This window comes from Streptomyces sp. NPDC001492, from assembly GCF_053597275.1.
The window spans coordinates 1-436,256 of sequence record NZ_JBSFHW010000002.1 but is presented as its reverse complement, the minus strand read 5'-3'; the positions used below and the strand labels follow the sequence as shown (position 1 = coordinate 436,256).

Sequence of the window (436,256 nt, the reverse complement as noted above, 5' to 3'; positions counted from 1 at the left end):
AGCCAGCCGATGGTGAAGCCGGCCCAGCGGCCCAGCGCCCGGTCGGCGTAGGCGGAGAACGAGCCCGAGGTGGGGTTGGCCGCGGCCATCTCGCCGAGCATCCGCATGACGAGGACGACGAGGATGCCGACGAGGGCGTAGGAGATGAGGATGCCGGGGCCCGCGGCGGCGATGCCGGAGCCGGAGCCGACGAACAGGCCGGCGCCGATGACACCGCCGATCGCGATCATCGACAGATGGCGGTTCTTCAGGCCGGCCTTGAGACCGGGCTCGGAGGGCGGACTCTGGGTGAGCGTTGAAGTCATCACACATCCATGAGGGGAGCGGGGACGGTGACCCGGAAATTAGTTCAGTACGATCCAAAAGAACAGTCTTGTTTAACTGTTCATCATGCTCTATTTTCCGGGCATGCATCCGAGCGCGCACGGGCCACTGCTCCACCGCCCGCCGTAATCCCCGCTCAGCAGGCCGTTAAGGTGACGTCGTGGTGAATGCAGCGGGCAAGTTCGGGCCCTACGGCCAGCCGGCACCGGCGTCGGCCGCCGGTGTGCACGACGCCCGAGTGCTGCCCGGCCGCGGCCAGACCGGCGCGGAACTCGTCCGCTCCCGGATCGCCCTCCAGGTGCGCCTGACCTCCGTCTCGCCGGGTGACCGGCTGCCCGACGCCGGCGTCCTCGCCGAGGAGCTGGGCATCGGGGAGATCACCGTGCGGCGCGCGCTGGAGGGCATGTGCCAGGACGGACTGCTCGACCGCCGGCGCGGCCGCACCGGCGGCACCTTCGTCGCCCAGGGCTGGGACACGATCGTCCCGGCGCTGTACGACGAGGGCGAGGCGGCCTCGCTGAGCGCCTTCCACCTGCTGCTGGAGTGCGGCCTGGTGGCCCACGGCGCGGGCGAGGTCCCGGACGGCCGGCTCGACGGGCTGCAGGCGCTGGTCGACGAGATGGACCTGACCGATCACCCCGGACAGCTGCTGAGGCTGGAGACCCGCTTCCACCTCGACCTCGCCGAGGCACTCGGCGGCGCAGGCGTCCGCGAACTGACCGCCGACCTCCTGGGCAGGCTGTGCCTGGTCCAGCCCGCCCCGGACCTCGCCGCCGTACGGGCACGCAACCGCTGCCACGCCGACCTGCTCACCGAACTCGGCCGCGGCGCGCTGGACCCGGCCGTACAGGCGGTGAAAGCACACCAGCACACCCACCCCGGCTGACATCTCCCGCACCGCTCGCACCACCGCACCGGATCAGAAGGAGCCGCCGCCATGCCCGACCCCAAAGCCGTCGGCCCGCCGCCGACGCCGGGCGCCGTCGGCGGCACGTCCCAGCGGCTGCGCGGCGGCGTGCTCGGCATGGCCGACATCGCCGCCGCCACCATGGCCAACGTCGGCCCGGCCATGAGCTTCTTCTTCGGCTTCGCCTTCCTGTCCACCACCGCCGGTGTCGCGTCCCCGCTGACCATCCTCGCCGCGGGCGTCGCGGTCGCGCTGCTGGGCAACACGCTCGCCCAGTTCTCCCGCGCGCACCCCTCCGCGGGCAGCTTCATCACCTTCGTGGGCAAGACCTTCGGGCCGGTCAGCGCGGTGACCACGGCCCTGCTGGCCGTCCTCGGCTACATCATCGCGATGGCCTCCGTCATCGCGATCTCCGGCGGCTTCGTGCAGATCACCCTGCACCACTACACCGGGGTCGACCTGCCCTGGATCATCTGGACACTGCTGCTGACCGGCTTGTCGGTCGTGCTCATGCTGCGCGGGGTGGTCGTCTCCACCAAGTGGGCCGGCTACTTCTTCGGCGTCGAGATGCTGGTGCTCGTGGTGGTCTCGGTCGCCGCCCTCGTCGAACACCGCGGCAACCTCTCCGCCGCGCCGTTCCTGCCCGACCACATCCACCACGGCCTCAGGGGCCTGGCGGCGGGCTTCCCCCTCGCGGTCTACCTCTTCATCGGCTGGGAGAACTCCGCGGCCCTGGCCGAGGAGACGGAGAACCCCCGGCGCAACGTCGGCCGCGCCGTGTTCTCCTCCATCGGGATCATGACCGTGAGCTACATCCTCTTCTCCTACGCCACGGTCACCGGCTTCGACTACGACGTCGCCCGGCTCGGCGAGGCACGCATCCCGTTCATCGACGTCGCCCACCACACCCTGGGCGCGCTGGCCTTCCTCGCCTACCTCGGCGGTCTGACCTCCACCCTCGGCGTGCTGATCGCGGGCATCAACTCCCAGGCCCGTCTGGTGTTCAACGCCGGACGCGAGGGACTGCTGCCGTCGTTCTTCGGCTACGTCCACCCCACGCGCCGTACGCCGAACAACGCGATCGTCACCTTCGCCGCCATCTCCCTGCTGATCATCGGCGGCTGGGGCCTGGGCCATCTGCTCGGGGCCGACGGCGGCCCGATGAACCCCGTCGTCTTCTTCACCGAGTCCTCCAGCCTGGGCTCCATCCTGATCCTGCTGGTCTACCTCGCGTCCAACATCGCGCTGCCGCTGTACTACCGCCGCTACCGGCCGCAGGAGTTCCGCACCGGCCGCCATCTGGTGCTGCCGGCCCTCGGCGCGCTCGCCATCCTGGTCCCGCTGTACTACCTGGCCAAGCCCGGCCAGCCCGCGCCGTACAACTGGTTCCCCGTCGCGGCGCTGGCCGCCCTGCTGCTCTCGCTGGGCTACGCGACCCTGCTGGTGCGCCGCGATCCGGGCCTTGCCGAACGGGTCGGCTCGGTCGTCGCCGACGCGGAGTGAGGACCCGTATCCGATCACGGGTCATCGGGTGGTGTGCAGGGGGGCCGGGGCGTCGGCCTGCTGGAGTTCGGTGAGGAGCTGGTTCTGGCCGGTGAGGAGCTCGGTGAGGATCCGGCGGGCGGCGCGCAGCAGTTCGGCGACGTCTCCGCCGGCGAGCGCATAGCGGACGGTGGCGCCCTCCCGTATCGACACGATGATGCCGGAGCGCCGGAGGACGGCCAGCTGCTGGGACAGGCTGGACGGCTCGATCTCGATGTCGGCCAGCAGGTCCCGTACGGACACCGGCCCGTGCTGGAGGAGTTCCAGCACCCTGATGCGTACGGGGTGGCCGAGCATGCGGAAGAACTCCGCCTTCACTTGGTAGAGGGGGGCCTGCATGGATGCTCGCTCCTGTTCGGGTGGATGGGACTGCGGCCGTCGCGGTGCGACGGCGTCCGAGGACACCGCCGCACCGCAGACCGCCTTCGGATGCCGATCCTTCACGCCGCGGACCCGGCAGGAACGCAGATTGGAACCATGCTGATGTGGTGACTTGAAGAAGTCTTCACATGATGGGCAGACGAAGCCGCCGGCGTCCTCGGGCCTGCTAGATCTCGATCGCCTCCTCCACCCGCTTGAGTTGGTGGCGGGCCATCGCCAGGTTCGACCGGGCCTTGTCGAGGACGAGGTAGAGGAACAGCCCGTTGCCCGTACGACCGGTCACCAGGCGGATCACGTGGTACTGGCGGTCCAGTGTGATCAGGATGTCCTCGATCTTGCCCTTGAGACCCAGCTGCTCCATGGTGCGAACCTTGGCCCGGATGACATCCGTGTTGCCGGCCGCGGCGACGGTCAGGTCCAGGTCCTTGCTTCCGCCGAGCGTGCCCAGCGCCATTCCGCTGGTGTAGTCGACGACGGCAGCTCCCAGGGCTCCTTCGATCCCGGCCATCATCTCCTTGAGCGACACTTCCACACTCGCCACAGCGCCTCCTTTGTGTGCCGTTGAGTGCGCGGGCCGGTGGTGGCGACCCGCCTCGTGTCCGGACCGTATGCACGCCGCCGGCGCGTCGGGAGGAAGTGTCCGGTCCTGCCCGGTGGCGACCGAACAACGGCGCGACCGGACCGTTCGGCGGACCGGAAGTGCCTTGACCGGCCGAGAAGTTGACGCCCCGGTGCGGCCCCCGGCGCACCTACGGCTGGATGGACAGGAACGACCCCGGCACCACCCACCGGGAAGGCAGCGGCTCCGAAGGCTCCCGGTACGAGGGCGCGTACACGAGCATGGCCCACGGCTGATCCACGGGCGTCCTGCCGGCCATGACGCATCATCGGTGATGGGCCAACTGCCCAGGCTGTAGGGCCCGTTGCGTGTGTGAGCGCAACGGCTAGGGTCCGGCGTCCCGCTCGGGTGGGCCGGTCGGAGCCTCCCGCCGCAGCAGTCCGGCGCGCAGCTCCAGCGGGGTCAGCCCGTGCCAGCGGCGCACCGCCCGGCGCAGCGCGCTCACGTCGGCGAAGCCCGCCTGACGGGTGATGTCACGGAGCGTCAGTTCCGGGCGTCGTAGGAGCTGTTCGACCTGCTCACGGCGGACTCCGTCGACGATCGCCTCGTATGTGGTGCCGCAGTCGGCCAGGCGGCGGCGCAGGGTGCGTTCGCTGGAGGCGTGTCTGCGGGCCTGCTCGGTGAAGGAGGGGACGGCAGGAAGGCTCTGCGCGATGGAGATCTCCAGCACTTCCAGGAGGTCCTGCTGGTCGCGCCGTGAGGCCGTCTCCTTCTCCAGTACCTCCAGCACCGAGGCGTAGGTGATGGGATCCCGGCCCGGCATGCCCGCACGGGCCCACCGGGCCGGGAAGACCATGCGGTTGCCGGCGGCGCCGAAGCGCACGGGGCAGCGGAACAGGTCGTCGAAGGTGCGGGTGTCGCGCGGGGCGGGAAAGCCGAACTCGACCGCCTGCGGGGCGAACGCGGCGCCGACACTCAGCCGGGTGAGGGTGACGACGCTGGAGTACGCCTCCTCGGCCAGGAAGACGGCGACCGTCGGATCCAGCGCGGGGTCCGGCAGATCGGCGCACAACACATAGCCGGCGTCCTCCCAGCCGGCCGACCAGACCGTCATCGCACCGGAAAGGTTCTGATAGCGCACACCTGTCTCGATGGCGTCCTGAAGGGTGTCGGCGGCCATCATGGCCAGGCCGATCAGCCCCCATGCGGTGAGGTGCTGCGCCGCGCCCACGCGCAGCCCCAGGTGCTCGTCGCCGGTCAGCCGCACCGCCTGGCGGATGACGTCGCTGCCCTGCCGGTAGGAGACCCGCAGCGCGGCGGAGCCCATCACCGTAGGGTCCAGCCCCACCCGGGTCAGCAGCGGCTGCAGGTCGACGCCGGACTCGCCGGCGACCCGGACGAGGTAGCGCAGGATGTTCGGCGCGATGGTGGCCGAAGTGCTGCGGCTCGTTCCGGGCGATGTGACCGGGACGGGAGCTTCGGGCATCGCGTCCCCTCTCACCAGGGTGTCTCTCTCACCAGGGCGTTTCTCGCATCACTGTAAGCAGCCGGGCCCCGCCTGTCGCGGGTATGGCCGCCGGAGCCCCCTTTTCGGCCCCCGGCGCGCTGCACACGGTCTTCTCGCCGTCCCTACCTTTTGCGGAACCCGCCCGTTTTGCGTTCTCGCGCCGGCGCACCGAACGAAGGCTCACCATGACCGCACCTGCTCAGACCCCGGCCCGGCGACGAGCCGTGCGCCGCAGCCCCCACGCGGCGGCCCGACGGGCCGTGGCGGCGGTGTTCGCCGCCCAGGGAGCGGCGGTGGCCGCGGTGTCCACCACGGTGCCCGCCGTCAAGGAGCGTCTCGCGCTCTCACCGCTGACGATGACGGTGCTCGTCGTGACCGTCGCGCTGAGCGCGGGCGTCGGCAGCTTCGCCGGACTGGCCGTGATCCGGCGTGCGGGGCTGGTCGCCGCGATGCGGGCCGCCGTCGTGGCGACCGCCGCGGCCCTGCTGCTGATCGGCTGGGCTCCTGGCCAGGCCGTGGCCGCGGTCTCCTACGGGCTGTTCGGCATGGCTCTGGGCTGCATCGACGTGTCGGCGAACACCCGGGCCGCGGCCGTCGAACGCCACTACGGCCGGAGCATCTTCGCCTCCTTCTACGCCGCCTGGAGCGCGGCCGGCATCGCGGCCGCACTGCTGACCGCGGGCACCGCGCACCTCGGCTGGCCGGCCGAGTACACGCTGACCGCACAGGCCGGGCTCGTCCTGGCCCTCGCCCTGACCATCCGCACGCACGAGCTGCCCACCGACTCACCCGTCACCGTGTCCGACCATGAGGAGTCCTCCGGGGAGCCCGTCGCGCCCGGCCGCGCACTGTGGGTGAGACTCGCCCCGTTCGGCCTGGTCCTCCTGGTCGCCTACGTCATCGACTCCACGGTCTCGTCGTGGTCGACGCTGTACCTCCACCAGACCCTGGACACCGCCCTGTCCCTCGCGCCCCTGGCCTACGCGGCCTACCAGGTGGGCACCGTCACCGGGCGGGCCTGCGCCGACCGTCTCGTCCGCACCCTCGGCCCGGTGGCCGTGATCCGTGCCGCCACCCTGCTCACCGCCGCCGCCCTGGCCGGACTGGCGGCCGCCCCCGGCTGGCCGTACGCGGTCCTGGCCGCCGCATGCACCGGGCTCGGGGTCTCCGCCCTCGTGCCCCTGTGCCTCGCCTCCGCCGGACGCCTGCGACCGGGGGCGACCGAAGCGGTCCTGGCCCGTATGAACGTCTTCAACTACGCGGGTGTGCTCGCGGGCGGCGCAGCCAGCGGAATCCTCGGGTCCACCGGCCATTTCCGCCTCGCCTACGCGATACCGGCCGCACTCGTCCTCGCGCTCCTGGCGACCGCGCGGTCTTTCGCATGGCCGCCCAAGCCCCCTCTGTGACCGCACGGACCATTTCCCGCTGAACCGCAGATGAATAAGTTCCCCTCAGTCCTTCAGCTCTTCAAGCCTTCAGCCCTCCACACCTTCAGGAACGGGCCTGCGAACCGATAGAAAAGGGACCCGCCTCATGGGAAAAATCCAGTACGACACCTGCGTGATCGGAGCGGGTCCTGCCGGCCTGGCGGTCGCCAGAGCCCTGACGGAGCGGAATCTGCCGTACACGCATCTTGAGCGGCACACCGGCCCGGGCGGTATCTGGGACATCGACAATCCCGGCAGCCCGATGTACGAGTCGGCTCATTTCATCTCCAGCAAAACCCTCTCGGGCTTCGGAGGATTTCCGATGCCCGACGAATTCGCCGACTATCCGCCGCACCGGCAGATCCTCTCGTACCTGACATCCTTCGCCGACGCCTATGAACTGACGGAGCGCATCCAGTTCGGCGTCGAGGTCGAAAGCGTGGAAAAGAACGCCGACGGCACCTGGACGGTCACCCGGACCGACGGACAGCAGACCGTGCACAGCCAGGTCGTGGTGTGTACGGGGTCCCAGTGGCACCCCAACGTCCCTGAACTGCCCGGCCACTTCACCGGCGAGGTCCGCCACACGGTCGGCTACCGCAGTGCGCAGGAACTGCGCGGCAAGCGGGTCCTGGTCGTGGGCGCCGGGAACTCCGGCTGCGACATCGCGTGCGACGCGGCCCGCAGTGCGGACCACGCGGTGATCAGCATGCGCCGCGGCTACTGGTTCATCCCCAAGCACCTCTTCGGCCGGCCCGTGGACACCATCGCGAACGACAGTCCGCACCTTCCCATGTGGCTGGCCCAGCGGGTCTTCGGCGCCGTCCTGCGGATCATCAACGGCGACCCGACGCGCCTGGGCCTGCAGAAGCCGGACCACAAACTCTTCGAGACCCACCCGGCGATCAACTCGATGCTGATCCACCACCTCCAGCACGGCGACATCACCGCCAGGCCGGGGATCGCCCGCACCGAGGGCAGCACGGTCCACTTCACGGACGGCACCCGCGACGACTTCGACCTGATCCTGCTGGCCACCGGTTACGTCCACCAAGTGCCGGTCGCGCAGAAGTACTTCGGCGACGAGCAGCATCCCGACCTGTACCTGTCGTCGTTCTCCCGCGAGCACCAGGGCCTGTTCGGGGTCGGCTTCGTCGAGACCAACTCCGGTGCGTACCGGCTCTTCGACACCCAGGCTCAGCTGATCGCCGGGTACATCGACGACGTGGCACAGGGGCTGCCGAACGCGGAGCGATTCGCGGCCATGATCCGCACCGACCGCCCGGACCTGTCCGGCGGCCTCAAGTTCGTCGACTCGCCCCGGCACACCGGCTACGTCGACAGCGGAGCCCTCGTGAAGCACCTCGCCAAGGTCGCCGCAGAGATGGGCTGGCGCACCGAGGGCCTGCCGCCGCGCGTGCGGTCCCTGCGGGGCGTGGGGGTGGCGTCGTGAGCGGCTTCGACTTCCGGGACAAGGTCATGCTGGTGACCGGTGGCGCCGGCGGGATCGGCAGCGCGATGTGCCACCGCTTCGCCGCCGGCGGCGCCCGCTGCGTGGTCGTCGACATCGACGAGGCCCGCGCCAAGCGCGTCGCCGCCGAGCTTCCCGGCACCGGCCACACCGCTCTCGGCTGCGACCTCGTCGAGCGCGCCCAGGTGGAGCACCTCTTCGACCAGGTCGCCGACGCGTACGGCCGCCTCGACGTCCTCGTCAACAACGTGGGCATGACCAGCGCGGAACGCTTCGACGTGCGCAGCGTCGAGAGCATCGAGGAGGAGATCACCCTCAACCTGACCTCGCCGCTGGTCGCCACCCGGATCGCCATCCCGCTGCTGCGGGCCTCCCAGGACGCCCGCGTGGTCACCACCGTGTCCCTCGGCGGGATCTTCCCGCTGGGGGAGACCCCGATCTACACGGCTTCGAAGTTCGGGCTGCGTGGCGCGATGCTCGCACTCGGGCTCGACCTGAGGAGCAAGGGCATCCTGGCCGGCTCGGTGCTGCCGTCGGCGACCGACACCCGGATGCTGCGCCAGGAAGCCGTGGACGGCGGGAATTCCATGCAGTTCCAGGATCCGCCGCAGCAGCCCGCCGACGTCGTCGCGGCCGTGGTGAGCCTGCTCGACAAGCCCCGCCTGGAGGCCTACCCCCGGCCCGGCGAGTCCCGCCTCGTCCGGTTCGCGTTGCTGGCGCCGAACCTGCTGCCGAAGGTCTTCCCGCTGTTCCGGCGCAGAGGGGAGCGCGGCATGGCCCGTTATCTGGAGGAGCTGCGCCGCCGGGGGCTGGCTCGGCAGACCGGCGGACGCTGGGAACTGGTGGAGGAGAAATGACCGCAGTGGACAGGCTCACCGCACAGACCGCAGTCGGGAGCCCCGCGACGCTGAAGGTCGTCAACCCGGCCACCGGCGAACTGATCACCACCGTGCCCGCCACGAGTGCCGAGGACGTCACCAAGGCCGCCGATCGGGCCGAGCAGGTCTTCGCGTCCGGAGTGTGGTCCGGGCTGCCGGTCCGGGAGCGCAGTGCGGTGCTGCTGCGACTGGCCGACCTGATGGAACGCGACACGAGGATCCTGGCCCGGCTGGACAGCGAGGACGCGGGAAAGCCGATCACGGAATGCCTGACCGGCGACGTTCCCTCCGCCGTCGAGTCGATCCGCTGGTTCGCCGAAGCGGCCGACAAGGTGTTCGGCCGAATCGCCCCCGGCGGGCCGGACGGCCTGGGCCTCATGGCCCGGGAACCGGTCGGGGTGGTCGCGGCGATCCTGCCCTGGAACTACCCGCTGGCCATGACCGCGTGGAAGGTCGGCCCGGCGCTGGCGGCGGGCAACAGTCTGCTGGTCAAGCCCGCGGAGGCGACCCCGCGTTCGGCTCTGCACCTGGCCGAACTGGCCGCCGAGGCGGGCCTGCCCGAGGGGGTCCTCACGGTCCTGACCGGCCACGGCTCCGTCACCGGCACCGCCCTGGCCCGCACCCCCGTCGTAGGCGCCCTCTCCTTCACCGGGTCCACGGACACCGGACGCCGCATCCTCAAGGCCGCGGCCGACACCAACTTCAAACGCGTCTCCCTGGAGATGGGCGGCAAGAGCCCCCAGGTACTGATGGCCGACGCACTCTCCTACGGCGACGAGCTCATCGACCACATGATCGAAGCGGCGTTCCTGACGATGGGACAGAACTGCACGGCCGGCTCCCGCGTCCTGGTCCACCACAGCATCGCCGACGAGGTTCTCGACCGCTTCACCACCGCCGCCGGACGCCTGGTCATCGGCGACCCGGCGGACCCTCGCACACAGCTGGGCCCGCTGATCAACCGGACGGCCTTCGACCGGGTCGCGACGGCGGTGGAAGCCGCCCGGTCCGGCGGAGCCCGTATCCACACCGGAGGCCTGCCGCACGGCCTGCCCCAGCGCGGCGCCTACTACCCGCCCACCGTGATCACCCACGCCCCCGAAGGCAGCGACGTCCTGACCAAGGAACTGTTCGGCCCCGTCGTCACCGTCCAGACCTTCACCTCCGAAGACGAGGCCCTGCACCTGGCAAACGCCACCGAATACGGCCTCGCCGCCTCGGTATGGACCCGCGACCTCGACACCGCCCTCCGCCTGGCACGCGGCATCCAGGCCGGCGTGGTCTCCGTCAACTCCTACAGCGAGGGCGACATCACCACACCCTTCGGCGGCTGGAAACAGTCCGGATTCGGCGGCGTGGAGAAATCGACCAACGCCTTCGACCAGTGGACCCGCGAGAAGACGATCTGGATCCGCACCCGCTGATCCCACTGGCGGGGAAGAGACCGTGTCAGGCAATCCAGGCCTCGTTGTGTCGATGCCGGTGCAACCCCACGGCCGAGAACTCGTCTTCCCCGTCGCTCGCCGCTACGCCCCACCGCCGGAGCGCTTGAGAGATCGGGCTGCCGGCGGGCGGAAAGGGCCGGCCCTCCCCGACATGGAGCGGTCCCAGCACCATGATCCCGCCGTCCCATACGGCAGCCCGCTGCTCACCCACTCCGCCGAAGTACTCAGCTTCCACATAGGCCACAGGCCCACGGACTGACGACTCAGCGAGGACCTTGTCGAAGCCTCCTGGCAACCGCCAGAACCCCAACGTGCCTGTACCGCTGCCCTCTGCGAGGGAATGGAACAGGGCACCTGTCATCGGCATCAGCGACAGGCCCTGCCCAATCGACGCCAACCGGGCGGCAGGCAGGCCCTGTGCCGCGCTGCGCAGCACCTCCTCCTCGGCGATCACTGCGTGCAGGTCATAACCCATCCCAGGCCTCCTCCGGATCGAAGGCCCATCTTGTCGCGTTGCGGGTGAGGCGGCGTCCTCCGTTTTCGACGACGTAGGTCGGCCACAGCGGGACATCTCCCGCAGCGCCCGTACATCTACGGCCTGAGCGCAGGGGCCCGCCGCCCCCTTCCGGGAGCGACGGGCCCCTGCGTGTGAAAGCCCCGGCTCAGGAGAGCTGGGTCGGAACCGGGCGGTTCCGGCCGAGTGAGGCCACCCCGCCCGGGGTGAGGGCCTCGGTGAAGAGCTGGACGTCGGCCACCTTGCCGGCGGTGTACTCCCCGTAGGCGCCCTGGAAGATGCGGCGCCCGATCTGCAGCGGCCCCGTCGCGTTCCAGACCGTGCCCTCGTAGGAGGCGGTGTCGGCCAGGTCGTCGTTGACGTAGAGACGGAGTTGCTGCGTGTCTGCGTCGAAGACGCCCACCAGGTGGAACCAGGTGTTGGTCTTGGGGCTCTGCGCTCCCGTGGTGGGTCCGTAGGCGCTGGTGAACTTGCCGTCGGTGTCGTCCGCGTGGGCGTGGCCGAAGGCGAAGGCGTGCGCGCCGCTGGAGTAGTACAGCTGGAGGCCGTTGGCGCTGGTGCCGGACTGCGAGACGAAGGTGGAGTTCGCGGTCAGGCTGCTGAGGTTGGCCCAGGCCGAGACGGTGTAACTGCGGCTGGTGTCGAGCACGGGGCCCGAGGTGGCCGCGTAGCCGGTGCTGCCGTTGAGGGCGAGCGCGCTGCCCCGGGCGGCGTCGGCGGTCACGGTGGCGCCACCGTTCAGGGTGAGGCCGTTCGCCGGGCGGATGCGGTCCGCGGTGCCGTCCAGCTTCCACCAGTCGGTCGGCCGGTGGACGTGACCGATGCTCACCGGGGCGGTGAACTGTGCCAGGCCGCCGTCGGCCGCGGCGCCCGGGTACTCGATCATCCGGCCGGAGCGGGAGGCGGCGTACAGCGCCGGGAAGCCGGTGCCCTGCACGTCGCCCGGGGAGGCGGCGGTGGGGTAGTCCTGCTCGCCGACGCCGACCGGGAGCACCGGCTGGGCGGCGGGCAGCGCGTTGCCGCTGGTGGCGGCCCACTTCTGGTCGGCGATGTTCTTGCAGTCCCAGATAACCACCTGGGTGCGGGGGTTGCGGTTGCCCGCCGGGTCGGCGAGGCAGCGGCCGGACTGCGGGTTCTTGAGCGTGCCCGGGTAGGGGCCGGGGACCCACTCCTGGGCGTCGGTGTTGTTGCACTGGTAGAGCCGCACCAGGGTGCCGTTGTCGGTGTCGCCCCTTGTCACGTCCAGGCACTTGCCCATCACGTGCACGGAGTGGTCGGTGCCGAGGGCGAACTTCTGGGCGTCGGTGCCGTTGCAGGTGTACATCTGCGCCGGGGTTCCGTTGGCGGTGGCGGACTTGGCGATGTCCAGGCAGAGGTTCTTGTTGTCGGCGTCGAGCACTCCGGAGACCAGCGGTGCATGCCGCGGGGCGGCCAGCTTGCTGGTCGGCACCCCTGCGGAGAAGGTCAGCGGGTAGCTGCTGACCGCGCCGGTGGCGTTGTCGCGGGCCCACAGGGTGGGGACGCCGCCCACGGTGCCGGGGGCGAGCAGGGTGGTGTCGGACCAGTCACCGGTACCGATCTTCACGCCCTGGCCGAGGTTGCAGCCGGCCTGGAACGTCCCCGGGTAGTACCAGAGTTCGCCCTTGTCGACGGTGATCAGGTCGGGAACGTCCGCGTACTGGGCCAGCTTGCCGGGCGCCAGGATCTGCGTGACGTTGTCCCAGGTGCCGTCCGAGCCCTTGGCGGGGCAGGAGTCCGAGTCGCGGATCGGAACGACGTTCTGGGTCAGGGTGAAGTGCCCGGCCTTCCCACCGGGGGTGACGGCGTCGTTGGCGTAGAGGTACAGCTCGTGGGTCGTCTTGTTGAAGGCGAACAGGTCGTCGACGTTGCTGCCGGTGGCTGTGGAGCGGTGGGCGACCAGGTAGTTGTCCCAGCCGGTGCCGTCCGGGCTCTGCGCCTTGGTCGACATCGTGCTCGGCGGAGCGGCCGGATCGGCGTTGCCGCGGACCAGTACGAGGTCGCCGTCGCGGGTGGGGGCGGCGAGGTCGGGGACGGCGTCGCCGTCGAGGTCACCGGCGGTGACCTTGGTCTTGGGGTTCCAGGGGGCGAAGAAGCTGTACTGCCCCACGGTGCCCTGGGTGTTGCCCGCGTTGTCGACCGCCCGCACGTAGAGCGTGTGCGCGCCCCACTGGGCGGCGCTCAGCACGATCGGGACCTCCGCGGTGGCGGTGCCGCCGGAACCGGAGACGGCGTCCACCTTGGCCGCGCCGCTGCCGGGGATGTTGGCGTCCAGGGAGTACTCGAACCGGTCGATGCCGCTGCTGACGCAGCTGCCGCGGGTGCAGCCGGTGGGCGTCGGGTCGTTCGCCGTCACCTTGACCTTGACGCCCTGGTCACCGGCGTGGCCGGTGGGCTCCTGGTCGGCACCGAGCGGCGGGAAGACGGCCGAGTCGGTGAAGGACGGGATGCTCGGCGCACTGAGGTCGATCTTGAAGTAGCAGTTCGGCGACCAGCCGCTCTTCAGCGTGTCGTCGTCCGCCATGACATGCCAGCCGTACTGGTGGCCGTCCGCCACCCTGAAGCCGATGTTGACCCGGGTCGTGCCGCCGTCGCTGACCCAGCCGCTCACCGGCTTGCTCTTGCTGGTGGAGCCGCCGTCGTCGTCCGCGGTCTTGGTGTCCCACACCTCGTAGCGGGCGCGCAGGTTGACGCCGCTCATGTCGGTGTTCAGGTGCGCGTTCAGTGTGATGTCGGAGGTGTCGCCGGCGAGCCCGGACGCACCGATCCAGCCGTCGGCCGCGCCGTCGCAGCCGTTGCTCGCGGGGTTGATGGTGGCCGGTGTGGTGCCCAGACGGTCCGGCTCGGAGGGCGCGATGTCGAAGACCGTGGTCAGGTACGGGTTGGTCGCGAACCGCACGAAGTCGTAGTTGGTGGAGGACTTGGACTCGTTGCCCCACAGGCCGAAGGTCCAGCTGTCGTCCTTGCCCGCCAGCTTCTTGATCTGGTCCGTGACAGTGAAGTTGACGTCGTGGTCGCCGCAGTGCTGGCTCAGGTTGGAACTCTTGACCTTCTGCGTACCGCCGATGTAGCCGTCGCCGGCCAGCTTCGGCTGGTGGTCCCAGTCGGTGTTCTTGCTGATGCCCGACACCGTCGCGAGGCGTACGCCCGTCTCGTTGTCGCAGTCGAAGGAGGCACCGTAGGTCGAGGTGAGGTGGACGACGGACTTGGAGATCGTCATCGACTTGGTGAGGTTGCCGATGTTGAGCTCGTAGTACGCGCGGTTGAGGCCGAAGCAGTTGCGCCAGTGCTCGTAGCCGACGCCCTCGCCGTTGTCCTGCGCGTCGTCGTACGGGCTCTGCGAGGGGCAGCCCTCCTTGACGGTGATGAAGTGGCTCTTCTTGCTCGTGATCGGGCTGGTGTACGGGTCGATGTAGAGCGGCCAGACCGTGCCCTTGCCGCCGAGCAGATCCGCGTCCGGGGTGAGGGTGAGCGCGCCCGGTTGGCTGCTCACGCCGATGGGCTTCACCTGCGCGCCGCTGCCCGGCTGTTCCGCGGTGGAGGCCGTGTCACCGCCGGCGCCCGGTTCCGCCGGGGTGTCCGCCGCGCGGGCGGTGCGGCGGGCGGCGGACTTGTGCGCCGGGGTGGTCACCTGGGCGCCGGAGGAGTCCCACATCATCGGGGTGGGGGAACTGAACAGGGCGGTGCCGTCGGCCGCGGTGGCCGTCACCTGGCCGTCCCCGTCGGCGTTCACCGTCATGCCGTCGCTCGTCGCGGTGGTCAGCCGGAGCGAGGCGAGGGCCGGGTCGGCGGCGGCCTTGGCGTCGCGGACGATCAGAACCTCGTGGAAGCCACCCTGGTCGGTGGTGGTCACCTTGATGTCGACTCCCGGCAGCACATCGCTGTACTGGGCGCTGTCACCGCTCACCTCCGGAGCGGGCAGGCGGAACGGGAGCGTGTACGACAGCCGGTGCCCGGCCTCGTCGACGAGGGTGGCCAGCGGCCCGTCCCCGCCGCCCGAGAGGGTCAGCGCCGACGGGGTGGCCCTGGTGGAGAAGGTGCCGTCGGAGTTGCGCGCCAGTCCGGCGTCGACGTCCGTCCACGCACCGTCCTTGCGGACCCGGGCCGGCTGGAGATGCGTGGTCAGCGTGAACGTGCCGTCGGCGTTGGCGACGGTCTCCGAGGTCTCAGTGGTCAGCTGATCCACGGTGACCGGCTGTCCGGTCCTGGCCGCCTCGGCACGGGCGGTCGCGAGCGGTGAGCCGGCCGCGTCGTCGGCGGCCGCCGACGCGGGCGGGCCTGCCGCCGAGACCGGGCCGACGGCGCCGAGCAGCAGGCCGGTGACGGCTGCCGACAGCGCCAGACGGCGTGTCAGATTGCGCGCCGGATGACTCCGGACGCGGGTGGGTTCCCCCATGAATCGCCCTTTCGGGAGCGTGGGCGGCATCCCCCGGCGCGCCGCTGTGGTCCTTCTCACAGAGCGCGTCCCCCCGAGGGTCGCCGCATGTCGGAATTGCGGCACTTGGTCGCGCCATGCCCTGCTGTGAAGGGTCTGTGATGGACCCATGTGAAGGCTGTGAGCAGTGTGGCCGCTGAGAAAGGGTATTGCTGCGCACATGACATGGCAATACGGTTCCGGTCTGACCAGACGAGCCGTCAGCTGACCACTGATCGATTCGGCTCCTGGATTTTTCTTTACATGGGGGATCACGCATGCGCGCAAGACCGCGCGGAATTCAACGTGCCCGGAGACGGGCGTGGTTGCGGCGGGTGACCGTCTGGGCCGCGACGACCGCCGCTTTCTCACTGGCCGTTCAGCCGGCCGTCGCCGACGTCGTGGTCGGCGGCTACCAGTACAAGGACGAGGTCTGGGCGGCCGATCCGCTGCCCGAACAGCCGAAGGTCCCGGGGCACCCCGCGGACGGCCCCGGCGCCAAGGAGCCCACCCCGCCGCCCGGCGCCCGCAAGCTGGCCGGGCACCAGGTGAAGGCACCGACGTGGCCCGCGGGCGGCACCGCCACCGTCGACCTCGGCGCGGCGCGCCAGGTGCGCGGCCGGGCAGCGGCCGCGGCGCCCGGCAAGGTGAAGGCAGCCTCGCTGCCCGTCGCGCTGTCGCCCGCCGCGCCGTCGGCGATCGGCCCGGGCGCCCGCGCACTCGTCGGCCACGGCACGCCCGTCGAGGCCGCCCGGTCGGTGCAGGTACGACTCGCCGACCGCGCACAGGCGAAGAAGGCCGGCGTCGACGGCCTCCTGCTCGGCCTCACGCGCGCCGACCACCGCACCGGTGCCGGCGGCGTCTCCGTCTCGGTGGACTACGCCGCCGTCGAGCAGGCGTACGGCGGCGGCTGGGCCTCCCGGCTGCACCTGGTGGCGATGCCCGCCTGCGCCCTGACGACACCTCAGCTCGCGGCCTGCCGTACCCGCACGCCGCTGGAGTCGGTCAACGACCCGCAGGCCGGCAAGGTCACCGGCACCGTCGCCGTGCCGGCCGCATCCGCCAAGCCGACCGGGGCACTCGCCGCTCCCTCCGGCCGTGCCGCTCTGGCCTCCGCCGGCATGGCGGTCGCGGCGGTGGCCGGCAGCAAGGGCTCGCAGGGCGACTTCGGCGCCACCTCGCTGTCCGCCTCGGGCGCCTGGTCCTCCTCGGCCTCGGGCGCCTTCACGTACAACTACCCGATCACGGTGCCCCCGTCCCTCGGCGGGGAGGCGCCCAACGTCGGTCTGTCCTACGACTCCCAGTCGGTCGACGGCGAGACCTCGGCCCGCAACTCCCAGTCCTCCTGGGTCGGCGACGGCTGGTCCTACAGCCCCGGGTTCATCGAGCGCTCCTACAAGAGCTGCAAGGACCAGGGCATCGAGGACTCCGGCGACGAGTGCTGGGGCGGCTGGAACGCCACCATCCAACTCGGCACCCACAACGGCCAGTTGGTCCGCGACTCCGACGGCGAGTACCACCTCCAGGCCGACGACGGCACCAGGATCCAGCGGCTCACCGGAGCGTCCAACGGCCTGTGGGACGGCGAGTACTTCAAGGTCACCACGACCGACGGCACCGCCTACTACCTGGGCCTGAACCACGCCCCCGGCACCACCGACGACGACGCCACCGACAGCGCCTGGGGCGTGCCGGTCTACCACCCCAAGTCGGGCGACCCCTGCCACGACAAGGACAAGGGCGACGACTCCCAGTGCGACAAGCCGGTCGGCTACCGCTTCAACCTCGACTTCGTCGTCGACCCGCACGGCAACGTCCAGCGCTACGACTGGGCGACCGAGTCCAACTACTACAACATGGGCTATGGCCAGGTCGCCAAGGACGACAAGGGCGGCAAGATCACCAAGTACGTCCGCGGCGGCCACCTCACCCGGATCTCCTACGGCTATCAGCTGGCCGACGCGAAGGCGGGCCGCGAGCCGGCCGCCAAGGTGGTCTTCCGCACCGCGCAGCGCTGCACCACCTCCGACACGGTCTGCAAGGCGGACAACCTCTCCTCCAAGACCGCGAAGGACTGGCCGGACACCCCCTACGACCTGCACTGCGAGTCCGACTGGAAGAACAAGCCCAAGGACGACGACACCGACGGCGTCTGCCTGACCGGCGGACCGACCTTCTGGACGACGTACCGGCTCAAGGGCATCGACACCTCGGTGCGGACGGCCTCCGGCTGGCAGGACGTCGACAGCTACGAGCTCAAGCAGGTCTTCTCGGACGCGGGCGGCACCTACGACCCGGTCACCGGCAACACCCAGGACCCCAAGAGCACCGGCTCGCTGCAGTCGGTGATGTGGCTGTCCTCGATCGTCCACACCGGCCAGGACACCTCGGCCGGCGGCGGCAAACCGATCACCCTCGACCCGGTCACCTTCGCCGGGATCGAAATGGACAACCGCGTCGACGGCCTGACCCCGGCCGCCCCGCCGCTGTTCCACCCGCGGATCTCCAGCGTGCAGACCGAGACCGGTGAGTCGGTCGCGGTCACCTACCGCCCGCCGGAGTGTTCGCGGGAGAAGAAGAACATGCCGGACTCGGCCGACAGCAACACCATGGCCTGCTATCCGGTGTGGTGGAACACACCCGGCGGCGTGGAGCCCATCAAGGACTGGTTCCACAAGACGCTCGTCGCGCAGGTCACCGACAGCGACCGCACCAAGGCCGGTTCGCCCGCCAAGGTCACCAACTACACCTACAGCGACGGCGCGGCCTGGCACCGGGACGACTCCGACCTGACCGACGACAAGCACCGCACGTGGAACGACTTCCGGGGCTTCCGCACCGTCACCACCACCACCGGAGCGGCGCCGGACCCCGTCACCCAGAACACCGTCTCCTACCTCCAGGGCATGGACGGCGACTACAAGGCCGACGGTTCCAAGCGCAGCATCAAGGTCAAGAACGCCCTGAACGAGGAGATCACCGACAGCCCCTGGCTGGCCGGTACCCCCTACCAGGCCCTGACCTACACCAAGGCCGGCGGCACCGTCGTCGGCCGTACCCTCACCGACCCGCCCACCTCCAAGGTCACCGCCTCCCGGGACCGCACGGCGTGGACGTCCGAGGACCCCAAGCCCGACAAGCTCTCCACGCTGCCGGACATGACGGCACGTCAGATCACGGCGACCTCGTCCCGCACGATGGGGCTGCTCTCCGACGGCACCTGGCGGACCACCCGCTCCAGCACCACCTTCGACGACAAGGGCCGCACCTGGAAGGTCGACGACGAGGGCGACGTCTCCAAGCCCAAGCAGGAGACCTGCACCACCACGACCTACGCCGACGCGCCCACCGACAACCCGATGATGCTGGTCTACCCCAAGGAGACCATCAGCGTCGCCGGCCCCTGCGGCACCGCCCCCGGCAAGGACACCACCCTCTCCGACAAGCGGATCTTCTACGACGGGGACGGCTCGGTCGACAAGATCGGCACCCTGGGCAAGCTGGGCCGGAACGGCGACTCGCTCGGCCTGGTGACCGCGACCCAGTCGGTCACCTCGTACGACGCGAGCGGTGACCCGAAGTACCAGACGCTCGGCGGCATGTCGTACGACAAGTACGGCCGGGTCGTCGCGAACACGGACGCGGCCGGCAACACCACGACCTCCTCGTACGAGCCCACTTCGGGCATCCTGCCCACCACCCTGTCCACGACGAACCCGCTGAAGTGGACGGCCACCAGCACGGTCTCACCGGGCCGCGGCTCGGTCACCCACGCGGTGGACGTCAACAAGCAGGTCACCGACGCGACTTATGACGCGCTCGGGCGGCGGGAGAAGGTCTGGTCGCCGGGCCGGGACAAGGACAGCGAAACCCCCGACCGGATCTACAGCTACGACGTCCACGGCGCGGGCGACAATCCCACACCGTCCTCGGTCACCACCAAGGGCCTGCGCGAGGACGGCTCCTACAGCACCTCCGTCACCATCTACGACGGCACGCTGCAACCCCGCCAGACGCAGTCGACTCCCGCGGACAACTCGGCCGGCAGGCTCGTTTCCTCGACGTACTACGACTCGCACGGGTGGACCGTCTCCAACATCGCGGCGTACTCCGACGCCGATCACGCCCCGGGCAGCACGATGTGGGCGGAAACCAACCGCACGGGCCCGTCGGTGACGCGCACGGCGTACGACGGGCAGGGCCGGCCGGTCACCCGCACGATGGTGTCCTTCGCCAGCACCCTGTTCCAGTCGTCGGTCGACTACCAGGGCGTCGACCGGGTCGACACCACCCCGCCGAAGGGCGGCAAGGCCACCACGTCCTACACCGACGCCCTCGGCCGCACCACGTCCACGGTGGTGCGCGACACCACGCCCGACCGCAAGCTGACCGGCGGTGCCACGCTGGCCTCGGGCAGCTCGCTGGTCTCCGCGAGTGTCCGGCTGGCCATGCAGGCCGACGGCAACCTGGTGCTGACCTCGCTCGTCGGCGACAAGGTGCTGTGGTCGTCCAAGACGGCCGGAAAGCCGGGCGCCTACGCGGTCATGCAGACCGACGGCAACTTCGTGGTCCTGGACGCCACCGGGAAGACCACCCTGTGGTCCAGCGGCACCTCCGGTCACACCGGCGGCTACCTCAAGGTGCAGTCCGACGACAACGTCGCGGTGTACGACGCGTCCAACGCCGTGCTCTGGTCGACCGGGACGGCCGGCAAGGCGGCGACGGCGGACATCACCACCCGCTACACCTACACGCCGACAGGACAGGTCGACACCATCAAGGACTCGGTGGGCAACACCTGGTCCTACGGCTACGACCTGCAGGGCCGCGTCATCTCCCAGACCGACCCGGACGCCGGCACCTCCACCTCCCACTACGACGACCTGGGCCGGCTGGACCGCACCACCGACGCCCGCAAGCAGACCCTCTCCTTCACCTACGACCTGCTGGGCCGACGCAAGGCTGAGTACTCAGGCGACGGCACGGCAGACCCGTCCAAACTTCTGGCGGAGTGGACCTACGACGAACTCGGCAAGGGCCTGCCCGTCGCGTCCACCCGCTACGTCGGCGGCAAGAACGGCAGCGCCTACGTCCAGAAGATCGACGCGTACAACGCGGTGGGCCAGCCGACCAGCACCTCGACCGTGATCCCGGACGCCGAGGGCGCCCTGGCGGGCACCTATACCGCCAAGGCCTCCTACACCGACAACGTCGGCCTGCTGGCGGCGACCACGTACGGCGCCGACGGCGGTCTGCCGGCCGAGACCGTCGGCTATGGCTACAACCTCGAAGGCGGCCTGGTCAGCATGGGCTCGCCCAGCCGGCCGTACGTCGCCACGGTCAACTACAGCCCGCTCGGGGAGGTCCTCCAGACCACCGTCGGCACGCCGTCCAAGCAGCTGCGCACCGCGCAGACCTACGACCAGGCGACGGGCCGACTGGCCACCAACCGGGTCACCCTGCAGACCAACACCGCCAACCCGATCTCGGACACCACCTACGGCTACGACCAGGCCGGCAACATCACGGCGGTCTCCGACGTCCGCTCCAGCGGCGGCACGGACCGTACGGCCGACACCCAGTGCTTCGCCTACGACGCGCAGGACCGGCTGACCACCGCCTGGACGGACACCAAGGGACTCACCACGGCCACGGCGGGCCAGCTCGCCCGGTGTACCACCGCACGCCCGAGCCCGGCGACCATTGGCGGGCCGGCCCCGTACTGGACGGACTGGCAGTTCAACCAGCTCGGTGACCGCACCCAGCAGGTCACGCACGACGTGACCGGCAACGCGGCCAAGGACACCACCCAGACGTTCGCCTACCCGGGTGCCGGCACGGCCCCCGCCAAGCAGCCCAACGCGGTGTCCACCGTCACCACCCGCAACCCCACCACCGGCACCTCCGTGCTGACCCCGGAGTACGACGACGCGGGCAACACGAAGACCCGGACCACCACCGGAGCCCGCACGGGCAGTCAGGGGATCGAGTACAACGAGGAGGGCCTGACCTCCGCGACGACCACCGACGGCAAGAAGACCGGCTATCTCTACGACGCCGACGGCCAGTTGCTGGTCCAGCGCGGGCCGGGCAACAACACCCTCTACCTCTTCGGCGGCACCGAGCAGCTCAGCCTCGACACCGCCACCAAGGCCGTCACCGGGCTGCGTTACTACTGCGCCCCCGACGGCACGACGACGGTCCGCTCCAGCAAGGGCGGCATCAGCTACCAGCCGACCACCCCGCAGGGCACCGCCCAGCTCCAGGTGGACGGCAGCTCACTGGCCATCACTCGGCGTGCCTTCGACCCGTACGGCAACCCGCGCGGCCCGGCGCCGACCGGATGGGCGGACAACCACGGGTACTTGGGCAAGCCGGCCGACACCATCTCCGGTCTGAACCTCCTCGGAGCACGGAACTACGACCCGGTCACCGGCCGCTTCCTGTCGGTCGACCCGGTCTTCGAGAGCAATGACCCGAACCAGATGGGCGGCTACGGCTACGGCGCGGGCAACCCCGTCTCGGGAAGCGACCCCAACGGCCTGTCCTGGTACTCGGGCTGGGGCAGCTCGATCGGCAGCTTCTTCTGCGGTGTGGGCGACAGCGTCGTCGGCGACCCGTGGCAGTGGAGCGTCAACACACTCTCGGACGGCTGGAACGGGTTCGCGAGCATCGTCAACGGCGACAACCCGTGGTTCAACGGCTGGACGGGCTACTCGAACGAGACGCCGTTCCAGCTGGGCCACACCGGTTATGTCGACGACCACCCGCTGGGCAACCTCTTCGGTGTCGACACCGGCTCGACCTCCTACGTGGCCGGCCAGTGGACCGGCGTGGTCGGCACCTTCGCCGCCGACGGCTACGGCGCCTACAAGGCGGTCAGCGGCGGAATCAAGGCCGTCAAGGCCGTCAAGCTCGCCATGTCGGAGGGCGAGGACTTCGTCGGAGCGGTCAAGCGACTGCTCTCCGGCGACCTGCCCACCACCACCCCGGCCGACCCGGCGCCCACCACGCCCAAGGGCGACGACGCGCCGTCGACACCGAAGGCGGGCACCGGCAAGGGGGGCAAGGAGCCGGGGGGCAGCGGGAAGTCCGGCGCCAAGAGCGGGGACGAGTCGAGTCCGGCGTCGGACACGAAACAGGGCAACGCCTATCGCAGCAAGCCCGACAAGAAGCCGAACGAGTATCCGCAGGGACCGGCGGTGAGCCTCGGCAGGCTCAAGCAGACACTGGCCAGAGCGGGGTATCGCTCCGAGTGGGACAAGTACGACGTGGTCCACAAAGAATCGATCATCGACCCGGTAACGCTCGAGTACAACTACGGCAATAGCCCACACACCATGAAGACCACCCACCCCTACACCGAGCGCCCGAACCTGGGCCGGAACGGACTGCCGATCATCGAGATCTCGAACAAGGGCTTGCGGAACATCAGGGAGGCCGTGGTGACGTTCTTCCACGAGACCTACCACCATGACCGCATGGCCAACTACGGCGACACCGGCACCGAGGAGAAGGCCGAGGAGTTCGGCGAGATGATGTGGCGGAGAATATCCGGGGGTAATTGACCCTGCCCCGGCCGGCCGGAGGACTCCGTGCCGATGACGGGAGAACGAAGGCCGAGTCGGCCGCGGGCGTGCCCGTTCCTGCGGCCGGCTCCACGAAACTGCCGTATCCAGCCCCTTCGGAGAGGCCGACACGATGCTCCGCCGTTACGACCAACATCACCGTGAGGCGCTCGGCGCCCAACTGCACCTGCCCCTGACCGAACGTGCCTGCCCCATCTGCGACCACGTCGCGATGCGCGACTACCACCACGAGACGTACGGCCGATCCACTCCTTCATGGATCAACTACATGTGGTGCGCCAACTGCCACGCATACGCGTCGTCCTTCACCGCAGCCGAACGTAAAATGGTGGAAAGTGACCCACTCCTCGCGGAATACGGTGACCGAATCGGCGAGGTCTTCGACGACCCCGAGCGCCTGCTCAAGATCCTCGACGGCTACTGGAAGGCGGGAAAACTCCCCCAGGTTATCTCCCGCCGCCCTCGCGGAAATTGACATCGCGATGAGAAAACCTGGATGGGGGAGCGATATTGGAGAACAGCCCCGAGTTGGCTGATGTCGTGCGAGAACTCGTCGAGATCTTTCCCGGCGGCGTGGACGACGATGACTACTACCCCCTTCTGGTGATCCTGTCCGATGTGCTGTCGGAGAGGAATCTGGGAGTGGCCGTGCACGCGGCCTTCGGCCTGGATCCGTACGTCGCTCGAAACGAAGCCGCCGATGCCTGCACAGGCGACAAGCCTTCCCGGCGAAGGATCGAGGACTTGCGAGGCCATATGACGGCGAAGGGCTGGTCCATCGTCGATGACGAGGATTGACGTGATGATGTGCCGTGAATCGGCACTGAGGTGACCTGACCTGACCTGACCGGCCGGGTGCCGCGCCGAACGCCGTCAAGCGGCTCGCCGCAGTGCCCGGCCTCACCCCGGACCGACATGACCTATTACGCGGATTTCTCGCTCTACGACCTCATCGAATACGAAGAGCCCGAGGGCCTGACGATTGGCTGGCTCGAGGAGGGCTACGACTATCCCGTCGACGAGGTCTGCGAGGAGGACCTCGCGAACATCGTCGATCTCGGTTCGCTGCGGCAGCACCGGAGCAGGGGCTGGCACTCGTGCACGCTCTGCGGGGAGTACACCGAGCGCACGGCGACCTCGGAGCGGGCGGGGATCACCTACCGGCTCGGCCATGCGGAGATCAGGGCGGTCTCGGACGACGGTCTGCTCTACGTCGCCCCGAACCTGATCATCCATTACATCGTCGACCACCTCTACGGACCGCCCGCCGAGTTCATCGACGCCGTCCGGTCCGAAGTCCGAAGGCGCTGGCCCGAGGAGTCGGCGCCAAGGTCCGTGCCCTCGCCGATCGCGGCACCGTCCGTGACCTCATCGGCGTCCAGGCTGCCTCCCCGCCACCGCTCCACCGCCGACCTCGAATCCCCGGGCCGCCGTCGCGCCCACGACGAGTTCAGCCTTGAAGACCTCCGGGACCGGCTCATCGGCGCGGACTGGTACGAGGACGAGGACTACACCGCGTACGGGCTCACCTCCCGGCAGATCGAAGAACTCAAGGCGTGGGCGCTGGAGTGGGCGGAGGATCTGGGGGCGCGGATCCATGACGAGAACGCCTGAGAGGCGGTCATCGCGGCCACCCCCTCTACCACAGCGGACGTGCGGGGCAGCCGAGCGATACCCCGCAGTGGACAGCGAACCGGGCTGCGGTAAAGATCAAACACTGCATCCCGCTCCCACTCCCATGTCCAGTCCGGGTCCGGACGGTGGAACTCGGTAACGGCCAGCTTGAGGAATTGGACGGAAGGCTGCCGGCTGGATCCGGAAAGTCCGGCCGAATCCCTCGACGGAGAGAAGATGTTTCCGTATGAACTTGTGCGGCTGAGTGACCTTGAGAACGAAGTCGTCATCACTGTCCTCTCACCTATGGGCTCCCCTTATTGGGAGGCGCGGATCGAGGTGGCCAGCACGTTCGTCAAAGGGGGCACGCTGCTGGTCCTGTCCCCCGCGAAGATTGATGCCTGGGCGAAGGCACTGGACGAGCTTGAACTGGGGCAGGACGTCGTCTGGATGGAGAGGGATCGCGGTCCCACCATCAGCATTCAGCTCGACGGGGAGCGGGACTGCCCGGAGGTCGTCGTGGACGACGAGTCACTGTCCATGGTGACCGTCCGCATCCCGATCGCTCTTGAGGAGGGATGGATCGATGACCAACGGACCCGACTCAGCGGATTCAACGAGGGGATATGAACCTGGGCTCGCGGCCCATCCGTTCTTGAAATGAGGATCTGCGTCCGGGTGATATTCGGAAGCGGCATATGACACCTCGCCGAGTCGACCGAGCATTCCGGCTCAGCTGAGTCGAAACCCCAAGGGTCGACCGTGGTGGGAGCGAGTCTCGCCGCGGCCGCCCCGGCCATGCCCCCACTCTCCCAAAGAGGTTCCGTCTATGGCCCGCCCCTACGCCGAGCACGAGCTGGAGGCACTCGGCGCCCAGTTGCACCTCCCTCTGGCCGAAAGGATCTGCCCCGTCTGCGGCCACGTCGCAATGCGCATCTACCACCACGAGAAGCACGGCCGGACGATACCCGCCTGGATCACCTACCTGTGGTGCGGCGCCTGCCACGCCTACTCCTCAGCCTTGGCGGGCGCCGGCCGCAAGAGGGCTGAGAGCGACCCCCTCCAGGACTCGTACGGCGACCGCATCGGCGAGATCTTCCGCGATCCCGAGCGCCTGCTCAAGGTCCTCGACGGCTACTGGAAGGCGGGAAAGCTCCCCCAGGTGATCTCCCGCCGCCCCAAGGGAGGCTGATGGGCCTCGAAGGGGAAGTGATGTTGGAGGACAACCCGGAGTTGGCGGATGTCGTGCGAGAACTCGTCGGGGTCTTTCCCCGCGGCGTCGACGACGACTACTACCCCCTTCTGGTGATCCTGTCCGATGTGCTGTCCGAGAGGAATCTGGGAGCGGCCGTGCACGCGGCCTTCGGCCTGGATCCGTACGTCGCTCGAAACGAAGCCGCCGTCGCCCGCACAGGCAACAAGTCTTCCCGGCGAAGGATCGAGGACTTGCGAGGCCGCATGACGGCCAAGGGGTGCTCCATCGTCGGAGACGAGGACTGAGGTGACGATGTGCCGTGAAATCCGGCACTGACCTGACCGTTCGGGCCAACCCGAGAATCGACATGACCTACTACGCGGATTTCTCGCTCTACGACTACGACTACCACGCGAAGCCCGAGGGCCTCACCGTCGGCTGGCTGGAGGACGGCTACGACTATCCCGTCGACGAGGTCTGCAAGGAGGACCTCGCGAACATCATCGATCTCGGTTCGCTGCGGCAGCACCGGAGCCGGGGCTGGCACTCGTGCACGCTCTGCGGGGAGTACACCGAGCACACGGCAACCTCGAAGCGGGCGGGGATCACCTACCGGCTCGGCCATGCGGAGATCAGGGCGGTCTCGGACGACGGTCTGCTCTACGTCGCCCCGAACCTGATCATCCATTACATCGTCGACCACCTCTACGGACCGCCCGCCGAGTTCATCGACGCCGTCCGGTCCGAAGTCCGAAGGCGCTGGCCCGAGGAGAAGTGACGGACTTCAACAGGACACCGCCGCCGCCCAGAGAGGTTCGGAGAGTCATGCCTCGCCCCTACGACCAGCAGCACCTTGAAGCGCTCGGCGCTCAACTGCACCTGCCCGTGACCGAACGAACCTGCCCGATCTGCGGCCATGTCACCATGCGCATCTACCACCACACGAAACACGGCCGGACCGAACCCGCGTGGATCAACTACCTGTGGTGCGGCAACTGCCACGCCTACTCGTCGTCCTTCACGGGCGCCGGCCGCAAGATGGTCGAGAGCGACCCGCTCCTCGAGCAGTACGGCGACCGTGTCCCCGAGGTCTTCCGCGATCCCGAGCGCCTCCTCAAGCTCCTCGACGGCTACTGGAAGGCGGGCAAACTTCCCCAGGTGATCTCCCGCCGTCCTCGCCGAGGCTGAGGACGTCCCCTGGGGGCGCCATCCGAGGTGACCGGGATCTCGCTGCACGCCGATGCCCCTGTCCCCACGCTGGTCACGCTCGCCGTCGCGGGGGACCCGCGAGAGAGCCGCTGTAGGCTGAAGAACAGCCCTTGACCTGCGCAAAGCGGGCAGGGAGCCGAATTCAGGGAGTTCCGCATGCTGCGCACCATGTTTAAGTCCAAGATCTAGCACTTGGGTGTTTTTGCAGGTCAGAGGCTTGATAGCCCCGCTCGGGTCAGCATCGGGCGCGGGAGCGTCCCAGCTTGCTGACCAGGTGGCCTCCATGACGGGGGACCTGGACACAGGCGCCTGACTCCCGCATGAGACCTGCGGGCCTCGACAGCTCATCCGCTGCATGGGTCCTGAGTGAGTGGGCTGCGTTCGGGGCCGCAGCGGCGTGTCTTATGGATGCCGCTGCCCCCTCCGGCCGCTGTCGCCACCTCGCCCGCCCCGGTGTCCTTCTCGTCCACTGCGCCATCGTCATGGGCCTCGGCTTCAACACCGTCGTCATTCCCGACGCCGAGACCGAAGCGGCAGCCCACTCCACCGCGGCGGGCCTCCGCGTGACCTGTTGCATCACGATCACCCGCGCCCGCAAGCGAGGCCTAGGTGCGCCCACGGGGTGAGATGTCTGAGGGAAGGGCGGGTGGTGCCCGACCCGTACGTACGACAGAAGAGCCCCGTATCCGCCATGCCGCCGCCTCCGAGCAGCGATACTGGATGCATGGACCCGACGATCACCGCTCCCCGCGCCTAGGTGCTGCGGGACCGCTACCGCAGCCGACTGCCCGAGCGCTTGCAGGAGCTGGCAGGCCCCGTCGAGGGCAACGTGGACTTGCCGCTCCACATCGTCTGGTCCGGGAGGACGAGCTACAGCCTGGACCGTCCGAAGTCCCGCATGACGCTCTACCGGACTGTCCTCGCCGAAGGACCGAGTGAGGACCTGGTGGCTCTCCTGCACTCACCGAGCAGTGGCCTGTGCTGCGGCGTTTGATCAGTCCCTGCATGCGCGAGGTCCGGGAGAACGCCTTCCCCGAGCTGCTCCGCACCGGCGCGGCCGACACGGCTGCCGCGTGAAGCTCACTCCGCTCCACGAGCGTCTCCTCGCCGACATCCTCGACCTCGGCTCCCCTTGTGCGCTGGTCCTCACAGGCGGACACGCCGTGCAGGCTCACGGCCTGATCGAACGCTGCAGCCGTGACCTCGATGTCGCCACCGAGGATCTGGCAGTGGACGACCACGCCTCCGCGCTCGTCCACCTGGTACGCGAGCCGGCCTGAGTATCAACATGTCGAGTCCCGCGCGGTATGTGTGGTGCGCGGGAAGTCGCTCGCCACCGAGGGACTCCGAGGACACCGAGATCGATGAAGGCCCGACTTCGTCCTGTCAGTGGGCATAGAAATGGCCGAACTGCTCTAGCAGACGGCTCGGTTCTGGGCCGTCCTGTCCCGTTCTCCTGCTCGGCTGCGAATAGTTCGTTGGTGAGCACAGGGTGATCAGGACGAGGTGACAGATCGGCGTCCCCGAGTGCAGTCGGACCTTTCGGCCGCCGACGGTCGACAGTTCGAACACCACCCGGGAGGGCTGCTTGTGCGCGAAGCCCGCGTTGATCAGCTGGGAGGTGCAGTGGACCTGCACTCCGAGGCGGGCGACGTCGGACACCCCGGAGAGCAGTCCGGCCATGCCACCGGCCAGCCCCAGGCGCTCCACGCTGCAGCCGAGAACCAGTGAGTCAGGCGTGAGGACAATGCTGTCTGCCTCCGTCACACGGCCCGCCGCCGCGGCCAGCGCCTGGGCGTCCGCGGTGTCCAGGACGGCGTCCGTGTCGATGCGGCGGAAGGCCGTGTGCAGGCGCAGCAGGTAGCTGTTCCGCTTGACGAGCCGGTCGTCGAAGGGCGTGATGGTCAGTGCCCCTTCCGCCAGTGACGTGCGGATGCCCTCGTCCGAGAGGATCACGATGCGCCCTCCGTCTCGGGCACCCGTGTCACGGTGCGGTCGGCTGTGTCCAGGAGCACGCGGTCGTCGGCGCGCAACCGGTCGTACGCCTGCCGGTCCACCAGGGCGGGTACACCCAGTTCGCGCAGCACGATGGACAGGTGACTGAGGTAGGAACAGTTACGGAAGACGAAGCCCAGCGATGTGGCGTCCCGCTCCCGGATGAAGCTTTCCAACGACAGGTAGGGAAGCGCCGCCACCACGATCACCGGGTCGTGCGCCCCGGCGGTGGCCGCTCCGGCGCGATCGGTGTGGAAGTGCGCGTCCAGGGACTCTCGTTCCAGGGTCCGGTCGTCGTCGACCCGGACGACCCGTCCGGCGAGCCGGCCCGGCGAAATGACGCTCAGGTCTTCCGGACGCGTCCCAGCGTCCTTGACCCCGTCCTCCACGAAGTCGATGAGGAAGAGCGAGCCGTCGCGCTCCACGCCGAACTCGACGGACGGACGGGCGTAGTACTGGTTCGCCACCTCGACGGCCTGGCACACCATCCGGCACTGCTCCGGTGTGAGCGTGGGCGTGCGTCCGATCGTGACGGCGCGCGGCATGCCATGTTCGATCAGGAAGGCCCGTTCCTGCAGGACCGGTTCGGCATGCTCGATGTGCCCGTCCGACGAGCACACGTACTGCGAGGTGGCCACCACACCCTTGGGGACGAAGGCTCCGAAGCCGACTTCGGCCACCACGTGGTCGCCGAAGCCGCGTGCCACTCCCGACAGTTCCGCGTCGTGGATCTCGGTGGCGATCAGCGCGAAGCGGTCGTGTGAAGTGCCCACCAGCCGTACCATCTCGCGGAGATCGCGGCTCCTGCTGCCGACGGCGCTGAAGCGGCGGACGATCGACCCACCGAGCCGGGCCGGGTCCTGGAGCACGAAGCTGATCTGCGGAGCGTCCGAGAGTCCGGGCGGCAGCGCCGAGGGCTCCTCCTGCCGTGGGCTGCCGATGGCCTCGGCGCGGATGATCCACGCCCGGCCGACACGCAGTCCGCAGCGCTCCGCGACCAGGCGCAGCCGCACCTTGTCCAGATGGGCCAGCGCTCCCAGTTCATCGCTTGTGGCGTGGCACACCGGTGTGAAGGTGAGGTCGAAGGAGCGTTCGGACAGAGCGGGCAGCGAGGTGATGGGGCGCGCCTGAACCGGCACGACCGTGTCGTCGGCCGTAGTGCAGAACTCAATGTCCTGCGGGCTGCCCCGGTGTTCCGTGACCGACCTGCCCAACTCCCGCAGACGCAAGCACAGGCTCAGCACACGTGCCTCGAAGTCCTCGTCGCACCAGTCGGGCCGGGTGGTGACCATGATGCCGTCACTGCCCAGCCGCAGGGCGAGGGGCTCCGTCGTGCCGCCGACCAGCGCCGAGCCGGGTCCGGGGACCACCTCCAGCACATAGGTGTCCGGGTCGCCCGTGAGGGGATCGGCGGTGAACAGCACCCCCGACAAGTCAGCGACCACCTGTTCCTGGACGATCACCGAGACCGGGTGCTGCCCGGAGAGGCTCGGCGCCACACCAAGGGCGTTGGCGTAGTGGGTGACGTTCTCCGCGCCCCCGGAGCGGGCGCAGCGCACCACCGCGCCGGCCAGGCCCGCCTCGTCCACCTCGAGCTCGGAGTGGAACTGCCCGGCGAAGGAGACCTCTTCACCGTCCTCACTCAAGGCCGAGGAGCGCACCGCGAAGGGCGGTCGGAGACCTCGCTCCCGGACGAGGCCGGTCAGTAGGTCCGCCAAGGCGCGTTCGTCCGTCCCGGTCAGGAACCGGGCCGGCAGGACGACTCCGGGAGGCACGGGCAGGCCGATGGCTGTCAACTCACCCAGACCGGCGGCCTTGCCGCCGACCAGGGGGGTGTCCGCGGCGCGCAGTGACCGCAGATCGGGTACTTCCATGGGATCAGCCTTCCGGCGGTGCTTACAGGGGCAGGTGTGCCAATGGGGTCGCCGACTGCCAGAGGCTTCGGTACTGGTCGACGATCAGGTGGAACAGCTTGGCGTTGTCGGTGTCGGCCGCCCAGAAGGCGGGACGTTCCGCCGGGGGTACCGCGAACAGGATCGGTTCGACGTGCGCGAACCCCGTTCGCTGTTCGACGTCGAAGAGCATCACCGACGCTGTCGGAATGTGGCAGTAGCCTCGTATCTCGATGTTCCGCTGCTGCTTCGGGGTGAGGCCCGTGTACCAGTGACGCAGCTGTACCAGGTTGGTTCGCAGTACGTCCTCCAGGTTCGGGAAGCCGTGGACCGTGCCCAGTTCGTCTATCCAGGGCACCTTGTCGCCGTCTCCGTCCACTGGGGTGAGCAGGGCCAGCCGGAAGTGGCAGCCGGCCCGGGCCTGATCCGCGATCACCGGCAGCAGATGGTGTACGACATGGCCGAGTTGGACGCCGTAGATCTCCACCGAGCGGTGCGTGTCGCGCAGCAGGGTGTGCAAGGGCGGCAGCTGTGAGCGGTCGGTGAAGAGTCTTCCGCCACGGAACAGTTGGCTCTCCTGGGCTGCCGTCAGCTGCCGCCGAATCTCCGCGGTGGCCAGGGCGACGAGGCCGAGCAGCAGGACGGTCGTGGCGGTGACCACGACGCCGATCCAGTCCTCGCCCTCGGAGAAGCCCGAGAACACCTGCAGCCCGGTGACCAGGACGGCCAGGACCCAGCCCGTGTAGGCGTCGAGGAACTGGCGTCGCCGCACGTCGCCGACGATACGTGTGAACCTTCCCATGGTGCCTCGGTGTCTTCCTGGCCGGGCCGCGGGTCAGATGAGGTGGCTCAGGGACAGCGCGGCAATGGTCTTCGCATCGACGATCTGCTGCCGGTCCACCATGGAGCGGAGCTCGTTCCTGGGGACCGTGAAAGGCTGGATGAGTTCACCCTTGTCAGGGTGCGGCTGACCGGGCGTGAGGTCGGTCGCCAGGTAGACGTGGGTCATCTCGTCGGACAGGTGCGGACTGATGCGCAGCTGGCCGATCAGCTTCAGCTTCCCGGCCTCGTATCCCGTCTCCTCGCGCAGTTCGCGCGCGGCCGTCCGCTCGGGGGGCTCATGTGCCTCCACGCGTCCTGCCGGAGCCTCCACCAGCCAGCACTGCGGCGGATAGCGGAACTGGCGGATCAGCACCAGACGGTCGCCGTCCAACGCCAGGACCAGCGCGATGGCGGGGAACCGGACCACGTGGGCGACCATGCGCTGGTCGTCGGCGAGCTGGATGGTGCGGGATTCGACGCGGATCCAGTCCCCGAAGGGCGTGGTGGCGGATGCGACGACGTTCGTCCCGCCCGGGGTCGAGGCGGTGCACAGCTCAGTCACGGGCCGCTTCCCCCCGGCGCTCGGCGACCAGCCGGACGAACGCCCGGTGGGGGTCCTTCCTGGTCCTGCCGTGCTGCTCCAGCAGATAGGGCACGAAGAGGTCGCACGACATCTCGTACAGGGTCGCTCGGGAGAAGTACCGCTTGCGGTCACCCGGCGCCAACTCGTAGTAGTCCGGCCCCAGCCGGATCCCCTCGCCGCGCTCCGGGTCGTCGACGGAGTTGACCATGACGCACAGCAGGCCACCGGGCCGCAGCACGCGGTGCAGATCCCTCAGGATGCTCCGGGTGGTGTCGTCGTCGAAGTAGTGCAGGCTGAGATGGGCGTACACCACGTCGAAAGACGCGTCGTCGAAGAGGTCCGGGGTGTCGGTCAGCGACGCCGCGATCTTGGTGACCGAAGCGGCCGCCGGGACGGGCGGGAACTGGTCCAGGGCGTACTTGGAGAAGTCCAATGCGGTCACGGTGTGTCCGGCGGCGGCGAAGAAGACGCTGTCCTGTCCCTGACCGCAGCCGGCGTCGAGGACCCGGGCGTTCGCGGGGAACCGCTCGATGACGTCCTGGCCGAAGTAGGTGGGTTCACGGATCCATTCGGTCCCCCGGTAGGTCCGGTGCTTGCCGGACCAGAACTCCACCGGCTCCACTGAGGATGGCGGCATGTGTCAACACTCTCCATGACTGGTGGGAAGGAGCGGGCGGTGCGATGCCCGCATCTGGTCGATGACCTGGGCCGTACCACGGGGCACCAGCGCTCGCCAGTCCGCTGCCGTCGCCAGGCGGCGGCGCACCTCGGTCGCCGTGACACGGGCGGGGTTGCCGGGGATCGCCTCCACGGCCAGGCCGACCGCGGTGAAGCGTCGCACCTTCTCCTCGTCCCACGGTTCGTTGACGGTGACCAGGTGCACGGCGTCACGAGGCAGGTAGTCGTCCCAGACGCCGGGGTCGGAGACGTCGAACGGCACGACACGCACGTGGTGGTCGCGGTACGTGGGCGCTTCGGCGGCGGACGCCGTGACCATCTCGGCACGGTCGAAGTACGTGTAGGGGTTGGCGTCCGGGTGGTGCCGGTGCCCGGAGGCCGCCTCGGGCACGAGACTGCCGAGGCAGGGGTTGGTGATGCCGACGACCACCCGGGAACCGCGCGCCATGGCGAGGCTCAGGTATTCCAGATGGCCCAGGTGGAAGGGCTGGAAGCGACCGTGCACGACGATCCATGGCTGCGTCATCTCTGTCTGCCGTCCAGGTGCGTAGCGGCGTTCGGGCGAAGGTGGTCGCAGAGGCGGGCTATGTCGTCGGCAGCGGTGAAGGCGTGGACACTGATCCGGATCCACTCCCGGGTTGCCGCCAGCGAGAAACCGACGCGGCCGAGCTGGGCCTTCAGCTCCCGGTGGTCGCGCACGGACGGCGACCGCCACCGTCCGATGCCGTGACGCCCCGAGCCCGAGGGACCCACTGCCCGCAGACCCACCGCGGGCAGCAGCCGGGCCACCTGCTCGGCCGCCGCACAGCAGCGCCTGGCAAGCCGGGCGGGGCCCGCCTGCCGATAGGCGGCCAGGGAGGCCGCCAGTCCGGACAGCAGCCGCAGGTCGGGCAGGTTGCCCTCCAGCACCGCGGACCCTCCGGCGTGCCGGGCACCGGGCCGCCAGCGGCCGTCGGCCCGCGCGTGGACGGAGCAGTTGCGCGCGGAGAACACCAGCGGACCGAAGGAGTCGAGGACTCCGGGTCCCGCGATCAGGAAGCCGGCGCCCAGCGGACCGAGCAGAGCCTTGCGTCCCGAGGCGGTGTAGACGTCCGCGCCGAGGCGGTCGAACCGTACGGGGATGCGCCCGGCCGACTGAGCGCCGTCGACGATCAGCAGGGCACCGGAGTGCCGCCGGACCAGCTCCGCCAGGGCACTGACCGGCTGGAGCACCCCGTCGAGGTGCGTCAGATGAGTGCACGTGACCACCGCGGTGGCGGCATCCACCAGCCGCTCTGCGTGCTCCAGGTCCAGGCACCCCGACACGTCGCTGCGGATCGTACGCAGTTCCACGTCCGGACGGGTGCCGGTGAGCCAGCACCAGGGGGCGACCAGGGCGGGATGGTCGGCCGCCGTCACGACGATGTTGGCACCCCGGGGGACGGCCATCGTCCTGGCCATCGCTGAGGACGCCTCGGCGACGCTGCGGACCAACGCGACGTCCACGGCCGGGGGAGCGGCGAAGACCGCTCGGATCTCGTCCCGCAGCGAGTCGACCCCGCGGGTGTGCTCGGTGAGGAAGTCCGGCGGCGAGGGATGGGCCAAGGCCGCCCGCGTGTGGTCCTCCATCGCGGCGGCGCACGCCGCGGAGACCGGCGAGGTGGAGGCCCAGTCGAAGAAGCGGCGGGTGTCGACGACGGGCCGGAACAGCAGCTCAGGCGTCATCGGACGGGCTTCCTCCCCCGCGCAGGACGCGAGCGGTCAGGGCCGCCTCGCGTTCCTCGATCACCTGGTCCCAGGAGCAGACGAAGACGTCACCACCGATGACCATGATCTGTCCCTCGGCCGGGTCGCCGCCCGTCAGCACTCCTCGCGCCGGGGCCGGCCGCAGCACGGGAGGGAGCCCGGCGGGACCGTCCGCCGCGGCCCGCTCGGTGAGGGCGCGGGCGAGGGTCGGGTGCGCCGTGTGGATCACCGTCGGGCAGGCGTCCGGGCGCAGCCGCCAGCGGGTGACGTCGGTACGGGCCATCAGACGCAGCAGCAGCTGCTCGGCCGGGGACCGGGTACCGACCCGCACGGACAGCCGGCGGTCGTAGAAGACCAGGCACTGCACCGCGCGTCGCAGGGCCTGCCAGGGCCCTCGGCGCAGGCTCAGCGCCGCGCGGAAGGCGTGGTCGGCGTTGACCACCGCGCGCCGGTGCCAGTTGCGGTCGTGCGTGCGCCACAGCAGGGAGCGCCGGCCGGCACCGGCGGCCTGCCGGAGCGACGCCGCAAAGGCCACGACGTCCTCGTTCCGGTACCGGCGGGCCAGGTGCCGGCTCAGCAGCAGCGCTTGCGGCTGCAGCGCGTGCCGGCGCATCTCCCGGGCCAGCACCGCGAAGTCGACGTCGTCGCCCCGGGTGAGCGCGATCGCAGCCGAGTCGTTGACGTCCTTGACCGACACGTAGCCGTCGGACAGGGCGTGGGCGAACATGACCAGGAGGGTGCCGGTCGGATCGAGCCCCCGGTAGGAGGCACCTGGGGCGACCGGTTCGTAGAAGTCCGTCAGCGGACAGCGCAGATACTCGCCGAACCCCACCGAGTAGGTGCCGAAGTGGATGTCCACCCGTGAGAAGCGCTCGCCCTGCCGACGGACGAGGAACACCTGCCCGTACTCGGCGCGCCCCCGCTGCCGCTCGGCCTTGAACCAGGGGCACTCCTGCTCGTCGAATGCGTAGCCCCGTCGGCGCAGTACGGTGACCAGGGCGTAGGCGGCTTCCCAGTCGGGCACGAACAGGTCCAGGTCACGGCTCCAGCGCGGTGCCGGATCGGAGTAGAAGCGGACGTTGTTGAAGCCCTTGATGACGGCGAGGCCCGTGTCCGCCGCCTCCGGTTGCGACGCGATCCATGACAGCTCTGCCTCCAGCTGACGTAGATGGCTGGCCCGCTCCTCGAGCTCATCGGTGAACCAGCCCGCCGTCTCCCCGGCGGCGCTCCGGTTTTCGGCAGGGCCGCTCGCCACCAGCCGATCGATCGTGTACTTGAAGGGTTCGAACGCCTTGTGGACGCCGAGGACGTGCCGCACCTGCGGTGCGTGGGCGCGAAGCTGGGGGAGCCCGGCGGCGGCCGCGGCGAGGTGCCGCGCGTCCACGGGAAGCGTGCAGTAGGTGTCCAGCAGCCACGTGATGAAGGCGTGCGGTGGCGTGAGCGTGTGCACGGCCCGGCGGCTCATGACAACGGCTCCATTGTGCGGGGTGTCGCGGTGGCACGGTCGACAAGATGCGCCACGGAGGCACGGACGGAGGCGAAGTCGCCGTTGGCGTCCAGCCGATGCACGAGGGGGTGCCCCGCCAGCGCGGCGTCCAGCTGGTCGCGCAGACAGCTCTGGAACCGCGTGAAGTCCTCCTCGACGGGCTGCTGGAAGTACTCGTAGGGGGCCGGCCTGCCGCGCTTGCGGGTGAAGGCGACGCCCGGGTCCGTGTCGAGCACGATGACGGCGTCGGGCACGGGAAGCAGCTCGCACAGCTCGGACAGGGAGGGGTGCAGCCGGCCCAGGATGTGCTCCTTGGCCACGACCTTGTACCAGTAGGAGTCCAGCAGCACGTCCCTGCCGAGGGCGAGTTGGGGGCGCACGAGGTACTCGTACTGCGCGACAATGTGTCCGCCGATGAACATGGCGCGCGGCACCGCGGTGAGGCGGTTCTTGATGGCGGTGGGAGCATCGGGTGCCATGACGGACGGCAGTTCGTGGTTGCGCAGGTCTCGTCAGCTCGAGGTGATCAGGCGGGGCGTACCGAGCGAGGAAAGGAGACTCGTCTTGCCGCTCCCGTCGATCCCGACCAGCACGATGAAGCGTCCTCGGGCGCTGCGTGTCATCTCCGCTCCTACCTCGGTGCCCGTCCCCGGTCCGACCGGGCGGGACCACCACTGTCCAGCACGGCGGGACCGGCCGCAGAGGGGTTGCGGGGCGGACGCAACCCCAGGCAACCCCGAGCACGCCGTTCGCGCAGGCCAGGCACGCACCGCCGGCCGGGCAGGAGACGCGTTGTGCAACCCGTCGGCCGGCTCGGCGCACGCGAGAGAGGCAGGTGCCCCCCGTGTCTGAGTTCCAGGGATTCGGCCCGCGGCTGCGACAACGGCGGCTGGCCGCGGGGCTGTCGCTCGCGCAGCTGGCCCAGCGCACCAACTACAGCAAGGGGCACCTCAGCAGGATTGAACGGGGACTTGCCGCTCCGAGCTCCGGGTTCGTCCGGCGGTGCGACGACATCCTGGGGCGCGCACCCGAACCGGCTCCGCCGGGCGCGGAGTCCCTCCCCGGCCTGCGGGGAGGTGCCGGACAGCTGGGCGGACTGCCGCCGATGACACGGTACTTCGTGGGGCGGCACCGGGAACTCGCGGCGCTGGAGGCCCTGCTGGCGCAGCGGTCGCATCCACCGGGGACCGCGGTACTCTGCGTGATCAGCGGTATGGCGGGAGTCGGCAAGACCACGCTGGCCATCAGTGCCGCACACCGCGGCCGGGACGCCTTCCCGGACGGCTGCCTCTACCTGGACCTGCACGGCTGCACCGAGGGCGTGCTCCCGGTGACGGTGCCCGACGCCCTCGACCGGTTGCTGCGCATGCTGGGCGTCCCCGGGGAGTCCATCGCGCACCACCCCGACGACCGGACGGAGCAGTACCGGTCGGCCCTCATGGACCGGCACCTGCTGCTCGTGCTGGACAACGCCGCGGACTCCCGCCAGGTGCGGCCGCTCTTACCCGGCAATCCGCGCTGTCCCGTCCTGGTCACCAGTCGCAGCGGTCTGCCCGCCTTGGACGAGGCTCACCGCATCCGGCTGGGCCCGCTGCCCCCGGATGAGGCGACGGCGCTGTTCACCCAGGTGACCGGCATCGGAGCGCAGCAAGCCGGCCGGTCTCGACCGGGGGACCTGGGACGGATCGCGCACCTGTGCGGAGGACTACCACTCGCCGTCCGGATCGCCGCGACCCGCTGTGCGCCGGGTGGAGCACACACGGTTGAGGAGCTGGCCCGCAGACTGGCTGATGAGTACGAGTGCCTGTCCGAGTTGGACGACGGGGAACGCAGCGTCATGGCCTCCTTCGCCGTCTCGTTCGACGCACTCCGGGCGCCGGCCCAGCGCATGTTCTCGGCTCTCGGGACCCACCCCGGCAGCGACTTCGACGCCTCGGTCGCGGCCACCCTCGCCGGCACCGGGCGCCGGGAGGCCGAGCGTGTGCTGGAGCAGCTGGTCGACGCCCATCTCGTGATGCGCACGCAGCCCGGGCGCTTCCAGATGCACGACCTGCTGCGCGCGTTCGCCGCGGCGACCGCACGCCAGACCCTGACGGCCGCCGAACGCAGGGCGGCGATCGCCAGGGCCGCCGACCACTACGTCGCGCTGGCCGACACCGCCAGTCGCGAACTGGCCCCGCATCGCTACCGCATTCCCGTCGCTCCCGCGCCCGTCATCGCCGTGGACGGCCTGCCGGACGTCGACAACTACGAGCGGGCGCTGGCCTGGTTCACCACCGAGCAGAGCAACCTCACGGAACTCGTCCGAGCCACCGCCCACGCTCAGTTGGAGGCCCGCTGCTGGCAGCTTGCCTACGCCCTGCGGGACTTCTTCTTCGTCACCAAGCAGTGGGACGTCTGGATCGCCAGCCACCGGGAGGCGCTGGACGCCGCGCGCCGCCTGGCCGATCCCCAGGCCGAGGCGCTGACCGCCAACAATCTCGGGCTCGCCCTCATCGAGACGGGCGACCTGGACGGTGCCACGCAGCATTACATTCACGCGCAGCGCCTGTTTGAGCAGGTCGAGGACACGCATGGAGCCGCCAACGCCCTCGGCAACCAAGCCTGGGTCCACTACTACCGCGGAGAACACACCCAGGCCCTACGTCACTTCGAGACGGCCCTCGACCACTACACGCGGACGGGATCGCGGCGCAACGCCGCCATCACCCTGCGAGGCATCGGTCTGACCGAGGCGGAGCTGCGCCGATACGATGCCGCCATCGACCATCTGCAGGCGGCTCTGGCGATCCTCGTCGACCTGGATCTGCGCCTCGATGCGGCCATGGCCCTGAACTGCCTGGGCGAGGCCCATCTGCGCCGCGGTGACGCCGTGTCGGGAATCCCCCATCTGCGGCGCGCCGCCGTCCTCAGCCGGGCGGCGGGCAGCCGCTACGAGGAGGACCGAGCGCGGCGGAATCTGGACCGGGCCGTCGCGGCGCTTCCCACCACGTTGGAACCGGATACCGAAGGGCCCGCCACGGCTCGGCCTGCCGTGGAACGATGACCGTTGCGGACCGGATGGGAGGGCCATGTACGACCCGGCACCACGCTACGACGTCTTCCTGAGCTACGCGTGGGAGGACATCGAACTCGCCGAGCGCATGCAGGCCCTGCTGGAGGAGCGAGGGCTGTCGGTGTTCCGTGACGTCACGGGGATGCGGGACTACGACGACATCCCCGTGACCATCCGCGCCGCCCTCGACGGGTCACGGACGCTGGTGGCTTTGTACACGCCGAGTTTCCCCGAGAGCCAGTACTGTCGCTGGGAGCTGTACACGGCCCTGACCCGTTCTCACCTGCTGTCCGGCGGGACCCGGCGGGTCATGGCGGTGGTCCGGGGAATGGAGTTCTCGCAGGTGCTCTCGTCCCGGCTGAAGTGCCTGCGGCTGCCGGCCACGTCCGCGGCGCCGGCCGAGGCGGCCGACTCCGTGGCCGCAGTCGTCGGCGAGTTCGACAGCCGACGGTTCGGGGACGCCCCGCCTCCGCCGGAGCCCGACTGGTACCCGCACCCGGCCGTCGGTACGGCCGACTTCACCGGCCGCCTTCGCGAACTCTGGGCCGTCCGTGACGCGCTGGACGGGGACGACGGCGCGGGCAGCGCGACGCCGCCGGTCGTCTCCGTCGTAGGCCCTGGTGGCATAGGCAAGACCATGCTGGCCGAGGAGTATGCACGGCTGTTCGCCGCCGACCACCCGGGCGGTGTGGTCCGCCTGAGCGGCCTGGGCAGCCACGGCGACAGCGGGGGTGACCCGGCGCGCGTCCGCGCCCTGGTCGACGAACAGATGGCCCGGATCGCCGTCCGGCTCAAGCTCGTCGGACAGGGGGAGCCGTCCGAGGCGGCGTCGGCAGCACTGGGAAGGTATCTCGCTGGGCGGGGGCTGCCGTATCTGTGGATCCTCGACGATCTGCCCAGGGGCGTCGACACGGAGACGTTCCGGTCTCTGGTGGCTCCCACCGCCCTGGGCAGGACGCTGGTGACCTCCCGGTACCGGAGCCCCGGTGAGCAGGGCGCGTCCGTGGAACTGCGCGAACTCGACGCGCTCGACGCCGCTGCCGTCCTCTCGGCCCGCAGGCCGATCACACCGGGCCGGGAACGACAGTCCGCGAAGCGACTGGCGTCGGACCTCGGCCACCACCCGCTGGCCCTGGCGGTCGCCGCCCAGCTGGTGGCCCTGCCCGGGATGGGCGGCTTCACAGGGCTGCAGAAGGCCCTTGGGACACCGGGCCCGGACGCCCTGGAACTGGCACCCCGGCTGGGCTTGACGCTGCCGACCGACCACACCCTCAGTATCGCGGCCACCCTTCTGCGCGGAGCGGACAGACTGGGGCCGGACGGCCGTACGGTCCTGCGGCTGGCCGCGCTACTGGCCCCGGCGCCCGTGTCCGAGCGGTTGCTGGCGCAGATCGTCGCCAGGGCCGAGCGGTGTGGCGAGGCCGCAGCGGCGCACCGGGTGGCCGAGGCCCTGCGCAGGGCACGCGAACTCGCGCTGGCCCGCGAGGCCGGAGACGAAGCGTGGAGCGTCCACGCGCTCGTCAGCCGTGCGGTCACCGGCGCGGACCTCGACGACGGGGCCCGCCAACAACTGCGCGAGGCAGCGGTCGAGGTGCTGACCGCGCGTCTGGAGCACGCGCGGGACACGGCCTCGCCGACCGGCACCGAGGAGGCACTGCCCCATGTGCGTGCCGTCACCGCTGCTCTGACGGAGGAGGCCGAGTGGCACCTTCTCAACGAGGCGGGCCGTGCGCACATCGCGTCAGGACATACGTTTCTGGCCCTCGACGCCTACCGCGACCTCTACGACGCCTGTCGTGGCAGCCTCGGCGACGACGACGTCACCACGCTGATCGCCCTCACCGGCCTGGGTATCGCCCACGGACTGTGCGGCGACCTCGAACAGAGCCGGGCGTGCAAGCAACTGGCCCACCAGGGACTGGCCCGGGCGCTGGGCGCGCGGCACCCGGACACCGTGACCGCCTTGAACAACCTTGGTGTGGCCCACCTGGACCTGGAGGACTACACACAGGCGCGCCGGGTCTTCGCGGAGGTCCACCGCATCCGCTGCCGGGATCACGGTGTCCAGCACCCTGAAACCGTCCAGGCCCTGAGCAACATCGCCGTGGCCGCGTCCCGGCAGGGCCTGCACCGGCTCGCGGAACGGTTGCGGACCACCGCGTTGGAACGCACGCGCCGTTCCGTCGGCAGCCGGCACCCGCAGTACGCCGACGCGCTGAACAACATGGGTGTGACCGCCCTCGCGCTGGGTCGTGCCGACGCCCGCGACTGGTTCCGGCAGGCACATCGACTGCGCGAAGAGGTGCTCGGCCCCGACCATCCCGAAACACTGGACGCGCTGGAGAACCTCCTCACCACGGACGGGACGCAGGCACCGGGCCTCTCGGGCTCGTCGACGGTGGCCGATCGGTTGACCGGGATCTACTGGGCGCGTGTCCGCCACCAGGGGCCGGGCCATCCGGACACCCGCCGCACTTTGCGGCACTGCCTGATCGCCCGGCAGCGTGCCATGCCGCCCACCGGGAGCGCCGCCCCGCCTGCCGCCAGCCCCGTGGAGGCCCTTCCCGCGGGGCTCACAGCGGGCGGCGTCCGGCTCGACGCCCACGACATGGACCTTCGTGTGGAGACCTTCCAGCTGGCCTGTGCGGTGCACGAGACGTCGGCCCCGGATCCCCTGGAGGGTGACGAGTGGGTGAGGGCCCTGGTCGTCCAGTGCTGGCTGGCCCACGCCACGGCGGCGATGGACCAGCTGGACGGGCAGTTCGACGCGGCTTTGGCCATCGCGGAAGACGCGGAGAACCTGCTGGTGCAGGAGCTTGGCCGCGACCACGAAACAGCCGTCGCAGCGGGCACGCTCCGCGGCTGGCTGGAGCGGCTCGTCGATGACGCCTGGCCGGACGGAGCGTCCAGTGACTGAGCGGTGACCCGGCCCCGTCTCCGGTCGAGTCCGTCCTGTCCGTGTCCGTCAGGCGCCCACGAATGCCTGCTTTGCGAGGGAGCGGTCCGGTCCCAGGGCCGGATGCAAGGGGGGCGCATGCCGGAAGGGCAGACGGTTTCTGCGGCGTCGCAGAAGGTCGCAGAGCTGGTGCCGGACTGTGCAGGACTCTCGGAGAAGGAGGCCGAACGGGCCGCCGCGGCCATGAAGTTGTGGAGCACGCTCGCCGCGACGAAGGACCGTATCAACATCAGTCCGCGCGAGAGCCTCAAACCCGCTCTGGCACTCCTCAGATACGAGGCCCGGCGCGCACGGCCTCTGGACGACCTGCCGCGCGGCAAGGGCTACCGGTTCTCTGGCTTTGTTCACGAGTTGCGACAGCAGACGTACGCCGCACCGAGCAGCGCGTGGACGGCGCCGTGTTCGATGTTCGGGAGAAATGGCAGCGGCCGTGTGGCGGCTGTCCCTGCAGGTGCTTCCCTCGGTCGAGGGCTGTACTCCGTCACAGCCTGGTGGCCAGCCAGATGGTCACCGCCGCGGTGGTGGCGAGGCCGACGTTGAGTGCGATCCGGCGGTCTTCGCCGGTCAGGTGGACGGCGATCGCACCGGCCTGGAGGAGGACGAAGCCGCTGGCCGCGGCTGGCGCCAGCGGGGGCGCGATGCCCGTCAGCGGTGGCAGGATCAAGCCGGCCGCGCCGAGGATTTCGACCGTCCCCAGTGCCCTGAGGGCGGGCAAGGGTAGGCGGTCGACCCAGGCCATCATCGGTCGGAGCTGATCGGGGCTGTGGATCACCTTCAGTGTGCCCGCGTAGACGTAGAAGACGGCGAGCAGTCCCGCGACGATCCAGTAGGCGATGTTCATGGTTCCCGTTCATGGGTCAGCGGTTCACACAAATCGTCGACTGCTTCAGGCGAGGTCGGCGGCAGGTTCGGTCGCGTAGCGGCTCATCGCGTCGATGTTGGCCTGTGGCGTCGGCGGCCGACCGCCGGCGAAGACCTCCTGGAGGTCTCGGAAGTACTGCACGTACAGGTCGGGGGTGAAGGTGCTGAGCATGACGGCGGGTTGGTCGGTCAGGTTGGCGAAGGTGTGCGGGGTACCGGGCGGGACCATCACGAGCGTGCCCGCGGCGGCGTCGTAGTTCTCGTGCCCGACGGTGAACCGCACGGTGCCGGAGAGGATGTAGAAGCCCTCGTCGTGCCGGGCGTGGCGGTGCTGGGGCGGTCCCTGGGTGTGCGGGGCGAGGACGGACTCGGCGATCGCGAGGCGGTGCCCGGTGTGGCTGCCGTCCTCCAGGACGCGCATGCGCGTGGTGCCCAGAACGATCGTCTCGCCGTCGCCGGGACCCACCACCGAAACGGCGGGGTCGGCCTGCGGCGCGTTGGCCGCTGCTTCTTCGGTCATGCTCACCAGTGCACCGCCGGAGGCCTGCCAGTGTCCAAGACCCATCCCGTAGCGCCGATACCTCGTGGGTATCGTTGCAGTGTGGAGCTACGGACCTTGCGCTATTTCGTGACCGTCGCCGAGGAACTCCACTTCGGCCGGGCTGCTACCCGCCTGCACATGAGTCAGCCGCCGCTGAGCCGGGCGATCAAGCAGTTGGAGGCCGATGCCGGGGCCCTGCTGTTCGCCCGCTCACCCACCGGCGTCACGCTCACTCCGGTGGGCACGGTGCTGCTCGACGAGGCGCGGGCCCTGCTCGACCACGCCGACCGCGTCCGTGCACGCGTGAGCGCGGCAGCCGGCGCCGCGGCCATCACCGTCGGCATCCTGGGCGACGGCACCGACCCGGGAGTGGCCAGGCTGGCCGCCGCCTACCGCCGTACCCACCCCGGCATCGACATCCGCATCCGCGACACCGATCTGACCGACCCGACGTGCGGGCTGCGCGCCGGACTGGTCGACGTCGCCCTGACCCGAGCGCCGTTCGACGAGACCGCCCTGACGGTGCGTACGCTGCGAACCGATCCGGTCGGCGTGGTCCTGCGCGCCGACGATCCGCTGGCTCGCCACGACCGGCTGCGGCTGGCCGAGCTGAGCGACCGCCGCTGGTTCCAGTTCCCGCAGGGCACCGACCCCCTCTGGCAGTCGTACTGGAACGGCGGCACGCCACGCGAGGGCCCGGTGGTGCGCGCCGTCCAGGAATGCCTGCACGCCGTGCTGTGGAACAGCACGGTCGGCCTGGCCCCACTCGGGCACGACCTGCCCGCGGAGTTGGCGGTCGTACCGCTGATCGACATGGTGCCGAGCCGCGTGGTGGCGGTGTGGAACGAAGGTGACGCCAACCCTCTGATCCGGTCCTTCATCGAGATCGCGACAGCCGCCTACCGTCACTGAGCGCCGGCAACCGGCGCTGCCGGCGCTCGTGAACAGTTCGAACACAGCGGGGCTCTGGCTCAACTTCTGTGGCGCGGCCACTGTGAGTGACGGTCAGGCTCCTTCGAGCCGTACGCGAAGTCGCCCGAAAACAATCCGTGGGCAGGACGATTGGGCTGACAGTTCGGGGCCGTGGAAGAGGCACTGCTCTGGTTGAAGGAGCTGTTGTTCCCGTCGCTCGCGGACGTCGCAGGCGGCACCGCGACCCGTTCGGGCCGCGGGAGGCCAGAGCCTGTGCACCGCCCTCCCGCCACAACTGGTGCCACTGGTGGGCCGACTTCACGCTCACCCGCAGCCGTCGTGCGACTTCCGGCGGCTTGACCTTCTGCTCGAACAGCTCGGCCGCCTGCATCCGTACCGTCTCCCGGCGCCGACGTCCCGCAGGAGTCAGGCCGCCCCCGTCCGCATACCTCACACACCACGAGGTACAGCCACCCGCCCATACCCATCAGGGACTTCGTGAAGACTCACCCCGAGGAGCTGAAGTCAGTAACGCGGACACCGTGGTCCTTGTTCATGGTGCTTGGCACGACTCCCGAGATCGCCGCGTTCATCGACACCGGACACAGCAACGTCAAAGGCGAGGGCATCCACCGCGTGATCAAGCTCGTCGCCCGCGCCGCCTTCGGGTTCCGCAACGCTACGAACGATCTCGGCGGCGGTGGAGATCAGACCCATCTGGTCGCGCATCCACTGCACCAGCGAACCGGTGACGGCGATCGAGCCCTCCAGGGGAGGCCGGCTGACGGAGGGGTTGGGAGAGGCGGGGCGCAGTCTGGCCGATCCCGGCGTACTGGTCTGCGGCGATCGGCGGTTGGCCGGTCCCGGCGCGGTGACGCTGGTCGAGGCGGACCTGCTGGAGGAGCTGCGGGTCGAGGGAGGTGTAGGGGTCCTGGAAGGCCATCCGGACCTCGCGGGCCCGCGTCCTGCGCTCCCGGCCGTGGGCACGGCCGACGGCAAGCGCTGTGCCGTCGTATTCGATGAGACCGGAGGTGGGCGTCCCCAGGCCGGCAGCCGCACCTTCACGGCTGACCCACGTGCAGCAAGGATCTGCTCGCCGCCCGAACCGCACGCAGCGCGACTCTCAGGTCGTCGGTCGTACGTCTCGGATCGCGTTCATGCCTGCTGCGGATCGTATGAGGGAGGTGTCCCAGCAGGCCACGGTCATCGGCGCTGTGCAGCCAGACGTACGGGGGCGTTGGCGGCGCCGTAACCGCGGTACCCGCCGGTGCGCTGGACGATCTCGAAGAAGACGCGGCCCACGGTGGCCGTGTAGCAGTGCCGGAACTCGCCTCCGTGTTCGTCGCGGTCGTAGAGGATGCCGAGTTCCCGGTACATGTCCAGCTCACCGGGGGCGAACACGTAGCGGGCATCGAGATCGTCGTAGTAGTTGGCGGAGATCGCCAGCAGTTCCGCTCCGGCGGCCCGGATGCGGCGTACGGCGGAGGTGATGTCGTCGGTGGCGAGGGCGATGTGCTGGGCCCTGGTCCGCGTCTCCGCCGCCGGGCTGGGGGCCAAATTGAGGACGAGACGGAAGGCGCCGGTCTCGTCGGACAGGGCGCGGCTGCGGAAGAGGCCGTAGGGGTCGGCGAGGTCGACGCTCTCGTGCGGGCGCAGCCCGAGGACGGTGCGGTGGAAGAGGACTGCCTCGTCGAAGTGGTGCCAGGGCTGGGTCAGGGCCACGTGATCGACGCGGGTGACGATGCCGTCCGCCGAGCCGACGGTGGGAGTGAAATGGCTTGTCCAGTCGGGGTGTTCGGGACGCCGGGTGGCGCAGAAGAACAGTTCGGTTCCGTCGGGGGCGGCGACGGCGTCCAGGGAGATGTCCGCTTCGCCGCGGCGGCGGGGCAGCACCGGGGCGAGCAGGGACTCGGCGCGGTCGGCGGCGGAGCGGGGGTCGGGGGTCTCAAGGCCGATGGCGGCCAGCGCCGTGCCGTCGATGGGGGTGCCCCCGCTCGAGCGAAGCCGAGAGTGGGGGGCACTGGTGCCGTGGTTCAGGAGGATGCGGGCGTCGCCCTGTTCCCACAGCTCCACCGGCTTTCCGGTGTGCCGTCCGGTCCGTCGGAAGCCCAGCCCGGCCAGCAGTTCGGTCACCGGTTGCGGGTCGGCGGTGGACAGTTCGGCGAAGGCGACGCCGGACGGGACGACGGGGGCGGGGAGGGGGGCAATGCCCGCGCTCTCCTCCAGGGCGATCAGCGAGCGCAGCGCGTCGACGGCGGTGCTGCCCGCGTCCGCCTGGCGGAACACGTCGTTGAAGACCTCCAGCGAGAGCGGGCCGCGGTACCCGGCGTTCACGACATGGCGGACGAGGGAGGTCACGTCGAGGCCGCCCTGACCGGGGAAGCAGCGGTAGTGGCGGCTCCACTGCAAAACGTCCATGGCCATCAGCGGGGCGTCGGCGAGCTGGAGGAAGAAGATCTTCTCGCCGGGGATGTCCTCGACGCCTTCGAGATCCTTCGGTTCCGAGCAGCGGGAGAGGATGTGGAAGCTGTCCAGGCAGACACCGAGCGAGGGGTGGTCCGCCTGTTCGACGATGCGCCAGGCGTGGTCGTACGTGCTGACGTGCCGTCCCCAGGCGAGCGCCTCGTAGGCGACCCGGACGCCGAACTCCTGGGCCAGATCGGCCAGTCGGCCAAGCTGCTCGGCCGCCAGGGTGTCGTCGTCCAGAGCACGCGGGGAGACGTTGGAGCACACCAGGAGCGATTCGGTCCCGAGCCTGCGCATCACGTCGAACTTGCGCTCCGCGCGGCGCAGGTTCCGTACGAAGTCCTCCTCGGGAACGGCCTCCACGTCCCGCATCGGCTGGTAGAGGTCGATACCCAGTCCCAGGTCCGCGGTGCGGGCGCGGACCTCCTCGGGGCTGAGCGGGCTCGCCAGCAGGTCGTTCTCGAAGATCTCGACGCCGTCGAAGCCCGCGCGGGCGGCCGCGGTCAGCTTCTCGGTCAGCGAACCGCTCAGGCAGACGGTCGCGATGGACTTACGCATCATGGTCGCCCCCGATCGTGATCCACGTCTTCCCGGCGCGTTCGGCGGCGCCGGCGAACGCCTGCTGGGCCTCGTCGAGAGGGAAGCACGCCTCGACGACGGCTCCGGGGCGGGCCACGGACAGCTCGGCGATCGCGGTGGTGAAGTCGCCGGGGTGGTCGTAGATCATCGACCCCCGGATCGCCAGCTGCCGGCGGACCACGTCGTCGGTGGTCAGCGGCAGCTGCTGGGCATTGAGGCCGATCAGGACAACGGTGGCACCGGGGGCGGCGCGCTCCACGGCCGAGCCCAGCGCGGGTCCGTGGCCGGAGGTCTCGAAGACATAGGTGAACCCGGTGCGGCCGTCGTCGGGTGTCGCGCCCAACCGCTCGGCGCGGGCGAGCCGTTGCGGATGCGGTTCGGTGACGACCGGCTCGATGCCCAGGCGGGACAGGATCAGGCAGACCAGCAGCCCCTGGGCGCCGGCGCCGACGACCAGGCAGCGGTCCGCTGCCGTGACGCCGCTGCGCCGTACGGCGGCCCGTGCCACCGTGTACGGCTCGGTCGCGGCGAGGTCGGCGCCGGTCAGACCGTCGGGGACGGGGTGGGAGAAGTGCGCGGGCAGGGCCACGCGTTCGGCGAGGACGCCCGGGGTGTTCAGTCCGACGATGGCCCGGTGCGGGCAGGCCGAGGTCAGGCCGGTGAGGCAGTCGGCGCACTTCAGACAGGCGTAGTTGGGTTCGATGACCACGCTCTGGCCCACCTGACGGTCCCGCACCTCGGTGCCCACGGCGGCGATCCTGCCGAAGCCCTCGTGGCCCATGACCCATGGCATCGCGGGCGGCCGCCGCCTGCCGTGGAAGACGGCGAGGTCGGTACCGCACAGCCCGACACCGTCCATGTCCACGACGACGTCGTACGGCCCGCAGTGGGGCTCCGGCTGGTCGTAGACGATCTCCATCCGGCCCGGTGCGGTGAGGACAGCTGCTTTCACCAGAACTCCAAGCGGTCCACTAGACGGTTCATAAATTCCACTGTGCGGTCAGCGTACGGCGCGAAAGGTGCCCCCAACAAGAGTTGGGGGCACCTTCGACGGTCAGGCGGTCGCGTCCGCCGCCGCGTGGTCCCGTACGCCGTCCGGCGCACCGGCCGTCACGTCGTCGCCCCGCATGCGCAGCGCGACGAGGAAGGAGACCGCGCAGCCCAGCGCCATGTAGGCGGCGACCAGCGTCCAGCTGCCACCCGCCCAGATGACCAGAGAGGCGGCGATGAGCGGGGTGAAACCGCCCCCGATCGCGCTGGCGAGCTGGTAGCCGACGCCGGCGCCGCTGTAGCGGTACTCGGGGCCGAACATGTCGGTGAACAGGGACTGCTGGACGGACACGGCCATGTCGTGCGCGCCGTTCACGAGCAGGACCGCGCAGGGGATGATCAGCACGATCGAGCCGGACTCCATCGCCCAGAAGTACGGCAGCACGCTCACCGCGCCGATCAGCGCGCCCCAGCAGTACACCCGGCGGCGGCCGAAACGGTCGGCGAGGTAGGCGAAGGCCGGGATGGTGAGGACGGCCAGACCGCCGACGGCCAGGTTGACGTTGAGCAGACTGTCCCGGTTCAGGCCGAGTTCGCCGGTGCCGTAGGCGAGACCGAAGGTAGTCACGCCGTAGAAGGTGAACAGTTCCACGAGACGCAGCCCGATGATCGCGAAGAACCCCTTGGGGTTGGACTTCACCGCGGCGATCAGGGGCACGCGGGGCCGCGCGTCCTCGGCCTTCGCCGCGACCTGGCGGATGAAGACCTCGGACTCCTCGACCCTCGCCCGGACGATCAGTCCGACGATCACCAGGGCGGCACTGACCAGGAAGGGCACCCGCCAGCCCCAAGAGCGGAAGGCGGCGTCCGGGACAGTGCCCGACATGACCTTGGTGATCAGGGTGGCGAGCAGCAGGCCGACGGACGCGCCGACCTGGACTCCGCTGCTGTAGAGGGAGCGCCACTTGCGGGGCGCGTTCTCCACCGCCATGAGCGCGGCGCCGCCCCACTCGCCGCCGACCGCGAAGCCCTGCGTGGCGCGCAGCAGCACGAGCAGCGCGGGCGCCCAGACCCCGGCCTGCGCGTAGGTGGGCAGGACGCCGATCAGGGTGCTGGCCGTACCCATGATCAGCATGGTGAGGACCAGCATCCGCTTGCGGCCGAGCCGGTCTCCGAAGTGGCCGAAGACGATGCCGCCCAGCGGACGGAAGAGGAAGCCGACGCCGAAGGTGGCCCAGGCCGCCAGGGTGCCCACGGCCGGGGAGGAACCGGGGAAGAACAGGTCGGGGAAGAGGAGGCCCGCGACGATGCCGTAAAGGAAGAAGTCGTACCAGTCGACGACAGCTCCCATGAAGCTCGCGATCGCTGCTCTCTTCGCGACACCGGAGCCTCCGGCTCCGCCGGGCGCGGCCGACTGCTGCGCACTGCTCATCTCACATACTCCCTTGGATGCTGCGACTCCCCGCCCCGGCGGGGCGCGCGAGCGGTGCGCGATGCCGCCGGGGACGGGGACACGGATGGCTGCGGTGGGGACAGACGCCTGGTGACGGCGGACGCTCGGTGGGTGTGGAGCGGGCCGTCAGCGGCAACCGGGCCATCGCCACAGCGGTGCGAGACGGCGACCCTCAAGAACGAGGTCCATTGCGTGGACCGACTGAACCAAGTAGCGGAAACATATGATGCGAGCCTTCCGGCTACAAGGGTTACGCCGAGATTTCTCAGCCATTGCGGTTCCAATGGTCCGCCTGGTGGACTAGCGTCAGAGTTCAGCGCAGCCACGGACACGACAGGTGCCGTGCGACGACGAACAAACCGGGGAGGGATCCGCGTGGACGACAGGGACGGACAGGCCGAGGCGGGCAGAGAGCGCAATGGGGCGAGTGGCGTCCGCAGCGTACGGCGCGCCCTGGACATCCTCGAACTGCTCAGCGAGGAACGTCCCGTCATCACCCTGCGCGAGATCACCGAGGCGACCGGGCTGGCCAAGACGACCGCCCTGCGCCTGATCCAGACCCTGGAGGAGAGCGGCCTGCTCTGGTCGCACCCACTCGGCTACACCGCGGGCCCCGGACTGTGGCGCTGGGCCTACCTTGCCCGAAGCCAGTGGGAGGTACCGCGCGAGACCCGCAAGGTCATGCGCGACCTCGCCGACCGGCTGGGCGAGACGGTCAACATCTTCGTCGCCCGCGATGTCAGCCGCATCTGCGTTGCCCACGAGGAGAGCCCGCACCCGCTGCGCCACGTCGTCGACGTCGGCGACGAGCAGCCGCTGTGGGCCGGAGCCTCGTCCAAGGTCCTGCTGCGCGACGCCTCCCAGAGCCTGCTGCGGCGCATCGCCGCGTCATCTCCTCACGGCGACACGCACGCCGACCGGCTGCACGCCTGGGCAGAGGAGGCGGCGCACCGCGGCTACGCGGTCAGCAGCAGCGAGTGGGACGAGGGCCTGACCGCGGTTGCCGTCCCGGTGGTCAGCCGCTCCGGCAAGGTCATCGCCTCGCTCTCGCTCAGCGGGCCCAGCCACCGCTTCCCCTACGAGGCCGTGGAGCGCTTCGCCACCGAGCTCGCGGAAGCGGCCACCCTCATCTCCGCCCAGGGGTTCAACCACCCGCTCAGCCAAGGCCGCTGAAGCAGGCGTCAGCAGGTTCGCCCGGGTGGGCAGCGGAGTGGGCGTGTCATGGAACTCCGTCGTGGAGAAAAGACGACGGCACGGTCTGTTGCAGAGGCGCGCCGGGAACTCGGTCAGCGGACGGTCGCGGAATCCGCGAAGCAGTGGCGGCCGCGGCAGCGGAGGATGAGCGAGTCTTCCATGGGTTGGCGTGTCGACAGCTCCATCAATGTGCACAGCGTCCCCCGTCTTGGGTCGAGGAAGCTGAACTGTCGCGCCAATCATGGTGGAAGGCTTCCTGGACGAGCTGGAGACCGACGGGGTCGGAGCCGGAAAACAGGGCCATATTCCGCGTCCGCAAGGCCATTTTGCGGGAAAGGCGAATCGCACGCACCGGCCGGTAGGAGTCACCGGCCGGTGCGCGTGCAACTCGTCTTCAGGCGGAGCGCGTGTCGTCGACCACGTATCCGCGTCGCTTGTCCACCACGTTGCGCAGCGGCCGGCCTTCGAGGTGGCGGGCGAAGTTGTCGAGGAACACCTCGATGAGCGCCTCGCGCTCGTCTGTGGTCTCGCCCGCCGTGTGCGGGGAGATCATCACGCCGGGCAGGTTCCACAGAGGTGATTCGGCCGGCAGGGGTTCCTGGGCGAACACGTCCAGGGCTGCGCCGGCGAGCCGTCCGGCGGCGAGGTGGTCGACCAGCGCCTCTTCGTCGACTAGTCCGCCCCGGCCTACATTGATCAGCCGGGCCCCCGGCTTCATGGCCGCCAGCACGGGGGCGTCGACCATTCCCCGGGTGCCCTGGGTGAGGGGAGCGGCCAGGACGACGTAGTCCGCTTCCGTCAGGGCGGAGCGCAGGGTCGCCGCATCGTGGACCGTGCCGAAGTCGGGGTCGTCCGTGCGGGGCGCGCGGCCGGCTCCGCTCACCCGCATCCCGACGGCGCGCAACAGCCTGGCGATGGCCCGGCCGATCGGCCCCGTTCCCCAGACCAGCACGGTGCGTCCGGTGATGCTGTCGCTGGGGCGCGGACGCCACTCGCGGCGCCGCTGGTGCTCCCATGTGCCGGGGAAGTCCTTGGCGAGGGAGAGGATCAGGCCCAGGACGTACTCGGCGGTCGGCTGCTCGTAGACCCCGCGGGCGTTGGTCAGGACGACCTGCGGATCGTCCACCAGGGCGGGGAAGAGGAAGGAGTCCACGCCTGCGGAGGACGCGTGCACCCAGCGGGGCGCCTTGTGCGGATCGTCGGGCCATGCCTCGCGGATGGCCGGGGTGATGTTCACCCAGGCCAGGAGGACGTCGGCGCCGGGCAGGAGGTAGGGCAGCTCCTCCTCGGTGGCGTAGACGGTGTCCGCGAGGCGTTCGATGAGTGCGGTGGCGGGGGGCCGGTTGCCGCGGTAGAGGACGACGAGTCGGTCGCGCATGTCAGGCTCCGACGGGGACGGCCAGGTACTTGTACTCCAGGAACTCGTCGATGCCGACGCGTCCGCCTTCGCGGCCCAGGCCGGACTGCTTGACGCCGCCGAAGGGCGCGGCGGGGTTGGAGACCAGTCCGGTGTTGATGCCGATCATGCCGCTTTCGAGGCGTTCGGCGACCCGCAGGGCACGGTCGAGGTTCTGTGTGAACAGGTAGGCGGCCAGGCCGAATTCGGTGTCGTTGGCGGCGGCGACGGCCTCGTCCTCGGTCTCGAAGCTACGGATCGCGGCGACCGGGCCGAAGATCTCGGAGTCGATGATCGCGGAGTCGGGGGCTATACCGGTGAGGACGGTGGGCGGATAGAAGCAGCCGGGGCCCTCGGGGAGTTCGCCGCCGGTCAGGACGGTGGCACCGCGCTTGACCGCGTCCCGCACCAGGTCGTGTGCCTTGCTGCGGCCGACGACGTCGATGAGGGGGCCGACATCGGTGCCGGGTTCGGTGCCGGGCCCGACGGTGAGGGCGGCCATGCGGGTGGCGAGGCGGGAGGCGAACTCCTCGGCGACGGAGGTGTGGACGAAGATGCGGTTGGCTGCGCAGCAGGACTCGCCCATGTTGCGCATCTTGGCGACCATGGTGCCTTCGACGGCTACGTCGAGGTCGGCGTCGTCGAAGACGAGGAGCGGGGCGTTGCCGCCCAGTTCCATGGAGGTGCGGATGACCGTGTCGGCGCACTGGGCCAGTAGGATCCGGCCGACCTGGGTGGAGCCGGTGAAGGACAGCTTGCGGATCTGCCCGCCGCGCAGCAATGGTTCGACGACGCCGGCTGCGTCGGAGGTGGTGACGACGTTCAGCACACCGGCAGGCAGTCCCGCCTCGGTGAGGATCTGCGCCAGGACAAGGCTGGTCAGGGGCGTCTGGGGTGCGGGTTTGAGGACGATGGTGCAGCCGGCGGCAATGGCGGGGCCGATCTTGCGGGTGCCCATGGCCAGGGGGAAGTTCCACGGAGTGATGAGCAGACAGGGTCCGACGGGCTGACGGGTGACCAGCAGTCGGTTCCTGCCGTCGGGGGCGGTCATCATGCCGCCGTCGATACGCACGGCTTCCTCGGAGAACCAGCGGAAGAACTCGGCGCCGTAGGCGACCTCGGCACGCGCTTCGGCCAGCGGCTTGCCCATCTCCAAGGTCATCAGCAACGCGAGCTCCTCGGTGCGCGCGATGATGAGGTCGTAGGCGCGGCGCAGGATCTCGCTGCGCACGCGCGGCGGGGTGGCGGCCCAGGCGGCCTGCGCGGCGACCGCCGCCTCGACGGCACGTCGGCCGTCGCCGGGTTTGGCGTCGGCGACCTGGCACAGTTCCTCGCCAGTGGCCGGGTTGTCGACGGACAGGGTCCGGCCGGACTCCGCGTCCTGCCAATCTCCGCCGATGAACAGCTGCTTGGGCACATCACGGACGACAGACATCGTGGGATCTCCTTGTAGGTGTAGAGAGGCTGCCGACCGGTCAGCGGATGCGGTCGAGCGTCTTGTAGTAGGCGCCCGCGAAGGGCAGGAACCAGGCGGTGCCGTTGTAGAGGGGGATGCGAGGCGGGGCGATGTCGCGGACGGGGCTGACCTCGGGGTGGCCGTCCATCACCTCGGCCATGACCTGCCCCATGTGGGTGGCCATCTGCACGCCGTGGCCGGCGTATCCCATGGAGTAGTAGACGCCGTCCTCGGTCTGCCCGGCGTGCACGATGCGGTCCATGGCGAAGCCGACGGAGCCGCCCCACACGTACTCGATCTTCGTGCGGGAGAGCTGGGGGAAGATCCCGCACATCTCACGGAACAGGACGGCCCCGCTCTTCTTGTCCGAGGTGGGGTCGGACGGCGCGAAGCGGGCGCGGCCGCCGAACAGCAGCCGGTTGTCCGGGGTGAGCCGGAAGTAGTGGCAGACCTTGTTGGAGTCGACGATGAGGCGGGCCTTGGGGATGATGTCCCGGGCGAGTTCCTCGCCGAGCGGCTCGGTGACGATGATGAAACTGCCCACGCAGACCTGCTGGCGGCGCAGCCAGGGGAAGTTCCGGTCGGTGTAGGCGTCGGTGGCCATCATGACCTGCCCGGCGCGGATCACGCCGCGCTCGGTGCTGACCTCGAACCGTCCGGCGGCGGTACGCCGTACGCCGATGGCCGCGTTGCGTTCGTGGATCTCGACACCGGTGCGCTCGCACGCCTCGGCCATGCCGCGCACGAATCGACCGACGTGCAAAGCCGCGCTGAGCGGGTCGAGCAGACCGCCGTGGTACGTGTCGGATCCGATCTCGGAACGCAGCTCGGCCTTGCCGATCAGAGTGGTCTCGTGTCCGAAGTGCTTGGCCAGGGCTCGCTGTTGGGCCTTCTTGCTCTCGAAGTGGGCGGGGCGGGAGGCGACGCCCAGGCGGCCGACGCGGCGGAACTGGCAGTCGATGGACTCCTCGTTCACGAGCCGTTCGACGGTGTCCACGGCCTCGCCGTAGGAGTTGTAGATCTCGCGGGCCCGTTCGAGTCCGTAGCGGCGAATGGCCTGGCCCACGCCGACGGTGAAGCCCAGGTTGGCCATCCCGCCGTTGCGGGCGGAGGCTCCGGAGCCGATCTGGCCCTTCTCGACGAGGGTGACGCGGGCACCTTTGCGTGCGGAGTGCAGAGCCGTGGACAGACCCGTCAGGCCGGCGCCGATGACCACCACGTCGGTGTCCTCGGTCAGCGGCTTGCCGGATCGGTCGGGAAACGCCCCGGCGGTTTCTATCCAGTAGGGAATTGTCTTCATGTCGGGTCCTTAGCGGGGCGAAGAGGGTGGGGATGCCGTCGACGGTGGTGTGGAGGACGATGCGATGAGGGGTGCGCTGACGACGGTGACGGTCAGTTCGACGTCGAACTGGAGGTGTTGAAGACGCGGACGGGCAGGGGCGGACATTGCGTCACCCGCAGTCGACCGGCGGCTTCTCCACGCTTGCCGCGGCAAGGCCGCCTCCGCGTGACCAGCCGCTTCTACAGCACCCTTTCGAGGAAGGCCTGGGTTCGTTTCTCGCGAGGGTTGGCCAGCACTTCGCGTGCGTCGCCGCGTTCGACTGCGATGCCTTCGTCCATGAAGAGCACTTCGTCGGCGACCTCGCGGGCGAAGGCCATCTCGTGGGTGACGAGCAGCATGGTCATTCCGTTGCCGGCGAGGTCGCGCATGACGGCGAGTACTTCGCCCACGCGCTCGGGGTCCAACGCGCTGGTGGGTTCGTCGAACAGCATGATGGTGGGTTCCATCGCCAGCGCGCGGGCGATGGCCACACGCTGCTGCTGGCCGCCGGAAAGCTGGGCGGGGTACTTGTGGCCGCACCCCTCCAGACCGACCCTGGCCAGCAGTTCCTGTGCCCGCTCCCGGCAGGAGGCGCGGTCCTTCTTCTGCACCAGCACCGGTCCGGACATGACGTTGCTCTCGGCGGTCATGTTGGGGAAGAGGTTGAACTGCTGGAACACCATGCCTATACGGGCACGCTGCTCAGCCAGCCGCTTGGGGCGCACGGCGTGGTAGGCGTCGTCCTTCTCGACGTAGCCGAAGTCCTCTCCGTTGACCTTGAGGACTCCGCGGTCGACGGTCTCCAGCCCGTTGATGCACCGGAGGAGGGTTGATTTGCCCGAGCCGCTGGGTCCGATGATGCAGGAGATCTCCCCGGCCGCGACGGTCAGGTCGATGTCACGCAGGACCTGGTGACGTCCAAAACTCTTGCACAGCTTGCGTGCGACGATCGTTCCGTCCGGGTTCACAGCAGGGACTCCCTCGTGGTGGGAACGAGCTGACCGGCACCGGGCTCGGCCGAGGTGGCGGCCGGGGTCAGCCGTGCCCGGGTGGAGCGGGAGAAACGGCGCTCGATCATGGACTGGGGCACGCTCAGCACCAGCGTCATGATCAGGTACCAGAGGCTGGCCACGATCAGCAGCGGGATCGTCTGGTAGGTGCGGGCGTAGATCGCCTGGGCGCTCTGCAGCAGGTCGGCGACGCCGAGCACGCTCACCAGCGAGGTCTCCTTGAGCATGCCGATCACCTGGTTGCCGGTGGCGGGGATGATCGCCGGCATCGTCTGCGGGATGATCACGTGGCGGAGCTTGGTGAAGGCCGACATGCCCAGGGACTCCGCGGCCTCGTGCTGTCCGCGGCTGACCGAGGCGAACCCGCCGCGGATGATCTCGGACATGTAGGCGGCCTGGTTGAGCGTCAGGCCCACGATGGCCGCGGTCATCGGCGTCATGATCGCGTTCACGTTCACCGGTGTGGAGATGTCGGTGAACGGGATGCCGATCGAGAGGTTCGGGTACAGCGCCGCGATGTTGAACCAGAAGACCAGCTGCACGAGCACCGGGGTGCCGCGGAAGAAGGTGATGTAGAGCTGGGCCAGCCCGGAGACGGGCCGCTGCTGCGACATGCGCATCACCGCCAGCACCAGCCCCAGCAGCGTGCCCAGACCCATGCTCGCCGCGGTCAGGAGCAGTGTGACCAGCAGGCCGTTGAGGATGGTCTGCGTGGTGAAGTAGCTGAACACCACGGGCCAGCGATAGTTCTCGTTCGTCACCGCGGTCCACACCAGGCCGGCGACGATCGCGATGGCGACGGCCCAGGCGACGTAGTCGCGCGGACGCTTCGGCGTGATCCGCTTCTTCTCTTCGGCCCGTAGTGGTGGCACCGGTCCGCTCCTGGTCGTCGTGGTCTCGATCACGTCCATCGGCGTCTCAGTCCTGCGGGACGGCCGTGGCCGCGGTCTTGATCCCCAGGTCCTGGAGCCCCCAGCGGCCCAGTGCCTGGGCGTACTTGGGGCTGTCGATGATCGACTGGAGGGCGGCCTGCACCGCTGGGGTCAGCGGGGAGTCCTTCTTCAGGGCGACGGCCACGGGCTTGGTGGTCACCAGGGGCTTGAGGACGTCGAACGTCTTGGGCTGCTGCGCGGCCGCCCACTCGAGCGCGACGAAGTCGTACATCACGGCGTCGATCCGCTTGGAGACCAGCTGGGTGAGAGCGTCGTTCACGCTGGGCAGGGTCACGGCCTTGATGGCCGGCTTGCCCTTGCTCGTACAGTCCTGCTTCGACAGCTGGGGCAGCCACTGCAGCTCCTGGGTGCTGCCGGAGGTGACACCGACGTGGTGCCCGCACAGCGTGTGGGTGCCCAGTTTCTGCGGGTTGCCGTAGGGGACGGACACTCCCGTCCCGGCCTTGAAGTAGTCGACCATGTCGAGCGCCTTCAGCCGGTCCGTCGTGGCGCCCATGGTGGAGGCGGTGAAGTCGTACCGGTTGGCCTGCAGTCCGGTGATGATGGTGTCGAACTTGACGTTGTTGATCTGGAGCTTCAGCCCCAGCTTGGCGGCGATCAGCCGGGCGATGTCCGGGTTGAATCCGATCGGGGTCTTGTTGTCCGATGCCATGAACGTGGTGGGCGGGTACGACAGGTCCATGGGCACCGAGAGCGTGCCCTTGGCCTTCACTGCCGCGGGCAGCAGCTTCACCGCGTTCTGGTCGGGCTTCACACCGACCGAGATGTCGTCGGTGTGCTCGGCGGACGGGCCGGATCCTGGGCCCTGTGCCGTGCTCTTCGCCCCCACGTTCTGCCCGGTGGCGCCCGCCCCGCACGCGGCGAGCGCGAGGGCCAGGGCGGTCGTGACGATCGGGATGCTCAACTGCCTGTTGACCTGCATGGCTGCCGCTACGGCGCCTGCGGTGCGGCGTACGGTTCTGTGGCCTGTCCGGTTGATTTCCATGGCGGTGCCTCCTGGGGAACGCGGGGATACGGGGAGCCGGTGATGCGAGGGACGCGGGGGGCCGTGATGCGGGGGATACGGGGAGCCCGTGATGCGGGGGGACGACGTGCGGGTCAGTCCGGGAGGTGGGACGGCGTGGCGCGTCAGATGCCCAGCATCTGGTTGAGCTCGTCGAGGGACTTGACGGTCACGTACTCGTAGCCGTGGGTGACCGGGTCGTAGCCGCGGTCCAGGAGGACGAGGTTGCGGAAACCCAGGTCGTGCATCGGCATCAGGTCGTAGCGCGTGTGCGAGGAGACGTGCACGAAGTCCTCGGGGGACGCGTCGAGCTGGTCGAGCATGTACTCGAACGCCGCGTAACGGGGCTTGTAGTAGCCGGCCTGCTCCGCGGTGAAGACCGCGTGGAAGTCCGCGCCGAGCCGGGGCACGCTCTCCGCGAGGTAGGAGTCCTCGGCGTTGGAGAGGATCACCAGCTTGTAGTGCTCGCCCATCTTCTTCAGCGGTTCCGGCACATCCGCGTGCGGGCCCCAGCTGCGCACGCCGTCGGCCAACCGCTTGCCGGCGTCCGGGGCGGCCTTGACGCCCCACTTGCGGCAGACCCGCTCGAAGGCGTCCTGCAGCGTCTGCTCGTAGGGGCGGAACGCGTCGAGGATCGAGTCGTAGCGGTAGCCACGGAACTCCTTGACGAACTGGTCCCAGTGCTCGGCCGGGATCTGGTCACCGACGAGTTCACGTGTGATGGGGGTCATCGGCCACTCGATCAACGTGCCGTAGCAGTCGAACGAGACGTACTTCGGGCGGAATTGGAACGAGGGGATGGGACGCATGGACGTACTCCAGTCTCTTGTGCGTGGGTAACCGGTCATGGCCGACACGGACTGTTTTTTGGCATGCTCGCGACAGGCTTGTCGGTGTGCGGGGGCGATGCGGTGGACCATCGCCGGCGATCAGGCGGCGCCGACACCCGCCGGAGCGAGGAAGGCGACGGGGTGCCGGGTGGTGCCGTCGAGCGCCAGGTCCGCGGCGATCTCTCCCATCGCGGGCGAGATCTTGAAGCCGCTGCCGGAGAACCCGGCCATGACGATGATGTCGTCCTCGCCGGGGAGATGACCGACGAGCGGGTTTCCGGACTGCGTGTAGCCCTCCATGTAGGCCGACATCCTGATGGGGTCGGGGTTCAGGTCGGGCATGAGTTCATCGATGAGCTCGCGGAAGGTGCCGAGTTCCTCGGGGCGGACCGTGCGGTCGAGCCGTTCGGGCTCGGGCACCGGCGCGTGGTACTTGAAGGAGAGACCGAGCTTGACGGAGATGCCGTCGGGCGACGGGATTCCGAAGCAGTCGTGCGGTACGGCGCGTACGAACGGAGGAGCACCGCCCGCGAACCAGTCGTGACGGGTGGGCAGGTGCCAGGAGCAGACCACCCGGCGGACGTCGATGGCTTGGGGAAGGTCCGGGAGCAGGGTGTTGATCCAGGGGCCCACGGTCACCACGGCGACGTCCACGTGGTCCGTGCCCTGGTCGGTGACGACCCGCACCCCGCCGCCCGCCGCGGGGACGACCTCGCGCACCGTGGTGTAGCGGTGCAGCCGGGCGCCCAGGTGCTCGGCACGGCCGGCGGCGGCCTGGATGGACGCCTCCGGCCTGATGACGGCGCCCAGCCGGTCCAGGACGGCGATGTGTCCGTCCGGGAGCCGGTGCTGCGGGTAGCGGCGGGCGAGTTCCTCACGCTCCAGTACTTCATGATCCAGTCCCTGGGCGGCACTGGTGGAGAGGAGGAGACTCATGGATGGTGAGGAGGCCTCCCCCATCACCAGGCTGCCGCTGCGGCGTCGCAGCGGGTGGCCGGTCTCCGCCTGGAGCTGCTCCCACATCCGGTCCGCCAGCCGCAGCAGAGGAATGTACGCGGGCTCCCCGAGGTGGACGGCCCGGTAGATGCGGCTCTCGCCCCCGGCCGCGCCGCGGTCGTGACCCGGTGCGTACCGGTCGTAGCCGATGACCTCGGCTCCGCGGGCGGCCAGTCGCCACATGGCCTGGCTGCCCATGCTGCCGGCACCGATCACGGCGACGCGCTTCGGGATGCGCATGAGGTCGCTCCTCTCGATGGTGTGGTCTGGGTGGCAGTCGGGTCCCGGCACGCTGCGGATGCCGTGCGGACCTTTGCAGTTCGGATCCCGCTGGGGATGGCGTTCACTTTCCGCCCGGCGGAACCTGCAGGTCAACCCACACTCTGTTCCGGCTTGGGGCCTTCTCGAGACGGTCTGTCACGGCGGACGACCGCACTGCCCGAATGACGGGCCGCCTCTTGTCACGATGAATGGCCGGTGCCATGGTGAGCCGGATTCCTTCAGAAGAAAGACCCCCTATGCCGCCCAGACACACCGCAACCGGGCACTTCCCCACGCTGAGGGAGGTACTGCTCCTGCCCGTGCTCGCCGAAGGGATGCCGCGCGTGCTGGCCGGGGAGTCACGGCTGGACGGCCCGGTGCGCTGGGTGCACGTCACCGAGCTCCTCAACCCCGCCGACTTCCTGGAGGGCGGCGAGCTGATACTGACGACCGGCATGCCGCATCCCGAGGACGCCTCCGAACTGCGCGGCTACGTCGACCAGCTCGCGGATGTCGGCGCGGCCGGTCTGATCGTGGAACTCGGTTACCGGTACCAGAAGGTGCCCCCCGAGCTGGTGGCGGCGTGCCGCGCCCGCGACGTGCCGCTGGTCGAGCTGGCCCGTGGCGTCCGGTTCGTCGACGTCACGCAGACGGTGCACGCGCTCATCCTCGACGCCCAGGGGGCCCTGCTGCGCCGCGGGAGGGACATCCAGGACATCTTCACCGCCCTGACGCTGCGGGGCGCGGACCCCGAGGAACTGGTGCACACCACCGCGGAGCTCACCGGAGCCCCCGTGGTACTGGAGGACCTCACCCACCGGGTCCTCATGTGCGAGCTGCTCGGTCGGCCGTACGAACCGGTGGTCTCGGCCTGGTCGCGGCGCTCACGAGCCGCACCGACACCGGAGACGATCACGCCGAGCGGCCCGGAGGGGTGGCTGATCGCACCGGTGCAGGACCACCACGGGCCCTGGGGGCGGCTTGTCCTGCTGGAGGGCCGGCTCAACGCCGAGCCCGACCCCGAACACATCCTCGTGCTGGAAAGCGCGGCGGTCGCACTGACCATGGCGCGCCTTGCGGGGCAGGCCTGGTGGGAGCGCCGGGCCCACCGCACCGTACTGCGAGACCTGTACGAACGGCGTTTCCGCTCGCCCGCCGACGCGCGGGCCCGCACCGAGGCGCTGGGGCTGCCCACCTCCGGACACCGACTCTTCGCCGTGGTCATCCGCCACCCGTGCTCCAGCACCGAGGACGAGCACCTCGACGAACGCATCGCGAAGGCGCTGACGCACACGGGCGTGCGCGCCCTGGTCGGCGAGACGGCGCCGGGCCGGATCGGCGTCCTCATGGCACTGGCACAGGCGAGCGCCTGGCAGCCGGTCGCCGAGCGGATCGGCCGGCTCACCCGGGAAGAACTCGGACCGCGGGCGGTCGTCGCCGTCGGCCCCGGGGTGACCGACCTCGGCGGGATCGCACGGTCGTGGCAAGAGGCGGAGCAGACCGCCGAGGCCATCACCGCGGCCTCCCCGGAGCGGTGGTTCTACGTGCCTGCCGACGTCCAGTTGCCTGACCTGCTGGGCGTCCTGCGGGCGGACACGCGTCTTCAGCGGTACGCGGAACGGCAGCTGACCCGCCTCATCGAGCACGACGACCGCAACAACGGCGATCTGCTGCCGGCGCTGCGCGCCTATCTCGCGGCGGCCGGGAACAAGTCGGTCGCGGCGAAACACGCCGGGATGTCCCGGCAGGCGTACTACCAGCGCCTGCACACCATCGAACGTCTCCTCGGCTGCGACCTGGAATCCGGCCTGCAGCGCACGTCCTTGCATGTCGCGGTACTGGTCCTGGACGCGGGCCAGGCGCCTGCTCCTGGCGCATGACCCCCGGCCGATGAGTTCACGCCGTCGGAGAGGAGAGGCGCGCACACCCGGCGTCGCTCTGAAGAACGTCGACGAAGATCAGGCCCCCCGACCCCGCCTGGAAGCAGGCGGGGACCCCACCACGGGGCCGGGCAGTCGACATTGCCGATACGACAGAGCGCCCTGCACCGTTCGAACGACCCCTGCCACGGGTGCCGGTAGGGCGCGGATCGCAAAGAGGCGTAGCGCGTCGGAGTGCCCGGCGAGCGGCGGGTGGCGTCGTCCCCGCCGCGCACCGCGGAAGGGGACGGCTCAGAGGAGTTCGATCAGCTTGTCGGTGAACTCGGCGGTGGTCGCGGTTCCGCCCAGGTCACGGGTACGGGTAGCGCTCTTGGCCAGAAGCACCGCGATCGCATCCGTGATGTCCTGGGCCGCGGCTCCATGGCCGAGGTGGTCGAGCATCAGGGCCGCGGACCAGATCGCGCCCAGCGGGTTGGCGATGCCCTGGCCCGCGATGTCGGGCGCGGAGCCGTGCACCGGCTCGAACATCGAGGGAAAGTCCCGCTCGGGGTTGAGGTTGGCCGACGGGGCGATGCCGATGGATCCGGCGACCGCGGCCGCGAGGTCGCTCAGGATGTCGCCGAAGAGGTTGGAGGCGACGACGACGTCGAAGCGGGCGGGGTCGAGGACGAATTTGGCCGCCAGCGCGTCGATGTGTTCCTGGCCCCAGGTGACGTCGGGGTGCCCGGCGGCCCGTTCGGCGATCAGCTCGTCCCAGAACGGCATGGTGTGGATGATGCCGTTGGACTTGGTGGCGGAGGTGAGCCTTCCGCGACGGCGGGCGGCGAGCGAGAAGGCGTAGTCGGCGATCCGGGTGACCCCGGCGCGGGTGAACACCGCTTCCTGGACGGCCAGTTCCTCGGACGTGCCCTGGTTCAGTCGTCCGCCGATCTCGCTGTACTCGCCCTCGGAGTTCTCCCGCACGACGACGATGTCGACCTCGCCCGGACGTGCCCCGCGCACCGGACTGTCGATTCCTTCGAAGACACGGATGGGCCGGAGGTTGACGTACTGGCGGAAGCTGCGCCGAATCGGGATCAGCAGTCCCCACAGCGAGACGTGGTCGGGCACTCCCGGGTATCCCACGGCGCCCAGCAGAATCGCGTCCTTGTCGCGCAGCTGGTCGAGCCCGTCGGTGGGCATCATGGCGCCCTCCCGCAGGTACCGCTCGCACGACCAGTCGTACGACGTGTAGGACAGGCTGAAGTCGTGGCGGCGGCCGAGAACATCGAGTACCTGCTGTGCCGGGGGCAGTACCTCGGCGCCGATGCCGTCGCCGGGGATCAGGGCAATGCGGTGGTTCGTCGTCATGCCGTCGATTGCAGCAAGGCGGTCCGTGGGGCGTCCAAGACGCAAAGCGGATATCCCATATAGGCGACGCCTATCAGCTCCAGTGGTGCCGGTCAGCTGCCGGTGGCTGTGGTGGCGGCCGTGACGAACGCGGCGGCTGCCGGCGACAGGCTGCCGCGGCGGCTGACGAGAGCGATGTCCAAGCTGGTCTCCGGCTCGATGTCCAGGACGCGGGCGCCCAGCCGCCGGGCGAGGTCCCGCCAGGAATCCATGATCACCGCGAGCCCCACCCCGGCCAACACCAGCGGCATGAGCGACACCCGGTGCTCCGTCTCGGCGGCGACGGTGAACTCGATGCCCTGTTCCCGCAGCGCGTCGACGTAGGCGCGCATCCCGGTACCCGGCTGTCCGACGATCAGCCTCTGTCCGGCAAGCTCGCGGCATTCCACCGCGGTCCGACCGGCGAACGGGCCGTCGGCCGGCACCATCAGCACGAAGCGCTGCCGCTCCAGCGCGTAGGCGACGACCTCCTTGTCGGAGAACGGCCCGGTGGACGCCAAGAGCCCCAGTTCCACGGCACCCGTGCGCACCATGTTGATGACATCACGTGCGGTGAACGCCGCCTTGATGGCCACGGAGACGCCGGGGTACCGGTGGCTGAAGGTACTCACCAGACTCGTCAGCGGTTCCACCGCCTGTGACGGCACGGATGCCACGTCCAGGCGTCCCTCACGCAGCTCGTGCACCGCCGCGACGCTCGCCCGCGCCGTCTGCAGACTCCGTACCGCCTCCCGGGCAGGTTCGATCAGGGCTCTTCCGGCCTCCGTCAGCACCGCCCTGCGTCCGATGCGATGGAAAAGCTCGGAACCGAGATCACGCTCCAGTGCCCGCACCGCCTGCGACAGCGACGGCTGCGACACGTACAGGGCCGAGGCCGCACGGTTGAACCCACCGCGGTCGACAATCGCCAGGAAGTACTCCAGCTGCCGAACGTCCATACGCACCCTCCGCCCTCAGGGAATCATCCGACGACTCGATCGGCCGCGACCATGGTTGCGGGAAGGACCGCCTGGACGAAGCACGGACCACGGTTGCGTCCACGGAGATGGTGTACGGGTTCGACCTGATCCGGGGGTTTGCTCCGGCGTCGGGATGATGCCCGCACAGATGAACGGCCACCGGCTGATCTTCGAGGTGTCGAAGCCCGAAGGAGATCAGCACGATGACCGCTCCCGACAGTCTGCCCCTGCACGCTCTCGCGGAAGACCATCTTCGCCGCGGCGAGTCCCGATCTGCTGCGCGCGATGGTCAAAACGTTCGCCGACACCCTCATGTCCGCCGAGGCCGACGGCCCTCTGCAACGCCGAATACGGACAGTCGCCCACGGTTACCGCCGGTGAGCGACATCGCGAGCGGGATGCCCGGTTCGCCTGGAACGGCGGGGCGTTCCGGTACTTTGGCCCGGCGGGCCGGTGTCGGCGACTTGGACGCGCCTCGCTCGCGAGTTCCACGCTGCCGAACGGCCTGAGGCGCGCGGCAGGCAGCGAGCCGGCTTCCGGGGCGGTCGAGCGCCGACCGGCCGACGGCCGAAGGGACCGTGTTCCACGAACCAGAGCGATGTCGGTGCCCGACACATCGGTGCGTGTAGGCACGTCGTCCGCGGGCAGAGTGGTCTCCCGCATCTTTGACGGCTCATCAGGTAAGTCGGCATCCGGTCAGCATGAGTCGCCGGGCTTTCCTGGAGGATTGCCTGAACGGACGCCGGTGCGGCGCGAAAGCCCAGGCGTGAAGCCGTCTCGCCCGAGCGGAGCGATGTTCCTCACCATTCTCGACCGGCGTGTCCCGGTGTACAGTCGACTCCGCCCTTGACCTGCACAAAGCAGGCAGGGAGCCGTCAAACAGGAGTCCAAAGTGCTGCGTACTCTGTTCAAGTCCAAGATCTAGTGTTTGGATGGTTTCGCAGGTCAGGGCCCTGATCGCCACCGCCAGGTCAGCAAGAGGTCAGCATCAGTGCTTGTTCAGTCTGTACGTCGGTAACTGTCAGTCCTGTGGGGCCTGCTCCTCATCCGGTGCCGTGCGGTCGATCTCCATGAGCAGCTGGTTTTCTCTAACTTCGCTCCGGAGTGTCAGTGACGGTCCGTACGCTCGACGTCATGGAGGGGAACGAGCGGGAAACCACACACGGGGAGGAAGCCGGCGCCGAGGCCTGGCAACGACTTAGCGCGTACGCCTACCTCAGCGCGCCCGAGCGCCTGGAGTACGTCGCCGTGATGCGGGTGTTCTGCGGCACGCTGCTCGCCGACCTGTCGGTACCCGACCTTCTCGCCAAGCTGGCCGAGACGGACGGCCCGGGGGTGGCGCTGGACGCGGAAGCGCTCACCCGCAGGCTCGAAGAACTCGTGCGCTGGGGCAATCTGCTGCGCAGCACGCACACCGTCAGAGCGACCAGCATCGCCGAATACCAGCGCTCGCGGTCCCGCTACCAGCTGTCGAAGCTGGGGGAGCGCGTGCAGCGGGACGCGGACGAGGTACTCGCCGGGGCGGACGCGGCACGCGAGGTCAGCAGCGAGCTGCTGGCCCTGGTCGACCGCGGTCTGCGGGAGATCGCCGCGATGGCCGCGGCCCCGGGCGGCGCCGATCCGCAGCAGGCGCTGGAGCGGATCAGCACGCTCTTCGTGCAGTTCGCCGAATTCGCCGAGTCCGTCCGGGACTTCTACGCCTACCTGGGCCAGGTACTGGCGCGCTACGACCTCGACTCGGCCGAGTACCAGGGGTTCAAGGAACTGCTGCTCGACTACGTGGAGGCCATCACCGAGGACGTCTCCTTCCGGGCCCCGCGCATCGCGGCCCACCTGGACTCGGTCTGGCCGCACCTGCCCGCGCTGCTCGCCCGGATCGACGCGCACGCGGCGGGTATCGGCGCGCTCGCCGAGGGGCTGCCGGAGACGCGCGTGCAGCGCAGCCGCGGACGCGACCGCGCGGACTGGGAGGGGCTGCGCGAGTGGTTCACCGTCACCGGAGGGCACTCCAGCCAGGTGGATCAGCTGCGGGACGCCACCCTGCGCGCCCTGCAGTCGCTGCTCGCCAACGCCAAGCGGATGCTGCGTTCGGCCTCCGGTGAGATGTCCCGGCGCAAGGACCTGCTGCGGCTCGCGGCCTGGTTCGACGCCGCGGAGCCGGAAGAGGCCCACGACCTGGCTGTCGCCGCCTTCGGGCTCTACGGCGCACGCCATTTGGGGGTGGCACCGGATCCCGACCGGTCCGTGCCGGCGTATGTGAGCTGGTGGACCGGGCCCGTGGTGGAAGTGCCGGTGGCGATGCGCGAGCGCGGCAGCAGGGCTCCGCGCGGACGTGCCGCGGCGGCCGAGGACCACTCCGAGCAGAAACGCCGCCTCGTGGAACTGGCGCGACAGCAGGCCGAGGCACGGCAGGCGGCGGCGGACGAACTGCGCAGCGCTTCAGGCAGGTTCGAGCAGGTGCGCCTCAGCGCGCCCGCGATGCGACTGCTGCTGGAACTCCTGACCACCGCCCTCGGTAACGCCCAGCTGCACAAGGACGCCCATGACTTCCTGCTCGACGGCGCCCAGGCGGCCGACGCCGATCTCGGCATCCGGCTGACCGCGTGGCGCACGCCCGGCAGGTCGATGGTCCTCAAGTCCGTGGACGGCGACCTGACGGCGGATGACCTCACCGTCGCCGTCGACAGCGCGTCCGCACCCGCGGTGGGGGAGGCGAGCGCCTGATGGCCTTGCCGTCCGCGCACGACGTCGCTCTCGCGGCCGAGCGCCGCACCGCCGCCCGGCTCCTGCTGGCTCACCCCCTGGTCACCAGCACCGGACCGCACAGCGACGCCTTCCCGCTCATCAGGCGACACGCCGACTGGCTGGCCCAGCGCTTCCAGCAGGTCTTCGGATACCGCCTGCTGGTGGAGGCGTCGTACGCCCGGCTGTTCAAGGCAGGCCTCGGAACGGGCTCGGGCCACCGCCTGGAACGTCCCTCGACCGGAACGCCGTTCAGTCCACGGACGTACGCCTACCTGGCCCTCGCGCTGTCGGTCCTCGTCACCGCCCCGGAACAGCTCCTGCTCTCCCAGCTCGTCGCCGACCTGCGGGCCGCGGCCGTCGACGCCGGCATCGAGATCGCCGACACCGGACGGCAGGCCGAGCGGCGAACCCTCGCCGCCGCACTGCGGCAACTCGTCGACTGGGGCGTCCTGGTGGAGACGGAGGGCCAGGTCGCGGCCGTCGCCGAGGAACGGGGCGGGGAAGCACTGCTGACGGTGGACCGCGAGATCGCGCGCGTGGTCGTCGCCGGTCCGCTCGCCCAGAGCCGCGACGGCGCGGACCTCGTGCGCCGGGCCGCCGACCCCGGTTTCGGAGGGCCACGCACCTACGTCCGCAGGCGTCTCGTCGAAACCCCCGTCGTCCACCTCGACGACCTCACGGACACCGAGCGCGAATGGCTGCGCACCCGGCAGCGGCGCGAGGCGCAGGCGTTCTCCGAACTGCTCGGCCTGGAAGCCGAGATCCGCGCCGAGGGCATCGCCCTGGTCGACACCGAGGACGAACTCACCGACCTGCACCTGCCGGGCACCGGGACGGTCACGCAAGCCGCGCTGCTCCTCCTGGAGCGGCTGGCCGACCGGCTGCGTCCCGAAGAAGCCGGGCATCCGGCGGTCGGCGGGCGGCTGGTCATCGGCGTACCCGTCCCGGACGGGCTGCTGCCCGAGCTGCTGGACGACCTGATCGAGGAGTACGGCAGGCGCAGCGGCTGGCAGCGCGGTCATCTGGAGGACCGGGACGGATTCCTCGCGGCCGTACTCGACCTCCTCGTCCGGATGCGTCTGATGGCTCCGGCCGGCCCCGTGCGCGCGGACGGCCACGGCCTGCCCGAGGGATACGAACAGGCGGTGGCTGACGGCCGCTCCGTCACCGACGTCTCCCAGGCGCGCGGTCAAGGCAGCGCCGACGGCGGCTGGATCCTGCTCGCCGCAGCCGCCCGGTACGCCACCACCGTGGCGGTCAAGCACCGTACCGACCGGTCCCCGGCGGACGACGACTCCAAGGAGCCACCGCGATGAACCGCCCGCCGACCCCGCACCGTTACCGACTGCACCGCGCGGGCATCCGCAACGTCTGGCAGTACGACGAGCAGGAGTTCACCTTCGGAGAGGGGCGCCTGCTGCTGCGCGGTAAGAACGGCGCCGGCAAGTCCAAGGCCCTGGAGATGCTGCTGCCCTATCTCCTCGACGGCGACGCCCGCGCGCTGGACGCCACGGGGACCGGACGCACCACGCTGGCATGGCTGATGCTCGACGGCTTCGGGCAGACCAACCGGCTGGGTCACCTGTGGCTGGAGTTCGCGCGCACCGACGAGGAGGGCAATGACCATCACCTGACGATCGGCGCGGCCATCCGCGCGTCCCAGTCGACCAAGACGGCGAAGCCGTTCTTCTTCACCACGCGGCTGCGGGTCGGCGAGGCATTCGACCTCGCCCCCGCCGGGCAGCCGCTGCCCGTCGACCGGCTCAAGTCACTCGTCGGCTCCGAGAACGTCACCGACCGCGCCGTCGAGCACCGGGCCAGGGTCGCCCGCGAACTGTTCGGCCTCACCGACCCGGCGCGCTACCGCAACCTGCTGCACCTGCTGCACCTGCTGCACCGGCTGCGCCGTCCCACCATCGGCGACCGCATCGACTCCGGCGGACTGGTCTCGGTCCTCGCCGAGACCCTGCCCGCCCTCGACGACGAGGTCGTGGAGAAGGTGGCCCGCAGCCTGGACGACCTCGACTCGGTCAGGGCCTACCTCGGGCGCCTCGAACGCACCGACCAGGCGTTGCGCTCCTTCCTCACCGACTACCGCGGCTACCTGCACGGGGCGCTGCGCCGCCGCACGGACCAGACGAGCGGTGCGCTCGAGCGGTTGATGGCGCACCGCAGGTCCGCGGGCGACGCGGCGCGCACGGCGGACGGGCTCCGCGAGCGCGAGCAGGAAATCGGCGCCCGCATCGAGGTCCTCGAGGGCGAGTCGAACGCCGCCGCGACGGACCTGGCGGCGCTGCACGCCGGCGCCGGATACCGCAGCCTGACGGAACTCGGGGAGAAGCGCGCCACCGTCACCGCCCTGCACAGCGCGGCCGCCGCCGCCTTCAAGGCCGTCCGGCAGGCGCACGGCAACCAGGAGGAGGCAGGACGGCGTCTCACCGCAGAAGCCGGGCGGCTCGGTGAAGAGCTGGTCGAACTGAACACCATGTACGGCGAATTGGTGCGGGAGGCAGAGCGGGCCGGGCTCGACCCTGTGCACCTGGGGGAACCCGTGGCGACCCCCGTCGCACCCGTCGTACCTGCCGCCACCGCCGAACTGACCGCACCGGACGGCGACTTCCACCTCGTACGACACAGCGCGGTACTGGCGGTCGACACGCAGACATGCGCGGCCGCGCTGCATGCCTGGGACGAGCGGCTGGACGCCGCCCAGCCGGTGATCAGGAACCGTTCCCGGTTCGTCACCGAACTCGGCACCCTCATCGAACAGTCGGACGAGGCCCGACGGGAGGCCGCCGAGGCCGACGCGGCCCGGGAGCGCCTGGAGGAACAGGCGGAACACGCCCGCAGTCGGACTGACCGGCGGCTACAGGAAACCGTGCACGAGTCCGAGGCGTACGCCCTCGCGGCCACAGCCTGGAGCGAGCGGCTGCGGGAATCCACCGGGGTGCCCCTGGACGCCTTGCTCGCCCTCGTCGCGCCGGAGCCGGCAGAAGGCCCACTGCCCGCGCAGACCCCCGAGGCCGTGGTCGAAGCGGCCCGGTCGGCCGTCGACCCCTGGCTGGCGGCGCTGGGCGCGGAGCGCGACGACCTCTCCCTGACCGTCCGCGAACGGGAGACGGAACAGAACCGCCTCCGGCAGCAGCGCGCGGACTGGGAACGCCGCACCGACCCCGAGCCCCCACCCCCGTCCCACCGGACGGCTCCCCGCACACCCGGCACCGGAGCCCCCTGTACCGTCTGGTGGACTTCGCCCACGACGTGGGACCGGACGCGCGGGCAGGGCTGGAAGCCGCGCTGGAGGCGAGCGGCCTGCTCGACGCCTGGGTGTACGCCGACGGCACCGTCCTCGACCCGGCGACGCGGGACACCTTTCTGGTTCCGGGAGCACCCGTGCCCGGGCCGACACTCGCCCAGGTGCTGCGGCCGGTCGCTGCGCCCGACAGCGGTGTGACGGCGGAGCAGGTCGAGCGGGTGCTGGACGCGGTGGCTCTGGCCGGCGGCGAGGTCCTCACCGGCGAGCCCGGCACCGTGGGCATGGGCGTGCACGTAGGCGCGGACGTGGACGTTGAGGTGGCGGAGCCGCACACCGCGATCGGCACCGACGGCTCCTGGCGGCTCGGCATCGCCCGCGGCCGCCACACCAAGGAGGCCGCCGAGTACGTGGGTGCCGAGGTGCGTGCCGAGACCCGCCGCCGGGCGCTGGCCGAACTCGACCGTCGACTCCTCGACCTGGAGCAGGAGCTGCTGGAACGCAGGCGCGGTCTGCGGATCCTCACCGAGCACCGTGACCTGGTCACGGACACTCTGCGCCGCCCGCCTCCGGCACGTGGGCTGACGGACGCCTGGGCTCGCACCGCCGAGGCCGAGCGTGCCGCCGAAGCCCTGGCCTCGCAGGCGAACACGGCGGCCCGCGAGGCGGAACAAGCTCGGGCCCGGGCGGTCGTCGCCCGGCGCGAAGCCGCGGCCACGGCGAGTGCGCACGACCTCCCGGCGGACCCGGCCGCACTCCAGACGGTCCGACTGGCCCTGGACCGCCTCGGCCAGGGTGCGCTGCGGCTGCGCCGACGAGTGGGCGCGATCCTCTCCGCCGCCGACGGCCACCGCGCCGGCCGCGCGGACTACGAGCGTGCCGAGTCGGCGCGCCGGGAGGCCGAGTCCGACTACGCGGAGCCGCAGGCCCGCCTGGAAGCGGCCCGCCGCACCGTCCGGGCCCTGGAAGAGACTCTCGGCGCCACGGAGCAGGAGATCCTGGCCCGCGAGGCGGAGACGAAGCGCCGCCTGGACGCCGTCGGACGGCAGCTCCCGGGCGCGCGAAGGGACATGGCCGACGTACACGACCGGAGAGTACGTGCTGAAGAGGACGAGAGGATGCGGCGCGAGGCACTCGCCACGCAGGAGGCCGAAGTGCTGGCCTGCGGCAGGAGACTGCGTACGGCCCTTTCCCTGCCGGGCGTGCTGAGGGGAGCGGGCCTCGATGCCGACGCGGGCGCCGAAGCGGAGGTCGGCGCCGAAGTCGGCGCGGGCCAAGGGGCCCTGAAGTCCCTGGACCCCGTCCACCACGATGTGCGGGAGCGCATCGCGGCGCTGCGCCTGCTGGTCGACTCCGTGCGCCGCGGCCTGGATGCCGTACGCCGGGACGTCTCGGACACCACCCTCCTCAACCGTCACACCGAACTGCGCGACCAGCTATCCGGCGGCTACGACGCGACGATGGAGGAACGGGAGGGCATCAAGCTGTGCCGCCTCGTCGACGACCACGGCCCGCACGACATCGCCGCGGTCGGCGAGCGCATCGCGGCCGAGGCCGCCGAGGCCCGTGACCGTCTGACGGAGCGCGAGCGCGAGGTCTTCCAGCGTTTCCTGACCGGAGAGTTGGGCGACCACCTGTCCTCGCAAGTGCTGGCCGCGAGCGCCCTGGTCGCCGCCCTCAACACCACCCTCGCCACCGTCCGCACGTCACACGGTCTGGGCGTCACCCTCGACTGGAGCCTGGCCGACGGCGTGGAAGCGGATGTCAAGGCGGCCGTGGACCTGCTGCGCAGCCCCTCCGGCCTGCGCACCCGCGAGCAGTCCGAGCAGCTCCGCGAGGTCCTCCAGCGCCGTATCGAGGACGCCCGCCGTGCCGACCCGGCCGCCGGTTACGCGGCCCACCTGCGGACCGCCCTGGACTACCGCGACTGGTTCACCTTCACCCCCTGGGTGGTGAACGACGCGGCACCGGGCAGCCGCCGCAAACTCTCCGGCCGCACGGGCCTGAGCCAGGGCGAACAGCGGGTCCTGTCCTACCTGGTCCTCTTCGCCGCCGCGGCGGCGCACTTCACCGGCCTCGCAGACACCGCCCCGCAGGCACCCCGCCTGATCCTCCTCGACGACGCGTTCGCCAAGGTCGACGAGCCCACGCACGCCCGCCTCGGCCGCATCCTGGTCGACCTGGACCTCGACTTCGTCCTCACGAGCGAACGCCTGATCGGCAACTGGCCCGACGTACCGTCCCTCCACATCTACGAGTGCCTGCGCGACCCGCACGTCCGGGGCGTGGCCACGCTCCACTACACGTGGAACGGGCGGCAGCGGAGGCTGGTGTCGGTATGACGGGCGCCGAGCAGACCGATGAGCGTCCCCCGGACGCCGCAGCCCTCGCGTTCCTCACCCGGCCGGGCCTCACCCGCCTGTGGACGGCGGCCCGCACCCGCCTGGAACGCAACGGCCTGCGACCGGCCGGAACCATCAGGCTCGAGCACCTGGACGCGCGGGAGCGCGAGGCGCTGTCCCTCCTCCTGGCCAGACCGGTCACCGGCCCCACCGCCACCATCCGCCTGCCGGACCTGGACACCCGCCTGCGCGCCAGTGCGGTCGGACGGGGCCTGGCCTCGACGCTGGAGGAACTGGGCCCACCGCTGACCGACCGCCGGGCGGTCCGCGACGCGGCGACGGCCGAACGCTCCCGCCTGTGGTCGACGGTTCGGACCGAGCTGGAAAGCACGTCGCTGTCGGCTAAGCCCTGGACGGCACAGTGGCTGGAGGAGATACGACGCGGCGGCACACTCGCCCGCCAGGACCCGCACACCGCGACCACCGTCATCACCCAGGCCGTCCAGACCCTGGCGACTCTCTTCCCCGGCACGGACCCACGCCTGACCCCGGCCTCCTGGGGCCGCGGCGAACTGGCCACCCGCGCCACCGGCTCGGCGCACGGCCTGGACGACGGCACCCTGCTGTCCCGGCTGGTTCTGCGCGGCATCGCACTGGCCCGAGGCGTCGAGTTCCCCGCCGACGCACCGGCGCGCCGGGCGCTGTGGCGCATGGCCTCGGTCACGCCGGACGAGGTCTCCAGCACGGTTCTCGCGTACGGCCTGCGCCCCACCGGCGGCACATGGCGGGAGGCGGCACTGCGCGAGCGCGCCGACCACCACATGGAGACCCACCTGACCCTGCGCGAACTACGCACCCTCGCCCTGAACATGCTGCCCGGCACCCTGGTCCACATCTGCGAGAACCCGCGCGTGGTGGAGGCCGCGGCCGACGCCGGCCGCACAGCGCCCCTCGTCTGCACCTCGGGAAGCGCGACGACGGTCGTCCTCACCCTCCTGGACGCGCTGGCGACGGCCGGCTGCGCCTTCGTCTACCACGGCGACTTCGACTGGCCCGGCATCACCCTGGCCAACCGGGTCATGCAGCGGTACGCGGCACAGCCGTGGCGTATGCGCGCGGCCGACTACGAGTACCTCGCGACCCGCGCACAGGTGAACGGCACGCCGTCGATCGCCCTCACGGGACCGTCGGCCGAGGCGGTGTGGGACACGGAACTGGCCCCTGCCATGGACACCCTGGGCATCGCCCTGCACGAGGAGGCGGCGCTCGATCTGCTGCTGGAGGATCTCGGGTGACGACGCCGAGCGTCCGGCCTCGCGGACAGCTCCAGGCCAGGCCGGGACGGTGGTTCAAGCCCCGCGCGGGCGGGAGCGGGTCAGGCAGACAGCCCGCCTGCCGCGAGTCGATCACTCATGTCACTCACCAGCTCCTTGCCCGACCCGCCGGCCGTGGTGAGCAGTTCCTCGAAGGTCCGCAGACGACGGAAGGTCTCGGCGTAGACCGTCTGCTTCTCCAGGGGCAGCTGGAGCACCTGGAGACGACGGATGTCGACCCTGGACGAGCTGGAGGCATGGGTGCCGGCCTGACGCCCGTTGGCGGGCGCGCACAGACAGCCGGCGAGGAAGTGCGGTTCCAGCTTCTCCGCGTCCACGCGCAGGACGTACAGCTGAGGGCCCAGGGCGGTCGGCGATCCCTGGTGGACCCAGGCCTTGAAGGCTCGAGCCACTCCGGCGACCACGACGTCGCCCTCCTCGGCGACGGCCGGGGCCGAACCGGTGGGGACCGTCCCGCTGGGAGTGCCGTCGTGCAGGAGGTCGGCGATGGTGAGGAGCGGAACGGCGACCCCGCCGGCGGGCGCAGCCGACTCCGGCGGCTGCTGGCCGGCGCGCAGTGTCAGTGCTCCGGCTTTGACGAGGTCTCCCACCGTCGTCGTGGTCTGTGGGGTACCGGCCTCGAAGTCGAGGGCGGACAGGTGCGTTGTGTGATCGGCCAGATCGGTCAGTAGCGATCCGAACTCGTCCCACTTGCCTGCGAGTTCCTTACGGGACGGCTCGGCCGCCGCAGCCGTGTAACGCCCCGGGGTGACATCCACCTCGTCGTCGAGAAGGTCGAGCAGGGGCACCTGGACGGCGCCCTGCGGCGGCTCCTGGTCCGGCTGGTCGAGGGTGGCCATCGCGGTGAGCACATAAGAACCGAGGCTTTCCCAGTCGGGGCTGGGTTCGCGCGTTCCCGGCCTCGCGAAACGGGTGGCGTCCACCAAGAGAGCATCCTGGCTCGGGGGAGCGGCCGCGGAGCTGTCCGGGGCCGCGCGGAGGATCCACAACTGAAGTGACACGCTGTGTGGTTGGGCGCTGCCGGGAGGCAGGGAGACGACGGCGCGGAGCGCTCCGGTGCGCAGCAGGGAGCCGCGGATACGGCGGCCTGCCTTGCGTGACGCGACGGCCGGGGGAAGGACGATCACGGCGGCCCCGCCAGGCTTGAGATGGGACAGCAGGTGCTGCACCCAGGCCAGTTCGGGTTCGGTGCGAGGGGGCAGGCCGTGCGTCCAGCGCTGGTCGGTGGCGAGCTCCGCGTAGCCCCAGTCGCGTTCGTTGAAGGGAGGGTTGCACAGGGCGATGTCGGCCTTCGATCCGGCGAAGGGGGCGTCCCGCAGTGCGTCGGCGCTGACGATGTGTGTCCGGATGTCGTGGTCCTCCGCGAGGAACTCGAGCCGGGCGGCGGTCAACGCCGCTAGAGTCAGGTCCCTTTCGCAGGCGAGTACCTCCAGGCCGGGTCTGCCGTACTCCCGCACGGCCGCGGCGGCCAGGTGTCCGGTACCGCACGCCGGATCGAGGAGGGTCAGTCCGTCCTGCGCCGGGCCGAGGCGGACGGCGAGGGCGATTCGGGCCATCAGCGCGGCCAGTTGCGGCGGCGTGGTACTCAGCTGCCGGACGTGCGTTTCCAGCCATCGCTGCAGCAGGAACTCGAAGACCTCCCGGGGCCCCTCCTTCCGCCCCACCCTCGCGGTCTCGGCCACCAGGTCACGTGCCTGCGCGGAGAGTTCGGGCGGGACGGTGCGTGCCCTGGGGGAGCGCATCCGGCGAGCCGCCTCGGCGATGGCGAGTCCCGACTCGTTCCGGCTGCCGAGTGCCTCGAAGCGCGGCCAGAGGAGTTCCCGTCCGCCGATGTCCCTGAGCTTGCCGTTGTCCCGCAGCCACTGCTCGACCTCGGCCAGGGAGAACTGCGGACTGACGTCGGTACCCCCGATGCGGGTCGGGAAGGAGTCGTGGCGGCGTCGCCAGTTGCTCACGGCGGCGCGGCCGACGCCTGCGATCCGGGCGATCTCGGCCAGGCTGACGGGGACGGCTTCATGGGCGCTCATGGTTCGGTCTCCGAGGTACTTGGCGGCTGGGCTGGTCGGCGTTCCCAGCGGCCGTTCATGCAGGGAAGGCTACTACCCCTATTGACTTTGTTCACAGCGTGTACGTTCCATCTTGTTGTGCAGGGAATGTGGAGGTCGGCTGAAATGTGGAGTCCTGCGCCGGGAACGGTGATCCATGACCGCTATCGGCTGGAGTCCGTGCTGGGCCGCGGAGTGATGGGGTACGTCTGGCGGGCCCGCGACCTGCCCCTTGACCGGCCTGTGGCGGTGAAGACCGTCGCAACGGAACTCCTGGCCGTGGCGAGCAGCCGCGACGCCGCACTCGCGCGGTTCGGCAGGGAGACGCGGGCGGCAGCGCGCCTCGACCACGCCAACGTCGCCACGGTCTTCGACGCGTCGATCACGGACGACACATGCTGTCTGGTGATGGAGCTGATCGACGGCACCACCCTCGAGTACCTCTTCGACCAGCAAGAGGACGGCCGCTTCGACGTGCCCTCTGCGGCCGCCGTTGCCGCCCAGCTGTGCGCGGGACTGTCCGCGGTCCACTCGGCCGGCCTGGTGCACCGCGACCTCAAGACGCAGAACGTCATGGTCCGCCGCGACGGCGTCGTGAAGATCCTCGACTTCGGCCTCGTCAAGCTGCTCGGCGACACCGACCCGCGGCTGACGATGACCGGCGAGGGGGTCGGCAACCTCGTCTGCGCTTCTCCCGAGCTGCTGGCGGGCCGGGACCCGCTGGACGGCCGCAGCGACCTGTACGCCGTGGGCTGCCTCCTGCACCACATGCTCACCGGGGACACGCCCTTTCCCACGGATCAGCCGGCTCTCCTGGCCTCCCATCACCTCGCCTCGCCCCCGCCCCTCGTCGCCGACGCGGGCGCACGCGTACCCCGGGATCTCCAGAACCTGATCACGGCCCTCCTGGCCAAGCGGCCGGACGACCGTCCAGCGTCGGCCGCCGAGGTCTACGCGGGTTTGGCACCCCATCTGCCAGAGCCGGACCCCGCGTCGGCGCTCAGGCGGACTCCTCCCGAGGATCCGCGCCGCCCTTTCCTCGTCCCCCAGGGACCGCTGCTCCTGTGATCCACGGGCTCACCGGGTTACGGCAAGAATTCTGCGGTCGTTGCGGGCTGCACCTTTTCGGTCGCACCCGGCACAGGAGTGTCATGGCCGGTGACAGAATGTCTCCGTCGGCCGGGGCGCCGTGTCGGTCCCGGACGACACGGGACGCGGCGGGCGCGGCAGGCGCCGGAACTGGGGGCTGGGTGCGATGCGGCGGAGCCTTGGGCGGTACGAGCTGACGCACGAGCTGGGACGGGGCGGGATGGGCGTCGTCTGGGCGGCCCGCGACCGCGACCATGACCGCGAGGTCGCCGTCAAGCTCCTCGCCGCCCGCGGCCGCGATGCCGAACCGAGCATGCTGGAGCGCCGGTTCCTGCGCGAGATCCGCCTGACCGGCCGCCTGCGGCATCCGGGCGTCCCCGCCGTCCACGACCACGGCAACCACGAGGGCGAGCTGTACCTGGTCATGGACCTCGTCCCCGGCCGCGCCCTGGACGCCGTCCTGAAGAACGACGGTCCGCTGGGCGTCGAGCAGGCGGCGGACGTGGCCCGCCGTACGGCCGAGGTGCTGTCCTACGCCCACGGGCAGGGCGTCGTGCATCGCGACCTGAAGCCGTCGAACCTGATGCTGACCCCCGACGGCGAGATCAAGGTCCTGGACTTCGGGGTCGCCGCGGCGCTGGAGCCCCAGCCCGGCGAGACCCGTTTCACCGCCGCGAACGCCACTCCCGGCACGGTCGTCTACATGGCGCCCGAGCAGGCCGTCGGCCAGACCGTGCCCGCGAGCGACCTGTACGCGCTGGGTTGCGTCCTGTACGAACTGCTCACCGGCGCGCCGCCGTTCACCGACGCCAGCCCGTTCATGCTGTACCACCGGCATGCCCACGACATCGTCCCGCCGCTCGCCGACCGCCGCCCCGGTGTGCCCGACGGACTGCGGGCGCTCGTCGAGCGGCTGCTGGAGAAGAAGCCCGAGGACCGGCCCGCCTCCGCCGAGGAGGTGGCCGCCCTGCTCGCCGCCTGGGCGCCCCGACCGGCTTCCGCCGCCGGGACCGCGGCCGCTCACCCGCGGCTGGCGGAGCTGGCGGCCCTGCGCCGGGCGGGACGTCCGGCCCGCGCCTTGGAGGAGTACCGCGAGCTGATGGACGGCCCCGGTCTCGACCGCGCGGGCATGCTCGCCGCCCGCGCCGGAGCCGCCCTGTGCGCGGGGACGCTGGGCCGCACCCGCGAGGCGCTGGACGAGCTGAAGTCCGTCCTCGCCGAACAGCGCAGCCTGCTCGGGCCGGGCCACCCCGCCGTTCTGGACACCCGCTACGAGATCGCCGTCCTGCTGGTCCGCACCGGGGAACGGCACGCCGCCGAGGAGTTGTTGCGCCGCCTGGCCGACGAGGAGGAGACGGTCCTGCCCGAGTCCGACGCCGGACACGGACGGAGCCGCACGCTGCTGGAGCGGCTGCGCCGCATGGGCTGAGCACCACCAAGGCCCCGAACCCGATAGCGCGAGACTTTGTAAGCTCTGTTCACAGATTAAGGCTCGTGTTAGCCTGCCGTCACGTCGTTCCGGAGGGGAGACAGGACACGGGACACTGTCTACGGACGACGGCAGGTGAACACCGAGGGGAACAGCGCTCATGACGCCAGCAGCTCAGCGCGAGACCGAGCGGACGGGAGCGCAGCCGCTCCCCGAGGAAGGGAATCTGGTCGAGGTGCGCGGCCAGTCCTGGGTGGTCGCCCGCGTCGAGCCGTCCCCGGCCGCCCCCGACGGCGAGGAGAACCGGCGCCCCGCGACCCTGGTCCACCTCCAGTCCGTCGCCGACGGCCGCTTCGGCGACACCCTCTCCGTGATCTGGGAGGTCGAGCCCGGCCGCCGCGTCCTGCCCGCCGGCTCCCTGCCCGACGCCTCCACGGGCTCCTACGACTCCCCGAACCGCCTCGCCGCGTTCCTCGACGCCGTCCGCTGGTCCGCGGTCGCCTCCGCCGACGCCCGGACCCTCCAGGCCCCGTTCCGCTCCGGCGTCGCCGTCGAGCCGTACCAGCTGGAGCCGGTCTCCCGGGCGGTCGGCGCGCCCCGCGTCAACCTGCTCCTCGCCGACGACGTCGGCCTCGGCAAGACCATCGAGGCCGGCCTCGTCGTGCAGGAACTCATGCTGCGCGGCCGGGCCCGCCGCACCATGGTCGTCTGCCCGGCCGGTCTCACCCTCAAGTGGCGCGACGAGATGGCCGAGAAGTTCGGCCTGGAGTTCACCATCGTCGACTCCGAGCACTGCGCCCGCCTGCGCCGCACCCACGGCACCGCCGCCAACCCCTTCCGCGTCCATCCGCTGACGATCGTCTCCCTGCCCTGGCTGCGCGGGCAGAAGGCCCAGCGCCTCCTGGACGAGGTCATCGGCGCGCCGGAGGAGAGCCCCGACGGCGAGCACAAGCGCTTCTTCGACCTGCTCGTCCTCGACGAGGCGCACCATGTCGCGCCCGCCGCGCCCAAACAGGTGTACGCGGTCGACTCCCAGCAGACCAAGCTGATCCGCCGCCTCGTCCCGCACTTCGAGCACCGCCTCTTCCTCTCCGCCACCCCGCACAACGGCTACCCCGAGTCGTACACGGCGCTCCTCGAACTCATCGACGACCAGCGCTTCGCACGCGGCGTCGACCCCGACAAGGAAGCGCTCAAGGACACCGTCGTACGACGTCTGAAGTCGACCGTCACCAACGCCGACGGCACCCCCCGCTTCCGCACCCGCGTCACGCGCGAGCTCTCCGTCGACTACACGCAGCAGGAGCGGGCGATCCACGAACTGCTCGGCTCGTTCGCGGAACTGCGCCGAAAGAAGCTCACCCCCAAGGCCCGCGGCGGCCGCCGCGCCGCCGACCTGGTGACCCTGCTGCTGAAAAAGCGCCTGTTCTCCTCCCCGGCGGCGTTCCTGCACACCGTCCAGGTCTACCTCTCCCACCTGGAGGACACCGGCGGCCCCGCGCGCACACGCTCGGCGGCCGCCGAAGTCCCCGAATGGCTGGAGGAGTTCGCCGACCTCGTCGCCGACCTCGACGACACGGGCCTCGTCGACGCCGAGGACGACGCCCTGACCCGCTCCACCTCGCTCACCCCGGCGGAGGACGGCCAGGAACTGGACCTGCTCCAGGAGATGGAGCGCTGGGCCCTCACCCACGAGGCCGCCCCCGACTCCAAGGCGGAGGCGCTGATCGCCGAACTCAAGGCGATCTGCCGCCCGGACGGAAAGAAGTGGACCAATGAAAGGGTCGTGGTCTTCACCGAGTACCGCGACACCCAGAAGTGGCTCCACGACCTCCTCCAGCAGGAGCAACTCACCGACGGGGGCCGCGTCGAGCGCCTGCACGGCGGCCTGTCCGCCGAGGAACGCGAGCGCATCCGCCTCGGCTTCCAGGCCGAGCCCTCCCGCGAGGAGGGCAAGGTCCGCATCCTCCTGGCCACCGACGCCGCCGGCGAGGGCATCGACCTCCAGAACCACTGCCACCGCCTGATCAACTACGACATCCCCTTCAACCCCAACAAGCTCGAACAGCGCATCGGCCGCGTCGACCGCTGGGGCCAGAAGCACGACCCGGAGATCACCCACTTCATCGGCTCCGGCTGGCAGCAGGCGCAGGCCGGCTCGTACGAGGCCGACCTGGAGTTCCTGTCCCGGGTCGCGAAGAAGGTCGCGCGCATGGAGCAGGACCTCGGCTCCGTCAACGCCGTCCTCGCCGACGCCGTGCAGCGCCGTATGACCGGTGACACGGCCCCCGTCGACATCGAGAACGCCAAGCCCCGGCCGATCAAGGGCCGCCGCACGGGAGGCGAGGTCGCGCCGGAGCAGAACGTCACCGCGCAGACGAAGCGGCTCGCCGACCAGTACGACGAGACGGTGACCGCGCTCGGCCTCACCCCTGGCAACGTCAAGCGCGTCGTGGACACCGCCCTCGCCCTGGACAACCAGCCGCCCCTGCTGCCGTCCACCCTGCGCGCCGAGGACTTCGAGCCGGGCGACCTCTTCGACGTACAGCCCCTGTCCGGGAGTTGGGAGCGAGCGACCCGCGGCCTCGCCCACAAGCTCCGCGAGGGCGAGCAGCGCCCGCTCACCTTCTCCCCGGCGGTGGCCGCCCAGGGCAGGGACGACGTCGTCCTCGCCCACCTCAAGCACCCGCTCGTGGCCCTCTCCACGCGCCTGCTGACCGCGGCCGTCTGGAACGCGGACCTGATCGGCCTCCACCGCGTCACCGCCGTCGTCTCCGACGACCCGGCCGTGACCACCACCCTCGTCTCCGCGTACGCCCGGTACGTCCTGGTCGGCACCGACGGCACCCGTCTGCACGAGGAAGTCCTGTACGCGGGCGGCTGGTTCGGCGACACGGGCCGCTTCCGCCGCTGGGAGTCGGTGAACGAACAGGGGCGGGTCCTCTCCCAGGCCCTCACCGACGGCATCGAGGCGGCCCCGCACCTGCGCAGGGAGCTCACCGAGGCCTGGCCGCGACTCCGCGACCCGCTCTACCGGTCCCTGGAGGCCCGCGCCGGCGAACTCGGCCGCCAGCTGGAGAGCAGGCTCGCCGACCGCCGGGCGGAGGAGGAGCGCCGGATCACCGCGACCCTCGACCGCTTCGAGGCCACCCTGCGCGCCAAGCTCAAGGAGGAGGGCGACGGAGAGGGCGAACAGCTCGCGCTGCTGTCCACCCATGAGCTGACCGGTCACGAGCGCCGCCAGTTCGAGGACGACCGCCGCCGCTGGGACGACCGCCTCAAGGGCCTCCCCGCCGAACGGACACGCGAACTCGCCGCCATCGCAGCCCGCTACCGCGAGCCACGTTCCCACCTCTTCCCCGCCGCCGTCGTCTTCGTGATCCCCGCAAAGGAAGCCCGCCGATGAGCCCCCGCCGCCCCGTGAGCTCCGGAGTAGCCGCCGCCAAGGCCCAGGCCGTCGACGGTCGCCGCCAGCACCAGGAGTGGCTCGACCTCACCGAGGTCTCCGGCCCCTTCTTGACAATGCCCGTCCTGCTGCGCGCCTGGCCGCAGCTCGACACGCTGGAGAAGGAGGAACGCGCCCGCCTCCGTGCCCGCCACGCCGACTGGCAGACGGACCCGACGGCCGGCCGCGACGAGTGGGTGGCCTACCTGCTGGGTCGCCTGCTGGGCTGGGACGACGCGCTGGCGTTCCGCCAGGGCGAGGCGGAGCACCACGGCCTCGACCGCCTCACCCTGCGCGTCGCGGAGCACAACACCGAGGTGCGTCCCGACTTCGCACTGGTGGAACCGGGGGCGGACCTGGCGGCCGAACCGGACGTGGAGTCGGCGGCGAAGCGGGTACGCCTGCTGGGCATGACGGTCCCGGCGGGCACCGCCCCCACGGCCCGCGTCGGCGGTGGCGGCGACTGGTCGGCGGCCCCCGCCGACCGCCTGGCCCGCCTCCTGCGCCACCACGGCGTACCGCTCGGCCTGGTCACCGACGGCCGCTGGTGGTGCCTGGTCTGGGCCCCGCTCGGCGGCGTCACGACCACGGCCGTCTTCGACTCCATCGGCTGGAACGAGGCCGCCGAGCGCAACGTCGTACGGGCCTTCGTCTCACTGCTGCGCCGCCGCCGCTTCTTCGAGTACGACGACGCCGAGACCCTCGTCGGCCTGCTCAAGGCCAGCCTCGCGGCGGGCGAGGACGTCACCGAAGCGCTCGGCGTCCAGGTCCGCCAGGCCGTCGAACTCCTCGTGGATGCCATCGGACGCGCGGACGTGCGGGCGGTCGAGCACGGCGCGCCGGGCCTGCACGCGACCGGCGTCAGCGCGGGCGAGGTCTACCGCGGCGCGGTCGCCGTCATGATGCGCGTCGTCTTCCTGCTGTTCGCGGAGGAGCGGGGCCTGCTCCCGGCGGATAACGAGGTGTACGCCCGCTCGTACTCCGCCCGCTTCCTGCGCGACGAGTTGAAGGCGCGGGCGGACGAGGAGGGCGAGACGTCACTGGAGCACACGACGTCCGCCTGGCACCGCCTGATCGCCCTCTTCCACGCCGTGCACGGGGGAGTGGACCACCCGGGCTCGGGCTTCCACCTCCCGGCCTACGACGGCTCGATCTTCGACCCGGACAAGCACCCGTGGCTGGAGCGCACCACCCCGCTCCTCCCCATCGACGACCGCACGGTCCTGCACATGCTCCAGGCCGTCCAGGAAGTCCGGGTCGGCAAGGGCAAGGACCGCGAGGTCCGCACGCTCAGCTTCCGCGCGCTGGACGTCGAGCAGATCGGCTACGTGTACGAGGGCCTACTGTCGTTCGACGGCCGCCGGGCCACCGAGCACATGGTGGGGCTGATCGGCCCCGAGGGCCTGGAACACGAGGTCGCCCTACGGGACTTGGAGATGCTGGCGGCGAAGGCCGGCGGCTCCGTGAAGACGCTCGCGAAGTCGGTATTCGAGAAGTGGAAGGACCCCAAGCCCCCGGCGACGGCGGGCCAGTTGGAGAAGAGGCTCGCTCCCCTGGGGACGGAGGACGTGGCGGAGGCCCGTCGCCGCCTGAACGCGGTGACGAAGGACCCGGCGCTGACGGAACGGCTCCTGCCCTTCGTCGGCATCCTCCGGGACGACCTGCGCGGCCTGCCGACGGTCATCCCGAACGGCGCGCTGTACGTCACGGAGTCGTCCCTGAGGAAGAACACGGGCACGCACTACACGCCCCGCTTCCTCGCGGAGGAGGTCGTGCTGCACGCGCTGGAGCCGCTGGTGTACGAGCCGGGCCCGCTCCAGACGGCGGACACGGCGGAGTGGCGCCTGAAGTCGGCCGACCAGATCCTCGACCTGAAGGTCGCCGACATCGCGATGGGCTCGGCAGCGTTCCTGGTGGCGGCCTGCCGATACCTGGCGGACCGGTTGATCGAGGCCTGGGAGTCGGAGGGCCGCGCGGACGCGATGGCCTACCGGGCGGGCCGGGCCGTGGACGCGGTGACCGCGGCGGACGCGGAGCAGGACCCGGTCGTGGTCGAGGCGCGGCGGCAGATCATCGAGCACTGCCTGTATGGCGTCGACATCAACCCGATGGCTGTGGAGATGGCCAAGCTGTCGCTGTGGCTGGTGTCGATGGACCCGGGGCGCCCGTTCACGTTCCTGGACGACCGGTTGGTGGCGGGGGACTCGCTGCTGGGCGTGCACGACATGGAGCAGATCCAGTCGGTGCACATGAAGCCGACCGGGCAGACCGACGTCCTGGCCGAGCAGGCCCGGCAGTTGGTGGACCAGTTGACGCGGGAGCGGTTGGCGATCACGGCCATCAAGGGGGTTGACCTGCCGGCGCTCCAGGAGAAGCGGGAGCGGTTGGAGGAGGTTAACCGGCATTCGCGGCGGTTGCGGCTGGTGGGGGACCTGATCGCGGGGGCGGCGCTGGCCACTTGCGCATCGGGGCGGGTGCCTTGGTACGAGGAGGAGGGCGGGGAGCGGGTCCGGGACCTGTTCCCTCGGGCTGCGTGGATCGTCCAGCGGATCATGGAGGACGGGGTCGAGGACGACTCTGATGTGGTGCGGGCGGCTCGCGTTACGGCGGAGGAGTGGCTGGGGGCGGAGCTGCCGGAGGGGGCGTTGGAGCGGCGGCCGGTGCATTGGCCGTTGGTGTTTCCGGAGGTGTTCACGAGGGGTGGCGGGTTCGATGCGATCGTGGGAAACCCGCCCTTCCTCGGGGCCAAAAAAGTCTCCCTTGCGATGGGGACGTCATATCGAGAGTATTTGGTCGACTATGTATCGGCGAGCCAGCGCGGAAATGCAGACTTGGTTGCATACTTCGAACTCCGAGTTCATGCATTGCTCAACTCGGACGGACAGTCGGGGCTGATTGCGACAAATACGCTCGCGCAGGGTGATACGCGCGAAGTCGGTCTGGATCAGCTTGATCGTTTTGGAGTCGAGATTCGCCGTGCCATCAAGAGTGAGGAGTGGCCTTCAAAATCGGCGCAGCTTGAGTATTGTGCCGTATGGACTAGTAAATCGGTAGTTCGTGGATCTGCGGTAAGACTGCTCGATGGAATCGTCGCCGTAAACGGGATTTCGACATCTTTGAACCTTGCGACTCGGGTTACCTCTTGGAGTGAGTCGCTAAGCGCTAACCTCAAGCAGGCGTTTATGGGTTCGAATGTACTTGGCTTGGGCTTTACGCTTCCAGGTGGGACGGCTCAAGATTGGATCGCCGAGGATTCTCGCTACGGGGAAGTGCTCTTCCCGTACATTAATGGGCAGGATGTTACGAGTCACCCATGTCATGCCACTGACCGGTGGATTATTAACTTCCACGACTGGAGCCTGGCGAAGGCTAGGGAGTATCCGAAGGCGTTCGATCGGGTTCTGCGTGATGTGAAACCTGAGCGCGATCAGAAGAATATCAAGGCCTATCGTGACTATTGGTGGCATTATGCCAGCAAAGGCTCTAATATGGTGGCAGCCCTTCGGCCTCTGGAGCAATGTATCGTGATTGCTCTAGTGAGTAAGGCGGTCATGCCCGTCATGGTGTCAACTGGTCCTGTATTTTCGCATAAACTCGGAGTTTTCTCCTCTGCGGATCCCGCACTTCTTGCCCTTCTGTCCAGCGCCCCGCATTACTGGTGGACTGTCGATCGCACTTCAACGCTGGAAACGCGTATCAATTACAGTCCTACTGACGTCTTCGAAACCCTCGTTCGCCCCTCGCTTACCGATCGCCTGCGTGATGCCGGAACCCGGCTAAATGACTACCGTGGATCCCTGATGAGGTCTCGGTCTCTCGGTCTGACTGACACCTATAATCTGGTCCACGACCCTGCCTGTCAGGACGAGAAAATTGTAGAACTCCGACGTATCCATGAGGAGATCGATAAGGCCACGGCCGAGGCGTACAGCTGGGATGACCTCTTGGATGGCTCCGGCCAAACCCCGGCTGCCGACCCGGCCCACAAGACGTTCCCCCTCGATCACGGCTTCCATGAGACCGACCAAGGCACCCGCTACACCATCGGTCTCCTCGCTCGAACCGAGATCATCGATCGCCTCCGCCAGCTGAACCACCAGGCGTACGCCGACGAGGTCCACCTCGGTCTCCACAAGGGCGTGACGGAGAAGAAGGCGAGGGAGAAGCACCCCGATCTGCCCCCGCCGTCTCCCGAGGCCATCCGGAAGCGCAAGGAGCAGCTTGCCGCGCGAGGTGGGTCGGATTTCGGTGAGGGCGCTGAGGGCGCCCTGTTCTGAGCCGTCGGCATGACAACGGGCTCGCTACCGTCACCCCAAGTGACGTGAGCGAGCCCGTTGTTCCGCTCGGAAGCCGTACTCGGCCCTACTCCACGGCGAGCGCCACGAACGCCGCCCACTCGCCTCGGCCAACCAGCAGCACCGGCCCGCCGCCCACGACCTTCGAGTCCCGTACGTACACGGCGTCCAGGCCAGCGGCCACCTCCACGCAGTCACCGCCGCCCGATCCGCTGTAGCTGCTCTTGAACCAGTGCAGCCCGCTCACGTTCTCGGATACCTGCTCCACGCTCATGTCTCTCCCACCAACCGTTCGATGAGCCGTGCGGACTCGACGCCGTTCAAAGCCTGCGATCGCAGCTTGCCATACCGCAACCCGAAGGCGCTGACCTCTGCGGGATCATGCACGACACACCCGACTTCCTGAGACTCGATGTATCCGAGGTGCTGGTGCTCCTTGGTCTCCAGCGCCACGAACGCGCCGTTCAGACCGGAGTGGAACCCGCACGCGGCAGGCATGACCTGCACATCCAGGTTCCGCAACGCGCCTACCTCCAATAGGCGTTGCCACTGTCCGCGCATGACCTCCGTGTCGCCCACCGGATTCCGCAGCGCCTCCTCCGCGATGATGAAGGACAACTCCGCGAGCGGCACCCGAGTCAGCAGCTTCTGCCGACCCATTCGTGCCTCGGTGTGCTGCTCGATGATCTCCTCACTCAGCGGCGGCCAGTGCCCGGCGAACAGGGCCCGCGCGTACGCCTCCGTCTGCAACAACCCGGGCACGAGCAGCGGATCATAAGAGAACCGGCTCACGACCTCCGCCTCGATCAGCGCGAAGTTCCTGAAGAACCTCGGCAACTTCGCCCGATCCACCTCCCCCTGAAGCGCGTCCAGCACCCCACCCGCCTCCAACACCCGCTCCGCCGCCACAGTGAACGCGACCTTCGCCGGCCGCCGCCCCTGCTCCACCGACGCGACCTGCTCCAGCGAGTAGCCGATCGCGTCGCCGAGTTGCTGCTGGTTCAACCCGGCCCGCTTGCGCAGGTACTGCAACAACACCCCGTAAGCCGACCACACGCCCGGCACATCGGGCCCGCCGTCCTTCGTCTTCGCGCCCCGCCCCGTCCGCGTCTCCCGTACCGTCCTCACAGTCCCACGCCCTTCCCATCCCGCTCCGCGCCCGCCACGGCCGCCCTCGCCACCGGTCCATGTCCAACACGAGGCGCGAGAACAGGGACACGCGCCGGACCCGTACAACGCCCGTACAAGCCCCGTACAACCAGGCCCACAACGGTCCGCCCACTCCGTACGACGAGCCCGACGTACGGCCGTCGTACCTGGTCAGCGGGCCATCCACCCCGCCACGCTGACACCGTGACCCACCATCACCTCACCGAAGAGGCGCAGCCGTCTCTCGCCCCCACCCGCCAACTCACCCTGCGCTTCAGCGGCACCCGGCGCGGCGCACGCCTCGCCCGCCGCCTCGCCGTCCAGCAGTTCACCGAGTGGACAGGCATCCCGTACGACTCCGACCCCGCCCGAGCCGTCGCCCTCGTCACCGCCGAGTTGGCGTCGAACGCGGTCCGCCACGGCAGCCTCCCCGGCCGCGACTTCCGGCTGACGCTGCACCTCCTGCCCGACCGCTTCCGCGTCGAGGTGACCGACACCCGCCCCGAGCGCTTGCCACCGCCCGCGACCCCGCGGCCCGCCGACGAGACCTCGGGCCGCGGACTGCTCCTCGTCGAGGCATACGCCGACCGTTGGGGACGCACGGTCCGTGACGCGTACACGAAGACGGTCTGGGCGGAGGTGCGGCTCAGCACCACGGGCTCGTGAAGCCGCCTACCCCTCGTCCGGGTAGGCCGCCCCGGCGCGAGCCGCCCCAACGCCGACGAGGGGGCGGACCGTCAGCGACCGTCGTAGTGCTCCGCCAGCTTCTGGATCTCCCGGGTCCACAGCAGCATGTCGTCCCCCGGCCGCTTGTACGGTGCGCGCCGGGCCAGCTTGAAGAAGCCACCGGACGGCCAGCCGCTGTCTTTCAGCACCACGAGGGCCGAAAGCAGGGGCAGCGACCCGTCCGGACTCTCCCGGACCGAGGCGTCCTCCAACAGGTAGGGCATGGGGCCCTCGTGAGCGGGGACGTGATGACCGAGCCGTGCGAGCTCGCTGCTCAGGTCGCCGTACTGAATCGGTGCCGCGCCCTGGCATGCCCGTGAGCGCAGGATCTCGATCACGGCGTCCAGAGCCTGCTCGTACTCCAGCGTGCCCTTCTGCATGTGCCCTCCCGACCTCGGTTCCCGACGACCGCCGAACCTACGCCACCGGCGGCCGCTCGGCGTCCGAATGCGCGAAGTGGCTATGTTCCTCTTGTGAACTGAGTGCATGGGTTTCATACTGATGTCGGCCAACTGCCGCCCTCCCCCTCGGCGGGCAGGCGCGCGTGGCCGGGGGGAAATGAGTGAACGGATCGGCGCGGACGGGCGGCAGGTGCGCTTCCCGTTCCGCAGCGATGGCACTGAGGGGCGGGGGCCGCGCCGCGGCAGGCCAGGAACGTATGGTCTGCCCGAATTGGTTCCGGCCCGACGACGTAGCGGTTCGAACACGCCCGGAGCCACGGCGAGATGGTGCCAGGCCAGGACGTCGACTCCTTGCCCGCCAAAGGGAAGCGCGCGCTGGCGCTGACGGGCCGACACCTCGCTCACCCGTCATCGGAAGAACCCGGCCCCGCCCGGCGACCGCCGTGCGCCCCCCCGACCACCCACAACTGCGAGAAGCGACTTCAGGAGCGGGCGATGGACGCCGAGATTCAGCTGATCAGTGACGATGACGGACTGATGGTCATCGGGAACGCGGCGGACGTCGACCGCTTCCTCGTCTCGGAGGGACTGTCGTCGTCGAAGGATCTCGGACCGCAGTGGCTCAAGTCCGTCTTCGGCGTCGGAGCCGCCGTCGCGCAGGCGGGTTCGGAGATGGCCGAGAACTCCGGGCGGTGGGTGAAGCTGACTCCGAAGTCGGCGCAGCTCGTCAAGAAGTACGGGTTGAGGGAGAGCTCGAAGACCGGTTTCGGCACGGGTGTGGTGAAGGGGCAGAAGGGCCAGATCAGGGGCTTCGTGGAGTTCGTGAAGGGGCCACGGTCGTTCCTGACCAACCCGGCTGCTCTTGCCAACGCCGCGAAGCTCATGTCGCAGGTGGCGATGCAGCAGAGCATGGACGAGATCACCGACTATCTCGCCGCGATCGACGCGAAGGTCGACGACGTGCTGCGCGCCCAGAAGGACACGGTGCTGTCCCGCATGATCGGAGTGGGCTTCGTCATCGAGGAGACCATGACCATCCGCGAGCAGCGGGGCAGGGTCGACGAAACCATGTGGTCGAAGGTGCAGGACGCGCCGACGGCGATCGCGGAGACCCAGGTGTACGCCCTGCGTCAACTCGACGCGATCGCGGAGAAGATGGAGCGGCAGTCCAAGATCGGCGATCTCGCCGCGACGGTCAGTGAGGCCGAGTCCCCGGTTCGGGAGTGGCTCGCCGTTCTGGCTCGCTGCTTCCAACTTCAGGACGCGATCGCCGTGCTCGAACTCGACCGGGTGCTCGACGCGTCCCCGGACGAACTGGACGCTCACCGCCTCGGGCTGAAGGCCGCTCGACAGGACCGGCGGGAACTCATCTCGCGGAGCACCGGGCGTCTGGTGGCGCGGATGGACGCGGTCGCCGGCACGGCCAACGCGAAGGTGCTGCTGCACCCGGCCAAGTCCCCGGCCGTGGTCCAGTCGAGCAACCAGATGGCCATCGGAGTCCATGACCTTCACGAGCGGCTCGGCATTGAGTCCGGCCGCCGGTCGCCGGAGGCCAGGCGATGGGTGGAGGCGGCCACCGATGTGAGGGACAGGGCGCTCGAGACGGGAGCGAAGGGCGTCGACGCCGCTCGAAGCCGCGGCAAGCTGACGCTCGACCGCGCCGGCTCGGTCAAGGGCAGGATCGCCGACGGGATCGCCGAGCGCGCACGTCGTCTGCGCGGGGGCGAGGAGGAAGCGGCGAGCGAGGCTGAGTGATTGTCGAACGTCAGCCACGCTCGGACAGCGGGTGGACGCCAGTGACATTTCGCGTGAGACATGAGGGTGCGTGAAGATGGCCGCGGCCGTGACCGAAGAGGACAACCGCAAGGTACAGACCGCCGTCCTGGGCGGACCCCAGGGGCATCAGCCGGTCTTCCTTCCCTTCGAGAAAGAGGACGCCCAGCGTCTCCGGCAACTGCGCGGCGCCGACGCCTTCAGCTGCGGTGTCCTCCTCGGAGGCTGCGGCCAGGTGCTCACCCTGCGCGCCTGCGGTGACAGGAAATCCCACTTCGCCCACCGCCCGCCCGTACGGTGCCGCCGCACCGCCGTGGGAGAGAGCAGCGCGGACCACCTGTACATCGGAGAGGCCCTCGTCCACTGGCTGCGCGGGCAGGGCCAGAAGAACGTCGCGGTCGCGTACGTCCAGCAAGCCCACGCCCGCAGCGACTCGATCGAGATCCGCTTCGGCCGTAAGGGACAGCGCCGCCTTCTGCACGTGCAGATGGCTCGGCGCTCCTTCTCTCAGTGGAAGGACGACGGAAGGAGACTCGAAGCCGCGCCGGGCAAGAACCCCGTGATCCGCACATACGGGCCGGACAGCGAACTCTCCCCCTACGAGGTGCAGGCAGCCGGATACGCGCTGCGCTTCCGGTGCGAGACACGTGACGGCACGCGAGAGGTGACGATCGGTACGCAGTCGCCTGATCACACCGTTCAGTGGACGACTCTCGCACGGTGCCGCCTCAACGACCTCGGACTCGTGACGCCGTCACTCGAAGCGGCTCCGGACGGCGACGTCCTGCGTCTCAAGAGAGCGGTGGGGGCTGGGGCGTCGGCGTCTCAACCGCACCGACAGGCAACCGGCCAGGGCGAAACGCGACGGCGGGAACAGCAGCCGCCGGCCGCTGACTCCCGGTCACCCGAGACGGCGGCGAGGCCGGCACACGACGAACCTGCCGATCCCCGGGCGCAGGCGGCACGCGCTGCGCTCCCGCCGGTTGTCGACGATCTCCTGCACCGCTTCACGACCGCGGGGCTCTCCCTCACACTGGCAGGCGCCTCGGTACGCCAAGCGCTGGAGGGCAGCGTCGGGCACGAACTCGACTTCGTCACGGACTCCGACGGGCGACGTATACAACAGACCCTCCACGGCTGGGGCGACGACCTTCGGTTCCAGCAAGACGACGCCCCCGATCTCGTGAGTCTGCGCAAGCAGTGGGACGGCGACATCTACACCCTGCGGATCAACGCACGTCCGGCACCCACCCGCCACCGTCCTTCCGGATCGCGGCGTGCGGAACACGAGAAGGCGGTGGAGGCGCACCTGCGACGCAGGGACTTCACCATCGACGCCATAGCCCTCGGACTGTCGCACGTGACCTTGACGGATCCCTTCGGTGGCCTTCAGGACCTGGAGCGGCGCGTACTGCGGACCCCGCGCGCACCCACGGCGTCGATCGTCAACGACCCACCGCTGATGCTTCGCGTGGTGCGTTGTGCGGCCCGACTCGGTTATGAACCGGTGCCGGAGCTGAGGGACGCGATGAGCGCTACGGCGCGACGTGTCCCCGAGATCCCCGCCGAACAGGTGCGAGAGGAGCTCACCGCCCTCCTGCTCTCGACCAGGCCCGCAACCGGTCTGCGCCTGTTGGTCGACACCGGACTCGCCGAGCACGTCCTGCCGGAGCTGCCGGCCCTGCGGTTCGAGAGCGCCGGGCACCACCGCCACAAGGACATCTACGAGCACACACTCACCGTCCTGGACCAGGCCATCGCCCTGGAGACAGAAGGACCCGACCTCACCCTGAGGTGGGCCGCGCTGCTCCACGACATCGGCACGCCACGTACCCGCCGGACCGGACGCAACGGGCAGGTCACCTTTCACCACCACGAGGTAGTGGGCGCGAAGATGGCCCGCAAGCGGCTGCGGGCCCTGGTCTGTCCGGAGCAACTGATCGCTGACGTCGTCCGACTGGTGGAGCTGCATCTGCGTTTCCACGGCTACCTCGACGAGAAGTGGACCGACCCCGCCGTGCGCCGCTACGTCCGTGACGCCGGCCCGCTGCTCGACCGGCTGCACAAGCTCATCCGTGCCGACTGCACCACACGTGACCGACGCAAGGCGCATGCGCTCGCCCGCGCTTACGACTCCCTGGAAGAGCGCATCGAGCGCCTGGCGGCCGAGGACGCTCGGGAGGCCGCCCGCCCGGATCTCAACGGCCACCAGATCATGGAGATTCTCGGCATCCGTCCCGGGGCCGAACTCGGACGAGCCTATGAGTACATGCGGAACCTCCACATCGAAAAGGGCCCGATGAACTTCGAGACCGCCAGGGACGCGCTGCTGGAATGGCGAGCCCGGCGCGACCGCTGACTCCGGCCGGCCGGCCAGCCCACCGTCAGACCGACGACCGACCAGAACCACGCACTTGCACACGGAGTCACCTCATGTCCCGATACCGCCGCGCCGCCGGCACCGCCCTGCTCGTCGCCGCCTTGCTCGCCGTCGGCGGCTGCGGGAGCGACACCGAACCCTCCACCGCGCACAGCTCCGCCGTCCCCGAGGACGAGACCGTGACGGAGCCGACCTCACCAGCCGACGACGAGCCGGACACGGACCCCGCGTCGGCGGAGGCGACGACCGAGGACGACACCTCGATGGAGGACTTCCTGGCGGCCGCCGGCGTCGACGACGCCCTGGTGAACCAGCTCGGCGAGGTCGGCGACGCCAACAACTACGGTCTCGGTACGGATGTCGAGACCGATCTGGAGGACCGCCGGGGGCTCGCGGTCGTTCAGGTCACGACCTGCCGCAACGTGGCCGTCGGGTACCGGACATGGGATGGAAACCGGTACTCGGACGAGGCAGGCGGCGCCACCGAGGACCAGGCCGCCGCGATGGCCGACTTCCTGCGCACGGAGTTCTGCCCCCACGTCGCCCCCCTGAAGGAAGCCCCGCTGCCCCGGCAGACCCTCGGCGGGCCCTCCGAGGACGATCGGGGCGGCCGGGGGCTCGCGTCGCCGCTCACCTGGTGGGACGGACGCTACCCCCGCGTCTCGTGGTCCAAGGCGTGTGCGGCGCAGACGGGCATGCCCATCGGTGACCCCGTGGCCTACCGCCTGGCGAAGGACGAGGTCGTCTGCGCCACCGTCCCGCCCGCCGCATCCCTGAAGAAGCATCTCATCAGCCTGGACGTCGTCTTCTCGTCCCCGGTCGACGAGGACCGGGCGCGGAAGGCCGCGCTCGCCCTGCTGCCGTCCGACGCGACGGCGACGGAGCCGACGGAGGGCGCCAACCCCGACTGGTCGTACCTGGACGGCGGCTGCCTGAGCACCAACTTCCGCACGGCGACGATGGAAAGACTTATGGACGGGCTGGGGAAGGACGCCGAGCCGTGGGCGTCCGCCCTGTACTACTCCGACGGATCGACCGAGGACGGAGCCGTGGGCGACTACACCGGCAAGGTCAAGCAGGTCTCGCTCTCCACGGGACCCGACGAACCGAGCGCGTCCGGCGAGCTGACCTGCTGACACTCGCCGAGCCGAAAATCCCGTCGAGTCCCACCAGGGCGGCGCTTATCCTGCCGGCATGGCCCACGCGAAAACCTCGTACGTCTGCTTGCCTTGCCGGGCCTCGTACAAGCAGCGCTACGACAGCGGCAGGGAGCGGATCTGCCCCCGCTGCGCACTTCCGCTGATCCACGTGGGCTCGGCCTTCGCCGCACCCCGCCGACGGGACACCGCGGCCTGGCGGACGCTGTCCGTGCTGCTGCACGCCGGCGTCCGCTTCCACAAGAGCTGTTGTGGCGGTCCTGGCTACCGTCCACGCACCCTGCGGGAGGTCCGCGAACGGATGACGTACGCCCGGCGCAGCGGCGAACCCATCGCCAGGTCGCTCGTACGGCACGAGGTGCCCTCGGCCCCGCCGCGCGGTCGAGGCGAGCGGCGGTAGGCAGAGGCCAACCGGCGCTCTGCGCGGCCTAGTTCTCCAACCGGACCGGCATGAGGAGTGAGAAGGCGCCTTCGTCGTCGGGCCGCCGGATCGTGAGCGGTGCCGTGGGCGCGCCCAGTTCCAGGACCAGTTCGTCCCGGGCCCCGGCGGCGAGGGCGTCCAGCAGGAACGCGCGGTTGACGGCCACGTTGTCCGGGTCGTCGTCACCGTCGTCGCACACGATCACGGACCCGTTCTCCGCCACCCTGAGCACGCTGAGGTCGTGAGGCTCGGCGTCCTGCTCACGTGTCTCGCTCACCCGTACCGGGCCGGTCTCCAGCGCCTTACGGAAGGCCGCCGTATCGACGTGGGCCCGGCGACCGGCCGGGAGGTCGACGAGACGGCGGTAGTCGGGGAACTCACGGCCGATGCTCCGGCCGGACGTCTGCCGGTCGCCGGTCTCCAGCGTCACGCGGTCACCGTCCACCGCGAGGTGGACGGGCTCATCACCCGTCAGCAGCACCCGCATCGAGTCGACGAGCGGAAGAGGCACGACGACCTGCGTCCGGGGCCCGGCATGCCCGGTCGTGGGCGTCTGCGCGACAGCCATGCGGTAGCGGTCGGTGGCCACGAGGTGAAGGCCGTCGCCCTCGACGTCGAACAGGACTCCGCCGAGCATCGGCAGCTCCGCGTCGGTACCGGCCGCGAAACGGACGGCGTCCAGCGCGGCGCCCAGTTCCGGCGCGAGGACGGACAACCGGGCGGTGGTGTTGGCGGTGTGGAGCGAAGTCATGGGGTCTGTCTCCCTGCGGTCGAGTAGAGCTCGGAGCGTGGAGAACTCGACGCGGGCCTCGGACAGCCCCAGTTCGAGACGGCGCAGGTGCGCCTGAAGCAGACCGCGCACCAGGTCCGTGTCGGCCCCGGCCCAGCCGGCCAGTACGAGCCTGATGTCGGCCAGCGGCATGCCCGCCCGGCGCAGCCGGGCCAGAAACCGGGCCTCCTCCAGCTGCCCGGGCTCGTACCAGCGGTAGCCGCTGACCGGGTCCACCCAGGCGGGGATCAGCACACCGGCCCGGTCGTAGAACCGCAGCGCGCTCACACTCAGTCCGCCGTCCCGGGCCATCTCCCCGATGCTGCGCATGTCGTTCTCCACGTCCGGAACCCTGAGCCCTCGACAAGGTCGAGGGTCAACCCGGCCACGCCCGCGGACATCACGGTCGTTCAGATCCCGGCGAATTCGGGTGCCCAGGTGAGTCGTAGGCCGACACTGTCGGCCAGTGCGGTCCAACGGACCGCAGACGGGCGTTTCTCCAGTACCAGAACCGGGCGGATCGCAGCGCTTGGGCAGGTGCTCCGTAGCTGGTGGGCGTAGTCGAGGATCTGTCCGATGCCCAGGCGGATCTGCTGGTCCTCGCGTGCTCCGGTGAGGCTCTTGACCTCGGCGACGAAGATGTCTTCACCGAGGGACCACCCGGCGTCGAATTCGGGTGCGCCCGCAGCGTTCGTACATGCCTTGACGCCCTGGCGGGACAGGTGCTCGATGAGCGCTCCGACCGTCGACTCGTGCGCCGCGGTCGCCTCGTCGAGACGACTCAGGTCCAGCGTGAGATCACCGGGGGCGCGTCGGCCGGTCCTCCGCAGTCGAAGAGGACCGCCGAGAATGCGTGCTTCGGGTGTGGCGGCTGCGACGGGACGAACCCGTCCCGTGCGCGCTCTTCTCAGCTCCAGGCACGGTGCGGGCCTTCCCCTGAGCAGTGCCGAGAAGCCGTCCGCGTCGACGACGCAGACGTGCCGTCCGCGCCTGCGCTCGGCCTCGGCGTCCACGAGAGTACTGCTGTACGTGCGACGATCGTCGGTCACGACCTTGCTGGCCAGATCGCCGTAGACGACGAGGGTGACCTTGCGTGAGAAGTCGGTCTTGGGGGTCGCGCCCTGTTGTTCTGCTCTCTCGGCACAGTGCGTTCTGAACCTCCATTCGCCGTCGACGAGAACGCGACCCGTGAAGCAGATCGTCTGGCCCTTGAGTCTGTGGACAGTCCCTCGGCACGGTTGTCCTGGCACAGGTGCTGCCTCCCTCAATCGCCGTCCGGGGGCAGCCAGCCGATGTGCCGCAGCGCGGGCACTATTCGGAAGCGGACGAAGGCGATCACCGGTGTCTCGTCATCGGTGGCGGGAAAGAGCAGGGCGTGCTGGAGGGGCTTCTCGTGCTGTGGGTCGTCCAGGTCCACAGGAGGCAGATCCGGTCGGTCGAACGCGGCCTCCAGAGCGACACCCTCCCGAGCGGTCAGCTCTCTGAGAGGGTGCAGTCCCACGGCGTTCGCGAGGTCCCAGGTGGTGAGCGACTTCTTGATCCGTGGCCGGCCATGTGTGTCGACGTACGTGGGGAACACCATGATCCGCAGTTCGCCATGCCTTGCAGAGGCGCAGACCCCGGAGCGCAGTCGGTTGTGCAGATTGGAGAGGGCCGACGGCATCTCGGGGACGACCGTGGGCTTGTGGAGCACCAGATCGCGCTCGCCGTTCATCCAGAGATTGTCATGTACCGTCAGCGAAGGCCGCCCGGGGACGCGTACCTCCCACGCAGCGGCGGTCGCCCTGGACATTTCTCCGGAACATGTCGTCCCGCTCTTGTTGATGCCCCTTCCGCCGGCCCGGGCCAGCGTGAGGTCGTTCAGCAACTGCACGAGTGATGCCTCCGTTGAGAAATCCCGACAAGCGTTCAGTTCCGCTGCGCCAGATCCAGCGCAGCCACCCCGACGAACCAGTCCAGGACTTCGCAGATCTCGTCGCCGTGCTCCGCGAAGACACTGACCGGGAAAGAAGGACGCAGCTCCAGCTTCGCCTCGGGCAGGTCGATGCCGTCGATCTTGTTCAGCCGGTTCAGGAGTTCTCGGCGCTGCTCCGTGTCGTCGAAGGGGCTGCGCGTCTTGAGGTACTGGAAGACCACCTCGACGGTTCCGCTGACGGGATAGATCCCGACCGGCCACATCAGATGCGGCCCATGGCTGGTTCCGAGGTCCAGCATGGGGAAACAACTCGTCTCCTCGTGCCGGCCGTACGTCACGTGGCCGCCCTGGCGGCGCCAGAAGTCGAGGACCGCCACGACCCCCTCGAACGCGGCAGGCCAATTGTCGCGCAGCTGCGCACGGAACCGCTCGGCCGCTGCCGTGTCTTCCCCGTCGGGGAGCGGGTCGTGCGCCGCGGGCTGCGTCACGTCCCGGCCCAGCAGGGTGGCCAGCTCGGCGGCGGACAGGCGCTGGGAGGGGTGGGCCCGCCCGAGGGAGTCGAAGCGCACTCCCTCGCTCGCCAGCAGTTCCCGCGGGGGCGGCCGGTCACTGCCGTCCGCCCAGCGGAACGAGGGGGAGACCCTGCCCTCCACGGTGAGTACCCGGTAGGCGCCGATCACGCCCGTGTTGGCGCCCAGGTAGGCTCCGACAGGCACCGGGTGACTGCCGATGAGCTCGGCGACATCGCCGTACGTCGTCCAGGTGCCGCTCGGCATCGCCACCAGAGCGCCCCGCAGTTCGACCCAGCCCGGTGATTCGTCACCGGTCGGCTTGACCCCGCCGATCGGACCGGGCCACAGTTCCGCGGCGCGGTCGGCCAGACGATCGGCCCGTTCGAGGATCTGCGCCTTGCCCCAGCGCTGTGCCGAGGCGATCTCGAGGTTCATGCGCAGGGCACTGGCGTCGAGGATCTGCTGCTTGCGTTCGAACGGGTGGTTGGAAAGCTTGGCGTTGTCACCGGTCAGCGTCAGGTTGCCGAGCGTGTGCACCAGCAGGTCGTGCAGTTCCTGCGGAGTCTGGTCCGGCTCGGTCTCCTCGGCGAGCAGATCGAACCAGGCGGGGGCGGGGCGTTGTGGCAGAACGTGCTCCACACTCAGGGACGCCTTGGCGAAGTCCACGGGCTCGGAGGCCCGGTAACTCTCCTCGAGGCGGCGCAGAATGTAGCTGCGCTGTGCAGGGCGTCCGGACCAGTAGAACGGTTTGCCGCGGACCGCCGCGCGCAGTTCCTCGTTGCTCGGCCAACGCCTGCGTCGGCCGGACAGGAACCGCCTTACCGCCTCGGCGGCCGGCCGGTCGGTCTCGAGCTCCTTCGGCGCTTCCATGAAGATGCGGTTGAGGTTGGTCGTCGGCGTCTGGCAGATCAGGCGCCGTACCAGATACGACTCGACGTAGCCCAGCGCCTGAGCTGCTTCGTCCGGCGTTGTCCTGCCCGCCGCCAGAAGGTCGAGCAGGTGCAACGCGAGCGGGTAGTGCGTCTGGCCACCCCAAGAGGCCAGACGCTCCAGGACCGCGCGGAGGGCGGGAGCCTGCTCGCGAGCGGGTTCGACGATGCGCAGGAACCTCGCTGCCCGCTCGGCCAGTTGCTCGATCTCCCGCTGCAACGCGTCCTCGTCGCCGGCCAGCGGCTGGAGCCGCTTCTGCTGCTCGCGGTAGATTTCGCTCTGCTTGGTCTTGTAGTGGCCGCGTACCACCAGGTCGAGCCAGACCAGGAGTTCGAGGTTCTTCGGGCCGAGACTCTGCTGCATGGGCAGCCAGAGTTCCTGGTAGATCCGCTCGCCTCGCTTGGGCAGCAGCATGAACACGTAGTTGCGCAGCAGGTCGCTCTGACTGAGCCCGACACCTGTGTTGTTGATCGACTCGAAGATCCGGTACACGTTGTCGCCCGGCTCGGCGGTGATCTCCACGATGGAGAGCAGATCCTTGAGCACGGTCTCGACCGTTGAGGCCCACCGCTCGTCGCCCGCCTCGTGGTCCTGGGCGAGGGCACCGCGGAAGAACCGGTAGGCGGCTCCGATGTTGTCGCCCCCGCCGGCGTCCGCCCGGGACTGGACGCAGGCGGTGTAGGCGTCCCGGTCCGCCTGCGTGGGCAGCAAGCGATAGTGGTCCGCGCCCTCATGGAACTCGTTGACCAGTACTTGCCGGTGTACTCGGTCCCCTCCGCGCGCGTCCCCCATCTCCTTCAGGTGGTCGCGCAGCGCGGTGAAGGCCAGCATCAGCGTGGTCAACCGCTGTTGCCCGTCGACCACGAGCCACCTTTGCACGCCGCCCGCCTGGATCTGACCGGGTGCGAGCACCACCGAGCCGAGAAAGTGCGGCGCGGCCGGCTCTCCGTCCAGGTGCTGATCGACCAGCTCCTCGATGTCCTCCCACAGCCGCTGAAGCTGTTCCCTGCCCCAGCTGTACGTGCGCTGGTAGAGCGGCACCTGGAACTGCTTGTCCCCTTGGACGAGCTTGAGGAAGGTGATCTCTTGGGCGCGCATGCGCCTCCTTTCCCTACGGCACCCCCGACGGAGGCACAGGACAAGGCCATTCATGTCCGACGCCCTGCGCGCCATGGGCAGTTGTCCGTTGAATCTATGCCTTTTCAGGCGCCGTTGTCCGCCGATGTCAGGCACGAACGGTTCGAGATGCGCGGCATCGTCTCGTTCGGGGAGCGGCGCAGCAGCTTGATGGTGCGGCCCTCGACCCAGGCGTTCCAGGCTTTGAGGTAGTAGAGCAGGTGCTCACGTGAGTCGTCGCGGCGCCGGTGCGCGTTGCCCAGGGCCAGGTTGAGCATGGTGTTGCGCAACGTCAGACGTGGATCGCCCGGCTCCAGGCGGGCACCGGTGACGACCCCCGTCTCCCAGTCGGACTGGTCGATGTCGGGCCGGGCCTCACTGGTGACGTACCAGCCGATCGTCGCGGCCGTGACGGTGATGCGGCACCCCCGGTTCAGTGCTATGCCGTGGTGCAGGGCATCGCGGACACCGGGGTGCTCGCCGAGCAGGTGCAGCAGTTGGTCGTTGCTCGTGACCGACGATCCGCCGCTCCACGGGGAGTTGGGGGAGTTGCGGTACAGGTGCAGTCCGCGCAGTGCGGCCGCCAGGTGGGTCGCGTTGACCTCCCCCGCGAGGGCCAGCGCGTCCCGGCCGGTGCGCTTGCGGCCTGTGTCCATCACGGTGAACGCAGTGCGCGGCACGCCGTGTGTGACGGTCAGGGGCACGGTGACGCCCGCCTTGATGATGGCTGCCAGGCGGTGCTGTCCGTCGATGAGTACGTTGTCCTCGTCGAAGGCGATGCCCTGGTGCGTCAGCTGCCATTCCCCGCGCTGGATCTGACCGGCCAGGTGCTGCACCGTGCTCTTGCTGAGCGGCCGATTGCTGGTGTTGCGGGTGAGCCAGTCTGCCGCCAACTGCGGCGACACGTCGACCACTTGCATATGCATGGCACCTTTGTCTTCCTCCTGGGTGACATCACTGACAGCCTGTCGTGAATTGTGAACTAAGTCAACGGGTTACGAGACGTGAGACTGGGTGTCAAAGTGTCGTACGAGTGATCCAGGTTGGCGCAGTGCCGGTGGCGATCACTCGCCGGGCGCCGCCTGTTGCGGAAGGGTGACAAGGTGCGATGGATGTCCGTGTTTGCTGATACGCTCACTTTGTGTGCTCAGTTCACACTCGAGTTCGTGCGCCGGGGGGCGCCTCGTGATCGGGCTCGTGGTGCTCGGGGCGGGATGACCGGACGGGCCACCGGATGGCCCTCAGGAGCAGTGGTGGGGTGGGCGTGTGAGTCAGGATGAGCGCGGGCTGAGTGACGGGCTGCAGCCTCTCGGTTCGGTCTACCAGTACGACGACGGGCTGTATGTGCGGGTGGACGACGTGGTGCCCCACGTGCTGGCGGACGCCGAGGACAGTCACGGGTACCGGGAGGGGGACGACCTGGTGCGCTGCACCCTGTCCCTGAGCAACGGCACCGGGCGGCCGTTCGAGCTCGACGGGGTCACTCTGCTGGTGCGGGGAGGGCCGTACGGCAAGACGGGCCGTCAGGTGCAGGACCACCGCAGTGACGTCATCGACGACGCACTGGAGGGCACCCTGCGCGCCGGGCGCAGGGTCTCCGCCACGTGGGCGTACAGCATTCCGCCCGGCACAGCCGATGACCTGGACATCGAGGTCCGTTTCCCGGCCGGCGGCCGGGGGAGTGTCACCTTCGGCACGGCGTCGACGGTCGGCACGGTGGCGGGCACGATGGCCGACGAGCGACCTGTACCGATCGCATTCGATCAGTCCGTGCTGTTCGGTGAGCAACAGCAGTCGTTGTTCGCGGAGCCGCAGGGCGCCCCGGAGCCCGTGACCGGGGCCGCGAGCGGGGCCGGGCGCGCCGTCTCCGCCGCAGGCGGGGAGCGGGAGACAGCGTCCGCCGGCCTCGACGCCGTCCCGGCCCAGCCGACCGGGCTCGGGCGCCAGGCATCCCGGTCACTGGTACCGGAGGTGTCCGCCGACGATCTGGACGCCGCCCGAGTCCGGCAGATCTTCCGGTTCCTCGCCGAGGCCGAGGAGTCGAAGACACGCCCCGTGCGCACGCTCGACGGGGCTGCCGGTGCCGTGTGGTTCGACGAGCTGCCGGACGGCCACGGCGTCGAGGTGATGACCGACGGCGCTCTCGGCGGGGACGACCCGGCCTGGCTGACCGTCGCCCGCCCCGAAAGGGAGGAAGCGCCCCAGCCCAGAGCCCTGCTCGCGCCCTGGGTGGACGAGACCCGGGTCCGCGACTTCAAGGAGCCCCGCGCCCCGCACCTGCGACGACGTATCGAGCCCGAGTTCCCCGACTGGTCACAGGGCACCCCGCTCGACAAGACCTACCACCTGCTCGACGAGCACCCCCAGCGCGAGAAGATCGAGAAGCTGTACGCCGCCTGGGAGCAGGAATGGCTCGCCTGGGCGGAACGCCGCCGCGCGATCGACCCGGTGGTCCGGCTGTACGACCGACTGCACAAGATGCACGAGGACGCCGCGGGCCTCGGAGAGGCGTACGAACTGGTCCTCGGCCTGGGCCGGCTCACCTGGCAGACGAGCACCGGGCAGCGGGTGGAACGGCACCTCATCACGCACCGCGCCACCCTCCAGCTCGACCCGTCCACCGGCACGCTCACCGCCGCCCCCGACCCCACCGGCGCGGGCCTGGAACTCGAAGAGGGCATGCTCGAAGGGGCTCACCATGTGCCGGGCGCCGTGCGCGAGACGATCGTCGAGGTGCTGGAGGACGCCTCGGACGTGACCGACCCCGAGCACCTCGACGCCGTACACACCGCTTTGCGGAGTTGGGTCAATGCCGCCCACAGCGCAGGAAGTTACGCACCTACCGTCGATCGCGTGAAGCCGCGCAGCCTCGACGTCCCCCAGGTGGGGCTCACTCCCGCGCTCGTCCTGCGTGAGCGCAGCCGCCGCTCCACCATGGACGCCCTCAAGGCCATCGCCCGGCAGATCGACGCCGGCACGCCGCCCACCGGACTGCTCGGCTACATCGCCGGCCGGGACGGCGCGCTGACCGCTGCGGACCTCGCGGCAGCGGAGGACGACGGAGCGGCGCAGGGCGGCGACGAGATGTACTTCGCGCTGCCCGCCAACGAGGAGCAGCGCACGATCGCGGAACGCCTGCGCGCCAACCGGCTCGTGGTCGTCCAGGGGCCGCCCGGCACCGGCAAGACCCACACCATCGCCAACCTGGTCACCGACCTGCTCGCCCAGGGCAAGCGCGTCCTCATCACCAGCCACACCCCGCGCGCCCTGCGCGTGCTGCGGGACAAGCTTCCGGAGTCCGTCCGCGACCTGTGCGTGAGCCGCACCGAGGACGGCGCGGCAGCCCAGAGGGAGCTGGAGGCGTCCGTGCAGCGGATCCTCCGCGAGTACGCGGGCTACGACGAGAGGGCCTCCCATCAGCAGATCCGCACCCTCCAGACGCGCCTCGCCCGGGCCCGTGCCGCACAACAGGCCATGCTGCGCGACCTCGCCGCACTGCGCGAACAGGAAACCCACCGCTTCGAGGCGGAGATCGGCGACTACAGCGGCAGCCTGCAGGAGATCGCCGGACGGCTCACCGCCGAGGCGGAACGCTACGACTGGCTGGGCCCGGTCCCGCAGGAACAACCCGCCCTGAGCGCCGACGAAGCCCTGCGCCTGCTGCACACCACCCGTGCGTACACCCCGCACCACCAAGCCCTCGCGGCCGAGGTGCCCGGACCCTCTGAACTGCCGGGCCCCGGCGACTTCGAGGAGGCCGTGCGCGTCGTACGGTCCGCCGAGGAAGCGCACACGGCCGCGCGTCAGGACCCGCTGTGCGCGGAGTACGACACGGCCGTGAGGAGCCTCGGCGAGGGGGAACAGCAGCGGCTGTCCGCGGCGCTCGACGCATTCTCCACGACTCGCGCCCGCGCAGCGGCCCTCGCCGCCGCGGCCGGTGACTGGGCCACGGCGCTCCTGAGGCAAGTGACCGAGGGACAGGACTGGCAGGCACGCAGCCGACGGGCCGCCGTCACCGAAACCCTGGCGGCCGTCGACAACTCGCTCGCCGCCCTCGGCACGGCCATGGTCAACGGCCTGGACCAGTACGACCCGGCCACGGCGCTCGCCCAGGCCACCGCACTGCACGACGGCCTCGGGCAGGGACAGAGACTGCGCGGCCCCCTCGGGATGCGCTCCAAGCTGGCGAAGACCGTCGGCGCGTTCGCGGAGAACGTACGCGTCGACGGGCGGGCGCCGGAGGACGTCCCGACCTCCGGCGTCGTCCTCGCCCGAGTCCAGCTGGAACTGCGCCTGGCCCAGGTGGAGTCCGAGTGGGGCACGCCCGTCGCCGCCTGGCAAGGACACGGGCCGCGCCTCGCATGGCTGCGGCAGGACGCGGAGGTGCTCGACGCGCTGCTCGCCGTCGCCGCCGCCCGCACCAACATCCTGACCGCCGCGGCCACCCCCCCGACCCTCGCCGTCGCCACCTGGCACGATCCGTCGGTCGAGAACGCCGTACGCACCCTGCTGCGCGCGTCGATCACCCTGCACGCGGCCGAACAGTCCCGAAAGGTCATCGCGGATGCCGAGGAACTGCTGCGCGTCTGGGGCGACCGGCCCGGCGTGTCGCCGACCGTGGTGCGCGCACTCGGAGCCGTCCGCGACCGTGACCCCGACGGCTACCGGGCGTTCAACGAGGAGATGGCCGAGGTGCGCGAGGCGACCCGGCTGAGAGCCGGGCGGGATGTGGCCCTCGCCCGGGTCCGCGAGGTGTTCCCGGCCCTGGCCGACCGGATCACCGCCGCACCCGAGGACAGCGCCTGGGACGCCCGGCTGTCCTCCCTCGCCGAGGCCTGGGCCTGGTCCGCCTGGCGCGACCGCATGGAACGACTGACCGACCCCGAGGCCGAGCGTGCCCTGCGCCGACAGCTGACGGAGGCCGACGACGAGGCCCGCATCATGCTCGCGCGGCTCGCCGCCGCCCGCGCCTGGCACCGCTGCCTCGGCCTGCTCACCGGCGACCAGTCCCGGGCGCTCAGCGCCTACCAGCAGGCCGCACGCCGCATCAAGGGCAAGTACCAGCACCGCTACCGCCGCGACGCACAGGCCGCCCTGCGCAAGGCGCAGACCGCGGTGCCGGCCTGGATCATGCCGCTGCACCAGGTCGCCGAGACCGTACCCATGGACCGGTCGGGGCTGTTCGACGTCGTCATCGTCGACGAGGCCAGCCAGTCCGGCCTGGAGGCCATGCTGCTGAGCTGGCTCGCCGACCGGATGGTCGTCGTCGGCGACAGCAAGCAGGTCAGTCCGTCCAACGTCGGCCTCAAGCAGGACGAGTACTTCCACCTCCGGGACCGTCTGCTCACCGCGCTGGAACCGGACGTCCGCAGCCTGTTCGGACCCGATTCCAGCTTCTTCGACCTCACCGAAGCGCTCTCGGCGGGCCGCGGGACACTCATGCTCAAGGAGCACTTCCGGTGCATGCCGGAGATCATCTCCTTCTCCAACGACCTCTGCTACAACCGTGATCTGCTGCCCCTGCGGCAGTACGGCGCCGACCGGCTGCCCCCGGTCCGCACGGTGTACGTGGAGACCGGCGAAGCCGTGGGCGCCAACACGCGGCTGGCCAACACCGCCGAGGCTCAAGCCCTCGTCGACACGATCGTGCGCTGCTGTGCCGATCCCGCCTACGATGGCAAGACCATGGGCGTCATCAGCCTTCGCGCGAGCAAGGGACACCTGACGGAACTGGAGAACCTGCTCGCCGAACGCCTCGACTACGAGCAGCGCGAGGAGCGGCGCATCCGGGTCGGTGACGCCGAGGACTTCCAGGGCGACGAGCGGCACGTCATGTTCGTCTCGTTCGTCAACTCGGCGACCACCGCCGTCGGAGCGGTCCCGGGCGGCTTCAACGGCAAGACCTACGAGCAGCGCATCAACGTGGCGGCCTCGCGCGCCAAGGACCAGGTGTGGGTGTTTCACAGCGCGCGGGCCGAGCAGTTCCACGAGAACGACCTGCGCCGACGGTGGCTCGACCACCTCACCCGTCCCGCGGAGGAGGACGTCGTCGCGGTCGAGGGCGAGGTCCTGCCCGACGTCCGGCACGAGGCGTTCGACAGCCTGTTCCAGCAGCAGGTGTACCTGGAACTGACCGCACGGGGCCACCGGGTCCGTCCGGGTTACAAAGTGGGCCGCCACGCGATCGACCTGGTCGTGGAGGGGGGAACCCGCCGGCTCGCGGTCGCGTGCGACGGGGACGCCTTCGCCGAAGGCGAGGACGCCTCCACCGCGGCCGCCAGACAGCGCGACCTGGAACGCGTCGACTGGACGTTCGTCCGGATCCGGGGCAGTCGCTTCCACCTCGACCGCGAGCAGGCCTTGGCCCCGCTGTGGGAAGAACTGGAACGGCTGGGCATTGAACCGGTCGGACGGGAGCCGGAAGCCGCCGCTGACGACGCCGTGCCCGCCGCCGACCCCACGACCGGCGAGGCTCGGCCGACGGGGGAGGCGGCGGCCGGGGGTGAGGTGACGGCAGACGCCGACGTGGCCGTGCCCAGGCGCTCGGCTGTGCCGGGCAGTGTTGCCGAGGCGGGCGATGGGGTCGTGCGGGGGCACGTTGTCGAGGCGGACGATGTGGCCTCGGCGAGGGCCGGAGCCACCGCTGCGATCGGGGTCAGTGAGGCGGTCGGGGACCGCGGGGCGTCCGAGCCGCGGGGCGCGTCGCTCCATGGGAAAGGGAGCCCGGACACGGCACGAGTGCAGCAGCAGTCGGGACCGGCAGCGACCCTCGGGGCGGTGCCCGCGCCCAGGGGCACGGACCCGCGCGAGTCCCTGAGCGGTCCGGCCCGACGGCCGATGCCCGCTCCGACGCCGCCGCGTGCGAAGACGGCAGGCAACGGAGCCGCTCCCGCACGAGCGGCCGGGACGGCGATGCCGGAGGCACCGTCTGTGGCACGGCCGACGGGGACGGCCCACCCGGCCGGGCACGTCGTACCGTCCGATGGTCCGGCGCCGACGTCGATGCCGAGCAGGACCGCCCCGGGCCCTCTGCCGGTCCGGGAGATCCCCGCCGCGGCGTTCCAGCGCCTGTTCCGTGAGGTGCAGCAGTTGCAGGCGGCCCTCGATGCTCCCGCCGAGGTCCCCGACGGCGCTGACGCGGCCCAGCTGGTGTTCCTCAGGAGGACCCAGGCCGACCAACGCGACCGGCGTACCAAGCGCCTGGCCTTCCTGCGCACCTTCCTCGACTCCGTCGGCGTCGGACGGGAAGGGGCGGTCCCTGACGTCGTCATCCCGGGCGCGCTGCTCCGCCTGGAGTTCGACGGCCAGGTGGACGAGGACACTTTGTACACGATCGCCGAACTTCCCACCGAGGAGGCGGACATCGTCTCTCCGTCCTCTCCTCTCGGCCACGCGCTGAGCTGGCAGCCGACGGGGCGCGAGATCGCGTACGACGCATCCCAGGGCAAGTCGCGCACGGTCGTCGTGCGGGAGATCCGCGTCTGATCGCGCCGGCGGATCGTGACCGAATGGACGCCCTGCCCCGCGGACTGCTTTCGGCCCGCGGGACAGGGCCCGGTGCGGCTCAGCCGGTGACCGGGTCCAGCATGGGGCTCCGCTCACCGCTCCAGGAGATCGCCAGCGCGTCGCGCGCCCGCGTACAGGCCACGAAGAGCAGACAGTGCTCGGCCAGCAGGTCCGAGCGGTGCTGCACGGGGTCCTCGTCGGCCGGCGTCACCTGCGGGGCGAACGGCAAGGCGTTGGCCGTCACGCCCACCACGGCCACACAGCGGAATTCCAGCCCCTTCATGGCGTGCATCGTCGCCACGCGTACCCCCGAAACCTTCGGCCCGGGATCGTCCTTGACGGCGACAGCGGGGAGGCCTTCCCGGCGCAGGCGGGTGATCACGGCGTCGACCAGTGTGTTGAACCGGGCGCACACCGCCACTTCGGACGGCTTCACGCCGTCCTGCTCGACCCAGGTGCGGATCTGCTCCACCAGCGCGCGCAGTTCGTCGTCCTGACTGCCATGCCCGCGAGCCACCGGGACACGGCCGTGCAGCTCGGAACGGTAGCCCCGCAGCGAGTCCCGCCCGCCGTCGTCCTCGTCGTCCTCACCGAGCCGGCCCACCGGCTGGCCGTCCAGGAGGGATGCGGACCAGCGCAGAATCTCCTCCGTGCTGCGGTAGTTGAGGCGCAGCCGCGACGTCCGCCCCCGCACGTTGATGCCCAGGGATCGCAGCGAGACCCGGGAATCGTAGATGCGCTGGTGGGGGTCGCCCACGAGGAACAGGTCATCGGCCTGCTCGGCCACGCAGGCACGCAGCACCCGCCACTGCGCCGGGTGCAGGTCCTGCGCCTCGTCCACCACGACGTGGCGGTAGCGCGGCCCCCGCTCGGCCAGGATCCGGGCGGCCTGGTCGCACACCATGGTGTACGTCGCGGAGTCGCGGGAGGCCAGATCCCCCGTGAACTTCTCCATGACCCGCCACAGACGGGCCCGTTGGACTCGTCCTACCGGTGTACCGCGCCCTCTGCGCACACATCTCAGGTACTCCTCCGGCGTGCGCAGCCCCTGCGCCAGTACGACGCCCCGGAACTCCTGGGACAGGAATCGCTCCGACCAGGGCAGGTCCTCGCGGGCGGCGGCGCGGGTCCACGCGCTCTTCTCCGCCGCGGCCGACAGCGGTTTCGGCGAGCCGCCCCTGACTTCCCGGAGGACCCGGGCGGCCAGCGAGTCCACCGTCGTGACGTCGACACGGTCGAGCAGCCGCGCGTCCGCGTCGCCGAGCAGGAGGGCCAGGCTGTCCCGCAGGGCGGCCGCCATCGCGTTGGTGAACGTGGTGAGCAGGATCCGGTCGTCCTCGTCTCCCGTGCGCAACAGGTGCCTCACCCGGTGCAGAGCGACGACCGTCTTGCCGGTGCCGGGGCCGCCCGTCACCTGGGCCGGCCCGTTGAAGCCCGCGTGGTAGGCGTACCTGCGCTGGGCGGGATGCAGGAAGACCCGCCAGCGGGTGAAGTCCTCGGTGAGGATCCGCTCCAGCTCGCCGGGGCCGGTCACCTCGACGATCCGGTCGGGCGTGTTGAGGATCGCTTCGCTGAGCGTGACGGCCGGTCGGTCCTCCGCCGTCCTCACCGTCTGCCCGCGCGGGGCGATCAGTTGTTCCCAGACGTCCTCGGGGGAGTAGTCGGCCGCCAGGTATTCCAGTACCTCGTATTGATCGGCGGGCATCATGGGGGGCGCCATGACCGCCAGGTCCTCGGCGGTGACGCACACGCGCGCCAGCCGCAGGACCTGCTCGTCGATGCCGAGGTCACGCAGGACGGTGTCGGAGTGCTGAGCGAAGAGCCTGGCAGGGGTCCGGCCCGCCTTCGTCTCGAAGTAGGTCTCCATCTGCTCGAGTGCCTCGACGTTGCGGACCTCCAGGCCTCCGGTGGCGCTGTTCACCGAGTAGGCGCGCTTGCAGGCCCAGTTGATCGCCTCGTCGTGGGGTGCCACCCTGAGGAGGGTGAACAACTCGCTCCCGTCGTCCGGGGCGAGGAGAACACCGCGGTAGAACCTGGTGACCCGGATGGTACGGATCCGGGGATCGCGCGCCCGCTCGAGCTTCTCCAGATGCATTCCCTTGCTGGCGTGGAGCTGAGGCACGGTCAGGCTTCGGAACATCCGGATCGCGTCGTTGACCTCCTTCTGGACAGGTCTCTGCAGGGAGATCAGATCCGTGACGAAGTCGTCGGAGAGGGCGAGGCGGGGCATGGAGGTCCTCGGGTCGCAGACAGGCAGTGGGCGGGCACCAGCCTAGAGACCGACGGAGCGCCGAGCGAGGGACCTTCCTCATTCGTTGTGTGAACTGAGTCAACGGGTCTATATTTCTCGTGCTGTCACACCAACGACGCACATCCGTGTTCCCACGGCCCTGTCCGGAAGGACCCACCGCATGCCGGCCCAGCCTGCCCAGGCCGCTGTTCCGCACCCGCTCGACGAAGTACCCCAGACGTTCCGCCCCGGGGACTCCTACGCGGTGCGCGACGCGCTCGTGCACTACATCCGCCGGGATCTGCTGGGTCCCTGGGACGGAGAGACGGAAACCCTGCCGAGCGCCTCCTCGGGTCCCCGCGACCGGTATCTGGTCGGCATGCTCGGCCCGCGCCCGCAGGCCGTCACCGCGGACCGGATCGCCCGTGCGGCCGCCCAGGGCGCGGACGGCGAGTCGGGCGACGAGCAGGAAGGTGACGACAGCGGCCTGCAGGACCGGCTGAGTTCCCAGGCCGCCGGACACATTTGGGCATCCTCCATGGGACTGTCCTTCACCGCCGCGGCCTCGGTCGGCACACTCAGCGCCACTGTCCGCTGGGGCCGCTACAGCCAGTCGGGCGAGGCCACCGAGCGGGGGACGACACGCCGGGTCTGGTCACGTGAGCCGGTCGAGCGCCTGGTGGACATCGACGTGACCGACGGGGCCGACCGCACCGTTCAGCTCGACGGCGACAGCGTGGTCCTCGACGTGCAGGTACGCCGGCACACGGGCCGCACGGGCGTCGAGGACCTGCGCATAGTGGAACTCGCCTTGGTGAACCGGCAGCAGGACAGCGCGGACGCCCGCGACGCGCACTGGCTCTTCCAGACCGAGATCGACGTCACCGCCTTTCCCGACGACCAGGCGGCCGTCTTCCTGCCGGTCGACGACCCCCTCGACCCCGCGAGCCACGGCAACGCGCCCGAGGACGCCGAGGAGCGGCGGCTGCGTCTGCTCTACCGGGACAGCCTCAGCCATGCCACAGGCCGCAATGTCGCCGTTCACGCGCACGTCCGCGACGGAGAGCGCAACGCGCACCGGCTTACCACCGTCTGGCTTCCCGAGTACGACGTCAGAGCCACCACCGCACCGGCACTCGAGGAGCAGGACCTTCTTCAGGGGCTGGAATTGGGAATGGACGAGCTGGCGGCCCTCGCCGTGCCCGCCCGACGTGCCGAACTCAGTGCCGCCTTGGCCCCGTTGGCCGATGGCTACGGCACGTGGCTGGAGCAGCAGCGCCGCAGTGCCGCCGCGCTCCCCGAGGACCTGCGAGCGGCGGCCGAGACTGCCATCGAGCAGGCGCTCGAGGTCTGCGATCGCATCACCCTCGGCATCGACCGGCTCGTGGCAGACGAGACGGCCCTGCTGGCCTTCCGATTCGCCAACCGGGCCATGGCCCTGCAGCGCCGCAACACGGCCATCGCGGCCGCCCGCGCCGGCCGCGAGTACGACCCCCGGTCCTACCAGGAGGCCTTCGACGAGGTACACGGCAAGGGCAAGGCGGCGGCCAGCTGGCGCCCGTTCCAGCTCGCCTTCGTCCTACTGAACATCGACTCTCTCACTCAGCCCGGACACCCGCACCGTGGCACCGGTCGTGAAGCCCTCGTCGACCTGCTGTTCTTCCCGACCGGTGGCGGCAAGACGGAGGCGTATCTCGGACTCGCCGCCTACACCTTCGCCTTGAGGCGCCTCCAGGGCACCTTCGGCTCCGGTGCGGAGGCCCGCAGCGGTGAGGCGGGCGTGGGTGTTCTCATGCGCTACACCTTGCGGTTGCTGACCGCTCAGCAGTTTCAGCGCGCCGCCGCCCTGGTGAGCGCCTGCGAGGTCCTGCGACGCGAGGAGTTCGCGCGGGACCTGCGCTGGGGGTCCACCCCGTTCCGTATCGGGCTCTGGGTGGGGACCTCCGTCTCACCGAACTGGTTCGACGAGGCCAAGGAACAGATCGCCGAGGCCAAGGAGAACGCCAGCGACAAGCACGCCCGTGTCCTGCAGGTCCTCACCTGTCCCTGGTGCGGCAGCGGACTGACCGCCCGCTCGAACATGGAGTACGACGAAGGCCGCCGCAGGGTCCTGCTTTACTGCCCCCGCGGCGAGGGGGAGGACCGCTGCCCCTTCTCCCGTCGCGAGGCGCTCGGCGAGGGCATCCCGGTGCTCACCGTCGACGAGGAGATCTACCGGCTGGCCCCCTCACTGCTGATCGCCACGGTCGACAAGCTCGCCCAGCTTCCCTGGAACGGCTACTCCGGGCTGCTGTTCGGCAGGGTCACCGATTTGTGTCCCCGCCACGGCTACCGCCACGACGACCTGGACACCAAGACGGGCTGCGGTGCCCGCCACAACGCCCGAGGTGACCTGCCCGGCGTCACCGCCCAGCCCGTCACGCGCCTGCGGCCTCCGGACCTGATCATCCAGGACGAGCTGCACCTGATCTCCGGAGCCCTCGGCACCACCGTGGGCCTCTTCGAAGCGGCCGTCGACCAATTGTGCACGTGGAGCTTCACCGACGCGCACGGCGGACGTCACGAAGTCGGCCCCGAGATCGTGGCCTCCACCGCGACCACCAAGCGCGCCGCCGACCAGGTGCTCGGTGTCTTCGGCCGCAAGGTCGCCGTCTTCCCTCCCCAGGTGCTGGACGTCGGCGACACCTTCTTCTCCCGGCAGGTCGACCTGTCCCGGGAGAACCCCGGCCGCCGCTACCTCGGCGTCTGCGCCCACGGCACCCGACTCAAGGCCGCCGAGATCCGTGTCGCGGAGATCCTGCTGCTCGCCGCTCAGCAGCTCTTCGACGACTACGGCAGGCCGGCGGACCCGTACATGACGCTTGTCGGCTACTTCAACGCGACCCGTGAACTCGCCGGCATGCGGCGGTACATGGATGACGACATCACCACCCGTGTGCGGTCCAACGGCAGCCGCAAGGGCCAGGACACGCTGTCGGACCGCATCGTCAGCAGGGCCGGGATGCTCGGCATCCAGGAACTGACCTCACGCATCTCCTCCTCGGACGTCGGCGCGGCCCTGAAGCGGCTGGAGATCGAGTTCGACCCCGAGCGGGACACCTCGGTGCGCAGGCGGGCCTTCCTGCGCGAGTACGCCGCCGCCATGAAGGACAAGCGTGAACCCCGCGCGTCCATGACACCAACGGTGAGACAGGCCGTCGACGTCGTCCTCGCGACCTCCATGCTCCAGGTCGGTGTCGACGTCTCCCGCTTCGGGCTGATGCTCGTCGTGGGCCAGCCCAAGAACACCGCCGAATACATCCAGGCGTCCTCGCGAGTGGGCCGTGACGCCGCCCGTCCGGGCCTGGTGGTGACCCTCTACAACTGGTCACGCCCCCGCGACCTCGCCCACTACGAGGACTTCGAGCACTATCACGCGACGTTCTACCGTCAGGTGGAGGCGCTCTCCGTCACCCCCTATACGCGCCGGGCGCTCGACCGCGGTGTCGCCGCCACCTATGTCGCCGCCCTGCGTCACGCGGCCTACGACTCCTCGCGCAACCTCGACGCCCACCACGTCGACCTCGACGGACCGGTCGCACAGGAGGTCGAACGGCGGCTGCTCGACCGCGCCGAACGGGTGGGGAGAGACCGGGCCCGCGAGTACCTGAGCGAACGTCTGGACCGGCTCAAGGACGAATGGCGCCGCAAACGCGACGAGAGCAGTTCTGCCCTCGCCTACCGCAAGGAGAAGCACAAGACGACCGTCGTGAACGGCCTGCTGCGACGGGCGGACGGGTCCCGGTGGACCGAGCTGACCGTCGGCATGTCGATGCGTGAGACGGAGAACGAGATCAACCTGCTCCTTCCCGGCGGCGGCGCGTTCCTGGAGGAACCCTCCGGCGACGGACCCGACTGGACGTTCGGCACGTCCGGCGCCGACTCCGACTCCGACACCGACCCGGAGACGGCGAGCACCGTGGACAGCGACGAGTACGGGCCCGTCACGGCCGACACGGTCAGGAAGGCACAGCGATGAGCAACCAGGGCAGCAACCGCAGAGTCGGCGCCGTACGGCCCAGCCACCTCATGTTCACCGCCGGGATCGGCGCCCTCGTCGACCTGCCCAACTTCTCCGTCCTGATCCGGGGCATCGACTCCTGGAGTCACTCCGGAGTCACCGACTACGACATCGACGAACCCCGGCTGCGCGCCGCCGTCAACCGGTCGCTCCAACGCTACGGACGAGGCCAGATCGAGCAGTTGCGTGCCGCTCCCTGGCTGGAGGGCGCCGACGCGGACCCGAAGGGCTGGGCGGCCCAGGGCGTCGGAGTGCCCGTCACGCCGTTCCCGCAGTGGCTGCGCTGCACCGCGTGCAACGTGCTGGCCGCGATCGACTCAGGCGAGTTCGCCTTCGTCAACGCCAACCCGCGGACGCCGCACGAGGCGAAGTTCGTCCACGATTGCAAGCGGGGCAAGCCGCTGGCCGTGGCAGCTCGCTTCACCCTCGTGTGCACCGCAGGCCATCTCGACGAATTCCCGTACACCCCCTACGTGCACCGCGGGCAGGCCTGCGGCAAGACGCCGCGCCCGAAGCTGCGCATGAAGGACCACGGCGGCAACCAGGCCGCCAACGTCACCATCGAGTGTGTCGCCTGCGGGGCGAAACGCAACATCCGGGAAGCCATGGGTGAACGCGGCCGGCGCAACCTGCCCAGCTGCCGTGGACGGCACCCACATCTCGGCACCTACGAGACGAACGGCTGCACACAGGAACCGGTCCTGATGGTGGCGGGCGCGTCCAACCAGTGGTTCCCGCTCACCCTCAGCGCCCTGGCCCTGCCCAAGGCACCGGGCGGAGACATCGACAAGCTCCTGGACGACCACTGGCCCGACCTTGAAGTGATCAACGACCGGGGCCAGTTCGACTTCATGGCGAGTATGCCCAAGTTCACCTTCCTCAAAGAGTTCGACGCCGACGGGGTCGTCGCGGCGATCACGGCCCGCAAGCAGGGAGCCACGGGGCCGGCCCCCTCCGCCCCCGACGTCCAGGCGGACCTCTTCGGACCCGAATGGGACGCACTCTCCGGCCCGGTTCCCACGCCCAGCGACGACTTCGCACTCCGGCAAATGCCCGTACCGGCCCGTCTGAGCGAACTGTTCTCCCACGTCAGGCAGGTCGAGCGGCTGCGTGAGGCACGGGCACTGATCGGGTTCACCCGGCTCGACGCGCCCGACCCCGAATCCCCGGAGATCGCCACGCGTGTCGAGCTGTCCCGCGGGGTCCGGAACTGGGTGCCGGCCAGCGAGGTGCGCGGCGAGGGCGTCTTTCTGCGCGTACGGGACGGTCTGATGGCCGAATGGGCCGCCCGTATGGAGAAGTCACCGCAGATGGACGCGCACAGACAGGCGTACGCACGGTTCCGCGCCAACCGGAAGTCGGACCGCAAGACGAGCGACTTCGACCCCTACTCCGGTTGGCCCGGAGCGCGGTACATCGCCCTGCACACCCTCTCCCACCTGCTGATCCGCACCATCGCCCTGGAGTGCGGATACAACTCCGCCTCGCTGGCCGAGCGGATCTACGCGGGCGACGAACAGAATCCGAGGACGGGCATCCTCATCTACACCGCCGTCCCCGACTCCGAGGGCACCTTGGGAGGTCTGGTGTCCCTGGCCGAAGAGCGGGAGTTCGACCGGATCGTACGTCGCGCTCTGACCGACGCCCGCCACTGCTCGGCAGACCCGCTCTGCGCCGAGCGCCTGCCGCAGGACCCGGCGGACTTCCTCCACGGAGCCGCGTGCCATGTCTGTCTGTTCGTGTCGGAGACCACCTGCGAACGCGGCAACAGGTTTCTGGACCGCCGGTTCCTCGTCCCACTCACCGGAGACCAGGATCCGGTGCTCACGCCGGTGGGTCTGCTGCCGTGAGCCGACCCGCGTTCGAGGGTGCCGCCGAGGCCGCCATCGAGGCTCTCGGCCTCTCCCGCAGCAAGGACCTCGCCGGCCTGCTCGCCCGGGGACGCACCAGGGAACGGATACTCACCGAACTGACGACTCCGGGAGTCAGCGCTGCTGTCGCGGCGCTCTACGACGCCATGGAGGCGGAGTCCGTGCCTCCCTCCGAGGCGGCTGCCTACCTGCGTGGCTATGTCGCCGCCCGGCGGAAGGCCCGGGACACTGTCCGGGTGCGCACGGTGTGGAGCGGTCCTTCGACACCGGCGGTGCCTGTGCGGGCGACCGCTCAGGTTCTGGTCGAGGTCATCAACGAGGCGCGGCACGAGCTGTTGGCGATGACGTACGCGGCTCGTCCGTATCCCGCCCTGACAAGGGCTCTGACAGAAGCTGCGGGCAGGGGCGTCAGGATGCACGTCGTGGTCGAAACCTTGGCCGGGGCCGCTGGCCTGCTCTCAGGGAGGGAACCGGCCGAAGCGTTCGCGTCTGTGCCCGGCCTGCAGCTGTGGGTCTGGGCGCGGGATCAGACGAAACAGGGCCGGTCACGCCAGCACGCCAAGCTTGCGGTCGCTGACCGCCGCACTCTCCTGCTCGGCAGCGCCAACCTGACTGAGTCTGCCGCCCGGCGCAACATCGAGGCGGGTGTGCTGGTGACCGGCGGTGAAGCCCCGCGTCGCACGGCAGAGCACATCGTCGAAATGCAGCGTCTCGGCATACTAAGACCTTTCTCGCCACGATAAGCTCCCGAATGGCCACGGAACCGTGCTCGTGGACGAGCCTCGTAGGCGGCCAGCAGCAGCGCATCGCCGTCGCGGGGGCCCTATGACTTTGGTCGAGGGGTGATCGGGGTGGGTGGTTGGTAGAAGGTGTCGTCGCGGAGCATCGCGAAGAGCACGTCTGCTCGGCATCGGGCGAGGCAGAGGATGGCCTGGATGTGGTGCTTTCCCTGGGCGATCTTCTTGTCGTAGTAGGTGCGGGAGGCGGGGTTGGCCAGGGCGGCGGATGCGGAGAGGACGAAGGCCCGTTTGAGTGCTTGTTTCCTCTCTGTGAGGGCTGTTCGCCGCGGATGGACGAGCCGGAGGTCCGGGTCGCTGGGGCGAGGCCGGCGTAGGCGGCGGACGGGAACGCGGTGCCGTCGCCGACGTCGATGAGGATGCGGGCTCCGGTCCTGATGCCGATGCCGGGCATGGACATCAGGACCTTGCCTCCAGCAGTTCCTCGATCCGGTGGGCCAGCAGTTTGCGCTGGTCGAGCACTGCCTGGAGCGAGGAGGCGAGGCTGGGGACCATCAGCGCGGCCGCATCCGTTCCCGGAACGACGACGCTCTGCTCGTCGAGCGCGGTGAAGATGTCGTCGATCAGACGCTCGGCCATGCCGGGTGCCTTCGGGCGGATCAGAGCGATGAGTCGTCGGCGTCCGGCCTTGCGGATCTGTGCTCCGATGCAGGAGATCGTCGCCTCACTCACAGCGGGTCTCAGCACGCGCGGATGGCGGACCACCCACGTCCAGACCGATCCGCTCAGCGGCCGTTTCCTCGTCACTGATCCGGACACCGGCGAGGAGGGCGAGGTCGACGTCCTCAAGGAGGTGTTCTGGGCCCCTCCCGCTCAGACCCCCTACGGCCCCGTTCTTTCCCTCGATGACGTGATCGGCACCAAGGTCCGTGCCCTCGCCGACCGCGGCACCGTCCGTGATCTCATCGACGTCCAGGCCGCCTCCCGCCACCGTTCCACCGCCGACCTCGAATCCCTGGGCCGCCGTCGCGCCCACGACGAGTTCAGTCTCGAAGACCTCCGGGACAGGCTCATCGGCGCGGACTGGTACGAGGATGAGGACTACACCGCGTACGGGCTCACCTTCCGGGCAGATCGAAGAACTCAAGGCGTGGGCGCTGGAGTGGGCAGAGGATCTGGGTGCGCGCATCCACGACGAGAACGACTGAGAAGGGGCCATCGCGCGGGGTAGCTGAGCGATGCCCCGCAGTGGACTCACGGCAAAACTGGGCTGCGGTAAGGGGCAAACACTGCATCCCGCTCCCGCTCCCAAAGACTGTCCGCGAAGCCGGATCCGCGGGCCGATAGGCCGGCCGCAGATCTCGGACCCGGTCCTTGAGATAGCGCTTGTCTACCTGAGGTGTCGTCAGGCAAGTCAGCATCTGGTCAGCGTGAGCCGTCGGCCTCTCCTGGAGGATTGCCTGAACAGGCGCCGGTGCGGCGCGAAAGCCCAGGCGTGAAGCCGTCTCGCCCGAGCGGAGCGATGTTCCTCACAATTCTCGACCGGCGTGTCCCGGTGTACAGTCGATTCCGCCCTTGACCTGCACAAAGCAGGCAGGGAGCCGTCAAACAGGAGTCCAAAGTGCTGCGTACTCTGTTCAAGTCCAAGATCCACCGCGCCACCGTCACCCAGGCCGACCTGCACTACGTGGGATCGGTGACCATCGACGCCGATCTCCTCGACGCCGCCGACCTGCTGCCGGGCGAGCTCGTGCACATCGTCGACATCACCAACGGTGCCCGGCTGGAGACGTACGTCATCGAGGGTGAGCGCGGCTCCGGTGTGATCGGGATCAACGGGGCGGCCGCCCATCTCGTCCATCCCGGCGACCTGGTGATCATCATCAGCTACGCTCAGGTGACCGACGCCGAGGCGCGGGCGCTCGAACCCCGCGTCGTGCACGTGGACCGCGACAACCGCATCGTGGCCCTGGGCGCCGACCCGTCCGAACCGGTACCGGGCTCGGACCAGGAGCGCAGCCCGCAGGCCGTACCGGCCTGATCCACACTCGGACCCCTCGAACCAGGAGCGTGCCCATGAGCGACATCGAGATCCGCGACGACCGGGCGGCGGGCCGCCTGGAGGCCATCGGCGACGGTACGGACGGCGAAGTCGTCGGCCACATCGAGTACTTCGTCCTCGAATCGCCCGCGCGCGCCCTGGTCCCCGTCCACACGATCGTGGAACCGGCCCACGAGGGGAAGGGCATCGCGGGTTCACTGGCGCGCGAGCTGTACGCCATCGCCGGGCGCGAGGGCGTCGTCGTCGCCCCGCTGTGCCCGTACGTCACCAAGTGGGCCGAACGCCACCCCGACGAGGCGCCGGCCGCCGACCCGGAACTGCTGCGGGCGGCGAAGGAGTGGCTGGTGGCGCACCCCGGTCGCTTCTGAGCCCGCCCGCTCCGTCTCACAAAGGCCTGCCGCCCGCATGCTCGCCCTTCTGCACACCTCACCCGCGCACATCCCCGTCTTCGAGGCTCTGCGCGACGAGCACCACCAGGGCCTGGAACTGCGGCACTTCGTCGACGAGGAGCTGCTGGCCCGGGCCCGCCGCGAGGGACCCGAGGCAGTGGCGGACGAGGTGCGGGCCGCATTGGACAAGGCGGTCGGGGAGGGTGCGCGGGCCGTACTGTGCACCTGCTCGACCATCGGCGGCGTCGCGGAAGCGGCCACCCCCGGCGTGCCGGTGCTGCGCAGCGACCGTCCGATGGCGGTCGCCGCGGTGGCCGCCGGTTCGCGGATCGTCGTGCTCGCCAGCGTGGAGAGCACCTTCGGGCCGACAGCGGCCCTGATCGAGGAGGAGGCACGCCGCGCCGGACGCCCCGTCGAGGTGCGGACCCGGCTCGTCGAGGGTGCCTGGGACCGCTTCGCGGCGGGTGACGGCGAGGGCTGCGCGCGTCTCGTGGCGGCCGCGGCCGACGCGGTCACCGGCGCCGACGCGATCGTCCTCGCCCAGGGCTCGATGGCCCGGGCCCAGCAGTTGACGACCACGGCGGTCCCGGTGCTGTCCAGCCCGCGTCCGGGCCTCGCGGCGGCCGCGGTGGCCGTGCGCGCCGGGTAGGCCCACCCGGGCGGCGTGCCGTCCTGCGGGCGGGTGAGTGCGAAGGCGGCCGTCGGGTACGCGGGGCAGTAGTCCAGAGCCGACGTCGACCGACTGGCCGGAGGACACCATGACCGATCCGCATCCCGACCCCGTACCACCAGGTCCCACGCCCGGTCCGGGCCCCCAGCCCCCGGACCCGTACCCGTCGCCGGTCCCCGACCCGCAGCCATCGCCCGGCCCGGAGCCCACACCACCGGCACCACCCGGCCCGGAACCCACCCCGCCCGTACCGCCGGGCCCGGAACCCACCCCGCCCTCGCCCCCGGATCCGACACCCGGGCCGTCCCCGTCGCCGATCCCGCCGGGACCGGAACCGGTGCCGAGCCCGGAGCCGGGTCCGCCGCTGACCTGAACCCGACGACGGGCGTACGGCTGCCGCATCACCGCCCGGCACCCCCGCCGACAGGGCCTCGACCGCAGCGGTCGGCGAGGCGGGGCAGACAAAGGAGGCGGCGGGCAGCCGCTCGGGCCGCCCGCCGCCTCGTACCGCTGCCTGCTACGCGTCGACCTCCGACCGGTCCCCGCCCCACAGCGTGTGGAACGAGCCGTCCCGGTCCGTGCGCCGGTAGGTGTGCGCGCCGAAGAAGTCACGCTGGCCCTGCGTCAGCGCGGCCGGCAGCCGCTCCGCGCGCAGGGCGTCGTAGTAGGCGAGCGCCGCGGCGAAGCCGGGCGTCGGAACACCCTGGCGGGTGGCGGCGATGATGACCTCGCGCCAGTCGTCCTGGGCGTCCGCGATCTCCTGGGCGAACGTCTCGTCGGAGAGCAGGCTCGGCAGGTCGGCCCGGGTGTCGTACGCGGAGCGGATGCGGTCCAGGAAGGCCGCGCGGATGATGCAGCCGCCGCGCCAGATCGCGGAGACCGCGCCCAGGTCGATGTCCCAGTCGTACTCCTCGCGGGCGGCCGCGATCTCGTGGAAGCCCTGCGTGTACGACACGATCTTCGAGGCGTAGAGGGCCTGCTCCACACGGTCCGCGAACGCCCCCGCCTCCGACTCGGACAGCGGGGAGGCCTTCGGTCCTGCCAGCCCGCGCGAGGCCTCGCGCAGCGCCGCGTGACCCGACAGCGAGCGGGCGAAGACCGCCTCCGCGATGCCCGAGACCGGAACGCCCAGGTCGAGGGCGATCTGCACGGTCCAGCGGCCGGTGCCCTTCTGCTCGGCCTGGTCCACCACCACGTCCACGAACGGCTTGCCGGTCGCCGCGTCCACGTGCGACAGCACCTCGGCGGTGATCTCGATCAGGTAGGAGTCCAGACGGCCCGTGTTCCAGGTGCGGAAGATCTCCGCGATCTGCGAGGGGGAGTATCCGGCCACATCGCGCAGCAGCTGGTACGCCTCGCCGATCAGCTGCATGTCGGCGTACTCGATGCCGTTGTGGACCATCTTCACGAAGTGCCCGGCGCCGTCGGGGCCGACGTGGGTCACGCAGGGCGCGCCGTCCTTCGCCTTCGCGGAGATCTTCTCCAGCATCGGGCCGAGCGAGTCGTACGACTCCTTCGGGCCGCCCGGCATGATGCTCGGCCCGTTGAGCGCGCCCTCCTCGCCGCCGGAGACGCCCATGCCGACGAAGTGGATGCCCTGCTCGCGCAGTTCACGCTCCCGGCGCCGGGTGTCCGCGAAGTGCGCGTTGCCACCGTCGATGATCATGTCGCCGGGCTCCAGGAGCGGGGCGAACTCCTGGATCACCGCGTCGGTCGGATCGCCCGCCTTGACCATGATGACCAGGCGCCGTGGCCGCTCCAGCGCCGCCACGAACTCCTTGGCGGTCTCCGCCGCGATGAAGTCGCCCTCGTGCCCGAACTCCTCGACCAGGGCGTTCGTACGCGCCACGGTGCGGTTGTGCAAGGCCACCGTGTAGCCGTTGCGCGCGAAGTTACGGGCGAGATTGCGGCCCATGACCGCGAGTCCCGTGACGCCGATCTGGGCTGAGTTGCTCATTCGGTTGGCTCCTAAAGGATCCGGTTATCGGTGGTGCCGCTCGTGCAGGTCAGTATCGCCCCATCGACCATCCTGACTTGCCGGTACGCCGAGCGCATGTCCGGGGTCGACGACTTTCGCAGGCAGATACGCACGACGGGCCCCAGCCGCCTCAGCCGTTGTGCAACTGGCGTGCATCACTGCTTGTTTGAGGGACAGGGCGGCCGATTGCCGTCTTGTCATGGCCTGTTCGTGGCGCTTACTTTTGGCCCTTCTGGCATAGGTCGAGGGGGATCTTCATGGCCGTACGCGGCCGGCACCGCCGGTATCAGCCGAACAGGATCAACCGCGCCTCACTCACCGTCACAGTAGGCGGCGCCGGCATGGCGATCCCGCTGATCGGCACCGGAACCGCCCATGCGGCCGACGTGTCCACCTGGAACAAGGTGGCCGCCTGCGAGTCGACGAACCACTGGAGCATCAACACCGGCAACGGCTTCTACGGCGGGCTGCAGTTCACCCAGTCCACCTGGGAGTCCTACGGCGGCGCGAAGTACGCGCGGCGCGCCGATCTGGCCACCAAGGACCAGCAGATCGCCGTGGCGGAGAAGGTCCTGGAGGGGCAGGGGCCGCGTGCCTGGCCGGTGTGTTCGCAGAAGGCGGGGCTGACCCGGGGCGGTGGCAGCCCGGACGTCCACCCGGCCTCCGCCACTGAGAAGACCCGCGTGAGGACCTCCGTCGAGGACGTGAGGCCGCAGGCCACGCCCCAGTCCCGGGCCGGCACGGCCGAGATGTACACCGTGGTGCGCGGTGACTCCCTCTCCCGGATCGCCGAGACCGAGCACGTCCGGGGCGGCTGGCAGCGGCTGTACTCCGCGAACCGGAGGACCATCGGTGACGACCCCGACCTGATCCTTCCGGGGCAGCGGCTGAACCTGCGGGCGAAGGCCCCCGCCACGCATCACGCCGGCTCCAGGCCCTCGGCGGAGAAGGCCTCCTCGGCCACCAAAGAGGCCACCAAAGAGGCCACCAAAGAGGCCACCGAGGAGAAGGCCACCACCAGCCATTCCCTCGTCGCTCCCGTGAGCGGCCCGATAGGCACCCCGTACCACGTGGCGGGGTCCTCCTGGTCGAAGGGCTACCACACCGGCGTCGACTTCCCCGTCCCCACCGGCACGACCGTGAAGGCGGTCGCCGCGGGCCGGGTCGTCTCCGCCGGCTGGGGCGGCTCCTACGGCTACCAGGTGGTGATCCGGCACGCCGACGGCCGCTACAGCCAGTACGGCCACCTCTCGGCGATCTCCGTGAAGGCGGGACAGAGCGTGGGTGGCGGGCAGCGCGTCGGCCGCTCCGGGTCGACGGGCAACGCAACGGGCCCGCATCTGCACTTCGAGGTGCGGACAGGGCCCGGATTCGGTACCGACATCGACCCTCTCGCGTATCTCAGGGCCGGTGGCGTCAGGATTTGACGCGTACCCGGTGCCGGTCGACGTCCGGTGACGGGACGTACGAGCCGCCGTAGAAGGGGCCGTAGAAGCGGTAGCGGGCAGGGTCCGGGGGCCGTTCGTCGTCCTCGTCGTAGGCCACCGCGAGGACGGTGGGGCCGACCTGGGCGGGGACGAGGATCTCCTCGCGCAGTGCCGCCACCGGCTGCTCGGGGATCGCGGCGAGCAGGTCCTCGACGGACTCCTCGATGGATACGGACTCCTCGGGGGATTCCGTGACGGGGACCGGCTCGGTGACGGTCTCGGCCGGCTGCTGCGGCACGCCCTCGGCGGTGGTGCGCGCGAGGCGCTCCGTCGTCAGCAGGATCAGGCCGCCGGCCGCGACGACGCCGCAGCTCAGGGCGAGCGCGGTGCCCATGCTGCCGTAGCGGAAGGTTTCGCCGAACATCGTGATGCCGACCGCGGCCGCCACCACCGGGTTCACGACGGTCAGCGTGGCCAGCGGGGCCGCGAGTCCGGCGCCGCGGTAGGAGGCCTGGGAGAGCAGCATTCCGGCCGTGGCGAAGACGCCGATCACGGCCAGCGAGGGGATGTCGGCCGCGGAGACGCCGGCGGTCCAGTCGACCGCGACGGTCTTCGTGAACACCGAGGACATGCCGAAGGCGATGCCGGAGGCGGTCGCGAGCAGCATGCTGCGCACCGCCGGGTGCCGGTGGGCGGCCCGGCCCGCGATCATCAGGGCCACGACGACGCTGCCGGAGACCACGGCGACGGCGATCCGCTGTGCCGCGTCCAGGGACTGCGCGTGGGAGGAGCCGACCAGGGCCAGCAGACCGGCGAGGCCCACGGTCGCCATGATCGCGCCCCGCCAGGCGGTCGCACCGGCCCTGCGGCCGACGAACAGGGCGGCCATCGGCAGCGCGAACACGATGGTCAGCGCGCCCAGCGGCTGCACCAGACTCAGCGGGCCGTACGCGAGTGCCACCACGTGCAGGAGTCCGCCGAGGCCGTTGAGCGCCACCGCGGCCCACCAGGTCGGCCGGCGCAGCGGGGCGTACTCCTGAACGGGCGAGGACACCGCCACGTACTCCTGCACGATCGCCCCGCCGGCGTAGGCGACGGCGGAGACGAGCGAGAGGAGAACGGACAACGCGAGGGCACTCATGAGTTGCTCCTCTGCGTGTGGCGGGGGCGATGAGCCCTGCGCGGCGAACGGTCGGCCTTCATAGCGAACACGATGCCTTGTCGATCTGTTCCCGTCGTCGTCCCAGAGCAGTCAATGGGTCCTACTGCCGATGGAGTACGAATCGGGCGCCATCCTCCCCAGGGTGGGCGACACGGGGTGGACACCCCCCAGTGGGAACCCCTAGGGACCTTGGTACTACTGCTCTTCGTGGACCTCGATCAGGATCTCGCCGCCCTCGGACCGCTCGGCGGCTTTTTCGTACTACGGACGGGCGGAGCGCCACACACGCCACTGCCGACGCTCGCCCACGTGTACGAGAACCGGTCTTCCGCTGTATACGGAAATGCTATTACTTTCCGGGTCGAAAAGGTCGCCCATGTCCTCCGTGCCCCCGAGTTGCGGATCGCGGCCTCGGTGGCCCAGCAGGGGCTGGCGGCCCGGCTGTGGTCGGTGACGCTCGGCTGTGCGGCGCTGTACGGCCGCGTGCCCGACCTGGATCCCGGGCAGCTGCACTGGGACCCCGACGCCTCCGCCCCCGACGACCTGTGGCTGACACGGGTCCGCCCGCTGCCCGCGGAGCCCGCGACCCTCGCGGACGTCGTCCTGCACGGCCATCTCGCCCCGCTGGCGGCGGCCCTGCGGGCGCACCACCGGATCGCCCCCGGCCTGCTGTGGGGCAACGCGGCCTCAGCGCTGGCGGGAGCCGCCCGGCAACTGGACCACTGGGCGCGCCTGCACGGCCGGAGCGAGGCCGCCGCCCGCACCCGCACCCTTGCCGCGGAACTCCTCGCCCACCCCCTGCTGTCGGACACCGGCACCCTCACCGGCACCGCCTTCCGGCGGCGCAGCTGCTGTCTCTACTACCGGGTGCCCGGCGGGGGCGTGTGTGGTGACTGTTGCTTCACACGACCGCCGCGCTCTTCCGCGCGCGGCGCATCTGGGTGACCATGAGGGAACCGGTCGCCGAGAGCTGGGGGTTGCGGGTGCGAGTCGGACTGCTGACCCGGGAGTACCCACCGGATGTGTACGGCGGCGCCGGCGTCCACGTCGAGTTCCTCGCCCGGGAGTTGAGCTCCCTGGTCGACCTCGAGGTGCACTGCTGGGGCGAGGGCCGCGGAGTGGGCGTGGTGCGCCACCGCTCCTGGGCCGCCCTGGACACCGCCAACGACGCGCTGCGCACCTTCTCCGTGGACCTCGCGATGGCCGCCGGACTCGAAGGCCGCGAGCTGGTGCACTCCCACACCTGGTACGCCAACCTCGGCGGCCATCTCGCCAAGATGCTGTACGGCATACCGCATGTGATGACCGCGCACTCGCTGGAGCCGCTGCGCCCCTGGAAGGCCGAGCAACTCGGTGGCGGGTACGCCCTCTCCAGCTGGGCCGAGCGCACCGCGATCGAGAGCGCCGACGCCGTGATCGCCGTCTCCGGGGCCATGCGCGACGACATCCTCACCTGCTATCCGACGCTGGACGCGGCCAGGGTCCAGGTCGTGCACAACGGCATCGACACCACGCTGTACCGGCCCGACCACGGCACCGACGTGCTCGACCGCATCGGCCTGGACACCGGCCGCCCGTACCTCCTGTTCGTCGGCCGCATCACCCGCCAGAAGGGCGTGCCGCATCTGCTGCGCGCGGTGCGGGACATCGACCCGGGCGTGCAGGTCGTGCTGTGTGCCGGGGCGCCCGACACTCCGGAGATCGACCGGGAGTTCCGCGACCTCTACCAGGAGCTCAGCCGTGTCCGCGAGCATGTGCGCTGGATCCCGCAGATGCTGCCGCGCCCCGAGGTGATCCAACTTCTCACCCATGCCGCCGCGTTCGTCTGCCCTTCGGTGTACGAACCCCTCGGCATCGTCAACCTGGAGGCGATGGCCTGCGGGACACCCGTCGTGGCCTCCCGGGTCGGCGGCATCCCCGAGGTGGTGGACGACGGCAGGACGGGCTTGCTCGTCGACGTGGACGAGGACTTCGAGGCGGGCCTCGCGCGGGCGCTGGACCAGGTGATCGGCGACCCCGAGGCCGCCAGGCGGATGGGCGAGGCCGGCCGGGAGCGCGCGGTGGGGGAGTTCGGCTGGGACGCCGTCGCCCGCCGTACGGTCCGTCTTTACGAGGAGATCCTCAAACAGGAATAGAACGGCCGGGTTCCTCGAACAGGCTTACTGGGTGCTGCTCAGGGGCAGGCATGGATCAACCACGGTGAGGGGAGCGGCCATGCGTCGTGGCGGACCTTCGGTGCTCGGGATCGTACTGGCGGGCGGAGAAGGCAAACGCCTCATGCCCCTGACGGCGGACCGCGCGAAACCAGCGGTCACCTTCGGCGGCACCTACCGCCTCGTCGACTTCGTCCTGTCCAACCTCGTCAACGGCGACATCCTGCGCATCTGCGTGCTGACGCAGTACAAGTCGCACTCGTTGGACCGGCACATCACCACCACCTGGCGGATGTCGAGCCTGCTCGGCAACTATGTCACCCCGGTCCCCGCCCAGCAGCGGCTCGGACCGCGCTGGTACCTGGGCAGCGCGGACGCGCTGCTGCAGTCGCTGAACCTGGTGCACGACGAAGGGCCCGAGTACGTCGTGGTCTTCGGCGCCGACCACGTCTACCGCATGGACCCACGGCAGATGCTGGCCCAGCACATCGAGGGAGGTGCAGGCGTCACCGTCGCGGGCATCCGGGTGCCGCGCGCCGAGTCCTCGCAGTTCGGTGTGATCACCCCGGGCTCGGACGGCCTGACGGTCGAGCGTTTCCTGGAGAAGCCCGTCGACCCGCCCGGCCTCGCGGACGACCCGGAGATGATCTTCGCCTCCATGGGCAACTACATCTTCACCACCAAGGCGCTGATCGAGGCGCTGCAGCGGGACGCCGAGGACGAGAACTCCGTGCACGACATGGGCGGCTCGATCCTGCCCCAGCTCACCGACCGCGGCGAGGCCCAGCTGTACGACTTCAGCGCCAACCACGTGCCCGGCGAGACCAACCGCGACCGGGGCTACTGGCGCGACGTCGGCACCCTGGACGCGTACTACGACGCCCACATGGACCTGATCGCCGAGCGGCCCGCCTTCAACCTGTACAACCGGCAGTGGCCCATCTACACCCACTCCAACCAGCTCTCCCCGGCCCGTTTCAACGCGGGCGGCATGGCCAGCGAGTCCATCATCAGCGCGGGCTGCCTCATCCGGGGCCAGGTCACCCGCTCCATCCTGTCGCCCGGCGTCCTGGTCGACCCGGGGGCGGTGGTCCAGGGCTCGATCCTGCACGACAACGTCCACATCGGCCGGGGTGCGGTCGTGCGTGGGGCGGTGCTGGACAAGAACGTCGAGGTACCGCCGGGCGCGACGATCGGCGTCAACCCGGAGCGGGACGCGGAGCTGTACACCGTCTCCAAGGGCGGAGTGATCGCGCTGGGGAAGGGACAGCTGGTCACGTAGGTGCCGGGCGGGTCAGCCGGAGGCCTCCTGCATCGCCCGGAGGTTCTTCATGATGGCCTCGCTGGTGGGTCGCACCTCCCGGGTCGGGCTGAACTGCAGGGCCTCGGTGCCGGGCGCGGTCTGCACGGGGACGTGACCGGGCGGCGTGTAGTAGGCGTCGCCCTCCTCGTAGACCTCGTCGTGGTCCGCGTAGTGGAAGGTCAGCCGGCCTTTGAACACATAACCCCAGTGGGGGCACTGGCACCGGTCGTCGGGCAGTCCCTTGAGCAGTGGTGTGTGATCGATGTTCTCGCGGAAGGTGACGAAATCCACCGTGTAGTCGTCCAGCTCCTCGGACCGGTCGAGAACGATCCCGAAGTCGCCGCCCTGGCTGGCCGTCTGTCTGGATACCTTCGACATCTCCCTCACCCCTTTCTGCCGAGTGACACCCCCCATTCTTCGCCGGTGCGGGCGAGGGGGCGACTTGTCGCTCCGCCCTCGGCTTGTCATGTCCCTGGACGCGATACGGAATCCGTGTTGTCATGCCAACTGCTGTCCATGACAACGTTGTTATGGGGGTTCCGTGCACATCAGACGCCTCAGAGACCGACTCGCCCTCCTGCTCGCAGCGACTCTCGGCGCGGCCGGACTGGCCACCGCCGCCCCCACCGCGACCGCCGCCGGCGACGACCCCGCGGAGATCCACGGACTGAAGGGCGAGTACTACACCCAGTCCGCCCCCGGCGCCTTCGACTTCGACCGGCTCAAGGCCACCGCCTTCGAACCGATCCTGGACTTCGGCAACCTCGAACCGCGCCTCGCCTTCACCACCGGCCAGTCGGACGACGTCAGCGTCCGCTGGACCGGAAAGATCGTCCCGGAGAGAACCGGTCCCCACACCTTCTCGATCACCGGCGACAACGGCTTCCGGCTGTGGATCGACGGAAAGCTCGTCATCGACCACTGGGTGGACGACTGGGACCGCGAACAGACCGGTGAACCCGTCGAGTTGACCGCCGGCAACGCCTACGACATCAAGGTCGAGTACTTCGAGCACTACGGCGGCTCCGACCTCCACCTGCGCTGGACCGAGCCCGGCGGCAGCAAGGAGGCCGTCCCGCAGTCGGCGTTCCGCCTCCCCGACGGATGGGCCTACGACGGCGCCACCGCCGCCACGGTCACCGGCACAGGCCGCACCCTCAGGCTGGAGTTTCCCCAGCGCCTCGCCGCACCCCCGGCCGGCCTGACCGGCCACCTCGAAGCGGTGATCGGCGGCGCCAAGTGGCCCCTGGAAGCCGCCCGGCTCGACCCCGCCGACCCGAGGGCGCTGCTCCTCGCCCTGAAGGAACCCGTCGTCGGCAACAAGACCGGCACCGCACGCGGCACAGCCGACGTCCGTTACGACGGACACGGCGACCTCGCCACCGCTGACGGCAACGTTGTCAAGGAGTTCTGGAGCAGCGGCCCCAACCACTCCACGTACGAGCTGCGCACGCAGTGGGCCGACCAGGTGGGCCCGGACAACGCCCTGCCCGAATACCCGCGCCCGCAGCTGACCCGCCCCGCCTGGCGCAGCCTCAACGGCCGCTGGCAGTTCGCCGCCGCCGCAGCCGGGGAGAAGCCGCCCGTCGGCAGGACACTCGCCGAGCGCATCCTCGTCCCGTACCCCGTGGAGTCCCGGCTCTCCGGCCTCGAACGGCACGAGGACCGCATGTGGTACCGCCGTACCTTCACGGTCCCCGCCGGCTGGAAGATCGGCTCCGGCAAACGGCTGCGGCTCAACTTCGGCGCCGTCGACTGGCGGGCCGAGGCGTATGTCAACGGCACCAAGGTGGCCCAACACCAGGGCGGATACGACAAGTTCAGCGCCGACATCACCGACGCGCTGAAGCCCGGCCGCACCCAGGAACTGATCGTCGGCGTCTACGACCCCACCGACGCGGCCACCGGCGAGAACCCGCCGCTGGGCAAGCAGCGCCTGGACCCCAGCGGCATCTGGTACACGCCCACCTCGGGCATCTGGCAGACGGTGTGGATGGAGCCGGTGGCGAGCGACCACGTCGACTCCCTGAAGCTGACCCCCGACGTGGCCAAGGGCCAACTCGCCGTCGAAGCACGGGGAGTTCGTGACGGCGTACCGATCACGGCGACCGCGTACGACGGACACCGCAAGGTCGCCACGGCCCGCGGCAGAACGGGCGGCCCGCTGACCCTGAGCATCCACGACCCGCACCTGTGGTCGCCCGACGACCCGTTCCTCTACGACCTGAAGGTCACCGTCGGCGCCGACCGCGTCGGCAGCTACTTCGGGATGCGCTCCGTCGCCGTCGAGAAGGTGAACGGGATCCCGCGCACCCTCCTCAACGGCGAACCGATCTTCATGATGGCCACCCTCGACCAGGGCTTCTGGCCCGACGGCCTGTACACGGCCCCCACCGACGAGGCCCTCGCGTACGACCTGAAGGTCCACAAGCGGCTCGGCTTCAACGCCGTGCGTCAGCACATCAAGGTCGAGCCCGACCGCTGGTTCTACTGGGCCGACCGGCTGGGCCTCCTGGTGTGGCAGGACATGCCCGCGATGACCGCCGGGGTGAACCCGTCTGCCGAGGCCCGCGCCGAGTACGAGCGCGAGATGAAGCAGATGATCGACGAGCACATCAGCAGCCCGTCGCTCGTCATGTGGGTCACCTTCAACGAGGGCTGGGGCCAGTACGACGAGGCTCGCATCGCCGACCAGGCGAAGGCCTGGGACCCGACCCGGCTGGTCAACTCCATGTCCGGGCTCAATCTCGGGGCCGACGGCGGCACCGGCGACGTCATGGACGAGCACGGCTACCCCAGCCCCGCCCTGCCACCCCACCCCGACGGCCGGCGCGCCCTGGTCAGCGGCGAGTACGGCGGCCTCGGCCTCGCGGTGCCGGGACACGCCTGGTCCGTGCAGCAGTCGTACGTCGACGTCGACCCGGCGGCCTACACCGACGACTACCTGGCCAAACTCGCCGAGGTGCACGCCCTGGCCTGCAAGGGGGGCAACGGCGCGGTCTACACCCAGATCTCCGACGTCGAGGGCGAGCTCAACGGTCTGCTGACGTACGACCGCGAGGTGCTCAAGCCGGACGTCCAGCGTGTGCGCACGGCCCAGCAGGCCCTGATCCGCGACGCTTCCCGGGCGGCTCCCGCAGGCTGCCCGATCCCCTGAACCCCGGAGGACCTCCGACATGAGATGGACCCGGCGCCTGCGCCTGTGCACGGCAGGTGCGCTGGCAGCCTCCGCGCTGTTCGCCGCACCCGCCACCGCGCAGGCCACCGAGCCGAACCACCGTCAACTCACCGATCTGGTCAACCCGTTCATCGGCACCGAGAACGAGGGCAACACCTATCCCGGCGCCACCGTGCCCTTCGGCATGGTGCAGCTCTCGCCGGACACCGGCCACAACACCGGCTACGACTACTCCCAGAACCACATCCGCGGCTTCTCCCTGGTCCATCTGTCGGGCGTCGGCTGCGGGCTCGGCGGGGATCTGCCCGTGCTGCCGACCACGGGTGACGTCACGCAGACGGACTACGCCAAGTACGCCGCCGGGTTCAGCCACGAGGACGAGGCAGCGAGTCCCGGCTCCTACCGGGTCGGGCTGAAGTCCGGCATCGAGGCCGAGCTGTCCGCCACCGCGCGCACCGGCGTGCAGCGCTACACCTTCCCGGCCACCGACAAGGCCAACGTCCTGCTCAACGCGGCCCAGTCGCTGCACACCACGGTCTCCACCAAGGTCGAGATCCTCGACGGCCGTACCGTGCGCACCGCCATCACGGGCCGCGGCTTCTGCCAGGACACCAAGCCGTACACCGTCTACACGATCACCCGCTTCGACCGGCCCTTCACCGCGTACGGCACCTGGGACGGCTCGACCGTGACCTCGGGCTCGAAGAGCGGGCGCGACGGCGCGTACGTCCGCTTCGACACCACCAAGGACCGTACGGTCGAGGCGACCACCGCCCTGTCCTACGTCGACGCGCACGGCGCCGCGGTCAACCTGCGGGCGGAGGGCGGTCGTTCCTTCGACGCCGTACGCCATGCGGCGCAGCGGGCATGGGAGGACCGCCTCGACGACGTACGGGTGGAGGGCGGCGCGGACAGCCTGCGCCGCACCTTCTACTCGGCGCTGTACCGGTCCTTCCTGGCCCCGAACATCGGCAGCGACGCCGACGGCCGCTACACCGGCTGGGACCAGAGGATCCACCGCACCGACGGCTTCACCTACTACCAGAACTGGTCCCTGTGGGACACCTACCGCACCCAGTCCCAGCTGCTGTCCCTGCTCGCGCCCCGCGAGGCCCGCGACATGGCGATCTCGGTGATCAGGATCTCCGAGGAGAGCGGCTGGCTGCCCAAGTGGGGCTACGGCACCGTCGAGACGAACATCATGACCGGCGACCCGGTCACCCCGTTCCTCACCAACGCCTACCAGCAGGGCCTGCTCAAGGGGGCCGGAGGGTATGCAGAGCGGGCGTACCGGGCGCTGAAGCGGAACGCCGACGGGGTACCGCCCGCCGACTCGCCCGCGGTGGGCCGGGAGGCGAACAGGGAGTACATCGCCCAGGGCTTCGCGCCGTACCTCAAGGGCCGCCCGCATGTGAAGCCGGGTGACTCGGACTACGACCACGGTGCCTCGGCGACCCTGGAGTACGCCCTGTCGGACGCGATGCTCGCCCAGATGGCCCGCGACCTCGGGCATGCGGCGAACGCCGAACGGTATGCCGCCCGCGCGCAGAGCTACCGGCACCTCTTCGACCCGTCGACCGGCTTCTTCCGCGCCCGCGACGCCTCCGGCGTCTTCACCGGCCCGTCCGACCCGGCGCAGAGCGAGGGCTTCCACGAGGGCACGTCCTGGCAGTACCAGTGGCTGGTGCCGCAGGACCTGCCGGGCATGGTCTCCCTGATCGGCGGCGAGCAGGCCGCGAACGACCGGCTCGACTCCTTCTTCGCCTACGACCGGCTGCTGGCCGACCCGGCGAAGACGGCCCGCGAGGTATGGGTCAACGGCCCGTACGACTACTACAACGCCGACAAGTACAACCCGCAGAACGAGCCCGACCTCATCGCCCCCTACACCTACCTCTCGACCGGCCGGCCGTGGAAGACGACCGACGTCGTACACGCGGCGCTGACCCTGTTCACCGACGGCCCGACCGGTATGACCGGCAACGACGACCTCGGCACGATGTCCGCCTGGAACGTCCTGTCGTCGATCGGGATCTTCCCGGTGCAGCCCGGCTACGACACCTGGGGGCTGTCCACGCCCGTGTTCGACCGGGTCGACCTGACGCTGGACCGCCGTTACTTCCCGCGCGGCGCCCTGACGATCACCGCACCCGGCACGTCCGCCGCCGAGCGGTACATCCAGTCGGCCCGCACGGACGGGGTGGCCTACGACCGCACATACCTGACGACCGGTTCCCTGCGCTCCTTGCGCTCGCTCGCCTTCACGGTCGGCTCGCGCCCGTCTGAGTGGGGAACATCGGGGGAGGCGGCGCCACCTTCGCTGAAGTGACCTCAGGTGTCTCTTGAGTCCCGCATCTCACCGAGGGGTGGGACTTAATCTGCTGTTAACTGTGCGTAGCTTGATCGTACTTGACCGTAATCGCCAAGGGGAGGTTGACTGCTGGCTCACCCTTCGTCGACGCGAGGCAAGCCATTGACTTCTGACCTGCTCGCTCCTCTCGACCTGGCGTTCTGGAACATCGAGTCCGCCGAACACCCCATGCACCTCGGCGCGCTGGGGATCTTCTCGGCGCACTCGCCCACCGCGGGCGCCCACGCCGCCGACCTGCTCGCCGCGCGGGCCGCGGCCGTACCCGGACTGCGGATGCGCATCCGGGACATATGGCAGCCGTCCCCGCTGCGGCCGCTGTCCTTCGGCAGCGCCACCCGTGAGCCCGACCCCGACTTCGATCCCCTCCACCATGTGCGGCTGCACGCCCCGACCGCGGACTTCCACGCCGAGGCCGGCCGGCTCATGGAGCGCTCGCTGGAGCGCGGCCGGCCGCCGTGGGAGGCGCATGTGCTGCCGGGGGAGGACGGGGTGTCCTTCGCGGTGCTGTTCAAGTTCCACCACGCCCTGGCCGACGGTCTGCGCGCGCTGACCCTGGCCGCCGCCATCCTGGACCCGATGGACATGCCGGAGCGCAAGCCCCGTCCCGAGGAGCCCAGGCCCGGCCTGCTGCCCGACGTGCGCAAGCTGCCCGGGCTGGTCCGGGGTGCCCTGTCCGACGTGGGGCGCGCCCTGGACATCGGCGCCTCGCTGGCCGTGTCCAGCCTCGGGGTGCGCTCCTCGACGGCGTTCACCGCCGAGGCCACCGGCACCCGCCGTACCGCCGGCGTGGTCCTCGACCTCGACGACGTGCAGCGCATCCGCAAGGCCCAGGGCGGCACCGTCAACGACGTCCTGATCGCCCTCGTGGCGGGCGCCCTGCGCCGCTGGCTCGACGAGCGGGGCGACGGCAGCGAGGGCGTGCGGCCGCGCGCCCTGATCCCCGTCTCCAAGCGCCGCCCGCGCACCGCCAGCCCCCAGGGCAACCGGCTCTCCGGCTACGTGATACGGCTCCCCGTCGACGACCCCGACCCGCTCGGCCGCCTGGACACGGTCCGCTCCGCCATGGACCGCAACAAGGATGCCGGCCCCAACCGGGGCGCGGGCGCCGTCGCCCTGCTCGCGGACCATGTGCCCGCGCTCGGCCACCGGCTCGGCGGACCGCTGGTCAGCCAGGCCGCCCGGCTCTGGTTCGACATCCTGGTCACCAGCGTGCCGCTGCCCAGCCTCGGCCTGAAGCTCGGCGGCAACCCCGTCACGCAGGTCTTCCCGTTCGCCCCGCTGGCCCGCGGCCAGTCCCTGGCGGTGGCCGTCTCGACCTACCGCGGACACGTCCACTACGGCCTCGTCGCCGACGCCCGGGCCGTACCCGACCTGGACCGGCTGGCCGTCGCCCTCAGCGAGGAGGTCGAGACGCTGATCACCGCCTGCGGTTCCTAGCCTCCCGGATTTTGGAGGACGGGCCCGGCGCTCCGTACAATTCCCCGTTCGAAAGCGGACGCGGTCGGAGCGCCGCGCGGGTGATCAGGGAAACGGCAGCGCGATGACGGTGACAGACGAAGGCTCGGCGATCACGGACGAGGTCGTGTACGAGCCCGGTGACGAGGTCGTGTACGGCCCCGGCATCGACCCGGAGCGGCTCGCCGTCTGCCTCAGCGTGCTGGAGGAGCTCGACAAGCTGGAGGTCGACCACCCCGACGCGATCGCCGTGCGCCGGGCCACCGCCGGCGTCTACCGCACGGTCAAGCAGCGCCGCCGCCAGGAGCGCAGGGCCGCCAAGACCGCCCATGACAAGGCGGTCACGGAGGCCACGGCGACCGGCTCCGCCCAGCGCATCGACGACGAGACCGAGGGCCTGCTGCCGTCGTCCGCGACCGATGAGGGCAAGATCGCGGGGATACTCCAGCGCCCCCGCTCCTGCTACACCTGCAAGACCCGGTATGTGGAAGTCGACTACTTCTACCACCAGCTCTGTCCCGACTGCGCCCGCCTCAACCGCGGCAAGCGCGACGCCCGCGCCGATCTCACCGGCAAGCGCGCCCTGCTCACCGGCGGTCGCGCCAAGATCGGCATGTACATCGCGCTCAGGCTGCTGCGCGACGGCGCGCACACCACCATCACCACGCGCTTCCCCAAGGACGCCATCCGCCGCTTCAAGGCCATGGACGACTCCGCGGACTGGATGCACCGCCTGGAGGTCGTCGGCATCGACCTGCGCGACCCGGCGCAGGCCGTGGCCCTCGCCGACCAGGTCGCCGAGGCGGGCCCGCTCGACATCCTCGTCAACAACGCGACGCAGACCGTGCGCCGCCTGCCCTCCGCCTACGCCGCCCTGGTCGACGGCGAGAGCGCCCCGCTGCCCGCCGGGGAACTGCCCGCCCACCACGTCATCGGCGCCTTCAACTCCGGCGCGGTCGACGGCCTGGCCGCGCTGCCCCTCGGCACCAGCGGCCTCGACGCCCAGCAGGTCGCCGACCTCGCCCTGGTCGCGGGCAACGCAAGCGTCGCCCGGCACCTCGACGGCACCGCCATCGACGCCGGCGGCCTGGTCCCGGACGTCGTCGACACCAACACCTGGGTGCAGACCATCGAGCAGATCTCCCCGGTCGAGCTCCTCGAGACCCAGCTGTGCAACTACACGGCGCCGTTCATCCTGATCAGCAAGCTGCGCCCGGTCATGGCGGACGCCGCGAGGAAGGCGGCCAGCAAGCGCGCGTACGTCGTGAACGTCTCCGCGATGGAGGGCGTCTTCGGCCGCGGCTACAAGGGCGCGGGCCACCCCAACACCAACGCCGCCAAGGCCGCCATGAACATGGTCACCCGGACCAGCGGCCAGGAGATGTTCCAGACCGACGGCATCCTGATGACCTCGGTCGACACCGGCTGGATCACCGACGAGCGCCCCCACTACGACAAGCTGCGCCTGGCCGAGGAGGGCTTCCACGCCCCGCTCGACCTGGTCGACGGGGCCGCGCGGGTCTACGATCCGATTGTGCGCGGCGAGCAGGGCGAGGACCTGTACGGCGTCTTCCTGAAGGACTACGCGCCCGGCAAGTGGTGAACCACCGCCTGACGTGTGGCCCGGCGCCGGCAGGGAACCCGGACCCTGGTGATTACCGCGCCAGGGAGTGACCAATGAGCAGTCCACACGGCATTGATCCGCGAGCGCAGAACGACCCGCGCAACCGCTATCCGACCGACGAACAGTTCTATGGCAGCGACCGCCCCGACCATGCCGAACTGCCGGAGGACCGGCCGCGCGGCGGCGGGGGCACGAGTTCGGTGAAGCACCGCGGCACGTGGGCCACGGTCGCGCTCGTCGCCGGCATCATCCTGCTGATCCTCGTGGGGATCGCACTGTTCCCGTGAGGGAGCCACAGCCACCGTCACGAGCGAGGTGGTGCGTATGAGCGAAGACGGTCGTGGACGGCGTACTCCCGCGCGGAGTGCGCCGTCCTGACGCGTGTGCCCCCGTCCACCAGCAGATCCGCGCCGGTGATCCACTGCGCGGCGTCCGAGACCAGCCACACCACGGCCCGCGCGACGTCCTCCGGCTCACCGATGCGCCCCAGCGGCAGCCCGGCGGCCAGCTCCTTCTCACCCGGCTCCCACACGAACCGCGCCATCTCGGTGCGCACAAGGCCGGGGGAGACCGAGTTCACCCGTACCTTCGGAGCCAGTTCCCCGGCGAGCTGCTGCGTCAGATGCAGCAGGGCCGCCTTGCTGGTGCCGTACGCGCCGACGTTGGGTCCGACATGTCCGGCACCCTCCGTGCAGACGTTGACCACCGAGCCGCCGTGCTCGCGCATCCACGCCCGCCACGCCCACTGCACCAGCCTGAGCGGAGCCTCGACGTTCACGGCGAACGCCTCCCGCCAGGCCTCGGGATCGGCGTCCATGAGCGGTCCGTACGGCTGGTTCGTCGCCGCGTTGTTGACCACGACGTCGATCCGGCCGAAGGCGCGCAGGGCCCGCTCCGTGACCTCCCGCAGATGATCCGGATCCGCGACGCTGCCGCTCACCCCGATGCCGCCCAGCTCCCCGGCCGTGGCGCGCACCTCGTCCGCGTCCCGCGCGGTCACGCACACCAGCGCCCCCGCCGCGGCCAGCTGCCCGGCGACGGCCCGTCCGATCCCACGGGTTGCCCCGGTGACGACGGCGGCCCTGCCCTCGAGCCCGTATCCGTCGAATGCGTGCCCCTTGCGTGCGTACGACGACGTCATCGCCGTACCGTCTCATGACGAACCGTCAGTCAACAGCCCCGAGACGGGAGTTGCGGGCGGCGACCAGCTCCAGCACCGTGCGCCAGTCCTCCAGTACCCCCGCGTCGAAGCCGGCGCTGCGGCCCTCCTCGTCCGCCTGGCGCAGGCGCAGCAGATCCTCGTCGGCGGGCAGCTCACCGCGATGGTGCTCGCGCACCAGCCGGGCGACCCGCTCCCCGAGCAGGCCTCGCACGGCCTTGGCCGCGCAGTCCGGGTGGGCGCTCTTGTCGCCCGGCCGCAGCAGCGGGCCGATGGCGTGGACCAGGCCCGCGACCTGGAGCTCCTTGTCGGCGGGGCGGCGGCGCCGCAGCAGTGCGGCGGTCTGCAGCGCGTGCTGGTGCAGATCGACCCGGCGACTTCGCAGGCCCGGGGCGTCCCACGAGCCCCGGCAGGCGTACAGCAGATCCATCAGCTCCTCGACACTGCGCAGCTCCATGCGCCAGTCCTTCCGCCGGACAAGCCGTTGCCGTCCCGTCAGCAGATCATGGCCGCCTTGCGATTCGGCCAACGGGACTTGAACTGCGTGGCCGGTTCGCCGCGCTCCGTGACCTCAGGCCACCGGTCAGGCACCCGTGTCCCCGGGAAGCCGCTGTCCCGTCAGCGCCGAGAAGCAGTGCACGCCCTCCGCGCGGATCGCCACCCGCAGCGTGGCCCCGGCGCCGTACGTGGGGCGTCCCGGGAGCCGGACGACGAGGCGGGCGAGCCCCTCGCCCGACCACGCCGTCGTATGGAGGTAGGCGACGGCACCGGTGTCCTCGACCCTCTCGACCACGAGGTCCAGTCCCGGGGTGTCCCGGTCCTCGGGGGAGAGGAACTCGAACTGCTCGGGCCGGACGCCGAGCACGATCTCTTCGGTGCCCCCGGCCGCGGCCGCGCGTACGGTGCCCCGGGGCAGTGGCACGTCGAGAGCGCCGAACCGGGCCCCGGCCGAGGACAGCGGAAGCCGGAAGAGGTTCATCGCGGGCGAGCCGACGAAGCCGGCCACGAATGTGTTGGCCGGGTGCGCGTAGACCTCCTTCGGCGTGCCCACCTGCTGCAGCGCACCGTCCTTGAGCACGGCGAGGCGATCACCCATGGCCATCGCCTCGGCCTGGTCGTGGGTGACGTACACCGTGGTGACGCCGAGACGGTGCTGCAGCCGGACGATCTGCATCCGGGTCTGCGCCCGCAGCCGGGCGTCGAGGTTGGACAAGGGCTCGTCCATCAGATAGACCCGCGGATCCCGCACGAGCAGCCGCCCCGTCGCAACCCGCTGCCGCTCGCCGCCCGCCAGCGACCTGGGCCGACGGCCCAGGAACTGCTCCAGATCGAGGACGAAAGAGGCGTACTCGACGCGCTGCCGGGCACGTGCCCGGGACATGCGGGCGATCCTCAGGGCGAAGCCGATGTTGTCGGCAGCCGACAAATGCGGGTAGAGGGCGTAGTCCTGGAACACCATCGCGATGTCGCGGTCCCCGGGTGGAAGATGGGTCACGTCCCGGACGCCGATGAGGATCGAACCCGAGTCGACGTCCTCAAGTCCGGCGAGCATGCGCAGACAGGTCGACTTTCCACAACCGGAAGGACCGAGCAGGACCATGAACTCACCGTCCCCGATCTCGAGGTCGAGCGAGTCCACGGCCGGCCGGTCCATCGACGGGAAGCACCGCGTGGCCCGGTCGAAGGTGACAGACGCCATGACATCCCCTCCCGGACAGGCCCCTAGCACCCAGCATGGAACGGGTGTTGCCCCTTCGGCAGGCCTGTCCACCGAACGAGTGACAGGAGAGGGGTTGGAAACAGGACGACTTATGACAGTAACCCCAAGTTTTCAGCCCCATAGAGCGGACGCCCGCTCATTTGGTTAATCTGGAGTAGACGGACAGTACCAACGGGTCCAACCCACACCCACGTCCGTCCCGGGGCAAGCCGGCAGACAACGGCCTGTTCTCACACGAGTTGCCGGCGCCACCGCGTCCGAACTGCTTTCGACTCACACCCGAGCGGGGGTCAGGCGCCGGAGTGCAAACTGACCGGCACACCCCGAGGGTGACCCGACACATAAGGAGTGCGCGGTGACACCGGAGAAGACGAATCGCGAACAGCGCCCCAAGGAACGCACGGAGCGCCCCGGCCGACGGTCGGACGAACTCGGCAGCCTGGAAGTCTGGGCCCACGCGGCCCCCATCCGCCTGGCAGGCTACGAGGACGACCTCGCCGAGCCCCACATCCTGCCCAGCGTGGACTGACCGGCAGGATCTTCGCGATCGCCGACTGCATGGGCGTGCGACACTCACGCCCATGCAGATCAGAGAAGCCGCGGCCGAGGACTGGCCGCGGATCTGGCCTTTCTGGCACCGGATCGTCGCCGCAGGAGAGACCTACGCCTGGGACCCGGACACCTCAGAGGAGGCGGCCCGGGCCCTGTGGATGAACCCGGCCAAGCGTGTCTACGTCGTCGAGGACGTGGACGGCGCCGTCGTCGGCTCGGCCTACGTCACCCCCAACTACGGTGGCCCGGCGGCCCACATCGCCAATGCCGGGTTCATGGTCGACCCCGACCGGGCGGGCCGCGGCATCGGCCGGGTCCTCGCCGAACACGTCCTGACCGCGGCCAAGTCCGAGGGCTACCGGGCGATGGTCTTCAACGCCGTCGTCGAGACCAACCCGGCCGTGCAGCTGTGGACGTCCCTGGGCTTCGAGATCCTGGGCACGGTCCCGGCGGCGTACGAGCATCCGCGTTACGGGCGGGTGGGATTGCATGTGATGTACCGGGCGCTGTAGGGCCCGCCTGGTCGTGCCGTCTCCTGACGGTGGTTCCTCGTCGTCAGGCTCGGCGGGCGCAGGACGTGAGGCGATCGGCGAACGCGAGGACGAGCTCGCGCAGTTCGGCGGGGCGCTCGATGACGAACGGCCGGTCGAGTGCGGCGAGTACGGGAGGCAACCAGTCGAGCCGCTCCGCCCGCAGTTCGACGCGCAGCCAGTGCTCGGCCGCCGGGTCCTGGCCGGCGGCGGGCTCGTGCTCCTCCAGGCTCGCGACGCCGGCCGGAAGGCGGGCGCGGATCTGCTCGACCGTCCCGTGGATCCGCAAGGTCACCTCGTGCCGGTACTCGGCCGTGGCGAATCCGGACAGTACGCGCTGTGCCGGACCGGGACCCGCGGGCACTTCGAAGGAGCCGGGCAGGGTCCGCGCGTCCGCGATCCGATCGAGCCGGAAGGTGCGGTCCTCGCCGACCTGGGCGTCCTTGCCCGTGACGTACCAGCGGCCGGCATGGGCGACGATCCCGTAGGCGTGCAGGGTGCGTTCGCTGCGCCGTCCGGTGCGGTCGGTGTAGCGGATCGAGACGGGGCGGCGGTGGCGCACCGCATCGGCGAGGGTGAGCAGGAGCCCGGCGTCCGGGTGCTCCAGCTCGCCGGGCTGGTCCGTGAAGGCGAGGGCGTCCAGGAGGGTGTCGAGCCGGCGGGCGATGTGCTGGGGCAGCACCCGCCGGGTCTTCGCCGACGCCGTCTCGTTGGCCGTGAGCTGCGCCGTCGTCAGGCCCGCTCGGCGGCCGGCGACCAGGCCGAGCAGCACGGCCAGCGCCTCGTCGTCGCTGAGCATGAGCGGAGGCAGGCGGTACCCGGGGGCCAGCCGGTACCCGCCGTAGCGGCCGCGCACCGACTCCACGGGCACGTCCAGGTCGATCAGCTGGTCGACATACCGGCGCACGGTGCGCCCTTCGACGCCGAGCCGGTCGGCGAGCTCGGCCACCGTCCTGGTGCCGCCCGACTGCAGCAGCTCCAGGAGTGTCAGCACGCGGCCGGTGGGTCGTGGCATGTTCGCAGCCTAACGCGAATACAGGACCGATTCTGTCCACTATCTCTCCTAGCCTGCGACGTGCACGCCTTCAGCACGGCCAAGGAGATTCCCATGGACTTCGTCTCGATCCGCATCATCACCGGCGACGTCGCCCGCCTCGTCGCGTTCTACGAGCGAGCCACAGGGGCGCGGGCGACGTGGGCCACCGAGGACTTCGCCGAACTCAGGACCGCAGGCGCCACCCTCGCGATCGCCGGCACCCGCACCGTCCCGCTGTTCGCCCCGGGCTCGGCCCGCCCGGCGGACAACCACAGCGTGATCACCGAGTTCCTCGTCGACGACGTGGACCGCGTCCACCAGAACCTGACCGGCTTCGTCACCGACTTCGTCGCCGGGCCCACCACGATGCCCTGGGGCAACCGGTCGCTGCTGTTCCGCGACCCCGACGGCAACCTCGTCAACTTCTTCACCCCCGTCACCCGGGAGGCCGTAGAAAAGTTCGCACGCTGACGCCACGCACGGCCCGGGGACTTCGTGCAGCGAAGGTCCCTGGACACCCCACCTAGCTAGCTAGTCCTTGCGCCCCGTCACGGCCACCGTCACCCCGAGGCCGATCATGGTGAGGCCGCCGACGCCGCCGACCATCGAGAGCCGGCGCGGGGAGCGCGCGAACCAGCCGCGGGCGGTGGACGCGATCAAGCCCCAGACGCTGTCGGAGGCCAGCGCGATCACGTTGAAAATCAGGCCGAGCAGCAGCATCTGCACCGTGACGTGTCCGCTGTCGCGGTCCACGAACTGCGGCAGTACGGCCGCGAAGAACACGATGGTCTTCGGGTTCGTGACACCGACCGCGAACCCCTCCCAGAAGGTGCGCAGCCCGCTGTGTGCCGGCACCTCGCCGCCCGTGAACGCGGCCCGCAGCGACCCGCGTTCACGCCACGCCTTCACCCCGAGGTACACCAGGTAGAGCGCGCCGGCCAGCTTGAGCACGGTGAAGACGAGGACCGAGCGTTCCACGACGGAGCCGATGCCGAACGCCACCGCCACGACCAGCAGATAGGCGCCGAGCGTGTTGCCCACCACGGTGGTCAGCGCGGCCCGGCGCCCCTGCGCGAGCGCGCGCCCGATCACGAACAGCACACTGGGCCCGGGTATCACGATCAGCAGGAAGGACAGCGCCGCGAAGGCGAGCAGACGGTCGGTGGACATCATGCGATCCATGCAAGCACGGGCAGGGGCCGCTCTTCAGCCCCATTTTCCCGGCGGCCACCGCCCCCGGATCCATGCCTGCGCGGATGTCCTACCCCAGCGGGGCCGTCCGCTGCCACGGATGCAGCTTCTCCAACTGCTGTGCCACCTCCAGGAGCATCGCCTCCGAGCCGGGTCGGCCCACCAGTTGGACGGCGCAGGGGGCGCCGGAGGGCAGGGCGCCGAAGGGGACGGACATGGCGGGCCAGCCGGTCAGGTTCCACGGCGGGGTCAGGGGCGAGTAGGTGGTGTTGGCGAGGACGTTGGCCAGCCAGCCCCGCTCGTGCCAGGCCACCGACCTGGGGGAGCGGCGGGCGAGCGCGGGGGTGAGCAGGACGTCGTACTCGGCGAAGAACGGCTCCATCCGGCGGCGCAGTCGCTCCCGGCTGTCGCCGCCCCGGACGCTGCTCAGGAAGCGGCGGCCGATGGTGGCGTGCACCCGGGTGCGCCGGTTGAGCAGGCGCGGGTCCAGGCCCTGGGCGTCCACCGCCGTGCCCGCCGTCCAGTGGGCGAGGGACATGGTGCTCAGGGAGAGAGGGTAGGGCGGGTCGGCGCGGCGGACCTGGTGGCCGGCCTTGATCAGGACGCCGGCCGCGTCGCGGGCCGCGGTCGTGTACGGCGTGCTGATGGTGACGCCGGCGAGCGGGCTGCGCAGCGAGACGGCGATCTTGCGCATGGCGGGCTCGGACGGCGCCGCCTCCCCGGTGTCCGCCAGCACCGCCAGCATCAGGCGGGCGTCCTCGACCGTCGTGGCGAGCGGACCGTTCTCGGACATGCCGAACCAGTCGCCGTCGCTGATGCCCGCCGGGACGACCCCGTGGCCCGGCTTGATGGTGACCAGGCCGCAGTTGGCGGCCGGGATGCGCAGCGAGCCCATGCCGTCGTTGCCGAGGGCGATCGGCACCAGGCCGGCGGCTACCGCGGCCGCACTGCCGCCGGAGGAACCGCCCGCCGTGCGGGTCAGGTCCCAGGGGTTGCGGGCGGTGCCGTGGACGCCCTCGGTGGTGCCGAAGACGCACAGCTCGGGCACGTTCGTCAGCCCGACGACCACCGCGCCCGCCGCGCGCAGCCGGGCCACCGTGATGTGATCCTCGGCGGCGGGCGTGTCCGGCGTCGCGGCGGAGCCCACACGGTTGGACTCGCCGCGCACGGCCAGGTTGTCCTTGACCGCCACCGGTACTCCGGCCAGGGGCAGTTCGGCCAGATCGTCACGGGAGGCCAGCTCGTCGGCCTCGGCGAGCGCCGCCTCCGCCCGCACCACCCGGAAGGCCCCGACCCGGCCGTCCAGCCGCTCGATCCGCTCCAGGTGCTCGGCCACCACCTCGCGCGGGGTGGCCCGCTTCTCGCGTACGGCGGCGGCGATCTCGGCGGCGGTCCGGCCGACCCAGCTGGTCACGGGCGCTCCTCGGGGTGCGGTGCAGGCAACTACTCATGAGTACGCAGAGCACTCTGCCCCGCCGTGGCCCCCGCGTCGAGAGCACTCGCTCTTGGACATTCGGGCGGCTGTTCTTGGACTTTTCGCGGGGTGCCGGTCGGCCGTGACGCCTCCACCGCAGGTCATCCGATCAATGGGGCAACTCCCGCGCGATCACGCCTCATTGACGGGCTCATGGGCCCGCTCAATCATCAGGCATCGGACGAATCGGGAGCCGCTCATGAGTATGACGGGTGAGGGACTTCCCACGGGCCGCGTCTTCCTCACCGCCGGCAGCCACGGCGACGCCTCCGGCAGGGCTACCGGGCCACCGTGGTCAACGCGGGCACCTTCACCGTGCCGGCCGCCGACGTAGCGGTAGGCGGACAGGGAGCCGCCTGCCGTGTACCAGTCGGCGCCGCCGGGGCCGGCGCCTTCCGCGGCAGCCGTACCGTCCTCCAGCCCTCGCCCAGGGCGACCGGATCGCGGCCGGACGGACGGTCGACGTACGGTACGAGGAACGCGGTGTCGGCTCTGGTGACCTGCTCGCTGCCGGGTCGTCATCCGGCGGGCGCCGCCACGGGAGGCTCTGCAGGCGCCTCGACCTTCGGCGGACGGGCCAGGAACACACTCGCGACGATGATCCACAGGCCGGCCGCGAGGAAGGCGAAGAATCCCGCCCAGGGAATGAAGGTGGCCACGCCGAGAATGACTCCGGCCCAGCCGAGCCAACGCGGCAAAGGTGTGCCGCTGCGTGCCGTGTCGAGACCGGCCGCGAGCATCATGATGCCGATTCCGGCGACAAAGGGAATGAAGAAATCGGTGCTGATGGCATTCATCGACTGAAATGCCTGGCCGCCCACCCGCCGTTTGTCACTGGCGTCCACCATGGCGAGGGTGAGGCTCGACGCCGTCCAGAAGCCCACCGCCGACAGAATGCCGCCGGCGAAGGCGACTTGCGGCAGCCAGCCGTGCCGGTCGGCCTCGGAGAGGTGGTGGCGCAGGTTCCCGGCGAAGAACACCAGGAACGCCGCGGCCAGGATCAGCAGATACAGGGCGACACCCTGCCGCGTGTCGTGCTGGTGGTAGAAGAGCTTGATCTGCGGGCCGGGATCTCCGATGTCCGGTGTCGACCCGCCTACCGAGAAAGCGACCACAATCAGAATGACGGAAACAATGCCGGTGAATGGTCCGAGGCGCATCGGAAACCTCCGATCCGGGCATACGGATACCCCTGTTTAGGCTTTCATGCAACTCGGCGCCCGGCAACTCGGCCGTTTATTCGGCGGTGCGTTTCAAGAGCGGGAGCGGCGGTGCCGGCGGATTCGCCAGACGACAAGGGCCACGAGGACGATGGCGGCGGAGGCCAGGGCGACGGTTCGGCCCACCAGGCCCTCGACGCGTTCGTAGGCGGCTCCCGCGGCATAGCCGAGGAGGACGTTGCCGACACCCCAGACCAGGCCGCCCACGGCGTTGTAGAGAAGGAAGCGGCGGTACGCCATGTTCGACGCGCCCGCCATCGCCGGAACGAAGGAGCGTGCGAAGGCGACGAAGCGGCCGACGAAGACCGCCGCGGGACCACGTCGGCGGATCAGGTCGCGCGCCTTCTCCACCCGCTCGGCCCGCCGGCGCAGGGGGCCGCGCGAGAGCAGCGGCGGTCCGGCGCGCCGTCCGATCTCGTATCCGACGCTGTCCCCGGCGATCGCCGCGAGGACCACCGCGAGCGTCAGCCAGACCAGCTCCACGTTGCCCCGCCTGGCCAGCACACCGCCGACGATCGCCGCGGTCTCGCCCAGCAGGACGAACCCGAAGAACAGCGCGTCCTCGGCGAACACCAGGGCCGTGACCACCAGGTAGACCACGGGCCCGGACAGGTCGGCGAGCCAGTCGATCAGAGCGTGCATCTGCCGACCCCTTTCTCCGCCGGGTACGAGTACCCGGCAGCGGCGGTCTAGCCCGCGGCCGTCCGGTGCAGCAGGAAGTTCACGGCGGTCATGGTCAGGACCGGCTCGCGGCGTGCGGCCGCTTCATGACGGCGCAGGTGTGCCGACCGCCGGCGTCAGCCCCTGGCAGGGGCAGTGAGGCGCTCTCGCGGTGCGGCGGGCTCAGATCTCCTTGAGGACCTGTTCCAGGAAGGGCACCGAGTCCACGGCCGGCGAGGCCACCAGGCTGAGGCGGTCCATGACCGCGAGGTAGTGGTCGACCTCCTCGGGCTTGTCCAGGTACAGGGCGCTGGAGAGCTGCTCGAGGTAGACGACGTCCGGCAGGTCCGGGACGGGGAAGCGCAGCACGGTGATCGGTCCGCCGGCCGCCGCGTGACCGCCGACGTGGAAGGGCAGCACCTGGAGCGTCACGTTCGGCCAGGCGGCCGCCTCGATCAGGTGCTGGAGCTGGGCGCGCATCACCTCGGCCCCGCCGAGCGGGCGGCGCAGCGCCGCCTCGTCCACCACGACCCACAGCTTCGGCGCGTCCGGCCGGGAGAGCAGTTCCTGCCGGGTCATGCGCAGCTCGACCCGGCGGGTGATCGCGTCCGGGGAGGAGATGGGGTGGCCGAGCCGGATGACGGCCTCGGCGTACTCGGGGGTCTGCAACAGGCCCGGAATGAACTGGACTTCGTAGGTCCGGATGAGGGAGGCGGCCTCCTCCAGGCCCAGGTGCTGCTCGAACCAGCTCGGGAAGGCGTCTCCGTACGCCCGCCACCAGCCGGGTTCGTTGGCCCGCCGCACCGAGTCCAGGAAGTCCTGGCGTACGGCGGTGTCATGGACGCCGTACAGAGTGAGCAGGTCGGCGATGTCGCGCTGTTTGAAGCCGACGCGGCCGAGCTCCATGCGGCACAGCTTGGCATCCGAGGCGCGTATGGCCGCGGCGGCCTTCTCCCGGCTGATGCCGAGGGATTCGCGCAGGCGGCGCAGGCGGGTGCCCAGCATGATGCGCTGCACGGTCGGCCCGCCGCGCCCCGGGCTCAGGACGTCGGCACCGGAGGGAGTGGGTTCTCGCTGAACTGCCGTCATGGTCATCCCCTCGCCGCCGCACCGGCTGCTGCATGTGTTCGGGACTCAACCAAGGAGGGTAGCACCGAGGCGTCGTACGGCTGCGGTGCGTGAAGTGGCCGGAGGGCGCCGACCGGTGGCCGGCGCCCTCCGGCGGTCCGCGGGTGTGCCCGACCTCAGCCGGCGGGGAGTAGGCCGTCGAAGTCGCCGTCCTTCACACCGCGGACGAAGGCGGAGATCTCGGCGCTGGTGTAGACGAGCGCCGGACCCTGGGGGTGGCGGGAGTTGCGGACGGCGACGCTGCCGTCGGGGAGGGCGGCGAGCTCGACGCAGTTGCCCTCCGGGTTGCTGTGGTGGCTCTTGCGCCAGACCGCCCCCGCCAGCTCGGTGGCAGGCATGCCGTTGCTCACGTGCTGCATCTGAACCTCTTTGAGATGAAGTCGCGTTGAGGTGGACTCGTGGTCGGCGCTGCAATTGCATCCTCAATTGCATCCACGGGTGGTGTGCGGGACGATAGCGTCCGGCGGCGGTTGCTCGCAAGATCATCTGCAATTGCAGCGGTAATTGCCGATGCACTTGCGTACGGACTGCCGGACGTAGCACGATACTTCGCACAGGTGTAGCGCTCGGTTGTTCTCTCCGCAGGGGTACCAGGGGTCGCGATGTCCGCAGAGCAAGTCGCTGAACCGGTCAACCCCCTGCGTATCGAGGCCACTTGGCAGTGGCTGTGCCAGGCCGTGGACCACATCGGCCGGCCCGGGCCCGGGCTGAGCTTTCCCCTCGCGCCGGGCTCCGCGGACGGCCCCGGTCCCGCCCACTGCTCGGTGCTCGCCGTACCGCCGATCGCCCAGTCCGCCCACATCGCCCGCGACTTCACGCGGACGACGCTCGTGGACCGGGCCACGCGGGAACGCGTCGAGGACGTGGCGGTCACCGTGTCGGAGCTGCTGAGCAACGCCCTGCGCTACGGCCGAGCAGCGGACGGCGGGGCGGAGTTGCAGCCGGCGCTGTGGCTCGCGTACTGGGACCGCTGGTCCTGCGCCGTGTGTGCGGTCACCGACGAGAGCGACCTGATCCCCGTCGCCGTGCAGGCCGACGAACTCGCGGAGTCGGGACGGGGACTGCAGGTCGTCTCGGTGCTGAGCGACGCATGGGGATGGAACCCGCGGGCCGCCGGCGGAAAACTCGTCTGGGCCCTGTTCCGGCTCTGACACCGCGGCCGGTTCGGCCCTCGCACCGGCTGGCCAGGCACCGGAAGGCGGGGTACACCGAGAGGACCAGAGCCGAGGAGGTGCGGTCCCGTGGGTGAGGTGCAGGTGTCGGCGCAGGACGGCGAGGTGCGGGTGGGGCTCGGCGACGACCTCGTGGTGCGGCTGGCCGAGAACGCCACCACCGGCTACCGGTGGCACGTCGAGGGCATCGAGGGCGGCCTTGAGGTGGCGTCCAGCGACTATGTGCCGCCCGGAGAGCTCGCCCCGGGCGCCGGTGGCACCCGGGTGCTGCGGCTGCGGCCGACCAAGGCCGGTGAGGGACGCCTTGAGCTCGTGCTCAGGCAGCCGTGGGGCGACGACGTGGCCGAGCGGTACGCGCTGCGCGTCACCGTCGAGTGACGCGCGAGGGACCGCGCCCGGCACGCTCGACACGGTCCCTCGGCGGGCAGGGCTACAGCAGGTAGATCTCGTGGACCAGGCCGTCGGCCTCCTCACGGAAGGAGATCGGCCGCCCCGTCTGGCGGGCCTGGGAGGCCAGCGTCGTCAGCGCGGTGAACGCCCAGTCGCTGCCGTTGAAGATCTTCTTCCAGGCACCGCCCTTGACGTGCAGGAAGGCGTTGCGGGTCTGGTTGATCGACCACATCGCGTCGACGATCGCGTTCTGCGTCCACGTGCCCGTGACCGCCGTGGCGGCCTGCGCCGCCGCGAACGCCTGCAGGTCGCCCCGGAGTTCGGGCGTGATCGTCGGCCGGGCCTCGCCGGACGCCGTCTGCTCGAACCGCGCGACCATCACATCACTGGCCGGCTTGCCCGGCGCGGTGAGCGCACTGCCGTTCAGGCCGATGTCCACGCCCGGCGGCAGCAGTACGGGCCGCCCGGCCTCGTCCTGCTCGGCCGCGGAGCGGACCGCCTGCGTCGAGGGCGGCTGCTGCTTCGGCTGCTTGGGGCCGCTGTTCTGCGGGCTCATGTCGTGCTCTCCTCTCCCTGGTTCCCCGGTCTCACCAGGCGTAGATCTGCTGGACGCTGCCGTTGTCCTCGTACAGGCCGACCTTGGCGCCGTTCGCCTTGGACGCGGCGAGTTCGGCGAGCATCGCCGCGTCGGTCGCGCCGACGGAGCCGTTGAGGTTCAGCCAGCCGCGCAGCTCGCCGTACGCCCACACATTGGCGTCGATCTCGTTGCTCCACAGCGCGAGGATGCGCTGGTCGGGCAGCCAGTTGTGGATGAGCGTGCCGAGCGCCGCCAGGTTGTGCCAGGTCTCGATGCCGCACTCGCCGTAGCCGATGCGGAAGAAGCCCTGCTCGCCCCAGCCCGGACCCCAGCTGTTCTTGCCGATCCAGCACTGCTGCGCGTCGTCGTAGCCGACGAGCGTGACGCAGTGGCCGCCCGCGAGGTCACCGGTGCGGTGCCGGTAGACGCCGCTGGAGTAGCTGAAGAAGTCCTGGTAGACCAGGAAACAGGCGGTGATGGAGCCGTAGCGGGCGATGTTCTCCTTCATCGCCGCCGGGTTGTTGGTGACGGACTGCCAGGAGCGGATCTTCACCAGGCGGTTGGGCCAGTCCGCGTTGAGCTTGGAGGCGTCCTGGTCGCCCGCCGTGTACGGGAAGTACTCCTCGATGGTGATGCCGTTGTCGCGCGCCTGGTCCGCCAGCGGCTCCGGGAACCAGCCGGTGGAACAGGTACGGCCTGCCTGACGGCCGTAGTAGTAGAACGCCTGCGCCTCGGACAGGTCGACCGGCAGATAGGGCGCGCCGTAGCTGAAGCGCGTGACGTGCTCCATCATGCCCACGGTGCCGAAGGCCACGCAGGAACCGCACGAGCCCTGGTTCTTGACCGGCGTCGTGTAGTTCACGCCGCCGATGTTGCGCAGGTCGAACGCGGCGGGTGCGCCCACCGAGTCGGCGGTGGCGGACAGGGCGGCGGCGATGTTGCTCTGCTTCGCGCTCTCGATCGCGGAGCGGTCGGCCGACTCGACGGGGACACCGAGGCGCACCACGCGCTGCTCCTCGGTGAGCGCCGTCATGCTGGTCGTGGTCATGTGCCACGGATTGCCCGCCTGGTCGAGTACCGACCTGAGATGGTCGAGGTCCAGCGGGTCGTTGACAGGCATGAGGGAACCCTCCTTCGTGCTCGGGGCGTGTCGGTGCCGCTGCCGGCCGCCGCACGGCGGGCAGGGCAGGGCGGAGCGCGACCGGGCCCGGACGGGGCGGGGCGCGTCCGTCAGGCCGTGCGGGCACACGTCGCCGCACGGCGGGAAGCGCTGGAAACGGTGGCGACTACGAAACGGCGGTGCGCACGGCGCTGTTCGCCGGCCCCCGCCTGGGCGGGATCACATTCTCTGAGAGGCTTTCACAGCCGTACCCCCGTAGCTGAGCGACAGCGGCAACCCCAGGTGCTCCGCGGCTGTCGAGAGGCAGCTAAGCAGAGAACCAGGGGGTCGGGAATACGCCGGAATGCGGGTACCGCAAGGGAGAGACACCCCTCCTCTTGCGGCGCGGGTGCGGCTGCGGCGTCAGGTGCCTTCGCCGCCCGTCCCGGCGGCCCCGCGCGCCACCCCGGTGCTGTCCCGCACGATCACCCGGGGCACGGGCACCCGTACCGTCCGCGCGGGTCCGCCGTCGACCAGCGCGGTCAGCTCCCTGGCCGCCGTGCGCCCGAACTCCACGCTGTCGCGGGACAGGGCGGACAGCCAGGGCTTGACCATGCGGCACAGGGCGGAGTCCTCCCAGGCCACCACCGAGACGTCGGTCGGTACGGCGAAGCCGAGTTCGGTCGCGGTGGCCACGCCGGCGACGGCCATCACGTCGTTGTCGTAGATCAGGGCGGTCGGGGGGGCGGACCGCCCGAGGACCCGGCGGGTGACGGCCGCACCCTCCGCGTCCGAGTAGTCGGTGGTGACGGACTCCACCTCGCTCAGGCCTCGGCGTGCGGCCTCGGCGCGCAGGGTGCGGATGCGGCGCTCGGTGTGGGCGAGGCCCGGAAGGCCCGCGATGTGCACGATCCGGCGGTGGCCCAGCGCGTACAGCTCGTCCACCACCGAGGCCATCGCGCCCGCGTCGTCCGCCCACACCGTGGACAGGCCCGGGTGGCGTTCGTCGGGGGCGCCGCCGATCACCACGGCGGGCAGGCCGAGTTCGTCCAGGAGGCCGGGGCGCGGGTCGTCCGTGCGCGGGTCGACGACCAGGACGCCGTCCACGCGGTGCTCGGCCCACCAGCGCCGGTAGACCGCGCACTCGTCGGCGACGTCCTCCACCACCTGGAAGAGCAGGCCGAGATGACGCTCCGCCAGTACCTCCTGTATGCCCGAGACCAGTTGCAGGAAGAACGAGTCCACGCCGAGCGTGTCCGCGGGGCGGGCGAGCACGAAGCCGACCGTGGCCGCGCCCTCCCCGGACAGCTGGCGGGCCGCGGTGCTGGGCCGCCAGCCCAGCTGCTCGGCGACCCGGCGCACCCGGTCGCGGGTGACCTCGGAGACTCCGGGACGGCCGTTGAGCGCGAAGGAGACCGCGCTCTCGGAGACACCGGCGCGCTGCGCGATGTCCTTCATCGTCGGCCGGCGGGCCGGGGAACGCTTGGCCGGCACGTTGCTCCCCATTTCTTCCGGATCAGCGGCTAATGCGCTTGAGTGGGAGAACCCTAAAGCGCATTAGTGATGACGGGCAAGTTTTCGGCCACACCCCTCTTGCCTGTACTAATGTCGGCTGAATTTCTTTAGCTGAGATCAGTCCATTGACTTTCCCCGAGATTCGCGGGCATGGTCGCTGGCGTCCCAGCCGCCGACGCCGCCAAGGGAGCCGTGTCACCGTGCCCACATCCCGCAGAACCTTCGCCGCCCTCGCCGCCTGTGCCCTCCTCCTGCCGCTGAGTGCCTGCGGCTCCGGGAGCGAAGGCGGCGGCTCGGGCGACGCCTCGGGCAAGATCGAGGGCGACATCACCTTCCAGACCTGGAACCTGCGCGCCAACTTCAAGGACTACTTCGAGGGCGTCATCGCCGACTTCGAGAAGAAGCACCCGGGCACGCAGGTGAAGTGGGTCGACCAGCCCGCCGAGGGCTACGCCGACAAGATCAGTGCGGATGCGGCCGGCGGCACCCTGCCCGATGTCGTCAACGTCTCCCCGGACCTCGTCGCCCCGCTCGCCAGGGCCGGGCTCGCCCTCGACCTCGACAAGGCCGCAGCGCAGTACAGGAAGGAGTACCTGGCGGGCGCCTGGGCCAGCCACCGGATACCGGGCATGACCGGCACGTACGCCTTCCCCTGGTACCTCAACACCGGCCCGCTGTTCTACAACAGGTCCCTGTTCAAGAAGGCCGGACTCGACCCCGACCAGCCGCCGAAGACGTACGACGACCTCTTCGCCGACGCCCTGCAGATGGCGAAGAAGAGCGACGGCAAGGTCGCCACCCTCGCCAACGTGCCCACGATCGAGGACTTCGGCCGCTACGGCGTCGAGCTCATGAACAAGCAGGGCACCGCCTTCGCCTTCAACGACGCCAAGGGCATCCAACTCCTCGCCAGATACAAGGAGTTGTACGACGCGAAGGCCCTCGACCCGCAGGCGCTGACCGCCACCCCCGAGTCGTCGGGCAAGAAGTTCCTCACCGAGGCCGTCGCCATGAACCCCGGCAGCGCCCTCGACCTCGGCAACTTCAAGAAGCAGGCGCCCAACCTGTACAAGAACATCGGCATCACCGACCAGATCACCAGCACCGGCCACGTCAACATGTATGTGATGGGCGTGATGGTCAACTCCAGGACCAAGCACACGGCCGCCTCGGTCGCCTTCGCGCACTGGGTCACCGACGCCGAGCACCAGATGTCCTTCGCCAAGAAGGTCGCCATCTTCCCGAGCACCGCCGGCTCGCTGGACGACCCGTACTTCACCAAGGAGGACGGGACCGACGAGACGCGGGTGCGCATCGCCGCCGCCAAGTCGCTGAAGAACGCGGTCAACTACACGCCCGTCCTGTTCAGCGAGCAGATGAAGACGGCGCTGCGCAACGAGGTCGCCAAGGCCCTGCTGGGCAAGGAGAGCCCCAAGACGGCTCTCGACAACGCTGTCAAGGTCTGCAACACGCTCCTCCAGCAGCAGGGCTAGCGCGCGATGGTCACTCCTGCCGTATCCGGGGGGCGTCGTGTGCGGCGCCAACTGCCCACCAGTCCCTGGCTGTTCGCCGCACCCGGACTGCTGATCACCGGCGCGTTCATCCTGTACCCGTTCGTCTCCACCCTGGTCAACGCCTTCACCGACCGCCGCACCCTGATCCCGGGCCGGTTCGTGGGCCTCGCCAACTTCCGCGAACTGCTCCACGACGACATGTTCTGGATCGGCCTGCGCAACAGCTGGCTGTACGTACTGGGGGTCGTCCCCGCACTGGTCGTCCTGCCCCTGCTGCTCGCGCTGCTGGTCCAGAAGAACATCCCCGGCATCACCTTCTTCCGGTCCGTCTTCTACACCCCGGTCGTCGCCTCGATCGTCGTCGTCGGGCTGATCTGGGTGTGGCTGCTCGACGAACGCGGCCTGATCAACTCCCTGTTGGAGGCGATCGGGGTCGGACGGGTCGGTTTCCTCAGCGACCAGTGGCTGCTCCTGCTGAGCGCCATGGCCGTCACGGTCTGGAAGGGCCTCGGCTACTACATGATCATCTATCTGGCGGCGCTGGCCAATGTGCCCCGCGAACTCCACGAGGCCGCCGCCGTCGACGGCGCGGGCGCGGTCCGCCGCTTCCTGACCGTCACCGTGCCCGCCGTCCGCTCCACCATGGTCCTGGTCGGCGCGCTGTCCTCGGTCGCCGCCTTCAAGGTGTTCTCCGAGGTCTACCTCATGGCGGGCCCGAGCGGTGGACCGGCCGGTGAGGACACCACCCTGGTCATGCTCGTCCAGCGCACCGGCACCGGCCTCACCGGCCGCGTCGGCTACGCCTCCGCCCTCTCGGTCGTCGTCTTCGTCGTCACCGTCGCCCTGATGCTGCTCGTGCTGCGCGCCGACCGGAGGGAGGACAGGTGAGCGTCGTCGAGAAGGTACGACCCGTGCAGCCGCGGGTCCCCGTACGCGAGCCCCGCACTCGCGTCACCGACGAGCACGGCCGCCGCATCCGGGCCTGGGAACTCGTCCTGCGCTATGTGCTGTTGCTCGCCGTGCTCGCCCTGACCGTCGGCCCGTTCCTGTGGCAGCTGTCCACCTCGCTCAAGGGTCCCACCGAGGACATCTACAGCTCCCCGCCCACCTTCCTGCCCGGCCACCCCACCCTGCACAACTACGAACGGGTCGCCGACACCATCCCCGTCTGGGACTACGCGTTCAACTCCCTGAAGGTGGCCACCGCCAATGTCGTCACCAACTGCGTCGGATCGGCCCTCGCCGGCTACGCCCTGGCCCGGCTGCGCTACCGCGGCCGCCGGGTGGCCACCCTCGCCTTCATCCTCGCGATGCTCGTACCGGTGGAGGGCATCATCATCGCCCAGTTCACCACCATGCGGGAGCTGGGCCTCAACAACACCCTGGTCGGCGTGGTGCTGCCGGGCTGCATCGGCGCCATGAACGTGCTGCTGATGCGCAACGCCTTCCTCAACCTGCCCTTCGAGATCGAGGAGGCGGCCTACGTCGACGGCGCCAACGTCTGGCAGCGGTTCCTGCGCATCGCGCTGCCCGCGGTGAAGGGCACGCTCGCCGTCGTCGCCATCTTCGCCTTCATGGGTGCCTGGGACGACTTCCTGTGGCCGCTGATCGTGCTGAGCGACCCGTCCAAGTTCACGCTGACCATCGGCCTCAACTATCTGCACGGCACCTTCGCGGGCGACGAACGGCTCGTCGCCGCGGGCACGGTCATCGCCGTGGCACCGCTGATCGCCCTCTTCGCCTGTCTGCAGCGGTACTTCTTCCGCGGGGTCGGCGAGGGGGCTGTCAAGGGCTGATCGCCGCCATCGAGTTCAAGGACCTCCGTATGCCTGCTGCCGTGCGCTTCGGCGTCAACTACACCCCCAGCGAAGGGTGGTTCCACCACTGGCTCGACTTCGACCTCGACTCCGTACGGACCGACCTCGACTCCATCGCCGCGCTCGGCCTGGACCACATCCGGGTCTTCCCGCTGTGGCCGTACTTCCAGCCCAACCGCACGCTGATCCGCCCCCGCGCCGTCGAGCAGCTCGTCGCACTGGTGGACGCGGCGGCCGAGCGCGGGCTCGACGTCAACGTGGACGGTCTGCAAGGGCATCTGAGCAGCTTCGACTTCCTGCCCGCCTGGACGCGCACCTGGCACCGCCGGAACCTGTTCACCGACCCGGACGTGCTCGACGGCCAGGCCGCCTATCTGCGCACGCTCGCCGCCGCCCTCGCCGAACGCCCCAACTTCCTCGGCATCACCCTCGGCAACGAGGTCAACCAGTTCTCGGCTGACCCGCATCCCGATCCGGACCGGGCCACCTCCGACGAGATCGACGCGTGGCTCGCGCGCATGCTCGCCGCCTGCGAGCAGGGCGCCCCCGGCAAACTGCACCTGCACGCCGAGTACGACGCCACCTGGTACCAGGACGACATGCCCTTCACCCCGTCCCAGGCCGCCCGCCACGGCGCCGTCACCGCCGTACACTCCTGGGTCTTCAACGGCACCGCCCAGCGCCACGGCCGCACCGCCGTCCCGACCGAACACCACGCCGCCTATCTCGTCGAACTGAGCAAGGCCTGGGCCGACGATCCCCACCGCCCGGTCTGGCTCCAGGAGGTCGGCGCACCCGCACCCCTCATCCCACCCGAGCACGCCGCCGCCTTCACCGGGGCCACCGTCGCAGGTGTCCTGGACTGCCCCGGCCTGTGGGGCATCACCTGGTGGTGTTCGCACGACGTGTCCCGGGACCTCGCGGACTTCCCCGAACTCGAATACGGGCTGGGCCTGTTGACCAACGACCGCCGGCCCAAGGACACGGCACGGGCGCTGGCGGATGCGGCAGCGCGCGAACACACGCCACCCGCACCCCGCAGCACCGCCCTCGTCGTCCCGGCCGACCCGGCCATGCGCTCGCTCTGCGCCCCCGGCGGGCCGGTCTTCGACGCCTTCTTCCGGCTGACCGCCGACGGCGCCCGGCCCACCACCGTCCTGGACACCCGCGCGGACGACAAGGACCACCTCGCCGCACGCGGCATCACCGAAGTCGTCACTCCCGAACAGGTACTCCGCACCCCACAAGGAGGAACCAGCTCGTGAACCCCACCAGACGCACCGTCCTGCTCGCCGGCGCCGCGGCCGCCTTGGTACCGCAGCTGCCGGTCTCTGCCGCGCCGAAGGCCGCCCCCGCGACCCCGCCGTACGCCTCCTACTGGTACCCGGACTCCCTGCCCTCCGGCAGCCCGGGCAACGGCATCACCTGGCGCAGCCTGAAGGCCTGGCGCGCCGCCGAGGACACCGACCTCGCCTTCAACACCGCGTCCGTGCCCCTGGCTCCCCGTTTCACCCCGACGGCGGCCAACGCCGCCGCCCGCTCCGGACAGGCCCGCATCCAGTCGCTGGTGTCTTTCGGGCCGACCTCCGGCAACCCCTCGCAGGGTTCGGCGACCGCCGACTACTACGCGCTCACGCACTGGGCGTACATCGACGAGCTGGTGTTCTGGGGCGGCTCGTCCGGCGAGGGGCTGATCCTCGCGCCGAACGCGCCGATCGTGGACGCAGCCCACCGGCACGGTGTCCCGGTGCTGGGCAACATCTTCCTGCCGCCCACCGCTTATGGCGGTCAGTTGCGGTGGACGCGGGATCTGGTGCAGAAGGACTCCGCCGGGCACTACCCGCTCGCCGCCCAACTCGTCGCCGTCGCGGCTGCCTACGGGTTCGACGGGTGGTTCGTCAACGCGGAGACCGGTGGCGGAAATGCCGCGCTCGGCGCCGACATGCTCGGCTTCGTCAAGGAGCTGAAGTCGCTCGCCGCGGCCCGTGGACAGCGGGTGACCTGGTACGACGCGATGACCGTGAACGGCACGGTGAGCTGGCAGGGGGCGCTCGACAGCCAGAACCAGGCGTTCTTCCAGGCCGCCGACGACATGTTCGTCGACTTCCGGTGGAGTGCGGGCACCTTGTCGTCGTCCGGGCAGAAGGCGCAGCAACTCGGCCGCAGCCGCTACGAGTTGTGGGCCGGTGTCGATGTCGAGTCCAACGGGTCGAACACGAGCGTGAGCTGGGACGCCATCGTGCCGACGACCAAGGCCCATGTCACCTCGATCGGCTTCTACCGGCCCGAGTGGACCCGCAACCACCTGCCCGCCTCCCGGACCCCGGCCGACTTCCATGCCGCCGACGACCGGTTCTGGACCGGCCGTTCGCTCGATCCGTCGCGGCCCGACGCCTCCGATCCGTGGCGGGCGCCGGCGGTGTCGGTCGCGGACCGGTCCACGGTGTCGTCCGTGCCGTTCGCGAGCGTGTTCAACACCGGGCACGGGCAGCGGTGGCACGAGGACGGCGCGGTCACCTCGGACACGCCGTGGAACCACCTCGGGCTGCAGGACCGGCTGCCCTCGCGGCGGTGGGTGGTGCGGACGGAGGGCGAGCGGCCTGCGGTGTCGTTCGATTTCGCGGACGCGTGGCGTGGCGGCAGCAGTGTGCTGGTGGACGGTGAACTGGACGAGCCCACGACCGTGGAGTTGTACGCGACACGGCTTCCGATCACTGTTGACACGGTTGTCGAGCTGACGCAGCGCACCGACGCGGGCGCTGTGAACCTGGAGCTCGCCGTGGCCACCGCCGAGCCGGGCGCGCCGGGTGCGACACCGCCGTACAGCTATCTGCCTGTGAACCCGGTCAACAGAAAGCACGGCGCGGCGGTGAACTCGGTCAACGGCTGGCAGACCGTGACCGTGCCGCTCACAGGCCTCTCCGGAACGCTCCATACGATCGCTGTACGGCTCACCGCCACCGACGGCCCCGTGCAGTGGCGGCTCGGCGGGCTGGCGGTGCGCGACACCGTCGAGACGCCCGCCGCCCCCTCCGGACTGCGGATCACCGCGGCCTCCGGCGGCGACCTGCGCCTGGCCTGGAACCCGGCCCCGGGCGTCGTACGCCACTACACCCTGCACCGCCTGCTGCCCGACGGCACCCGGCGCTTTCTCGGGGCCACCGGCCAGCGCGCCCACTTCCTCGCCGGACTGCGGCCCGAACAGGGAGAGCAGGCGGCCCGGTTGGAGCTGCGCACAGTAGGGGAGCTGTACACCACGTCGGCCCCCGTCACCGTGACCCACCCCTGGTAACCATCCGCCACCGGAAGCCCCGGAAGACCTACGGAGCACCCCGCATGCATGACGACCGCAGCCTGGTCGAAGCCCGTCTCAAGCGCGTCCTCGACGAGCGTGTCCGCCCCGCCGTGTACCCCGAGTCCGTACCGCTGGAGGTGGCGGTGTGGAATGCGCCCGGCGAGCCGGTGCCGGTGGCCGAGGGGCTGGCGGCCGAGCCCGAGCCGATCGCGGTCGGCGCCCGGTGGGGTGCTCCCTGGGGGACCAGCTGGTTCCGCGTCACGGGGACGGTCCCCGGGGCGTGGGCCGGCAGGACCGTCGAGGCGATCCTCGACCTCGGCTTCGACGAGAACATGCCCGGATTCCAGTGCGAGGGCCTGGTGTACCGGCCCGACGGCACTCCGGTGAAGGGCCTCAACCCGCGCAACCAGTGGGTGCGGATCGGCGCCCCGGTCGAGGGCGGCGAGGAGGTGCGCCTGCACATCGAGGCGGCCTCCAACCCCGTCATCCTCGACTACCACCCGTTCCTGCCCACGCAACTCGGCGACAAGGAGACCGCGGGCAGCGAACCGCAGTACACCCTCACCCGTATGGACCTCGCCGTCTTCGACGAGACGGTGTGGCAGCTGGTGATCGACCTGGAGGTGCTCGGCGAGCTGATGGCCGAGCTGCCGGTGGAGTCGGCGCGGCGCTGGGAGATCCTGCGCGCGGTGGAGCGGTCACTCGACGCGATCGACCTTCAGGACGTCAACGGCACGGCAGCGCACGCCCGTTCACGCCTGGCCGACGTCCTGTCCGCACCCGCCACCCCCTCCGCCCACCGCATCAGCGCCGTCGGTCACGCGCACATCGACTCGGCGTGGCTGTGGCCGCTGCGCGAGACGGTCCGCAAGGTCGCCCGTACGACCTCCAACATGACCGCGCTCCTCGACGACGAGCCCGACTTCGTGTTCACCATGTCGCAGGCCCAGCAGTGGGCGTGGGTGAAGGAACACCGGCCCGAGGTGTGGGCGCGGGTGAAGAAGGCGGTGGCGGACGGACGGTTCGTGCCGGCCGGCGGGATGTGGGTGGAGTCGGACACCAACATGCCCGGCTCGGAGGCGATGGCCCGGCAGTTCGTGCACGGCAAGCGGTTCTTCCTGGACGAGTTCGGCATCGAGAACGAGGAGGCATGGCTGCCGGACACCTTCGGCTTCGCCGCCGGGCTGCCGCAGATCATCAAGGCCGCCGGTTCCAAGTGGCTGCTGACGCAGAAGATCTCCTGGTCGCAGACGAACAAGTTCCCGCACCACACCTTCCGCTGGGAGGGCATCGACGGCACCCGGATCTTCACGCACTTCCCGCCCGTGGACACCTACAACTGCTCCATGAAGGGCAGCGAGATCGCCCACGCGGCAGGCAACTTCAAGGACAAGGGAGTCGCCCGGCACTCCCTCGCCCCGACCGGCTGGGGCGACGGAGGCGGCGGCACCACCCGCGAGATGGTCGCGAAAGCGGCGCGGCTGCGGGACCTGGAGGGCTCTGCACGCGTCGTGTGGGAGACCCCGCAGGAGTTCTTCGAGAAGGCCGAGGCCGAGTACCCCGAACCGCCCGTGTGGGTGGGCGAGCTCTACCTCGAACTCCACCGCGCCACCCTCACCAGCCAGGCGAGGACCAAGCAGGGCAACCGGCGCAGCGAACACCTCCTGCGCGAGGCCGAACTCTGGGCCGCCACGGCCGCCGTACGCACCGGATTCCCTTACCCGTACCAGGAGTTGGACCGCATCTGGAAGACGGTGCTGCTGCACCAGTTCCACGACATCCTGCCGGGATCGTCGATCGCGTGGGTGCACCGGGAGGCGCGGGCGACGTACGAGCGCGTGGCGGCCGAGCTGGACGCCATCGTTGCTGCGGCCCAGCGCGCCCTGGCAGGTGAGGGGTCGACGCCGCTCGTCTTCAACGCGGCGCCGCATGCCCGGCACGGGATCCCGGCGGGCGGTGCGGGGACCGCGGTCAGCGAGGGCAGAACCACCGTGACCCCGCGCCCAGCCGGCGGGCACGTCCTCGACAACGGTCTGCTGCGCTGCGAGATCGACGCCCAGGGCCTGGTCGTATCGGCCTACGACAGCGCGGCCGACCGGGAGACGATCGCCCCGGGCCGCGCGGCGAACCTCCTCCAGCTCCATCCCGACTTCCCGAACATGTGGGACGCCTGGGACGTCGACGAGTTCTACCGCAACACGGTCACCGATCTCACGGAGGCCGACGAGGTGGTCGCCGGTGAGGACGGCGCGTCGGTGCGGATCGTACGGTCCTTCGGCGCCTCACGTGTCACGCAGGTGCTGACGCTGCCGCCGGGGGAGCGGCGGCTGGTGCTGGACACGGAGGTGGACTGGCACGAGACGGAGAAGTTCCTCAAGCTGGCCTTCCCGCTCGACGTGCACGCCGAACGCTACGCGTCGGAGACCCAGTTCGGGCACTTCCACCGTCCCACGCACACCAACACCTCCTGGGAGGCGGCCAAGTTCGAGGCCTGCAACCACCGCTTCGTCCACGTCGAGGAGCCCGGCTGGGGTGTCGCCCTCGTCAACGACTCCACGTACGGCCATGACGTGACCCGCACGGTCCGCACCGACGGCGACCGCGGTACGACGACCACGGTCCGGGTGTCGCTGCTGCGCGCCCCGCGGTTCCCGGACCCGGAGACGGACCAGGGCGTTCACCGCTTCCGGCATGCGCTGGTGCCGGGGGCGGGGATCGGGGACGCGGTGCGCGAAGGGTGGCGGATCAATGTGCGGGAGGGACGGACCAACGGGGCAGCCGAGGTCGCCCCGTTGGTGAGCGTCGATCACGAGGCGGTCGTGGTCACCGCGGTCAAGCTGGCCGACGACGGCAGCGGCGACGTGGTGGTCCGTTTCCACGAGGCCCACGGCGGACGCGCCCGTGCCACGCTCACGGCCGGATTCGGGGTGGCGGGCGTCACGGAGACGGATCTGCTGGAACGCCCGGCGCCCGAGGCGGCGATCGAGCGTCGGGAGGCAGACCGGGTCGGTGTGCGGCTTCGCCCCTTCCAGCTGGTGACCTTGCGGTTCCGGCGGGCCTGAGGCGGCCCGGCGACGGAATCGGCGTCATGACGGCCGGGTTGCCGCCCGGCCGGCCTTTCCTCCGCGCGCGTGCGCCCCCGATGATGTCCCGATGAGACGAAGCACGGTCACCGACCCGGACTGGTCCGCGGAGCCCGACCCGGTACTGGCCCTCGCGCGGCAGGACTTGGCGTTCTACGGGCGCACCCGCGACCGGGCCAGACGGCTCCACCACGCCACGGAACTGGGTGCCCTCGCCTCCACGTCGGCGACGGTCGTGGCGGCCGGGCTGCATGCCCCGGCCTGGCTGACCGCGCTGATCGCGGGCGGCGCCGTCTTCTTCACCGGCGTGCGGCAGCTGTTCAACCCCGGCGCACGCTGGATCGCCGGCGGGCAGTCCCACGAGACCCTGCGGCGCGCCGTCGACCGCTATCTGCTGCTGCCGCCGGCGGAACGCGATGCGGCGGCGCGCGCCGCGCTGCAGACAGCGATCGAGGAGGTGGGTGGCAACGAGCTGCGGGAGTGGGCCGAGACGCAGGGGCAGCGCGCCAGTGCCTCGCTGCCTGCGGCGAGCGGCTGACCCCGGCAACTTGCGCGCACTCGGGGGACCGGCGGAGGTCAGACCGACAGTGCGGGGATCACCTCGTCGGCAATGCGGTCCGCGAGGGCGGTGGGATCGCCGATCGGGGTGAACAGGACGAGACCCGCGCCGGCGTCGATCACCTCGCGGACGGCGGCCACGCAGTCGTCCGGCGTGCCGGCGATCGCGGCGGCCTCGATGCGGGGAATGCGCCGGCCGTAGACGCGGGCCAGCCCGGCGTTGACCCGCTCACGCGCCAGCCCGGCGTCCGCATCGATGTCGATGTAGACCCGTTTGGCGATCGAGAAGTCCGTCCTGCCCGCCTTGGCCGCCGCCTCGGTGACGAACGCGACCTGCTCCCTGAACGCGGCCGTGGTCGACGACCCCGCCCCGAAGAACCCGTTCCCCAGCCGCACCGCACGCCGAAGCGCCGACTCACTGGATCCGCCGAACCACAGCGGAGGATGCGGCTTCTGGAGCGGCTTCGGCTCCAACACGGCGTCCTGGAGCTGCCAGAACTCGCCGTCGAAGGTGACGCTCGGCTGCGTCCACAGGGCCTTGGTGAGGGCGATGCCCTCGGTGAACCGGGCCAAGTACCGGGCCTTGTCCATGCCGAACGCGGCGAACGGCCGGTCGGGGCCGCCGGAGCCGACCCCCACTTCCAGTCGGCCGCCGCTCATCTGATCGATGGTCGCCAGCGCCTTGGCGAAGTGCACGGGCTGGTGCAGCGTGCTGACGAACACGGTGGTGCCCAGCCGCAGCCGGGTCGTGCACGCGGCGGCGTACGTCATGGCCTCCATGGGCGACAGCACCGACCCGGTCCCCAACGGCGACTCCTGCGCCCACGCGCTGTGGTACCCGAGGTCCTCGGCCTTCGCGAAGTACTCGCGGAAGGCTCCCGGATCGAACTGGCCGTCTCGATAGAACTGAGGGATGGAGATGGCATATCGCATGACTCCAACGTATCGACGACCGGAGCCGAAGGCGGCCCGTCCGGGAGTCCGCCGTCAGAGCGGCCAGGCCGACGGTCGCGCCTGACCTCCCAGCTGCGCCCGCAGCCACTCCTCCACCTCGCCCACATGTGCGGCCGCCGCAGCCCGTGCCGCCTCCGGGTCGTGGGCCACCAGGGCCCGGTGGATGGCCGCGTGCTCCCGCCGGGTGCGGGCGAAGGCGCCCTCCTCCTGGTAACCGCGCCAGACGCGGGCGCGGAAGGTGCGGGAGGACAGGCCCTCCAGGATGGCCGCCATGGTGTCGTTGCCCGCGGCGGCCGCGATCTCGCGGTGGAAGGCGAGGTCGTGGGCGAGGATCACCTCCGGGTCGTCGGTGGCGTTCATCGCCGTGAGGTGTTTCTCGACCTCGGCCAGCTGGTCGGGCGTGATGCGGGCGGCCGCCAGCGCGGTCGCCGTCGACTCCAGGATGCGGCGCACCTCCAGGAGCTCCACCAGACGCGGGCCCCGGGACAGGTCGGCGACCACCCCGAACGTCTCCAGCAGATCGCCGGCCTCCAGCTGGGTGACATAGATGCCGGAGCCGTGCCGGGCCTCCAGCACACCGAGCACCGTGAGCGCGCGGATCGCCTCGCGCATCGAGCTGCGGGAGATGCCCAGCTGGGCGGCGAGATCCCGTTCGGTGGGCAGCCGCTCGCCGGGCTCCAGACGGCCCTCGCCGATCATCGCCTTGATCCGCTCGATGGCGCGCTGCGTCACCGTGCCCTTCTGCGGGGCGGTCTCGTCCACGCCGTGCCTCCTGTCACCCGGTGCGCCGCAGTCTAACCACGGAGGTGGTCCGACCAATACTGTCAGAAGGCGGGAAAATCTGCCGTCGGAGGGTGTTGTTTCGGGGAAGTGGTCTGATAAATATGCGGGCATCTGCTCGAACACGCTCAACGAGGAGCCGCCAGATGCCCGGCAGGACAGTGGGGAAGCGGAACAGGTTTCGAATGATCGGTGTGATGACCGTGGCCGCGGGCGCCTCGCTCGCGCTCGCCGCGTGCGGCAGCACCAAGGACACCGGGGGCTCCGGCAGTGCCGGAGGCGGCGGCACCGGCAAGGTCGGGGTGATCCTGCCCCTGCTGACCTCGCCGTTCTGGCAGTCGTACAACGACTACGTGCCGAAGATGGCGAAGTCCGAGGGCGTCGACGCGCTCAAGACGGTCAACTCCAACAGCGACCCCTCACAGCAGATCACCGACATCAACAACCAGCTCAACCAGGGCGTGAAGGGCCTGGTCGTCGCCCCGCTGGACAGCGCCGCCATCGAGGCCGGCCTCGACCAGGCCGACCGCAAGGGCGTCCCGGTCGTCGCGGTCGACGTCGCGCCCGACAAGGGCAAGGTCGCCATGGTCGTCCGCGCCGACAACGTCGCCTACGGCACCAAGGCCTGCGACTACCTCGGCGGGCACATCACCAGTGGCAAGGTCGTGCAGATCATGGGCGACCTGGCCTCCGTCAACGGCCGGGACCGCTCCGAGGCCTTCCGGTCCTGCGTGAAGCAGAAGTACCCGGGGCTCAAGGTGCTGGAGATCCCCGCCAAGTGGGAGTCCGACGCCGCGGCCTCCAAACTCGACACCCTCCTCAACGCCAACCCCGACATCAAGGGCATCTATCTGCAGGCCGGCGGGGTCTACCTGGCGCCGACCCTGCAGACCCTGAAGTCCAAGGGCCTGCTGAAGAAGGCCGGTATCGCGGGCCACATCACCATCGTCTCCAACGACGGCATCCCGCAGGAGTTCGACGCCATCCGCAAGGGCGAGATCGACGCGACCGTCTCCCAGCCCGCCGACGCCTACGCCAAGTACGGCATGTACTACATCAAGGCGGCGATGGAGGGGAAGACCTTCAAGCCCGGCCCGACCGACCACGACTCGACCATCGTCAAGCTGCCCAGCGGCATCCTGGAGGACCAGCTGCCCGCGCCGCTGGTGACCAAGGACAACGTCGACGACCCCAAGCTGTGGGGCAACACGGTCAAATGAGCAGCCCCAGCACCCCGCTCGCCCAGGCGCGGGACATCGTCAAGCGATACGGCCCCACCACCGCCCTCGCGGACGGCCGGCTCACCGTCCTGTCCGGCGAGTCCCACGCCCTCGTCGGCCGCAACGGCGCCGGCAAGTCCACCCTGGTCCGGATCCTCACCGGCCTGGAGGCGCCCGACGAGGGCACGGTCCGCTTCGACGGCGAGCCCGCGCCCCCACTCGCCGACCGCGACGCCTGGCGCCGCAAGGTGGCCTGCGTCTACCAACACCCCACCGTCGTACCCGAGTTGACGGTCGCCGAGAACCTCTTCATCAACCGGCAGCCACTCCAGCGCGGCTTCATCAGCTGGCGCCGGCTGAAGAGCGAGGCGGCCGCACTCCTCGACACCTGGGACGTGCGAGTCGACCCGGAGGCCCGCACCGCCGACCTCAAGGTCGAGGACCGCCAGATGGTGGAGATCGCCCGGGCGCTCAGCTTCGGCGCCCGCTTCATCATCCTGGACGAGCCCACCGCCCAGCTCGACAAGCGTGAGATCGAGCGGCTCTTCAGCCGCATGCGCGCACTCCAGGACTCCGGCGTCACCTTCCTGTTCATCTCGCACCACTTGCAGGAGGTCTACGAGGTCTGCCAGACCGTCACCGTCCTGCGCGACGCCCGCTGGATCACCACGGCCCCGGTCGCCGACCTGCCCAGGGCGGCGCTGATCGAGGCCATGGCGGGGGAGTCCCTGGAGACGATCGCCGAACAGGCCGTACAGGAAAGGCTCGTCGACGACAGCGCGCCGGTGCTCCTCGACGCCCGCGGGCTCACCTCGGAGTCGTACGAGGACATCGACCTGACCGTCCGCCGCGGCGAGGTCGTCGGGCTCGCCGGATCCAGCGCCAGCGGCAAGACCGAGCTGGCGGAGGCCATCGCGGGCCTGCGCACACCCACCGGCGGGACCGCCCGACTGGACGGCGAGCCGCTGCGGTTCGGGTCCGTGCAGGCCGCCCTGAAGGCCGGTGTCGGCTGTGTCCCGCGCGACCGGCACGACCAGGGCCTGGTCGCCGGGATGACCATCGGCGACAACGCCACCATGAGCGTCCTGGACCGGCTCGGGCGTTTCGGCTTCATCGGCACCGACCGCAGGCGCGGTGTCGCGGCCGAACTGATCGACCGTCTCGACATCCACACCGAGGGCCCGGAGCAGCCCGTCTCCGACCTGTCCGGCGGCAACGCACAGAAGGTCGTCATGGCCCGCGCCCTCGCCTCCGACCCCCGGCTGCTCGTCCTGATCAACCCGACCGCGGGCGTGGACGTGAAGTCCAAGGAGTCACTGCTGGCCCGCGTGGACAGCGCCCGTGAGGACGGCACCGCGGTGCTGGTCGTCTCCGACGAACTCGACGACCTGCGGCGCTGTGACCGCGTCCTCGTCCTCTTCCACGGCCGCGTCGTCGCCGAGCATCCGGCGGGCTGGCGCGACCATGAGCTGATCGCCTCCATCGAAGGAGTGGACCATGGCTGACACCAAGGCCCCGCCGGTGAAGCCGGTGAGCATGCCCGACGCCCGGGCGGCGAGGGCGGTCCTGCTGCGCCGCGCCCGCGAACTCGCCCTGGTCCCCGCGCTGTTGCTGCTGCTTCTGCTCGGTGCCGTCCTGAACGACTCCTTCTTCACCGAAGCCACCCTGATCTCCATCCTGGCCTCGTCGGCCTCGCTGGCGATGGTGGTGCTGGCCGAGTCGCTGGTCCTCATCACCGGCAAGTTCGACCTGTCGCTGGAGTCGGTGGTCGGCATCGCGCCGGCGGTGGCGGCGCTGCTGGTGCTGCCGGCCGCGCAGGCCGGCTGGGGCACGGAACTCCCCGCCGGACTGGCCCTGCTGGCCATCCCCCTGGTGGGCGCGGCCATCGGTGCCTTCAACGGCATCCTCGTCGTGAAGGTGAAGCTCAACGCGTTCATCGTCACCCTCGCCATGCTGATCATCCTGCGTGGGCTGCTGGTCGGCGCCACCAAGGGCAAGACGCTGTTCGGGATGCCCGACGCGTTCTTCTCGCTGGCCACCACCACGTTCCTGCGCATCCCGATCTCCGTGTGGGTGGCCGCCGTCGCCTTCGCCATCGCCGGGCTGGTGCTGAAGTACCACCGGGTGGGCCGTTCGTTGTACGCGATCGGCGGCAACCTGGAGGCGGCCCGCGCCGCCGGTATCCGCGTGGACCGCGTCCGGCTCGGCGTCTATGCCGTCGCCGGTGTCCTCGCCTCGGTCGGCGGTCTGATGTACACCGGCTACGTGGGCGCCATCGGCGCCAACCAGGGCCAGAACATGATCTTCACCGTGTTCGCCGCCGCCGTGATCGGCGGGATCAGCCTCGACGGCGGCAAGGGAACCATGTTCGGCGCCCTGACCGGCGTACTCCTGCTGGGTGTGGTCAAGACCATGCTGACCATGGCTCAGGTGCCGTCGTTCTGGATCGACGCCATCTACGGCGGAATCATCCTGCTCGCGCTCATCCTCGCCCGCCTCACCACGGGACGCGCCCAGGACTGACCACCGCCCCTGCCCCCGACCGAAAGGCCCTCCGTGTCCTCGACGCCCGGCCCCTCCTGCCGCATCACCGCGGTCGACACCTACGACATCCGGTTCCCGACCTCGCGTGAGCTCGACGGCTCCGACGCGATGAACCCGGACCCCGACTACTCGGCCGCGTACGTGGTGCTGCGCACCGACGGCGAGGACGAGCCGGAGGGGCACGGCTTCACCTTCACCATCGGGCGTGGCAACGATGTCCAGGTCGCCGCGATCCACGCGCTGCGCCACCACGTGGTGGGACGGTCCGTCGACGAGGTGTGTGCCGACCCGGGAGCCGTCTACCGCGACCTGGTCGGCGACAGCCAGCTGCGCTGGCTGGGGCCCGAGAAGGGCGTGATGCACATGGCGATCGGGGCGGTCGTCAACGCCGTGTGGGACCTGGCGGCCAAGCGCGCCGACAAGCCGCTGTGGCGGCTGCTCGCCGAGGCCGATCCCGCATGGCTGGTCGCCCAGATCGACTTCCGTTACCTCACGGACGCGCTCACCCCCGAGGAGGCACTGGAGATCCTGCGCCGGGGCCGGGCGGGCTCCGAAGAGCGTAGGGCCCGGCTGCTGGAGCGCGGCTACCCCGGTTACACCACCTCCGCGGGCTGGCTCGGCTACAGCGACGAGAAACTCACCCGGCTCGCCGCCCAGGCGGTCGCCGACGGATTCACCCAGATCAAGCTCAAGGTGGGGGCGGACCTCGACGACGACGTGCGCCGCTGCCGGGTCGCCCGCTCGGTCGTCGGCCCCGGCATCCGGATGGCCATCGACGCCAACCAGCGCTGGGGCGTGGACGAGGCGATCCGCTGGACCAGGGCCCTCGCCGAGTTCGACCCGTACTGGATCGAGGAGCCCACCAGCCCCGACGACGTGCTCGGCCACGCGGCCATCCGCACCGCGGTGGCGCCCGTCAAGGTGGCGACCGGCGAGCACGTCCAGAACCGGATCGTCTTCAAACAGCTCCTTCAGGCGGGCGCCCTCGACGTCCTGCAGATAGACGCGGCCCGCGTCGGCGGCGTCAACGAGAACCTCGCGATCCTGCTGCTCGCCGCCAAGTTCGGGGTGCCGGTCTGCCCGCACGCGGGCGGCGTCGGCCTGTGCGAACTCGTTCAGCACCTGTCGATGTTCGACTACGTGGCGGTCTCCGGCACCACCGAGGACCGGGTCATCGAGTACGTCGACCATCTCCACGACCACTTCCTCCACCCGGTGGTGATCCGCGAGGGTCACTACACGGCACCTGCCGCGCCCGGTTTCTCGGCCGCCATGCGCCCGGAGTCCATCGCGCGGTACACCTTCCCCGGCGGTACCTTTTGGGCCGCAGACCTCGACGAGAAGAAAGAAGGACAGGCGGCATGACCGACTTCGAGGGTCTGAAGGCCCTGGTCACGGGCGGGGCTTCCGGCATCGGGCGGGCGACGGCGGAACTCCTCGCCGCCCGCGGGGCCCAGGTCGCCGTACTCGACCTCGACCCGTCCTCGGTCGACAAGCCGCTGCTCGGCTTCCGCGCCGACGTCGGCGACGACGCGTCCGTACGCGAGGCGGTGGCCGCCGCGGTCACCGAGCTCGGCGGCCTCGACATCGTGATCAACAATGCCGGCGTGGGCGCGCTGGGCACCATCGAGGACAACGACGACGCCGAATGGCACCGCGTCCTCGACATCAACGTGGTCGGCATGGTCCGCGTCTCCCGCGCCGCCCTGCCCCACCTGCGCCGCTCGCAGCACGCGGCGATCGTCAACACCTGCTCCATCGGGGCCACCGCGGGCCTGCCGCAGCGCGCCCTGTACTGCGCGAGCAAGGGCGCGGTGTACTCGCTGACCCTCGCCATGGCCGCCGACCACGTCCGCGAGGGCATCCGCGTCAACTGCGTCAACCCCGGCACGGCGGACACCCCGTGGGTCGGCCGCCTGCTGGACGCGGCCGACGACCCCGTCGCCGAGCGCGCCGCGCTGGAGGCACGCCAGCCCACCGGCCGCCTCGTCAGCGCGGCCGAAGTCGCGGGCGCCATCGCCTACCTGGCGAGCCCGCTGTCCGGCGCCACCACCGGCACCTCACTCGCCGTGGACGGCGGCATGCAGGGCCTGCGCCTGAGGCCGGTGGGCCAGTGAACCGGCTCGGCAGCAGCACGGTCGAGGTCAGCGCCCTTGCCTTCGGCGGGGCCGTCATCGGCAACCTCTACACCGAGGTCAGCGAGGAACAGGCCCACGAGGCGGTGGACGCGGCCTGGCAGCGGGGCATCCGCTCCTTCGACACCGCCCCGCACTACGGCCTCGGCCTGTCCGAACGCCGCCTCGGCGCCGCGCTGCGCGAACACCCCCGTACCGCCTACTCGATCTCCACCAAGGTCGGCCGCCGCCTGGAGCCCTCCGGCGAGGGCGGCGACGACCTCGCCAACGGCTTCGCCGTGCCCGCCACTCACCGCCGCGTGTGGGACTTCAGCGCCGACGGCGTACGCCGCGGCCTTGAGGCCAGCCTCGAACGGCTCGGCCTCGACCGCGTCGACATCGTCTACCTCCACGACCCCGACGACCACGCCGAACAGGCCTTCCACGAGGGCTACCCGGCGCTGGAGAAGCTGCGCGCGGAAGGGGTCGTGGGCGCCATCGGCGCGGGCATGAACCAGACCGGGATGCTCACCCGCTTCGTCCGCGACACCGACGTCGACGTCGTGCTGTGCGCCGGCCGCTACACGCTCCTGGAACAGCCGGCCCTCACCGAACTCCTGCCCGCGGCGCAGGAACGCGGCACCTCGGTGGTGATCGGCGGCGCCTTCAACTCCGGTCTGCTCGCCGACCCCAAGCCGGGCGCGACGTACAACTACGCGGCCGCGCCGGCACAGTTGCTGGACCGCGCCCTGCACCTCAAGGCGGTCGCCGACCGGCACGGCACCACCCTGCGGGCAGCCGCCCTCGCCTTCTGCGCCGCCCATCCGGCGGTCGCGAGCGTCCTCGTGGGTGCCCGCTCGGCGGCGGAAGTCCGCGACTGCGCCGAGCAGTTCGCGGCACCCCCTCCCGCCGCCTTCTGGCAGCAGCTGCGCGCGGAAGGGCTCCTGCCGCCCGAAGCCCCCGTGCCCGCGGAGGAAGCGTCATGAGAGTCGCCCTGCACACCAGGGTCCGCGCGGACCGCATCGCCGAGTACGAGGCCGCCCACCGCGAGGTCCCGAAGGAACCGGTCGACATCGCCTGGCAGGCCCGTACGGCGCAGCTGCCGGACGTCGTGCGCGACTACTCCGACGAGGGCGCGGCCGCCGGTCTGCCCGTCGTCCGGGAGCTGCCGTGACGGTGGACGCCCACCACCACATGTGGGACCTCTCCGTCCGGGACCAGCACTGGATCCCCGACCTCAGCCCGCTCCGCCGGAACTTCACCCTCGACGACCTCGCTCCCCAGGCGCAGGCGTCCGGAGTCGACCGCACGGTCCTCGTCCAGACGGTCACGGTGCCGGAGGAGACCCCGGAGTTCCTGGCCCTGGCCGCCGCAAACGACCTGATCGCCGGGGTCGTCGGCTGGACCGACCTCACCCGCCCGGACATCACCGACGAACTGGCCCGTCTGCGCGAACTCCCCGGCGGCCACTACCTCAAGGGGATCCGCCACCAGGTCCAGGGCGAGCCCGACCCCGAGTGGCTGCTGCGCCCGGACGTACGCAGAGGCCTTGCGGCCGTGGCCGAAGCGGGTCTGGTCTACGACCTCGTGGTCCTCCCGCACCAACTGCCGGCCTGTACCAGGGCGGCCGCCGACCTCCCCCAACTCACTTTCGTCCTCGACCACTTGGGCAAGCCGCCCATCGCCTCGGGCGCCCTGAAACCCTGGGCGACCGACCTGCACGCCCTCGCCGCCCTGCCCCACACGACCGCCAAACTCTCCGGCCTGGTCACCGAGGCCGCCCCCGACTCATGGACCATCGACGACCTCCGCCCGTACACCGACATCGCCCTGGAGGCCTTCGGCCCCGCCCGTCTGATGTTCGGCTCGGACTGGCCGGTGTGCACGGAAAAGTCGACGTACGGCGAAGTCCTGTCCGTCACACGGGAGTTGATGGCTGATCTCGACGCGGCCGCCCGTGCGGACATCTTCCACGGCACGGCCACCCGCGTCTACGGTCTTTGACGCCCCTGGACCTGGCCGCGACACACCTGGTGAACCATGCGCAGGGGAGCACGGACGGGACCGCCTCCAGGTCAGCTCCGCTGAGCCACCCCCGCCAGCCGTGTGGGCGGCAGATACTCCCGTACATACGTGCGCTCCCAGCACGCCCCCGTCTCCCGCAGCTCCCGCCAGCTCGTGTACTCGTAGCGGAAGAGGCGGGCCCGGATGTAGCGGGGCGGGGCGTCGGGCGGGAAGGGGGAGCGGCGCAGCAGGCGCAGCGTGTCGCGGTCGTTCTCCAGGAGTCGTTCCACCAGGGCGCCGAACCATGCGCCGGCGTACGAGGGCGAGAGCGCGGCGAACCACATCAGCCAGTCCAGGCGCAGATGGTAGGGCGCGAACTGGCGGGGCCAGCGCCGTGGATCGCCCGGCTTGCCCTTGAACTCGTACTCCCGCCAGTCCGAGTCCTCGTGCGGTACGGCATCGTCCGTGCCCTCGACGACCACCTCGTAGCGGATCCGGCTGACGCTGCCGAACGCGCCGTAGGTGTTGACCAGGTGGAGCGGGTCGAAGGAGCGGTTCATGATCTGCCGGCGGGAGATCATGTTCGTGACCGGGTGGTAGCTGAGCCCGAGGAGCAGCGCGGCGACCGCCAGGACCACGACCTCGTACCAGAGCGGGGCGCCGGGCACGGAGGACGGCGGACCGGCCGGGAGCTCCAGGGCGGAGACGGCGAGCACGATGGTGATCCAGTTCAGCCAGGCGAAGTTGCCCGACAGGACCAGCCACAGCTGGGTGACGATCATCAGCGAGGCGGCGGCCGTGGCGACCGGCTGCGGGGCGAACAGCAGCACCGGGACGACGAGTTGGGTCACGTGGTTGGCGGCCACCTCGATGCGGTGCAGGGGCCGGGGGAGGTGGTGGAAGAACCAGCTCAGGGGGCCCGGCATCGGCTGGGTCTCATGGTGGTAGTACAGGCAGGTCAGCTTCCGCCAGCACGCGTCGCCGCGCATCTTGATCAGGCCCGCGCCGAACTCCACCCGGAACAGGATCCAGCGCAGCAGGAAGAGGACCACGATCGACGGGGCCACCTCGTCGTTGCCGAGGAAGACCGCCAGGAAGCCCACCTCCAGCAGCAGCGACTCCCAGCCGAAGGCGTACCAGGTCTGGCCGACGTTGACGATCGAGAGATACAGCACCCAGGGAACCAGCCACAGCAACATGCCTGCCCAGAGCGGGAGCCAGGAGTCCAGTCCGGCGATCAGCGCCGCCGAGACGCCGCAGCCCGTCCAGGCGCAGGCGGCGAAGAAGCGGTCCGAGTAGTGGAGTTGGAACAGGCTGGGGGCCTGCCTGAAGCGCACCCGGCCGACGAAGCGGGGGACCGGCAGCATGCCCCGCTCGCCGATCAGCGCACGGAACTGCAGGGCCGCCGCCAGGAACGCCACGAGGTACAGCCCGGCCAGAGCCCGCTGGAAGACCAGCCGGCTCCACCAGTACTCGGGTGCGATGAACCACTCCACGGCCGTGCGCTCCTCACTCCATTGTGGCGCCGAACCCCATGTCACTCTCCGTGTGTCCATCTTCCGCTTGCGTAACCCATGTGAGCGACGCAGACAATAGTGGCGAATGGCTTGAAGTGAGGCAGGAGGAAGCGGTGCGCACAGTCACCAGAACCTTCGCCGTGGCCTGCGCACTCGCCGTGCTCCTCGTCGGCGGCTGCGCCGGCCAGGACACGCGGTCGAGTCAGGAGGTCCTTCCGACCGCCACACCCGACGACACCACGAGTCGCAGCATTTTCGACAGTCCCACGGGTGTTTTCGACGGCTGAGCTCGGGTGGCGACCGGAGAACCGGGAATTCCTGTTCGCTTCCCGCTCGAAGAATCGGGTGAACCCTGGCAAGGTGGGCCCATGGTTGATCGGGGCGTGAGCGCCCTGTCTCTCCCGGACGACTGGCCCGCCCACCCGGATCCGATCCTGGCGCTCAACCGCATGGGCAGCTTCGACTGGGACCTGGACACCGGTCTGTTCCACATGGACGCCCAGGCCCACGAGGTCTTCGACCTGCGCCCCGACGAATACGACGACCACCCCGAGACGCTCGTCATCCGGGTCCCCAGGGCGGAGGCCTACCGGCTCGACGGCCTGGTCGCCCAGGCCCTGAAGGACGGCAGCGAGAACTACGGCGCCTACTTCCGCATACGCTGCCGCGACGGCACCCTGCGCTGGACCCACACCCAGGGCTACATCCGGCGCGACGAGACGGGCCGTCCGCGCCGGATCATCGGCATCGTCCGGGACGCGACCCAGGAGCTGAGCGAGAGCCGGGACCGCCGCGAGGAGGCCGCCGAGGACGCGGCGCGGCGCGAGCAGACCAACGTCGTCCAGCTCACCACGGCCGCCCTCGCCCACGCCCGCACCGTCCAGGACGTCATCGACGTCCTCAAGGACACCCACGGCCTCACCCACCTGGGCGCCACCAGCCTGGTCGTGGGCCTGGTCGAGGCCGGCCGCATCCGGCTGATCGCCGAGGGTCCCGCGGGCAGCTTCGTCCCCGGCACCGACCTCACCCGCATCGACGAGCCGTACCCGATGAGCGAGGTCGTACGGACCCTCACGCCCCGCTTCATCGTGTCACCGGAGGAGTTCGCCGAGGGCTACCCCCTGCTGTGGCCGCACCTCGCCGGCCTGGACATCACGGCGGCCGCCTATCTGCCGCTGATCGTCCAGGCCCGGCCGATCGGCGCCATGGGCCTGCTCTACAGCGACCGGCGCGGCTTCTCGCCCGAGGAGCGCAACGTCCTGCTCGCCCTCGGCAGCAGCATCGCCCAGAGCATGCAGCGCGCCATGTTCTACGAGCAGGAGAAGGACCTCGCCGCCGGCCTCCAACAGGCGATGCTGCCGCGGACCATCCCCAGCGTGCGCGGCGCCGACGTCGCCGTCCGCTACCGCTCCGGTTCCGCCGCGGGCTCCTTCGGCCGGGACATCGGCGGCGACTGGTACGACCTGATCCCGCTGCCCGGCGGCCGGGTCGGCGCCGTCATCGGCGACGTCCAGGGCCATGACACGCACGCGGCCGCCGTCATGGGCCAGCTGCGCATCGTGCTGCGCGCCTACGCCGCCGAGGGCCACACGCCCGCCACCGTGATGGCCCGCGCCTCCGTCTTCCTCCACGAACTCGACACCGACCGCTTCGCGACCTGCCTCTACGCGGAGGCCGACCTGGCCACCGGAGTGGTCCAGGTGGTCCGGGCAGGCCACATCGACCCGCTGATCCGGGACGCCGACGGCACCTGCCGCCGCCTGTCCCTGCCGGGCGGACTGCCGCTGGGTCTGTCCGCCGAGTTCGGGCGCCTCGAGTACCCGGTCGGCACCCTCGAACTCGACCCCGGTCACACCCTCCTGCTGTGCACCGACGGCCTGGTCGAACAGCCCGGCGCCGACCTCGACGACGGCATGCGCACCCTGACGGCCCTCATCACCAGCGGCCCGGACGACGTACGGGATCTCGCGGACTGTCTCATCTCCGTGGCCGAGGAACGCGGCGGCGACGACGACGTGGCCCTGCTCCTGCTGCGCCGCCGCGGTCTGGAGCCCCAGCGGTCCGGCGGCCGGCTCCAGCAGCACGTGGCCCCCGGCGACCCCGAGGCCCTCAAGGAGGCCCGGCACATGATCAGGGCCGCGGTCCGCGCCTGGGGCGCCAAGGAGCGCGCCGACGAGATCGAGCTGGTCGCCGACGAAATGATCACCAATGCGCTGATGCACACCGAAGGATCCGCCATCGTCACCCTCCGGGTCCTGGGCGGCAGCGAGCGGCGGCTGCGCGTCGAGGTCGAGGACTCCTCCAGCGCCCTGCCGCGCCGCCGCGAGGCGGGGGAGTCGGGGGTCTCCGGGCGGGGCCTGCTCCTGGTCGACCTGCTCACCGACGTGTGGGGCGTGGAGGCGCGCGGCGGCGGCAAGTGCGTGTGGTGCGAGTTCGTGGTCCCCGAAGGCGACTGAAGCGAAGGCGACTGCACCCGCGCGACCGCTCCCGCCCGCCACTGTCGGTGCCGGGTGGCACTCTGGACGTATGCCGGAACTCCCCGAGGTGGAAGCGCTCAAGGACTTCCTCACCGAGCACCTGGTCGGTCACGAGATCGTGCGCGTGCTGCCCGTCGCGATCAGCGTCCTCAAGACGTACGATCCGCCGCTGACCGCCGTCGAGGGCCGCGAGGTGAGCGCCGTGCACCGGTACGGCAAGTTCCTCGACGTGGAGACGGACGGCGGCCCGCACCTCGTCACCCACCTGGCCCGCGCGGGCTGGCTGCACTGGAAGGACCGGCTCCCGGACGGCCCGCCCCGCCCCGGCAAGGGCCCCCTCGCGCTGCGCGTGGCCCTGGAGACCGGCGAGGGCTTCGACCTCACCGAGGCGGGCACGCAGAAACGCCTCGCCGTCTACGTCGTCCACGACCCCCAGGAGATCCCGGGCGTCGCACGCCTGGGCCCCGACCCGCTCGCCGACGACTTCGACGAAGGCCGCCTCGCCGCGCTCCTCGGACCCGAGCGCCGCCGGCTCAAGGGCGCCCTGCGCGACCAGAGCCTGATCGCCGGCGTGGGCAACGCCTACAGCGACGAGATCCTGCACGCGGCGAAGATGTCCCCCTTCAAACTGGCCGCGACCCTCACCCCCGAGGACACCGCCCGTCTCTACGAGGCCCTGCGCACCACGCTCACCGAGGCGGTCGAGCGCTCCCGGGGCGTGGCGGCCGGCCGTCTGAAGGCGGAGAAGAAGAGCGGTCTGCGCGTCCACGGCCGCACCGGAGAGCCCTGCCCGGTGTGCGGTGACACCATCCGCGAGGTCTCCTTCAGCGACTCCTCGCTCCAGTACTGCCCGACCTGCCAGACGGGCGGCAAACCGCTCGCGGACCGGAGGATGTCCAGGCTGCTGAAGTAGCCGGGCGGCTCAGCCGGTCATCCCTTGTGGCCCTTCGTCTTGTCCTTGCCGTCCTTGTCCTTGCCGCCGTGCTGCCCGTCCTTGTGGTTCTCCGGCGGAGTCGGCCTGGTGGACGGGACCGCGGACGGCGGCACGGCAGGGGCACTTACGGTCCCGCCCGTGGGCGGGGAGGTGATCGACGTCGGGTGCGAGGAAGGCGTCCGAAGCGGCGCCGGACTCGGCGAGAGGGGCGAGGCAGGGCCGTCGCCGTCGGAGTTCAGCGCCGCCCCGAGGGCCGTGGCCGCGGCGAACAGGGCGACGGCGGCGCCACCCAGCAGGGCCTTGGACGCCTGCCGCCGGCGGTTGCGGGGGCGGGAATGCGCTGCGCGGGCGCCGGCCTGGGGCGGCGACGCGGACGTCACGGCCGACGGCGTGGGGCTGGGCGCTCCACCGTCCGGCCCCGCGCTGCCGTCCGGGTCCACGGGGTCCAGCGGCTCGGTCGGTTCCGCCGACTCGCTCGGGTCCGGTTCCCACTCCTGCGCGCCCAGCCACTCGGCTGCCTCCTGCGCGCTCGGCCGCTGCGCCGGGTCCTTGGCCAGCAGGCGCAGCACATAGTCGGACAGCGGCAGGGGTATGTCAGCGCTCCACCGGTGGGGCGGCGGCGGGGCGGTGTCGACGTGCTGCTGCACCACGGCGAGCGAGGTCGTGCCGCTGAACGGCGGGCGGCCGGTGAGCAGTTCGTACAGCACACAGCCGAGCGAGTAGACGTCGGAGGCGGGCTGGGCCGGCCGCCCCAGGGCCCGCTCGGGAGCCAGGTAGTCGGCGGTGCCGAGGATCTTTCCGGTGGCGGTCGCGGCGCCGTCGTCGGCGAAGCGGGCGATGCCGAAGTCCGTGATCTTCACAGTGCGGTCGGTGGTCAGCATGATGTTGGCGGGCTTGATGTCCCGGTGGATCACGCCCTGCCGGTGCGCGGCGGACAAACCCTGCGCCACCTGCGCGGCGACGGCGGCCGCTTCCCGTGCCGTCAGGCTCCCGCGCAGGGACCTCTCCTGGGCCAGGGTCCAGCCGTCCACGAGTTCCATCACCAGATGGAGCCGGCCGTGATCGGAGCCGAAGTCGTACACGCCCACCACACGCGGATGGTTGAGGCGGGCCGTGGTCTGCGCCTCCATGCGGAACCGCTCGACGTCGACGCTGTCCTGCGCCTTCAGCAGCTTGATCGCCACCGGACGGCCCAGGACCCGGTCGGCCGCGCGCCACACCTCGCCCATCGCGCCGCTGCCCAGCAGTTCCTCCAGCTGATAGCGGTCCGCCAGCAGCACGTGCACACCCATCCCGAATTCCGACATCGCCACTGGCTACAGCGCGGCGCCGGACAGGGATGTCACACCGGGAGGTGCGGCCTTGCAGCGAGAGCGCTAGCCGGACTGGAGTGTGACGAGATGCTCCCCGCCCGCGGTGCGGAGCTCATAGCGGGCGATCTCGCCGGTGTGCAGGGAGGAGCTGCCCTGCATCGTGATCGGGCGGGCGTCGTGGCTGGGGACGGTCCAGCTGGTCAGGATCTGCTCGGAGCCGTCGCGGCCGATGGCGACCAGACGACAGGGGCGCGGGCCCGCGCCGTCCTTCACCTCCAGCTTGATCTGGCTGCCCGAATACTCGTCCTGGGTGGTCACCTGGGCCCATACGCCCGACTTCGCGTCGGTCGCCGCGATGCGCACCGTGTCGGCGGTGCCGCCGCCGGCCATCGTCATCGCGATGCCCGGCCCGGCCACGCCGATCGCCAGGGACGCGGCCACGGCGTACAGAAAACGCCGCCGGCCGGCGCGGTGCCGGGCGGCCACCGCGCCGAGCAGCCGGTCGAGCAGCTGCGGGCCGGGCCTGGTCATGGGGCTCACGAACCGTGGCGTCGCCCGGCGGTACAGCATCATCTGCCGGGTGATGGGCCCGAATTCGGTCACGTGAGCGGCGCAGCGCGCGCACTCCATGAGGTGGTCCTCGAAGCGGAAGGCGTCCGCCTCGTCCAGCACGCCGAGCGCGTACGCGGCGACGTCGCGATGCCTCTCCTGGGACCTCATGCCGAATCCTCGTGCCGTTGGGTGCGGGTGGGGTTACTCCTTGCTCCCACAGGTACGCACCAGACAGTCGAATCACTCAGGGCATGTGGAGAATCGCGAACCCTGGGATTCGGAGCCGACCGGCCCGCGGATTGGTCCACATCCAAACGAGTCTAAAAAAGGTGGATGGCGAGGTGGCCGAGCGGCAGGCCCAGTTGCCACGCCTTCGTCCACACCTTCGGGCCCTCGTCCTCGCCGACCATCGCCGCGCCGCCCGGCACCGCGTTCAGGTCGGGCGCGAGCAGCTCCGTCTCCTCCAGCCAGCGCCAGGCCGCCCGGGCCAGTTCCACGTCGGGAGCGGGGTCGCCGGACTCGGCCGTCCGGGCGACCAGCCTGGCCATCCGCTCGCGCACCCACTCCTGCCACGGCTGGTCGTACGCCGTGAGCGACAGCCAGGTCTCCAGCTGGGAGACCACCCGGATCCCCGGGAGTTCGCCGTCCGTGTCGGAGAGGAAGACGGTCAGCGCCAGGGCGTCGCGCCCCGCGCGGAACTCGAAGGACGTCGGCGGCATCAGGTCGCCCGTCCGCAGCAGCTCGTCGGCGATGTACTCGGCGTAGAGCCAGGCCATCGGGACGACCAGCTCACCGCCGCCGGTGCCGTCCGTGCTCTCTTGACCTCTGTGCAGCATCCCTTCCTGCCTTCCTCCGGTGCGTGCGCGTCGCCCGACTCCGGGCCCCGGTCGCGGGGCCCCGAGCCCCCAGTCCGGAACACGGATGAGGACAGCTGATTGCTCAACCGGGGTCCTCAGCAAGGCGCTTTACGGAGGTTTGACTCAGCCGTCGGTTTCACCGCAGGTCGGCCGCATATCCGGGAAGCACCCGGCGGAGGGCGCGCAGCGCGTAGTACGCGCGGGACTTCACCGTACCGGGAGGAATTCCGAGGGTTTCCGCGGCTTCCGCAACACTCGCCCCCTGGAAGTACACGAGCACCAGGACTTCACGGTGCTGGGGAGTGAGTGTCTTCACAGCCTCGCGGACATCGAGGGCTGCGGCGGCCCGCTCGGCGTGGTCGCCGATCACCCGCGCGTTCTCCAGGACCGCGTCCCCGACCTCGGGCGGCCGCGCCTGCCGGGCCCGCCGCGCGTCGATGGCGAGCCGCCGTCCCACGGTCATCAGCCAGGGCCGTACGGAGTCGTAGTCGTCGGCGCGCAGCGCCTCGGGATGCTGCCAGGCGCGCACCAGGGTCTCCTGCACCAGGTCCTCGGCGCGCTGCCGGTCGCCGTCGCTGAGCCGGAGCAGCAGCGCGAAGAGGGGGCGGCCGTGCTCGCGCTGCAGCGCGGCGAGCTCGTGCTCGGCGGTCGTCGCGTTCGTGAGGGTGGTTCCGGCCGTCATGGCCGTATGGCATCGCAGGGTGCCGCTTCGGGACAGGGTCCGCACCGGGATCTGCGGCGGACGGTCGATCGCGTCGACGAACGGTACGACGAACGGTCCCGCGCTCCCCGCGAGCGGCCCGGGGGCGTCCGTTCGCGGGCACCGGACGGGTTAATCGGGGCGGCGCGGTTGTTTGGCCGCGCACTCAGACTCGTACCTATTTATCTGTAAATGTGACAACAGTGGGGTGAGCTGATGATTGCACGGAGACGACAGGTTGCCCTGGCCCTGATGGCCGTTCTGACCGCGGGCGCGGCCTGCCAGGCCCAGCATCGGCAGGCGGCCACCCGTGCCGGAGACCCGGGGGCCCCGGCGGCGTCCGCGGCCCGTACCTTCACGCTGGTCGCCTCCGGCGACATCATCCCGCACGACTCGATCATCGACCGCGCCCGCTTCGACGGCGGTGGCGCCGGTTACGACTTCCGGCCGATGTTCTCCGGCATCAAGCCCATCGTCGCGCGCGCCGATCTGGCGCTGTGTCACATGGACACCGTCTACGGGGCGAACGGCCACTACGCCGGCCGCTCCCTGTTCACGTCCCCGCCCGAGATCGCCCAGAGCCTGGCCGCCACCGGTTACGACGGCTGCTCCACCGCCTCCGACCACAGCCTCGACGACGGCGCCGAGGGTGTCCGCCGCACCCTCGACGCCCTGGACCGCGCGGGCGTACGCCATGCCGGTTCGGCCCGCACCGAGGCCGAGGCGCACACCGTCACGATCCTGCGCGCGGGCCCCGCCGAGGTCGCCCACCTCGCCTACACCTTCGACACCAACGGCATCCCGCTGCCCCAGGGTGCGCCGTGGGCCGTCAGCCTCCTGAACGAGAACCGGATCATCGAGGACGCCCGGGCGGCCCGCCGGGCAGGTGCCGACGTGGTCGTCGTCTCCGTGCACTGGGGCACCGAATGGCAGGACGCGCCCGACCAGCAGCAGCTCGCCCTGGCCGGGCAGCTCACGGCCTCCCGCACCGCCGGCCGCCCCGACGTCGACCTCGTCCTCGGCACCCGCGCCCATGTCCCGCAGGCGTACGAGAAAGTCAACGGCACCTGGGTCGTCTACGGCCTGGGCGACCAGATCGCGGGAGAGATGTCCAACACGTCGGGCGCCCAGGACCCGCGCGGCAACGAGTCCACCCTCGGCCGCTTCACCTTCACCCGTCCCGCCCGTGCGGGCGGTCGCTGGGAGGTCACCAAGGCGGAATTCGTCCCGCTGATGTTCGACGTCGACGCCGGTAGGGCGGTCAACCTCAACCAGGCCATCGCCCAGGGCGCCGAGGTGAAGGCCGTGCGCGACGCGATCAGCACCGCGGTGCTCAGCCGGGGCGCGGCCAAGGACGGGCTGACCATGGGGCAGTAGGTCAGTCCACGTCCACGTGGTCGAAGGTCTTCAGGATCTCCCTCAACACCCGCACCGTCGCCCGGACTTCCGCGTCGGTCAGATCGCCGCCGACCTGCCGGTTCAGATAGTGCTCACGGCCCAGGACGGTGGTGATGGTCGCCCGGCCCTCTTCCGTGATCCGGATCAGGGACGAGCGCTGGTGCGCGGGGTTGGGGACCACCTCGACCCACCCCTGGTCCGCCGCGTCGTTGACCATGCGCTGTACGAACTGCCGGCTCAGCGCCAGGATCCGCCCCATCTGAGGCACCGTCATGGGGTCGTGCTGCCGCAGCAGGTCCAGTACGGCGCGTACGCCTACGGAGACCCCCTCGACCGCCTCGCCCTGCTCGACCTTGCGCAGGGCGCGCCGGTACAGCGGGCCGACCAGGTCGAACACCTCGGTCAGACGGTGGCCCAGCTCGTCGGGGGTGAGGGGCTTGTCGGTGTCGTTCACCTCGCCATCATGACATCCCGGTTGTCAAAGCTCGCCGAACATGACACCTTGGTTGTCATGAATGGTGCTTCGGACGTTCGCCTCTTCCCGTCCTTGGACGGTGACCTCGCCTACCTCGACACCGGCTCCGGTGATCTCGTCGTCCTCCTCCACTCCGGGTACGTCGACCACCGCGTCTGGGACGACCAGATACCGGCCCTCGCCGCCGAGTACCGGGTGATCGCCCCGGACGTACGCGGCCACGGATCCTCCGCCAACGCCACCCAGCCGTTCCGCTGGGCCGACGACCTCGCCGCCCTGCTCCGCCACCTCGACGCGGGCCCGGCCGTCCTCGTCGGCCTCTCGATGGGCGGAGTGATCGCCACCGACACCGTGCTGGAGTACCCCGAGCTCGTGCGCGCGGTGGTCACCTGCGGCGCGGCGACCGGCGACTTCCAGTACACGGACGACTGGACCCGTGAGATCCAGGCCGAGTACGCCCGCACGCTGGGCGCCGGTGACATCGAGGGCTGGCTCGACGCGTTCGTGCGGGTCGTGCCCGGCCCCTACCGCAGCGCCGACGACGTCGACCCGGACATCGCACGCCGGTTGAAGGAGATGGCCTTCAACTCGATCTCCAAGCACACTCCCGGCGAGAAGGACTGGCACGTGCGCGTGACCGACTCCTGGTCCCGCCTGCCGAAGATCGACGTCCCGGTGCTCACCGTCAACGGCACCCTGGAGCCCCCCGAGTTGCTGGACGCGGCAGAGCGCCTCGCGCGCACCGTCCCCGACGGCCGTGCGCAGACCGTCGAGGACACCGCCCACTACCTGAACATGGAGAAGCCGGAGGTCTTCAACAAGGTCCTGCTGGAGTTCCTCCGCGCCCTCTAGGAGTGGCGGCCCGGCGAGGGGGACGGACTCGGAGAAGCAGACGCGGGCGGATAACTCGGGTGCAGGGAGGACGAAAGCGGAGCCAGACCCCTGCACAGCGAGGTCGGAAAAGCCGGCACCCTGCGCTGCACGACCCGGCAGCCTCCGGCCGCCCCCTCGACGATCGGCACCCATCCGGATTTCTCCGCCCGGAAGAACCAGCGGTCACCGAGCCGCGACGAGCAGCCGGGCGCCGAGGCGTCGTCGCAGGCCGGTCCGGTCCGCCAGGAGAAGTCCATCACCAGCCACTTGCCGTCGCACTCCTGAGAGTCCCGGTAGGTGTGCGTGGGCGCGTCGACCGCCATCAGCGCCTGGTCGTAGGAGGCGTCGGTACAGCCGGTCGCCGGCGGCGTGCAGCCCAGCTTCCCGCACAGCCGCAACGCGGGGGCCTTCGCTCCGTCGGCGGTGAACTGCACGTAGTGGTCGACGACCACCTCCCGGCCGCCCAGGGGGATGGGCAGCCGGAGCCGCGCCGTGGCCGACCGCTCCTTGGTGCATCCGGAACGCCGGTCCCCGGACGGCGAGGAGAAGGTGAGCTGGACCCGCACGAGGTCCTTCTCCACGGGGTCGGTGAGCACCGCCTTGAAATCCCGCACACACGCGCGCGCACCGCTGGGCACCTGCGCGTCGAGCAGCAGCGTACGGCCGCCGTCGGCGAGGCGGGCCCCGGTGACCTGCGAGGGCTCGAAAACGGTCCACGGGATCGGCCCGGTCGCCGACGGCGCCGCTTCCCGGCCCGCCACCTGCGTCCCGCACCCGCCGAGCAGCAGCGCCACCACCACACAGAGCACGGCGGCCACGGCCGCCCCGCGCCTGTCACGTCTTCCAGCTGATCCCATCAGCGCTCAATCCCCCCGTGTCGCACCGGTGTTGCCCGGGCCGGCGCCAAACTCTAGCCGCCGTGACGCAGCTCACCGGAAAAGGGTGACAGGACGTTGTCGCGGACTGCTGCGAGGGTCGGCGTCATGACGATCACAGACGAGGACTGCCTTGCCGAGACCCTGGCCTTCAACGAGCAGTTCGAGGCCACTGCCGCGAGCCGCCCGGCCCGCGGACAGGCACCCGACGCAACCGTGCTGGCGCTGCTGCGACGCAACCGGCTGGGTGGCAACACACCACCGGTGCGACTGCCGCAGGGCCGGGACCGCGCCATTGCGGGCGGGATCGGGGTCCGGGTGTTCGTGCCGGACGAGATCGACGGCGTATATCTGCACCTGCACGGGGGCGGCTGGGCGTTCGGCTCCGCGGGCGGGCAGGACGAGAGGCTGTGGCGGCTTGCCGTGCAGGCACGGCTGGCCGTGGTGAGCGTGGAGTACCGGCTGGCGCCGGAGCACCCGTTCCCCGCCGGACCCGACGACTGCGAAGCGGCCGCCCGGTGGCTGGTGGAGCATGCCGCAGCCGAGTTCGGCACCGGACGGCTGCTGATCGGCGGTGAGTCGGCCGGCGCCCATCTGAGCGTCGTCACCCTGCTGCGCCTGCGCGACCGGCACCACATCACGGGCGCGTTCCGGGCGGCCCAGCTGCTCTTCGGCCCGTACGACCTGTCGATGACGCCGAGCCAGCGGTCGTTCGGCTCGAGGCGGCTGCTGAGCAACACCGACTCGCTGCACGGCAGTTATGAGCTGTTCACACCCGGGATGGGGGCGGAGCAGCGCCGCGCCCCGGACATCTCGCCGCTCTTCGCCGACCTGACCGGCCTGCCGCCCGCCCGGATCGTCGTCGGTACAGAGGATCCGCTGCTGGACGACTCGCTGTTTCTGGCCCAGCGGTGGCAGGCGGCCGGTGCGCCCGTCGAGCTCGGCGTCGTGGCCGGCGCCATGCACGGGTTCACCCTGTTCCCGCTGACCGTCACCGAGCGGGAACAGGCACGTCAGCGGGAGTTCCTGACCGCGGCGGGACGGTAGCGTCGGCCTCATGAACCGCACTGCCCGGCTCTATGCGCTGGTGGAGGAGTTGCGCGCGGCGGCGCCCCGGCCGCTGACGGTCGCCGTACTCGCCGCCCGGTTCGAGGTCGCCACCCGCACCGTGCAGCGCGATCTGCAGGCGCTGATGGAGTCCGGTGTCCCGGTGCGCGCCACACCCGGGCGCGGCGGGGGCTGGACGATCGACCCGGCGGCGACGCTGCCTCCGATGCACTTCACCGCCGACGAGGCGGCGGCGCTGGCCGCCGCGCTGGCCGCGGCCGACGCCTGCGCCCCCTACGCCGGGGCGGCCCGCACGGCGTACCAGAAGATCGTGGCCTCGATGACCGGCCCCGGCTCGGCGGCGGTCCGCGAACTCGCCGCACGGATCGTCGCGCTGCCGGCGCGGACCGACCTCGCGGTCCGCGCCGCCGTGGAACAGGCCCTCACCGACGCCGTGGTGCTGCGCCTGTCCTACGTCGACGCGGCCGGACGTGCGAGCGAGCGCGAGGTGGAACCGGCCGGTCTGCTCACCGCCGAAGGCCGCTGGTACCTCATCGCCTGGTGCCGCACCCGGCGGGCCGGCCGGGGCTTCCGGCTGGACCGGATCGCAGCGGCGGCTCCCACCGGTGAGCAGGCGCGCCCCCATGACCTGGCCGACCTGCTGCACGGCTCGGCAGCCGCCGACGCGGCGCCACCCGCCGCGCTGGCCTCCTTGCCCCAGCGGCCGGCTCCGAGCGTCGGTGCGCGTACCCGAAGTAGCTCCCGGTCCCGATCACGAACCACACCGCGAACCGCACCCGGGTCCACCACTGCAGACAGGTGATCAGCCGGCCGTACCGTTGGCCACCGTGCCGACGAGGGTGCTGCGCCGGTGGCCGAGCGCCGGATCGACGTCCTCACGATGAACGGCCACCGCACCCAGGGCATACAGCTGCTCACCCGCAAGCCGTGAGCCTCACGGCACCACCGTCACCGGCCACCGCCCCGCCTTCACCAGCCGTACGGCCACCGAACCGACGATCCGGTGCCCGGCCTGCTCGGAGGCGCCCACCACCACCGCGTCCGCCTTCAGCTCGTCCGCGGCCTTGACCAGGCCGCTGTAGGGGTCGCCGCGGAAGGTGTGGAACTCCCAGCGGACCTCGTATATCCCCTTGAGCCGCTCGGTGGCGTCCCGGATGTAGGTCTTGAGGTCCTCGGCGATCTCGTCCGTCGTCTCGGCGACCGGCGCGCCCATGGCCGCGCCCGCGGCCATCACCGGCTGCACATAGACCACGGCGAGCAGCGCGTGCTGGCGCCTGGCCAGGCCACCGGCATATGCCGCGGCGCGCAGCGAGGAGTCCGAACCGTCCACCCCGACCACGATGACCTTGGGCCCGTCCGTGCCCCGCTCGAACTGGTGCGAGTGCTGTTCCGTCACGGCTGTGAGGCTATCGGAAGCCGCAGGTCCCGCCGCCGTGCGGGGCCTCTCGACGGGCGAGGCGGCCGAGCCCTTCCTACAGTCGGAACCATGAGTGCCACAGCGGAGGCCTCCCCGCCCAGGGACACCCCGGGTCCGATACGGCCGCCCGGCAGCGGTCCGATGAGCAAGGTGCCCGAGGTCTTCGCGGCCTTCTTCGGCGCCCTCGGCCTGCTGTGCGGCCTGCTGGCCCTCATCCCCCCGCTGCGCGTCCTGCTGCGCCCGGTGGTCCGCTTCCTCGACGTGATCATCGTCCCGGTCAGCGCCAATCTCGCCTACGCCGTCTTCCTCTTCCTGCTCGCCGCCGCGACCGCCGCCCGCAAGAAGATCGCCTGGTGGCTGGTGGTCGTCTACCTCGGCCTGCTGGTCCTGGACGACATCCTCGGAGTGGCGCTGGGCCTGTATGTCGAGTCCGTCCCGTCCCTCGTCGTCTGCGGTCTCGCACTGGCCCTGCTGATCGTCGCCCGCAAGGAGTTCTACGCCGCCTCCCGCCGCGCCGCCGTGCGCCGGGCCCTGGTGGTGCTGCTGGCCGGGATCGCCGTCGGCATCCTCGTCGGCTGGGGGCTGGTCGCCCTCTTCCCCGGCACCCTGCCCGAGAGCCAGCACCTGCTGTGGGCCGCCAACCGCGTCTGCGGCGGCCTGGTCTCGGCCCGTTCCTTCGACGGCCGCCCGCCCCGCGCCCTGTTCTTCCTGCTCGGCCTGTTCGGCGCGCTCGCCCTGCTCAACGCCGCCGCCACCCTGTTCCGTTCACAACGCCTGGAAGGCGCCCTGCACGGCGACGAGGAGCCCCGTATCCGCGCCCTGCTGAAGGCCTACGGCGAGCAGGACTCCCTCGGTTACTTCGCCACCCGCCGCGACAAGGCCGTCGTCTTCTCGCCCAGCGGCAAGGCCGCCGTCACCTACCGTGTCGAGGCCGGCGTCTGCCTCGCCAGCGGCGACCCCGTCGGCGACCGGGAGGCCTGGCCGCACGCCATCGCCGCCTGGCTGGACGTCGCCCGCCGGCACGCCTGGGCGCCCGCCGCGGTGGGCGCCTCCGAGGACGGCGCCAGGGCCTTCGCCCGCGCCGGCCTCGGCGCACTCCAACTCGGCGACGAGGCGATCCTGCACGTGCCCGACTTCGACCTCGACGGCCGCGACATGCGGGTCACCCGGCAGGCCGTGCACCGCGTGCGCCGCACCGGCGCCCACTGCCGCATCCGCCGCCACGCCACCCTCACCGACGAGGAGATGGAGGAGGTGATCGACAAGGCCGACGCCTGGCGCGACACCGAGACCGAACGCGGCTTCTCCATGGCCCTGGACCGCCTCGGCGACCCGGCGGACGGCGACTGCCTCCTCGTGGAAGCCCTCAGTGAGGACGGCCGCCTCCTGGCGCTGCTCTCCTTCGTGCCCTGGGGCCGCGACGGCGTCTCCCTCGACCTGATGCGCCGTGACCGCAGTGCTCCCAACGGCGTCATGGAGTTCATGGTCGCCGAACTGTGCGAGGCGGCACCGAAGCTGGGAATCCGCAGGATCTCGCTGAACTTCGCGGTCTTCCGCTCGGCCTTCGAGGAGGGCGCCCGCATCGGTGCCGGACCGGTGCTGCGCCTGTGGCGCCGCCTGCTGCTTTTCTTCTCCCGGTGGTGGCAGCTGGAGGCGCTGTACCGCTCCAACGCCAAGTACCAGCCGGAGTGGTATCCGCGCTTCATCTGCTACGGCGACGCGGGCTCCCTCGCCCGTATCGGGCTGGCCTCCGGCATCGCCGAAGGTTTCGTTTCGGTACCGTCCTTGCGCAAACTCTGGAGAAAGGGGCACCCGAAGGGCGCGTCCAGGCCCGCGACCACCGAGGGTCTGCCGTCGCTGTCGGCGCTCGGCCTCGACGGAGGGGGCGAGGCCGGGCCCGGCGATCCCCAGGCCGGCCTGCCCGAACAGGTCCGCATCCGGCACCGCACCCTCGACCGGCTGCGCGCCGACGGCACCGACCCCTACCCGGTCGCCATCCCGCGGCGCACCCATGCCCTCGCCGACGTCCGCGAGGGCGAACAGGTCACCGTCGCCGGCCGCATCATGCTGGTGCGCGGCTTCGGCGGCATCGTCTTCGTCACCCTGCGCGACTGGTCCGGCGACCACCAACTCGCCCTCACCCGCGAGGACTCCGGGCCCGCCCTCGACCGCTTCACCGCAGACACCGACATCGGCGACCACATCAGCGCCACCGGCCGGGCCGGCGTGAGCGACAAGGGCGAACCGACCGTCTTCGTCACCTCCTGGCAGCTGATCGGCAAGTGCCTGCGCCCGCTGCCCGACAAACGCCGCGGCCTTTCCGACCCCGAGGCCAAGGTCCGGATGCGCTACCTCGACCTGGTCTCCAGCCCCGACGCCCGCCGGGTCGTCCGCGCCCGCTCCACCGCCGTACAGGCCCTGCGCCAGGGCCTGTTGGAGCGCGGCTACCTCGAGGTCGAGACCCCGATGCTGCAGCAGATCCACGGTGGCGCCAACGCCCGCCCCTTCACCACCCACATCAACGCCTACGACCTCGACCTCTATCTGCGCATCGCGCCCGAGCTGTACCTGAAGCGGCTGTGCGTCGGCGGCCTGGAGAAGGTCTTCGAAATGGGCCGCACCTTCCGCAACGAGGGCGTCTCCTACAAGCACAACCCCGAGTTCACGATGCTGGAGGCCTACCAGGCCTTCGCCGACTACGACGTGATGCTCGACCTCGCCCGCGAACTGATCCAGGGCGCGGCCACCGCCGCCTTCGGCGCGCCGATCGCCCGCAAGGAAGGCCAGGAGTACGACATCTCGGGCGCCTGGCCGGTCAAGACGGTGTACGGCGCGATCGGGGAGGCTTTGGGGGAGGAGGTCGGCGCGGACACGGAGCTGCCGGTGCTGCACCGGCTGTGCGACCGCGCCGGCGTGCCGTACGCGCCGGACGACGGCCGCGGCGACGTCGTACTCGAAATGTACGAGCGCCTGGTGGAGGAGAAGACCCGGCTGCCCACCTTCTACAAGGACTTCCCCACCGACGTCTCCCCGCTCACCCGCCAGCACCGCACCGACCCACGGCTGGCCGAGCGCTGGGACCTGGTCGCCTTCGGCACCGAACTGGGCACTGCCTACTCGGAGTTGACCGATCCGGTCGAACAGCGTCGCCGTCTCACCGCCCAGTCCCTGCTGGCGGCCGGCGGAGACCCCGAGGCGATGGAACTGGACGAGGACTTCCTCGACGCCCTCGAATACGCGATGCCGCCCACCGGCGGTCTCGGCATCGGCGTCGACCGGCTGGTCATGTTCCTCACCGGCCTGACGATCCGTGAGACGCTGCCGTTCCCGCTGGTGCGCCGCCGCTGAGGCTCAGGGCCGCGGCGGGAGCAGCAGCCGCAGGTCGTCTCCCCAGGAGTCGAGGACCGCGCCGTGCCCGGCGGCCCGCGCCGCCCGTGCGAGGTCGCCGAACAGGGCGCGCTGGCTGTGCGGATCGCCGTCGGCCAGGATGCGGCGCAGCACCGGCAGCAGCCGCCCGGCGCTCCACCGGTCGTCGCCGAGCGGCTGCCGGTCGAGCTCCCACTGCAGGTACTTGTTGTACGGCCGTACCCGCCGGTGCAGGGCGAAGAGCACCTCCAGCGCATGGGGCAGGCTCTCGGCGGCATCCAGGTGCCCCATCGCGTCGCGGCCGTCACGGTAGCTCTTCAGGGAGCGGTAGGTCTGGTTGACGTAGGCGTCGAGGTAGCCGGCCACGGCGGTGTGCGCCTCGTCGGGGTCCAGGGTCCGTTTGCGGTCGAGGACGGCGGTGATCTCGCCGTCGAGCCGGTCGAGGAGCACCCGCGCGTGGACGTACGAGTACCGGCTGAAGGCCGCCGGGTCTCCGGGCAGTCCACGCCGGCGGAACTCGGCGAGCGTGAGGACCGCCAGGTCCAGATGGGCCGAGCGGAACCGGTCGAGCTCGCTGAGCGGCGAGGCGTCGCTCTCGCGCAGCACGACGTGCAGGTCGTGGTCGGAATGGACGGTCGGCATCCCTTCGTGCACCTGGGAGCCGCTGAGGACGAGACCGACGACTCCGGGGTCGGCGGCGGCCCGGGCGACGAAGGCCGCCAAGGTGGCCTCCGGGGTGTCGCCGGGGGCGGGAGGAAGAGCAGGCATATCGGTGATCTCTCCGAGCGGAAACGTGGACGGCCGACAGCCGACGGCCGCGGACACGAGGACGGACCGGTTCGCTTCTGCGGCATCCGGGACACCGCGCGGGAGATCACTGCACGGACCCGACCATAGCCGCCATGCGCGTAGGGACGAAAGCGAATTCGGCCGCGCGGCTTGGCCTACCGCACCCGTCCAGGACGCGCACGGCGGCTTGGGCCGGGCGTGTGTTTTCCTGCCGCCGCTGCGGTGTTGTGGGGGACCGTCGCTCCTGGTTCGGGCGACTGATGAGTCATGAAGAAGGATGAGTTGCTCACGAGACGCCGGGCGTTGATCGCGGGTGCCGCCGCTCTGGGCGCGGCCGGCGCCGCCGGGGTGCTCGCTTCGGGCGGGGGCGACCGGACGGCGCGGCCCGTCGCTCCCGCGCCCGGCCCCGATCCCGCCCCCCGGGAGAGCTATGCGCTCGCCCCGTCCGACTACCGCCTCCAGCCGCTGACCGGATACCAGCAGGTGCGCCCGGCACCGCGCGGGACCCGGGTGCGGCATCAGCCGTTCCTGCGCGTGCACGGACGCGGTCGCACCATGGTGCTGACCTTCGACGACGGGCCCGACCCCCGCTACACCCCGCACATCCTGGACACCCTGGCCGAGTACGACGTCCGCGCCATGTTCTTCGTCTGCGGTGAGATGGCCGTCGACAACCAGGACCTGCTGGCCCGTATGGCCGACGACGGACACATCGTCGGCAACCACACCTGGACCCACCCCCTGCTGACCCGTCTGAAACGGTCCGAGATCCGCTCCGAGATGGAACGCACCAGCGACGTCATCGAGAACGCCTACGGCGAGCGGCCCCTGTGGTTCCGCGCGCCCTACGGCGCCTGGAACCGCGCGACCTTCCAACTCGGCGCCCAAATGGGCATGGAGCCCCTGGCCTGGACGGTCGACACCCTCGACTGGACCACCCCCGGCACCGGCACGATCGTCGACCGGGTCGAGGACGGCGCAGCCCCCGGCGTCGTGGTGCTCTCGCACGACGCCGGGGGCGACCGCTCCCAGAGCGTCCGGGCCCTGCGCCACTATCTGCCGGACCTGCTGGATTCCGGCTACCACATCACCGTGCCGCGACGGCGGCACGCATAGCCGGATTCCGCCCGCCCGGCCGGGGGACGCTCAGTGGACCTCGACCAGGCGGGCGAAGACGACGACGTTCCCCTCGTAACCGTGCTTCTTGGAGAAACCGCCGCCGCAGGTGATGACCCGCAATTCCGCGGCGCCCTTGGAGGCGTAGACGCGGTCGCCGGGGAAGTTGTTCTTCTCGAAGACCTCGATGCCGTAGATCTCGAACACGGCCGTCTTCCCGTCCTTGCGGGCGATCTCGACGCGATTCCCCTTCTTCAGCGCCCCCAGGTTGTAGAACACCGCGGGGCCCTGTTTGTTGTCGACGTGGCCGACCACCACCGCGGTGCCCTTCTCGCCGGGGGTGACGGCGCCGGTGAACCAGCCGGCCAGGTTCGGGTCCTCGGGGGGCGGTGCGCCGACCCAGCCGTCCGCGGCCAGGCCGACCGGCAACACCGGTGCGTCGACCCGGATCGTGGGGATCCTGACCCGGTCGGGCGGGGAGACCGGCAGCGGCTGGACCGCGCGGGCGGCGGTGATGGCGGCGGGGGCGTGGCTGTCCGCCGCTGCCGCGGTGGCGGGCTGCGGGGGGCCCACGTCGAACTCTCCCGAGCCGTTGCGGATGAGAGCGATGCCGGTCAGCAGCACCAGCGCTATGACGCCCCAGGGGGCGCGCTTCTTCCGTCGCTCCTCCTCTTCGGCCAGTTCGGCCAGTTCGGACGCAGACATTCGTTTCCCCTCTCGACGAGGCAGTCGCCGCGTCAATCGCGCATGACGCAAAGCTAAATGGCCTGTGCGAAACCGGCGACGGGGCGGATGCGAACGGGTGGCGCACCCGCTGGTGGTGCGCCATCCGAGTTGCCGCCGACAGGAATTTTCTGACGGTCCGTGACCTGCGGATATATCTGATTATCTGCTTATTGCTCGGCGTGTCCTCTCACCAGGACGGACCATCGCCGAAATGCGGGCGCGTGCACCGCATCTGACTGTCTTTCTGGGAGGCGCTTTCTCGCCGACATTGCCGGGGACGGGACCCGGGGCGTCTCCCGCGGAGGATCACATGAGTAGTCATCGTGCCCTGGCGGTCTCTGCCGCCGCGGTCGCCGTTCTCGGCCTCGCCGCACCGGCGGCCGTCGCGCGGGACGGCATGAACTTCAACCCCAGCAACATCGTCGCGCTGCCCAGTGTCATCGCCCGCGGTGGGCAGTTGACCATCACCGTCGACGGCTGCCCGGGCGGAGCCACGGCCACCTCGGACGCGTTCCCGAGCACGCAACTGATGACGGTGGCGGGCAGCAACACGGCGAGGGGCACCGCGACGGTGAACAGGGACGCGAGAAACGGTACGCACCCCATCACCGTCACCTGTGGCGGCAAGTCCCTCACCAACCCTGCCGCCTTCACCGTCATCGGCGGTGTCCAGGGCGGCTTCGGCGGCGGCAGCTCCACCGGGGCGACGCCGACCGACGTGGCCATCGGCGGCGGGCTCGTGGCCGCGGCCGTCATCGCCGGCGGCGCGTTCTGGCTGCGCCGGAGGTCCGAGAAGCGGATCTGAGCCTTCCGGCTGCGGAGAGCAGACCGCACCCGGCCTCGCACAGCGGATCGCACGTCAAGTCCGCGGAGGAGACCGCACGTTGAAGGGCCCTCGCCCCGATTCCCCGAAGGGAGCCGGGGCGATGGCCCGTTGTCAGGCACCTTCCTCGCCGCCGCGGCGGCGCGAGAGGTGGTACGCCGCGCCGACCGAGCCCGTGATGAGGGCCAGGCCCATGCCGATCTCCCTGAGGTCGAACCCGGCGATGCTGCCGCCCACACCGGCGTGCACACCCCGGTGGGGGCGGTCCGGTACCGGAACGGGGTCGACCGGCACCGGTCGCGGGTGGTGCGGGCGGCCGCCCACGATCGTCAGGCCCGTGGACCCGCTCGCGCCGTCGCAGGAGAACGTCACCTGGTACACCGCACCCGGCTTCGCGTCCCGGTCCACCACCGCCGTCGCCCAGGACTGCCCCACCGGAATGACGACCGTGTCGAACACCACCGACGTGACCCTCGCAGGCCCCCTGCAGTCGCCGTCCCGGTTCACATGCAGCCTGACCTCGCTGCCCGCCGCGACCGTCGACGGCAGCACGCTGAAGCCGAACGGCGTGATGTGGTGACCGTCGTCCCGTGCGACGGCGGCGGGTGCGGAGAGGGCGAGGGCTCCTATGCCCAGCAGAGCGGCCGAAGCAATGCGTATCGCGCGCATGGTGGTTCCTCCGGTCCCCGAGGAGCAGTTGCGGACCCGTTCCGCTGTGGGGCTGAATGCACCTCGATAACCGAAACGCTAGGAACGGGTGTCCGATCGCGCGATCGCTGTAGGGCGAATGGGGCAAACACATGGGCCACCCAGGGGACGGCAGCGGCGTGGCGCGCTGCCCCCGGGCGGCCCGTGGTGCGCAGGACTGCCGGTCAGGCCCCGATGTGCGGGAAGAGATTCAGGAAGGGTGTCGCCGACGCCGTGATGCCCCGTGTGTAGGGCGCGTCGAAGTCCCAGATGAGGAAGAGCAGGAACGCGATCAGGGCGGAGAACAGCCCTGCCAGGACCAGTTCGCGCATGGTGCGCCGGATCTGCAGCGCGAAGACCATGCCGATGGTGATCACGGCCCCGGCGAGCAGCCCGAACCACACCACGCCCGGCATGGTCGCCCCCATGGAGTCGGCGCGGGCGCTGCGGGCCTGGTCCGCGGCGGTGACCTGGTCAAGGAGCGGCTGGTAGGCCTGGGCCTCGAAGTCGGACTTCGGCTGGTAGTCGGTGACGTCCTGGCGCATACGGGCGAAGAGTTCGTCGCCGCGCGGGGTGACATGCCCGTCGTCGTCCATCACCTTCCACTCGGTGTGCACGACGTGTCCGACATAGGCGTTGACATCGTCCCGAATACGGTCACGGATCTCGGTCGGATAGACCCGCACCCGCTCCGAGATCTCGTGCAGCGCGACCGCCTCCGACTGCACATGGTCCTGGGCGGCGCTGCGCCCCTCCCACACCCCGGCGATGGCCAGGCCCAGGACGATGGCGTACACCACGCCGATCCACATCGTCATGTACTCGATGACGTCCGGGGTCTCGCTGGGGTCCTCGTCCTCGGGAGCGGACCGGTGCCGTACGAAGGTGACGATGATCACCACGGCGCAGGCGGCCAGCATCGCGAGGGTGAGAACAAGCCATTCCGACAAGAGATTCCTCCAGGAATCAGCGCGGCCGCAGCGCGGCGACGGCGATCACGGCGGGAACCGTGATGAGCAGGACAAAGGTGACGGGTGAAGGGCCGCCGCGCGGCGACCGCTTGGGCGTCGGCGCCCGGTAGCGCGGATAGGCCACCGGGGCCACGAACGGCCGGGGGGCGGGCCTGGCCGAAGGCTTCGGCCCGGGGGCCGGGGGCGGTGCGGCCGGGGGAGCGACGCTCGGGCGCGGTACCGCGGGCTTCGGAGCGGACGGGGAAGGCGACGGCGGTTCCGGCTTCGGTGTCGGCTTCGGCGTGGGTGCGGGCGCAGGGGGCGGAGGCTTCGGTTCGGGCGGCGCGGGCCTGGGCGTGGGAGTCGGCGTCGGTGTCGGCGTGGGCGTGGGCGCGGGACAGATCGGCGGAGTCGGCCAGGCGAGGTCTCCGGCAACCGCCACGGCCTGAGTGCCGTCCGGCCCGACCGAGGCATACGCACAGGCATCGGCAGTCGCGACCCCGGCCGGCGCCCCCGCCAGGATCCAGGTCAAAGCAACAAGACAGCTCAGACGCGCCCCATAGGGGCGCGGGGAACTGCGCGACAAGCCACGACGAGGCCGCGGACACAAGACGACCGATCGCCCTCCATGCCGCGAAGCGCCATGCACCAACGCCCGTTCAGCGAAGGAAGTTTGAGTAGGTTCGGGTCCATACACGCCGAAGATCATGAGCCCTCGCGCGCCGGGGCGCGCCGTATCGCGCAGGTATTGGCTCGAACGGGGGAAGCGCCCCGCACGGCGGTTTGATCACTGCGCACCCCGGCGCCCAAGAAGGCGCACGCACGTGCGAACTACCGCACCGGTGTCACAGGTTCCGAAAAGAAATTTGTGAGGCGGTTGAACACAACCGAGGGTCCCATTCGTACCCATGCTCGTGCGGCGACGCAGCAGGGCGCTGCAACACCTTTGCGATAATGGGGAGTTGACGATGAAGACCTCCTGGCGGAGCGCCTCACTCGTGGCAAGCGCTGCGGCTGTACTGGCGCTGACGACGGCGTGCGGTCAGGAAAGCGGTACCTCGTCGGTGGGCAGCCAGAACGTGGGTGCCACCGCCCCGGCGGGCGGTTACGGCAGCGTCGGCGCGGCCGGCGCCGGTGCGAGCGCCAGCCCCAGCAATGGCTACGGCGCCGACGGCCAGAACTCCGGGGCCCAGTCCTCGGCCGCGGGCAAGCTGGCCGTCACCCAGAACGCCGAGCTCGGCAAGGTGCTGACGGACGGCAACGGGATGACCCTGTACCGCTTCGACGAGGACACCGCCGAGCCGCCCAAGTCCAACTGTGACGGCGACTGCGCCAAGGCCTGGCCGCCGGTCGCCGCGAACGACGCCGCCGCCGGCGCCGGCATCGACAAGGCCCTGCTCGGCGAGGTCACCCGGGCCGACGGCACCAAGCAGCTGACCGTCGGCGGCTGGCCGGCGTACCGCTATGCCAAGGACACCAAGGCCGGGGATGTCGCCGGTCAGGGCGTGGGCGGCAAGTGGTTCGCGCTGGCCCCCGACGGCAAGAAGGCCACCCTGGCGAGCCTGCCCGGCCTGTCCGTGCGCAAGGACCCCAAGCTGGGCGACATCGTCGTCGACAAGAACGGCATGACGGTCTACCGCTTCCTGAAGGACGTGGCCTGGCCGAAGCCGATCTCCAACTGCACCGGTTCCTGCCTGGAGAAGTGGCCGGCGGTCGGGATCGTTTCCAAGGACGACACCAAGGGCATCGAGAAGAAGGGCCTGATGGGCTTCACCCGGCCCGACGGCGTCAAGCAGATGACCGTCGACTGCTGGCCCGCGTACACCTTCTCCGGCGACGCCAAGCCCGGGGACACCAACGGCCAGGGCGTGGGCGGCACCTGGTACGCCATGTCGCCCGACGGAAAGCCGGTCGGCGCGCCGAAGAAGTAGCCATCACCTCCCCAGGGTTGATTGCACCGGACAGCGCGCTCGGCCCCGTCCGCCCCCTCCGCACCGCACGGAGGGGGCGGACCTTTTGGCGTTTTGTCGCCGGGGGTCGGGGGCCCGCGGCGGAGCCGCTGATGTCACGGCCCCCGAAAGGCGCAGCTTCGGGCGAATGCGGCAAGTGCCGCAGGCAGTGACCGGGAACGGACGGTCAATTTCCGTTTGGGCTCGCCCCGTTGGCAGGCGATCAGTAGCCTCAGCTCGAACACCGGATCGCCTACGCCTTGGAGAGATAGATGGAGCGTCCCGCCTGGGCCCCCCGGAGCATCGACATCTCGGTGCCCAGTGTCTCGCGGATCTACGACTACTACCTGGGCGGTTCCCACAACTTCGAGGTCGACCGGGAGGCGGCCCGCAAGGCGATGGAGTTCATGCCGGGACTCCCGAAGATCATGCAGGCGAACCGGGCGTTCATGCGGCGCGCGGTGCGCTTCGCGGTCGGCGAGGGCATCGACCAGTTCCTGGACATCGGATCCGGCATCCCCACCTTCGGCAATGTGCACGAGGTGGCCCAGACGGCGAACCCCGGCGCGCGCGTGGTGTACGTCGACCACGACCCGGTGGCCGTGGCGCACAGCCAGGCGGTCCTCGCGGGCAACGACGGCACGGGAGTCGTCGCCGCCGACCTCCTCAAGCCCCAGGAGATCCTCGCGAGCACCGAAGTGGAGCGCCTGATCGACCTGAACCGGCCAGTGGCGCTGCTTCTCGTTGCCATACTGCACTTCGTGGAAGACGCGGACGACCCTTACGAGGCGGTGGCCCAGTTGCGCGACGCGCTCGCGCCGGGCAGCCTGCTCGTCCTCACGCACGCCTCGTACGAGGGCATCCCGCTGCCGGCCGAGCGGGCCGAGGGCGCGGTGGACGTGTACAAGAACATCCGCAACCCGCTGATCATGCGCTCGCGCGACGAGATCGCGCGGTTCTTCGAGGGGTACGACATGGTGGAACCGGGACTGGTGGCGCCGCCGCTGTGGCGGCCGCAGGAGGCGCCGGAGGACGAGGATCCGTATGCCTTCTCCGGGTTCGCCGGCGTGGGGCGTACGGCGTGACCGCGGAGCCGGACGGGCAGCCGGACAGACTGCGCAGGTTCGCGACGATCTGGAGCCGGGCGGTGTTCCCGGTGACCTCGACGTCGCTGACCAGGCCGGAGTTCGAGGAGAAACTCCTGCCGCTGGCCCGTCGCTTGAGCCGGGCGTTGCACACCCGCACCCTCGACGCGGAGGCCGGCAGGGCGGTCGGTGCCGCCCTCGTCGCCGCGCACTGCACCGACCCGGACGCGCTGGCCCGCACCCTGGACTGCGTCGACGCCTACCTGGTGCTCTACTGCGGCGAGGACGGCGACCGGGAGGAACTGCGCGCGCGTTCCTCGCGGTTGCAGCACGCCATGGCCGCAGGGTTCGCCGAGGCCCTGCGCGAGCGGACGCTGGCCGAGCAGGAGGCGATCTCCGCGGCCGCCCTCCAGGCGCAGGGCGCCGTCGCGCAGGCCCTGCACGCCACCGAGGCCCGCTTCCGCGCGGTCTTCGAGGGCGCGGCCATAGGAATCGGCATCGCCGACCTGGAGGGCAGGATCCTCCAGGTCAACGGCGCCCTGCTGCGCATGTTCGGCATCACGGACGCGATGGCCTACGGGCGCAGGGTCCAGGAGTGGACGCACCCCGAGGACGCGCCGCAGACCTGGAAGCTCTACGACGAGCTCGTCCGCGGCGAGCGCGAGCACTACCACGTCGAAAAGGCCTTCTACCGCCCTGACGGCACGGTCCTGTGGACCAACCTGACGGTCTCCCTGCTGCGCGACGCGGACGGCACCCCGCAGTACCAGCTCGCCCTCATGGAGGACACCACCGAGCGGCGGCTGCTCAACCTGCGGCTGCGCTACGAGGCCACGCACGACGCGCTCACCGGCCTGCCCAACCGCACCTTCTTCTTCGAACGCCTGGAGAAGGCGCTGGGCGCCGGCCGGGGCCAGCGCTACGGCCTGTGCTACCTCGACCTGGACGGCTTCAAGACCGTCAACGACAGCCTCGGCCACGCGGCCGGCGACCGGCTGCTCGTGGAGGTCGCCGACCGGCTGCAGGGGTGTGCGACCGCGCCCGGCGAGATGGTCGCCCGGCTCGGCGGCGACGAGTTCGTGGCGCTGACCACCGGCCCCGACACCGAGCACGAGGTCGACGAGCTCGCCGCCCGCATCATGAACGCCCTCGTCGCCCCGATCAGCATCGACGGCAGGGAACTGACCGTGCGCGGCAGCATCGGCATCGTCGAGGGCCCGGCCGGGGAGCGCAGCCCGGCGGAGGTGTTGCGCAGCGCCGACATCACCATGTACCGGGCCAAGTCGGCGGGCGGAAACCGCTTCGAGCTCGCCGACGAGGAGGCCGACGCCCGCGCCATCACCCGGCACGGCCTGACCACCGCGCTGCCGGCGGCCCTGGACCGGGGCGAGTTCTTCATCGAGTACCAGCCGCTGGTCCACCTCGGCGACGGCAGCGTGCGCGGCGCCGAAGCCCTGGTGCGCTGGCTGCACCCGCAGCACGGCATCCTCGGCCCGGACCGCTTCATCCCGCTCGCCGAACACACCGGCCTGATCGTGCCGCTCGGCCGCTGGGTCCTGGAACAGTCCGTCCGCCAGGCCCGCGAATGGCGAGAACGTTACGAGGACGCGGGCCCCCTCCGCATCAACGTCAACCTCTCGCCCTGCCAGCTCAGCCACCCCGGCCTGGTCCAGGACACCGTCGACATCCTGGAACGCACGGGCGTCGACCCGGACGCGCTGTGCCTGGAGGTCACCGAGTCGGCCCTCATCGGCGCCGACGACGACCTCCTGAAGCCGCTGCGCCGGCTCGCCGAGATGGGTGTCGACATCGCCCTCGACGACTTCGGCACCGGCTACTCGAACCTGGCGAACCTGCGCCGCCTCCCGGTCAGCATCCTCAAGCTGGACCGCTCCTTCACCCAGAGCATGCAGCAGTTCCCCGCGGACCCCGTCGACCTCAAGATCGTCGAAGGGATCGTGTCCCTCGCCCACAGCCTCGACCTCGCGGTCACGGTGGAGGGTGTGGAAACCGGCGCCCAGGCCGAGCAGTTGCGGATACTGGGCTGCGACACGGCCCAGGGCTGGTACTACGCCCGCCCGGGCCCACCGGACCGGCTGCACGAGCTGGCGCTGGTGGACGCGACCGGCTGACGCCGAGGCCGTGCGACGGGCCGACGCCGATCTGCCCGTCGAGCCGCCTGCAAACGCCTGTGCGACTGCGTGAACTGCGGCCTTGCATGGTCACGTGCCGCCGGGACATCATGCGCGCAGCCGACCGGTGGAGGGGTGGATGGCACAGCGGTTGCTGGACGGGCGGTACCTTCTGGCCGACCGGATCGGGGCCGGTGGCATGGGGGAGGTGTGGCGGGCCCATGACCAGCGGCTGCGGCGCGAGGTCGCGGTCAAGCGGATCACCGGTCTCGGGCACGTCCAGGATCCGAAGGCCGTGGCGCGGTTCGTGCAGGAGGCCCAGGTCGTGGCGGGGCTGTCGAGCCGGCACATCGTCACGGTGCACGACATCGCGACGGCTGCCCTCGACGACGGGCCCGAACTGCCGTACCTCGTCATGGAGTTGCTGCACGGCAGGCCGCTTGACCACCTGATCAGGGGCGGCGGCAGCCCTCCCCGGCTCGACGACGCGCGCCGCTGGGGAAGCCAGATGGCCAGGGCCCTGGCGACCGCCCATGCCGCCGGCGTGGTCCACCGGGACATGAAACCCGCGAACGTACTCGTCACCGACGGCGAGGCGGGCGAGGACGAGGGCCTGGTCAAGGTGCTCGACTTCGGAATCGCCCGGCTCCTGGACGCCGCCGCGGCCCCGACGACGCTCACCGTCACGGGCGCGGTCCTCGGCACGCCGGGCTACATGTCACCTGAGCAGATCCGGGCGGACCCCGGCCTGCCGGTCGACGCGCGCAGCGATCTGTACTCGCTCGGCTGCATCCTCTACGAGCTGGTCACCGGGCGGCTGCCCTTCGAAGCGCCCTCCGTGTACCCGCTGTTGCGCAAGCACATCGACGAACCTCCCACGCCGCCGCGTCGGTTGCGCGCGGACCTGCCGACGCCCTGGGAAGCTCTCATTCTCGCGCTGCTCGCCAAGAGCCCGGACGATCGGCCGCAGACCGCCGGACAAGTGCGGGACCGGCTGGACGAGTTGGGCAGCGCCACACCATCGCCGCCGCCCCCGCGACCCCCGGGCACGGCACCACCCGCGGCGCACGCCGACGCCCACACCCGGATCACGCCGGCGGCACCCGGACCGTGGCCCGCGCACCCGCCGACGCAGCTGGACCGCGGAGGCGCGGCACCTCAGCGACCGGCGGCCAGGACACCTGACCCGGCGGCCTCTTCGAAGCCGGCTGCGGCCCCCCGCAAGCCGACGGTCCCGAAGCCCGTCGCCGCCCCCTCGGTCCACCGGTGCCTTCATCCCGGCCCTTGGCGCGCTCGGACCCCGGTGCCTCGGCGCCGCAGCATCCGGCCTGGCTCGACCGTGGCGGACCACGACGGCCGGAACGCCAGGAGCGGCAACGCGCGGTCTCACAGCCGTCGGCCCGCCGTAGGTCCAGGCTGGACGAACCCCTCACCGTGGCGGCGGTCGTCATGGTGGCCACGGCCCTCACGGTGCCCTGGTGGGTCGCGCTCATCCTGACGGTCGGCAGTGCGGCGGGGGTCCATCTGAGGAACCGCAACCGGAACCGACCTCGGTCCGGCAGCCACCTGTAGCCCGGCGGCCGGGCAACCCGGTTGCGGATGGGCCGGGGTGGGGCGCGAGGCGGCGCTACACCTACGAGGAGACGATCGCCGGGCAGCCCGCCAAGCCGGGCAGTTCCGCGGACGGCCCGCGCTACGAGCCGTCGGACATCACGGGAGTCCTGCTCGCCCCCGGCTTGGCCTGAACCGGCCGACGCCTGAGCGCCCGAGCCACGGTACGAGTGGGATGTCGCCTTGCGCTGCGCCGCGGTCACGCCGCGGGAAAAGCTAACTTCGTCGCTCCGCAGACCGTGGCCGCCTCAGGCGAAGTCTGCTGCGGTGATGCCGTCGGAATGTCCGGAGGGCCACTCCACCAACTCGATCCGGTACCCATCCGGGTCCGTGAGCCACGACGTCTTCGGGCCGTGAGGGCCGCCCGGGTACTGGACGGGTCCGGGCCTCAGACCGGCTTCGGTCAGCGCCTCCAGGGTGGTGGCGAGCCTCTCCACCTGGAGCGCGAGGTGGTCGAAACCGGTGCCCACGTCGACCGGTCCGTCGCCGGGGCGGTGGACCAGTTCGAGCGAGGCGGCCGGTTCGCCGGGGAACTTCAGGATCACGAGGCGAGCCCCGTCGCCGGCCTCGACCCTGCCCAGTTCGGCGTAGCCCAAGGCGGTGTAGAAACCGAGCGAGCGGTCCAGGTCGGTGACGCGGTAGGAGACGAAGAGCGTCTTCACGCGGCCTCCTCGGGTCGATGCACCCGGTAGCGGAGATGCGTGACGTCTCGGTCCTCGAGCCGTCGGACGAGGTCGAGTTCGATGTGATCGCCACCCAGGTGGTCGAACAGGCGTCGACCGGCCCCGAGGAGGACCGGAATCAGGTGGATCTCCATCTCGTCCAGCTGCCCGGCGCGAAGAAGTGCTTGGGCCGCCCCAGCTCCATGGACCATGACCGGCCGGTCCGCTGCGGCTGCGCGAGCCAGCCGGGCGCAGTCCTCGGCATCGGTGACGAAGCGCGCGTGGCCCGGTGGCACGTCCTCGTCATCCACCTGGTGGGTGAGGACGAAGATCGGCACACCGTCATGGTGATCGCCCTGCCAGCGCCCGGCGAGTTCGAAGGTCCGACGGCCGGAGATCACCGCGCCGGTCGCCAGCGCCTCACGGTAGACCTGGCCGCTCGGACCGTCGGACTCCCGGTCGTCGAGCCAGTTGAAGAGCCGTCCACCGTCGCGTCCGAGCTCCTGTCCCGGCCGATCGTCCGGGCCGGCGATATAGCCGTCGAGCGACATCGACATGTACAGCCGAATCGGATTGTTCATCCTGGCCTCCCTCTCTCCTCCATGACACCGGAATCCGGCGTTTCGCGATCCGCCGACAGGGCGGGTTGTCACACGGAAGACTTCAGGCAACCGGGGAATTCATCGGCCCCGTCCGTCCGGGCCCCCCGGACCGGCTGCACGAGCCGGCCCTGGTGGACGCGACGGGCGGGGGTGCCGCCCCGGTCCTAGGGCAGCGGCAGTGAGCGCAGGGAACCGTGGGTACGGGCCATGACGACGACGTGGCCCGTGTCCCCGCCCGGCGTGAAGACCAAGGGGTATTCGCCGGCTCTGGTCTGCGAGTACACCGCGGACATGCGGGGTGCGGTGGTTCCGGTCCCCTGCGGACCGGCGTGCAGGTCGAGGGTGATCACGCGGTTCCGCGTCGTGCGGTCGTTGCGGGGGGTGAAGGTCACGAACCGGCCGCCGGCCACGGTGGCGTCCGCCTCGGTGGCGTACGTGCTCCACAGTTTGCGGTCGTTCCCGAGGTCGTACGCGTACCAGTTGCCCGCGCTGGTGTCCTCGGCGCCGGCCTCGTACAGCACCAGGATCCCGTCGTCGGAGATCACCCCGCGTACGGGCTTGTCGGCCGTGTTCCTCGGGGTCGGCAGCGGCCTCAGCGTCGCCGGATCCAGGCGCCGCATGGGTGCGAAGGTGTCCCCGGCGGAGAGCGGGCTGCCGGTGCAGACCAGGTAGTGGCCGCCGGTGACGAGGTGCGGGCACTCGACGCCCGCGGGACTGGTCGCCACGGTGACGCCGGTGCGGGCGTCGCGGGCGGTGACCCGGGTGCCGTCGGCCGTGTAGACGCGGCCCTGGAAGGCCGCCAGGTGTTCGCCCGTCATCCAGCCGACGGTCCGGTGCCAGAGGGGCGTGCCGTCGGATGCGCGAACGGCGTCGAGAACGGGGGTGTGGGTGAAGGGAGCCGATGCTTCGAGAGCGTAGACGACTCCCTCCGCGGCGCCGAGAGCCAAGTAGGTTCGGCCGGTGGGGAGTTGATGGGTCCACGCCTGCGCGCCCGTCCGCAGGTTCGCCGCGCGGAGGACACCCGCGACCCCCGTCACGGCCCGTTCGTCGGCCGCGTCGACCACCAGTCCGGCGCTCTTGCCGTGGTCGCCCGCGGGCACCGTCCAGGTGATACGGCCGTCGGCCCGCGAACGCCCCGCGAATCCGCCGGAGTTGGTCGCGCACACCACCTGGTGCGCCGTCGCGCCACAACTGCCGTGGGCCTCCTGGCTGGAGAGGGTCACCGCCCAGGCACGCCACGGCCCCGAGACGGACTTCGAGGTCGTCTCCACCGTCGGTCCGAGGCCGCCGGACGGCGACGAGACCGCCGGGCTCTTCGGCCCGCCGGACGCGGTGTTCCCCGCGCAGCCCACCAGCACCAGCAGTGCCGCGCCGACCGCAATGATCCGCCGCTTCATCCCCGCCCACCCCCGTGTGAGAGAACCCCATGCTACGACCGCTCAGCGCTCCAGCAGCATCCGCTGCAACTCCCGTGCCGCCCGCCCGGCGCCCGGGTGGGTCGCGCTCATCCTGACGGCCGGCTGTGAGGTGCCAGGCAATCCGGTTGCGGACGCGCCGGGGTCGGAGGCGAGGATGCGGGGGTGAACGATGAAACCGAAGCGGTGAACCAGGCGATCGCGGGCGAACTGAGCCTGATGGATCCCGCCGTCCGCTCCTCCGCCGAGGGTGCCCGCCTGATCGATCCCGAGTTCGTGGAGGTCGGCGCCTCGGGCCGGCGCTACACCTACGAGGAGACGATCGCCGGGCTGCCCGCCAAGCCGGGCAGTTCCGCGGACGGCCCGCGCTACGAGCCGTCGGACATCACGGGAGTCCTGCTCGCCCCGGGCCTGGTGCACCTCACCTTCGAAACCGTCTTCGACGGCCGACGGGCCCGCCGCAGCTCGCTGTGGCGCAAACGGGACGAGGAGACGGGCTGGCGCATGTACTACCACCAGGGCACGCCGGTGCCTCCTGGCAGGACGTCGACCACTTCCCGGATGCGACGGGGATCGGCGCGGAGCCTGTCGACCAGGGGATCCGTGGTACGCAGCACCAACCGGTAATGCGCCGTGAGCCGCCACCCATCGCCCGGGCGCGGGCTGAGGCGGAGCTCGATCGCGCCGCCGGCGCCGGCACCCGGGAGGTTCTCCCGGGCACTTGCAGCGGTAATACGTGACGAAGTGGAGGCGCCCGTCGCACGTATTTCGCTGTGAGCTTTGAATGCCGTCCGAGCGGTTGTCTCCCAAATCAACAACCCCCACAGGACGCACACGACGGCGGCGCACAGTCGAAGAGTCCTCAACACGCCCGGCATCGGTTCCCCCTCCACGTCCGCTGCGCCAGGGTAGAGCCGGACAGGCCACCTGCGGAGAGTTTCACCGCTCCAACAGCATCCGCTGCAACTCCCGAGCCGCCCGTGGTGGCGCCACATCGCTGCGGTGGGCCAGGGCGATCGTGCGGTGGAGGCCGGGGCGGGCCAGGGGGGTGACCCGTAGGCCCCGTCCGGAGCGTGTCGCGACCATGCGGGGGACGACGGCCACGCCGAGGCCCGCGCGGACGAAGCCCAGCACCGCGTCCATCTCACCGCCCTCCACCGCGAAGTCCGGCTCGAAGCCCTCGGCGCGGCAGGCGGCCACCGTCAGTTCGCGCAGGTCGTAGCCGTGCCGGAACATGACCATGGGCTCGCTCTCCAGGTCGGCGATGCGGACGGTGCGCCGGCCCGGGCCGGCGGGCGCGGGCGACTCCGGGGACGACACCACGACCAGGTCCTCGCGCAGCAGCTCCACCGTCGTCAGCGCGGGGGAGGGGGACGGCAGCGGCAGCACGACCAGAGCCAAGTCCAGGGCGCCGCGGGCGAGTTCCCGTACGAGATCGTGGGAGCCGCCCTCCTCGATCAGCAGCCGGATGCCGGGATAGCGGTCGTGGAAGGCGCGCAGGACGTCGGGCAGCAGACCCGTGCACAGGCTCGGGGTCGCGCCCAGCCGCACCCGGCCGCTGCGCAGCTGCACCAGCTCCTGCACCTCGTGCCGGGCCGTGTCCGCGTCGGCCAGGATGCGGCGGGCCAGCGGCAGCAGCGCCTCGCCCGCGTCGGTCAGCGTGATGTTGCCGCGCGCCCGCAGGAACAGATCCGCGCCGAGCTCCCGCTCCAGCGCCTTGATCTGCTGGGACAGGGAGGGCTGCGCGACATGGACCAGGTCCGCGGCCCGGGTGAAGTGCCGGGTCTCGGCGACCGCCACGAAGTACTGGAGCTGCTGGAACTGCATCCTCGTACGATAGCCGCTGGCTATGGAATCAAGCCGGACCATGTCTTGGACCGATCGGGACCTTCGGCCCTAGCGTCTTGAGCCATGGCTCTGGCAACGCGGACGGACCGACGGCCGTCGATGGCGCGCACGGTGTGGGACAGCTCCGTCGGCAAGAAGACGGTGATGGCCGTCAGCGGCATGATCATGCTGCTGTACCTGGTCGCCCATGTGATCGGCAACCTGAAGATCTTCTTCGGCGCCGGCGAGTTCAACCACTACGCGCACTGGCTGCGCACCGTGGGCGAGCCGTTCATGCACTACGAGTGGACGCTGTGGCTGGTCCGCCTTGTACTGATCGTCGCCGTCGTCGCACACGCCGTCTCCGCGTACCAGCTCAGCCGCCGCGACATCACGGCACGGCCCAGCAAGTACGTGCACAAGAGGGCCAGGGCCAGCTACGCGACGCGGACCATGCGGTGGGGCGGGATCATCCTCGGTCTGTTCATCGTGTGGCACATCCTCGACCTGACCACCGGCACCGTGCACTCGGGCGGCTTCCAGGAGGGCCACCCGTACCAGAACGTCGTGGACACCTTCTCCACCTGGTACGGCAACGTCATCTACATCGTCGCGATGCTCGCCCTCGGCCTGCACATCCGGCACGGCTTCTGGAGCGCGGCCCAGACCCTCGGCGTCGGCAGCCGCAGCCGCGACCGCGCGCTCAAGACCGTCGCCAACGTCCTCGCACTGCTGCTCACGGCCGGCTTCATCGCCGTACCCGTGGGCGTCATGACCGGAGTGGTGAGCTGAACATGACCGCTGAGTACGTGGAGTACACGACCGGTGAGCCGGTCATCGACACCAAGGCCCCTTCCGGCCCGATCAACGAGCGCTGGGACAAGCGCCGTTTCGAGGCCAAGCTGGTCAACCCGGCCAACCGGCGCAAGCACACGGTGATCGTGGTGGGGACCGGCCTTGCGGGTGGTTCGGCGGGGGCCACGCTCGCCGAACAGGGCTACCACGTCGTCCAGTTCTGCTACCAGGACTCCCCGCGCCGCGCCCACTCCATCGCCGCGCAAGGCGGCATCAACGCGGCGAAGAACTACCGCAACGACGGCGACTCCGTCCACCGGCTGTTCTACGACACCGTCAAGGGCGGCGACTTCCGCGCCCGCGAGTCGAACGTGCACCGGCTCGCGCAGATCTCCGTCGAGATCATCGACCAGTGCGTGGCCCAGGGCGTGCCCTTCGCCCGTGAGTACGGCGGCCTGCTCGACACCCGCTCCTTCGGCGGCGTACAGGTCTCCCGCACCTTCTACGCCCGCGGCCAGACGGGGCAGCAGCTGCTGCTCGGCGCCTACCAGGCGCTCAGCCGGCAGATCGCCGCGGGCAACATCGAGATGCATCCGCGGACCGAGATGCTCGACCTGATCGTCATCGACGGGAAGGCGCGCGGCATCGTGGCGCGCGACCTGATCACGGGCCGCATCGACACGTACTTCGCGGACGCCGTCGTCCTGGCGAGCGGCGGCTACGGCAACGTCTTCTACCTGTCGACGAACGCCATGAACTCCAACGCCACCGCCATCTGGCGGGCCCACCGGCGCGGCGCCTACTTCGCCAACCCCTGCTTCACCCAGATCCATCCGACCTGCATCCCGCGCACCGGCGACCACCAGTCCAAGCTCACGCTGATGAGCGAGTCGCTGCGCAACGACGGCCGGATCTGGGTGCCCAGGGCCAAGGGCGACGACCGGCCGCCGAACAAGATCCCCGAGGACGAGCGCGACTACTACCTGGAGCGCATCTACCCGTCCTTCGGCAACCTGGTCCCGCGCGACATCGCCTCCCGTGCCGCCAAGAACGTCTGCGACGAGGGCAGGGGAGTGGGCCCCGGCGGGCAGGGCGTCTATCTGGACTTCGCCGACGCCATCAAGCGGATGGGCCGCAAGGCGGTCGAGGAGAAGTACGGCAACCTCTTCGACATGTACGCGCGGATCACCGCCGAGGACCCGTACACCGTCCCCATGCGGATCTACCCCGCCGTGCACTACACGATGGGCGGACTGTGGGTCGACTACGACCTGCAGACCACCGTTCCGGGCCTGTTCGCGATCGGCGAGGCCAACTTCTCCGACCACGGCGCGAACCGCCTCGGCGCCTCCGCACTCATGCAGGGCCTGGCCGACGGCTACTTCGTGCTGCCTGCCACCATCAACGACTACCTCGCCCGCAACCCGCACCACGAGCCGGTCACCGGCCGGCACCCGGTCGTCCAGGAGGTGCTGGCGGAGACCCAGGACCGCCTCAACCTCCTGCTGTCGGTCGACGGCGACCGTACCCCCGACTCCTTCCACCGCGAAGTCGGCGAACTCATGTGGGAGTTCTGCGGCATGGCCCGTACGGACTCCGGTCTGCGCAAGGCGCTGGAGCGTATCCCGCAGATCCGCGAGGAGTTCTGGCGGCGCATCAAGGTGCCCGGTACCGGCGAGGAGTTCAACCAGTCGCTGGAGAAGGCCAACCGCATCGTCGACTACCTCGAACTCGGCGAGCTCATGTGCCTGGACGCACTGCACCGGGCGGAGTCCTGCGGAGGCCACTTCCGCGAGGAGTCCCAGACGCCGGACGGTGAAGCCGCCCGCAGGGACGACGAGTTCGCCTACGCGGCCGCCTGGGAGTTCACCGGCACCGGCGAGGCCCCGACCCTGCACAAGGAAGACCTGGTCTTCGAGTACGTCCACCCCACTCAGCGGAGCTACGCATGAAGCTCACCCTGCGCGTCTGGCGGCAGCAGAACGCCGACGCCGAAGGCGCCATGTCCACGTACGAGGTGGACGGCATCTCCTCCGACATGTCGTTCCTGGAGATGCTCGACACCCTCAACGAGGAGCTCATCCTCAAGGGCGAGGACCCGGTCGCCTTCGACCACGACTGCCGCGAGGGCATCTGCGGTGCGTGTTCGCTCGTCATCAACGGCGACGCGCACGGCCCGGAGCGCACCACCACCTGCCAGCTGCACATGCGGTCCTTCCGGGACGGCGACACGATCGACATCGAGCCCTGGCGGGCCTCGGCCTTCCCGGTGATCAAGGACCTGGTGGTGGACCGGTCGGCGTTCGACCGCATCATCCAGTCCGGCGGCTACATCACCGCCCCGACCGGCTCCGCACCCGAGGCCCACGCCGCACCCGTGCCCAAGCCGGACGCCGACTTCGCCTTCGAGCATGCCGAGTGCATCGGCTGCGGGGCGTGCGTGGCGGCCTGCCCCAACGGGGCGGCGATGCTCTTCACCTCCGCCAAGATCAACCATCTGAACGTGCTGCCGCAGGGCGCGCCCGAGCGCGAGACGCGGGTGCTGGACATGGTGGCGCAGATGGACGAAGAGGGCTTCGGCGGCTGCACCTTGACCGGGGAGTGCGCCACCGCCTGCCCGAAGGGCATTCCGCTGGTGTCCATCACGAGCATGAACAAGGAGTGGCTGCGGGCTACGCGAAAGGTTGCGCGGTAGCGCCGTAGGGGAGACGGTCGTCGGGCGACTGCCGGTGGTCTGTGGTTGCTCGCGCCCGCGCGGCGGAGCCGCATGTCGATGCAGCCCCGCGCCCCTTTCGGGGCGCTGCAGTGAACGTTCGCCGACATTGTGCGGACGGGCGGGGTCGGGAGGTGCTCCCCGGCCCCGTCTCGCGTATGTGCGGCGAGCCGTTCAACAACCCCACACCCGCTCTCTCTGCGTCTGTCACGCGAAGGTCAGCCGGCGTCGGAAGAACAGGGGCGGCAGATCACGCGCCAACGGTCTGCTCCCGCTCCACCGTCCCCGCCAGCCGACCTGGAGAGAGCCATGACCGGCGTCACCACCCTGGACCGTCCCCCGAAGCCCGCCGCACCCGCCCGCTACACCGTGTCCCTCGCCCGCGACGAGGCCGACGTGCGGGCCGCGCAGCGGCTGCGGTACGAGGTCTTCGCCGGTGAGCTGGGCGCCCTGCTGTCCACCCCGCAGCCCGGCCACGACATCGACGCCTTCGACGCGTACTGCGACCACCTGCTGGTACGCGAGGAGACGACCGGCCAGGTCGTCGGCACCTACCGGCTGCTGCCGCCGGAGCGCGCGGCGGTCGCCGGACGGCTGTACTCCGAGGGCGAGTTCGACCTGACCGCGCTCGACGCGATCCGCCCCGGCCTGGTCGAGGTCGGCCGCTCCTGCGTCCACCCCGACCACCGCGACGGCGCCGTCATCAGCCTCATCTGGGCCGGCATAGCCCGCTACATGGTGGACCACGGCCACGAGTGGCTGGCCGGCTGCTGCTCCGTCCCGCTCGCCGACGGCGGCGCGCTCGCCTCCGCCACCTGGGAGAAGGTGCGGGGCAAGTACCTGGCCCCGGAGGAGTACCGGGTACGGCCGCTGCTGCCCTGGGTCCCGGACACCGCGGCCCCGGCCGCCGCCTCCGCCGAACTGCCCGCCCTGCTGCGCGGCTACCTCCGCCTCGGTGCCTGGGTGTGCGCGCAGCCCGCCCATGACCCGGACTTCGGGGTCGCCGACCTGTATGTGCTGCTGTCGATGCGCCGGGTCAACCCGCGCTATCTGCGGCACTTCCTCTCCCTCGTGCCCGCCTGATGAGCGTCTGGCAGCCCAGCGCGCCCTGCACCCCGGGGGCGTGCATCGAGGCGACGGGGTCCGTCACGGCCGTACCGCGTGCCGCGCTGCGGATGGCGGCAGTCGTGGCCCTGGTGCTCGCCGGGATCGTGCTGTCGCCGCTCGGCGGGAGGATCCCCGCCGAGCTGGTGAAGCGGTGGTGCCGGTGGATCGTGCGGGCGGCAGGGGTCCAGGTCCGTGTCACCGGCACCACCGCGCCCACCGGCGGCCTGCTGCTGGTCGCCAACCACATCTCCTGGCTGGACATCCCGCTGCTCGCCGCCGTCCGCCCGGCCCGCATGCTCGCCAAGTCCGACATCCGTGAGTGGCCCGTGGCCGGGCCCCTGGCGGCCCGCGGCGGCGCCCTGTTCATCGACCGCAACCGGCTGCGCGCCCTGCCGGAGACCGTCGCCCGTATCGCGGACGCGTTGCGCGACGGGCAGGCCGTCGGGGTCTTCCCCGAGGGCAGCACCTGGTGCGGACGCGCCCAGGGCACCTTCCGCCGCGCCGTCTTCCAGGCCGCCCTCGACGCGGGCGTCCCCGTACAGCCGGTACGCCTGCACTACCGGATCGCCGGGGGTACGGCCAGCACGACGCCCGCCTTCATCGGCGACGACTCGCTGCTGGCGTCGGTATGGCGGGTGGTGTCGGCGCGGGGCCTGGTGGCCGAGGTCGACGTACGGGACGCCATCGCGCCCGGCAGCCACCCGGACCGCCGCTCACTGGCCCGTGCGGCGCAGCCGGGGGCCACGGCTCAGGCGGACTGGATCCACACGGCGCTGGTGGCCTAGGCCCTGTCGTTTGGATCAGCTCGGCGTCGCGGGGTCTGGCACGCACTCCCCCACTGCCTTAAGGGCGTGGGGGCCCCGGCGGCGTTGTCGTCACTCTCCCCCACTCTCGAATTCGCTCGAGCGGGAGGGGCCCCCATCGCTCCGCGTCGCCCGCCGCGGCAGCGGCCGATGTCACGGCCTCCTCCGCCTTGCAGCTGCACGCTCCCCCCTCTCGGCTTCGCTCGAGCGGGGGGACCCCCACGACCCCGCTCGGGGCGGCTGCAAGGCGCAGTACCCTACGGCCGACCTGATCCAAACGACAGGACCTAGCGCCGTTTCGACGGGCGTTCAGTGCTGTACCGCGAGTCCGGGGCGGTGGCGCCGCATCGCGTCCAGGACCGCCTCGGGCGGCACCGGCAAGGTGTTGGTGGCCAGGGTGGCCGGACCGAAGCCGAGTCGTACGTTCATGGACGCGGTGCTGCGGACCAGCTTGGGTGCTCGGGCCAGATAGGCGTCCGGGTCGTGCAGCACCAGCTCGATGAACGACTGCGAGGTGTTGCGCACCCGCTGCTCGCGTATCCGCACGCCGGCTATCTCGTCCCACCCGAACCGGCCCAGTCGCACATGGTCCACGCCCGCGTCGTCCAGCACCAACTCAGGCAGGTCGCGGAGCAGGCGCTGGAGGATGAGCACCGAGCACAGCCCGAAGAAGGGCACGGCCAGCGCCCCCGCCACAGTCATCTTCAGGGTGCTGTGGGCGGCCAGGAAAGCAATGCCCACAGCGACGAAGACGAGAGACCCGGCCAGCATGGCCCATGCGCGGCCCTTGGCGAGCGGGTAGACCGTCGGGGGCAGCGGAACGCTGTTACTGATCACGGGCTCAGACAATAGGACCGCGGCCCTCGTCGGCGGAAGCCTTTTCGTGCCGCACGGCACGAGACCCCACCCGATGCCCGGAAACCCGGAAGACGGGCCGCACCACCCCCTGTTACCGTCCCTTCCATGAAGGTCAGGACCTGCTCCCCCCACACCGCAGCCGCGCGAGCGACCAGCTCCCCGGCTGCCGACGCCTGACCTCTCCACCTCTCCTCGGCGGCCGGAAACGGATCGCCGGGATGTGGTGCCACCCCGCTGCGGACGCTCGCAGGGCTCACAGGCTGCTCCCGCGGTCCTCTCCGGTCCCCACGACCTGAACGGACACCGCCATGGACACCGACCAGACCGTACGCACGTTCACCGACTTCTACCGTGAACGCGGCCACCGCCTGATCACCGGAAGCTCCCTCCTGCCACCGCCCTCGGACCCGGTGCTGTTCACCACCTCCGGCATGCACCCCCTCACACCCCACCTCCTGGGCCGCCCCCATCCCCAGGGACGGCGCCTGATCAACGTCCAGCGCTGCCTGCGCACCACCGATCTCGACGAGGTCGGCGACTGCACCCACCTGACGGTCTTCGAGATGCTCGGCTCGTGGTCCCTCAGCGACTACGGCCACTCACAGAGCCTGCGCTGGGGGTACGAGCTGCTGCGCGACGGGTTCGGCATCCCGCGTGAGCGGCTGCACGTCACGGTCTTCGGCGGCGGTGACGAGGTCGGTCCCGACACCGAATCGCTGGACACCTGGCAGGAGCTGGGGCTGCCCGTGGAGCAGACCGGCGAGGAGAACTGGTGGTCCAACGGCCCCATCGGCCCCTGCGGCCCGGACTCGGAGATCTTCGTCTGGACCGGTGACGTCGGCACCCCGCCCCAGGGCACCCCCACCACCGACCCGCGCTGGGTGGAGATCTGGAACCACGTCAACATGCGCTACCGACGCAACGAGGACGGCACCCTCGAATCCCTGCCCCAGACCGGCATCGACACGGGAATGGGCCTGGAACGCCTCATGACCGTGCTGCAAGGACACCGTTCGGTCTACGACACGGATCTGTTCGAACCGTGGATGCGGCTGCTCCCGCCGCTGTGGGACCTGGACGAGCCCTCGACCCGTCTCGTCTGCGACCACCTGCGCTCGAGCATCGTCGTGCTCGGCGACGGCGTACGCCCGTCCAACACCGGCCGCGGCCATGTACTGCGCCGCCTCGTCCGCCGCCTCCTGACCACGCTGCGCCGCGACGACCCCTCACGCACCCTGACGGACCTGCCCCTGGAACTGGTGGACCACACCCTGAACCACTTCCGCCAGCCCCGCGGTACCGACACCGTCCGCACACTGCTCCTGGAAGAGGAGCACCGCTTCACCGGGCTCCTCGAACGCGGCCAACGCGTCCTGTCCCGACCGCAGTTCAAGGGCCCGCTGACCGAGGAGGACTACCACTACCTCCACGACACCCACGGCCTGCCGCGCGACCTGGTGGCCGGTCTGCTCACCGGCGACTGACGGCAGTTCGTTCATCGAGGACGCTGCGCAGCGGCCGTAATGGCCTGTTGCAGGGCCTGGCGGGCGTGTGCCAACTCGGCCGCGCGCCGGTCGAGGCGGGCGAGCTGGGCGTGGAGCTTGTCCAGTACTCCTGGGCACGGACGCAGCGAACCGTCCGCCAGAGCGCACGGCAGGATCTGCCGGATCAGGTTGGTGGACAACCCGGCCGCCAGCAGGGCGCGGATCTGTCCGACCGTCTGCACGGCGGTGTCGTCGTATTCGCGGTATCCATTGGCTCGACGGCTCGAGGTGAGCAGGCCGACGCGTTCGTAGTACCGCAGCAGACGCTCACTGGTCTCGGTTCTCTTGGCCAACTGCCCAATCAGCATCGTCTCTCCACGGAGCTTGACCTTGCCACGGTGTCAACCTTCAACGATGGGGCGGGCGGCGGCATTCCGTCGCCGTCACCCGCCCTGACCAGGAGAATCCGTTGATCATCGATGCGCACAGTCACGTCCACGATCCCGTGCACAGCCACATCGCCCTGCTGGACGAGGCGGGAGTCGACCGGGCCGTGCTCTTCGGCACCCGTCCGCATCCCGAGCGGGCCACCGATCTGACCTCGTTCCGGCGCGAGATGAGGGCGCTGGACGAGACGATCAGTGGACGATCCGGCGGTCCGGACCACCACCGGACCGCAAGGCAGGAGCTGGACGCGGCGTGCGCGGCACACCCGGATCGTTTCATCGGCTTCGGCAAGGTTCGCCTGGACCTGCCGGCCCAGCAGATCGCGGTAGAAGTCGAGGGGGAGGTCGTCGGCCGGGGCTTTCGGGGAATCGGTGAGCTGACCCCGCCACCGGACGGGGCGGGCCGGATCGAGCCGGTTCTGCGGGCGGCCGCCGATCACGGCGGGCTACCGGTCGTCGTGCACGGTTTCGCCCCCACCACGGCGGGAGACCTGGCGACACTGGCCCGCCTCGCGCGCCGTCACCCGACTGTCCCCCTGGTGATCAGCCAGCTCGGTGGACTGAACTGGCTCACGGCGATAGAGCTGGCGCGGGACACCCCGAACCTGTACCTGGAGCTGTCGACGGCGAACATCGTCTTCGCGGTGCGGCTGGCCATCAACGAGGTGCCGGACCGCACCCTGTTCGGCTCGGACGCGCCCTACGGCGACCCGTTCCTCGCCCGCACCACCGTCGAACGCGTCACCGCGCCAGGCGCACTGCGCGATCGCGTCCTGGGCGGCACCCTCGCGGAACTGATCGGTCTCTGACCGGCTGAACCAGAACGCGGAGCCGACACAGCCGTGCCGCGCGCTCGGCGCAGTCGGCGAAGTGGGGAGCCCCGTGCAGCGTCTCGATGCGGTCCGGATCGCCGTGCTGTGATGCCGACAGCGGCGTCGACGGCTGCGCTCACGCCTCCCGCGGTGGCAGCACCCGTGCCAGATACGGAGCCGTGGCGCTCCCCGCGACGCCCGCCACCTCCGTCGGCGTCCCGGCCGCCACGATCCGCCCGCCCGCGTCCCCGCCGCCCGGCCCCAGGTCGATCACCCAGTCCGCACCGGCCACGACCGACATGTCGTGCTCGACGACGATCACCGTGTGACCGGCCTCGACGAGACCGTGCAGCTGCCGCATCAGGACCTCGACGTCCGCCGGATGCAGACCGGTGGTCGGCTCGTCGAGGAGGTAGAGGGTGTGGCCGCGGCGGCCGCGCTGCAACTCGCCGGCCAGCTTGATGCGCTGGGCCTCGCCACCGGAGAGCTCGGTGGCGGGCTGGCCCAGACGCAGGTAGCCGAGGCCCACGTCGAGCAGGGCGGCGAGACTGCGCTCCACCGCCGGGGTGTCCGCGAAGAACTCCGCCGCGCTCTCCACCGTCAGGTCCAGCACCTGGGCGATGCTCCGGCCCCGGTACGTCACTTGGAGCGTCTCGGGGTTGTAGCGGTCGCCGCCGCAGTCCGGACACGGCGCATACGTGCTCGGCAGGAACAGCAGCTCGACGCTGACGAACCCCTCGCCCTGGCAGGTCTCGCAGCGCCCGCCGGCGACGTTGAAGGAGAAGCGGCCGACGCCGTAACCGCGGGCCTGTGCCTCCTTGGTGGCCGCGAACACCTTGCGTACGACGTCGAAGAGGCCCGTGTAGGTGGCGAGGTTGGAGCGCGGGGTGCGGCCGATGGGCTTCTGGTCGACGGAGACCAGGCGTGCCACGTCCGCCAGATCCTCGGTGATCTCGCCGATGAGCGTCGACTTGCCGGAACCGGAGACACCGGTGACGGCGGTGAACACGCCGAGCGGGAACTGGGCCGTCACCCCGCGCAGGTTGTGCCGGGTGACGGGACCGACCTTCAACTGGCCGCGGGGAGTGCGCACTTGGCGTACGGCGGTGGGGGAGCGGTCGAAGAGGAAGCGGGCCGTCGCGGACTGCGGGACCGAGGCGAGGTCCGCCACCGGCCCGCTGTACAGCACCTCTCCGCCGTGCTCGCCGGCGCGTGGGCCGACGTCCACCAGCCAGTCGGCGCCACGCATGACGTCCAGGTGGTGCTCCACCACGAACACCGAGTTGCCCGACGACTTCAGCCGCTCCAGGACGGTCAGCAGGGCCTCCGTGTCCGCCGGGTGCAGGCCGGCGGACGGCTCGTCGAGGACGTAGACGACACCGAACAGTCCGGAGCGCAGCTGCGTGGCCAGGCGCAGCCGTTGCAGCTCGCCCGTCGAGAGGGTGGGAGTGGAGCGGTCCAGGCTGAGGTAGCCCAGGCCGAGTTCGAGGACCGGCGCGATACGGGAGGTGAGGTCCTCGGTGAGGACGCGGGCGGTCTCGTCGCGCGCCACCAGACAGCCCGCGAGGTCGGTCAGCGGCAGCGCGGCCAGCTCGGCGATCGTACGGCCCGCGAAGGTCACCGCCAGCGCCTCCGGACGCAGCCTGCTGCCGCCGCACGCCGGGCAGGGCGCGCTGGCCAGGAAGCGTTCGGCCCTGGCCCGCAACGTGGGGCTCTTGGAGTCGGAGAAGGTCTTCATGACGTAGCGGCGGGCGCTCATGTACGTGCCCTGGTAGGGCCGCTGGATGCGGTCCGCGTCCCGTACCGGGTGCACGGTGACGACGGGCTGCTCGTCGGTGAACAGGATCCACTCCCGCTGGTCGGCCGGGAGTTCGCGCCACGGCCGGTCCACGTCGTGGCCGAGCGCGTCGAGGATGTCGCGGAGGTTCTTGCCCTGCCAGGCACCCGGCCAGGCGGCGATCGCGCCCTCGCGGATCGACAGCGACGGGTCGGGGACCAGCAACTCCTCGGTCGTTCGGTGGACCCGGCCCAGGCCGTGGCACTCCGGGCAGGCACCGGCGGCCGTGTTGGGCGAGAACGCGTCGGAGTCGAGGCGTGGGGCGCCGGGCGGGTAGTCGCCGGCCCGGGAGAACAGCATCCGCAGGGAGTTCGACAGGTTGGTGACCGTGCCGACCGACGAGCGGGACGTCGGGGCCGAGCGCCGCTGCTGGAGGGAGACCGCGGGCGGCAGTCCCGTGATCTCGCCGACCTTCGGCGCGCCGACCTGGTGGATCAGGCGGCGCGCGTACGGGGCGACGGACTCGAAGTAGCGGCGCTGGGCCTCGGCGTAGATGGTGCCGAAGGCGAGCGAGGACTTCCCGGACCCGGAGACCCCTGTGAACACGGTCAACACGTCCCGCGGGATGTCGACGTCCACGCCCTTGAGGTTGTGCTCGCGGGCGCCGCGGACGCGGACGTAGGGGTCGTGAGGGTCGTGCATGAACGGGAACTCCGTACGGGTCTTCGGCTGCGGCGGGACAAACGCCGCGATTCTAAGCCGTCGGCCTCGCCTGCGGGGCGTCTTCCCAGGTCACGCCGGGTAGGGCGCGGCCTCGCGGGCCGAGCGCAGTGCACCGGCCCACCAGGCCAGCTGCTCCAGCAGCGTCTTGGCGTACCCGGCGGCGTCGGGGTCGAGGGGACGCCCGTCCTGCCAGGCGGTGAAGTAGTTCGGAAAGGCGAGACCGTCGCGGATGGTCACCGCGTGCAGCTCGGTCAGCACGTTCTCCAGGTGCAGTACGGCATGCCGGCCGCCTGCCGCGCCGCCGTAGCTGACGAAGGCGACGGGCTTGGCCGTCCACTGGGTGAAGTGCCAGTCGATGGCCGCCTTCAGTGAGGCGGGATAGCTGTGGTTGTACTCCGGTGTGACCACGGCGAACGCGTCGGCGCCCTCCAGGGCCGACGTCAGTGCCGCCATCCCGGCCGGGCGGGGGTAGGCGTCACCGGCGTACTTCGGCGGCTGTGCGGGCAGCGCCAACGGGATGTCGATCTCGGCCAGGTCGACGACCTCCACGTCGAAACCACCGTGCGCGCCCGCCTGTCCGGCCATCCACGAGGCCACCACCGGGCCGAACCGTCCGTCCCGGACGCTTCCGACGATGATCACCAGCTTGTGCTTGCTCTGCTCGTTGTTGTCCATGCCCACCACGGTCACGCCGCGCCCCGACGGCAACCAGACCGTGCTCAGGCCGGCCCCCGCAGGGCCAGGCTGAGCCCTCCGCGAGCGGCGGGCAGCGGCCTATGCTCGGCTCATGGGCACGCCGTTGGGGGACTTCATCCGGGCCAAGCGCGACAGCATCCAGCCCGAGTCGCTGGGGCTGCCGCATCACGGCCGCCGCCGCTCACCGGGCCTGCGGCGACTGGATCTCGCCGCGCGGGCCGGCATCAGCGTCGAGTACCTCACCCGCATGGAGCAGGGCCGGGACCGCAACCCGTCGGTGGCGGTGGTCAACGCCCTCGCAGATGCGCTCAGCCTCGATGCGGCCGAGCGGAGCCACCTGCGCTACCTCGCGAAGATCACCGGCGGCGCGTGTGTCGCTCACACCCGGCCCGCGCCTGTCCGCCGAGAGGTCCGCCCCTCCGTCTTGGAGACACTCCGCCTCCTGGAGCCGGGCATCGCGATGGTCACCAACCGGCTGGGCGACGTCCTCGCCCACACCAGCGGCTACGCGTCGGTGATGAGCGGCACCGGACTGCTCGACGCGGACACCCCGAACCTCACCCGCTACGTCTTCACCGACCCGCGCGCCCGGACGTTCTTCTCCGACTGGGACGACATCGCCGACCAGCAGGCCTTCGACCTGTGGCTGGCACCGTCGGCCGAGAGTTCCGAGTGGTTCAGCACCGAACTCGCCCCCGTCGCCGGCTCCGACTTCACGAGCCGCCTGCACCGTCATGTGGTCCCGCGGCGCGGGGACCTCCGCCTCGACCATCCTTCCGGGTGCGCACTCCGGCTGGTCCGCGAGGTGCTCGAACTCCCTTCGGATGCCCAGCAGTTGGTCGTCCTCCTGCCCGCGGACGAACGGACGGCCCAGGCCGTCGACCAACTCCGCCGCCGGGCCCGCGGCGGACTGCGGGCCATTTCGTGAGGCCGGGCCGTCGTCCTTGATCGTTTCGTCTGTTTCGCGCGCGGGATCGGCTTCGAGCTGATGTGCTGGACCCTGGGGCTTTCGCCCCGTTCCTGCCCACCCCGGAGGGACAGATGAGCAGTACCTATCGAGTCGCGCAGGCGATCGAGGCCGGCGGCCCGTTCCAGATCGTCGAGCGCGAGGTGCCGCAGCCGGGCCCGGGTCATGTACGGGTGGCGGTGGAGGCCTGCGGGGTCTGCCACAGCGACACCCTGTTCGTGAACGGCGGTGCGCCGGGCATCAGTTTCCCCGTGGTCCCCGGACACGAGATCGCCGGACGGATCGACGCGCTCGGCGAGGGCGCCGCGGAACGGGGGTGGCAGACGGGCGACCGGGTGACGGTCGGCTGGTTCGGCGGCAGCTGCGGCCACTGCACGCCCTGCCGGCAGGGCGACTTCGTCGTCTGCGTCAACCTCAAGGTGCCCGGCTGGGCGTACGACGGCGGCTTCGCCGAGATGCTGATCGCCCCGGTCGACGCCCTGGCCCGGATCCCGGACGCCCTGTCCGCGACCGACGCCGGGCCCATGGCCTGCGCGGGCGTGACCACCTACAACGGGCTGCGGCGCAGCTCCGCCCGGCCGGGTGATCTGGTCGCCGTGCTCGGCCTGGGCGGCCTCGGGCACCTGGGCGTGCAGTACGCGGTGGCGATGGGCTTCGAGACCGTGGCGATCGCCCGCGGGGCCGAGAAGGCCGACTTCGCCAAACAGCTCGGCGCCCACCACTACGTCGACAGCACGGCGCCCACCCCTGTCGCGCAGGCCCTGCAGTCCCTCGGCGGCGCCAGGGTCGTACTGGCCACGGCGGGCAATTCCCAGGCGATCACGGCCACTGTGGACGGCCTGGCACCCCGCGGCGAACTCGTCGCCATCGGGGCGGACCCCGAACCCCTGGGCATCAGCCCGGTCCAGCTGCTCATGAGCGGCAGGATCGTCCGCGGCCATCCGTCCGGCACCGCACAGGACGTGCAGGACACCATGGCCTTCAGCGCCCTGCACGGCATCCGCCCGATGACCGAGACCCTGCCCCTGGACCAGGCCGGCGAGGCCTACCGGAAGATGCTCTCCGGCACCGCCCGCTTCCGGATGGTGATCACTACCGGGAGGTGATCCGGGCGAGGCGCCGGTACGAGTCGACCAGCGCCGCACGGTCGTACGTACTGGTCGTGACCAGCACCTCCTGCGCGCCCGTCTCCTTCAGCACCGTCTCCAGCTCGTGCGCGACCTGCTCCTCGGTGCCCGCGATGTGGCCGGCGAGCCCGGACTCGTAGAATCCGCGTTCCTTGCCGGTCATGGCGAGACCCTCGACGCGCTCGGCGGGCGGCAGCGGCGGGAAGGTGCCGTGCGTGCGGGAGTACGCCATCGACCAGGCCTCCGGGACCAGCAGCCGACGCGCCTCCTCGGGCGTGGCGGCCACGGCGACCGTGCCGGAGATGACGACGTACGGTTCGCTCGCCCACGGGGAGGGCCGGAAGCGGGCGCGGTAGTGGTCGATGGCGCGCTGCATCTTCTCGCGGCCCCTGAGGTCGCCGATGACCATCGGCAGGCCCGCGCGGGCCGCGACCTCGGCGCCCTCGCCCATGGCCAGCACGAACGGCGGCACGGTCAGACCCTCCGCGGGGCGCGCGTGCACACCCGTCGGGGACGTCCCGCGGAACCAGCCGAGCAGCTCCTCCAACTGCGCCCCGAAGTCCTCGGCGTCGCCCTTGTCCCGGCCCAGCGCCTTGCGTACACCGCCCGTGAAGCCGACCGACCGCCCCAGCCCCATGTCGATCCGCCCGGGGAAGAGTGACTCCAGCACCCCGAACTGCTCGGCCACGACCAGGGGTTGATGGTTGGGCAGCATCACACCGCCCGTGCCGACCCGGATCGTGCGCGTGGCACCCGCGACGGCGGCGGCCAGGACGGTGGGCGCGGAACCCGCCACACCCGGCACGCCGTGATGCTCGGACACCCAGAACCGGTGATAGCCGAGATCCTCCAGCTCCTGCGCCAGCCGCACGGTGTCGCGCAGCGCCTCCGCGTCCGTGTGGCCCTCGCGGACGCGGGAGCGGTCGAGGACGGAGAAGCGGGTGGCGGCGATCAGGGAACTCACACGCGGTTCAACGCCTGACAGGCTCCGGCATTCCCGCTCCCCCCGGGTCGCTGCCGGCTACATGACGTCCTGGTGATCCTCCGGTGCCTTCTCCAGCTGCTTCACCTCGTCCGGGGCGGGCTCGGCCGCCAGGAGCTTCTCGGCGCGCTGGTCGATGGTGCGGGTCAGCGCCAGCTGGGCCACCCCGAACACGAGGGCGTAGGCCATCACACCGCGCCACGAGTCGGGTGCCTGGACCACGGGCAGGGCGGCGGTGTCCACCAGCACCAGCCCGGTCACCGCGGTCAGGGCGCCGGTGGGCAGTTTGATGAGTTCCTGGAACAGCGGCAGCCCGTACGGGTTCCAGCTGCCGCCCATCTGCTGGAGCCGCGCCGCCACGTGCAGGGCGGCGCCGAGCACCCCGAGCAGCATGACCACGGCGATCTCGCTCACGCCGGGCGCCAGGTCGCCCGGGCAGTTGCGGCCCGTTTCACAGACGGGCACGGCGCCGACGGCCCACAGGGGCGCGCAGAGGGCGGCGGCGAGGAGGAGACACAGGACCAGGCCGGCCCGGATGAGCCGGTTGCGGAAGTTGCGGCTGCGCACCGCGCGTTCCTCCTGGAGGGCGTAGGCGGCCTGCAGGAGCGCGGCCAGGGCCCACGGCAGACATGCGTCGTCCGGATTCTGCCGGGACTTGAGCGCCTTGACGCGGGCGAACCTCGGATCGTTGCGGGGCAGCGGACGCGCCGTGACCAGGATCGTGTCGAGGCGCTGCCAGGCACGGCGGGGCCGCGACACGGCGAGGATGGCGACGTCGGCCGCGTGCAGACAGGCGAGTGTGCCCTCGTAGGCGTACCCGGACCACCAGCTGCGCAGCCGCCACAGCCAGGACCGGCGCCCACCAGCCTCCTTGATCAGGCTCTGCGCGGAGTCGAGGAGGCATTGGGCCCCGGTGTGCAGCACCGCGTACCGCACCCCGTCCCGGGTGGGCCGGTCCGGTGGGAGGCAGGTGGCGTCCAGTTCCACCTTCAGCACGCACAGACGGGCCTGGGCCCGGTGCAGCCAGGTGTTGGGCCTCCCGGCCAGGGGATAGGGGTACCTGCGGGGCCGGACGGGACGCGCACGGAGCGCGGACAGCCCTCCCGCGAGGGAGGTGCGGGGGCGGGGTGCCGGCGCGCGCAGGCGTCTGTGCGGGCGGGAGCGAGGGCTCATGGTTCCTCCGCCGCCCGGTCAGCAGGCCGCGGCGGGCGGCTCGGACCGCGGGGGCCGGCTCGAGTCCGGGTCCACACCGCACAAGGTCACGACGTTCTTGCGGGCCAGGCGCTCCTCGTTCAAGGCCAGTGCCGCCCCGGGCTTGCCGAAGTGGCGTGCCCAGCCGTCCTCGAAGGATGCGAACTGCCTCTTTCTGAGGGTCCCTTCGAGCTCGGGCACCGTGCAGCCGGCCGCGACCAGCGCCCCGACGAAGGCGATCCCCTTGCCCCCTCCGCCTTCCCGAACCAGGCCCACCCGGGATGTTGTCGCCTCCGGGCCGGCAGCCGCGTGCGCTTCCACCGTCCTCACCCCCGTCGCGGTGGCGGGCGCGCCCGCGGTGGCGTGCCGCACTGTCACACCGCTTGCACTCGAGCATCCTCACAACTGCCGACCGTGTCCAGGATGTCGACAGGAGTCGGCACATGAGCGGTTTGCTGCTCGTGCTCACACATGTCGTCGATGCCGTACGTGTCCCAGACGGGGAACGGGTCGACCTCCGGGAGGCGTTCGCCGGGCCGCATGAGGCACTCCGTCAAGGCCGCCTGGATCCTCTCGGCGTCCAACCGGACGCCGATCAGAACCAGTTCCTGCGCATACGGCGCCTCGGGATCGCGCGCGGCCGACGGCTCGAAGCGGGCCACCGAGCCGGCCTGCGACCACAGCCCCGTCACCTGGGAGCGGCCCGCCAGGGTGAAGAAACCCTTCGAGCGCAGCACCCGGCCGAATGCGCCGCCGTCCAGGTCCTCGGTCACGAAGGTCCACAACCGGCCCGGATGGAAGGAGAGTTCGGAACGGAACACGGTCGACGAGATGCCGTACTCCTCCGTCTCGGGCACATGGTCGCCGTTGAGCTCCCGCACCCACCCCGGCGCCTGCTGGGCGCGTTCGAGGGCGAACAGGCGGGTGCCGAGGACCTGGTGGAGGTCCACGCGTCCGTGGGTGGCCGGGACGATGCGGGCGAGGGGGTTGAGGCGGGCGAGCGTCGCCCGCAGCCCGTCGGCGGCGCGGGAGTCGACCAGGTCCAGCTTGTTGAGGACGATGACGTCCGCGAACTCGACCTGGTCGATGAGGAGATCGCTGACGGTGCGCTCGTCGTCCTCGTACGGCGCGAGGCCGCGCTCGGCGAGTTCGTCGCCGCCCGCCAGCTCCGGCAGGAAGTTCGCCGCGTCCACGACCGTGACCATGGTGTCCAGCTCGGCCACGTCGCCGAGGGTGGCACCGTCGTCGCGGGCGAAGGCGAAGGTGGCGGCGACCGGCATCGGCTCGGAGATCCCGGACGACTCGATCAGGAGGTGGTCGAAGCGTCCCTCGCGGGCCAGCCGGTCGACCTCCTCCAGCAGGTCGTCGCGCAGGGTGCAGCAGATGCAGCCGTTCGTCATCTCGACGAGGCGTTCCTCGGTCCGCGAGAGCGCGGCCTCGCCGCCGCGCACCAGCGCGGCGTCGATGTTGACCTCGCTCATGTCGTTGACGATCACGGCCACCCGCAAGCCCTGCCGATTGGCGAGGACATGGTTGAGGAGCGTGGTCTTGCCCGCCCCCAGGAAGCCGGACAGGACAGTGACGGGCAGGCGGGCATGCGGCATCTCGTACGGCATCGCGGGCTCAGCCTTCGGGGCGCAGCAGCCCGCGCTCGTACGCCTTGACCAGGTGCTGCGGTACGAGGTGGCGCACGCCGTCGAGGGTGAGCGGGACGAGCCGTGGGGTGGCCGCCTTCCACTGGGCGCGGCGGTGGCGGGTGTTGCTGCGGGACATCTTCCGCTTGGGGACAGCCATGGGAAACCTCCTCGGTGGGCGAGCACCGAGGACGCTACATGAAAATGGATCCCATTAACAATTGGCGGGTGGGTGGTTCACCGGCGGCTGCGCACGCGTGCGTCCCGAGGCGGCTGGATGAACTGCAGCTCCAGCGTCACGGGCGGTTCCGCGATGCCCGGCCCGCCCGCCGCCGCCCAGCCGATGAGCTCCTCCGTGCAGTCGTCGTCCATGGCGAATCCGACCCAGGTGGCCCGCCCGCCGGCCCGGCGCCCCGCCGCCGAGGGCTGCACGACGATGACGTTCGCCTGGTCGCAAGGGCCCAGACAGTCGGTCGTACGAACCTGGAAGCCGTGCTCGGCCGCGGCTGCGCGCAGCCGCTCCAGCTGCCAGACGTGGTCGGTGCCGGGGTGCTTGCGCGGGTCGCCGCAGCAGCAGCCCCGGCAGACGACGAGGGTGCAGGGGCGCTGCTGGGCGGCGCCGATCAGCGTGCGGCGGGGAAAGGGGGCGGCGGATGGCATGGAACAAGCATGATCCATACCCCCTTGGCCCCGTCGCACCGGGGCGGACGGATCAGAACCGGGCCCCGGTGTGCGCCCCACTCCGCGGCACGAGGAACTGTGGTGCCGGGTCCGCGCTGAGAGCGGAGGAGGCGTTCCAAGTGCCGCCCAGCTCCCAGGAGTTGCCCTTGGGGACGGTCGCCGGGCCGGGGGGCGGCGGCCCGGCCGTCGGTGACCGGGAGATGGTGCCGCCGCCGAGTTTGAAGCCGCTGCCGTACGCGACCGAGTTCTCGATGAGGAGCGGCGAGGCGAACCCTGGTGGAGGCAACTGTCCGGGTTCAGGATCTGCTTGTTGTTGGAGGCGCCCTGGAGCTGAAAGCCGGATTCGTGGTTGTCGTGCGTGGACAGGAGGGAGAAGACGTGGTCTCCCCCCTCAGCAGTGGGTGCCGGTGGCGGGAAGGTGCCCGCCACCGGCGGCAGGGTTGCGGAGCCGGAGCGCCTGGACTGGTCGCCTCAGTCGCGGGCGTGGTCGCGGTTGTTGCAGGCGTCGTCCACCGCCTGGTCGGTTCCGGTTGCGAACACGGGGACGAGGGCGAGTGCTTCCTTGCAGAGGCCGGTGGCGAGGGGGCTTCGGTGGCTGACGTTCATGTGGCCGCGGGGGCTGTCGTCGTTGTCGGCGTGGGCTGGGGTGGCGAGCGCAAGGCCGGTCATGGTCAGGACGGCAAGCACGCTGAGCTTCTTCATAGCCGGGTCAACGACCTCGGATCGGCCCAGGTCACGCGGCTGTTCGAGGCCAACACAGAGGCCGCCGGGACGGCGGTGTCACCGTAGCCGGTCGACCAGAGCGAAGGCGTCCTCGGTCTTGGGGTGCGTCCTGCCCAGTCGGGTCTGCAGGATCTGAGCGCCGCTCGGCGGGGCCCCGGTGGCGGGGGTGGACGGGGGTGACCGCGTGGCGGAAGCCGCGAAGCAGGTTCACGCCCGGAAGCCAGAACCCTCCCGCGGGCGCTGGCAAACGCACCTGCGGCCCGGCGCGGTCGCCTCCTTGGGTGAACCGACAGTGCCGCCATCCATCCCCAACCACTGCCGCACCCCGGACGTGAGTGGTGAGCATGTGCCACGCTTATCGGCCGGGCTTCCCCGGACAGTCATTGACAGTGGTTCGCGATATGAATCTTAATTCAGAGTGAGGTCGGATGATTTCCCTTACTGATTTGCTCGATTTGGCACGGCAGTTTGAGGGTGATCTCTCCTTGCCCGTCGACCTACTTCGCGTGGGCAATCGTATAATCGATGTCGACGCCACTCCTGTCATAATGGGATGTGTCAACCTTTCTCATGACTCGACATATAGAGAAAGTGTCGCGACCTCGACTGGCTCTGCTATCAGAAAAGGGCGTATCCTTGCGGCACAAGGAGCCGATATTGTCGATATCGGGGCCGAGTCCAGTAATCCCCGTACTGTGCGGGTGACGGCACGCGAACAAATCTCCGCACTTGTGCCAGTCGTGAAGGAACTTGCCGAGCAAGGTGTAGTCGTCTCAATCGAGACTTACGAGCCTGCCGTGGCTCGATCGTGCCTGGAGGCGGGAGCCCTCCTTTTGAATTACTCCGGTGGATTGGCCTCAGACGGTGAAATATTCCCCATAGTGGCTGACCATCAGGCGACGATCATTCTTTGTCACATCAAAGGTGAGAACTCTCGCGAGGTGAACGCAAAAGGTATCCGTGAAGACCCCATCCCTGGGATGCTTGACTACTTTGAGAGGCGCGTGGAACGCGCTCGCTCGGTGGGAGTCGATCGAATCGCCATCGACCCTGGAATCGGCTTCTCGCAGGAGGGATCTGTAACCGCCAATGATCGCATTCGCTATCAGGCCAATGCCCTGCTCAATACATTCCGATTGCGAAGGATAGGTCTGCCAATCTGCCACGCCCTACCACATGCCTTCGGTCTCTTCGAGGATGAGTTCCGGACCGCAGAAGGTTTCTTTGCAGTGTTGGCACATCTCGGAGGAACAGGTATTTACCGCACTCACGAAGTTCCTAGAGTCAGGGCGGTACTCGCCGCTCTACGAGAACTGGGCCCTCAAGCCTTCTGTTTGGACAAGACCAAGTCGACTGCCCAGTGATTTCCCAGAGGCTCAACGAGCCGATCGAAGAGACAGAACCCGGGAGTTGCCCCGTGAGTGACTGGCTGCTGACCAAGACCTTCCGCAGTACCTCCGGAGACGTCCGCTGGGACCACCTCGGCGAGCCCGGACGAAACCCGGTCGTCCTCTGCCACGGCACCCCTTTCTCCTCGTACGTCTGGCGGGCCGTGGCCCGTTCGCTCGCGCGCCGGCACCAGGTGTTCGTGTGGGACATGCCCGGGTACGGCGCATCGCAGATGTCCGCCGGGCAGGACGTCTCCCTCGCCGCGCAGGGCCGGGTCTTCGCCGAACTCCTGGCGCACTGGGGACTTGCCGAACCACTCGTGGTCGCCCACGACTTCGGCGGTGCCGTCTCCCTGCGGGCGCATCTGCTGCACGGAGCCCGCTACCGGGCGCTCGCCCTCGTCGACCCGGTGGCGCTGGCGCCCTGGGGATCGCCGTTCTTCCGGCTGGTCGGCGGGCACTGCGAGGTCTTCGAGCAACTGCCGCCCGCCCTGCACCGCGCGCTGGTACGCGAGTACATCGGCTCGGCCAGCAGCCCCGGCCTGCACCCCGCCGTGCTGGACCGGCTCGCTCGGCCCTGGCTCGGGGAGGTGGGCCAGGCGGCGTTCTACCGGCAGATCGCCCACGCGGACCAGCGCCACACCGACGAGATTCAGGACCGCTACGGCGAGATCGGCATCCCGGTCCTGGTGTGCTGGGGCCGGGAGGACACCTGGATCCCACCGGCGAAGGGCCACGAACTCACCGCCTGCATCCCGGGCGCGCGCCTCGAACCCGTCACGGGCGCAGGCCACCTGGTCCAGGAGGACGCCCCCGCCGAACTCACCGCAGTGCTCGTCGACTTCCTGCAGAGCGTCCCTGACGCCTCCGACTGAGGCTTGGGCAGGGCAGCGATCACTCCGCTGATCCGGGGTTGCGCTGTTGGGCCTGGAAACGCGCCTTCTGAAGGCGGCTCGGCAGGTCGGTGATGCACACAAGGCCGGTTTTCCGTCGCGTTCGCCCGCGATGCTGCTGATCGCGGCGGCGGCGATCACGCCGAGGGCGTCTTCCACGCTGCCAAGCTCCACCTCGCCCGGGAACTGAGGGAGTCGATTCACGCCGCAGCGACAGCAGCCGCGCTCCAGGACGCACTCCCTGCGCCTGCTGTCCAGGTCATCAACGACTGCAGCGCCCAGGGTGCAGGAGTCCACTGCGAGGGGCACAGGAGCGGTACCAGCAGATCATCCGATGGAGTTCGCCCGAAACCGGGGGACATTCCCCGGCTCTGGAAGTTCCCGAGTATTTCGTGAAGGACCTGCAAGAGGGCCTCGCGGCCGTGCCGGCCGGCCATCGCTGATCGTCGACACACATCGCTGGCTCCCACCCACGGAGTCACGTCCTGAACCGGGCAAGCGGGACAGATCTAGGGTGGGCGTGTGACCGACAGCAGCAAGCGCCCGATCGCCGTGTTCGACCTGGACAACACCCTCGCCGACACGGCCCACCGCCAGCGGTTCCTGGAACGCAAGCCGCGCGACTGGGACGCGTTCTTCGCCGCCGCACCGGCCGACCCGCCGATCCCGGAGGGCATCGCACTGGTCCTGGAGAGTGCGAAGGAGTGCGAGATCGTCTACCTCACCGGCCGGCCCGAGCGCTGCCGGCGCGACACGCTGGACTGGCTCGCCGCGCAGGGCCTGCCCGACGGGCGCGTCCACATGCGCCGCAACGACGACCGCAGGCCCGCCCGCCGCACCAAGCTGGAGATCCTGCGCAGCCTGGCCCGCACCCGGGAGGTCCGCGTGTTCGTGGACGACGACGAGTTGGTGTGCGAGGACGCCGAACGGGCCGGCTTCCCGGTCGTACGGGCCCACTGGACCGCCCCATCGGCCGCTCTGGAGACGGCGCAGGAGGTGGAGGGGCGGACCTGACGGGTCCGGCCAGGGAACCTGCCGCCGGGCGCTTCCTCGGCGGCCGACTGAGGTGCCCCGGCGCGTCACGCACCAGTGCGACGACCGGCGGGCCCTCGTGGCCGGCCCGATGGGCGCCTTCTGGCCGGCGTGTGGGGAGCCTGTCCGCGCGGGCAGGTCGGGCTTGGTGGGCCCGGCAGGCTCAGCGCGGCCGCAGTGCTGTCGGCAGTGGCGGGTCGACTTCGCCGGACTGCGCGGCATTGCTTATCCGCAAGCGGGTGTGCAGGCCGGCTCATCTACCCGCTCCAGCGGGTGTTGGTCCTGGGGGCGGCATGTTTGCGGGGCTTGCTGGGTCATCCGCGGGCGGATCTTTGTCGCCGGTCCGGCGCGTCTGGTGCGAGCGCGGAGGCCGGTTCGTCTGGCGCAGCCCGCCGGCGGCTGTGTCTTCTGTTCGCCCTGCGGGCCTCTCCACGGGCCGTCCTGCCCGCCCGGCTTGGGCCCCGAGCGGGAGGATGCCCTCTGCCCGGTTCCCCACTGGTCTGGCCACAGACCGACCCGTCTGCCCGGCCCGCCCGGCGCTCGCCCGGAACCTGCTTGGTCTGCCTGGCGGGTCCGGTGCTTGCCCGAAGCTGTTCCGTCTGCCCTGGGAGGGAGGTTCGCCGGTCCGGCCGGTGCCTGCCCAGAACCGGGTTCGTCTGCTCGGCCCGTCCGGCCCCCGCCCGGACCTGTTCCGTCTGCCCGGTGGTTCGGTGGCCGTCGAAGCCGCCCCGTCAGGCCGACTCGTCCAAACGGAAGCCCACCTTCAGGCCGACCTGCCAGTGGGCGATCCCGCCCTCCTCGATCTGGCCCCTGACCTGGGTGACTTCGAACCAGTCCAGGTTGTGGAGGGTCTGCGAGGCGCGGGTGATGCCGTTGCGGATGGCCTGGTCGACACCCTCGGGTGAGGTGCCGACGATCTCAGTGACCCGGTAGGTGTGGTTCGTCATGCGGGTACTCCTCTCCGCCGTGACACCTGCGTCACGCGTCACTCCACCGTGCCCCAAGGCGGAGCGGAGCGCGACATGTCCGAGCCGCTTTCCTGCCCCCGCCCGCGCCGTGCACGCCGTCGTGAGCGGGCGCCCTTGGCCCGGGGTGTGCGGGCGTCCTCGTCGCGCCTGGGCGGCGGCGGGTCGGCCGGGCGGTCGTTCCAGGACTCGTATCCCTGGAACCCGTCGACACCGACCGGCGGCGCCCCCTGCGTGGCGAAGGACTCCGTCGAGATGCTGCGCCGTGAGGAGGAGGCCTCCTTCACGGCGGCCAGGGCCAGGGTCTCGGTGTCGGGCTGCTCTGCCGCCGTCCGGTAGGTGATCGTGTCCGGCAGCATGACGAGCGACGTCGTGCCGGACTGCTCTCTGGCGGGGCGCAGCTGGACGCGGATGCCGTGCCGGCCCGCCAGCCTGCCGACCACGAACAGTCCCATGTGCTGGGAGATGTCGGCGTCCACGGTCGGCGGATTGGCCAGCTTGCGGTTGATCATCGCGAAGTCCTCCGCCGGCAGGCCGATGCCCTGGTCGTGGATCTCGAGCATGATGCGGCCGTCCGGCAGCTGGACGGCGGTCACGCGGACCTCCGAGTGCGGGGAGGAGAACGAGGTGGCGTTCTCCAGCAGCTCGGCCAGCAGATGGACGAGGTCGGTCACGGCCCGGCCGTGGATCTCGGCCTCCGGAATCCCGGAGAAGGCGATGCGCTCGTACTGCTCCACCTCGGAGGATGCGGCACGGATGACGTCGATCAGCGGCAGGGGCCGGTCCCACTGGTGGGCGGGTTTCTCACCCCCGAGCACGAGGAGGTTCTCGCCGTTGCGGCGGACCCGGGTGGCGAGATGGTCCAGCCGGAACAGGTTCTCCAGCTGGTCCGGGTCGGTCTCGTGGTCCTCCAGATCGGTGATCAGGGCCAGTTGACGCTCGATCAGGGACTGGTTGCGCCGGGACAGGTTGGTGAAGATCGTGTTGATGTTGCCGCGCAGCAGCGCCTGTTCCGCGGCGAGCCGCACGGCCTCACGGTGGACGTGGTCGAAGGCGCGGGCGACCTCGCCGATCTCGTCCGTGCTGGTGATCGGGATGGGGGCGACCCGGGAGTCGACTTGGACGGGGGTGGCCCGCGACAGCCGGGTGATCAGTGCGGGCAGCCGCTGTCCGGCGATCTCGATGGCGGAGGCGCTCAGCCGGCGCATTCGGCGGCTCATCGTGCGCGCCACCCAGGCGGCGAGGAGGAAGGCGACGAGCACGGACGCGAGGACGAGCACCGCGTTGACGATCGCGTCACGGCGGGCGCCGTCGGCGATGTCGCGGGCGCCCGCGAGGGCCGTGTCGGTGAGGTGGACCTCGATGCCGCGGTAGGCGTCGAAGCCGAGCGTGGACGCGGCGAAGAACGACTCGGGCGTGATGCCCTCGGCGGTGAGCCGCGCGGTCGTCCGGCCCGCGGCGATCTCGCTGACCATCTCGTCCAGGGCGGGCGGGGCGACGTAACCACGGCCTGCCGCCTTGGCCCTGGCCGCCGCTTCGGCGCGCTGCTGCTCACCCCGCGTGTCCGCGGCCGCCAGTGCCTTCCGCAGCCGTGCCATGTCCTCGGCGGTGCCGGCACCCGCGTACTCCTGGAGCGCGACCTTTTCGAGATAGGCGTACGAGCGGAAGGACGCGAGCTGGCTGTCCAGTTCGCCCGGGGCGAGGGTGCCGCGGTCCTCGGCCAGCAGATGGGTGCCGATGGAGCGGATCAGGGACTCGGCCGCCTGGGTCAGGGAGATGGCGTAGAGAGTGCGGCCGAAACTCGCCTGGTTGTTGCTGCCGAAGCCCAGCTCGTTCGAGATCTCCATCAGGGGGTGCTGGACGATGTGGTAGCTCTCCTCCGTCTGCACACCGGGCAGGCGTGAGGTGAACGCGTTCGCGCGCACCGTCGGCAGCTGCTTCTCGCCGGCGCGGACCAGGCCGACGCGCCGCAGGAGGCCGGCGTTCTGCGGCATGCGGTCGACGGCCCGGTCGAAGGCCTTGGCGTCCTCGTCGGTGGTGCTGCGGGCCTGCACGACTGCGGCGGCGGTGCGTTCGCCCTTCAGCAGCGGGATGACGGACACGTCGCGTTCGTTGATGGCGTCGCCGGCGTACTTGTTCGCCGCCTGCACCAACTCGGCCACCCGGACCGCGTCGTCGGCTGCCTGCCAGGTGTCCACGGAGTGCTTGACCCGTATGCCGCCGAGGACGAGGGCGACGATGACCGGGATCAGCAGCACGGCCCTCAGACGCCTGGCCACGGGCCAGTTGCCGGTCAGGGATCTCCGTGGCGGGTCTTCGGATGTCGGGGAAACCGTGTTCGGCAAGATCGTCCTATCGCTGCGGGATCGCCTGACGTTCGACGCAGGCCCGGCATATCTCTTTACGTCCCGCCTACCACCCTCCGTTCACCCAGCGACCCAATAACGGCATTTTTTACGGGGGGAGTTGAGGCTTGTGCCCCGTGGGCGGCCGGCCGAGGAGCTCTTTGGCTTACCGCCCGCACGGTGGTGTGGGGCCCTCAACATCAGCGAACGCACCCTGGATGTCCGGCTTCTGCATGATGGTGGCCGTGCCGGGCCGCCACCCCGTCGGATCCTGACCGGGGCGGCGGCCGGTGTTCGTGCGGGTGGTACCGGTCAGGACGGGGCCACGGCGCGCCCTGTCTGCGGGGAGATCATGCCCGCGCACAGATTGCGGGCGGCCAGGCCCTGCGCGATGCGGGGGATCGCGGCGACCGTGTTGGCGGGCCAGTCGTGCATGAGGATGACCTGCCCGTTGGTGAGCCGTGCGGCGGCGGCCACGATCGCATCCGTACTGGCGCCGTTCCAGTCCTGAGAGTCGACGTTCCAGAGGATCTCGGTCAGACCGTATCTGGCCTCCACGGCCTTCACCGTCGCGTTGGTCTCTCCGTACGGCGGCCGGAAGAGTCTCGGCGTGCCGCCGCCCGCGGCCGCGACGGCCTGCTGGGTGCGGGAGATCTCCGAGTCGATCTGCGCCTGGCCGAGCTGGGTCAGGTGCGGATGCGTGTAACTGTGGTTGCCGACCCACATGCCCGCGGCGACCTGGGCCTTCACCTGCGCCGGGTAGGCGGCGGCGTAGCGGCCCTCGTTGAACATCGTGGCCCGCAGCCCGTTCTGCTTGAGGGCGCTCAGCAGGGCCGGTGTGTTGCCGGACGGGCCGTCGTCGAAGGTGAGCCCGACATAGCCGTTGCAGGTGGCGGCCTGCGCCGGCGCGGTGTGGAGGGTGAGGGTGCCCGTGGCGGCCAGGGCGACGGCGGCCAGGGCCGTCGTCCAGGGACGTAACGGGAGACCTCGGCCGGTGCTCATCCCGACACCGTGATGTTGGAGCTGCCGCTGCTCTGGTAACCCTCGGTCGCGAGGATCATGTAGTACTTGAAACTGCCGAGGGGCATTCCGGCGCGGGCCCAGGCGTCGAAGTGGTTGCCGGTGGTGATGGTGCCGCCGGTCCGCTTCGACTGCCGCACGCTCCAGTACTGGTTGAAGGTCTTGTTGCCCTCGACGGACGGGGCGTTGTACCGCGTCGTCTGGTAGATGTCGTACGTGCCGCCGTCGCTGGAGACCGTGCCCTTGTACGCGCCCGTGGGCCGGTAGGTGCCCCAGTTGTCGACGATGTAGTACTCGACGAGCGGGTTCGAGGTCCATCCGTACAGCGACAGATAGCCGTTGCCGGACGGGTTGAAGCTGCCCGAGTAGCTCACGTTCCTGCGTGCGCCGGTGCTCCAGCCCTTGCCGGCGACGAAGTTGCCGGTGTTCCTCCAGCTGGTGCTGTAGTTGCCGCCGGAGTTCAGAGTCATGGAGACGGTGCCCTGGGCGTCGGTCCAGAACGAGTAGTAGAAGCCGTTGTTGGTGCCGGTCTGGTTCGTGGTGATGACCGTGGCGGCGCGGGCGGTGCCGGGCAGAGCCAGCACCGACGCGGCGCCCAGCAGCAGGCCGCAGGCGGTCCTGCGGTTCATCGGCAGTGCGGGTTTGCCGTTCATGTGGGGTTCCTCCTCGATGTCCGAGGCCGGGTATTGGTCGAACAGTGTTGGCCTGTCCCCGTCAAGCGTCAATAGTTTCGGCATTGATCACGAAACATTCGGAGTCTTGGACAGCGGTTATCTGCCACGGATCGGGATATCCGGACGACGACCGGGCGTGATATCTCGAAAGTTTCGAAGAATTTTCGGACCGTCGAAGTCGCTGACTGCCGCTTACGCTGCGTCCAGGTCGGCGAAGAGCAGGTGGTGATCCGAGTACGAGGTGGGTTGCACGCGGTGCTCGAGCGGGGCGATGCCTCGTAGGAACACGTAGTCGAACCTGCTGTACCAGTCGGTGGTCGGCTCGCAGGTGCCGGCGCGCGAGGGGCGGCACCGGGGGTCCGCGTCGGCGGCCAGTGCCCACATCCGGGCGAGTTCGGGGGCGTCCGGCACGGCGTTGAAGTCGCCGAGGACGATGGCGCGGTCGTGCCGGGCGACCTCGGCGGCGAGTACGGCGGTCTGGTCCGCGCGGACTGCCTCTTGACGCCGTTGGGCGAGGTGGGTGTTGAAGACCCGGACGGGCCGGCCGTCCACCGTGGTGGTGACGGCCATGTAGCCACGGTCCTCGGAACCGCCGTCGGGGTATTCCACGGTGACGCGGTCCGTCATCGGCGCCGCCGAGAGGACCGCCTGGCCGAAACCTCCCGGACGCCACGGCGCCCCACCGCAGCGACCCCAACTCCGCAGCACCGGCCCGTACTCGACGTGGTAGACCAGCCCGTACAGGCGCCTCAGGTAGTCCCGGATCCGCTCGACATCACTCACGCACGCTTCCTGCAGGCCGATGACCTGCGGCGCATACGTGGCGATCTCCGCCGCCCGGTCGACGTTGCCCGCCTCGCAGGGGTTGCAGAGGTTCCATGTCATGACCCGGTTGGGCACGACATTCCTGGCGGCGTCGGCGGGCAGCGACCTGGCGAAGAGGGCGCCGCCCGGGACACTGGGGCCGACGATCAGCATGCAGGCCACGACCATGGCGCCGGCGAGCAACCGCGTGCCCCTTTCGAGCACCATGGCCTCCTCGCGGCGTCCGACGTCTCCCTGCACGAGGTTATGCGACCCGGTCGTCGGCATGGGCTGTTGGGCCACTCACCAGTGACGGGCCCGACCGCCGTTCCCGGCGGTCGGGCCCCAGGGTGCGGAGATCAGCGCGCCACGCTCAGCGACAGCGCGAACCGACCCTCCTCGTCCGTCCACCAGTGGGCCAGCTCCAGCCCCGCCGCGGACAGTTCGCTCCGTACGCCTTCTTTGCGGAACTTCGCCGACACCTCGGTGCGCAGCTCCTCGCCCGCGTCGAAGTCGACGGCGAGGTCGAGGGCGGGGATCTTCACCGACTGCGCGGAGCGTGAGCGCAGGCGCATCTCGATCCACTCGTTGGCGGTGTCCCACAGGGCTACGTGCTCGAAGGCGTCCGGATCGAAGTCGGCGCCCAACTCGCGGTTGACGACGGCCAGGACGTTCTTGTTGAACGCCGCCGTCACTCCGGCCGCGTCGTCGTACGCCCGGACCAGTACCTCCTCGTCCTTGACCAGGTCCGTGCCGAGCAGCAGCGCGTCACCGGGGGACAGCAGGGAGCGGATCGAGGCGAGGAAGGCGGCCCGTTCGACCGGCAGCAGGTTGCCGATCGTGCCGCCGAGGAACGCGATCAGCCGGGGCCCCGGCGTGTCCGGCAGCGTCACGCTCGCCGTGAAGTCGGCGATCAGCGCATGGACCTGGAGGCCGGGACGCTCGGCGACGAGTGCCTGCCCGGCCTGGGTGAGCGCGCTCTCACTGACGTCGACGGGCACGTAGGTGTGCAGCTCGGTCAGCGCGTCCAGCAGGTAGCGCGTCTTCTCCGACGACCCGGAGCCGAGTTCGATCAGGGTGCGGGCGTGTGTCGCCGCGGCGATCTCGGCGGAGCGGGCGATGAGGATCTCCCGCTCGGCGCGCGTGGGGTAGTACTCGGGCAGCTCGGTGATCTGCTCGAACAGCTCGCTGCCGTGGGCGTCGTAGAACCACTTCGGCGGCAGCGTCTTGGGTGTGCCGGTGAGGCCGTGCAGGACGTCCGCGCGCAGGGCGGCGTCCGTGGCGTCCTCGGGCAGGGTGCGGGTGAGAAGGAACGGACTCACGTACGGGGCTCCTTCGGCAGTGCGGGGGCCGAGGCGTCGCTCGGTTCCTTGAGGGGGGTGAGCAGCACGTCGGTGCGGCTCGCCGCGAGCAGGGTGCGGTCGGGGACCTCCTGCCAGTGCGGGTCGTCGTCGTAGGGCTCGGAGGCCACGACGGTGCTGCGGCCGGGCCGGGACAGGTACCAGAGGGTGTCGCCCCAGGTGGTCGCGGTGATGGTTTCGCCGTTGGTGAGCAGCAGGTTGAGGCGGGATCCGGGCGCCGCCTCGGCGACCTCCACGACCGTGTCGGCCAGCGCCTGCGCCTCGTTGTCGCCGGCGCGCAGCCGTGCGAGAACCAGCGCCCACACGAGCGCCGAGTCGTTGCGGGCCTCCATCGACAGCACGTCGACCGCGGGCAGGCTCGCCACCAGGGGAGCCAGCGAACCCGGCCACCCCTTCACGGCACCGTTGTGGCTGAACAGCCAGGGCCCGGCCGCGTACGGCGCCGCCGCGGCCTCCGCGTCGGCGCCCGACAGCGTCGCGTCCCGTACGGCGGCCAGGACCGCCCCCGAGCGCACGACGCGGGCCAGGTCGGCGAAGGACAGGTCGGCCCAGATGGGCCCGGCCCTGCGGTAGCGGGCCGGCACCGGGTCGCCCTCGGCGTACCAACCCACCCCGAAACCATCGGCGTTCACCGTCCCGTACCGCTGCCGCCGGGGCGCCCACGACTGGCGGTAGAGGCCGTGCGCGGGCTCCACGAGGACGCGGCCGAGCGGCTCCTCGGGCCCCAGATAGGCCAGATGACGGCACATCAGACGTCTCCCGCGGAGCGGGCGGTGCGGAACCCGGAGAAGATCTGCCGCCGGATCGGGTAGTCCCAGTTGCGGAACGTCCCCCGGCAGGCCACCGGGTCCACGGCGAACGAACCGCCGCGCAGCACCTTGTACTCCGGCCCGAAGAACACCTCCGAGTACTCCTTGTACGGGAAGGCCTCGAAGCCGGGGTAGGGCGCCAGGTCGCTCGACGTCCACTCCCACACGTCGCCGATCAACTGCCGTACGCCGAGCGGGGATTCGCCTGCGGGGTAGCTGCCGGCCGGGGCCGGGCGCAGATGCCGCTGACCGAGGTTGGCGTGCTCGGGCGCCGGGTCGGCGTCACCCCACGGGTAGCGCATCGAGCGGCCGCTCGCGGGGTCGTGGCGGGCGGCCTTCTCCCATTCGGCCTCGGTGGGCAGCCGCCGTCCGGCCCAGCGGGCGTAGGCGTCGGCCTCGTACCAGCACACGTGCACGACCGGCTCGTCGGGCGGTACGACCTCGGTGATGCCGAAGCGGCGCCGCAGCCACTGCTTGCCGTCGCGCTTCCAGAAGAGTGGGGCGTGCACGGAGTGCTCGCGGATGTGCGCCCAGCCGGCCGCCGTCCACCACCGCTCGTTGTCGTAGCCGCCGTCGTCGATGAACGCCTGGTAGGCGGCGTTCGTCACCGGGGTGGTGTCGATGTAGTACGGCGCCACCTCGCGCCGGTGCGCGGGCCGTTCGTTGTCCAGAGCCCACGGCTCGGTGGAGGTGCCCATGGTGAACGGGCCGCCGGGGACGAGGACTTCGGCCGGGCCCGTGAACAGCGGGACCGGATCCGGGTCCGGGGCGGTCAGGGCCTGTGGGCCCTTGCGGAGCTGATGGGTGATCAGCATCGTCTCGTCGTGCTGCTGCTCGTGCTGCGCGATCATCCCGAACGCGAAGCCCGCTTCCGTGAGCCGGGTGCCGTGGAAGTCGGCGCCTTCCAGCAGGTCCATCACCCGCCCGCGCACCTCGGCCGCATAGGTGCGGGCCTCGGCGGGCGGCAGCAGCGGCAGCGAGGGCCGCTCGGAGCGCGGGTGCTCGAAGGCGTCGTAGAGGCCGTCGATCTCGGGCCGCATCGCCTCCCGGCCGGCGACGGCCCGCAGCAGCCACAGCTCCTCCTGGTTGCCGATGTGCGCCAGGTCCCACACCAGCGGCGACATCAGCGGCGAGTGCTGCGCGGTCAGGTCGGGCACCTCGACACAGCTGGTCAGGAGCGTGGTGCGGGCGCGAGCGGTGGTCAGGGTGGTCAGGGCCCGCTCGCGCAGGGTCTCGGCGTCGATCGAGGGTTCGTCGAGGGCGGGGTCGGTCATGATGTGCGGAGATCCTTCCCGTGCGGGCGCCGGTCGGTGCCGCGCACCCGGTCCAGCAGATCGTCGGCCGGGCTGCGGCCCTGCATGACGTAGCGGTCCAGGTACGCCGCCACGGCGTCCGTGACCTGGGTGGTGGCGCCGAGCCGGGGCAGGGCGTCGAGCGCGGCCGTGAAGCAAGCGACGGCCGCCTCGTGCAGCTCGGGGTCGGCCAGACCGCCTCGGGCCGCGTCGATCCACAGCGGATTGTGCGGCGCCGGCAGCGAGAGCGCCCGTTCGGCCAGCGGCTTCACGGTGCGGTACGCGGTCTCGGCGGCCTCCGGGTCGTCGAAGAGCGCCTTCGTCACGGCGAGCGGGACGATCCACCCGTCCTCGCCCGGCTGGGCGTCGATCATGCGTAGTTCGAGGAAGCCACGCGGTCTCACCGGCGGGAACAGTGTCGTGATGTGGTAGTCGAGGTCCTCGCGGGTGGGTGGCCGGGGCGCCCCCGACCTGGTCCACTCCCGGAAGGTCAGCCCCTGCGGAACGTCCCAGGGCCCGTCGTCCCTCCGTACGCACATCACCGGCGCGTCCATGACGTGCCGGGCCCAGGCCCGGCGGGGATCCCCGTCCAGCGGGGGTGCGCCCGCGCGGCCGGGACCGATCTCCAGCCACAGCAGCTGCCGGGTGGAGCGCCAGCCGGTGGGTTCGTGTCCGGCCAGCGGGGAGTGGGCGAAGGCGGCCACCAGGACCGCGCCCAGCTGGTGCGCCAGCCACCAGCGGCGGCCGTGGCCGAGGGGGCCGGGCTCCTCGTATCCGGCGTCCAGGCAGACCTGGACGGAGGCCGAGGTGCACATCATGCGGCGCCCGGACGGGCCGGTGCGGTCCAGACAGGTCTCCATGGCGTCGTAGCGCCGCTCGTGCAGGAAGCGGCGGGGTGGATGCCAGGGGTCGTGTCCGATGCCGACGAGGCCGAGATCCTGCCCGGCGAGGACCGAGCGTACGGCGTCGAGGTCGGCGGAGACGGTACCGATGCACTCCATCAGGGAGGTGGCGGGCGGCGAGCTCAGCTCCAGCTGGCCGCCGGGCTCTATGGTGAGCGCCGACCTCAGGGGCACGGTCCGCAGTGCGGCGTAGGCCGCTTCGAGTCGTTGGAGTGTGACGGGGAGCTGCGGTGTGCGCAGCTCGTGGACGAGCCATTCCACTTCGACCCCGACGTTTCGGGGTGGGCCGGTCTTGAAACAGATGCCCCGGACCAGTGCCTCCACCTCGGGCGGGGTGAGGGCGGTGCGGGGCTCCGTACAGTCGCTTGCCGGAGCGGCGCTCGGCGTATCTGACATGTCGGGAACCTCCTGAGATTCGACCGTGCCACCGGCCCGGCCCATCAGGTACCCGGACGGCAGCACTCGTCCCACCCAAGACCCTCCCGCCGCATCGCACAAGGGTGCGTATCGGCACGTTCCGACTCGGTAATCTCCTCGTTCCGGGCGTTTCCTCTGGCTTTCCTGGGTGTTCGCGGACGTGGAAACTCTGTTGCACCGCATGTCCAGGATCGCCCACGATCGGTCCATGAGCACGACGGGGGAGCGCGCACGGCGCGCGAGCATGGCGCACACGGGGGTGGCGCCATGAGCGCGCGCCTGCGCGGCATCGCGCAGCAGACCGAACAGATCGTGGCCGCGGGCGTCTATCGGGCGCCCGACGGGCGCGAGGTGTCCATCACCGCGGCGGTGGAGGCGGCGCGGGCCGGTACGCGGATGTACGGACCGGAGCCCGTGCAGGTCTCACCGACCGCCGCTGCGGACACGTTGTTCGAGGTCACCGGCGAGAGCAGTCTGGAGGCCGCGCGGCGGCTCGGCGGGCCGGTGGCGGTGCTGAACTTCGCCTCGGCCCGCAACCCGGGCGGCGGTTTCCTCAACGGCGCCCAGGCCCAGGAAGAGGCCCTGTGCCGCGCCTCCGCGCTGTACACGTGCCTGCTCGGGGCCCCGGAGTTCTACGACCACCACCGCACCCACCGCGACCCCTTCTACACAGACCGGGTCATCCACTCCCCGGCGGTGCCCGTCTTCCGCGACGACCGCGGCCGCCTGCTGGACGAGCCGTACACCGCGGGCTTCCTGACCGCCGCCGCGCCGAATGCGGGAGTCATCAGGCGTACGGCGCCGCAGCGCGCCGCCGAACTGCCGCAGGCCCTGGCCGTCCGCGCCGAGCGGGTGCTGGAGACGGCCGTGGTCCACGGCTACCGGCGCCTGGTGCTGGGGGCCTGGGGCTGCGGGGTCTTCCAGAACGACCCGGCGCAGGTGGCGGGCGCCTTCCGGGCGCTGCTCGGCCCCGAGGGCCGGTTTTCCGGGGCCTTCGAGCGCGTGACGTTCGGGATCCTGGACCGCACGACGGGCCATACGGTCCGAGGCGCGTTCGCACGGGCGTTTCCTGTGGTGCAGTCCCAGTCGAGCCGGTGAGCCCCCCGCAGACGGGGGATGCTGCGGGGGGCTCACACAGGAAGAGGGGCGAGAGACGCCCCGCGTTCCCCGGCGTCAAACGTTGCATCTCGTGGCTTTCGCACAGGCTCCGGAGTGCCCGGCAGGCCCCGTCCGGGTGCGGTCTCAGGGAGCCTGGCCGATCTGCAGACCGGCACGGCGGCGGTGGACCGTCAGATAGGCGAGGCCGTCGTCCCCCGCGGTGATGCTGCGGGTGGAGCCGTGCGGGAGCCAGAGCAGGGTGCCGGAGGTGAGGGACTGCTGCTCGTCCCGCGGATCGGCGCCGAGGACGCCGTCGCCCTCGACGACGAGCAGCAGTACGTCCAGGTCGGGCTCTGCGTGCGGGGGGATGTGGCGGCCGGGCGTCAACCGGACCAGATTGGCGTCGAGTTGGCGTCCGCTCTCGGCGAGCTTCCACAGCACCGCGGTATCGCTCCAGGCCGTGGCGGTCAAGGCGTCGGTGTTGCCCAGGATGCGCGGGATCGCGGCCTCCGGCTCCGGACCGACCTGCCTGTCGGCCTTGCTCATCGGCTCCCCTCCATCCTGTCCGCCTACGTCCGCCCTACCGCCCGCCCACCAATTATTACAAGTACTATTTGGAGAAAATGGTTGCGGGTGGAGGGGGAATGAGGGGCATGCCCGGGGCGCACAGAAGCGCGCGTCGTCGTGCGGTCCTCGACGTGCTGCGCACGGCCGCGGCCCCGCTCGGCGTCGCGGAGACGGCCGAGCGCATCGGAGTCCACCCCAACACCGTCCGCTTCCATCTGGAGGCGCTGACCGGCGAGGGACTGGTCGAGCGGCAGGTACTGGAGCCGTCCGGACGCGGGCGGCCGCGCACCGTCTACGCCCCGAGGCCGGGCATGGACCGTGGCGGAACCCGCGGCTATCGGCTGCTCGCACAGATGCTCCTCGGCCGCATCGCCGCCATGGGGCCCGACGCGCGGGCCACCGCGACGGAGGCCGGCCGGGCCTGGGGCCGTTCCCTGGTCGAGTCGCCGCCCCCGTCCTGGCGGCCCACCCCCGAGGAGTCGGCGGGCCGGCTCGTCGAGCTGCTGGACCGTCTCGGCTTCGCCCCGGACCCGGAGGGCGGCGAGGTCCCCTCGCGGATCCGGCTGCGGCACTGCCCCTTCCTGGAACTCGCCGAGGAGTACGGCCAGTTGGTCTGCCCGCTGCATCTGGCCCTGATGCAGGGCGCATTGGCCGAGCTGCGCGCCCCGCTGACCGCGACAGATCTGGAACCGTTCGCCGAACCCGATGCGTGCCTGGCCCACCTGGCGCCCGCGCCGCGGCAGACAGCAGAAAGGCATCCTTGATGTACCCCACGTGGGCCGCGGTGGCGGTCGCGGCCACCTTCGTCTGGCTCGGCATGGTCCTGGCGATCTCCTTCCTGGAAGCACCGCTGAAGTTCCGCGCGCCGGGCGTGACCCTCCCCATCGGGCTGGGGATCGGGCGGTTGGTGTTCCGGGCGCTGAACCTCGCGGAGGCCGTGCTCGCCGTCGTGGTCCTGGCCGCCGTCGCGGCGGGCGATCCGCCGGGCCCGGTCTTGGGTCCGGTCACCGCCGCGGCGGTGCTGCTCCTCGCCCAACTTCTCGCGGTGCGCCCGCGCCTCAACAGCAGGTCGGACCGGGTCCTGGCGGGCGAGGACCTGCCCCGCTCGCGCGACCACCTGTACTACGTCGCCCTCGAAGTCGCCAAGGTCGTGGCCCTGATCGCCCTCGGGATCGGTCTGCTGACTGCCGCGTGAGTGAACCTTGTGCGAGCCACAGGTGTCTTCTCAGTCGGCGCGGGCATCGCGAGGCCGTCCGTGACCAGCGAAACCCACTTGCACCGCCCCGATAGCATGTTCGAGCTCGCGACGATCGCCGTCATAGTCCGCCCTCTACCGAAAAGCCATGCAATCCAGCACAAAAAGCGACCTGACTAACCAACATCTGAAAAATCGGCCAACCAATTGATATCCAGAGAATCGCGGTCATTTCCGCGAATAAGATCCGGTTCAGCCTTCGCCACCTGGTGGCGGCCGCGGACCATGCTGTGGACCGCGGCGGGTGTAGTGGTGCTCGGATTCCTCCTCGCGCTGGAGGTCGCCGCGCGCCACTACGGCCTGCCGGGGCCGCTCACGACCCAGGTGCAAGAGGTGGTACTGCCCCCGAAATCGGGTTTCCTCCTCTACGGCAGCATGAGTTTGATGATGGTGGTGCTCACCCGGCGGCAACGGTTCATCGCGGCGGGTACCGCGATCGGCATCGACCTCGTCTTCGTGGTGGTGCGCTGGGCCGGCGACGTCAAGGTGACCGACAACCATCACCCGTTCGGCAACGGCGCGTTGTGGGTCATTCTGGGCTGCGCCGTCATCGCCGTCACGCGCCGCACCGGCCAGGAACGTCTGCTGCTGCTGAAGGGCGTCGGGCTGGCCCTGCTGCTGGTCGCCGGGCGCAAGACCGGTGACACCTGGCTGCTCATCACGTCGAAGTCGCGCCACATGGTGCTCGACCAGTACGTGGCAACCGCCGATCACGCGCTGGGCAATCCGTCGTGGCTGGTGGGGCGAGTCGTCAAGGCCACCGGCCCGGTCGGCTTCCATGTTCTCGACCTCGTCTACGGCCAGCTCGCGGTGGCCGCCGTCGTCGTGACGCTGTACCAACTGCGCAACGTGGCCGCGGAGCGCCGCTTCCCCAGCCACCATCTGGTGCGCACGTTTCTGGTGATCGGCCTTCTCGGACCGGCCATCTACATGATCTTCCCGGTGGTCGGACCGATCTTCGCGTACGGCACCGGCACCGACCAGTGGCCCTCGCCCGATCTGGGGCCGGACGCGCTGCCCACCGTGCACTGGGCGGTGGCCGACCTGTGGCCGGGCACGGCGCCGCCGCTCCACGCCCCGCACCCGATGCCGTTCGACGCCTACACCCCCCGTAACTGCATGCCCAGCCTGCACACGGCATGGGCCACCGCGATCTTCATCCACTCCCGGAAGGGCCCACGGGCCCTGCGCTTCGCCGGCACCTTCTGGCTGATCGCGACGCTCTGCGCCACCCTGGGATTCGGCTACCACTACGGCGCGGACCTCATCGCAGGCGTGGTGTTCACGCTCACCATCGAGGGAGCTCTGCGCGCCCACGGCCGCGGCTGGGACCGGTCGGGCATCCAGCTGGTCGCCCACGGCGCAACGGTGTTCGCCGCGCTGTTGGTGTCGTACCGCTATCTGCCGATGGACATGGCCAGGCTCCCGTGGCTGTTCGGGCCGCTGCTCCTGCTCGCGATGATCTCGGTGGTCCACGACTATGTGCGGACCACCAGAGCGTGGGAACCGACGGCAGCTCCGGCACGGCAACTGGAGCCGCAGCCCGAACCGGCATGACCTGCGCGAGGCCCCGGTCGGTCAGGCCGGGGCCTCGCGTTCAGCTCCAGCCGTAGCGCTCCGCCAGCCGCTGTCGCACCAGGTTGAACCGCCCCCGGTCCAGGGCGCAGGCCTCGCGGCGCATGCCGTCCTCGTGCAGCCGCAGCACCCGGTCCACGTCGATCCAGGAGTCGCGCCCGGATCGGTCCCAGGGCCCGCTGCCGATCGCCACCCACTCCCGGTCGCCGTCGTGCCGCTTGCTGGACAGCTGCACGGCGAGCAGGGTGCCGGCGCTCTCGCGGGCGACGACGAGCACCGGGCGGTCCTTGCCGCGGCCGTCGTTCTCCTCGAAGGGCACCCAGGTCCACACGATCTCGCCGGGGTCCGGGTCCCCGTCGTGCGCGGGGGAGTACTCGGTCCGCACCCTGCCGACCTGGCGGGGGTCGGCCTCGGTGGTGGCGGTGGGGCCGAAGCGGCCCGGCACGTTCTCATCGGTAAACGCAGTCACGCAGGCACCCTACGTCTCCGGGCACAAGGAGGTTTCTGGACCTCTGTGAATGACAGTGCGTCAGTTCTCGGTGACGCCGGCCAGGGGGGCGAGCGAGTCGGGACGAGGAGACGGAGTCCGGCAGCGGCTTCACGAGCCGGAGTCGGGCGCGCGCGGCCTCACATCCGGGATCTCAGTACGTCGACCTCACAACCCGGCGCGAAGGGGTCGAAGCCGTGCTCGCTCAGCCAGCGGACGATCAGCAGGCTCCGCAACGACCACCATGCGCGGATCACGTCGAGGTCGACGTCGGTGCCATAACCGGCGATCAGGTCGTCGAGGTGCTCCTCGTGTCCGAGCGTGAAGGTGGCGAGGTCGTGGAGGGCATCCCCCTGGCCCGCCTCGGACCAGTCGATGATGCCCGTGACCTCGTCGCCGTCGACGAAGACGTGCGCGATCTGCAGGTCGCCGTGTGTGAACGCCGGAGTCCACGGCCGCAGCGCGGCCTCGGCCACCCGGCGGTTGCGGGTGACCAGGTCGGCGGGCAGGACGCCGTGCGTCACGAGCAACCCGCACTCCTCGTCGAGCTCCGCCGCCAGCGCGCCGATGCTCCGCCCGGCCCCGCCCGTCCGGGGCGGCAGCGGTGCGTCGTGCAGCTTCCGGATCGCGGCGCCCGCCGCCGCCCAGGCCGCCGGCGACCCGGTGGACGGCCCGCCGAGGCGCCCGAGCGTCGTCCCAGGGAGGGCGGCGACCGCCAGCACGTGCGGCTTGCGCCACAGGACCTGCGGGGTGGGGACCGGAGCGAGGGACATCGCCTCGACCTCGACGTCGATGCGCGTCTGGTCGCTGTCCACCTTCAGGAACACGTCGCCGACGCGCAGAGTCGCGCGCTCGGAATGGGCGACGACGACTTCGACCTCATCCATGGGCGACCAGTATCCCGGGGATGATCGCCGACATCGCCGGGTTTTTCGCGTGCGATGACGCGGCTGACCGCGTCCCGCCGGCCGGCGGCCTCGGGCACCACGCCGACCAGCCCTGCGAAGGGCCGAGGCACCTCAGCAGGCCGGGGGCCCTCGAAACCGAGGACCCCCGGGGCTGCTGGCGTACCGCTGCCGGTGCGGCTATCCCTCCTTCTCCACCGGCACCTTCTGCGACGGCGGTACCGCTGTCCCGTTCAGGGACGGCGAAGTGCCGTGCGGGGCCTGGCCGTTCTGGTTCATCGAGGCCAGCAGCTGGCGGGCCAGGCCGAGACCGGTGCCGCCCATGGTGAGCGCCTTGGCGAGCATGTCGGCCATGCCGTCCGCGCCGTTGAGCACCACCATGTTGTCGACGCTGCCGAACGCGGACGCGCCCGCCTTGACGATCTCCGGCCAGTTCTCGGCGAGCTGCTGGGCGACGACCGCCTCCTGGTTCTCGGCCAGGGCCGCGGCCCGCGCCTTGATGGCCTCCGCCTCGGCGAGACCCTTGGCCCTCGTCGCCTCGGCGTCCGCCAGACCCTTGGCCTGCGCGGCGGCCGCCTCGGCCTCACCGGTGGCCTTGGTCGCCGTGGCGGCCGCGGCACCCCGTGCCTTCGTCGCCTCGGCCTCGGCACTCGCGGCCGTCTTGACCCGCGTCGCCTCGGCGGCGGCCGCCAGCTCGGTCTCCTTCGCCTTGGCCTGCGCCGCCGAGATCCGCGCGTCGCGCTCGGCCTCGGCCAGCGTGCGCTTCTCGTAGGCCTTGGCGTCCGCGGGCTTGCGGACGTCCGCCTGGAGCTGCTGCTCCCGCCGGTGCGCCTCGAGTTCGGCGACCCGGGTCTCCTGGACGACGACCTCCTGCCGGGCCGCGGCATCGGCGAGCGGGCCCGCCTGCCGCGCTTGTGCGGCCGCCTTGTCCCGCTCGGCCTGGTAACCGGCCTGCAGGATCTCGCTGTCCCGGGTCGCCTCCGCCATCCGCGCGAACGACTGCTGCTCGGCCTCGGTGGCCAGCCGGTTCGACTCCGCCTGTGCGATCCGCGCGTCCCGCTGGACGGCGGAGGCGTGCGGTGCGGCCAGGTTCTGGATGTACCCCGTCGGGTCCTCGATCTCATGGATCTGCAGGGAGTCCACGATGAGCCCCAGCTTCTCCATCTCCGTGCCGCAGGCGGCCCGGGTCTGCGCGGTGAGCTTCTCCCGGTCGCGGATCATGTCCTCGACGGTCAACCCGCCGACGATGGAGCGCAGATGACCGGCGAACACGTTGTGCACCCGCTCCGCCATCAGCTTCTGCTGGTCGAGGAAGCGGCGGGACGCGTTCGCGATCGACACGTAGTCGTCGCCCACCTTGAAGATGACCACGCCCCGCACCTTGAGCGGAATGCCCTGGTGGGTCACGCAGTCCACATGCAGTTCGGTCTCGTTCAGGTCGAGCGAGAGCTTGCGCACCGCCTGCACACCGGGCAGCACCAGCGTGCCGCGCCCGGTGACGATGCGGAATCCCATGCCCTCGCCGAGCCCCTCCGTCTTGTGCTTCGAGCCGGAGATGACGAGCGCCTCGTTGGGCTCCGCGACGCGCCACATGAGCTTGAACAGACCGATCAGAACGAGAATGGAGGCAACCACCACTCCCGCAACGACGCCGACAACCATCGGCATACGCCCCCTTTGCATGGTGCCCTTTCGGCACCGAACGAAGGGAGTGTGCTCCTGCGCGAGACCGGTGAGAAGACGCCTGCGAATCCTTGTCGTTTTCTTGACGCCCACCCCTTGCCAAGGCTCTCACCTGGGGCGGAGCACGCTCAACTGTCGTAAGCGGCGGTGACGTAGACGGTCCTCGGCGGCAGGTACTCGACGACCATCACGACCGTGCCCCGCTCGATCCGGTCGGTCCCGGCGGCGGCGTACGCGAGGAAGTGCTCGGCCCCGCCCCGCACCCGGACGATCACCTCGCCGACGAGCCCGGGCCCGACCGTACCGGTGACCCGCCCCATGAGCCCGACCATCGACGCATCGTCCATGGTCACAGGGTACGGGCCGAATCCGCCTACGCCGCCGGGGAGTCCGTGACGGCCCGCTGCGGTGGCCACGCCTCGTGCCAGCGCAGCTCCGCCTCCAGCTGGGCGGCGAGCGAGATCAGCAAGGGCTCGCTGCCGGCCGGTCCGAGCAGCTGAGCCCCGACGGGCAGCCCGCCGCTCACGAACCCGGCGGGCACGTTGACCCCGGGCCAGCCCAGCACGTTCCACGGCCAGGCGTACGGGCAGGCGGCGATCATCGCCCGGTCGGTGGCGAAACCGCTGAGCCGCAGCATCGCGCCGATGCGCGGCGGGGGAGCAGCGGTGGTGGGCGCGAGGACGACGTCGTACGACTCGAAGAAGGTGCCGATACGGCGTTGCAGCACCGCCTCCGCACGCCGCGCCGCCTTCAGCGGTACCCCGCCCAGCAACCTGCCCAGCCGGGCGGCCTCACGGGTGCGCCGGTCCAGGAGTGCGGGGAACGGCGTCTCGGCCACGCGCTCTGCGATGCCGGCGGTGGCGCGGGGGACGAAGGTGAGCCCGATCTGGCCGTAGGGCGGGTCGGCCTCCTCCACGACATGCCCCAACGTGCTGAGCTGTTCGGCCAGTTGGAGCACGCGGGCGCGGATCTCCGGCTGGAGGCGGGCGGGCACGGCGGTGAACGGCGGCTTGAGGGAGAGCGCGATGCGCAGCCGGCCGGGCTCGCGGCCCACTGCCTCCAAGGCGTTGATGGCCGCCGGCCGGTGCGGATCGCGCTCGTGGTTGCCGCTCGCGGCGTCCAGAAGCAGGGCCGCGTCCGCGACCGTGCGGGCGAGGGTGCCGTTGACGGTGATGCCCTGGAACGACTCGCCGCGCGGCCAGGTGGAGATGCGGCCGCGCTGCGGCTTGATGCCGACGAGGTGGGTCCAGGAGGCGGGGATGCGCACGGATCCGGCGCCGTCCGACCCGAGCGCGGCGGGCACCAGACCGGCGGCGACGGCCGCGGCCGACCCGCCGGACGAGCCGCCGGGAGTGTGCTCCGGATGCCACGGATTGCGCGTCGCGCCGAAGGCGGGCCCCTCGGTGAAGGGCCACTGCCCGAACTCGCACGTGTTGGTCTTGCCGACGATCACAGCCCCGGCCGCGCGCAACCGGCGTACGGCCTCGCCGTCCTCGGTGACCGGCGGGAACTCCCCGTCGCAGCCGAAGGCGGTCGGCTCGCCGGCCACGTCCATGTCGTCCTTGACGGCGACGGGCACGCCGAGCAGCGGTTTGCGCACCCCGGCGGCCAGCTGTTCGTCCGCCGCGTCGGCCTCGGCGAGAGCGGCCTCGGCGCGCACGATCCGGAAGGCGTTGAGGGTGGACTGCGTCGCCTCGATCCGCGTGAGGGCCTCCTCGACGAGCACCCGTGAAGTGGTCTCCCCCTCGGCGAGAGCGCGGGCGGACTCCGCCAGGCCTGCGGCACGGTCGAGCGTCATGCGGGACACCTCTCCGGGACGGCGTTGTCTACTGAACGGTAACGTCCTATGGGCCGAAGTGGTACGGCATCTCGAACATCCCTTCCCTCGGCGGCGATTCGCTGGGAACGCAACCGCCGCACAGGTGCCAGGCAGTCCTGCTCAATCCATTGACGCACACAGGCCTCACCTTTACCTTCTGACCGACTTGCCGAACCATGTTCGATATTCCGGACATTGTGGTTCTCGGTTGGACCAAGGAGCCGCACGTGAGCACTCGACCCCCCGCCCCCTCCCGCCGCGCCCTCCTGCGTGCGATGGCCGCCCTGCCCGCCTCGGCGCTGATACTGGGCGAACTGCCCGGCCTGCTCGCCACGGCATCGGCCACGGCACCGGCGAGCGGCTCCGCCACCCGCTACACCATCGTCCCGTTCCTCAACAGCAACGACGGCACGGTGAACGTCTACCAGTCCGACGACGCCACCGACTTCCGCCTGGTGCAGGCCTCCGCCTACACCCCGCCCAGCAACAGGATCCGCGACGCGAGCGTCTTCAAGCACACGGACGGCTACTACTACCTCACCTACACCACGCACACCTGGCAGGACGTCAGCACGACGATCGGCTTCGCCCGCAGTTCCGACCGCGTCAACTGGACGTTCCTGTACGACTACACGGTCCCGATCGCCGACCTGTCCCGGGCGTGGGCGCCCGAGTGGTTCGTCGACAGCGACGGCAGCGTCAACATCATCGTGTCCTGCTCGCTCACCAGCGACGAGTGGATCTTCACCCCGTACCAGCTGAAGGCCACCAACTCGGCGCTGACGGCCTGGAGTTCACCCGTCGCCCTGTCCGGGATCGGCTCCAACCACATCGACACGTACATCGTGAAGATCGGCTCGACCTACCACGCGTTCACGAAGAACGAGACGGCCAAGTACATCGAATACGGCACCGCGTCGAGCCTCACCGGCCCCTACACGATCACCAGGACCGGCGACTGGGCCGGCTGGGGCAGCTACCGCGAGGGCCCGTCCGTGATCCAGCTCGACAACGGCGGCTGGCGCATCTACTTCGACGGCTACGGCGACGGCAACTACTACTACAGCGACAGCTACGACACCTTCGCGACCTGGACGACCCCGAAGGCGCTGCCCTCCATCTCCGGCACGGCACGCCACTTCACGGTCATCAAGGAGACGGTGTCCGGCGGCCCGAGCCTCGCCAAGAACGTGACCCGCTCGTTCCAGTCGGCGAACTACACCACGCGTTACTGGCAGGAGCAATCCGCCCTGCTCAACCTCCCGGTGGTCACCAGCTCCAGCACAAGCGCGGAGAAGACGGCGTCCACCTTCACGGTCGTCGCGGGTCTGGCCGACTCGAACGCCTTCTCCTTCCGCGACGTGTCCGGCAACTACCTGCGCCACTACGACTTCCGGGCCCGCTTCGACGCGAACGACGGCACGTCGACCTTCGCCAAGGACGCGACCTTCATCGCCAGAACGGGCACGGCCTCGGGCTCGATCCGCTGGGAGTCGTACAACTATCCGGGTTACTACCTGCGGCACTACGACTACCAGCTACGGCTGGACGCGACGGCGGGGACGGATCTGTTCCGGCAGGACAGCTCGTTCGTGCCGGTGACGGCCTGGGGGTGAGCTCTGCCCTCCTTCAAGCTCGTCAACGCCGGCAGCGGGGCCGTCATAGATCGAGGACGAGGCGAGGGCCGCACGAGCGGGAGACGCAGATGAGCATGGTGTCTCCGGCGGCTCGTTCGTCCTCGGACAGCAGCGAGTCGCGGTGGTCGGGTGTGCCGTCGAGCACGTCGGTCTCGCAGGTGCCGCAGGTGCCCTCCCGGCAGGAGAAGTCGACCGCGACGCCGGCCTCCTCCACGGTTTCGAGCACCGAACGGTCCGGTGGCACGGTGAGGGTGAGCCCGGAACGGGCGAGCTCCAGCTCGAAGGCGTCGGCAGGGCCGTTTTCGGCCGTCCGGACCGGGGCGAAGCGTTCGACGCCCAGCGTGCCGGGCGGCCGGTCCGCGCACCGCTCCTGCACCGCCCGCAGCAGGGGTTCCGGACCACAGGCGTCGACCAGGGTGCCCTCCTCGTGCGTGCCGAGGAACGCGGCGAGGTCCAGCAGGCCGTACTCGTCCTGCGGACGCACGAGTACCCGGTCCCCGTACGGGGCGAGGCGGTCCAGGAACGCCATGGAGGTCCGGGTGCGGCCGCCGTACAGCAGACACCAGTCGGCTCCCGCGGCCTCGGCCGCCTCGACCATGGGCAGGATGGGCGTGATACCGACGCCGCCCGCGATGAACAGATGGCGTGCGGCAGGCCGCAGCGGGAAGTTGTTCCGCGGTCCGCGGACCCGTACCTTGGCGCCTTCGTGCAGCTGGTCGTGGACGTATGCGGAACCGCCTCGACCCTCCGGCTCACGCAGTACGGCGATCTGCCAGGCCTCGCGTTCGGCGGGGTGCCCGCACAGGGAGTACTGACGGATCAGCTCGTCGCCGTCGTCGCCGTTCAGGAGTACGTCGATGTGGGCGCCCGGCGTCCAGTCGGGCAGTGGGCCCCCGTCCGGGCGGCGCAGGGTGAGGGAGACGACGTCGTCCGCGGCCCGGGTGCGGGTCTCCACGGTGAGCGTCGCGTCGACCGTGGGCAGTTGGTTGTTCATGATGGTCAGCTCCGGGTTCAGGCCGGTGTCGGCACGTGCAGCAGTAGTGCGTCGCCCTGGCCGCCGCCCCCGCACAGGGCGGCCGCTCCGCTGCCGCCTCCGCGCCGTCGCAGTTCGGCGGCGAGGGTCAGGACCAGCCGGGCTCCGGTCATGCCGACCGGGTGCCCGAGCGCGATCGCTCCGCCGTTGACGTTCACCTTGTCCAGGGGGATGTCCAGCTCCCGTACGGTGGCCAGGGCCACCGAGGCGAACGCCTCGTTGATCTCGAAGAGGTCCAGGTCGGCGGCCTTCAGCCGGCCGTCCCGGGACAGCGCGTCGCGGATCGCACCGGCAGGCTGGACGAGCAGCGAGGGGTCGGGGCCGGCGACCGTGCCGTAGGCACCGAGCTCGGCGAGCGGCGCCAGGCCCTCCCGGCGGGCGCGCTCGGCGCTCATCATGACGACGGCCGCGGCGCCGTCGGAGAGCTGTGAGGCGTTGCCCGCAGTGATGGTGCCGACATCGGAGAAGGCCGGCTTCAGGCGTCCCAGGCTCTCGCCGGTGGTCCCGGGTCGTACGCCCTCGTCCGTGGCGACCACCGTCTCGCCCCGCCGCCCGGCCACGGTGACGGGGGTGATCTCCTCGGACAGCGCACCCGACTCCTGGGCCTGGGCGGCCCGTTGATGGGACAGCGCGCTGTACTCGTCCTGTTCCCCACGGGTCAGGTCGAACGGCCGTTGGTAGCGCTCGGTCGCCGCGCCCATGGAGACGCCGTCGAAGGCGCAGAGGAGGGCATCGCGGTCGAGGGCGTCTTCGGCCGCCGCCGAACCGTACTTCCAGCCGGTGCGGGCTCCGCGCAGCAGATGCGGGGCGTGCGACATGGACTCCATGCCACCCGCTACGACGATTTCGTGACGGCCCGAGGTGATCATGAGGTCGGCCAGGGCGATGGCGTGCAGTCCGGACGGGCAGAGCTTGTTGACGGTGCTCGCGGGCACGGAGAAGGGGATGCCGGCCTGGACCGCGGCCTGCCGTGCCGGGTTGGGGCCGGCTCCGGCCTGGACGACATGGCCCAGGACGACGGCTTCCACGGCCGCCGGATCCAGGTCCACGGCGGCCAGGGCCGCGCGGATGGCGTGGGCGCCGAGGTCGACCGCGGACAGGGAGCCGAGGGCGCCCAGCAGTTTGCCGACGGGCGTCCTGGTACCGGCGACGATGACGGATCCGGGCATGGCCGGGACCTCCTGGGGCGTGGGACGGGGTCAGGCGGCCGTGCCGGCGTCCACGGCACGGTCGGTGATCAGATGGGCCGTCTCGTTGACCGAGTGCAGGACGACGCGGCCGCCGGGCATGCGCCGCACCCGGCTGACGGACGTGTAGTCGGGGTGGAACCAGAACATGGTCGGCAGGCCCAGCACAGTCGCCAGATAGGTGTTGGTGATGCCGCCGTGGCAGACGGCCGCGACCCGTCCGCCGGGATGGGCGTCGAGGATGGTGTTCATGGCGCGGACGGCACGGGCCCGGAAGGCGTCCCGGTCCAGGTCGGGCACGAAGTCCTCGAAGCGTCCCTCGGCGAGTGCCGCCGCCCGGGGATCGTCGGCGCCGATCTGCTCGGGCGGTGTGTAGGGCTGGGACACGTCCGTGTCCCACTCGCGCAGGTCGTCGAGGACGGTGGCGGTCATGCCGGTGAGCCGTTCCAGGGGCGCGGCGGTCTCCCGGGCCCGCCGGTAGGGGCTGACGTACAGGGCGTCGAGGTCCTCGTGTCCGAGCCAGGCGGCCAGATGTTCGGCCTGGGCGGTGCCCTCCGGGGCCAGCCCCGGGTCGAACACACCGGCCAGCGGGAGGCCGTGCCGGATGAGGAGGAGTTCGGTCATGGTGATCCTTCACAGGGGTGAGCGGGCACAGGGGTGAGCGGGCACGGAGGTGCGGCTCAGCCGGCGATGGTCCGTTCGGAGGCCCAGTAGGGGCGGCGCATCGCGCGTTTGTCCAGCTTGCCCATCGCGTTGCGCAGGAGTTCGGGCACGAACTCGTACGACTTCGGGCACTTGTAGGCGGCGAGGCGCTCGCGGCAGAAGCGGTCCAGTTCGTCGGCGGGCGGTTCGTCCGCGGCCACGACGAGCGCCCGCAGGGACTCGCCGAAGTCCGGGTCGGGCACGCCGATGACGGCGACCTCGGCGACCGCCGGGTGCTGTCGCAGTACGGCCTCGCTCTCGGCCGGGTAGAGGTTGACCCCGCCGGAGACCACCATGTCCGCGGCCCGGTCGGTGATGAAGATGTAGCCGTCGGCGTCGACATGGCCGATGTCGCCGAGGGTGAACACGCCGGGGGCGATGTAGGCGGCCTTGGTCTTGTCCGGGTCCGCGTGGTAGCGGACGCCCTGGTCCTCCGGGGCCCGGAAGGCGAGCAGTCCTGGTTCGCCGGGCGGCAGTTGCCGGCCGTCGTCATCGGTGACCAGGACCTCGAAGGGAGGACGCACGCGGCCGACCGACCCCGGGTGGGCCAGCCACTCCGCGCTGCTGATGCGTGCCACGGTGCCCGCTTCGCTGGCGCCGTACGACTCGGTCAGCACGGGACCGAACCAGTCGATCATGGCTCGCTTGACGTCCGGCGGACACGCGGAGCCGGTGTGGGAGACCTGCCGCAGGCTGGAGACGTCGTACCGGGCGCGGACCTCGTCCGGGAGGGCGAGCAGGCGTTGGAAGTGGGTGGGCACCATCACCGTCGAGGAGACCCGCCACTTGTCCACCCGGCTCAGGAACGTCTCCGCGTCGTATCTGCCGAGGACGACCACCGGCTCGCCGGCGGCGAGGTGCCGTAGCGAGGTCAGCGGGGCGTTGTGCTGCAGGGGACCGCACACCAGGTGGGGTCCCGGCGGGAATCCGGGCCGGGCGGACATCGCGGCGAGGTAGGCGGAGCTGTCGGCGACCGGGTCGCTGACCCAGCGCACCTCGGTGCCGCGTGCCCGTCCGGTGGTTCCCGAGGTGTAGACGAGCGGAGGCCGGGCGGGTCGGCCCACGGGGAGGGTGTGCTCGGTGGGTGCGGCGGCCAGCCATCGGTCCCAGTCGAAGGCGTGGCCGAGCGCCGGGGTGCCGTGGAGTACCACCGGCAGGCCCAGTTCACGGGCCGCGTCGAGCGCGGCACCCGCGCCGACGGGTCCGGCGACGATCCCCGTCACGCCCGCGTCGATGATCTGCTCGACGAGTTCGCCCGAGGTGAGGTTCCGGGACGTGGCGACGGTCCCCACTCCGGCACGCAGGCCCGCCAGATGAGCCACCAGGGTCGGGATCGCGTTGTCGCCGAGGACGGCGATCCGGTCCTCGGGGCCGGGCGCGAACTCGAGGAGCCGGGCCGCTGCCCGCGCCACCTGGTCGGCGAGACGGGACCAGGACAGCACGTCCAGGTCGTCCGCCAGGGCGGGCTCGTCGGGTGACTCCTGGGCGCGACGGTCGAGTGGCAGCAGCGACATGGCTCCTCCGGCGGCTCCTCGGACCTCTCCCGAGTTCAAGGGAGAGGAGATGCTGAGACTGTAGCGTTTATCAAGAAAGTGCGGAACACTCTGATCCTGGACGGAGTCATTCACGCCTGTTTCAGCGGGTGGCGGGCGCCCCGTCCGCATTCCGTTACTGAATCCACCGTCTGGTAAGTGCCCGAGGAGGAGCCATGTCCGAGCTGGATCCGGACGCATGGCGCAGGCAGGTCCGGCAGTGGCTGGCCACCGTGCTGGATCCGGTGCGGGCGCCGGACTCCGCCACCCAGACCGCCGACCTCGCCGTGTTCCACAACCTTCCGGAGAACGAGGAACGCCTGCTGCTGGAGCGCTGCCGCGCCTACCAGCGAGCCCGGTTCGACGCCGGCTACCAGGCCCTCACCCTCCCTGCGGACAAGGGCGGCGCGGGGCTGACCGCCGCCCATGTGGCCGCCTTCGCCGAGGAGGAGTCCGCCTTCGAGGTACCGCCGTCGACCGAGCTGATCAGCGTCACCGTGCGCCTGGTCGCGATGGCCGTCTCCCTGTTCGGGACCGCCGAGCAGCGCCGCGACCACGCCCGCGCCTTCCTGCGCACCGATCTGCTGGCCTGTCAGCTCTTCAGCGAGCCCGGTGCCGGATCGGACCTCGCGGCCCTGCGCACCCGCGCCCGGCAGGAGAGTGGGGGAGACTGGGTGATCGACGGTCAGAAGGTGTGGACCTCGGGCGCCCAGTTCGCCGACTACGGTCTGCTGCTCGCCCGCACCGACCCGGACGTCGTCAAACAGGCCGGCATCACCGCCTTCCTGGTACCGATGGACGCCGACGGGGTGGAGGTGCGCCCCATCCGCCAGATGAGCGGCGGCGCCTCCTTCAACGAGGTCTTCCTCAGTGGCGTACGCGTCCCGGACCGGCTCCGGATCGGGCGCCCCGGCCAGGGCTGGGAGGTCGCCACCGCCACCCTCGCCTTCGAGCGCACCGCCTCCGGCAGCGGCAACCGCCGCAAGGGCGGCACCTTCACCGACGTCCTCGCCCTCGCCCGCTCCCTCGGCCGCACCGAGGACCCGCTGGTCCGCCAGCGCCTCGCCGACCTGTACGTCCGCGCCGCACTGCGTGCGGCGACCGTCGAACGCGTCGCCAGGACCAGCGCGGCCGGCGGCCGGCCGGGCCCGGAGGCGTCCTTGACCAAACTCATGGCCTCCGAACTGCTCACCCGCACAGGGCAGGTCGCCGCCGAGCTGATGGGGGCGCGCATCAGCGCCGACACCGCGGAGCCGGGCACCTTCGCCTGGGCCGAGCATCTCCTCGGCGCCCCCGGCTACCGGCTGGCCGGAGGCACCGATCAGATCCAGCGCAACCTGATCGGTGAACGGGTGCTCAAGCTGCCGCCCGAGCCGAGGGTGGACCGGGTGCCGTTCTCGCAACTCCCCGGCAACTGAGGCATCACGCCTCGTTTCGGCAATCACGAAGGAGTGACATCGATGGATCTGGGACTGACGGGCGCCAAGGCTCTGGTGACCGGTGCGAGCCGGGGCATAGGCCGGGCGATCGCCGCGCAACTGGCGGCGGAGGGCTGCGCGCTGGCGCTGTGCGCCCGGGGTGCGGAAGGGCTGGCCAAGGCCGCCGCCGAGCTGCGCGCCGAGGGTGCCACGGTGTTCGAGGAAGCGGTCGACGTCACCGACCCGCAGGCCCTCGCCGGCTTTGTGGAGCGGGCGGCCGGCGCCCTCGGCGGCCTGGACCTGCTGGTGTCCAACGTGTCGGCGGGCAACGTGAAAGGCCCCGAGTCCTGGGAAGCCAGCCTGCGCGGCGACCTGATCCCCTTCGCGGGACTCGTCGAAGCCGCCCTGCCCCATCTGGAGGCCTCCGACCGGGCCGCGGTCGTGGCCATCGGCACCACCAACGCCTCCGACACCGCGCGCCCGGCCGGTGCGAACTCGTACTCCGCGCTCAAGGCGGCCGTCGTCCAGCACGCCTCCGCCCTCGCGCACGCCCTCGCCCCGAAGGGCATCCGCGTCAACACCGTCTCGCCCGGCCCGATCGACTTCCCCGGCGGCGCCTGGGAGACCATCCGCACCAGCCGCCCGGAGGTCTACGAAGAGGTGCTCGCCAAGCTGCCGATCGGCCGCTACGGCACCGCGGAGGACGTGGCCGCGGCGGTGGCGTTCCTGCTCGGGCGGACCGGCTCCTTCTGCGTGGGAGTCAACCTCGTGGTGGACGGCGGGCTGCTCACCCGCGTCCAGTACTGAGCCATGGCGGGCCCGGCAGGCCGCCTGGACGCCGTCCTCGTCTGCGGCGGCCGCTGGCACGACTTCGACCACGCGCGGCTGCGGCTGCTGGAACTGCTCGGCGAGCACCCGAGGGTGCGCACCACCGTCCACCAGGACTACGACTGCGTAGAAGCCCTCGACCGGGCCGATCTGCTGGTCACCTACACCTGTGACGTACGGCCCCGCCCGGCGCAGCGGGCAGCGCTCGCCCGGCTGGTCGAGCGGGGCGGTCGCTGGCTCGCCCTGCACGGCACCAACGCGGTGATCGAGCCGTCGGCGTCGGCGCACGGCGGGGCACGGGAGTTCACGACCCCGCGCCTCCTCGGCGAACTGGCCCAGGTGCTCGGCAGCCAGTTCCTGGCGCATCCGCCGATCGAGCCGTACGAGGTGCGCGTGACCGATCCCGGCCATCCGCTGGTCGCCGGGATCGGCCCGTTCACGGTCACCGACGAGCTGTATGTGTGCGAACTGCACGGGGAGTTGGAGGTGTTGCTGCACGCCGAGTACACGGGGACGTGCCGTGGCTTCGCCGAGGGCGGCACGGCGGCCCTCGACAGCGCGCCCCGACCGGTGCTGTACCTCAAGCGGCACGGTCTGGGCGAGGTCTGCTACTTCACCCTCGGTCACTGCAGGGGCCGTTACGACATGCAGGACCTTGGCGTGGACGACACCGGGCGCGTGGACCGCGGCCCCTGGCAGACACCGGAGTTCCTGACCGTGCTCCGGCGTTGCGTGGAGCGGACGGTGACCGGCCGCAGCCCCGCACAGCAGCGGGCCGGCGCCTGAGTCGGACTCGGGCGCCGGGCCCGCGCGGGGCGGCTCACGCGTGCGGCAGCACCACCGCGCGGCCCTTGATGTCCCCTGCGTGCAGACGCTCGTAGGCCGCGGGCGCCTCGTCGAGCGTGAAGGTCTCGACGTGCGAGGAGACCAGACCCCGCCGAGCCAGCTCGACCACCTCCATGAGCTCCCGGCGGCTGCCCCAGTAGGGGAACGAGGCGGAGACCTCGAACGGCAGCCCGCCGCCGAAGCCGACCGCCAGGGTCCCTCCGCCGAGGCCGACGATCGTCACATCGCCCTCCACGGCCACCGAGGCCGCGGCGACGGCGAGGGTCGCCTCGGCGCCCACGAAGTCCAGCACCACTTCCGCTCCGATCCCGCCGGTGAGCTCCCGCACCCGTGCGGCTGCCGCGCCGTCGGAGAGCAGCGCCTCGTGGGCGCCCACGGCGTGGGCGAGTTCGAGCTTCTCCTTGCTCACGTCGAGGGCGATCACCGTGGCCGGTGTCAGAGCGCGGAGCAACTGCACGGCCAGGTGCCCCAGACCGCCGACTCCGATGACCACCGCCGTGCTGCCCGGGACCAGCTTGGGCAGTGACGTGCCGATGGCGTGATAGGGCGTCAGCCCCGCGTCGGTGAGCGGGGCGGCCTGCACCGGGTCCAGTCCGTTCAGCGGCACCAGATGGCGGGGCGAGTCCACCAGCAGGTACTCGGCGAGCGCGCCGGGGGAGCCGAGCCCCGGCGGCAGGATGCCGAGTCCGGCGGCGTGCGGGCAGCAGTTCTCCTTGCCCACCGCGCACTTGGGGCACTGACCGCAGCCCCAGGGGCCGTACACCGCCACCTCGTCGCCTTCCGCCACCGCCGTGACTCCGCTGCCCACCTCCGTGACGGTGCCGACGCCCTCATGGCCGAGCGTCATCGGCAGCGGGTAGGGGAACTGCTCCTCGGGCCACCCCATGACCGCCAGGTCGGAGTGGCACAGCCCTGCCGCGGTCACCTTCAACAGGACTTGTCCCGGCCCCGGTTGGGGCACGGGAACCTCGACCACCTCGGGGGCCTGTCCGACCTTCCGGTACTGCACAGCCTTCATTCGGCGGTCTCCTTGTCGATGGTGGGCAGGGCATCGCCCTCCGAGGGAGCCTCGGAGCCGACACGCGAGTGGCTTCCCCTCCGGCGGCGCAGAACGGCGGGCAGGGTGAGCCGGCCACCCGTCAGGACCAGTGCCACGATGAGGACGGAGCCGGTGAACAGGCTCGCGGCCCACTGCGCGCTGGTGGCCAGCCCCAGTCCCGTGATGCCGGTCCCGAGCAGGAGCACCGCCAGCACGGTGCCCCAGGCGTTGAAGCGCCCCGCACGCAACTGGGTCGCCCCGACGAAGGCGGCGGCGTAGGCCGACAGCAGATAGGGGGTGCCCGCGGTCGGCGATCCGGAACCGACCGAGGACGCGAAGACGACGCCGGCGAAACCGGACAGCAGCGCGGAGGCCACCAGGGTCAGAAAGCGCAGCCGGTCGGTGCGCACACCCTGCAACCGGGCGGCGTCGGCGTTGAAGCCGGTCGCGTACAACCGGCGTCCGGTGGCGGTGTGTTCCAGCAGGAACCAGATGGTCAGCGCGGCGAGCAGCAGATACAGCACCGGCAGGGTGATGCCGCCCGCGTCGAGCTGGGCGATGTTCGCGAACGGCTTGGCGAGCAGCCGCACACCCGTGATGGAGCTGTCGTCGGTGACCATGGTGATCAGTGACTGGATCAGCGCGCCGGTGGCCAGGGTGGCGATGAACGAGTCGACCCGCAGCACCACGACCACGATGCCGTTGGCGAATCCCACCAGCAGTGCGGCGGTCATCGCCAGGGCGACGGCCACGCCGGGACCGAGTCCGGCGGAGACCAGGAAGCGGGCGGTCAGCACGCTGGTGAGCGACATGGTGTAGGCGACCGAGAGGTCGAAGACGCGCGCGGCCAGGGGAGGTACGACGCTGAGTGCCACCAGGCCGGCCACCGCGTTGCCGTTCAGCACCTGCTTGACCGTGATGACGGTCGGGAACGTGTCCGGCGCCCAGACCGAGAAGATCACGACGATGACCAGCCACACGTACACGGCGCCGATGGTCCGGAACGACAGGGCCGCCACCGCCCGTCGCACCGGCGCCCCCCGCAGGAAGGGCGCGGGCCTCTGCGCTGCGGACGGCGGTCGATCCACCGCCCGGGTCGGGGTCGATGTCATGTCACTCGGTTCCTTCCATGGCGTGCACGAGCGCGCGTTCGGTGATGTCCCGGCCGCTGATCTCCCGTGCGATCCGGCCGTCCCGTACCACCAGGACGCGGGTGCACAGCGCGAGCAGGTCCTGGGTGTCGGAGGAGCAGACGATGACGCCCATGCCCTCGGCGGCCTGTCGCGCTATCAGGTCGTACAGCTGCAGTCGGGTGGCGATGTCCACGCCGGCCGTGGGTTCGCACAGCGCCAGGACGGGCGGGTGCTGGGCCAGACAGCGGGCCATGACGACCTTCTGCTGGTTGCCGCCGCTCAGGGTGGTGATGCGGGCGCCGGGGCCGGCCGTGCGCACCCCGACCCGACGGATCCAGTCGTCGACCAGGGCGGACTCGCGCCGCCGGTGCAGCCGCCCGACCCGGGCGCGCAGTCGCCGCAGGAGCGGCAGGGTGAGGTTCTCGCCGACCGAGAAGTCGCCGATGACTCCCTCGACCGCGCGGTCCGCCGGGACCATGGGCAGGCCCAGGGTGCCGGCGTCGCGCACCTCGGTCCACTGCCCGGAGCGTTCCGGCAGCCGCAGCCGACCGCTCACCGGCCCGGTATGGGCCCCGCACACCGCGTACGGCACGATCTCGTGCCCGGAGCCGACCAGACCGGTGATGCCCAGGCGCTCGCCGCGCGCCAGGTCGAGGTCGACTCCTCGTAGTGGCCCGGCGCGTAGGCCGCGCACCTGCAGTACGGAAGGGGCGGAATCGGTGGAGGGCGCCGGACGGCGGCCAGTGTCGGTCGCGGTGTGCGTCTCCTCGCCCGCCATCAGTTCCGCCAGCGAGCGTGGGGTGAGGTCGGCGACCGGGCGGGTGGCGATGCGGCGTCCGCCGCGGATGACGGTCACGCGGTCGGCGAGCGCGAAGATCTCGTCCATGCGGTGCGAGACGTACAGGACGCCGGCGCCGCCCTCGCGGACCTCCCGCACGATGTCGAAGAGACGGGCCACCTCGCCGGGCGGAAGCACGGCGGTGGGCTCGTCGAGCACCAGGACACCGCGGCCGCCCTCCCACCCCTGGAGCGCGGCGGCGATGGCCACCACCGTGCGCTGGACGGGGGTCGCCCTCGCCAGGGGACGGTGTACGTCGATGTCGACGCCGAACCGTTCTACGAGGGAGGTCGTCCGCCTCGACATCTCGGGCCAGTCGATGTTGCCCAGGGCCGTGCGGGCGAAGCCGTGGCTGAGGGCGAGGTTGTCGATGGCGCTCAACTCGCCCACCAGGCCCAGTTCCTGGTGGACGAAGCGGAGCCGGTCGTGGCGGGAGGTGGTGGCGTGGCCGAGGTCGAAGGGCTCGCCGTCGAGTTCGGCCACCGCTCCCGGCTCCGCGTGGTGGTAGCCGGCGAGGATCTTGATGAGGGTGGACTTGCCGGAGCCGTTGGGTCCGATGAGGGCGTGGATCTCGCCGGGTGCGACCTGGAGGTCCACGTCGGTCAGTGCCTGGGTGCCGCCGAATCGCTTCGACAGCGCGGCCACCCGCAGTATCGGCGAATCCGTCCGCCGGGCTCCACCGCCCGTGTCCTGCCGTGCTTTTGACGAGGTGTCAGTCACGACCGGTCCTCCGTCCGCAGGCGGGGAGAGAACCGCCGCCGACTCGGGCCGGCGGCGGTCGAGCGGGTCAACTCAGGCCCCAGAGCGCCTTGAACTGCTGCTGGTAGCTCTCGACGATCGGGAAGTCGCCGTCGGCGGAGGGCAGGTTGTCCTTGGTGACGAGCATGTTGGGCAGTGCGGCCTTCTGGTCCACGGCCATGGACTGGCCGGTGAAGTGCCGGGCCAGCGCGTCGACCTGGAGCCAGGCGGTCTCGTGGGAGTTGAGGGCCATCGCGCCGTCGGTGAGACCGCTCTGGATGTACTGGTAGTTCTGTGCGTCACCGACGTTGACGACGATGTGCTTGCCGGTGATGCCGGCGGTCTTCAGCGCGGCGGGCACACCCACGTTGAGCAGGCCCAGGGAGAAGACGACATGGGTCACCTTCGGGTGTGACCGCAGATACGACACCACGCGGTCCGGCATGTCCTTGCCCACCGAGGTGATCGGCACGTCGACGCTGTCCAGCGCACAACCCGCGCACCACTGCTTGTAGTTGGCCGCGAAGGAGTCCTTGACGGGCTTGAGGATCGTGTAGGCCGGCAGGTCGAAGTACACGGTGTCCGCCTGGGCGCCGCTGTTCGACACCACCCACGCGGCGAGCATCCGGCCCTGGACACCGACGTCCTTGGGCCCGTTCTTCAGCAGGGAGACGCCGTCGCCCACCACGTCGTCGGCGTTCGACTGGATGACGGGGATGCCGGCCGCCTTCAGCTGTGCCAGCTGCTTGCTGTAGACCGCGCGCGGGAAACCGGAGGCGACCACGGCGTCGGGCCTGTCGCGCACGGCCTGCTCGTAGGCGGCCTGGACGGATTCCGGTGTGCCCTGCGTGGCGACCTGCTTCACCTTCCAGCCGAGTTGCCCCGCGGCTTCGGTGAAGAAGTCGGCGAGGTCCTTGCAGGACTGGACGCCGCAGAGGATGAAATCGATCTTCTTGCCCTTGGGGACGGGCTTGCCGACGGGCTGGGTGACGGAGATCGCGGTCGGGCGCTGCGCGTACGCCTTGAGAGCCGTGCGGGCCGCTGTCAGCCCGGGGGAGCCGGGCGCCGCCGCCTGCGAGGAGCCGGAGGCCGGGGTGGTGCCGCTCCCGCACGCCGTCAGGGTGAGCAGGGCGGTGGCAGGGACGATCGCGGTGAGGGCGCGGCGGACCGCGCGTCCGGGTGTGGAACTCATCGTTGAGAACTCCCGTGGTGTGGCGCCTGGGCTGCCGCGACCCGCGGCGCGGGGCGGAACGGCACGCGACAGGTATGAGGGGTGCGTCGATCGCCGGCGTGGGGTACGGCGCGGGCCGCCTGGGTGGGATCCCCGCGGCGCTGGCACCGGGCTGGCCCAAGACCGTCCCGGATCGTAGAAACTTATGAGGCACTACAGTCTCAAGTGGGTCGGAGTGTGACACGCCGGAGCGGCCTTGGGGAGGGGAGGTGCCGAGAAATTTCCGCGCTTCGTGGCGCATTCAGTGCTGACCTCGGGAGATGTGGTCTTCATCGGCGGTCGAAAGTGTTGCTCCGTACCACACCCGGTAACTACACTCGCTCTAAAGTTTCTGCCGGAGGAGAGATGATGGACGAAACGTCGGAGCTGGGTACCGCGCGGTGCCCCGGGCCCAGCGTCCAGGACTACCTCGACCAGGACAGCCGCCCGGTCCCGCCCGCCCTGAGGTTCGAGCGGAACGACCCCCTCGGCAGCGAGGACATCGACACCGCCCGCTTCACCTCCCGTGAGTGGGCCGAACGCGAGATGCGGCAGGTCTGGCGGCGCGTGTGGCAGTTCGCCTGTCTGGAGAGCGAGATTCCCGAGGTCGGCGACCACGAGGTCTACGAGATCGGCGACGACTCGCTCATCGTCGTGCGGACGGCCCCCGAGGAGATCCGCGCCTTCGTCAACGTGTGCCTGCACCGCGGACGCAAACTGCGCACCGGCGGCGGCAACGTGAGCGAGTTCCGCTGCTCGTTCCACGGCTTCGCCTGGAACCTCGACGGCACGATGCAGACCCCGCCCTGCGCCTGGGACTTCCCGCACGTCACCCCGGAGAAGTTCGCCCTCCCCGAGGCCCGGGTGGCCACCTGGCGCGGCTTCGTCTTCATCAACATGGACCCGTACGCGGAGTCCTTCGACAGCTATCGCGGCACTTTCGACGAGTACTACATCTGGCCGCTGGAGAACCGCTACAAGTCACTGCACATCGCCAAGGTGCTGCCCTGCAACTGGAAGGTCGCCCAGGACGCCTTCATCGAGTCCTTCCATGTGATCGCCACCCACCCGCAGATGCTGCCGTGGCTCGCCGACGCCAACTCGCAGTACGACGTGATGGCGGACCAGCCGAACTGGAACCGGATGATCAACATCCAGGGGGCGCCCAGCCCGCACGTCGCGGACTCCGTCACGGAGGAGGACGTCCTGGAGACGTTCTACGACTCGCGCGCCTTCTACGCCGCCGCCCAGGGCCGTGACCTGGTACGTCAGGAGGGCGACGAACTGCCGGCGATCCCGCCCGGCGGCACCGCCCGCCAGGTCCTCGCGGAGCGGATGCGGGCGCAGCTGGCCGAGACCTCGGCGCAGGACTTCTCGCAGACCCCGGACACCGAACTGCTGGACGCCATCAACTACTTGCTGTTCCCCAACTTCAACCCCTGGGGTGGCGCCAAGTCCAACATCATCTACAGGTTCCGGCCCAACGGCCTGGACCCCGACTCCTGCACCGCCGAGATCATCTTCATGTCCTCCCCTAAGCGGTCCGGCGAGATGCCGGCCCCGGCGAAGATCCGCTGGGTGCCCGAGGACATGCTCTTCGCCGACATCCCCGAACTCGGCGTTCTGGGACCGGTCTTCGACCAGGACTGCGAGAACCTGCCCTACGTCCAGCAGGGCCTGAAGGCGATGCGCAAGCCGGGTATCACGCTCGCCAACTACCAGGAGAGCCGCATCCGCCACTTCAACCGGACGCTCGACCAGTGGATGGACAGGTGACCCAGCGGGTGACCGTCAGACCCCTGGGCGCCGAACTCGACGTACGCGACGGCGAGGACCTGTTCACCGCCGCCCGGCGCCTCGGCTACCGCTGGCCCACCGTCTGCGGCGGCAAGGGCACCTGCCGCACCTGCTTCGTCCAGGTGGAGGAGGGCGCCGAGAACTGTTCCCCCGTGGGCCCGCTGGAACGCGAGGGCATCGAGGCCCTGCGCAGGCCGGTGGACGGCCTGACCCGGCTCGCCTGCCGGCTTCGGGTCGAGGGCCCGGTGACCGTGACCAAGCGCGGCGTGCGCCGCCGAGTGCAGGAGTGAGGCCCCCATGTCCAAGCAAGTGATCCACCCGCTGACCGGGCATGTGTACCGGCTCACCGAGGACGGACTGGTCGAGGTGACCGACCCCAGGACCGGGGCGCGAGGCGTGTTCGACTTCCAGGCCCGGTGGCAGTCGGGCGAACTGCGCCACGCCGACCTCCAGATGGCCGGGTGGGTCGGCCGGCTCGCCCAGCGGCGCACGGCGCCCCCGCAGGAGGGGTGACGCCGTGTCCCCGCGCACCACCCGGGTGGTCTGCCTCAGACGCCGGCCCGCGAAGGAACCGGTAGTCGGTGACTTCGCCGTCGAGGAACGCCCCCTGCCGTCTCTCGGTGAGGGACAGGTCCTCGTCCGCAACCTCTACATGAGCGTCGACCCGTCCATGCGCGGACGGCTGGAGACCACGGAGAAGCACTACACGCACAACTTCACCCCCGGATCACCGCTCGACGGGCGGGCCCTCGGCGTCGTGGAGGAGAGCCGCTGTCCCGCTGTTCCGCCGGGTGCCTTCGTACGTCACCAACTGGGCTGGCGGGAGCGGGTCGTGGTGAACGGGGCGGACACCGACGGGGCGGCGCGTATAGACCCGCGGCTCGCCCCGCTGCCCACCTGGCTGGGGCTGCTCGGCCAGACCGGATTCACCGCTTACGTGGGCCTGACCCGGATCGCGGAGCTGCGCCCCGGCGACACCGTCTTCGTCTCGGCGGCGGCCGGCGCCGTCGGCACCGCCGCCGGCCAGTTCGCGCGGCTGCTGGGCGCGGGCCGCGTCGTCGGGACCGCCGGCGGACCCGGCAAGTGCGCGTTGCTGGTCGAGGAGTTCGGCTACGACGCCGCCGCGGACTACCGTGCCGAGCCGGTGCGTGACGCGCTGGCCCGGATGGCACCCGACGGCATCGACGTGTACTTCGACAACGTCGGCGGCGAGCAGCTCGCCGCCGCCCTGCACGCCCTGCGGACCGGTGGCAGGGTCGCCCTGTGCGGCATGATGTCGCAGTTCGGCGGCGAGCGGCGGACCGTGGACATCAACCATCTGGTCCAGGCGGTCCTCAAGCGGCTGACACTGTCCGGTTTCATCGTCCGCGACCACGACGATCTGCGGCCGGAGTTCGAGCAGCGGGTCGCGGGCTGGCTCGCCGAAGGCCGCATCACCGCGCGCGAGACGGTCGTGGACGGCCTGGAGAACGCCCCAGGGGCGCTGCTGTCCCTGCTGGGCGGCGGCAACGTCGGCAAGATGCTCGTGCGGCTGGCCGACTGACGCAGGGAACGCCTGAAACGGCGCCCCCGGTGAGGGGGCGCCGCTTCGTTTCAGCGCATGGGGTGTGACGCGGCGACCGTGTGGACGGTCAGGGAGACCCCGACCCGGGTCAGCCCCGCCACGGCCGCGCGGAAGTCCTTCATGTGCGGGGTCGAGAAGTGCTCGTCGAGGGCCTGCCGGGAGGTCCAGTGCTCGAACACCCGGATGCGCCGCTCGTCACCGGGATCGGCGGTCATCGCGTAGTCCAGGCAGCCGGGTTCCGCCTCACGGGTGCGCCGGCCCAGCTCGACGAGGGCCTTCAGCACGGCGGCGCGGTCGCCGGGTTCGTAGTCCATCCAGCCGGCGACGATGACTTCCTCGGTCATGGCGTGTTCCCTTCGTGGTCATGGGCGTGGGCCCGCCGTCCCGTCAGGGGGAGCGGCGGACCCACGCGTTCCTCAGAGGCCGATGGCGGCCGGCACGCTGTCCACGGTGACCGTGCCCTGGTCGCCGTCCACCGTGATCACCATGCCGTCCCGCAGCCGCCGCGTCCCGTTCTCGACGGAGATCACGGCCGGGATGCCCAGTTCACGGCAGACCACCACGGCGTGGCTGTTGAGCGCGCCCACGTCCACGACGGCCGCTCCGGCGACCAGGAACAGCGGGGTCCAGGCCGCGTCCGTGATCGGCGCGACCAGCACCTCACCGGGCTCCAGGGCCTCGCACGAGGCCGGGTCGGTGACCACCCGCACCCTGCCGGTGTATGTGCCGTGGCTGCCGCCCACGCCGCCGAGGACATCGCCCTCGACGGCCGCCGGGGTCCGTTCCTCGGCGCGCCGAGGCCAGCTGTCGACCTCGGTCCGGGCGTCGTCGGCGACGAAGAACGGCGGCTCCAGGTCGTACAGACCCGCGTACTCCTCCAGCCGCTGGGCGATCACCGGGCCGAAGGACTCCGGGGCGGCGACATAGTCGTCGAGTTCGGTGTCCAGCAGCATCATCACGTCCTCGGGCCGCGCGAACAGCCCTGCCTCGACGCCACGGCGACCCAGTTCCCGTACGGCCATGCGGATCTCGTTGACGACGGTGACGCAGTTGGCCTTGGTGCGTTCGCGGGCCGGGATCCACACCTGGGAGGCGTGCATGCCGGCGTCGAACAGGGGCTGCGTCTCCTCGGGCAGCGCGGCCCGGATCTCCCGCGCCGTCCGCTCGCGCCCCTCCGTCAGCCGCTTGCGGCGGGCGGCGGGGGAGGCGTCGTCGGGACTGTGCCGGATCCGGTCGACCAGGGCCAGCGCCTGCACGGGCGCCGCCTCCCAGGACAGGGCGTGGATGTCCCACTCGTTGGGGCCGCGGTCGCCGGACTCCGCCAGGAACTCCTCGAAGGAGTCTCGGAACGCCTTCACATCCCCGGTCGCGGTGTCGAGCACCTGCTCCACGGCGGCCGGACCCCGGTCGAACAGCGCGCTCAGTTCGGCCGAGGCCGCCACCTGGCGGGACAGCGTCCACAGCCCGCTCGACGGGGAGGCGGAGTCGACGTCGCCGAGACCGCCGATCAGGTCGAGGAGGGCGCCGGGGCGGTCCACGCTCGCGCACAGCGGGCCGAGGATCGCCGGTCCGACGGAGGCGGGCAGCGACGACTCGACGTGACGCTGGAAGGTCGTCTCCACCTCGTCCAGCAACGACCGTGCGTGGGCGACCAGTTCGGCGTCGGCCAGCCGCGTCAGGTCGGGGCGCGAGCGGCGCAGGGCGCGCAGCCGCTCCCGGTCGGCGTCGGCCTCGGGGAAGCCGGTCTGGCCGAGCATCCGCTGAAGGGTCGCGCCCGCCTTGGCGGTCAGCTCCTCGTCCCGGTCGTCCGGGTGCGCCACGTACGCCGGGGTGTCGGAGCGCTGGCCGACGAAGGCCGCGTCGATCTGGTCCGCCGTCTGGCCCATCCGGATGCCGAACAGCCGCATGTGGGACAGGTTCAGGTAGAAGTGGCCGCCGAACATGCCGACGAACGGCGGCCGGGGGCCGGCCACCTCCTCGTCGCGGTAGATGCCGAACCCGACGAAGCCGCGCCGCCAGCCCTGCAGACCGCGCCCCCAGACCAGGGTCCAGCCCAGCGGGCTGGCGGGATCCGGCAGGGTCTCGCCCGCGTTGGCCCGGGTGTAGTGCGGCAGCCGCTCACTGCGCTGCCAGTCCGTGATCCAGCTCTTCATGACCGAGGTCTCCCGCCCTTTGTGCCCGCCCCTACCACTGCGCCGTGCCGCCGTCGACGCTGATCAGCGCGCCGGTGATGCCCGCCCCTGCCTCGCTTGCGAGCAGCGAGGCGACGGCCGCGATCTGCTCCACGGTGGTGATCTTCTTCGTCGCGGCGTGCTCGGCGAAGCGGCTGAGCCATTCCTCGTAGCTGATGCCCTCGGCCTCGGCGGCGGCCGGCCCCGCGGCACGCATGAGGTCGGTGTCGACGGCGCCGGGACAGATGGCGTTGCAGGTGACGCCCTGGGTGCCGTACTCGAAGGCGGTCGCCTTCGTCAGTCCGTGGATGGCGTGCTTGTTGGTGATGTAGTGGCTGATCGCCGGCTTGTTGGCCTGCTTGCCCTCCACCGAGGAGATGTTGATGATCCGGCCCCAGCCGCCCGCGAGCATCTTCGGCAGGGCCCGGCGGGTGCCGTAGAAGTAGGCGTTGAGGTTGAAGGCCAGGGCATGGTTCCAGGCCTCGTCGCTGAGTTCGTGCACGGGGGCGAAGCCCTGGGTGCCGCCCGCGTTGTTGACCCAGATGTCGAGCCGCCCGAACCGCTCGGCGGCGAAATCGGCCAGGGACTCGATGTCCTCCTGGCTGCTCGCGTCACAGGGGTGGAAGACGGCCCGGTCCCCGGCGTCCAGCTCCTCCAGGGCCTGCTTGCCCTTGACCTCGCTGCGGCCGCTGACGACGACCGTGGCGCCGTCGGCCAGGAAGGCCTCGGCGATGGCGCGGCCGATGCTGCGCGTGCTGCCCGTGATCACCGCGACACGTCCGTCGAGGCTGCCCGTAGCCACCATGGTGTTCTCCCGCGAATGTTGTTGGTTGCTCACCTGGCGGCTCTGGGGGCGCCGGTGGCGCCCTGGTCCAGGTGCTGGTGAATGGTGCGGTGGAAGTGCTGGAGTCCGGGCTCGTTGCGTCCGAAGACGAAGTCGGTCCCGGCGAGGGCCTTGAGCCCCTGCTGGACTCCGTAGGTGGTCGCGTAGTCCTCGTCGCGGACCACCTCGTGGAACCAGGCGCCGAACCGGTCGGCGGCCTGGCGTTCCTCCTCGGTGACCGCCGGTTCCCGCAGCAGGATGATCTGCTGGGTCACCGACTCGGTCGCCGTCCGGGGGAGCACCAGGGAGACGGCGATCTTCTGGCGCCAGCCGCCGGCGATCGCGAGTCCCGGGAAGAGCCAGTAGATGGGCCCGACGCAGTCCCCGGGGTCACGCCTGTCCGGGGGCAGCTCGCTCGCCTGCGCGATGGGCCGCAGGGCCGGTGCGATGCGCTGATGGGGGCCCCAGGTGTCGTGAGCCATCATGTTCGAGAGGTTCGTCTCGAAGACCGTCTTCGGGTGCAGCGAGGCGAAGTGGTACGTCTCCAGATACCCGTCGAGGGTGACCTTCCAGTTGGGGCTGGTCAGCTCGCTGGTGGCGTAGTGGTGGCACTCCGCGAGGCGCAGGCCCTCCAGCAGCGGCTGCAGATCGCCCAGCCAGTCGTCCAGGTCGGGCTCGGCCGCCGGGTCCAGCGACACGAAGACGATCCCCGCGCGCTCCCCGGCCGGGAGCCGCACCAGGCCGCGTCCCTCCCGCGGAACCTCGCCGAAGGTCTTCTCCGCGTACACGCCCCGCAGCTCCCCGGCCAGGTCGTACGACCAGGAGTGGTACGGGCAGGTGAGCCGCTTGGACACCCCGCATCCGGCTTCCAGGAGCCGGGCGCCCCGGTGCCGGCAGGCGTTGATCATCGCGTGCACGGCACCCTGCCGGTCGCGTGTGATCAGCACCGGAACGCCGAGCACGTCGATCGCCTTGTAGGTGTTCGGCCCGGGCAGCTCGCACGACATCGCGAGCGGCAGCGGGACACTCCGGTGGACGGCGTCCGTCTCGCGCTGCCAGCGGTCGGCGTCGAGGTAGTTGGCCACGGGTTCCGTCCACTGGCCGTCCGCCTCGTGCGTCGTGTTGGCCCGGTAATGCGCCATCACCCGCTCGACGAGTTCGGCCGCCTCCCGCCGCATCGCCACGGACGCGGCGTCGGTGGACCGGTCCTGGCTGATCCACGACGAGTACTCGGGGGTGGAGGGGGCGGAGGCCGGTGACCTGCGCCCGGTCGCTGTTTCCCGAATCTCCGGTGAACTGGTCTGGACCACGATGTCCTCACAATCCTCCCAGCCGCGAGCCGGTGACCGGCTTCGGAACGCAACAGCTGGGCTGTGTCCGAAACTGCAACAGGACTTAGTGTGGTCTGTCAATAGAAAGTGGGGAAGTTGCCGCTCGGTGTGCCATGGGGGTGGGTGTGTCGGTGTCCGTCGGGGGTCCGGCCGGGCCGGGCGGTGAGCTGGTGGTCGGCTGGCTCCGGGTGCCCTCCGGGGGGTGCGTCAAGTCGATCCTGCCCCGGTCGGCGCCGGTGTCGGCATGTACTGCGCCCTGGTCAGCCGGGCGGTCGGGACTGTCGTATCTCACCTTCCATGTCGACGACGTGAATCCGGTGGTTGCGGTGCCGCCGGGCGCGGGTGGGTGCCGGATCGGCTTCTGGGCGGATCCGGAGGGCAATGTCGTGGAGTTGGTGGACGAGCGGGGCGACGGGCCGGGTCCGAGGCGTAGTAATTAGAGACGCTGTTCAGTAAGGTGCCTGCATGCCGGTTACTGTAGACCGACACAAGTAACTCTGATTGCTTGGCAACCTCCCTCGGGCGAAGGGGCGGACGATGGCTCAACGAGCGTCAACGGCGTCGAAGAAATCCCCGCAGGTCAGTACCGCGGTCATCAGGGATCTGCACGAACGCATGGTGCGCATCCGGCTGTTCGAGACCGAGGCGGGAAAACTCATGGAGGCGGGCAAGCTGCCCGGCTTCCTGCATCTGTATGTCGGCCAGGAAGCCGTCGCCGCGGGTGTGATGACGGCCCTGCGCGACGACGACCAGATCACCTCCACCCACCGCGGCCACGGACACGCCGTGGCCAAGGGCGTCGGCTTCCGCGCGATGTACGCCGAGCTCTACGGCCGCGTCACCGGCGCCTGCCTCGGCCGCGGCGGCAGCATGCACATCAACGACCTCACCCGCGGCATGCTCGGCGCCAACGGCATCGTCGGCGCCGGCGTCCCGATCGCCGTGGGCGCCGCCTTCGCCGCCCGCTACAAGGGCGAGGACAGCGTCGCCGTGACCTTCTTCGGCGACGGGTCCACCAACATCGGCGCCTTCCACGAGGGCGCCAACATGGCCGCCGTCCTCGGCCTGCCCGTGGTCTTCGTCTGCGAGAACAACGGCTACGCCGAGTTCACCCCGCAGTCCGCCCACATGCTGCTCACCGACGTCGCCGACCGGGCCGCCGCCTACGGGATGCCCAGCGTGATCGTCGACGGCATGGACGCGGTCGCCGTCCACCGCGCCGCGACCGACGCCGTCGCACGCGCCCGGTCCGGAGCGGGCCCCATGATGATCGAGGCCAAGACTTACCGCTACTTCGACCACCAGGGCGTCAAGGGCCTGCGCCACCCCTACCGCTCGGACGAGGAGGTCGCCGAGTGGAAGGCCCGCGACCCCATCGACCTGATCGAGACCCGCGCGATCGCCGACGGCACCGCCACCCGCGCGGAACTGGACGACGTATGGCAGCGCACGCGCGAGGAGATCGCCGAAGCCATCGCATACGCCGAGGCGAGCCCGCTGCCCGACCCCGCCGACCTGCTGCTCAACGTCTACTCGGGATGACCGCCATGACCACCACCACCGAGGCGCCGGCCGTCGCCACGCGCAAGCTCACCTACGTCAAGGCCTTCAACGAGGGGCTTGCCCAGGCCATGCGCGAGGACGAGAACGTCTTCGTCGCCGGGGAGGACGTGGCCGGATACGGCGGCGTGTTCCGCATGTTCGACAACCTGCTCGACGAGTTCGGGCCCCGCCGCATGATCGACACCCCGATCTCCGAAGCCGCCCTCGTCGGTCTCGGCGTGGGCGCCGCCGCCCGGGGCCTGCGCCCCGTAGTCGACCTGATGTTCATGGACTTCATCGGCGTCTGCCTCGACCAGATCGTCAACCAGGCCGCGAAGATGAAGTACATGTTCGGCGGCGCGCTGTCCGTGCCGCTGACCATCACGACCGCCTCCGGAGCGGGCCTCGGCGCGGCGGCCCAGCACAGCCAGAGCCTGGAGGCGTGGCTGGCCCATGTGCCCGGCCTCAAGGTGGTGATGCCGTGCGACGCGTACACCGCCAAGGGCCTGACCGTCTCGGCCATCAGGGACGACAACCCCACCGTCGTCATGCTCAACAAGGTGCTGCTCGGGAGCACCGGTGAGGTGCCCGAGGAGATCTACGGCATCCCCCTGGGACAGGCGCACACCGCGCGGCAGGGCTCCGACGTCACCGTGATCGCGCTGGGCCGCATGGTGGGGGAGGCCCTCGCGGCGGCCGACGAACTCGCCGCCGAGGGCGTCGAGGTCGAGGTGATCGACCCTCGCACCGTGCAGCCGCTGGACACCGAGACGATGTTCGCCTCCGTCCGCCGCACCAACCGGGTGCTCGTGGTGCACGAGGCCGTCACCTTCGGCGGGCTCGGCGCGGAGATCGCCGCCCAGATCCAGGACGAGGTCTTCGACTACCTGGACGCGCCGGTCCTGCGCGTCGGCGCCCCCTTCTCCCCGGTGCCCTTCTCGCCGGTCCTGGAGAAGGCGTACGTGCCCGATCGCGCCCGCATCGTCCAGGGGTGCCGGCGCCTGCTCGAAAGGTCGTGACCGACGTGGCGGTCGAAGTTCTGCTGCCGAAGATCGGCCTGACCATGCAGGAAGGCACGATCGACGAATGGCTGGTGCCCGTCGGCGCGGTCGTCGCCGAGGGCGACTCACTGCTGAGGCTGGCCACCGACAAGGTCGACGTGGACGTCGAGGCGGAGGCCGGAGGCCTCTTCCACCCGGTGGTCCCGGCCGGCGCCACCGTGCCGGCCGGCACCCTCATCGGCTGGCTGCTGGCCGAGGGCGAACAACCACCGGAGGCGCCGCGCGGGCCGGCGCCCTCCGGGCCCGGGACCGACCGGGACACGGACGCGGTGGCTGCGGCTGCGGCGGGTGGTACCGGTGCGGCACCCGCCCCCGTCGGCACCCATGGACGGCTCCTGTCCTCGCCGTACGCCCGGCGGGTCGCCGCGGCCGTCGGCATCGACCTCACCGCCGTGCGTGGCACGGGGCCGGGTGGCCGGATCGTCTCCGAGGACGTGGAGGAGTTCTTCGCGGCGCTTCCCGAGAACCACGGCATCCCCGCCGTCGCGGCTCCGCAGGACGGGGCCCCCTCCTCGCCCCTGGTCCGCAAGCTGGCGAAGGAACGCGGCATCGACTTGTCGGAGGTCAACGGCACGGGTCCGGGCGGCCGTATCCGCCGCGCCGACCTCGACGCAGCCCCTGCCGCCCCTGCTGCCCCCGTTCGCAGGAACGCCGCTCCTCAGCCAGGCGACGTCCTTCCCCTCACCGGCATGCGCGGCACCATCGCCCGCAGGATGCACGCCAGCCTCCAGGAGATGGCACAGCTGACGCACGGCTACGAGGTGCGGATGGACGCCGTGGTCTTGCTGCGGGACCGGCTCAAGCAGGAGTGGGCCGACGGCGAACTGCCGGTGCCCAGCCTGGGCGACTTCGTGCTGAAGGCCGCGGCCCTGGCCCTGCGCGAGCACCCGCTGCTCAACGCCACGGTCCAAGACGACGGCATCCATCTGCTCGACGGCATCCACCTGGGCTTCGCGGTGGCTGTACCGGGCGGCCTCATGGTCCCCGTCATCGAGCACGCGGCGGCGCTGCCGCTGCATGAGATCGCCCGCCGGACGAAGGAGCTGGCACAGGCCGCGCGCGAGGGGCGGATCTCCCTCGCGCAGCTGGAAGGGGCCACCTTCACCGTCACCTCACTCGGCGGATACGGCGTCGACTTCTTCACGCCCGTGATCAATCCCGGCAATGTCGGCATCCTCGGGGTGGGCAGGCTCAGGGACGGCGTCGAGTGGGTGGACGACCGGCCGCTGCGGACCCGGGTGCTCACCCTGAGCCTCACCTTCGACCACCGTGCCGTCGACGGCGCACCCGCCGCCGAGTATCTGCGCACGGTCGGGGAGTTGCTGAGCAAGCCGCTGCGTCTGCTGGTTTGAGGCTGGTGATGTGAACCGAAGGCTATCGGGCGGGGTCGGCGATCCGCTCCGCGAGAGCGCCGACCTCGCGGACGAACGAGCGGTGCCCCAGCGACCGGTAGACGTCGTCGCCCCGGACCTGCGAGGTGGCCGCGGTCTCCAGCAGCGCCAGCAGGCCCAGGCCGTTCACCGCCGCCTCGGCGTCGGAGACGGATCCGCGGGCCTTGCGGACCAGCCGCACCAGCTCCTCCAGCAGCTGCGTACGGCTCTCCTGGCGCAGCAGCTCCGCCTCCTGGCTCATACCGGCCGACGACACGAAGAACACGGTGGCGGCGGACCGGTTTTCGGCCATCCATGCCAGCAGGGTGGTGATCGCCGCTCCGGTGGGCGAGCCCGGCTCATGGGCCTCCGTGATCGCCTGCAGCTGCTCGCGCAGCGCCGCGGCGAACGCCCGCATGGCCTCGGCCAGGACCTGGTCCTTGGAGGAGAAGTGGTAGTACACCGCGGCCGACGTCATCTCCGCGCGCGAGGCGATGTCGGCCACCGTCACCTCGTCCGGCGGCTGGGTGGCGAACAACTCGGTGGCCGCCTCGATCACCCACTGCTTGCGCGAGGGACGGTGAGCGGCGCGGGTTCCGGATGTCGTCATGGTGTCAAGTATGCCGGGGCCTGAGTGCGTCTGTGGCCTGTGTGCAGCAGGAATTATGCGATCGGAGGGCAGGAGTTACTGGATACTATGGTCAGTACCAGAGATCACCGGTGCGGACCGACGGCAGCGGGGCAGGGAGCATCATGGCCACCACGAAGAACGGCAAGCAGCCCGCCCACCGGCCCTCGCGCCGGCAGCACATCATCACCGCCGCCGTGCGGGTGTTCGGCCGCAACGGATTCGCGGAGACCAGCATTCAGGACATCGCCGACGAGGCCGAGGTGGTCCCCACGGCCGTCTACTACCACTTCGACGGCAAGGAAGAACTGCTCGAACTCGCCATGCGCCGGGTCTTCGACCAGCTGAACGCGGTCGTGGAGGCGGCCCGGCCGGAGTCCGAGCCGGGTGACGCGGAGGGCCTGGTCCGCGTCATCGACGCCGTATGGGAGTGGGTGGAGAAGAACCCCGACGAGGCCCGGCTGTACCAGGTCCAGGTCGCCTCCGCCAACGGCAGCGTGAAGGTGCTGCGGGACGAGTTCGAGCAGCGTCACATCCAGCGTGGCTACGACTACCTGCCCGAGGGCAGCACCCGCAGCCCCCGCGCGGCGAAGGCCCGGCACGCGGGACAGGCGCTCGCGGTCCGCACGCTGATCAGTACGACGATGCTGGTCACCGCGTTGCGGGCGGAGGGAGGACCGCTGTCCCGGCTGCCCTCCCGGGCCGTCCTGGAGGCGGTCAGGGAGCTGGCGCTGCGCATCGTCGCCGCCGAGGAGACGCCGGCAGGGCAGCAGGGTCCGGACAAGAAGGTCACTACACGGACCTGAGAGGGTTCACCGGGGCGGTGGCCTGCGGTCGGCAAGCAGCCTGCCCGTCGTTTCGGCTTCGTCGGGAAGGGACGCCGACCAGACCAGGACGCCCGTGTTCACCAGGACGTCGATCCCGCCGGTCGGCTGCCGTGCCTCCCTGACCACCGCGACGGCGCTCTTCGCGCAGGTCCACCGTGCCGCACGGCTTGCCCGTCGCCTCTCACACCGTCAGGACCGAGCAGGCGCTGATCCCGGGCGCGCCGTACACATGGGTGAAGCCCACCCGGGGAGCGCCCGGCACCTGCGCACCGGGCGCCCGGCCCTGCAACTGCCGTACGACTTCGTGGAACTGACGCAGTCCGGAGGCGCCCACGGGCTCCCCGCCGGCCAGACAGCCGCCGTCGGTGTTGACCGGTATCCGGCCGGTGGGATCGGTGTCCCCGGCGGCCAGCAGCTCCTCCTGCTCGCCGTGGCCGCACAGTCCGGTCTCCGCCAGGTGGACCAGTTCCGAGCCGCTGTCCGTGTCCTGCAGCTGGGCGACCTGTACGTCCCCGGGACGTATGCCCGCGGTGTGGAAGGCCGCCTCGGCGGCGTCGACGCTGGGGCTGCGGTGGGGTCCCGGCGGCAGCCAGGGAGAGAACACCTCGAACGAACCGAACCGCCGGGTCCGGAAGGCCAACGAGGCAAGTTTGACCGGCCGTTCGCACAGGTCGAAGGCGCGGTCGCCGAGCGCCAGGACCAGGGCCGCCGCGCCCTGGCCGGGCGAGCAGAACATGTACTGGGTGAGCGGAGGGTTGACCTCGGCGGCCTCCAGGATCTCCCGCTCCGTCAGCGGTTTGCGCCGCCATGCCAGGGGGTGCCGGGCACCGTTGCGGAAGGCCCGCTCGGCCACCATCGCCAGCGCCCGCTCGGACATGCCGTGCTCGTGCAGGTACCGCTGGGTCTTCAGCGCGAAGAACTGGGTGGTCAGCATCAGGCCGGTCTCGGCGTACCAGTCGCCCAGGCCGTAGCGGGCCGCGGAGACGTGGAAGGCGCCCCGCTCATGCTTGTCGAAGCCCACCGCCAGTCCCAGGGAGGCCTCGCCCGCGCGCAGCGCGTTGGCCACCGCGAGCACCGTGGAGGCACCGGTCGCGCAGCCGTTCTGCACGTTGACGAAGGGCACTCCGGTCAGACCCAGACGGCCCACCAGGGTGTCGGGCTTGCCGGAGACGTCGGAGCCGCCGGCCGCGTAGCCGATGTCCTCCCAGGCGACACCGGCGTCGGCCAGCGCCGTGCGCACCGCCCGCTCGGCCATCTCCATGCCGGTGACGCTCTCGTCGCGGCCGAAGGGATGCATCCCGCATCCGACCACGTACACGTCGTCGGGCCGGTTCACAGCTCTCCGTCCCGCTCCGGACGGAACGCGAAGGTGACGACCTCGGTCCCGTCCTCGTGCCGGTACGCGGGCACCAGGGTGAGCCGGACCGGCAGACCGATCCGGATCTCCTCGCGGGGCACCGCCAGCCGTGCTTCGACCAGCACCTCACCCAGGTCCACGTAGCCCACGTGGTAGGGCCGGTAGCCGTCGGCCGGCGGCCGGTACGGCGGTTTCGGCGGGAACGCCTGGAGCGTCCACGACCACACCCGGCCCCTGACCGGCAGCACCTGCTCGGACATCACCCCGTCCGCGCACCGGGGGCACGAGTCCTGCCGGGGGAAGACGACGGTGTGGCACGCGGAGCAGCGGGCGCCCACGAGACGCGGTGCGTCCCCGTCGCCGTGCTCACGGTCGTCGTGCTCACGGTCGTCCGGGTTCTCGAACAGTGACTCGTCGATGAGCCTGGTGGTCATGTTTCCGCCCTCCTTCCATGTCACCAGCCGAGCAGGGCGGCCAGCCGTTCCCGGTGATGCGCGGCGCCGCCCAGCAGCACCGCGTCGGACTGCGCGCGCCGGAAGTACAGGTGCGCGTCGTGCTCCCAGGTGAAGCCCATCCCGCCGTGGAGCTGTACGCATTCGGCGGCGACGGAGACGAACGCCTCGCCGCACCACGCCTGTGCCACGGCCGCCGCCTCGGCCAGCGTCCGGGGTGAGCCGTCCGCCCGGACCGCGCGCACCACGGCCGACCGTGCGGCCTCGACCTGGAGCAGCATGTCGGCGCAGGCGTGCTTGACCGCCTGGAAGCCGCCGATCGCCCTGCCGAACTGGGTACGGTCGCGCACATGGGCCACCGTCATGTCCAACGCGGCCTGCGCTCCGCCCAGTTGCTCGGCGGCCAGGGCCACCAGGGCCACGTCCAGTGCGCGGGAGACGACGACCGCTCCCTCGCCGCCGGCGGTCAGTGCTCGGGCCCGGGCACCGTCGAAGGTGACCACCGCCTGGCCCCTGCTGAGGTCAAGGGTGGGCACCCGGCGCACCGTGACCCCCGGCTCTCGCGGATCGGCCAGGAAGAGGTCCACGCCGTCGGCCCCGGTCGCGGCCACCACGAGTGTCTCGGCGTCGGCGCCGTCGAGGACGAAGGGCGCGGTGCCGTCCAGGAGCGGGACGCTGCCCCGCCAGGAGACGGCCACGGGCACGGCGTCGGCCCGCCAGGTCCCGTCGGGCGCGACCACGGCCAGGGCGTGTACGACGCCCTCCGCCAGCCTGCCCAGCGCCTTGTCGGCCGTGCCGCAGCCTGCCAGCACCTGCCCGGCCAGCACGGTGGAGGACAACAGCGGCACCGGTGCCAGGACTCGGCCCAACTCCTCGCAGACGGCGGCGATCCCGGCGAGGCCGCCGACACCTCCCGCCGACCCGGGCAGGCCCAGCGCCGCGAGGCCGACCTGTCGGCCGAGGGTGTCCCACAACCCGGCGTCGATGCCGGGCGCCTCCTCGGACAGCCGGCGCACCGCGGCGGTCCCGCCGGCGTCCGCGCACACCGTGCGGACGGTGTCGCGGAGGTCTTCCAGTTCGGTGTCGGACAGGCCTGTGCCGTCGGTCTCGGTCACGGTGCTGGTCATCGTGTGCTCCCGCTGGTGTCGTCGCGTGCGCGCAGCGCGCTGTGCGCCGCCGCCATCCGGGCCACCGGCACTCGATGCGCGGAACACGAGACGTAGTCGAGGCCGAGGCCGTCGCAGAACGCGATCGACTCCGGGTCACCGCCGTGCTCACCGCACACGCCCAGCTTGATGCCGGGCCGTACGCTCCGGGCCCGCTCGGCCGCCAGCGCGACCAGGGCACCCACCCCGTGCGGGTCGAGCCGGGCGAAGGGGCTTGCGGTCAGGAACCCGCGTTCCTGGTACGAGGCGAGCACCTGGCGTTCGACGTCGTCCCGGGAGAATCCGTAGGTGAGCTGGGTGAGGTCGTTGGTGCCGAAGGAGAAGAACTCGGCGTGCTCGGCGAGTTCCGCGGCCAGCAGCGCGGCGCGCGGCGTCTCGATCATGGTGCCGAGCCGGTAGGGCACCTCCACCCCGGTGCGGGCGGCGACCGCTTCGGCGGCGTCACGTACATACGCGGCCACGGCGGCCAGTTCCTCCGGCAGGCTGACGAGCGGGATCATCACTTCCAGCTCCGGCCGGACCCCGGTGGCGGCGACATCGGCCCAGGCGGTGAAGAGCGCCTCGGCCTGCGCCGGGTAGAGCCGTTCGTGCAGCAGCGCCAGCCGTACCCCACGCAGCCCGAGCATCGGGTTCGCCTCGCGCAGCGCGGCGGCCCGCTGTTCCTCGCCGGCGTCCAGGGCCTCGCCGGGGGCGGGCAGGAACTCGTGCAGCGGGGCGTCCAGCAGCCGCACGGTCACCGGGCGGTTCCCCACGGCGGCCAGCAGCGCGGTGAAGTCCTCGTGCTGGGCGCGCTCCAGCGCCACCAGGGCCTCGTCACGGGCGGTGGGGTCGGCGGCCAGCAGCACCCGGCGGATCAACGGCAGCCGCTCACCCAGGAACTGGTGCTCCGTACGGCACAGCCCCACCCCCTCCGCGCCGAGCGCGAGGGCCGTCTCCACTTCGGCCGCCGTGTCCGCGTTGACCCGTACGCTCAGTCGGCGTACGTCGTCCGCCCATGTCAGCAGGGTGGACAGTTCGGGTGGCGGTCCGGCGACGCTGACGCTCAGCGTGCCCGCGTAGACGGCGCCGGTACGGCCGTCCAGCGAGATGGTGTCGCCCTCGCGCACCACCTGCTCCCCGAAGCGGACCGTCCCGCCCGCCCGGTCCACGCGCAGCCCTTCGGCGCCGCACACGGCGGGCTTGCCGGCGCCCCGCGCGACCACGGCGGCGTGCGAGGCGATCCCGCCGCTGCCCGTGAGCACGGCGACGGAGGCCAGCATGCCGGGCACGTCCGCCGGGGTCGTCTCGGCGGCCACCAGCACGACCCGGGTGCCGTCCGCGGCCAGTTCGAGGGCCCTGTCACTGGACAGCACCACCGTCCCGGTCGCCGCCCCCGGCGACGCGGGCAGGCCCCTCACGAGGAGTTCCTCCCCACCGGTCAGCCGCAGTCGGGGGTGGAGCAGTTCCTGGACCTGCGTGGGGGTGATCCGCCGGACGGCCTCCTCGTGGCCGAGCGCCCCGTCCCGGGCCAGGTCCGCGGCCAGACACACCGACGCCCGCAGCGGCGGGCGGAGTTGGGCGGAGGCGGCGAGCAGGGAGATCTCGTCGTCGCGCACCTCGAAGTCGACCGACACCGGCGCGCGCAGGTGCCGTTCCAGGGTGAGCAGGGAGTGCGCCAGCAGCGCGGTGCCGCCCGCGAGCCGGTCCAGCGGCTCACCGGAGTGCGGCGGCGGGGCGCTGCGGCGCACCCCGCGGAAGAAGAACCCCTGCGGGGCGAGGCGCCCGGTCTCGGGATCGCGGCTGACCGCCGTGCCGTAGCCCGAGTGGTCGGCCGGGCCGATGCGCAGGGCCTGGACATGCAGGGCGAGGGCCAGGTCGGCAGGGAGCCGCTGGGCCCGGCGGGACCTTCGCGCACGCGGTGAGTCCCACCGGGCCAGGAGGGCGTGGGCGGCAAGCGCCAGCTGTTGTGCCGGGTCGTCGGGGAAGGGCCGGGAGCCGTGCTCGGCCACCAGGGCGAGCAGCACCTTGACGCGCTCTCCCGGCTGGGGCGTGTCCAGGAGGGCGTCGTCGAGCAGCGCACCGGGAACGTCCAGGGCGTGTTCGGCGATCACACGTACGGTGGCGGCCCACACCTCGTGCAAGGCGTCCGCCTGCCCGATGACGGCGCACAGGTCGTCGGCCGTGCCCGGGGCCACGCCCAGGCAGGCGAGGTCGGGCGGCAGGCCGGCGATCTCGGTCGGTGCGCTCGCGGACAGGCGCAGCAGCAGCGGCCGGGCCATGTCCCCGATCCGCCGTCCCGAGAGCTGCTCGACGAGCTCTACGGCGGCTTCGGCGGTCGCGGGCTCGCACAGCGACGCGGCGGAGGCGGCGGGCACGGTGAGGCCCGGCACGACCGGCAGACCGAGGGCCACCAGTCCGTCCATCGCCGCGCCGTGCGCGCCCAGCTCGCCGGCGTCCAGGCCCCGGATGCGGCCCTGCCCGTACGGCACCAGGATCCGGCCGGGGGTACCAGGGGACAGGAGAGGCGTCTCGGACGCTGGGGGCGGCGCCGCCTCGCGGTCGGTGACGCTCACCCCCGCCCCCTGGTGACGAGTTCCTCTTCACGGGCCTCGTCCTCGGCCCGGCTGATGCCCAGTACGAGCAACAGCTCCTGGTGCAGCCGCATCCATACGGTGTGGTACGAGTCGCACAGCGGCGAGGCCAGCCACTGAGGCGCGCCGTCGTCGAAGCGGTCGAGGGCGTCCTCCAGGTCCGTCAGGTAGCGCCCACTGCCCGCGAGGACCCGGTCCAGCCGGCGCAGTACGGGCTGGATGGCCTCGTGCACGTCCTCCAGCGACTCGCGCACCCCGGCGTCGTAGACGTCGTCGGAATGGTCGTTGGCGGTGCCGTCCGGGCGGCACTGCCATGCCGTGCACACGTCCCGGATCTTCCGGTTGACCGGCAGGAACGCCTCGTACGCCGCGGTGATCAGCTTCTCCTGCTCGGAGCCGGCGGGAACCCGCAGCAACCGCGCGACGGCGGACTTGGCCCGCTCGGTCGGCAGCACCACCGGCCCCTTCACCGTCGCCAGCCCGGCGTCGACCAGCGGCCGGTGCTCGGAGGCCGGACGGCCACGCCACATGCCACGCAGAACGAGGTCGACGACGGCTTCGGTGAGGGGCTCGTCGGACGCGTCCGGAAGGTCCACGGCAGCAGATTGCATCGCCACACCTTTTGCTCGGTTCTGTGTTGCCCGGAGGTTACGCCCCGGCAGGCTGGTTAGTGAAGAGGGACTCAAGAAACACTTTTCGCCGCGAGGAACGACGTCATGCGGTCCCGTGCGTCGCGGCCGTCGGCGAGGGCGGCGATGGAGCGCGCTTCCTCGGCGAGGTGGCGGCGCAGATCGTGCCCGGTGCCGAGGCGCAGCAGCCCCTTCGCGGCGCGCAGTGCGCCGCCCGCGCCGGCGGCCAGATCCGCCGCGGTCCGGTGGGCCGTGTCGTCCAGTTCGGCGTCGGGCACGGACCGGGAGACCAGGCCCCACTGTTCGGCGTCGTCGCCGGTCAGGACCCGGTTGGTGAAGATCAGGTCCGCCGCCCTGCGCGGGCCCACCAGGCGTGGCAGGAACCATGACGCCCCGCAGTCCGGTGTGAGCCCGATCGCCGTGTACGCGAGCCGGAACCGCGCGGACCGGGCAGCCAGGACGATGTCGCCCACGAGGGCGAGGCCGATCCCGCCGCCCGCGGCCGCGCCGCGCACGGCGGTCACCAACGGCACCGGCAGCTCGTACAGGACCTGTATCGCGGCATGTGCGGCGCTCGCCACGGCGTGTACGTAGGCACCGGTCTCCGCGCCGCGGCCGGCGAACGCACGCAGGTCACCGCCCACGCAGAAGCTGCCGCCCGTCGTCCGCAGCAGGACCGCGCCGCCCGGCTCCGCGGCGACCTCCGAGGCCGTGTCCCGCAGGGCCTCGGCCGTGCTGAGATCCAGGGCGTTCCCGCGGCCGGGATCGTCCAGCCGCAGCTCGACGACGCCGTCGGGGTGACGGACCGTGCGTACCGGGCCGGTGCTCGCTGTCGGGCTCATGGGTGTCTCTCCCGTCGTCATCCCGTCGCCGGGGACTTCCGGGCAAGATACTAAACACGCTATACAGTTTCTAGAAGGCGACGGCTGAGGACGCCCGTACGCCCGTCGGCGGGAGGTCCCGTGCCCATCCAGTTCGATGTCGATCCGACTGTCGCTCAACTTGCCGAAGCCACCGCGGAGTTCGTGCGCGAGGTGGCCGTCCCGGCCGAGCGCGAGTGCGGCGGGTCCGTGCACGACGCCCCCGAGGCGGTACGGGAGAGCTTGCAGAAAGCTGCCCGCGACGCGGGGGTGTTCGCTCCGCACGTACCGAAGCGCTGGGGCGGCCACGGGCTCGACCTGCGGGGCCAGGCGGTGGTGTTCGAAGCGGCGGGCTACTCGCTGCTCGGACCGCTGGCGCTGAACTGCGCGGCCCCGGACGAAGGCAACATGCACCTGCTGGAGCAGGTCGCCACCGAAGAGCAGAAGCAGACGTATCTGCGCCCGCTCGCCGCGGGCGAGATCCGGTCCTGCTTCGCCATGACCGAACCGGCTCCGGGAGCGGGCGCCGATCCCCGCCTGCTGCGGACCACCGCGACCCGGGTGCCGGGTGGCTGGCGTATCGAGGGGCGGAAGTGGTTCATCACCGGTGCCCAGGGAGCCGGGTTCACCATCGTCATGGCCCGCACCTCCGGCGGCCCCGGCGACCCGGGCGGCGCCACCATGTTCCTGGTGGACGCCGACACCCCCGGCATGCACCTCGTCCGGACGATCGAGACCCTCGATGAGTCGCTCTTCGCGGGGCACAGCGAGATCGTCTTCGACGGATGCGTGGTGGGGGAGGAGCAGGTCCTGGGAGCGGTGGACCGCGGCTTCGAGGGCGCCCAGGTGCGGCTCGCTCCCGCCCGGCTGACCCACTGCATGCGCTGGCTGGGAGCGGCCCGCCGCGCCCAGGACATCGCACTGGAGCGGGCCGGGAGCCGGATGGCCTTCGGCTCGGCCCTGGGAGACCTCGGCATGGTCCAGCAGATGCTGGCCGACTCCGAGATCGACATCGAGGCGAGCCGCGCCCTGATCCTGCGTACCGCCTGGGAGTTGGACACCGGATCCGCCGCGGCCTCCCAATTCTCCTCGGTGTCCAAGACCTTCGTGGCGGAGGCGGTGAACCGGGTCGTCGACCGGGCGGTGCAAATGTGTGGGGCCCTCGGCATCTCGGCCGCCGACGCACCCCTGGCCCGTCTGTTCCGGGAGGTACGCCCGTTCCGGATCTACGACGGCCCGTCGGAGACGCACCGTTTCGCCATAGCCCGCCGCGCGGTGCGGCCCTACCGCCAGGACGTGCCCACCTGATCGGCGAACAGTCTCCCGCGGGCCCCCGCAGCACGCGCACCGAGACGGACGGCACGCCACGCATCGGGTCACCTCCTCCGCGGCGGTAGGGATGGCCGACGCCTGGTCAGGTCACTCTCGGCGTGCGCCGACTTCGGGGTGCCGGAGGTGACCTGAAGGGCGTTGCAGGCCATCGGTGGCCTGGGCTGCCTGGCCGAGCGGGGTGGCCGGGGCGTCTGCCTCCCCATCCCCTACTTGACAAGCAGGGGCTCAAGTTTTATCTCGGAAATTAAGGCAAGTAGGAGTGAAAACAGCAGGTCGCAAGGGGTGAGGAGATGGCCGGGATGCAGGCGCCAGGCCGCGGAGCGGACCTGTATGCGGTGCTGGGGGTGGAGCCCTCGGCGACGGCCGAGGCGATCACCTCCGCCTTCCGTGCCCGGGTGTGGGAACTGCGCCCCGACACGCGTGTGGACGCGGCCACGGCCCAGCGGTTCGGTGAGGCACGGGCGGCGTACGAAACGCTTCGCGATCCGGTCCTGCGCGCGGCCTACGACCGGACGTGCGACCCCACGTACGAGCGGACATACGAGCGGGCGGCGGAGCGGGTCGACGACCGCAGGCCGGTGTTCGTGCGGCCGGTCGGTCCCGCCCGGCGGTTCGTGGTGGTGCTCGGGGCCACCCGCCCCGCGCCTCTGCTGCGCGCCGGTCCCGTCCGGTGGGAGCGGTCGTCCCGATGACGCCGACTGACCAGACACGTGATGCAGCGCATGGGTGAGGAGGAGGACAAGATGGCGCGCTCGGTCGGTATCGACCTGGGAACGACGAACTCGGTGGTCTCGGTCCTCGAGGGCGGCGAGCCCACGGTCATCACGAACACGGAAGGCACGCGGACCACGCCCTCGGTCGTGGCGTTCGCCAAGAACGGCGAGGTACTGGTCGGTGAGGTCGCCAAGCGGCAGGCCGTGACGAACGTGGAGCGCACCGCGCGCTCCGTGAAGCGGCACATGGGGGACCACGCATGGCGGTTCCCGGAGCACGGGGACATCGACGGCAAGCGGTACACCGCGCAGGAGATCTCCGCGCGCGTCCTGCAGAAGCTGAAGCGGGACGCGGAGGCATATCTCGGCGAGGACGTCACCGACGCGGTGATCACCGTGCCCGCGTACTTCGACGACGCCCAGCGGCAGGCGACCAAGGAGGCCGGTGAGATCGCGGGGCTGAACGTCCTGAGGATCATCAACGAGCCGACGGCCGCCGCGCTGGCCTACGGGCTGGACAAGGAGAATGACCAGACGGTCCTCGTCTTCGACCTCGGCGGCGGCACCTTCGACGTGTCGCTGCTGGAGATGGGTGAGGGCGTCATCGAGGTGAAGGCCACCAACGGCGACACCCATCTGGGCGGTGACGACTGGGACCAGCGGATCGTCGACCACCTGGTCACGCAGTTCAAGAACCACTACGGCGTGGACCTGTCCAAGGACAAGATGGCCGTGCAGCGGCTGCGCGAGGCGGCGGAGAAGGCGAAGATCGAGCTGTCGTCGTCCACCGAGACGACCATCAACCTGCCCTACGTCACCGCGTCCGCCGAGGGACCGCTGCACCTCGACGAGAAGCTGACCCGGGCCCAGTTCGAGCAGCTGACCGCCGATCTGCTGGAGCGCTGCACGGCACCGTTCCACAACGCGATCAAGGACGCCGGGATCAAGGTGGCCGACATCGACCACGTCGTCCTGGTCGGTGGGTCGACGCGTATGCCCGCGGTGACCGAGCTGGTGAAGGAGCTGACCGGCAAGGACCCGCACAAGGGCGTCAACCCGGACGAGGTCGTGGCCGTCGGTGCTTCGCTGCAGGCCGGTGTGCTCAAGGGCGAGGTCAAGGACGTCCTGCTGCTCGACGTCACCCCGCTGTCCCTGGGCATCGAGACCAAGGGCGGCATCATGACCAAGCTGATCGAGCGCAACACGACCATCCCGACCCGCCGTTCGGAGATCTTCACCACGGCCGAGGACAACCAGCCGTCGGTGACGATCCAGGTCTACCAGGGTGAGCGCGAGATCGCCGCGTACAACAAGAAGCTCGGCATGTTCGAGCTGACCGGCATCGCCCCCGCTCCGCGCGGACTGCCGCAGATCGAGGTCACCTTCGACATCGACGCCAACGGCATCATGCATGTCTCCGCCAAGGACCTGGGCACGGGCAAGGAGCAGAAGATGACCGTCACCGGCGGCTCCGCGCTGCCCAGGGACGACATCGACCGCATGGTCCGCGAGGCCGAGCAGCACGCCGAGGAAGACCGCAAGCGGCGTGAGGCGGCCGAGACCCGCAACCAGGGCGAGCAGCTCGTCTACTCGACCGAGAAGCTCCTCACGGACAACGCGGACAAGATCCCCGCCGACGCGAAGAGCGAGACGGAGACCGCGCTGGCCGACCTGAAGGACACGCTGCAGGGCGAGGACACCGCCGCGATCCGGCAGGCGATCGACCGTGCGTCGCAGGCCGCGCAGAAGATCGGCACCGCACTGTACGAGAAGTCGCGTGCCGAGCAGCCGACGGATGCGGCCGGCGCGTCCGCGGCCGGCACGGCCGCTGGTTCGTCCGAGGACGAGGTGGTGGACGCCGAGATCGTCGACGACGACAAGCCGGAGGCCGGCTGACGATGACCGGGAGTGGGCCGCAGAGCACCGAACTGCAGCAGCTGCGGCGCCTGGTGGAGGAGCGGACCGCCGACCTGCAGCGGGTGAAGGCCGAGTACGACAACTACCGCAAGCGGGTGCGGCGGGACCGCATGGCCGTCCGCGAGATCGCGGTGGCCAACGTGCTCCGGGCGCTGCTGCCGGTTCTGGACGCCGTCGACCGGGCGTGCGCCAACGAGCCGCTCACGCCCGGTCTGAAGGACATCGCCGACAGCCTGAAGAGCGAGCTCGGATCGCTGGGCGTCACGTCGTTCGGTGAGGTGGGCGACCCGTTCGACCCCGTCCGGCACGACGCCCTGACGTACCAGGTCTCCGAGCGGGACGGCCTGGTGTGCTCGGCGGTCCTCCGTTCCGGTTACCGGCTCGGCGAGCAACTGCTGCGGCCGGCCACGGTGGAGGTCACCGGGCCGGCTCCACCGCGCGAAACCCGCGCGGAACCGACCGCATCCGCCAGTGGTCCGCCGTTCACGGGGGACGTCATGCGCATGCACTCGGATGCCTTCATCGCCGCAGTCCAGGAACGCGGTGCATACCCTTCGCAGCAGGAGGCAGAACGAGTCTCCCGGGTCGTCATGGCCCTGCTGGGCGCACATCTGGTGGGAGAGGTGCGCGCCGAGCTGGCCGCCCGGCTCCCGGAAACGCCGGCGTACGTCCTGCTCAACCCGCTCCAGGTACATGAACCGCTGCCGCCCGAACGGTTCATCCGGGCAACCGCGGCCTGGATCGAAGGCGCCACGGAGAAGACCGCCACCGGGGACGTCAGCGCCGTGCTCAGCGTCGTGGCCGACATCGCCGGCGAGGACCTGACGAACCGCATCCTGCTCCAACTCCCGCCAGGCTACGACCTGCTGATCGGACATCCGCAGCCAGACTGACCACCCCCCGGCGCAGGCGCCCCCAGGACATGGACCCACCTGTTCACCTGATAGATCCTATGTATAACGCTTCATTCTCTGGGTGAGTAGGTGTCAAGTCTCCAGGGGTCTCCCAAAACTCCCATCCGGTTCCCCACTTTGGGTCAATCTCGCTCCAGCTATAGACGCAGCCATCCCATGTCTCCTATAAATCCATCCGATGTCTCGCCCCGTCCTTTTCCCTCGACCCATGGAGCCGCACCATGTCCTCTGCCTCCCTCAGCAGACGCTCTCTGATGAAGGCCGCCGCCCTCGCCGGGGGAGTGGCGGCCTTCGGGTTGCCGCAGGTCCTGTGGCCCTCCACCGCGGAGGCGTACACCGTCCCCTCGAAGATGGACTGGTGGTACCAGGCCCGGTTCGGGATGTTCATCCACTTCGGGTCCTACTCGTATCTCGCCCACGGCGAGTGGGCGATGGACAGCGAGCGGTGGAGCAAGGCGAGCTACCAGACCCAGGTCAGCCAGAAGTTCAACCCGAGCCAGTTCAACGCCGCCGCCGTCGCCGAACTGGCCAAGAACGCCGGCATGAAGTACCTCGTGATCACCGCCAAGCATCACGAGGGCTTTGCGATGTGGGACTCCGACGTGGCGAGCTTCACCGACACCACCGGCAGCAAGCTGTACAACCTGCACGACTACAGCGGCTTCCAGACCGACCTGCTCGGGGACCTCAAGAGGGAGTGCGAGAGCCGCGGGATCAAGTTCTGCCTGTACTACTCGATCCTCGACTGGAACCATCCGTCACAGGTCGACCGCTACCAGGGCGGTTTCACCACGATGTCCTCGCAGGCCGCGCGCACCGCCTACATCGCCGACATGAAGGCGCAGCTTCAGGAACTGCTGGACCGCTACGACCCGGCACTGCTGTGGTTCGACGGCGACTGGTCCGGCGAGCCTTCCAGTCCCACCCTTACGGACTGGTGGCTGAAATCGGACGGCGTCGACCTCTACAACTGGCTGATCGCCCGCAAGCCCGGCCTCGTCGTCAACGAACGGGTCAAGCGGGACCTCGGGCTCGGCGACTACACGGTCGCGGAGTTCGGGATACCCGCCGAGCCGATGGATCGGCAGTGGGAGAAGTGCGCCACCATGAACGGCTCCTGGGGTTACAACGCGGGGCGTGAGACCCGCTACAGACCCTTGAAGGACATCGTCCGAGAACTCGTCACGGTGGTCTCCCGGGACGGCAACTACCTGCTGAACATCGGCCCCACGGGCGAGGGCCTGGTCACCACCGGAACGGAGACCGTCCTGAACGGCCTGGCCTCATGGATGTCGACGTACAGCGACAGCATTCACGGGACCAGCGGCAGCCCGTTCGCCACCGAACCCTCCTGGGGGAAGGTCACCAAGAAGAACGGCAAGCTCTTCGCCCATGTCTTCACCTGGCCCACGAACGGCCAGCTGCAGATCCCGGCGCTCGACAACACGATCCGCCGCGTCTACTTGATGGACAACCCCTCGGTCTCGCTCCCTTACGCGGTCAGCGGCGGCACCATCAACGTCACCGTGCCGGCCACCGCGCCGGACGCCAGCGTCTCCGTGGTGTGCGTCGAGGTCCAGGGCATGCCCCTCAGGGTTTCGGCGGCGGTTTTCCAGAACGTCAACTACCAAGGCAGCAGCGCCGTTCTGCCGCTGGGCAGCTACACCTCCTCCCAGCTGTCCGCCGCCGGCCTGGGGCCCGCCATGGCCTCCTCCGTCCTGGTACCCGACGGCTACCAGGTGACGGGCTACTCCGGGGACAGCTTCACCGGCACCGCCTGGACGTTCACCTCGAACACCCCCGACCTTGTGGCGACCGGCAACAATGACGCGATCAGATCACTGAAGGTGACGTTCAGGCCCGACAAGTACTTCCGCCTGACCAACGTCACCAGCCGGTTGGCGCTGGACAGCGGCGGCAATGTCGCCAGCGGCTCGAATCTGAAGCAGTGGCAGCCGATCAACAACTCCAATCTCCAGTGGCAGGCAGTCGAACTCGGCAACGGCTACTACAAACTCGTCAACCGCACCAACGGCATGGTCGCCGACGGCTGGGGCTCCACCACCAACGGCGACCCTGCCCGGCAGAAGGCCTGGGACGGCAGCGACACGCAGCAGTGGCGGATCACCCACCGCGGCCAGGGCCAGTACTCGATCGCCAACCGCAGCACGGGACTGGTCCTCGACAGCGGCGGAGGAGTCGCCTCAGGGTCCGTGACCAAGCAGTGGACCTGGCAGCAGAGCACCAACCTGCTGTGGACGTTCAGCGCGGTCGGCTGACCGGCACCTCTCCGGTGAGGATGGAAAACTACCAGCACTGGATGATTTCAGCCCACGACGGAGCGGGCCGGGACACGTACGTTCGTCGCATGCCAACCAGCAAGCAACTCCTGACATCGGTTCAGGTGGCGCGCTTCGTCGCGCAGGGATTCCTGCGCCTGGACGGGGTGGTGCCCGAGGAGATCAATGAACGGGCCGTCGCGGCCTTGGCCGAGGGCCTGCCGGAAGTGGCCTACGGCACTCCGCTGGGCGGGGCGTTCGCGCCCGGCACCTTCGTCCATGAACTGCTCGCCCTGCCGGTTGTCGCGGGCGCTGTCGAGAGCCTGGTCGGCCCCCGGCCGACCGTCGACCACCAGGCGGTTCATGTGCGCGAGCCGCACGAGGGACATGCGCAGCCGCTTCACGCGGACGCGATCATCGACGTGCGGCCCGACGCGTTCGACATCCAGCTCATGTACTACCCGCACGAGGTGACCGCCGAGATGGGCGGCACCCTCAGCGTGCCCGGAAGCCATCTGCGCAGGATCAACGAGACGGACGTCGGCCGCGTCCAGAACCTCAAGGGGCAGACCCGTCTTACCTGCCCGGCAGGCACGGTCGTGCTCCTGCACCACGGCATCTGGCACGGTGGCCGCCGCAACGACACCGCGGGCCGCCGCTACATGTACAAGCTCCGCCTCAACCCGACCGTGCCGCAGGTACGACTGTGGGACCTCTCCGACCTGCACGACCCCGCGGTCACCGCCGAACTCAGCACGTACTTCCCGTGGTACGAGCAGGCCACGGCCCGACTGGAGATCTACAACCGGGCCCTGCTGTGGCGGGCCCTGACCGGTGACGACTCGTTCGATGTCGAGTACTGGGTCACGCGCGTCAGCAACCGGCCGACCCTGAAGGGGAGTCACGCATGAGGCAGCAGGTTCTGGTCCTCTATCTCGCGACGTCGGCGCTGGACTCCGACGTCGTGGGCTGGTCCCGGTACGACGGGACCGGCAGGACCCGTCCGACGACCGGTGACAGCGACGAGCCGCCCTACGCCACAGGGCTTGCCGCGCTGCACGACGGCTGGCGTCTGTTCCAGGCCTCCCAACTGCTGCCACCGCAGGCCGGCCACGAGTACGACGTCTCCTTCCTCAAGCACGAGTTCTTCTTCGAGAAGGTGGAGGACGGCTCCGGCCCTTGACCCGGCGATCAGTACGGCTCGGACACGGGGAGGGACTGCGCGCACCAGATGGTCTTGCCGTTGGTCGTGTGCCGGGTGCCCCAGCCCTGGGTGAGCTGGGCGACGAGCAACAGGCCCCGGCCGCCCTCGTCGAAGGCGCGGGCCCTGCGCAGGTGCGGAGCGGTGTTGCTGGCGTCGGAGACCTCGCAGATCAGGGAGGCGTCGCGAATCAGCCGCAGCTTGATCGGCGGCTCGCCGTATCGGATGGCATTGGTGACCAGCTCGCTGACGACCAGCTCGGTGACGAAGGCCGCCTCCTCCAGGCCCCAGGCGTCCACCTGGTCGACGGCGAACTTCCTGGCGCGCGGCACTTGCGCGGTGTCGGGCTCGACGTCCCAGTCGGCGACGTGGCGGGGATCCAGCGCGCGAGTGCGAGCGAGGAGCAGGGCGGCGTCGTCGGTGCGGCGTTCGGGGAGCATGGCGTCCATCACCGTGTCGCACAGGGCCTCCAGTGAGGCGGCCGAGGGGTTCAGGGCTCGCTGAAGTTCGGCGATCCGCTGGTCGGCGTCGTGCTCACGGCTTTCCACCAGTCCGTCGGTGTAGAGGGTCAGCAGGCTGCCCTCGGGCAGCTCCAGCTCGGTGGCCTCGAAAGGCAGCCCACCGATGCCGAGCGGTGGCCCCGTATGGGCGGGTACCGGGCTCCTGGTGCCGTCCGGGAAAATGATCAGCGGCAGGGGATGGCCGGCGCTGGCCAGCGTGAGACGGCGGGAGACAGGGTCGTAGACCGTGTACAGGCAGGTGGCCCCCGACTCGCCCGTCGCCTGGAAGTCGCCGGTGGCCTGGAGGTCGCTGGCGAGATGGAGGACCAGGTCGTCCAGGTGGGTCAGCAGCTCGTCCGGCGGCAGATCCACGTCGGCGAGGGTACGGACCGCCGTGCGCAGCCGGCCCATGCTCGCCGAGGCGTGCAGTCCGTGACCGACGACATCGCCGACGACCAGGGCGACCCGCGCGCCGGACAGCGGAATGACGTCGAACCAGTCACCCCCCACTTCCGCGCCGGTCCCGGCGGGCAGATAGCGGGACGCCACCTCCACCGCCTCCTGTACGGGCAGCCCCTGCGGCAGGAGGCTGCGCTGCAGGGTCAGCGCCGTCGTGCGCTCACGCGAGTACCGGCGGGCGTTGTCGATGGCGACGGCCGCCTTGGTGGTCAGCTCCTCGGCGAGGATCAGGTCGTCGGCGGTGAAGGCCTCGGGCCGGTCGAGGCGGGAGAAGGCGACGACGCCGAGCAGCGCGCCGCGGGCCCGCAGCGGCACGGTGATCCGGCCGGTCAGCCCCTCCGCCGCAAGGGACTCGTCGATCACCGGGTTGCCCGGTGGCCAGTGGGCCGGGTCGGCGGCGAGACCGGGTCCGAAGGCCCATTCGCCGCCCTCGCCGGGCTCGGCGGCGAGTTCCACCGTGGACCTGCCCGTGGCCATGCAGCGGGCGGCGACAGAACCGGGAGTGTGGCCGACCGGCCTCGTGGGCCCGGGAGCGCGGTCGGTGTCCGCGTTCGCGCTGTGCCGGGCGGCACGGCTGAGCACGATCGTCTCGCCGGAGCTGAACGTGGCCACGGAAGGCGGCTCCTCCCCGCGCAGCACCTCGTCGAAGAGATCCACGGTGACGAGGTCGGCGAAACCCGGCACGGAGGTGCCGGCCAGCTCCTGGGCGGTGCCGATCACGTCGAGTGTCCGGCCGATGCCGCCGCTGGCCCTGTTGAGCAGGAGCAGGCGTTGCCGGGCCCAGTACTCGGCGCTCATGTCGAATCCCCAGTTGGCGATCGCACGGACCCTGCCCTCGGCATCCCGGACGGGCCAGATGCTGGTGGCCCAGGCGTTGGCGTAGTTGCTGCCGAGCGGCTGGAAGACGGTGATCAGACGCATGGGCTCGCCCGTCCTCGCCACCTGGGAGAGCGCGTCGGTGTAGGGCTTGTCGTCCCTTTCGGGAAACAGCGTGCGGTCGAATTCGGGGAACAGCTCGCGGTACTTCTTGCCGAGCACCTGCTCCTCGGTGTGGGCGATCACCCGGGCCGAGGAGGCGTTGATCCACAGGAACCGCAGATCGGGGTCGTACACGCCCAGAGCGAAGGGGCTCTGCTCGAAGGCCCGGTCGGCGATCACCGGGCGGCGTCCCCAGCGCTGGATGGTCAGCGCGTGGCCCAGCACCCGGCTGTCGGGGCCGAACAACGGGTGAGCCGCCACCACGGCGTCCAGTGTGGTGCCGTCCCGGTGGCGCAGGGGGATGAAGCCCGTGGGGTCGGGGCCGGCGCCGTAGCCCTCGGGGAAGCCGGGTGGCGGATCGACCAGCAGATCGGTCACGGGGCGGCCGACGGTGTCCTGCGCCGTCCAGCCCAGCAGCAGCCGGGCTCCCTCGCTCCAGCCGCTCACCAAGCCGTCGGGGCCCACCACGGCAACGGCAGTGGGGGCGTCCTGGTTGCTGGCCATCTCCACGCGCCATGCCTCCGTCCGGACGTCCGTGCCCGTCAGGGCTGGTTTCCAGCGGCTGCTTCCAGCCTAGATCGTCCCCCGCTCCACGGCGCTCCGGCCGGTGCGTTCGGGTTGCAACGCGTCCTGCCGTGCTCCGACACCGTCTGCTGCCTGGGCGCCGAGAAGCCGGGTGAAGGGCTTCACCTACCCGGAGGTCGACCAGGACGGCCCCCGGCCACCAGGAGTGACCACTCGAACCTCTTGCGCCGCGGCACCGAGCCCTCTGGCAGGCACACCCATCACCGACTTCTCACCCCGAGCGGGACCGGACGGCGCACCGGGACGTCGCGGCATCAGTTCCTACGTCTGCGGCTTCCAGGCAGGCGTCGCGGACGGGGACGGACGGGGCAAGCCGGGTGCGCCCGAGGCACGGACGCACGGCTGCCATGAGGCCGACGGCACGCCGCCGCGAGCCGGCGACAGTCAACGGCTGTCAACGCGCTCTTGTCAGAAATCCGACCCGGCCGGCCTTGAAAACGGCGTCGGCTTTCTTCGCCTCCTAGTTGATCACGCAGTGAATTGCTACTGGTGGGTCTGGTAACCAATTCCCGTCCGCGCGAGCCTTTCTGGCGATTACACGTGTCGTCGTGACCATCAAGTTGTCGGCCTCCTATGTCCAAGTCGGCTTAAACCTTGCTAGATTGACGCCCACGCCTCCGGGACGAGTTCGGGCAGATCCCGCAGTTCACGGAGACGGAATTCCCCCCTGTGCCTTCATCAAGGCTTTCTTCGGATGCCCGAGAACCGTTACGGCTGAGTTTCGCTGGTTCCAGCGCTGCTTCGCGCCAATCCGTTTCGGCATCCAAACCCCCCAACGCACTGGAAAGCGCACGCAAGTGAAGAGAAACCTTCAGCGTTTCGGCCCCGCTCTGGCCGTCTCCGCTCTGACGGTCGTGCTGAGCACGCCCGGACTGGCCACCGCCGACGAGGCGACCGACGGCAAGGACACCACGTACTACATCTCGCTGGGCGACTCCTTGGCCACCGGCTACCAGCCGGACGTCGACAAGGACACGGACCTCGCCTACACCGACCAGCTCTTCGCGCAGCTCAAGCAGCGCACCCCCGGACTGAAGCACATACGCCTCGGCTGCACCGGTGAGACCACGGAGTCTTTGACAGAGGGCGGAGACTGCGACTATCCGCACGCCAAGTCCCAACTGGACGCCGCCCTGAAGGCCATGGCCCTCCACCACGGCAAGGTCGCCTACGTGACCCTCAGCGTGGGCGCCGACGACATCCTCAAGGCATGCGTCAGCCCGGCGGGCACCCTCGACGCGGCGTGCCTGACCAGCAAGAGCCAGACCATGGCGAAGAACCTCGCCCGGATCGCGGGCACGCTCCGCAAGGCGGGCACGGACAACACCCGCTTCGTGGGCTCGACGTACTACAACCCGTTCCTCGGGGCCTGGCTGCAGGGGACCGCGGGGCAGCAGGCCGCCAAGGCGTCGGCGCCCCTGGTCAAGGCCACCAACACGGGGATCGCCCAGGTCTACAAGTCCACCGGGTTCACGGTGGCGGACGTGGCAGGGGCCTTCTCCTCCGACGACTTCACCACCCAGGTGAACGTGCCCGGCGCGGGCGAGGTGCCGGCGAACGTGGCCAAGATCTGCCAGCTGACCTGGGCGTGCACGAAGAAGGACCCGCACCCCAACGGCGACGGCCACAAGGTGATCGCAGGCGCCTTCGCCGCGGTGCTCGCCGCGAACGACGGACCCGGCGGGTCCCCGACCCCCAGCGAGTCGGCCACGCCCGGTGCGGGTGAGTCGCCGAGCCCCAGTGAGTCCGCCGCGCCGGCGCCCGGCACGGGCACGGGTGCGAACAGCCCGACCGCGAACGGGGATCTCGCCGAGACCGGCGCGTCGAGCAGCACTCCCGTCTTCGTGGGGGTGGGTCTCGCGGTCGCGGCGGCCGGCGCCGCGGCGGTCTACTTCGCCGGCAGGCGCCGTACGGGCGAGGAGAACTGACGGTCAGTCAGTAGACCGAAGCCTGAGCCGGAGGCCGCCCGCGGTGTCGCGGGCGGCCGTTCGGCGTTGCTACGGACGTCCTGTACAGGCGTCGGGTCAGGACGGGTCGCCGTACAGGAGCCCGCGTCCGTTGGTGCCGATGTAGACGCGGCCGTAGGTGTCGGGGTCGCCGGTGATGACGCCGATGCTGCCGATGGCGCCCCACTGGTGGGCGTCGTCGTTGACGCGGAGCCAGGTGGCGCCCTTGTCGGTGGAGCGGAAGACTCCGGTGACGTTCTTGACGGTGCCGATCAGATACAGGGCCTGGTAGTCGGTGCCCGGCTTGGCCTTGCCGTAGCCGAGGGCGGAGGCGGACTGCACCGAGCCGAGCGTGGTGAAGCCACGACCGCCGTCGGTGGAGTGCAGCAGCCCCTTGTCACCGCCGGCGATCCACAGGTCCCCGGCGATGCCGGGAACGGCCGTGAGCCGGCCGGAGGGAAGGCCGGTGGCGCGGGCGGTGAAGGTCGCGCCGCCGTCGGTGCTGGCGTAGAGCGTGCCGCCGGACAGGGAGTAGAAGGTCCTGGCCGAGGAGCGGTCGGCGACGACCACGGCATCGGTGCCCAGGCCGCCGACCCTCGACCAGCTCGCGCCCTTGTCGGTCGAGCGGTACGGGGCCTGGCCGGCCTCGGTCCACACGATGGTGGAGCCGTCCGCCGCGAGCGCGACATGGCCGCTGTTCGCGCTGCCCACCGGCTCTGCCGTGAAGCCGTTCCAGCTGCTGCCGCCGTCGGTGGAGTAGGCGCCGTCCTGCGCGCCGCCCGTGCCGACGCGGACCATCACCGCGGGGGTCGACTGGGCGAAGTCAATGTCGGTGCTGCTGCTCATCAGCGGGTTCTTCAGCCGTCCGGCGGGCACCTCGGTCAGGGAGTCGTGGCGGAAGCCGCCCTGGTCGCCCATGGAGGTGATGACGGTGGCGCCGCCGGGAGGCGCGATCGCGTCCGCCAGCGAGGTCTCCTCAAGGCCGCGGGCCCCGGAGGCCCAGTGGCTGGTGCCACCGCTGTCGGAGGCATTGGCGTCCGTGCTGCGCCAGATGCTGTTGCCGGTGCCGTACAGCACGTGCCCGGAGGCGAAGGGGTCGATGGCCAGCGCGGTCATCCAGTGCCCGGTGTGGGTGCCGACGTACGGAGCGATGGAGGCGTTCCGCTGCGACTTGTCGGCCAGGGCCTTCCAGGTCGTGCCGCCGTCGGTGGTCCGGTAGACCTCGTCCTCGGGCCACCACCGGTCCAGGGTGGTGACCATCACCGTGGACGGCTTCTGCGCGTCGACGGCCAGACCGGAGAACCCGTAACCACCCTGCGACGGCGAGATGTTCTTCCACACCCCGCCCGACGGGGTGTACTTCCACACCGAGCCCGCCGTCGCGTCCATGGGGCCGATGCTGTTGCTGTACGTCAGGTACAGCGACCCGTCACCGGCGACCACACCGTGCTGCGGCATCTGGCCGGTGGGCTGCCCGGAAACAGCCTTCCAGCTGCTGCCGCCATCGGTCGAACGGTACAAGGGCGTGGACTTGTCGTTGACGCCGACGTAGACCGTGTTGCTGCCGGCCGGGCCGTACGTCACGAAGGAGATGCCCGCGCCGCTGCCCGCCCCGTCCTTGACGGGGAACGACGACACCTGACGCCATGTCACGCCGTAGTCGGTGCTGCGCCACAGGCCGTTCTTGCGGGTGCCCAGCAGCAGGGTGGCGTGGTCCGCGGGGTCGATCACGAGCCGTTCGCCCGCCCCGCGGCCGGGTTCGTTGCCGCCCACCTTGAACGGCAGATCGGTGCGCTGGAAGGTGCGGCCCCGGTCGGTGGAGCGCAGGAGCGCGCCGTTGCCGGCCCACTCGTTGGTGTAGGTGCCCGTCGCGAGGTAGAGCCGGCCCGGGTCGACGGGGTCGGTGGCCAGTGCATCTATGCCCAGAAGGTTCCAGTCCTTCTCGCCGAGCCAGTCGGTCAGCGGGATCCACTGCTCGGCCGCGGTGTCCCAGCGGTAGGCGCCGCCCATGTCGGTGCGCGCGTACAGCAGACCCTTCTCCTTCTGGTTGAACACCAGCCCGGTGACGTAACCGCCGCCCACCACCTGGGCGTTCTTCCACACGTACGGTCCTGCCGCGGCCGTGGTCTGCGCACCGCCGGTCCCGGCCGTCTGGGTGCCGGCCGTCTTCACCAGCTTCCACTGCTGGTTGGTGCTGCCTCTACTGGAATATTGGATGATCGGCGCGCCCTGGGCCGTGGAGCCTCCGGAGACGTCCAGGACCTGGCCGCTCCTGCGGGAGGTGAGGGTGACGGCGTCGATACCGCTCACCTCGTCGATCCTCCACTCCTGGGAGGTGGAGGAGCTGTCGGTCTGCTGCTCGGCGGCGGCCCCCTGAGCGGTGGAACCGCCTGCGATGCCGAGCACCTTGCCGCTGTTGCGGTTCACCAGCTCGTAGTAGCCGTCCCCGGCGGACTTCAGCTTCCACTGCTGGTTGGCGGTGTTCTGGTCGGCCCACTGCTGGATACGGGTGCCGTCGGCGGTGGAGAAGCCGTTGACGTCCAGCACCTTGCCGCTGCGCACGGAGACCAGCCGGTAGTAGGCGTCGCCGTCGACCGTCGCGGCCTGCGAGTCCTGCTGCGCGTACAGGAGATACGGCACGAGGACGGCGGGCACGCCGAGCAGCAGACCAGTGGCGGTCCAGCGGCGGCGATGACGCCCGCGGCGCCCGCCGTTCGCGGGGTTGTTCATCGGGGAGGCTCTCCTTGCACACTGTTCATGAGGAAATCCGGATCCCGGCCACCGGAACTGACCAGATCCGCTTCCTTGTTGTCACAGGCCCCGCAATGGGTTGCCTCGTGCCGGGATCTTTTTCGGATCACTTCGTGGCGGTCGCTGTCGAGGGGCAAGGAGAGGCCGGCATCCACGGGGGTTGGGAACCCGGGGTTGCGGATCTACTCTCTGAACCATGCACCCGGCACCCGCAGCAGCGTCCCGACCGGCGCAGGTGTTCTCGACAGCGCACCTGCCGTCGGCGCAGCGGTTGCGGGCCTGGGAGGAGCACAACGCCGACGCCCTGATCGCGCTGATGTGCCGGACACCGGGCGGCGAGGACTTCCGGGCGCGTGAGGACAACCTCGACCTCGGGCGGGTGCATCTGGCGCGCGTCCGCACCACCGCACACGTCGTCGAGCGCCCTGCCGACCTCATCGAACGACGGCCCACGGGTTCCGTCGCGATCTATGTCTCCCTGCGCGGGGAGGCGCTGTTCCAGCAGGCCGGCCGGCGGCAGGTCATCCGCCCCGGCGACGTCCTGGTCTGCGATGCGGACGGCAGCTTCGTCCGCGGGTTCGGCCAGGGACTGGACGAGCTGGCGGTGCGCGTGGACCGCGGTGCGCTGCCGGAGGGCGTGCACCTCGGGGAACCGCTCGTCGTCCGGCGTGACGAGAGCAACCCGTACGGCCGCGCGCTCGCCCGTCTCGTCGGACGCGCCGTCGGTGTCCAGGGCGCGACCCGGCCCGACGAGCAGGCCCTCGTCGATCTCGCGTCCGTCCTCGTGAGCGACGGGGCCACGCGCCCGCCCGTCGTCCACCGAGCGCTCGCCTGTGCCCTCGTCGAGGACCGACTGCACGATCCGCGCCTGTCCGCCCCCGAGGTCGCCGGCGCGGTCGGCATCAGCGTCCGTCAGCTCACCCGCGTCTTCGCCGACGCGGGCACGACGTTCCCGCGGTATGTGCTCGGTCGGCGCCTCGAAGCCGCCTACGGCCTGCTGACCGGACCGGCCGCCGCCGAGGTGCGCACGGCGACGGTGGCGACCAGGTGCGGATTCAGTTCGGTCGCCCACTTCTCGCAGACCTTCCACGCCCGGTTCGGCATCACCGCGGGCGAGCTGCGCCGTACGGCCGCGAAGCGGGACTGAACGAAAGCAGGCGAACCACCCTCGCCACAGCGACGAAGCGCCCTCGAAACAGCCGCGTCATACGGATTTCGGCCGTCCTCCACCCCGTACCGCCCGATGCGGTCGCGGGCGGGGGCACGCTGCCTTCAAAGCGGCGCGAGAAGAAGGCGAGAGGCCCCATGCCCGAGTTCAACGACGGTCAGCGAGCGACCGAACTCCCGACATCGGCGCACGTCGAGACCGATGTCCTGATCGTCGGCTCCGGCCCGGCCGGCGCCTCGGCGGCGCTGTTCCTGTCGACCCTGGGGATCGACAACATCGTGATCACCAAGTACCGGTGGACCGCGAACACACCCCGGGCGCACATCACCAACCAGCGGGCGATGGAGATCTTCCGCGACATGGGGATCGAGGACCAGGTGCTGGCCGACGCCACCCCCCATGACCTCGTCGGTGACACTGTCTTCTGCACCTCCATCGCGGGCGAGGAGATCGGCCGTATCCACACCTGGGGCACCCGGCCCGACCGGGAGGCGGACTACCGGCTGGCCTCGCCCTGCCTCACCGTCGACATCCCGCAGACCTATCTCGAACCGATCCTCGTCAAGAACGCCACCGTCCGCGGCACCCAGACCCGGTTCTCCACGGAGTACCTCTCGCACACGCAGGACGACACCGGCGTCACCGTCCGGGTCCGTGACCGGCTCACGGGCCAGGAGTACGACATCCGGGCGAAGTACCTCATCGGCGCCGACGGCGCCCGCTCCCGGGTCGCCGAGGACATCGGCCTGCCCTACGAGGGGGCGATGGACATCGCCGGTTCGATGAACATCACCTTCAAGGCCGACATCGCGTCCTACGTCGGCCACCGGCCCTCGGTCCTGTACTGGGTGATCCAGCCGGGCGCCAACGTCGGCGGTATCGGCGCCGGCCTGGTCCGGATGGTCCGCCCGTGGAACGAGTGGCTCATCGTGTGGGGCTACGACATCGACTCCGAGCCCCCCGTGGTCGACGAGACCGAGGCGATCCGCATCGTGCGGCAGCTGCTGGGCATCCCGGACCTCGAGGTCGAGATCACCGGCACCAGCCTGTGGGGCAACAACGAGATGTACGCCACCCACCTGCACAAGGGCCGCGTCTTCTGCGCGGGCGACGCCATCCACCGCCACCCGCCGAGCAACGGCCTGGGCTCCAACACCAGCGTCCAGGACTCCTACAACCTGGCCTGGAAGCTGGCGGCCGTGCTGCGCGGGCAGGCCGACCCCTCGCTGCTGGAGACGTACTCCGTGGAGCGGGCACCCGTCGCGAAGCGGATCGTCACCCGGGCCAACAAGTCCAGCCGCGAGTTCGCCGACATCTTCCAGGCCCTCGGCGTCCTCGACGCCAAGGACGAGGACGAGATGCGGGCCCTGATCGAGGAGCGGAAGGCCAACACCCCGGAGGGCGCGGCCAAGCGGGCCGCTCTGGTGGCGGCGATGGAGACCAAGAACTACGAGTTCAACGCGCACGGCGTCGAACTCGGCCAGTTCTACGAGTCCGCCGCCGTCGTCTCCGACGGCACCCGCCCCGCCCCGAGCCGCGACGAGGACCTCTACCACGTCATGTCCACCAGCCCCGGCGCGCACCTCCCGCACGCCTGGGTCGGCGACAACGTCACCAAACTCGCCCTGATGGACCTGGCGCCGTACACCCGCTGGACCCTGATCACGGGCATCGCCGGTGAGGACTGGGCCGGTGCCGCCGAGAAGGTCGGGCGGGACCTCGGCATTCCGCTCGAAACCGTGGTGATCGGCCCCGGCCGCGAGGTGACGGACCTCTACTACGACTGGGCCAAGCTGCGCGAGGTCGAGGAGTCCGGAGCGATCCTGGTGCGCCCCGACAAGCACGTCGCCTGGCGCTCGATGAGCCTCGCCGACGACCCCGAGGCGGCCCTGCGCGGCGCCCTCGCCCAGCTTCTCGGAACGGTGTGACCGTGCGGTTCATCCACGAGACCCTGCCGCAGCGGGTCGTCTTCGCCCCCGGCGCGGCGCCGGCCGCGGTGGCCGCCGAGGTGGCCGCGCTGAAGGCGACGAAGGTGATGCTGATCGCCGCACCGGCGGAGGCCGCCTTCGCCGACCGCCTCGGCGCGGATCTGCCGGTGGAAGTGCGCCACGACGAGGTCGTCATGCATGTGCCGGTCGACGTCGCCGAGCGCGCCCGGAAGGCCGCGACGGAGGGTGCCGTGGACGCGCTGGTGTGCGTCGGCGGCGGCTCGACGACCGGCCTGGCCAAGGCGGTGGCGCTGACGACCGGCCTGCCGATCGTGGCCGTCCCGACCACCTACGCCGGCTCGGAGGCGACGAACGTCTGGGGCCTGACCGAGGGCGAGGTGAAGACGACCGGGGTCGACCCGCGGGTCCTGCCGCGCTCGATCGTCTACGACGCCTCGCTGCTGTCGAGCCTGCCGGTGGAAATGTCCGTGGCCAGCGGTCTCAACGCCCTGGCCCACTGCGTCGACTCCATGTGGGGGCCGCGCGCCGACCCGATCGACCGGGCCCTTGCTGCCGAGGGCATCCGCGCTCTGGCCCAGGGCCTGCCCGCCGTGGCCGCCGACCCCACCGGACTGCAAGGACGCGAACAGACGCTGTACGGCGCCTACTTGGCCGCCGTCGCCTTCGCCTCGGCCGGCTCGGGCCTGCACCACAAGATCTGCCATGTGCTGGGCGGCATGTTCAACCTGCCGCACGCCCAGACCCACGCGGTGGTGCTGCCGCACGTGCTCGCCTTCAACACCCCGGCCGTTCCCGAGACCGAGCGGCGCATCGCCGAGGCCTTCGGCAGCCCGACCGCTGTGGCCGGACTCACCGCACTGCGCGCGACGCTCCACGCTCCGCGCGCGCTGCGCGACTACGGCATGCCCGAGGACGGCATCGCACGGGCTGTCGCCCCCGTCCTGGCCGCGGTCCCCGCGGGCAACCCCACTGCTGTCACCGAGGAGAACCTCACCGCGCTGCTGCGCGCGGCCTGGGAAGGAAGTGACGCCGTATGACGCTCCACGATGTGTCGTCCGAGCAGGCGGCCCGGGAGGAAGACCTGATCGCGCGCGTTCAACGCTCCTTCGACGCCTGCCAGGACCCCCGCCTGAAGGAGCTGATGCAGGGGATCGTCAAGCACCTGCACGCCTTCCTGCGCGACGTCCGCCTCACCGAGGAGGAGTGGAACAAGGGCATCGAGTTCCTCACCGCCGTCGGCCATCTCACCGACGACAAGCGCCAGGAGTTCATCCTGCTCTCCGACACGCTCGGGGCGTCGATGCAGACGATCGCCATCAACAACGAGGCCCACGGCGACGCCACCGAGGCCACCGTCTTCGGCCCCTTCTTCGTGGAGGGCTCCCCGAGGATCGAGCCGGGCGGGGACATGTCCTTCGGGGCCGCCGGCGAGCCCTGCTGGGTCGAGGGAACCGTCTCCGACGCCGACGGCACCCCGATCGCCGGGGCGAAGATCGAGGTGTGGGAGGCGGACGAGGACGGGTTCTACGACGTCCAGTACGACGACGACCGGGTGACCGCCCGCGCGCACCTGTTCACGGAGGCCGACGGGAGCTACCGCTTCTGGGGTGTCACACCGACGCCGTACCCGATCCCGCACGACGGCCCGGTGGGCAGGATGCTGGCGGCGACCGGCCGCTCGCCGATGCGGGCCTCGCACCTGCACTTCATGGTCGAGGCGCCCGGGTGCCGCACCCTGGTCACGCACATCTTCGTCCGGGGCGACGAACTGCTCGACTCCGACACGGTCTTCGGCGTCAAGGAGTCGCTGGTCAAGGACTTCGACCGGCGTCCGGCGGGCACGCCGGCACCCGACGGGCGGGCCGTCGACGGCACCTGGACACAGGTCCGCTTCGACATCGTCCTCGCCCCCGCCGACGGCCGGGGATGAGCCGGGTCCGCGGCAGGGTCCGTTCCCTGCCGCGGACGACCACGGACGGGCCCGCATCATGGATCCGGCCCGCCGGCGAGGAGCATTGCTCACACGTGGTGACCGGGTCCGCGCCGCAGCACAGGGCGCAGGTTCTCGATGACGCTCGGGTCGTCCACCGTGGAGGGGATGGGCTCGTCCAGGCCGTCGGCGATGCCGCGCATGGTCTTGCGCAGGATCTTTCCGGAGCGGGTCTTGGGCAGGGCCGGTACGACGGCGACGTCCTTGAGGGAGGCGACGGCGCCGATGCGTTCGCGCACCAGCTGGACGAGTTCGGCCTCCACCTCGGCCGGTTCGCGGACGGTGCCCGCCTTCAGGACGACGAGACCGCGCGGGATCTGTCCCTTGAGGTCGTCCGCGACGCCGATGACGGCGCATTCGGCGACGTCGGGGTGGGTGGCCAGGACCTCTTCCATGCTGCCGGTGGACAGCCGGTGCCCCGCGACGTTGATGACGTCGTCGGTGCGGCCCATGACGAACACATAGCCGTCGGCGTCGATGTGCCCGCTGTCGCCGGTGAGGTAGTAGCCGTCGAAGGCGGAGAGATAGGAGCCGACGAAGCGGACGTCGTCGTTCCAGAGGGTGGGCAACGCCCCGGGAGGCAGGGGGAGTCTGACGACGATCGCGCCGTCGACGCCGGGCGGCGCGGGCTGCCCGGAGGGATCCAGGACGCGGACGTCCCAGCCCGGCAGCGCGCGGGTGGGCGAGCCGGGTTTGACCGGGGCGGCCTCGATGCCGACCGGGTTGGCGACGATGGGCCAACCGGTCTCCGTCTGCCACCAGTGGTCGATCACCGGGATGTCGAGGAGGGCGCTCGCCCAGTGGTAGGTCTCGGGGTCGAGGCGCTCGCCCGCGAGGAAGAGATAGCGCAGGCGGGACAGGTCGTACTCCGCGGCGAGGGCGCCCTTGGGGTCCTCCTTCCTGATCGCCCGGAAGGCGGTCGGCGCGGTGAACATGGTCTTGACGTCGTACTCGGCGGCGACGCGCCAGAACTGGCCCGCGTCCGGCGTGCCGACCGGCTTGCCCTCGTACAGCACGGTCGTGGCGCCGGCCAGCAGCGGCCCGTACACGATGTACGAGTGGCCGACCACCCAGCCCACGTCGGAGCCGGTGAACATGGTCTCGCCCCGGCCGATGTCGTACACGGCGCCCATCGACCAGTGCAGGGCCACCGCGTAGCCGCCGCAGTCGCGGACGACCCCCTTGGGCTTTCCCGTCGTCCCGGACGTGTAGAGGATGTAGAGCGGGTCCGTCGCGGCCACCGGCAGACAGCCGACAGGCGTCGCGGTGGCGACCAGGTCGGCCCAGTCGAGGTCGTCCGGCCCCAACTCGGCGCGCTCCTGCGGCCGTTGCACGATCACGCTCTTCTCCGGCCGGTGCCCGGCGAGTTCGATCGCGCGGTCCAGCAGCGGCTTGTACGGGATGACCCGCTTGCCCTCGATGCCGCAGGAGGCGGAGACGATCACCTTCGGGGTGGCGTCGTCGATGCGGACGGCGAGTTCGGGCGGCGCGAACCCGCCGAAGACGACCGAGTGGATGGCACCGATGCGGGCGCAGGCCAGCATCGCGATGGCCGCCTCGGGGATCATCGGCATATAGATGACCACCCGGTCGCCGTGCCCCACGCCGAGCCGCGTCAGGCCTCCGGCGAAGGCGGCCACCTCGTCCCTCAGCTGCGCGTAGGTGTAGGTGCGCCGCGTGCCGGTCACGGGGGAGTCGTGGACGAGAGCGGGCTGATCGCCCAGGCCGGCCTCGACGTGGCGGTCGAGCGCGTTGAAACAGACGTTGAGCCGCCCGTCGGGAAACCAGCGGTAGAAGGGTGCACCGGAGGAGTCCAGGGCGCGTTGCGGAGCGACATCCCAGTCGATGCCCTCCGCAGCCTTCAGCCAGAAGGCCTCCGGGTCTTCGGTACTGGAGCGGAAGACTTCCTCGTACGTTCCCATGGCGCACTCCTTTGTGACATCGGGCAGGCGGCTGACGGCGTGCAGCACGCTGCCGGCACAGGCTTTTTCTATCGTCCGCATGTCGGGCCCGGCCAGCAGGACCCGCGAGCGACGGCAGCCGTTCTGCACGCCGCCCCGGCGGGCGCGCCGACGTGGTACGCCTACACTGGGTGCGCGCTTGTGCGAGTGCTGTGACGAGGGTGGGTGGGAGAGGACTGTGGCGCAGTACGCCGATGGCTACGAGGATCCGTCCGCCGAGCTGCTGGCGGAGGCCGCCGCGGCGTTCGGGCTGCTCGCCTCGTCGGCCCGGCTGCACATCATGTGGGCGCTGTCCCAGGGCGAGAGCGACGTCACGCATCTTGCCGACCGGGTCGGCGGCGCGCTGCCCGCGGTCAGCCAGCACCTGGCGAAGCTGAAGCTGGCCGGGCTCGTGCGCGCCCGCCGCGACGGCCGACGGCAGGTCTACTACGTCGACGACCCCGACGTCGTGACCGTGGTCCGCGTGATGGTCGGGCAGCTGACCGCCCGGACGCGCAGGGCCGCCGCGCCGGTGGGCCGACTGCACGCGGCAGGTGTCTGAGGCCGCCGTGTCCGTCATGGCCGGGCCCGAGCCGGAGGTTGCGGCGGCGCGGACACAGCGGCGCCGCACACAGGTCTTGACGCACCTGTTGTAGAAGGTGCCGGTCAACGGAGAGGGCGAGACATGTCGGAGTCACAGGCGCCGAAGCGCCGGCGGTGGCTCCCCGTGGTGGTCTTCGCACTGGCGCTGTACGTCATCGTGCGTGCGGCCGGGACCCCACAGGGCGACGCGCGACCCCCGCCACGAGCATCCGCCACCACTCCGGCCGCACCGGCGGCTCCTTCGACCTCCGCGGTGTCGGCCTCGTCGTACGACCCGGCCGACTACGCCTCCCGGATCCGCACCCGGGCTCGACAGACGGGCGTCAGCGCCCAGTTGCTGATGGCGATCCTCCACAACGAGTCGTGCAAGCCCCACGACCCGTCCCTCGAGCGGGCCTGGCAGAAGTACAAGCCGGACGCCGCCTTCGGCATCGCGAACATGCACCGCGCCACCTTCGACGAGGTCAAGAAGGGCCGGGACTTCGCCTACCGGCGGTGGGAGGAGCTGCCCGACGACCGGGACCTCGCGATCGAGGCCGAAGCCTGGTACCTGCACGACCTCGCGGCCCAGCTGCCCGCCACCTGGCACGGCGCCTGCACCAAGAACGACCTGCTGGCCCTCGGCTCCAACACGGGCGCGGGCAACATGCTCGCCTTCGCCCGCGGCGCGACCCCGGGCAGCCAGGCGCAGTCCTACCTGGACAAGCTGAACGCCAACTGGCCCAAGGCGGGACGCGCAGTCGCAGCCGACTGAAGCCGCGAGGGACACCGGCGCCAAGGAGCCCGCGGCGCCCCCCGCGACCGCGAAAGCACCGTGACCGCCTCGGCGGTGCCTCTCACCTGAAGCAGGGCACCGGGGCGAGCGGCCGTCGGCTGCTGGTGTGTGCCGCAGCCCGGTCAGGTCGTGATGGCTGTCGCCGGAGATCACCGGGGCCGACGACAACCCCAGTAGCGGTAGCCGGGGATCAGGGCACGGCGATGCCGTCCAGCTTGCCGGCCTTGGCGTCGGAGACCAGGTGGGAGAACTGGTCAGCGCTCATCTGCACCCGCTGGCCGAAGTCGTCGGTCAAGATGATGCGCTGTTCGGCGGGGGCGCTCGGGTCGACGAACAGTTGGGGACAACCGCAGTCGCAGTTGCCGCAGAAGGTCGCCACGGGCTCCAGTCCGTTGGTCTCGGGCATGCTGCTCCACCTCCGTGAACGTGGGGTCGCGGCGCATCGGTGTCCGAAACCGCCGGCCGCAGGGACTGCCCGAGGGATACCCGGCGCGACGCAGCCGGACTCGCGCCCCCGCCCCGGGCGGGTGCGCGGTCGATGGCCGGCGCGCGCTCGTGCTCCTCCCGCGCTTCCGGTGCCTCGATATCGCCGGGATGGCCGGGAACTGAACGACCCGCGGCTCCGACTTGTATGGAGGGGGCAGGTTTTCCGGACAGTTCGCGGGTAGCGGGGACCCACCGCCCGAAGGGCAGCCGACATCGGCTCCGGCCCGTGTCGAAGGACGCGGGCCGGAGCCGATCACCCATGGAGGTGAGGGTGGGGGGTCAGTCCGCGGATCGGACGGTCGGCATGGCGAGTACGACGGGTCCGGTACCGGCGCCGCTCTTGCAGGAGTCGTGGCAGTCCTTCTCCAGGCTGCAGCACAGGGAGCAGATGGCACCGGAGTGGAAGGGGCAGTTGGCCACGTCGGGCCGCTCGAAGTCGGTGGTGCACACGGCGCAGGTGAGCGTGACCGCCGACGGCAGGCCGTCGGCGCCGAGCAGCGGCTCCTCCAGGTCGTCGACACGGGCGATGTAGTACTTGCCCTTGGTCAGCACCGCGAAGAGCGGCGAGAGCACCATGGCCAGGAACAGGGCGATGAACGGGGAGTACGCCTTGCCGTAGTCGCCGAAGGCGTTGAAGTACGCGGCGATGGAGACGGCCGAGGCGATGAGCATCGAACCGAAGCCGACAGGGTTGAAGTTGTGCAGGTGGGCGCGCTTGAACTCGATGTACGAGGGGCTGAGCTTCAGCGGCTTGTTGATGACGAGGTCGGCGACGACCGCGCCGATCCAGGCGATGGCGACGTTGGAGTAGAAGCCGAGCACCGTATTGAGGAAGCCGAACACGCCGCCCTCCATCAGGGCCAGGGCGATCCCCACGTTGAGGAAGATGTAGACGACCCGGCCGGGGTGACGGTGGGTCAGCCGGGAGAAGAAGTTCGACCAGGACAGCGAACCCGAGTAGGCGTTCGTCGAGTTGATCTTTATCTGGGAGAGGATCACGAAGAACGTGGCCAGGCCCAGGGCCACGGGCGCGGCGAAGGTCTTGAAGCCGTGCACGTACTGCTGGATGGGCTCGTTGGCCTTGGACAGACCCACACTGCCGGCGATGTAGAAGGCGAGGAAGGCCCCGCCGATCTGCTTGGCCGCGCCGAGCACCACCCAGCCCGGGCCGGCCGAGAGCACCGCGCCCCACCACTTCTTGCTGTTCTCGGGCGTCTTGTCGGGCATGAACCGCAGGTAGTCGACCTGCTCGCCGATCTGCGCGATCAGGGACAGCGCCACGCCGGCGCCCGCGCCGACGCCGAGCATGCTGATGCCGGAGCCGGTGGGGGAGTTGCCGGCGAAGTGTGTGAACTGCGAGAACTTGCCCGGCTCCTGGATGGCGATGGACACGAACGGCGCGACCATCAGCACCAGCCAGACCGGCTGCGTCCACACCTGCATCTTGGACAGCGCCGTCATGCCGTAGATGACAAGCGGCAGGATGATGAGGGAGCAGATCAAATAGCCGACGGCGAGCGGGATGTGCAGCCCCAGCTCCAGCGCCTGCGCCATGATCGAGCCTTCGAGGGCGAAGAAGATGAAGGTGAAGCTGGCGTAGATGACCGAGGTGAGCGTGGACCCGAGGTAGCCGAAGCCCGCGCCCCGGGTCAACAGGTCCATGTCGATGGAGTACTTCGCCGAGTAGTACGAGATCGGGATGCCGGTCAGGAAGATGACCACTGCCGCGGCGAGGATGGCCACCATGGCGCTGGAGAAGCCGTTGGAGATGGCGATGGAGCCGCCGATGGCGAAGTCGGCGAGGTAAGCGATCCCGCCCAGGGCCGTGGTTGCCACCACGTAGGGGGTCCAGCGACGGAAGGACTTCGGCGCGTAGCGCAGCGAGTAGTCCTCCAACGTGTCGTTCTGCGCCCAGTTGTTGTACGTCCGTCCGCCCGCACTCACCGGTGGCGCTTCTTTGTCGACGATCTCCGTCACGACTCTTCCCTCTTCCGGACGCAGGGCCACCACCCGGATGACTCCGGGTGTTTCCAGGGAAGAGTCAGGTCCTTCTGTTTCTTGAGCGTTTCGCGTTCTTTAAAAGGGAGTTCTTTGGAGAGCCCTTTGTGTGACGCGCGTAGAAAATAGGGTGTCCGAAATTGAAGAAAGCTGGTCGGAGTGTCTGGATGTGCTTTCTGAGCTGGTCACTTCGTGGCTGTCCGCGGCTAAGGACGAGTGTGCCGTGCGGATTCCGGACGCATTTATCTGCCGAGCGGCCGGGTGGATGACGGCTGTTTACGGAGGTTGGGGTGAATTTCGCGATTGCGTACGGTCCGGCGGGGGATTCGCCGGTGCCGTCTCGCGCCTCCGGGGTGGGAAGGCGGGAGGGCGGGAGTCCAGCGCGGCCTGCGTCAGGGATGGCGACTTGCCTCGCTTGATACTTCCCGTAGAAAGTATTTCCGCGGCAGGGTATTGTCAACGGCCACGCGGGACAGCGGCCTGAGAGGTGCGCTGACCAGCCCCAACTGGAGGGCGAGGAGTCAGAGTTGGGCGATGATGTGGAAGTCGAAGGCGTCCGCCCGTGCCAGGTACAACCGTTGGGCGAGATGGTTGCCGTCCAGCCGCAGCAGGCCCCGCGGGCCCTCGTAGGACACCGTGTCCGCGACGGCACACATCGCCCGCACATCCAGCGACCGCGCCCGCTCGGCCAGCGCCGCCAGCAGCCGTACCCCTTCGAAGCAGGACTCGCCGAGGCTCCCCACGACGGGTGCCTGCACGCCGAAGCGGGCCGCGTAACGGGCGCTGAAGTCCAGGCTCTCCGCGGTCGCGAGCGTCTCGAAGAACCCGGCCGCCGCCCAGAGCCCCTCGGTGGCCTCGGCGCCGGTGGCCAGCAGGATGTTCTCGTCCATGTGGGTGCTCAGGCGCAGACACCGCTGGTGAAGACCGTATGCGGCGAACGCCCGGTTGAAGCGGGCCGCGTCGTCCCCGATCAGCAGCATCAGCACCGCGTCGGCCTCGCTCCGCTCGATCCGGCGCAGCACCGGCCCGAACTCGTGCGTCCCCAGCGGCACGAAGACCTCGTCCCGCACCCGGCCACCACAGGCGCGGGCATACCGTCGCGCGGCGCGAGCGGTCACCCGCGGCCACACATAGTCGTTGCCCACCGTGCACCAACGCCGCGCCCCGGTCGCCTCGGCCAACAGCCGCATCGCAGGAAGCAGTTGGGCGGCGTCGGTCTCGCCGGTCAGGAAGACTCCGGGGGTGCGCTCGCCGCCCTCGTACTGGGCGGTGTAGACGTACGGCACCCGGCCCGCGATGCGCGGCAGCAGTGCCTGGCGGACCGCGGAGGTGTGCCAGCCCAGCACTCCGTCGACGGCGCCCAGCGACACCAGTGCCTCGACCTCGGCAGCCACCTGCTCGGGCGGTCCTCCGCCGTCCACCGTGACGAGCCTGACCTCCCGGTCCAGCACACCGCCTTCGGCGTTGAGCTCTTCCACGGCCAGTTGCGCGGCCAGTTCGCAGGACGGGCCGAAGACCCCCGCCGGCCCTTGCAACGGCACGACCAGAGCCGCGACCAGCGTCGTGCTCGAGTCGCCGTTCCCTCTGGGCGGCACCGGATGCACAGATCACCTCCGTGAGGGCATGGGGCGCGCGGATCCCGGTCCGGGCCCCGGCGCCCTCGCAGAGGCTCGTAATCTGCTGGAACAGTAGACCTAGTGGAAGGACACCGGCAATGCCGTCCGAACCCTCCTCGCCGGACCTTGCGCACCTGCTCAGCCATGCCGAGCGACGCCTCGTGCAGCGCTTGGCGGGGGTGCTGGCGCAGGAGGGCTGCTCGGTGGAGGAGTGGCGTGTCCTGACGGCCGTCGCCGACGGGCAGGGCCATCCGATGACCGAGATCGCCGAGCACGTCCTCATGCCGGCGCCCAGCCTGACCAAGCTGGTCGACCGCATGGTCGCCGGCAACCTGGTCTACCGTCGCCCCGACCCCGACGACCGCCGCCGCGTCCTGCTCCACCTGACCGCCCGCGGCCGTATCCTCCACGACCGTGCCGCCCTTCGCGTCCACTCCGACCAGACCCGGCTCCTCGACGCCGTGGGCGACCAGGGAGAACTCGCCCGACTGCTGTCCGTCCTCACGGCGACGGTGGACGGGCTGCCCGCGATACTGCCAGGCCGCCCGCAGCGTTGAGGGGGAGCGCAGCCGGCGTACGGGCTGGATGACGGGGCCCAGGAAGACAGCGATGCCTTTGCCTTCGGGGGCGATGCGTGGGTTCCTCCCGTCCCGGGCCCTGCGCGCGGTTCAGGCGGGTGTCGGCCTGTAGGAGCTGATCACGTACAGGGCTTCGTCGTCGATGGCGTTCTGGTCCCAGTCCAGGGTGATCCGCAGGGGATGCCCGTCGGTCGCGTACTCCGCCTTCGCGGTGTGCGCGTTGTCGCTGCGGGCCTTCGCCAGCCGTTTCAACAGCTCGCCGATCGTGGGCACTTCGCCGGGCAGCTCCCGTACCTGCCGCCGGCTGTCCTCGTCGACACCGACCGCCTCCGTCACCTTGCCGCCGCGGACCTTGACCCGGAAGGTCCCTGCCAGGACCTGGGTGGTGGAGGTCAGTGTGTAGGCGTATGACTGGGGTTCCCGCCAGGTCGTGCGCACGGGCGCTGTGGCGGCCCGCGGCTCACCGGAACCGCAGGCGGCGGTCGCGCACAGCAGGGCCCCGCCCAGTGCGGCGACGGAGAGGACCCGAGGACGAAAGCGTACGGCGGCCATGACGACTCCCTCGAAGACGGCTACTGCTACGACGCCGGTCCGCCCGGCAACGTTCGGGCGGACCGGCATCGCTGCCGTCTGCGTCAGCTCTGCGACGGTGCCTTGCGCCGCCGCACCAGCCACCAGGCCCCCAGCTGATGAGCCGGATGCGAGCGGGAGCCTCCGCCGCGCGACGACGGCGCGAGGCCGGCGAGGCGTCACACGGACGGGTCTCCGGCCTTGACCCGTGTGGCCACCCACAGGGCGATCCGTGTGCGTGACCGCAAGCCCAGCTTGTCGCGCACCTTGTCCAGGTGGGTGGCGACCGTATGGACCGAAAGGCCGAGCCGTTCGGCGATCTGACGGTTGGTCAGCCCGTCGGCGACGAGCTCGGCCACCATGAACTCCCTTCCGGTGAGCGTCGATCGGCCGTCGACGGCCTCCACGGCGCGCTTCGCCGTTCGGTGGTCGGCGCTCCTTGTCCGCAGCGCGTACGCGACAAGGCGATCCGCGGGCAGCCGACGGCCGCCGCTGACGGCCGCGTCCCGAGCGGATGTCGGCAGCCGTGTGCTGATACGGGTCACCGTCCGTTCCACCTGGCGTCGCCATGAAGCCTCGGAGACGGTGTCGAGGCGGCGGCGTGCCTGCGCGCTCGCCTCGTACAGCAGGAGGGCCCGTCGCGTGTCTCCGCTCTCGGCGGCCACGAGCGCCAGGCCCTCCACCGGGTAGAGCGCATGAAAACTTGCCTCGGGGACGATCTGCAGCACCTCGCCGAACAGCGCCTCGGCGCTGTCCAGTTGCCCAAGGGCCAGCCGCACGGCGCCCGCCGTGTGCAGAGCGGCCGCGACCTGGTTCCACGGAGCGTGGCTTCTGAGCACGGGCAGGCAGCCGGACATGAGGATGTCGGCCTCCGGCGCCCCGCCCGCCTGGAGCAGCGCCCAGGCCAGGTGATGGGTGCACCACGCGGTGTCCTTCGGCCTGCCCAGGCTGCTGACGACCTCCAGGCACTCCCGCAGATCGCCTACGGCCGCGTCGAATTCCCCGCGGCACAGGCGCGCCGCGGCCCGCGCGTCCAGGGCGTTGGCAAGTCCGGCAGGGTGAGCGCGCATGCGCTCCACGGCCACCGCCTGCTCGCCGAGGTCCAGCGCCTGCGCCGGATCGGCCCGCTGGCAGGCCACGCGCGCCGCGAGCGCCGGTACCGCCCCGCCGAGCGTCCTGACGCCGTCTTCCCGCAGCAGCCCCGTCAGTAACGCGCGGGCGGCGGACGGCTGTTCCTGCTCGTAGTGCACGCGTGCCAGTTCCAGTTCCAGCCGTGGGCGCGAGACGCCGTCGTGACCGGTGGTGTCGGCCAGAGCCGCCGCGAGGTTGTCCCGTTCCACGGCCAGCGGGCTGCCGGCCTGGTCGGGGAACACCTCGCCGTCGGCCCGGTCCGCCAGTCCGTTCAGCCATACGAGGACCCGGTGCCCGGTGCTGTGCAACTCGCCGGATGCGAGCAGGCGCTCCAGGGCGTAGGCGCGGATGGTGCTCAGCTGTCTGAATCGTGCGGTCTCCGCGTCTCCCGCCGCGTCTCCCGAGAGACGTGCGATCAGGGACTTGGCCTCAAGGGCGCACAGGATGCCGAGTACCCGCGACGGGGCGACACCCTCGTCGGCGCAGACCGCCCGCGCCGCCGCCGTGTCGAACCCGCCGACGAGGACCGCGAGACGCCGGAAGACGGCCTGTTCGGCCGGATCGAGCAGACGGTGGCTCCAGTCGATCGCGGCGGCCAGCTCGCTGTGGTGCCCGGGGCCGGTCCTGTGCCCTCCTGACAACAGGGACAGCTGGGACATCTGGTCGCCCAGTCCTGCCAGGATGTCGCGCGGCGGAAGCGTCCTGGCCCGGCGGGCCGCCAGCTCGACAGCGAGCGTCAGGCCGTCCAGTCTGCGGCAGATCTCGGCGACCGTCCGGCCGTTGCCGCGATGCAGCGTGAACCCTGGCGAACAGCTCGAGGCACGCTCGACGAACAGCCGGACGGCGTCCGCCCGCAGCAGGACGTCCGGGTCGTCTCCGGCGTCGGCCGGCGGCAGCGACAGCTCACCGACGCGCAGCACCGTCTCCCCGGGCACCCGCAGGGCCTCCCGGCTGGTGGCGAGGATCCGTAATCGAGGGCAGCGACTCAGCAGGGTCGCTGTCAGCCGGGCACACGGCTCGGCCAGGTGCTCGCAGTTGTCCAGGATCAGCAGCCGACGGGCGTCGCCGATGGCGTGGACCAGGACGTCGACACCGGATCGTCCGGCCCGTTCCCCCACGGCCAGCGCGGCGGCGACGGACTGGGCCAGCGCGGCGCCGTCACGCAGCGCGTCGAGTTCGACCAGGTCGACCCGCCCGTGGCGGCCGGGCAGGCCCCTGGCGAACTCCAGCGCCAACCGCGTCTTTCCGACGCCGCCGGCACCGGTCAGCGTCAGCAGCCGTGACGTCCTCAGCAGCGTGCGCAGCCGCGACAGCTCCGCCCGCCGGCCCACGAAGGAGTCGAGGGCCGGCGGCAGACCGCGGCCCTGAGTGGTGGCCGGGGAGTCAGCGTTCTGTGCGGGCGGCGACGTGGCGGTCTGCGCCCGGCTCGAATCCGGGCGCGCCGAGCGTTGCCGGAACGCCCGTTGTCTGCATGCGCCGGAGCAGTAGCGAGCCGGTCGACCACTGCGGGGGCGATCGGGCAGCGGCGCACCGCACGACTCACATGTCATGCTCCGGTCATCCCCGCATTCCGGCCGCCCATGCCCGGATGCGAGGCTCGCGTCCGTCATCGTCGCACTGGCATACGCGAGTTCGAGCGGTGTGCATGGGCGGCCGACGGCGCGAGGGCGGTAGCCGGCACCGGCGCAGCGGACCGGCTACCGCGCGCGGCGGCACCGTCAGGGCACGGCGTCGGGATCGATGCCGAGCACAACAGTGCCGGTCACTCCCTTGCCGAGATCGCTGCCGACCTGCGTCAGTGTCAGCAGGGTGGAGGACCCGCCGTTGCGGTAGATGCCGTCCCTGGCGTTGAGCGTGCGCGTGGCCGTGTTGCTCCGGTAGGGGGCCAAGACGGCGACCCTGCTGTTGTACGTCTCCGGGAAGTAGAGCTGACCGGTGTGGGAGACGTGGCCTCCCCGGTACTTGCCGTTGGCGACGGTGCCGCCGACATGCGTCTTGACATGGATGTGGAGGGCACGGCCGACGTACCAGCCGGGATAGATGGTGGTGAACTCGGCGACGCCACCGGAGTCGGTCAGTTGCACACCGCGCAGGAAGGTCGTGTCCGGGGTGGAGCCGCCGGCCACGTAGCCGGAGTAGACGCCGAGAGCGTCGCAGTGCCAGATGTCGACCGCCGTACCGGGCAGCGCGGAGCAGGTCGCGGTGTCGATCACCTTGACGCGGAGGGTGAGCGGCACGCCGGCCTTGCCCTCGGTGATGTCCTTGCGGACGGTCTCCAGGTCCAGGTAGTACGGCCCCTCGGTCTGCTCGGGCGTGAGGACGCAGTCGGCGGCAGGCCGGGCCGGGGCGGCGCCGTTCCGGCCTGCGGCCACGGCCGCCTGCCCGGAGGTGAGCCCCAGAGCGGCCGCTCCGAGGGTCGCACCGCCCAGGGCGGCGATGACGGTTCTACGGCTCGCACCGCCCGAGCCGCCGGTCTGCTCGGGCGCGCGCTCGGGTTCTGTGGAAGGGGGTCGGGGGGTGTCAGTCATGCTGGGAGCATGGCGCGCGCGGCGGTGCGCGGGATCGATCGGATGACCGGTGAATCGGGGGCGTTACGAAACGCACGACTCCGACGTCCGCTCGGATGCCCGGCGCGAGACAGAACGTGGCCCTCGACGGCTCCCGGAGCCGCATGCTCAGGGTGTTGCGGCAGCGGACTCGCAGGGCGCTCGTCAGCGGGAAGGCAGCCGCCTCCCCCTCTCGGCCGCGGCGCCGAAGTAGTCGCCGCCCTTGCGCTTGACGTCGTCCGTGCCCCAGGCCTGCTCACCGCCGGCGGTCGCATCGCCGTTCGCGTTCTGCCGCAGAGGTGCCTTGACCAGGCGCGGTATGTGCTTCGAGCAGTGGATGTAGGCCTCCTCGACCGCCACCTCCACCCACATCTGGGGGCGGCGGCCGGGCACCGGGTCGACCGGCAGATGAGGATACCTCCGGCGCATCGCCTCGTCCGCGACCAGCTGCGCCCGGCCGTTGACATGCAGGCCGATACGGTCCTGAGAGAAGTCGATCATCAGGATGCCGACGTGCGGGTTTTCCCGGATGTTGCCGAGCGAGGCCATGACTCCGTTCCCGCGGTACTCCGGGTACGCCAGGGTCGCCGCGTCAAGTACCCCGAGAAAACCGGGTGGTCCGGCCCGGAACGTGTTGTCGCACTCACCGTGACTGTCCGCCGTGGCGAGGAAGAACATCTCCTGGCGGGCCACGAACTCCTGCATCTGCGGGTTCAGCCGATCCAGTACCTGCTCGTCGTAGAACCGGTCCGCGCGGTCGAGGGTGCCCAACTCACGCTGCATCCGGTGTTCGCCGTGGCTTCCGGGCCGGTCGACCCGTTCGTCGTGATCCAACGATCCTCCTGACAGCGATTCCTTCAGGGCACCAGCCGAGGAGCGCCGCGGCCGCGTAGCGAGGGTAGACCAGGTAGCTCGCACAGCCCTTCGAGGGGCAGCCGCGGGCCTTCGCTCGGTGACCTTATTCGCCGTCTTGTGCCTTCTTGCCGCCGTGGGTGCGGCCGGCGGCACTGGTGGTCAGCCGCTGCCACCCGAGAGCCGGGGCCGCCGCACGCGCGAGCCGGAGGACTTGTCGCAACCTCCCGCGGGGCGGGACCCTCAGGCGGCATCCGGACGTATCGACGAAAGCGAAATGTCCAGGCGCGCCGCGAGGTCCGCACAGGCGATACCGAACGTCTCCACGACGGTGGCGCCTTCCGGGCCCACGCGGAAGGTCGCGAGGTCGGTGTAGACGCGGTCGACGCAGCCCAGCCCGGTCAGCGGGTACGTGCATTCCGGCACCAGCTTGGGCGAGCCGTCCTTCGCGAACAGCGTCATCATCACGAAGACCTTCTTGGCGCCGATCGCGAGGTCCATCGCGCCGCCGACGGCGGGGATCGCGTCGGGCGCGCCGGTGTGCCAGTTGGCCAGATCACCGACGGCCGAGACCTGGAACGCGCCCAGCACACAGATGTCCAGGTGCCCGCCGCGCATCATCGCGAAGGAGTCGGCGTGGTGGAAGTAGGCCGCTCCGGGCAGTTCGGTGACCGGGATCTTCCCCGCGTTGGTGAGATCGGGGTCCGCCTGGTCAGGGCCGGCCGCGGGGCCCATGTGGAGCATGCCGTTCTCGGTGTGCAGCACCACCCCCGACCCTTGGGGGAGGTGGTCGGCGACCCGTGTCGGCCGGCCGATGCCCAGGTTGACGTAGGAGCCGTGCGGGATGTCACGTGCCACCCTGGCGGCCATCTCGCCGCCGTCCAGCGGCCCGCGGTCGAGGTGCTCCACCGGTGCCAGGCTCGTGTTCATGCTGCCGGCCCTCCCGTTCCTACGATGCGGTCGACGTAGATGCTCGGTGTCACCACGGCCTCCGGGTCGATCGCACCGACCTCGACGATCTCGCCGACCTGTGCCACGACCGTGGTGGCGGCGGTGGCCATGACCGGCCCGAAGTTGCGGGCGGTCTTCCGGTACACGAGGTTGCCCATGCGGTCCGCCCGGTGTGCGCCGATCAACGCGACATCGCCCCTGATGGGGTACTCCAGGACGTAGGTGCGGCCGCCTGTCTCCCGGGTCTCCCGGCCCTCGGCGAGCGGCGTACCGACACCCGTGGGGGAGAAGAACGCCCCGATGCCGGCGCCGGCCGCGCGTATCCGTTCGGCGAGAGTGCCCTGCGGTACGACCTCCAGCTCGATCCGTCCCTCCCGGTAGAGCCGGTCGAAGACCCAGGAGTCCGACTGGCGAGGGAAGGAGCACACGATCCTGCGCACCCGGCCCTTGGCCAGCAGCGCGGCCAGCCCGGTGTCGCCGTTGCCGGCGTTGTTCGACACCACGGTCAGCTCGCTCGCGCCCTGCCGGATGAGGGCGTCGATCAGCTCGACCGGCATCCCGGCCATGCCGAACCCTCCGACCAGCACGGTCGCCCCGTCCTCGACGCCCGCCACGGCCTCGTCGGCGTCCGCGCACACCTGAACGCTCATCGGCTCGTCTCCGATACGTTCTCCAGGACGACCGCGAGGGCCTGTCCGACGCCGATACAGATCGCGGCGACGCCCCACCGCTGCCCCAACTCGCGCAGCCGCGCGGCGAGCGTGCCGAGGATCCGGCCTCCCGAGGCGCCCAGCGGGTGGCCGATGGCGATGGCGCCGCCCTTGGTGTTCACAAGAGCCGGATCGACCTTCCAAGCGTCCACGCAGGCCAACGACTGCACGGCGAAAGCCTCGTTGAGCTCGACCGCCGACACGTCCGGCCAGGAGATCCCGGCCCGCTTCAGGGCCCGCTCGGCCGCCTCGACCGGCGCGAACCCGAACATCTGCGGATCCAGCGCCGACACCCCGCGGCCGGCGATCCGGGCCAGCGGCGCCGTACCGATGTGCTGCGAGGCCCTCTCCGAGCCGATCAGCACGGCGGACGCACCGTCGTTGAGCGGGGAGGCATTGCCCGCGGTGATGACGCCGTCGGGACGGAACGACGGCTTGAGACCGGCCAGCTTCTCCGGCGTCGAGCCCGGCCGGATGCCCTCGTCGGCGCGGAGACGGACCTCACCGTCCTGTACGACCGGAACGACCAGGTCGTCGTAGAAGCCCGCGTTCCAGGCGTCGCCGGCGCGCTGGTGCGAGCGGGCGGCGAACTCGTCCTGCCGCTCCCGCCCGATGGCGAACCGGTCGGCCAGCTGCTCGTTCGCCTCGCCCAGCGAGACGGTCCACTCCTTGGGCATACGGTCGTTGACCAGCCGCCAGCCCAGGGTCGTCGACACGGCGGTCACATGGCCGGCAGGAAACGCGCGTGACGGCTTGGGCAGGACCCAGGGGGCACGGGTCATCGACTCCACCCCGCCGGTGAGGACGATCTCGGCGTCACCGCTCTCGACGGCACGCGAGGCGATGATCGCCGCGTCCAGCGAGGAGCCGCAGAGCCGGTTGACGGTCGTGGCCGGCACCGAGGTGGGCAGGCCCGCCAGCAGGACGGCCATCCGGCCGACGTTGCGGTTGTCCTCGCCCGCGCCGTTGGCGTTGCCCCACACCACGTCGTCGATCAGGGCCGGGTCGAGAGACGGTGCCTTGGCCAGGGCTCCTGAGACGGCGATGGCGGCGAGGTCATCGGGCCGGACGTCGGCGAGGGCCCCACCGAACCGTCCGAACGGCGTCCTGACTGCGGTGTAAACGAAGCTGGCAACCATGGATAGACCGTAGGATCCCCGGATTGATCTCGTCCAATACTCAGTCGCGCACAATCCATCACTCGCACAGATAAGCTGTGGTCATGGAGCTTCGGCACGTTCGCTACTTCCTCGCCCTCGTCGAGGAGTGCCACTTCGGCCGCGCCGCCCAACGCCTGCATGTGGCGCAGTCGGCCCTCTCCCAGCAGATCAAGCAGTTGGAGCGGGAACTCGGCACCCCGCTCTTCCACCGGTCGACGCGGCGCGTCGAGGTCACCGACGCCGGTCGCCACCTGGCCGGCTACGCACGGTCGATCCTCGCCGAGGTGGAACGGGCGGAGGAACAGATGGCCCTGCTCGCCACCGGCCGCGCCGGACGCGTGTCCATCGGGTTCGTCGGAACCGCCACCTACGACATCCTGCCCAGGATCGCCCGTACGGTACGGACACAACTGCCGGCCGTATCCCTGGAGTTGCGCGGCGAGTTGCTCAACCCCGAACTGGTGGACGGCCTGCTCGACGGCACCTACGACCTCGCCCTGCTGCGCACCGACACCCCGGTGGACGCCGCCGTCGCCCTCACCCCGCTGCGGTCCGAACGGCTCGTGGCCGTGCTCCCCACCGGCCATCCGCTGGCGGATCGCGCCGAAATCCCGCTCGCAGCCCTTGCCGACGAGCCCTTCGTCGTCCACCCCTCCCGCGACCGTTCCTCCATGCACGGCCGGGTTCTCGCAGCCTGCGCCCGGGCCGGCTTCGAACCCGCCACCCTGATCGAGGTCGGCGAGACCGCGACCCTCGTGGTGCTCGTGGCCGCCGGCAACGCGGTCGCCCTGGTCCCGGAGGCGGTACAGAGCCTCCGCCTCGACGGCGTGACCTACCTGCCGCTCGTCGAGACCGAGACGGTGGATCTCGCACTGGCACGCCGCGCGGGGCACGATTCACCGGCTGTGGGGCAGGTGGCAGGGGTGATCCAGGGGTGCGTCGGCAACAGGCGCACCCATCCCCTGACCTGATTCGCTCCGGTTGACGCATGCCTATATGGGCATACGATGGAGGCATGGCACGAGCAGCGACGACGTCGGACGTGTTCAACGCGATCGCCGAGCCGCAGCGCCGGGAGATCCTGGTGCTGCTGCGGGCGGGTGAGCGGCCGGTGACCGAGCTGGCCCGGGAGCTGGGGATGACCCAGCCGCGCGCGTCCAAACACCTGCGGGTGCTGCGGGAGGTCGGGCTGGTGCGGGACCGCAAGGCGGGCAAGCAGCGCCTGTACGGCCTTGACGCCCGCGGGCTGCGGCCGGTTCACGAGTGGGCCGGTGGGTTCGAGCGGTTCTGGAACGAGAGCTTCGACCGGCTGGACGCATACGTGCAGGACCTGAAACAGGCACGGCAGGAGGAGTAGCTGATGAGCGCGACGGGACGAGGAGTGTCGGCGCAGTCCGCGACGGCCGACCGCGAGATCGTCATCTCGCGGATCATCGACGCCCCGCGGGAGCTGGTGTTCGAGGCGTTCACCGAGGTCCGGCACCTGTCGCGGTGGTGGGGGCCGGACGGGTTCACCACGACCACGCGGTCGTTCGAGTTCCGCGTCGGCGGGGAGTGGGACTTCCTGATGCATGGACCGGACGGGACGGACTACCCCGAGTGGATCTCGTGGACCGAGATCTCTCCGCCGGAGAGGATCGCGCTGCTCCACGGTGAGTCCCGCGACGATCCGAACGCCTTCGAGTCGGTCCTGACCTTCGAGCCCGACGGCGCGGCCACCCGGATCGAGATGCGCACGGTGTTCCCCACCAAGGAGCTGCGCGACGAGGCGGTCGAGAAGTACCACGCGATGGAGGGCGGCCGGCAGACCCTGAGCAACCTCGCCACCTACGTCACCGAGCTCGTTCGTGCGGGAGAGAACTGATGGCCGGGAAGGTGTTCTTCAGCGTCTCCATGTCGCTGGACGGGTTCATCGCGCCCGGGTCCCTCGGGGAGTTGATGGGGCAGCAGTGGAGGGAACTGCAGCAGTGGATCTTTCCGCTGAGGTTCTTCCGGGAGAACCTGAAGCTGGGCGAGGGCGGTGAGGAGGGGCGCGACAACGACATCGCGCGGGAGACGTTCGAGCGCACCGGCTCGAGCGTCATGGGCAAGCGCATGTTCGACGCCGGCGAGCAGATGTGGCCGGAGGAGGCGCCGTTCCACACGCCGGTCTTCGTCGTCACGCACGAGAAGCGTGACCCCTGGCAGCGGCCGGGCGGGACCACCTTCCACTTCGTCAACGACGGCATCCAGGCCGCACTCGACCAGGCCCGCGAGGCCGCCGGCGACCGGGACGTCCGCATCGCGGGCGGGGGCGCGACGATCCTGGAGTACGTGAACGCCGGCCTGATCGACGAGTTCACGATCGTGCTCTCACCCGTGCTGTTCGGCTCCGGGATCCGCCTGTTCGAGGGCGTGGACGCGGGCCGCGTGGCCCTGGAGCCGGTCCGCGCGGAGACCTCCCCGAGGGTGACGCACCTGACCTACGCCGTCCGGAAGCGGTAGGCGCAGGCCGGACGCGACAGCACACCGATGAAGCTGGAACCCGGACGACTCTCCTGCCGGGATGAGCAGCCCCCTGCTCAACGGCCGCGAAGGAGCGCCCATGACGGCGGCGGGTCACCCGCTGACGTGGAACTCGTTCCCACCGGCGTCCAGGAACTCGCCGGGTTCCCAGTCGGGTTGGGTGACCTCCAGCCGCAGCCTGTTCCGCGCCTCCTTCGGCGCCGCAGGCGGCCCCATCACCAGCGAGACCACGCTGGTCGGCTGCCGGCGCAGCCGGACACCCCAGTCGTGGGACTCGGCCGCGTGCCAGTTCGCCTGCGACTGCCAGAAGGCCCACTGCGCGTAGCGGTCCTCCTCCGCGACATCGAGGCAGATCGCGACGAGGCCGCAGTCGGCGAGCACGCCGGGGTGCCCGGGACGCAGCACGCAGAACTCGTTGCCCTCCGGATCGGCCAGCACGTCCCACGGGACGTCCCCTTGGCCGATGTCGACGCGCGTTGCGCCGAGTGTGAGCATGCGCACCACCTCGGCCTCCCAGTCCGGCCCCCCGGCCAGGTCGAGGTGGAGTCGGTTCTTCCGCGCCGCCTTCGGCTGCGCCGTCGGCGCGAATCGCAGCTCCAGGCCGCCCGTTCGGCCCCGCGTCACGTCCGACCAGAAACGCTCCATGCGCGTGACGTCCAGCGCGTCGATCACGATCCCAGTCAGCATCCCAACCCCCGCAAAAAGCAGTCGAACCTGCGAGCCGCTCATTCTCGCCGCCGCGACCAGCGCCAGTGCGGCGGCGCCAGCGACAGGGAGCCACCCGGCTCCCCAGGCCGTGAGTAACTGGATTTCAGCCGACCTCGGGGCTCGACGCAGCGATCAGGGGCGACCCTATATCGGCGACAAGCCGCAACTGGCATCGCGCCAGTCGAGCACCGACCGGCGCGCGCTACCCTCTCGGGCATGTCGGAGACCGGGCGAAAACTGGTGCGGGCCTTTTGGGCCGTGGACCGCCTCCTTGGTGGTGAGCGCCCACCGACACGCACACAGAAGTTCGCGGCCCGGCATCCGGTCCTCCTGTCCCTTCTGGCCGGAGCAGTGTCGGCCGCCTACTTCCTGTTGCTCCCAGACGTGCAGCCGTCGGACTACGCCATCGCGCCGATCGGCAGCCTCCTGCTCGGCGGCATCTTCGGGATCACGGCACTGTACGAGAGGCGTCGGCAGCGTCGTCTGCGACGGCTGGGGCTGTGGGACGGCTCGTGAGAGCCATCCAGGCTCATGGTCTACAGCTGGGGTGTTACGACGGAATCGCGCGGGCTCGCAGATCGTCGGACTGATTGCTGTTGGCCGACGGTGTCGGTGAGGAAGGCGCTGATCTGGGAGCCCCGGCGCGGACGCCTACGACGGCGGCACCTCCACGTTCCTCGCCCACCACCACTACGAGCTCGTCAACGTCAGCGGGCGTGCTGGGAGTCGTCAGCGAAGGCGTACCGGGAGGGAGCGGTGGCCGTTGGAGATGAAGGAATCCACCGGCTCCAACTCGCTCAGCGGCACCGCGAGTTGAAGCTCCGGGAAACGCTCGAAAAGCGCCGGCAGCGCGATCCGCGCCTCCAGCCGCCCCAGCGGGGCGCCCAGGCAGTAGTGCACGCCGTGGCCGAAGGCCAGGTGCTCCTTGTCGACGCGGGTGACATCGAAGCGGTCCGCGTCGTCGCCGTACTTGCCGGGGTGGCGTCCGGCTGCGGCGTACGCGGCCAGGATGGCCTCACCCTTGCCGATCACGACTCCTTCGGGCCCGCCGAACTCGCTCATCGCCAGATCCTCCACGGCGTATCGCAGCGGCAGGCTGGCGACCGGCGCCTCGACGCGCAGCGTCTCCTCGATCACATCGTCCCAGGAGGCGTGGCCGCTGCGGACGAGCGCGAGTTGGTCGGGGTGGGCGAGCAGTGCGTGAATGGCGTTGTCGATGAGGTTGACCGTGGTTTCGTGGCCCGCACTGACCATGAGGACCAGGGTGTCGAGGAGTTCCTGCTCGCTGAGGCGGGTGCCGCCCTCGTCGTGCCGAGACGCGATGAGGGCGGAGGTCAGGTCGTCGCCGGGTGACTCCCTTTTGGAAGCGACGAGTTCGGCGAGCGCCGCGTAGAACCGCGTGTAGATGTCGGTGACCTCCTCCGGTGTGGCGGAGGTGTGGAAGATGCCGTCCACAACGGCCCGCAGCTCCGCACCCTGGTCCTCGGGCAGGCCGAACAGTTCGCTGATGACCTGGATCGGCAACGGGTAGCAGAACCCTTCGCGCAGATCGACGACCCGCCCGTCCTGTCCGGCCTGCTCGATGCGGTCCAACAGGTGCTTGGTGATCTCTTCGACACGAGGCTGGAGCGCGGCGGTGCGGCGTGCGGTGAACGCCTTGGAGACCAGGGCCCGCAGGCGTTTGTGCTCGCCGCCGTACGCGGTGAACATGTTCTGCACCGCGACCCAGGTGAACAGCGGCCATTCCGGGGCGATTTCGCCGTTGATCCAGCGGGTCCAGTGGCGGCGCGGGTCCTTGGAGACACGCGGGTCGGTCAGCAGGCGCCTGAGGAGATCGGGGGAGCTGACGGCCCATGCCGCAACCCCGTCGGGGAGTTCGACCGGGGTCACCGGACCGCGCTCGCGGACGCGGGCGGCTTCACCGTGAATGTCGCGACCCGTCGGGTCGATCACTAAGGGGTCGGGATGTTCCATCGCAGCCTCACAGAGTCTCGAACGCCGATACGAAGCGTCACGCTACTGCGCCGTAGCGTCGCCGCGCGAGGCCCTGCGGCACGTGCCGCATATCGCCGCGCCTGGCTAGGCTGATGGCTGATCACGGTTACCGACGAGGGGGCTTTGAGGTATGAGCGGGAGAGTGACGGCGGTCAGCAGCAACGGGGATTACTCGTTCACCAAGCCGAACCGGGACAGCGTCAGACTGCTCGCCGGGCTCGGTGTGGAGGGAGACGTGCACGCCGGTGTGACGGTCAAGCACCGTTCGCGTGTCGCGCAGGATCCCACCCAGCCGAATCTGCGCCAGGTCCACCTCATTCATGAAGAGCTCTTCGCCGAGGTCGGTGAAGAAGGGTTCAAGGTGGCGCCCGGCGAACTCGGCGAGAACATCACCACGCGCGGTATCGACCTGCTCGCTCTGCCGGTCGGCACATTGCTGCGCATCGGCGCCTCCGCGGTCCTGGAAGTCACCGGCCTCCGCAATCCCTGCCTGCAGATCGACCACTTCCAGGATGGGCTGCTGAAACAGGTCGTCGGCCGTGACGAGGCGGGGAACATCGTGCGCAAGGCCGGAATCATGAGCATCGTGAGGGAAGGCGGTGTGGTGTTCCCCGGCGACACGATCGAAGTGGAACTGCCCACCGGTCCGCACCGCCCCCTGGAACGGGTCTGACGGCGAGGTGGGTTCCGCCGCCATCGGCCGCGCTGGAGGCGCCTTGACGTGTCCGACCCGGCGGGTCGGGCCGGTCAGCCGGATGGTGCCGGTGAGCCGGATGTCGGTGCTGGAGGCGCCGAGTCGGACGGTGATCTCGTCGGGTTCGACGATGCGGTGCAGATCGGGGCCGGTGTACGCGAGGCGGTCTGCGTGCAGGCGGAAGGTGACCCTGCGCTCCTCCCCGGCGGCCGGGCGGACCCGGGCGAGTCCCGTCAACTGGGTCACGGGGCGCGGCAGTTGTGCGACGGGGTCCGTGGTGTAGAGCTGGATGACCTCGGTGCCGGGGAGGCCGTCGGTGTTGCGGACCCGGCAGCTGATCTCGACGTCGCCGTCGGTGGCGATCTGCTCGGCGACCTCGAAGCCGCCGTAGGTGAACGTCGTGTACGACCGTCCGTGCCCGAAGGGGTAGGCCGGGGTGGGGTCGAGGTTGCTCACGCCCTGGGTGTTGCCGCCGAGCGGGGCGTGCAAGTAGGTGCCGGGCTGGCCCCCAGCAGTGCGCGGGACCTGCACGGGCAGCTTGCCGGAGGGGTTGATCCGTCCGGAGAGCACTCCGGCGAGCGCCGGGCCGCCCTCCTCGCCGGGGAAGAAGGCCTGGACGACGGCGGCCGCGCGGTCGGCGTAGGCACCGAGCGCGTACGGGCGGCCGGAGACGACGAGCAGGACGACCGGTGTGCCGGTGGCCGGCAGGGCCTCGACCAGTTCACCCTGGACGCCCGGCAGCGAGAGGTCCTCCGCGTCGCAGCCCTCGCCGCAGGTGCCGAGGCCGAACAGCGCGGCACGGTCGCCGACCACGGCGACGCAGACGTCCGCCTGCCGGGCCGCGACCGGGAGTTGACGCACAGGCCTTTCCTTCAGAAACCGTCAGCTTCTCCACAGCCCCCGGCTGCCGCAGTCGACGCCTGGCAGGGCGTTCCCGACGCCACGCCGTCAACGGCTCCCGCGCTTTTGGTCAGCGTGCTGCGCCGTGCCCGTGACCTGCGACGTCGCCATTGATCAGGGTGGCGGATCCGGCTGTCCATTCAATGGAGCGGCCGGGAAAGTCGAGGTCGTACGGCACCGGGTCTGCACGTCGGGTCCGGCTGTTCACCGGCCGCCATCTCACACGCGGCCGTTCCGGAAGGCAGCAACCCCACGTTCGAAGGAGCACCTGGTGTCGATCACCACCATCAGAAAGCCGATCGCCCTACGCACTCGTATTGACCCACCTCCCCGGTAGGCGGCCCGTCATCACGGGCCGTCAAACCCGGGCCGGGCTGCTGGCCGGCGCGAGGGGAGCGGCCGGCAGCCCGGCCCTTCGCCGGCTTCGGCCCCGACACCCTCGCGGCGGTCAGGTGGCTCCAGAACCATCACCGCTCGGCCGGCACGGTACCGAGCATGAGCCGACGCCGGGGCGGGCCTGCGCCGGTCCACCCCGGGGCGCTACGCCACACAGCACGAACTGACCGCTCATGCCCGCGTATGAAAGGAGCCCACGCATGGATCCCCGCAGGGATCGCACCACGGTGCTGGAATTCGAGGAGTACGTCCGTACCCGGCACGACGCTCTGCTGCGCAGTGCCCGGCGCCTCGTCGGCGACCCGCTCGACGCCCAGGACCTCCTGCAGATCGCCCTGTTACGCACGTACCGCCAGTGGGAAGGCATCGCCGACAAACGGCTCGCCGACGCCTACCTGCGCCGCGTCATGATCAACACGCGTACGGAGTGGTGGCGGGCACGGAAGCTGGAGGAAATTCCGACCGCACAGATACCCGAGGCATCCGTCCAGGACACCAGCGACCAGCACGCCGACAGGGCCCTGTTGACGGACGTCCTGAAGCGTCTGGCCCCCAAGCAGCGCAGTGTCGTCGTGCTTCGCTACTGCGAGCAGATGACCACCTTCGAGACGGCCGCTACTCTCGGCATGGCCCCCGGAACGGTCAAAAGCACACTGCACCGCGCCCTCACCCAACTCCGTCAGGAGATCGCACGCCGCGACCCGTAGAGCCTGATTTGGAAGCTCTCTACACGTAAGTCGTGGCCATTGGTTGCTATGGATCTGGCTGCGGGTTGACGCTCGTGGAGTGGGGCCGGGACTCGTCGCCGGCGACGGGAAAGCCGACGTCCCGGGGCCACAGGGGGTGAGCCTGATGCCCGTGAGTGCGAAGGTCGGGAGCGTCTCGCGCACGAGGTACGACGAACTCGTGACCGAGGACCGGCAGCTCGTACTGGACGAGACGAAGATCCAGTTCAAAATCGGAGACGACGCCTTGGAGATCTGCCCGTTACGCGACTGGGGCGGCTCGCAGCCCGCGGCGAACGAGGACCTGTTCGGGGTGCGGGAGACGCTGGAGATGTTCGCCGACGACATCGGCGTCTCCTACAACCAGGTGCGGACCTACCGGTACACGGCCAGCCGATGGCCGCGTGAACAGCGTGCGGAGGGCGTCCCGTTCGAGATCCACCGCATCCTGGAGAAGTTGGACGACCGCTTCGAGCGGATCGCCAGCCCGCCCCAGCACCCGCGCAACGGGAAACTCCAGTGGACGGGGGATGCCGCGAAACGGCAGGTGGGCTGGCAGGTGGACACACCGGTGTCGGTCCAGGAGAAGGTGGAGGCGATCCACGACCTGGCGGCGGACGAGCAGGTGGCCGCGCGAGTGGCGACCGACTTCCTGCGCCGTCCCGAAGTGGCCTTCCATGCCGCTCGTGACAAGACGGCCCGGCACCTGTTCAACAAGGCGCAGTCCGACCGGTGGCAGCAGGCGGAGAAGGCCGCTGCGGAACCGCTCACCGAGCAGGAGGAGAGCCCGGTCGCTCCGGCGATCAGGGCGATCGACCGGACGCTGGAGTTCCTGGACCTGGTGGGCGCCTGCCACAAGTTCGTGGCCTCCACCAGCAGGCTGGTGCCGCTGATGCGCGACCGGACGCTGGCCCCGGACGCCCAGGAGATCATCGGGCACAACCTCGCCCGGGTCCGCGCCGCGTGTGACTGGGTGGAGCACGCGGTCTCGACCGGCGAGACCGACATGGACGAGGAGCTGGCCAAGCTGCTGCGGGGCGAGTAGCGGTGTCCCGTTCACGCCGTAGGGGCGACGCGGCCAGGGAACACGCCAAGTGCATCCACCGGATCCTGATGGAGGCCCGCCCTGCCGCGCTGCACTTTCCGCAGCTGCGGATCGCGTGCGAACTCACCCCCGCCCAGACCCGTTCCGGGCTGGCGATGCTGCGGGACATCATCAGCGACATGGGCTGGCCGCCCTTGGTGCACAGTCGGGCGGACGGCTACATGTTCACGGCCGACCCCGACGAGCTGGAGCAGTACGAGGTTGCGAAGATCCACAAGAAGCTGACCGAGGTGCGGCGGCTGATCACCGCGACTGTCGGCCCGCACGCCAAGCTGGCCCCGGAGGACAAACGGGTCCGGCACATGATCACCCAACTGAACTCGGTCGAGTCCACCCTCGACCTGATCGCGTGAGGAGGGGAGATGCATGCGGCAGCGCCGCTACCCCTCGGACGTCACCGACGCGGAATGGGCGGTGATCGAGCCCCTACTGCCGCCGCCCGCATGGACGACACGACGCGGCGGCCGGCCCGAGAAACACCCGCGCCGGGAGATCGTGGACGGCATACGGTATGTGTGCTCTGAGGGCTGCCGCTGGCGTGCTCTGCCTGCGGATTTCCCTCCGCACCAGACGGTCTACGGCTTCTTCCGCCGCTGGGCCAGGTCCGGGGTCTGGAACACGGTCCGCGACCACCTCCGGCGCGAAGTCCGCTGCAAGATGGGCACCTCCCCGCACGCGGTGGCTACCGTCCTCGACGCGCAGTCGATCAAGGCGTCCGAGACCGTCGGCAAGGACAGTCGCGGGTGGGACGGCGGGAAAATGATCAATGGGCGCAAAAGACACCTCCTGACAGAGACTCACGGCCTCCCGCTGGACGTCATGGTGACCTCGGCCAGCCTGCACGACAGCAAGCCGGCCAGGGACCTGCTGATCCGCGCCCGCCGACTTCACCCCGAACTCGCCATCGTCTGGGCCGACTCCGCCTACCGCGGCCCGTTCGCCGAGTGGGCCAAGTCCGAACTGAAGCTCACGATCAAGACCGTGAACAGGCCCAAAGACGCCAAGGGCTTCGTCGTTCTGCCACGCCGCTGGGTCGTGGAACGATCTTGGGCGTGGGTGATGCACGCCCGACGCCTGGTCCGAGACCATGAACGGCTGCCCGAAAGCTCCGAGGCCATGATCAACCTCGCGGCGATCCGGCTGATGACCCGACGCCTCACCCGCCCAACTGTCTATCCCGCAGCAGCCCGCCCACGACCGAGTGAAGCCCTGCAAGCGGCCTGAGCAGACCAAGAGCTACCCATACTCCCAATCGTCATAGTTATCTGGGTGCCCGACAGAAAACTGGCATATGGGTCATGTTTGGAGTTCAGCAACATTCCTGACGACTATCCGAGGGATGTGCAGGCATGTTGGTGGTGATTGGTACGGCGTTTCGGGCACTCTGGGTCACTCCAGGTCGTCCCATGACCATGGCCTCCGATCGAGCTCAGGTCCCAGTCGGAACTCCTCCAACCAGGCATCGGCCTCCTGAGATCCACGCACCAACCAGGCGAACTCGGACCCGTCGTCGAGAGCTCTGTGGGCGGTGGCCAGGGTGGCCGCCTGGTCCTGCGCCCCGGCTCCCCGTAACGCCTCCAGCAGCTGGGCCACCCCTGTCGGATCGTTGAGGGAGACGTGGGTGGCGGGGTGACGGGCCAACAAGGAGTCCACCTGATCCTGCGCCCCCGCCTCCCGTAACGCCTCCAGTAGTCGGGCTACCCCCCGCGGGTTATCGAGGAAGGCGTGGGTGGAGGGGTGACGGGCCAGCAGGGCGTCCACCTGATCCTGCGCCCCCGCACGCCCCAACGCCTCCAGCAGCCCGGCCACCGTGTAGGGGGTGTCGAGGGAGACGTGGGTGGCGGGGTCGCGGGCCAGCAGGATGTCCACCTGGTCCTGCGCCCCCGCCTTCCGCAGAAAGTCCAGCAGGTCGGCAACATGCGCCGGGTTGTCGAGTGGCATGTGGGTGGTCAGGCCTCGGGCCAGCAGCGTGGTCACCTGATCCTGCGCCCCCTCCTGCTCAAACGCGATTAGGAGGAGGTACACCGAGTACGGGGCGTTGAGGGAGACGTGGGTGGCGGGGTCCCGGGCCAGCAGGGCGTTCACCTGATCTTGCGCCCCCGCCTCCCGCAACAGGGCGAGCACGGAGAAGACCGTGTACGGGTCGTTGAGAGGGGTGTGGGCGGCGGCCCGTGTGGTCAGGGTGTCTGTCTGATCCTGCGCCCCCGCATGCGTCAACCCCCGAAACACCTCTAGCAGCCGGGCCAAGTTGAAAGGGTCGTCGAGGGGCATGTGTGCGGCGGCCCGTGTGGCCAGGGAGTTCAACTGTTCCTGCGCCCCCGCATGCCACAACCTGCCCAGCAGCCGGGCCACCGCGGACGCGTTGTTGAGGGAGACGTGGGTGGCGGGGTCGCGGGCCAACAGGGTGCCTACCTGATCCTGCGCCCCCGCATGCTTCAACGCCTCCAGCAGCCGGGCCACCGCGTACGCGTCGTCGAGGGGAGCGTGGGCGGCGGCCCATTGGGCGGGGCGGGGGTCGGTGGGGTGCAGTTGGTGGAAGCGTTCGACGAGGGTGGCCGCGGCGTGAGCGTCGCCTCGGGTTGTGGCGTGTTTGTGGAGTTGGGCGGCGTCGCGGTACAGCCCGAGCCTCCAGGCAGAGTTGCCGAGCGTATCCAGGTCGGTGGAGTGGGTGTGGTTGCTGGCTGCGGTCCAGAAGTCGGTGGGTGGGATGGTCTCGGCGCGCTGTCGGCGGCCGTGCTGGTCGAGATAGTCGGCCAGGAGATAGTGAGGCCCCAGCGTTCTCGCATCGGACGGCTTGACAGGGTTGGGCCGGGTGTTGCGCCTTCCGACGAGGATGCTGGTTTTCACGGGGGTGAGGATGCCGGGGATGCCATTGCAGGGTGTGGTGACGTAGTTGAGAGTGCGGGTCAGCCACTCGTCGCTGAGTGCGTGGTATTCGGTGTCGGTGAGGTAGCCGAGGGCGGCGTCGGCCAGCCAGGCGAGGGGGAGGTACGGGCCAGCGCCAAGACGACGGGCGTCCATGGCCGCGTGGATCAGGGCCTGGGTGGCACCATTGGCCATCTCGTAGCGGCTTAGCAGGACTGGCACGCCGGCCAGGTACTGAGTGATCTGGGCATCGGCCGCGCGATCGGCGGCTAGCGTGAGCCGCGGATCGCCGTCGGCGGTCTCGCTGAGCGCGACCAGATCATGCGAGGTGAAGGCGTCCGGCACTCTGATCGCGTGCCCCTTCAACAGTTCTCGAGCGTGGGGATGCCGGTCTGGGTCGGTGCGGGTGGTTAGGGTGTCCCAGTGCTCGGGCCACAGCGTGGCCAGCACCAGAACCGGCGCTCGTGAGGGGTCGTTGAGCAGGCCGCGCAGGCCCGCCGCGACCTGCTCCCCGAGCCCGCCCGGGCTGAGGTAGTACTGGGCCTCGTTCAGCCACACCACCGTCCGGGGAGCGATCTCGCCCAGCCCAGCCAGGGCCGCTTCAGGACGGGTGGGACTGAGGGGATGCCACAACCTCCAGCCAACTGGCAACCTCCGCACCGCCTCCCACAAGGCACGCGTCTTGCCCGTCGACGATCCCCCCACCAGGACCGCGATCCCACTGTGACCGCCCTCGGCAGCGGCAACGACCTCTTCCAGACGCCTGTCGTGCTCGCGCCGGACATAGGCAGGCAGGACACCGAACTGTCCCTGGGCACCGCCGACGTCCATGACGTGATGGACCTCCAGGTCCTCCAGAACAAGCCGGTCATCGTCGGCGTATTCGCTGATCAGCCGTCCGGCGCCCTGTGCCATCCGGGCCGCCATCCACAAACTGCGTACCCGTCCGGTCAGATCTTCCGGCTCCCACGCGGCCGAGCGGGCCAGCACCGCCGCGACGGATACAACGTCGGCCAGACTGGGCGGCATGGCCGACTCGCTGATAACACGGCGAACGGTGTCCCGACCCGGTGAACCCGGCAGCTCGTCATTGGCGGCAACACCCTCGGCGATCTCGTCCAGGCTCGGGGCGCCAGCCGCGAGATACACCTCGTAGAGCAACTCCTTCAACGTGCACAGAGCGGGCGGCCAGCTGACCTGTGCCCGGCCCAGCCGCCGTGGCCGCTTCCTCGGCCTGGCCACGTTCCCCATGTCGCCACTCATCGCATCATCGTCCCCGATCTGGGACTCGGACAGAGCGTGAACAGCCGTTGTGCCTGGACAGGTTCGACGGCTCGTCGCGACTCGGAGTCGATCCGCGTGCAGGGCAGAGCGTGGTGGACAAGCCGGCTGGCCACCCACCCATTCCGTCCTTTGGGGAGTACCCATGTCTCTCTCCCGCCGCGAGCGCTTGCTTCTTGTTCGCGCCGCCGTCAGCGGTGCCTTCTCCGGCACCTTCCGGGCCGTTATCACCTGGTTTCTGAGCCACCTCGTCTCGTAACCCCACACCGAGGCACGGCCTCGGAAGGCCCAACCGTGGGCCGTGCCTCACGTGCCTGAAGCCACGGCATCGGATTGACCAGCACGAACAGCACACAGCCCTAGATAATGTCGGCCGTCATCCTCGCCTTGCGGATCGTTGACCTCGGCCGCTGCGGCAGTGGGGTCAGCGGACCCGGAGACGTCAGCCTCGCTCTCAGGGTCCCCGGCGGCAGCTATCGCGATGCGGTCGGCGGCCTCCCGGTCCATCGAGGTCTTTCGTCCCATTGCGACACGGGGGAGACGGGCAGTAATGGAGCATGGCGATCCGACGACCGCACAGTGCACCAGGCTCTCTCAGCGACGATCCGGTTCTCGACTATGCGCTAAGGGAGTTGGAGTGGTTCGAGGTCACCCGCCGACGATCACGGGTGGGCCACTATGGGGTCGAGTTCCTGGCGCTCATCACCAGCTCAGCGACAGTGGTAGCAGCAGGTCTCCAGGCGCCCGCCGGGGTCACGGCCACCATCGCGGGTCTGGCCGTATTCCTCGCGGGCCTGCGCCAACTCCTCGACCACCGTGCGCGTTACGTTTTGGCAGCAGAGGCTTGGACGCGACTGCATACCGCCATCGAGCGCTACCGCCTGTTACCAGTAAGTGAACGCAGCCCTGCTGTACGCAGCCAACTCCTGGAACGAGTTGAGGCCGTCGTGGACTCCGACCTCACCTCATGGGGTGCGAGCCTCCGTCAGGGACGCTCTGGGGAAAGTCTCGGTGAGACGCCGCAGGCAGGTCGTTGACATGGCAGCGAGAACGTACCGAACCGGCCAAATGAAGCACTCACTGGCCAAAGGAAGCGCTCCGTCACACCCATACACCGAGCATCGCCCCGCGCTCGATCCGCGGCAACCACTGGCCACGACTTACGTGTAGAGGGCTTTCGAATCAGGCTCGTAGTGGAGGGGAAAGCAGGGGGCTTCGACTGGCCGTCAGAGCGCGACGATCTGCCAGTCCTGGTTCGCGCCGCCGGTGGTCGGCCACTGGATGACGTTGGCGCCGTCCGAGGTGGACGCGTTGGCGACGTCGGCGCACCAACCGGTGCGGACATTCACGAGCCGGTAGTGGCCGCTGGTGGTGGAGGGGACCAGCTTCCACCACTGGATGTCGCTGCCGGAGTCGGTCCGCTGGTCGAGGTTCGCGCCCTGGGCGGAGCCGCCGGGGCTGTCGAGGACCTTGCCGCTCTTGACGTTGGACAGCCGGTAGGAGCCGTCGGTGTCGGGCAGCAGCTTCCACTGCTGGTTGGTGCCGCCGGTCCAGGGCCACTGGACGACCAGGGCGCCGTCGGTGGTCGAGGCGTCCTTGACGTCCATCACCTTGCCGCTGTTGCGGTTGACCAGCTTGAAGGTGCCCAGGTCCGCGGTGAACGGCCGGTCGTAGACCTCCAGGCTGCGGATGGACGCCCACACCGCGGAGGGCAGGCCGGTGACCGTGACCCGGACGTAGCGTGCCTGGGCGCGGAAGAGGGCGGCCTGGACCTGGCTGGTACTGGTGGTGCCGGTCAGGTCGGCCAGCGTGGTCCAGGTGGCGTTGTCGGTGGAACCCTCGATCCGGTAGCGGTAGTTGGCACCGTCCTGCTCCCAGGCGATGCGGGTTCCGGTCAGGGAGCGGGTGGAGCCGAGGTCGACCTTGAGCCAGTGGCCGGTGCTGCCGTCGTTGGCACACCAGCGGGTGGAGGTGGACCCGTCGACGGCGTTCGATGCGGTGTTGCCCTTGGACGTCTCCTCGCTGTCGGCGGTGGCGGTCCTGCCCGCGGCGATGTCGCCCGGCTGCACGGAGCGGTCCAGCGTGACGCCGACGACGCTGTCCTGGGGGTGGGTGGTGCGGTCGATGCCCGTGATGGTGACGCGGCCGTCACCACCGACGGTGAAGGACAGGCTGGTGCCGGAGCGCACGTCGAACACGCGGGTGACCTGGGCGTCCCCGATCGACTGGGTGGTGAACGAGGTGCCGCTGTAGCCGGGAAGCAGGTGGACGTAGAAGGTGCTGTCCTTGTACGTGTAGCCGTACTGGCCGTCCACGGGTTCCCACGGGCCGCCGCGGGTGGAGTAGACGGACTGGCCGCAGGCGGTCATGAAGGTCCCGATCTGGCGCAGCAGGCTCGCCTGGCCGGAGGGGACGGTGCCGTGCCGGTCCGGGCCCACGTTGACCATGACCGTCATGTTGCGCACCCACGCGTTGACCAGAATGTTCAGGGCGGTGGCGTAACTCATCACCCTGCCGTCGGAGTTGTAGCCCCAGCTGCTGCCGACGGTGAAGACCTTCTCGCTGACCTTGCCGGTGCGGATCGCCCCGGACGGCACGGAGGAGCCCTCCTCGCTGGCGTAGTCGCCCACCCAGCCGGAGCGGGAGGTGGCGACGATGTTCGGCTGGTGCCTGCGGACCATGCCCATCAGACCCAGCGGCCTGCCGGCCGAGTCGGTCTCGCCGTAGGCGGAGTCCACCGGCCACTGGTTGGCCAGGTCACGTAACTGGCCGGGCTCCCAGAAGAACGCGCCGTCCGCGTCGGTCCCCTGCTCGGCGATCCAGCCGCCGTCCCACCACAGGTCGTCGATCACGCCGTACTGGGTGACCAGCTCCTTGACCGACTCGTACACCTCGGTCTTCATGATCCGCGCGTTCTCCTTGTGCGCCGGATCGGTGGTGTAACCCCACGGGTTGGTCGCGCAGTTGGTGCCGGTGACGTCGTAGTAGCCCGGGTAGCGCCAGTCGATGGGGGAGTAGTACAGGCCCACCTTCAGCCCGGCCGCCCGCACCGCCGCCACATAGTCCTTGACGAAGTCACGGCTCAGCGGCGCCTGGCCGGAGCTCCAGGCGTTGGGATGGTTCAGCGGCCACAGCGCGAAGCCGTCGTGGTGACGCGTCGTCAGCGTCACGTACTTCGCCCCGAAGTCCTTGGCCAACTGCGCCCAGGCCGTGGGGTCGTAGGCATCCGCCGTGAACTGCTCACTCGTCGCGTCGGTGACGTACTTCCGGTAGTCCGCAGGTGTGACCGGCCCGTTGTGCATCCACCACTCGCCCTTGGCGGGGCCCGAGTAGACACCCCAGTGGATGAACATCCCCAGCTTGGCGTCCTGCAGCCACTGCACCTTGGAATCCGGCTGCTGCTCGAGGCCCAGGTCGGTCTTGGGGATCCGCAGGGGAGGCAGCGGCAGCGGGTTGGCGGTCGCGGCATACGCGGGAGTCGCCATCACGGTCGGGCCCACGACGGCCGCAACGGTCGCCGCCGCCATTCCGGCGAGTACCGAACGACGTGAGAGAGCTCGGGGCACGGTTGTTTCCTCCTGCGTCGCCCACCCTGCAAGACATTGGATGTATTAAGGGTGACCAGCAAGGTGGTTGTCCAGAGTCGGGAAGGAGTTTCCTTCTCTGTATGGCTAATTAGGGCTTGAGGGCTCGATGGGGCCGGGAGGATATACCGGAAGGAGGGGGCCAGTCATGGGATGACTAGATTGATTCGGTCGAGGTGCTGCTGTGGAGACCGATCGCGTCCGAACCGTTGACCGACATCCTGGCGGCCTCTACGTCCCCCGCCGTCCTACGGTCCGGCCATGGACACGAGCCGCAGCAGAGGAAGAACCGCGAAGGCTCTGCCCGGCACCGTGCCGGCGGTGCTGCTGACCTGTGGGGCGATCACCGTGACCGCCCCGGACGCCCGGGGGACAGTGTGCGGACCGAGACGCCCGTGACGACGGCGATCGCGGTCGCGGGAGTGAGCGAGTCGGTGGTGCGGGTGAAGGTCCCGCTGCCGGCGCCCGTCCGGCGGCCTGCGACTGGCTGTCGTATCTGTGGTACCGCTTCTGCGACGGACCGCGGGCGTCGGCCGACGCCGGATACAACCAGTGCGCCGGCTATTTCGCCCTCGACGCGACCGTCTCCACCACCCTCGGCGACCTGAGCGGCAGCGTGCCGGGCGACACCAACCTGCCCGACGTCGGCCTCGGTTACGGCGCCGTCCAGGCCGGCCTCGACGGCGGAGTGCTGCCCCGCTCGCCGTCCAAGCCCGTCCTGCTCAACCCCGAGACGATGACGCCGCTGGCCATCGCCGGCGTGGGTGCCGTACAGGATCCGGCAGGCGAGGCCTCCGCTCTGCACATGGCGCAATGACGACCGTGTCGGCGCCGCCGACGACCCGGGCCACCGGTCCGCCGACGGCACGCCCTTCACCCGCGCGGGCAAGGAGGTCACCGGCCTAGGGGAGTTGGCCCGCTGCCTGGGACAGCAGCCCCTGGGGCTCACCGCCAACCCGACGCTCACCGTGCTCGCGGGCGACGGACTGCTGGCGGGCCGCATCCCGGCCGGCCTGCACCCGGTGGTCGCCGACGGCTACCAGCACCTCGACGTGCTCACATACGAGTTGGACCCGGCAGGAGCTCCCGGGCCCGACTCCTATGCGGTCGTCGACTCAGACCTTGGTCGCGGCGAACGCAGCCGCCGCATCGGCGTCCGAGGTGTAGCCGAGGTGTGCGAGGACGTCGGTGCCGCCGTTCTCGCAGATGGGGTCGCCCTTGGCGCAGAAGTCGATGGTGCGGCTCTGGTAGGTGCCGGTGACACTCTTGCCGAGGGCCCGGATCGGGTTGCCGAACAGCAGCACCGCGGCGACCCGCGGTTCGAGTGCGGCGGGGATGGTGGCCACGATGGGGCTGCCGACCACCGCGCCGGCGCTGCTGATGCCGATGGAGTTGTCGACGACGTTCGCGCCCTGCGAATAGCCGACGAGAACGAAACGCTGATGAGGGCAGGCCGCCGCCTGGCTGTTGACGTGATTCACCAGGTCGGCATTTCCCTGAGCGGCCGAGGTGGGGGAAAGGTCCGCCGGATAATTCACCTTGTAGCTGGTGAGGTTCTTCCCTGTCAGTTTCTTCTGCAGGGCGGAATACACCGGGTCGCCGACTATCGCGCCCAGGTTGCCCGGCTCGAAGGTGCCGCGAGCCGCGACGACGTCGATGTCCGAACAGGTCGCGGCCGATGCGGCGGGCGCCGAGACGGTGGCCACTCCGGCCGCCCCGCCGACCAGCGAGAGCGCGGCGAGACACAAGCGAATACGCATGGGGATCCTTTGCGGGTCTGGCGCGTCGCGCGCCTGCGGAAAAGGATGTCCCGAAGGTATTCGCTTTTTCTGACCACCTGTCATGCACGGGAATTCAGAAGTTCTGCGGTTTCTTGAGCTGAGGTGAGTCGGCGGGTATTGCCCGCACCGGCTACGCGGACGGCGTTTCCTGCTCCCGCAGTTCCTCGGCGCGCAGTGCCAGGATGAGGTCCAGACGGGTGCCGGGGTCGTGCAGGGCGTCCCCGAAGAGCTTCTCCAGCTGGCGCAGGCGGTAGCGGACCGTCTGCGGGTGGATGTGCAGACGGGCGGCGACGTCGGGCACGTTGCTGCCGCTCAGCAGCCAGGCCAGCAGGGTCTCGGCGAGCCGCGGCCGCTGCCCCTCGGTGGCCGTGTCCAGCGGCGCGAGGACACGCGTCTCCAACTGGGTCAGCAGCGGCTCGTCCCCGTGCAGCAGCAGGGTCGAAAGGTGGTCCGCGCACCGCACCACGCCCTGCCGGGGCAGGATCCCGCGCCCCATCAGCCGCAGCGCCCGGGCGGCCCACCGCAGCGACTGCGCGGCCTCGGCGAGCGGCACCGTCGGGCCGACCGCGGCCGGCCGCCCGCGCAGCGCGAGAGTGAACGCGCGGCCGCCGAAGCGGCCCGAACCGTCCGGGTCGGGCAGCAGCATCCGCGGCGGCCGGGACCCCATGTCCACCAGTGCCCCCACGCCCGCCGGCGGCCGCTCCTCCTCAGACTGGTCCGCCGGGGCCGCGAGCGCGACGACCGCGACCTGCCGGGGCACCGACCAGCGGGCGGCGTGCGCGAGATCCTGCACGGCCTCCCATGACACCGGCCCCTCGCCAAGCAGCAGTTCGAGCAGCCGCCTGCGCCGCCGCTCCAGCTCGTCCGTGCTGCGCAGCCGGCCCTCCGCATAACCGGCCGCGGCCGCCTCGGCCACCTCGTGCACGGTCCGGAACGCCAGCTCGCCCAGCGCCGCCACCACCGCCGAATCCAGCCCCAGTTCCTCCGCCGTACGGCCCATCAGCCGCCAGGCATGCATGCCCCCGATCCGCAGCGCGGACTGCAGGGCGTCCAGGCTGCGGTCCTCCAGGGCCACGCCGCGCCCGAGTTCGTAGTACGTCGAGGCGATCGCGTCACTGCGGCCGCGCGGGTCGGCGATGTGGTCGACGAACAGGGTCAGCGCCTGCACCACCCCGGCCCGCAGGTTCCTGGCGTACATGCCGTCCGCGGGGCCCGCGTACTCGGGAACCTGTCTGCGCACCTCGTCCTCGACGTGGTCGGCGACCGCCTCCAGCCGGGCTCGCAGCGGGCCGGCGAGATCGGACGGCACCGAGGGGAACGCCGGAGCGGCCGGCTCGCCGCGCGGGGTGGGGACGGCCATCGCGGACGCTCCTTTCCACCGGAACCGGCTCACCCGCGGAGTGTTTCCCGTGGGACGAGGGACAAGTCCCGTGTTGGACGGGCGTCCCCTGCGCTCCGTTCCGTGCCCCGACGGCACCGACATCACTCCGGCAGCCCGAGGGCACCGGCGAGCATCGGCCACGACGCGGTGAACTCCGGTTTCCAGTACGCCCAGCTGTGTCCTCCTCCTGCGTAGAAGTGCGTGGTGACCGCGATGCCCAGGCGGGCGAGGGCGTCGGTGAAGCTGTGGGCGGAGGGCCACAGGACGCTCTCCAGGGCCTCGGGGAGCCAGTCGCCGGTCCCTCCGACGATTCCGCTGCCGTTGGAGACGTACAGGGGTGTGCCGCGCAAGCCCGTGGCGCGGGCCCGCGGGTTGAAGTCGCGCCAGGTCAGAAGGTTCAGGACCGGGTTGCCCCACAGGGACAGCGGCGCCAGGTTCTCACGGGCCACGATGGCGTCGACGAGGGTGGGCACGCCCGGCGCGGTGGTGTCGAGGATGCCGCTGTAGGAGGCCGCGGCGGTGAACGCGCCCGGATGACGGGCCGTGTGCGCCATGGCGCCGTAGCCGCCGGTGGAGACCCCGGCGACCGCCCGCACCCCCGAGGCCCGGTAGTCGCGCCTCAGCATCGCCGGGACCTCGGTGAGCTGGAACGTCTCGTAGTCGGGGCCGCTGAGCCAGTGGGTGGGAATGCCGGTGGGGCCGCCGTCGGGCATCGCCACGATCAGATCCCGGCCCTCGGTGAAGGCCTCGATGTCGGTCTCCCGGGTCCAGGACGTGTAGTCGTCGTGGGCGCCGTGCAGCAGATACAGCACGGGGTAGGTCCGGCCGGGCTGTGTGTCGAAGCCGGACGGCAGGATCAGCCGTACCGGGGCGCTGCGACCCAGGGCCGCGGAGGCCACGGACACGTCGAAGGTACGCGGCCCCAGCTGGGTCGCGGCCCGCGCGGTGCCGGCGGCGGCACCGAACAGGGCGGCCAGACCGGCGCTCGCCGCGGCCTTGGTGACGGTGCGCCGGGACACTCCGGTGGTGCGGTGGCGGTGGGGCATGGCGGCTCCTCGGATCCGGGTTCAGCGGGTCTGCTCGGCGAGCTCCCGCCGCAGCTGGGCGGCGATCTCGTCGACGTGCGGCGGGTCGAGGAGTGACAGATGGTGGCCGCCGACCCGTACGACCGACAGACGCGGGCACACCTCGTCCCAGCCGAGCGCCTCGTCGTCCCGCTCATAGGCCGGGTCGCGCACGGTGTGCGGAGCGCGCTCGGTGGCCCGGTACAGGACGACGTGCCCGTCGTAGTGTCCCGGCCGGTGGGCCTCGCCGGTCCTCAGGTCCAGGTAGGAGGAGCGCTGGTGCTCCAGGACGGCGGCGGGCACCTCGGCGGCCGCGCGCAGGGCCCGCAGCACGGCGTCGATGCGCGCGCCGTCGTCGTCCGTCGCCACCAGTTCGTCGTACGGCAGCTCCAGCCGGACCCCGTAGGTGTCGGCCACGTGCCGGGCGAAGCCCGTGAAGTGGGTGCGGATCCGGCCCTCGGGCGTCTGCCCGGGCAGGGGCAGCGGCCGTACGGAGTCGATGAGCACGACCAGCTCCACGTCACGCCCGGCGGCGGTGAGCTGCCGTGCGGTCGCCTGCGCGACGAATCCACCGAAGGACCAACCACCCAGGAGGCAGGGCCCGTTGGGGTGGGCGGCGGCGATGGCTTCGGCGTAGCGGCTCGCCTTCTCGCTCACCGTAGTGGCCTCTTCGACCCGCTCCAGCCCGTACACCGGCCGGTCGTCTCCGAGCCGCTCCGCCAGCGCACGGTAGACGTCGGTGGTGCCGCCGGCGGCGTGGACGAGGAACAGCGGCGGACGGGAGCCGCCGGCCCGCAGAGTACGCAGCGGCGAGCCGTCCCCGGCCGGGAGCGCCTGGCGGATGCGCTCGGCGAGTTGCTCGACCGTCGGGGTGCCGAGCAGATCGCGCAGCTGCAGTTCGATGCCGAACTCGCGCTCCAGGGCGGTGCGGATACGGACGGCCATCAGGGAGTCGAGGCCGAGGTCGGCCAGGGCGGTGGCGGCGGTGACACGGCCCGGCGCATGCCCTGTGACGGCGGCGATGTGCCGGCACAGCCGGGCGGTGACGGAGGTGTTTTGCGGCGCGGCGGCCTGCTCCTCCGGCACGGCGGCGGGGGTGGCCGTCGCCGGCCGCCCGTCCGTCCACCAGTGCCGCACATGCCGCCAGCGCGGCGCGGGGAGATCGATGACACGGCCGGACGGCAGCGGCAGGCGCAGCCCCGCCGCGTACAGGGTGCCCAACTGGCCCAGGAACGCGGCCGAGTCATCGGCCTCGCGGTGCAGCGTGCCGAGGGCGAGTGCGCCGGGTGCCGTGTCGGTGACGGGCCGGGTCAGCACCGGGTGCGGCGAGATCTCCACGAAGGCGGTATGACCGTCGGCCGCGGCAGCCGCGACGGCTCGGTCCAGACGAACGGGGCGCCGAAGATTCGCGGCCCAGTGCCCGGCGTCGAAGGTGGAGTCGCCGCGGGGATCGTCGAGGACGGTGGAGTAGACGGGAATGCGCGGCCGTCTGTTCTCGATACCGGACAGCGAGTCGATCAACTCCGATAACAGGCCGTCGACTTGGGGTGAGTGCCCCGCACCGACCACCCGCATGGCCCGGGCGGCCCGCCCTTCCTCCTCCAGCCGCCGCACGAGCCGCGCCACCGCAGCCTCCTCGCCGGTGACCACCTTCTGGCCGGGGGAGGAGTGGACGGCGACATGGACGCCGGTGAAGTCCCTTTGCAGGGCGTCGAGTTCACCGTCGTCGACGTCGACCACCGCCATCGCGCCGCCCCGCAGCCGAGCGAGCAGCCGGGCCCGTACGGCGACGACCCGCGCCGCGTCGGGTACGTCCAGGGCGCCCGCGCACACCGCGGCGGCGACCTCGCCCAGGGAGTGGCCGATCACGGCGGCGGGTTCCACGCCGTAGGAGCGCCACAACTCGGCGAGCGAGAGCTGGAGGCCGAACAGGATCGGCTGGGCGACCTCCAGCAACTCCAGGCCCTCGCCGGAGACCAGGTGGTCGTACAAGGACAGCCCGCACTCGGGGGCGAGCTGCGCGTCGATCTTCTCCACGGCGGAGACGAACGCGGGCTCCTCGGCCAGCAGCCGGCGTCCCATGCCGGCCCACTGGCTGCCGTACCCGGAGAACACCCACACCGGTCCCCGCCCGACGAGATCGTGATCCCCGGTCAGGGCCCGTGCGTGAGCACGTCCCTGTGCCAACGCGCCCAGTATGTCGGCGAGTTCACCGCGATCAGCGGCGACGACGGCAGCCCGCACCGGCCCCCGCCCGGCCCGCCCGGCGAGCGTGCGGGCGATGTCGGCCGGTCGCGCGGCACCTGCGGCGGGTGTGCGGAGCCAGGCCGCCAGCCGGGACGCGGTGTCCCGCAGACGCTCGGAGTCGACGTCGGAGAACAGATGAAGGCGCGCGGCGGGTTCCTCGTCGGGGGACGGTGAAAGGACGGCGGGCCGCCATTCCTCCAGCACCGCATGCGCGTTGGTGCCGCCGAAGCCGAACCCGGAGACCCCGGCGGTGGCCGTGCCACCGTAGCGCGGCCACGGCTCGGGCTCGGTCACCACCCGCAGCGGGGCGTCGCCCAGAGAGCTGCCCTGCGCGCAGTGCAGGGACGGCGGAAGAACGTCGTGGTGCAGCGCGAGCACCGTCTTGACCAGCCCGGCGATCCCCGCGGCCGACTCCAGATGACCCACGTTGCCCTTGACCGAGCCCAGCAGCAGCGGCTGGTCGGGGTCACGGCCCGCACCGAGGACAGCGCCGAGCGCGCCCGCCTCGATCGGGTCACCCAGCGGGGTGCCGGTGCCGTGCGCCTCGACGTAGTCGACTCCGGCCGGGTCGAGTCCGGCCCGTGCGTAGGAGGTCGCCAACAGGGCTTGCTGGCTCAGAGGGTTGGGCGCCAGGAGGCCGTTGGAGCGGCCGTCGGAGTTGACGGCCGTGGCGCGGATGACGGCGAGCACGCGGTCGCCGTCGCGTTCGGCGTCGGACAGCCGCTTCAACAGCACGGCCGCGCAGCCCTCGCCGCGTCCGATGCCGTCGGCCGCCGCCGAGAACGGCTTGCACCGCCCGTCCGGCGCCAGCGCTCCGGCCCGCCCGAACGCGATGCCGATGGTGGGGGAGAGCAGCACGTTGACCCCCGCGGCGATCGCCCTACGGCTCTCGCCCGTGCGCAGGCTGACGCAGGCGTGGTGCACGGCCACCAGCGAGGAGGAACACGCGGTGTCGACGGCCATGCTCGGCCCGCGGGTGTCCAGCACATACGCCACCCGGCCCGCCGTCACGCTGAGCGCCGCACCGGCCGGGGCCCACGGGTCGACGGCGTTCGCGTCGGCACCGGTGAGCCGGCCGTACTCGGGGGCCGAGACACCGACGAAGACACCGGTGTCGCTGCCGGCGAGCGAAGCGGCCGGGACGGCGGCGTGATCGAGCGTCTCGTGGACGACCTCCAGGAGGATCCGCTGCTGGGGATCCATCACGGCGGCCTCGCGCGGGGTGATCCGGAAGAAGTCGGCGTCGAAGCCCGCGATGTCGTCGAGGTAGCCGCCGTACGAGGGCGCGTCGGCGGGCGGGAAGCGGGTGAAGTCCCGCCACCGGTCCTCGGGCACCCGCCGGATCGCGTCGACACCCTCGCTCAGCAGCCGCCAGTAGTCGCCCGGCCCGTGCACACCCCCGGGCAGTCGGCAGCCGACCCCGATGACGGCGACGGGCTCGCCGAAGTCGCCGTGGACGGGGGCCGGTTGGGCCGCGCCCTCCACCTCGGCGGCGCACAGACGGGCCACCAGCGCCGCACCGGTCGTCGCCTCCCACAGCAGCGTCGCCGGCAGCTCCCGCCCCACCAGCCGGGACAGCTCCCCGGCAAGGACCACCGCATCCCGCGAGGCCATACCGAGGTCGGCCAGCGGCCGGTCCATCGGGACAGCCTCGGGGACGGCCCCGGTCCACAGGGCCACCCTTTCCGCGATGAGTCGCCGCATCGCGCCTTCGTCGGCAGCTCTCATCGCGCACGCTCCACGGTGCAGGTGTCGTCGAGATATCGCTGACAGGCCGGCGGCTGCGAGATCCTGTCCCTGGGGGTGCGGGACGTGGTGGGGCCGGTTTTCGGGGCGGGCCTGTTCCAAGGGGCCACCTGTTCGGCGATGAGTTGGCCTGTCGCGCCTTCGTCCGTGGCTCTCATCGCTCACGCTCCGTGCGGGGGGTGTCCTCCGGGTACCGCTGATGGGCCGGCGCGGACGGGACCTTGTCGCTGGAGGGGTAAGGCGTGTCGGTTTTCGGGGCGGGCCTGTTCCAGGCGGCCGCGCGTTCCGCGATGAATCGGCACGTCGCGCCTCCGTGGGCTGCTGTCATCGCGCACGCTCCGCCGCGTACGCACCCTCCAGGTACCGCTGACGGGTCAGTGCCCGCGACACCTTGCCGCTGGACGTGCGGGGCACCATGCCCGGCGCGACGAGGATCACCTCGGCCAGGCGCAGTCCGTGCCGGTCCGAGACAGCTGCGCGTACGGCGCGTGTGAGGGCCGGTACGTCGATGTCGGCGAGGCTCGTGGCCCGCACATGCTCGGCCACGACGACCACCCGCTCACCCGCGCCGCCCGGCACGCCGAAGGCGGCCAGCCGGTCCCGGCGCACCGCCGGATGCGCGTCCTGGGCCGTGGCCTCCACGTCCTGCGGATAGTGGTTGCGGCCGTCGACGACGATGAGGTCCTTGAGCCGGCCGGTGACGATCAACTGCCCGTCCAGCACCGTGCCCAGGTCGCCCGTGCGCAGCCAGCCACCGGGCCCGGCGGCCGACTCGGCGCCGAAGACGCGCCGGGTCTGCCGCTCCTGGTTCCAGTAGCCGCGGCCGACGTTGGGTCCCTGCACCCAGATCTCCCCGACCTCCCCCTCGGACATCACGGCCCGGGAGAGGGGATCGACGACGCGGACCTGCTGGCCTGCCGGACTGCCGCAGCCCGCAAGCAGTACCGCTCGGGGGTCCTCGGGCCGCGCGGGCAGGGCTTTCCCGGAGGCGAGGGCGTCACGGTCGAGGGCGAACCGGCACAGCGGCCGGCCGGGCTGCGCCGCGCTGACGAAGACCGTCGCCTCGGCCAGACCGTACGACGGGCAGTGGACGTCCGGCGGCAGCCCCTGCGCGGCGAAGGCCGCGTGGAAGCGGTCGACCGTGCCCGGGCGGACCGGCTCGCTCCCGTTGATCAGGGCGGCGATCCCGTCCAGCCGCAGATCCGCCTTCTGTACGTCGGTGACGGCGGAGACGCAGTAGTCGTAGGCAAAGTTGGGCGCGGCGCTCAGCGCACACGGATGCGCGGTGAGCAGCCGCAGCCAGCGCGCGGGCTCGTGCAGGAACGCGACCGGCTCCATCAGCACCGACAGCAGTCCGCGCACCACCGGGGCGGCGACACTCAGGACCAGCCCCATGTCGTGGTACAGCGGCAGCCAGCCCACACAGGTCACCGGGTGGGCGTCCGCGCCGTAGGCGGTCAGCGCCTGACGGGCGTTGGCGACCACGTTGCCATGGGTGATCTCCACACCCGCCGGGGTACGGGTCGAGCCCGAGGTGTACTGCAGATAGGCGATCTCCGCCGCGTCCGGCACGACCGGCTGCCGGCCGTCGGCGGCGTCGTCGGGCACCTGGTCGGCGGCGACGATCCGCACAGGGGTGCCGTCGCAGAAGTCCCGCACCTCGACCAGGACGCGGCTCGTCGTCACGGCGACCGCCGGACGGGCGTCGGCGAACACCGCCGACAGCCGGTCGCCGTGCCCCGGCAGGCCGGGCGGATACAGCGGTACGGCGACCAGACCGGCGGCGAGCGCGGCCAGGAAGGCGGTGACGTACTCCGTGCCCTGCGGGCACAACAGCGCCACCCGCGCCCCCGGCTCGGCCTCCTCGGCGAGCCGGGCGGCCAGCGCCCGCACCCGCAGGTCGAGGCGCCGCCAGGTCAGGGTGCGGTGGACGCCTCGCGAGTCGGGGGCGGGATGGTCGACGAAGGTGAACGCCCGGCGGTCCGGGGTGGTGTCGGCCCAGTGCCGCACATACTCCGGCAGACTCCGGAAGGCGGGCGCGAGCGGGGGGCGGCGGCTGTCCATGGGGCATGGCTCCAAACGTCGCGGGGTACGGCCTGCGGGTCACAGCACTCGCAGGGGGCAGGTGAACTCGCCGGTCAGAGCGGGATGTTGCCGTGCCGGCGCTCCGGCATCGGGGCCCGCTTGCCGCGCAGCGCGCGCAGGGCGCGGCAGACATGGGCGCGGGTGTCGCGCGGGGCGATGACGTCGTCGACGTATCCGCGCTCGGCGGCGAGATAGGGCGTCCCGTGGGTGCTCTCGTACGCGGCGACCAGACGGGCCCGCAGCGCCTCCGGGTCGGCGGCGGCCGCGAGTTCCCGCCGGTGCAGCACGCCCACCGCGCCCTCGGCGCCCATCACGGCGATGCGGGCGGTGGGCCAGGCGAGGTTGACGTCGGCGCCCAGGTGCTTGGAGCCCATGACCGCATATCCGCCGCCGTACGCCTTGCGCACCACCACGGTGACCTTCGGGACCGTCGCCTCGGCGTACGCGTACAGCAGCTTCGCACCGCGCCGAATGATTCCCGCCTGTTCCTGGCGGACCCCGGAGAGATAGCCCGGCACGTCGGCGAAGGTCAGCAGTGGCACACCGAAGGCGTCGCAGAACCGTACGAAACGCGCCGCCTTCTCGGAGGCGTCGATGTCGAGGACCCCGGCGGCATGCAGCGGCTGATTGGCCACGACCCCGACGGACCGGCCCTCGATCCGGGCCAGCGCACAGATGACGTTGGGCGCGAACAGCTCCTGCACCTCGAGGAGTTCACCGTCGTCGACGACCGCACGCAGGATGTCGCGCATGTCGTACACCTGCCCCAGCCGATCCGGAACCACCTCGTCCAGCCGGGCCCCGCCGGGAACCTGCCCCGGCGCGTACTCCGGGGGCCGCTCCAGGTTGTTGGCAGGCAGATACGACAGCAGATCCCGCACGGTGTCGAAGGCGTCCTGCTCGTCGGCGGCGAGGAAGTGCGCGTTGCCGTTGACCGTGTTGCTGGTGCGGGCGCCGCCCAGGTCCTCGGCGCTGGTGCGCTCGCCGGTGACCGCCTCGATGACGTCGGGGCCGGTGACGAACATGTGCGAGGCGCCGTCGACCATCACGGTGAAGTCGGTGATGGCGGGGGAGTAGGCGGCCCCGCCGGCGCACGGCCCGAGGACGACCGAGATCTGCGGGATCACCCCGGACGCCCGCACGTTGCGGCGCACCAGCTCGGCGTAGAGGGCGAGCGAGGCGACGCCCTCCTGGATGCGGGCGCCGCCGCCGTCGTTGAGCCCGACTACCGGGCAGCCGATCCTCAGGGCGAGATCCATCAGCGCCACGGTCTTCTCACCGAAGGCCTCACCCATGCTGCCGCCGAAGACCGTGGAGTCCTGCGCGAACACGCACACCGCACGGCCGTCGACCGTGCCGTGCCCGGTCACGACCCCGTCGCCGTACGGACGCCGGGCGCCGTCCCCGGCGGGCCGCGCCCGTACGAACAGGCCGGTCTCGGTGAAGGAACCCGCGTCCAGCAGCCGTTCGGTCCGCTCCCGGGCACCGAACTCCCCACGCCGCCCCGGCCCACCCGAGGACACGGCCTGAACCCGACGGCCCTCCAGCTCGGCGATGCGCCCGGCGGTACGGTCGGGAAGGCGCGTCGCCGTCTCCCCGGCACAGGATGTTGTCGCCTCTCGCGTCACAGCCACCTCCGAAGTGGCTTTCGAATATGGCAGCCACGCAGGGCCGGAAGGGGGGAATCACTGTTCTATTTGCGGGAGATGAGTCCCGCGGTGCCGGTGTTGCTCCCCGCGTGACAAGCCGACGGCGAAACCGGGTGGCGGCACGGTGGGGAGGACGAACTCCAGGCGCCTACGGCGGAGCCTCCCGCCCCGATCAGACGAGCGGCGTCCAGCAGGGTCGTGCGGGCGGCGGTCGAGTCGTACGGGTGGCCCGCGGCCATCACGCGTCGCGAACGGCGATCCGCGAAAGCCGCGCTCGCGGGGCGGGCGCCCGGCAGCCGGCGGCTCGGCCACCTGCCGGTGCTAGGCGTCCTCGGCCACCGGACAGGAGCCCCCACCAGGCGGCAGCTGCCCCACGAGCGCCACGACCGCCCCACATGCGCACAGCCGTCACACAGCGCACCCTGGTTCCTATGGCCGACGCACAGCCCATCGTGATCTACCCGCCCGCCGAGGACGGCGGCCGGCGGGTTCGGGTGGGCGACCACTTCCGCGGGATGGCCTACGGGCTGCTGGACATCGTCGAGTTCCTGCGGCTCGCGGGTCTGGAGGACGCCGACGAGGCCTGGGTGCGGGAATCCGGGCTGGTCGAGTGGCGGGGCGGCGGCCCGGACGCGTGGCAGCACTGAGCGCCGCATGGCGCAAGCTGAGCTTCACGCCGGTCACCTGGAGGTGTTCAGTTCTGTTGGACGCCCCGGACGAAGCGGTCGACGAGCTCCTTGGCCCGCTCCGGGTGATCCTCCAACCAGGCCCCCAGACGTTCCTGGACGGCCTCGCCTACGCAGGCGCGTACCTCGGAGTTGCCCAGCAGTCCGTGCGTGGCGCCGAGGAGCTCGGGACGGTCCAGCTTCACCGACACGATCGCCGTCAGGCCTTCGCCGATCAGGTCGGCAAGGGGACCGGGATCCGCTGCCGTCAGCAGACCCCTCTTCCGGGCGTACTCCGTGACCGCGGCCGCCACTCCGTCGCGGAAGCCGTCCACGTGGGTGCCGCCCTCGGGAGTGGGCCGGCTGTTGGCGAAGCTGCGCACCCGCCCCTGTCGGGTGCCGCTCCACTGGAGGGCCACCTCCATCGTCCCCGCCATCCGCGGGTCCTCCCGCTCGAAGCCGATCACGTTCGGATGGAGGTTCGCCCCGGCCTCCGCGTCGAGGGTGGCCACGTAGTCCCGTACCCCTTCCGGGAACCGAAACCGCACGGTCCGGGCCCCTCCCGCCGGGCGTTCGTCCGTCAGTGAGATCTCCAGTCCCCGGTTGAGGAAAGCCACTTGCCGGAAGCGCTCTGCGAGCACGGCGAACGAGCATCTCGTCGTCTCGAAGATCTCGGTGTCGGGCCAGAACGCGATGGTCGTCCCACTGCCGTTCGCGGCTCCCACGACTGAGGGCGGGGCGAGCGCGACGCCGCGTGCGTACTCCTGGACCCGGCGGACCCCCTCGCGACGCACCTCGGCCGTCAGCCGGCTCGACAGGGCGTTGACGGCCAAGAGCCCCACAACGAAGTGGCCGACGACCACGAGGCGCCGACCGCCGGGTCCGGCCCCGGTCTGCAGGCTGGTCAGCTGGGCTTCGAGGCCCGGTCCACCGGTGTCCCCGCTGGCCGGGGTCTCGAAAGGAACCCCTGGCCCGTCGTCAGCAACCCGCACGCCGCCGTCGGACGTGAGTGTCACCTCGACGGAACAGGCACCCGCGGCCAGAACCTCGCTCACCGCCCGGCCGACGCCCTCGTACACCATTTGATGCAGTCCGCGTTCCCCAAGCGAGCCGACCCACATCCCCGGCCGCCTGCGGACGGCTTCCCACCCCTCCAACACCTCGATCCGAGCAGCGTCGTACCCCATGCCTTCCCCACTCACGAAGCCCCCTCACATGGCGTCCGGCAGATCGCCCCAGCCTAAGCGAAATTCAGGAAAACACCAGGTCAGAGCCCTGTTGCCGAAGTCCTGGACGGGCAACTGAGAGCCTGTCGAGGAATGATTGGCCCACGGAGTCGCACACTGCGGCCGAGCGCGCCAAGGGGCCCGCCGGGGCCGTGTATGCCCCCGTTTCGGGCGCCCCTGAGGCCGCCAATTCCCATACGCGGCAGGTCACGTTCGGTGGTGGCGATCGTCCGACCGCCACAACCAGCGCAAGGCATCAGGGAGCAGCACTCCGCCGTGGTTGGGGCTGTGGCCGCCGTCGCCCAGGACGAGGCGGAAGTCGTAGCCGGCTTCCGCGAGCGCGGCCGCGACCCGCAGGTTGTTGGCGAGCCAGTTCGCCTCGGGTTCGTTCCAGCGCAGGTCACGATGGCCCGCTTGCATGAAGATCCGCAGTGGCTTGCGGGGGACGCGGGGGATGAGTTCGGGGTACGGGTTGCCGCCCGGCATCTGTGTGAAGCTGGACAAGTACCCGATCACCCGGCGGAACTTGTCCGGGCGCAGCCAGGCTGCGGTGAAGGCGCAGTTGCCGCCGCTGCTGCCACCACAGATGCCCCACCGGTCGGGGTCCTCGGCGATCGAATAGCGCTTTGTGACCTCTGGGATGATCTCTGTCAGGAGGAAGCTGACGTACCGGTCGTCGTAGGCGTCGTACTCGGTATTGCGGTTCTTCGGATGCTCAGCACCTGGGAAGACGCCCGGGTCGACGAACACGGCGATCGTGACCGGGATGTCCTGGCGGTGCACGAGATTGTCCAGAACGATCGCCCCGCGGATCTCCCCTTCAGGGTCCAGGTACCACCACCCGTCCTGGAACACCATCAGCGACGCCGGCTCCGAGGGGTCGTACCGGGCGGGCACATGAACCCAGAACTTCCGTGCCGTTCCCGGGTAGATCGCGCTGTCGCTCCAGTCGAACCCGATCGTCTCGCCGGCCGGTACGCCTGACTGCACGGCGGAGTCGGGCCCATGCGCATAGCGCACGGCCGACTGGTCCATCGGAAGCGGCTCGTAGGGCACCTCGATCGTCATGCGACCCACCTGGGAAGTGACTTCGGAACTGCGGTCAGAACCAGTGCAGGCAGTGCGGGGAGCGCTCGGCGCGGAAGAGGGCGTCGGCAAGGGCGGCCGCGCCCGGGCGGTGGGCCCGGACGTGCCCGGCACGCACCAGCGTGCTCGGGGCCGTACCGCCGAGGTAGATCGAGCCGAGGTCGCTCACGTCCAGGGACAGGTCGGGCTCCCGGTCCGTCGGGACGCACTCGGCCTTGCTGTCCCGCACCGTCAGCAGGTAGCGGCCGTGCTCGCCCAGGAACGGGTCGTCGACGTCGAGGACGAGTTCGCCGTCCATGAACCATCCGCGCGTGGTCAGCGCACGCGGGACGTCCAGCAGCCGTACCCAGAGCCAGTCCGTGTCACCGCTCATCTCGCCGGCGCGGAAGTCCGCGAGCTGCCAGCGCAGCGGACTGTCGGGCGGGATGTGCTTGAACACCACCTGACGGACCAGGTCGTGTCCGAGTACGAACCGGGCCAGGGCCGTGAAGACGGCGTCGTCGGTGGCGATGGTCTCGTCGACCGTCAAAGCGTCGCCGTCGCCGACCGCGTAGCTGGCGTACCCGTCCGGGACACCGTGGGCGTCACGGTGGACGGCCACATGACGCGACGTCGGAGCTATGGGAGGCTGCCCCGCACCCGAGGTCCACCAGCGGCGCGGCCTGGACAGCGCACCGGGCTGCGCGCGGCGGTAGCGGTCGTAGACCTCTTCCAGGATCTCTCCGCACTCGGCACGTCGCAGCAGCTCGACCGAGCCGGTGTCCCCACCGGTCGCCGGGGCCTCGGCCGTTCCGTGCGCCCGGGGGAGGGCGAGGGCGGCCCGGTGGCGCGGCACCGTCAGCCGCTGTGTGTAGGTCGCCGGCCCGTAGCCGAACCTGCGGTAGATCACGGCCTCGGAGGCCAGCAGCACGGAGAGGAACTCCCCTCGGGCCCGCACTTCGGTGAGCTGGTGGCGCATCATCGCGGTGAGCACGCCCTGGCGCCGGTGCGAGGGCAGGACGCCGACGGCGGTCACCCCGGTGGCCGGGACGAGGGTCTCACCGGGCAGCGTGAGCTCGAAGGAGTACGCACCGGCGGTGCCGACGGGCCGCCCGTCCGCCGTCACGGCCATCAGGTTGCGGTCCATTTCGAGCGCCGCCCACCACACCCCGCCGCCGCCTTCGGCCGGGGTTTCCGGGAAGCGCCCGAACGCGGCATGCATGGTGTCGACGAAGACATCGATGTCCTGCTCGGTCGTGGAACGGATCTCCATTGCTGCCGCCGCCTCCCCGGGGTTCCGGCACCACGACCCGCGGTGCCCCGCCACAGTGCAGCGTCGAGGCGTGTCCAGGTCAAACGAATTACGGCCCGGCCCGCTCGCGTCCTGAGGTGGACCGACGGCAAAGCCCTCGTCGTGGCCGGCGTCGCGTTCGCTCCGGTGGAGCTGGACGGCACCACGCACGTCATCGGCCAGGCCAACAACGCCCTGCTCTACCCGGGCCCAGGCCTCGGGGCCGTCGTGGCGCGTGCGTCCCGGATCACGGACGGCATGCTCCAGGCGGCCGCCGAGGCGGTGGCGGGCCTGGCCGACCTGTCCGGTCCGGGCGCCCCGCTGCTGCCGCGGGTGGAGAACCTGCGGGCCTCGTCGGCGAGGGTGGCGGTGTCGGTTGCCCGCCGCGCCGCCGAGGAGGGGGGGTGGCGCGCGCCCGGCTCGACGACGTCATCCAGCAGGTGCACGACGCCATGTGGCAGTCGGAGTACGCCTGACGGAGCCGCGGTCCGAACCGGGCGATGCCGCCGAGGAGTTCGGCGCCTGAGGGCGCCTGCGGGGAATGGCGTTCTGTCCGCGATCCTCGGCGCGGTCGGCAGGATGCCGGTGACCGGACGCCCTGCGCGGTTCTCGCAGCCCGCGCACGCGTCACGGTCACCGGCATGCGGGGGCGCCGGAGAGGCGCGGCCCGGCTATGCGGCCTGGGTGAGTTCGGCGCGGCCGAACAGCAGCGCGTAGCCGGAGGGCAGCTGGTGCAGGATGCGGGTGATGAGGTCGGACCCGGCGTAGGCCGCGACGGCGGAGAAGACGGATCCGGTGTCCCAGCGGGTGGTGGCGAGGGAAGCGCCGGTGCGGGCGGCGAGGTCCTTGACGAAGGCCCAGCCGGTCAGCGGCTGGGTGTCGGGGATCTGGGCGGTGAGGATGCGTGCGGCTTCGAGGGGCAGCCGGGCGGCGAGTTCGACGCGCTCGTCGCCGGTCAGTTGGCGTCCCAGCCCGGCGAGGACGAGGCGGACGGCCTGCTCGGCCTTCTCGCGGGTGGGATAGGCGCCGTCGTAGCGGACCTTTTCCAGCATCTGGTCGTACGCCCTTCCATAGGGCTGCTGGAACGGTGCGCTGTGGTCGGACATCACTGCGGTGGTTGCCTTTCTGCCAACGGGGTCATGGTGACCGGTGCGCGGTCACCGGTGGGTGGGTGGTCAGGTGGGCTGAAAGCGGCCGAAGAGCACGTCGTAACCCGCGGGGAGTTGCAGCAGGATCTCTTCGAGGAGATCGTCGCCGGCGGCGTCGGCGGCCGTGGACAGGACGGCGCTGACGTCCCAGGCGGCGGTCTGTTCGGTCGCCCCTTCGATCCAGGCCGCCGTCGCGCGCACGAACCTCTCCGGGGACAGCGGTTCGGCGCTCTGCAGCGGGTTGAGCAGGATCAGGGCGAAGTCCTCCGGCAGACGCGCTGCCAGCCGGGCGCGTACCTCGCCGACCAGGTGTGCGCCCAGCAGGGCGAGCACCACGCGGGCCGCACGGTCGGCTTCCTCCACGGTGGCGTACTCGCCGCGTTCCTTCACATGGTTGAGGAACGCCTCGCGTCGCACAGTCACGTCGGCCGCCACCCTTCCTCGGTCCACGGGCGACGGAGGACAGGCCCCGGGGGGAGATCAGGTACCTGTCCTCCGCCGCTGTTCGGTCTGCGGCTGTCCGGCTCAGCCGGAGATCTCCTTGCGGTCGGACCCGACACCGATGCTGATCTTGCGGGGCTTGGCGCGCTCGGCGATCGGGATGCGCAGAGTGAGCACGCCTGCCTCGTAGTCGGCCCGGATGTGCTCGGTGTCCAGCGTGTCGGCCAGCACGAGCTGGCGCGAGAAGACGCCGAGAGGCCGTTCGGACAGCTCCATCTGCACGTCGTCGGCCTTCGCCACGGGCCGGCGCTCGGCCTTGACGGTCAGCATGTTCCGTTCGACGTCGATGTCGATCGCGTCCGCGGTGACGCCGGGGATGTCGAAGGCCACCACGTACTCGTCACCCTCGCGGTAGGCGTCCATCGGCATCGGGGACGGCCGGGACCACGTGCCCGGGCCCATCAGCTGCTGCGCCAGCCGGTCCAGCTCACGGAAGGGGTCAGTGCGCATCAACATCGGAAAACACCTCCAGGAAGGTTCGGGCAGTTGCTGCCAATGCGCCTCACGGAAAACGTTGTACCATGTCATCCAATGGATGACAAGCGAGGTGTCGTCCAAAGGACGACTTACCTGAGGAGGTGCTCATGACCCCGGCTGACCAGCCGAAATCGTCCGGCATCGGCGCACCAGGGCCGACGTCGTTCCTTGCCGCCGCGGCAGCTCTGCACGCCATAGACGACGCCCTGCAGGCCGCTCGGCACGAGGACCGCGACACCGCCGACGCCCAGGAGGTCGCCCCGGAGAAGGCCCTGGCCTCCCTGCTGCTGCTGCGGCAGGTACGCGAGCAGCTCGCCGAATGGGAAACCGGCCTGATCGAGACCGCCCGGCAGGCGGGTGCCAGCTGGGCCGACCTTGCCCACCCCCTCGGCGTCTCCAGCCGCCAGGCCGCCGAACGCCGCTATCTGCGCGGCCGGCCGGGCCCGGCAGGTACCACCGGCGAGCAACGCGTCCAGGCCACCCGCGAGCGCCGCGCCGCCGAACGCACCACGGCGGCCTGGGCCCGCCGCAACGCAGCCGATCTGCGCCGCATCGCCGGCCAGATCAGCGCCCTCACCGACCTGCCCACCGCGGCCCGCGACCCGCTGAGCCAGCTGCACGCGGCCCTCGCCCACGACGACCCCGCCGTCCTCGTCCACCCCCTCAGCGCCACCCGCCCCCACCTCACCCCCGGCCACCCCGAACTCGCCGCCCAGCTCGATGCCCTGACGAACTCCGCGACGAACCCGGCGGCCTCCTAGCTCGGAACCGCGGCCTTCACGCACCTCGTCGGCGTCCGGTTCGCCGCGCCCTCAGACGCGGGCGAAGACGTTGACCACCACTCCGATGCAGAGAATGACGAGGACGGTCCAGAAGGTGTAGACGATGGCGGGATACCGGATGTAGAGAGGTATCCGGATGGTCGGGTAACGCTTGCGCAGTTCACGGGGGGTCGGCGTACCCCCGAACTGCTGCTGAAGAGCCGCCTTACGCCACACCTTGTCGAGTTCGGCCTCACGCCACTGGCGGGGATTGAGCATGACGGCGGCGCGGTCGTCGCCCACGACGAGCACCGCGCCGGCGATGCCGCTGGAGTTGACATACGTACGGGCCACGAAGCCGGGCCCTTCGATGACGGTCAGCCGGCGTGCCCAGTTGCGTACCAGCACGACGCCGTCCACGAGTGCCACATACGTGTTCACGGTGTGCAGGACCGCATAGGCCACGTACCACAGGAAGGGGAGCGCGACGAGGGCGAGGGCCGCGGGTACCGCCATCGGCCCGAGCCCCTCACTGGTGCCGCGCCCGCCCGCGAGCAGACGCGTCATGCTGATGGCCGGCACGATGACCGCCGGGACGATGGCCAGTGCCACGCGCCCGAACCGGCTCTTGTCCGGGGATACGAACAGCTCTGTACGGCGGTCACCCACAACTGCGCTCCTTCAGTGGCTCCCGATGTCTTGCCCTGTCAGTCGTGGGCGCTCTTGCGGTTGGTGCCCGGCCTGCCGGTCTCCGGTACCAGCAGCGCACTCAACGTGGTGCCCTGCATCCAGGACTCGAGCCCGTCGACGTCGATCAGCGTCAAGCGACGGCGAGCGGCGGTCCTGTATTCGCCCTTGGAGAGCGGTCCCAGGACGACAAGGATCGTCACCTCGGCGCCATGCACTGCGCGAGCGGTCTCGTCGAACCTTCGGAGGCAGTGGGCGTCCACGGGACTGTCCCCGCACTCTCGTCGCCAACTCAAGGCAGCCTTCTGCCCGTCCGGCAGACAGCAGGTCAGTCGGCCGCCCAGGTGGTCGCCCCTGACCCGCTGCACCTCGGTGCAGTCGTCACGGCGGCACAGAGCGGCGATGTATTCCTCGAACTCGGGGGGACTCATCGCGAACACCGGCTCCGGGAGCCGCTCGTACCGCTCGAACCGCTTGATCTGCGCCTGCAGACGAGCCGTCAGGTGAGGGTCCTCATCGCTTTCATCGGAAGCGAGGTAGCGGAACACGGCCACGATCAAGCCACCGCCCAACGCCAGCACCACCAGCGTTTCCATGCGCGATGTTCCCCCTCGTCGGCAGCCGGAGCAGGATCTTCAAGCGGTCTCCTGGGTGCTATGCGGAGAGAGGGAAGTCCTTGCGCTTGATCTTGGCGCGGCGACCGTCCGGGTGGTGGAAGACGATGCCCTCGGCCAGGGCGCCGGGGACGAAGCGGCTCTCCAGTTCGGCGAGGAAGTCACGGAGACCGAGGTAGTCGCGCGGCACACCCTGGTAGACCGGCACCTCCAGGTTGAACGGCACGCACCGGTGGTCGTCCAGCCGCAGGGGGTTGCCCTGGATGCGGGGGCCGAGCGCTTCGCAGGAGTGCTCGCCGTCCGGCCAGGCCGTGACGTCGGTGTTGCGGGCGGCGGCGAGGATCCACTTGTCCTCGGCGGCATCCTCGACGGTGTCGACGTACCAGCCGTCCTTGATCCCCTGCTGCTTCTGCAGCTTGCTCGGGTTGCGCCGCTTCTCCACCCGTACCAGCCGGCCCGCCCGGACGGTGAGGCGGACGTTGGTCCCGTCCAGCTTCTCCGTCGGAGTCCCCTCGCCGTCGAACACCCAAGCACACTCCGCGCGCGGCCGGTTGACGACCCGGAAGTCGCCGTCTCGCTCGAACAGCGTGGGGATCTTCTCCATGACCTGCATGCCCTTTCTGACGTGGCCGATCAGTTCCTCGTGGGTGAGGGCACCGGCCGCCAGGCCGCCGGCCAGTGCGCGGACCAGGTCCGCGACCGAGACCTCGGCCTCGACGGCAACCCTCTTCAGCGCCTTCTTCTCCTCGGGCGAGATCCAGGCGACCAGCCGGGACCAGCCTTCGGGCGGCGTCCATCGCGCAAGCCGCTCCGGATTCTTCCGCGGTCGACCGCGTCCTGTGCGCTCCTCCATGCGCTGGACCCTAGGTCCGCATTTAATGGTGTGTCAATTGGCATAACAGAAAATGGCAGACCGGAACTTCGGGGTCCGGCCGATGCGCCTGCGCTGCGGCGGACGGACGCTAGTTCCTGCTCAGCGTCCGGGTCACCCCCGCCACCACCGCGGTCGTCAGGATCCAGCCGATCGCGATCAGCGCGTACGCCAGACCCTGCACACCGCCCTGCGCCCAGTGCCAGTGGTCGCGTTGGCCGAGGCCGCCGATGGGCACCAGCAGGTCGAGGGTGTAGGCGACCGGGTTGAAGGGTGTGTCCTCGCCCTTCGTGTTCGCCACGGGGTCGTGCGCCGCGAACACGAGCGAGCCGATCAGTGTGAGCAGCGCCAGCCAGATCCCGGCGATCCACGGTCGGTAGCCGTATCCGACCGTGGAGTCGAGGAGCCAGCCCCACGCTCGGCCCGCCGGGCCCAGCGTCGCCCGGCGGCTCCGTTCCCGCACGAGCAGCACCCGTCGTGCCTCGTCCTCGTGCCCGCATCTGCGGTAGTGCGAGGCGAGTTGCTCGTACGGCTGCGGGACGTAGACGGGCTGGTGGCGCAGCCACGCCAGCCGGTTCTCGACGTCCTCGCGCCGGGTGGGCGCCGTATCGCCGAGCCAGCCGTAGGTGAGGCCGTCCAGGCCCAGGGTCTTCGGCCACGTCGAGGGGTCGTCCTGGATGCGGTCCGCGTGCGCGTTGCGCAGGTTCACGCCTCCCGCCGGCCGGCAACTGAAGCGCAGGTCGAGTGCGCCTGCCTGCATCCCCACGCACATCAACGACGTTCCGGAGCCGAGCAGTTCGGCATCGTCGAAGGTCAGCAGGTCCTCTATCCGTACGCTGCGCAGCCGCACCCTGCCGTCGGTCGTGAAACCCCGTGACAGGCGTACGGTCGACGCCTTGAGCATGTCCCCTTGGAAGGCGTACGCGTCCGGCGCGCCCACCGTGATCCGCGCCCCGCGCATCCACAGCCCGCCCGGCAACTCGGCCCCGGGAAAGCTGACTTCGCCTTCGGCGACGAACCCGTCCTCGCAGAACACGCCGCCCCGCATCACCAGACCCCCGGCATCCACCGCCATTCGGCCAGGCGCGATCAGATGCGCCCCGTCGAGGCGCAGCGCCCCCGCGATGTCCGCGTGCACGAGTTCGAGAGCGTGCTGCCCGTCCCCGCCGATGACCGAGCGGCGCAGGTCGAGCCGCCCGCCGAACCGTGCCGTCGGCGCCCGGAAGCCGGGCAGCGTGCAGTCGACGACGCCCACTCCGAGCGTCGTCGCCCCCTCCAGACTGACGGCCTCGTCGAACCGGCACCCCTCGAACCGCAGGGACCGCCTGATCTCCGCCCCGTCCAGCAGCAACGCCCCGGTGATGTGGGCACCGCGCAGGAGGTACGGCCGGCCTCCCGCGGCCTCGTCGAGGATCTCCCGTCTGACCTCTTCCGCGTCGACCGGTCGGCTTGCGGTGTTCATGAGCCGCAGCATTCCACACTTCCCCACGGCCACAGGCAGCGCCGAGATCAGGAATGGCAGCACGTGTACGGCCCGGGGCCGCGCGCGATGCTGGATCCGGGCGGGTCGCGCGGCCGTCGGCTGCGTGGTCAGCCGAGGGTGTTCCAGAACGTGCAGTGGTGGCGGGTCTGCGTCGTGCGGGTGGGAACGATGTGGTCCGGGGCCAGGGACAGCACCGTCCGCCGCGGCCAGCGGGGCGACGACGGGCCGTTGGGGTCGGCGGTGCCGGCGAAGCGGGTCCAGTAGTCGATCATGGTGTCGGCCAGCCGGTGCTGTGCCGCGGTCAGTTCGCGGGAGCGGCCGCCGAGGTCGAACAGGTAGGGAAGTTCGCTCGCGTGCGGTGCGCCGAGCGGGAAGGGCGGCGTGCCGGGGGTGAGCGGTGGGGCGTGCTCGTCGGCGAACTCGTAGCGCCAGACGGGCGCTTGGGCGGAGAGCAGGCCGTCGGTGCGCGCCGTCGGGCAGGCGAAGTCGGCGTCGCCGATGACCGCGCCGAACACCGGGCCCCCGTCGGTGCGGTGCACCGGGTACTCGCGGACGATCGCCTTCGCCTGCCCCGGGGCGGGGAAGAAGGTGGCCGCGATGTCGGGCCAGGTGCCGGGGGTGACGGGGTTGCCGGCCTGGACGATGCCGGCGGCCCAGCCGTTGCCCTCGTCGTGGTTGTTGCCGATGAGGACGGGGACGTGGTGGAAGCGGCCGGCGGCGATCGCTTCCGCGGGGTCGTCGGGCAGCAACGGGGTTGCGTTGGCGGGCTGTTGATCGGTGCCCTGGGCCGCGAGGAGACGGGACACGTCCACGCGCCGCAGGCAGGCCGGCACGTCGCGGGCGGAGCCGCAGCCGACTGTGGACGCGAGGTCCGCGCCCGTGGCGCGCGCCGTGGACAGCGGCACGGAGGACGGCGCGAACGGCCGGTCGGGGCGGCCGGTGCACGGGCCGCTCTCGATGACCGCCCGGTCGAAGAGCCTCGCGGCGGCGGGTGAGGCGAGCTGGGCACAGACGCTGTAGCCGCCCGCCGACTCGCCGGCCAGCGTCACGTTGTGCGCGTCGCCGCCGAAGGCGCCGATCTCCGTGCGCACCCAGCGGAGCGCCGCCTGCTGGTCGGCCAGGCCGAAGGTGCCGGAGCCGGGCAGCCCACGGTGCGCGAGGAAACCCAGGGCCCCGAGGCGGTAGTTGACGGTGACGACCACGACGTCGCCGCGGGTGGCCATGCGGTGGGCGTCGTACGAGCTGCCCGCTCCGGTGGTGAAGCCGCCGCCGTGCAGCCATACGATCACCGGCCTGGGGTGCGCCGGTGCCGCACCGTCGGGTGTCGTGACGTTCAGGTGGAGGCAGTCCTCGTCGGTGCTGCCGCCGGGCACCTCGCCGGCGGTCTGCGGGCAGGCGCTCGCGGGCCGGGTCGCGTCCCTTACCCCGCTCCAGGGGGCCGCACGGTGGGGCGACGCCCAGCGCAGCCTGCCGACCGGAGGTGCCGCGTAGGGGATGCCCTGGAAGGTGCGGTATCCGTCGTGCGCGACGCCCCGCACCGGGCCGTCGTGGGTGCGTACCGTCGTCGCGGTTGCGGGCTGGGTCGGTGGCGCCGCGGACCCGGCCGTCGCCAGTACGGCGGCCAGGGCGCAGCCCAGGGTGGTCAGGACGCGGTGCGTGCTCATGGTCTCCCCGTTCGTCTCTTCTTCGCCGGGTCAGCTGCCGCCCATGCCGCCCTGTGCGGCGATCATGGTCATCGGCAGGGCTCGTACGGCTTTCTCCAGGCCGGGCGCGAGGGCGGCGAGCGACCTCGTGCAGGCGTCGATACGAGCCTGGAAGGCCCGCTGGTCCTGCCGTGACACGATCGAGCGGAGGCCGCCCGCCGCGGCCAGCGCCAGCAGCGCGGCGTCGGTGGCGGGGAGCTCCCGCACGGGGCCGTTCCCCTGCAGCGCCGCGGACACGCGGGCGCGGAGTACGGCGGGTACGGCAGGGTCCGTCACGGTCGACCGCCGGGTGCCGAAGCGGGTACGGGGCGCCTTCACGGTGAGGAGGCCCGCCGCGGCGAGCCGGTCCTCCACCTCCGTCAGGGTCCGCCTGCGGTGGCGGCGCACGAGGTGCTTCCAGCCGTGCCGGGCGGCGGCGTCCCGCAGAACGCCGTCCAGGACGGGGTCGCCGGTCGGTTCCGTGCCGGACACGGTGACCGTGCCGCCGTCCTCGCGCAGCCGGCCGCGCAGCGCGAGGTCGATCAGAGCGGCGGCCCGGACCAGCAGCTCCGTACGAGAGCGGTCGTACGGGCCGTCGGCCCTGTCGTCGTGGGCGAGCAGATACATGAGGCAGGCCAGGTCGTCGTTCACCCTTCGACGCTATGGCCCGGCGCCCCGGACACGGATCGGCCACGGGAACGGACCGGCACTGGGAACACAGGAGGACAGCCTCCCGGTCTCCTCCTTGAGGAGGAGACCGGGCTGTCAGGGGCGGCGCGGCTCCACGAGGCCGTGGTCGTAGGCGGCGACGACGGCCTGGACGCGGTCGCGCAGTCCCAGCTTGCGCAGCACCGCGGTGACATGGTTCTTGACGGTCGCCTCCGACAGATGCAGCCGCTCGGCGATCTCCGCATTCGACAGCGCCTGCCCGATCAGGGTGAGGACCTCCCGCTCGCGGCCGGAGAGGCCTTGCAGGGAGGGCGGCGGTGTCGCGTCGGGCACGGTACGCAGGAACCGGTCCAGGACGCGGCCCAGCACAGTGGGCGCGAGCAGCGCGTCACCGCGCGCGGTGAGGCGGATCGCGTCGACCAGTTCGGCCGGGCGGATGTCCTTGAGCAGGAAGCCGCTCGCCCCGGCCCGCAGCGCGGCGACCACGTGCGCGTCCACGTCCCAGGTGGTCAGCACAAGCACCCGGGCCCGACAGCCGCACTCCGCGATCTGCCGGGTCGCCTCGATGCCGTCCAGGACGGGCATGCGCACGTCCATCAGCACCACGTCGGGCACCAGTTCCCGCGTCAGCCGCACCGCCTGTCGGCCGTCGGACGCCTCACCGACCACCTCCAAGTCGTCCCGAGCGTCGATGATCATGCGGAACCCGGTACGGACCAGGGCCTGGTCGTCGGCCACCACCACCCGCAGCGTCATGACGCACCCTCCACCGGCAGCCGCGCCGCCACCTCGAACCCGCCTCCGGCCAGCGGACCGGCGCGCAGACTGCCGCCCACGAGCCGTACCCGCTCCTTCATCCCCACCAGACCGCGTCCCGCCCCATGCGAACGGCCTTGTGCAGTACGGCCGTTGTCGACCACGGTGACCTCCAGACCCTCCCCTTCGACCATTACGCGCACGCTGACCTTGTCGGCGCCGGCCGCGTGGCGCAGCGTGTTGGTCAGGGCCTCCTGGACGATCCGGTACGCGGCCAGGTCCACCGCGGGCGGCAGCCCGTCCGTGGCGCCCTCCCGGTGCACGTGCACGGTCATCCCGGTCGCGCGCACGGTGGCGGCCAGCTCGTCCAGGCGCGCGAGCGAGGGCCCCGGCTCCCGCGGCTCCCGGTTCTCGCCCTGCGCCTCCTCGGGCCCGAATGCCCTTAGCAGCAGGCGTAGTTCACCCAGCGCCGAACGGGCGCCCGTCTCGATGGCCCGCAACGCCTCACGAGCCTGTTCGGGGCGCTGGGTGAACACATCATCGGCGGCGCCCGCCTGAACCACCATCACCGACAGGGTGTGCGCCACGACGTCGTGCACCTCGCGCGCGATCCGCGCCCGCTCCTCCACCACGGCCCGACGCATCTCCGCCCGCGCTCGTGACTGCTGCGCCCTGCGCCACTGTCCCGCGGTCCATGCCAGGACCACCGCCAGCAGATAGACCGCCACCCCCGCGGGGCCGCCGGCCGGGAACGCCAGCGGCGCCGGCAGGCACATCGCCGCGAGCGCCCGCACCGACACGCTCCGCGGACTGGTGGCCGACAGCACGCACAGCGTGACCTGCGCCGCCAGCAGTGCCCCCGTCAAGGACACCGCGGGCAGCAGCGCCCACACCGCGAGCCCCGTCGCCGCGTTCGCAGCCAGTACGGCGACCGGGGCGCGGGCCTGCCACCTCAGGGCGCAGACCTGCACAAGGACCAGAGCGAGGCCCACGACCGGCCGCCAGCCGCGATCCGCGCCCGCGACGAGCACCGAGGTGCCGAGAACACCGAGCACCAGACCGCCGGACCCCCACCACAGGGCCCGGTCCACCCGGGCTGACAGCCCGCCTTCTGCTTCCCGGGCGAACGCGTCGTCCGGCGGCTGTCCACTGCTGGGGTCCACGCCCCGACCTTATCCAGCTGCGAGTCCCTGACGGTCGCCCTGCCGCCGCGAGGGTGTCGCGGTGCTGGTGATCACTGCCCCGGCGCGAGGATGTAGGTGTTGAGGCTGCCCACCGTGGTGAGCGGGCTCGGGGAACCGAGGTCGTAGCGGTCCACGGCAAGGTAGTTGGGCTTCTTGCGGGCGGCGGGTGTGCAGAAGTTCTGCGCGCGGTTGAGGAGTTTGCCGTTGTCGGTCTGCGCGGTGGAGCCCATGGTGTAGTCGCGGAAGTGGTTCATCACGAACAGCGGGTGGAAGGCGGGCGAGTCCGTGGTGAGGGGGCGGGTGTCCCAGCGGCTGTAGCAGGACCAGTCCGAGGTGCCGATGCCGCCGCCCATGGACCAGTAGTTCTCCACGGTCCACTCGCGCTGGTACATCACTCCGAAGGTGTCGCGGGTGCTCCAGCCGCTTGCGGTGTCGCTCGCCCGGGTCCGGTCGCTGAAGATCAGCAGCTGCTTGCCCCGGGCGGCGAGGTCGGCCATGGTCGGCCAGCCCTTGGTGGCCACGCCCTCCTGGTCGGGCCGGTACAGCACGTCGGAGAGGCCGCTGACGGAGGCGAGGGAGGACTTGAGCACGTCGGAGGAGGCGTAGTCCTCCAGGAAGACGGTGGCGAACTGGCCGGGGTGGGCCTTGAGGAAGTCGACGATGCGCTGCAGGTCGGTGGCGAGCGGGACGGGGCTGCTGACGCCGTCGCAGCTGTTGTGGCAGAGGACGGCCTGCCCGCCCGCGGTGTAGTCGTCGAGCATGAAGCCGCGTACCCCGTCGGCCAGTTGCCTGCTGATGCCGTAGTTCTGGTTGGGGAACCAGCTGACCGGCCACGTGGCGAAGTTGCCGTCGACGCCGTTGGCGAAGGCGTTGTGCGCGGTCAGGAAGGTGACCTGGTCCAGGGTGCGGGTGTCGGCGGAGGGCATCGCCGAGGTCGCATAGCCGACCGGGGTGAGGTACCAGCGGGCGAGGTCGCCGGCCGAGCCGAGTTGCACGGCTGCGGCGTCGGAGGCGGAGCCGGTGAGGTACTGCGAGGTGCCGGGGGCGGTGATGGCGTACGTGCTGTCGGCGCCGGAGGTGATCGTCCAGGTCGTGCCGTCCGCCCCGCAGGCGGCGGTGACCGCGGAGGTTCCGCTGCGGCCGAGGCAGGTGCCGGACTCGTCGGCGTTCTGCAGCTGGTAGCCGCCGCCGACCGCGACCGGGGTCCACTGCTGGTGGTCCTCGTTGCCCTTGGGATGGTGCGCGGCGACGGTTCCGCCGGCGTCGGCGGCGTTGCGGCCGGTGGTGTAGTTCTGCAGGTAGACCGAGGAGGCGGGGACCGCCGCCGAGGCCGTTCCGGGCAGCAGGGCGGGCGTGGACAGGGCGAGGGCGGCGGAACAGCACAGGACGCGCAGGGGGCGCAGGCGCACGGGGGGTTCCCTTCACTCCGGCACGGGCGTGCCGATGATGACCGAGACATGACATATCTGGTGACACGTGCGTTACGCCAGATGCTGCGGGCGAATTGCTGTCGTCAGGCGGGCTTTTGACGACCTGTCACCCAGCTGGCCGCCCGGCATGTTTTACAGTGACTCTCATCTGACCTGGCACTTTAGGGACCTGCGAGGACACACGAACCATGCCGACCGAAACGTTTGAGTTCCAAGTAGAGGCCCGTCAGCTGCTCCAGCTGATGATCCACTCGGTCTACTCGAACAAGGATGTCTTCCTACGGGAACTCGTCTCCAACGCCTCCGACGCGCTCGACAAGCTGCGTCTGGAGGCGCTGCGGGACGACAGCCTCGACGTCGACACCTCCGACCTGCACATCGAGATCGAAGTCGATCCGGACGCCCGTACGCTCACCGTGCGGGACAACGGCATCGGGATGTCGTACGACGAGGTCGGCAACCTCATCGGCACCATCGCCAACTCCGGGACGGCCGCCTTCCTCAAGGAGCTGAAGGAGGCCCAGGACGCCGCCGGGGCCGAGGGGCTCATCGGACAGTTCGGCGTCGGCTTCTACTCCGGTTTCATGGTGGCCGACGAGATGACCCTGGTGACCCGGCGCGCCGGGGAGGCCGGCGGCACCCGCTGGTCCTCACGCGGCGAGGGCACCTACACCCTGGAGAACGTCGACGACGCACCGCAGGGAACCGCCGTCACGCTCCACCTCAAGCCGGCCGACTCCGAGAACCAGCTGCACGACTACACCTCCACCTGGAAGATCAAGGAGATCGTCAAGCGGTACTCCGACTTCATCACCTGGCCGATCCGGCTGGTCCCGCAGCCCGGCGGTGAGGGCGAGGACACGCCCGAGCCCGAGACGCTGAACTCGATGAAGGCCCTGTGGGCCCGCTCGCGCGACGAGGTCTCCGACGACGAGTACCACGAGCTGTACAAGCACGTCAGCCACGACTGGCGCGACCCCCTGGAGACCATCCGTCTGCAGGCCGAGGGCACCTTCGAGTACCAGGCCCTGCTCTTCCTGCCCGCCCACGCCCCGCACGACCTGTTCACCCGGGACTTCCGGCGCGGGCTCCAGCTCTACGTCAAGCGTGTGCTGATCATGGACGACTGCGAGGCGCTGCTGCCGCCGTACCTCCGCTTCGTCAAGGGTGTCGTCGACGCGCAGGACCTCTCGCTCAACGTCTCCCGCGAGATCCTCCAGCAGGACCGGCACATCCGGATGATCCAGCGCCGACTGACCAAGAAGGTGCTGTCGTCGGTCAAGGAGATGAAGGCCAAGGACCCCGACAAGTACACGGCGTTCTGGCGGGAGTTCGGCGCCGTACTGAAGGAGGGGCTGTTCGGCGACCCCGACAACCGTGACGCCCTGCTCGCCGTCGCGTCCTTCGCCAGCACGCACTCCGAGGACGAGGCGACCACCCTCCAGCAGTACGTGGAGCGGATGAAGGACGGCCAAAGCGACATCTACTACATGACCGGCGAGTCCCGGCAGAGCCTGGAGAACTCCCCGCACATGGAGGCGTTCCGGGCGCGAGGCGTCGAGGTCCTGCTGCTCACCGACCCGGTCGACGAGGTGTGGGTCGATGCGGTGGGCGAGTTCGAGGGCAAGGCGCTGCGGTCCGTCGCCAAGGGCGAGATCGACCTCGACGTCCAGGGCGACGAACAGGCCGAGGCCGAGCGGGAGAAGCAGACGGAGGCCTACGCCGGTCTGCTGGGCTGGCTGAAGGAGCAGCTGGCCGAGGAGGTGAAGGACGTCCGCCTGTCGACGCGTCTGACCGTCTCCCCGGCCTGTGTCGTCTCCGATGCGCACGACCTGACCCCGGCGCTGGAGAACATGTACCGGGCCATGGGCCAGGAGGTCCCACCCACCAAGCGCATCCTCGAACTCAATGCCGCGCATCCGCTCGTGCAGGGCCTGAACCAGGCGTACCAGGAGCGCGAGGACCGCACCGAACTCGTGGAGACGGCCGAGCTGTTGCACGGTCTCGCCGTGCTCGCGGAGGGCGGCCAGCCCAAGGAGCCCGCGCGTTTCGTGAAGCTGGTGGCGGAGCGGCTGGAGCGCGGTCTGCACTGACGCAGAGCCTCTCGCGGAGGCACTCGGCACGGCCGGTCCGTGCCGAGTGCCTCCGCGCCCCCCGACCTGTGTGGCATCAGCAGACCACATAGGAAAACGTGACCGGGTTCGATGGAAACTTTCGCTGTGAGCGGCGGAGAAGTTAACGCGAGGGTGTGGTCGGGGTCACAGGTCCGTCGGTGAGAAATGCGAGAATGACGGGGCGACACCTGTACGACGCCGCGCAACCGGGTTTCGCGCCAGGCCGCGTCGGGTGCGAACGGTTCGACGATCGGGAAGGCCATCTTGGCGGACAACGCAGCAGACGGACCGGCGGATCGGCAGCACGAGGAGCGTGCCGCACCCAAGTCGGTCACGATCGCGTACATCGCCGAGTCGGCGGGGGTGTCGGTGCCGACCGTCTCCAAGGTGCTCAACGGAAAGTCGGGCGTGTCCGCCGGCACCCGTGCCCGCGTCGAGGAGCTGATCAACCGGTACGGCTACCGCAAGCCCGCAGGAGCCGGCCGGAGCAATGTCGTCGAGTTGGTGTTCCGCGAACTCAAGGACATGTGGGCGGTCGAGATCATCCGGGGCGTGGAGCGGGTGGCGCGCCGCCATCGCGTCGGCGTCATGGTCTCCGAGTTCGGCCTGCACGACAGTGCGGCGCCCGCCTGGGACGACACGGTCGCCCGGCGCCCGAACTGCGTGCTGTCGGTGGCGCAGCTCTCCGAGGCCGAACGTGAGCAACTGACCGCGAAGGGCATCCCGTTCGTCGTCTTCGACCCGATCATGGAGCTGCCGGACGACGTCCCCTACGTGGGTGCCACGAACTGGTCCGGCGGCCGCGCCGCGACCCGCCACCTCACCGAACTCGGCCACCGCCGCATCGCGATGATCAGCGGCCCGGAGGGTCAGCTGTGCTGCTCCGCCCGGCTGGACGGATACCGCTCGGCGATGCGGGCCGCGGGTCTGCCGGTCGATCCGGAGATCGTCGTGCATGCCGGCCTCACCCGCGACGAAGGCTACGAGGCGGCCCGCACTCTCCTGGCCCTGCCCGAACGCCCGACGGCGATCTTCGCCGCCAACGACCTCCAGGCGCTCGGTGTCTACCAGGCGGCCCGCGAGGCCGGTCTGCGCATCCCGGACGACCTGAGCGTGGTCGGCTTCGACGATCTGCCGGTCGTGGCCTGGGTGGATCCGCCGCTGACCACCGTCCACCAGCCCCTGACCGAGATGGCGGTGGCGGCGACCGAGCTGGCGCTCACGCTCGGCCGCGGCGAGCAGGCGCCCCAGGCAGGACTGGAGATCGCGACGACCCTGACGGTCCGGGGGAGTACCGCTCCGTTGAAGTAGGACCCCCGAAGGATCCGAAACTTTCGTATCTCTCCCACGACACTTGCCAAGCGCCGTCAGCCTCGGAGACCGTGGTGCGCGTCTCCCGCCCGCACGTCATCCCGCCGGAGGGCACATGCGCAGGCTGGTCCAAAGGCACCGCACCCGGCTGACAGGGCTTCTTGCAGCCGTCTCGCTGGCCGCGGCGGGCTCCGTCACCGCCGCCACCCCGCCGGCGCGGGCCGCTTCCGCCGCGGTCACCGCCTCCGTGTCGGTGGACGCCGGCCGGATCCTGGCGAGTATCCCCGCCACCGGTGTGGGCATGAACGTCGCGGTCTACGACGGCGACATGAACCACCCGTCCGTTCCCGGCCTGCTCAAGGACGCCGGCGTCGGCATGGTCCGCTACCCGGGCGGGAGTTACGCCGACGGGTACCACTGGCAGACGCACACCGTCGAGGGCGGATACGTCGCGCCGAACACCGACTTCGACACCTTCATGGGTACGGTGCGCGCCACCGGAGCACAGCCGATCATCACCGCCGACTATGGCTCGGGCACCCCCGAGGAGGCGGCCGGCTGGGTCCGGTACGCGAACGTGACCAAGGGCTACGGGGTGAAGTACTGGGAGATCGGCAACGAGGTCTACGGCAACGGCCTCTACGGCGCCACCTGGGAGACCGACCACCACGCCGGCAAGACCGCCACGACGTACGCGACCAACCTCGTCCGGTACGCCACCGCGATGAAGGCCGTGGACCCCACCATCAAGATCGGGGCCGTGCTGACCACGCCGGGATCCTGGCCCGACGGCATCACCGGGCCCGGCGACACGATGGACTGGAACCACACGGTCCTCTCGATCGCCGGCCCGAGGATCGACTTCGTGATCGTGCACCACTACCCGACCGGCAACAGCCAGGCCGACCTGCTGGGCAAACCCCAGGCGGAGATCCCCGGCATGGCGGCGGCCCTCCGGTCACTGATCAAGCAGTACGCCGGGAGCAACGCGCCCCACGTGGGCATCGCGGTGACCGAGGCCAACGCCAACGCCTACAAGGACACCTCCCCGAACGGGCTGTTCGCGCCGGACGAGTACCTGACGTGGCTGGAGAACGGCGCCTTCACCCTCGACTGGTGGGACCTGCACAACGGCACCGACTGCAGTCACGTGACCACCGTGGAAGGCGCCACCGACTACGACGACGGAGGAATCCTCTCCAGCGGCGCCTCCTGCGAGCCGCCGCTGAACACGCCCTTCCCGCCCTACTACGGCGCCCGGATGATCACCAAGCTGGGCGCTCCCGGCGACCGTCTGGTCCGCGCCGCCGGCTCGACGGCGCTGGTGTCCGCGCACGCCGTGCGGCGCGCGAACGGCGACGTGAGCGTCCTGCTCATCAACAAGGACCCCGCCAACGCCGCCACGGTCACCCTCTCCTACAGCGGGTTCACCCCGTCCTCGGCCCCCCCCGACCGTGTACGCGTACCTGAAGAACGCCACCTCGATCGGCTCCGCCACCACCGGCAGCGCCACCCGTCAGACCGTGCCGCCCTACTCGATCGCGGTCCTACGACTGCACCACAACTGAAAGGGTTCGATCAGGGTGTCCAGCAGGCCCGAAACACGCACCACCACCGTCAACAACCCCGTCATCCCCGGCTTTCACCCCGATCCGAGCATCTGCCGGGTGGGCGCGGACTACTACCTCGCCTGCTCCAGCTTCGAGTACTTCCCCGGCGTGCCCCTCTTCCACAGCCGGGACCTGGTGCACTGGACCCAGATCGGCAACGCGCTGGACCGGCCCGGCCAACTGCGCCTGCCGCCGGACTCGCGCTCCTCGGGCGGGATCTACGCGCCCACCCTGCGCCACCACGACGGCCGCTTCTGGCTGATCGTCACCAACGTCAGCGGCGACGGCAATCTGCTGGTCACGGCGACCGACCCGGCGGGCCCCTGGTCCGATCCGGTCCTGCTGCCCCAAGTCCCCGGCATCGACCCGGACCTCGCCTGGGACGAGGACGGCACCTGCTGGTGCACGGTGGCCGGGGTGTCGCAGGTCCGCCTCGACCCGTACACCGGGGAGACCTTCGGGCCCGCACGCGAACTCTGGTCCGGGATGCCCGGCGCCAAGGCCCCCGAGGCACCGCACCTGTACCGGATCGGCGACCACTGGTACCTGCTCATCGCCGAAGGCGGCACCGAGCGCTGCCACGGCGTCTCCATCGCCCGTGCCCGCACGCCCGACGGCCCCTTCGAGCCGTGCCCGGCCAACCCGATCCTCACCCACCGCGGCACCGACCACCCCATCCAGAACACCGGCCACGCCGACCTCGTCCAGGCACCCGACGGCTCCTGGTGGATGGTGCTCCTCGGAGTACGGCCGGGTGGCGGAACCCCGGGCTGGCACGTGCTGGGCCGCGAGACGTTCCTGGCACCCGTGACCTGGGTGGACGACTGGCCGGTCGTGGGTGAACTGTCCCTCGACGCGCCCGCGCCCCCGTGGCCGCTTCAGCCCGGCCCCGTCACGCCGGTCCGCGACGACTTCGACCTGACCGAACTGGCCCCGCACTGGGTCTCCCTGCGCCGTCGCCCCGCGGAGGACTGCACCACCAAGGACCGGCCCGGCTGGCTGACCCTGCGCGCCCGCGGAGCCTCGCTCGACGACACCGACGTGACCTTCGTCGGCCGACGGCAGCAGCATCTGTCCTGCCGGGCGCGGACCCTGATCGACCTGGGGGAGGGGAGCGGCGGTCTGGCCGTACGCCTCGACGAGCAGCACCACTACGACATCGAGGCGGCCTCCGGCGAGGTCCAAGTACGCGCACGCATCGGCCCGTTGAGCACGGTCGTGGCCTCCCGACCCGTACCGCCCGGACCTGTGGTCCTCCGTGTCGAGGTGGCCGCCGTCGAGACGTTGAGCGACGCACGCACCGGCCCCGACATCGTCTCGCTGGGGATCGAGGAACCGGACGGCTCCTTCGCCGAACTCGCCTCACTCGACGGCAAATACCTGTCCACCGAGGTCGCCGGCGGCTTCACCGGCCGCGTCCTCGGAATGTTCGCCGCAACCGGCGCCGTCCACTTCGACTGGTTCGACTACGAGCCGCTCGCCCGCTGAAGGCGGGCTCCACCGTCCGCTGAGTTGGTTCGGTTACCGCAGTGCACCGGGCCCGCCGACCTGGAGGGTCGGCGGGCCCGGCTGTCAGGTGTGAAGTGCCCTGCATGGGCGACGCCGGCGACGAGGTGTTCGGCGTAGGCGCCGTGCGTCCCGGAGGCGACCGCGACGGCCCCGAGCAGTGGCGAAGAGCCCCTGGGAGGCGGCGGGCCAAAAACAAAGGCAAGGAGAGATCTCTCCTTGCCACTCTCAACGTATAGCGCACCGGGGGGCTTGCCGCAAGGCCCCGGTCGCCGTGCAGAATCGTCGGCCGGTGCCACAACCTGCGGAAACGGGGAGCAATCAGTGACCGAGCAGTACGTGCTGGACCTGCAGGACGTCGACGAGACGGGGGTCGCGGTCGTCGGCGGCAAGGGCGCGCACCTGGGCGGGCTGGCGCGGATCGAAGGCATCCACGTACCGGGTGGGTTCTGTGTGACGACCCACGCCTTCCGCCGGATCCTGGCTCACGCGCCGTCGGTCGACGAGCGGCTCGAGGAGCTCTCGCGCACCAACCCGGACGACCGGGAGGCGATCCGCACGCTCAGCGCGCGGATCCGCCGGACCATCGAGGAGACCGCCGTCCCGGCCGATCTCGTGGCGGCGATCACCGGCGCGCTCGGCCGCTTCGGCGAGCAGGCCGCCTACGCCGTCCGGTCCAGTGCGACGGCGGAGGATCTGCCGACGGCCTCGTTCGCCGGCCAGCAGGACACCTACCTCAACGTCGTGGGACCCCCGGCGATCCTGCAGCACATCAGCCGGTGCTGGGCCTCGCTGTTCACCGAGCGGGCCGTGACCTACCGTCAGCACAACGGCATCGACCACCGCACGGTCCACATGGCCGTGGTCGTGCAGCGGATGGCCTTCCCGCATGCGGCCGGCATCCTGTTCACGGCGGACCCGGTCACGGGCGACCGGAAGGTCGCCACCGTGGACGCCGGCTTCGGCCTCGGGGAGGCGCTGGTCTCCGGCCTGGTGAACCCGGACGTCTTCAAGGTGCGAGACGGCGAAGTCGTCGCCAGGACGATCGCCGCGAAACAGCGCGCCGTTCAGGCCCTGCCGGCCGGCGGCACACAGGAAGTGGCGATCGACTCGCAGCGCCAGGAGCAGCCGGCGCTGACGGATGCGCAGGCCGTACAACTCGTGCGGCTCGGGCGGCGGATCGAGGCGCACTTCGGCCGCCCGCAGGACATCGAATGGTGCCTGGTCGACGACGGCTTCCAGATCGTTCAGAGCCGGCCGATCACCACGCTGTTCCCCGTCCCCGAGCGCGGCGACGAGGAGAATCACGTCTATCTCTCGGTCGGACATCAGCAGATGATGACCGACCCCATGAAGCCCCTGGGCATCTCCGTGTGGCAGCTGACAGCCATGGCACCGATGCACGAGGCCGGCGGGAGGCTGTTCGTCGACGCCACCCGTCGCCTGGCCTCGCCCGCGAGCCGCACGGCTCTCCTGGACCTTGTCGGCAGAGGTGACCCGCTGATCAGGGACGCTCTCGAAACCGTCCTGGAGCGGGGCGATTTCATCCCGTCGCTCCCGGATGCGGGTCCCGTCGGGCCACCGGCCGGCGGCCCGTCCGCCCCGACCGAGGCCGATCCGGCGATCGTCGGCGAGCTGATCGAGCGCAGCCGGGCGTCCATCGCCGCCCTGGAGCGCGACATCCGTACCAGGTCCGGAGCGGCGCTGTTCGACTTCCTGCTGGAGGCCTTCGAGGAGCACAAGCGGGTCCTCAGCGATCCGCTGAACATGCAGGCGATCATGGCGGGCATGGAGGCCACGTGGTGGCTCAACGACAAGCTGGAGGAATGGCTGGGCGAGAAGAACGCGGCCGACACCCTCACGCTGTCCGCGCCCGACAACGTCACCTCGGAGATGGGACTGGCGCTGCTGGACGTCGCGGACGTGATCCGCCCGTATCCGGAGGTGGTGGCGTTCCTGCAGGGCGTCGAGGACGAGGGGTTCCTGGACGGACTGGGGAAGCTCACGGGCGGAGCCGAAGCCCGCGATGCCATCGAGGCCTACCTCGACCGGTACGGCATGCGCTGCGTCGGCGAGATCGACATCACGAGGCCTCGTTGGCGCGAGCGCCCCAGCACTCTGGTGTCCGTGATCCTCGACAACGTCAGGAACTTCGAACCGGGCGCCGCCGCGCGGCGCTTCGAGCAGGGGCGGCAGAAGGCACAGCAGAAGGAACAGGACGTGCTGGCACGCTTGCGGGACCTGCCGGACGGGGACCGGAAGGCCGACGCGACCAAGCGGATGATCGACCAGGTCAGAGCCTTCATCGGATACCGGGAGTACCCGAAGTACGGCATCATCAGCCGCTACTTCGTCTACAAGAAGGCCCTGCTGGCGGAGGCCGAGCGGCTCGTGCAGGCAGGCGTGCTCCCCGAGCAGGAGGACATCTTCTACCTCACGTTCCAGGAACTCCACGACGTCGTCCGCTCGCACCAGGTGGATCACCGGCTCATCCAGCAGCGCAAGGAGGCGTTCCGGTCCTACCAGGCGCTCACACCGCCGCGGGTGCTGACTTCGGACGGCGAGGCCGTCACCGGGGCGTACCGGCGCGACGACGTACCGGCCGGCGCCCTGATCTGCCTGCCGGTGTCCGCCGGGACCGTCGAGGGAAGGGCGCGCGTCATCCTGGACATGGCGCAGGCCGAACTCGAAGCGGGCGACATCCTGGTCACGCCCTTCACGGACCCCAGCTGGTCACCGCTGTTCGTGGGCATCGCGGGCCTGGTGACGGAGGTGGGCGGCCTGATGACCCATGGCGCGGTGATCGCCAGAGAGTACGGCCTGCCGGCCGTCGTCGGTGTGGAGCAGGCCACCCGGCTGATCCGGGACGGGCAGCGGATCCGCGTGCACGGAACCGACGGGTACATCGAGATCCTGTCCTGATGTCCCCTCAGCCGGTGTGCAGGACCCGAAAGCGGTCGGGCTGCCCGGGATCCCGGTCGACGACCTGGATCGGCGGCTCGGCCCACTGCCACACGCCGATGCCCGGTACCCGGGAGAACCGGATCAGCCCGCGGGTTCCTTCGACCGCGACGCGCGGCCAGGACTCGGCGGCGCGCGTGGGGTCCGTGCCGTGCGAGCGCAGCACATCGGCGAGGACGGCGATCGTGTCGTAGCCCTCGAAGCCGACGAAGGAGGGCGCTACGGCCAGCCGTTCGCGAAGGGCCGTCTCGACCCGGGCGCCGAGGGGGCTCAGGTGCTCGCGCAGGTAGCGCAGGAACGGAATCGCGGCACCGTCGTCGCCCAGCAGCCTCGCCCATCCGGCGAACTCCGGCTGCCCGGCCGGGGCGCCCATCATGATCCCGGCGAGGCGCTGGTCGCGGCGGACGGACCGGACGATCGGCACGGCGGGCTCCGGGTGGCCGACCAGAAGCAGGAGGGCCGTCGCGTGATTCCCGGCGAGTTCGTCGCACACGGCCGCCGGGGTGAGCGCGCTCATGTCGAGCTCGATGACGGTGCCGCCGCGCGCGGCGAGATGCGCACGCAGAACGCGGGTCCCGGCGGCCCAGTAGACACTTTGCTGGGCCGCTACGGCGATACGACGGTGGCCCGCGGCCAGCAGGAAGTCCGCGTAGGTCCGCCAGCCGCGCGACTGCGGCGGGGAGAGCCGGGCGACCCATCGCGTCGGCTGTTCGGTGAGCGCGTCGAGAACCGCTGACGAGCAGAGGTACGGCAGACCGAGGGCGTCGGCCCCGGCGGCAGCGGCGTGAGCGACGACGCTGTGATACTCACCCGCCAGGGCAGCCACGCCCAGGCCGGCCAGTTCGTCCACGGCCGCCGCGGCCCTGTGCGGATCGGCCGCGGTGTCCCGGACGACCAGCTCAAGTGGTCTTCCGTCGATCCCGCCGGTCTCGTTGACGTCGCGGACGCCCAACTCGAGCCCGGCGAGCAGGTGTTGGCCTGCCTCGACCCAGCCGGGCCGAGTCAGCGGAACGAGAGCGCCGATCAGGACGGACGCTCCGTCCACTCCAGGTGCTGAGGCGTGCGCATTCATGCGGCGGCCTCGCCCGAGCGACGATGCGGCCGCAGTCGTCCGGGGCCGCACGAGTCCATCTCATCCCGCCGCGGCGGGCGCACCTGGGTGATCATGACGGCCATTGCATCCACCACCCTCGCGAAGAGGCAACCGATTATCGCCCCCGGGGTCGTACGCGCCGAGCACGGCCCGGACTCAGCCGGACGCCCTGCGGCGTGCGGAACATCGGCGCCGCCGTCCCACGGCTCGCGGTGGCGGCGGACCTCCCCGGGGCCCACCTCGCGCGGGCCCGCCTCAGGCCGAAGCGGCACCGCCTTTCTGTACGGCCGCGACAAGGGTGTCGAACTGCCCGCGGATTCGGGCGGCGGTGACATGGTCGAAGTAGTCGCGGGAGCTGATGATCTCCCCGTTGCGCACCCGAAGGACGAAGATGCCGGGCAGCGCGAACGCCTCTCCGGTCTCTTCGACCGTTCCCTGGTACTCGAACTCGGCGACGACGACCTCGGGGTCGGTCGTCTCATGGATCGTGATGTTGGCGGCCCTGCGGTGCAGCCGGGGGCCGCCATCGGTCGGCTTGAAGTGTTCGCGCAGTTCCTCGCGGGTGCGGAGCGCGGCGGCGCGGAGCGGGTCGAAGGGGTGCACGACGTGGGTCTGCTCCGCGTACAGGTCGGGCAGGTCCTTCCAGTTGCCCTCCGCGACACCGTTCACGAGCGCGAGGAAAACCTCTCGCGGGCTGAGGACTTGGGGCATGGCACTCTCCTGTCGTCTGTGCCGGCGTGCGGGGGCATCGAAGTACTATCCGAAGTGCGGACTCCGATTGTACGGAGTCGCGACTTCGGAAAGCGGCGGATGAGTGAAAGCACGATGACCACCCCGGACAGCCCGGACAACGGCGCCAGACGGCCGCGACGCGCCGACGCGCGCACCAACCGCGAGCGGATCCTGACCGTCGCCGAAGAGGTCTTCGGCAAGGGCGGCGAGTCCGCGTCCACCGAGGAGGTGGCCCGCCTGGCCAACGTCGGTATCGCCACGGTGTTCCGTCACTTCCCCACCAAAGCGGCGCTCCTGGAAGCCGTACTGGTGCAGCGCTTCGACCGCCTGCGGGCGCAGGCGGAAGCGCTGTTGCACGCCACGGACTCGGGGACGGCGTTCTTCGACTTCTTCCGCCACCTCGTCGCCGACGCGACCGGCAAGATCGCCATCGGCGAGGCCCTCCAGGAAGCCGGCGGGGACGACCGCGGCGACGCCGCCCGGGCATCGGACGGACTGCGTCGCGCCGTCGGTGCGCTGCTTGCGCAGGCCCAGCGCGCCGGCGCCGTCCGGGACGACGCCGAACTGCCCGAGGTGTACGCCTTGCTCGTCGCCACCTCACGAGCCTCGGCACACGCCCGCCTCGACGAAGAGGTACGGGACCGGATGCTGGCCATCGTCTTCGACGGCCTCGCCCCACCCCCACCCCCGGCCGCGCGGCGCAGGTGAACACCGGGGCACGCGCTTGTCCCAGCCGTCCAAGGAGGCCGTACGGAGGCGGTAGGTGCCCGGAGTGTGCAGCTCGGCGCCCGCGCTCACCTCACGGCCGCACCGAACCACGTGGGCAGCCGCCCGAGCAGCTCCCGCTGATCGTCACCGACCCACGCCACATGACCGTCCGGCCGCAGCAGGACCGCGGGCACCTCCAGCTCCTCGCCGACATCGACGACGTGGTCGACCCGGTCCGCCCAGCCCGCCACCGAGAGCCGGCCGGTCCGGTCGAGCAGCAGCCCGCGGCCGCCGTGCATCAGCTCGTAGAGGCGACCCCGCTTCAGCTGTACGTCCCGCATGCGCCGGCCGAGCAGTTCATGGCCCTCACCGAAGTCGTAGCGGATCCCGACCGCGGTGATCTTCTCGATCAGGTACCGGTTCACCTCCTCGAAGTCCATCAACTGCGACAGCAGCCGGCGCACCGCCTGCGGGCCGGGCTCGGTGGACATCAGCTCCATCTGCGCGCGGGTGTTGTCCAGGACGTCGGCGGCCACCGGGTGGCGTTCGGCGTGGTAGCTGTCCAGCAGCCCCTCCGGTGCCCAGCCGTCCACCTCGGCGGCCAGTTTCCAGCCGAGGTTGAACGCGTCCTGGATGCCGAGGTTGAGCCCCTGGCCGCCGGTCGGCGGATGGATGTGCGCCGCGTCGCCCGCCAGCAGCACCCGGCCCACCCGGTAACGCTCGGCCTGCCGGGTGGCGTCGCCGAAGCAGGACAGCCGGCGCGGGGAGTGCACCCCGAAGTCGGTGCCGGCGACCGCCCGCAGCCGTTGCTTGAACTCCTCGAAGGTCGGCGCAACCGCACGGTCCGCGGCCGGCCCTTCGGCGGGCACGACGACACGGAACACTCCCTCCCCGAGGGGCCCGACGCCGAACCGCTTCTGCGTCTTGCGGACTTCGGCCACCACGGCAGCCACCTCCTCCGGCGGCGCGGCTACCCCCATCTCACCCAGCAGTGTCTCGACCCTGCTGGGCTCGCCGGGGAAGCCGACACCGAGCAGCTTGCGCACTGTGCTGCGGCCGCCGTCGCAGCCGACGAGATACCGCGAACGCAGCCGCGCGCCGTCGGCCAGTTCAGCAGTAACCCCGTCCTCGTCCTGGCTCAGCCCGGTGAGTTCGCAGCCGCGCCGGATCTCGGCGCCGAGCTCGATCGCGCGCCCAGCCAGCAGACGATCGGTGGTGGGCTGCGGAATGCCGAGGACATAGGCATGCGCGGAGTCCAGCCCCGCGGGCCAGGGCTTGTCGATGGCGGCGAAGAAGCCGCCGACCTTGTCGTGGCGCCGGCCCCGCGCAAGGAACCGCTCCAGCAGACCGCGCTGGTCCAGCACCTCGATGCTGCGCACATGCAGACCGAGCGCGCGCACAGACGTGGTCGGCGCCGCCTCCCTCTCCAGGACCACCACGTGCACGCCGTGCAGACGCAACTCGGCCGCCAGCATCAACCCGGTCGGTCCACCCCCGGCAATGATCACGTCGATCATGAACCCCCCTCAACAAGGCTGCGTTTGCGCAGGTCCTGGCTTCGGCTGGAGATTCTGCGGTACGACCGGGGCCTTGCCGCAAGGCCCCCTGTGCGCTATAAGTTGAGAGTGGCAAGGAGTGAAATACCTCCTTGCCTTTGTTATTTGTCCCTACGGCTGCCTGACGGGATCGTGGCGACGCACTACGGGAAGGGCACGAGCCCATGACAGGAACACGCCCCGTCCGCTGGGGTGTCCTCGCCACCGGCGGCATCGCCCACGCCTTCGCCGAGGATCTGCGCCTGATACCCGACGATGCCGAACTCGTCGCCGTGGGCTCCCGCACCGCTGAAGCCGCCCACAGATTCGCCGACCGGCACGGCATAGCCCGGGCCCACGGCAGCTGGCAGGCCCTGGCCGAGGATCCCGGGGTGGACGTCGTGTACGTCGCCACCCCGCACTCGGCGCATCGCGCGGCAGCCGCCCTCTGCCTGGAGGCCGGAAAGGCGGTGCTGTGCGAGAAGCCGCTCACCCTCAACCTCGCCCAGGCACAGGACCTGGTGACGATCGCCCGCAAGCGGAACGTCTTCCTGATGGAGGCGATGTGGACGTACGTCAACCCCGCCGTGCTGCGGATGCGGGAGCTGATCGCCGACGGTGCGATCGGTGAAGTCCACTCCGTCCACGCGGACTTCAGCATCACCGTGCCCTACGACGCCGCACACCGTCTGCACGACCCGGCCCAGGGCGGCGGCGCCGTGCTCGACCTCGGCGTCTACCCCGTCTCCTTCGCCCACCTGCTGCTGGGCGCCCCCGACGCCGTCTCGGCATGGGCGCACCTGAACCCGCAAGGAGTCGACGACAACACCGGCATCCTGCTCGGCTACGACAGCGGAGCCGTCGCGGTGCTCTCCTGCTCTCTCGGCACCCAGACGGCACAGCACGCCTCGGTCAACGGCACCCTCGGCCGCATCGAGTTCGCCCGCGACTTCTTCCACGCAGGCGGCTTCGCCCTGCACCGCCAGGGCCACGAGCCCGAGGAGATCCGCCTGCCCGCCTCCCCCGGCAACGGCTACACCCACGAGGCGCTGGAGGTGGCCCGCTGCCTGCGCGCCGGCCTCACCGAGTCGCGGTACGTCCCGCTGGACGGCACTCTCGCGGTCATGGCGACCCTGGACGCCGTACGCGCGAACATCGGAGTCCGCTACCCGGGGGAGTAGTCACCTCCCCAGGCGGTACGTGCGGTGGGTCGCGAGGGGTGTGTCGACCACGCGGACCGGCTCAAGGTGCACGACGGGCAGCTGCAGTTCGTCGATAGGTCCCTCTCCGAGGCACTGCTGCACCGTGCTCGCCCCGCCCGCGATGCCGACGTTCCTGTCGGCGGCGGCCTTCGCCCGGGTGAGCACGAAGGTGCCGACGGCGACATTGGTGCCGGCGACACAGCCGTCGAGAGAGGGGGCCAGGTCTGCGGTCACGGTCATGAGGGGTGCTCCTGAAGCCCGGGGGCGTCTGCCGTCACCCCTCACGTCGATCGGGGAGCGGCGCGTTCGACACTTCCCGCGCCACGGTCCGCCGGGCCTGCGCGGAGCCGGCAACCGTGCCCCGACGGGTGGTGCCCCAGTGGGCCGCTCGCCCCGCGCCCGGCACAGCCGGCGCAGATGACCGGGCCCGCCCCGCCCCCCTCGTACCCTGGTCCCGTGCCCACCCCCCGCCTCCATCGCGTCGCCGTCCTGGTCCTCGAAGGCGCGAAGCCGCTCGATGTCGGCATTCCCGCGCAGGTGTTCACGACCCGCGCGAGCATGCCCTACGAGGTGCGGGTGTGCGGGGCGGCGCCCGGGCTGGTGACCGGTGGCGACGGGCTGGCGTACCACGTCGCGGACGGACTCGACGCGCTCGCCTGGGCCGACATCGTGTTCGTGCCGGGCTACCGGTTCCCGGACCGCGAGGACCCGCCGCGGGCCGTCGTCGACGCTCTGGTCGCCGCCCACGAGCGGGGCGCGCGCCTCGCCGCCATCTCCACCGGCGCCTTCGCGCTCGCCGCCACCGGCCTGCTCGACGGCAAACGCGCCACGACGCACTGGCACTACACACGGGCCCTCGCCGAGAAGCATCCGCTGATCCAGGTCGACGAGAACGTCCTGTTCGTCGACGAGGGCAGTGTGCTCACCTCGGCCGGCGCCGCCTCCGGCATCGACCTGTGCCTGCACATCCTGCGCGGTGACCTCGGCGTGGCCGCCTCCAACCACGCGGCCCGGCGCCTGGTCGCGGCCCCCTACCGCAGCGGCGGCCAGGCGCAGTACGTGCCGCGCAGCGTGCCCGAACCGCTCGGCGAGCGCTTCGCCGCCACCCGCGAGTGGGCCCTGCACCGGCTCGACGAACCCCTCAGTCTCGACACCCTCGCCCAGCACGCCGCGGTCTCACCGCGCACCTTCTCGCGGCGCTTCGCCGAGGACACCGGATACACGCCGATGCAGTGGGTCATGCGCGCCCGCATCGACCTGGCCCGTGAGCTGCTCGAACGCTCGGAGCGCAGTGTCGAGCAGATCGCCAATGACGTGGGCCTGGGCACCGGCGCCAACCTGCGCCTGCACTTCCAGCGCATCCTGGGGACCACGCCGAGCGAGTACCGGCGCACCTTCACCCGAGGCGAATGACCAAAGCCAGGCCCCTGGCGCGATCCTTGCGAACCATGGCGCTCACGCCACGGCCACGCACGGACCCCGCACGCCAGGCTGGTGGTGAACCCAGACGAGCCGCAGAGATCACCAAGGGGTAGTCATGACTCGCGTCGCCATCAACGGATTCGGCCGCATCGGACGCAATGTGCTGCGTGCCCTGCTGGAACGCGACAGCAGCATCGAGATCGTCGCCGTGAACGACCTCACCGAGCCCGCCACCCTCGCCCGGCTGCTCGCCTACGACTCCACGGCCGGCCGGCTCGGCCGCCCGGTGACCGTCGAGGGAGACACCCTCGTCGTCGACGGCCGGCGCATCAAGGTCCTCGCCGAACGCGACCCGGCACAGCTGCCCTGGGCGGAACTCGGCGTCGATGTCGCCCTGGAGTCCACCGGCCGCTTCACCTCGGCCAAGGCCGCCCGCGCCCACCTCGACGCGGGCGCGAAGAAGGTCCTGGTCAGCGCGCCGTCGGACGGCGCCGACGTCACCCTCGCCTACGGCGTCAACACCGACGCGTACGACCCCGAGCTGCACACCGTCGTCTCGAACGCCTCCTGCACGACCAACGCGCTCGCCCCGCTCGCCGCCGTCCTCGACGAACTCGCCGGCATCGAGCACGGCTTCATGACCACCGTGCACGCCTACACCCAGGAGCAGAACCTCCAGGACGGCCCGCACCGCGACGCCCGCCGCGCCCGCGCCGCCGGCATCAACATCGTGCCCACCACGACGGGCGCCGCCAAGGCGATCGGCCTCGTACTGCCCGGCCTCGACGGCAAGCTGTCGGGCGACTCGATCCGCGTCCCGGTCCCGGTGGGCTCGATCGTCGAGCTGAACACCACCGTCGCCCGGGACGTCACACGGGACGACGTCCTGGCCGCCTACCGCGCCGCTGCCGAGGGCCCGTTGGCCGGCGTCCTGGAGTACTCCGACGACCCGCTGGTGTCCTCCGACATCACCGGCAACCCGGCCTCCTCCATCTTCGACTCGGCCCTCACCCGCGTCGACGGCCGCCACATCAAGGTGGTCGCCTGGTACGACAACGAGTGGGGCTTCTCCAACCGGGTGATCGACACCCTGGAGCTTCTCGCGGCCCGCTGACCGGCGCCGCGCCGCGCCGCCCTCACCTCGGCCGTGGTGGGGGCGGCCAGCCGCGTCCGAAGCCGTATGCGACACCTGTGATGCGGCTGTGACGCGGAACTGTGGCCTCCACCACGGTCTGCCGCCCTCGGCCCCTGTTGAGCTGGCCCCATGCGCGCAGCCGCCCCCCTCTTACTGCTCCTGGCCTCCACCCTCGCCCTGGCGGGGTGCGAGCAGCCGTCCGACTCGCCGACGCCCGAGGCCGGTCCCACCTCGTCGAGCGACCCGCGGTTCCTGCCGCTGGCGGCGTACGACATGTCCGACGCCGGACACACCGTCGGCACGGCCCGCTGGACGCTCGCCAAGCAGTGCATGGTCCGCCTCGGGTTCGCCGACCTGAAGAACCTCGACATCGACCCCCTGCCCGACTGGCCCCGACGCCCGGCGGGCACCGGCGTGTTCACGGCCGTCGCCTACGCCGACGACGACTTCCGCTACGGCATCCAGGACCCCCGGCAGGCCGCGCGCTACGGCTATCAGGCGGCGCGGATCGAGTACGAGCGCCGCCACCCGCACAGGACATGGGCCCTTTCCCAATACCTCGCGCTCACCGGCGAGTTCTTCGGCGACGACCCGAAGTCCGTGCACGGCCACCGCATCCCGCGCCGCGGCTGTCTCGGCGAGGCGGACCGTGCGATCTACGGAAGCAACCCGCAGGACCGCAGGGATCCGGTCCTGGAACTGGAGTCCAAGAGCCTCCAGCAGGGCATGAAGGACCCCGTCTGGAAGAAGGCGGACAAGGCGTGGTCGGTCTGCATGCGCAAGGCGGGGTACCACTACGCCACCCCCGGGGACGCGCAGACCGGCGAGGACCGCCGGCGCGAGGAACTGGAGGCACGGCTTTCCGCGCGGCCCCAGGACCCCGACGCACCCTCGGCCCTGGAGAAGCAGACGGCGACCGCCGACGCCCGCTGCAAGCAGCAGACCGGCTACGTCCGCGCCGTCCACGCCGTCGACGTACGCATCCAGAACCAGCTCATCGCCGAGAACCGGCCGAAGCTGGAGAAGCAGCGCCGCTGGAACCGCGACGCCGTCCGCAAGGCCCACGACATCCTTGAGGGCCGGTCGTGACGACCGGCCCTCAAGGGCTGCCTCAGGGCTTCCGTGCCACCCCGCAGAACTGCGTCACGTCGACGATCTCGCCGACCTCGGGCTGCTGGGCACGCCAGCGCGAGCACGACACCACGCCCGGCTCCAGCAGTTCCAGACCCTCGAAGAAGCGCAGCAACTGCTCGCGGCTGCGGAGTTTCATCGGCGCCGAGCCCTGCTCGTTCCAGCTGGCCACCGCCGCCGTCATGGCCTCGGTGTGGACCTCGGCCGTGGGATGGGCGAGCGCCAGGTAGCTGCCGGAGGGCAGGGCGGCGACGAGCTGGTCGACGATCTCGTACGCCTGCTCGTCGTCGCCGACGAACTGCATGATGCCCAGCAGCATGAGAGCCACCGGCTGTGTGAAGTCCAGCGTCCGGGCGGCGCCTTCGAGGATCGGTCCGGGTTCGTGGACGTCGCCGTCCAGATAGTCCGTGACGCCCTCGGGGCTGCTGGTGAGCAGGGCCTGGGCGTGCACCAGGACCAGCGGGTCGTTGTCCACGTAGACGATCCGTGCCGCGGGGGCCAGCCGCTGGGCGACCTCGTGTGTGTTGTCCGCGGTGGGCAGGCCGGTGCCCAGGTCGAGGAACTGGCGGATGCCCGCCTCGCCGACCAGATGGCGCACCGCACGGCCAAGGAACGCCCGGTCGGCCCGGGCCGAGTCGACGATCTCCGGGAAGTACTCCAGGACTTGGTCGCCCATGGCACGGTCGGGGGCGTAGTTGTCCTTGCCGCCCAGCCAGTAGTTCCACACCCGTGCCGAATGCGGGGTGGTCAGGTCCAGCCGCGCCAGCACGGCCTCACGGTCGACGGCCGGTTCCTCGGTCATGGCACGCTCCTCGTCCTGGACCGGCGGCCCCCTCGACCACCGCCCCCTTGCGCCTGTGGGCAAGCGACAACGTAGCGGTCGGTATCGGTTCAGGCCACCGATTCCCCGCTCTTGACAGCTGCCGCTCAGCTCTCAGAAGTGCCCCGCTTCCGGAGGGCAGCCGGACGACCCGTCCATCAGGCCGCCGTCGTCACGGCCGCGCAGCCAGCGGTCGAAGAAGGCGGCGACGTAGGCCCGTTGGGCGGTGATCGCGCACCGCGGGGCGATGGTGCCGATGTTCTCGACGACGGTGTTGCGGGGCAGGCCGAGCCGCCCGGCGATCTGCGGGATCATGGCTTCGGCGTCGGTGTACGTGGCGTGTTGTGCGCCCCGCAGGCTCAAGCCCCGGTGCCAGCCGCGACTGTTGCGCCACAGGGCCCGCCAGGACGGCACCGTGCCGAGGTCGTTGCCGTCCTTTCCGATCAGCAGGAAGGGGCGGTCGAGGCCCTCGGCGGCGACGGTGGACAGGTTGCCGGGGGTGCTGTCCTCCTGGACGTACGCGAGTACACCGTCCAGGTTGGCCGCTGCTGCGATGCGCGGGTCGTCGTGCATGGTCTGCAGGGCGGTGAAGCCGCCTGCCGACTGGCCGAACATGCCGATGCGGCCGAAGTCCAGCCTCCCGCACAGGACTTGGGGCAGCGCGCTCGGCAGTGCGTCGAGCAAAAAGCGCGTGTCGGCCACGCGTACGGCCATGGTCTTGCGCAACAGGGCGGTGATGCGCTGCTGGTCCGGGTACGCCTTGGCGAACTCCGCTGGCAGGACGGAGCGTTCGACGCGGCCGCCGGGGAACTCGACGGCGCAGGCGTCATAGGTGTGATCGAGGGTCACCACGGCGTAGCCCCGGGAGGCGAGGTCGTCGCAGAGTGTGGTGCCCAGGGAGCGCGGGTCCCCGGCACCGGGGGAGTAGCAGACGACCGGGAAGGGACCACCGTCCCGGGCGACCGGGGCGCCTTGGTGGGCGTGCGTGCGGGTGGCGGCCCAGTCGACCCGACTGCTCGGCACATCGATGAAACTGTTCAGGGCCGCGAACCCGGCGGCCTCGCCGGGAAGCATCTGGGGTGCGGCCGGACAGCCGCCGGCGGTCCGGGCCGGATAGCGGATGCCGACCATGAGCTCCCGGTACGGCTGCGACGCGACCCAGGGGTCGGCCCGCGAGGCATCGACGAGCCGCAACGAGACCGTCCCCACCGGGTACGGTCCGCTGGGCGCGGGCAGCCTCAGCTGCACCGGCCCGGCCGTGCGCGGCTCGGCGGCCGCGGCCGCGGCCCGTACGGGGACGGCCGACACGGCGAGTGCTGCCATGGCCGACAGCAGGGCGGCGCGACGGGTCTGCATGTCTGAACTCCCTTGTCCGTACGGGTGAAATGACCACGTCCAGACTTGTGGAGCGACCCGGTCGCCGACCATCCGGCAGGCAGGTCGACTCGCATGGGGGTTATCCCACAGACCCGTCTCACGTCTCACGCGGACTGTGGGTGTGCCCCTGCCCGTGCTCGTGCTCCCCGGCGTCGGGTGAGCCGCCCATCATCCGCAGCATGGCCGGGCCGCCGGTGCGCCAGAACCGGACGAGCAGGGTCGCGGCCAGCAGCAGGAAGACGAGGTTGAGCCAGGTCGTGTAGTTCCAGGTGATCCCTTCCTCGGGGACCGTGGCATCGGCCTGGTCGGGAATCAGGCCGAGCCCGCCGAAGGCGAACTCGACGACGTATCCGGCGACGGCCATCGCGGCGAAGAAGGTGCCCAGGAGGAAGACGGCCGTCCGGGCGCCGTAGTACTTCCGGTAGATGTTCAGGATGGGCAGGATCAGCAGGTCGGCGTAGATGAAGGCGATCACCCCGCCGAAGCTGATGCCGCCCTTCCACAGCACCACGGCCAGCGGCACGTTGCCGATCGAGCAGACGAACGTGGCAATGGCCACCAGTGGTCCGACCAGCGGGCCGATCAGTTTGGCGGCGAGCGGATGGTCCGCAAGGAAGAACGTGCGCCAGAAGTCGTCCGGCACCCAGGCCGCGATCGCCCCCGCGATCAGCAGCCCCGCCACCAGGTCCCGCAGGATCGCCGCCCACTCCATGACGAAGATGTGCGCCACGGATGTGAAGCCGTCCCCGGAGAACAGGCGCCGGGCGAAGCCGCCCTCCGCCCGCACCGACATGTCCATGGCCGCGTGGCCCTCCATCGACCCGGCGATCCCGCGTTCGGCCTGCTCCCGCGCCCGGCTCAGCAGCCGCTCGCGCAGCAACAGGCGGAACAGCACCGCGAGTACGATGATCATGATCGGCCCGCCGACGAACTCCGCCGCCGTGAACTGCCAGCCCATGAGCAGCGCGAGGATCACGCCGAGCTCCACCACCAGATTGGTGGAGGCGATCTCGAACGCCATCGCCGCCGTGAAGTCGGCGCCCTTGCGGAACAGCGAACGGGCCAGGGCCACGGCCGCGTACGAACAGGACGACGAGGCCGCCCCCAGCCCCGCCGCCCGGGCGAGGGTCCGTGGCCGGTCGTCCCCCAACAGCCGCACGACCGTCGACCGGCGCACCACCGCCTGCACCACGGCCGACAGGGCGAATCCCAGGATCAGCGCCCAGGTGACCTCCCAGGTCATCGACCCGGCGATGGACAGCGCGTGGCCGATCGCTTCCACAGGGCACCTACTTCTCTTTTCGTCGGGTCCGGAATGACGTACCGCGAAATGCCGATGGGTGATGGACGACGCTCCGCCGCCATCATCATGGAAAGTGACCCGGGGCGGACTCGTTGTGGACAACTCGGCCGGTGAGGAGCAGGCCGAGGCCGTGGAGCGCACCCTCTCCGTCCGGGAGGCCGGACCGTTCGGCGGGCCGGCGCAGTTCTACGGTGAGTAGCTGGGCAGGGAGCGGTCAGTCGTCTCCCTCACGGAAGGAGACACGCGGGCTTCGTCAGCTGCCGACGGGGCGCCCGGCGGGCGGGCGTTCGAGGGCAAGTGAGTCACATACCGTCCATCGACGGCATCGACCCCTGCAGCCCCGGGAGCAGCCAGTCCTGGAACGGGGCGAGCGCGGCCAGCACGAGGAAGGCGACACCCACGGCCCGTGCGAGCAGCGGACCACGGAACCACAGTTTCTCGACGAAGATCACCACGGCCAGCCCGGCCATCGCCGCCACGTTCATCACCCCGAGCGGGAGCAGGACGACCATCAGCCCCGCGCAGCAGCCCACGCAGTAGGTGCCGTGGTGGGCCCCCACTCGAAGATCTCGGGCCGGCCGGCGGAACCCCGCGTAGTGCACCAGGTGGCTGAGAGGGTCGCGGCAGTGCCGCAGACAGACGGACTTGAGGGGGCCGAGCTGGTACAGGCCTGCGAGCAGGAAGGCCACCGAACCGATCCAGCGTCCGGCGGTCGGACGGTCGTCCACCAGGCGGCCGGTGAGGGCGAGGGCCCCGTAGGCGAGCAGCCCGAACGCGGTCCACACCAGCAGATACCCGCCCACGAACTCGGCGGTGCGCAGGGTCCGCGTCCAGCCGGAGGACTGCCGGCCGATGCCCCGCACCCAGGTGATGGCCACCGGTGCCATGGACGGCAGCATCATGGCCGCCATCATCGTCACCCACAGCAGCAGGAACAGCGGCAGCGCCATCCCCATCGTGCCGGGCTCGACCCCCATGTCGCGGGCCTGCCCGATGGTCAGCGCCCAGGCGGGCACCGCGATCAGGACGACCAGAAGCCAGGCGACCGCCAGATCCCGCGCCGGCAGCAGGCCCCCACCCGTTCCGGTCGGCGCGGGTGACCGGGCGGATGCGAGGGCGGAAGTCCGGATGTGGCGCATCGGCGTGCTCTCCTGCAGATACTCCCAGGAGAGCACGCCGCTGTCGGGGGCGCCAGCGCGACGAAAGGGCCTGGCTCGTTCTCCTCCAACGGGCTCGGCCCCGGCTCAGCCTCTCCGCCCGTGGGTGGACGTCTCTCCATCGACCCGTGGGTGGTGGTGATCCACTGGGTGCGCGGAGCAGGCTTGAGGCATGGGTTCTCTCCACTCGGCACTCGTCGCGCTCACCGCTGCCTGCGTCCTGGTCTTCGTCGCGGCCTGGATCGCGGGCGCCGTCTACTTCGGCGTGAAGAGCCGGGCCGGTCTGCGCGGCTGGGCGCACGGTCTGCGACGCACGTTGCCTCGCCGGCTTCTGCTGATCGCGGGCGCACTTGCCGTGTCCACACTGGTCCGTCACTCGCGGGGCTTCTGGCGCCATCTGCAGTTCTGGCAGCCCGAACTCGCCGTGCTGGGCGCTCTGCTCGCCGTCGCTTCCATCGCGTTGCTGCTGTGGGCCCGCTGGGTTCTCGGCACGATGTGGGCCAGCGTCCCGACCGTCCAGGCGCACCATGAGCTGCGCACCGACGGCCCCTACCGGCTGGTCCGCCACCCCATCTACACCGGCCTGCTCGGCCTGGTCACCGGCTCCATGCTCGCCTGCGGCTTCGGCGTCTGGATCGCCTTGACGGCGGTCTCCATACCGTGGCTGCTGCGCCGGGTCCGGATCGAAGACGACCTCATGGCCGGCCAGTTCGGCGCGTCCTACGACGCCTACCGCGCTCGAGTCCCGGCGCTGGTCCCTCATGTGCGCCGATGACGGTTCTCGTCAGCGGATGTCGTGGTCGGGGTGGGCCCGGTCGTACGCGTGCCGTGCCTCGGCGATGACGGCACGGTGCGCAAGCGACCAGTCGGCGAGCGCCTTGACCAAGTGGGTCAGGCCGGCCCCCGTCTCGGTCAGACGGTAATCGACCTGGGCCGGGACACTCGGGTAGACGGTGCGCAGTACGAGGCCGTCCCGTTCGAGCCTGCGCACGGTGAGGGTGAGCATGCGCTGGGAGATGCCGTCGATGGCGCGCTGCAACTCGCGGAACCGGCGTGGACCGCCCGCGAGTTCGACGATCACGAGCACCGACCACTTGTCCCCGATGCGGTCCAGGACGTCGCGGATGCCGCAGTCGGGGTGGTCCTCGCGTCCGCAGGGCTCGAGGTCGGCGGGGGTGGTGGTTACCCCGGTGTGCGTGAGTGACATCGAACTGCCTTCTTGTGGCCGGTGGTTGTGCGGTCAAGGATCAAGCGTAGTTACCGATGAGAACCACGACGGAAGACTGCGACTGACATGATCTTGGTGACCGGAGCGAGCGGAAACCTCGGCGCGGCCACGCTTGCGGCCCTGCGTGCCTGTGACGTCATCGCGAGCGGCGGCAGCCGCACGCCGGGCCCGGGGATGCGGCGCCTCGACTTCGACGACCATGGGAGCCTCGATCTCACCGGTGTGTCGACCCTGGTGCTGATCTCCGCCGGTTACGGCGAGGACGACCAGGTCGTCGAGCGGCATGCGGCGGTGCTGGATGCCGCTGTCCGGGACGGCGTCGGGCACGTGGTCTACACGAGCCTGACCGAGGCCGGCGACCACCTGGGTTTCGCCCTCGCGCACCGAGCGACCGAGCGCCTGCTCCAGGCAAGCGGCCTGCCATGGACGATCCTGCGCAACGGCCTCTACGCCGAACTCTTCGGAGGTCTGCTCATGTGGGCCGGGAACGCTGTGGAGACGGCGTTCGGGGACGGCGCCCTGGCCGCCGTCGCGCGAGAGGATCTCGCCGATGCCGCGGCGATCGTCGCGTCGGATCCGACCCGTCACCGCGGACGCGTCTACGACCTTGTCGGTACGCCGGTCACGGCCGGGCAGGTGGCCGGACGGCTCGGGGTCCCGCACCGCGCCATCAGCCTGGGCGAGTACCGGCGCAGACTGCTTGAGGAGACGCCGGGGCTGCTGCCGTTCCAGCCGCCCATGCTCGCCTCGATAGCCACGGCCGTCCGACACGGCTTCCTGGACGGCACCACATCCGACCTCGCGGACCTCCTCGGCCGCCCGGCCCGCGACCCGCTGGCCACGGCCGTTGCAGCCGCATCCGCCACGAGACCTGAAGCAAGCAACTAGCGGAGGCGACACCCCTACGCATCATCACACCCCTTGGCCCGGGGAACGGAGCGACGACCGGAGAAGCCCAGCGTCGGTTGCGGGAGCCGTCGACGCAGAGGTGCCCGCCGGGAGCGGCGTGCCGGCGCGTTGGACCGCGGCCTGGCAGTTGACGGCCCGGCGGCCGCAGGGGGCCGGCCGGCCCGGCTTCGAGTTGCAGCCAACAGCAGGTCGAAGCTGCGTATACCGACTCGGCGAGAGCGGCGGCGTTGAAGTGGGGGCGCCGGACCACCGCGAAGACACCCCCGGAAGACCGACCCGGGCCTGTGGCCGGCGCGCCTGCACGACATCGCACCGTCCGGGACGGGAAGCGTTGCCGCAGGCAGGCAGCGGCGGGGCCCGAGCGTCCGGCTGCGGGCCCGCCCGGACGATGGGTCAGATGACGGCGAGCCGGCTCACCAGCAGCTCCACCCTCTGCTCGGTGTCCTCCGGCGGCAGCCGTCCCTCCCGGGTCAGGGTGGCAAGGCCGTGCAGGGCCGCCCAGAAGGTCTCGGTGTACAGCCCCGGGTCGACGCCGTTCCCGGCGACCTCGCCCAGGGTCTCCAGCAGGGCGGCGAAGGCGTCTTTCAGCGGCTCCGGGGTGTCGTCCTGCGCGTACGCAAGGCCGCCGTCGAGCTGGAACAAGGCGTCGTACACCGCCGGGTTGCGCTCGGCGAACAGCAGGTAGGCGCGGGCCAGCGCAGCGACCCGCTCGCGCGTGCCGTTCGCGGCGGAGGTCGCGGCCCGCACCGCGCCGGCCAGCTCGGTGGCACCCTCGAGGGCGACGGCGCCGATGATCTCGCGCTTGCCGCGGAAGTGGCTGTAGAGGACCGGCTGGCTGTATTCGATGCGCTCGGCGAGCCGGCGGGTGGTGACCGCGTCCCAGCCCTGCTGCTCCGCGAGTTCGCGGGCTGTCGCGACGATGAGGCGCTCGCGCTCCGCCCGTTCGCGCTGCTTGCGTTCCTGTACCGACATGATTCGAATCCTAGCACCGCTAGACAATCGAGCGGCAGCAGTACTAGCGTTGCCTCATCCGCTAGCGATGCTAGATTTCAGGAGGGGTCATCATGCTCACCGCACTCGAGGTCTTCACCACCGTGGTCGTCGGCGTGATGGTGGGGGTGGAGTTCTCCGTCGCCTTCGTCGTCAACCGGATCCTCGACGCGCTCCCGGAGGACAGTGGCCAACTCGGCCATGCCCACGGGGGACGGATGCTCGGCGCCGTGATGCCGTTCTGGTACATCGGTTCACTCGTCCTTGCCGGCATCTGGGCTGTCGCCGGGTGGCACCACCACGGGACCGGCCTCGTCGTCACCGCCGGCGCGCTGCTGATCCTCAGCGTGATCATGTCGATTCTGCTGCTCGTCCCGATCAACAACCGCAACAAGACGTGGACCCCTGACAACCGGCCCGCCGACTGGAAGCAGCAGCTGAACCGCTGGAACCGCTACCACTACGTCCGCGTCGCCGTGCTGGTCGCCGCCTTCGCCCTGCTGGTCGCCGCCCTCGCCTGAGCCCGGCCGCCGCAGGCTCCACAAAGCTCACCGATCTCAGCAAGCTGACGAAGACCCGCAAGGAGAAGAACAGTGTTACTGAAGAAGATCAACACCGTCCTGGTCGCCGCCTTCATCCTCTTCATCCTCTGGTTCGGAGGCGAGTTCATCCTGAGCCCCGAGACGACGGCGCCGACCTTCGGTCTGCCGAGCTGGCCGTCCGGCGACGGCGGCGGCTTCCTGATCATCAAGGGAATCCGCGACGTCGTCCTGGCCCTGGTCCTGGGCATCCTGCTGGTGACGGGCCAGCGACGGGCGCTGGGCTGGGTGCTGATGGTGGAGGCCCTCGCCGCATACGGCGACATGGCCACCGTGCTGGCCCACCACGGTTCCGTGGCCACGGCGCTCGGTGTCCACTGCCTGACCGCGACACTGATGGTGGTCAGCGGCCTGCTGATGATGCGCGAGACCCGCAAGGTCGCGGCCGCTCCGGCAACGCCCGCCCCGCAGCCCGCCTGACGCCACGCCGGCGCACGCAGGCATCGCCTGCCGGCATCAGCCGGGAAAGACGAGGCGCACGATCTCCATCCACTGGGCGACGGCCTGGGCCCGTATCCGCGAAGCACTTCCTCGCGGCGGACGCCCAGGCCTTTCCCGTGCCGCTCGGGGTCACACCGTGGGCACCTCCTGGTGACGGGTCGTCAGCCGACTGGAGTGGCCCCACTGGTGTTGAGGGACCGCACTGCAGTCCGGACAGCGACGGGGCACGCCCGAAGGCGCCATCGGCGGCACAAACCGATCGCCTGGGCAACGCTGCTCCCGTAAGGTGCGCGGGTTGTCGTGACGAAGGGGCGGTTCGGGACGTGGAGCTCAGGGCAGCGACGCGGGAGCAGTTGGCGACTGCGGCGCGGGACGCGCTCGGCGCCGGGCGGCGGCTGGAGACGGTCCGGCGGATCGCGGGCGGCAGCAAGAAGGGCGTGTACCGCCTGCTGATGGACGATGCGACGACCGCGATCGCCTACCTGTGGGACGACACCGAGAACTACTGGCCGACGGCCGAGGGGGACGACGACCTCACCGACCCGTTCTCGCCCGGTCTCGGCCTCGACCTGTTCGAGGCCGCGCACACGCGACTCGAAGCGCTCGGCGTCCGCGTCCCGGCGATCCGACTGGTCGACCGCGACGGCGCCCACTGCCCGGCCGACCTGGCGATCGTCGAGGACGTCCCGGGCGAGAACCTGGAACAACTGCTCGCCCGCGATCCCCGCGCGGCTGCTCCGGTCGTGACCCGGCTCAGGGAGGCCTTGGAGGCGATGGGGCGTCATCGGGCGCCCGGCTACGGCAAGGTGGCCGTGATCGAAGCAGGCGGAACGTCACGCGGGACGTCGTGCGAGGGCGTCGTACTGGAGCGGGCCTTGCGGGACCTCGCCGAGGCGGCATCGCGCGACCCGCGTATCGCGGCGGCCCACGAGCGACTGGAGGAGCGGCTGCTGAGCCTGGCGGAGGCAGTGCGGCCGCGCTCGGAGTACGCGGTCGTACACGGCGAACTGGGCCCCGATCATGTGCTGGTGGACCCGGAAAAGAACCCGGTGGTGATCGACATCGAGGGCGCGATGTACTTCGACGTCGAGTGGGAGCACGTCTTCCTGGAGATCCGCCTGCACGACGCCTACGGGCCGTTGGCGGCCGACGGGCTGGACGAGGACCGGCTCGCGCTCTATCTGCTGGCCCAGCGGCTCTCGCTGACCGCGGGGCCGCTGCGGCTCCTCGACGGCGACTTCCCCGACCGGTCGTTCATGGCCGGCATCGCCGAACACAACCTGAGGCAGGCGCTGGAACTCATCCGCACCTGAACGCCCTTCGCCTCCTGGCCGGTCCGGCCCGGCGTCCCGTCGGGCCGTCGCTCAGTGGTCAGCGAGGAAGTCCCGGATCGTCGCGGCGACTTCCCGCGTACCGGCCGCCGTCCCGTTCGATCTCCGGCGCACCGGCAGGCGGCGGTCGGTCGCCCCGCTTGAGGGCCTGTCCTCCGCCGTCCGCAGGTACGGCCGCGTGGTCAGGAGGCGGTGGCAGGGGCGTGGAAATAGTGGCCCTTGTCGAGGTCATCGAGGAGGCCGGGGCCGGTGGGCTGCCAGTCCAGCAGTTCGCGGGTCAGGGTGCTGGACGCCGGGCCGTCGAGTGCCAGGAAGCGGCCCAGCCACGCGAAGTGCTCCACGGCGGCCTCGGGAGCCACCGAGGTGACCGGCACATCGAGGTGACGGCCGATCACCTCGGCGATGTCGCGGATCGGGACGCCTTCCTCCGCGACGCCGTGCAGTACCGCGCCTGCCGGGGCCTTCTCCACCGCCAGGCGGAACAGCCGTGCGGCATCGAGACGGTGGACGGCCGGCCAGCGGTTGGCGCCCTCGCCGATGTAGCCGGAGACCCCCTTGGCCCGGGCGATGGCGACCAGGGTGGCCATGAACCCGTTGTCCCCTTCGCCGTGGCAGGTCGGAGACAGCCGCACCACGGATGACCGCACTCCGCGCGAGGCAAGCGCGAGCAACGACGTGGCGGTGGCCGACCGGATGGACACAGGAGAGCCGTCGACCGCGGGCATGTCCCGCTCGCTCGACACCTGCCCCGGCTTGAGGCCCACCAGCCCGGAGGCGAGGACGAAGGGACGGTCGGTGCCGGCCAGCGCCTCGCCGAGGGTCTCGACGGCGCGCCGGTCGGCCTCGGCGGCGCCCTGGAAATCGCCGCTGAAGGCGAGGTCGTGCTTGAAGGCGAGGTGCACCACCCCGTCCGATGCGGCGGCGGCGCCGGCCAGGACGTCGAGGTCGTCGACGGTGCCACGGACCACCTCTGCACCGGCGGCGGTGAGGGTGGCGGCGGAGGCGTCGGAACGGGCGAGCCCGACGACCCGATGTCCGGCGTCCAGGAGTTCGGGAACGAGGGCGGAGCCGATCCAGCCGGACGCGCCGGTCACGAAGATGCGCATGGGAGAGCCCCAAACCTGTCGATGTCAGTGACTGTCATCGACGCTAACATGTGATGTCAGGGACTGTCACCACGTAGGATCTGCCCATGGGTAGATGGGAGCCGAACGCGCGCGAACGCCTGGCGAAAGCGGCGTTGGAGCTCTACGGCGAGCGCGGCTACGAACAGACCACGGTGGCGGAGATCGCCAACCGGGCCGGCCTCACCGAGCGGACCTTCTTCCGGCACTACGCCGACAAGCGCGAGGTGCTGTTCGGCGGCTCCAGTGCGTTGCAGGAGCTGTTTGTGAAGGCGGTCGCCGAGGCTCCGCAGTCCGCGGCCCCGATCGACGCGGTCGCGGCCGGCCTCGATGCGGTCTCCACCGAGTTCGTCGGCCGCCACGGACACGCCCGGCGGCGACACGCCGTCATCGTGGCGAACGCGGTGCTCCAGGAACGCGAGCTGATCAAGCTCGCCTCACTGTCCGCCGCGCTCGCCGACGCCCTGCGCCGACGCGGCGTGCCGGAGCCGGCCGCAAGCCTGACCGCCGAGGCGGGGGTCGCCGTCTTCAAGATCGGCTTCGAACGCTGGGTCGAGGCGGGCGAGGAGCGCACGATGGCGCAGTTGATGCGGGAGTCACTGGACGAGCTCAAGGCCGTGACCGCGGGCGGCTGAAGTCTCGCGGTCCGGTCGGGTCAGGACAGAGTGCTGATCTTGCTGCGGACCTGGTTCACGATGGCGGCCGGGAGCGTCGCGTAGCCCTCGAAGCTCAGGTCCTGTTGGCCCTTCACGCCGGCGATGTACGTGAGGAACGCCTTGGTGGCGGGCCACGTGGCCGGCTTGTTGCCCTTGTCGCAGACGATCTCGTACGTGACCATGTCGATCGGATACGCGCCCGGGGTCTTGGTGGCGTAGTCCAGCTCGAGCACGAGGTCGTCGCCGTTTCCGGCAACCTTGGCAGTGGAGATCGCCTTGGAGGCCGTGAAGACACTGGCGTCGACGGGAGTGCCTGCGCCGGTGTCGATGGAGACCGTGGGAATGTCTCGGGCGATCGCGTATGACAGCTCGACGTAGCCGATCGCACCCGTGGTCTTCTTCACCTGGTCGACGAGGCCCGCGGACTTCTTGGCCGAATCGCCGCCCTTGGCCTTCCACTCCTTGCTGTGCCCGTGCGGCCAGGCGCTCGGTGCGGCGGCGCTCAGATAGGAGGTGAAGTTGTCCGTCGTGCCGGAGGAATCGGAGCGGTGGGACGCGCGGATCGACGTCGACGGCAGCTTGGCAGCGGGGTTCAGCTTCGCGATCGCCGGATCGTTCCACTTCGTGATCCGGGAATCGAAGACCTTGGCGAGCGTGGACGCGTCCAGGACCAGCTTCCTGACTCCCGGCAGGTTGTAGCCGAGGGCGATCGGGCCGCCGACCACCGGCAGGTGGACGGCCCGGCCGCCGTTGGAGCAGACGCTCTTGGACTGGGTGATCTGGTCGGCGCTCAGTGCGGAGTCGGACCCCGCGAAAGCGGTTTTGCCCTGCAGGAAATCGGTCTGGCCGCTACCCGAGCCGTTGCCCTCGTAGCTGATCCGAGTGCCGGGGCAGGCGTGCGTGAAGTTCTTGATCCAGAACTTCATCGCGAACTCCTGCGCGGTCGAGCCGGAAGCCGGCACATGGGCCGCCTTGCCGCACTTGACGCCGCTGGCGGCCGTGGTGGTCGGCGCGGCAGCCGTGGACGATCCGTCGGACGACCCGGAGCCGCTGCTCGAGCCGCAGGCCGTCAGGAGCAAGGCGCCGGAAACAACCACCGAGCCGGCCGCCAGGGTACGCAGCCTGCTCTTCCGCTGGGGCTTCACTCTTCGGTGCTCCTTGCTTGTGGGCGGCCGGGGCCGGCGCAGCGGGGGGTTGATGACCGTGGATCAGGTCGGGGTCACAGCCCGCACCATCGAAGAACTATACGCACCAAAGCGGACATTTTCGGTTAATTCTCTCCTTGTGATGGAGCGGTTTGCGGGGGTGGAGTACGCCGCCAGGGCGTGCACCGGTTGGAGCGGCGGCCGCCAGGTTCAGGCCCGGCCGGCTCATGAACCCGTACCGGCCCGGAGCTTCGCCGCTACTCGGGCCAACTGGCCTCCTGCGCTACACCATCCGGTGGCTTATGGCCGTCAGAGCGTTATTCATGTCTCCGATTTTCTGATCATTCCACTATCCGGCTCTTGGTACTGACCGGCCGTCACGAAGCCCCGAACCGAGTCGAGGAGAGTGGAGAACATGACGAAATCGCCACGATGGCGATCCGTTCTGACGCCAGCTGTCATGGCCGCCGCGCTTGGCGCTGCCGCGTTGTCGAACGCGGGAACCGCCTACGCCCAGGACCTCACCACCCCACACCCGCCCTCACCGGCACCGCCCGCTTATCCGGAACATCCGGGGAAGCCTGCTTATCCGGAACATCCGGGGAAGCCCGCGTATCCGGCTCAGCCCGTGAAGCCCGAGTACCCGGAGAAGCCCGCACATCCGCAGCAGCCGGAGAAGGCCGCGTATCCGGATCATCCGGTGAAGCCCGCGTACCCTCAGCACCCGGTCAAGCCCTCGTATCCGGCGCATCCGGTGAAGCCCTCGTATCCGGCGCATCCGGTGAAGCCTGCGTATCCGGACCATCCGGTGAAGCCTGCTTATCCGGACCATCCGGTGAAGCCTGCTTATCCGGCTCAGCCGGTGAAGCCCGCGTATCCGGCGCATCCGGTGAAGCCTGCGTATCCGGACCATCCGGTGAAGCCTGCGTATCCGGACCATCCGGTGAAGCCTGCTTATCCCGCTCATCCGGTGAAGCCCGCGTATCCGCAGCAGCCCGTGAAGCCGGCGTATCCGCAGCAGCCGGTCAAGCCTGCGTATCCGCAGCAACCTGTGAAGCCGGCGTATCCGCAGCAACCTGTGAAGCCGGCGTATCCGCAGCAACCTGTGAAGCCGGCGTATCCGCAGCAGCCCGTGAAGCCTGCTTATCCGCAGCATCCGGTGAAGCCTGCGTATCCGCAGCAACCTGTGAAGCCCGCGTTTCCGGTGAAGCCTGCGTATCCGCAGCAGCCGGTGAAGCCTGCTTTCCCGGAGCATCCGTCGAAGCCCGCGTTCCCGGAGAAGCCGGCGTATCCGCAGCAGCCCGTGAAGCCGGCGTTTCCGGAGCATCCGTCGAAGCCCGCGTTCCCGGAGCACCCCTCGAAGCCCGCGTTCCCGGAGAGGCCGGCGTTCCCGGAGCACCCGTCGAAGCCGGCGTTTCCGGAGCATCCGTCGAAGCCTGACGTCCCGGAGCACCCGTCGAAGCCTGACGTCCCGGAGCACCCGTCGAAGCCGGCGTTTCCGGAGCATCCGTCGAAGCCTGACGTCCCGGAGCACCCGTCGAAGCCGGCGTTTCCGGAGCATCCGTCGAAGCCTGACGTCCCGGAGCACCCCTCGAAGCCGGCGTTTCCGGAGCATCCGTCGAAGCCTGACGTCCCGGAACACCCCTCGAAGCCCGCGATCCCGGAGCACCCCTCGAAGCCTGACTTCCCCGAGCATCCGTCGAAGCCCGACTCCCCCGAGCACCCGTCAAAGCCCTCGTATCCGGACCAGCCGTCGAAGCCGGATCAGTCGAAGTAGTCGTTGAAACGACGCCGTTCGACCCATGGGTGCGGAGCACGGGCGGCTCGCCCCGCTCGTGAACCGCATTGAATGCGACGAGGAGAGGCTGATCGTGGGCGTGCGGCGGTCAGGCCCGGTGTCTGTGCGGCGCGCCCGCCGGCGAGACGGCGAGGGCGTCTTCGCCTTCGTGCCGGCGGTCAGGCCGGGCCCGGACGATCGGGCCCGGCCACCGGCCGGCCGGCGCCGCCCTCGATGGGGATCGGCAGCCCGAGGGTGATGAGGACCGACGGGAGCACGACGTGCCCCCGTCGGCTGAGTGCGAAGCACCGCACGGCCACCCCGGCCAGGAAGACCACGGCATCCACGCTCGTCCCGCCCGGGCCGGCGGTGGCGAACACAGGGTGTCGCCGCCGTTGGCGAAGGTGACCGTGGCGACCTTCAGCGTTCTCGGGCCGCCGCCCTCGTCAGCGCGGTGCTTCCACGCCTGCCAGGCCGACCCGTCCGAGATGCGGGTGGCCGACTCGGGCAGGAAAGAGGCGCCGAACGCGAGGGCGAGGAGGGCGCCGAAACCTACGTACTGGCCGAGCCTCGTCCGGCGGGCGGAACCACGATGGCCCGCGCCCCGCGTGTTGGTCGCGGCGAGCAGTCCTGCCCCGTGCGCGGACGTCAGTCCGGTCGGCGCAGTCCCGCGATGAGGAGTTCGACCAGCCGGCGTGCGTCGTAGTGGGGGTCGCTTTCCGCGCCGATGCAGAGGTTGCCGACGCCGCGCATGAGCTCGTAGGCCTTGAGGTCGGGCCGGATTTCGCCGGAGGCGGCTGCCGCGTCGAGCAGTTGGCCGCACACGGGCACGAGACGGTCGAGGAAATAGGCGTGCAGCGTGTCGAACCCGGCGTTGTCGGACTGCAGCACGCCGGCGAGTCCGTGCTTGGTGACCAGGAAGTCGACGAAGAGGTCGATCCACTGTCCCAGTGCGGCGTAGGGGGTCGGGCTGCTCGCCAGCAGGGCCGGGCCGGCCTCGGCGCAGGCCTCGACCTGGTGCCGGTAGACGGCGACGATCAGGTCCGCCCGGGTGGGGAAGTGGCGGTAGATCGTGCCCATCCCGACACCGGCCCTCGCCGCGATGTCGCGGACCGGTGCTTCCACGCCCGAGGTGACGAAGACCGCGGCGGCCGCGTCGAGCAGGGTCTGCTCGTTGCGCCGGGCGTCCGTCCGCTTGGGGCGGGCTGCGCGTCCCGCACCCCTATCGCCGTCGTTCACCGTGCCGTTCCCTCCATCATCGGACTTGCTGAAGCGGAGCAGTGTTCCGTATCGTAATCGGAGCGACGTTCCGCTTTGCTCATGATGCCAGAGCCGGAGCCCCGCGGCCAGGTCATGCCTGGTCGCACCGCGCAGCCACCCACTCGCCATGGAGGAACACGTCATGCAGTACCGCACCTTGGGCCGCACCGGTGTGCAGGTCAGCTCGCTCGCGCTCGGCGCGATGAACTTCGGGAGTATCGGGCGCACCCCCCAGGACGAGGCCACCGCCATCGTCGATGCCGCGCTGGAGGGCGGCATCAACCTCATCGACACCGCCGACATGTACGGCGACGGCGAATCGGAGGAGATGGTCGGCAAAGCCATAGCAGGTCGCCGCGACGACATCGTGCTGGCCACGAAGGCGGGCATGCCCATGGGTGACGAGCGCAACCACCGGGGCAGTTCGCGCCGTTGGCTGGTCACCGCGCTGGACAACAGCCTGCGCCGGCTCGGCGTCGATCACGTCGATCTCTACCAGATCCACCGGTGGGACCCGAGCACCGCTGACGAGGAGACGCTGTCGGCCCTGACCGACCTGCAACGCGCGGGAAAAATACGCTACTTCGGGTCCTCCACCTTCCCCGCCCACCGCATCGTGCAGGCGCAGTGGGCCGCACGTGAGCATCGCCTGGGCCGTTATGTCACCGAACAGCCCAGCTACTCGATCCTGCAGCGCGGGATCGAGACGCACGTGCTGCCGGTGACCGAGGAGTACGGGCTCGGGGTGCTGGTGTGGAGCCCGCTGGCCTCGGGCTGGCTGTCGGGCGCGGTGCGCGCCGGCCGCTCCATCACCACCAGCCGCTCGACGTTCATGCCGCAGCGCTTCGACACCGGCCTTCCCGAGAACAGGGCCAGGCTCGACGCCGTCGAGCGGCTGGCCGAGCTCGCCGACCAGTCCGGACTGACGATGATCCAGCTCGCGCTCGGATTCGTGACCGCGCATCCGGCCGTGACCAGCGCACTCATCGGCCCCCGCACGCTGGAGCACCTGCACTCCCAGCTCGCCGCCGCCGACACCGTGCTCCCGGCCGACGTACTCGACGCGATCGACGCGATCGTGGCCCCCGGCACCGACCTGGCCCCGCACGAGAAGTACGACACCCCGCCCGCCCTGCTCGACCCGGCACTGCGACGCCGCTGACCGTCCGAGGAGGAAGGGACATCCCATGTCGACGACCGCACCGCGAGTCCGTTTCGGCATCATGACCGCCCCCATGCAGGTGGACTATCGCGACGTCCTGCGGGTGTGGCGCGAGGCCGACGCCATCCCGGAGATCGAGCACGCCTGGCTGTTCGACCACCTCATGCCCATCGCGGGCGACCCGTACGGACCCGTCTACGAGGGCTGGACGCTGCTCGCGGCCCTGGCCGCGCAGACCCGCCGCCTGCGCCTCGGTCTCCTGGTGACCAGCAACCGGTTCCGGCCGCCCGCCCTGCTGGCCAAGATCGCCACGACCGTCGACGTCGTCTCCGACGGCCGGCTCGACCTCGGTCTCGGCGTCGGGTCCCGGCCCGACCCGCCCGAGGCCCGGCGCGAGTACCCGGCGCACGGTCTGCCCTTCCAGGACACCGCCCGGGCCGTGGAAAGCCTGGCCGAGGCGTGCACGGTGATCCGGCGCCTGTGGACCGAGGAACAGCCCTTCGACTTCCACGGCACTCACCACCGGCTCACCGGAGCGTTCGGCAACCCCAAACCCGTCCAGCGCCCCCATCCGCCGATCCTCATCGGCGGACGCTCATCCGCGACCCTGCGCGTGGCCGCCGAGCATGCGGACCTGTGGAACATGCCGGGCGGCGGCATCGACGACGCCGTCCGCCGCAGCGCCCTGCTGGATCGGTACTGCGCCGAGATCGGTCGCGACCCCGCCTCGATCACGCGCTCGATCGTCCTGCAGGTCTCCTACGACCGGCCGGACGTCACGAGGGACGCGATCGCCGAGGCGGCCGACGCCGGCTTCCGGCACATCGTCCTGGGGCTGCCGTCGCCCTACCCCGACGGTGTCGTACGCCGGCTGACCGACGAGATCGTCGGCACGTCGGCCGTCACATGAACCGGCCGGGTTTCCCCTCCCGGCCACCGAGGTGCAAGCTGGAACGGAGGCCGTTTCGCGATCCCGCGAGCGGGCTCGGGAAATCCGGTCTCGCCACTCCGAGTGAGCCCCTCGGGCTCGGCAGGAGGGAAGCGGGATGACAGAGCAGGTCACCACCAGTACGTCGTGGCACCTGGCCGGCGACTGGTTCGATGTGTGCAAGTGCGCCATACCGTGCCCCTGCACATTTGCACAGCCCCCCACCTACGGCGACTGCGAGGGCGTCTTGGCCTGGCACATCCGGGAGGGCAACTACGGCGACGTGCGGCTCGACGACCTCAACGTCGTGATAGTCGCCTCCTTCACCGGCGACGTCTGGTCCGGCACACACACCGACCCGTACGCCGCGGTCTTCCTCGACGAACGTGCCGATGAACAGCAACGCGGCGCGCTCCAAGCGGTCTTCGGTGGTGAGGCGGGCGGATGGCCGGCGCAGTTCGTGGGGATGTTCCACCCCGAGATGCGCGGCATGGACGTCGTTCCCATCCACGTGGAGATCGACGAGGACCTCGCCGGCTGGCGGGCCGAGATTCCCGACCGGGTCACGGCCACCGTCGAGGCACTCACCGGCCCGACGACGCCGGACGGCGCACGCGTCCAGGTCCACAACGCCCCCGGCGCCGAGGTCGGCCCGGGCCAGGTCGCCACCTTGGGGCGGGCCACGGCCGACCGTGCCAACGCCTTCGGCTTCACCTGGGATCGCTCGGGGAAGTCGAGCAAGTACTTCCCGTTCGACTGGAGCGGACCCGAATGAGCGGATTCGACTGGAGCGGACCCGACTGAGCGGAAACGCGCTGCTCGCCGCGCGTATGGCAGGGCCTCTCGGCAGGTCGGCCGGGAGGCGGTGCGATGGGCGGTGCCGGATAACCTGGCGGGATGAACGAGAATCCTCCGCCCTGTCCGAAGTGCTCCTGTGAGTACACCTACGAGATGAACGCCCTGGTGGTGTGCCCCGAGTGCGGCCACGAATGGGTGCCCGCCGAGGTCGGTGCCGAGGGAGGCGGGGCTGCCGGGGAGCGTGTCGTCAGGGATGCCGTCGGCAATGTGCTGCAGGACGGCGACTCCGTGGTGGTGGTGAAGGCGCTCAAGGTGAAGGGCAGCCCGTCGGGGATCAAGGCCGGGACCAAGGTGCGCAACATCCGGCTGGTCGACGGGGTCGACGGTCACGACATCGACTGCAAGGTCGACGGTTTCGGTGCGATGCAGCTCAAGTCGAGCGTGGTCAAGAAGGCCTGAGCCCGGCGCGGGACCCCCTTCGTCGATGAGTCGTCACGGGTGCAGTCGGATGCGGAATTGCAAAATTTCGCAATTGGTTAGATGCTGGCTTGGTTGTGTCCGCAGGTAGACGAGGGCGCAGCTATTCGTGTCCGCCCCGTGCGCGGGGCCTCGCAGGGAGTCCGAGGGGTCGTGTCCGTTCCGCTCTACCAGGCCAAGGCCGAGTTCTTCCGGATGCTCGGTCATCCCGTACGGATACGTGTGCTGGAACTGCTGCAGGACGGTCCGACGCCGGTGCGGGACCTGCTGGCGCGGATCGAGGTCGAGCCGTCCGGGCTGTCGCAGCAGCTGGCGGTGTTGCGCCGCTCCGGGATCGTCACCTCCACCCGCGAGGGCTCGACCGTCGTGTACGCGCTGGCCGGCGGCGACGTCGCCGACCTGCTGAAGGCGGCGCGGCGGATCCTGACCGAGATGCTCGCCGGCCGCAACGAGCTGCTGGCCGAGCTGCGGGAAGCCGAGGCTGCCGCGTGATGACCAGGGCAGTCGGCCGGGCGTGGGCCCGGATCATGGTGTTGCTGCCGGGTCGCGCCGACCTCGGGGAGATGCGGCGCGACCCGCGCCGGGACCTGCTGGCGGGCCTGACTGTTGCGATCGTCGCGCTGCCGCTGGCCCTCGGCTTCGGGGTCTCCTCCGGGCTGGGGGCGGAGGCGGGCCTCGCGACCGCGGTGGTCGCCGGGGCGGTCGCGGCGGTGTTCGGCGGGTCCAATCTGCAGGTGTCGGGGCCGACCGGCGCCATGACGGTGGTCCTGGTGCCGATCGTCGGCCGCTACGGACCCACAGGGGTGCTCACCGTGGGGCTGATGGCGGGCGTCATGCTCGTCGCTCTGGCGGTGCTGCGGGCCGGGAGGTACATGCAGTACGTGCCCGCCCCGGTCGTCGAGGGTTTCACGCTCGGCATCGCCTGCGTGATCGGCCTGCAGCAGATCCCGAACGCGCTCGGCGTGCCCAAGCCGGAGGGCGACCGCGTACTGGTGGTGACCTGGCGTGCCGTCGAGGAGTTCGCGAAGTCCCCGAACTGGACGGCCGTCGGTTTCGCGGTCACGGTGGCCGCCGTCATGCTGGTCGGGGCCCGGTGGCGGCCGACCGTGCCGTTCTCGATCGTCGCCGTGATCGCGGCGACGATCGTGGCACAGCTGGCCGGACTGGACGCGGCGAAGCCGATCGGTGACCTTCCGTCGGGGCTGCCCATGCCGTCACTGTCCTTCCTCGACCTCGGCTCGCTGCGCACCCTGCTGGCGCCCGCCGTGGCGGTCGCGGCGCTCGCCGCGCTGGAGTCCCTGCTGTCCGCCTCGGTCGCCGACGGTATGACGGTGGGTCAGAAACACGATCCGGACCGTGAGTTGTTCGGCCAGGGCCTTGCGAACATCGCCGCCCCGCTCTTCGGGGGCGTCCCGGCCACCGGTGCGATCGCCCGCACCGCGGTCAACGTTCGCACCGGCGCGGGCTCCCGGCTCGCCGCCCTCACGCATGCAGCCCTTCTCGCCGTGATCGTCTTCGCGGCGGCGCCGCTCGTCTCGAGGATCCCCCTGGCCGCCCTCGCCGGCGTCCTGCTGGCCACCTCGATCCGCATGGTCGAGGTCGGCTCGCTGAAGGCCATGGTCAAGGCGACCCGGTCCGATGCGCTGATACTCGTCCTCACCGCCGTGGCGACGCTGGCCCTGGATCTCGTGTACGCCGTGATCATCGGCCTCGTGGTCGCCGGTGCTCTCGCCCTGCGCGCCGTCGCCCAGCAGGTCCGCTTCGACCAGGTGCCGCTCGACCGGGGCGACCACAGCGTCGAGGAACACGTGCTGCTGGCCGAGCACATCGTCGCCTACCGCATCGACGGACCGCTCTTCTTCGCCGCCGCGCACCGCTTCCTGTTGGAGCTGACCGACGTCGCCGACGTGCGGGTGGTGATCCTGCGGATGTCGCGGGTGTCGACGATGGATGCCACCGGCGCCCTCGTGCTCAAGGACGCCGTGGAGAAGCTGCGCCGCCGTGGCATCGTCGTCCTCGCCTCCGGGATCCGCGCCGGCCAGCGGCAGGTCCTCGACTCGGTCGGCGCGCTGGAGCCGCTGCGGCACGAGGGCCGGGACTACGCCACCACCCCTGAGGCGATCCGCGCCGCCCGCGAGCATCTGGAGGCGGCCGGAGTCCTGCCCTTCGGTCCCGCCCGGCTGTCCCGGAACTCCAGCGAGGAAGTTCTGCCATGAGCACCGTCCCCGCCTCCCTTCGTATGGTCGAGGTCTCCGGTGCCGAGGCCCTCTGGCTGCTCGAAGGCAGCAGCCTTGGCAGCCTCGTGTACGCCCAGCGGGGGGCGAGCGTGATCAGGCCCGCCCGGCACGTGTGGGAGCACGGCTGCCTGGTCGTCCGTACCCCGGCCCCGGCCATGGCGGTGCCCGCGACGGGGACGTACCACGTCGACGACATCCGCGCCGTTTCCGGCACCGGCTGGACGGTCACCGTCTCCGGCCCCGTCGAGGTGATCACCGACCGCGATGAGGCCGCTCACCACCGGCGCACCCTCATGGGCTGGAGTCACGGCCCGCACGACACCCTGCTGCGCCTGCATCCGAAGACGGTCACCGGTTTCCGCCTCGCCCGCGCGGAGGGGTGAGGGATGTCCACACAGCTGGAGACCTTGCCCTACCGGCACGTGCTCACCCTGCCCGCCGAACCATCGGCCGTACGGCTGGCCCGGCAGACGGCCGAGCAGGCGCTGGTCGAGTGGGGCATCGGCGTGCGCCACCCGGCAGTGGACCCGGCCCTGCTGATCCTTGCCGAGCTGGTCACCAACAGCGTCCGGCACGCCGCCGTTCTCTCCCCGACGGTGACCGTGATCTATGCGGCGGGCCCGGACTGCCTGGCCTTCGCCGTCCACGACCGCCATCCCCACCAGCCTGCGCTATACGGCACGGACATCGGCTCCGGCGTCGGCGGCCTGGCCACCGTCAAGGAGCTGGTCCTGGCCCTGGGCGGCACCGCGGTGGTCCGGGCGGATGCCGACGGCGGTGGCAAGAGCATCTGGATCACCCTTCCCTTCTGAACCGGGCGGCAGACTCCGACCGGCAACCCGCGCAAGGAAGTTCACCACCATGACCATCGACTGGCGCTACACCGTCGAGGACGACCTCGGCATCCTGTCCGTCGCCGGCTATCTGGGCCCGGAGGCGGTCCGCCGATTCTCCGGCGCGGTCGGCTGGGCGCTGGCCCGCGGCACCGGCCCGGTCGTCGTCGACCTGACCGAGCTGCGCAGCTGGTCGGCCGAGGGGCAGCTGGCGATCACCGAGGCCGCCCGCCGTCTCGCCGAGGCGGGCCGCAGCCTGGAACTGGCCGCCATTCCCGCCGACGGGTCCCTCGTCCCCGCCGGTGACTGTCCGCCGGTGGCGGTCCATGCCGACCTGGCCGCCGCGCTCGCCGCCCACGGCGCAGCGCATGCGGCGCCGGTGCAGGGGCGTCACGAGTGGCGCACCACCGGATGGCCGGCCGCAGACCGGGCGGGCGCGTGATGGCCCCGGCTCACCATCCCGGCGCGAAGGCGCCGTCACCGTCCCGGACGGGCACGAGTGCGCAGACGTCGTCCTCGGTGGCGATGGCCACATCGGCGACGAACCCCATCGCCGCCAGCCGGCGGCCGGAGGCGCTGGTGGCGACCGCGTGCACCATGTCGGCCGTGCCTTCGTAACTCGCCCTCGCGGCGGCGGCTTCCATGGAGAGCGGGCCCGCACCCTGGGAGCGCAGTTCGCGGATGAGGGATCCGGCCCCCAGCAGGTCCTCGAGGGCCGGGCGCAGACTCCCGTCCGCCCACCGCTCGCCCGCGGCGATCACTGCGACGGGATGTTCGGGGGTGCCGTAGCCGTGGGAGGTGAGCCACCTGCTGACCGCGGTGACATTGCGCAGACAGGCGGCGATCACCTGCACGCCGGGTGGCGCGGCGGCGGCGATGGCGGCGCCGTTGGGCGACGGCAGCACCAGGCGGGCCACGAAGGGGGCGGCCCGCAGGTGGGCGGGGGAGAGCGACCACGGGGTCGAAGGAGTGACGGTGGTGCGGTGCGCGGCGAGCCGGGCGTTCCACTGGCGGGCGTACGACTCCGCGGCCTCGGTGGCGCTGATGTGTTCGGCCTCGGTCGTGGGCCCGCCGGGCCACTCGAAGGGCAGAACGCGGATCCCCTTCTCGACGGCGACGCTGACCGTGGTGGAGAACGACAGTACGTCGACGGTGACCAGACAGGCGGCCTCGACGGCGAGACGGCCGGCTCCGGCGGGTCCCCACTCGAAGCGGATCCCGGTGCCGGTCTGCATGCCCCAGTCACCCATCGCACCCTCCCCTTTCGGTCTGCCGTGACGGGACCTGAGTAATTGCTAACATTAGCAATTACTCAGGTCATCACCGCTGGATTCGGGCGGTTGCCTTCCTCGGGTGCGGATTCGGTCTGGCCGGTGTCGCACGCGAGGATGGACGCATGTTCTTGACGAGCGAAGCGAGGTGGGGGTCCCCCCGCCCGAAGGGTGGGGGAGGGTGGATCCGATGCGCCGAGGTTCGGCCGACGGGGTCGTGCCGCATGGGGGAGGGGGCGGCCAGGTGAGTACGCCGCTGTACCAGCTGAAGGCCGAGTTCTTCAAAACCCTCGGCCACCCGGCCCGTATCCGGGTACTGGAGCTGCTGAGCGAGCGCGAGCACGCGGTCGCCGAGATGCTGCCCGAGGTCGGCATCGAGCCTGCGCACCTCTCGCAGCAGCTGGCCGTGCTGCGGCGCGCGAACCTGGTCAAGACCCGCAAGGAGGGCTCGACCGTGTACTACTCGCTGACCAGCCCACACGTCGCCGAACTGCTCCGGGTGGCCCGCACGATCCTGTCGGGCGTGCTGGCAGGGCAGGCCGAGCTGCTGGCCGACCTGCGGGCCGCACAGGTGGAGGGCAGGCCGCCGTCGTAGCGACCTCCAACTGGCCCGCCCCGCGCTCGCGTTTTCGCGTGCGCACGTCGCCCTCTCCCCGGTATGACCTTCCATGCCAAGCCGGCTGGGCCATGAGTGACAGCGGGAGCGGACGTGGAGGCAGGACGCCGGAGAGCGGTCGTACTCCTCGGGACGCCGAGGGCGTTCGGCGCGGCGCCTGGCCGGGCTGTACGCGCCGGTGACTCCGTAGGCCGGCCACGCCCCGCCGGATTCCTCTGACCCCGAGCCCGAGCCGTCCGGCGGACGCCTGCCGCGAACCCGGGACCGGGTGGTGACCGCCGTGGTGACAGCGGCCATCACGGCCGCGGCGGGCGGCATCGTCTACGGGGCCCTGACGCCGACGGCAGGAGGCGGGGGCACCGTCCTCGACGTCGACCACGGCAATTGCGCGACCACGGACGACGTCACCTGCTACCGGCACCGCAGCTGATTCTCAGCTCTGCCCTGCGTCGACACCTCCTCGCAGCCCCCACTCGTCAAGCCCCGAGTAGATCAACGCGATGCGGCCTCCGGGGATGCCGAGCGCCTCGGCCTCCCCGGAATACAAGGCCACCAGAGAGTCAGAGCCTCTCCACCAGGTGTCTGCAAGGCCCATCACCTCGTGCACCGGCTCGTATCCGTCCAGCTCGATGCCATCGACCTCGTCGCCGATGAGCTTGGTGATCTGCTTCGCCCACATGGACGCGTGATGGGCCAGCGCGAGCGCCTCCACCCAGCCCTGGACGGTCGCGTGGAGAGGCGCCCACCTGTCTGCATGGATTCCGAACTCGTCCGATGGACTGATCATGAACGAGTAGGGGACCGCGGTCCGTTGCATCCCGGCCTCGAACCACCACCCCGCGTCGTCCGATTCGGGCGAGTCCGGATCGAGGTACTTGGGGCCTCCGTCGTACTGGGACGCGGGTGGCAGGAGCAGACCGCCCCATCTCTCCTGGTAGGCCGCCATGCGGTCGATCACTGCTGGGGAGACGCCTCGTTCCAGCCACCACTGCCGGTGCCCCTCCACCGGCCGGACATCGACCTTGACGCCGTGCGCGCGGACGAACGACCGGGCTCGTCGAGTCAGGCCGTCCGGCACATCGTTGAAGAGGCTGAGATTCACCAGGGTGACGCTACCCAGTGGCCCGAGGGACGGCGGGCTGGGGCTCGGCGACCGCATTCGTGAAGGCCGTCGAGCCCGGCTGCCTACGCCGGTGCCCTCTCGGCCGCCCGTTCCAGGCGGACGATCACGCTCTTCGACGTCGGGGTGTTGCTGATGTCCGCGACGCTGTCGAGGGGAACCAGGACGTTGGTCTCCGGGTAGTACGCGGCGGCCGAACCCGGGGGAGTGGAGTAGCCGACGACACGGAAGGCCTCCGCGCGGCGCTCCGAGCCGTCCGACCAGATGCTGACCAGGTCGACCAGGCCGCCGTCGGCCAGGCCGAGGTCGGCGAGGTCGGCGGGGTTGACCAGGACGACGCGGCGGCCGCCCTTGATGCCCCGGTAGCGGTCGTCCATCGCGTAGGGGACGGTGTTCCACTGGTCGTGCGAGCGCAGGGTCTGCAGGATCAGGTGGCCCTTGGGCGCCCGGAGCATCGTGAAGTCGTTGGCGGTGAAGGCGGCCCTGCCGCTGGGGGTGCGGAACACGCGGGAGTTGACCGGGTTGGGCAGCCGGAAGCCGCCGGGGCGTCGTACCCGCTCGTTGAAGTCGTGGAATCCGTCGACGACTTGGGCGATGCGGTCGCGGACGAGGTCGTAGTCGGCCTCGAAGTCCTCCCAGGGGATGTCCGGTTCGCTGCCCAGCACCCGGAGGGCGAGGCGGCTGATGATGGACACCTCGCTCAGCAGGTGCGGGGACGCGGGGGCGAGCCGGCCGCGGGTGGCGTGGACCTCGCTCATGGAGTCCTCGACCGTCATGAACTGCTCGCCGCCGGCCTGGACGTCCCGGTCGCTGCGGCCGAGCGTCGGCAGGATCAGCGCGGTGCGTCCGCACACCGCGTGCGAACGGTTGAGCTTGGTCGAAATGTGCGCCGTCAGACGGCAGTTGCGCATGGCACGCTCGGTGGCCTCGCTGTCCGGCGTGGCCCGCACGAAGTTGCCCGCGACGCCGAGGAAGAGCTTGGCCCGGCCGTCTCGCATGGCCCGGATGGAGTCCACCGAGTCCAGGCCGTGCGCGGTCGGCGCGGTGAAGCCGAACTCGTGCCCCAGCCGGTCCAGGAACGCCTGCGGCATCCGTTCCCAGATCCCCATCGTGCGGTCGCCCTGGACGTTGCTGTGCCCGCGCACCGGGCACACCCCCGCGCCCGGACGGCCGATGTTGCCGCGCAGCAGCAGGAAGTTGACGACCTCCCGGATGGTGGGCACACCGTGCTTGTGCTGGGTCAGGCCCATCGCCCAGCAGACGATGACACTGCGGCTGTTCAGCACGCGCGCGTGGACCTGCTCGATCTCCTCGCGGGTCAGCCCGGTGGCGTCCAGGACGGCATCCCAGGACGTGGCGCGGATCCGTTCGGCGAAGGCGTCGTAGCCGGTGGTGTGCTCGTCGATGAACGCCCGGTCCAGGACGGTGCCCGGCTCCTTGTCCTCCGCCTCCAGCAGCAGCAGGTTCAGCGCCTGGAACAGGGCCAGGTCGCCGCCGGGGCGGATCTGCAGGAACTGGTCGGCGATGTCCGTGCCGCGGCCGATGACTCCGCGTGCCTTCTGCGGATGCTTGAAGCGCAGCAGCCCCGCCTCGGGCAGCGGGTTGACCGCGACGACGCTGCCGCCGCGCCGCTTGGTCTCCTCCAGCGCGGACAGCATCCGCGGGTGGTTGGTGCCGGGGTTCTGCCCCACGACGAAGACCAGGTCGGCGTTGTACAGGTCGTCGAGGCCGACGCTGCCCTTGCCGATGCCCAGGGTCTCGTTCAGGGCCGAACCGCTGGACTCGTGGCACATGTTGGAGCAGTCCGGCAGGTTGTTGGTGCCGAAGGCGCGCGCGAACAGCTGAAGCAGGAAGGCCGGCTCGTTGGCCAGCCGCCCGGAGGTGTAGAACAGCGCCTCGTCCGGGTGGTCCAGGGCGCGCAGTTCCCCGGCCAGCAGGTCCAGCGCCTCGTCCCAGCCGACCGGTTCGTAGTGGGTCGCGCCCTCGCGCAGCACCATCGGCTCGGTCAGCCGGCCCTGCTGGTTGAGCCAGTAGTCCGACTTCCGGCTCAGCTCGTCCACCGAGTACTGCCGGAAGAAGTCCGCGGTCACCCGACGGGAGGTGGCCTCGTCACTGATGTGCTTGGCGCCGTTCTCGCAGTACTCGTTGCGGTGCCGCTCGCCCGGCGCGGGCTCGGGCCAGGCGCAGCCCGGGCAGTCGAAGCCCTTCGCCTGGTTGATGTTGAGCAGGGTCAGCGCGGTGCGCTTCGGCGAGGTCTGGCCCAGCGCGTACGTGAGCGCGTGGACGACGGCGGGAGCGCCGGTGGCCCAGGTCCTGGGAGCCGAGACCGACAGCTCGCCCTCGTCCGCCCCGTCTTCCTCGAAGTCCCGCATCGCACACCATGCCCTCTCGTCCGCACGACACTCTTGGTCAGCGCGTCGGACCAGGTCAAAGCGGAAGTTCCTATCGCGTGACAGGCGGCACCGATCAATGCAGCGTGTCCGGGGCCCTGGGCGCGGGACGGCCGCGGTGGAGGGATCATGGGAAGGTGCTCCTGCGTCAACTCGAATACCTCGTCGCCCTCGCGCGCGCCCGCCACTTCGCGAAAGCGGCGCAGGCCTGCTTCGTCTCCCAGCCGACCCTGTCCGAGGGCATCCGGAAACTGGAGGACGAGCTCGGCATCCCTCTGGTCCAGCGGGGCCGCAGGTTCGACGGGCTGACACCGGAGGGCGAACGTGTCGTGCTGTGGGCGCAGCGCATCCTCGCCGACCGGGACGCGATGCAGGGCGAGATCCAGGCACTGCGGGCCGGTCTGACCGGACGGCTGCGCATCGGCACCGTCCCCACCGCCGCCACGGCGGTCGCGCTCCTGACCCAGCCGTTCTGCGCCGCCAACCCGCTGGCGACCGTACAGGTCTTCGCGGACCTGCAGTCCGTGGACATCGTGAACCGACTCCGGTCGTACGAACTCGACGCCGCCGTGACCTACCACAGCACCGTCGTCGAACACGGCTTCACGTTCGTCCCGCTGTACCTGGAGCGCTACGTCCTGCTGATCCAGCGCTCCGCCGGCGCCTTGGGCCCGGCCGAGATCTCCTGGGAGGAGGCGTCCCAGTACCCGCTGTGCCTGTTGCACCCCGGGATGCAGGGGCGTCAGGTCCTGGAGGCGGCCTTCGATGCGGCGGGCGTCTCCGTGACCCCGCGCGTGGAGACGGACTCCATCGCCTCCCTGTTCGCGCAGGTCAGAGCAGGGCACTGGGCGAGCGTCGTACCGCACGCCTGGCTCCATGTCTTCGGCGTGCCCGCGGGCATGCAGGCCGTTCCCCTGGTCCGCCCGGTCCGCACCGAGCGCATCGGCCTGGTCCTCCCGGCGCGGGAGCCCGTCTCGGTGATCGGACAGGCACTGATCGACGCCGTCGGTCAGGCGGGCGTGGCGGACTCGCTGGAACGGCTGCCCGGCTAGCACATCGACGCCGAGGTGGCGACCTTCCCATGAGGATCTCCCCTGTTCTGTGTCTCTCTGCACTTTCGAGCATCAGCACCGGCCGGCGCGGAGCATCTGCGGCACCGGATGGCTGCCTTCGGGGCACTCGTGGTCGGCCGCCGGCTGTTCGACGTCACCCATGGCTGGGGCGGTAGGCACCCCTTCGGCGTGCCGGTCCACGTCGTCACCCACCGGGCGCCCGCCGACTGGGCTCACCCGCAGGCCCCCCTTCACGTTCGTCACCGACGGCCTGCACAGCGCGATCGAGCAGGCGGGGACCGCCGCCGGTGCGCGTGCCGCCGCGGGCGACCTGGCCCGCCAGGCCCTGGACGCCGGGCTGGTGGACGAGATCCACATCGACCTCGTCCCCGAGGAGCGAGGGAAACGTGCAATGCAAAGAGCCGCCTGGCCACGATCCGTCGTGCCTCCGGAGGAGAAACGCACCGTCGTCCGGGTCGAGGGACGGCTGGACGTGTTCGCCGCCGGCGACGGGAACGACGCCACCGCACTCAAGATCACCCCCGCCGCGCCGGCCCAGGCCGACCTCGCCGCCTGGAACATCCGTACCTACCTGAACAGTTCCGGCAAGCACCGCAAGGAACCGCGCCTGTGCCGGGCGAGCCACCGCACCCCGCTCCTCGTGCCCTTCGGTCCGGCCGACGGCCTGACCCTGCTGCCGTGCCGGGCGGTGAGAGCGCGGTCCTCGGCGGCCGCGCCTCGGTGCCGGCCAAGGCGAAGACCCTCATGACGCCGTACATGAGACGCCAACTCGGCTGCACAGCAGCCCGAGACACGGGCTCGGCCCTCCCGCGTCCAGGGTGCGGCCAGGGGTGTGTCTAGGGTGCGGGCATGACCTCGCAGACGTACCTCTCCGAACTGTTCTCGCTCAGCGGCCGCGTCGCCGTGGTGACCGGCGGCAGTTCCGGCATCGGCCGGGCCATCGCCGGGGCGCTCGCACGGGCCGGGGCGAGCGTGGTGGTCGTGGCGCGCGGGGAGACGGAGCTGGCCGCCACGGTCGACGAGCTGACGGCCGACGGCTGCCGGGCGGCCTGGGTCGGCGCCGACCTGGGCCGCCGGGACGGCGTGCGCGCGGCCGCAGAGCATGCGGCCGGGGTGTTCGGGGAGCCCGACATCCTCGTCAACAGTGCCGGGATCAATCTGCGGCCGCCGATGGGGGAGTTGGGCGAGGACGTCTGGGACGCCACGATGGCGGTGAACCTGGAGGCGCCCTTCCTGCTGGGCCGGCGTTTCGGCCCCGGCATGGCCGAACGGGGCTTCGGACGGATCATCCACATCACCTCCCAGCAGGCGCACCGGGCGTTCGTGCAGAGCGGGGCCTACGGGGTGTCCAAGGGGGCGCTGGAGTCCCTGGCCCGTTCCCAGGCCGAGGCGTGGTCGCCGTACGGCGTCACCTGCAACACGCTCGTGCCGGGTTTCGTGATGACCCCGCTCAACGAGCGGCTGTCGTCCGACCCCGAGAGGGTGGCGGCGCTGGCCGCGCGCACCATGGTCGGGCGCAACGGTCTGGCCGACGACTTCGCGGGTGCGGCGGTGTTCCTGGCGAGCCGCGCCTCCGCCTACGTCACCGGGCAGGCCCTCTTCGTCGACGGCGGACTGTCGGTCCACTGATCACGCCACGGTTCACACGAGTTCGGTGAGGAAGTCGATGAGCGCCTCGTTCACCTCGCGGGGACGCTCCTGCTGCGTCCAGTGGCCGCAGCCCGCCAACTTGACGGGTTCGCGGCGCAGATCGGGCATCAGGTCCGGGAGGGCGGCGATGAGTTCCGACGTGCCGGGGAAGGCCGGGACCAGGTCGCGGTCGCCGTACACGTACAGGGCGGGCGAGCCGACTACGGCGCCGTGCCAGGGGGCGGTCAGTTCCCAGTTGCGATCGAGGTTGCGGTACCAGTTGAGCGCCCCGGTGAAGCCCTGGGAGAAGCTCTCGGTGAGGGCGTCGAGGTCCTCCTCGGTGAACCACTCCGGCAGGGTCTCGGGGTCCTTCATGGCCGCCAGCCAGCCCTGGCCGGGTTCGATCAGCGGCTGCTCGCCCGAGCCGGCGCCGGGCGCGTCGCCGGAGGCCGTGTAGAAGATCTTCCGCAGGGCCGTGCGGGTGTCCTGCGCCAACTCGACGTCGGCGACGCCGGGTCGGCTGAAGTAGTTCCAGTAGAAGCGGCCGTCGAACCGCTCGTCCATGACGGCCAGCGGAGGCCGGGAGCTGCGGAACGGCGGCGGCACGCTCAGACCGGCCACGCCGCGCACGACGTCCGGCCGCAGCAGCGCGGTGTGCCAGGCGACCGGGGCGCCCCAGTCGTGCCCGACGACGAACGCCTGCTCCTCGCCGAGTGCATGGATCAGTCCGACGACATCGCCGACCAGGTGGAGGATGCTGTAGGCGCTCACCTCGGCGGGCCGGTCGCTGCGCCCGTATCCGCGCTGGTCGGGGGCGACCACGCGAAAGCCCGCGTCGGCCAGCGGACCGAACTGGTGATGCCAGGAGTGCCAGGACTCGGGGAAGCCGTGCAGCAGCACGACCAGGGGGCCTTCGCCTTCCTCCGCAACGTGCAGCCGTATGCCGTTCACGTCAACCATCCGATGCTCAACCATGGACACGAGCCTACGTTCTTCGTGATCTTCGGGGGGCTGATATAGTCAACAATGCGAGTAAGAGATTAATCACCTATGTCGATCGGCAGTCGCGCGGTCTCAACGGAAGGTGGCAGGTCCGTGGCCGGCAGGGGATATCTGCGGTACGTCGCTGTCGGTGACAGTCAGACCGAAGGCGTGGGAGACGGCGACGACGTCCGGGGCCTGCGCGGGTGGGCGGACCGGCTCGCCGAGCAGATCGCGAAGGAGAGCCCCGGCCTGCTGTATGCCAACCTCGCCGTGCGCGGGCGGCTGGTCGGACAGGTGCGTGCCGAACAGCTGGCGCCCGCCGTGGAGTTGCGGCCCGACCTCGCCACGGTCGTCGCGGGCCTCAACGACGTGCTGCGGCCCCGGTTCGACGCGGACGAGGCCGCCGGCCATCTGGAGGCCATGTTCGCCGCGCTCACCGGCCAGGGCGCCCGCGTCGCGACGGTCACCTTCCCCGACCCCGGCCGGCTCGTCCCCGCGGCCCGGCCGCTCGCACCCCGCGTCCTCGCCCTCAACGCCCGCATCCGGGAGGCGGCCCGACGGCACGGCGTCGCCGTGGCCGACTCATGGCCCCACCAGGCCGTGACCGATCCCCGGATGTGGAGCCCGGACCGGCTGCACGCAAGCCCGCGCGGCCACGCCCTCATCGCGGCCGCCGTCGCCCACGCCCTCGACCTGCCGGGCAGCGACGACAGCTGGACGCGACCGCTGCTCCCCGAAGCGACGGCCCGCACGGGCCTGCGGGCCGTGGGGGCCGAACTGAGCTGGGCGGGCGCCTTCTTGGGGCCCTGGATCGTACGGCGGGTACGGGGCCGCTCCTCCGGTGACGGCCGCCGGCCCAAGCGGCCCGCGCTGCTCCCGGTGACCGCATGGGCCGACGGCGCCTCCTGAGCCGTAGCGGGACTCAGCCCCAAGTCGCGCCGTCAGGCGCCCGACACCGCCGTAGTAGTCGTCCCATTGACTAATCAACAAGGTGTTAAATTGGGGCAATGGCTCTGCGCAACGCGGTGATGGCCGCGCTTCTGGAGGGTGAGGCGTCCGGATACGACCTCGCGAAGGGCTTCGAGGCTTCCGTCGCCAACTTCTGGATGGCCACCCCGCAGCAGCTCTACCGCGAGCTGGAGCGCATGGAGGGCGAGGGACTCGTCTCCGCGCGGGTCGTCCAGCAGGAGCGCCGGCCCAACAAGCGGCTCTTCTCGCTCACCGAGGCCGGCCTGGAGGTCCTGCGCGACTACGTCGGCGAGGCTCCGGCCAAGCCGCCGGCCCTGCGGGACGAGCTGATGGTCAAGGTCCAGTGCGTCGACATCGGTGACGTCGGCGAGTTCGAGGCCGTACGGGCCTCGGTCGCCGAGCGGTTCGAACGGGCCACCGCCAAGCTGGCCCGCTACCGGCGCATGCAGGACCGCATGCTCGACGGGCGCACCGAGGACGAGTACCTCGCCACCGCCGAGCGCGTCGGCCCCTATCTCACCCTGCTGGGCGGGATCGCCCTCGAGCGGGCGAACCTGCAGTGGAGCGAGACGGCCCTGAAAAGGCTCGAACAGCGCGCCGCGGCACTCGCCGGACCGTCCGGCGACTGACGCGGCCGGTGCGCTACCTGCGCGGCTTCTGCAGGCCGGCGGCGGTGTGCGCGCGGGGATGGCGCACCAGGGCCCACACCGTCTTGCCGTGGCGTCCACGCGGCCGTACACCCCAGGTCTGGGCGAGCTGGTCGACGAGGTGCAGGCCGCGCCCCTTCTCGTCGTCGCCGGTGGGCGCGTCGTGCAGGACCGGCTGCGCCGGGCTCTCGTCGGAGACGGCTATGAAACAGGAGCCGTCCGCCCGTGCCGTCACCGCCATCTCGAACTCGCGCTCCAGGATGGGGCCGTGACGCACGACGTTCGCCGCCAGCTCGGAGGCCAGCAGGACGACCCTCTCCGTCATCTCGTCGTTCGACGCGTGCCCCCAGCTGGCCAGATGCTGCCGGACCCGGTACCGGGCGAAGCCGACCGAAGCCGGATGACGGGGAAGCCGGAACGCCTCACGTCTCAGCACACGCATCCCTCCCGAATGACATGGAAAAGATCTCGATACTCGAATAAGCGCACAGTGACAGATGAATGTCACTGCGCACACGAGGGGCGGCCGAATCTGGCCATATCTGGCCGAGGGGCGCCTACTGCCCGGTGCGTAGCCGGTCTGGTCAGACGGGCGCCGTGCCAAAATGGACGCCATTCCCGCTGCTCAACCCCGCGCCCACGCACAGAGGTTGATCCGTGACCCAGCCCGCAGCCCGTGTGCCGCTGCGCCGCAACGCGCGGTCCAACCGGGCGCGCATCCTGGCCACGGCCGCCGGGAGCTCGGCCGCAGCCATGCTGCTGGGCCTGGCCCGGCGGGACCTGGGAGCCGAGCGGGTCACCGAGCCCGCCGTGCTGAGCGCCGGATTCGAGGCGCTGACGGTCGCGCTGCTGGAGGACGTCAACACCGGGGCGCTGGAGGACGACGGGACCCGTACGGCCGTCGCCACGCTGATCGCGACCGGCGTGCCGGAGAAGCGGGCGGGCGCGGTGGTCGAGGAGGTAGCGGTGAGCATGCCCCGAGAGCAGCCGGCCGCGGACGGGTGAGCCGCGGACGGGTGAGCCGCGGATCCGGGTGATCTCGTACCGGGCACGGATTGGTTGCGGCCCGGACGTCCCGCCGTACACGTGGTGCGGCTGCGGCAGCATGACGAGGCATGAGCCGAGACCGGTACGTCGACTTCCTGCGGGCATGGGCGATCGTCCTGGTCGTGCTCGGCCACTGGCTGATCACCGCCCTGCTGCACGGGCCCGACGGCGAGTTCATCGCCCCCGAGTTGCTGGCGAGCGTGCCCTGGACCCAGCGGCTGACCCTGATCTTCCAGATCATGCCGCTGTTCTTCCTGGCCGGAGGCCGTGCTGCGGCAGGTTCCTGGGCGCGGACGCGGTCGGCGGGCGGCACGGCCACCGGCTGGGTGGGGCGACGAGCGGTGCGGCTGCTGCTGCCGACGGCCCTGTACAGCGGCCTGGTCCTGCTCGCCGTCGGCGTCTGCTCGACGGTCGGCGTCGACCCGGGCACCCTCGCGCTGGTCGGGTGGGCCATGGCGATGCAGTTCTGGTTCCTGCCGGTGTATCTGCTGCTCAGCGCCCTGACACCGATCCTGCACGCGGCGCACCGGCGCTGGGGGCTCGCCGTCCCCGTGGTCATGGGCGCGGTCGCCCTGATCGCGGACACGCTGGTGCTCACGGCCCACGCACCCGACGTCGGACTGCTCAACTACGTACTGGTCTGGGGCGTCGCGTACCAGCTCGGCTTCTGCTGGCGTGACGGCCTGCTGAGCGAGCGCCGCCCGCTGCTGTCGGCGGCGCTGGCCGCGGGCGGCGGACTGGCCTTCGCGGCGCTGGTCGCGCTCGGCCCCTTCCCCATCAGCCTGATCCTGGTCACCGGGCAGACGCCCAGCAACACCAACCCGCCGTCGGCGGCGATGCTGTCCTGGGCGGTCGCCCAGGTGGGCGCCTGCCTGCTCGCCGCACCGGTACTGCGGCGCCTCCTGGAGCGCGAGCGGGTGTGGCGGCTGGTACGCCCGGTGGGCGGCGTCAGCATGACGCTGTATCTGTGGCACATGCTGCCGGTGCTGGTGGTGGCCGCCGCGTTCTACCTCACCGGCCTGGCACCCGAACCCGCCCTCGGATCCGCCGCCTGGTGGGCCCTGCGAGCGCCCTGGCTGCTGGTGCTCGGCCTCGTCCTGGTCGCTGTGGTGTCGGCGCTGCGGCCGTTGGAGGGCGGTCTGGTGCAGCGGTACGAGCGAACCCGCCCGGGCGTCGGCCCGTACCGCCCGTGGCTGCTCTGGCCGGGCCTGGCCGCATGCGCCGGCGCCCTCAGCCGCTTCGCCACGCGCGGGTTCACCGACGACGGCCGCTTCCCCGCGCTGCCCGCACTGGGTCTGGCTCTGGGCGCGGTGCTGGTACTGCTCCACCGGCGGCCGACGGACTCCGGCGGCACCGGGCGGACCGAGGATCCCGAGGGCGACGCATTGCAGGAGGCGGCCCGACGACCCGGCGCCGTCTCGTGAGCAACAGCTCCGTGGTGCGCGCGTTCCTGTGGCGTGCGGGTCCGGTGTGGGCCAAAGCTCCTTCCGCGACAGGGAGTTCGGGACGGGCAAAGGTGGTGACGGCTGATTGAGATGCCCAACATCCGCTGTAATGGGGCATGTCCGTAAACAGGCCGGTACCCGGTGTCACCGTTGTGTCCGTGGCGCAGGACGCCGCGACTGCGCGATCGTTGCAGGATTTCCTCGTGGCCGCCGGGCTCTCGCTGGTGGACGAGGCCGCCGCGGACGTGGTGGTCGTCCTGATCTCCGAGGCCGCCGTGGACGACCCGCAGTGGCGGGAACGGGTCGCACGGCTCCGTGACGTACGGCTGGTACCGATGCGGATCGACGGTGTCCGCAGCGGCCGGGCGCCCGAGCACCTGCGCCCTCTCAACTGGTGGCACTGGATCAGGCGTCCCCCGTCACCGCGTTCGGCACGGCGCTCGCCGCCGTCTTCGGCGACCCCGAGCAGGTGCGCGGACTGCGGAACCTGCGGGCCGAGGCCGAGGCGTGGATGCGCGGGGGCTGTAGCAGGCCCCGCCCGGTCTCTCAGCCGAGGTCCGGCAGCGGGCGCCGGACGACCTCGCGGGCGTCGTCGGACGGCACGCCCACCATGCGCAGCACCATCTTGACCAGATGCGCCGCCGCCTCGTCACCGTCCGGGACGGGGCGGGCGAACCGCAGCTCCACCAGGGCCGGCAGGGATCCGCCCAGCGCGGACAGGGCGACAGCGGGGTCCGCGGGGGCGAAGCGGCCGGAGGCGACGCCGACCGCCAGGTCGCGCAGCGCGCGAGGGGCAAGCCCCTTGTCGGAGTGCAGATGGCCGAGCCCGCGGTGGCGCAGTACCCGCATCAGCTCGGGGTGCGACTCCGCCGGCCGAACTCCTCCAGCGCGTCGGCCACCGCCGCGTCCATTGCCCGCCGGGTCTCCGCCCGGCGTCGCCGGTGCTTGTGGCCGGGCCGGTCCTCGACGACGCCCTGCGGAAGAAGATCCGCGACGCGATCCGCACCGGGGCGTCTTCGCGTCCCCGACCTCCTCACTCCTACGCTCACCCGGGGAGGAGCGCCGGAACAGCCGAACAAGGTGTGCTTGAAAATTCAAACGCGATAGAGTGGCCGCATGTCCACTACGCCGCGCTGGCTCAACGCCGAGGAACGACGAGCCTGGCTGGCTTACGTCGACTTCTCCACGCTGCTCGCCGACTATCTCAACCGTCAACTGCGGCGCGACGCGGGCATGACGCATGCCGACTACAGCCTTCTCGCGTATCTCTCCTCGACGCCCGACGGCGTCCTCGGGATGTCCGAGCTGGCCCAGCGGCTCAAGATCACCCGCAGCCGGCTCACCCATGCGGTGAACCGGCTGCGGGAGGTCGGCCTCGTCGACCGCCGCGAGGACCCCGCCGACGGCCGCGGCCAGCTCGCCGTCCTCACCGACGAGGGCCGCGCCCTGCTGGACCGGGCCGCCCCGGGCCATGTCGACGCCGTGCGCCGGGCCGTGTTCGACGCCCTCACCCCGGAACAGGTACGGCAGTTCGCCGAGATCGGGGAGGCCATCAGCGACGCCCTGCACCGGGTGGAGAGCGCCGAGACCGATCCGGCGGTCCTGCCGTGGCGGCGCAGGTAGGACTCAGCGCCGCAGGACGTTGCGGACCGGCTCCGGGCGGTGGACGCCTCGCGGGCGGTAGCCGAGTTCGGCGGAGCGGCCCAGCAGGTCCGCCAGGCACCAGATGATGGCCAACCACATCTCGGTGCCCTGGGCCGGGCTGCGGACCGGTGCCCGTAGGACCGAAGCCGAAGCCCTCGCCGTCCTGCCAGCGAGGCAGGGCCGCGGCGGGCCGCTGCTCCGCCCAGGCTGTCATCCCGACTGGGCTGCCACCTTGGGCGTCACGTTCATCCAAGTCATCGACGGGCGATCTGAGTTGACACCCGAGGAGGCGTGGCAAGGAGCGTTTCCCGAGGCCCGGCTGCGGATGAAGCGGTGCGCGCAGTGGCTCGGCGAACGCGGCCGGCGGTTGCGGGGATCTTGATGGCATAGGTTGGCCGCATGAAGCAGGGGGAGCAGCCCGCGACGCCGACCACGTCATCGGGCGACGGAAACGGAATACGAGGGCGGCGTGCCGCCCGGCGGAGGACGGCGGCGACAGGGGGACCGGCCCGGTCGTCGATGCTGATGGCCGTGGCCACTGTCGTGTCCCGCGCCACGGGGCTGATACGGCAGGTGCTGCAGGCCGCGGCACTGGGCGTGAGCCAGCTGGCGGGCACGTACAACACCGCGAACACGGTGCCGACCAGCCTGTACACACTGCTGATCGGCGGCGCGCTGAACGCCGTCCTGGTGCCCCAGCTGGTACGGGCACGCGCCACCCATCCGGACGGCGGCCGGGCCTACGAGCAGCGCCTGGTGACGCTCGTGGTGTGCGTGCTCGGTGTGGGCACCGCGCTCGCCGTGTGGGCCACACCGCAGATCGTCGGCGTCTACATCCAGGACACCCCGGACCGGCACGAGGCCTACCAGCTCACGGTGACCTTCGGCCGGTTCCTGCTGCCGCAGATCTTCTTCTACGGTCTGTTCGGCATCTACGGCCAAGTCCTCAACGCCCGCGAGAAGTTCGGCGCGATGATGTGGACCCCGGTCCTCAACAACGTCGTCCTGATCGGCATGTTCGGCGCCTACCTGGGCCTGATGACCGTCCCGGGGCGGGTCGAGGACATCACCGCGACCCAGGTGCGGTACCTGGGCATCGGGACCACCGCGGGCATCGCCGTGCAGGCCCTGGCGCTGATCCCGTTCGCGCGGGCCGCCGGATTCCGGCTGCGCCCCCGGTTCGACTGGCGCGGCACCGGCCTGGGCGCCGGTGTCCACGCGGCGAAGTGGACGCTGCTGTTCGTCCTCGCCAACCAGGTCTCCCTGGCGGTGATCACCAACTATGCCAACACCGCCGACGCGCACATGCCGAAGGCCGGCGTGGGCTACTCGAACTACATGTACGCGCAGACCATCTGGCTGCTGCCCCAGTCCATCGTCACGGTGTCCCTGGTGACGGTGCTGCTGCCGCGGATGAGCAGGGCCGCCGCCGAGGGACGTGTCGCGGACCTGCGCGCCGACCTGTCGCGGGCCCTGCGCGTCAGCGGCGTCGTCATCGTGCCGGCCGCCTTCCTCTTCCTCGCGCTGGGCCCACAGATCGCCACGCTGATGTTCGCCCACGGCGCGTCCGACGCCACCACCGCACAGCCGGGCGGCCAGATGCTGCAGGCCTTCGCTCTCGGCCTGATCCCGTTCTCCGCCCAGTACCTGCTGTTGCGCGGCTTCTACGCCTTCGAGGACACCCGCACCCCGTTCTTCATGGCCGTGTGGATCTCGGCGGTGAACGTCGCCCTGGCCACCGCCTGCCAGGTGCTGTTGCCCGCCCGCTGGTCCGTGACCGGCATGGCCGGCGCCTACACCCTGTCCTACCTCGTCGGCCTCGCGCTCACGGCACGGCTGCTGCGCCGCAGGACCGGCGGCCCGCTGGACGACGGCGCCCTGCGCCGCACCTATCTCAAGCTGCTGTCCGCCGCGGCCCTCGCCGCGGCCGCCGGCTGGGGCGCCGCACACGCCTGCGCCGGTTTCCTGGGCAGCGGCACCTGGGCCACCGCGGGCGCCCTCGCCGCCGGAACCCTCGTCCTGGCGCCGACGTTTCTCGTTCTGGCCCGTCTCCTGAAGATCGAAGAGCTGCGCAGCCTGCCCGGACTGCGGTGACGCCCGCTCAGCGAAGGCCGACGGCCGGTTTACCGCGTGCGCTGCGGGCTACGCGGGCGAGTGCACCACCCGCCGATGCAGGAGCTAGGAGCTGCCATGACCCGGAAGATACGCGACGTGATGTCACCCGGCGCGGCCGCCGTCGAGCCCATGACCACGGTGGCGCGAGCGGCCCGTCTGATGCGGGAGCAGGACGTCGGCGATGTGCTGGTGGCCTACGACTGCGACCTGTTCGGTGTGCTCACCGACCGGGACATCGTGGTCCGGGCCCTCGCCGCGGGCCGCGACCCCGCCGTCACGACCGTCGGCTCGGTGTGCACGCCACCGCCCGTGGTGACCCTGACGCCCGACGACACGACGGACCGCGCCATAGAGCTGATGCGCGCCTACGCCGTCCGCCGCCTCCCGGTCGTCGAGCACGGCGGCTGCCCGGTCGGCATCGTCAGCATCGGCGACCTCGCCGGCACCGAGGACCCGCACACGGCCCTGACGGACATCAGCAGGGCGGCCCCGAACCGTTGACCTCAATCGTCCCCACCGAGTCGATGGCCCGGATGCCCGGCCGGCCCCAGGCGGCCGCCTCGGCGAACATCAGGTCCGCGCCCCTGGAGCCGCGGCCATCGGTTCACGAGCCGGTCCGGGACCGGTGCGTCAGCGTGAGGGTGCCGTCTGGATCCAGGGTCATGTGTACGGCCTCGCTGATGCCGTTCACTGTGGCGCACAGCCAGTCGCGGTCCGCGTCCGATGCGGGCTCGAGCCGCATGCGCCGGGCCCGCAGGGGCACCAGGCGCAGGCCGGTCAGGCGCCCCGTGTCCGCCGCGACCGTGACGAGGTAGGCGATCCGCAGGTCGTCGCGGTACTCCTCGTAGCCCCCGATGCCCTCGTAGTCGTCGATGAAGTCGCCGCAGCCGTACAGGATCAGCCGGTCGCGGTACACCTCGATCCGGCGGGGGTGGTGCGAGGAGTGGCCGTGGACGACGTCGACACCGCCGTCCACCAGGGCGCGGGCGAAGCGGACGTGCTCACGGGGCACCCGGTAGCCCCAGTTCGAACCCCAGTGCACGGACACGACCACGACGTCGCCCGCACGCCTTTCCTCCCGCACCCGCCGTACCACCTCCGCGGCCGCGGCCGCCGACACCTCGGGCAGGCAGGCCACCCCGGGCCGGTCGGAGGTGGCCGCCCAGCCCGGCGGAACACCGCTGGAGCGCGCCCCGAGGGCGAACACCAGCACCCGGCCGCCTCCGGGGACCGGCACCACGGCAGGCGCGTAGGCCTCCTCGGCGCTGCGCCCCGCCCCCACCGCCCGCAGGCCCGCCCCGGCGAGTGCGTCCAACGTGTCCGCCAGGCCCTCGCGTCCGAAGTCCAGCACGTGATTGTTGGCCAGGACGCAGACGTCCGGGGCGGCCACGCCGAGGGCGGGCAGGTTGGCCGGGTGCATGCGGTAGTGGATCAGCTTGTCGGGTGCGAAGGCGTCGCTGCACGTCACGGACGTCTCCAGATTCACGATCCGGACGTCCGGGGCGGCCCGTTCCAGCAGGCGCAGCGCCTGGCCCCATGGCCAGGAGGGGGCGACGGGGGCGGGGATCGGACCGTTCAGCGACTCCGCCAACCGGACATAGGAGCGGGCGTCCTCGACGTACCCCTCCCGCAGTTCCGGCCCGCCGGGATGCGCCAGGATCTGGTCGACGCCGCGCCCGAGCATCACATCACCGCACAGGAACAGCGTCACCGCGCCGCCGCCCATGCCCCCACGGTAGCGGCGGCCGCACGGCCGGGGCGAGCGTGAGCCGGTGCACTTCGGGTAGGTGCAACGACGACCAGGGAACGCACCGCACCGCGGGAGAACCCTATGAGCGTCACCCTCGTTCACCCACGCCCCAAGTTCGCCCCGGCGCACCTCACCGAGCCGCCGCCGTCCGGCTACCTGCACATCGCCGCAGCGGTGGAACCACCGGGCGGGATCGGCAGGCCCGGCCACAGCCGCGGCAAGACGCACCTGCTCGATCTGCTGCGGGCCGAGGCGGAGGACCTGGCCAGCCTGGGCGAGGTGAAACGGGCGAGCGTCTACCGGGCCACCGCCGTGGCACCGACCGTCGGCCTGCACCCCGCGGACACCGTGCACCCGGCCCGCTACGACGTCGTCGTCCTCGTCGAGACCAGGACCCCGCAGGACATCGACCAGGTGCAGGACAGCGCTGCCTACCGTCACCTGCGCGAGCGGCTGGACCAGGCCGCCGGCGACGTCCATGTGATGGCGGCCCGCTGCGGCAAATGCGTCGCCGACGTGGGCCGCAGTCAGGAAGGCCTGTTCCAGTTCAGCTATTTCGTCGGTGACGACCCCGAGCTCATCGCGGACCTCTGGGAGCACCTCGCGGGCTGGTACGCCGTCGAAACCGGTCTCGACAACTCGCTGCTGCTGCAACCCCTCGACGGCACGGCCTCCGACTACTGCTTCGTCGGCCACGCCCACTGGGACCTGGGGCTGGCGGCCGTCGCCCTGCGCCAGTTCACCAAGCCGAGCTTCTACCGCTTCCTGCAGCCCACGCTGAAGGAGAACCGCACGACCGTGATGCCGGTGCTGTATCACCTCGTGCGGCTGCGGGACCGGTGAGGCGGCTCAGGCCCGCGTGTCCGGCCCCGTCATGTCGTCGACACGGGTCGTGTCACCGGCGTGGCGCGTGCGCACCCTGCGGTGGCGGCGATGCGTCGGGCGGTGCGAGGCGCCGCTCACCGCGGTGGCCAGCGCCAGGCAGAAGATGAGCGCCAGCGCGAGGCCTGAGCTGAAGACGGCCAGTGTGTTCATGGTGGCGATCTGGTGATCGAGCACCGAGACGGTGTAGTCGGGGCCCCCGGACAGGTTGCCGGCGATCGCCAGGGCGGTGAAGGCGCCTGTCGCCCCGAGGAGAAGCAGTCCGATGAGCAGCATCCGAGTCATCTCCTCGCAAGAGGTGTTCCACCGCTACGGGTACCCGTGACCCGGTAGGCCATACGAGGCCCTGCCGGGCCGGCCACGAGGAAGAAGATGATGGCGATGATCTCCCAGCTGATCTCGGTTCCCGCCGACGGCGTGGCCCTTCCGGGCGATCTGGTCCTGCCCGACCCGGCCCGCGCGGTCGTGGTGTTCGCGCACGGCAGCGGCAGCTCGCGGCACAGCCCCCGCAACCGCGCGGTCGCCGCCGAACTGCGCGGTGCCGGACTGGGCACCGCCCTGATGGACCTGCTCACCGAGGAGGAGGACCGCCGGGACGCCTCGACGGCGAAGTATCGCTTCGACATCCCCCTGCTGGGCCGACGCGTGGTCGCCGTCGTCGACTGGCTCGAAACACAGCCCGACACCCGTACGCTGCCGGTCGTCCTGTTCGGTGCCAGCACCGGTGCGGCAGCGGCCCTGGTGGCCGCCGCCGAGCGGCCACGGCGGACCCTGACCGTCGTCTCGCGGGGCGGGCGCCCCGACCTGGCCGCCGACGTACTGCCGGGCGTACGGGCCCCGGTACTCCTGATCGTCGGCGGCCGCGACCCGGAAGTGCTGCGGCTGAACCAGGCGGCCGCCCGGGAGCTGAGCGGTCCGCACTCGCTGCGCATCGTTCCCGGCGCCACGCACCTGTTCGAGGAGCCCGGAGCGCTGGAGCAGGTCGCGGAGATGGCGCGGAACTGGTGCGAGGACCGCCTCAAGATCGCAGACGAGGCCGCCCCGGAGCAGTGACGGGCCGACTCCACCCCGGGGGACGGAGGGACGGCCGGGGCGCGTGCTTCGGCCGGCGTGCGCGGGGTACGCGGGGAAGCGGACCGAGGGGGCCGTCCGCGCGCGGGAAGGAGTGGCGACCGCGATGCAGTTCCATGACCGCACGGAGGCCGGGCGGGAACTGGCCGGGCGACTGCGGCTCGAGCAGGAGAAGGGCGTCCTGCCGCACCCCGTCGTCCTGGCCCTGCCGCGCGGCGGAGTCGCCGTGGCCCGGGAGGTGGCACGGGCGCTGGATGCCCCGCTCGACGTCCTGGTCGTACGGAAGATCGGTGCCCCCTTCCAGGAGGAGCTCGGCGTCGGCGCGATCGTCGGCGACGACGACCCCCTCTTCGACGAGGACGCCCTCGTCCAACTGGGCCTGACCGAGGCCATGCTGGCGCCGGTGGTGGAACGCGAACGCAAGGAACTCCACCGCCGCGAACGCCTCTACCGCCAGGGCCGCCCCGCGCCCGATCTGGCGGACCGCACCGTCATCGTCGTCGACGACGGGCTCGCCACCGGATCGACGGCCCGTGCCGCACTGCGACACGTACGGCGTCAGGCTCCCGAGCGGGTCGTGCTGGCCGTGCCGGTCGGCTCGCCGCACGCGGCGCAGCAGATGCGCGCCGAGGCCGACGAGGTGCTCTGTCTGCAACGGCCGGCGTCCTTCATGGCCGTGGGCCTCTGCTACGAGAGGTTCGAGCAGCTGACGGACGAGGACGTGCTGCGGGCCCTGCACACGGCGGCCGGCTGAACCCGCTCGGTACGGGGGCGTCGATGCACCGACGGAAAGGGCGGCCCGACACCACGGTGTCCGGCCGCCCTTTTCCGTTCGCAGACGTCAGTCCGTGCCGGACTCCATCGCGGCGCGGTCCAGCAGCGCGTCCTCCTCCGAGACCTCGCCGCGGGAGGCGATGGCCTCCGCGCCGCCCTCCGGCAGCTCCGGCATGGTGCCGATCAGGCCGGTGGCGGCCGCCTGGGAGGCGCCGACGGTGGGACTGCCGGTGCCGATCAGGCCGAGGCCGACGTACTGCTCCAGCTTGGCGCGGGAGTCGGCGATGTCCAGGTTGCGCATGGTGAGCTGGCCGATCCGGTCCACCGGGCCGAACGCCGAGTCCTCGGTGCGCTCCATCGACAGCTTGTCCGGGTGGTAGCTGAAGGCCGGGCCCGTGGTGTCGAGGATCGAGTAGTCCTCACCGCGGCGCAGCCGCAGCGTCACCTCGCCGGTGATGGCCGCGCCGACCCAGCGCTGCAGCGACTCGCGGATCATCAGCGCCTGCGGGTCCAGCCAGCGGCCCTCGTACATGAGGCGGCCGAGGCGACGGCCCTCGTTGTGGTACTGGGCGAGGGTGTCCTCGTTGTGGATGGCGTTGACCAGGCGCTCGTAGGCGGCGTGCAGCAGGGCCATGCCGGGCGCCTCGTAGATGCCGCGGCTCTTGGCCTCGATGATCCGGTTCTCGATCTGGTCGGACATGCCCAGGCCGTGGCGGCCGCCGATGGCGTTGGCCTCCATCACCAGATCGACGGGGCAGGCGAACTCCTTGCCGTTGATCGTCACCGGGCGGCCCTGGTCGAAGCCGATCGTCACGTCCTCGGTGACGATCTCCACCTCGGGGTCCCAGAACCGCACGCCCATGATCGGCTCGACGGTCTCGACGCCCGTGTCCAGATGCTCCAGCGTCTTGGCCTCGTGGGTGGCGCCCCAGATGTTGGCGTCGGTGGAGTACGCCTTCTCGGTGCTGTCCCGGTAGGGCAGGCCGTGGGCGACCAGCCACTCCGACATCTCCTTGCGGCCGCCGAGCTCGGTCACGAAGTGGGCGTCGAGCCAGGGCTTGTAGATCCGCAGGTGCGGGTTGGCGAGCAGGCCGTAGCGGTAGAACCGCTCGATGTCGTTGCCCTTGAAGGTCGAGCCGTCGCCCCAGATCTGGACGTTGTCCTCGAGCATCGCCCGCACCAGGAGGGTGCCGGTGACGGCGCGGCCCAGCGGGGTGGTGTTGAAGTAGGCACGCCCGCCCGAGCGGATGTGGAACGCACCGCAGGTCAGCGCGGCCAGGCCCTCCTCGACCAGCGCCGCACGGCAGTCGACGAGACGCGCGATCTCGGCACCGTACGTCTTCGCACGGCCGGGCACCGAGGCGATGTCGGGCTCGTCGTACTGGCCGATGTCGGCGGTGTAGGTGCACGGGACGGCACCCTTGTCGCGCATCCACGCGACCGCGACGGAGGTGTCGAGGCCGCCCGAGAAGGCGATGCCGACGCGCTCGCCGGCGGGCAGGGAGGTGAGGACCTTGGACATAGGAAGAGTATGCATGATCTCGCATGATCATGCAAAGCCGTGTCCGAAGGACGCCGACGGAGTGCTCCCCGCACTCCCGATTCCTGCAGGTTCCTGCCCCCGGGAAGCCGCCGCTCAGGCACCATGATCGTGTGACATACGCGGTGACTGTGGACGTGGACCTCCCCAAGGGCGCCCCGGAGCTCGACGTTCTTCAGCGGGAGGGCGTCGGCTTCCTGCTGCGCAAGGGGCTCGACTCGATCGCAGCGATCGAGGGGCCCGACGGAATGGAAGTCGACCTGGTGGACGACGTCATCGCCGTCCATCCCACCGGGGTCCTGCTGAAGCTCTTCGTCGACGCACCGGCACTGGAGTTCGCCGAGGACGCCGCCCGTGAGGTCGTCGCAGAGCTGCTGGAGCGCAGCGAACCCCTAGCCGACTGGGAGATCGCCCGCTGCGGGGTGGAGCTGCACCCCGACCTGCTGCAGGAGAGCCTGGACGCGGCCGACGGCCCGGACGCACCGCCCGCAGATCCCGCCGAACGCGCGCGCCGGCACGCGGCGGCCGAACCCCCCGCCGGATCGGGCCGGCTCGAGCGTGCCGAGGTCGACGCCATGCGCGACACCCTCCGCGCTCTCGCACCGACCCTGCGGGCCTTCGGGCTCGAGGCCTTCGGCCACCACGAGGACGAGGAGGAGCGGATCGTCAGCCGCGAGGCGGCGGAGATCGCGGCCGGCGCCGTCGTGTACGCGATCGATCTGCTGGTCGACGCGCTCTTCACGGACCTGGCCGGTCTGGAGGAGGACGGGCCCACCGTCGCGGAGACCGACGCGCCGTTCATGGTCCTGGACGATCTGCCCCCGCGGTTCGCCCTGCAGTACACGGTCCTGTTCGTCCGGCGCCTGACCGTCACCGCCGTGACCATGACCGGCCACCTCGCCCAGCCGGACTTCGGCCGGCCCAGCTGCGTGGCCGAGGAACTGCTGCTGAAGTCCCTGCTCGCCCAGGCCGAGGTGACGGCCGACCTCTACGAGCTGCTGAGCGACGAGGTCGAAACCGCCCTGCAGGTCTTCGCGGACGGCGTGTTCGAGGACACGGACCACGGGTGGCTGTACGCCCCGGCCGCGGACGGCATCACCAAGGGCACCGTGCAGGACTGGTTCATCCCCTTCGGCGACGAGCGGTACGTCCATCCCTACGCCGCGAACGGTGACGGCGACGACGAGGAGCCGCTGGACTGACCGGCCCTGGGCCGACGCCGGCCGGCTCGCGGCGGTTCTACTGTGGGGTCCGTGCACCTCGGCATCCCCTCCGACGAAGACGGCGACGGCGTCCCCGGCGACGGCCCGGACACTGACGGTCCGGGCGTGGCCGCGGCCAGGATCACCGGGCGTACCGTGCGCGGCGAGCGACGGCTGTCCGCGTCCCTCGCCGAAGTCGGCCTCGACGACGGGCAGTCGGTGATGGTGAAGCGCGGTGACGATCCCGGCGCGGCGCGGGCGGAGGCGGCCGGGCTGCGCTGGCTGGCCGACGCCGGCACGGTCCGCGTTCCGACCGTCCATGGGCACGACCGGCGCTGGCTGGTGACCGACGTGGTCGCGCAGGGACCGCCGACGGCCCGGGCGGCGGTGCGGTTCGGGCGCGGGCTGGCCGCCCTGCACGCCGCGGGCGCCCCCGCGTTCGGCACGCCACCACCCGGCGGGCCGGTGGACGCGTACATCGGGCTCGCCCCCATGCGCAACGTTCCCGGCACCGACTGGCCCCTCTGGTACGCCGAGCACCGCGTGCTGCCCTATCTGCGCGAGGCCGTCGACCGGGGCACCGTCCGCCCTGCCGAGACGGCCGTGATCGAGCGCGTCTGCGAACGGCTGCCCGAACTGGCGGGGCCCGCCGAGCCGCCCGCCCGGCTGCACGGCGACCTGTGGAACGGCAACGTGCTGTGGGGAGCCGACGGGCAGGTCTGGCTGATCGACCCGGCCGCACACGGCGGCCACCGCGAGACCGACCTGGCCATGCTCCAGCTGTTCGGCTGCCCGCACCTGGAGGACGTACTCGACGGCTATCGGCAGGCGGCCCCGTTGGCCGAAGGCTGGATGGACCGGGTAGCACTGCATCAGCTCTTCCCGCTGCTGGTGCACGCCGTGCTGTTCGGCCGCGGATACGCCGAACAGGCCCTCGCGGCAGCACGAAGGGCCCTCGCGTGACGAGACGCGAGGGCCCGCCCTTGCGCATCCAGACCGGCGAGCGGCGCCCGGCGCACCGGACGGGGCAGCGTACGGAAACGGGTCGGCTCCAGGAGCATGCGTCGTCCCCTTGACCGGCCGGACCGGTCGCCAGGGGGAGACGGTGGGTGTGCCGGATGACCTGTGGTTCCGGATGACCAGTGGTTTCAGACCGTGGGGCATTCCGGGGTGATCGCAGAACCGTGCCTGCCCACGCATGCGGGTTTCCGCCCGGCCCCGGCCCGTCCGCTTCACACCTCCCACGACTTATGGGGTTTGCGTGTGGAAGCGGCCCGGAGATCTTTCGCGGAACGCGCCTGACGTGCACAGTCGGGATCCGCCGTCGAGGTGAGTGCCGCGCGCTTGGAGGACCGCTGATGGGAGCCCACGAACACCCGCAGCCGCAGGACGCCGATCCGGCTCCGGACGGCATCGGGCGCAGACGCTTCCTGGGGTACGTCCTGGCCGCGTCGACGCTCACCGTCGCCGCCGAGCTCGGCGAGGCCGTCCTCGCGCCCGCCCGGGCCGCGGCGGTCGTGCCCTCCGCGCCCGGACCGGCCGAGATCTACGACCTCAACGACATGCTCACCCATGCCACCCTGCCCACCGCGAACCTGATCACCATCCGGGTCGGCACCGACGGCACCGCCTCCTTCGCGCTGCCCCGGGCCGAGGTCGGGCAGGGCATCACCACCTCCAGCGCGATGCTGGTCGCCGAGGAACTGGACCTGCCGCTGGACAAGGTCCGCATCACCCTCGCCGACGCCCGCCCCGAGCTGTTGTTCAACCAGCTCACCGGCGGATCCAACACCACCATCTCCACCTTCACCCCGATCCGGGTGGCGGCCGCCGTCGCCCGCGGCCGGCTCCTGGAAGCCGCCGCCCTCGAACTCGGCGAGGCCGTCGGCACCCTCACGGCGAAGCTGGGCGTCATCACCTCCTCCGTGACCGGAAAGAGCCTCACCTACGGCGAACTCGCCGAGAAGGCCGCCACAGTGACGACGAGTCAGGTATCGGTCACCCTGAAGAAGTCGTCCGAGTTCAAGGTCATCGGGACCCCGCAGCACCGCGTCGACGCCCTGGAGGCGGTCACCGGCCGCAAGAAGTTCGCCATGGACCTGCACGTGCCGGGCGCCCTGCCGGCCATGGTGTGCCGCCCGCCCACGATCAACGGTACGGTCCGCTCGGTCGACAACCTCGACGAGGTGCGGGGCATGCCCGGCATCACCGACGTCGTACGGATCTCCACCGGCGTCGCCGTGCGCGGCCGTACCTTCGGGCAGTGCATCGACGCCGTGCGCGCCCTGAAGGTCACCTGGGGCCCCGGCACGGTGGACGACGCCACCGACGACACCATCCGCGACGAGCTGCGCAAGGCCGAACTCCCGCTGCCCGCCCTCGACCTGCTCACCAAGTCGGTCGACGCCCGCTTCACCTTCCACTTCGCGAGCAACAGCGCCCTGGAGACCAACTGCGCCGTCGCCGACGTACGCGAGGACTCGGCCGAGATCTGGGCGAGTCTGAAGTCCCCGATCACCGCCCAGGAGCAGATCGCGCTCACCCTGGGACTGCCGGCGAGCGCGGTCAAGGTGCATGTCACCCAGGGCGGCGGCTCCTTCGGGCGCAAGCTCTTCCACGACGGAGCCGCCGAGGCCGCCGAGATCTCCAAGGCGACGGGCAAACCGGTCCGGCTGATGTGGCACCGCACCGACGACTTCCGCCACGGCCGCACCCACCCCATGTCCACCTCGCGGGTGCGTGCCACCTACGCGCTGGGCCAGGTCCTCACCTACGACCAGCGCCACACCTCCGTGGCCACGGAATTCGGGCACGGCGTCGGCGAGATCATCACCTCCGAGGCGGCCCGGCTGCCCGTCGGCGACCTCACCTTCTCCGAGACGATCTTCACGCTCACCCAGCAGACCCCGTACGACTTCGGTGTCGTCACCCAGCTGCTCAGCGAGACCGACAAGGGCTTCCACACCGGCTCCATGCGCAACATCTACTCGCCCAACGTGCGGTGCGCGCAGGAGCTGATCGTGGATGAGCTGGCCAAGCGGATGGGCAAGGACCCCTATCAGTTCCGCCGCGCCTTCCTGAAGGACGAGCGGGCGCGGGCCGTCCTGGACAAGGCCGCCGAGGTGGGCGGTTGGGGACGCGGCATGCCGGCCGGCACGGCCCAGGGCATCGCCCTGCACCCCGAGTACCACGCCTACGTCGCCGTCCTCGCCGAGATCGACTGCCGCCCGCAGACCACCGGCCGCGAGGTCCCCGACGCCTGCACCGGGCCACGGGTCACCAAGGTCGTCTGCGCGGTCGACGCCGGGCTCGCCGTCAACCCGCGCGGCCTTCAGGCCCAGATGATGGGCGGCATCATGGACGGCATCGCGATCACCCTCAGCTCCGGACTGCATCTGGACAACGGGCATTTCCTGGAAGGCAGTTGGGACAACTACTTCTACACCCGCCAGTGGAACACCCCGCCGGAACTGGAGATCGTCGTCATGCCGCCGACCACCGGCAGGCCCGGCGGCGCCGGCGAACTGGCCGTCGCGGGCGCGATGGCGGCCGTGGCCTGCGCCTACGGGCGTGCGACCGGCACCATGCCGACCACGTTCCCGATCAACCACGCGGGTCCCCTCGGCTTCGAACCGCTGCCCACCACCCCGCCGATCCCGGCGTCTCCCACCGACGGCCTGAGCCGCGTCTACTAGGAGCCCAGGAGGCCCTTCGTGCCCGAACACACCTTCATCCTCAACGGCAAACCGGTGACCGTGGACATCGAGGACGACGTACGGCTGCTGTGGGTGCTGCGGGACGTCCTGGGCGTCACCGGACCGAAGTACGGCTGTGGGCTCGGCGTGTGCCAGGCCTGCACGAGCCACATCAACGGCAAGGCGTTCAACCCCTGCAGCGTCCCGGTCAAGGACCTCGGCCCCACCGACGAGGTGACGACCATCGAGGGACTGCCTGCCACCGTCGGCAGGGAACTCCACCCGATGCAGGAGGCCTGGCTGGAGTACGACGTCGCACAGTGCGGCTACTGCCAGCCCGGCCAGATCATGACCGCGGTCGCCAAGGTCCGCCAGGCCCGCGAGGAGGGCCGCGACATCACCGAGGCCGACCTCGACCAGATCCGCAACGTCTGCCGCTGTGGCACGTACCACCGCATTCGGGAGGCGATCGTGGCGGGTGCGAAGAAGTACTGAGCACAGACGCCTCAAGAAGGTCCGCAGAGCCAGTCGGGAGGCAGGCTCGGTGCCGTACGCGTTGTACGGCCGTCCTCCACCGCCGAGCAGCGCCTCCGCCTGGACCAGTTCCGCCATGTGTGGGTGCGCTGCTCAGTTGTCGCGTACGGCCTGGAGCAGGTGGTCGCGGACCAGGGCCACGTGTGGGTTGGTGGAGGCGCCGGGGCGTTGGACGAGGAAGGCGGTGTTGATGGGTGGGTCGTCCGGGTCGTGCAGCAATACCAGGGCGCCCGAGGCCAGTTCGGCGGTGCACAGGTAGCGGGGGAGGACCGTGAAGCCCGTACCGCCGGCCACCGCCGCCTTGAGCGCGTTCAGGTCGGGCATGGTGACCGCCGGCTGACAGACCAGGCGCCTGCCGAAGACATGACGCCAGTAGCGGCGCACGATCGGCAGGTCCTCGGCGTAGGCGACCAGGGGCACGCCGTGGAGGGCGGCGGGCCCGGCGGCGGCGATCCCGGCCGGTCCGCCGATGCGCTCGGCCCAGACGGGGGCGGCGACCAGCACGAACTCCTCGTCCGCGAGGGGCACGGCGGCCAGGGCGCGGCCGCGTGGCCGGAAGGTCGCGATCACCAGGTCGTGGCGGCCTGCCTTCAGGTCGTCCAGGAGCGGCTCGGTCAGCCCGGGGGTGATGCGCAGCCGTACGCCTCGATCCACCAGCGGCGCGAGGCCGGGAAGGACCGAGCGGGTCAGGAACTCGTGCGGTCCCGCCAGGTGCACCGGCTCCGGCGGCTGGTCGTCGGCCGGGCCGCCCCGGGCCGTGAGCGTGGCGAGGGAATCCAGCGGCTGCACGATCCTGGCGGCGAGCTCGTCCGCGTACGGCGCGGGGGAGACCCCGCGGGCCTGGCGCTGGAACAGCTCCCGGTCCAGCTGCCGCTCCAGCGCGCGCACCTGCGTCGTGACCGTCGGTTGCGACAGCCCGAGCAGACGCGCCGCCGCCGTGAAGGAGCCGGTGCGGTAGACGGCGAGGAAGGTGCGCAGCAGATTCAGATCGAGTGCCGTCGAGCCGCCGACCTGCGCTCTCTCCTGTCGCCCATTGGTTTCCCTATCCCTCATATCGTTGAGCCTATTGGATTCCGATGGCCGGCGCGGCTTACGTTTGGATCACCACCAAGCTGACGACCCCTCGGAGACAGAGCATGTCGAAGATCCTTTTCGTGATGACCGGTGTCGACTACTGGACGCTGGCCGACGGCACCCGCCACCCCACCGGTTTCTGGGCGGAGGAGGCCGTCGCCCCCTATGAGGCGTTCAAGGCCGCCGGTCACGAGATCGTCGTCGCCACGCCGGGCGGTGTCGTACCGACCGTGGACAAGGGCAGCCTCGCCGCCGAGTACAACGGCGGGCAGGAGAACGCCGACCGTGTCGCCGGTGTGCTCGCCGCGGCCACCGAGCTGCAGCACCCCGTCAGCCTGCGGGACGTGAACCTCGACGACTACGCCGCCGTGTACTACCCCGGCGGCCACGGCCCGATGGAGGACCTCGCCGTCGACGCCGACTCCGGCAAGCTGCTCACCCTCGCCCTGGAGTCCGGCAAGCCGCTCGGTGTCGTCTGCCACGGCCCGGCCGCGCTGCTCGCCGCCGAGCAGGACGGCGTCAACGCCTTCGCCGGCTACCGGGTGGCCGCCTTCACCAACGACGAGGAGACCCAGGCCGGCTTCGCCGACAAGGCCAAGTGGCTGCTGCAGGACCGGCTGACCGAGGCCGGCGTGCAGGTCCAGGTCGGTGAGCCGTGGGCGCCGCACATCGTCGTCGACCGCAACCTCCTCACCGGCCAGAACCCGGCCTCCTCCGCCCCGCTCGCCGCGGAGCTGCTCAAGACGCTGGGCTGAGCACCGGTCGGCGGGTTCCCGGAACACATGACCCCGGGCGAGTTCGGGTATCCGCCCCGGCGGACCGCAGGGCACAACGGGGTGCCCGATCGTTCGACCTGCTGATTGGATCGACCATGACCGACCACTCTTCCGACGGCGCCGCCCCCGCGGTACACCTCGCCCTGCGTGCCGTGGTCCAGGGTGATGCGAACGAGAGCGAGCTGAACACCTTGGCCGGCAGCGAGGTACTGGTGCCGGCCGGTGCCGCCGCCCCGGAGCAGGATGAGGTGACCCTGCCCGTGTACGCGCAGGAGGACGGAACCGAACTGGTACCGGTGTTCACCACCCAGGCACGCCTGCAGCAGGCCCTCCCGCAGGTCGGCGGGCATCGACGGCTGCCGCTCCGCACGCTCGCCCACCGCTGGCCGTCCGAGACGCTGGCGCTCGTCATCGACGCCGGTACCCCGGAGGAAGTGGCTCTGACGGCTGAGGGGGTCAGGCAACTGCTCGACCGCGGCGCCGCCTGACGTCACATACCGGCAATTCCTTACGTCATCCTGAGCGTGGGCGTTCCCGC

The 436,256-nt window shown here is 70.7% G+C and carries 370 protein-coding genes and 17 pseudogenes; 198 read left to right on the top strand and 189 right to left on the bottom strand.

Annotated elements, in window-relative coordinates; genetic code table 11:
- Positions 1 to 305, bottom strand: a 305-nt coding sequence (locus tag ACWC1K_RS04215; RefSeq protein WP_450828693.1) for an amino acid permease, incomplete at its 3' end; no start/stop codon positions are given.
- A gap of 179 nt (positions 306 to 484) precedes the next feature.
- On the opposite strand from ACWC1K_RS04215, the gene ACWC1K_RS04210 reads away from it, so the two are divergent.
- Both ACWC1K_RS04210 and ACWC1K_RS04205 read left to right on the top strand, forming a co-directional pair.
- Entirely contained in the window at positions 485 to 1,210 is a 726-nt protein-coding gene (locus ACWC1K_RS04210) for a FadR/GntR family transcriptional regulator (RefSeq protein ID WP_450828692.1), read from the top strand.
- A gap of 51 nt (positions 1,211 to 1,261) precedes the next feature.
- Entirely contained in the window at positions 1,262 to 2,734 is a 1,473-nt protein-coding gene (locus ACWC1K_RS04205; protein WP_450828691.1) for an APC family permease, read from the top strand.
- Positions 2,735 to 2,755: 21 nt separating this feature from the next.
- Here the strand turns inward: ACWC1K_RS04205 and ACWC1K_RS04200 are convergent, their stop codons facing one another.
- From ACWC1K_RS04200 to ACWC1K_RS04190, 3 genes are all read right to left on the bottom strand, one after another.
- Entirely contained in the window at positions 2,756 to 3,112 is a 357-nt protein-coding gene (locus ACWC1K_RS04200; protein WP_450828690.1) for an ArsR/SmtB family transcription factor, read from the bottom strand.
- Positions 3,113 to 3,320: 208 nt separating this feature from the next.
- Positions 3,321 to 3,695 carry a roadblock/LC7 domain-containing protein gene (locus ACWC1K_RS04195; RefSeq protein WP_351465140.1) on the bottom strand — a complete coding sequence of 125 codons (375 nt, stop codon included), beginning with the start codon at positions 3,693 to 3,695 and terminating at the stop codon, positions 3,321 to 3,323.
- Positions 3,696 to 4,098: 403 nt separating this feature from the next.
- Positions 4,099 to 5,199 (bottom strand): AraC family transcriptional regulator, encoded by a 1,101-nt coding sequence (locus ACWC1K_RS04190; protein WP_450828689.1) that lies wholly within the window; start codon positions 5,197 to 5,199, stop codon positions 4,099 to 4,101.
- 206 nt (positions 5,200 to 5,405) lie between these two features.
- Here ACWC1K_RS04190 and ACWC1K_RS04185 point away from each other — a divergent pair, with 206 nt between their 5' ends.
- From ACWC1K_RS04185 to ACWC1K_RS04170, 4 genes are all read left to right on the top strand, one after another.
- Positions 5,406 to 6,626 carry an MFS transporter gene (locus ACWC1K_RS04185; RefSeq protein WP_450828688.1) on the top strand — a complete coding sequence of 407 codons (1,221 nt, stop codon included), beginning with the start codon at positions 5,406 to 5,408 and terminating at the stop codon, positions 6,624 to 6,626.
- A 127-nt stretch (positions 6,627 to 6,753) separates the two neighbouring features.
- Positions 6,754 to 8,100, top strand: coding sequence for a flavin-containing monooxygenase (locus ACWC1K_RS04180; RefSeq protein ID WP_450828687.1), 1,347 nt, complete (start codon positions 6,754 to 6,756; stop codon positions 8,098 to 8,100).
- Entirely contained in the window at positions 8,097 to 8,975 is an 879-nt protein-coding gene (locus ACWC1K_RS04175) for an SDR family NAD(P)-dependent oxidoreductase (RefSeq protein WP_450828686.1), read from the top strand. The genes ACWC1K_RS04180 and ACWC1K_RS04175 overlap by 4 nt, the downstream gene beginning before the upstream one ends.
- Entirely contained in the window at positions 8,972 to 10,420 is a 1,449-nt protein-coding gene (locus tag ACWC1K_RS04170; RefSeq protein WP_450828685.1) for an aldehyde dehydrogenase family protein, read from the top strand. The genes ACWC1K_RS04175 and ACWC1K_RS04170 overlap by 4 nt, the downstream gene beginning before the upstream one ends.
- A gap of 25 nt (positions 10,421 to 10,445) precedes the next feature.
- Here the strand turns inward: ACWC1K_RS04170 and ACWC1K_RS04165 are convergent, their stop codons facing one another.
- Both ACWC1K_RS04165 and ACWC1K_RS04160 read right to left on the bottom strand, forming a co-directional pair.
- Positions 10,446 to 10,916, bottom strand: a complete 471-nt coding sequence (locus tag ACWC1K_RS04165; protein WP_450828684.1) for a hypothetical protein — start codon at positions 10,914 to 10,916, stop codon at positions 10,446 to 10,448.
- A 187-nt stretch (positions 10,917 to 11,103) separates the two neighbouring features.
- Complete coding sequence (locus tag ACWC1K_RS04160) at positions 11,104 to 15,369, bottom strand: ricin-type beta-trefoil lectin domain protein (RefSeq protein WP_450828683.1); 4,266 nt, start codon at positions 15,367 to 15,369, stop codon at positions 11,104 to 11,106.
- Positions 15,370 to 15,722: 353 nt separating this feature from the next.
- On the opposite strand from ACWC1K_RS04160, the gene ACWC1K_RS04155 reads away from it, so the two are divergent.
- From ACWC1K_RS04155 to ACWC1K_RS04100, 12 genes and pseudogenes are all read left to right on the top strand, one after another.
- Complete coding sequence (locus ACWC1K_RS04155; RefSeq protein ID WP_450828682.1) at positions 15,723 to 22,955, top strand: RHS repeat-associated core domain-containing protein; 7,233 nt, start codon at positions 15,723 to 15,725, stop codon at positions 22,953 to 22,955.
- Positions 22,956 to 23,088: 133 nt separating this feature from the next.
- The gene (locus ACWC1K_RS04150; protein ID WP_450828681.1) at positions 23,089 to 23,451 is read left to right on the top strand and encodes a hypothetical protein; all 363 of its coding nucleotides are present in this window, start codon (positions 23,089 to 23,091) and stop codon (positions 23,449 to 23,451) included.
- A 35-nt stretch (positions 23,452 to 23,486) separates the two neighbouring features.
- Positions 23,487 to 23,774: a hypothetical protein gene (locus ACWC1K_RS04145; RefSeq protein ID WP_450828680.1), complete on the top strand. Its 288-nt coding sequence runs from the start codon at positions 23,487 to 23,489 to the stop codon at positions 23,772 to 23,774.
- Between the two features lie 117 nt (positions 23,775 to 23,891).
- Positions 23,892 to 24,590, top strand: a complete 699-nt coding sequence (locus ACWC1K_RS04140; protein ID WP_450828679.1) for a DUF7919 family protein — start codon at positions 23,892 to 23,894, stop codon at positions 24,588 to 24,590.
- Between the two features lie 237 nt (positions 24,591 to 24,827).
- On the top strand, positions 24,828 to 25,220 hold the full coding sequence (locus ACWC1K_RS04135) for a DUF5959 family protein (RefSeq protein WP_450828678.1): 393 nt from the start codon (positions 24,828 to 24,830) through the stop codon (positions 25,218 to 25,220).
- 199 nt (positions 25,221 to 25,419) lie between these two features.
- Complete coding sequence (locus ACWC1K_RS04130; RefSeq protein ID WP_450828677.1) at positions 25,420 to 25,782, top strand: hypothetical protein; 363 nt, start codon at positions 25,420 to 25,422, stop codon at positions 25,780 to 25,782.
- Positions 25,782 to 26,090 (top strand): hypothetical protein, encoded by a 309-nt coding sequence (locus ACWC1K_RS04125; protein WP_450828676.1) that lies wholly within the window; start codon positions 25,782 to 25,784, stop codon positions 26,088 to 26,090. The genes ACWC1K_RS04130 and ACWC1K_RS04125 overlap by 1 nt, the downstream gene beginning before the upstream one ends.
- A gap of 14 nt (positions 26,091 to 26,104) precedes the next feature.
- Positions 26,105 to 26,563 carry a DUF7919 family protein gene (locus tag ACWC1K_RS04120; protein WP_450828675.1) on the top strand — a complete coding sequence of 153 codons (459 nt, stop codon included), beginning with the start codon at positions 26,105 to 26,107 and terminating at the stop codon, positions 26,561 to 26,563.
- Positions 26,564 to 26,610: 47 nt separating this feature from the next.
- On the top strand, positions 26,611 to 26,973 hold the full coding sequence (locus ACWC1K_RS04115) for a hypothetical protein (RefSeq protein WP_450828674.1): 363 nt from the start codon (positions 26,611 to 26,613) through the stop codon (positions 26,971 to 26,973).
- Between the two features lie 425 nt (positions 26,974 to 27,398).
- Positions 27,399 to 27,620 (top strand): hypothetical protein, encoded by a 222-nt coding sequence (locus ACWC1K_RS04110; protein WP_450828673.1) that lies wholly within the window; start codon positions 27,399 to 27,401, stop codon positions 27,618 to 27,620.
- Positions 27,621 to 27,751: 131 nt separating this feature from the next.
- Positions 27,752 to 28,071, top strand: a pseudogene (locus tag ACWC1K_RS04105) (hypothetical protein).
- Positions 28,068 to 28,223, top strand: a pseudogene (locus ACWC1K_RS04100) (nucleotidyl transferase AbiEii/AbiGii toxin family protein); the annotation flags it as partial. The pseudogenes ACWC1K_RS04105 and ACWC1K_RS04100, both read left to right, overlap by 4 nt.
- Positions 28,224 to 28,380: 157 nt before the next feature.
- On the opposite strand, the gene ACWC1K_RS04095 reads toward ACWC1K_RS04100, so the two are convergent.
- From ACWC1K_RS04095 to ACWC1K_RS04055, 9 genes are read right to left on the bottom strand one after another with little or no spacing between them, the layout of a single operon-like run.
- Positions 28,381 to 28,950, bottom strand: a complete 570-nt coding sequence (locus ACWC1K_RS04095; RefSeq protein ID WP_450828672.1) for a dCTP deaminase — start codon at positions 28,948 to 28,950, stop codon at positions 28,381 to 28,383.
- On the bottom strand, positions 28,947 to 30,863 hold the full coding sequence (locus tag ACWC1K_RS04090) for a PEP/pyruvate-binding domain-containing protein (protein ID WP_450828671.1): 1,917 nt from the start codon (positions 30,861 to 30,863) through the stop codon (positions 28,947 to 28,949). The genes ACWC1K_RS04095 and ACWC1K_RS04090 overlap by 4 nt, the downstream gene beginning before the upstream one ends.
- 22 nt (positions 30,864 to 30,885) lie before the next feature.
- Positions 30,886 to 31,683: a hypothetical protein gene (locus tag ACWC1K_RS04085; RefSeq protein WP_450828670.1), complete on the bottom strand. Its 798-nt coding sequence runs from the start codon at positions 31,681 to 31,683 to the stop codon at positions 30,886 to 30,888.
- Positions 31,684 to 31,716: 33 nt separating this feature from the next.
- Positions 31,717 to 32,265, bottom strand: a complete 549-nt coding sequence (locus ACWC1K_RS04080) for an NUDIX hydrolase (RefSeq protein WP_450828669.1) — start codon at positions 32,263 to 32,265, stop codon at positions 31,717 to 31,719.
- A complete protein-coding gene (locus ACWC1K_RS04075; protein WP_450828668.1) occupies positions 32,258 to 32,923 on the bottom strand; it encodes a class I SAM-dependent methyltransferase in 666 nt (221 codons plus the stop codon). The genes ACWC1K_RS04080 and ACWC1K_RS04075 overlap by 8 nt, the downstream gene beginning before the upstream one ends.
- Positions 32,924 to 32,926: 3 nt before the next feature.
- Positions 32,927 to 33,490 (bottom strand): adenylyltransferase/cytidyltransferase family protein, encoded by a 564-nt coding sequence (locus tag ACWC1K_RS04070; protein WP_450828667.1) that lies wholly within the window; start codon positions 33,488 to 33,490, stop codon positions 32,927 to 32,929.
- The gene (locus ACWC1K_RS04065) at positions 33,487 to 34,668 is read right to left on the bottom strand and encodes an aminotransferase class V-fold PLP-dependent enzyme (protein WP_450828666.1); all 1,182 of its coding nucleotides are present in this window, start codon (positions 34,666 to 34,668) and stop codon (positions 33,487 to 33,489) included. Before ACWC1K_RS04065 ends, ACWC1K_RS04070 begins: the two co-directional genes overlap by 4 nt.
- Positions 34,658 to 36,154, bottom strand: coding sequence for a nucleotidyltransferase family protein (locus ACWC1K_RS04060; protein WP_450828665.1), 1,497 nt, complete (start codon positions 36,152 to 36,154; stop codon positions 34,658 to 34,660). The genes ACWC1K_RS04065 and ACWC1K_RS04060 overlap by 11 nt, the downstream gene beginning before the upstream one ends.
- The gene (locus ACWC1K_RS04055) at positions 36,151 to 36,654 is read right to left on the bottom strand and encodes a hypothetical protein (RefSeq protein WP_450828664.1); all 504 of its coding nucleotides are present in this window, start codon (positions 36,652 to 36,654) and stop codon (positions 36,151 to 36,153) included. The genes ACWC1K_RS04060 and ACWC1K_RS04055 overlap by 4 nt, the downstream gene beginning before the upstream one ends.
- A 365-nt stretch (positions 36,655 to 37,019) precedes the next feature.
- Here ACWC1K_RS04055 and ACWC1K_RS04050 point away from each other — a divergent pair, with 365 nt between their 5' ends.
- Positions 37,020 to 39,221: an ATP-binding protein gene (locus tag ACWC1K_RS04050; RefSeq protein ID WP_450828663.1), complete on the top strand. Its 2,202-nt coding sequence runs from the start codon at positions 37,020 to 37,022 to the stop codon at positions 39,219 to 39,221.
- Between the two features lie 25 nt (positions 39,222 to 39,246).
- Positions 39,247 to 42,147, top strand: coding sequence for a tetratricopeptide repeat protein (locus ACWC1K_RS04045; RefSeq protein WP_450828662.1), 2,901 nt, complete (start codon positions 39,247 to 39,249; stop codon positions 42,145 to 42,147).
- Between the two features lie 520 nt (positions 42,148 to 42,667).
- Here the strand turns inward: ACWC1K_RS04045 and ACWC1K_RS04040 are convergent.
- Positions 42,668 to 43,027 carry a DoxX family protein gene (locus ACWC1K_RS04040; protein WP_450828661.1) on the bottom strand — a complete coding sequence of 120 codons (360 nt, stop codon included), beginning with the start codon at positions 43,025 to 43,027 and terminating at the stop codon, positions 42,668 to 42,670.
- A gap of 45 nt (positions 43,028 to 43,072) precedes the next feature.
- The gene (locus ACWC1K_RS04035; protein WP_450828660.1) at positions 43,073 to 43,567 is read right to left on the bottom strand and encodes a cupin domain-containing protein; all 495 of its coding nucleotides are present in this window, start codon (positions 43,565 to 43,567) and stop codon (positions 43,073 to 43,075) included.
- An 81-nt stretch (positions 43,568 to 43,648) separates the two neighbouring features.
- Here ACWC1K_RS04035 and ACWC1K_RS04030 point away from each other — a divergent pair, with 81 nt between their 5' ends.
- Positions 43,649 to 44,500 carry a LysR family transcriptional regulator gene (locus tag ACWC1K_RS04030; protein WP_450828659.1) on the top strand — a complete coding sequence of 284 codons (852 nt, stop codon included), beginning with the start codon at positions 43,649 to 43,651 and terminating at the stop codon, positions 44,498 to 44,500.
- A gap of 229 nt (positions 44,501 to 44,729) precedes the next feature.
- Here the strand turns inward: ACWC1K_RS04030 and ACWC1K_RS04025 are convergent.
- The 5 genes and pseudogenes from ACWC1K_RS04025 to shiA all read right to left on the bottom strand — a co-directional run.
- Positions 44,730 to 44,954 (bottom strand): annotated as a pseudogene (locus ACWC1K_RS04025) (helix-turn-helix domain-containing protein); the annotation flags it as partial.
- Positions 44,955 to 45,025: 71 nt separating this feature from the next.
- A complete protein-coding gene (locus ACWC1K_RS04020; RefSeq protein ID WP_450828716.1) occupies positions 45,026 to 45,229 on the bottom strand; it encodes a hypothetical protein in 204 nt (67 codons plus the stop codon).
- Positions 45,230 to 45,703: 474 nt separating this feature from the next.
- Positions 45,704 to 47,524 (bottom strand): bifunctional sugar phosphate isomerase/epimerase/4-hydroxyphenylpyruvate dioxygenase family protein, encoded by a 1,821-nt coding sequence (locus ACWC1K_RS04015; RefSeq protein ID WP_450828715.1) that lies wholly within the window; start codon positions 47,522 to 47,524, stop codon positions 45,704 to 45,706.
- Complete coding sequence (locus ACWC1K_RS04010; RefSeq protein WP_450828658.1) at positions 47,517 to 48,497, bottom strand: zinc-dependent alcohol dehydrogenase; 981 nt, start codon at positions 48,495 to 48,497, stop codon at positions 47,517 to 47,519. The genes ACWC1K_RS04015 and ACWC1K_RS04010 overlap by 8 nt, the downstream gene beginning before the upstream one ends.
- Positions 48,498 to 48,599: 102 nt before the next feature.
- On the bottom strand, positions 48,600 to 49,967 hold the full coding sequence (gene shiA / locus ACWC1K_RS04005; protein ID WP_450828657.1) for a shikimate transporter: 1,368 nt from the start codon (positions 49,965 to 49,967) through the stop codon (positions 48,600 to 48,602).
- Between the two features lie 396 nt (positions 49,968 to 50,363).
- On the opposite strand from shiA, the gene ACWC1K_RS04000 reads away from it, so the two are divergent.
- Positions 50,364 to 51,161, top strand: coding sequence for an IclR family transcriptional regulator (locus ACWC1K_RS04000; RefSeq protein WP_450828656.1), 798 nt, complete (start codon positions 50,364 to 50,366; stop codon positions 51,159 to 51,161).
- Positions 51,162 to 51,576: 415 nt separating this feature from the next.
- Here the strand turns inward: ACWC1K_RS04000 and ACWC1K_RS03995 are convergent, their stop codons facing one another.
- From ACWC1K_RS03995 to solA, 8 genes are all read right to left on the bottom strand, one after another.
- Positions 51,577 to 52,560, bottom strand: a complete 984-nt coding sequence (locus ACWC1K_RS03995; protein ID WP_450828655.1) for a D-2-hydroxyacid dehydrogenase — start codon at positions 52,558 to 52,560, stop codon at positions 51,577 to 51,579.
- Position 52,561: 1 nt separating this feature from the next.
- Positions 52,562 to 54,013, bottom strand: a complete 1,452-nt coding sequence (locus ACWC1K_RS03990; protein WP_450828654.1) for an NAD-dependent succinate-semialdehyde dehydrogenase — start codon at positions 54,011 to 54,013, stop codon at positions 52,562 to 52,564.
- A gap of 40 nt (positions 54,014 to 54,053) precedes the next feature.
- Complete coding sequence (locus ACWC1K_RS03985; RefSeq protein ID WP_450828653.1) at positions 54,054 to 55,334, bottom strand: NAD(P)/FAD-dependent oxidoreductase; 1,281 nt, start codon at positions 55,332 to 55,334, stop codon at positions 54,054 to 54,056.
- 221 nt (positions 55,335 to 55,555) lie between these two features.
- Positions 55,556 to 56,323 (bottom strand): amino acid ABC transporter ATP-binding protein, encoded by a 768-nt coding sequence (locus tag ACWC1K_RS03980; RefSeq protein WP_450697525.1) that lies wholly within the window; start codon positions 56,321 to 56,323, stop codon positions 55,556 to 55,558.
- Positions 56,320 to 57,276 carry an amino acid ABC transporter permease gene (locus tag ACWC1K_RS03975; RefSeq protein ID WP_450828652.1) on the bottom strand — a complete coding sequence of 319 codons (957 nt, stop codon included), beginning with the start codon at positions 57,274 to 57,276 and terminating at the stop codon, positions 56,320 to 56,322. The genes ACWC1K_RS03980 and ACWC1K_RS03975 overlap by 4 nt, the downstream gene beginning before the upstream one ends.
- A gap of 7 nt (positions 57,277 to 57,283) precedes the next feature.
- The gene (locus ACWC1K_RS03970; protein WP_450828651.1) at positions 57,284 to 58,303 is read right to left on the bottom strand and encodes an ABC transporter substrate-binding protein; all 1,020 of its coding nucleotides are present in this window, start codon (positions 58,301 to 58,303) and stop codon (positions 57,284 to 57,286) included.
- 143 nt (positions 58,304 to 58,446) lie between these two features.
- Entirely contained in the window at positions 58,447 to 59,130 is a 684-nt protein-coding gene (locus ACWC1K_RS03965; protein ID WP_450828650.1) for a haloacid dehalogenase type II, read from the bottom strand.
- 120 nt (positions 59,131 to 59,250) lie between these two features.
- The gene (gene solA / locus ACWC1K_RS03960; RefSeq protein ID WP_450828649.1) at positions 59,251 to 60,387 is read right to left on the bottom strand and encodes an N-methyl-L-tryptophan oxidase; all 1,137 of its coding nucleotides are present in this window, start codon (positions 60,385 to 60,387) and stop codon (positions 59,251 to 59,253) included.
- A gap of 278 nt (positions 60,388 to 60,665) precedes the next feature.
- Between solA and ACWC1K_RS03955 the strand changes: the two genes are divergently transcribed.
- On the top strand, positions 60,666 to 62,288 hold the full coding sequence (locus tag ACWC1K_RS03955; RefSeq protein ID WP_450828648.1) for a PucR family transcriptional regulator: 1,623 nt from the start codon (positions 60,666 to 60,668) through the stop codon (positions 62,286 to 62,288).
- Positions 62,289 to 62,579: 291 nt separating this feature from the next.
- Here ACWC1K_RS03955 and ACWC1K_RS03950 read toward each other — a convergent pair whose 3' ends face one another.
- Complete coding sequence (locus tag ACWC1K_RS03950; protein ID WP_450828647.1) at positions 62,580 to 63,638, bottom strand: tartrate dehydrogenase; 1,059 nt, start codon at positions 63,636 to 63,638, stop codon at positions 62,580 to 62,582.
- Positions 63,639 to 63,730: 92 nt separating this feature from the next.
- Positions 63,731 to 64,615, bottom strand: a complete 885-nt coding sequence (locus tag ACWC1K_RS03945; protein WP_450828646.1) for a LysR family transcriptional regulator — start codon at positions 64,613 to 64,615, stop codon at positions 63,731 to 63,733.
- Between the two features lie 224 nt (positions 64,616 to 64,839).
- On the opposite strand from ACWC1K_RS03945, the pseudogene ACWC1K_RS03940 reads away from it, so the two are divergent.
- From ACWC1K_RS03940 to ACWC1K_RS03920, 5 genes and pseudogenes are all read left to right on the top strand, one after another.
- Positions 64,840 to 65,042, top strand: a pseudogene (locus ACWC1K_RS03940) (IS256 family transposase); the annotation flags it as partial.
- Positions 65,043 to 65,770: 728 nt separating this feature from the next.
- Complete coding sequence (locus tag ACWC1K_RS03935) at positions 65,771 to 67,360, top strand: TIGR02677 family protein (protein WP_450828645.1); 1,590 nt, start codon at positions 65,771 to 65,773, stop codon at positions 67,358 to 67,360.
- Complete coding sequence (locus ACWC1K_RS03930; protein WP_450828644.1) at positions 67,360 to 68,697, top strand: TIGR02678 family protein; 1,338 nt, start codon at positions 67,360 to 67,362, stop codon at positions 68,695 to 68,697. The genes ACWC1K_RS03935 and ACWC1K_RS03930 overlap by 1 nt, the downstream gene beginning before the upstream one ends.
- Positions 68,694 to 72,976: pseudogene (locus tag ACWC1K_RS03925) on the top strand (TIGR02680 family protein). The gene ACWC1K_RS03930 and the pseudogene ACWC1K_RS03925 overlap by 4 nt, the downstream one beginning before the upstream one ends.
- Positions 72,973 to 74,271: a TIGR02679 family protein gene (locus ACWC1K_RS03920; protein ID WP_450828643.1), complete on the top strand. Its 1,299-nt coding sequence runs from the start codon at positions 72,973 to 72,975 to the stop codon at positions 74,269 to 74,271. Before ACWC1K_RS03925 ends, ACWC1K_RS03920 begins: the two are co-directional and overlap by 4 nt.
- 80 nt (positions 74,272 to 74,351) lie before the next feature.
- Here ACWC1K_RS03920 and ACWC1K_RS03915 read toward each other — a convergent pair whose 3' ends face one another.
- Positions 74,352 to 76,337, bottom strand: coding sequence for an N-6 DNA methylase (locus ACWC1K_RS03915; RefSeq protein WP_450828642.1), 1,986 nt, complete (start codon positions 76,335 to 76,337; stop codon positions 74,352 to 74,354).
- A 168-nt stretch (positions 76,338 to 76,505) separates the two neighbouring features.
- Between ACWC1K_RS03915 and ACWC1K_RS03910 the strand changes: the two genes are divergently transcribed.
- The 4 genes from ACWC1K_RS03910 (at position 76,506) to ACWC1K_RS03895 (ending at position 86,595) form a co-directional block, all read left to right on the top strand.
- Positions 76,506 to 77,423 carry a serine/threonine-protein kinase gene (locus ACWC1K_RS03910; RefSeq protein WP_450828641.1) on the top strand — a complete coding sequence of 306 codons (918 nt, stop codon included), beginning with the start codon at positions 76,506 to 76,508 and terminating at the stop codon, positions 77,421 to 77,423.
- Positions 77,424 to 77,610: 187 nt separating this feature from the next.
- A complete protein-coding gene (locus tag ACWC1K_RS03905) occupies positions 77,611 to 78,873 on the top strand; it encodes a protein kinase domain-containing protein (protein WP_450828640.1) in 1,263 nt (420 codons plus the stop codon).
- A 160-nt stretch (positions 78,874 to 79,033) separates the two neighbouring features.
- Positions 79,034 to 82,279, top strand: a complete 3,246-nt coding sequence (gene drmD, locus ACWC1K_RS03900; RefSeq protein ID WP_450828639.1) for a DISARM system SNF2-like helicase DrmD — start codon at positions 79,034 to 79,036, stop codon at positions 82,277 to 82,279.
- Complete coding sequence (locus ACWC1K_RS03895; RefSeq protein WP_450828638.1) at positions 82,276 to 86,595, top strand: Eco57I restriction-modification methylase domain-containing protein; 4,320 nt, start codon at positions 82,276 to 82,278, stop codon at positions 86,593 to 86,595. The genes drmD and ACWC1K_RS03895 overlap by 4 nt, the downstream gene beginning before the upstream one ends.
- 85 nt (positions 86,596 to 86,680) lie before the next feature.
- On the opposite strand, the gene ACWC1K_RS03890 is transcribed toward ACWC1K_RS03895, so the two are convergent.
- Together ACWC1K_RS03890 and ACWC1K_RS03885 are read right to left on the bottom strand one after the other, a co-directional pair.
- Positions 86,681 to 86,887: a DUF397 domain-containing protein gene (locus ACWC1K_RS03890; protein WP_450828637.1), complete on the bottom strand. Its 207-nt coding sequence runs from the start codon at positions 86,885 to 86,887 to the stop codon at positions 86,681 to 86,683.
- Positions 86,884 to 87,741: a helix-turn-helix domain-containing protein gene (locus ACWC1K_RS03885; RefSeq protein WP_450828636.1), complete on the bottom strand. Its 858-nt coding sequence runs from the start codon at positions 87,739 to 87,741 to the stop codon at positions 86,884 to 86,886. Before ACWC1K_RS03885 ends, ACWC1K_RS03890 begins: the two co-directional genes overlap by 4 nt.
- 225 nt (positions 87,742 to 87,966) lie before the next feature.
- Between ACWC1K_RS03885 and ACWC1K_RS03880 the strand changes: the two genes are divergently transcribed.
- Positions 87,967 to 88,428: an ATP-binding protein gene (locus ACWC1K_RS03880; protein ID WP_450828635.1), complete on the top strand. Its 462-nt coding sequence runs from the start codon at positions 87,967 to 87,969 to the stop codon at positions 88,426 to 88,428.
- 71 nt (positions 88,429 to 88,499) lie between these two features.
- Here the strand turns inward: ACWC1K_RS03880 and ACWC1K_RS03875 are convergent, their stop codons facing one another.
- On the bottom strand, positions 88,500 to 88,868 hold the full coding sequence (locus ACWC1K_RS03875) for a hypothetical protein (RefSeq protein WP_450828634.1): 369 nt from the start codon (positions 88,866 to 88,868) through the stop codon (positions 88,500 to 88,502).
- Between the two features lie 516 nt (positions 88,869 to 89,384).
- On the opposite strand from ACWC1K_RS03875, the gene ACWC1K_RS03870 reads away from it, so the two are divergent.
- From ACWC1K_RS03870 to ACWC1K_RS03855, 4 genes are all read left to right on the top strand, one after another.
- Entirely contained in the window at positions 89,385 to 90,644 is a 1,260-nt protein-coding gene (locus tag ACWC1K_RS03870) for a hypothetical protein (RefSeq protein WP_450828633.1), read from the top strand.
- Between the two features lie 820 nt (positions 90,645 to 91,464).
- Positions 91,465 to 93,021, top strand: a complete 1,557-nt coding sequence (locus ACWC1K_RS03865) for a CCA tRNA nucleotidyltransferase (RefSeq protein ID WP_450828714.1) — start codon at positions 91,465 to 91,467, stop codon at positions 93,019 to 93,021.
- A gap of 74 nt (positions 93,022 to 93,095) precedes the next feature.
- The gene (locus ACWC1K_RS03860; protein WP_450828632.1) at positions 93,096 to 94,178 is read left to right on the top strand and encodes a hypothetical protein; all 1,083 of its coding nucleotides are present in this window, start codon (positions 93,096 to 93,098) and stop codon (positions 94,176 to 94,178) included.
- Positions 94,179 to 94,236: 58 nt separating this feature from the next.
- The gene (locus ACWC1K_RS03855; RefSeq protein ID WP_450828631.1) at positions 94,237 to 94,599 is read left to right on the top strand and encodes a deoxyxylulose-5-phosphate synthase; all 363 of its coding nucleotides are present in this window, start codon (positions 94,237 to 94,239) and stop codon (positions 94,597 to 94,599) included.
- 28 nt (positions 94,600 to 94,627) lie between these two features.
- Here the strand turns inward: ACWC1K_RS03855 and ACWC1K_RS03850 are convergent, their stop codons facing one another.
- From ACWC1K_RS03850 to ACWC1K_RS03830, 5 genes are all read right to left on the bottom strand, one after another.
- Positions 94,628 to 95,719, bottom strand: a complete 1,092-nt coding sequence (locus tag ACWC1K_RS03850) for a DNA polymerase III subunit beta family protein (RefSeq protein WP_450828630.1) — start codon at positions 95,717 to 95,719, stop codon at positions 94,628 to 94,630.
- Positions 95,720 to 95,799: 80 nt separating this feature from the next.
- Positions 95,800 to 96,438: a hypothetical protein gene (locus ACWC1K_RS03845; RefSeq protein ID WP_450828629.1), complete on the bottom strand. Its 639-nt coding sequence runs from the start codon at positions 96,436 to 96,438 to the stop codon at positions 95,800 to 95,802.
- Positions 96,439 to 96,653: 215 nt separating this feature from the next.
- Positions 96,654 to 97,103, bottom strand: a complete 450-nt coding sequence (locus tag ACWC1K_RS03840) for a hypothetical protein (protein ID WP_450828628.1) — start codon at positions 97,101 to 97,103, stop codon at positions 96,654 to 96,656.
- A 194-nt stretch (positions 97,104 to 97,297) separates the two neighbouring features.
- A complete protein-coding gene (locus tag ACWC1K_RS03835; RefSeq protein ID WP_450828627.1) occupies positions 97,298 to 99,844 on the bottom strand; it encodes a GmrSD restriction endonuclease domain-containing protein in 2,547 nt (848 codons plus the stop codon).
- A 104-nt stretch (positions 99,845 to 99,948) separates the two neighbouring features.
- Positions 99,949 to 100,788: a hypothetical protein gene (locus ACWC1K_RS03830; RefSeq protein ID WP_450828626.1), complete on the bottom strand. Its 840-nt coding sequence runs from the start codon at positions 100,786 to 100,788 to the stop codon at positions 99,949 to 99,951.
- Positions 100,789 to 101,128: 340 nt separating this feature from the next.
- Here ACWC1K_RS03830 and ACWC1K_RS03825 point away from each other — a divergent pair, with 340 nt between their 5' ends.
- Positions 101,129 to 107,347 (top strand): AAA domain-containing protein, encoded by a 6,219-nt coding sequence (locus ACWC1K_RS03825; protein ID WP_450828624.1) that lies wholly within the window; start codon positions 101,129 to 101,131, stop codon positions 107,345 to 107,347.
- 79 nt (positions 107,348 to 107,426) lie between these two features.
- Here the strand turns inward: ACWC1K_RS03825 and ACWC1K_RS03820 are convergent, their stop codons facing one another.
- The gene (locus ACWC1K_RS03820) at positions 107,427 to 109,598 is read right to left on the bottom strand and encodes a UvrD-helicase domain-containing protein (protein ID WP_450828622.1); all 2,172 of its coding nucleotides are present in this window, start codon (positions 109,596 to 109,598) and stop codon (positions 107,427 to 107,429) included.
- Between the two features lie 181 nt (positions 109,599 to 109,779).
- Here ACWC1K_RS03820 and drmA point away from each other — a divergent pair, with 181 nt between their 5' ends.
- From drmA to drmC, 3 genes are read left to right on the top strand one after another with little or no spacing between them, the layout of a single operon-like run.
- Positions 109,780 to 113,616: a DISARM system helicase DrmA gene (gene drmA / locus ACWC1K_RS03815; protein ID WP_450828620.1), complete on the top strand. Its 3,837-nt coding sequence runs from the start codon at positions 109,780 to 109,782 to the stop codon at positions 113,614 to 113,616.
- A complete protein-coding gene (gene drmB / locus ACWC1K_RS03810; protein ID WP_450828618.1) occupies positions 113,613 to 115,508 on the top strand; it encodes a DrmB family protein in 1,896 nt (631 codons plus the stop codon). The genes drmA and drmB overlap by 4 nt, the downstream gene beginning before the upstream one ends.
- Entirely contained in the window at positions 115,505 to 116,272 is a 768-nt protein-coding gene (gene drmC, locus ACWC1K_RS03805; RefSeq protein WP_450828616.1) for a DISARM system phospholipase D-like protein DrmC, read from the top strand. The genes drmB and drmC overlap by 4 nt, the downstream gene beginning before the upstream one ends.
- 80 nt (positions 116,273 to 116,352) lie before the next feature.
- On the opposite strand, the pseudogene ACWC1K_RS03800 reads toward drmC, so the two are convergent.
- A pseudogene (locus ACWC1K_RS03800) lies at positions 116,353 to 117,022 on the bottom strand (transposase); the annotation flags it as partial.
- Between ACWC1K_RS03800 and ACWC1K_RS03795 the strand changes: the two are divergent.
- The 4 genes and pseudogenes from ACWC1K_RS03795 to ACWC1K_RS03780 form a co-directional block, all read left to right on the top strand.
- Positions 116,967 to 117,474, top strand: a pseudogene (locus ACWC1K_RS03795) (nucleotidyl transferase AbiEii/AbiGii toxin family protein); the annotation flags it as partial. The pseudogenes ACWC1K_RS03800 and ACWC1K_RS03795 overlap by 56 nt on opposite strands.
- 413 nt (positions 117,475 to 117,887) lie before the next feature.
- Complete coding sequence (gene panD, locus ACWC1K_RS03790; protein ID WP_099932992.1) at positions 117,888 to 118,307, top strand: aspartate 1-decarboxylase; 420 nt, start codon at positions 117,888 to 117,890, stop codon at positions 118,305 to 118,307.
- Positions 118,308 to 118,342: 35 nt separating this feature from the next.
- Entirely contained in the window at positions 118,343 to 118,696 is a 354-nt protein-coding gene (locus ACWC1K_RS03785; RefSeq protein WP_351465087.1) for a GNAT family N-acetyltransferase, read from the top strand.
- A gap of 37 nt (positions 118,697 to 118,733) precedes the next feature.
- The gene (locus ACWC1K_RS03780) at positions 118,734 to 119,366 is read left to right on the top strand and encodes an arylsulfatase (protein WP_450828614.1); all 633 of its coding nucleotides are present in this window, start codon (positions 118,734 to 118,736) and stop codon (positions 119,364 to 119,366) included.
- A gap of 538 nt (positions 119,367 to 119,904) precedes the next feature.
- Here the strand turns inward: ACWC1K_RS03780 and gndA are convergent.
- Positions 119,905 to 121,344, bottom strand: coding sequence for an NADP-dependent phosphogluconate dehydrogenase (gene gndA, locus ACWC1K_RS03775; protein ID WP_450828612.1), 1,440 nt, complete (start codon positions 121,342 to 121,344; stop codon positions 119,905 to 119,907).
- A gap of 278 nt (positions 121,345 to 121,622) precedes the next feature.
- Here gndA and ACWC1K_RS03770 point away from each other — a divergent pair, with 278 nt between their 5' ends.
- Positions 121,623 to 122,792, top strand: a complete 1,170-nt coding sequence (locus ACWC1K_RS03770; RefSeq protein WP_450828610.1) for a transglycosylase family protein — start codon at positions 121,623 to 121,625, stop codon at positions 122,790 to 122,792.
- Here ACWC1K_RS03770 and ACWC1K_RS03765 read toward each other — a convergent pair.
- The gene (locus ACWC1K_RS03765; RefSeq protein WP_450828608.1) at positions 122,782 to 123,933 is read right to left on the bottom strand and encodes a DMT family transporter; all 1,152 of its coding nucleotides are present in this window, start codon (positions 123,931 to 123,933) and stop codon (positions 122,782 to 122,784) included. The genes ACWC1K_RS03770 and ACWC1K_RS03765 overlap by 11 nt on opposite strands.
- 210 nt (positions 123,934 to 124,143) lie before the next feature.
- Between ACWC1K_RS03765 and ACWC1K_RS03760 the strand changes: the two genes are divergently transcribed.
- The 3 genes from ACWC1K_RS03760 (at position 124,144) to glgC (ending at position 127,389) form a co-directional block, all read left to right on the top strand.
- Complete coding sequence (locus ACWC1K_RS03760; RefSeq protein WP_450828606.1) at positions 124,144 to 124,899, top strand: (2Fe-2S)-binding protein; 756 nt, start codon at positions 124,144 to 124,146, stop codon at positions 124,897 to 124,899.
- 38 nt (positions 124,900 to 124,937) lie between these two features.
- Complete coding sequence (glgA, locus tag ACWC1K_RS03755; RefSeq protein ID WP_450828713.1) at positions 124,938 to 126,089, top strand: glycogen synthase; 1,152 nt, start codon at positions 124,938 to 124,940, stop codon at positions 126,087 to 126,089.
- Positions 126,090 to 126,168: 79 nt separating this feature from the next.
- A complete protein-coding gene (glgC, locus tag ACWC1K_RS03750; protein WP_450828604.1) occupies positions 126,169 to 127,389 on the top strand; it encodes a glucose-1-phosphate adenylyltransferase in 1,221 nt (406 codons plus the stop codon).
- Between the two features lie 12 nt (positions 127,390 to 127,401).
- Here glgC and ACWC1K_RS03745 read toward each other — a convergent pair whose 3' ends face one another.
- Positions 127,402 to 127,788, bottom strand: coding sequence for a hypothetical protein (locus ACWC1K_RS03745; protein WP_450828602.1), 387 nt, complete (start codon positions 127,786 to 127,788; stop codon positions 127,402 to 127,404).
- A 163-nt stretch (positions 127,789 to 127,951) separates the two neighbouring features.
- Between ACWC1K_RS03745 and ACWC1K_RS03740 the strand changes: the two genes are divergently transcribed.
- The 5 genes from ACWC1K_RS03740 to ACWC1K_RS03720 all read left to right on the top strand — a co-directional run bounded on the left by ACWC1K_RS03740 (position 127,952) and on the right by ACWC1K_RS03720 (position 136,325).
- Positions 127,952 to 130,567, top strand: coding sequence for a PA14 domain-containing protein (locus tag ACWC1K_RS03740; protein ID WP_450828600.1), 2,616 nt, complete (start codon positions 127,952 to 127,954; stop codon positions 130,565 to 130,567).
- A gap of 19 nt (positions 130,568 to 130,586) precedes the next feature.
- Positions 130,587 to 132,917 carry a GH92 family glycosyl hydrolase gene (locus ACWC1K_RS03735; RefSeq protein WP_450828598.1) on the top strand — a complete coding sequence of 777 codons (2,331 nt, stop codon included), beginning with the start codon at positions 130,587 to 130,589 and terminating at the stop codon, positions 132,915 to 132,917.
- 144 nt (positions 132,918 to 133,061) lie between these two features.
- Positions 133,062 to 134,396, top strand: coding sequence for a wax ester/triacylglycerol synthase family O-acyltransferase (locus ACWC1K_RS03730; protein ID WP_450828596.1), 1,335 nt, complete (start codon positions 133,062 to 133,064; stop codon positions 134,394 to 134,396).
- A gap of 103 nt (positions 134,397 to 134,499) precedes the next feature.
- Positions 134,500 to 136,017, top strand: coding sequence for an SDR family NAD(P)-dependent oxidoreductase (locus tag ACWC1K_RS03725; protein ID WP_450828594.1), 1,518 nt, complete (start codon positions 134,500 to 134,502; stop codon positions 136,015 to 136,017).
- A gap of 74 nt (positions 136,018 to 136,091) precedes the next feature.
- Positions 136,092 to 136,325 (top strand): hypothetical protein, encoded by a 234-nt coding sequence (locus ACWC1K_RS03720; RefSeq protein WP_450828592.1) that lies wholly within the window; start codon positions 136,092 to 136,094, stop codon positions 136,323 to 136,325.
- Between the two features lie 17 nt (positions 136,326 to 136,342).
- On the opposite strand, the gene ACWC1K_RS03715 is transcribed toward ACWC1K_RS03720, so the two are convergent.
- From ACWC1K_RS03715 to ACWC1K_RS03705, 3 genes are all read right to left on the bottom strand, one after another.
- The gene (locus ACWC1K_RS03715; protein ID WP_450828590.1) at positions 136,343 to 137,179 is read right to left on the bottom strand and encodes an SDR family oxidoreductase; all 837 of its coding nucleotides are present in this window, start codon (positions 137,177 to 137,179) and stop codon (positions 136,343 to 136,345) included.
- 25 nt (positions 137,180 to 137,204) lie between these two features.
- Positions 137,205 to 137,654: a hypothetical protein gene (locus tag ACWC1K_RS03710; protein WP_450828588.1), complete on the bottom strand. Its 450-nt coding sequence runs from the start codon at positions 137,652 to 137,654 to the stop codon at positions 137,205 to 137,207.
- 126 nt (positions 137,655 to 137,780) lie between these two features.
- Positions 137,781 to 138,896 carry an ABC transporter ATP-binding protein gene (locus ACWC1K_RS03705; protein WP_450828586.1) on the bottom strand — a complete coding sequence of 372 codons (1,116 nt, stop codon included), beginning with the start codon at positions 138,894 to 138,896 and terminating at the stop codon, positions 137,781 to 137,783.
- A 376-nt stretch (positions 138,897 to 139,272) separates the two neighbouring features.
- Between ACWC1K_RS03705 and ACWC1K_RS03700 the strand changes: the two genes are divergently transcribed.
- Together ACWC1K_RS03700 and ACWC1K_RS03695 are read left to right on the top strand one after the other, a co-directional pair.
- Positions 139,273 to 139,446 (top strand): hypothetical protein, encoded by a 174-nt coding sequence (locus ACWC1K_RS03700; RefSeq protein ID WP_180292383.1) that lies wholly within the window; start codon positions 139,273 to 139,275, stop codon positions 139,444 to 139,446.
- 52 nt (positions 139,447 to 139,498) lie between these two features.
- Entirely contained in the window at positions 139,499 to 139,981 is a 483-nt protein-coding gene (locus tag ACWC1K_RS03695; RefSeq protein WP_450828584.1) for an N-acetyltransferase family protein, read from the top strand.
- A 43-nt stretch (positions 139,982 to 140,024) separates the two neighbouring features.
- Here ACWC1K_RS03695 and ACWC1K_RS03690 read toward each other — a convergent pair whose 3' ends face one another.
- Entirely contained in the window at positions 140,025 to 141,014 is a 990-nt protein-coding gene (locus tag ACWC1K_RS03690) for a helix-turn-helix transcriptional regulator (RefSeq protein ID WP_450828582.1), read from the bottom strand.
- A 93-nt stretch (positions 141,015 to 141,107) separates the two neighbouring features.
- On the opposite strand from ACWC1K_RS03690, the gene ACWC1K_RS03685 reads away from it, so the two are divergent.
- On the top strand, positions 141,108 to 141,506 hold the full coding sequence (locus ACWC1K_RS03685) for a VOC family protein (RefSeq protein WP_450828580.1): 399 nt from the start codon (positions 141,108 to 141,110) through the stop codon (positions 141,504 to 141,506).
- A gap of 60 nt (positions 141,507 to 141,566) precedes the next feature.
- Here the strand turns inward: ACWC1K_RS03685 and ACWC1K_RS03680 are convergent, their stop codons facing one another.
- The 6 genes from ACWC1K_RS03680 to ACWC1K_RS03655 form a co-directional block, all read right to left on the bottom strand.
- Positions 141,567 to 142,208, bottom strand: coding sequence for a LysE family translocator (locus tag ACWC1K_RS03680; protein WP_450828712.1), 642 nt, complete (start codon positions 142,206 to 142,208; stop codon positions 141,567 to 141,569).
- An 88-nt stretch (positions 142,209 to 142,296) separates the two neighbouring features.
- Positions 142,297 to 143,640, bottom strand: a complete 1,344-nt coding sequence (locus ACWC1K_RS03675) for an amidase (RefSeq protein ID WP_450828578.1) — start codon at positions 143,638 to 143,640, stop codon at positions 142,297 to 142,299.
- A 578-nt stretch (positions 143,641 to 144,218) separates the two neighbouring features.
- Positions 144,219 to 144,860, bottom strand: coding sequence for a hypothetical protein (locus ACWC1K_RS03670; RefSeq protein ID WP_450828576.1), 642 nt, complete (start codon positions 144,858 to 144,860; stop codon positions 144,219 to 144,221).
- A 93-nt stretch (positions 144,861 to 144,953) separates the two neighbouring features.
- On the bottom strand, positions 144,954 to 145,562 hold the full coding sequence (locus ACWC1K_RS03665; RefSeq protein WP_450828574.1) for a DedA family protein: 609 nt from the start codon (positions 145,560 to 145,562) through the stop codon (positions 144,954 to 144,956).
- A gap of 201 nt (positions 145,563 to 145,763) precedes the next feature.
- Complete coding sequence (locus ACWC1K_RS03660) at positions 145,764 to 146,669, bottom strand: helix-turn-helix domain-containing protein (RefSeq protein ID WP_450828573.1); 906 nt, start codon at positions 146,667 to 146,669, stop codon at positions 145,764 to 145,766.
- Positions 146,670 to 146,824: 155 nt separating this feature from the next.
- The gene (locus tag ACWC1K_RS03655; protein ID WP_123969107.1) at positions 146,825 to 147,067 is read right to left on the bottom strand and encodes a DUF397 domain-containing protein; all 243 of its coding nucleotides are present in this window, start codon (positions 147,065 to 147,067) and stop codon (positions 146,825 to 146,827) included.
- A 243-nt stretch (positions 147,068 to 147,310) separates the two neighbouring features.
- On the opposite strand from ACWC1K_RS03655, the gene ACWC1K_RS03650 reads away from it, so the two are divergent.
- Both ACWC1K_RS03650 and ACWC1K_RS03645 read left to right on the top strand, forming a co-directional pair.
- The gene (locus ACWC1K_RS03650) at positions 147,311 to 147,859 is read left to right on the top strand and encodes an ATP-binding protein (RefSeq protein ID WP_450828571.1); all 549 of its coding nucleotides are present in this window, start codon (positions 147,311 to 147,313) and stop codon (positions 147,857 to 147,859) included.
- Between the two features lie 90 nt (positions 147,860 to 147,949).
- Positions 147,950 to 148,258, top strand: a complete 309-nt coding sequence (locus ACWC1K_RS03645) for a protease inhibitor I42 family protein (protein WP_450828569.1) — start codon at positions 147,950 to 147,952, stop codon at positions 148,256 to 148,258.
- A 52-nt stretch (positions 148,259 to 148,310) separates the two neighbouring features.
- On the opposite strand, the gene ACWC1K_RS03640 is transcribed toward ACWC1K_RS03645, so the two are convergent.
- The 3 genes from ACWC1K_RS03640 to ACWC1K_RS03630 all read right to left on the bottom strand — a co-directional run bounded on the left by ACWC1K_RS03640 (position 148,311) and on the right by ACWC1K_RS03630 (position 151,440).
- Positions 148,311 to 148,826, bottom strand: a complete 516-nt coding sequence (locus ACWC1K_RS03640; RefSeq protein WP_450828567.1) for a hypothetical protein — start codon at positions 148,824 to 148,826, stop codon at positions 148,311 to 148,313.
- Between the two features lie 31 nt (positions 148,827 to 148,857).
- Entirely contained in the window at positions 148,858 to 149,967 is a 1,110-nt protein-coding gene (locus ACWC1K_RS03635) for a C1 family peptidase (RefSeq protein ID WP_450828565.1), read from the bottom strand.
- A 402-nt stretch (positions 149,968 to 150,369) separates the two neighbouring features.
- On the bottom strand, positions 150,370 to 151,440 hold the full coding sequence (locus tag ACWC1K_RS03630; protein ID WP_450828563.1) for a LacI family DNA-binding transcriptional regulator: 1,071 nt from the start codon (positions 151,438 to 151,440) through the stop codon (positions 150,370 to 150,372).
- A gap of 221 nt (positions 151,441 to 151,661) precedes the next feature.
- Here ACWC1K_RS03630 and ACWC1K_RS03625 point away from each other — a divergent pair, with 221 nt between their 5' ends.
- The 7 genes from ACWC1K_RS03625 (at position 151,662) to ACWC1K_RS03595 (ending at position 161,708) form a co-directional block, all read left to right on the top strand.
- The gene (locus ACWC1K_RS03625; RefSeq protein ID WP_450828561.1) at positions 151,662 to 152,954 is read left to right on the top strand and encodes an ABC transporter substrate-binding protein; all 1,293 of its coding nucleotides are present in this window, start codon (positions 151,662 to 151,664) and stop codon (positions 152,952 to 152,954) included.
- Between the two features lie 6 nt (positions 152,955 to 152,960).
- The gene (locus ACWC1K_RS03620) at positions 152,961 to 153,863 is read left to right on the top strand and encodes a carbohydrate ABC transporter permease (RefSeq protein ID WP_450828559.1); all 903 of its coding nucleotides are present in this window, start codon (positions 152,961 to 152,963) and stop codon (positions 153,861 to 153,863) included.
- Entirely contained in the window at positions 153,860 to 154,771 is a 912-nt protein-coding gene (locus ACWC1K_RS03615; RefSeq protein WP_450828557.1) for a carbohydrate ABC transporter permease, read from the top strand. The genes ACWC1K_RS03620 and ACWC1K_RS03615 overlap by 4 nt, the downstream gene beginning before the upstream one ends.
- Positions 154,772 to 154,800: 29 nt before the next feature.
- Positions 154,801 to 156,057 carry a glycoside hydrolase 5 family protein gene (locus ACWC1K_RS03610; RefSeq protein WP_450828555.1) on the top strand — a complete coding sequence of 419 codons (1,257 nt, stop codon included), beginning with the start codon at positions 154,801 to 154,803 and terminating at the stop codon, positions 156,055 to 156,057.
- On the top strand, positions 156,054 to 158,084 hold the full coding sequence (locus ACWC1K_RS03605; protein WP_450828553.1) for an endo-beta-N-acetylglucosaminidase: 2,031 nt from the start codon (positions 156,054 to 156,056) through the stop codon (positions 158,082 to 158,084). Before ACWC1K_RS03610 ends, ACWC1K_RS03605 begins: the two co-directional genes overlap by 4 nt.
- A 44-nt stretch (positions 158,085 to 158,128) precedes the next feature.
- On the top strand, positions 158,129 to 161,149 hold the full coding sequence (locus ACWC1K_RS03600; protein ID WP_450828551.1) for an alpha-mannosidase: 3,021 nt from the start codon (positions 158,129 to 158,131) through the stop codon (positions 161,147 to 161,149).
- Positions 161,150 to 161,240: 91 nt separating this feature from the next.
- Positions 161,241 to 161,708, top strand: coding sequence for a DUF4231 domain-containing protein (locus ACWC1K_RS03595; RefSeq protein ID WP_450828549.1), 468 nt, complete (start codon positions 161,241 to 161,243; stop codon positions 161,706 to 161,708).
- 38 nt (positions 161,709 to 161,746) lie between these two features.
- Here the strand turns inward: ACWC1K_RS03595 and ACWC1K_RS03590 are convergent, their stop codons facing one another.
- Together ACWC1K_RS03590 and ACWC1K_RS03585 are read right to left on the bottom strand one after the other, a co-directional pair.
- Complete coding sequence (locus ACWC1K_RS03590) at positions 161,747 to 162,661, bottom strand: LLM class flavin-dependent oxidoreductase (RefSeq protein WP_450828547.1); 915 nt, start codon at positions 162,659 to 162,661, stop codon at positions 161,747 to 161,749.
- A gap of 54 nt (positions 162,662 to 162,715) precedes the next feature.
- The gene (locus tag ACWC1K_RS03585; protein WP_450828545.1) at positions 162,716 to 163,444 is read right to left on the bottom strand and encodes a FadR/GntR family transcriptional regulator; all 729 of its coding nucleotides are present in this window, start codon (positions 163,442 to 163,444) and stop codon (positions 162,716 to 162,718) included.
- Between the two features lie 164 nt (positions 163,445 to 163,608).
- Between ACWC1K_RS03585 and ACWC1K_RS03580 the strand changes: the two genes are divergently transcribed.
- From ACWC1K_RS03580 to ACWC1K_RS03545, 8 genes are read left to right on the top strand one after another with little or no spacing between them, the layout of a single operon-like run.
- Positions 163,609 to 164,682: a sugar ABC transporter substrate-binding protein gene (locus ACWC1K_RS03580; protein ID WP_450828543.1), complete on the top strand. Its 1,074-nt coding sequence runs from the start codon at positions 163,609 to 163,611 to the stop codon at positions 164,680 to 164,682.
- The gene (locus ACWC1K_RS03575) at positions 164,679 to 166,187 is read left to right on the top strand and encodes a sugar ABC transporter ATP-binding protein (RefSeq protein ID WP_450828541.1); all 1,509 of its coding nucleotides are present in this window, start codon (positions 164,679 to 164,681) and stop codon (positions 166,185 to 166,187) included. Before ACWC1K_RS03580 ends, ACWC1K_RS03575 begins: the two co-directional genes overlap by 4 nt.
- Positions 166,180 to 167,205: an ABC transporter permease gene (locus ACWC1K_RS03570; RefSeq protein ID WP_450828539.1), complete on the top strand. Its 1,026-nt coding sequence runs from the start codon at positions 166,180 to 166,182 to the stop codon at positions 167,203 to 167,205. Before ACWC1K_RS03575 ends, ACWC1K_RS03570 begins: the two co-directional genes overlap by 8 nt.
- A 33-nt stretch (positions 167,206 to 167,238) precedes the next feature.
- Positions 167,239 to 168,591, top strand: coding sequence for an L-fuconate dehydratase (locus tag ACWC1K_RS03565; protein ID WP_450828537.1), 1,353 nt, complete (start codon positions 167,239 to 167,241; stop codon positions 168,589 to 168,591).
- Positions 168,588 to 169,343, top strand: coding sequence for an SDR family NAD(P)-dependent oxidoreductase (locus ACWC1K_RS03560; RefSeq protein WP_450828535.1), 756 nt, complete (start codon positions 168,588 to 168,590; stop codon positions 169,341 to 169,343). The genes ACWC1K_RS03565 and ACWC1K_RS03560 overlap by 4 nt, the downstream gene beginning before the upstream one ends.
- Positions 169,340 to 170,326 carry an aldo/keto reductase gene (locus ACWC1K_RS03555; RefSeq protein ID WP_450828533.1) on the top strand — a complete coding sequence of 329 codons (987 nt, stop codon included), beginning with the start codon at positions 169,340 to 169,342 and terminating at the stop codon, positions 170,324 to 170,326. The genes ACWC1K_RS03560 and ACWC1K_RS03555 overlap by 4 nt, the downstream gene beginning before the upstream one ends.
- Positions 170,323 to 170,514 carry a hypothetical protein gene (locus ACWC1K_RS03550; protein WP_450828531.1) on the top strand — a complete coding sequence of 64 codons (192 nt, stop codon included), beginning with the start codon at positions 170,323 to 170,325 and terminating at the stop codon, positions 170,512 to 170,514. The genes ACWC1K_RS03555 and ACWC1K_RS03550 overlap by 4 nt, the downstream gene beginning before the upstream one ends.
- On the top strand, positions 170,511 to 171,344 hold the full coding sequence (locus tag ACWC1K_RS03545) for an amidohydrolase family protein (RefSeq protein WP_450828529.1): 834 nt from the start codon (positions 170,511 to 170,513) through the stop codon (positions 171,342 to 171,344). The genes ACWC1K_RS03550 and ACWC1K_RS03545 overlap by 4 nt, the downstream gene beginning before the upstream one ends.
- Before the next feature lie 71 nt (positions 171,345 to 171,415).
- On the opposite strand, the gene ACWC1K_RS03540 is transcribed toward ACWC1K_RS03545, so the two are convergent.
- Entirely contained in the window at positions 171,416 to 172,840 is a 1,425-nt protein-coding gene (locus tag ACWC1K_RS03540) for a lipase maturation factor family protein (RefSeq protein ID WP_450828527.1), read from the bottom strand.
- Between the two features lie 134 nt (positions 172,841 to 172,974).
- Here ACWC1K_RS03540 and ACWC1K_RS03535 point away from each other — a divergent pair, with 134 nt between their 5' ends.
- The 3 genes from ACWC1K_RS03535 (at position 172,975) to ACWC1K_RS03525 (ending at position 176,251) form a co-directional block, all read left to right on the top strand.
- A complete protein-coding gene (locus ACWC1K_RS03535; protein WP_450828525.1) occupies positions 172,975 to 173,148 on the top strand; it encodes a hypothetical protein in 174 nt (57 codons plus the stop codon).
- Positions 173,149 to 173,229: 81 nt separating this feature from the next.
- Entirely contained in the window at positions 173,230 to 175,317 is a 2,088-nt protein-coding gene (locus tag ACWC1K_RS03530; RefSeq protein ID WP_450828523.1) for a SpoIIE family protein phosphatase, read from the top strand.
- Positions 175,318 to 175,387: 70 nt separating this feature from the next.
- Complete coding sequence (locus tag ACWC1K_RS03525) at positions 175,388 to 176,251, top strand: Fpg/Nei family DNA glycosylase (protein ID WP_450828521.1); 864 nt, start codon at positions 175,388 to 175,390, stop codon at positions 176,249 to 176,251.
- 17 nt (positions 176,252 to 176,268) lie between these two features.
- On the opposite strand, the gene ACWC1K_RS03520 is transcribed toward ACWC1K_RS03525, so the two are convergent.
- The 4 genes from ACWC1K_RS03520 to ACWC1K_RS03505 all read right to left on the bottom strand — a co-directional run bounded on the left by ACWC1K_RS03520 (position 176,269) and on the right by ACWC1K_RS03505 (position 179,676).
- A complete protein-coding gene (locus ACWC1K_RS03520) occupies positions 176,269 to 177,579 on the bottom strand; it encodes a protein kinase domain-containing protein (RefSeq protein WP_450828520.1) in 1,311 nt (436 codons plus the stop codon).
- Positions 177,580 to 177,648: 69 nt separating this feature from the next.
- Positions 177,649 to 178,305 (bottom strand): zf-HC2 domain-containing protein, encoded by a 657-nt coding sequence (locus tag ACWC1K_RS03515; RefSeq protein WP_450828518.1) that lies wholly within the window; start codon positions 178,303 to 178,305, stop codon positions 177,649 to 177,651.
- Between the two features lie 152 nt (positions 178,306 to 178,457).
- On the bottom strand, positions 178,458 to 178,973 hold the full coding sequence (locus ACWC1K_RS03510; protein WP_450828516.1) for a hypothetical protein: 516 nt from the start codon (positions 178,971 to 178,973) through the stop codon (positions 178,458 to 178,460).
- A gap of 157 nt (positions 178,974 to 179,130) precedes the next feature.
- Entirely contained in the window at positions 179,131 to 179,676 is a 546-nt protein-coding gene (locus ACWC1K_RS03505) for a sigma-70 family RNA polymerase sigma factor (RefSeq protein WP_450828514.1), read from the bottom strand.
- 234 nt (positions 179,677 to 179,910) lie between these two features.
- On the opposite strand from ACWC1K_RS03505, the gene ACWC1K_RS03500 reads away from it, so the two are divergent.
- A complete protein-coding gene (locus ACWC1K_RS03500; RefSeq protein WP_450828512.1) occupies positions 179,911 to 181,071 on the top strand; it encodes a CapA family protein in 1,161 nt (386 codons plus the stop codon).
- 1 nt (position 181,072) lies between these two features.
- Here the strand turns inward: ACWC1K_RS03500 and ACWC1K_RS03495 are convergent, their stop codons facing one another.
- Positions 181,073 to 181,546 (bottom strand): MarR family winged helix-turn-helix transcriptional regulator, encoded by a 474-nt coding sequence (locus ACWC1K_RS03495; protein WP_450828510.1) that lies wholly within the window; start codon positions 181,544 to 181,546, stop codon positions 181,073 to 181,075.
- A 57-nt stretch (positions 181,547 to 181,603) separates the two neighbouring features.
- Between ACWC1K_RS03495 and ACWC1K_RS03490 the strand changes: the two genes are divergently transcribed.
- Entirely contained in the window at positions 181,604 to 182,419 is an 816-nt protein-coding gene (locus ACWC1K_RS03490; protein WP_450828508.1) for an alpha/beta fold hydrolase, read from the top strand.
- Here ACWC1K_RS03490 and ACWC1K_RS03485 read toward each other — a convergent pair.
- The gene (locus ACWC1K_RS03485) at positions 182,416 to 183,258 is read right to left on the bottom strand and encodes a hypothetical protein (RefSeq protein WP_450828506.1); all 843 of its coding nucleotides are present in this window, start codon (positions 183,256 to 183,258) and stop codon (positions 182,416 to 182,418) included. The two genes, ACWC1K_RS03490 and ACWC1K_RS03485, sit on opposite strands and share 4 nt — an antisense overlap.
- Positions 183,259 to 183,423: 165 nt before the next feature.
- Between ACWC1K_RS03485 and ACWC1K_RS03480 the strand changes: the two genes are divergently transcribed.
- Together ACWC1K_RS03480 and ACWC1K_RS03475 are read left to right on the top strand one after the other, a co-directional pair.
- Entirely contained in the window at positions 183,424 to 184,362 is a 939-nt protein-coding gene (locus tag ACWC1K_RS03480) for an alpha/beta hydrolase (RefSeq protein ID WP_450828504.1), read from the top strand.
- A 10-nt stretch (positions 184,363 to 184,372) separates the two neighbouring features.
- Complete coding sequence (locus ACWC1K_RS03475; protein ID WP_450828502.1) at positions 184,373 to 185,185, top strand: helix-turn-helix transcriptional regulator; 813 nt, start codon at positions 184,373 to 184,375, stop codon at positions 185,183 to 185,185.
- A 132-nt stretch (positions 185,186 to 185,317) separates the two neighbouring features.
- Here ACWC1K_RS03475 and ACWC1K_RS03470 read toward each other — a convergent pair whose 3' ends face one another.
- Positions 185,318 to 185,779 (bottom strand): universal stress protein, encoded by a 462-nt coding sequence (locus ACWC1K_RS03470; RefSeq protein WP_450828500.1) that lies wholly within the window; start codon positions 185,777 to 185,779, stop codon positions 185,318 to 185,320.
- A gap of 90 nt (positions 185,780 to 185,869) precedes the next feature.
- On the opposite strand from ACWC1K_RS03470, the gene lysX reads away from it, so the two are divergent.
- Entirely contained in the window at positions 185,870 to 189,148 is a 3,279-nt protein-coding gene (gene lysX / locus ACWC1K_RS03465; protein WP_450828498.1) for a bifunctional lysylphosphatidylglycerol synthetase/lysine--tRNA ligase LysX, read from the top strand.
- Between the two features lie 3 nt (positions 189,149 to 189,151).
- Here the strand turns inward: lysX and ACWC1K_RS03460 are convergent, their stop codons facing one another.
- Positions 189,152 to 189,934 (bottom strand): hypothetical protein, encoded by a 783-nt coding sequence (locus ACWC1K_RS03460; RefSeq protein ID WP_450828496.1) that lies wholly within the window; start codon positions 189,932 to 189,934, stop codon positions 189,152 to 189,154.
- 288 nt (positions 189,935 to 190,222) lie between these two features.
- On the opposite strand from ACWC1K_RS03460, the gene ACWC1K_RS03455 reads away from it, so the two are divergent.
- On the top strand, positions 190,223 to 191,071 hold the full coding sequence (locus tag ACWC1K_RS03455; RefSeq protein WP_450828494.1) for a polysaccharide deacetylase family protein: 849 nt from the start codon (positions 190,223 to 190,225) through the stop codon (positions 191,069 to 191,071).
- 30 nt (positions 191,072 to 191,101) lie between these two features.
- On the opposite strand, the gene ACWC1K_RS03450 is transcribed toward ACWC1K_RS03455, so the two are convergent.
- The gene (locus ACWC1K_RS03450) at positions 191,102 to 191,776 is read right to left on the bottom strand and encodes a class F sortase (RefSeq protein ID WP_450828492.1); all 675 of its coding nucleotides are present in this window, start codon (positions 191,774 to 191,776) and stop codon (positions 191,102 to 191,104) included.
- 331 nt (positions 191,777 to 192,107) lie between these two features.
- On the opposite strand from ACWC1K_RS03450, the gene ACWC1K_RS03445 reads away from it, so the two are divergent.
- Positions 192,108 to 192,602 (top strand): hypothetical protein, encoded by a 495-nt coding sequence (locus tag ACWC1K_RS03445; RefSeq protein ID WP_450828490.1) that lies wholly within the window; start codon positions 192,108 to 192,110, stop codon positions 192,600 to 192,602.
- A 132-nt stretch (positions 192,603 to 192,734) separates the two neighbouring features.
- Here the strand turns inward: ACWC1K_RS03445 and ACWC1K_RS03440 are convergent, their stop codons facing one another.
- The 3 genes from ACWC1K_RS03440 to ACWC1K_RS03430 form a co-directional block, all read right to left on the bottom strand.
- Positions 192,735 to 193,289, bottom strand: coding sequence for a hypothetical protein (locus tag ACWC1K_RS03440; RefSeq protein ID WP_450828489.1), 555 nt, complete (start codon positions 193,287 to 193,289; stop codon positions 192,735 to 192,737).
- A gap of 203 nt (positions 193,290 to 193,492) precedes the next feature.
- The gene (locus ACWC1K_RS03435; RefSeq protein ID WP_450828487.1) at positions 193,493 to 194,257 is read right to left on the bottom strand and encodes a bestrophin-like domain; all 765 of its coding nucleotides are present in this window, start codon (positions 194,255 to 194,257) and stop codon (positions 193,493 to 193,495) included.
- A gap of 16 nt (positions 194,258 to 194,273) precedes the next feature.
- Positions 194,274 to 194,402, bottom strand: a complete 129-nt coding sequence (locus ACWC1K_RS03430) for a hypothetical protein (RefSeq protein WP_450828485.1) — start codon at positions 194,400 to 194,402, stop codon at positions 194,274 to 194,276.
- 823 nt (positions 194,403 to 195,225) lie between these two features.
- Here ACWC1K_RS03430 and ACWC1K_RS03425 point away from each other — a divergent pair.
- The 4 genes from ACWC1K_RS03425 (at position 195,226) to ACWC1K_RS03410 (ending at position 200,921) form a co-directional block, all read left to right on the top strand.
- Positions 195,226 to 196,188, top strand: coding sequence for an SCO0930 family lipoprotein (locus ACWC1K_RS03425; RefSeq protein ID WP_450828711.1), 963 nt, complete (start codon positions 195,226 to 195,228; stop codon positions 196,186 to 196,188).
- A gap of 290 nt (positions 196,189 to 196,478) precedes the next feature.
- Complete coding sequence (locus ACWC1K_RS03420; protein WP_450828483.1) at positions 196,479 to 197,291, top strand: SAM-dependent methyltransferase; 813 nt, start codon at positions 196,479 to 196,481, stop codon at positions 197,289 to 197,291.
- On the top strand, positions 197,288 to 199,423 hold the full coding sequence (locus ACWC1K_RS03415; protein WP_450828481.1) for a putative bifunctional diguanylate cyclase/phosphodiesterase: 2,136 nt from the start codon (positions 197,288 to 197,290) through the stop codon (positions 199,421 to 199,423). The genes ACWC1K_RS03420 and ACWC1K_RS03415 overlap by 4 nt, the downstream gene beginning before the upstream one ends.
- Positions 199,424 to 199,562: 139 nt before the next feature.
- Positions 199,563 to 200,921, top strand: a complete 1,359-nt coding sequence (locus ACWC1K_RS03410; protein WP_450828479.1) for a serine/threonine-protein kinase — start codon at positions 199,563 to 199,565, stop codon at positions 200,919 to 200,921.
- Between the two features lie 361 nt (positions 200,922 to 201,282).
- Here ACWC1K_RS03410 and ACWC1K_RS03405 read toward each other — a convergent pair whose 3' ends face one another.
- From ACWC1K_RS03405 to ACWC1K_RS03395, 3 genes are all read right to left on the bottom strand, one after another.
- Entirely contained in the window at positions 201,283 to 201,696 is a 414-nt protein-coding gene (locus tag ACWC1K_RS03405) for a VOC family protein (protein WP_450828477.1), read from the bottom strand.
- Positions 201,693 to 202,277 carry a dihydrofolate reductase family protein gene (locus ACWC1K_RS03400; protein WP_450828475.1) on the bottom strand — a complete coding sequence of 195 codons (585 nt, stop codon included), beginning with the start codon at positions 202,275 to 202,277 and terminating at the stop codon, positions 201,693 to 201,695. Before ACWC1K_RS03400 ends, ACWC1K_RS03405 begins: the two co-directional genes overlap by 4 nt.
- A 185-nt stretch (positions 202,278 to 202,462) precedes the next feature.
- A complete protein-coding gene (locus ACWC1K_RS03395; protein WP_450828473.1) occupies positions 202,463 to 203,695 on the bottom strand; it encodes an outer membrane protein assembly factor BamB family protein in 1,233 nt (410 codons plus the stop codon).
- 237 nt (positions 203,696 to 203,932) lie between these two features.
- Here ACWC1K_RS03395 and ACWC1K_RS03390 point away from each other — a divergent pair, with 237 nt between their 5' ends.
- On the top strand, positions 203,933 to 204,340 hold the full coding sequence (locus ACWC1K_RS03390; RefSeq protein WP_450828710.1) for a nuclear transport factor 2 family protein: 408 nt from the start codon (positions 203,933 to 203,935) through the stop codon (positions 204,338 to 204,340).
- 312 nt (positions 204,341 to 204,652) lie between these two features.
- Here the strand turns inward: ACWC1K_RS03390 and ACWC1K_RS03385 are convergent, their stop codons facing one another.
- Positions 204,653 to 205,540: a LysR family transcriptional regulator gene (locus ACWC1K_RS03385; RefSeq protein ID WP_351464865.1), complete on the bottom strand. Its 888-nt coding sequence runs from the start codon at positions 205,538 to 205,540 to the stop codon at positions 204,653 to 204,655.
- Positions 205,541 to 205,660: 120 nt separating this feature from the next.
- Here ACWC1K_RS03385 and ACWC1K_RS03380 point away from each other — a divergent pair, with 120 nt between their 5' ends.
- The 5 genes from ACWC1K_RS03380 (at position 205,661) to ACWC1K_RS03360 (ending at position 210,940) form a co-directional block, all read left to right on the top strand.
- Positions 205,661 to 206,332 carry a succinate dehydrogenase gene (locus ACWC1K_RS03380; RefSeq protein WP_450828709.1) on the top strand — a complete coding sequence of 224 codons (672 nt, stop codon included), beginning with the start codon at positions 205,661 to 205,663 and terminating at the stop codon, positions 206,330 to 206,332.
- A gap of 2 nt (positions 206,333 to 206,334) precedes the next feature.
- The gene (locus ACWC1K_RS03375; protein ID WP_450828470.1) at positions 206,335 to 208,287 is read left to right on the top strand and encodes a fumarate reductase/succinate dehydrogenase flavoprotein subunit; all 1,953 of its coding nucleotides are present in this window, start codon (positions 206,335 to 206,337) and stop codon (positions 208,285 to 208,287) included.
- Positions 208,284 to 209,030: a succinate dehydrogenase/fumarate reductase iron-sulfur subunit gene (locus ACWC1K_RS03370; protein WP_450828468.1), complete on the top strand. Its 747-nt coding sequence runs from the start codon at positions 208,284 to 208,286 to the stop codon at positions 209,028 to 209,030. The genes ACWC1K_RS03375 and ACWC1K_RS03370 overlap by 4 nt, the downstream gene beginning before the upstream one ends.
- 327 nt (positions 209,031 to 209,357) lie before the next feature.
- On the top strand, positions 209,358 to 210,131 hold the full coding sequence (locus ACWC1K_RS03365) for a GNAT family N-acetyltransferase (RefSeq protein WP_450828466.1): 774 nt from the start codon (positions 209,358 to 209,360) through the stop codon (positions 210,129 to 210,131).
- On the top strand, positions 210,131 to 210,940 hold the full coding sequence (locus ACWC1K_RS03360) for a lysophospholipid acyltransferase family protein (RefSeq protein ID WP_450828464.1): 810 nt from the start codon (positions 210,131 to 210,133) through the stop codon (positions 210,938 to 210,940). The genes ACWC1K_RS03365 and ACWC1K_RS03360 overlap by 1 nt, the downstream gene beginning before the upstream one ends.
- A gap of 327 nt (positions 210,941 to 211,267) precedes the next feature.
- On the opposite strand, the gene ACWC1K_RS03355 is transcribed toward ACWC1K_RS03360, so the two are convergent.
- Positions 211,268 to 211,795: an STM3941 family protein gene (locus ACWC1K_RS03355; protein ID WP_450828462.1), complete on the bottom strand. Its 528-nt coding sequence runs from the start codon at positions 211,793 to 211,795 to the stop codon at positions 211,268 to 211,270.
- Between the two features lie 329 nt (positions 211,796 to 212,124).
- Between ACWC1K_RS03355 and ACWC1K_RS03350 the strand changes: the two genes are divergently transcribed.
- Positions 212,125 to 213,300, top strand: a complete 1,176-nt coding sequence (locus ACWC1K_RS03350) for an alanine--tRNA ligase-related protein (RefSeq protein ID WP_450828460.1) — start codon at positions 212,125 to 212,127, stop codon at positions 213,298 to 213,300.
- A gap of 11 nt (positions 213,301 to 213,311) precedes the next feature.
- Here ACWC1K_RS03350 and ACWC1K_RS03345 read toward each other — a convergent pair whose 3' ends face one another.
- Complete coding sequence (locus ACWC1K_RS03345) at positions 213,312 to 213,668, bottom strand: MerR family transcriptional regulator (RefSeq protein WP_450828458.1); 357 nt, start codon at positions 213,666 to 213,668, stop codon at positions 213,312 to 213,314.
- 101 nt (positions 213,669 to 213,769) lie between these two features.
- Here ACWC1K_RS03345 and ACWC1K_RS03340 point away from each other — a divergent pair, with 101 nt between their 5' ends.
- Positions 213,770 to 214,555: an amidohydrolase family protein gene (locus ACWC1K_RS03340; RefSeq protein ID WP_450828456.1), complete on the top strand. Its 786-nt coding sequence runs from the start codon at positions 213,770 to 213,772 to the stop codon at positions 214,553 to 214,555.
- A 139-nt stretch (positions 214,556 to 214,694) separates the two neighbouring features.
- On the opposite strand, the gene ACWC1K_RS03335 is transcribed toward ACWC1K_RS03340, so the two are convergent.
- Together ACWC1K_RS03335 and ACWC1K_RS03330 are read right to left on the bottom strand one after the other, a co-directional pair.
- Positions 214,695 to 217,037 (bottom strand): ATP-binding cassette domain-containing protein, encoded by a 2,343-nt coding sequence (locus ACWC1K_RS03335; protein ID WP_450828454.1) that lies wholly within the window; start codon positions 217,035 to 217,037, stop codon positions 214,695 to 214,697.
- A gap of 90 nt (positions 217,038 to 217,127) precedes the next feature.
- Positions 217,128 to 217,733, bottom strand: a complete 606-nt coding sequence (locus tag ACWC1K_RS03330) for an NADPH-dependent FMN reductase (RefSeq protein ID WP_450828452.1) — start codon at positions 217,731 to 217,733, stop codon at positions 217,128 to 217,130.
- A gap of 91 nt (positions 217,734 to 217,824) precedes the next feature.
- Here ACWC1K_RS03330 and ACWC1K_RS03325 point away from each other — a divergent pair.
- Together ACWC1K_RS03325 and ACWC1K_RS03320 are read left to right on the top strand one after the other, a co-directional pair.
- Positions 217,825 to 218,682 (top strand): annotated as a pseudogene (locus ACWC1K_RS03325) (helix-turn-helix domain-containing protein); the annotation flags it as partial.
- Positions 218,683 to 218,795: 113 nt separating this feature from the next.
- Positions 218,796 to 219,827 (top strand): alcohol dehydrogenase, encoded by a 1,032-nt coding sequence (locus ACWC1K_RS03320; protein WP_450828450.1) that lies wholly within the window; start codon positions 218,796 to 218,798, stop codon positions 219,825 to 219,827.
- On the opposite strand, the gene ACWC1K_RS03315 is transcribed toward ACWC1K_RS03320, so the two are convergent.
- From ACWC1K_RS03315 to ACWC1K_RS03280, 8 genes are all read right to left on the bottom strand, one after another.
- Positions 219,814 to 220,812, bottom strand: coding sequence for an LLM class flavin-dependent oxidoreductase (locus ACWC1K_RS03315; RefSeq protein ID WP_450828448.1), 999 nt, complete (start codon positions 220,810 to 220,812; stop codon positions 219,814 to 219,816). The two genes, ACWC1K_RS03320 and ACWC1K_RS03315, sit on opposite strands and share 14 nt — an antisense overlap.
- 57 nt (positions 220,813 to 220,869) lie before the next feature.
- Entirely contained in the window at positions 220,870 to 222,003 is a 1,134-nt protein-coding gene (locus ACWC1K_RS03310) for a hypothetical protein (RefSeq protein WP_450828446.1), read from the bottom strand.
- 18 nt (positions 222,004 to 222,021) lie between these two features.
- Entirely contained in the window at positions 222,022 to 222,297 is a 276-nt protein-coding gene (locus ACWC1K_RS03305) for a hypothetical protein (RefSeq protein ID WP_450828444.1), read from the bottom strand.
- Between the two features lie 98 nt (positions 222,298 to 222,395).
- Positions 222,396 to 223,625 carry a GTP-binding protein gene (locus ACWC1K_RS03300; protein WP_450828708.1) on the bottom strand — a complete coding sequence of 410 codons (1,230 nt, stop codon included), beginning with the start codon at positions 223,623 to 223,625 and terminating at the stop codon, positions 222,396 to 222,398.
- Positions 223,626 to 223,644: 19 nt separating this feature from the next.
- On the bottom strand, positions 223,645 to 223,815 hold the full coding sequence (rpmF, locus tag ACWC1K_RS03295; protein WP_450828442.1) for a 50S ribosomal protein L32: 171 nt from the start codon (positions 223,813 to 223,815) through the stop codon (positions 223,645 to 223,647).
- Positions 223,816 to 223,892: 77 nt separating this feature from the next.
- Positions 223,893 to 224,315 carry a (2Fe-2S) ferredoxin domain-containing protein gene (locus ACWC1K_RS03290; RefSeq protein WP_450828440.1) on the bottom strand — a complete coding sequence of 141 codons (423 nt, stop codon included), beginning with the start codon at positions 224,313 to 224,315 and terminating at the stop codon, positions 223,893 to 223,895.
- A gap of 52 nt (positions 224,316 to 224,367) precedes the next feature.
- Positions 224,368 to 224,622 (bottom strand): hypothetical protein, encoded by a 255-nt coding sequence (locus ACWC1K_RS03285; protein WP_450828438.1) that lies wholly within the window; start codon positions 224,620 to 224,622, stop codon positions 224,368 to 224,370.
- Positions 224,623 to 224,807: 185 nt separating this feature from the next.
- Positions 224,808 to 225,038 (bottom strand): hypothetical protein, encoded by a 231-nt coding sequence (locus ACWC1K_RS03280; RefSeq protein WP_450828436.1) that lies wholly within the window; start codon positions 225,036 to 225,038, stop codon positions 224,808 to 224,810.
- A gap of 449 nt (positions 225,039 to 225,487) precedes the next feature.
- Between ACWC1K_RS03280 and ACWC1K_RS03275 the strand changes: the two genes are divergently transcribed.
- From ACWC1K_RS03275 to ACWC1K_RS03255, 5 genes and pseudogenes are all read left to right on the top strand, one after another.
- Positions 225,488 to 226,423 carry a dihydropteroate synthase gene (locus ACWC1K_RS03275; RefSeq protein WP_450828434.1) on the top strand — a complete coding sequence of 312 codons (936 nt, stop codon included), beginning with the start codon at positions 225,488 to 225,490 and terminating at the stop codon, positions 226,421 to 226,423.
- 53 nt (positions 226,424 to 226,476) lie between these two features.
- Positions 226,477 to 227,322, top strand: a complete 846-nt coding sequence (locus tag ACWC1K_RS03270; RefSeq protein ID WP_450828432.1) for an alpha/beta fold hydrolase — start codon at positions 226,477 to 226,479, stop codon at positions 227,320 to 227,322.
- Positions 227,323 to 227,502: 180 nt separating this feature from the next.
- Positions 227,503 to 227,625 (top strand): annotated as a pseudogene (locus ACWC1K_RS03265) (ABATE domain-containing protein); the annotation flags it as partial.
- Positions 227,626 to 227,639: 14 nt separating this feature from the next.
- Positions 227,640 to 227,783: pseudogene (locus ACWC1K_RS03260) on the top strand (epoxide hydrolase); the annotation flags it as partial.
- A 79-nt stretch (positions 227,784 to 227,862) separates the two neighbouring features.
- Positions 227,863 to 228,354 (top strand): phosphatase domain-containing protein, encoded by a 492-nt coding sequence (locus ACWC1K_RS03255; RefSeq protein WP_450828430.1) that lies wholly within the window; start codon positions 227,863 to 227,865, stop codon positions 228,352 to 228,354.
- Positions 228,355 to 229,103: 749 nt separating this feature from the next.
- On the opposite strand, the gene ACWC1K_RS03250 is transcribed toward ACWC1K_RS03255, so the two are convergent.
- The 9 genes from ACWC1K_RS03250 to egtA form a co-directional block, all read right to left on the bottom strand.
- Entirely contained in the window at positions 229,104 to 229,319 is a 216-nt protein-coding gene (locus tag ACWC1K_RS03250) for a dodecin (protein ID WP_450828428.1), read from the bottom strand.
- A gap of 38 nt (positions 229,320 to 229,357) precedes the next feature.
- The gene (locus ACWC1K_RS03245) at positions 229,358 to 231,616 is read right to left on the bottom strand and encodes a nitrate- and nitrite sensing domain-containing protein (RefSeq protein WP_450828426.1); all 2,259 of its coding nucleotides are present in this window, start codon (positions 231,614 to 231,616) and stop codon (positions 229,358 to 229,360) included.
- A gap of 378 nt (positions 231,617 to 231,994) precedes the next feature.
- Positions 231,995 to 232,684 (bottom strand): polysaccharide deacetylase family protein, encoded by a 690-nt coding sequence (locus ACWC1K_RS03240; RefSeq protein WP_450828424.1) that lies wholly within the window; start codon positions 232,682 to 232,684, stop codon positions 231,995 to 231,997.
- Positions 232,681 to 233,355 (bottom strand): glycoside hydrolase family 11 protein, encoded by a 675-nt coding sequence (locus ACWC1K_RS03235; protein WP_450828422.1) that lies wholly within the window; start codon positions 233,353 to 233,355, stop codon positions 232,681 to 232,683. Before ACWC1K_RS03235 ends, ACWC1K_RS03240 begins: the two co-directional genes overlap by 4 nt.
- A 213-nt stretch (positions 233,356 to 233,568) precedes the next feature.
- Positions 233,569 to 234,408, bottom strand: coding sequence for an endonuclease/exonuclease/phosphatase family protein (locus ACWC1K_RS03230; protein ID WP_450828707.1), 840 nt, complete (start codon positions 234,406 to 234,408; stop codon positions 233,569 to 233,571).
- Between the two features lie 131 nt (positions 234,409 to 234,539).
- The gene (gene egtD / locus ACWC1K_RS03225) at positions 234,540 to 235,502 is read right to left on the bottom strand and encodes an L-histidine N(alpha)-methyltransferase (RefSeq protein WP_450828420.1); all 963 of its coding nucleotides are present in this window, start codon (positions 235,500 to 235,502) and stop codon (positions 234,540 to 234,542) included.
- Positions 235,499 to 236,290: an ergothioneine biosynthesis protein EgtC gene (gene egtC, locus ACWC1K_RS03220; RefSeq protein WP_450828418.1), complete on the bottom strand. Its 792-nt coding sequence runs from the start codon at positions 236,288 to 236,290 to the stop codon at positions 235,499 to 235,501. The genes egtD and egtC overlap by 4 nt, the downstream gene beginning before the upstream one ends.
- Positions 236,290 to 237,624: an ergothioneine biosynthesis protein EgtB gene (gene egtB, locus ACWC1K_RS03215; RefSeq protein WP_450828416.1), complete on the bottom strand. Its 1,335-nt coding sequence runs from the start codon at positions 237,622 to 237,624 to the stop codon at positions 236,290 to 236,292. Before egtB ends, egtC begins: the two co-directional genes overlap by 1 nt.
- Entirely contained in the window at positions 237,621 to 238,940 is a 1,320-nt protein-coding gene (gene egtA, locus ACWC1K_RS03210; RefSeq protein WP_450828414.1) for an ergothioneine biosynthesis glutamate--cysteine ligase EgtA, read from the bottom strand. The genes egtB and egtA overlap by 4 nt, the downstream gene beginning before the upstream one ends.
- A gap of 288 nt (positions 238,941 to 239,228) precedes the next feature.
- Between egtA and ACWC1K_RS03205 the strand changes: the two genes are divergently transcribed.
- Positions 239,229 to 240,059, top strand: coding sequence for a TIGR02452 family protein (locus ACWC1K_RS03205; RefSeq protein ID WP_450828412.1), 831 nt, complete (start codon positions 239,229 to 239,231; stop codon positions 240,057 to 240,059).
- 144 nt (positions 240,060 to 240,203) lie between these two features.
- On the opposite strand, the gene ACWC1K_RS03200 is transcribed toward ACWC1K_RS03205, so the two are convergent.
- Positions 240,204 to 240,605, bottom strand: a complete 402-nt coding sequence (locus tag ACWC1K_RS03200) for a cupin domain-containing protein (RefSeq protein WP_450828410.1) — start codon at positions 240,603 to 240,605, stop codon at positions 240,204 to 240,206.
- A 98-nt stretch (positions 240,606 to 240,703) separates the two neighbouring features.
- Between ACWC1K_RS03200 and ACWC1K_RS03195 the strand changes: the two genes are divergently transcribed.
- The 3 genes from ACWC1K_RS03195 (at position 240,704) to ACWC1K_RS03185 (ending at position 243,438) form a co-directional block, all read left to right on the top strand.
- Complete coding sequence (locus tag ACWC1K_RS03195; RefSeq protein ID WP_450828408.1) at positions 240,704 to 241,390, top strand: helix-turn-helix transcriptional regulator; 687 nt, start codon at positions 240,704 to 240,706, stop codon at positions 241,388 to 241,390.
- The gene (locus ACWC1K_RS03190) at positions 241,390 to 241,821 is read left to right on the top strand and encodes a hypothetical protein (protein WP_450828406.1); all 432 of its coding nucleotides are present in this window, start codon (positions 241,390 to 241,392) and stop codon (positions 241,819 to 241,821) included. The genes ACWC1K_RS03195 and ACWC1K_RS03190 overlap by 1 nt, the downstream gene beginning before the upstream one ends.
- A 285-nt stretch (positions 241,822 to 242,106) precedes the next feature.
- Positions 242,107 to 243,438: a phosphatase PAP2 family protein gene (locus ACWC1K_RS03185; RefSeq protein WP_450828404.1), complete on the top strand. Its 1,332-nt coding sequence runs from the start codon at positions 242,107 to 242,109 to the stop codon at positions 243,436 to 243,438.
- Between the two features lie 40 nt (positions 243,439 to 243,478).
- Here ACWC1K_RS03185 and ACWC1K_RS03180 read toward each other — a convergent pair whose 3' ends face one another.
- From ACWC1K_RS03180 to ACWC1K_RS03160, 5 genes are all read right to left on the bottom strand, one after another.
- Positions 243,479 to 243,925 (bottom strand): type II toxin-antitoxin system PemK/MazF family toxin, encoded by a 447-nt coding sequence (locus tag ACWC1K_RS03180; RefSeq protein WP_123969191.1) that lies wholly within the window; start codon positions 243,923 to 243,925, stop codon positions 243,479 to 243,481.
- Positions 243,926 to 244,083: 158 nt separating this feature from the next.
- Positions 244,084 to 244,830: a phosphotransferase family protein gene (locus ACWC1K_RS03175; RefSeq protein ID WP_450828402.1), complete on the bottom strand. Its 747-nt coding sequence runs from the start codon at positions 244,828 to 244,830 to the stop codon at positions 244,084 to 244,086.
- 198 nt (positions 244,831 to 245,028) lie between these two features.
- A complete protein-coding gene (locus tag ACWC1K_RS03170) occupies positions 245,029 to 246,516 on the bottom strand; it encodes a flotillin family protein (protein ID WP_450828400.1) in 1,488 nt (495 codons plus the stop codon).
- Positions 246,517 to 246,659: 143 nt separating this feature from the next.
- Positions 246,660 to 246,878 carry a hypothetical protein gene (locus ACWC1K_RS03165; protein WP_232655759.1) on the bottom strand — a complete coding sequence of 73 codons (219 nt, stop codon included), beginning with the start codon at positions 246,876 to 246,878 and terminating at the stop codon, positions 246,660 to 246,662.
- A 26-nt stretch (positions 246,879 to 246,904) separates the two neighbouring features.
- Positions 246,905 to 248,329 carry an amidase gene (locus ACWC1K_RS03160; RefSeq protein ID WP_450828398.1) on the bottom strand — a complete coding sequence of 475 codons (1,425 nt, stop codon included), beginning with the start codon at positions 248,327 to 248,329 and terminating at the stop codon, positions 246,905 to 246,907.
- 248 nt (positions 248,330 to 248,577) lie between these two features.
- On the opposite strand from ACWC1K_RS03160, the gene ACWC1K_RS03155 reads away from it, so the two are divergent.
- Positions 248,578 to 249,966: a glycoside hydrolase family 43 protein gene (locus tag ACWC1K_RS03155; protein WP_450828396.1), complete on the top strand. Its 1,389-nt coding sequence runs from the start codon at positions 248,578 to 248,580 to the stop codon at positions 249,964 to 249,966.
- A gap of 43 nt (positions 249,967 to 250,009) precedes the next feature.
- Here the strand turns inward: ACWC1K_RS03155 and ACWC1K_RS03150 are convergent, their stop codons facing one another.
- From ACWC1K_RS03150 to ACWC1K_RS03135, 4 genes are read right to left on the bottom strand one after another with little or no spacing between them, the layout of a single operon-like run.
- On the bottom strand, positions 250,010 to 250,981 hold the full coding sequence (locus tag ACWC1K_RS03150; RefSeq protein ID WP_450828394.1) for a PDR/VanB family oxidoreductase: 972 nt from the start codon (positions 250,979 to 250,981) through the stop codon (positions 250,010 to 250,012).
- A 17-nt stretch (positions 250,982 to 250,998) separates the two neighbouring features.
- A complete protein-coding gene (locus tag ACWC1K_RS03145) occupies positions 250,999 to 252,189 on the bottom strand; it encodes an acetyl-CoA C-acyltransferase (protein ID WP_450828392.1) in 1,191 nt (396 codons plus the stop codon).
- A 30-nt stretch (positions 252,190 to 252,219) separates the two neighbouring features.
- Entirely contained in the window at positions 252,220 to 252,831 is a 612-nt protein-coding gene (locus ACWC1K_RS03140) for a histidine phosphatase family protein (protein WP_450828390.1), read from the bottom strand.
- 56 nt (positions 252,832 to 252,887) lie between these two features.
- Positions 252,888 to 254,423 (bottom strand): AMP-binding protein, encoded by a 1,536-nt coding sequence (locus tag ACWC1K_RS03135; protein ID WP_450828388.1) that lies wholly within the window; start codon positions 254,421 to 254,423, stop codon positions 252,888 to 252,890.
- Positions 254,424 to 254,617: 194 nt separating this feature from the next.
- Here ACWC1K_RS03135 and ACWC1K_RS03130 point away from each other — a divergent pair, with 194 nt between their 5' ends.
- Genes ACWC1K_RS03130 through ACWC1K_RS03120 form a run of 3 tightly spaced genes read left to right on the top strand, consistent with a single transcriptional unit; the run spans position 254,618 to position 257,473 of the window.
- Positions 254,618 to 255,859 (top strand): acyl-CoA dehydrogenase family protein, encoded by a 1,242-nt coding sequence (locus ACWC1K_RS03130; RefSeq protein WP_450828386.1) that lies wholly within the window; start codon positions 254,618 to 254,620, stop codon positions 255,857 to 255,859.
- Positions 255,860 to 255,901: 42 nt separating this feature from the next.
- Positions 255,902 to 256,666, top strand: coding sequence for an SDR family NAD(P)-dependent oxidoreductase (locus ACWC1K_RS03125; RefSeq protein WP_450828385.1), 765 nt, complete (start codon positions 255,902 to 255,904; stop codon positions 256,664 to 256,666).
- Positions 256,667 to 256,669: 3 nt separating this feature from the next.
- Positions 256,670 to 257,473, top strand: coding sequence for a ThuA domain-containing protein (locus ACWC1K_RS03120; protein WP_450828383.1), 804 nt, complete (start codon positions 256,670 to 256,672; stop codon positions 257,471 to 257,473).
- A 34-nt stretch (positions 257,474 to 257,507) separates the two neighbouring features.
- On the opposite strand, the gene ACWC1K_RS03115 is transcribed toward ACWC1K_RS03120, so the two are convergent.
- From ACWC1K_RS03115 to ACWC1K_RS03100, 4 genes are all read right to left on the bottom strand, one after another.
- Positions 257,508 to 258,551 carry an NAD(P)-dependent alcohol dehydrogenase gene (locus ACWC1K_RS03115; protein WP_450828381.1) on the bottom strand — a complete coding sequence of 348 codons (1,044 nt, stop codon included), beginning with the start codon at positions 258,549 to 258,551 and terminating at the stop codon, positions 257,508 to 257,510.
- Positions 258,548 to 259,684 (bottom strand): ABC transporter permease, encoded by a 1,137-nt coding sequence (locus ACWC1K_RS03110; protein ID WP_450828380.1) that lies wholly within the window; start codon positions 259,682 to 259,684, stop codon positions 258,548 to 258,550. Before ACWC1K_RS03110 ends, ACWC1K_RS03115 begins: the two co-directional genes overlap by 4 nt.
- Position 259,685: 1 nt before the next feature.
- Positions 259,686 to 261,263: a sugar ABC transporter ATP-binding protein gene (locus tag ACWC1K_RS03105; protein WP_450828378.1), complete on the bottom strand. Its 1,578-nt coding sequence runs from the start codon at positions 261,261 to 261,263 to the stop codon at positions 259,686 to 259,688.
- A gap of 67 nt (positions 261,264 to 261,330) precedes the next feature.
- Positions 261,331 to 262,473, bottom strand: a complete 1,143-nt coding sequence (locus tag ACWC1K_RS03100) for a sugar ABC transporter substrate-binding protein (RefSeq protein ID WP_450828376.1) — start codon at positions 262,471 to 262,473, stop codon at positions 261,331 to 261,333.
- Positions 262,474 to 262,860: 387 nt separating this feature from the next.
- On the opposite strand from ACWC1K_RS03100, the gene ACWC1K_RS03095 reads away from it, so the two are divergent.
- The 4 genes from ACWC1K_RS03095 to ACWC1K_RS03080 are packed head-to-tail and all read left to right on the top strand — an operon-like array spanning position 262,861 to position 265,831.
- On the top strand, positions 262,861 to 264,267 hold the full coding sequence (locus tag ACWC1K_RS03095) for an aromatic ring-hydroxylating oxygenase subunit alpha (protein WP_450828374.1): 1,407 nt from the start codon (positions 262,861 to 262,863) through the stop codon (positions 264,265 to 264,267).
- A gap of 8 nt (positions 264,268 to 264,275) precedes the next feature.
- Positions 264,276 to 264,578 (top strand): 2Fe-2S iron-sulfur cluster binding domain-containing protein, encoded by a 303-nt coding sequence (locus ACWC1K_RS03090; protein WP_365842561.1) that lies wholly within the window; start codon positions 264,276 to 264,278, stop codon positions 264,576 to 264,578.
- Between the two features lie 7 nt (positions 264,579 to 264,585).
- Positions 264,586 to 264,801, top strand: a complete 216-nt coding sequence (locus tag ACWC1K_RS03085; protein WP_450828372.1) for a transposase — start codon at positions 264,586 to 264,588, stop codon at positions 264,799 to 264,801.
- A gap of 4 nt (positions 264,802 to 264,805) precedes the next feature.
- Complete coding sequence (locus ACWC1K_RS03080) at positions 264,806 to 265,831, top strand: NADP-dependent oxidoreductase (protein WP_450828370.1); 1,026 nt, start codon at positions 264,806 to 264,808, stop codon at positions 265,829 to 265,831.
- Between the two features lie 50 nt (positions 265,832 to 265,881).
- Here the strand turns inward: ACWC1K_RS03080 and ACWC1K_RS03075 are convergent, their stop codons facing one another.
- The 4 genes from ACWC1K_RS03075 to ACWC1K_RS03060 form a co-directional block, all read right to left on the bottom strand.
- A complete protein-coding gene (locus tag ACWC1K_RS03075; protein WP_450828368.1) occupies positions 265,882 to 266,196 on the bottom strand; it encodes a putative quinol monooxygenase in 315 nt (104 codons plus the stop codon).
- 72 nt (positions 266,197 to 266,268) lie between these two features.
- Positions 266,269 to 268,005 carry a PEP-utilizing enzyme gene (locus ACWC1K_RS03070; protein ID WP_450828366.1) on the bottom strand — a complete coding sequence of 579 codons (1,737 nt, stop codon included), beginning with the start codon at positions 268,003 to 268,005 and terminating at the stop codon, positions 266,269 to 266,271.
- Between the two features lie 31 nt (positions 268,006 to 268,036).
- Entirely contained in the window at positions 268,037 to 268,828 is a 792-nt protein-coding gene (locus tag ACWC1K_RS03065) for an SDR family NAD(P)-dependent oxidoreductase (protein WP_450828364.1), read from the bottom strand.
- 29 nt (positions 268,829 to 268,857) lie between these two features.
- Positions 268,858 to 270,156: an aromatic ring-hydroxylating oxygenase subunit alpha gene (locus ACWC1K_RS03060; protein WP_450828362.1), complete on the bottom strand. Its 1,299-nt coding sequence runs from the start codon at positions 270,154 to 270,156 to the stop codon at positions 268,858 to 268,860.
- Between the two features lie 558 nt (positions 270,157 to 270,714).
- Between ACWC1K_RS03060 and ACWC1K_RS03055 the strand changes: the two genes are divergently transcribed.
- The 3 genes from ACWC1K_RS03055 to ACWC1K_RS03045 are packed head-to-tail and all read left to right on the top strand — an operon-like array spanning position 270,715 to position 274,132.
- Entirely contained in the window at positions 270,715 to 271,719 is a 1,005-nt protein-coding gene (locus tag ACWC1K_RS03055; protein WP_450828360.1) for a thiamine pyrophosphate-dependent dehydrogenase E1 component subunit alpha, read from the top strand.
- A gap of 5 nt (positions 271,720 to 271,724) precedes the next feature.
- The gene (locus tag ACWC1K_RS03050; protein ID WP_450828358.1) at positions 271,725 to 272,738 is read left to right on the top strand and encodes an alpha-ketoacid dehydrogenase subunit beta; all 1,014 of its coding nucleotides are present in this window, start codon (positions 271,725 to 271,727) and stop codon (positions 272,736 to 272,738) included.
- 5 nt (positions 272,739 to 272,743) lie between these two features.
- The gene (locus ACWC1K_RS03045) at positions 272,744 to 274,132 is read left to right on the top strand and encodes a dihydrolipoamide acetyltransferase family protein (RefSeq protein ID WP_450828356.1); all 1,389 of its coding nucleotides are present in this window, start codon (positions 272,744 to 272,746) and stop codon (positions 274,130 to 274,132) included.
- Between the two features lie 22 nt (positions 274,133 to 274,154).
- Here ACWC1K_RS03045 and ACWC1K_RS03040 read toward each other — a convergent pair whose 3' ends face one another.
- Positions 274,155 to 274,760, bottom strand: coding sequence for a TetR/AcrR family transcriptional regulator (locus ACWC1K_RS03040; protein ID WP_450828354.1), 606 nt, complete (start codon positions 274,758 to 274,760; stop codon positions 274,155 to 274,157).
- Between the two features lie 143 nt (positions 274,761 to 274,903).
- Here ACWC1K_RS03040 and ACWC1K_RS03035 point away from each other — a divergent pair, with 143 nt between their 5' ends.
- The gene (locus tag ACWC1K_RS03035; RefSeq protein WP_450828352.1) at positions 274,904 to 275,584 is read left to right on the top strand and encodes a TetR/AcrR family transcriptional regulator; all 681 of its coding nucleotides are present in this window, start codon (positions 274,904 to 274,906) and stop codon (positions 275,582 to 275,584) included.
- Positions 275,585 to 275,590: 6 nt separating this feature from the next.
- On the opposite strand, the gene ACWC1K_RS03030 is transcribed toward ACWC1K_RS03035, so the two are convergent.
- The 7 genes from ACWC1K_RS03030 to ACWC1K_RS03000 form a co-directional block, all read right to left on the bottom strand.
- Positions 275,591 to 275,731, bottom strand: a complete 141-nt coding sequence (locus ACWC1K_RS03030; RefSeq protein ID WP_450828350.1) for a hypothetical protein — start codon at positions 275,729 to 275,731, stop codon at positions 275,591 to 275,593.
- A 55-nt stretch (positions 275,732 to 275,786) separates the two neighbouring features.
- Positions 275,787 to 276,941, bottom strand: coding sequence for a thiolase family protein (locus ACWC1K_RS03025; protein WP_450828348.1), 1,155 nt, complete (start codon positions 276,939 to 276,941; stop codon positions 275,787 to 275,789).
- Positions 276,938 to 277,396 carry a Zn-ribbon domain-containing OB-fold protein gene (locus ACWC1K_RS03020; protein ID WP_450828346.1) on the bottom strand — a complete coding sequence of 153 codons (459 nt, stop codon included), beginning with the start codon at positions 277,394 to 277,396 and terminating at the stop codon, positions 276,938 to 276,940. Before ACWC1K_RS03020 ends, ACWC1K_RS03025 begins: the two co-directional genes overlap by 4 nt.
- A gap of 20 nt (positions 277,397 to 277,416) precedes the next feature.
- Entirely contained in the window at positions 277,417 to 278,541 is a 1,125-nt protein-coding gene (locus ACWC1K_RS03015) for an acyl-CoA dehydrogenase family protein (RefSeq protein WP_450828344.1), read from the bottom strand.
- Entirely contained in the window at positions 278,538 to 281,132 is a 2,595-nt protein-coding gene (locus ACWC1K_RS03010) for a putative PEP-binding protein (RefSeq protein WP_450828342.1), read from the bottom strand. The genes ACWC1K_RS03015 and ACWC1K_RS03010 overlap by 4 nt, the downstream gene beginning before the upstream one ends.
- Positions 281,129 to 281,761: a hypothetical protein gene (locus ACWC1K_RS03005; protein ID WP_450828340.1), complete on the bottom strand. Its 633-nt coding sequence runs from the start codon at positions 281,759 to 281,761 to the stop codon at positions 281,129 to 281,131. The genes ACWC1K_RS03010 and ACWC1K_RS03005 overlap by 4 nt, the downstream gene beginning before the upstream one ends.
- Before the next feature lie 71 nt (positions 281,762 to 281,832).
- Positions 281,833 to 282,621 (bottom strand): enoyl-CoA hydratase/isomerase family protein, encoded by a 789-nt coding sequence (locus ACWC1K_RS03000; RefSeq protein ID WP_450828338.1) that lies wholly within the window; start codon positions 282,619 to 282,621, stop codon positions 281,833 to 281,835.
- A 120-nt stretch (positions 282,622 to 282,741) separates the two neighbouring features.
- Between ACWC1K_RS03000 and ACWC1K_RS02995 the strand changes: the two genes are divergently transcribed.
- The 8 genes and pseudogenes from ACWC1K_RS02995 to ACWC1K_RS02960 all read left to right on the top strand — a co-directional run bounded on the left by ACWC1K_RS02995 (position 282,742) and on the right by ACWC1K_RS02960 (position 290,977).
- On the top strand, positions 282,742 to 283,947 hold the full coding sequence (locus ACWC1K_RS02995; RefSeq protein WP_450828336.1) for an acyl-CoA dehydrogenase family protein: 1,206 nt from the start codon (positions 282,742 to 282,744) through the stop codon (positions 283,945 to 283,947).
- A gap of 323 nt (positions 283,948 to 284,270) precedes the next feature.
- Positions 284,271 to 284,663, top strand: coding sequence for a J domain-containing protein (locus tag ACWC1K_RS02990; protein WP_450828334.1), 393 nt, complete (start codon positions 284,271 to 284,273; stop codon positions 284,661 to 284,663).
- A gap of 51 nt (positions 284,664 to 284,714) precedes the next feature.
- Positions 284,715 to 286,580 carry a molecular chaperone DnaK gene (gene dnaK / locus ACWC1K_RS02985; RefSeq protein ID WP_450828706.1) on the top strand — a complete coding sequence of 622 codons (1,866 nt, stop codon included), beginning with the start codon at positions 284,715 to 284,717 and terminating at the stop codon, positions 286,578 to 286,580.
- A 2-nt stretch (positions 286,581 to 286,582) separates the two neighbouring features.
- Positions 286,583 to 286,963, top strand: a pseudogene (gene grpE, locus ACWC1K_RS02980) (nucleotide exchange factor GrpE); the annotation flags it as partial.
- Positions 286,964 to 287,098: 135 nt separating this feature from the next.
- Entirely contained in the window at positions 287,099 to 287,494 is a 396-nt protein-coding gene (locus ACWC1K_RS02975) for a DUF2267 domain-containing protein (RefSeq protein ID WP_450828705.1), read from the top strand.
- A gap of 242 nt (positions 287,495 to 287,736) precedes the next feature.
- Entirely contained in the window at positions 287,737 to 289,794 is a 2,058-nt protein-coding gene (locus ACWC1K_RS02970; protein WP_450828332.1) for an alpha-L-fucosidase, read from the top strand.
- Between the two features lie 89 nt (positions 289,795 to 289,883).
- Positions 289,884 to 290,705, top strand: coding sequence for a phytanoyl-CoA dioxygenase family protein (locus ACWC1K_RS02965; protein WP_450828330.1), 822 nt, complete (start codon positions 289,884 to 289,886; stop codon positions 290,703 to 290,705).
- On the top strand, positions 290,702 to 290,977 hold the full coding sequence (locus ACWC1K_RS02960) for a hypothetical protein (RefSeq protein ID WP_450828328.1): 276 nt from the start codon (positions 290,702 to 290,704) through the stop codon (positions 290,975 to 290,977). The genes ACWC1K_RS02965 and ACWC1K_RS02960 overlap by 4 nt, the downstream gene beginning before the upstream one ends.
- 8 nt (positions 290,978 to 290,985) lie before the next feature.
- On the opposite strand, the gene ACWC1K_RS02955 is transcribed toward ACWC1K_RS02960, so the two are convergent.
- Positions 290,986 to 293,436 carry a SpoIIE family protein phosphatase gene (locus ACWC1K_RS02955; protein ID WP_450828704.1) on the bottom strand — a complete coding sequence of 817 codons (2,451 nt, stop codon included), beginning with the start codon at positions 293,434 to 293,436 and terminating at the stop codon, positions 290,986 to 290,988.
- Between the two features lie 926 nt (positions 293,437 to 294,362).
- Between ACWC1K_RS02955 and ACWC1K_RS02950 the strand changes: the two genes are divergently transcribed.
- Positions 294,363 to 295,445, top strand: a complete 1,083-nt coding sequence (locus ACWC1K_RS02950) for an SGNH/GDSL hydrolase family protein (RefSeq protein ID WP_450828703.1) — start codon at positions 294,363 to 294,365, stop codon at positions 295,443 to 295,445.
- Between the two features lie 96 nt (positions 295,446 to 295,541).
- Here ACWC1K_RS02950 and ACWC1K_RS02945 read toward each other — a convergent pair whose 3' ends face one another.
- Positions 295,542 to 298,193, bottom strand: coding sequence for an RICIN domain-containing protein (locus tag ACWC1K_RS02945; protein ID WP_450828326.1), 2,652 nt, complete (start codon positions 298,191 to 298,193; stop codon positions 295,542 to 295,544).
- Positions 298,194 to 298,410: 217 nt separating this feature from the next.
- Here ACWC1K_RS02945 and ACWC1K_RS02940 point away from each other — a divergent pair, with 217 nt between their 5' ends.
- The 4 genes from ACWC1K_RS02940 to ACWC1K_RS02925 all read left to right on the top strand — a co-directional run bounded on the left by ACWC1K_RS02940 (position 298,411) and on the right by ACWC1K_RS02925 (position 303,261).
- Positions 298,411 to 299,361, top strand: a complete 951-nt coding sequence (locus tag ACWC1K_RS02940) for an AraC-like ligand-binding domain-containing protein (RefSeq protein ID WP_450828324.1) — start codon at positions 298,411 to 298,413, stop codon at positions 299,359 to 299,361.
- A 158-nt stretch (positions 299,362 to 299,519) separates the two neighbouring features.
- Positions 299,520 to 301,310, top strand: a complete 1,791-nt coding sequence (locus ACWC1K_RS02935; protein WP_450828322.1) for an FAD-dependent oxidoreductase — start codon at positions 299,520 to 299,522, stop codon at positions 301,308 to 301,310.
- Positions 301,311 to 301,312: 2 nt separating this feature from the next.
- The gene (locus tag ACWC1K_RS02930; protein WP_450828321.1) at positions 301,313 to 302,368 is read left to right on the top strand and encodes a maleylacetate reductase; all 1,056 of its coding nucleotides are present in this window, start codon (positions 301,313 to 301,315) and stop codon (positions 302,366 to 302,368) included.
- Positions 302,365 to 303,261 carry an intradiol ring-cleavage dioxygenase gene (locus ACWC1K_RS02925; RefSeq protein ID WP_450828319.1) on the top strand — a complete coding sequence of 299 codons (897 nt, stop codon included), beginning with the start codon at positions 302,365 to 302,367 and terminating at the stop codon, positions 303,259 to 303,261. The genes ACWC1K_RS02930 and ACWC1K_RS02925 overlap by 4 nt, the downstream gene beginning before the upstream one ends.
- A gap of 89 nt (positions 303,262 to 303,350) precedes the next feature.
- On the opposite strand, the gene ACWC1K_RS02920 is transcribed toward ACWC1K_RS02925, so the two are convergent.
- Complete coding sequence (locus ACWC1K_RS02920; protein WP_450828317.1) at positions 303,351 to 305,243, bottom strand: propionyl-CoA synthetase; 1,893 nt, start codon at positions 305,241 to 305,243, stop codon at positions 303,351 to 303,353.
- Between the two features lie 217 nt (positions 305,244 to 305,460).
- On the opposite strand from ACWC1K_RS02920, the gene ACWC1K_RS02915 reads away from it, so the two are divergent.
- Together ACWC1K_RS02915 and ACWC1K_RS02910 are read left to right on the top strand one after the other, a co-directional pair.
- Positions 305,461 to 305,823, top strand: coding sequence for an ArsR/SmtB family transcription factor (locus tag ACWC1K_RS02915; protein ID WP_450828315.1), 363 nt, complete (start codon positions 305,461 to 305,463; stop codon positions 305,821 to 305,823).
- A 123-nt stretch (positions 305,824 to 305,946) separates the two neighbouring features.
- Complete coding sequence (locus ACWC1K_RS02910; RefSeq protein WP_450828313.1) at positions 305,947 to 306,618, top strand: lytic transglycosylase domain-containing protein; 672 nt, start codon at positions 305,947 to 305,949, stop codon at positions 306,616 to 306,618.
- Between the two features lie 211 nt (positions 306,619 to 306,829).
- Here the strand turns inward: ACWC1K_RS02910 and ACWC1K_RS02905 are convergent, their stop codons facing one another.
- The 3 genes from ACWC1K_RS02905 to ACWC1K_RS02895 form a co-directional block, all read right to left on the bottom strand.
- Complete coding sequence (locus ACWC1K_RS02905; RefSeq protein WP_390693780.1) at positions 306,830 to 307,045, bottom strand: hypothetical protein; 216 nt, start codon at positions 307,043 to 307,045, stop codon at positions 306,830 to 306,832.
- 359 nt (positions 307,046 to 307,404) lie between these two features.
- Positions 307,405 to 309,102 (bottom strand): purine-cytosine permease family protein, encoded by a 1,698-nt coding sequence (locus tag ACWC1K_RS02900; RefSeq protein ID WP_450828311.1) that lies wholly within the window; start codon positions 309,100 to 309,102, stop codon positions 307,405 to 307,407.
- A gap of 542 nt (positions 309,103 to 309,644) precedes the next feature.
- Entirely contained in the window at positions 309,645 to 310,727 is a 1,083-nt protein-coding gene (locus tag ACWC1K_RS02895) for a substrate-binding domain-containing protein (protein ID WP_450828309.1), read from the bottom strand.
- Between the two features lie 110 nt (positions 310,728 to 310,837).
- On the opposite strand from ACWC1K_RS02895, the gene ACWC1K_RS02890 reads away from it, so the two are divergent.
- The gene (locus ACWC1K_RS02890; protein ID WP_450828307.1) at positions 310,838 to 311,296 is read left to right on the top strand and encodes a MarR family winged helix-turn-helix transcriptional regulator; all 459 of its coding nucleotides are present in this window, start codon (positions 310,838 to 310,840) and stop codon (positions 311,294 to 311,296) included.
- A 111-nt stretch (positions 311,297 to 311,407) separates the two neighbouring features.
- On the opposite strand, the gene ACWC1K_RS02885 is transcribed toward ACWC1K_RS02890, so the two are convergent.
- The 7 genes from ACWC1K_RS02885 to ACWC1K_RS02855 form a co-directional block, all read right to left on the bottom strand.
- Positions 311,408 to 311,869: a DUF6174 domain-containing protein gene (locus ACWC1K_RS02885; RefSeq protein WP_450828305.1), complete on the bottom strand. Its 462-nt coding sequence runs from the start codon at positions 311,867 to 311,869 to the stop codon at positions 311,408 to 311,410.
- Positions 311,870 to 312,066: 197 nt separating this feature from the next.
- Positions 312,067 to 314,349 (bottom strand): ATP-binding protein, encoded by a 2,283-nt coding sequence (locus ACWC1K_RS02880; protein WP_450828303.1) that lies wholly within the window; start codon positions 314,347 to 314,349, stop codon positions 312,067 to 312,069.
- 387 nt (positions 314,350 to 314,736) lie between these two features.
- Positions 314,737 to 315,546 (bottom strand): intradiol ring-cleavage dioxygenase, encoded by an 810-nt coding sequence (locus ACWC1K_RS02875; RefSeq protein WP_450828301.1) that lies wholly within the window; start codon positions 315,544 to 315,546, stop codon positions 314,737 to 314,739.
- 183 nt (positions 315,547 to 315,729) lie between these two features.
- On the bottom strand, positions 315,730 to 316,398 hold the full coding sequence (locus ACWC1K_RS02870) for a pyridoxamine 5'-phosphate oxidase family protein (protein WP_450828299.1): 669 nt from the start codon (positions 316,396 to 316,398) through the stop codon (positions 315,730 to 315,732).
- A 261-nt stretch (positions 316,399 to 316,659) separates the two neighbouring features.
- Entirely contained in the window at positions 316,660 to 317,346 is a 687-nt protein-coding gene (locus ACWC1K_RS02865; RefSeq protein WP_450828297.1) for a 3-oxoacid CoA-transferase subunit B, read from the bottom strand.
- Complete coding sequence (locus tag ACWC1K_RS02860) at positions 317,343 to 318,017, bottom strand: 3-oxoacid CoA-transferase subunit A (protein ID WP_450828295.1); 675 nt, start codon at positions 318,015 to 318,017, stop codon at positions 317,343 to 317,345. The genes ACWC1K_RS02865 and ACWC1K_RS02860 overlap by 4 nt, the downstream gene beginning before the upstream one ends.
- Positions 318,014 to 319,216: a thiolase family protein gene (locus ACWC1K_RS02855; RefSeq protein WP_450828293.1), complete on the bottom strand. Its 1,203-nt coding sequence runs from the start codon at positions 319,214 to 319,216 to the stop codon at positions 318,014 to 318,016. The genes ACWC1K_RS02860 and ACWC1K_RS02855 overlap by 4 nt, the downstream gene beginning before the upstream one ends.
- A gap of 83 nt (positions 319,217 to 319,299) precedes the next feature.
- Here ACWC1K_RS02855 and ACWC1K_RS02850 point away from each other — a divergent pair, with 83 nt between their 5' ends.
- From ACWC1K_RS02850 to ACWC1K_RS02835, 4 genes are read left to right on the top strand one after another with little or no spacing between them, the layout of a single operon-like run.
- Positions 319,300 to 320,208 (top strand): LysR family transcriptional regulator, encoded by a 909-nt coding sequence (locus ACWC1K_RS02850; protein ID WP_450828291.1) that lies wholly within the window; start codon positions 319,300 to 319,302, stop codon positions 320,206 to 320,208.
- A 44-nt stretch (positions 320,209 to 320,252) separates the two neighbouring features.
- Positions 320,253 to 320,594, top strand: coding sequence for an ArsR/SmtB family transcription factor (locus ACWC1K_RS02845; protein ID WP_266951687.1), 342 nt, complete (start codon positions 320,253 to 320,255; stop codon positions 320,592 to 320,594).
- Positions 320,595 to 320,597: 3 nt separating this feature from the next.
- A complete protein-coding gene (locus ACWC1K_RS02840; RefSeq protein ID WP_450828289.1) occupies positions 320,598 to 321,101 on the top strand; it encodes an SRPBCC family protein in 504 nt (167 codons plus the stop codon).
- Entirely contained in the window at positions 321,101 to 321,721 is a 621-nt protein-coding gene (locus tag ACWC1K_RS02835) for a dihydrofolate reductase family protein (RefSeq protein WP_450828287.1), read from the top strand. Before ACWC1K_RS02840 ends, ACWC1K_RS02835 begins: the two co-directional genes overlap by 1 nt.
- Before the next feature lie 114 nt (positions 321,722 to 321,835).
- Here ACWC1K_RS02835 and ACWC1K_RS02830 read toward each other — a convergent pair whose 3' ends face one another.
- Positions 321,836 to 322,429 (bottom strand): VOC family protein, encoded by a 594-nt coding sequence (locus ACWC1K_RS02830; protein WP_450828285.1) that lies wholly within the window; start codon positions 322,427 to 322,429, stop codon positions 321,836 to 321,838.
- A gap of 237 nt (positions 322,430 to 322,666) precedes the next feature.
- Here ACWC1K_RS02830 and ACWC1K_RS02825 point away from each other — a divergent pair, with 237 nt between their 5' ends.
- Positions 322,667 to 322,966, top strand: coding sequence for a hypothetical protein (locus tag ACWC1K_RS02825; RefSeq protein ID WP_450828283.1), 300 nt, complete (start codon positions 322,667 to 322,669; stop codon positions 322,964 to 322,966).
- A gap of 213 nt (positions 322,967 to 323,179) precedes the next feature.
- On the opposite strand, the gene ACWC1K_RS02820 is transcribed toward ACWC1K_RS02825, so the two are convergent.
- Positions 323,180 to 324,424 (bottom strand): cytochrome P450 family protein, encoded by a 1,245-nt coding sequence (locus tag ACWC1K_RS02820; protein WP_450828281.1) that lies wholly within the window; start codon positions 324,422 to 324,424, stop codon positions 323,180 to 323,182.
- A 151-nt stretch (positions 324,425 to 324,575) separates the two neighbouring features.
- On the opposite strand from ACWC1K_RS02820, the gene ACWC1K_RS02815 reads away from it, so the two are divergent.
- Entirely contained in the window at positions 324,576 to 325,118 is a 543-nt protein-coding gene (locus tag ACWC1K_RS02815; RefSeq protein ID WP_450828702.1) for an MOSC domain-containing protein, read from the top strand.
- 48 nt (positions 325,119 to 325,166) lie between these two features.
- Here ACWC1K_RS02815 and ACWC1K_RS02810 read toward each other — a convergent pair.
- Positions 325,167 to 325,979 (bottom strand): annotated as a pseudogene (locus ACWC1K_RS02810) (glycoside hydrolase family 3 C-terminal domain-containing protein); the annotation flags it as partial.
- A gap of 656 nt (positions 325,980 to 326,635) precedes the next feature.
- On the opposite strand from ACWC1K_RS02810, the gene ACWC1K_RS02805 reads away from it, so the two are divergent.
- The 4 genes and pseudogenes from ACWC1K_RS02805 (at position 326,636) to ACWC1K_RS02790 (ending at position 329,590) form a co-directional block, all read left to right on the top strand.
- Positions 326,636 to 327,142: a SigE family RNA polymerase sigma factor gene (locus ACWC1K_RS02805; protein ID WP_450828279.1), complete on the top strand. Its 507-nt coding sequence runs from the start codon at positions 326,636 to 326,638 to the stop codon at positions 327,140 to 327,142.
- Between the two features lie 151 nt (positions 327,143 to 327,293).
- A complete protein-coding gene (locus ACWC1K_RS02800; protein ID WP_450828277.1) occupies positions 327,294 to 328,205 on the top strand; it encodes a DUF6192 family protein in 912 nt (303 codons plus the stop codon).
- Between the two features lie 68 nt (positions 328,206 to 328,273).
- Positions 328,274 to 328,618, top strand: a complete 345-nt coding sequence (locus ACWC1K_RS02795; protein WP_450828701.1) for a RacP protein — start codon at positions 328,274 to 328,276, stop codon at positions 328,616 to 328,618.
- Positions 328,619 to 328,631: 13 nt separating this feature from the next.
- Positions 328,632 to 329,590, top strand: a pseudogene (locus tag ACWC1K_RS02790) (IS5 family transposase).
- A gap of 64 nt (positions 329,591 to 329,654) precedes the next feature.
- On the opposite strand, the gene ACWC1K_RS02785 reads toward ACWC1K_RS02790, so the two are convergent.
- Positions 329,655 to 332,393 carry a hypothetical protein gene (locus tag ACWC1K_RS02785; RefSeq protein ID WP_450828275.1) on the bottom strand — a complete coding sequence of 913 codons (2,739 nt, stop codon included), beginning with the start codon at positions 332,391 to 332,393 and terminating at the stop codon, positions 329,655 to 329,657.
- A 575-nt stretch (positions 332,394 to 332,968) separates the two neighbouring features.
- Between ACWC1K_RS02785 and ACWC1K_RS02780 the strand changes: the two genes are divergently transcribed.
- Positions 332,969 to 333,448 carry an SLATT domain-containing protein gene (locus ACWC1K_RS02780; protein ID WP_450828273.1) on the top strand — a complete coding sequence of 160 codons (480 nt, stop codon included), beginning with the start codon at positions 332,969 to 332,971 and terminating at the stop codon, positions 333,446 to 333,448.
- Positions 333,449 to 333,637: 189 nt separating this feature from the next.
- On the opposite strand, the gene ACWC1K_RS02775 is transcribed toward ACWC1K_RS02780, so the two are convergent.
- Positions 333,638 to 335,938, bottom strand: a complete 2,301-nt coding sequence (locus ACWC1K_RS02775) for an alpha-L-fucosidase (protein ID WP_450828700.1) — start codon at positions 335,936 to 335,938, stop codon at positions 333,638 to 333,640.
- 378 nt (positions 335,939 to 336,316) lie between these two features.
- On the opposite strand from ACWC1K_RS02775, the pseudogene ACWC1K_RS02770 reads away from it, so the two are divergent.
- Positions 336,317 to 337,110: pseudogene (locus ACWC1K_RS02770) on the top strand (hypothetical protein); the annotation flags it as partial.
- Here ACWC1K_RS02770 and ACWC1K_RS02765 read toward each other — a convergent pair.
- From ACWC1K_RS02765 to ACWC1K_RS02740, 6 genes are all read right to left on the bottom strand, one after another.
- Complete coding sequence (locus ACWC1K_RS02765) at positions 337,111 to 337,755, bottom strand: cutinase family protein (protein WP_450828271.1); 645 nt, start codon at positions 337,753 to 337,755, stop codon at positions 337,111 to 337,113.
- A gap of 151 nt (positions 337,756 to 337,906) precedes the next feature.
- Entirely contained in the window at positions 337,907 to 339,136 is a 1,230-nt protein-coding gene (locus ACWC1K_RS02760) for a PucR family transcriptional regulator (protein ID WP_450828269.1), read from the bottom strand.
- 122 nt (positions 339,137 to 339,258) lie between these two features.
- Positions 339,259 to 340,203 (bottom strand): alpha/beta hydrolase, encoded by a 945-nt coding sequence (locus tag ACWC1K_RS02755; protein WP_450828267.1) that lies wholly within the window; start codon positions 340,201 to 340,203, stop codon positions 339,259 to 339,261.
- A gap of 21 nt (positions 340,204 to 340,224) precedes the next feature.
- Positions 340,225 to 344,196 carry a beta-ketoacyl synthase N-terminal-like domain-containing protein gene (locus ACWC1K_RS02750; protein ID WP_450828265.1) on the bottom strand — a complete coding sequence of 1,324 codons (3,972 nt, stop codon included), beginning with the start codon at positions 344,194 to 344,196 and terminating at the stop codon, positions 340,225 to 340,227.
- Between the two features lie 342 nt (positions 344,197 to 344,538).
- On the bottom strand, positions 344,539 to 346,278 hold the full coding sequence (locus tag ACWC1K_RS02745) for a fatty acyl-AMP ligase (RefSeq protein WP_450828263.1): 1,740 nt from the start codon (positions 346,276 to 346,278) through the stop codon (positions 344,539 to 344,541).
- 74 nt (positions 346,279 to 346,352) lie between these two features.
- Positions 346,353 to 347,927, bottom strand: a complete 1,575-nt coding sequence (locus tag ACWC1K_RS02740) for an acyl-CoA carboxylase subunit beta (RefSeq protein WP_450828699.1) — start codon at positions 347,925 to 347,927, stop codon at positions 346,353 to 346,355.
- 452 nt (positions 347,928 to 348,379) lie between these two features.
- Here ACWC1K_RS02740 and ACWC1K_RS02735 point away from each other — a divergent pair, with 452 nt between their 5' ends.
- On the top strand, positions 348,380 to 348,595 hold the full coding sequence (locus tag ACWC1K_RS02735; RefSeq protein ID WP_351464546.1) for a hypothetical protein: 216 nt from the start codon (positions 348,380 to 348,382) through the stop codon (positions 348,593 to 348,595).
- A gap of 47 nt (positions 348,596 to 348,642) precedes the next feature.
- On the opposite strand, the gene ACWC1K_RS02730 is transcribed toward ACWC1K_RS02735, so the two are convergent.
- The 3 genes from ACWC1K_RS02730 to ACWC1K_RS02720 form a co-directional block, all read right to left on the bottom strand.
- Complete coding sequence (locus tag ACWC1K_RS02730) at positions 348,643 to 349,800, bottom strand: DNA gyrase subunit B (protein WP_450828261.1); 1,158 nt, start codon at positions 349,798 to 349,800, stop codon at positions 348,643 to 348,645.
- 246 nt (positions 349,801 to 350,046) lie between these two features.
- Positions 350,047 to 350,907, bottom strand: a complete 861-nt coding sequence (locus ACWC1K_RS02725; RefSeq protein ID WP_450828259.1) for an alpha/beta hydrolase — start codon at positions 350,905 to 350,907, stop codon at positions 350,047 to 350,049.
- A 34-nt stretch (positions 350,908 to 350,941) separates the two neighbouring features.
- Positions 350,942 to 352,177, bottom strand: a complete 1,236-nt coding sequence (locus ACWC1K_RS02720) for a GNAT family N-acetyltransferase (RefSeq protein WP_450828257.1) — start codon at positions 352,175 to 352,177, stop codon at positions 350,942 to 350,944.
- Between ACWC1K_RS02720 and ACWC1K_RS02715 the strand changes: the two genes are divergently transcribed.
- Entirely contained in the window at positions 352,121 to 352,912 is a 792-nt protein-coding gene (locus ACWC1K_RS02715) for a malic enzyme-like NAD(P)-binding protein (protein WP_450828255.1), read from the top strand. The two genes, ACWC1K_RS02720 and ACWC1K_RS02715, sit on opposite strands and share 57 nt — an antisense overlap.
- Here ACWC1K_RS02715 and ACWC1K_RS02710 read toward each other — a convergent pair.
- From ACWC1K_RS02710 to ACWC1K_RS02700, 3 genes are all read right to left on the bottom strand, one after another.
- Entirely contained in the window at positions 352,867 to 353,301 is a 435-nt protein-coding gene (locus ACWC1K_RS02710) for a DUF2267 domain-containing protein (protein ID WP_450828253.1), read from the bottom strand. The genes ACWC1K_RS02715 and ACWC1K_RS02710 overlap by 46 nt on opposite strands.
- A 69-nt stretch (positions 353,302 to 353,370) precedes the next feature.
- Complete coding sequence (locus ACWC1K_RS02705; RefSeq protein ID WP_450828251.1) at positions 353,371 to 353,766, bottom strand: DUF2267 domain-containing protein; 396 nt, start codon at positions 353,764 to 353,766, stop codon at positions 353,371 to 353,373.
- A 102-nt stretch (positions 353,767 to 353,868) separates the two neighbouring features.
- Positions 353,869 to 354,300, bottom strand: a complete 432-nt coding sequence (locus ACWC1K_RS02700) for an Hsp20/alpha crystallin family protein (protein WP_450828249.1) — start codon at positions 354,298 to 354,300, stop codon at positions 353,869 to 353,871.
- Positions 354,301 to 354,428: 128 nt separating this feature from the next.
- Here ACWC1K_RS02700 and ACWC1K_RS02695 point away from each other — a divergent pair, with 128 nt between their 5' ends.
- Positions 354,429 to 355,082, top strand: coding sequence for a type III effector protein (locus ACWC1K_RS02695; RefSeq protein WP_450828247.1), 654 nt, complete (start codon positions 354,429 to 354,431; stop codon positions 355,080 to 355,082).
- 51 nt (positions 355,083 to 355,133) lie between these two features.
- Here the strand turns inward: ACWC1K_RS02695 and ACWC1K_RS02690 are convergent, their stop codons facing one another.
- From ACWC1K_RS02690 to ACWC1K_RS02650, 9 genes are all read right to left on the bottom strand, one after another.
- A complete protein-coding gene (locus ACWC1K_RS02690; RefSeq protein WP_450828245.1) occupies positions 355,134 to 355,751 on the bottom strand; it encodes a hypothetical protein in 618 nt (205 codons plus the stop codon).
- A gap of 38 nt (positions 355,752 to 355,789) precedes the next feature.
- Positions 355,790 to 356,365: a restriction endonuclease gene (locus tag ACWC1K_RS02685; RefSeq protein WP_450828243.1), complete on the bottom strand. Its 576-nt coding sequence runs from the start codon at positions 356,363 to 356,365 to the stop codon at positions 355,790 to 355,792.
- 58 nt (positions 356,366 to 356,423) lie between these two features.
- The gene (locus tag ACWC1K_RS02680; RefSeq protein ID WP_450828241.1) at positions 356,424 to 357,236 is read right to left on the bottom strand and encodes a hypothetical protein; all 813 of its coding nucleotides are present in this window, start codon (positions 357,234 to 357,236) and stop codon (positions 356,424 to 356,426) included.
- A 109-nt stretch (positions 357,237 to 357,345) separates the two neighbouring features.
- Positions 357,346 to 358,716 carry a pentapeptide repeat-containing protein gene (locus ACWC1K_RS02675; RefSeq protein ID WP_450828239.1) on the bottom strand — a complete coding sequence of 457 codons (1,371 nt, stop codon included), beginning with the start codon at positions 358,714 to 358,716 and terminating at the stop codon, positions 357,346 to 357,348.
- Between the two features lie 128 nt (positions 358,717 to 358,844).
- Positions 358,845 to 360,401 (bottom strand): carboxylesterase/lipase family protein, encoded by a 1,557-nt coding sequence (locus ACWC1K_RS02670; protein WP_450828237.1) that lies wholly within the window; start codon positions 360,399 to 360,401, stop codon positions 358,845 to 358,847.
- A 30-nt stretch (positions 360,402 to 360,431) separates the two neighbouring features.
- On the bottom strand, positions 360,432 to 361,070 hold the full coding sequence (locus ACWC1K_RS02665; protein WP_450828235.1) for a GOLPH3/VPS74 family protein: 639 nt from the start codon (positions 361,068 to 361,070) through the stop codon (positions 360,432 to 360,434).
- A 114-nt stretch (positions 361,071 to 361,184) separates the two neighbouring features.
- On the bottom strand, positions 361,185 to 361,844 hold the full coding sequence (locus ACWC1K_RS02660; protein ID WP_450828233.1) for a response regulator: 660 nt from the start codon (positions 361,842 to 361,844) through the stop codon (positions 361,185 to 361,187).
- Positions 361,841 to 363,007, bottom strand: coding sequence for a sensor histidine kinase (locus ACWC1K_RS02655; RefSeq protein WP_450828232.1), 1,167 nt, complete (start codon positions 363,005 to 363,007; stop codon positions 361,841 to 361,843). The genes ACWC1K_RS02660 and ACWC1K_RS02655 overlap by 4 nt, the downstream gene beginning before the upstream one ends.
- A gap of 71 nt (positions 363,008 to 363,078) precedes the next feature.
- Entirely contained in the window at positions 363,079 to 364,431 is a 1,353-nt protein-coding gene (locus tag ACWC1K_RS02650) for an RICIN domain-containing protein (RefSeq protein ID WP_450828698.1), read from the bottom strand.
- 215 nt (positions 364,432 to 364,646) lie between these two features.
- On the opposite strand from ACWC1K_RS02650, the gene htpG reads away from it, so the two are divergent.
- The 4 genes from htpG to rph all read left to right on the top strand — a co-directional run bounded on the left by htpG (position 364,647) and on the right by rph (position 373,921).
- Positions 364,647 to 366,551 (top strand): molecular chaperone HtpG, encoded by a 1,905-nt coding sequence (gene htpG, locus ACWC1K_RS02645; protein ID WP_450828230.1) that lies wholly within the window; start codon positions 364,647 to 364,649, stop codon positions 366,549 to 366,551.
- Between the two features lie 285 nt (positions 366,552 to 366,836).
- Positions 366,837 to 367,883 carry a LacI family DNA-binding transcriptional regulator gene (locus ACWC1K_RS02640; protein WP_450828228.1) on the top strand — a complete coding sequence of 349 codons (1,047 nt, stop codon included), beginning with the start codon at positions 366,837 to 366,839 and terminating at the stop codon, positions 367,881 to 367,883.
- A 1,583-nt stretch (positions 367,884 to 369,466) separates the two neighbouring features.
- The gene (locus tag ACWC1K_RS02635) at positions 369,467 to 370,981 is read left to right on the top strand and encodes a glycoside hydrolase family 43 protein (protein ID WP_450828226.1); all 1,515 of its coding nucleotides are present in this window, start codon (positions 369,467 to 369,469) and stop codon (positions 370,979 to 370,981) included.
- Between the two features lie 342 nt (positions 370,982 to 371,323).
- Positions 371,324 to 373,921, top strand: a complete 2,598-nt coding sequence (rph, locus tag ACWC1K_RS02630; protein ID WP_450828224.1) for a rifamycin-inactivating phosphotransferase — start codon at positions 371,324 to 371,326, stop codon at positions 373,919 to 373,921.
- A gap of 7 nt (positions 373,922 to 373,928) precedes the next feature.
- On the opposite strand, the gene ACWC1K_RS02625 is transcribed toward rph, so the two are convergent.
- Both ACWC1K_RS02625 and ACWC1K_RS02620 read right to left on the bottom strand, forming a co-directional pair.
- Entirely contained in the window at positions 373,929 to 375,032 is a 1,104-nt protein-coding gene (locus ACWC1K_RS02625) for an ABC transporter substrate-binding protein (RefSeq protein ID WP_450828222.1), read from the bottom strand.
- Positions 375,033 to 375,308: 276 nt separating this feature from the next.
- Positions 375,309 to 375,764, bottom strand: a complete 456-nt coding sequence (locus tag ACWC1K_RS02620) for a nuclear transport factor 2 family protein (RefSeq protein ID WP_450828220.1) — start codon at positions 375,762 to 375,764, stop codon at positions 375,309 to 375,311.
- 99 nt (positions 375,765 to 375,863) lie between these two features.
- On the opposite strand from ACWC1K_RS02620, the gene ACWC1K_RS02615 reads away from it, so the two are divergent.
- Entirely contained in the window at positions 375,864 to 376,493 is a 630-nt protein-coding gene (locus tag ACWC1K_RS02615; RefSeq protein WP_450828218.1) for a TetR/AcrR family transcriptional regulator, read from the top strand.
- Positions 376,494 to 376,579: 86 nt separating this feature from the next.
- Here ACWC1K_RS02615 and rox read toward each other — a convergent pair whose 3' ends face one another.
- Entirely contained in the window at positions 376,580 to 378,010 is a 1,431-nt protein-coding gene (rox, locus tag ACWC1K_RS02610; protein WP_450828216.1) for a rifampin monooxygenase, read from the bottom strand.
- 203 nt (positions 378,011 to 378,213) lie between these two features.
- Here rox and ACWC1K_RS02605 point away from each other — a divergent pair, with 203 nt between their 5' ends.
- Positions 378,214 to 379,209 carry a Gfo/Idh/MocA family protein gene (locus ACWC1K_RS02605; protein WP_450828214.1) on the top strand — a complete coding sequence of 332 codons (996 nt, stop codon included), beginning with the start codon at positions 378,214 to 378,216 and terminating at the stop codon, positions 379,207 to 379,209.
- On the opposite strand, the gene ACWC1K_RS02600 is transcribed toward ACWC1K_RS02605, so the two are convergent.
- Positions 379,210 to 379,470 (bottom strand): hypothetical protein, encoded by a 261-nt coding sequence (locus tag ACWC1K_RS02600; protein WP_450828212.1) that lies wholly within the window; start codon positions 379,468 to 379,470, stop codon positions 379,210 to 379,212.
- 216 nt (positions 379,471 to 379,686) lie between these two features.
- Here ACWC1K_RS02600 and ACWC1K_RS02595 point away from each other — a divergent pair, with 216 nt between their 5' ends.
- The 3 genes from ACWC1K_RS02595 to ACWC1K_RS02585 all read left to right on the top strand — a co-directional run bounded on the left by ACWC1K_RS02595 (position 379,687) and on the right by ACWC1K_RS02585 (position 382,876).
- Positions 379,687 to 380,643 (top strand): GlxA family transcriptional regulator, encoded by a 957-nt coding sequence (locus tag ACWC1K_RS02595; RefSeq protein WP_450828210.1) that lies wholly within the window; start codon positions 379,687 to 379,689, stop codon positions 380,641 to 380,643.
- A 124-nt stretch (positions 380,644 to 380,767) separates the two neighbouring features.
- Positions 380,768 to 381,766: a type I glyceraldehyde-3-phosphate dehydrogenase gene (gap, locus tag ACWC1K_RS02590; protein ID WP_450828208.1), complete on the top strand. Its 999-nt coding sequence runs from the start codon at positions 380,768 to 380,770 to the stop codon at positions 381,764 to 381,766.
- A 150-nt stretch (positions 381,767 to 381,916) separates the two neighbouring features.
- Positions 381,917 to 382,876, top strand: a complete 960-nt coding sequence (locus ACWC1K_RS02585; RefSeq protein WP_450828206.1) for a hypothetical protein — start codon at positions 381,917 to 381,919, stop codon at positions 382,874 to 382,876.
- A 22-nt stretch (positions 382,877 to 382,898) separates the two neighbouring features.
- On the opposite strand, the gene ACWC1K_RS02580 is transcribed toward ACWC1K_RS02585, so the two are convergent.
- The 3 genes from ACWC1K_RS02580 to ACWC1K_RS02570 all read right to left on the bottom strand — a co-directional run bounded on the left by ACWC1K_RS02580 (position 382,899) and on the right by ACWC1K_RS02570 (position 386,397).
- Positions 382,899 to 383,720 carry an SAM-dependent methyltransferase gene (locus ACWC1K_RS02580; RefSeq protein ID WP_450828204.1) on the bottom strand — a complete coding sequence of 274 codons (822 nt, stop codon included), beginning with the start codon at positions 383,718 to 383,720 and terminating at the stop codon, positions 382,899 to 382,901.
- 132 nt (positions 383,721 to 383,852) lie between these two features.
- Positions 383,853 to 385,094, bottom strand: coding sequence for an alpha/beta hydrolase family protein (locus ACWC1K_RS02575; protein ID WP_450828202.1), 1,242 nt, complete (start codon positions 385,092 to 385,094; stop codon positions 383,853 to 383,855).
- A gap of 118 nt (positions 385,095 to 385,212) precedes the next feature.
- Positions 385,213 to 386,397, bottom strand: a complete 1,185-nt coding sequence (locus ACWC1K_RS02570; RefSeq protein ID WP_450828200.1) for a permease — start codon at positions 386,395 to 386,397, stop codon at positions 385,213 to 385,215.
- A 94-nt stretch (positions 386,398 to 386,491) separates the two neighbouring features.
- Between ACWC1K_RS02570 and ACWC1K_RS02565 the strand changes: the two genes are divergently transcribed.
- Complete coding sequence (locus ACWC1K_RS02565) at positions 386,492 to 386,617, top strand: hypothetical protein (RefSeq protein ID WP_450828198.1); 126 nt, start codon at positions 386,492 to 386,494, stop codon at positions 386,615 to 386,617.
- A gap of 103 nt (positions 386,618 to 386,720) precedes the next feature.
- Here the strand turns inward: ACWC1K_RS02565 and ACWC1K_RS02560 are convergent, their stop codons facing one another.
- Positions 386,721 to 387,557, bottom strand: coding sequence for a DUF2182 domain-containing protein (locus ACWC1K_RS02560; protein ID WP_450828196.1), 837 nt, complete (start codon positions 387,555 to 387,557; stop codon positions 386,721 to 386,723).
- Positions 387,558 to 387,747: 190 nt separating this feature from the next.
- Here ACWC1K_RS02560 and ACWC1K_RS02555 point away from each other — a divergent pair, with 190 nt between their 5' ends.
- A complete protein-coding gene (locus tag ACWC1K_RS02555) occupies positions 387,748 to 388,350 on the top strand; it encodes a methyltransferase family protein (RefSeq protein ID WP_450828194.1) in 603 nt (200 codons plus the stop codon).
- Positions 388,351 to 388,359: 9 nt separating this feature from the next.
- Here ACWC1K_RS02555 and ACWC1K_RS02550 read toward each other — a convergent pair whose 3' ends face one another.
- A complete protein-coding gene (locus ACWC1K_RS02550; RefSeq protein ID WP_450828192.1) occupies positions 388,360 to 388,782 on the bottom strand; it encodes a winged helix-turn-helix transcriptional regulator in 423 nt (140 codons plus the stop codon).
- Positions 388,783 to 388,869: 87 nt separating this feature from the next.
- Between ACWC1K_RS02550 and ACWC1K_RS02545 the strand changes: the two genes are divergently transcribed.
- Entirely contained in the window at positions 388,870 to 389,691 is an 822-nt protein-coding gene (locus ACWC1K_RS02545; RefSeq protein ID WP_450828190.1) for an NAD(P)H-binding protein, read from the top strand.
- Positions 389,692 to 390,105: 414 nt separating this feature from the next.
- On the opposite strand, the gene ACWC1K_RS02540 is transcribed toward ACWC1K_RS02545, so the two are convergent.
- Complete coding sequence (locus tag ACWC1K_RS02540; RefSeq protein WP_450828188.1) at positions 390,106 to 390,684, bottom strand: TetR/AcrR family transcriptional regulator; 579 nt, start codon at positions 390,682 to 390,684, stop codon at positions 390,106 to 390,108.
- Positions 390,685 to 390,776: 92 nt separating this feature from the next.
- Here ACWC1K_RS02540 and ACWC1K_RS02535 point away from each other — a divergent pair, with 92 nt between their 5' ends.
- The 3 genes from ACWC1K_RS02535 to ACWC1K_RS02525 all read left to right on the top strand — a co-directional run bounded on the left by ACWC1K_RS02535 (position 390,777) and on the right by ACWC1K_RS02525 (position 393,055).
- A complete protein-coding gene (locus tag ACWC1K_RS02535) occupies positions 390,777 to 391,223 on the top strand; it encodes an anthrone oxygenase family protein (protein WP_450828186.1) in 447 nt (148 codons plus the stop codon).
- 72 nt (positions 391,224 to 391,295) lie between these two features.
- On the top strand, positions 391,296 to 391,721 hold the full coding sequence (locus ACWC1K_RS02530) for a DUF4267 domain-containing protein (RefSeq protein ID WP_450828184.1): 426 nt from the start codon (positions 391,296 to 391,298) through the stop codon (positions 391,719 to 391,721).
- A gap of 458 nt (positions 391,722 to 392,179) precedes the next feature.
- Positions 392,180 to 393,055 carry a phosphotransferase family protein gene (locus ACWC1K_RS02525; RefSeq protein WP_450828697.1) on the top strand — a complete coding sequence of 292 codons (876 nt, stop codon included), beginning with the start codon at positions 392,180 to 392,182 and terminating at the stop codon, positions 393,053 to 393,055.
- Positions 393,056 to 393,255: 200 nt separating this feature from the next.
- Here ACWC1K_RS02525 and ACWC1K_RS02520 read toward each other — a convergent pair whose 3' ends face one another.
- Positions 393,256 to 394,179, bottom strand: coding sequence for an SDR family oxidoreductase (locus tag ACWC1K_RS02520; protein WP_450828182.1), 924 nt, complete (start codon positions 394,177 to 394,179; stop codon positions 393,256 to 393,258).
- Positions 394,180 to 394,265: 86 nt separating this feature from the next.
- Between ACWC1K_RS02520 and ACWC1K_RS02515 the strand changes: the two genes are divergently transcribed.
- Complete coding sequence (locus ACWC1K_RS02515) at positions 394,266 to 394,832, top strand: TetR/AcrR family transcriptional regulator (RefSeq protein WP_450828180.1); 567 nt, start codon at positions 394,266 to 394,268, stop codon at positions 394,830 to 394,832.
- Positions 394,833 to 394,852: 20 nt separating this feature from the next.
- On the opposite strand, the gene pstS is transcribed toward ACWC1K_RS02515, so the two are convergent.
- Positions 394,853 to 395,779: a phosphate ABC transporter substrate-binding protein PstS gene (gene pstS, locus ACWC1K_RS02510; RefSeq protein WP_450828178.1), complete on the bottom strand. Its 927-nt coding sequence runs from the start codon at positions 395,777 to 395,779 to the stop codon at positions 394,853 to 394,855.
- On the opposite strand from pstS, the gene ACWC1K_RS02505 reads away from it, so the two are divergent.
- The gene (locus ACWC1K_RS02505; RefSeq protein ID WP_450828176.1) at positions 395,754 to 396,368 is read left to right on the top strand and encodes a hypothetical protein; all 615 of its coding nucleotides are present in this window, start codon (positions 395,754 to 395,756) and stop codon (positions 396,366 to 396,368) included. The genes pstS and ACWC1K_RS02505 overlap by 26 nt on opposite strands.
- Before the next feature lie 90 nt (positions 396,369 to 396,458).
- The gene (locus ACWC1K_RS02500; protein ID WP_450828174.1) at positions 396,459 to 397,775 is read left to right on the top strand and encodes a hypothetical protein; all 1,317 of its coding nucleotides are present in this window, start codon (positions 396,459 to 396,461) and stop codon (positions 397,773 to 397,775) included.
- A gap of 179 nt (positions 397,776 to 397,954) precedes the next feature.
- Here the strand turns inward: ACWC1K_RS02500 and ACWC1K_RS02495 are convergent, their stop codons facing one another.
- Together ACWC1K_RS02495 and ACWC1K_RS02490 are read right to left on the bottom strand one after the other, a co-directional pair.
- Complete coding sequence (locus ACWC1K_RS02495; RefSeq protein WP_450828172.1) at positions 397,955 to 398,155, bottom strand: hypothetical protein; 201 nt, start codon at positions 398,153 to 398,155, stop codon at positions 397,955 to 397,957.
- Between the two features lie 268 nt (positions 398,156 to 398,423).
- Positions 398,424 to 399,014: a TetR/AcrR family transcriptional regulator gene (locus tag ACWC1K_RS02490; protein WP_450828170.1), complete on the bottom strand. Its 591-nt coding sequence runs from the start codon at positions 399,012 to 399,014 to the stop codon at positions 398,424 to 398,426.
- Between the two features lie 163 nt (positions 399,015 to 399,177).
- On the opposite strand from ACWC1K_RS02490, the gene ACWC1K_RS02485 reads away from it, so the two are divergent.
- The 9 genes from ACWC1K_RS02485 (at position 399,178) to ACWC1K_RS02445 (ending at position 405,912) form a co-directional block, all read left to right on the top strand.
- On the top strand, positions 399,178 to 400,197 hold the full coding sequence (locus ACWC1K_RS02485) for an aldo/keto reductase (protein WP_450828168.1): 1,020 nt from the start codon (positions 399,178 to 399,180) through the stop codon (positions 400,195 to 400,197).
- A 25-nt stretch (positions 400,198 to 400,222) separates the two neighbouring features.
- The gene (locus ACWC1K_RS02480) at positions 400,223 to 401,107 is read left to right on the top strand and encodes an LLM class flavin-dependent oxidoreductase (protein WP_450828166.1); all 885 of its coding nucleotides are present in this window, start codon (positions 400,223 to 400,225) and stop codon (positions 401,105 to 401,107) included.
- A gap of 136 nt (positions 401,108 to 401,243) precedes the next feature.
- Positions 401,244 to 401,900: a DUF1326 domain-containing protein gene (locus ACWC1K_RS02475; RefSeq protein ID WP_450828164.1), complete on the top strand. Its 657-nt coding sequence runs from the start codon at positions 401,244 to 401,246 to the stop codon at positions 401,898 to 401,900.
- Positions 401,901 to 402,022: 122 nt separating this feature from the next.
- Positions 402,023 to 402,382 carry a zinc ribbon domain-containing protein YjdM gene (locus ACWC1K_RS02470; protein ID WP_450828162.1) on the top strand — a complete coding sequence of 120 codons (360 nt, stop codon included), beginning with the start codon at positions 402,023 to 402,025 and terminating at the stop codon, positions 402,380 to 402,382.
- Positions 402,383 to 402,553: 171 nt separating this feature from the next.
- Positions 402,554 to 402,892: an ArsR/SmtB family transcription factor gene (locus ACWC1K_RS02465; RefSeq protein WP_450828160.1), complete on the top strand. Its 339-nt coding sequence runs from the start codon at positions 402,554 to 402,556 to the stop codon at positions 402,890 to 402,892.
- A complete protein-coding gene (locus ACWC1K_RS02460; RefSeq protein WP_450828158.1) occupies positions 402,892 to 404,616 on the top strand; it encodes a SulP family inorganic anion transporter in 1,725 nt (574 codons plus the stop codon). The genes ACWC1K_RS02465 and ACWC1K_RS02460 overlap by 1 nt, the downstream gene beginning before the upstream one ends.
- Positions 404,613 to 405,020 carry a pyridoxamine 5'-phosphate oxidase family protein gene (locus ACWC1K_RS02455; protein ID WP_450828157.1) on the top strand — a complete coding sequence of 136 codons (408 nt, stop codon included), beginning with the start codon at positions 404,613 to 404,615 and terminating at the stop codon, positions 405,018 to 405,020. Before ACWC1K_RS02460 ends, ACWC1K_RS02455 begins: the two co-directional genes overlap by 4 nt.
- 3 nt (positions 405,021 to 405,023) lie before the next feature.
- On the top strand, positions 405,024 to 405,449 hold the full coding sequence (locus tag ACWC1K_RS02450; RefSeq protein ID WP_450828155.1) for an ATP-binding protein: 426 nt from the start codon (positions 405,024 to 405,026) through the stop codon (positions 405,447 to 405,449).
- 49 nt (positions 405,450 to 405,498) lie between these two features.
- Positions 405,499 to 405,912: an STAS domain-containing protein gene (locus ACWC1K_RS02445; RefSeq protein WP_450828153.1), complete on the top strand. Its 414-nt coding sequence runs from the start codon at positions 405,499 to 405,501 to the stop codon at positions 405,910 to 405,912.
- Positions 405,913 to 405,922: 10 nt separating this feature from the next.
- Here the strand turns inward: ACWC1K_RS02445 and ACWC1K_RS02440 are convergent, their stop codons facing one another.
- On the bottom strand, positions 405,923 to 406,720 hold the full coding sequence (locus ACWC1K_RS02440) for a 2-phosphosulfolactate phosphatase (RefSeq protein WP_450828151.1): 798 nt from the start codon (positions 406,718 to 406,720) through the stop codon (positions 405,923 to 405,925).
- Between the two features lie 265 nt (positions 406,721 to 406,985).
- Between ACWC1K_RS02440 and ACWC1K_RS02435 the strand changes: the two genes are divergently transcribed.
- Together ACWC1K_RS02435 and ACWC1K_RS02430 are read left to right on the top strand one after the other, a co-directional pair.
- Positions 406,986 to 407,336: an ArsR/SmtB family transcription factor gene (locus ACWC1K_RS02435; RefSeq protein ID WP_450828149.1), complete on the top strand. Its 351-nt coding sequence runs from the start codon at positions 406,986 to 406,988 to the stop codon at positions 407,334 to 407,336.
- A gap of 292 nt (positions 407,337 to 407,628) precedes the next feature.
- Complete coding sequence (locus ACWC1K_RS02430; protein WP_450828147.1) at positions 407,629 to 407,787, top strand: hypothetical protein; 159 nt, start codon at positions 407,629 to 407,631, stop codon at positions 407,785 to 407,787.
- A 3-nt stretch (positions 407,788 to 407,790) separates the two neighbouring features.
- Here ACWC1K_RS02430 and ACWC1K_RS02425 read toward each other — a convergent pair whose 3' ends face one another.
- On the bottom strand, positions 407,791 to 408,459 hold the full coding sequence (locus ACWC1K_RS02425) for a hypothetical protein (RefSeq protein WP_450828145.1): 669 nt from the start codon (positions 408,457 to 408,459) through the stop codon (positions 407,791 to 407,793).
- A gap of 83 nt (positions 408,460 to 408,542) precedes the next feature.
- Positions 408,543 to 410,849, bottom strand: a complete 2,307-nt coding sequence (locus tag ACWC1K_RS02420; protein WP_450828143.1) for an FdhF/YdeP family oxidoreductase — start codon at positions 410,847 to 410,849, stop codon at positions 408,543 to 408,545.
- A 155-nt stretch (positions 410,850 to 411,004) separates the two neighbouring features.
- Here ACWC1K_RS02420 and ACWC1K_RS02415 point away from each other — a divergent pair, with 155 nt between their 5' ends.
- The 3 genes and pseudogenes from ACWC1K_RS02415 to ACWC1K_RS02405 all read left to right on the top strand — a co-directional run bounded on the left by ACWC1K_RS02415 (position 411,005) and on the right by ACWC1K_RS02405 (position 413,569).
- Positions 411,005 to 411,919 carry a LysR family transcriptional regulator gene (locus tag ACWC1K_RS02415; protein WP_450828142.1) on the top strand — a complete coding sequence of 305 codons (915 nt, stop codon included), beginning with the start codon at positions 411,005 to 411,007 and terminating at the stop codon, positions 411,917 to 411,919.
- Positions 411,920 to 412,388: 469 nt separating this feature from the next.
- A pseudogene (locus ACWC1K_RS02410) lies at positions 412,389 to 412,780 on the top strand (hypothetical protein); the annotation flags it as partial.
- 9 nt (positions 412,781 to 412,789) lie between these two features.
- Positions 412,790 to 413,569 (top strand): SDR family NAD(P)-dependent oxidoreductase, encoded by a 780-nt coding sequence (locus tag ACWC1K_RS02405; protein WP_450828140.1) that lies wholly within the window; start codon positions 412,790 to 412,792, stop codon positions 413,567 to 413,569.
- Positions 413,570 to 413,581: 12 nt separating this feature from the next.
- Here the strand turns inward: ACWC1K_RS02405 and ACWC1K_RS02400 are convergent, their stop codons facing one another.
- Positions 413,582 to 414,544, bottom strand: a complete 963-nt coding sequence (locus ACWC1K_RS02400; RefSeq protein WP_450828138.1) for an alpha/beta fold hydrolase — start codon at positions 414,542 to 414,544, stop codon at positions 413,582 to 413,584.
- Positions 414,545 to 414,664: 120 nt separating this feature from the next.
- Here ACWC1K_RS02400 and ACWC1K_RS02395 point away from each other — a divergent pair, with 120 nt between their 5' ends.
- Both ACWC1K_RS02395 and ACWC1K_RS02390 read left to right on the top strand, forming a co-directional pair.
- The gene (locus ACWC1K_RS02395; protein ID WP_450828136.1) at positions 414,665 to 415,462 is read left to right on the top strand and encodes an SGNH/GDSL hydrolase family protein; all 798 of its coding nucleotides are present in this window, start codon (positions 414,665 to 414,667) and stop codon (positions 415,460 to 415,462) included.
- A 98-nt stretch (positions 415,463 to 415,560) separates the two neighbouring features.
- Positions 415,561 to 416,151, top strand: coding sequence for a PadR family transcriptional regulator (locus ACWC1K_RS02390; protein ID WP_450828135.1), 591 nt, complete (start codon positions 415,561 to 415,563; stop codon positions 416,149 to 416,151).
- Between the two features lie 13 nt (positions 416,152 to 416,164).
- Here the strand turns inward: ACWC1K_RS02390 and ACWC1K_RS02385 are convergent, their stop codons facing one another.
- A complete protein-coding gene (locus ACWC1K_RS02385) occupies positions 416,165 to 416,605 on the bottom strand; it encodes an ATP-binding protein (protein ID WP_450828696.1) in 441 nt (146 codons plus the stop codon).
- Between the two features lie 221 nt (positions 416,606 to 416,826).
- Between ACWC1K_RS02385 and ACWC1K_RS02380 the strand changes: the two genes are divergently transcribed.
- Both ACWC1K_RS02380 and ACWC1K_RS02375 read left to right on the top strand, forming a co-directional pair.
- A complete protein-coding gene (locus ACWC1K_RS02380; RefSeq protein ID WP_450828133.1) occupies positions 416,827 to 417,174 on the top strand; it encodes a hypothetical protein in 348 nt (115 codons plus the stop codon).
- A gap of 110 nt (positions 417,175 to 417,284) precedes the next feature.
- The gene (locus tag ACWC1K_RS02375) at positions 417,285 to 418,640 is read left to right on the top strand and encodes an acyltransferase family protein (RefSeq protein WP_450828131.1); all 1,356 of its coding nucleotides are present in this window, start codon (positions 417,285 to 417,287) and stop codon (positions 418,638 to 418,640) included.
- A 567-nt stretch (positions 418,641 to 419,207) separates the two neighbouring features.
- Here the strand turns inward: ACWC1K_RS02375 and ACWC1K_RS02370 are convergent.
- A pseudogene (locus ACWC1K_RS02370) lies at positions 419,208 to 419,537 on the bottom strand (TetR/AcrR family transcriptional regulator); the annotation flags it as partial.
- A 240-nt stretch (positions 419,538 to 419,777) separates the two neighbouring features.
- On the opposite strand from ACWC1K_RS02370, the gene ACWC1K_RS02365 reads away from it, so the two are divergent.
- A complete protein-coding gene (locus tag ACWC1K_RS02365) occupies positions 419,778 to 420,284 on the top strand; it encodes a MarR family winged helix-turn-helix transcriptional regulator (RefSeq protein WP_450828129.1) in 507 nt (168 codons plus the stop codon).
- A 3-nt stretch (positions 420,285 to 420,287) separates the two neighbouring features.
- Here ACWC1K_RS02365 and ACWC1K_RS02360 read toward each other — a convergent pair.
- Positions 420,288 to 420,513, bottom strand: a pseudogene (locus ACWC1K_RS02360) (acyltransferase); the annotation flags it as partial.
- A 191-nt stretch (positions 420,514 to 420,704) separates the two neighbouring features.
- Here ACWC1K_RS02360 and murJ point away from each other — a divergent pair.
- Positions 420,705 to 422,399 (top strand): murein biosynthesis integral membrane protein MurJ, encoded by a 1,695-nt coding sequence (murJ, locus tag ACWC1K_RS02355; RefSeq protein WP_450828127.1) that lies wholly within the window; start codon positions 420,705 to 420,707, stop codon positions 422,397 to 422,399.
- A 96-nt stretch (positions 422,400 to 422,495) separates the two neighbouring features.
- On the top strand, positions 422,496 to 422,921 hold the full coding sequence (locus ACWC1K_RS02350) for a CBS domain-containing protein (protein ID WP_450828125.1): 426 nt from the start codon (positions 422,496 to 422,498) through the stop codon (positions 422,919 to 422,921).
- Between the two features lie 103 nt (positions 422,922 to 423,024).
- On the opposite strand, the gene ACWC1K_RS02345 is transcribed toward ACWC1K_RS02350, so the two are convergent.
- Positions 423,025 to 424,146, bottom strand: coding sequence for a CapA family protein (locus ACWC1K_RS02345; protein WP_450828123.1), 1,122 nt, complete (start codon positions 424,144 to 424,146; stop codon positions 423,025 to 423,027).
- A gap of 105 nt (positions 424,147 to 424,251) precedes the next feature.
- On the opposite strand from ACWC1K_RS02345, the gene ACWC1K_RS02340 reads away from it, so the two are divergent.
- A complete protein-coding gene (locus ACWC1K_RS02340; protein WP_450828121.1) occupies positions 424,252 to 425,013 on the top strand; it encodes a hypothetical protein in 762 nt (253 codons plus the stop codon).
- Positions 425,014 to 425,019: 6 nt separating this feature from the next.
- Here ACWC1K_RS02340 and ACWC1K_RS02335 read toward each other — a convergent pair whose 3' ends face one another.
- A complete protein-coding gene (locus tag ACWC1K_RS02335; RefSeq protein ID WP_450828119.1) occupies positions 425,020 to 425,328 on the bottom strand; it encodes a hypothetical protein in 309 nt (102 codons plus the stop codon).
- A gap of 105 nt (positions 425,329 to 425,433) precedes the next feature.
- Here ACWC1K_RS02335 and ACWC1K_RS02330 point away from each other — a divergent pair, with 105 nt between their 5' ends.
- Both ACWC1K_RS02330 and ACWC1K_RS02325 read left to right on the top strand, forming a co-directional pair.
- Positions 425,434 to 426,105: a dienelactone hydrolase family protein gene (locus ACWC1K_RS02330; RefSeq protein WP_450828117.1), complete on the top strand. Its 672-nt coding sequence runs from the start codon at positions 425,434 to 425,436 to the stop codon at positions 426,103 to 426,105.
- A 124-nt stretch (positions 426,106 to 426,229) separates the two neighbouring features.
- Positions 426,230 to 426,877, top strand: coding sequence for a phosphoribosyltransferase (locus tag ACWC1K_RS02325; RefSeq protein ID WP_450828115.1), 648 nt, complete (start codon positions 426,230 to 426,232; stop codon positions 426,875 to 426,877).
- An 87-nt stretch (positions 426,878 to 426,964) separates the two neighbouring features.
- Here ACWC1K_RS02325 and argG read toward each other — a convergent pair whose 3' ends face one another.
- Positions 426,965 to 428,419: an argininosuccinate synthase gene (argG, locus tag ACWC1K_RS02320; RefSeq protein ID WP_450828695.1), complete on the bottom strand. Its 1,455-nt coding sequence runs from the start codon at positions 428,417 to 428,419 to the stop codon at positions 426,965 to 426,967.
- Positions 428,420 to 428,550: 131 nt separating this feature from the next.
- On the opposite strand from argG, the gene ACWC1K_RS02315 reads away from it, so the two are divergent.
- The 4 genes from ACWC1K_RS02315 to ACWC1K_RS02300 all read left to right on the top strand — a co-directional run bounded on the left by ACWC1K_RS02315 (position 428,551) and on the right by ACWC1K_RS02300 (position 433,829).
- Positions 428,551 to 429,639 (top strand): hypothetical protein, encoded by a 1,089-nt coding sequence (locus ACWC1K_RS02315; protein ID WP_450828113.1) that lies wholly within the window; start codon positions 428,551 to 428,553, stop codon positions 429,637 to 429,639.
- A gap of 126 nt (positions 429,640 to 429,765) precedes the next feature.
- Complete coding sequence (locus tag ACWC1K_RS02310) at positions 429,766 to 430,602, top strand: fructosamine kinase family protein (protein ID WP_450828694.1); 837 nt, start codon at positions 429,766 to 429,768, stop codon at positions 430,600 to 430,602.
- Between the two features lie 395 nt (positions 430,603 to 430,997).
- Positions 430,998 to 433,334 (top strand): molybdopterin cofactor-binding domain-containing protein, encoded by a 2,337-nt coding sequence (locus tag ACWC1K_RS02305; protein WP_450828111.1) that lies wholly within the window; start codon positions 430,998 to 431,000, stop codon positions 433,332 to 433,334.
- Positions 433,335 to 433,352: 18 nt separating this feature from the next.
- Complete coding sequence (locus ACWC1K_RS02300) at positions 433,353 to 433,829, top strand: (2Fe-2S)-binding protein (protein WP_450828109.1); 477 nt, start codon at positions 433,353 to 433,355, stop codon at positions 433,827 to 433,829.
- Positions 433,830 to 433,961: 132 nt separating this feature from the next.
- On the opposite strand, the gene ACWC1K_RS02295 is transcribed toward ACWC1K_RS02300, so the two are convergent.
- A complete protein-coding gene (locus tag ACWC1K_RS02295; RefSeq protein ID WP_450828107.1) occupies positions 433,962 to 434,921 on the bottom strand; it encodes a LysR family transcriptional regulator in 960 nt (319 codons plus the stop codon).
- 83 nt (positions 434,922 to 435,004) lie between these two features.
- Between ACWC1K_RS02295 and ACWC1K_RS02290 the strand changes: the two genes are divergently transcribed.
- Together ACWC1K_RS02290 and ACWC1K_RS02285 are read left to right on the top strand one after the other, a co-directional pair.
- Positions 435,005 to 435,697, top strand: coding sequence for a type 1 glutamine amidotransferase domain-containing protein (locus tag ACWC1K_RS02290; RefSeq protein WP_450828105.1), 693 nt, complete (start codon positions 435,005 to 435,007; stop codon positions 435,695 to 435,697).
- Between the two features lie 116 nt (positions 435,698 to 435,813).
- Entirely contained in the window at positions 435,814 to 436,206 is a 393-nt protein-coding gene (locus tag ACWC1K_RS02285) for an SseB family protein (protein ID WP_450828103.1), read from the top strand.
- The last annotated feature ends 50 nt before the right edge of the window (positions 436,207 to 436,256 follow it).

What these genes read in the sequence shown, in the direction of transcription:
- ACWC1K_RS03580 (WP_450828543.1), top strand. Translation starts at nt 163,609, where the DNA reads ATGCCCGGCAGGACAGTGGGGAAGCGGAACAGGTTTCGAATGATCGGT.
- ACWC1K_RS02475 (WP_450828164.1), top strand. Translation starts at nt 401,244, where the DNA reads ATGACAGAGCAGGTCACCACCAGTACGTCGTGGCACCTGGCCGGCGAC.
- ACWC1K_RS04070 (WP_450828667.1), bottom strand. Translation starts at nt 33,490, where the DNA reads ATGACGCAGCCATGGATCGTCGTGCACGGTCGCTTCCAGCCCTTCCAC.
- ACWC1K_RS02345 (WP_450828123.1), bottom strand. Translation starts at nt 424,146, where the DNA reads ATGGGCGGCGGCGCGGTGACGCTGTTCCTGTGCGGTGATGTGATGCTC.
- ACWC1K_RS03735 (WP_450828598.1), top strand. Translation starts at nt 130,587, where the DNA reads ATGAGATGGACCCGGCGCCTGCGCCTGTGCACGGCAGGTGCGCTGGCA.
- ACWC1K_RS03875 (WP_450828634.1), bottom strand. Translation starts at nt 88,868, where the DNA reads ATGCAGAAGGGCACGCTGGAGTACGAGCAGGCTCTGGACGCCGTGATC.
- ACWC1K_RS02580 (WP_450828204.1), bottom strand. Translation starts at nt 383,720, where the DNA reads ATGACCGAGGAACCGGCCGTCGACCGTGAGGCCGTGCTGGCGCGGCTG.
- ACWC1K_RS03680 (WP_450828712.1), bottom strand. Translation starts at nt 142,208, where the DNA reads ATGATGTCCACCGACCGTCTGCTCGCCTTCGCGGCGCTGTCCTTCCTG.
- drmA (WP_450828620.1), top strand. Translation starts at nt 109,780, where the DNA reads ATGCCGGCCCAGCCTGCCCAGGCCGCTGTTCCGCACCCGCTCGACGAA.
- ACWC1K_RS03385 (WP_351464865.1), bottom strand. Translation starts at nt 205,540, where the DNA reads ATGCAGTTCCAGCAGCTCCAGTACTTCGTGGCGGTCGCCGAGACCCGG.
- ACWC1K_RS03610 (WP_450828555.1), top strand. Translation starts at nt 154,801, where the DNA reads ATGCCTGCTGCCGTGCGCTTCGGCGTCAACTACACCCCCAGCGAAGGG.
- ACWC1K_RS03525 (WP_450828521.1), top strand. Translation starts at nt 175,388, where the DNA reads ATGCCGGAACTCCCCGAGGTGGAAGCGCTCAAGGACTTCCTCACCGAG.
- ACWC1K_RS04140 (WP_450828679.1), top strand. Translation starts at nt 23,892, where the DNA reads ATGACCTATTACGCGGATTTCTCGCTCTACGACCTCATCGAATACGAA.
- ACWC1K_RS02330 (WP_450828117.1), top strand. Translation starts at nt 425,434, where the DNA reads ATGATCTCCCAGCTGATCTCGGTTCCCGCCGACGGCGTGGCCCTTCCG.
- ACWC1K_RS02575 (WP_450828202.1), bottom strand. Translation starts at nt 385,094, where the DNA reads ATGCAGACCCGTCGCGCCGCCCTGCTGTCGGCCATGGCAGCACTCGCC.
- ACWC1K_RS03320 (WP_450828450.1), top strand. Translation starts at nt 218,796, where the DNA reads ATGAGCAGTACCTATCGAGTCGCGCAGGCGATCGAGGCCGGCGGCCCG.
- ACWC1K_RS03975 (WP_450828652.1), bottom strand. Translation starts at nt 57,276, where the DNA reads ATGGACGTGATCGAGACCACGACGACCAGGAGCGGACCGGTGCCACCA.
- ACWC1K_RS03520 (WP_450828520.1), bottom strand. Translation starts at nt 177,579, where the DNA reads ATGTCGGAATTCGGGATGGGTGTGCACGTGCTGCTGGCGGACCGCTAT.
- ACWC1K_RS04125 (WP_450828676.1), top strand. Translation starts at nt 25,782, where the DNA reads ATGGGCCTCGAAGGGGAAGTGATGTTGGAGGACAACCCGGAGTTGGCG.
- ACWC1K_RS02470 (WP_450828162.1), top strand. Translation starts at nt 402,023, where the DNA reads ATGAACGAGAATCCTCCGCCCTGTCCGAAGTGCTCCTGTGAGTACACC.
- ACWC1K_RS02615 (WP_450828218.1), top strand. Translation starts at nt 375,864, where the DNA reads ATGAGTGAAAGCACGATGACCACCCCGGACAGCCCGGACAACGGCGCC.
- ACWC1K_RS04085 (WP_450828670.1), bottom strand. Translation starts at nt 31,683, where the DNA reads ATGGGAAGGTTCACACGTATCGTCGGCGACGTGCGGCGACGCCAGTTC.
- ACWC1K_RS03460 (WP_450828496.1), bottom strand. Translation starts at nt 189,934, where the DNA reads ATGCCTGCTCTTCCTCCCGCCCCCGGCGACACCCCGGAGGCCACCTTG.
- ACWC1K_RS03835 (WP_450828627.1), bottom strand. Translation starts at nt 99,844, where the DNA reads ATGCGCGCCCAAGAGATCACCTTCCTCAAGCTCGTCCAAGGGGACAAG.
- ACWC1K_RS03350 (WP_450828460.1), top strand. Translation starts at nt 212,125, where the DNA reads ATGGACACCGACCAGACCGTACGCACGTTCACCGACTTCTACCGTGAA.
- ACWC1K_RS03715 (WP_450828590.1), bottom strand. Translation starts at nt 137,179, where the DNA reads ATGACGTCGTCGTACGCACGCAAGGGGCACGCATTCGACGGATACGGG.
- ACWC1K_RS03935 (WP_450828645.1), top strand. Translation starts at nt 65,771, where the DNA reads ATGGAGGGGAACGAGCGGGAAACCACACACGGGGAGGAAGCCGGCGCC.
- htpG (WP_450828230.1), top strand. Translation starts at nt 364,647, where the DNA reads ATGCCGACCGAAACGTTTGAGTTCCAAGTAGAGGCCCGTCAGCTGCTC.
- ACWC1K_RS02605 (WP_450828214.1), top strand. Translation starts at nt 378,214, where the DNA reads ATGACAGGAACACGCCCCGTCCGCTGGGGTGTCCTCGCCACCGGCGGC.
- ACWC1K_RS02420 (WP_450828143.1), bottom strand. Translation starts at nt 410,849, where the DNA reads ATGCGGGACTTCGAGGAAGACGGGGCGGACGAGGGCGAGCTGTCGGTC.
- ACWC1K_RS03690 (WP_450828582.1), bottom strand. Translation starts at nt 141,014, where the DNA reads ATGCCACGACCCACCGGCCGCGTGCTGACACTCCTGGAGCTGCTGCAG.
- ACWC1K_RS04065 (WP_450828666.1), bottom strand. Translation starts at nt 34,668, where the DNA reads ATGACGCCTGAGCTGCTGTTCCGGCCCGTCGTCGACACCCGCCGCTTC.
- ACWC1K_RS02890 (WP_450828307.1), top strand. Translation starts at nt 310,838, where the DNA reads ATGCCGTCCGAACCCTCCTCGCCGGACCTTGCGCACCTGCTCAGCCAT.
- shiA (WP_450828657.1), bottom strand. Translation starts at nt 49,967, where the DNA reads ATGAGCAGTGCGCAGCAGTCGGCCGCGCCCGGCGGAGCCGGAGGCTCC.
- ACWC1K_RS03410 (WP_450828479.1), top strand. Translation starts at nt 199,563, where the DNA reads ATGGCACAGCGGTTGCTGGACGGGCGGTACCTTCTGGCCGACCGGATC.
- ACWC1K_RS04055 (WP_450828664.1), bottom strand. Translation starts at nt 36,654, where the DNA reads ATGGCACCCGATGCTCCCACCGCCATCAAGAACCGCCTCACCGCGGTG.
- ACWC1K_RS03785 (WP_351465087.1), top strand. Translation starts at nt 118,343, where the DNA reads ATGAGCGACATCGAGATCCGCGACGACCGGGCGGCGGGCCGCCTGGAG.
- ACWC1K_RS02970 (WP_450828332.1), top strand. Translation starts at nt 287,737, where the DNA reads ATGTCCTCTGCCTCCCTCAGCAGACGCTCTCTGATGAAGGCCGCCGCC.
- ACWC1K_RS03120 (WP_450828383.1), top strand. Translation starts at nt 256,670, where the DNA reads ATGGCGGGCCCGGCAGGCCGCCTGGACGCCGTCCTCGTCTGCGGCGGC.
- ACWC1K_RS03195 (WP_450828408.1), top strand. Translation starts at nt 240,704, where the DNA reads ATGAGGGGCATGCCCGGGGCGCACAGAAGCGCGCGTCGTCGTGCGGTC.
- ACWC1K_RS02455 (WP_450828157.1), top strand. Translation starts at nt 404,613, where the DNA reads ATGAGCACCGTCCCCGCCTCCCTTCGTATGGTCGAGGTCTCCGGTGCC.
- ACWC1K_RS03640 (WP_450828567.1), bottom strand. Translation starts at nt 148,826, where the DNA reads ATGAGCCCGCAGAACAGCGGCCCCAAGCAGCCGAAGCAGCAGCCGCCC.
- ACWC1K_RS02860 (WP_450828295.1), bottom strand. Translation starts at nt 318,017, where the DNA reads ATGAGCGTTCAGGTGTGCGCGGACGCCGACGAGGCCGTGGCGGGCGTC.
- ACWC1K_RS03185 (WP_450828404.1), top strand. Translation starts at nt 242,107, where the DNA reads ATGCTGTGGACCGCGGCGGGTGTAGTGGTGCTCGGATTCCTCCTCGCG.
- ACWC1K_RS03365 (WP_450828466.1), top strand. Translation starts at nt 209,358, where the DNA reads ATGACCGGCGTCACCACCCTGGACCGTCCCCCGAAGCCCGCCGCACCC.
- ACWC1K_RS04130 (WP_450828677.1), top strand. Translation starts at nt 25,420, where the DNA reads ATGGCCCGCCCCTACGCCGAGCACGAGCTGGAGGCACTCGGCGCCCAG.
- ACWC1K_RS04045 (WP_450828662.1), top strand. Translation starts at nt 39,247, where the DNA reads ATGTACGACCCGGCACCACGCTACGACGTCTTCCTGAGCTACGCGTGG.
- ACWC1K_RS03970 (WP_450828651.1), bottom strand. Translation starts at nt 58,303, where the DNA reads ATGGAAATCAACCGGACAGGCCACAGAACCGTACGCCGCACCGCAGGC.
- ACWC1K_RS03035 (WP_450828352.1), top strand. Translation starts at nt 274,904, where the DNA reads ATGGCCACCACGAAGAACGGCAAGCAGCCCGCCCACCGGCCCTCGCGC.
- ACWC1K_RS02550 (WP_450828192.1), bottom strand. Translation starts at nt 388,782, where the DNA reads ATGTCACTCACGCACACCGGGGTAACCACCACCCCCGCCGACCTCGAG.
- ACWC1K_RS02905 (WP_390693780.1), bottom strand. Translation starts at nt 307,045, where the DNA reads ATGCCCGAGACCAACGGACTGGAGCCCGTGGCGACCTTCTGCGGCAAC.
- ACWC1K_RS04015 (WP_450828715.1), bottom strand. Translation starts at nt 47,524, where the DNA reads ATGCGTAAGTCCATCGCGACCGTCTGCCTGAGCGGTTCGCTGACCGAG.
- ACWC1K_RS03595 (WP_450828549.1), top strand. Translation starts at nt 161,241, where the DNA reads ATGAGACGAAGCACGGTCACCGACCCGGACTGGTCCGCGGAGCCCGAC.
- glgC (WP_450828604.1), top strand. Translation starts at nt 126,169, where the DNA reads ATGCGTCGTGGCGGACCTTCGGTGCTCGGGATCGTACTGGCGGGCGGA.
- ACWC1K_RS03985 (WP_450828653.1), bottom strand. Translation starts at nt 55,334, where the DNA reads ATGAAGACAATTCCCTACTGGATAGAAACCGCCGGGGCGTTTCCCGAC.
- ACWC1K_RS02750 (WP_450828265.1), bottom strand. Translation starts at nt 344,196, where the DNA reads ATGAGAGCTGCCGACGAAGGCGCGATGCGGCGACTCATCGCGGAAAGG.
- ACWC1K_RS02350 (WP_450828125.1), top strand. Translation starts at nt 422,496, where the DNA reads ATGACCCGGAAGATACGCGACGTGATGTCACCCGGCGCGGCCGCCGTC.
- ACWC1K_RS03390 (WP_450828710.1), top strand. Translation starts at nt 203,933, where the DNA reads ATGGATCCCGCCGTCCGCTCCTCCGCCGAGGGTGCCCGCCTGATCGAT.
- ACWC1K_RS03230 (WP_450828707.1), bottom strand. Translation starts at nt 234,408, where the DNA reads ATGGTGCTCGAAAGGGGCACGCGGTTGCTCGCCGGCGCCATGGTCGTG.
- ACWC1K_RS02445 (WP_450828153.1), top strand. Translation starts at nt 405,499, where the DNA reads ATGACCATCGACTGGCGCTACACCGTCGAGGACGACCTCGGCATCCTG.
- ACWC1K_RS02775 (WP_450828700.1), bottom strand. Translation starts at nt 335,938, where the DNA reads ATGGCGGCGGCGACCGTTGCGGCCGTCGTGGGCCCGACCGTGATGGCG.
- ACWC1K_RS03765 (WP_450828608.1), bottom strand. Translation starts at nt 123,933, where the DNA reads ATGAGTGCCCTCGCGTTGTCCGTTCTCCTCTCGCTCGTCTCCGCCGTC.
- ACWC1K_RS02365 (WP_450828129.1), top strand. Translation starts at nt 419,778, where the DNA reads ATGTCCACTACGCCGCGCTGGCTCAACGCCGAGGAACGACGAGCCTGG.
- ACWC1K_RS03665 (WP_450828574.1), bottom strand. Translation starts at nt 145,562, where the DNA reads ATGCACGCTCTGATCGACTGGCTCGCCGACCTGTCCGGGCCCGTGGTC.
- ACWC1K_RS02865 (WP_450828297.1), bottom strand. Translation starts at nt 317,346, where the DNA reads ATGAACACGAGCCTGGCACCGGTGGAGCACCTCGACCGCGGGCCGCTG.
- ACWC1K_RS03660 (WP_450828573.1), bottom strand. Translation starts at nt 146,669, where the DNA reads ATGACGGCAGTTCAGCGAGAACCCACTCCCTCCGGTGCCGACGTCCTG.
- ACWC1K_RS03955 (WP_450828648.1), top strand. Translation starts at nt 60,666, where the DNA reads ATGCCGCCCAGACACACCGCAACCGGGCACTTCCCCACGCTGAGGGAG.
- ACWC1K_RS03695 (WP_450828584.1), top strand. Translation starts at nt 139,499, where the DNA reads ATGCAGATCAGAGAAGCCGCGGCCGAGGACTGGCCGCGGATCTGGCCT.
- ACWC1K_RS03895 (WP_450828638.1), top strand. Translation starts at nt 82,276, where the DNA reads ATGAGCCCCCGCCGCCCCGTGAGCTCCGGAGTAGCCGCCGCCAAGGCC.
- ACWC1K_RS03280 (WP_450828436.1), bottom strand. Translation starts at nt 225,038, where the DNA reads ATGAAGAAGCTCAGCGTGCTTGCCGTCCTGACCATGACCGGCCTTGCG.
- ACWC1K_RS02725 (WP_450828259.1), bottom strand. Translation starts at nt 350,907, where the DNA reads ATGACGATCGAGGTGCCCTACGAGCCGCTTCCGATGGACCAGTCGGCC.
- ACWC1K_RS02990 (WP_450828334.1), top strand. Translation starts at nt 284,271, where the DNA reads ATGCAGGCGCCAGGCCGCGGAGCGGACCTGTATGCGGTGCTGGGGGTG.
- murJ (WP_450828127.1), top strand. Translation starts at nt 420,705, where the DNA reads ATGAAGCAGGGGGAGCAGCCCGCGACGCCGACCACGTCATCGGGCGAC.
- ACWC1K_RS03140 (WP_450828390.1), bottom strand. Translation starts at nt 252,831, where the DNA reads ATGACCGAACTCCTCCTCATCCGGCACGGCCTCCCGCTGGCCGGTGTG.
- ACWC1K_RS03510 (WP_450828516.1), bottom strand. Translation starts at nt 178,973, where the DNA reads ATGCTGCACAGAGGTCAAGAGAGCACGGACGGCACCGGCGGCGGTGAG.
- ACWC1K_RS02940 (WP_450828324.1), top strand. Translation starts at nt 298,411, where the DNA reads ATGCACCCGGCACCCGCAGCAGCGTCCCGACCGGCGCAGGTGTTCTCG.
- ACWC1K_RS02830 (WP_450828285.1), bottom strand. Translation starts at nt 322,429, where the DNA reads ATGCTGACTGGGATCGTGATCGACGCGCTGGACGTCACGCGCATGGAG.
- ACWC1K_RS03575 (WP_450828541.1), top strand. Translation starts at nt 164,679, where the DNA reads ATGAGCAGCCCCAGCACCCCGCTCGCCCAGGCGCGGGACATCGTCAAG.
- ACWC1K_RS04205 (WP_450828691.1), top strand. Translation starts at nt 1,262, where the DNA reads ATGCCCGACCCCAAAGCCGTCGGCCCGCCGCCGACGCCGGGCGCCGTC.
- ACWC1K_RS03705 (WP_450828586.1), bottom strand. Translation starts at nt 138,896, where the DNA reads ATGGCGTCTGTCACCTTCGACCGGGCCACGCGGTGCTTCCCGTCGATG.
- ACWC1K_RS02840 (WP_450828289.1), top strand. Translation starts at nt 320,598, where the DNA reads ATGAGCGCGACGGGACGAGGAGTGTCGGCGCAGTCCGCGACGGCCGAC.
- ACWC1K_RS02305 (WP_450828111.1), top strand. Translation starts at nt 430,998, where the DNA reads ATGGGAGCCCACGAACACCCGCAGCCGCAGGACGCCGATCCGGCTCCG.
- ACWC1K_RS03710 (WP_450828588.1), bottom strand. Translation starts at nt 137,654, where the DNA reads ATGGAGCTGCGCAGTGTCGAGGAGCTGATGGATCTGCTGTACGCCTGC.
- ACWC1K_RS02545 (WP_450828190.1), top strand. Translation starts at nt 388,870, where the DNA reads ATGATCTTGGTGACCGGAGCGAGCGGAAACCTCGGCGCGGCCACGCTT.
- ACWC1K_RS02390 (WP_450828135.1), top strand. Translation starts at nt 415,561, where the DNA reads ATGGCTCTGCGCAACGCGGTGATGGCCGCGCTTCTGGAGGGTGAGGCG.
- ACWC1K_RS04170 (WP_450828685.1), top strand. Translation starts at nt 8,972, where the DNA reads ATGACCGCAGTGGACAGGCTCACCGCACAGACCGCAGTCGGGAGCCCC.
- ACWC1K_RS02375 (WP_450828131.1), top strand. Translation starts at nt 417,285, where the DNA reads ATGAGCCGAGACCGGTACGTCGACTTCCTGCGGGCATGGGCGATCGTC.
- ACWC1K_RS02960 (WP_450828328.1), top strand. Translation starts at nt 290,702, where the DNA reads ATGAGGCAGCAGGTTCTGGTCCTCTATCTCGCGACGTCGGCGCTGGAC.
- ACWC1K_RS03995 (WP_450828655.1), bottom strand. Translation starts at nt 52,560, where the DNA reads ATGCGCGACCGACTCGTCGTCCTCTACCGCGGCAACCGGCCCCCCGCC.
- ACWC1K_RS04020 (WP_450828716.1), bottom strand. Translation starts at nt 45,229, where the DNA reads ATGCGCGACCAGATGGGTCTGATCTCCACCGCCGCCGAGATCGTTCGT.
- ACWC1K_RS03275 (WP_450828434.1), top strand. Translation starts at nt 225,488, where the DNA reads ATGATTTCCCTTACTGATTTGCTCGATTTGGCACGGCAGTTTGAGGGT.
- ACWC1K_RS03160 (WP_450828398.1), bottom strand. Translation starts at nt 248,329, where the DNA reads ATGACGCTCGACCGTGCCGCAGGCCTGGCGGAGTCCGCCCGCGCTCTC.
- ACWC1K_RS02560 (WP_450828196.1), bottom strand. Translation starts at nt 387,557, where the DNA reads ATGCGCCACATCCGGACTTCCGCCCTCGCATCCGCCCGGTCACCCGCG.
- rpmF (WP_450828442.1), bottom strand. Translation starts at nt 223,815, where the DNA reads ATGGCTGTCCCCAAGCGGAAGATGTCCCGCAGCAACACCCGCCACCGC.
- ACWC1K_RS03445 (WP_450828490.1), top strand. Translation starts at nt 192,108, where the DNA reads ATGAGTAGTCATCGTGCCCTGGCGGTCTCTGCCGCCGCGGTCGCCGTT.
- ACWC1K_RS02535 (WP_450828186.1), top strand. Translation starts at nt 390,777, where the DNA reads ATGCTCACCGCACTCGAGGTCTTCACCACCGTGGTCGTCGGCGTGATG.
- ACWC1K_RS04150 (WP_450828681.1), top strand. Translation starts at nt 23,089, where the DNA reads ATGCTCCGCCGTTACGACCAACATCACCGTGAGGCGCTCGGCGCCCAA.
- ACWC1K_RS03490 (WP_450828508.1), top strand. Translation starts at nt 181,604, where the DNA reads ATGAATGGTGCTTCGGACGTTCGCCTCTTCCCGTCCTTGGACGGTGAC.
- ACWC1K_RS03420 (WP_450828483.1), top strand. Translation starts at nt 196,479, where the DNA reads ATGGAGCGTCCCGCCTGGGCCCCCCGGAGCATCGACATCTCGGTGCCC.
- ACWC1K_RS03075 (WP_450828368.1), bottom strand. Translation starts at nt 266,196, where the DNA reads ATGACCGAGGAAGTCATCGTCGCCGGCTGGATGGACTACGAACCCGGC.
- ACWC1K_RS03065 (WP_450828364.1), bottom strand. Translation starts at nt 268,828, where the DNA reads ATGGTGGCTACGGGCAGCCTCGACGGACGTGTCGCGGTGATCACGGGC.
- gap (WP_450828208.1), top strand. Translation starts at nt 380,768, where the DNA reads ATGACTCGCGTCGCCATCAACGGATTCGGCCGCATCGGACGCAATGTG.
- argG (WP_450828695.1), bottom strand. Translation starts at nt 428,419, where the DNA reads ATGTCCAAGGTCCTCACCTCCCTGCCCGCCGGCGAGCGCGTCGGCATC.
- ACWC1K_RS03480 (WP_450828504.1), top strand. Translation starts at nt 183,424, where the DNA reads ATGACGATCACAGACGAGGACTGCCTTGCCGAGACCCTGGCCTTCAAC.
- ACWC1K_RS03945 (WP_450828646.1), bottom strand. Translation starts at nt 64,615, where the DNA reads ATGGACGTTCGGCAGCTGGAGTACTTCCTGGCGATTGTCGACCGCGGT.
- ACWC1K_RS03165 (WP_232655759.1), bottom strand. Translation starts at nt 246,878, where the DNA reads ATGGACGATGCGTCGATGGTCGGGCTCATGGGGCGGGTCACCGGTACG.
- ACWC1K_RS02685 (WP_450828243.1), bottom strand. Translation starts at nt 356,365, where the DNA reads ATGGAAACGCTGGTGGTGCTGGCGTTGGGCGGTGGCTTGATCGTGGCC.
- ACWC1K_RS03920 (WP_450828643.1), top strand. Translation starts at nt 72,973, where the DNA reads ATGACGGGCGCCGAGCAGACCGATGAGCGTCCCCCGGACGCCGCAGCC.
- ACWC1K_RS03830 (WP_450828626.1), bottom strand. Translation starts at nt 100,788, where the DNA reads ATGCATATGCAAGTGGTCGACGTGTCGCCGCAGTTGGCGGCAGACTGG.
- ACWC1K_RS03110 (WP_450828380.1), bottom strand. Translation starts at nt 259,684, where the DNA reads ATGACATCGACCCCGACCCGGGCGGTGGATCGACCGCCGTCCGCAGCG.
- ACWC1K_RS02780 (WP_450828273.1), top strand. Translation starts at nt 332,969, where the DNA reads ATGGCGATCCGACGACCGCACAGTGCACCAGGCTCTCTCAGCGACGAT.
- ACWC1K_RS02585 (WP_450828206.1), top strand. Translation starts at nt 381,917, where the DNA reads ATGCGCGCAGCCGCCCCCCTCTTACTGCTCCTGGCCTCCACCCTCGCC.
- ACWC1K_RS02620 (WP_450828220.1), bottom strand. Translation starts at nt 375,764, where the DNA reads ATGCCCCAAGTCCTCAGCCCGCGAGAGGTTTTCCTCGCGCTCGTGAAC.
- ACWC1K_RS02850 (WP_450828291.1), top strand. Translation starts at nt 319,300, where the DNA reads ATGGAGCTTCGGCACGTTCGCTACTTCCTCGCCCTCGTCGAGGAGTGC.
- egtC (WP_450828418.1), bottom strand. Translation starts at nt 236,290, where the DNA reads ATGTGCCGTCATCTGGCCTATCTGGGGCCCGAGGAGCCGCTCGGCCGC.
- ACWC1K_RS03780 (WP_450828614.1), top strand. Translation starts at nt 118,734, where the DNA reads ATGCTCGCCCTTCTGCACACCTCACCCGCGCACATCCCCGTCTTCGAG.
- ACWC1K_RS03380 (WP_450828709.1), top strand. Translation starts at nt 205,661, where the DNA reads ATGGCGCGCACGGTGTGGGACAGCTCCGTCGGCAAGAAGACGGTGATG.
- ACWC1K_RS03905 (WP_450828640.1), top strand. Translation starts at nt 77,611, where the DNA reads ATGCGGCGGAGCCTTGGGCGGTACGAGCTGACGCACGAGCTGGGACGG.
- ACWC1K_RS03425 (WP_450828711.1), top strand. Translation starts at nt 195,226, where the DNA reads ATGAAGACCTCCTGGCGGAGCGCCTCACTCGTGGCAAGCGCTGCGGCT.
- ACWC1K_RS04185 (WP_450828688.1), top strand. Translation starts at nt 5,406, where the DNA reads ATGACCGCACCTGCTCAGACCCCGGCCCGGCGACGAGCCGTGCGCCGC.
- pstS (WP_450828178.1), bottom strand. Translation starts at nt 395,779, where the DNA reads ATGAAGTTCTGGATCAAGAACTTCACGCACGCCTGCCCCGGCACTCGG.
- gndA (WP_450828612.1), bottom strand. Translation starts at nt 121,344, where the DNA reads ATGAGCAACTCAGCCCAGATCGGCGTCACGGGACTCGCGGTCATGGGC.
- ACWC1K_RS02855 (WP_450828293.1), bottom strand. Translation starts at nt 319,216, where the DNA reads ATGGTTGCCAGCTTCGTTTACACCGCAGTCAGGACGCCGTTCGGACGG.
- ACWC1K_RS02945 (WP_450828326.1), bottom strand. Translation starts at nt 298,193, where the DNA reads ATGAACAACCCCGCGAACGGCGGGCGCCGCGGGCGTCATCGCCGCCGC.
- ACWC1K_RS02670 (WP_450828237.1), bottom strand. Translation starts at nt 360,401, where the DNA reads ATGAGCACGCACCGCGTCCTGACCACCCTGGGCTGCGCCCTGGCCGCC.
- ACWC1K_RS02795 (WP_450828701.1), top strand. Translation starts at nt 328,274, where the DNA reads ATGGAGGCCCGCCCTGCCGCGCTGCACTTTCCGCAGCTGCGGATCGCG.
- ACWC1K_RS03240 (WP_450828424.1), bottom strand. Translation starts at nt 232,684, where the DNA reads ATGAGCACCGGCCGAGGTCTCCCGTTACGTCCCTGGACGACGGCCCTG.
- rox (WP_450828216.1), bottom strand. Translation starts at nt 378,010, where the DNA reads ATGATCGACGTGATCATTGCCGGGGGTGGACCGACCGGGTTGATGCTG.
- ACWC1K_RS03020 (WP_450828346.1), bottom strand. Translation starts at nt 277,396, where the DNA reads ATGACCACCAGGCTCATCGACGAGTCACTGTTCGAGAACCCGGACGAC.
- lysX (WP_450828498.1), top strand. Translation starts at nt 185,870, where the DNA reads ATGAGTGCCACAGCGGAGGCCTCCCCGCCCAGGGACACCCCGGGTCCG.
- ACWC1K_RS02695 (WP_450828247.1), top strand. Translation starts at nt 354,429, where the DNA reads ATGACCCCGGCTGACCAGCCGAAATCGTCCGGCATCGGCGCACCAGGG.
- ACWC1K_RS03990 (WP_450828654.1), bottom strand. Translation starts at nt 54,013, where the DNA reads ATGTCTGTCGTCCGTGATGTGCCCAAGCAGCTGTTCATCGGCGGAGAT.
- ACWC1K_RS04135 (WP_450828678.1), top strand. Translation starts at nt 24,828, where the DNA reads ATGTTTCCGTATGAACTTGTGCGGCTGAGTGACCTTGAGAACGAAGTC.
- ACWC1K_RS03005 (WP_450828340.1), bottom strand. Translation starts at nt 281,761, where the DNA reads ATGCAATCTGCTGCCGTGGACCTTCCGGACGCGTCCGACGAGCCCCTC.
- ACWC1K_RS03725 (WP_450828594.1), top strand. Translation starts at nt 134,500, where the DNA reads ATGACGGTGACAGACGAAGGCTCGGCGATCACGGACGAGGTCGTGTAC.
- ACWC1K_RS03115 (WP_450828381.1), bottom strand. Translation starts at nt 258,551, where the DNA reads ATGAAGGCTGTGCAGTACCGGAAGGTCGGACAGGCCCCCGAGGTGGTC.
- ACWC1K_RS04115 (WP_450828674.1), top strand. Translation starts at nt 26,611, where the DNA reads ATGCCTCGCCCCTACGACCAGCAGCACCTTGAAGCGCTCGGCGCTCAA.
- ACWC1K_RS04180 (WP_450828687.1), top strand. Translation starts at nt 6,754, where the DNA reads ATGGGAAAAATCCAGTACGACACCTGCGTGATCGGAGCGGGTCCTGCC.
- ACWC1K_RS03500 (WP_450828512.1), top strand. Translation starts at nt 179,911, where the DNA reads ATGATTGCACGGAGACGACAGGTTGCCCTGGCCCTGATGGCCGTTCTG.
- ACWC1K_RS03685 (WP_450828580.1), top strand. Translation starts at nt 141,108, where the DNA reads ATGGACTTCGTCTCGATCCGCATCATCACCGGCGACGTCGCCCGCCTC.
- ACWC1K_RS03330 (WP_450828452.1), bottom strand. Translation starts at nt 217,733, where the DNA reads ATGGACAACAACGAGCAGAGCAAGCACAAGCTGGTGATCATCGTCGGA.
- drmD (WP_450828639.1), top strand. Translation starts at nt 79,034, where the DNA reads ATGACGCCAGCAGCTCAGCGCGAGACCGAGCGGACGGGAGCGCAGCCG.
- ACWC1K_RS03085 (WP_450828372.1), top strand. Translation starts at nt 264,586, where the DNA reads ATGTCCAAGCAAGTGATCCACCCGCTGACCGGGCATGTGTACCGGCTC.
- ACWC1K_RS03965 (WP_450828650.1), bottom strand. Translation starts at nt 59,130, where the DNA reads ATGCGTCCCATCCCCTCGTTCCAATTCCGCCCGAAGTACGTCTCGTTC.
- ACWC1K_RS03205 (WP_450828412.1), top strand. Translation starts at nt 239,229, where the DNA reads ATGAGCGCGCGCCTGCGCGGCATCGCGCAGCAGACCGAACAGATCGTG.
- ACWC1K_RS02660 (WP_450828233.1), bottom strand. Translation starts at nt 361,844, where the DNA reads ATGACGCTGCGGGTGGTGGTGGCCGACGACCAGGCCCTGGTCCGTACC.
- ACWC1K_RS03130 (WP_450828386.1), top strand. Translation starts at nt 254,618, where the DNA reads ATGTCCGAGCTGGATCCGGACGCATGGCGCAGGCAGGTCCGGCAGTGG.
- ACWC1K_RS02520 (WP_450828182.1), bottom strand. Translation starts at nt 394,179, where the DNA reads ATGCGCATCTTCGTGACCGGCGCGTCCGGCTGGATCGGCTCCGCCCTC.
- ACWC1K_RS03050 (WP_450828358.1), top strand. Translation starts at nt 271,725, where the DNA reads ATGACCACCACCACCGAGGCGCCGGCCGTCGCCACGCGCAAGCTCACC.
- ACWC1K_RS03135 (WP_450828388.1), bottom strand. Translation starts at nt 254,423, where the DNA reads ATGTCGCTGCTGCCACTCGACCGTCGCGCCCAGGAGTCACCCGACGAG.
- ACWC1K_RS03450 (WP_450828492.1), bottom strand. Translation starts at nt 191,776, where the DNA reads ATGTCTGCGTCCGAACTGGCCGAACTGGCCGAAGAGGAGGAGCGACGG.
- ACWC1K_RS03560 (WP_450828535.1), top strand. Translation starts at nt 168,588, where the DNA reads ATGACCGACTTCGAGGGTCTGAAGGCCCTGGTCACGGGCGGGGCTTCC.
- ACWC1K_RS03100 (WP_450828376.1), bottom strand. Translation starts at nt 262,473, where the DNA reads ATGAGTTCCACACCCGGACGCGCGGTCCGCCGCGCCCTCACCGCGATC.
- ACWC1K_RS02555 (WP_450828194.1), top strand. Translation starts at nt 387,748, where the DNA reads ATGGGTTCTCTCCACTCGGCACTCGTCGCGCTCACCGCTGCCTGCGTC.
- ACWC1K_RS02935 (WP_450828322.1), top strand. Translation starts at nt 299,520, where the DNA reads ATGCCCGAGTTCAACGACGGTCAGCGAGCGACCGAACTCCCGACATCG.
- ACWC1K_RS02515 (WP_450828180.1), top strand. Translation starts at nt 394,266, where the DNA reads ATGGGTAGATGGGAGCCGAACGCGCGCGAACGCCTGGCGAAAGCGGCG.
- ACWC1K_RS03015 (WP_450828344.1), bottom strand. Translation starts at nt 278,541, where the DNA reads ATGACCAGCACCGTGACCGAGACCGACGGCACAGGCCTGTCCGACACC.
- solA (WP_450828649.1), bottom strand. Translation starts at nt 60,387, where the DNA reads ATGCGCATCCCGAAGCGCGTCGCCGTGATCGGTGCCGGCAGCATGGGC.
- ACWC1K_RS03930 (WP_450828644.1), top strand. Translation starts at nt 67,360, where the DNA reads ATGGCCTTGCCGTCCGCGCACGACGTCGCTCTCGCGGCCGAGCGCCGC.
- ACWC1K_RS03345 (WP_450828458.1), bottom strand. Translation starts at nt 213,668, where the DNA reads ATGCTGATTGGGCAGTTGGCCAAGAGAACCGAGACCAGTGAGCGTCTG.
- ACWC1K_RS03590 (WP_450828547.1), bottom strand. Translation starts at nt 162,661, where the DNA reads ATGCGATATGCCATCTCCATCCCTCAGTTCTATCGAGACGGCCAGTTC.
- ACWC1K_RS04165 (WP_450828684.1), bottom strand. Translation starts at nt 10,916, where the DNA reads ATGGGTTATGACCTGCACGCAGTGATCGCCGAGGAGGAGGTGCTGCGC.
- ACWC1K_RS03150 (WP_450828394.1), bottom strand. Translation starts at nt 250,981, where the DNA reads ATGAACAACCAACTGCCCACGGTCGACGCGACGCTCACCGTGGAGACC.
- ACWC1K_RS03235 (WP_450828422.1), bottom strand. Translation starts at nt 233,355, where the DNA reads ATGAACGGCAAACCCGCACTGCCGATGAACCGCAGGACCGCCTGCGGC.
- ACWC1K_RS02875 (WP_450828301.1), bottom strand. Translation starts at nt 315,546, where the DNA reads ATGACTGACACCCCCCGACCCCCTTCCACAGAACCCGAGCGCGCGCCC.
- ACWC1K_RS02720 (WP_450828257.1), bottom strand. Translation starts at nt 352,177, where the DNA reads ATGGAGATCCGTTCCACGACCGAGCAGGACATCGATGTCTTCGTCGAC.
- ACWC1K_RS02815 (WP_450828702.1), top strand. Translation starts at nt 324,576, where the DNA reads ATGAGCGGGAGAGTGACGGCGGTCAGCAGCAACGGGGATTACTCGTTC.
- drmB (WP_450828618.1), top strand. Translation starts at nt 113,613, where the DNA reads ATGAGCAACCAGGGCAGCAACCGCAGAGTCGGCGCCGTACGGCCCAGC.
- ACWC1K_RS02340 (WP_450828121.1), top strand. Translation starts at nt 424,252, where the DNA reads ATGAGCGTCACCCTCGTTCACCCACGCCCCAAGTTCGCCCCGGCGCAC.
- ACWC1K_RS03600 (WP_450828551.1), top strand. Translation starts at nt 158,129, where the DNA reads ATGCATGACGACCGCAGCCTGGTCGAAGCCCGTCTCAAGCGCGTCCTC.
- ACWC1K_RS03505 (WP_450828514.1), bottom strand. Translation starts at nt 179,676, where the DNA reads ATGACGGCCGGAACCACCCTCACGAACGCGACGACCGCCGAGCACGAG.
- ACWC1K_RS02805 (WP_450828279.1), top strand. Translation starts at nt 326,636, where the DNA reads ATGGATCCCCGCAGGGATCGCACCACGGTGCTGGAATTCGAGGAGTAC.
- ACWC1K_RS03620 (WP_450828559.1), top strand. Translation starts at nt 152,961, where the DNA reads ATGGTCACTCCTGCCGTATCCGGGGGGCGTCGTGTGCGGCGCCAACTG.
- ACWC1K_RS02440 (WP_450828151.1), bottom strand. Translation starts at nt 406,720, where the DNA reads ATGGGTGACTGGGGCATGCAGACCGGCACCGGGATCCGCTTCGAGTGG.
- ACWC1K_RS03040 (WP_450828354.1), bottom strand. Translation starts at nt 274,760, where the DNA reads ATGACGACATCCGGAACCCGCGCCGCTCACCGTCCCTCGCGCAAGCAG.
- ACWC1K_RS02785 (WP_450828275.1), bottom strand. Translation starts at nt 332,393, where the DNA reads ATGAGTGGCGACATGGGGAACGTGGCCAGGCCGAGGAAGCGGCCACGG.
- ACWC1K_RS03395 (WP_450828473.1), bottom strand. Translation starts at nt 203,695, where the DNA reads ATGAAGCGGCGGATCATTGCGGTCGGCGCGGCACTGCTGGTGCTGGTG.
- ACWC1K_RS03300 (WP_450828708.1), bottom strand. Translation starts at nt 223,625, where the DNA reads ATGCCGCATGCCCGCCTGCCCGTCACTGTCCTGTCCGGCTTCCTGGGG.
- ACWC1K_RS03070 (WP_450828366.1), bottom strand. Translation starts at nt 268,005, where the DNA reads ATGAAGAGCTGGATCACGGACTGGCAGCGCAGTGAGCGGCTGCCGCAC.
- ACWC1K_RS02745 (WP_450828263.1), bottom strand. Translation starts at nt 346,278, where the DNA reads ATGGACAGCCGCCGCCCCCCGCTCGCGCCCGCCTTCCGGAGTCTGCCG.
- ACWC1K_RS03055 (WP_450828360.1), top strand. Translation starts at nt 270,715, where the DNA reads ATGGCTCAACGAGCGTCAACGGCGTCGAAGAAATCCCCGCAGGTCAGT.
- ACWC1K_RS03550 (WP_450828531.1), top strand. Translation starts at nt 170,323, where the DNA reads ATGAGAGTCGCCCTGCACACCAGGGTCCGCGCGGACCGCATCGCCGAG.
- ACWC1K_RS02885 (WP_450828305.1), bottom strand. Translation starts at nt 311,869, where the DNA reads ATGGCCGCCGTACGCTTTCGTCCTCGGGTCCTCTCCGTCGCCGCACTG.
- ACWC1K_RS02500 (WP_450828174.1), top strand. Translation starts at nt 396,459, where the DNA reads ATGGCCGCCGCGCTTGGCGCTGCCGCGTTGTCGAACGCGGGAACCGCC.
- ACWC1K_RS02920 (WP_450828317.1), bottom strand. Translation starts at nt 305,243, where the DNA reads ATGGGAACGTACGAGGAAGTCTTCCGCTCCAGTACCGAAGACCCGGAG.
- ACWC1K_RS02965 (WP_450828330.1), top strand. Translation starts at nt 289,884, where the DNA reads ATGCCAACCAGCAAGCAACTCCTGACATCGGTTCAGGTGGCGCGCTTC.
- ACWC1K_RS02845 (WP_266951687.1), top strand. Translation starts at nt 320,253, where the DNA reads ATGGCACGAGCAGCGACGACGTCGGACGTGTTCAACGCGATCGCCGAG.
- ACWC1K_RS04190 (WP_450828689.1), bottom strand. Translation starts at nt 5,199, where the DNA reads ATGCCCGAAGCTCCCGTCCCGGTCACATCGCCCGGAACGAGCCGCAGC.
- ACWC1K_RS02820 (WP_450828281.1), bottom strand. Translation starts at nt 324,424, where the DNA reads ATGGAACATCCCGACCCCTTAGTGATCGACCCGACGGGTCGCGACATT.
- ACWC1K_RS03950 (WP_450828647.1), bottom strand. Translation starts at nt 63,638, where the DNA reads ATGACGACGAACCACCGCATTGCCCTGATCCCCGGCGACGGCATCGGC.
- ACWC1K_RS03770 (WP_450828610.1), top strand. Translation starts at nt 121,623, where the DNA reads ATGGCCGTACGCGGCCGGCACCGCCGGTATCAGCCGAACAGGATCAAC.
- ACWC1K_RS02715 (WP_450828255.1), top strand. Translation starts at nt 352,121, where the DNA reads ATGCATGGTGTCGACGAAGACATCGATGTCCTGCTCGGTCGTGGAACG.
- ACWC1K_RS04200 (WP_450828690.1), bottom strand. Translation starts at nt 3,112, where the DNA reads ATGCAGGCCCCCCTCTACCAAGTGAAGGCGGAGTTCTTCCGCATGCTC.
- ACWC1K_RS04075 (WP_450828668.1), bottom strand. Translation starts at nt 32,923, where the DNA reads ATGCCGCCATCCTCAGTGGAGCCGGTGGAGTTCTGGTCCGGCAAGCAC.
- ACWC1K_RS04060 (WP_450828665.1), bottom strand. Translation starts at nt 36,154, where the DNA reads ATGAGCCGCCGGGCCGTGCACACGCTCACGCCACCGCACGCCTTCATC.
- ACWC1K_RS03635 (WP_450828565.1), bottom strand. Translation starts at nt 149,967, where the DNA reads ATGCCTGTCAACGACCCGCTGGACCTCGACCATCTCAGGTCGGTACTC.
- ACWC1K_RS03125 (WP_450828385.1), top strand. Translation starts at nt 255,902, where the DNA reads ATGGATCTGGGACTGACGGGCGCCAAGGCTCTGGTGACCGGTGCGAGC.
- ACWC1K_RS02460 (WP_450828158.1), top strand. Translation starts at nt 402,892, where the DNA reads ATGACCAGGGCAGTCGGCCGGGCGTGGGCCCGGATCATGGTGTTGCTG.
- ACWC1K_RS02335 (WP_450828119.1), bottom strand. Translation starts at nt 425,328, where the DNA reads ATGCTGCTCATCGGACTGCTTCTCCTCGGGGCGACAGGCGCCTTCACC.
- ACWC1K_RS03375 (WP_450828470.1), top strand. Translation starts at nt 206,335, where the DNA reads ATGACCGCTGAGTACGTGGAGTACACGACCGGTGAGCCGGTCATCGAC.
- ACWC1K_RS02825 (WP_450828283.1), top strand. Translation starts at nt 322,667, where the DNA reads ATGTCGGAGACCGGGCGAAAACTGGTGCGGGCCTTTTGGGCCGTGGAC.
- ACWC1K_RS02600 (WP_450828212.1), bottom strand. Translation starts at nt 379,470, where the DNA reads ATGACCGTGACCGCAGACCTGGCCCCCTCTCTCGACGGCTGTGTCGCC.
- egtA (WP_450828414.1), bottom strand. Translation starts at nt 238,940, where the DNA reads ATGTCAGATACGCCGAGCGCCGCTCCGGCAAGCGACTGTACGGAGCCC.
- ACWC1K_RS03855 (WP_450828631.1), top strand. Translation starts at nt 94,237, where the DNA reads ATGGCCCACGCGAAAACCTCGTACGTCTGCTTGCCTTGCCGGGCCTCG.
- ACWC1K_RS04035 (WP_450828660.1), bottom strand. Translation starts at nt 43,567, where the DNA reads ATGACCGAAGAAGCAGCGGCCAACGCGCCGCAGGCCGACCCCGCCGTT.
- ACWC1K_RS02730 (WP_450828261.1), bottom strand. Translation starts at nt 349,800, where the DNA reads ATGGGGTACGACGCTGCTCGGATCGAGGTGTTGGAGGGGTGGGAAGCC.
- ACWC1K_RS02405 (WP_450828140.1), top strand. Translation starts at nt 412,790, where the DNA reads ATGACCTCGCAGACGTACCTCTCCGAACTGTTCTCGCTCAGCGGCCGC.
- ACWC1K_RS02735 (WP_351464546.1), top strand. Translation starts at nt 348,380, where the DNA reads ATGGCCGACGCACAGCCCATCGTGATCTACCCGCCCGCCGAGGACGGC.
- ACWC1K_RS02975 (WP_450828705.1), top strand. Translation starts at nt 287,099, where the DNA reads ATGCGCATGCACTCGGATGCCTTCATCGCCGCAGTCCAGGAACGCGGT.
- ACWC1K_RS03290 (WP_450828440.1), bottom strand. Translation starts at nt 224,315, where the DNA reads ATGCCATCCGCCGCCCCCTTTCCCCGCCGCACGCTGATCGGCGCCGCC.
- ACWC1K_RS02625 (WP_450828222.1), bottom strand. Translation starts at nt 375,032, where the DNA reads ATGAATGCGCACGCCTCAGCACCTGGAGTGGACGGAGCGTCCGTCCTG.
- ACWC1K_RS02755 (WP_450828267.1), bottom strand. Translation starts at nt 340,203, where the DNA reads ATGCCCCACCGCCACCGCACCACCGGAGTGTCCCGGCGCACCGTCACC.
- ACWC1K_RS02400 (WP_450828138.1), bottom strand. Translation starts at nt 414,544, where the DNA reads ATGGTTGAGCATCGGATGGTTGACGTGAACGGCATACGGCTGCACGTT.
- ACWC1K_RS03515 (WP_450828518.1), bottom strand. Translation starts at nt 178,305, where the DNA reads ATGAGGTCCCAGGAGAGGCATCGCGACGTCGCCGCGTACGCGCTCGGC.
- ACWC1K_RS02710 (WP_450828253.1), bottom strand. Translation starts at nt 353,301, where the DNA reads ATGTCCGACCACAGCGCACCGTTCCAGCAGCCCTATGGAAGGGCGTAC.
- ACWC1K_RS03175 (WP_450828402.1), bottom strand. Translation starts at nt 244,830, where the DNA reads ATGGATGAGGTCGAAGTCGTCGTCGCCCATTCCGAGCGCGCGACTCTG.
- ACWC1K_RS02485 (WP_450828168.1), top strand. Translation starts at nt 399,178, where the DNA reads ATGCAGTACCGCACCTTGGGCCGCACCGGTGTGCAGGTCAGCTCGCTC.
- ACWC1K_RS02680 (WP_450828241.1), bottom strand. Translation starts at nt 357,236, where the DNA reads ATGGAGGAGCGCACAGGACGCGGTCGACCGCGGAAGAATCCGGAGCGG.
- ACWC1K_RS03915 (WP_450828642.1), bottom strand. Translation starts at nt 76,337, where the DNA reads ATGAGCGCCCATGAAGCCGTCCCCGTCAGCCTGGCCGAGATCGCCCGG.
- ACWC1K_RS03200 (WP_450828410.1), bottom strand. Translation starts at nt 240,605, where the DNA reads ATGAGCAAGGCCGACAGGCAGGTCGGTCCGGAGCCGGAGGCCGCGATC.
- ACWC1K_RS03860 (WP_450828632.1), top strand. Translation starts at nt 93,096, where the DNA reads ATGTCCCGATACCGCCGCGCCGCCGGCACCGCCCTGCTCGTCGCCGCC.
- ACWC1K_RS02675 (WP_450828239.1), bottom strand. Translation starts at nt 358,716, where the DNA reads ATGAACACCGCAAGCCGACCGGTCGACGCGGAAGAGGTCAGACGGGAG.
- ACWC1K_RS02760 (WP_450828269.1), bottom strand. Translation starts at nt 339,136, where the DNA reads ATGGCCGTCCCCACCCCGCGCGGCGAGCCGGCCGCTCCGGCGTTCCCC.
- ACWC1K_RS02910 (WP_450828313.1), top strand. Translation starts at nt 305,947, where the DNA reads ATGTCGGAGTCACAGGCGCCGAAGCGCCGGCGGTGGCTCCCCGTGGTG.
- ACWC1K_RS03650 (WP_450828571.1), top strand. Translation starts at nt 147,311, where the DNA reads ATGTCCGCAGAGCAAGTCGCTGAACCGGTCAACCCCCTGCGTATCGAG.
- ACWC1K_RS03745 (WP_450828602.1), bottom strand. Translation starts at nt 127,788, where the DNA reads ATGTCGAAGGTATCCAGACAGACGGCCAGCCAGGGCGGCGACTTCGGG.
- ACWC1K_RS03250 (WP_450828428.1), bottom strand. Translation starts at nt 229,319, where the DNA reads ATGACGAACCACACCTACCGGGTCACTGAGATCGTCGGCACCTCACCC.
- ACWC1K_RS02955 (WP_450828704.1), bottom strand. Translation starts at nt 293,436, where the DNA reads ATGGCCAGCAACCAGGACGCCCCCACTGCCGTTGCCGTGGTGGGCCCC.
- ACWC1K_RS03370 (WP_450828468.1), top strand. Translation starts at nt 208,284, where the DNA reads ATGAAGCTCACCCTGCGCGTCTGGCGGCAGCAGAACGCCGACGCCGAA.
- ACWC1K_RS03360 (WP_450828464.1), top strand. Translation starts at nt 210,131, where the DNA reads ATGAGCGTCTGGCAGCCCAGCGCGCCCTGCACCCCGGGGGCGTGCATC.
- ACWC1K_RS03570 (WP_450828539.1), top strand. Translation starts at nt 166,180, where the DNA reads ATGGCTGACACCAAGGCCCCGCCGGTGAAGCCGGTGAGCATGCCCGAC.
- ACWC1K_RS03870 (WP_450828633.1), top strand. Translation starts at nt 89,385, where the DNA reads ATGGACGCCGAGATTCAGCTGATCAGTGACGATGACGGACTGATGGTC.
- ACWC1K_RS03440 (WP_450828489.1), bottom strand. Translation starts at nt 193,289, where the DNA reads ATGCGCGCGATACGCATTGCTTCGGCCGCTCTGCTGGGCATAGGAGCC.
- ACWC1K_RS03670 (WP_450828576.1), bottom strand. Translation starts at nt 144,860, where the DNA reads ATGCGCCTCGGACCATTCACCGGCATTGTTTCCGTCATTCTGATTGTG.
- ACWC1K_RS03400 (WP_450828475.1), bottom strand. Translation starts at nt 202,277, where the DNA reads ATGAACAATCCGATTCGGCTGTACATGTCGATGTCGCTCGACGGCTAT.
- ACWC1K_RS04110 (WP_450828673.1), top strand. Translation starts at nt 27,399, where the DNA reads ATGGATGCCGCTGCCCCCTCCGGCCGCTGTCGCCACCTCGCCCGCCCC.
- ACWC1K_RS03335 (WP_450828454.1), bottom strand. Translation starts at nt 217,037, where the DNA reads ATGCACGACCCTCACGACCCCTACGTCCGCGTCCGCGGCGCCCGCGAG.
- ACWC1K_RS02835 (WP_450828287.1), top strand. Translation starts at nt 321,101, where the DNA reads ATGGCCGGGAAGGTGTTCTTCAGCGTCTCCATGTCGCTGGACGGGTTC.
- ACWC1K_RS03850 (WP_450828630.1), bottom strand. Translation starts at nt 95,719, where the DNA reads ATGCGCAGCATCGGGGAGATGGCCCGGGACGGCGGACTGAGTGTGAGC.
- ACWC1K_RS03000 (WP_450828338.1), bottom strand. Translation starts at nt 282,621, where the DNA reads ATGAGCCCGACAGCGAGCACCGGCCCGGTACGCACGGTCCGTCACCCC.
- ACWC1K_RS02925 (WP_450828319.1), top strand. Translation starts at nt 302,365, where the DNA reads ATGACGCTCCACGATGTGTCGTCCGAGCAGGCGGCCCGGGAGGAAGAC.
- egtB (WP_450828416.1), bottom strand. Translation starts at nt 237,624, where the DNA reads ATGACCGACCCCGCCCTCGACGAACCCTCGATCGACGCCGAGACCCTG.
- ACWC1K_RS03190 (WP_450828406.1), top strand. Translation starts at nt 241,390, where the DNA reads ATGTACCCCACGTGGGCCGCGGTGGCGGTCGCGGCCACCTTCGTCTGG.
- ACWC1K_RS02295 (WP_450828107.1), bottom strand. Translation starts at nt 434,921, where the DNA reads ATGAGGGATAGGGAAACCAATGGGCGACAGGAGAGAGCGCAGGTCGGC.
- ACWC1K_RS02540 (WP_450828188.1), bottom strand. Translation starts at nt 390,684, where the DNA reads ATGTCGGTACAGGAACGCAAGCAGCGCGAACGGGCGGAGCGCGAGCGC.
- ACWC1K_RS04040 (WP_450828661.1), bottom strand. Translation starts at nt 43,027, where the DNA reads ATGAACATCGCCTACTGGATCGTCGCGGGACTGCTCGCCGTCTTCTAC.
- ACWC1K_RS03310 (WP_450828446.1), bottom strand. Translation starts at nt 222,003, where the DNA reads ATGAGCCCTCGCTCCCGCCCGCACAGACGCCTGCGCGCGCCGGCACCC.
- ACWC1K_RS03720 (WP_450828592.1), top strand. Translation starts at nt 136,092, where the DNA reads ATGAGCAGTCCACACGGCATTGATCCGCGAGCGCAGAACGACCCGCGC.
- ACWC1K_RS03890 (WP_450828637.1), bottom strand. Translation starts at nt 86,887, where the DNA reads ATGAGCGTGGAGCAGGTATCCGAGAACGTGAGCGGGCTGCACTGGTTC.
- ACWC1K_RS02480 (WP_450828166.1), top strand. Translation starts at nt 400,223, where the DNA reads ATGTCGACGACCGCACCGCGAGTCCGTTTCGGCATCATGACCGCCCCC.
- ACWC1K_RS03820 (WP_450828622.1), bottom strand. Translation starts at nt 109,598, where the DNA reads ATGCCCCGCCTCGCCCTCTCCGACGACTTCGTCACGGATCTGATCTCC.
- ACWC1K_RS02765 (WP_450828271.1), bottom strand. Translation starts at nt 337,755, where the DNA reads ATGCGTATTCGCTTGTGTCTCGCCGCGCTCTCGCTGGTCGGCGGGGCG.
- ACWC1K_RS03145 (WP_450828392.1), bottom strand. Translation starts at nt 252,189, where the DNA reads ATGCCCGGATCCGTCATCGTCGCCGGTACCAGGACGCCCGTCGGCAAA.
- ACWC1K_RS03530 (WP_450828523.1), top strand. Translation starts at nt 173,230, where the DNA reads ATGGTTGATCGGGGCGTGAGCGCCCTGTCTCTCCCGGACGACTGGCCC.
- ACWC1K_RS04090 (WP_450828671.1), bottom strand. Translation starts at nt 30,863, where the DNA reads ATGGAAGTACCCGATCTGCGGTCACTGCGCGCCGCGGACACCCCCCTG.
- ACWC1K_RS03455 (WP_450828494.1), top strand. Translation starts at nt 190,223, where the DNA reads ATGAAGAAGGATGAGTTGCTCACGAGACGCCGGGCGTTGATCGCGGGT.
- ACWC1K_RS02700 (WP_450828249.1), bottom strand. Translation starts at nt 354,300, where the DNA reads ATGTTGATGCGCACTGACCCCTTCCGTGAGCTGGACCGGCTGGCGCAG.
- ACWC1K_RS03840 (WP_450828628.1), bottom strand. Translation starts at nt 97,103, where the DNA reads ATGAACGGCGAGCGCGATCTGGTGCTCCACAAGCCCACGGTCGTCCCC.
- ACWC1K_RS03655 (WP_123969107.1), bottom strand. Translation starts at nt 147,067, where the DNA reads ATGCAGCACGTGAGCAACGGCATGCCTGCCACCGAGCTGGCGGGGGCG.
- ACWC1K_RS03170 (WP_450828400.1), bottom strand. Translation starts at nt 246,516, where the DNA reads ATGCCGATGGTTGTCGGCGTCGTTGCGGGAGTGGTGGTTGCCTCCATT.
- ACWC1K_RS03475 (WP_450828502.1), top strand. Translation starts at nt 184,373, where the DNA reads ATGAACCGCACTGCCCGGCTCTATGCGCTGGTGGAGGAGTTGCGCGCG.
- ACWC1K_RS03095 (WP_450828374.1), top strand. Translation starts at nt 262,861, where the DNA reads ATGGACGAAACGTCGGAGCTGGGTACCGCGCGGTGCCCCGGGCCCAGC.
- ACWC1K_RS02290 (WP_450828105.1), top strand. Translation starts at nt 435,005, where the DNA reads ATGTCGAAGATCCTTTTCGTGATGACCGGTGTCGACTACTGGACGCTG.
- dnaK (WP_450828706.1), top strand. Translation starts at nt 284,715, where the DNA reads ATGGCGCGCTCGGTCGGTATCGACCTGGGAACGACGAACTCGGTGGTC.
- ACWC1K_RS02325 (WP_450828115.1), top strand. Translation starts at nt 426,230, where the DNA reads ATGCAGTTCCATGACCGCACGGAGGCCGGGCGGGAACTGGCCGGGCGA.
- ACWC1K_RS02450 (WP_450828155.1), top strand. Translation starts at nt 405,024, where the DNA reads ATGTCCACACAGCTGGAGACCTTGCCCTACCGGCACGTGCTCACCCTG.
- ACWC1K_RS04160 (WP_450828683.1), bottom strand. Translation starts at nt 15,369, where the DNA reads ATGGGGGAACCCACCCGCGTCCGGAGTCATCCGGCGCGCAATCTGACA.
- ACWC1K_RS02285 (WP_450828103.1), top strand. Translation starts at nt 435,814, where the DNA reads ATGACCGACCACTCTTCCGACGGCGCCGCCCCCGCGGTACACCTCGCC.